The sequence below is a fragment of the Streptomyces purpurascens genome (genome assembly GCF_045040895.1).
In the GTDB taxonomy this organism is placed as follows: Bacteria; Actinomycetota; Actinomycetes; order Streptomycetales; family Streptomycetaceae; genus Streptomyces; species Streptomyces purpurascens.
Genome location: NZ_CP108341.1, coordinates 6,996,808 through 7,458,180 on the forward strand (window position 1 = coordinate 6,996,808; position 461,373 = coordinate 7,458,180).

At 71.6% G+C, this 461,373-nt stretch carries 388 protein-coding genes and 4 pseudogenes (2 of these 392 cut by a window edge); 196 read left to right on the plus strand and 196 right to left on the minus strand.

The window, feature by feature from the left end; genetic code table 11:
* Both OHU35_RS31960 and OHU35_RS31965 read left to right on the plus strand, forming a co-directional pair.
* Nucleotides 1-383, plus strand: the 3' end of a protein-coding gene (locus OHU35_RS31960) for a phosphatase PAP2 family protein (RefSeq protein WP_359888797.1). Its footprint begins 973 nt before the window's first position; 383 of the gene's 1,356 nt are visible here — the last part of the coding sequence; the start codon falls outside the window, past its left edge; the stop codon is at nt 381-383.
* 99 nt (nt 384-482) lie between these two features.
* Nucleotides 483-1,286, plus strand: coding sequence for an alpha/beta fold hydrolase (locus tag OHU35_RS31965; RefSeq protein WP_189721750.1), 804 nt, complete (start codon nt 483-485; stop codon nt 1,284-1,286).
* A 31-nt stretch (nt 1,287-1,317) separates the two neighbouring features.
* On the opposite strand, the gene OHU35_RS31970 is transcribed toward OHU35_RS31965, so the two are convergent.
* The 3 genes from OHU35_RS31970 to OHU35_RS31980 are packed head-to-tail and all read right to left on the minus strand — an operon-like array spanning nt 1,318 to nt 3,244.
* Nucleotides 1,318-1,929: an RraA family protein gene (locus OHU35_RS31970; RefSeq protein WP_405507726.1), complete on the minus strand. Its 612-nt coding sequence runs from the start codon at nt 1,927-1,929 to the stop codon at nt 1,318-1,320.
* Nucleotides 1,926-2,582, minus strand: coding sequence for an RraA family protein (locus OHU35_RS31975; protein ID WP_405507728.1), 657 nt, complete (start codon nt 2,580-2,582; stop codon nt 1,926-1,928). The genes OHU35_RS31970 and OHU35_RS31975 overlap by 4 nt, the downstream gene beginning before the upstream one ends.
* A complete protein-coding gene (locus OHU35_RS31980; protein ID WP_405507730.1) occupies nt 2,579-3,244 on the minus strand; it encodes an RraA family protein in 666 nt (221 codons plus the stop codon). Before OHU35_RS31980 ends, OHU35_RS31975 begins: the two co-directional genes overlap by 4 nt.
* 90 nt (nt 3,245-3,334) lie before the next feature.
* On the opposite strand from OHU35_RS31980, the gene OHU35_RS31985 reads away from it, so the two are divergent.
* Nucleotides 3,335-4,324: a LysR family transcriptional regulator gene (locus OHU35_RS31985; protein WP_189721746.1), complete on the plus strand. Its 990-nt coding sequence runs from the start codon at nt 3,335-3,337 to the stop codon at nt 4,322-4,324.
* On the opposite strand, the gene OHU35_RS31990 is transcribed toward OHU35_RS31985, so the two are convergent.
* Entirely contained in the window at nt 4,214-5,725 is a 1,512-nt protein-coding gene (locus OHU35_RS31990) for a hypothetical protein (RefSeq protein WP_405507732.1), read from the minus strand. The genes OHU35_RS31985 and OHU35_RS31990 overlap by 111 nt on opposite strands.
* A gap of 249 nt (nt 5,726-5,974) precedes the next feature.
* Here OHU35_RS31990 and OHU35_RS31995 point away from each other — a divergent pair, with 249 nt between their 5' ends.
* Entirely contained in the window at nt 5,975-7,036 is a 1,062-nt protein-coding gene (locus OHU35_RS31995) for an N-acetylmuramoyl-L-alanine amidase (protein WP_189721744.1), read from the plus strand.
* Between the two features lie 12 nt (nt 7,037-7,048).
* Here the strand turns inward: OHU35_RS31995 and OHU35_RS32000 are convergent, their stop codons facing one another.
* Complete coding sequence (locus tag OHU35_RS32000; RefSeq protein WP_405507734.1) at nt 7,049-8,539, minus strand: alpha/beta hydrolase; 1,491 nt, start codon at nt 8,537-8,539, stop codon at nt 7,049-7,051.
* Between the two features lie 147 nt (nt 8,540-8,686).
* On the opposite strand from OHU35_RS32000, the gene OHU35_RS32005 reads away from it, so the two are divergent.
* The 12 genes and pseudogenes from OHU35_RS32005 to OHU35_RS32060 all read left to right on the plus strand — a co-directional run.
* Nucleotides 8,687-9,943, plus strand: a complete 1,257-nt coding sequence (locus OHU35_RS32005) for an ATP-grasp domain-containing protein (RefSeq protein ID WP_405507736.1) — start codon at nt 8,687-8,689, stop codon at nt 9,941-9,943.
* Nucleotides 9,940-10,779, plus strand: a complete 840-nt coding sequence (locus tag OHU35_RS32010) for a Rossmann-like domain-containing protein (RefSeq protein WP_189721741.1) — start codon at nt 9,940-9,942, stop codon at nt 10,777-10,779. Before OHU35_RS32005 ends, OHU35_RS32010 begins: the two co-directional genes overlap by 4 nt.
* Nucleotides 10,776-11,864 (plus strand): PLP-dependent cysteine synthase family protein, encoded by a 1,089-nt coding sequence (locus OHU35_RS32015; RefSeq protein ID WP_189721740.1) that lies wholly within the window; start codon nt 10,776-10,778, stop codon nt 11,862-11,864. Before OHU35_RS32010 ends, OHU35_RS32015 begins: the two co-directional genes overlap by 4 nt.
* A complete protein-coding gene (locus OHU35_RS32020; protein WP_405507738.1) occupies nt 11,861-12,913 on the plus strand; it encodes a dipeptide epimerase in 1,053 nt (350 codons plus the stop codon). The genes OHU35_RS32015 and OHU35_RS32020 overlap by 4 nt, the downstream gene beginning before the upstream one ends.
* Nucleotides 12,897-14,120 (plus strand): MFS transporter, encoded by a 1,224-nt coding sequence (locus OHU35_RS32025; RefSeq protein WP_189721738.1) that lies wholly within the window; start codon nt 12,897-12,899, stop codon nt 14,118-14,120. The genes OHU35_RS32020 and OHU35_RS32025 overlap by 17 nt, the downstream gene beginning before the upstream one ends.
* The gene (locus tag OHU35_RS32030; protein ID WP_405507740.1) at nt 14,117-14,923 is read left to right on the plus strand and encodes a class I SAM-dependent DNA methyltransferase; all 807 of its coding nucleotides are present in this window, start codon (nt 14,117-14,119) and stop codon (nt 14,921-14,923) included. Before OHU35_RS32025 ends, OHU35_RS32030 begins: the two co-directional genes overlap by 4 nt.
* Before the next feature lie 24 nt (nt 14,924-14,947).
* Complete coding sequence (locus OHU35_RS32035; protein WP_405507742.1) at nt 14,948-16,522, plus strand: ABC transporter substrate-binding protein; 1,575 nt, start codon at nt 14,948-14,950, stop codon at nt 16,520-16,522.
* A gap of 56 nt (nt 16,523-16,578) precedes the next feature.
* Nucleotides 16,579-17,556: an ABC transporter permease gene (locus tag OHU35_RS32040; protein WP_189721931.1), complete on the plus strand. Its 978-nt coding sequence runs from the start codon at nt 16,579-16,581 to the stop codon at nt 17,554-17,556.
* Between the two features lie 14 nt (nt 17,557-17,570).
* Complete coding sequence (locus tag OHU35_RS32045; RefSeq protein ID WP_189721930.1) at nt 17,571-18,347, plus strand: ABC transporter permease subunit; 777 nt, start codon at nt 17,571-17,573, stop codon at nt 18,345-18,347.
* Nucleotides 18,344-19,996 (plus strand): ABC transporter ATP-binding protein, encoded by a 1,653-nt coding sequence (locus OHU35_RS32050; RefSeq protein WP_405507744.1) that lies wholly within the window; start codon nt 18,344-18,346, stop codon nt 19,994-19,996. The genes OHU35_RS32045 and OHU35_RS32050 overlap by 4 nt, the downstream gene beginning before the upstream one ends.
* A gap of 141 nt (nt 19,997-20,137) precedes the next feature.
* On the plus strand, nt 20,138-21,229 hold the full coding sequence (locus OHU35_RS32055; RefSeq protein WP_405507745.1) for an acyltransferase family protein: 1,092 nt from the start codon (nt 20,138-20,140) through the stop codon (nt 21,227-21,229).
* Nucleotides 21,230-21,419: 190 nt separating this feature from the next.
* Nucleotides 21,420-21,509, plus strand: a pseudogene (locus OHU35_RS32060) (DNA-binding protein); the annotation flags it as partial.
* On the opposite strand, the gene OHU35_RS32065 reads toward OHU35_RS32060, so the two are convergent.
* The 5 genes from OHU35_RS32065 to OHU35_RS32085 all read right to left on the minus strand — a co-directional run bounded on the left by OHU35_RS32065 (nt 21,478) and on the right by OHU35_RS32085 (nt 25,466).
* Complete coding sequence (locus tag OHU35_RS32065) at nt 21,478-21,645, minus strand: hypothetical protein (protein ID WP_189721941.1); 168 nt, start codon at nt 21,643-21,645, stop codon at nt 21,478-21,480. The pseudogene OHU35_RS32060 and the gene OHU35_RS32065 sit on opposite strands and share 32 nt — an antisense overlap.
* Nucleotides 21,646-21,837: 192 nt before the next feature.
* The gene (locus OHU35_RS32070) at nt 21,838-22,071 is read right to left on the minus strand and encodes a hypothetical protein (RefSeq protein ID WP_359888758.1); all 234 of its coding nucleotides are present in this window, start codon (nt 22,069-22,071) and stop codon (nt 21,838-21,840) included.
* A gap of 400 nt (nt 22,072-22,471) precedes the next feature.
* Nucleotides 22,472-23,494: a hemolysin family protein gene (locus tag OHU35_RS32075; protein WP_189721732.1), complete on the minus strand. Its 1,023-nt coding sequence runs from the start codon at nt 23,492-23,494 to the stop codon at nt 22,472-22,474.
* On the minus strand, nt 23,491-24,825 hold the full coding sequence (locus OHU35_RS32080) for a hemolysin family protein (protein WP_189721731.1): 1,335 nt from the start codon (nt 24,823-24,825) through the stop codon (nt 23,491-23,493). The genes OHU35_RS32075 and OHU35_RS32080 overlap by 4 nt, the downstream gene beginning before the upstream one ends.
* Nucleotides 24,826-24,962: 137 nt before the next feature.
* Complete coding sequence (locus tag OHU35_RS32085) at nt 24,963-25,466, minus strand: MarR family winged helix-turn-helix transcriptional regulator (protein ID WP_405507747.1); 504 nt, start codon at nt 25,464-25,466, stop codon at nt 24,963-24,965.
* 119 nt (nt 25,467-25,585) lie between these two features.
* On the opposite strand from OHU35_RS32085, the gene OHU35_RS32090 reads away from it, so the two are divergent.
* Nucleotides 25,586-26,101: a YceI family protein gene (locus OHU35_RS32090; RefSeq protein ID WP_189721729.1), complete on the plus strand. Its 516-nt coding sequence runs from the start codon at nt 25,586-25,588 to the stop codon at nt 26,099-26,101.
* Between the two features lie 6 nt (nt 26,102-26,107).
* Here OHU35_RS32090 and OHU35_RS32095 read toward each other — a convergent pair whose 3' ends face one another.
* On the minus strand, nt 26,108-27,838 hold the full coding sequence (locus OHU35_RS32095; protein WP_405507750.1) for a hypothetical protein: 1,731 nt from the start codon (nt 27,836-27,838) through the stop codon (nt 26,108-26,110).
* Between the two features lie 148 nt (nt 27,839-27,986).
* Nucleotides 27,987-32,039, minus strand: a complete 4,053-nt coding sequence (locus tag OHU35_RS32100; protein WP_405507752.1) for a molybdopterin-dependent oxidoreductase — start codon at nt 32,037-32,039, stop codon at nt 27,987-27,989.
* A gap of 194 nt (nt 32,040-32,233) precedes the next feature.
* Here OHU35_RS32100 and OHU35_RS32105 point away from each other — a divergent pair, with 194 nt between their 5' ends.
* The 4 genes from OHU35_RS32105 to OHU35_RS32120 all read left to right on the plus strand — a co-directional run bounded on the left by OHU35_RS32105 (nt 32,234) and on the right by OHU35_RS32120 (nt 34,849).
* Nucleotides 32,234-32,629: a cell division protein SepF gene (locus OHU35_RS32105; protein ID WP_031134653.1), complete on the plus strand. Its 396-nt coding sequence runs from the start codon at nt 32,234-32,236 to the stop codon at nt 32,627-32,629.
* 72 nt (nt 32,630-32,701) lie between these two features.
* The gene (locus OHU35_RS32110) at nt 32,702-33,889 is read left to right on the plus strand and encodes an ATP-binding protein (RefSeq protein WP_359888741.1); all 1,188 of its coding nucleotides are present in this window, start codon (nt 32,702-32,704) and stop codon (nt 33,887-33,889) included.
* Nucleotides 33,882-34,211 (plus strand): nucleotide pyrophosphohydrolase, encoded by a 330-nt coding sequence (locus tag OHU35_RS32115; protein WP_405507753.1) that lies wholly within the window; start codon nt 33,882-33,884, stop codon nt 34,209-34,211. Before OHU35_RS32110 ends, OHU35_RS32115 begins: the two co-directional genes overlap by 8 nt.
* A gap of 173 nt (nt 34,212-34,384) precedes the next feature.
* Nucleotides 34,385-34,849, plus strand: a complete 465-nt coding sequence (locus OHU35_RS32120; RefSeq protein WP_189721725.1) for a DUF6099 family protein — start codon at nt 34,385-34,387, stop codon at nt 34,847-34,849.
* Nucleotides 34,850-35,196: 347 nt separating this feature from the next.
* Here the strand turns inward: OHU35_RS32120 and OHU35_RS32125 are convergent, their stop codons facing one another.
* The gene (locus tag OHU35_RS32125; RefSeq protein WP_189721724.1) at nt 35,197-35,370 is read right to left on the minus strand and encodes a hypothetical protein; all 174 of its coding nucleotides are present in this window, start codon (nt 35,368-35,370) and stop codon (nt 35,197-35,199) included.
* A gap of 239 nt (nt 35,371-35,609) precedes the next feature.
* Here OHU35_RS32125 and OHU35_RS32130 point away from each other — a divergent pair, with 239 nt between their 5' ends.
* Nucleotides 35,610-36,533, plus strand: a complete 924-nt coding sequence (locus tag OHU35_RS32130) for an LLM class F420-dependent oxidoreductase (protein ID WP_405507754.1) — start codon at nt 35,610-35,612, stop codon at nt 36,531-36,533.
* 87 nt (nt 36,534-36,620) lie between these two features.
* On the opposite strand, the gene OHU35_RS32135 is transcribed toward OHU35_RS32130, so the two are convergent.
* Nucleotides 36,621-37,412 (minus strand): SAM-dependent methyltransferase, encoded by a 792-nt coding sequence (locus tag OHU35_RS32135; RefSeq protein ID WP_405507755.1) that lies wholly within the window; start codon nt 37,410-37,412, stop codon nt 36,621-36,623.
* A 127-nt stretch (nt 37,413-37,539) separates the two neighbouring features.
* Here OHU35_RS32135 and OHU35_RS32140 point away from each other — a divergent pair, with 127 nt between their 5' ends.
* From OHU35_RS32140 to fxsT, 5 genes are all read left to right on the plus strand, one after another.
* Nucleotides 37,540-39,003, plus strand: a complete 1,464-nt coding sequence (locus tag OHU35_RS32140) for a 3' terminal RNA ribose 2'-O-methyltransferase Hen1 (protein ID WP_359888736.1) — start codon at nt 37,540-37,542, stop codon at nt 39,001-39,003.
* Nucleotides 39,000-41,540: a polynucleotide kinase-phosphatase gene (locus tag OHU35_RS32145; RefSeq protein ID WP_405507756.1), complete on the plus strand. Its 2,541-nt coding sequence runs from the start codon at nt 39,000-39,002 to the stop codon at nt 41,538-41,540. Before OHU35_RS32140 ends, OHU35_RS32145 begins: the two co-directional genes overlap by 4 nt.
* A 178-nt stretch (nt 41,541-41,718) precedes the next feature.
* A complete protein-coding gene (locus tag OHU35_RS32150) occupies nt 41,719-43,269 on the plus strand; it encodes an effector-associated domain 2-containing protein (RefSeq protein ID WP_405507757.1) in 1,551 nt (516 codons plus the stop codon).
* Entirely contained in the window at nt 43,266-44,357 is a 1,092-nt protein-coding gene (locus OHU35_RS32155) for an AAA family ATPase (RefSeq protein ID WP_359888730.1), read from the plus strand. The genes OHU35_RS32150 and OHU35_RS32155 overlap by 4 nt, the downstream gene beginning before the upstream one ends.
* Before the next feature lies 1 nt (nt 44,358).
* Nucleotides 44,359-48,933, plus strand: coding sequence for an FxSxx-COOH system tetratricopeptide repeat protein (gene fxsT / locus OHU35_RS32160; RefSeq protein ID WP_405507759.1), 4,575 nt, complete (start codon nt 44,359-44,361; stop codon nt 48,931-48,933).
* Nucleotides 48,934-48,979: 46 nt separating this feature from the next.
* On the opposite strand, the gene OHU35_RS32165 is transcribed toward fxsT, so the two are convergent.
* Nucleotides 48,980-50,344, minus strand: a complete 1,365-nt coding sequence (locus OHU35_RS32165) for a cation:proton antiporter (RefSeq protein ID WP_229872774.1) — start codon at nt 50,342-50,344, stop codon at nt 48,980-48,982.
* Nucleotides 50,345-50,529: 185 nt separating this feature from the next.
* Here OHU35_RS32165 and OHU35_RS32170 point away from each other — a divergent pair, with 185 nt between their 5' ends.
* The 6 genes from OHU35_RS32170 (at nt 50,530) to argF (ending at nt 57,321) form a co-directional block, all read left to right on the plus strand.
* Nucleotides 50,530-51,663 (plus strand): hypothetical protein, encoded by a 1,134-nt coding sequence (locus OHU35_RS32170; protein WP_405507760.1) that lies wholly within the window; start codon nt 50,530-50,532, stop codon nt 51,661-51,663.
* On the plus strand, nt 51,660-52,766 hold the full coding sequence (locus OHU35_RS32175) for an effector-associated domain 2-containing protein (RefSeq protein WP_359888720.1): 1,107 nt from the start codon (nt 51,660-51,662) through the stop codon (nt 52,764-52,766). The genes OHU35_RS32170 and OHU35_RS32175 overlap by 4 nt, the downstream gene beginning before the upstream one ends.
* Nucleotides 52,767-52,872: 106 nt before the next feature.
* A complete protein-coding gene (locus tag OHU35_RS32180) occupies nt 52,873-53,100 on the plus strand; it encodes a hypothetical protein (RefSeq protein ID WP_189721715.1) in 228 nt (75 codons plus the stop codon).
* Between the two features lie 83 nt (nt 53,101-53,183).
* Nucleotides 53,184-54,896, plus strand: a complete 1,713-nt coding sequence (locus tag OHU35_RS32185) for an HEXXH motif domain-containing protein (RefSeq protein WP_359888717.1) — start codon at nt 53,184-53,186, stop codon at nt 54,894-54,896.
* Nucleotides 54,897-54,989: 93 nt separating this feature from the next.
* Nucleotides 54,990-56,213, plus strand: coding sequence for an arginine deiminase (locus OHU35_RS32190; RefSeq protein WP_189721713.1), 1,224 nt, complete (start codon nt 54,990-54,992; stop codon nt 56,211-56,213).
* Between the two features lie 100 nt (nt 56,214-56,313).
* Entirely contained in the window at nt 56,314-57,321 is a 1,008-nt protein-coding gene (argF, locus tag OHU35_RS32195; RefSeq protein WP_189721712.1) for an ornithine carbamoyltransferase, read from the plus strand.
* A 7-nt stretch (nt 57,322-57,328) separates the two neighbouring features.
* Here the strand turns inward: argF and OHU35_RS32200 are convergent, their stop codons facing one another.
* Nucleotides 57,329-57,796 (minus strand): ATP-binding protein, encoded by a 468-nt coding sequence (locus OHU35_RS32200; RefSeq protein ID WP_189721711.1) that lies wholly within the window; start codon nt 57,794-57,796, stop codon nt 57,329-57,331.
* A 310-nt stretch (nt 57,797-58,106) separates the two neighbouring features.
* On the opposite strand from OHU35_RS32200, the gene OHU35_RS32205 reads away from it, so the two are divergent.
* Nucleotides 58,107-58,934 carry an enoyl-CoA hydratase family protein gene (locus tag OHU35_RS32205; RefSeq protein WP_189721710.1) on the plus strand — a complete coding sequence of 276 codons (828 nt, stop codon included), beginning with the start codon at nt 58,107-58,109 and terminating at the stop codon, nt 58,932-58,934.
* A complete protein-coding gene (locus tag OHU35_RS32210) occupies nt 58,919-61,270 on the plus strand; it encodes a bifunctional salicylyl-CoA 5-hydroxylase/oxidoreductase (RefSeq protein ID WP_405507764.1) in 2,352 nt (783 codons plus the stop codon). Before OHU35_RS32205 ends, OHU35_RS32210 begins: the two co-directional genes overlap by 16 nt.
* 22 nt (nt 61,271-61,292) lie before the next feature.
* Here the strand turns inward: OHU35_RS32210 and OHU35_RS32215 are convergent, their stop codons facing one another.
* From OHU35_RS32215 to OHU35_RS32225, 3 genes are all read right to left on the minus strand, one after another.
* Entirely contained in the window at nt 61,293-61,862 is a 570-nt protein-coding gene (locus OHU35_RS32215; protein ID WP_189721708.1) for a cysteine hydrolase family protein, read from the minus strand.
* An 86-nt stretch (nt 61,863-61,948) separates the two neighbouring features.
* A complete protein-coding gene (locus tag OHU35_RS32220; RefSeq protein ID WP_189721707.1) occupies nt 61,949-62,761 on the minus strand; it encodes a PaaX family transcriptional regulator C-terminal domain-containing protein in 813 nt (270 codons plus the stop codon).
* 15 nt (nt 62,762-62,776) lie between these two features.
* A complete protein-coding gene (locus OHU35_RS32225) occupies nt 62,777-64,399 on the minus strand; it encodes an AMP-binding protein (RefSeq protein WP_405507766.1) in 1,623 nt (540 codons plus the stop codon).
* Between the two features lie 127 nt (nt 64,400-64,526).
* On the opposite strand from OHU35_RS32225, the gene OHU35_RS32230 reads away from it, so the two are divergent.
* On the plus strand, nt 64,527-65,666 hold the full coding sequence (locus OHU35_RS32230) for an acyl-CoA dehydrogenase family protein (protein WP_405507768.1): 1,140 nt from the start codon (nt 64,527-64,529) through the stop codon (nt 65,664-65,666).
* Nucleotides 65,663-66,061 (plus strand): RidA family protein, encoded by a 399-nt coding sequence (locus OHU35_RS32235; RefSeq protein WP_189721704.1) that lies wholly within the window; start codon nt 65,663-65,665, stop codon nt 66,059-66,061. The genes OHU35_RS32230 and OHU35_RS32235 overlap by 4 nt, the downstream gene beginning before the upstream one ends.
* A 16-nt stretch (nt 66,062-66,077) precedes the next feature.
* Here the strand turns inward: OHU35_RS32235 and OHU35_RS32240 are convergent, their stop codons facing one another.
* On the minus strand, nt 66,078-66,272 hold the full coding sequence (locus tag OHU35_RS32240; protein ID WP_189721703.1) for a DUF5999 family protein: 195 nt from the start codon (nt 66,270-66,272) through the stop codon (nt 66,078-66,080).
* A gap of 243 nt (nt 66,273-66,515) precedes the next feature.
* Between OHU35_RS32240 and OHU35_RS32245 the strand changes: the two genes are divergently transcribed.
* The 6 genes from OHU35_RS32245 to OHU35_RS32270 all read left to right on the plus strand — a co-directional run bounded on the left by OHU35_RS32245 (nt 66,516) and on the right by OHU35_RS32270 (nt 72,206).
* Nucleotides 66,516-66,956 carry a DUF6299 family protein gene (locus OHU35_RS32245; protein ID WP_189721702.1) on the plus strand — a complete coding sequence of 147 codons (441 nt, stop codon included), beginning with the start codon at nt 66,516-66,518 and terminating at the stop codon, nt 66,954-66,956.
* Between the two features lie 117 nt (nt 66,957-67,073).
* Complete coding sequence (locus OHU35_RS32250; RefSeq protein WP_405507771.1) at nt 67,074-68,660, plus strand: ABC transporter substrate-binding protein; 1,587 nt, start codon at nt 67,074-67,076, stop codon at nt 68,658-68,660.
* A gap of 20 nt (nt 68,661-68,680) precedes the next feature.
* Entirely contained in the window at nt 68,681-69,649 is a 969-nt protein-coding gene (locus OHU35_RS32255) for an ABC transporter permease (protein ID WP_405507773.1), read from the plus strand.
* Nucleotides 69,639-70,538: an ABC transporter permease gene (locus tag OHU35_RS32260; RefSeq protein WP_405507775.1), complete on the plus strand. Its 900-nt coding sequence runs from the start codon at nt 69,639-69,641 to the stop codon at nt 70,536-70,538. The genes OHU35_RS32255 and OHU35_RS32260 overlap by 11 nt, the downstream gene beginning before the upstream one ends.
* A 95-nt stretch (nt 70,539-70,633) precedes the next feature.
* Nucleotides 70,634-71,560, plus strand: coding sequence for an ABC transporter ATP-binding protein (locus OHU35_RS32265; protein WP_405509372.1), 927 nt, complete (start codon nt 70,634-70,636; stop codon nt 71,558-71,560).
* Nucleotides 71,553-72,206 (plus strand): ATP-binding cassette domain-containing protein, encoded by a 654-nt coding sequence (locus tag OHU35_RS32270; protein WP_359888698.1) that lies wholly within the window; start codon nt 71,553-71,555, stop codon nt 72,204-72,206. Before OHU35_RS32265 ends, OHU35_RS32270 begins: the two co-directional genes overlap by 8 nt.
* A 29-nt stretch (nt 72,207-72,235) precedes the next feature.
* Here the strand turns inward: OHU35_RS32270 and OHU35_RS32275 are convergent, their stop codons facing one another.
* From OHU35_RS32275 to OHU35_RS32300, 6 genes are all read right to left on the minus strand, one after another.
* Nucleotides 72,236-72,535, minus strand: a complete 300-nt coding sequence (locus tag OHU35_RS32275; RefSeq protein WP_189721697.1) for a hypothetical protein — start codon at nt 72,533-72,535, stop codon at nt 72,236-72,238.
* Between the two features lie 152 nt (nt 72,536-72,687).
* Nucleotides 72,688-73,452 carry a class I SAM-dependent methyltransferase gene (locus OHU35_RS32280; protein WP_359888694.1) on the minus strand — a complete coding sequence of 255 codons (765 nt, stop codon included), beginning with the start codon at nt 73,450-73,452 and terminating at the stop codon, nt 72,688-72,690.
* A 90-nt stretch (nt 73,453-73,542) separates the two neighbouring features.
* Nucleotides 73,543-74,739 carry an aminotransferase class V-fold PLP-dependent enzyme gene (locus OHU35_RS32285; RefSeq protein WP_189721695.1) on the minus strand — a complete coding sequence of 399 codons (1,197 nt, stop codon included), beginning with the start codon at nt 74,737-74,739 and terminating at the stop codon, nt 73,543-73,545.
* A gap of 5 nt (nt 74,740-74,744) precedes the next feature.
* Nucleotides 74,745-76,064: a pyridoxal-phosphate dependent enzyme gene (locus tag OHU35_RS32290; protein WP_359888690.1), complete on the minus strand. Its 1,320-nt coding sequence runs from the start codon at nt 76,062-76,064 to the stop codon at nt 74,745-74,747.
* The gene (locus OHU35_RS32295) at nt 76,061-77,527 is read right to left on the minus strand and encodes an alanine racemase (protein WP_405507778.1); all 1,467 of its coding nucleotides are present in this window, start codon (nt 77,525-77,527) and stop codon (nt 76,061-76,063) included. Before OHU35_RS32295 ends, OHU35_RS32290 begins: the two co-directional genes overlap by 4 nt.
* 157 nt (nt 77,528-77,684) lie before the next feature.
* Nucleotides 77,685-79,181 (minus strand): serine/threonine-protein kinase, encoded by a 1,497-nt coding sequence (locus OHU35_RS32300; protein ID WP_405507780.1) that lies wholly within the window; start codon nt 79,179-79,181, stop codon nt 77,685-77,687.
* 224 nt (nt 79,182-79,405) lie between these two features.
* Here OHU35_RS32300 and OHU35_RS32305 point away from each other — a divergent pair, with 224 nt between their 5' ends.
* From OHU35_RS32305 to OHU35_RS32330, 6 genes are all read left to right on the plus strand, one after another.
* Complete coding sequence (locus tag OHU35_RS32305) at nt 79,406-80,038, plus strand: hypothetical protein (RefSeq protein ID WP_405507782.1); 633 nt, start codon at nt 79,406-79,408, stop codon at nt 80,036-80,038.
* Nucleotides 80,039-80,361: 323 nt separating this feature from the next.
* The gene (locus OHU35_RS32310) at nt 80,362-80,775 is read left to right on the plus strand and encodes an NUDIX hydrolase (RefSeq protein ID WP_359888680.1); all 414 of its coding nucleotides are present in this window, start codon (nt 80,362-80,364) and stop codon (nt 80,773-80,775) included.
* Between the two features lie 39 nt (nt 80,776-80,814).
* Nucleotides 80,815-81,783, plus strand: a complete 969-nt coding sequence (locus tag OHU35_RS32315; RefSeq protein ID WP_405507784.1) for a radical SAM protein — start codon at nt 80,815-80,817, stop codon at nt 81,781-81,783.
* A 6-nt stretch (nt 81,784-81,789) separates the two neighbouring features.
* On the plus strand, nt 81,790-82,956 hold the full coding sequence (locus OHU35_RS32320; protein WP_189721688.1) for a hypothetical protein: 1,167 nt from the start codon (nt 81,790-81,792) through the stop codon (nt 82,954-82,956).
* A gap of 29 nt (nt 82,957-82,985) precedes the next feature.
* Nucleotides 82,986-84,149 (plus strand): hypothetical protein, encoded by a 1,164-nt coding sequence (locus OHU35_RS32325; protein WP_405507786.1) that lies wholly within the window; start codon nt 82,986-82,988, stop codon nt 84,147-84,149.
* The gene (locus OHU35_RS32330) at nt 84,140-87,253 is read left to right on the plus strand and encodes an SUMF1/EgtB/PvdO family nonheme iron enzyme (protein ID WP_405507788.1); all 3,114 of its coding nucleotides are present in this window, start codon (nt 84,140-84,142) and stop codon (nt 87,251-87,253) included. Before OHU35_RS32325 ends, OHU35_RS32330 begins: the two co-directional genes overlap by 10 nt.
* 31 nt (nt 87,254-87,284) lie before the next feature.
* Here the strand turns inward: OHU35_RS32330 and OHU35_RS32335 are convergent, their stop codons facing one another.
* Nucleotides 87,285-88,814: a UDP-N-acetylglucosamine 1-carboxyvinyltransferase gene (locus OHU35_RS32335; protein WP_189721685.1), complete on the minus strand. Its 1,530-nt coding sequence runs from the start codon at nt 88,812-88,814 to the stop codon at nt 87,285-87,287.
* A gap of 84 nt (nt 88,815-88,898) precedes the next feature.
* Nucleotides 88,899-89,099 carry a DUF4236 domain-containing protein gene (locus OHU35_RS32340; protein WP_033308449.1) on the minus strand — a complete coding sequence of 67 codons (201 nt, stop codon included), beginning with the start codon at nt 89,097-89,099 and terminating at the stop codon, nt 88,899-88,901.
* Between the two features lie 276 nt (nt 89,100-89,375).
* On the opposite strand from OHU35_RS32340, the gene acnA (OHU35_RS32345) reads away from it, so the two are divergent.
* Together acnA (OHU35_RS32345) and OHU35_RS32350 are read left to right on the plus strand one after the other, a co-directional pair.
* Entirely contained in the window at nt 89,376-92,090 is a 2,715-nt protein-coding gene (acnA, locus tag OHU35_RS32345) for an aconitate hydratase AcnA (RefSeq protein ID WP_308400937.1), read from the plus strand.
* A 144-nt stretch (nt 92,091-92,234) separates the two neighbouring features.
* Nucleotides 92,235-93,731, plus strand: a complete 1,497-nt coding sequence (locus OHU35_RS32350; protein ID WP_405507790.1) for a sensor histidine kinase — start codon at nt 92,235-92,237, stop codon at nt 93,729-93,731.
* 8 nt (nt 93,732-93,739) lie between these two features.
* Here the strand turns inward: OHU35_RS32350 and OHU35_RS32355 are convergent, their stop codons facing one another.
* The 5 genes and pseudogenes from OHU35_RS32355 to OHU35_RS32375 form a co-directional block, all read right to left on the minus strand.
* Complete coding sequence (locus OHU35_RS32355) at nt 93,740-95,092, minus strand: ABC transporter substrate-binding protein (protein WP_189721682.1); 1,353 nt, start codon at nt 95,090-95,092, stop codon at nt 93,740-93,742.
* Nucleotides 95,093-95,153: 61 nt separating this feature from the next.
* Nucleotides 95,154-96,446 (minus strand): ABC transporter permease subunit, encoded by a 1,293-nt coding sequence (locus OHU35_RS32360; protein ID WP_189721681.1) that lies wholly within the window; start codon nt 96,444-96,446, stop codon nt 95,154-95,156.
* Nucleotides 96,437-97,216, minus strand: coding sequence for an ATP-binding cassette domain-containing protein (locus tag OHU35_RS32365; RefSeq protein ID WP_189721680.1), 780 nt, complete (start codon nt 97,214-97,216; stop codon nt 96,437-96,439). The genes OHU35_RS32360 and OHU35_RS32365 overlap by 10 nt, the downstream gene beginning before the upstream one ends.
* Nucleotides 97,217-97,231: 15 nt before the next feature.
* On the minus strand, nt 97,232-98,314 hold the full coding sequence (locus OHU35_RS32370; protein ID WP_372498753.1) for a sugar ABC transporter substrate-binding protein: 1,083 nt from the start codon (nt 98,312-98,314) through the stop codon (nt 97,232-97,234).
* A gap of 542 nt (nt 98,315-98,856) precedes the next feature.
* Nucleotides 98,857-101,574 (minus strand): annotated as a pseudogene (locus tag OHU35_RS32375) (SpoIIE family protein phosphatase); the annotation flags it as partial.
* A 237-nt stretch (nt 101,575-101,811) separates the two neighbouring features.
* On the opposite strand from OHU35_RS32375, the gene OHU35_RS32380 reads away from it, so the two are divergent.
* Nucleotides 101,812-102,732: an aminoglycoside phosphotransferase family protein gene (locus OHU35_RS32380; protein ID WP_405507793.1), complete on the plus strand. Its 921-nt coding sequence runs from the start codon at nt 101,812-101,814 to the stop codon at nt 102,730-102,732.
* Nucleotides 102,733-102,811: 79 nt separating this feature from the next.
* Here OHU35_RS32380 and OHU35_RS32385 read toward each other — a convergent pair whose 3' ends face one another.
* The 3 genes from OHU35_RS32385 to OHU35_RS32395 all read right to left on the minus strand — a co-directional run bounded on the left by OHU35_RS32385 (nt 102,812) and on the right by OHU35_RS32395 (nt 105,864).
* A complete protein-coding gene (locus tag OHU35_RS32385) occupies nt 102,812-103,903 on the minus strand; it encodes a lytic polysaccharide monooxygenase (RefSeq protein WP_372498752.1) in 1,092 nt (363 codons plus the stop codon).
* Between the two features lie 180 nt (nt 103,904-104,083).
* Nucleotides 104,084-104,983 carry a LysR family transcriptional regulator gene (locus tag OHU35_RS32390; RefSeq protein WP_405507795.1) on the minus strand — a complete coding sequence of 300 codons (900 nt, stop codon included), beginning with the start codon at nt 104,981-104,983 and terminating at the stop codon, nt 104,084-104,086.
* A 197-nt stretch (nt 104,984-105,180) separates the two neighbouring features.
* Nucleotides 105,181-105,864, minus strand: coding sequence for a TetR/AcrR family transcriptional regulator (locus OHU35_RS32395; protein ID WP_405507797.1), 684 nt, complete (start codon nt 105,862-105,864; stop codon nt 105,181-105,183).
* A gap of 116 nt (nt 105,865-105,980) precedes the next feature.
* On the opposite strand from OHU35_RS32395, the gene OHU35_RS32400 reads away from it, so the two are divergent.
* Nucleotides 105,981-106,991, plus strand: a complete 1,011-nt coding sequence (locus tag OHU35_RS32400; protein WP_405509374.1) for a hypothetical protein — start codon at nt 105,981-105,983, stop codon at nt 106,989-106,991.
* On the opposite strand, the gene OHU35_RS32405 is transcribed toward OHU35_RS32400, so the two are convergent.
* The 3 genes from OHU35_RS32405 to OHU35_RS32415 all read right to left on the minus strand — a co-directional run bounded on the left by OHU35_RS32405 (nt 106,894) and on the right by OHU35_RS32415 (nt 108,294).
* Nucleotides 106,894-107,301, minus strand: a complete 408-nt coding sequence (locus tag OHU35_RS32405; RefSeq protein ID WP_405507799.1) for a transposase — start codon at nt 107,299-107,301, stop codon at nt 106,894-106,896. The two genes, OHU35_RS32400 and OHU35_RS32405, sit on opposite strands and share 98 nt — an antisense overlap.
* Nucleotides 107,302-107,371: 70 nt before the next feature.
* On the minus strand, nt 107,372-107,527 hold the full coding sequence (locus OHU35_RS32410) for a hypothetical protein (RefSeq protein WP_405507801.1): 156 nt from the start codon (nt 107,525-107,527) through the stop codon (nt 107,372-107,374).
* A 326-nt stretch (nt 107,528-107,853) separates the two neighbouring features.
* Entirely contained in the window at nt 107,854-108,294 is a 441-nt protein-coding gene (locus OHU35_RS32415; protein WP_189721674.1) for a nuclear transport factor 2 family protein, read from the minus strand.
* Nucleotides 108,295-108,329: 35 nt separating this feature from the next.
* On the opposite strand from OHU35_RS32415, the gene OHU35_RS32420 reads away from it, so the two are divergent.
* Nucleotides 108,330-109,124, plus strand: a complete 795-nt coding sequence (locus tag OHU35_RS32420) for a helix-turn-helix domain-containing protein (RefSeq protein ID WP_405509376.1) — start codon at nt 108,330-108,332, stop codon at nt 109,122-109,124.
* Here the strand turns inward: OHU35_RS32420 and OHU35_RS32425 are convergent.
* Complete coding sequence (locus tag OHU35_RS32425; protein WP_405509442.1) at nt 109,076-109,561, minus strand: hypothetical protein; 486 nt, start codon at nt 109,559-109,561, stop codon at nt 109,076-109,078. The two genes, OHU35_RS32420 and OHU35_RS32425, sit on opposite strands and share 49 nt — an antisense overlap.
* Between OHU35_RS32425 and OHU35_RS32430 the strand changes: the two are divergent.
* Together OHU35_RS32430 and OHU35_RS32435 are read left to right on the plus strand one after the other, a co-directional pair.
* A pseudogene (locus tag OHU35_RS32430) lies at nt 109,553-109,808 on the plus strand (ISKra4 family transposase); the annotation flags it as partial. The gene OHU35_RS32425 and the pseudogene OHU35_RS32430 sit on opposite strands and share 9 nt — an antisense overlap.
* A gap of 100 nt (nt 109,809-109,908) precedes the next feature.
* Entirely contained in the window at nt 109,909-110,226 is a 318-nt protein-coding gene (locus OHU35_RS32435; protein ID WP_405509443.1) for a hypothetical protein, read from the plus strand.
* Between the two features lie 279 nt (nt 110,227-110,505).
* Here OHU35_RS32435 and OHU35_RS32440 read toward each other — a convergent pair whose 3' ends face one another.
* A complete protein-coding gene (locus OHU35_RS32440; protein ID WP_405507803.1) occupies nt 110,506-111,501 on the minus strand; it encodes an acetylxylan esterase in 996 nt (331 codons plus the stop codon).
* Between the two features lie 231 nt (nt 111,502-111,732).
* Here OHU35_RS32440 and OHU35_RS32445 point away from each other — a divergent pair, with 231 nt between their 5' ends.
* From OHU35_RS32445 to OHU35_RS32470, 6 genes are read left to right on the plus strand one after another with little or no spacing between them, the layout of a single operon-like run.
* Nucleotides 111,733-112,725 (plus strand): sugar ABC transporter permease, encoded by a 993-nt coding sequence (locus OHU35_RS32445; protein WP_189721671.1) that lies wholly within the window; start codon nt 111,733-111,735, stop codon nt 112,723-112,725.
* The gene (locus OHU35_RS32450) at nt 112,719-113,591 is read left to right on the plus strand and encodes a carbohydrate ABC transporter permease (protein ID WP_189721670.1); all 873 of its coding nucleotides are present in this window, start codon (nt 112,719-112,721) and stop codon (nt 113,589-113,591) included. The genes OHU35_RS32445 and OHU35_RS32450 overlap by 7 nt, the downstream gene beginning before the upstream one ends.
* 40 nt (nt 113,592-113,631) lie before the next feature.
* Entirely contained in the window at nt 113,632-115,287 is a 1,656-nt protein-coding gene (locus tag OHU35_RS32455) for an extracellular solute-binding protein (protein ID WP_189721669.1), read from the plus strand.
* Nucleotides 115,284-116,795, plus strand: coding sequence for a GH39 family glycosyl hydrolase (locus OHU35_RS32460; RefSeq protein WP_189721668.1), 1,512 nt, complete (start codon nt 115,284-115,286; stop codon nt 116,793-116,795). The genes OHU35_RS32455 and OHU35_RS32460 overlap by 4 nt, the downstream gene beginning before the upstream one ends.
* A complete protein-coding gene (locus tag OHU35_RS32465) occupies nt 116,792-117,475 on the plus strand; it encodes a hypothetical protein (protein ID WP_405507806.1) in 684 nt (227 codons plus the stop codon). Before OHU35_RS32460 ends, OHU35_RS32465 begins: the two co-directional genes overlap by 4 nt.
* Nucleotides 117,472-119,478 carry a beta-galactosidase gene (locus tag OHU35_RS32470; protein WP_405507808.1) on the plus strand — a complete coding sequence of 669 codons (2,007 nt, stop codon included), beginning with the start codon at nt 117,472-117,474 and terminating at the stop codon, nt 119,476-119,478. The genes OHU35_RS32465 and OHU35_RS32470 overlap by 4 nt, the downstream gene beginning before the upstream one ends.
* Here the strand turns inward: OHU35_RS32470 and OHU35_RS32475 are convergent.
* Together OHU35_RS32475 and OHU35_RS32480 are read right to left on the minus strand one after the other, a co-directional pair.
* Nucleotides 119,472-121,457, minus strand: coding sequence for an alpha-glucuronidase (locus tag OHU35_RS32475; RefSeq protein WP_405507809.1), 1,986 nt, complete (start codon nt 121,455-121,457; stop codon nt 119,472-119,474). The genes OHU35_RS32470 and OHU35_RS32475 overlap by 7 nt on opposite strands.
* Nucleotides 121,458-121,477: 20 nt before the next feature.
* Nucleotides 121,478-125,281: a GH92 family glycosyl hydrolase gene (locus OHU35_RS32480; protein ID WP_405507811.1), complete on the minus strand. Its 3,804-nt coding sequence runs from the start codon at nt 125,279-125,281 to the stop codon at nt 121,478-121,480.
* Between the two features lie 368 nt (nt 125,282-125,649).
* Here OHU35_RS32480 and ngcE point away from each other — a divergent pair, with 368 nt between their 5' ends.
* From ngcE to OHU35_RS32525, 9 genes are all read left to right on the plus strand, one after another.
* A complete protein-coding gene (gene ngcE / locus OHU35_RS32485; protein WP_189721663.1) occupies nt 125,650-127,104 on the plus strand; it encodes an N-acetylglucosamine/diacetylchitobiose ABC transporter substrate-binding protein in 1,455 nt (484 codons plus the stop codon).
* A 41-nt stretch (nt 127,105-127,145) separates the two neighbouring features.
* Entirely contained in the window at nt 127,146-128,072 is a 927-nt protein-coding gene (locus OHU35_RS32490; protein WP_189721662.1) for a carbohydrate ABC transporter permease, read from the plus strand.
* Nucleotides 128,072-128,995 (plus strand): carbohydrate ABC transporter permease, encoded by a 924-nt coding sequence (locus OHU35_RS32495; RefSeq protein ID WP_189721661.1) that lies wholly within the window; start codon nt 128,072-128,074, stop codon nt 128,993-128,995. Before OHU35_RS32490 ends, OHU35_RS32495 begins: the two co-directional genes overlap by 1 nt.
* A gap of 183 nt (nt 128,996-129,178) precedes the next feature.
* A complete protein-coding gene (locus OHU35_RS32500; protein ID WP_359889089.1) occupies nt 129,179-130,390 on the plus strand; it encodes an ROK family transcriptional regulator in 1,212 nt (403 codons plus the stop codon).
* A gap of 133 nt (nt 130,391-130,523) precedes the next feature.
* Nucleotides 130,524-131,624: a sugar ABC transporter substrate-binding protein gene (locus OHU35_RS32505; protein WP_359889086.1), complete on the plus strand. Its 1,101-nt coding sequence runs from the start codon at nt 130,524-130,526 to the stop codon at nt 131,622-131,624.
* Between the two features lie 117 nt (nt 131,625-131,741).
* Entirely contained in the window at nt 131,742-132,533 is a 792-nt protein-coding gene (locus OHU35_RS32510) for an ATP-binding cassette domain-containing protein (RefSeq protein ID WP_189721660.1), read from the plus strand.
* Entirely contained in the window at nt 132,530-133,831 is a 1,302-nt protein-coding gene (locus tag OHU35_RS32515) for a sugar ABC transporter permease (protein WP_189721659.1), read from the plus strand. The genes OHU35_RS32510 and OHU35_RS32515 overlap by 4 nt, the downstream gene beginning before the upstream one ends.
* A gap of 188 nt (nt 133,832-134,019) precedes the next feature.
* Entirely contained in the window at nt 134,020-135,942 is a 1,923-nt protein-coding gene (dxs, locus tag OHU35_RS32520) for a 1-deoxy-D-xylulose-5-phosphate synthase (protein WP_189721658.1), read from the plus strand.
* Nucleotides 135,943-136,087: 145 nt separating this feature from the next.
* Nucleotides 136,088-137,587: an amino acid permease gene (locus tag OHU35_RS32525; protein ID WP_405507815.1), complete on the plus strand. Its 1,500-nt coding sequence runs from the start codon at nt 136,088-136,090 to the stop codon at nt 137,585-137,587.
* Between the two features lie 164 nt (nt 137,588-137,751).
* On the opposite strand, the gene OHU35_RS32530 is transcribed toward OHU35_RS32525, so the two are convergent.
* Nucleotides 137,752-138,123, minus strand: coding sequence for an NTP pyrophosphohydrolase (locus OHU35_RS32530; protein ID WP_189721656.1), 372 nt, complete (start codon nt 138,121-138,123; stop codon nt 137,752-137,754).
* An 82-nt stretch (nt 138,124-138,205) separates the two neighbouring features.
* On the opposite strand from OHU35_RS32530, the gene OHU35_RS32535 reads away from it, so the two are divergent.
* The 3 genes from OHU35_RS32535 (at nt 138,206) to OHU35_RS32545 (ending at nt 142,485) form a co-directional block, all read left to right on the plus strand.
* Nucleotides 138,206-139,222 (plus strand): hypothetical protein, encoded by a 1,017-nt coding sequence (locus OHU35_RS32535; protein WP_359888630.1) that lies wholly within the window; start codon nt 138,206-138,208, stop codon nt 139,220-139,222.
* A gap of 219 nt (nt 139,223-139,441) precedes the next feature.
* Nucleotides 139,442-140,713, plus strand: coding sequence for a nucleotide sugar dehydrogenase (locus tag OHU35_RS32540; RefSeq protein WP_405507817.1), 1,272 nt, complete (start codon nt 139,442-139,444; stop codon nt 140,711-140,713).
* The gene (locus OHU35_RS32545; protein ID WP_189721653.1) at nt 140,710-142,485 is read left to right on the plus strand and encodes a glycosyltransferase; all 1,776 of its coding nucleotides are present in this window, start codon (nt 140,710-140,712) and stop codon (nt 142,483-142,485) included. The genes OHU35_RS32540 and OHU35_RS32545 overlap by 4 nt, the downstream gene beginning before the upstream one ends.
* 63 nt (nt 142,486-142,548) lie before the next feature.
* On the opposite strand, the gene OHU35_RS32550 is transcribed toward OHU35_RS32545, so the two are convergent.
* From OHU35_RS32550 to OHU35_RS32575, 6 genes are all read right to left on the minus strand, one after another.
* Complete coding sequence (locus tag OHU35_RS32550; RefSeq protein ID WP_233878555.1) at nt 142,549-143,973, minus strand: polysaccharide deacetylase family protein; 1,425 nt, start codon at nt 143,971-143,973, stop codon at nt 142,549-142,551.
* A gap of 59 nt (nt 143,974-144,032) precedes the next feature.
* Nucleotides 144,033-145,484, minus strand: a complete 1,452-nt coding sequence (locus OHU35_RS32555) for a cellulose binding domain-containing protein (RefSeq protein WP_405507819.1) — start codon at nt 145,482-145,484, stop codon at nt 144,033-144,035.
* A 162-nt stretch (nt 145,485-145,646) separates the two neighbouring features.
* Nucleotides 145,647-147,776, minus strand: a complete 2,130-nt coding sequence (locus tag OHU35_RS32560; protein ID WP_405507821.1) for a 3-hydroxyacyl-CoA dehydrogenase NAD-binding domain-containing protein — start codon at nt 147,774-147,776, stop codon at nt 145,647-145,649.
* On the minus strand, nt 147,773-148,990 hold the full coding sequence (locus OHU35_RS32565) for a thiolase family protein (protein WP_405507822.1): 1,218 nt from the start codon (nt 148,988-148,990) through the stop codon (nt 147,773-147,775). Before OHU35_RS32565 ends, OHU35_RS32560 begins: the two co-directional genes overlap by 4 nt.
* Before the next feature lie 211 nt (nt 148,991-149,201).
* Nucleotides 149,202-150,230, minus strand: a complete 1,029-nt coding sequence (locus tag OHU35_RS32570) for a LacI family DNA-binding transcriptional regulator (protein WP_405507824.1) — start codon at nt 150,228-150,230, stop codon at nt 149,202-149,204.
* On the minus strand, nt 150,227-152,617 hold the full coding sequence (locus OHU35_RS32575; protein ID WP_405507826.1) for a glycoside hydrolase family 2 protein: 2,391 nt from the start codon (nt 152,615-152,617) through the stop codon (nt 150,227-150,229). The genes OHU35_RS32570 and OHU35_RS32575 overlap by 4 nt, the downstream gene beginning before the upstream one ends.
* A gap of 164 nt (nt 152,618-152,781) precedes the next feature.
* Here OHU35_RS32575 and OHU35_RS32580 point away from each other — a divergent pair, with 164 nt between their 5' ends.
* Genes OHU35_RS32580 through OHU35_RS32590 form a run of 3 tightly spaced genes read left to right on the plus strand, consistent with a single transcriptional unit; the run spans nt 152,782 to nt 155,800 of the window.
* Nucleotides 152,782-154,095 (plus strand): ABC transporter substrate-binding protein, encoded by a 1,314-nt coding sequence (locus OHU35_RS32580; protein ID WP_189721647.1) that lies wholly within the window; start codon nt 152,782-152,784, stop codon nt 154,093-154,095.
* Nucleotides 154,095-154,973, plus strand: coding sequence for a carbohydrate ABC transporter permease (locus OHU35_RS32585; protein ID WP_405507829.1), 879 nt, complete (start codon nt 154,095-154,097; stop codon nt 154,971-154,973). The genes OHU35_RS32580 and OHU35_RS32585 overlap by 1 nt, the downstream gene beginning before the upstream one ends.
* Entirely contained in the window at nt 154,970-155,800 is an 831-nt protein-coding gene (locus OHU35_RS32590; protein WP_189721645.1) for a carbohydrate ABC transporter permease, read from the plus strand. Before OHU35_RS32585 ends, OHU35_RS32590 begins: the two co-directional genes overlap by 4 nt.
* A gap of 85 nt (nt 155,801-155,885) precedes the next feature.
* Here OHU35_RS32590 and OHU35_RS32595 read toward each other — a convergent pair whose 3' ends face one another.
* The 3 genes from OHU35_RS32595 to OHU35_RS32605 form a co-directional block, all read right to left on the minus strand.
* Nucleotides 155,886-157,175 (minus strand): ribonuclease D, encoded by a 1,290-nt coding sequence (locus OHU35_RS32595; RefSeq protein ID WP_405507831.1) that lies wholly within the window; start codon nt 157,173-157,175, stop codon nt 155,886-155,888.
* A gap of 186 nt (nt 157,176-157,361) precedes the next feature.
* Nucleotides 157,362-158,024, minus strand: a complete 663-nt coding sequence (locus OHU35_RS32600) for a response regulator transcription factor (protein ID WP_184589340.1) — start codon at nt 158,022-158,024, stop codon at nt 157,362-157,364.
* A 322-nt stretch (nt 158,025-158,346) separates the two neighbouring features.
* Nucleotides 158,347-159,021, minus strand: a complete 675-nt coding sequence (locus tag OHU35_RS32605; protein WP_189721643.1) for a DUF3000 domain-containing protein — start codon at nt 159,019-159,021, stop codon at nt 158,347-158,349.
* A 102-nt stretch (nt 159,022-159,123) separates the two neighbouring features.
* Between OHU35_RS32605 and hemE the strand changes: the two genes are divergently transcribed.
* A complete protein-coding gene (hemE, locus tag OHU35_RS32610) occupies nt 159,124-160,191 on the plus strand; it encodes a uroporphyrinogen decarboxylase (protein ID WP_405507834.1) in 1,068 nt (355 codons plus the stop codon).
* Nucleotides 160,192-160,201: 10 nt separating this feature from the next.
* Here hemE and OHU35_RS32615 read toward each other — a convergent pair whose 3' ends face one another.
* The 4 genes from OHU35_RS32615 to OHU35_RS32630 are packed head-to-tail and all read right to left on the minus strand — an operon-like array spanning nt 160,202 to nt 164,853.
* A complete protein-coding gene (locus OHU35_RS32615) occupies nt 160,202-161,422 on the minus strand; it encodes an MFS transporter (protein ID WP_405507835.1) in 1,221 nt (406 codons plus the stop codon).
* 49 nt (nt 161,423-161,471) lie between these two features.
* Entirely contained in the window at nt 161,472-162,545 is a 1,074-nt protein-coding gene (locus OHU35_RS32620; protein ID WP_189721641.1) for a Gfo/Idh/MocA family protein, read from the minus strand.
* Between the two features lie 59 nt (nt 162,546-162,604).
* Nucleotides 162,605-163,489: an HAD-IIB family hydrolase gene (locus OHU35_RS32625; protein WP_405507837.1), complete on the minus strand. Its 885-nt coding sequence runs from the start codon at nt 163,487-163,489 to the stop codon at nt 162,605-162,607.
* Nucleotides 163,486-164,853: a DegT/DnrJ/EryC1/StrS family aminotransferase gene (locus tag OHU35_RS32630; RefSeq protein ID WP_405507839.1), complete on the minus strand. Its 1,368-nt coding sequence runs from the start codon at nt 164,851-164,853 to the stop codon at nt 163,486-163,488. The genes OHU35_RS32625 and OHU35_RS32630 overlap by 4 nt, the downstream gene beginning before the upstream one ends.
* A gap of 257 nt (nt 164,854-165,110) precedes the next feature.
* Here OHU35_RS32630 and OHU35_RS32635 point away from each other — a divergent pair, with 257 nt between their 5' ends.
* Together OHU35_RS32635 and OHU35_RS32640 are read left to right on the plus strand one after the other, a co-directional pair.
* A complete protein-coding gene (locus OHU35_RS32635) occupies nt 165,111-165,905 on the plus strand; it encodes a helix-turn-helix domain-containing protein (RefSeq protein ID WP_405507841.1) in 795 nt (264 codons plus the stop codon).
* Nucleotides 165,906-165,999: 94 nt separating this feature from the next.
* Nucleotides 166,000-166,332 carry a hypothetical protein gene (locus tag OHU35_RS32640; protein WP_189721638.1) on the plus strand — a complete coding sequence of 111 codons (333 nt, stop codon included), beginning with the start codon at nt 166,000-166,002 and terminating at the stop codon, nt 166,330-166,332.
* A gap of 87 nt (nt 166,333-166,419) precedes the next feature.
* Here the strand turns inward: OHU35_RS32640 and OHU35_RS32645 are convergent, their stop codons facing one another.
* Together OHU35_RS32645 and OHU35_RS32650 are read right to left on the minus strand one after the other, a co-directional pair.
* Nucleotides 166,420-167,817 (minus strand): FAD-dependent oxidoreductase, encoded by a 1,398-nt coding sequence (locus OHU35_RS32645; RefSeq protein ID WP_405507843.1) that lies wholly within the window; start codon nt 167,815-167,817, stop codon nt 166,420-166,422.
* Between the two features lie 27 nt (nt 167,818-167,844).
* Nucleotides 167,845-168,837, minus strand: coding sequence for a DUF4349 domain-containing protein (locus tag OHU35_RS32650; protein WP_189721636.1), 993 nt, complete (start codon nt 168,835-168,837; stop codon nt 167,845-167,847).
* 159 nt (nt 168,838-168,996) lie between these two features.
* Here OHU35_RS32650 and hemG point away from each other — a divergent pair, with 159 nt between their 5' ends.
* Together hemG and hemQ are read left to right on the plus strand one after the other, a co-directional pair.
* Nucleotides 168,997-170,460 carry a protoporphyrinogen oxidase gene (gene hemG, locus OHU35_RS32655; RefSeq protein ID WP_405507846.1) on the plus strand — a complete coding sequence of 488 codons (1,464 nt, stop codon included), beginning with the start codon at nt 168,997-168,999 and terminating at the stop codon, nt 170,458-170,460.
* Nucleotides 170,461-170,464: 4 nt separating this feature from the next.
* Nucleotides 170,465-171,196: a hydrogen peroxide-dependent heme synthase gene (gene hemQ / locus OHU35_RS32660; protein ID WP_189721634.1), complete on the plus strand. Its 732-nt coding sequence runs from the start codon at nt 170,465-170,467 to the stop codon at nt 171,194-171,196.
* On the opposite strand, the gene OHU35_RS32665 is transcribed toward hemQ, so the two are convergent.
* The 3 genes from OHU35_RS32665 to OHU35_RS32675 all read right to left on the minus strand — a co-directional run bounded on the left by OHU35_RS32665 (nt 171,197) and on the right by OHU35_RS32675 (nt 174,501).
* Complete coding sequence (locus OHU35_RS32665; protein ID WP_405507847.1) at nt 171,197-172,807, minus strand: alpha/beta hydrolase; 1,611 nt, start codon at nt 172,805-172,807, stop codon at nt 171,197-171,199. It lies immediately after the preceding gene.
* A 114-nt stretch (nt 172,808-172,921) separates the two neighbouring features.
* Entirely contained in the window at nt 172,922-173,692 is a 771-nt protein-coding gene (locus OHU35_RS32670; RefSeq protein WP_189721632.1) for a TIGR04222 domain-containing membrane protein, read from the minus strand.
* 86 nt (nt 173,693-173,778) lie between these two features.
* A complete protein-coding gene (locus tag OHU35_RS32675) occupies nt 173,779-174,501 on the minus strand; it encodes a DUF4142 domain-containing protein (RefSeq protein WP_405507849.1) in 723 nt (240 codons plus the stop codon).
* Nucleotides 174,502-174,885: 384 nt separating this feature from the next.
* On the opposite strand from OHU35_RS32675, the gene OHU35_RS32680 reads away from it, so the two are divergent.
* The 3 genes from OHU35_RS32680 (at nt 174,886) to OHU35_RS32690 (ending at nt 179,487) form a co-directional block, all read left to right on the plus strand.
* Entirely contained in the window at nt 174,886-176,352 is a 1,467-nt protein-coding gene (locus OHU35_RS32680) for an aldehyde dehydrogenase family protein (protein WP_405507851.1), read from the plus strand.
* A gap of 97 nt (nt 176,353-176,449) precedes the next feature.
* The gene (locus OHU35_RS32685; RefSeq protein WP_359888588.1) at nt 176,450-178,021 is read left to right on the plus strand and encodes a GMC oxidoreductase; all 1,572 of its coding nucleotides are present in this window, start codon (nt 176,450-176,452) and stop codon (nt 178,019-178,021) included.
* The gene (locus OHU35_RS32690; protein ID WP_359888586.1) at nt 178,018-179,487 is read left to right on the plus strand and encodes an amino acid permease; all 1,470 of its coding nucleotides are present in this window, start codon (nt 178,018-178,020) and stop codon (nt 179,485-179,487) included. The genes OHU35_RS32685 and OHU35_RS32690 overlap by 4 nt, the downstream gene beginning before the upstream one ends.
* Before the next feature lie 27 nt (nt 179,488-179,514).
* Here OHU35_RS32690 and OHU35_RS32695 read toward each other — a convergent pair whose 3' ends face one another.
* Nucleotides 179,515-181,056 carry a DUF692 domain-containing protein gene (locus OHU35_RS32695; protein ID WP_405507853.1) on the minus strand — a complete coding sequence of 514 codons (1,542 nt, stop codon included), beginning with the start codon at nt 181,054-181,056 and terminating at the stop codon, nt 179,515-179,517.
* Nucleotides 181,057-181,218: 162 nt separating this feature from the next.
* On the opposite strand from OHU35_RS32695, the gene OHU35_RS32700 reads away from it, so the two are divergent.
* Nucleotides 181,219-181,794 (plus strand): potassium channel family protein, encoded by a 576-nt coding sequence (locus OHU35_RS32700; RefSeq protein WP_189721626.1) that lies wholly within the window; start codon nt 181,219-181,221, stop codon nt 181,792-181,794.
* 13 nt (nt 181,795-181,807) lie between these two features.
* On the opposite strand, the gene OHU35_RS32705 is transcribed toward OHU35_RS32700, so the two are convergent.
* Together OHU35_RS32705 and OHU35_RS32710 are read right to left on the minus strand one after the other, a co-directional pair.
* Nucleotides 181,808-182,260: a hypothetical protein gene (locus OHU35_RS32705; RefSeq protein ID WP_189721625.1), complete on the minus strand. Its 453-nt coding sequence runs from the start codon at nt 182,258-182,260 to the stop codon at nt 181,808-181,810.
* Between the two features lie 134 nt (nt 182,261-182,394).
* Nucleotides 182,395-183,135 carry a peptidyl-tRNA hydrolase gene (locus OHU35_RS32710; protein WP_189721624.1) on the minus strand — a complete coding sequence of 247 codons (741 nt, stop codon included), beginning with the start codon at nt 183,133-183,135 and terminating at the stop codon, nt 182,395-182,397.
* A gap of 43 nt (nt 183,136-183,178) precedes the next feature.
* On the opposite strand from OHU35_RS32710, the gene OHU35_RS32715 reads away from it, so the two are divergent.
* Both OHU35_RS32715 and OHU35_RS32720 read left to right on the plus strand, forming a co-directional pair.
* Nucleotides 183,179-184,045 carry an ABC transporter ATP-binding protein gene (locus OHU35_RS32715; protein WP_189721623.1) on the plus strand — a complete coding sequence of 289 codons (867 nt, stop codon included), beginning with the start codon at nt 183,179-183,181 and terminating at the stop codon, nt 184,043-184,045.
* A complete protein-coding gene (locus OHU35_RS32720) occupies nt 184,042-184,713 on the plus strand; it encodes an ABC transporter (RefSeq protein ID WP_189721622.1) in 672 nt (223 codons plus the stop codon). Before OHU35_RS32715 ends, OHU35_RS32720 begins: the two co-directional genes overlap by 4 nt.
* Here the strand turns inward: OHU35_RS32720 and OHU35_RS32725 are convergent.
* The 3 genes from OHU35_RS32725 to OHU35_RS32735 form a co-directional block, all read right to left on the minus strand.
* A complete protein-coding gene (locus tag OHU35_RS32725) occupies nt 184,705-184,884 on the minus strand; it encodes a hypothetical protein (RefSeq protein ID WP_189721621.1) in 180 nt (59 codons plus the stop codon). The genes OHU35_RS32720 and OHU35_RS32725 overlap by 9 nt on opposite strands.
* Before the next feature lie 18 nt (nt 184,885-184,902).
* Nucleotides 184,903-185,736 carry a polysaccharide deacetylase family protein gene (locus OHU35_RS32730; RefSeq protein WP_405507855.1) on the minus strand — a complete coding sequence of 278 codons (834 nt, stop codon included), beginning with the start codon at nt 185,734-185,736 and terminating at the stop codon, nt 184,903-184,905.
* A gap of 62 nt (nt 185,737-185,798) precedes the next feature.
* Nucleotides 185,799-187,316, minus strand: coding sequence for an FAD-dependent oxidoreductase (locus tag OHU35_RS32735; protein ID WP_359888574.1), 1,518 nt, complete (start codon nt 187,314-187,316; stop codon nt 185,799-185,801).
* Between the two features lie 86 nt (nt 187,317-187,402).
* Here OHU35_RS32735 and OHU35_RS32740 point away from each other — a divergent pair, with 86 nt between their 5' ends.
* Entirely contained in the window at nt 187,403-187,786 is a 384-nt protein-coding gene (locus OHU35_RS32740) for a helix-turn-helix transcriptional regulator (protein WP_189721618.1), read from the plus strand.
* Nucleotides 187,783-188,268: an SRPBCC domain-containing protein gene (locus OHU35_RS32745; protein WP_189721617.1), complete on the plus strand. Its 486-nt coding sequence runs from the start codon at nt 187,783-187,785 to the stop codon at nt 188,266-188,268. The genes OHU35_RS32740 and OHU35_RS32745 overlap by 4 nt, the downstream gene beginning before the upstream one ends.
* A gap of 9 nt (nt 188,269-188,277) precedes the next feature.
* Here OHU35_RS32745 and OHU35_RS32750 read toward each other — a convergent pair whose 3' ends face one another.
* From OHU35_RS32750 to zapE, 7 genes are all read right to left on the minus strand, one after another.
* Entirely contained in the window at nt 188,278-189,165 is an 888-nt protein-coding gene (locus tag OHU35_RS32750; protein ID WP_359888571.1) for a PPK2 family polyphosphate kinase, read from the minus strand.
* A 92-nt stretch (nt 189,166-189,257) separates the two neighbouring features.
* Nucleotides 189,258-190,640, minus strand: coding sequence for a PhoX family protein (locus OHU35_RS32755; RefSeq protein WP_405507857.1), 1,383 nt, complete (start codon nt 190,638-190,640; stop codon nt 189,258-189,260).
* A gap of 90 nt (nt 190,641-190,730) precedes the next feature.
* Nucleotides 190,731-191,669 carry a slipin family protein gene (locus OHU35_RS32760; protein ID WP_405507859.1) on the minus strand — a complete coding sequence of 313 codons (939 nt, stop codon included), beginning with the start codon at nt 191,667-191,669 and terminating at the stop codon, nt 190,731-190,733.
* A gap of 194 nt (nt 191,670-191,863) precedes the next feature.
* Nucleotides 191,864-193,363 carry a SulP family inorganic anion transporter gene (locus OHU35_RS32765; protein WP_189721613.1) on the minus strand — a complete coding sequence of 500 codons (1,500 nt, stop codon included), beginning with the start codon at nt 193,361-193,363 and terminating at the stop codon, nt 191,864-191,866.
* Between the two features lie 8 nt (nt 193,364-193,371).
* The gene (locus tag OHU35_RS32770; protein ID WP_359888561.1) at nt 193,372-193,953 is read right to left on the minus strand and encodes a carbonic anhydrase; all 582 of its coding nucleotides are present in this window, start codon (nt 193,951-193,953) and stop codon (nt 193,372-193,374) included.
* Between the two features lie 82 nt (nt 193,954-194,035).
* Entirely contained in the window at nt 194,036-194,464 is a 429-nt protein-coding gene (locus OHU35_RS32775) for a hypothetical protein (protein WP_359888558.1), read from the minus strand.
* Between the two features lie 199 nt (nt 194,465-194,663).
* Entirely contained in the window at nt 194,664-195,764 is a 1,101-nt protein-coding gene (zapE, locus tag OHU35_RS32780; protein ID WP_189721610.1) for a cell division protein ZapE, read from the minus strand.
* A gap of 37 nt (nt 195,765-195,801) precedes the next feature.
* On the opposite strand from zapE, the gene OHU35_RS32785 reads away from it, so the two are divergent.
* From OHU35_RS32785 to msrB, 4 genes are all read left to right on the plus strand, one after another.
* Nucleotides 195,802-196,608 carry a pyrimidine reductase family protein gene (locus OHU35_RS32785; RefSeq protein ID WP_189721609.1) on the plus strand — a complete coding sequence of 269 codons (807 nt, stop codon included), beginning with the start codon at nt 195,802-195,804 and terminating at the stop codon, nt 196,606-196,608.
* A gap of 184 nt (nt 196,609-196,792) precedes the next feature.
* Nucleotides 196,793-197,266 (plus strand): indole-3-glycerol phosphate synthase, encoded by a 474-nt coding sequence (locus OHU35_RS32790; protein ID WP_189721608.1) that lies wholly within the window; start codon nt 196,793-196,795, stop codon nt 197,264-197,266.
* 75 nt (nt 197,267-197,341) lie between these two features.
* Complete coding sequence (gene murC, locus OHU35_RS32795) at nt 197,342-198,733, plus strand: UDP-N-acetylmuramate--L-alanine ligase (RefSeq protein ID WP_189721607.1); 1,392 nt, start codon at nt 197,342-197,344, stop codon at nt 198,731-198,733.
* 14 nt (nt 198,734-198,747) lie between these two features.
* A complete protein-coding gene (gene msrB, locus OHU35_RS32800; protein ID WP_189721606.1) occupies nt 198,748-199,155 on the plus strand; it encodes a peptide-methionine (R)-S-oxide reductase MsrB in 408 nt (135 codons plus the stop codon).
* Between the two features lie 8 nt (nt 199,156-199,163).
* Here msrB and OHU35_RS32805 read toward each other — a convergent pair whose 3' ends face one another.
* On the minus strand, nt 199,164-202,025 hold the full coding sequence (locus OHU35_RS32805; RefSeq protein ID WP_405507863.1) for an ABC transporter substrate-binding protein: 2,862 nt from the start codon (nt 202,023-202,025) through the stop codon (nt 199,164-199,166).
* Nucleotides 202,026-202,252: 227 nt separating this feature from the next.
* On the opposite strand from OHU35_RS32805, the gene OHU35_RS32810 reads away from it, so the two are divergent.
* On the plus strand, nt 202,253-203,737 hold the full coding sequence (locus tag OHU35_RS32810) for a glycoside hydrolase family 3 N-terminal domain-containing protein (RefSeq protein WP_405507864.1): 1,485 nt from the start codon (nt 202,253-202,255) through the stop codon (nt 203,735-203,737).
* Nucleotides 203,738-203,741: 4 nt separating this feature from the next.
* Here the strand turns inward: OHU35_RS32810 and OHU35_RS32815 are convergent, their stop codons facing one another.
* Nucleotides 203,742-205,010 (minus strand): glycosyl hydrolase, encoded by a 1,269-nt coding sequence (locus OHU35_RS32815; protein WP_359888547.1) that lies wholly within the window; start codon nt 205,008-205,010, stop codon nt 203,742-203,744.
* Between the two features lie 18 nt (nt 205,011-205,028).
* Between OHU35_RS32815 and OHU35_RS32820 the strand changes: the two genes are divergently transcribed.
* Together OHU35_RS32820 and OHU35_RS32825 are read left to right on the plus strand one after the other, a co-directional pair.
* Nucleotides 205,029-206,258 carry an N-acetylglucosamine kinase gene (locus OHU35_RS32820; RefSeq protein WP_189721602.1) on the plus strand — a complete coding sequence of 410 codons (1,230 nt, stop codon included), beginning with the start codon at nt 205,029-205,031 and terminating at the stop codon, nt 206,256-206,258.
* Nucleotides 206,255-208,555 carry a glycoside hydrolase family 3 N-terminal domain-containing protein gene (locus OHU35_RS32825; protein ID WP_405507867.1) on the plus strand — a complete coding sequence of 767 codons (2,301 nt, stop codon included), beginning with the start codon at nt 206,255-206,257 and terminating at the stop codon, nt 208,553-208,555. The genes OHU35_RS32820 and OHU35_RS32825 overlap by 4 nt, the downstream gene beginning before the upstream one ends.
* Here the strand turns inward: OHU35_RS32825 and OHU35_RS32830 are convergent.
* The 6 genes from OHU35_RS32830 to OHU35_RS32855 form a co-directional block, all read right to left on the minus strand.
* Nucleotides 208,519-209,397, minus strand: coding sequence for a carbohydrate ABC transporter permease (locus OHU35_RS32830; RefSeq protein WP_189721600.1), 879 nt, complete (start codon nt 209,395-209,397; stop codon nt 208,519-208,521). The two genes, OHU35_RS32825 and OHU35_RS32830, sit on opposite strands and share 37 nt — an antisense overlap.
* A complete protein-coding gene (locus tag OHU35_RS32835; protein WP_189721599.1) occupies nt 209,394-210,434 on the minus strand; it encodes an ABC transporter permease subunit in 1,041 nt (346 codons plus the stop codon). The genes OHU35_RS32830 and OHU35_RS32835 overlap by 4 nt, the downstream gene beginning before the upstream one ends.
* Before the next feature lie 2 nt (nt 210,435-210,436).
* On the minus strand, nt 210,437-211,810 hold the full coding sequence (locus tag OHU35_RS32840) for an extracellular solute-binding protein (RefSeq protein ID WP_189721598.1): 1,374 nt from the start codon (nt 211,808-211,810) through the stop codon (nt 210,437-210,439).
* A gap of 128 nt (nt 211,811-211,938) precedes the next feature.
* A complete protein-coding gene (locus OHU35_RS32845) occupies nt 211,939-212,586 on the minus strand; it encodes a peptidyl-prolyl cis-trans isomerase (protein WP_405507869.1) in 648 nt (215 codons plus the stop codon).
* The gene (locus OHU35_RS32850) at nt 212,583-216,791 is read right to left on the minus strand and encodes an NEW3 domain-containing protein (RefSeq protein WP_405507871.1); all 4,209 of its coding nucleotides are present in this window, start codon (nt 216,789-216,791) and stop codon (nt 212,583-212,585) included. Before OHU35_RS32850 ends, OHU35_RS32845 begins: the two co-directional genes overlap by 4 nt.
* Nucleotides 216,792-216,900: 109 nt before the next feature.
* Complete coding sequence (locus OHU35_RS32855) at nt 216,901-217,785, minus strand: MurR/RpiR family transcriptional regulator (protein ID WP_189721595.1); 885 nt, start codon at nt 217,783-217,785, stop codon at nt 216,901-216,903.
* A gap of 153 nt (nt 217,786-217,938) precedes the next feature.
* On the opposite strand from OHU35_RS32855, the gene OHU35_RS32860 reads away from it, so the two are divergent.
* A complete protein-coding gene (locus OHU35_RS32860; protein WP_405507873.1) occupies nt 217,939-218,703 on the plus strand; it encodes a sugar isomerase domain-containing protein in 765 nt (254 codons plus the stop codon).
* A gap of 55 nt (nt 218,704-218,758) precedes the next feature.
* On the opposite strand, the gene OHU35_RS32865 is transcribed toward OHU35_RS32860, so the two are convergent.
* Nucleotides 218,759-221,851 (minus strand): beta-N-acetylglucosaminidase domain-containing protein, encoded by a 3,093-nt coding sequence (locus tag OHU35_RS32865; protein WP_405507875.1) that lies wholly within the window; start codon nt 221,849-221,851, stop codon nt 218,759-218,761.
* 263 nt (nt 221,852-222,114) lie between these two features.
* Here OHU35_RS32865 and OHU35_RS32870 point away from each other — a divergent pair, with 263 nt between their 5' ends.
* From OHU35_RS32870 to OHU35_RS32895, 6 genes are all read left to right on the plus strand, one after another.
* Nucleotides 222,115-223,173: a LacI family DNA-binding transcriptional regulator gene (locus OHU35_RS32870; protein WP_359888524.1), complete on the plus strand. Its 1,059-nt coding sequence runs from the start codon at nt 222,115-222,117 to the stop codon at nt 223,171-223,173.
* Nucleotides 223,174-223,196: 23 nt separating this feature from the next.
* Nucleotides 223,197-224,546: an ABC transporter substrate-binding protein gene (locus OHU35_RS32875; RefSeq protein ID WP_405507877.1), complete on the plus strand. Its 1,350-nt coding sequence runs from the start codon at nt 223,197-223,199 to the stop codon at nt 224,544-224,546.
* 12 nt (nt 224,547-224,558) lie between these two features.
* On the plus strand, nt 224,559-225,500 hold the full coding sequence (locus OHU35_RS32880) for a carbohydrate ABC transporter permease (RefSeq protein ID WP_405507878.1): 942 nt from the start codon (nt 224,559-224,561) through the stop codon (nt 225,498-225,500).
* On the plus strand, nt 225,497-226,315 hold the full coding sequence (locus OHU35_RS32885; protein ID WP_189721591.1) for a carbohydrate ABC transporter permease: 819 nt from the start codon (nt 225,497-225,499) through the stop codon (nt 226,313-226,315). The genes OHU35_RS32880 and OHU35_RS32885 overlap by 4 nt, the downstream gene beginning before the upstream one ends.
* 29 nt (nt 226,316-226,344) lie before the next feature.
* Entirely contained in the window at nt 226,345-228,405 is a 2,061-nt protein-coding gene (locus OHU35_RS32890) for a beta-galactosidase (protein WP_405507881.1), read from the plus strand.
* Nucleotides 228,406-228,531: 126 nt separating this feature from the next.
* Nucleotides 228,532-229,470 carry a Dyp-type peroxidase gene (locus tag OHU35_RS32895; protein WP_189721589.1) on the plus strand — a complete coding sequence of 313 codons (939 nt, stop codon included), beginning with the start codon at nt 228,532-228,534 and terminating at the stop codon, nt 229,468-229,470.
* 22 nt (nt 229,471-229,492) lie between these two features.
* On the opposite strand, the gene OHU35_RS32900 is transcribed toward OHU35_RS32895, so the two are convergent.
* The 4 genes from OHU35_RS32900 to OHU35_RS32915 are packed head-to-tail and all read right to left on the minus strand — an operon-like array spanning nt 229,493 to nt 232,592.
* Nucleotides 229,493-230,035, minus strand: a complete 543-nt coding sequence (locus OHU35_RS32900; protein ID WP_359888510.1) for an MOSC domain-containing protein — start codon at nt 230,033-230,035, stop codon at nt 229,493-229,495.
* A 41-nt stretch (nt 230,036-230,076) separates the two neighbouring features.
* Nucleotides 230,077-230,820, minus strand: coding sequence for an FAD:protein FMN transferase (locus tag OHU35_RS32905; RefSeq protein WP_359888509.1), 744 nt, complete (start codon nt 230,818-230,820; stop codon nt 230,077-230,079).
* A 4-nt stretch (nt 230,821-230,824) separates the two neighbouring features.
* Nucleotides 230,825-231,238, minus strand: a complete 414-nt coding sequence (locus tag OHU35_RS32910; protein ID WP_405507884.1) for an FMN-binding protein — start codon at nt 231,236-231,238, stop codon at nt 230,825-230,827.
* A 13-nt stretch (nt 231,239-231,251) separates the two neighbouring features.
* Complete coding sequence (locus OHU35_RS32915; protein WP_405507886.1) at nt 231,252-232,592, minus strand: ferric reductase-like transmembrane domain-containing protein; 1,341 nt, start codon at nt 232,590-232,592, stop codon at nt 231,252-231,254.
* 152 nt (nt 232,593-232,744) lie between these two features.
* Here OHU35_RS32915 and OHU35_RS32920 point away from each other — a divergent pair, with 152 nt between their 5' ends.
* From OHU35_RS32920 to OHU35_RS32945, 6 genes are all read left to right on the plus strand, one after another.
* Complete coding sequence (locus OHU35_RS32920) at nt 232,745-233,443, plus strand: response regulator transcription factor (RefSeq protein ID WP_189721584.1); 699 nt, start codon at nt 232,745-232,747, stop codon at nt 233,441-233,443.
* Nucleotides 233,440-234,927 (plus strand): HAMP domain-containing sensor histidine kinase, encoded by a 1,488-nt coding sequence (locus tag OHU35_RS32925; RefSeq protein ID WP_359888506.1) that lies wholly within the window; start codon nt 233,440-233,442, stop codon nt 234,925-234,927. Before OHU35_RS32920 ends, OHU35_RS32925 begins: the two co-directional genes overlap by 4 nt.
* 66 nt (nt 234,928-234,993) lie before the next feature.
* Nucleotides 234,994-236,115 (plus strand): ABC transporter ATP-binding protein, encoded by a 1,122-nt coding sequence (locus tag OHU35_RS32930; RefSeq protein ID WP_189721582.1) that lies wholly within the window; start codon nt 234,994-234,996, stop codon nt 236,113-236,115.
* The gene (locus tag OHU35_RS32935) at nt 236,112-236,810 is read left to right on the plus strand and encodes an ABC transporter permease (RefSeq protein WP_189721581.1); all 699 of its coding nucleotides are present in this window, start codon (nt 236,112-236,114) and stop codon (nt 236,808-236,810) included. The genes OHU35_RS32930 and OHU35_RS32935 overlap by 4 nt, the downstream gene beginning before the upstream one ends.
* Nucleotides 236,807-237,472: an ABC transporter permease gene (locus OHU35_RS32940; RefSeq protein WP_189721580.1), complete on the plus strand. Its 666-nt coding sequence runs from the start codon at nt 236,807-236,809 to the stop codon at nt 237,470-237,472. Before OHU35_RS32935 ends, OHU35_RS32940 begins: the two co-directional genes overlap by 4 nt.
* A gap of 63 nt (nt 237,473-237,535) precedes the next feature.
* The gene (locus tag OHU35_RS32945) at nt 237,536-238,492 is read left to right on the plus strand and encodes an ABC transporter substrate-binding protein (protein WP_189721915.1); all 957 of its coding nucleotides are present in this window, start codon (nt 237,536-237,538) and stop codon (nt 238,490-238,492) included.
* A gap of 73 nt (nt 238,493-238,565) precedes the next feature.
* Here the strand turns inward: OHU35_RS32945 and OHU35_RS32950 are convergent, their stop codons facing one another.
* The 5 genes from OHU35_RS32950 to OHU35_RS32970 are packed head-to-tail and all read right to left on the minus strand — an operon-like array spanning nt 238,566 to nt 244,898.
* Nucleotides 238,566-239,666, minus strand: coding sequence for an ROK family protein (locus OHU35_RS32950; protein WP_405507890.1), 1,101 nt, complete (start codon nt 239,664-239,666; stop codon nt 238,566-238,568).
* Complete coding sequence (locus tag OHU35_RS32955; RefSeq protein ID WP_405507892.1) at nt 239,663-241,312, minus strand: dipeptide ABC transporter ATP-binding protein; 1,650 nt, start codon at nt 241,310-241,312, stop codon at nt 239,663-239,665. Before OHU35_RS32955 ends, OHU35_RS32950 begins: the two co-directional genes overlap by 4 nt.
* Nucleotides 241,309-242,157, minus strand: a complete 849-nt coding sequence (locus tag OHU35_RS32960) for an ABC transporter permease (protein ID WP_229872789.1) — start codon at nt 242,155-242,157, stop codon at nt 241,309-241,311. Before OHU35_RS32960 ends, OHU35_RS32955 begins: the two co-directional genes overlap by 4 nt.
* A 32-nt stretch (nt 242,158-242,189) precedes the next feature.
* Entirely contained in the window at nt 242,190-243,149 is a 960-nt protein-coding gene (locus OHU35_RS32965; RefSeq protein WP_405507894.1) for an ABC transporter permease, read from the minus strand.
* 3 nt (nt 243,150-243,152) lie between these two features.
* The gene (locus OHU35_RS32970) at nt 243,153-244,898 is read right to left on the minus strand and encodes a peptide ABC transporter substrate-binding protein (RefSeq protein ID WP_189721576.1); all 1,746 of its coding nucleotides are present in this window, start codon (nt 244,896-244,898) and stop codon (nt 243,153-243,155) included.
* A 182-nt stretch (nt 244,899-245,080) separates the two neighbouring features.
* Between OHU35_RS32970 and OHU35_RS32975 the strand changes: the two genes are divergently transcribed.
* Both OHU35_RS32975 and OHU35_RS32980 read left to right on the plus strand, forming a co-directional pair.
* Entirely contained in the window at nt 245,081-246,247 is a 1,167-nt protein-coding gene (locus tag OHU35_RS32975) for an ROK family transcriptional regulator (RefSeq protein WP_189721575.1), read from the plus strand.
* 39 nt (nt 246,248-246,286) lie between these two features.
* Entirely contained in the window at nt 246,287-247,780 is a 1,494-nt protein-coding gene (locus OHU35_RS32980; protein WP_405507896.1) for a M81 family metallopeptidase, read from the plus strand.
* Nucleotides 247,781-247,790: 10 nt separating this feature from the next.
* On the opposite strand, the gene OHU35_RS32985 is transcribed toward OHU35_RS32980, so the two are convergent.
* The 6 genes from OHU35_RS32985 to OHU35_RS33010 all read right to left on the minus strand — a co-directional run bounded on the left by OHU35_RS32985 (nt 247,791) and on the right by OHU35_RS33010 (nt 253,928).
* Nucleotides 247,791-248,375, minus strand: a complete 585-nt coding sequence (locus tag OHU35_RS32985; RefSeq protein WP_189721573.1) for an ATP/GTP-binding protein — start codon at nt 248,373-248,375, stop codon at nt 247,791-247,793.
* Nucleotides 248,362-248,721: a DUF742 domain-containing protein gene (locus tag OHU35_RS32990; RefSeq protein WP_189721572.1), complete on the minus strand. Its 360-nt coding sequence runs from the start codon at nt 248,719-248,721 to the stop codon at nt 248,362-248,364. Before OHU35_RS32990 ends, OHU35_RS32985 begins: the two co-directional genes overlap by 14 nt.
* A gap of 1 nt (nt 248,722) precedes the next feature.
* Nucleotides 248,723-249,154, minus strand: a complete 432-nt coding sequence (locus OHU35_RS32995; protein WP_020271575.1) for a roadblock/LC7 domain-containing protein — start codon at nt 249,152-249,154, stop codon at nt 248,723-248,725.
* 14 nt (nt 249,155-249,168) lie between these two features.
* Complete coding sequence (locus tag OHU35_RS33000; protein ID WP_405507899.1) at nt 249,169-251,703, minus strand: nitrate- and nitrite sensing domain-containing protein; 2,535 nt, start codon at nt 251,701-251,703, stop codon at nt 249,169-249,171.
* A gap of 191 nt (nt 251,704-251,894) precedes the next feature.
* Nucleotides 251,895-252,899 carry a substrate-binding domain-containing protein gene (locus OHU35_RS33005; protein WP_405507901.1) on the minus strand — a complete coding sequence of 335 codons (1,005 nt, stop codon included), beginning with the start codon at nt 252,897-252,899 and terminating at the stop codon, nt 251,895-251,897.
* A 213-nt stretch (nt 252,900-253,112) separates the two neighbouring features.
* Nucleotides 253,113-253,928, minus strand: a complete 816-nt coding sequence (locus tag OHU35_RS33010; RefSeq protein WP_189721569.1) for an SAM-dependent methyltransferase — start codon at nt 253,926-253,928, stop codon at nt 253,113-253,115.
* A gap of 182 nt (nt 253,929-254,110) precedes the next feature.
* Between OHU35_RS33010 and OHU35_RS33015 the strand changes: the two genes are divergently transcribed.
* Nucleotides 254,111-254,458, plus strand: coding sequence for a metalloregulator ArsR/SmtB family transcription factor (locus OHU35_RS33015; RefSeq protein ID WP_189721913.1), 348 nt, complete (start codon nt 254,111-254,113; stop codon nt 254,456-254,458).
* Nucleotides 254,448-256,940, plus strand: a complete 2,493-nt coding sequence (gene mgtA, locus OHU35_RS33020; RefSeq protein WP_405507903.1) for a magnesium-translocating P-type ATPase — start codon at nt 254,448-254,450, stop codon at nt 256,938-256,940. Before OHU35_RS33015 ends, mgtA begins: the two co-directional genes overlap by 11 nt.
* Here mgtA and OHU35_RS33025 read toward each other — a convergent pair.
* A complete protein-coding gene (locus OHU35_RS33025; RefSeq protein ID WP_405507905.1) occupies nt 256,931-258,484 on the minus strand; it encodes an LCP family protein in 1,554 nt (517 codons plus the stop codon). The genes mgtA and OHU35_RS33025 overlap by 10 nt on opposite strands.
* 77 nt (nt 258,485-258,561) lie before the next feature.
* On the opposite strand from OHU35_RS33025, the gene tatA reads away from it, so the two are divergent.
* On the plus strand, nt 258,562-258,822 hold the full coding sequence (gene tatA, locus OHU35_RS33030; protein WP_359888475.1) for a Sec-independent protein translocase subunit TatA: 261 nt from the start codon (nt 258,562-258,564) through the stop codon (nt 258,820-258,822).
* On the opposite strand, the gene OHU35_RS33035 is transcribed toward tatA, so the two are convergent.
* From OHU35_RS33035 to OHU35_RS33045, 3 genes are all read right to left on the minus strand, one after another.
* The gene (locus OHU35_RS33035; protein ID WP_405507907.1) at nt 258,779-260,035 is read right to left on the minus strand and encodes a cytochrome P450; all 1,257 of its coding nucleotides are present in this window, start codon (nt 260,033-260,035) and stop codon (nt 258,779-258,781) included. The genes tatA and OHU35_RS33035 overlap by 44 nt on opposite strands.
* Nucleotides 260,036-260,178: 143 nt before the next feature.
* Complete coding sequence (locus OHU35_RS33040; RefSeq protein WP_405507909.1) at nt 260,179-260,634, minus strand: DUF6114 domain-containing protein; 456 nt, start codon at nt 260,632-260,634, stop codon at nt 260,179-260,181.
* On the minus strand, nt 260,634-261,305 hold the full coding sequence (locus tag OHU35_RS33045; protein ID WP_359888468.1) for a DUF6230 family protein: 672 nt from the start codon (nt 261,303-261,305) through the stop codon (nt 260,634-260,636). Before OHU35_RS33045 ends, OHU35_RS33040 begins: the two co-directional genes overlap by 1 nt.
* 623 nt (nt 261,306-261,928) lie before the next feature.
* Here OHU35_RS33045 and OHU35_RS33050 point away from each other — a divergent pair.
* On the plus strand, nt 261,929-262,570 hold the full coding sequence (locus OHU35_RS33050) for a Tat pathway signal sequence domain protein (RefSeq protein ID WP_189721562.1): 642 nt from the start codon (nt 261,929-261,931) through the stop codon (nt 262,568-262,570).
* A gap of 18 nt (nt 262,571-262,588) precedes the next feature.
* On the opposite strand, the gene OHU35_RS33055 is transcribed toward OHU35_RS33050, so the two are convergent.
* On the minus strand, nt 262,589-263,512 hold the full coding sequence (locus OHU35_RS33055; protein ID WP_405507910.1) for a lytic polysaccharide monooxygenase: 924 nt from the start codon (nt 263,510-263,512) through the stop codon (nt 262,589-262,591).
* 354 nt (nt 263,513-263,866) lie between these two features.
* Here OHU35_RS33055 and OHU35_RS33060 point away from each other — a divergent pair, with 354 nt between their 5' ends.
* The 6 genes from OHU35_RS33060 (at nt 263,867) to OHU35_RS33085 (ending at nt 272,844) form a co-directional block, all read left to right on the plus strand.
* A complete protein-coding gene (locus OHU35_RS33060) occupies nt 263,867-265,666 on the plus strand; it encodes a S8 family serine peptidase (RefSeq protein WP_189721560.1) in 1,800 nt (599 codons plus the stop codon).
* Between the two features lie 257 nt (nt 265,667-265,923).
* Nucleotides 265,924-266,571, plus strand: coding sequence for a ScbR family autoregulator-binding transcription factor (locus tag OHU35_RS33065; RefSeq protein WP_189721559.1), 648 nt, complete (start codon nt 265,924-265,926; stop codon nt 266,569-266,571).
* 44 nt (nt 266,572-266,615) lie between these two features.
* Nucleotides 266,616-267,800, plus strand: coding sequence for a damage-control phosphatase ARMT1 family protein (locus OHU35_RS33070; RefSeq protein ID WP_189721558.1), 1,185 nt, complete (start codon nt 266,616-266,618; stop codon nt 267,798-267,800).
* 105 nt (nt 267,801-267,905) lie between these two features.
* On the plus strand, nt 267,906-270,071 hold the full coding sequence (gene cyc2, locus OHU35_RS33075) for a germacradienol/geosmin synthase Cyc2 (protein ID WP_405507912.1): 2,166 nt from the start codon (nt 267,906-267,908) through the stop codon (nt 270,069-270,071).
* 116 nt (nt 270,072-270,187) lie between these two features.
* A complete protein-coding gene (gene phsA / locus OHU35_RS33080) occupies nt 270,188-272,074 on the plus strand; it encodes an O-aminophenol oxidase PhsA (RefSeq protein WP_229872765.1) in 1,887 nt (628 codons plus the stop codon).
* A 209-nt stretch (nt 272,075-272,283) separates the two neighbouring features.
* Complete coding sequence (locus tag OHU35_RS33085) at nt 272,284-272,844, plus strand: PDZ domain-containing protein (protein WP_189721556.1); 561 nt, start codon at nt 272,284-272,286, stop codon at nt 272,842-272,844.
* On the opposite strand, the gene OHU35_RS33090 is transcribed toward OHU35_RS33085, so the two are convergent.
* Complete coding sequence (locus tag OHU35_RS33090) at nt 272,837-273,592, minus strand: phosphodiesterase (RefSeq protein ID WP_405507914.1); 756 nt, start codon at nt 273,590-273,592, stop codon at nt 272,837-272,839. The two genes, OHU35_RS33085 and OHU35_RS33090, sit on opposite strands and share 8 nt — an antisense overlap.
* Nucleotides 273,593-273,791: 199 nt before the next feature.
* On the opposite strand from OHU35_RS33090, the gene OHU35_RS33095 reads away from it, so the two are divergent.
* Nucleotides 273,792-274,919 (plus strand): aminopeptidase P family protein, encoded by a 1,128-nt coding sequence (locus OHU35_RS33095; RefSeq protein ID WP_405507916.1) that lies wholly within the window; start codon nt 273,792-273,794, stop codon nt 274,917-274,919.
* 46 nt (nt 274,920-274,965) lie between these two features.
* Entirely contained in the window at nt 274,966-275,922 is a 957-nt protein-coding gene (locus OHU35_RS33100; RefSeq protein ID WP_189721911.1) for an aminoglycoside phosphotransferase family protein, read from the plus strand.
* A 21-nt stretch (nt 275,923-275,943) separates the two neighbouring features.
* Here OHU35_RS33100 and treZ read toward each other — a convergent pair whose 3' ends face one another.
* Nucleotides 275,944-277,689, minus strand: a complete 1,746-nt coding sequence (treZ, locus tag OHU35_RS33105; protein ID WP_405507918.1) for a malto-oligosyltrehalose trehalohydrolase — start codon at nt 277,687-277,689, stop codon at nt 275,944-275,946.
* 173 nt (nt 277,690-277,862) lie between these two features.
* Here treZ and OHU35_RS33110 point away from each other — a divergent pair, with 173 nt between their 5' ends.
* Complete coding sequence (locus OHU35_RS33110; protein ID WP_189721552.1) at nt 277,863-278,429, plus strand: DUF1707 and FHA domain-containing protein; 567 nt, start codon at nt 277,863-277,865, stop codon at nt 278,427-278,429.
* 161 nt (nt 278,430-278,590) lie between these two features.
* A complete protein-coding gene (locus OHU35_RS33115) occupies nt 278,591-280,006 on the plus strand; it encodes a M14 family zinc carboxypeptidase (RefSeq protein WP_405507920.1) in 1,416 nt (471 codons plus the stop codon).
* Between the two features lie 13 nt (nt 280,007-280,019).
* Here the strand turns inward: OHU35_RS33115 and OHU35_RS33120 are convergent, their stop codons facing one another.
* Together OHU35_RS33120 and lpdA are read right to left on the minus strand one after the other, a co-directional pair.
* Nucleotides 280,020-281,270, minus strand: coding sequence for a M14 family zinc carboxypeptidase (locus OHU35_RS33120; protein WP_189721550.1), 1,251 nt, complete (start codon nt 281,268-281,270; stop codon nt 280,020-280,022).
* A gap of 174 nt (nt 281,271-281,444) precedes the next feature.
* A complete protein-coding gene (gene lpdA / locus OHU35_RS33125) occupies nt 281,445-282,881 on the minus strand; it encodes a dihydrolipoyl dehydrogenase (protein WP_359888419.1) in 1,437 nt (478 codons plus the stop codon).
* Between the two features lie 83 nt (nt 282,882-282,964).
* Between lpdA and OHU35_RS33130 the strand changes: the two genes are divergently transcribed.
* On the plus strand, nt 282,965-283,915 hold the full coding sequence (locus tag OHU35_RS33130) for a LysR family transcriptional regulator (protein WP_229872764.1): 951 nt from the start codon (nt 282,965-282,967) through the stop codon (nt 283,913-283,915).
* Between the two features lie 170 nt (nt 283,916-284,085).
* Here OHU35_RS33130 and treY read toward each other — a convergent pair whose 3' ends face one another.
* Both treY and glgX read right to left on the minus strand, forming a co-directional pair.
* Nucleotides 284,086-286,455 (minus strand): malto-oligosyltrehalose synthase, encoded by a 2,370-nt coding sequence (gene treY / locus OHU35_RS33135; protein ID WP_359888416.1) that lies wholly within the window; start codon nt 286,453-286,455, stop codon nt 284,086-284,088.
* 136 nt (nt 286,456-286,591) lie between these two features.
* Nucleotides 286,592-288,742, minus strand: a complete 2,151-nt coding sequence (gene glgX, locus OHU35_RS33140; protein WP_189721547.1) for a glycogen debranching protein GlgX — start codon at nt 288,740-288,742, stop codon at nt 286,592-286,594.
* Nucleotides 288,743-288,924: 182 nt separating this feature from the next.
* Between glgX and OHU35_RS33145 the strand changes: the two genes are divergently transcribed.
* The 4 genes from OHU35_RS33145 to OHU35_RS33160 all read left to right on the plus strand — a co-directional run bounded on the left by OHU35_RS33145 (nt 288,925) and on the right by OHU35_RS33160 (nt 293,337).
* Entirely contained in the window at nt 288,925-289,737 is an 813-nt protein-coding gene (locus tag OHU35_RS33145) for a Tat pathway signal sequence domain protein (protein ID WP_189721546.1), read from the plus strand.
* Between the two features lie 46 nt (nt 289,738-289,783).
* On the plus strand, nt 289,784-291,106 hold the full coding sequence (locus OHU35_RS33150; protein ID WP_189721545.1) for a copper amine oxidase: 1,323 nt from the start codon (nt 289,784-289,786) through the stop codon (nt 291,104-291,106).
* 114 nt (nt 291,107-291,220) lie between these two features.
* Nucleotides 291,221-292,462, plus strand: coding sequence for an SAV2148 family HEPN domain-containing protein (locus OHU35_RS33155; protein ID WP_189721544.1), 1,242 nt, complete (start codon nt 291,221-291,223; stop codon nt 292,460-292,462).
* 152 nt (nt 292,463-292,614) lie between these two features.
* Nucleotides 292,615-293,337, plus strand: a complete 723-nt coding sequence (locus OHU35_RS33160; protein WP_405507923.1) for a 3'-5' exonuclease — start codon at nt 292,615-292,617, stop codon at nt 293,335-293,337.
* Between the two features lie 15 nt (nt 293,338-293,352).
* Here OHU35_RS33160 and OHU35_RS33165 read toward each other — a convergent pair whose 3' ends face one another.
* A complete protein-coding gene (locus OHU35_RS33165) occupies nt 293,353-294,216 on the minus strand; it encodes a phosphotransferase enzyme family protein (RefSeq protein ID WP_405507925.1) in 864 nt (287 codons plus the stop codon).
* A 168-nt stretch (nt 294,217-294,384) separates the two neighbouring features.
* Between OHU35_RS33165 and OHU35_RS33170 the strand changes: the two genes are divergently transcribed.
* The 3 genes from OHU35_RS33170 to OHU35_RS33180 are packed head-to-tail and all read left to right on the plus strand — an operon-like array spanning nt 294,385 to nt 297,424.
* Complete coding sequence (locus tag OHU35_RS33170) at nt 294,385-295,320, plus strand: carbohydrate ABC transporter permease (RefSeq protein ID WP_189721541.1); 936 nt, start codon at nt 294,385-294,387, stop codon at nt 295,318-295,320.
* Complete coding sequence (locus OHU35_RS33175; RefSeq protein WP_189721540.1) at nt 295,317-296,150, plus strand: carbohydrate ABC transporter permease; 834 nt, start codon at nt 295,317-295,319, stop codon at nt 296,148-296,150. The genes OHU35_RS33170 and OHU35_RS33175 overlap by 4 nt, the downstream gene beginning before the upstream one ends.
* Entirely contained in the window at nt 296,150-297,424 is a 1,275-nt protein-coding gene (locus tag OHU35_RS33180) for a sugar ABC transporter substrate-binding protein (RefSeq protein WP_359888406.1), read from the plus strand. The genes OHU35_RS33175 and OHU35_RS33180 overlap by 1 nt, the downstream gene beginning before the upstream one ends.
* 23 nt (nt 297,425-297,447) lie before the next feature.
* On the opposite strand, the gene OHU35_RS33185 is transcribed toward OHU35_RS33180, so the two are convergent.
* Nucleotides 297,448-298,344 carry a DUF3152 domain-containing protein gene (locus OHU35_RS33185; protein ID WP_405507928.1) on the minus strand — a complete coding sequence of 299 codons (897 nt, stop codon included), beginning with the start codon at nt 298,342-298,344 and terminating at the stop codon, nt 297,448-297,450.
* Between the two features lie 139 nt (nt 298,345-298,483).
* Between OHU35_RS33185 and OHU35_RS33190 the strand changes: the two genes are divergently transcribed.
* From OHU35_RS33190 to mgt, 4 genes are all read left to right on the plus strand, one after another.
* Nucleotides 298,484-299,179, plus strand: a complete 696-nt coding sequence (locus OHU35_RS33190; protein WP_405507929.1) for a response regulator transcription factor — start codon at nt 298,484-298,486, stop codon at nt 299,177-299,179.
* Between the two features lie 80 nt (nt 299,180-299,259).
* A complete protein-coding gene (locus OHU35_RS33195) occupies nt 299,260-300,684 on the plus strand; it encodes an ATP-binding protein (RefSeq protein WP_308400941.1) in 1,425 nt (474 codons plus the stop codon).
* Entirely contained in the window at nt 300,681-301,271 is a 591-nt protein-coding gene (locus tag OHU35_RS33200) for a hypothetical protein (RefSeq protein WP_405507931.1), read from the plus strand. Before OHU35_RS33195 ends, OHU35_RS33200 begins: the two co-directional genes overlap by 4 nt.
* A 58-nt stretch (nt 301,272-301,329) precedes the next feature.
* Nucleotides 301,330-302,529, plus strand: coding sequence for a macrolide-inactivating glycosyltransferase (gene mgt, locus OHU35_RS33205; RefSeq protein WP_405507932.1), 1,200 nt, complete (start codon nt 301,330-301,332; stop codon nt 302,527-302,529).
* Between the two features lie 27 nt (nt 302,530-302,556).
* On the opposite strand, the gene OHU35_RS33210 is transcribed toward mgt, so the two are convergent.
* Nucleotides 302,557-303,507 carry a zinc metalloprotease gene (locus OHU35_RS33210; protein ID WP_405507934.1) on the minus strand — a complete coding sequence of 317 codons (951 nt, stop codon included), beginning with the start codon at nt 303,505-303,507 and terminating at the stop codon, nt 302,557-302,559.
* A gap of 234 nt (nt 303,508-303,741) precedes the next feature.
* Between OHU35_RS33210 and OHU35_RS33215 the strand changes: the two genes are divergently transcribed.
* Nucleotides 303,742-304,062 (plus strand): hypothetical protein, encoded by a 321-nt coding sequence (locus OHU35_RS33215; protein ID WP_359888391.1) that lies wholly within the window; start codon nt 303,742-303,744, stop codon nt 304,060-304,062.
* A 54-nt stretch (nt 304,063-304,116) separates the two neighbouring features.
* Here the strand turns inward: OHU35_RS33215 and OHU35_RS33220 are convergent, their stop codons facing one another.
* A complete protein-coding gene (locus OHU35_RS33220) occupies nt 304,117-306,369 on the minus strand; it encodes an MMPL family transporter (RefSeq protein ID WP_405507936.1) in 2,253 nt (750 codons plus the stop codon).
* Nucleotides 306,370-306,685: 316 nt separating this feature from the next.
* Between OHU35_RS33220 and OHU35_RS33225 the strand changes: the two genes are divergently transcribed.
* On the plus strand, nt 306,686-307,234 hold the full coding sequence (locus tag OHU35_RS33225; protein WP_405507938.1) for a DUF1697 domain-containing protein: 549 nt from the start codon (nt 306,686-306,688) through the stop codon (nt 307,232-307,234).
* A complete protein-coding gene (locus OHU35_RS33230; RefSeq protein WP_189721530.1) occupies nt 307,227-307,601 on the plus strand; it encodes a DUF4440 domain-containing protein in 375 nt (124 codons plus the stop codon). The genes OHU35_RS33225 and OHU35_RS33230 overlap by 8 nt, the downstream gene beginning before the upstream one ends.
* On the opposite strand, the gene OHU35_RS33235 is transcribed toward OHU35_RS33230, so the two are convergent.
* Nucleotides 307,582-308,436: a transglutaminase-like domain-containing protein gene (locus OHU35_RS33235; RefSeq protein ID WP_405507941.1), complete on the minus strand. Its 855-nt coding sequence runs from the start codon at nt 308,434-308,436 to the stop codon at nt 307,582-307,584. The genes OHU35_RS33230 and OHU35_RS33235 overlap by 20 nt on opposite strands.
* 99 nt (nt 308,437-308,535) lie before the next feature.
* On the opposite strand from OHU35_RS33235, the gene OHU35_RS33240 reads away from it, so the two are divergent.
* The 8 genes from OHU35_RS33240 to OHU35_RS33275 all read left to right on the plus strand — a co-directional run bounded on the left by OHU35_RS33240 (nt 308,536) and on the right by OHU35_RS33275 (nt 311,979).
* Nucleotides 308,536-308,832, plus strand: a complete 297-nt coding sequence (locus OHU35_RS33240) for a gas vesicle protein (protein WP_189721528.1) — start codon at nt 308,536-308,538, stop codon at nt 308,830-308,832.
* A 135-nt stretch (nt 308,833-308,967) separates the two neighbouring features.
* Complete coding sequence (gene gvpJ / locus OHU35_RS33245) at nt 308,968-309,351, plus strand: gas vesicle protein GvpJ (protein WP_221298611.1); 384 nt, start codon at nt 308,968-308,970, stop codon at nt 309,349-309,351.
* Complete coding sequence (locus OHU35_RS33250) at nt 309,348-310,067, plus strand: GvpL/GvpF family gas vesicle protein (RefSeq protein ID WP_405507943.1); 720 nt, start codon at nt 309,348-309,350, stop codon at nt 310,065-310,067. Before gvpJ ends, OHU35_RS33250 begins: the two co-directional genes overlap by 4 nt.
* A gap of 11 nt (nt 310,068-310,078) precedes the next feature.
* Nucleotides 310,079-310,330, plus strand: a complete 252-nt coding sequence (locus OHU35_RS33255; protein WP_189721526.1) for a gas vesicle protein GvpG — start codon at nt 310,079-310,081, stop codon at nt 310,328-310,330.
* Entirely contained in the window at nt 310,327-310,689 is a 363-nt protein-coding gene (locus tag OHU35_RS33260) for a gas vesicle protein (protein WP_189721525.1), read from the plus strand. Before OHU35_RS33255 ends, OHU35_RS33260 begins: the two co-directional genes overlap by 4 nt.
* Nucleotides 310,686-311,507, plus strand: coding sequence for a GvpL/GvpF family gas vesicle protein (locus OHU35_RS33265; RefSeq protein ID WP_405507945.1), 822 nt, complete (start codon nt 310,686-310,688; stop codon nt 311,505-311,507). Before OHU35_RS33260 ends, OHU35_RS33265 begins: the two co-directional genes overlap by 4 nt.
* Entirely contained in the window at nt 311,504-311,719 is a 216-nt protein-coding gene (locus OHU35_RS33270) for a gas vesicle protein (RefSeq protein WP_184589124.1), read from the plus strand. Before OHU35_RS33265 ends, OHU35_RS33270 begins: the two co-directional genes overlap by 4 nt.
* Complete coding sequence (locus tag OHU35_RS33275; RefSeq protein WP_189721523.1) at nt 311,695-311,979, plus strand: gas vesicle protein K; 285 nt, start codon at nt 311,695-311,697, stop codon at nt 311,977-311,979. The genes OHU35_RS33270 and OHU35_RS33275 overlap by 25 nt, the downstream gene beginning before the upstream one ends.
* Before the next feature lie 13 nt (nt 311,980-311,992).
* Here OHU35_RS33275 and OHU35_RS33280 read toward each other — a convergent pair whose 3' ends face one another.
* The 15 genes from OHU35_RS33280 to OHU35_RS33350 all read right to left on the minus strand — a co-directional run bounded on the left by OHU35_RS33280 (nt 311,993) and on the right by OHU35_RS33350 (nt 326,868).
* Nucleotides 311,993-312,745: a sirohydrochlorin chelatase gene (locus OHU35_RS33280; RefSeq protein ID WP_405507948.1), complete on the minus strand. Its 753-nt coding sequence runs from the start codon at nt 312,743-312,745 to the stop codon at nt 311,993-311,995.
* Between the two features lie 6 nt (nt 312,746-312,751).
* Nucleotides 312,752-313,648 (minus strand): ABC transporter permease, encoded by an 897-nt coding sequence (locus OHU35_RS33285; protein WP_189721521.1) that lies wholly within the window; start codon nt 313,646-313,648, stop codon nt 312,752-312,754.
* Entirely contained in the window at nt 313,635-314,423 is a 789-nt protein-coding gene (locus OHU35_RS33290; RefSeq protein ID WP_189721520.1) for an ABC transporter ATP-binding protein, read from the minus strand. The genes OHU35_RS33285 and OHU35_RS33290 overlap by 14 nt, the downstream gene beginning before the upstream one ends.
* Nucleotides 314,424-314,458: 35 nt before the next feature.
* Complete coding sequence (locus OHU35_RS33295; RefSeq protein ID WP_405507951.1) at nt 314,459-315,562, minus strand: ABC transporter substrate-binding protein; 1,104 nt, start codon at nt 315,560-315,562, stop codon at nt 314,459-314,461.
* A 222-nt stretch (nt 315,563-315,784) separates the two neighbouring features.
* Nucleotides 315,785-317,119 carry a sulfate adenylyltransferase subunit 1 gene (locus tag OHU35_RS33300; protein WP_189721518.1) on the minus strand — a complete coding sequence of 445 codons (1,335 nt, stop codon included), beginning with the start codon at nt 317,117-317,119 and terminating at the stop codon, nt 315,785-315,787.
* A gap of 2 nt (nt 317,120-317,121) precedes the next feature.
* On the minus strand, nt 317,122-318,057 hold the full coding sequence (cysD, locus tag OHU35_RS33305) for a sulfate adenylyltransferase subunit CysD (RefSeq protein WP_189721517.1): 936 nt from the start codon (nt 318,055-318,057) through the stop codon (nt 317,122-317,124).
* Nucleotides 318,054-318,590, minus strand: a complete 537-nt coding sequence (gene cysC, locus OHU35_RS33310; RefSeq protein WP_189721908.1) for an adenylyl-sulfate kinase — start codon at nt 318,588-318,590, stop codon at nt 318,054-318,056. Before cysC ends, cysD begins: the two co-directional genes overlap by 4 nt.
* 23 nt (nt 318,591-318,613) lie before the next feature.
* Nucleotides 318,614-319,324 (minus strand): phosphoadenylyl-sulfate reductase, encoded by a 711-nt coding sequence (locus OHU35_RS33315; protein WP_189721516.1) that lies wholly within the window; start codon nt 319,322-319,324, stop codon nt 318,614-318,616.
* Entirely contained in the window at nt 319,321-319,500 is a 180-nt protein-coding gene (locus tag OHU35_RS33320; protein ID WP_189721515.1) for a hypothetical protein, read from the minus strand. Before OHU35_RS33320 ends, OHU35_RS33315 begins: the two co-directional genes overlap by 4 nt.
* Nucleotides 319,497-321,194, minus strand: a complete 1,698-nt coding sequence (locus tag OHU35_RS33325) for a nitrite/sulfite reductase (RefSeq protein ID WP_359888368.1) — start codon at nt 321,192-321,194, stop codon at nt 319,497-319,499. Before OHU35_RS33325 ends, OHU35_RS33320 begins: the two co-directional genes overlap by 4 nt.
* A gap of 140 nt (nt 321,195-321,334) precedes the next feature.
* A complete protein-coding gene (locus OHU35_RS33330) occupies nt 321,335-321,418 on the minus strand; it encodes a putative leader peptide (RefSeq protein ID WP_310591794.1) in 84 nt (27 codons plus the stop codon).
* Between the two features lie 126 nt (nt 321,419-321,544).
* Nucleotides 321,545-322,117 (minus strand): GNAT family N-acetyltransferase, encoded by a 573-nt coding sequence (locus OHU35_RS33335; RefSeq protein ID WP_359888365.1) that lies wholly within the window; start codon nt 322,115-322,117, stop codon nt 321,545-321,547.
* Between the two features lie 81 nt (nt 322,118-322,198).
* A complete protein-coding gene (locus OHU35_RS33340) occupies nt 322,199-323,509 on the minus strand; it encodes a hypothetical protein (protein WP_405507954.1) in 1,311 nt (436 codons plus the stop codon).
* 175 nt (nt 323,510-323,684) lie between these two features.
* Nucleotides 323,685-324,962: a GAF domain-containing protein gene (locus OHU35_RS33345; protein ID WP_359888360.1), complete on the minus strand. Its 1,278-nt coding sequence runs from the start codon at nt 324,960-324,962 to the stop codon at nt 323,685-323,687.
* A 271-nt stretch (nt 324,963-325,233) separates the two neighbouring features.
* Nucleotides 325,234-326,868 (minus strand): acyl-CoA dehydrogenase family protein, encoded by a 1,635-nt coding sequence (locus OHU35_RS33350; RefSeq protein WP_189721509.1) that lies wholly within the window; start codon nt 326,866-326,868, stop codon nt 325,234-325,236.
* A 52-nt stretch (nt 326,869-326,920) separates the two neighbouring features.
* On the opposite strand from OHU35_RS33350, the gene OHU35_RS33355 reads away from it, so the two are divergent.
* Nucleotides 326,921-328,102 (plus strand): YihY/virulence factor BrkB family protein, encoded by a 1,182-nt coding sequence (locus OHU35_RS33355; protein ID WP_189721508.1) that lies wholly within the window; start codon nt 326,921-326,923, stop codon nt 328,100-328,102.
* Nucleotides 328,103-328,135: 33 nt separating this feature from the next.
* Here OHU35_RS33355 and OHU35_RS33360 read toward each other — a convergent pair whose 3' ends face one another.
* Nucleotides 328,136-328,981: an NmrA family transcriptional regulator gene (locus tag OHU35_RS33360; protein WP_405507956.1), complete on the minus strand. Its 846-nt coding sequence runs from the start codon at nt 328,979-328,981 to the stop codon at nt 328,136-328,138.
* A gap of 81 nt (nt 328,982-329,062) precedes the next feature.
* On the opposite strand from OHU35_RS33360, the pseudogene OHU35_RS33365 reads away from it, so the two are divergent.
* Together OHU35_RS33365 and OHU35_RS33370 are read left to right on the plus strand one after the other, a co-directional pair.
* Nucleotides 329,063-329,999, plus strand: a pseudogene (locus tag OHU35_RS33365) (AraC family transcriptional regulator).
* A 29-nt stretch (nt 330,000-330,028) separates the two neighbouring features.
* Nucleotides 330,029-330,712, plus strand: coding sequence for a helix-turn-helix domain-containing protein (locus tag OHU35_RS33370; protein WP_359888353.1), 684 nt, complete (start codon nt 330,029-330,031; stop codon nt 330,710-330,712).
* Here the strand turns inward: OHU35_RS33370 and OHU35_RS33375 are convergent.
* Nucleotides 330,698-331,096, minus strand: a complete 399-nt coding sequence (locus OHU35_RS33375) for a VOC family protein (protein ID WP_189721504.1) — start codon at nt 331,094-331,096, stop codon at nt 330,698-330,700. The two genes, OHU35_RS33370 and OHU35_RS33375, sit on opposite strands and share 15 nt — an antisense overlap.
* 121 nt (nt 331,097-331,217) lie before the next feature.
* Here OHU35_RS33375 and OHU35_RS33380 point away from each other — a divergent pair, with 121 nt between their 5' ends.
* Nucleotides 331,218-331,625: an SRPBCC family protein gene (locus OHU35_RS33380; RefSeq protein ID WP_405507959.1), complete on the plus strand. Its 408-nt coding sequence runs from the start codon at nt 331,218-331,220 to the stop codon at nt 331,623-331,625.
* Here the strand turns inward: OHU35_RS33380 and OHU35_RS33385 are convergent.
* On the minus strand, nt 331,622-332,653 hold the full coding sequence (locus OHU35_RS33385) for a DUF5954 family protein (RefSeq protein WP_405507960.1): 1,032 nt from the start codon (nt 332,651-332,653) through the stop codon (nt 331,622-331,624). The genes OHU35_RS33380 and OHU35_RS33385 overlap by 4 nt on opposite strands.
* Before the next feature lie 304 nt (nt 332,654-332,957).
* Here OHU35_RS33385 and OHU35_RS33390 point away from each other — a divergent pair, with 304 nt between their 5' ends.
* Nucleotides 332,958-333,494, plus strand: coding sequence for a peptidoglycan-binding protein (locus tag OHU35_RS33390; protein WP_189721501.1), 537 nt, complete (start codon nt 332,958-332,960; stop codon nt 333,492-333,494).
* 28 nt (nt 333,495-333,522) lie between these two features.
* On the opposite strand, the gene OHU35_RS33395 is transcribed toward OHU35_RS33390, so the two are convergent.
* Together OHU35_RS33395 and OHU35_RS33400 are read right to left on the minus strand one after the other, a co-directional pair.
* Nucleotides 333,523-333,945: a helix-turn-helix transcriptional regulator gene (locus tag OHU35_RS33395; protein ID WP_189721500.1), complete on the minus strand. Its 423-nt coding sequence runs from the start codon at nt 333,943-333,945 to the stop codon at nt 333,523-333,525.
* Nucleotides 333,946-334,203: 258 nt separating this feature from the next.
* On the minus strand, nt 334,204-335,247 hold the full coding sequence (locus OHU35_RS33400; RefSeq protein ID WP_405507962.1) for a LacI family DNA-binding transcriptional regulator: 1,044 nt from the start codon (nt 335,245-335,247) through the stop codon (nt 334,204-334,206).
* A gap of 305 nt (nt 335,248-335,552) precedes the next feature.
* On the opposite strand from OHU35_RS33400, the gene OHU35_RS33405 reads away from it, so the two are divergent.
* Nucleotides 335,553-335,840: an alpha/beta hydrolase gene (locus OHU35_RS33405; protein ID WP_405507964.1), complete on the plus strand. Its 288-nt coding sequence runs from the start codon at nt 335,553-335,555 to the stop codon at nt 335,838-335,840.
* Between the two features lie 13 nt (nt 335,841-335,853).
* Nucleotides 335,854-336,507, plus strand: a complete 654-nt coding sequence (locus tag OHU35_RS33410) for a hypothetical protein (protein ID WP_189721498.1) — start codon at nt 335,854-335,856, stop codon at nt 336,505-336,507.
* Nucleotides 336,508-336,520: 13 nt separating this feature from the next.
* Here OHU35_RS33410 and OHU35_RS33415 read toward each other — a convergent pair whose 3' ends face one another.
* The 7 genes from OHU35_RS33415 to OHU35_RS33445 form a co-directional block, all read right to left on the minus strand.
* On the minus strand, nt 336,521-337,945 hold the full coding sequence (locus OHU35_RS33415; protein ID WP_405507965.1) for a Gfo/Idh/MocA family protein: 1,425 nt from the start codon (nt 337,943-337,945) through the stop codon (nt 336,521-336,523).
* A gap of 171 nt (nt 337,946-338,116) precedes the next feature.
* A complete protein-coding gene (locus tag OHU35_RS33420; protein WP_405507967.1) occupies nt 338,117-339,706 on the minus strand; it encodes a glycoside hydrolase family 43 protein in 1,590 nt (529 codons plus the stop codon).
* A gap of 91 nt (nt 339,707-339,797) precedes the next feature.
* On the minus strand, nt 339,798-340,715 hold the full coding sequence (locus tag OHU35_RS33425) for a carbohydrate ABC transporter permease (protein WP_189721495.1): 918 nt from the start codon (nt 340,713-340,715) through the stop codon (nt 339,798-339,800).
* The gene (locus OHU35_RS33430; protein WP_189721494.1) at nt 340,715-341,599 is read right to left on the minus strand and encodes a carbohydrate ABC transporter permease; all 885 of its coding nucleotides are present in this window, start codon (nt 341,597-341,599) and stop codon (nt 340,715-340,717) included. The genes OHU35_RS33425 and OHU35_RS33430 overlap by 1 nt, the downstream gene beginning before the upstream one ends.
* 8 nt (nt 341,600-341,607) lie before the next feature.
* Complete coding sequence (locus OHU35_RS33435) at nt 341,608-342,945, minus strand: ABC transporter substrate-binding protein (protein WP_405507969.1); 1,338 nt, start codon at nt 342,943-342,945, stop codon at nt 341,608-341,610.
* Between the two features lie 381 nt (nt 342,946-343,326).
* Nucleotides 343,327-344,415 carry a LacI family DNA-binding transcriptional regulator gene (locus OHU35_RS33440; RefSeq protein WP_359888332.1) on the minus strand — a complete coding sequence of 363 codons (1,089 nt, stop codon included), beginning with the start codon at nt 344,413-344,415 and terminating at the stop codon, nt 343,327-343,329.
* 265 nt (nt 344,416-344,680) lie between these two features.
* Nucleotides 344,681-345,694: a hydroxyacid dehydrogenase gene (locus tag OHU35_RS33445; RefSeq protein ID WP_405507971.1), complete on the minus strand. Its 1,014-nt coding sequence runs from the start codon at nt 345,692-345,694 to the stop codon at nt 344,681-344,683.
* A gap of 608 nt (nt 345,695-346,302) precedes the next feature.
* Between OHU35_RS33445 and OHU35_RS33450 the strand changes: the two genes are divergently transcribed.
* From OHU35_RS33450 to OHU35_RS33480, 7 genes are all read left to right on the plus strand, one after another.
* The gene (locus OHU35_RS33450) at nt 346,303-347,652 is read left to right on the plus strand and encodes an extracellular solute-binding protein (protein WP_405507973.1); all 1,350 of its coding nucleotides are present in this window, start codon (nt 346,303-346,305) and stop codon (nt 347,650-347,652) included.
* Entirely contained in the window at nt 347,649-348,644 is a 996-nt protein-coding gene (locus tag OHU35_RS33455; protein WP_189721489.1) for a carbohydrate ABC transporter permease, read from the plus strand. The genes OHU35_RS33450 and OHU35_RS33455 overlap by 4 nt, the downstream gene beginning before the upstream one ends.
* Nucleotides 348,641-349,504 carry a carbohydrate ABC transporter permease gene (locus tag OHU35_RS33460; RefSeq protein WP_189721488.1) on the plus strand — a complete coding sequence of 288 codons (864 nt, stop codon included), beginning with the start codon at nt 348,641-348,643 and terminating at the stop codon, nt 349,502-349,504. The genes OHU35_RS33455 and OHU35_RS33460 overlap by 4 nt, the downstream gene beginning before the upstream one ends.
* A gap of 41 nt (nt 349,505-349,545) precedes the next feature.
* On the plus strand, nt 349,546-351,066 hold the full coding sequence (locus OHU35_RS33465; RefSeq protein WP_405507975.1) for a glycosyl hydrolase family 28 protein: 1,521 nt from the start codon (nt 349,546-349,548) through the stop codon (nt 351,064-351,066).
* Entirely contained in the window at nt 351,063-354,404 is a 3,342-nt protein-coding gene (locus OHU35_RS33470; protein ID WP_405507977.1) for an alginate lyase family protein, read from the plus strand. Before OHU35_RS33465 ends, OHU35_RS33470 begins: the two co-directional genes overlap by 4 nt.
* 24 nt (nt 354,405-354,428) lie before the next feature.
* Nucleotides 354,429-355,682 (plus strand): alginate lyase family protein, encoded by a 1,254-nt coding sequence (locus OHU35_RS33475; protein WP_189721485.1) that lies wholly within the window; start codon nt 354,429-354,431, stop codon nt 355,680-355,682.
* Nucleotides 355,683-355,774: 92 nt separating this feature from the next.
* Nucleotides 355,775-357,379 (plus strand): carboxylesterase/lipase family protein, encoded by a 1,605-nt coding sequence (locus OHU35_RS33480; protein WP_189721484.1) that lies wholly within the window; start codon nt 355,775-355,777, stop codon nt 357,377-357,379.
* On the opposite strand, the gene OHU35_RS33485 is transcribed toward OHU35_RS33480, so the two are convergent.
* On the minus strand, nt 357,261-357,539 hold the full coding sequence (locus tag OHU35_RS33485; protein WP_405507979.1) for a hypothetical protein: 279 nt from the start codon (nt 357,537-357,539) through the stop codon (nt 357,261-357,263). The genes OHU35_RS33480 and OHU35_RS33485 overlap by 119 nt on opposite strands.
* On the opposite strand from OHU35_RS33485, the gene OHU35_RS33490 reads away from it, so the two are divergent.
* On the plus strand, nt 357,484-358,482 hold the full coding sequence (locus tag OHU35_RS33490) for a ScbA/BarX family gamma-butyrolactone biosynthesis protein (RefSeq protein WP_229872786.1): 999 nt from the start codon (nt 357,484-357,486) through the stop codon (nt 358,480-358,482). The genes OHU35_RS33485 and OHU35_RS33490 overlap by 56 nt on opposite strands.
* Nucleotides 358,483-358,556: 74 nt before the next feature.
* On the opposite strand, the gene OHU35_RS33495 is transcribed toward OHU35_RS33490, so the two are convergent.
* The 4 genes from OHU35_RS33495 to OHU35_RS33510 form a co-directional block, all read right to left on the minus strand.
* Nucleotides 358,557-360,023, minus strand: coding sequence for an MFS transporter (locus OHU35_RS33495; protein ID WP_229872763.1), 1,467 nt, complete (start codon nt 360,021-360,023; stop codon nt 358,557-358,559).
* Between the two features lie 132 nt (nt 360,024-360,155).
* The gene (locus tag OHU35_RS33500; protein WP_405507981.1) at nt 360,156-360,851 is read right to left on the minus strand and encodes an HAD family hydrolase; all 696 of its coding nucleotides are present in this window, start codon (nt 360,849-360,851) and stop codon (nt 360,156-360,158) included.
* A 131-nt stretch (nt 360,852-360,982) separates the two neighbouring features.
* Nucleotides 360,983-361,681, minus strand: coding sequence for an HAD family phosphatase (locus OHU35_RS33505; protein ID WP_359888305.1), 699 nt, complete (start codon nt 361,679-361,681; stop codon nt 360,983-360,985).
* Between the two features lie 55 nt (nt 361,682-361,736).
* Complete coding sequence (locus tag OHU35_RS33510; RefSeq protein ID WP_405507982.1) at nt 361,737-362,729, minus strand: aldo/keto reductase; 993 nt, start codon at nt 362,727-362,729, stop codon at nt 361,737-361,739.
* A gap of 357 nt (nt 362,730-363,086) precedes the next feature.
* Between OHU35_RS33510 and OHU35_RS33515 the strand changes: the two genes are divergently transcribed.
* The 4 genes from OHU35_RS33515 to OHU35_RS33530 all read left to right on the plus strand — a co-directional run bounded on the left by OHU35_RS33515 (nt 363,087) and on the right by OHU35_RS33530 (nt 366,457).
* Entirely contained in the window at nt 363,087-364,097 is a 1,011-nt protein-coding gene (locus OHU35_RS33515; RefSeq protein WP_189721480.1) for a beta-ketoacyl-ACP synthase III, read from the plus strand.
* A gap of 55 nt (nt 364,098-364,152) precedes the next feature.
* Nucleotides 364,153-364,392, plus strand: a complete 240-nt coding sequence (locus tag OHU35_RS33520) for an acyl carrier protein (protein ID WP_020272690.1) — start codon at nt 364,153-364,155, stop codon at nt 364,390-364,392.
* A complete protein-coding gene (locus tag OHU35_RS33525) occupies nt 364,392-365,624 on the plus strand; it encodes a beta-ketoacyl-[acyl-carrier-protein] synthase family protein (protein ID WP_405507984.1) in 1,233 nt (410 codons plus the stop codon). Before OHU35_RS33520 ends, OHU35_RS33525 begins: the two co-directional genes overlap by 1 nt.
* A gap of 92 nt (nt 365,625-365,716) precedes the next feature.
* Nucleotides 365,717-366,457 (plus strand): thioesterase II family protein, encoded by a 741-nt coding sequence (locus OHU35_RS33530; RefSeq protein WP_229872762.1) that lies wholly within the window; start codon nt 365,717-365,719, stop codon nt 366,455-366,457.
* A gap of 24 nt (nt 366,458-366,481) precedes the next feature.
* On the opposite strand, the gene OHU35_RS33535 is transcribed toward OHU35_RS33530, so the two are convergent.
* On the minus strand, nt 366,482-367,300 hold the full coding sequence (locus tag OHU35_RS33535; protein ID WP_189721478.1) for an AfsR/SARP family transcriptional regulator: 819 nt from the start codon (nt 367,298-367,300) through the stop codon (nt 366,482-366,484).
* 257 nt (nt 367,301-367,557) lie between these two features.
* Between OHU35_RS33535 and OHU35_RS33540 the strand changes: the two genes are divergently transcribed.
* Together OHU35_RS33540 and OHU35_RS33545 are read left to right on the plus strand one after the other, a co-directional pair.
* On the plus strand, nt 367,558-371,406 hold the full coding sequence (locus OHU35_RS33540) for a type I polyketide synthase (protein ID WP_405507985.1): 3,849 nt from the start codon (nt 367,558-367,560) through the stop codon (nt 371,404-371,406).
* A gap of 100 nt (nt 371,407-371,506) precedes the next feature.
* A complete protein-coding gene (locus OHU35_RS33545) occupies nt 371,507-372,160 on the plus strand; it encodes a TetR/AcrR family transcriptional regulator (RefSeq protein WP_359888295.1) in 654 nt (217 codons plus the stop codon).
* A gap of 23 nt (nt 372,161-372,183) precedes the next feature.
* Here the strand turns inward: OHU35_RS33545 and OHU35_RS33550 are convergent, their stop codons facing one another.
* Entirely contained in the window at nt 372,184-373,242 is a 1,059-nt protein-coding gene (locus tag OHU35_RS33550; RefSeq protein WP_359888292.1) for a LacI family DNA-binding transcriptional regulator, read from the minus strand.
* 173 nt (nt 373,243-373,415) lie between these two features.
* A complete protein-coding gene (gene mmuM / locus OHU35_RS33555) occupies nt 373,416-374,327 on the minus strand; it encodes a homocysteine S-methyltransferase (protein ID WP_189721474.1) in 912 nt (303 codons plus the stop codon).
* 128 nt (nt 374,328-374,455) lie between these two features.
* On the opposite strand from mmuM, the gene OHU35_RS33560 reads away from it, so the two are divergent.
* Genes OHU35_RS33560 through OHU35_RS33570 form a run of 3 tightly spaced genes read left to right on the plus strand, consistent with a single transcriptional unit; the run spans nt 374,456 to nt 377,814 of the window.
* The gene (locus tag OHU35_RS33560; protein WP_189721473.1) at nt 374,456-375,838 is read left to right on the plus strand and encodes an amino acid permease; all 1,383 of its coding nucleotides are present in this window, start codon (nt 374,456-374,458) and stop codon (nt 375,836-375,838) included.
* A 9-nt stretch (nt 375,839-375,847) separates the two neighbouring features.
* Nucleotides 375,848-376,963 (plus strand): aminoglycoside phosphotransferase, encoded by a 1,116-nt coding sequence (locus OHU35_RS33565; RefSeq protein WP_189721472.1) that lies wholly within the window; start codon nt 375,848-375,850, stop codon nt 376,961-376,963.
* A 23-nt stretch (nt 376,964-376,986) separates the two neighbouring features.
* Entirely contained in the window at nt 376,987-377,814 is an 828-nt protein-coding gene (locus tag OHU35_RS33570) for an MOSC domain-containing protein (RefSeq protein WP_189721471.1), read from the plus strand.
* Between the two features lie 3 nt (nt 377,815-377,817).
* Here the strand turns inward: OHU35_RS33570 and OHU35_RS33575 are convergent, their stop codons facing one another.
* Nucleotides 377,818-379,923 carry an autotransporter gene (locus OHU35_RS33575; RefSeq protein ID WP_189721470.1) on the minus strand — a complete coding sequence of 702 codons (2,106 nt, stop codon included), beginning with the start codon at nt 379,921-379,923 and terminating at the stop codon, nt 377,818-377,820.
* A 174-nt stretch (nt 379,924-380,097) separates the two neighbouring features.
* Between OHU35_RS33575 and OHU35_RS33580 the strand changes: the two genes are divergently transcribed.
* Nucleotides 380,098-381,195, plus strand: a complete 1,098-nt coding sequence (locus tag OHU35_RS33580) for a family 43 glycosylhydrolase (protein ID WP_189721469.1) — start codon at nt 380,098-380,100, stop codon at nt 381,193-381,195.
* A gap of 1 nt (nt 381,196) precedes the next feature.
* On the plus strand, nt 381,197-382,606 hold the full coding sequence (locus OHU35_RS33585; RefSeq protein ID WP_359888280.1) for a family 43 glycosylhydrolase: 1,410 nt from the start codon (nt 381,197-381,199) through the stop codon (nt 382,604-382,606).
* A 9-nt stretch (nt 382,607-382,615) separates the two neighbouring features.
* On the opposite strand, the gene OHU35_RS33590 is transcribed toward OHU35_RS33585, so the two are convergent.
* Nucleotides 382,616-384,280: a rhamnogalacturonan lyase B N-terminal domain-containing protein gene (locus OHU35_RS33590; RefSeq protein ID WP_405507988.1), complete on the minus strand. Its 1,665-nt coding sequence runs from the start codon at nt 384,278-384,280 to the stop codon at nt 382,616-382,618.
* Between the two features lie 189 nt (nt 384,281-384,469).
* Here OHU35_RS33590 and OHU35_RS33595 point away from each other — a divergent pair, with 189 nt between their 5' ends.
* The 6 genes from OHU35_RS33595 (at nt 384,470) to OHU35_RS33620 (ending at nt 391,961) form a co-directional block, all read left to right on the plus strand.
* Complete coding sequence (locus tag OHU35_RS33595) at nt 384,470-385,513, plus strand: rhamnogalacturonan acetylesterase (protein ID WP_405507990.1); 1,044 nt, start codon at nt 384,470-384,472, stop codon at nt 385,511-385,513.
* A 100-nt stretch (nt 385,514-385,613) separates the two neighbouring features.
* Nucleotides 385,614-387,317, plus strand: coding sequence for a DUF2264 domain-containing protein (locus OHU35_RS33600; protein WP_405507992.1), 1,704 nt, complete (start codon nt 385,614-385,616; stop codon nt 387,315-387,317).
* Between the two features lie 101 nt (nt 387,318-387,418).
* Nucleotides 387,419-388,174: an isocitrate lyase/phosphoenolpyruvate mutase family protein gene (locus tag OHU35_RS33605; protein WP_359888273.1), complete on the plus strand. Its 756-nt coding sequence runs from the start codon at nt 387,419-387,421 to the stop codon at nt 388,172-388,174.
* Nucleotides 388,175-388,537: 363 nt separating this feature from the next.
* Nucleotides 388,538-389,467 (plus strand): hypothetical protein, encoded by a 930-nt coding sequence (locus OHU35_RS33610; protein ID WP_189721463.1) that lies wholly within the window; start codon nt 388,538-388,540, stop codon nt 389,465-389,467.
* A 39-nt stretch (nt 389,468-389,506) separates the two neighbouring features.
* Nucleotides 389,507-389,830 carry a hypothetical protein gene (locus OHU35_RS33615; protein WP_189721462.1) on the plus strand — a complete coding sequence of 108 codons (324 nt, stop codon included), beginning with the start codon at nt 389,507-389,509 and terminating at the stop codon, nt 389,828-389,830.
* A 43-nt stretch (nt 389,831-389,873) separates the two neighbouring features.
* The gene (locus OHU35_RS33620) at nt 389,874-391,961 is read left to right on the plus strand and encodes a hypothetical protein (protein WP_405507994.1); all 2,088 of its coding nucleotides are present in this window, start codon (nt 389,874-389,876) and stop codon (nt 391,959-391,961) included.
* Between the two features lie 43 nt (nt 391,962-392,004).
* Here the strand turns inward: OHU35_RS33620 and OHU35_RS33625 are convergent, their stop codons facing one another.
* Both OHU35_RS33625 and OHU35_RS33630 read right to left on the minus strand, forming a co-directional pair.
* The gene (locus tag OHU35_RS33625; protein WP_359888267.1) at nt 392,005-392,313 is read right to left on the minus strand and encodes a protealysin inhibitor emfourin; all 309 of its coding nucleotides are present in this window, start codon (nt 392,311-392,313) and stop codon (nt 392,005-392,007) included.
* A 74-nt stretch (nt 392,314-392,387) separates the two neighbouring features.
* Complete coding sequence (locus tag OHU35_RS33630) at nt 392,388-393,530, minus strand: M4 family metallopeptidase (protein WP_189721459.1); 1,143 nt, start codon at nt 393,528-393,530, stop codon at nt 392,388-392,390.
* A 683-nt stretch (nt 393,531-394,213) separates the two neighbouring features.
* Between OHU35_RS33630 and OHU35_RS33635 the strand changes: the two genes are divergently transcribed.
* Entirely contained in the window at nt 394,214-394,999 is a 786-nt protein-coding gene (locus tag OHU35_RS33635) for a hypothetical protein (protein ID WP_405507997.1), read from the plus strand.
* A 57-nt stretch (nt 395,000-395,056) separates the two neighbouring features.
* On the plus strand, nt 395,057-395,815 hold the full coding sequence (locus tag OHU35_RS33640) for a hypothetical protein (RefSeq protein ID WP_405507999.1): 759 nt from the start codon (nt 395,057-395,059) through the stop codon (nt 395,813-395,815).
* A 62-nt stretch (nt 395,816-395,877) separates the two neighbouring features.
* Here the strand turns inward: OHU35_RS33640 and OHU35_RS33645 are convergent, their stop codons facing one another.
* From OHU35_RS33645 to OHU35_RS33780, 28 genes are all read right to left on the minus strand, one after another.
* Nucleotides 395,878-396,867: a phosphotransferase enzyme family protein gene (locus OHU35_RS33645; RefSeq protein WP_405508000.1), complete on the minus strand. Its 990-nt coding sequence runs from the start codon at nt 396,865-396,867 to the stop codon at nt 395,878-395,880.
* Nucleotides 396,860-397,450: a TetR/AcrR family transcriptional regulator gene (locus tag OHU35_RS33650; RefSeq protein WP_189721456.1), complete on the minus strand. Its 591-nt coding sequence runs from the start codon at nt 397,448-397,450 to the stop codon at nt 396,860-396,862. Before OHU35_RS33650 ends, OHU35_RS33645 begins: the two co-directional genes overlap by 8 nt.
* 262 nt (nt 397,451-397,712) lie before the next feature.
* Nucleotides 397,713-398,969 (minus strand): ATP-grasp domain-containing protein, encoded by a 1,257-nt coding sequence (locus OHU35_RS33655; RefSeq protein WP_359888261.1) that lies wholly within the window; start codon nt 398,967-398,969, stop codon nt 397,713-397,715.
* An 88-nt stretch (nt 398,970-399,057) separates the two neighbouring features.
* Complete coding sequence (locus OHU35_RS33660) at nt 399,058-400,290, minus strand: acetyl-CoA carboxylase biotin carboxylase subunit family protein (protein ID WP_405508002.1); 1,233 nt, start codon at nt 400,288-400,290, stop codon at nt 399,058-399,060.
* Nucleotides 400,291-400,293: 3 nt separating this feature from the next.
* A complete protein-coding gene (locus tag OHU35_RS33665) occupies nt 400,294-400,806 on the minus strand; it encodes a flavin reductase family protein (protein WP_189721453.1) in 513 nt (170 codons plus the stop codon).
* Entirely contained in the window at nt 400,803-402,158 is a 1,356-nt protein-coding gene (locus OHU35_RS33670) for an LLM class flavin-dependent oxidoreductase (RefSeq protein ID WP_229872760.1), read from the minus strand. The genes OHU35_RS33665 and OHU35_RS33670 overlap by 4 nt, the downstream gene beginning before the upstream one ends.
* A gap of 101 nt (nt 402,159-402,259) precedes the next feature.
* Nucleotides 402,260-403,219, minus strand: a complete 960-nt coding sequence (locus OHU35_RS33675) for a D-2-hydroxyacid dehydrogenase family protein (protein WP_405508005.1) — start codon at nt 403,217-403,219, stop codon at nt 402,260-402,262.
* A 2-nt stretch (nt 403,220-403,221) separates the two neighbouring features.
* The gene (locus OHU35_RS33680; protein ID WP_405508007.1) at nt 403,222-404,229 is read right to left on the minus strand and encodes a mandelate racemase/muconate lactonizing enzyme family protein; all 1,008 of its coding nucleotides are present in this window, start codon (nt 404,227-404,229) and stop codon (nt 403,222-403,224) included.
* Nucleotides 404,226-405,605, minus strand: coding sequence for a DUF6025 family protein (locus OHU35_RS33685; protein ID WP_405508009.1), 1,380 nt, complete (start codon nt 405,603-405,605; stop codon nt 404,226-404,228). Before OHU35_RS33685 ends, OHU35_RS33680 begins: the two co-directional genes overlap by 4 nt.
* Complete coding sequence (gene acnA, locus OHU35_RS33690; protein ID WP_189721448.1) at nt 405,602-408,142, minus strand: aconitate hydratase AcnA; 2,541 nt, start codon at nt 408,140-408,142, stop codon at nt 405,602-405,604. The genes OHU35_RS33685 and acnA (OHU35_RS33690) overlap by 4 nt, the downstream gene beginning before the upstream one ends.
* Nucleotides 408,139-409,548: a citrate/2-methylcitrate synthase gene (locus tag OHU35_RS33695; protein WP_359888244.1), complete on the minus strand. Its 1,410-nt coding sequence runs from the start codon at nt 409,546-409,548 to the stop codon at nt 408,139-408,141. The genes acnA (OHU35_RS33690) and OHU35_RS33695 overlap by 4 nt, the downstream gene beginning before the upstream one ends.
* A 39-nt stretch (nt 409,549-409,587) precedes the next feature.
* Complete coding sequence (locus OHU35_RS33700; protein WP_189721446.1) at nt 409,588-411,150, minus strand: amino acid adenylation domain-containing protein; 1,563 nt, start codon at nt 411,148-411,150, stop codon at nt 409,588-409,590.
* A gap of 249 nt (nt 411,151-411,399) precedes the next feature.
* Complete coding sequence (locus tag OHU35_RS33705) at nt 411,400-412,014, minus strand: RraA family protein (protein WP_189721445.1); 615 nt, start codon at nt 412,012-412,014, stop codon at nt 411,400-411,402.
* Nucleotides 412,015-412,059: 45 nt separating this feature from the next.
* Entirely contained in the window at nt 412,060-414,705 is a 2,646-nt protein-coding gene (locus tag OHU35_RS33710) for a YCF48-related protein (protein ID WP_405508011.1), read from the minus strand.
* Nucleotides 414,706-414,769: 64 nt separating this feature from the next.
* Nucleotides 414,770-415,996 (minus strand): MFS transporter, encoded by a 1,227-nt coding sequence (locus tag OHU35_RS33715; protein WP_189721444.1) that lies wholly within the window; start codon nt 415,994-415,996, stop codon nt 414,770-414,772.
* Between the two features lie 42 nt (nt 415,997-416,038).
* Nucleotides 416,039-417,004: a hypothetical protein gene (locus tag OHU35_RS33720; RefSeq protein ID WP_189721443.1), complete on the minus strand. Its 966-nt coding sequence runs from the start codon at nt 417,002-417,004 to the stop codon at nt 416,039-416,041.
* On the minus strand, nt 417,004-417,681 hold the full coding sequence (locus OHU35_RS33725; RefSeq protein ID WP_189721442.1) for a response regulator: 678 nt from the start codon (nt 417,679-417,681) through the stop codon (nt 417,004-417,006). The genes OHU35_RS33720 and OHU35_RS33725 overlap by 1 nt, the downstream gene beginning before the upstream one ends.
* Nucleotides 417,682-417,701: 20 nt before the next feature.
* Entirely contained in the window at nt 417,702-418,376 is a 675-nt protein-coding gene (locus OHU35_RS33730; protein WP_405508014.1) for a sensor histidine kinase, read from the minus strand.
* 262 nt (nt 418,377-418,638) lie between these two features.
* Nucleotides 418,639-419,196, minus strand: coding sequence for a pyridoxamine 5'-phosphate oxidase family protein (locus OHU35_RS33735; protein WP_189721440.1), 558 nt, complete (start codon nt 419,194-419,196; stop codon nt 418,639-418,641).
* A gap of 5 nt (nt 419,197-419,201) precedes the next feature.
* Nucleotides 419,202-420,494, minus strand: a complete 1,293-nt coding sequence (locus OHU35_RS33740) for an ATP-grasp domain-containing protein (RefSeq protein WP_405508016.1) — start codon at nt 420,492-420,494, stop codon at nt 419,202-419,204.
* Nucleotides 420,491-421,363, minus strand: a complete 873-nt coding sequence (locus OHU35_RS33745) for an NAD(P)-dependent oxidoreductase (RefSeq protein ID WP_405508018.1) — start codon at nt 421,361-421,363, stop codon at nt 420,491-420,493. The genes OHU35_RS33740 and OHU35_RS33745 overlap by 4 nt, the downstream gene beginning before the upstream one ends.
* A 48-nt stretch (nt 421,364-421,411) precedes the next feature.
* Nucleotides 421,412-422,149, minus strand: coding sequence for a TSUP family transporter (locus OHU35_RS33750; RefSeq protein ID WP_184588971.1), 738 nt, complete (start codon nt 422,147-422,149; stop codon nt 421,412-421,414).
* Nucleotides 422,142-423,371 (minus strand): MFS transporter, encoded by a 1,230-nt coding sequence (locus OHU35_RS33755; protein ID WP_189721437.1) that lies wholly within the window; start codon nt 423,369-423,371, stop codon nt 422,142-422,144. Before OHU35_RS33755 ends, OHU35_RS33750 begins: the two co-directional genes overlap by 8 nt.
* 1 nt (nt 423,372) lies before the next feature.
* Nucleotides 423,373-424,341: a diiron oxygenase gene (locus OHU35_RS33760; protein WP_229872757.1), complete on the minus strand. Its 969-nt coding sequence runs from the start codon at nt 424,339-424,341 to the stop codon at nt 423,373-423,375.
* Nucleotides 424,338-425,663, minus strand: coding sequence for a diaminobutyrate--2-oxoglutarate transaminase (ectB, locus tag OHU35_RS33765; RefSeq protein ID WP_189721436.1), 1,326 nt, complete (start codon nt 425,661-425,663; stop codon nt 424,338-424,340). Before ectB ends, OHU35_RS33760 begins: the two co-directional genes overlap by 4 nt.
* A complete protein-coding gene (locus tag OHU35_RS33770; protein ID WP_189721435.1) occupies nt 425,660-426,634 on the minus strand; it encodes a 3-methyl-2-oxobutanoate hydroxymethyltransferase in 975 nt (324 codons plus the stop codon). The genes ectB and OHU35_RS33770 overlap by 4 nt, the downstream gene beginning before the upstream one ends.
* A complete protein-coding gene (locus tag OHU35_RS33775; protein ID WP_189721434.1) occupies nt 426,624-427,793 on the minus strand; it encodes a pyridoxal phosphate-dependent aminotransferase in 1,170 nt (389 codons plus the stop codon). The genes OHU35_RS33770 and OHU35_RS33775 overlap by 11 nt, the downstream gene beginning before the upstream one ends.
* A gap of 9 nt (nt 427,794-427,802) precedes the next feature.
* The gene (locus OHU35_RS33780) at nt 427,803-429,182 is read right to left on the minus strand and encodes an LLM class flavin-dependent oxidoreductase (protein WP_189721433.1); all 1,380 of its coding nucleotides are present in this window, start codon (nt 429,180-429,182) and stop codon (nt 427,803-427,805) included.
* 358 nt (nt 429,183-429,540) lie between these two features.
* Here OHU35_RS33780 and OHU35_RS33785 point away from each other — a divergent pair, with 358 nt between their 5' ends.
* Both OHU35_RS33785 and OHU35_RS33790 read left to right on the plus strand, forming a co-directional pair.
* Nucleotides 429,541-430,755 carry an acetyl-CoA carboxylase biotin carboxylase subunit family protein gene (locus OHU35_RS33785; RefSeq protein ID WP_405508022.1) on the plus strand — a complete coding sequence of 405 codons (1,215 nt, stop codon included), beginning with the start codon at nt 429,541-429,543 and terminating at the stop codon, nt 430,753-430,755.
* 88 nt (nt 430,756-430,843) lie between these two features.
* Nucleotides 430,844-431,848: a ketopantoate reductase family protein gene (locus tag OHU35_RS33790; RefSeq protein ID WP_405508023.1), complete on the plus strand. Its 1,005-nt coding sequence runs from the start codon at nt 430,844-430,846 to the stop codon at nt 431,846-431,848.
* Nucleotides 431,849-431,948: 100 nt separating this feature from the next.
* Here the strand turns inward: OHU35_RS33790 and OHU35_RS33795 are convergent, their stop codons facing one another.
* Both OHU35_RS33795 and OHU35_RS33800 read right to left on the minus strand, forming a co-directional pair.
* Nucleotides 431,949-433,268, minus strand: a complete 1,320-nt coding sequence (locus OHU35_RS33795) for a jacalin-like lectin (RefSeq protein ID WP_405508024.1) — start codon at nt 433,266-433,268, stop codon at nt 431,949-431,951.
* Between the two features lie 117 nt (nt 433,269-433,385).
* A complete protein-coding gene (locus OHU35_RS33800; RefSeq protein ID WP_359888210.1) occupies nt 433,386-434,153 on the minus strand; it encodes a hypothetical protein in 768 nt (255 codons plus the stop codon).
* Between the two features lie 275 nt (nt 434,154-434,428).
* On the opposite strand from OHU35_RS33800, the gene OHU35_RS33805 reads away from it, so the two are divergent.
* Complete coding sequence (locus tag OHU35_RS33805; RefSeq protein WP_405508027.1) at nt 434,429-435,724, plus strand: MFS transporter; 1,296 nt, start codon at nt 434,429-434,431, stop codon at nt 435,722-435,724.
* Here OHU35_RS33805 and OHU35_RS33810 read toward each other — a convergent pair.
* The 9 genes from OHU35_RS33810 to OHU35_RS33850 form a co-directional block, all read right to left on the minus strand.
* Nucleotides 435,714-436,520 (minus strand): ABC transporter permease, encoded by an 807-nt coding sequence (locus OHU35_RS33810; protein ID WP_405508028.1) that lies wholly within the window; start codon nt 436,518-436,520, stop codon nt 435,714-435,716. The genes OHU35_RS33805 and OHU35_RS33810 overlap by 11 nt on opposite strands.
* 1 nt (nt 436,521) lies before the next feature.
* On the minus strand, nt 436,522-437,325 hold the full coding sequence (locus tag OHU35_RS33815; RefSeq protein WP_189721426.1) for an ABC-2 family transporter protein: 804 nt from the start codon (nt 437,323-437,325) through the stop codon (nt 436,522-436,524).
* Nucleotide 437,326: 1 nt separating this feature from the next.
* The gene (locus OHU35_RS33820) at nt 437,327-438,322 is read right to left on the minus strand and encodes an ATP-binding cassette domain-containing protein (protein WP_189721902.1); all 996 of its coding nucleotides are present in this window, start codon (nt 438,320-438,322) and stop codon (nt 437,327-437,329) included.
* Between the two features lie 158 nt (nt 438,323-438,480).
* The gene (locus OHU35_RS33825) at nt 438,481-441,348 is read right to left on the minus strand and encodes a glycoside hydrolase family 2 TIM barrel-domain containing protein (RefSeq protein ID WP_405508030.1); all 2,868 of its coding nucleotides are present in this window, start codon (nt 441,346-441,348) and stop codon (nt 438,481-438,483) included.
* A gap of 12 nt (nt 441,349-441,360) precedes the next feature.
* Nucleotides 441,361-442,248: a carbohydrate ABC transporter permease gene (locus tag OHU35_RS33830; protein ID WP_359888195.1), complete on the minus strand. Its 888-nt coding sequence runs from the start codon at nt 442,246-442,248 to the stop codon at nt 441,361-441,363.
* The gene (locus OHU35_RS33835; RefSeq protein ID WP_189721423.1) at nt 442,245-443,210 is read right to left on the minus strand and encodes a carbohydrate ABC transporter permease; all 966 of its coding nucleotides are present in this window, start codon (nt 443,208-443,210) and stop codon (nt 442,245-442,247) included. Before OHU35_RS33835 ends, OHU35_RS33830 begins: the two co-directional genes overlap by 4 nt.
* 21 nt (nt 443,211-443,231) lie before the next feature.
* Complete coding sequence (locus OHU35_RS33840) at nt 443,232-444,497, minus strand: ABC transporter substrate-binding protein (RefSeq protein WP_189721422.1); 1,266 nt, start codon at nt 444,495-444,497, stop codon at nt 443,232-443,234.
* A gap of 221 nt (nt 444,498-444,718) precedes the next feature.
* The gene (locus OHU35_RS33845) at nt 444,719-445,969 is read right to left on the minus strand and encodes an ROK family transcriptional regulator (RefSeq protein WP_359888190.1); all 1,251 of its coding nucleotides are present in this window, start codon (nt 445,967-445,969) and stop codon (nt 444,719-444,721) included.
* A 208-nt stretch (nt 445,970-446,177) separates the two neighbouring features.
* Nucleotides 446,178-446,867: an ANTAR domain-containing protein gene (locus OHU35_RS33850; protein WP_229872756.1), complete on the minus strand. Its 690-nt coding sequence runs from the start codon at nt 446,865-446,867 to the stop codon at nt 446,178-446,180.
* A gap of 190 nt (nt 446,868-447,057) precedes the next feature.
* Between OHU35_RS33850 and OHU35_RS33855 the strand changes: the two genes are divergently transcribed.
* A complete protein-coding gene (locus OHU35_RS33855; protein ID WP_189721419.1) occupies nt 447,058-447,402 on the plus strand; it encodes a MarR family transcriptional regulator in 345 nt (114 codons plus the stop codon).
* A gap of 33 nt (nt 447,403-447,435) precedes the next feature.
* Here OHU35_RS33855 and OHU35_RS33860 read toward each other — a convergent pair whose 3' ends face one another.
* On the minus strand, nt 447,436-448,692 hold the full coding sequence (locus OHU35_RS33860) for a D-arabinono-1,4-lactone oxidase (RefSeq protein WP_359888183.1): 1,257 nt from the start codon (nt 448,690-448,692) through the stop codon (nt 447,436-447,438).
* Between the two features lie 172 nt (nt 448,693-448,864).
* Between OHU35_RS33860 and OHU35_RS33865 the strand changes: the two genes are divergently transcribed.
* Nucleotides 448,865-449,872 carry a hydroxyacid dehydrogenase gene (locus OHU35_RS33865; protein WP_405508032.1) on the plus strand — a complete coding sequence of 336 codons (1,008 nt, stop codon included), beginning with the start codon at nt 448,865-448,867 and terminating at the stop codon, nt 449,870-449,872.
* A gap of 752 nt (nt 449,873-450,624) precedes the next feature.
* On the opposite strand, the gene OHU35_RS33870 is transcribed toward OHU35_RS33865, so the two are convergent.
* Nucleotides 450,625-450,768, minus strand: coding sequence for a hypothetical protein (locus tag OHU35_RS33870; RefSeq protein WP_405508034.1), 144 nt, complete (start codon nt 450,766-450,768; stop codon nt 450,625-450,627).
* A 47-nt stretch (nt 450,769-450,815) separates the two neighbouring features.
* On the opposite strand from OHU35_RS33870, the gene OHU35_RS33875 reads away from it, so the two are divergent.
* The 6 genes from OHU35_RS33875 (at nt 450,816) to OHU35_RS33900 (ending at nt 457,710) form a co-directional block, all read left to right on the plus strand.
* On the plus strand, nt 450,816-452,141 hold the full coding sequence (locus OHU35_RS33875) for a radical SAM protein (RefSeq protein ID WP_189721416.1): 1,326 nt from the start codon (nt 450,816-450,818) through the stop codon (nt 452,139-452,141).
* Between the two features lie 232 nt (nt 452,142-452,373).
* Entirely contained in the window at nt 452,374-453,876 is a 1,503-nt protein-coding gene (locus OHU35_RS33880) for a cellulose-binding domain-containing protein (RefSeq protein ID WP_189721415.1), read from the plus strand.
* Between the two features lie 204 nt (nt 453,877-454,080).
* Nucleotides 454,081-455,187, plus strand: a complete 1,107-nt coding sequence (gene rsgA, locus OHU35_RS33885; RefSeq protein ID WP_405508037.1) for a ribosome small subunit-dependent GTPase A — start codon at nt 454,081-454,083, stop codon at nt 455,185-455,187.
* A 77-nt stretch (nt 455,188-455,264) separates the two neighbouring features.
* Nucleotides 455,265-455,702 carry a hypothetical protein gene (locus tag OHU35_RS33890; RefSeq protein WP_359888176.1) on the plus strand — a complete coding sequence of 146 codons (438 nt, stop codon included), beginning with the start codon at nt 455,265-455,267 and terminating at the stop codon, nt 455,700-455,702.
* A 107-nt stretch (nt 455,703-455,809) separates the two neighbouring features.
* On the plus strand, nt 455,810-457,225 hold the full coding sequence (locus OHU35_RS33895) for a DNA-3-methyladenine glycosylase 2 family protein (protein ID WP_405508038.1): 1,416 nt from the start codon (nt 455,810-455,812) through the stop codon (nt 457,223-457,225).
* Nucleotides 457,225-457,710: a methylated-DNA--[protein]-cysteine S-methyltransferase gene (locus OHU35_RS33900; RefSeq protein ID WP_189721411.1), complete on the plus strand. Its 486-nt coding sequence runs from the start codon at nt 457,225-457,227 to the stop codon at nt 457,708-457,710. Before OHU35_RS33895 ends, OHU35_RS33900 begins: the two co-directional genes overlap by 1 nt.
* Before the next feature lie 29 nt (nt 457,711-457,739).
* Here the strand turns inward: OHU35_RS33900 and OHU35_RS33905 are convergent, their stop codons facing one another.
* Nucleotides 457,740-458,222 carry a DUF456 domain-containing protein gene (locus OHU35_RS33905; protein ID WP_189721410.1) on the minus strand — a complete coding sequence of 161 codons (483 nt, stop codon included), beginning with the start codon at nt 458,220-458,222 and terminating at the stop codon, nt 457,740-457,742.
* Nucleotides 458,223-458,432: 210 nt separating this feature from the next.
* On the opposite strand from OHU35_RS33905, the gene OHU35_RS33910 reads away from it, so the two are divergent.
* Nucleotides 458,433-460,025, plus strand: coding sequence for a protein phosphatase 2C domain-containing protein (locus OHU35_RS33910; RefSeq protein WP_267943164.1), 1,593 nt, complete (start codon nt 458,433-458,435; stop codon nt 460,023-460,025).
* Nucleotides 460,026-460,092: 67 nt separating this feature from the next.
* Nucleotides 460,093-461,373: the 5' portion of a pyruvate dehydrogenase gene (locus OHU35_RS33915; RefSeq protein ID WP_405508039.1), read on the plus strand. 462 nt of this gene lie beyond the right edge of the window; 1,281 of the gene's 1,743 nt are visible here — the first part of the coding sequence; it begins with the start codon at nt 460,093-460,095; its stop codon lies beyond the right edge, outside the window.

Genomic DNA, 461,373 nt, shown 5'->3' on the forward strand with positions numbered 1-461,373 from the left:
GCCCGCGGGTGCTGCGCTACGGCGGCACGTTCTGGCTGGTCGCCACCCTCACCGCGACGCTGGGCTTCGGCTACCACTACGGCGTGGACCTCGTCGCCGGCGTGGTGTTCACGCTCACCATCGAGGCGGCTCTGCGCGCGCAGGCACGCGGCTGGGACCGGTCGGGAATCCAGCTGGTCGCCTACGGCACGACGGTGTTCGGCGCGCTCCTGGTGTCCTATCGCTATCTGCCGGTGGAGATGGCCGCGCATCCGCGGATATTCGGACCGCTTCTCCTGCTGGCGATGGCCTCGGTGATCTACGGCTACATGCGGACCACCAGGGTGTGGGAGCCGAAGACGGCCCCGTCGCCCCAGCCGGAGCCGCAACCCGAAATGGTCTGAGCGCGGCCGCGAGGGCCCGCCGGTCAAGAGGCCGTCCATATCGCTGGGAGTCGAAGTCAGACTTTGAGTCTATCGACGGCGTCTGGTGGACTCGACGGCATGGCAGTGCTGAACGAACGCCTCGACCTGCGGGTGGACGGCGTGGATCTGAGTGTCGCCGCCGTCCGCCGCGCCGGGGACGGCGATCCCGTCGTCTTCCTGCACGGCTTCGGCTCCTCCAAGGAGGACTACGCCGACCTCGACGTCCACCCCGCTTTCGCCGGACGTCCCTTCCTCGCCTACGACGCGCCGGGCTGCGGAGAGAGCGGGTGCGCGGATCTGTCGCGGATCTCGATCCCGTTCCTCGTGCGGACCGCCCAGGCGGTGCTGGCACAGCAGGGGATCGGACGGTTCCACCTGGTCGGGCACTCCATGGGCGGCCTGACCGCCCTGCTGCTCGCCCACCAGGAGCCCGGCCGGGTCATCGGCTTCGTCGACATCGAGGGCAACGTGGCCCCCGAGGACTGCTTCCTGAGCCGCCAGATCATCACGCACCCCTCGGACGACCCGGAGAGCTTCCTCGCCGACTTCACCGAACGAGTGCGCAGCTCAACGGAGTTCGGCGCCGCCCTGTACGCGGCGAGCGTGCGCCACAAGGTCCGGCCCGGCGCGGTCCGCGGCATCTTCGAGTCGATGGTCGACCTGTCCGACCACGGCGACCTGATGACCACGTTCCTCGCACTGCCCTTCCCCCGCATGTTCCTGTACGGCGAGCAGAACTCCTCCCTGTCGTACCTGAAGGAACTCGCCGCACACGGTGTCGAGCTGGCCGAGATCCCCTACAGCGGCCACTGGCCGATGTATTCCAACCCCGTCGAGATGTGGGAACGGATCGCACGCTTCCAGGCCCGCGCCCTCCGGTGACGAACAGAGCCGGGCCCGGATCGCCGTCGTGTCAGGCGCCGGGCCCGGTGGGCAGGCCGTAGTACTCCAGGGTCGTCGTGCCCGTGCGGATCGCTTCGAGCGCCCGCTGCTCGGCCAGCACGCGGGCATCGGCCCGGTCGAGCGTCCCCGGCACGGCCTCGGCCGGTACGACCACCACGCCGTCCGCGTCGCCGACGACGAGGTCGCCGGGCCGCACGACGACGTCCCCCACGCGGACGGGGACGTCGAACCGGCCGGGGTGGTCCTTGCCCGTGCCGACGACGGTGATGTGCCGGGCGAAGACCGGGAAGTCCAGCTCCGCCTGTTCGGCCGTGTCCCGTACCCCGCCCTCGACGACCAGGCCGCGGATGCCGCGCTGCTGGGCTGCGACCGCGAGGATCTCGCCCCAGTGGCCGTGCCGGGCGCCCTGGAGGTCGGCCACGAGGACGCTGCCCGGCGGGGCCTCGGCCACCGCCCGGTGCAGGGCGAGATTGTCGCCGCCCACGCCCTGCACGGTGAACGCCGGGCCGGCCACCCTGGCTCCCGGCCAGGCGGCGCGCAGGGCGGGATCGCAGGCACGGGCGGCCTCGGCGGACGCCTCGTAGAGGGTGGCGGTGCCGTGACCGCGTGCCGCGTCCGTCATGACCGGCTCCTCGTCTGGAGCGAGTGGTAGCCGAACCGCTCGCGGGCCTCACGCAGGGTGCTGCCCCGGCGCGCGGCGTCGACGATCCCGGCCTCGACCTGCTCGATGCGCTCGGCGATCTCGGCGACGCGCCCGGCCTCGGCGGCCGGTACGACGACCACGCCGTCGGCGTCGGCGCACACCAGCGCACCGGGGCGGACCTCGACGCCGCTCACGGTCACCGGCTCGCCGACCGACACCAGGCGCACCCGGTCCTTGCCGGTGCGCATGAACCGGCCCCGGCTGAAGAGCGGGTAGCCCTGCGCCAGGGACGCCGACACGTCCCGGCACACCCCGTCGATCACCGTGCCGGCGATGCCCCGGTGGGCGGCGAGCCCGGTCATGATGCCGCCCCACACGGTGACGTCGGTACGGCCGTCGTTGCCGATGACGACGACCGACCCGGGCGGGACGTCGTCGAGGAAGTCGCCGACCGTGCCGGCGCCGGACTCGTCGACCGGGGCGTAGCGGACGGTGAAGGCCGGGCCGGCCGCCCGGAAGCCGTCGGAGAGAGGGGACAGGCCGTGCAGGGCGCCCTCGACGCCGATCCCGTCGAGGGCGTCGGAGAGCGCGGCGGTGGGCAGTGCGCGCAGCCGCGCGAGAAGGCCGCTCATCGCGTCGCCTCCGTTCCGGCCAGCCGGGCATCGCGCATCGCGTCCGGCAGCGGGACACCGGCCCGTACCTCGGCCTCGATGGCCGCCTCGCGCTCCGCGAGCCGTTCGGCCGCCTCCAGTACCTCGGCGGCGCGCTCGCGCGGGACGACCACGACGCCGCCCTCGTCCGCCAGCACCACGTCACCGGGGCCGACGGTCACCCCGCCCAGCGAGACCGGCTCGCCCGAGGACCTCTGCCGCAGCCGGCCGCGCGCGGTCACCGGCACCCGGGCGCGCGCGAACACCGGGAAACCCAGCTCACGCGCCTGCTCCACATCCCGGCACGCACCGTCCGTGACCACACCGCGGACGCCGCGCACCGAGGCGCCGACGCTGACGATGCCGCCCCACGAGGACACGTCCGTACGGCCGCCGTTCGCGACCACGAGGAGGTCCTCGGGACCGGCCTCGGCGATCGCGTCCGTGAGGATGTGGGAGCCGCCGTGCTCGCCGGTCAGGGGTTCGAGTGCGATGGTCCGCGCGAATCCGGTCACCTTGGGCGTGCCCCACATCGGGCGCAGACCGCCCTGGCCGGGAGGGAGCCCGCGGGCGTCGAGGGCATCGGACACGGTGGCGCTGTCCAGCGCCGCGAACCGGGCCAACAGGGAATGTCCAGCAGTCATGCCCCCCAGTCAAACAACGGGTCTCCATATACTGAAGGTCTGATTTCCTCTGTCGTCGATATGCGGAGCGACTCGAATGCGGAGCGACACATGATCGAGGTCCGCCAGGCCCGCTACTTCCTCGCCGTCGCCGAGACGCTCCACTTCGGCCGCGCGGCCGAGCAGCTGCGGATGTCCCAGCCGCCTCTCAGCCAGGCCATCCTCCAGCTCGAACGGCAGCTGGGCGTGCGGCTGTTCGACCGCGGCGAACGCAGGGTACGGCTGACCGAGACCGGCCGCGCGTTCGCCGAGGAGTGCCGCAGACTGGTCGCCGCCGCCCGGCACGCCCACGAGGTGGCGACCCAGGCCGAGGCCGGTCTGGTGGGCACGCTGCGGATCGGCGTGGTGACCTCGGCGCTGAGCGAGCCGCTGCTCGGCACCCTGTCGGCCTTCCGGGACGCCCGGCCCCGCGTCGACCTGCACCTCACGGAGGTCGACACGGGGGAGGGGCAGGAGGCCGTCGCCCGGCACGAGATCGACCTCGCGGTCATCCGGCCGAGCGCACCGGTGCGCGGCCTGCGCGTACGGCCCTGGCGGCACGACCAGTTCGTGATCGCGCTGCCGGAGGGGCATCCGCTGACCGGGGACACCACGGACCCGGTCGACCTCTCCGGCTTCGCGGACGAGCCCTGGGTGTGGCTGCGCCGCGAGGCGTCCCCCGACTACCACGACCAGCTCATGGCGACCTGCCGCAGGGCCGGCTTCACCCCCGAGGCACGGCACGTCGCCAACTCCATCCTGACCCAGCTGGCGATGGTGGCCTGCGGCCTAGGCGTCACCCTCGTCCCGAACGTGGCGGTCCGCTCGATCCAGGGCCCGATCGCCTACCGTCCCCTCAGCGACACCGCCGACATCGTCGAACTCTCCCTGGTCTCACGGGACGGCGGGCACGAGCCGCTGGTGGAGGAGTTCCTGCGCCACGCCGCCGGCTCACGTGCCGCCCAGGTCGGCGGCGAGTTCGTCCCGCCAGTGGAGGGAGACCCGCCGCTGGAGGACCGCCTCCGCGGCGACGGGCAACGGGAGCCGGAGGAAGGCCCGTAGCGCGTCGGCCGCGTCGCCGCGCGCGACCCATGCGGTGAGGTCCTCCTCGGACACGGGTCCGCTGTCGCCGCCGGACAGCATCGTCCTGGTCGCGTGGACCTCCGCGACCAGGGTCCGCATCCGCACGGCCAGGGGATCGTCCTGGTCGCAGTCGACCGGCAGGCCGTGCCGGATCCGGTCGAGGGCCTCGGTCACCTCCGGGTGGGTGTCGAGGCGCGTCTCGGCCGCCAGTCGGGCCAGCTGGGCCGCGACGGCGGTGCGCAGTCGTCGCGGCGGGGTGCGCTCCACCAGCCCGGCCAGGTCGAAGTCCCGTACCCGCGCCTCGGGTTCACGCTCCCGCAGGTCGTCCAGGAGGGGCAGCACAAGAGCGCTGGTCAGCTCCGTCGGCCCCTCCTCGTCCGGGTCGTGGACGATCCCGAACTCCTCTTCCAGGACGGCCAGGAAGCCGGTGTAGGCGGCGGTGGATCCGGGCCAGAGGTCCACACCGAGGCGCCGCGCCCACGGTCCGCCGGCGTGGTTGCCCTCCCGTGGTGACATGACGCGCCGGGTGTCCTCCTCCGGGCACGGCACGCCGTCCTCCGCGAAGGTGAGAGCGACCTCGGGGCCCTGCCTGGTCAGGACCACCACCCGCGTGCCGGCGGACAGGACGCGCAGCACCTCCGGCCGGGCGAACTGCGCCACGCCGCCCTCGATCGTGGCGTACGCCCATCCGCCGACAGCACCCGCGCGGACCAGGGGCCGGTGCGCGGCCCACGCCGACTCCACCGCCCGCTGGGCCTGCCGGCGGTCGCGCGGCCGGACGGTGGCGGGGATCGCGCCGAGCCGGCGCAGCATCTCGCCCGGCGTCAGACCCGCCGCGAACGCCACGTCCGGCTGGTCCGGGAGCGGTTCGGGACGCGGGCGGCCGGTGCGGACGAAGAAGAGTCTCCGCGTGCTTCCCTCGGCGATGCCCTGCGCGGGTGCCGGCACGGCGCTTTCGGTGTCGTTCGGGAAGACCGGGCGCTGAGGAAACGGTGGGTCCGACTCCGGCTCGGCGAGCGCGGTGGCGTGGCTGAGTGGGGAGACCGGGTCGGCGGGCACGGTTCTTTGCTCCTCCCACAGCAGCTTTCCGTCCACGGCGAGGGGGACCCGCCCGAGAAACGGGAGAGCCTGCTCCAGAGCGTCCGCGAAGTCCGCCAAGACATGACGCAGCGAGGGCCATTGCGCGTAGGAGAGCAAGTCTTCGTCGAAAAGCAGTGAAGCCACCAGGTCGGGATGGAACGCCACCCCGAGCGTCCGCTCGGCCGCCTCGACGCCGGCCCGTGATGCCGGTGGGCGCAGGGTCGCGTGGGTGGCGGGAGCGTGCCGGGTCAGCCAGGCGTCGATGCGGGCCCAGGACTCCTCGACGGCGGGGATGCTCATGGCAGCGGACCCTACGCCGGGCCACTGACAGCGGCCGTGCCCTGACTGCTGCGGCAGGGTCGTAATCCCGCCGAATTTGTGTGCGGGGGCACGGCGAGGTGAGCGAGGAGGCAAGCGGCGGAACAATGGTGAGTGAGGGCCTGGCGAGTTTCCAGGGCAGTTTCGGGCGAAGCGTTCCGCAGGCACGCTCCGCCGCCGGGCCCGCAGTCTTCGGACCGGCGCGAGCGCGTCGAAACGGAGGACCGACGCATGGCCACACCACTCACCGCCGCCCGGCTCGTCGCCGCGTTGAAGGCCGAGGGCTGCGCCGTCCACGAGGTCGGCGGCTGGCGCACCAACAACCGTAATCACAAGGGTCCCTGGGGCCCCGTACACGGCGTGATGATCCACCACACCGTCACGGGGCCGGACACGGACGTCGTCGAGTTGATCTACCACGGCCACAGCGCCCTGCCCGGTCCGCTGGCCACCGGGTGCATCACCAAGGACGGTGTCGTCCACCTGACCGGCAACGGCCGGGCCAACCACGCCGGCGGCGGTGACGGTGACGTCCTGAACGCCGTCATAGGCGAGTCGTACGGCACGTACCCGCCGGCAACGCACGAGCACGACGGCTCGGCCGGCGCGGTCGACGGCAACGCCCGGTTCTACGGCTGGGAGTGCGAGAACAAGGGCGACGGCCAGGACCCGTGGCCGCGCGAGCAGTACCTCGCCATGGTCAAGGCCACCGCCGCGGTCTGCCGCGCGCACGGCTGGGGCCACAAGAGCGCGATCGGCCACCTGGAATGGAGCGACTGGAAGGTCGACCCGCGCGGATTCGACATGGCCGATTTCCGCCGTGATGTCGCCGACGCCCTGGCCCTGCCGGCGGGCCGGTGGGAAGGAGAGGACCCCATGCCCCAGTACGTCAACTTAGGTGTCGCCGGGGAGTACGAGCTCGCGCCCGGCGCCTGGGACTCGGTCGAGTTCACCACGGAGTGGACCGACGAGACCGGCCACCACGCCACCGGCGGCAGCGTGTTCGCCCGTGGCCCGGCCCGGTTCAGCGGGACGGTCAGCCTCCAGATCGACGGTCTGCCGGCGGGTGCGGTCGTGCAGGCGCGCATGTCGGAGTACGAGGGCGACGAGCACCGCGCGGACCACCCGATCCACGAGATCACCGGGACCGGGGGCGGTTCCTTCGTGGTCCTGCCCCTGACGAAGCGGCTCGCCTCGGGGCGCAGTATGCGGGTGCGGCTGCTGAGCCAGGCCGCGGTGCCCGTCACCGTCGCGAACGCGGTGCTGACCGTGCTGGTGTGGCAGGAGGCCTGAGGCCGGCGCTCTCTACCGAACCGCCGGCAGGCCCGGACCCGTGCAGCGCACGTCCGCCGACGGCACCGTTCCGCGCACCAGATACGCCGCGACGGTGTCGTCCACGCACGCGTTGCCGCGGCTCGCGAACACGCCGTGGGAGTAGTCGTTGTCGAGGGTGACCAGGCGTGCACCGGGCAGCAGGCGCCGTAGACCGCGGGCCCCCTCGACGGGTGTGACGGGGTCGTGCGCGGAGGCGACGAGAAGCACCGGCGGCGCGTCCGGACTGCCGAGCGGGGTGCGGTGGCCGGGCCGGTGGTGCCAGTAGGCGCAGGTGCTCGCCTCCATGCCCGTCAAAACCGGCTGCGGGTCGAGACGGCGGGTGCGGCGGATGTCCGTGACGATGTCGCGGGGGGCGGGGCCCGGCCCGTCGGCGCACTTGACGACCCGGTTGGCCGCCTCGTAATTGCGGGAGTCCGGGCCGTCGAAGGCGGTGGCCGGGCGCAGCCCGCCCGGGGCGCCGTCGGCCAGGTAGCCGCGCAGCCCGTCGGCGAGGCCCTCCCAGCGTTCGGTGCGGCCCAGCGCGCGGTACACCGCGCGGTCGAACTCCGCCGGACCGAAGCCCGCCACCGGCCGCGCGGCGAGTCTCCGGCGCACCCGCAGATACGCCTCCCGCACCGCGCCCGGTGTCCCGCCCAGGCCGAAACGCTCTCCATGGGCCGCCGTCCAGGCGAAGAAGGTCCCGCGCTGACGCAGCAGCGCCCGGCTCTGGATCACATCGAAGTCGTACCAGTCCCACGGCCCGACCACGCTGTCCAGCACCATCCGGCCGACGCGGTGCGGGAAGCGGGCGGTGTAGGCGGCGCCGAGCCAACTGCCGTAGGAGACGCCGAGGAAGCTCGTCCGCGGTTCGCCGAGGGCTCCGCGTATCGCGTCCATGTCGTACGCGGTCTGCTCGGTGGACAGATGGGGCAGCAGGCGGCCCGCGTGCGTCGCGCAGTCGTCGGCCAGGGCGCGCAGGGACGCCAGGTACGCCCGCTCCGCCGGGGCCCCGGCCGGCACCGGGTCGCCGCCCGGGCTGTCGAAGAGGCCGCCCATCGGGCCGCAGGAGACCGGGGTGCTCTGTCCCACGCCGCGCGGGTCGAAGCCGACCACGTCGTACGCACGCCGCACGCTCTCGGGGAGTTTGGCCCGCTTCGTGACCGCGTAGGGGAGCCCGGAGCCGCCCGGGCCGCCCGGGTTGACCAGCAGGATGCCGCGCCGTTCGGCGGGGGTTCCCGAGGCGCGGACCCGTGAGACCGCCACCTCGATGCGCGGCCCTCGGGGGCGGTGCCGGTCCAGCGGCACGCTGAGTCGCCCGCACTCGACGCGCTCCGGCGCGGCCGGCCGGGGGACGGAGTCGGGGCAGTCGGTGAAGCGGAGCGGGGAGCGCGGCTCGGCCGCCCGGACGGGGGCGGCGGGGAGCAGGGCGGTGGCGGCCGCGAGGGCGCACAGCAGTGCGGTGCGGCGTGCGGGACGGGTCAAGGGGTCTCCAGAAGATCTTCGCCCAATCAGATGACAATGAAAATGATTATCGATAACGTCTCTGGCGGGCAACCCCCGGCACCCTCCCCCCGGAGGGCTCGCCGGGCTGCCCGCACGCCTCTGACTCACTGCAAGAAAGGGGGAGTTGTGGCTCATCTGTTGGTGGTCGAGAGCTGGGTCGGGTCCATGAGCCGACTGCTGCCGCGGGCGATCCGGGAGAACGGGCACGCGTTCACGTTCCTCACCCGTGACCTGCACCACTACCTGCGCTCGGCCCCGGAGGGAACCGCCCATCCGCTGCTCGGCGCCCGCAACGTCATCACCGCCGACACCAACGACGTCGAGGCGCTGCTGCCCGAGGTCGAGCGGCTGCACGGGGTGCTCGGCTTCGACGGGGTCGTCACGTCCTGCGACTACTACCTGCCGGCCGTGGCGCGGATCGCGGAGCGTCTCGGTCTGCCCGGCCCCGGGCCCGAGGCGGTCCGCGACGCCTGCCGCAAGGACACCACGCGCCGCGTCCTCGGCGACGCGGGAGTGCCGGGCCCGCGCTTCGCCGTCCGGGAGGAGTGGGCCGACATCGCGCGGGCCGCGCGGGACATCGGCTACCCGCTGGTCGTCAAGCCCGTCGACCTGTGCGCGGGCATGTACGTGCGCCGCGTGGACGACGAGGCCCAACTCGCCGCCGCCTGCCGGGCCCTGGCCGACTTCCCGGTCAACGCGCGCGGACAGCGGCGGACGCCCGTGGTGCTGCTCGAAGAGCTGCTGGACGGTCCCGAGGTGAGCGTCGAGACGGTGTCGTACGCGGGCGCGGTCCATGTGGTGGGCGTGACCGACAAGAGCGTGGGCGGAGCGCCCGCCTTCGTCGAGACCGGGCACATGTTCCCGGCCGCACTGTCCCTCGCCGACGCCGAGGCCGCCGAACGGACCGCGCTGGCCGCCCTCAAGGCCCTCGGCCTGACCGACGGGGTCGTGGCGCACACGGAGATCAAACTGACCTCCGCCGGGCCGCGCGTGGTCGAGGTCAACCCCCGGCCCGCCGGGAACCGCATCACCGAGCTCGTACGGCACGTCACCGGGATCGATCTCGCCGCCGCCTTCGTGGACGTCGCCCTGGGCCGCGCACCCGACCTGCGGCACACGGACACCGGGCTGCGCAGCGCGGCCGTCGGCTTCCTGGTGCCGGGCTCCTCGGGCACCCTCGAAGCGCTGGACGGCGTGAGCGTGTGCGACCTGCCCGGTGTGCTGGAGGTGCGACTCGCCGAACCCGGCAAGGCGGTGCAGGCGGCGGGCAGCAACAACGACTACCTGGGGCACGTCATGGCCGGCGACGCCGACGGACACGGCGCCCGCGCACGCGTCGAGAGCGTGCTGGACGGGCTGCGGGCGGGACTGGTGATCCGATGACCGCGCTCACCGGCATCCGCACCTCGTACGACGGCCTCGAGGACCTGGTGCGCGCCGGGGCCCTCGGGCCCGACCCGGGCACGCTGCGCGTCGCCGTCGCCTTCACCACCCGGCAGGCCGTCCGGCACGACGGACGGGGCACGGGCTACCGCAACGAGGTCCTCAGCCTCCGTCTCGCCGAGGCCGTCGGCAGTTGCGCGGTCGAGCCCGGGGCGCTGCCCGACAGCGCGGTCGAGGAGTGTGTGGGCGCGGACGTGGCCCGGCTGCTGGAGCATCCCTTGCTGCCGGTGCGGGTGGCGGCCCTCGACGCCTATCTGATGCACGTCCTGCCGCACACCCAGGCGAACGGGGCCCGCCCCGTCCCGCTGCCCGCCGGTTCGTCGCTGGAGAAGTCCCGGGCCCGGGCCCAGGCGGTCGTCGGCCTGCTCGACCTCCCGCCCGGTGCCACCGTGCTCGTGGTGGGAGTGGTCAACTCCCTTCTGGAGGCGCTGCGTTCACGTGGCCTGCGGTACATCCCGTGTGACCTCAAGGGCGGCGCGACCGAGTGGGACGAGCCGGTGGTCGCCGACGCGCTCGCCGCGGCCGGCCGGTGTGACGCGCTGCTCGTCTCCGGCATGACCCTGGGCAACGGCACCTTCGAACCGCTGCGGCGGCACGCGCTGGCGCACGGCAAGCAGCTGGTGATGTTCGCCCAGACCGGGAGCGCCGTGCTGCCGCGCTTCCTCGGGCAGGGCGTGAGCGCGGTGTGCGCGGAGCCGTACCCGTTCTTCTGGCTCGACGGCGGCCCCGGTGTCCTGCACCGCTACGACGGCTCCTGTCCGGGGGGCGGGCGATGACCGCGACCGCGCTTCGCCCGGCCGCGCGACGGGAACTGCTCTCCCTGGTCGGCCGTACCCCACTGGCCCGCATCGCCGCCGACCTGCCCGGCCCGCACCCCGGCTTCTGGGCCAAGCTCGAAGGGCTCGCCGCCGGCGGGATGAAGGCACGGGCCGCCGTGTCCATGCTGCTGGGCGCCCGTGAGCGCGGCGAACTGCTGCCCGGCGCCCCGGTGGTGGAGTCCACCTCAGGCACCCTCGGCATCGGACTCGCCTTCGCCGGACAGGCCCTCGGCCATCCCGTCGTGCTGGTCGGCGACCGGGAACTGGAGCCGTCCATGCGCCAGTTGCTGCGCTCCCACGGGGTACGGCTGGAGATCGCCGACCGTCCGGCGGAGCGGGGCGGCTGGCAGGCCGCACGCCTGGCCCGGCTGCGGGACCTGCTGGCCGAACTGCCCGGCGCCTACTGGCCCGACCAGTACAACAACCCCGACAACACCGCCGGTTACGCCTCCCTGGCGGCCGAACTCGCCGTCGAGCTCGACCATCTGGACATCCTGGTGTGCAGCGTCGGCACCGGCGGCCACAGCGCCGGCATCATCGGCCCGCTGCGCCGCCACTGGCCCGCCCTGCGGCTCATCGGCGTCGACGCCACCGGCTCCACCATCTTCGGCCAGCCCGCCCGGCCCCGGCTGATGCGCGGCCTGGGCAGCAGCATCCACCCGCGCAACGTCGCCTACGACGCCTTCGACGAGGTCCACTGGGTCGGCCCCGCCGAGGCCGTCGACAGCTGCCGCCGACTGGCGCGGGGCGCCTTCGTCAGCGGCGGCTGGTCCACCGGCGCCGCGGCCCGGGTCGCCGCCTGGGCCGCCCGCGTCCATCCCGGGGCGGTCGTCGCCACCGTCTTCCCCGACGGCCCGCACCGCTACCTCGGCACGGTCTACGACGACGACTTCACCGCCGCCCACGGCCTCGACCCGGCCGCCGCGGCCACCCGGCCCGTCGAGATACCGCACCCCTGTGCGGCGGAGGCCGCCGGCTGGGTCCGCTGCACCCGCGTCAGCGACCCGCTCGCCGCCCCCGCCCTGGAGAAAGAGAGCCCGTGAAGTCCAGCCTGCGCACCGTACGCCTCGAACTCGCCGAGCCGCTGCGCATCTCCCGTTCCACCATGACCGCGCGTGACGCCGTATGGCTCACCGTCGAACACGACGGACTGCGCGGCCACGGCGAGGCCGTCACCAGCGTCTACTACGGGCTCGGCACCGAGACGCTCGTAGGCCTCCTCACCGCCGTGGACCTGAGCCGTTTCGCCGGTCCGGAGAGCGCCCTGGAGGCCCTGCGGGCGGGGGAGCTGACCGCGAGTGACGTGCCGCCCGCGGTCACCGCCGCCGTCGAGTCGGCGCTGCTCGACCTGGCCGGCAAGCGCGCGGGCGTCCCCGTGCACCGCCTCCTCGGGACCACCGCCCCGCCCGTTGCCGCGACCGCCCGCACCATCGGCATCACGGCCCTGGCCCGTGCGGCGTCCGAGGCCCGTCGCCTCGCCGCCAGCGGCTTCGAGGTCATCAAGGTCAAGGCGGGTGCCCCCGACCCCGAGGACGACATCGAGCGGGTGCGTGTCATCCGCGACGCCGCTCCCCGGGCCCGGCTGCTCCTCGACCCCAACGGCGCCTGGTCCGTGGCGCGGGCGGACGCCCTGCTGCCGCGCTTCGCCGACCTCGGCGTGGCAGCCGTCGAGCAGCCCGTCCCGCCCGGCGACCCGGACGCCCTGGGCGCCCTCGCGGAACGCGCACCGCTGCCCGTCATCGCCGACGAGGACGCCGTGACCCTGGAGGACGTCCGCCGCCTCGCCGGTCGCGTCCAGGGCGTCAACGTCAAGCTCGCCAAGTGCGGCGGCGTACACGCGGCCCTGCGCATCGCCGAGCTGATCGAGGACAGCGGCACCGGCCTGATGCTCGGCTGTCTGACCGCCAGCACTCTCGGACTCGCCCCCGCCGTCCACCTGGCCGACCGGGCCCGCTGGGCCGACCTCGACGGGCATCTGCTGCTCGCCCACGACTCGTGGACCGGGATCGGCGGCGCCGACGGCGTCGTCCGCACCAGCGGCCTCGCCGGCCTGGGCGTCGAGGAGGTGGCGGTCCGTGCGGACGTGGCATGAGATGCGGCGCTTCCCGCTCGCCGTGCGGCTCCTGCTGGTCAACCAGCTCGGCGTCAACACCGGCTTCTACCTGCTCATCCCCTACCTCGCCACCCACCTCACCGAGAATCTGGGCCTGTCGGCGGCGGTCGTCGGCATCGTCCTCGGGGTCCGCAACCTCAGCCAGCAGGGCCTGTTCATCATCGGCGGCTCCGCCTCCGACCGGCTCGGCGCACGCGGCGTCATCATCGCGGGCTGTGCCCTGCGCACCCTCGGATTCGCGCTGTTCGCGCTCGGCGACGGGCTGACGGTGCTGCTCGCGGCGTCCGTGCTGAGCGGGCTCGCGGGGGCGCTGTTCAACCCGGCCGTCCGGGCGTATCTCGCGCAGGAGGCCGGGGAGGGCAAGGCGGAGGCGTTCGCGCTGTTCAACGTGTTCGCCACGACCGGCGCGCTCATCGGCCCGCTGCTGGGCAGCGCCCTGCTGCTCGTCGACTTCCGCACGTCCGCGCTCACCGCCGCCGGGATCTTCGCCGTCCTCACCGTGGCGCAGGCCCTCGTCCTGCCCGCGCGGAAGGTCGAGCCGAGCGGAGGCGGCGTCCTCGGGGACTGGCGCGAGGTGCTCGGCAACCGGGCCTTCGTGGCCTTCGCGCTCGCCATGGTCGGCATGTTCACCCTGGAGAACCAGCTCTATCTGCTGCTGCCCGACGGGGCCAGGAAGGCGACCGGCTGGGACGGAGCGGCGGGCATCGTCTTCCTCGTCGGCACGGTCGCCAACCTGGCGCTCCAGCTGCGGATCACCAAGCGTCTCAAGTCCCAGGGGAACAGGGCGCGTTGGATAGCCGTCGGGCTCGCGGTGATGGGGCTCGCCTTCCTGCCGCCGGCCCTCACGGCAGGTGCCGTGCCCGTCCTGGCGGGCGCGCTGCTGCTGTACCTCGGCATCATGATCGCGCAGCCGTTCGTGATGGAGCTGATCCCGCGCTTCGGCCGGCCCGAGCTGACCGGCACGTACTTCGGGATCTTCTACGTCGTCTCGGGCGTCGCCGCGGCCCTCGGCAACACGGCCGTCGGCTGGGCCATGGACACGGGCGAGAGCGGCGGGCATTCCTGGCTGCCCTGGGTCTGCTGTGCCCTGTTCGGGCTGGCCTCGGCGGGCGCGGTGGCGTGGCTGTACCGCCGCGGGGCGCTGCCGGAGCCCGCGGACCCGGTGCGCGAGCGGAGCACCGTATGAGCGACTTCCGCGGCGGCGTGCCCGCCAACCTCCTCACCGACCACCCCGAGCTGTACGAGGCCCGCTTCCCCGACCCCGAACGGCTGGCCGCCCGGTGGACGGAGGACTGCCTGCGCCGCCACGGGGCCGGGCCGCGCGTCCTGGACCTGGGCTGCGGCACCGGCCGCGACGCCGCCGCCCTGCACCGGTCCGGCCGGGCCGTGACCGGCGCCGACCTCTCCGAGGCGATGCTCGCCCACGCCCGCGACCGCCATCCCGGCCCCGCGTACGTCCGGGCCGACCTGCACGGCTTCGACCTGGGCCACGACGCCTTCGACGCGGTCGTCTGCCTGGACAGCTCCCTGCTGTACTGCCATACCAACGACCAGCTCGACGGCTTCCTCGCCTCCTGTCGCCACGCCCTCGCACCGGGCGGGCTGCTGGTCGCCGAGATGCGCAACGGCGCGTACTTCCTGGGCCGCACCGACCTGCTCGACCGGCCGGCCGTCGACGAGTTCGCCTGGCAGGGCACGGCCTACCGGTCGAACACCACGTTGACCGTCGATCGCACCGCCCAACTGCTCCGCCGTACCCGCGTCTGGACCACGGACGACGGCTCCCCGCCCACCGAACAGCACTCCGCCTGGCGACTGCTGTTCCCGCAGGAGCTGCGGCGCTTCCTCGCCGCGCACGACTTCGAGGTGCTCGAACTGCACGACGGCCCCGGCCCGCGCACCGAACCCCCTTGGCGGCAGGGCGAGTTGCCCGGCAACACCACCGACGGGGACCGGCTGCACGTCGTCGCGCGCCTCCACACCCCCTGACCCGAAGGACACGAAGGACCAGCCATGCATGACGAACGCTTTCCCGGCCTGCGCCGACGCGGCTTCCTCGCCGCCACCACCGGTGCCGCCGCCCTCGCCCTCGCCGGCTGCGGAGGCGGCACGGACGACAAGACGGACAGCGGCAGCGGCGGCACGCCGAAGCGCGGCGGACGGCTGCGTGCCGCCTTCGCCGGCGGCGGCGCGAGCGAGACCCTCGACCCGCACCTGGCCGGCCTGTTCGCCGACGTCGCCCGCGCCAAGGCCCTCTACGACAAGCTCGCCGACTACGACGCCGATCTCTCCGCCAGTCCCCGCCTCGCCGCCGCGTGGCAGTCGAACAAGACCCTCGACCGCTGGCAGGTCACCCTGCGCGAGGCCGCCTTCCACGACGGCAGGCCGGTCACCGCCGAGGACGTCCTCTACAGCTACCGCCGGATCGCCGACCCCAAGCAGGCGTTCCGCGCGAAGGCGTCCCTGGAACCCATCGACCTCGACGCCAGCCGCGCCACCGGCGAGCGGACCGTCGAGTTCGTCCTCAAGCGCCCCACGGCCGAATTCCCCAACGTCCTGGCCGCGTTCGGCGCCTACATCGTTCCCGAGAACGCCACCGGCACCGACTTCGCCCGGCGGCCGATCGGCTCCGGCCCCTTCCGCTTCGTCTCCTTCGCGCCCGGCCGCTCCGCCGTCTTCCGCCGCCACGAGGACTACTGGGACGGCGCCCCGCATCTCGACGAGCTCGAATTCGTGGTCGCCAACGAGGAGTCCGCGCGCGTCAACGCCCTCCTCGCGGGCCAGGTCGAGTACGCCCACGAACTCGACCCCACCACCGCCCGCGCCCACGAGGGCCGGGGACAGATCGAGATCGTCCGGCTGCGCAACAGCGCCATGCAGGCGTTCTGCATGAAGACCGACCGGCCGCCCTTCGACGACCGGCGGGTGCGCGAGGCGTTCTTCCTCATCGCCGACCGGAAGGAACTCGTCGACGGTGCCCTGTCCGGCGCGGGCGAGGCCGGAAACGACCTGTTCGGCAAGGGCTACGAGTACTACGCCGACGGTCTGCCCCAGCGTGAGCAGGACCTCGACCGCGCCCGCGCCCTGCTGAAGCGGGCCGGCGCCGAGAAGCTGAAGGTCACCCTGGACACCTCGGCCGTCGCCGCCGGTTTCACCGAGGCGGCCGGCATCTTCCGCGACCAGGCCGCCAAGGCGGGCGTCACGATCGACGTGCGGATGGGCAGCAAGGACTCCTACTGGAGCGACATCCTCGACAGCGGCACCCTGTGCTGCTACCGCTCCGGCGCCATGCCCATCGAGGCCCACATCTCCCAGCGGCTGCTCACCGACTCCACGACCAACGCCACCCGGTGGCGGCACAAGGACTTCGACGCCCTCTACCAGCAGGCGCAGTCCACCCGCGACAAGACCGAGCGGGCCGCCGTCTACGAGCGGATGCAGCGCCGCCTGTACGCCGAGGGCGGCTTCCTCGTCTGGGGCTTCGCCGACTGGATCCTCGGAACGGCCCGTAAAGTCAGGGGAGTCGAGACCAAGGCCCCGGCCAACACCCTGGACTGGGCCCGCTTCGACAAGGTGTGGCTGGCATGAGCGCCCCGAAGGGGCGCGGGGAACTGCGCGAACAGCCACGACGGCGCCGCGGATACATGACGGCCCATCGCGGCACGGCGCTCGGCGATCTCGGCCCCTTCACAGCCCGGCGCCTCATGCTCGGCCTGGTCCAAACCGTGGCCGTCGTCCTGCTGGTCTTCGCCCTCACCGAGGCCCTGCCCGGCGACGCCGCCGTGGCCCTCGCGGGCGACCAGCCCGACCCCGCCCGCATCGCGGCGATCCGCGAGGCCATGGACCTCGACCGGCCCGCCCACGAACGGCTGCTGAGCTGGGCCGCAGGCCTGCTGCACGGCGACTTCGGCACCTCCCTGACCTCCGGCCGCCCGGTCGCCCACTACATCGCCGACGGCTTCGGCCCGAGCCTGCTGCTGGCCGCGCTCACCGTCGCCCTGCTCGTCCCGCTCGGCTTCGGTCTCGGCGTACTCGCCGCGCACCACGAGGGGCGGCTGATCGACCGGCTGGTCAGCTCGGTGACACTCGCCGTGTACGCCGTGCCCGAATTCGCCCTCGGGGTGCTGCTGGTGACGGTCGTCGCGCTGAAGCTGGCCTGGCTGCCGCCGACGGCGGTGGGCTACGGCACGGACCTGCTCGGCCACCCGGCCGTGCTCGTCCTGCCGGTGCTGGTCCTGCTGTCCCGCCCGGTCTGCTCCCTGTCCCGCCTGGTCCGGGCCGGCATGGTCGACGCCCTCGCCTCGCCCTACGCCGCCCACGCCCGCCGCTACGGCGTCCCCGGCGCCCGTGTCCGCTACGCCCACGCCCTGCCCAACGCCCTCGCCCCGGCCGCCCAGCAACTCGCCCGCACGGTCGACTGGCTGCTGTGCGGGGTCATCGTCGTGGAGGCGCTCTTCGTGATCCCCGGCCTGGGAACCGTTCTCCTCAACGCGGTCGCCGAGCGGGACGTGCCGGTGGTGCAGGGGCTGGCGGTGGTGTTCGGCGTGCTGACCGTCGTACTGAACCTGGGCGCGGACGTGGTGGCGTACCGGCTGACGCCGCGGGCGGGGGTGGCGGCGTGAGAGCCCCGCGCCGCATGCTGCTCGGCCTCGCCGTCGTCGCGGTCCCCCTGCTTCTCGCCCTCCTGGGGCCACTGTTCGCCGGCGACCCCGGCCCCCGCGCCGTCTCCTTCACCCTCGGCGGCGGCCACTGGCTCGGCACCGACTTCGTCGGCCGGGACGTCTGGCAGCAGGTGCTGCAGGGCGGCCGTACGGTCGTGCTGACCGCGCTCGCCGCGACGGCCCTCGCCTACCTCGTCGCCCTGCCGGTCGGACTCGCCGCCGCGGTCTCCCACGCACGGTGGCTTGAGGAGCTGCTGATGCGGCCGTTGGACGTGCTGCTCGCCGTACCGTCGCTGCTGCTGATCCTGCTCGTGGCGTCCGTGTTCTCGCCGGGCGCGGCCGGCCTCGCGCTGCTCGTCGCGCTGGTGAACGTGCCCGACGCCGCCCGGATCGTACGGGCCGCGGCGGCCGAGGCGGCGGCCCGGCCCGCCGTGGAGGCGCTGCGCGTGCAGGGCGAGTCGTGGTGGCGCGTCGCCGTCGGCTACGTCGGCCGCTCCGCCCTGCGCACCCTGGCCGCCGACGCCGGTGTCCGGCTGACCGGCGTGCTGTATCTGGTGTCGACGGCCGCGTTCCTCGGTGTGGGCGTCGCCCCGGACGCCGCCGACTGGGCGGTCATGGTGGACCGCAACCGCACGGGCCTGTTCATCCAGCCCTGGGCCGTGGTCGTGCCCGCCCTGCTGATCGTCGCCCTGACGACGGGCACGAACCTGCTCTTCGACGCCGCACTGGACAAGAAAGGGCGACGCCCGTGAGCCATGAGACCGACCTGGTCGCCGAGATCCGTGACCTGCGCGTCGAGATCGCCGGCCGGGCCATCGTCGACGGGGTGGACCTGCGCGTGCTCCCCGGCCGGGTGACCGCCCTGGTCGGTGCCTCCGGGAGCGGCAAGACCACCACCGGCCTCGCGCTGCTGGGGGAGTATCCGGCCGGAGCCCGGGTCACCGGGGAGGTGCTTCGGCCCGGGGACGGCCCGGTCGGGTACGTGCCCCAGCATCCCGCCGCCGTCCTCAACCCGGCCCGCCGCGTCAGCGCCCTGCTCGACGACATCGCCCGCGCCCAGGTACGCCACCTGCCCCGCGCGCAGCGCCGCACGGCGCTTCGGGAACGGGTGCTCGAAGCCCTGGCAGCGGCCCAACTCCCCGACGCTGAGGCCCTGTTGCGTCGCTACCCTCACCAGCTCTCCGGCGGCCAGCAGCAACGCGTCGCCCTCGCCCAGGCCCTCCTCCTCGGCGCCCGCGTCATCGTCGCCGACGAACCCACCACCGGCCAGGACGTGCTCACCAAGAGCGGCGTCGTCGACCAGCTGGCGGCGGTCGCGGCCCGCGGCATCGCGGTCGTCCTGCTCAGCCACGACCTGGACGTGGTCCGCGCCCTCGCCGACGAGGTCCTCGTCCTGCGCGCGGGCCGCGTCGTGGAGTCGGGCCCCACCCCACGCCTGTGGCACGCACCCCGCCACGAATGGACCCGCCGCCTGCTCACCGAACACGGCACAGCTCTCGCCGGCGAGAGCGGCACGGACATGGCGCAGGACGACGTCAGCCCCGCCCCCGCCCGGCCGGTACCCGACCGCCCTGCCCGTGCCCAGGCCGCCGAGGACACCCCCGACCTGATCCGTCCCCCCGTCCTGCGCGTAAGCCACCTCATCGCCCGGCACCACGGCGGCGCCCGCCGCCGCACCACTACCGTCCTGCGCGCCCCGCACCTCGACCTGCACGCCGGTGAATGCCTCGCCGTCGTCGGCCGCTCGGGCAGCGGCAAGACCACCCTCGCCCGCTGCCTGGCCGGACTCCACCGGGACCACGACGGCGAGATCCTGCTCGACGGGACCGCGCTGCCGCGCAGCCTGCGGCAGCGCAGCCGTGCCCAACTGGCGGCCGTGCAGTACGTCTTCCAGGACGCCCGGGCCGCCTTCGACGAGCACCGGCCCGTCCTCGTCCAGGTAGCCCGCACCGCCGTCCGGTTGCGCGGCACCGACGAGAAGACGGCCACGGACGAGGCCCTGACCACGCTCGCGAGCCTCGGGCTCCCGGACGGCCTCGTCCGCCGCCGCCCCGGTGAGCTCTCCGGCGGTGAACTCCAGCGCGCCGCCCTCGCCCGCGCCCTCCTCGCCCGCCCCCGGGTCCTGGTCTGCGACGAGATCACCTCCGGCCTCGACACCGTCACGCGCCGCGGCATCCTCGACCTGCTCACCGCACTGGTCCGCGACCGTGACGACCTCGCCCTCGTGCTCATCACCCACGACCTGGACACGGCGGCGCTCGCCCACCGCATCGCCGTGCTGGACGCGGGCGAACTCGTCGAACAGGGCCCGGCCCGAAGGGTCCTGACCGAGCCGCGCCATCCCTTCACCGCCGCCCTCGCGGAGACGATCGCCCGTCTCGATACGTATACCCGGGCATGAACCGAAGCGAGTTACACCCGTTACGAGTTGAACGAGGGCACGGCCCTGTGATTAAGGTGCGGGCGATGTTCTGCGCAGACACCACACCCTTACTCCACGCAAGACGAGGCACTGCCGCTTCGAGTCGCTGGGGGAGGGCCCGTGAGTGACACGGTGGCAACGGCCCGCCCGGCGGCCGAAGGGGCCCGGGCTACCCGGACGAAAGAGCAGGACACGCCGGCCCGACCGGTCCGGCAGCGGGACGCGTTCTTCGACAACGCCAAGTACCTGGCGATCGTGCTGGTGGCCGTGGGGCACGCCTGGGAGCCGTTGCGGCCGGGCAGCAGGGCCGTCACCGCGCTCTACATGCTCGTCTACGCCTTCCACATGCCGGCGTTCATCATCATCTCCGGCTACTTCTCGCGCACCTTCGACGGGAGCCCGGGGAAGCTGAAGCGCCTGGTCACCGGCGTCGTCGTCCCGTACGTCGTGTTCGAGACGGCGTACACCCTGTTCACCCGCTGGACCAGCCAGGACCCGGACCGGCCGATCAGCCTGCTGGACCCGCTGTACCTCACCTGGTTCCTCGCGGCGCTGTTCGTCTGGCGGCTGACGACGCCGCTCTGGCGTCATGTGCGGTGGCCGCTGCCGCTGGCCTTCGTCATCGCGATGCTGGCGACGCTCTCGCCGTCCATCGGCAACGACCTCGACCTGCAACGCACCCTGCAGTTCCTGCCGTATTTCGTCTTCGGGCTGCTGCTGAGGCCGGAGCACTTCCGGCTGGTGCGCCGGCGCAAGGTGCGCATCCTCGCCGTGCCGGTCGCCGTCTGCGCCCTCGCCGTGGCGTACTGGGCGGTTCCGCGGATGAACTACGCCTGGTTCTTCCACGCCGACAGCGCCCGGGCCCTGGCCGCGCCGTTCTGGTACGGGCCCCTGATGACCCTGGCCGCCTTCGGCTGCTCGGTCGTCCTGGTCGCCTGTTTCCTCGCCTGGGTGCCGGGGCGCCGGATGTGGTTCACCGCACTGGGCGCGGGCACGCTGTGCGGGTATCTGCTGCACGGCTTCGTCGCGCAGGCCGCCAAGTACTGGGGCTGGTACGAACCGGCCTGGGTCCAGGGGCCCGTCGGCGCGCTCACGGCCACCCTGGTGGCCGCCGCGGTCATGACAGCGCTGTGCACGCCGTCCGTACGGCGTCTGTTCCGCTGCGTGACGGAACCGGGGATGGAGGGGGCCTTCCGCCGAGCGGCGGGGTGAGCGTCGAGCCCGCACGCTTGAGAGACAGCACACTTCTCCGCGAGGGAGCACGGGCATGGCGAAGCGCCGCGGTGAGGGCGGGAAGCCGAAGAAAGGCGCCGTCCGCGCTTAAAAGGAAGAAGTGAGCCGGCGCGGACGGCGAGGAGCGCCGGGCAGCAGCAGGGCGGGGCGAGTCCACCGGGCACGCCTCCGGCACCTGGCTCGGCGGCCCTCCGGCGACGTGGAGGACTGCCGGTGGCGCCCCTCACTCATGAACTGGGGCCACGGCCCGCCGGCGTGAGACCGTTCAGCGCCTCCGTCATCTGGTGCTGCGTCTCTTCGGCCACCACGCGGGCCTCCTCGACGACGTCACCGCGTTCGCGGATGAGGCTCTCGTAGATCGGAAGTTCTTCGGTCCGGATCGAGTCGGGTTTCACAGGGTTGGTCCTATCGCTTTACAGCCGGGTCTGAGGGGCCCGTGTAAGTCTGCGTCATGACCCTCTGCGGTGTTACCCACCCCCGTCATGCTCATATTCCCGTCACGTGCTTCGCGAATTCCCCAACATTGTGACCATGGACAGCGCGAAGGGCCCCGGGAGTCGCGCCCGGGGCCCTTCGCGGGGGGTTCGTCAGAGCGAGGTCGTGTGAACGCCCGCGTTGGCGCCCGCCGCGCCCGCCGCGCCCTCCGTCGACAGCGCCGCCTGCAGGTTCCCGCAGACCTCGGCGGTCAGCGGCCCGACCAGGCCGGCGGAGAGGCCGCCCGCGAGGCCCGCGGAGGCAGCGCCGCCCGCGTTGCCGCCGGAGACCTGCTCCAGGTCCGCGTCGGAGAGCTCGGCGATGTCGACCCGGGGGGTGAGGTTCATGGGGGTGTTTCCCTTCGCGTGAATGTGCGCAATGGCGGAGCGGCGCGGGTGATCGCGGGATTCCGGGGACCGGGATCCCGCATCCGCGGTGCCGCCGTGCGCAGGATCAAAACATTCCGCTGAGCGGAGGGCCAGCCGCATGCCGTCGCCGCACCCGGCATTTCGGTGACCACCTTCACCGCCATGACCACGGGGTCGCTGAATTGCGCACACTTCTTCACGCATCCTGTCGCCCGTCGGCACGCAGGTGTATTGCGCCCCGAATTCCGAAGCGGGCACTTCGGCGTCAATTTCCCATGCCGCAAGACGGACTTGGCGCCGGGTGCACCGCCCTGCGGCGTCCTGGCGGGCGGTGTGCAGATGTGCTGGATGTTCGGTCCCGCCCCGTCAGGTCGCCCCGTCAGGACGCCGCGGCCGGCTGCATCAGACGGGCCAGCAGGTCGTCCAGGGTGACCAGGCCGGTGAGCCCGGCGGCGGGGTCGCGGACCACGGCCAGGGACGACCGGCGGCGGCGCAGTACCTCGATCGCGTCCGCGACCGTGGTCGCCTCCGTCAGCTCGGGCACCGGCCGGGCCAGTTCGCGCGCGGTCGTGGCACGCCCCCGGGCCCGGGCGACCAGCGCGTCACGGGCGTGGACCGAGCCGAGGACGACGCCGTTCTCCCGGACGAGCAGCCGGGTGCGGTCGTGCTCGGCGGCGAAACGCAACAGCGCGTCGACGTCCGCGCCGCCCTCGACCCAGGTGATCTCCGCGGCCGGGATCCGCAGCGCCGCGACCGGTGTCTCCGGTTCGGTCAGCGAGCGGGTCAGCAGCTCCGAGTCGGTCGCGCTGATCAGGCCCAGCCGCTCGGACTCCTCCACCAGATGCGTCAGCTGCTCCCGGTCGTGCACCGAGGCCAGCTCGTCACGCGGGGCCACCCGGCACAGCCGTACCAGCGCGTTGCTCACCGCGTTGAGCAGCCGGATCAGCGGGCGCACGGCCCGCACCACGGCCCGGAAGGGCGGGGAGAGCAGCATCGCCGAACGCTCGGGGTGGGCGATCGCCCACGACTTGGGCGCCATCTCGCCGACCACCATGTGCAGGAACACCACCACGACCATCGCCACGGCGAAGGCCACGCCGTAGCTCACGGCACTGGGCAGGCCCAGCTTGTGCAGCAGCGGGTCGAGTTCGTGTGAGATCGCCGGCTTGGACACCGAGCCCAGGCCCAGCGTGCACACGGTGATGCCCAGCTGGGCGCCGGCCAGCATCAGCGACAGCTCGCGAATACCGGCCAGTGCCGCCCCGGCGCCGCGCCGCCCCTCGGCCGCCGCCTTCTCCATGCGGTGCCGTTTGGCGGCGACCAGCGCGAACTCGGCCGCCACGAAGAAACCGCTGCCGATCAGCAGCAGCACGGTCACGAAGACCGCCATGGGGAAACTCACGCCATCTCCTCGGCTTCCACGAGCGGACTGATCCGCACTCGGTCGGCCACGTGCCGGTCGAGCGTGCGGACGTCGATCACGACGCGGCCGCCCTCGGGCAGCTCGACCGTGACGTGGTCGCCGACCGTCGGGAAGCGGCCGAGCCGGTCCACGACCAGGCCGGCCACGGTGTCGTAGTCGTCGTCCTCCGGCAGCCGGACACCGGTGGCCTCGGCCACCTCGTCCAGCCGGCGCCCGGCGTCCACCAGCCAGCCGTCGCCGTCCGCGACGGCGAGCACGGTGACGGTGTCCGACTCGTCCGCGATGTCACCGACCAGTTCCTCGGCGATGTCCTCGTAGGTGACGATGCCCGCCACGCCGCCGTGCTCGTCGAGGACGACCGCGAACTCGTCGTCCTGCTCCCGCATCCGCGTCACCGCGTCCGGCAGCGCGAGCGTGTCCGGCAGCAGCAGGGGCCGCCGGGCCACCTCACCGGCGGTCGCGCCGGCGATGCGGGCGGCGGGCAGCGCCATCAGCTCGCGCACGCCCAGCACACCAGCGATGTCGTCCGGGTGGTCGCCGAGGACGGGGTAGTTGGAGTGGCCGTGCTCGGCGATCAGATCGATCGCCTCCTCGGCACCGGCGTCCTTGCGGACGAAGACGGCGTCGGCGCGCGGCACCATCACCTCGTCGAGGGAGCGCTCGGAGAACTCCAGCGCGTGGTCCAGCAGCGCGGCGGTGTCCTTCGGCAGCGCGCCCCGCTCGTGGGACTCGCCGATCAGATGGCCCAGCTCCTCCAGCGTGGCGCCGTGGTGCAGTTCCTCGACCGGCTCGATACCGGCCTTGCGCAGCAGCTTGTTCGCCGCGTTGTCGAAGATGCGCACGACCGGGCCGACGACCTTCAGATACGCCAGCGTGGACGGGGCCAGCGCCTTCGCCAGCCGCTCGGGAACCGCGATCGCGAGGTTCTTCGGGGCCAGCTCGCCCAGCACCATCTGCACGACCGTGGCCAGCACGAAGGCGAGGACGACGGCGATACCGCTCACGGCCGCGTCGGGCAGGCCGAGCCCGGACAGGGCGGGCCTCAGCAGCGCGGACACCGACGGCTCGGCGATGAAGCCGACGACCAGGCCGGTGACGGTGATGCCGAGCTGCGCGCCCGACAGCATGAACGACAGCCGCTCCAGTACCTTCAGGGCCCGGGCGGCCTTGCGGTCCCCGGCCTCGGCCGCACGCGCGAGGGCGAGCCGGTCGGCGGAGACGTAGGCGAACTCCTGAGCCACGAAGTAGCCGGTGCCGGCGGTCAGCACGAACACCGCGAGCAGACCCAGCAGGGCCTCGGGGGCGCTCATCGCAGCAGGTCCGTCGATCTGGCGGACAAGAAGTCGCTCCTCAGGTGGGGTGTGTACTCGGGTCAACGATCCTTCTCGCACCCGTGTTCCCGAATTCTACGACGCTGTAGAGAACAGCGCCCCGCTCCGGGTGCCCCTCACTCCGGGCGGGACTCCTCGGCGAGGTCCGGCACCAGCCCGCACAGCGCCGCGCGCTGGTCCGGGCCCATGAAACGGGCGAGCGACCGTGTGACCGTCTCGGCGAGCGGGCCGGAGGTCTCGGTCAGGAGGCCCCGGGCCTTGTCCGTGAGGGCGACCTCGATGCCGCGTTTGTCCCCGCACACCGACCTGCGGGTGACGAGGCCGGCGTGCTGGAGGCAGGCGATCTGGTAGGTGAGGCGGGTCTTGGGGCGGCCCAGGAGTTCCGCGACGCGCGTCATGCGCAGGCCGCCCTCGGGCTGCTCGGCGAGCAGGCACAGGATCAGGAACTCGTCGTGCGAGATGTCCAGCTTCTCCTTCACGGCGGCCCGCAGCCGCTGCTCCACCGCTCCCGTGGCGGCGAGCAGCAGCATCCAGGCGCGCAGCTCGGCGGGCAGTAGTCCGTTGCCCTCGGCGGACGGACATCCGGGCAGGTCGGCGGGGTTCTCCTCGGGGTCGGCCATGTCGCCCAGTCTACGTGTCGTCCAAATTTGGAGCAGGGGGTTGTTCAATTTTGGACGAGCCGCTAGCGTGCACTCATTGCAGTCATCCAAATTTGGACGAAACGAGTGGGAGAACGATCATGACCGTCGCCGTGGAAACCGGACTGTGGCAGCTCGACGCGACCGCCTCGACCGTCGGCATCCGGCACAAGACCATGTGGGGCCTGGTCACCGTGAAGGGCGGCTTCGGCGCGCTGAACGGCACGGGCGAGGTCCGGCCCGACGGGTCCGCCGTCGGCACCCTGACCTTCGACGTCGCCTCCCTCGACACCGGGAACGCCAAGCGCGACACCCATCTGAGGTCCGCCGACTTCTTCGACGCCGACCACCACCCCGAGATCACCTTCGCGGCCCGCAGCGCCGAGCTCCGCGACGGCGACCAGGTGCACGTCGTCGGCCAGCTGACCGTGCGCGGCATCAGCAGGCCGCTGTCCCTCACCGCCCGCCTGACGGACGGGGACGCCACCGGGCTCACCCTGGACACCGAGTTCAGCGTGGACCGGGACCAGTTCGGCCTGGGCTGGAACCAGCTGGGCATGATCCGCGGCCGGACCACGGTCACCGCCGCCCTCCGGTTCGTCCGCACCACGGGCTGACCGCACTCAGTCCGTCCCTCCGAGCGACTGCCCCACATCCGCGCTCGACAGCGTCTGCGGCGACGCCGTGAACGCGCGCAGGCGGACACGGACACCCGGCCGGGGCAGGGGGAACCGGCCTGCGGGCGGGCGGAGTTCGTACCGGGCGGTGCCGTGCGCGGCCAGCGTGCGCGGGCCCCGGACGACCCGCCAGTACGGGTCCATGCCCTGGCCCGTGGTCAGGGTGAAGTGCGGGGTGAGCGCCCTACCGTCCGTGTTGCTGACCTGGAGGGCGATGCGGGAGACGGTCGCCGCGGTGGGGTGACGGACCGCCGTGACCCGCATGCGCAGAGGCGGTGTGCCCGTCGCCGCCACGGTTGCGCTGCCCAGCGCCGGCGTCAGCAGCAGCGCCGTAGCGACGATCCGGGCCGGACCGCGCCACGGGCCCGACAGCAGACGCGGACGAGGCCCCCACGCCCCGGCGAACGCCGACGCGGGAGCGGTCACCGCCGCCGCCAGCCACAGCGGCGTCATCATCAGGTAGTAGCCGTCCTGGGAGCGGGTCGCCAGATAGAAGGCGCACCAGGGCAGGACGGTCGCGGCCGGGCCCAGTCGCCGCACGAACAGCACGAACAGCGCGAGCAGACCGGCGAACAGCAGCAGACTCGCGTGGGAGTACCCGTCGAGCCGGTCGCTGCCGTTCGTCAGATACAGCGAGATGTCCACCAGGCCCTGGCCATGGACCACCGCACCCTGTGTCAGGGGCAGGGCGATCCCCGTCAGCCAGGCGCCCGGCTCGCTGACGGCGAAGTAGGTGTTGATCAGCAGCCACACCGTCGCCGCGGCACCGGCGAACCGCAGCACCACCAGCGCCGCCGTCCGTCCGCCCAGGTCGCCGCGCCGCACGGCGTGGATCCCGGCCAGCAGGAACGGCACCAGGAACCAGGGGAGTTGCTGCGCCGCGCACGCCGCCCCCAGGCACGCGGCCCGCGCCAGACCCGCCCCGCCGAGCCGCCCGCCCTCACCCGTCCGCGGCCAGCGCACCACCACCGGCACCAGCAGGGCCAGGGCCACGATCGCCGGGTAGCCGAGCCGGCCGTACGACGGCAGCATCCCGAAGCCCAGACACACCATGGTCGCCGCCGACCGCCACGGCGCCGGCAGCAGCCGCCACAGCACGACCGTGCCGACGATCAGCGCGCCCGTGCTCAACGCCGTCGCCGGAGCACCGCCATGGCCCAGCCACAGCAGCGGCACGGTCAGCAGCGGGGCCAGCGGCGGATAGCCGTAGGTGAAGTCGTAGCCGCCGGTCACCGTCGGGGTGAGGGCCACGCCGTGGCCGAAGAGCCAGGGCCACGGCTGCCCGTACACCGCGTGTCCCGCGGCCAGTTCCCGCGCCGCCTGGGTGGTGAGCAACGCCTCGTCGGAGCCGCCGTGCAGCATGATCCACGCGCACAGGGTGAGCGTCACGCCCGTCACCAGCACGCACAGGTCCACCCGTGCCAGCGACCTGGCCCGGCGGACGACCAGGGTCAGCACCCCGCACACCAGCACCGAGGCGTAGCACCCCGAGATCACCGCGGCCACGGCCGGCCGGTGACCGGCCGCCGACGTCCACACCGCACGCGTACCGATCAGCAGACTGATGTCGGCGAGCAGGGTCAGGACGCGGTGCCACGGGGCCGGGGGCGGCGGCACGGCCACCGCCGACTGCGTCCGCGGGCCGGGCACCACCAGCGTGGTTTCTGCCGAGTACACGGCGCAGGACGCTAATCGCCGCTGGTGAGCGGGGACCGGGTGGAGGTGAAGAGTCCGGTGTGAGGCGGGTAAAGGCCCGTGGGGCGGTACCCGTCGGCCCGTGGGTCAGGACCCGTCCGCCCGTGGTCAGGACCCGTGGGCCCCTGGGTCAGTACACGTCCCGCACATACCGCTTGTCCGCCGCGAGTTGCTTCACGTACGCGGCGGCCTCCGCCTCGCTCAGCCCGCCGTGCGTCACCGCGATGTCCCTGAGCGCCCGGTCCACGTCCTTGGCCATGCGCGAGGCGTCGCCGCAGACGTAGAAGCGGGCCCCCTCGCACAGCCAGTGCCACAGCTCGGGCCCGTGTTCGCGCATCCGGTCCTGCACGTACACCTTGTTGCGCTGGTCACGGGAGAAGGCGGTGTCCAGGCGCGTGAGGGTGCCCTCGTCGAGCAGTGAGGTCAGCTCGTCCTCGTAGTAGAAGTCCGTCGCCCGGTGCTGCTCGCCGAAGAACAGCCAGTTGGGAGCCCGGTGGCCGAGCGCCCGCCGCTCCTGGAGGAAACCGACGAACGGCGCGACTCCGGTGCCCGGGCCGACCATGACCATCGGCGTCGTGGCGTCGCCCGGGGGCCGGAAGTGCGGGGAACGCTGCACGAACACGGGTACCTCCGTGTCCGCCTCGGCATCCGCGAGGAACGGCGAACAGACCCCGCCGCGCGCCCGGCCGCGCAGGTTCTCGTACCGCACCACGGACACCGTCAGCGACACCTGCCGTGCGTCGACCAGCGGGCTGGACGATATGGAGTACAGCCGAGGCTGAAGCCCCCGCAGCACCCCGGCCCACTCCTCGGCACTCGCCCGCACCGCGTACTCGGCGATCACGTCCACGGCCTGTCGGCCCCAGCTCCACTGCGCCAGCCCGTCCTTGTTGTCGGGCCGCAGCAGCCTGCGCAACTCGTGCTTGTCCCGGGCGCGTTCGGCGACGAAGCGCAGCAGGTCGGGCGTGATCCTCGTGATGTCGAAGTGCCGGTGCAGGGCCTCGGCGAACGGCACCTCGCCAACGCCCTTGACCTGCACGGCTGTTGTCCCGTCCAGGCCGGTCACCGCCAGCCACTCGTCCACGAGGGCGGGCGCGTTGACCGGCCGCACACCGAGCGCGTCCCCGGCCTCGTACGCCAGGTCCGTCCCGCTCGTGTCGAAGGTGAACCGGCGGACCTCCTTGCCCGCGCCGGGCCGGCTGAGCAACTGGTTGCCGACGAGCCGGGCGGCGGTGGCGGCGGGCTTGGACTTGGCCCTCGGCTGCTCAGCCGGGGCCGCGGCCGGGGCCGTGCTCGTGCCGCCCAGCGCCGAGAGCACCTGGTCGAGCCACTCCCCGGCGGAGGGCTCGTAGTCCGGCTCGCAGTCCGTACGCGGGGCCAGCCGCACCCCGCCCAGCTCGTCGAGCCGCGCGTCCAGCCGCCGCCCGTGCCCGCAGAAGTCGTCGTACGAGGAGTCCCCGAAGGCGAGCACGGCGTACCGCACCCCGTCCAGGCGCGGGGCCCCGGCGTCGGCGAGCGTGTCCCAGAGGCCGCTGCCGTTGTCGGGCGCGTCGCCGTCCCCGAAGGTGCTGGTGATGAAGAGCAGATCGGCCGTGCGGGCGAGCGCCCCGACATCGGCCTCGTCCATGCCGACGAGGCGCGCGCGATGCCCGGTCGCGGTCAGCCGCTCGGCGGTGGCGGAGGCGAACTCCTCGGCGTTCCCGGTCTGCGAGGCCCACAGCACGACGATCTCGCGGCCGGCGGGTTCCTGCGGCGCGGCGGTCGCGGTACCGGAGGTCCGGGAGTACATGCCGGCGAGGACCCCGTTGACCCACACGGCGTGCTCGGGAGAGAAGGGCGCGTCGGGCGGCAGCACCGGGACACCGCCGAGGGTGCCCGAGCCGAGCCCGGCGAGGAACCCGGTGAGGTACCGGCGTTCCTGGGCGGAGAGGACCGGCGGAGGGGAGGGCTCCAGGCCGAAGGGATCGGCGGCGCCCGGGGTCACCTCCGTCGGTACGAGCGCCTCGGCGGGCGGTGCCGGTGCCGGTGCGGCCACCTTCGCGAGCGAAACCGCGCACACCTTGAACTCCGGCTGGAACGACAGCGGATCCACCGCGTCGCTCGTCACCGCGTTGATGCTCAGATACTCGCCGAACAGGTCGTTCCAGTGGAACGGCGCGAAGCAGCACCCCGGCCGCACCCGGTCCGTCACCACCGCGGGCAGCACGGCCCGCCCGCGCCGCGAGGCGACCTCGACCAGATCGCCCTCCGCGACGCCCAGCGCGCCCGCGTCCTCGGGATGGAGCTCCACGAAGGGCCCGGAGTTCAGCTTGTTGAGCTTCGCGACCTTCCCGGTCTTGGTGAGCGTGTGCCACTGATGCTGCACTCGCCCGGTGTTGAGCACGAACGGATAGTCGTCGTCCGGCATCTCGGCGGCGGGCAGATGCGGGCGCGCGAAGAAGACGCCCCGACCGGAGGCCGTCGGAAAACGGAGCCCGTCGTCACCGACGTACCGGATGGGATTGCGCTCCGGCCCGTCCTCCCGCGCGGCCGGCCACTGCACGGGCGTCTCGCGCAGCCGCTCGTAGGACACCCCGCGCAGGTCCCACCCGGTCTTCGGGTTCCGGAACCGCCGGATCTCCTCGAAGACCTGCTCGGCGCTGTCGTACGAGAACCCCTTCTCGTACCCCATCGCGCACGCCACTTCCGCGATGATCCGCCAGTCGGCCATCGCCTCCCCGGGCGGGTCCGCGGCCGGCTGTGTCAGCGTGAGGTTGCGCTCGCTGTTGACGAAGACGCCCTCCGCCTCGGTCCACATCGCGCCCGGCAGGACGACGTCGGCGTACGCGTTCGTCTCGGTGTCGGTGAACACGTCCTGCGTGACGACGAACTCGGCTGCCTCGAGCCCCTCGATGACCGTACGGCGGTTGGCGACAGAGGCGACCGGGTTGGTGCAGATGATCCAGCAGGCTTTGATCTCCCCGTCGGCCATCTTCTGGAACATCTCGACGGTGCCCTTGCCGACGCCGTCCTTCCGCAGTGTCCCCGGCGGCAGCTCCCACACGTCCTCGGCGAACGCCCGCTCCTCGTCCACGAGCACCGACCGCTGCCCCGGCAGCCCCGGGCCCATGTACCCCATCTCGCGGCCGCCCATGGCGTTGGGCTGACCGGTGAGGGAGAACGGCCCGGCGCCGGGACGGCAGATCGCCCCCGTCGCCAGATGCAGATTGACCAGGGCGTTGGTGTTCCAGGTGCCGTGCGTGGACTGGTTGAGCCCCATGGTCCAGCAGCTCATCCACCGCCGGCCCGCCTCGCCGATCAGCCGGGCGGCCGTCCGCAGATCGTCCTCCGCGATCCCGGTGATCTCCGCGACCGCGGCCGGGGCGTAGTCGGCGAGAAACCCGGGCAGGGCCTCCCAGCCCTCGGTGTGCGCGGCCATGAACTCCGCGTCGGTGTGCCCGCCCTCGTGCAGCAGCTGCAGCAGACCGTTCAGCAACGCCAGGTCGGTTCCCGGCCTGACCTGCAGAAACAGATCGGCCTTCGCCGCGGTCGCGGTCCGCCGCGGATCGACGACGATCAGCTTGGCGCCCGCCTTGACCCGCTCCATCATCCGCAGGAAGAGGATCGGATGGCAGTCGGCCATGTTCGACCCGATGACGAGAAAGGCATCCGCCTGATCGAAGTCCTCGTACGACCCGGGCGGCCCGTCCGCACCCAGCGACAGCTTGTAGCCGGTGCCCGCGCTCGCCATGCACAGCCGCGAGTTCGACTCGATCAGGTTCGTCCGCACGAACCCCTTGGCCAGCTTGTTCGCCAGATACTGCGCCTCGAGGCTCATCTGCCCGGAGACATAGAGGGCGACCGCGTCCGGCCCGTGCTCGTCGACGATCGCCCGCAGCCGCGCCGCGGTCTCGGCGATCGCGTCGCCCACAGGGGCCGGGACCGCCTCCTCGCCCCGGTCGTCCCGCACCAGCGCGCTGGTCAGCCGCCCGGGCGCGGCGAGCATGTCGGCCGTCGTCGCGCCCTTGGTGCAGAGCCGCCCCGCGTTCGCCGGATGCGCCTTGTCACCGGACGCCTTCAAGATCGTGCGCCGGCCGTCCGGTCCCGCCCCGACATCGAGTACGAGGCCGCAGCCCACACCGCAGTACGAGCAGACGGTGCGCACCTGCCGCGTCTTCTGCCGGGTCCCGGGGGTCGTGGTCATGCCCTTGAGGGTACGAATCGCCCGTTACGCCGCTGTCACACCGCTTGATCATCAGGGGTTACGCCCGTCACACAGCCGCCTTCCGGCCGTTGTGAGGTGCATTGAGGTCGCGGAGCGTGTCGCTGTTGGGCCGAACGGGTGACTCTGCGCAAGAATTGCCCGATGCAGACAGTCAGCGCGAGCCAGGACGGAGCATGCCGGTGAACAGCCACGATGTCACCGACGAACAGTGGGAGGGGCTCGCCCAGGTCGTGCCGCTGCGGGGCCGGGACGCCTGGCCGTCCTCCGTCGGCCACCGTTCCATACCCGAGGCCGAGACGGAGACGCGCCGCCGCTTCGTCGTCCTGCGGGTGAACGTCTTCGCCGACGCCCGCGACGTCGCCGAGAGGCTGATGGCGGGGGTGCCCGTGCTGCTCGACCTGACCGGCGCGGAGACGGAGGTCGCCAAGCGCGTCCTCGACTTCAGCACGGGCGTCGTCTTCGGCCTGGCGAGCGGGATGCACCGCGTGGACCGCAACGTGTTCCTGCTGACGCCGGCCGGCACCGAGGTGACGGGGCTGATGGAGGGGGCCGGGCTTCCCGGGGTGTGACGGTAGCTCGATCGTAGGAACGCCCCGGAGACGGAACGGTTCGTCCTGTCGCCGGAGCCCTACGGTCCGGATATGAGCCAGCCCCCCGCACCCACATCCCTCGCACTCCCCACCTCCACGCCCTCCGCACCCCTCACGCAGCCCGACCGTCCCCGCCTCACCGAACTGCGCCTGGCAGCGTTCACCACCCACCGCCGCGCCGCGTTCCCGCTCGGGCCGCTCACCCTCCTCGCCGGCCCCAGCGGCTGCGGCAAGACCAGCGCTCTACGGGCGTACGAGGCCCTGGCCCGGCTCGGCGGCGGCGCCGGGCTCGGCGAGGCGTTCCCGGACCCCGTCGCCTGTGTGCCGGAGCGGGCCCGGCCCGACGCGCAGCGCCGCCGGGGCTTCCGCATCGGCTGCACGGCCGACGGCCCCGCGGGCCCGGTCCGGCTCGACGTGGCCGTGCAGGCCGAGCCCGAACTGCGCGTCGTGGGCGAGCGGTTGACGGCCGACGGCCTGATCCTCCTGGAGACCGCCCTGCGCGACCCCGGGAAACGCGCCGTGCAGGCCGCCTGGCACACGGCCGGGCCCACGCCGGTGACCCGCGGCCCGCTGCCGGACGACCGGCTCGGCACGGCCCTGCTGCCGCTGCGCGTGGCCGGCAAGACGCCCGGCCAGCGCAGGGTGCTGGCCGCGGCCGAGCAGATGGTGGTCGCCCTGCGCTCCGTCTTCGCGTGCGACCCCCAGCCCGCCCGGATGCGGGGCCCCGTATCGTCCGGCTCCGGCCGGCTGCTCGGGGGCTGTGGCAATCTGGCCGACGTGCTGGAGCGCACCCGCACCGAGTGCGGACGGCGGCACGCGCTGTTCGTGGCGGCGGTACGCGCCGGCTGCGCCGGGCCGGTCGCGGACGTCCTCGCCCGGGCGGAGGAGGGAACGGGGACGGTCCGTGCGACGCTCGACCGGGGCGACGGCGTCCGTACGGACCTGCGACGGCTCGGCGACGGCGAACTGCGCTACGTAGCCCTCGCGTTGGTCCTGCTCACCGGACCGGGCGTGCTGGAGGTCGACCCGGCCGGCGAGGTGCCCGCCGCACTCCAGACGCTCACCGTCCTCGCCGACGGCTTCGACCGGGGCCTGGACGGACGGCAGCGGCTGGAACTGCTGCGACTGGCGGCCCGGATGTGCGAGCGGGGGCACATCCGGCTCGTCGGCGCAGTCAGCGACGCCTCGTGGGCCGCCGGGACGGAGGGTGTCACGGTGGTACACCTGAACCGTGACTGATCACCTGGACGTGGCCGAACTGCAACGCCGCCTGGCCGATTTCGCGGCCGCGCGGAACTGGCAGCAGTACCACACCCCCAAGAACCTGGTCGCCGCGCTCAGCGTGGAGGCCTCCGAACTGGTCGAGATCTTCCAGTGGTTGACCCCCGAGGAGTCGGCCCGCGTCATGGCCGACCCCGAGGCAGCGCCGCGCGTCACCGACGAGGTCGCCGACGTGCTCGCGTATCTGCTCCAGTTGTGCGAGGTACTCGGCATCGATCCGCTGGCGGCGCTGGACGCGAAGATCGACCGGAACGAGCGGAGGTTCCCGGTCCAGGAATAGCGAAGTCCGTTTGTACACTGCGTAACCAAAATGCAGCTCGAATCCGAATTGTTGTCCGCAATTTTCCGTCTTCCTCTGGCTTTTGGTCTCACGCCCCTTCACTCTGGGTAGTGAACTAGGGAGTTCGGGCAGGCGTACGCGCGGGAGCGCGTCGGGACAGACGGGGGCAGCGCATGGACGCGGTGCGGCTCATCGTGACGAGCAGGCGGTCCCTGGCCGCGGGTGGCAACGTGCGGGAGATCCTGGCCGAGGTGTGGCAGGCGCAGGCCCTCGCACAGGCGATAGGCAGCCGCCTCGCGGTCGCCGGACCGCCCGAACTACGCGGCGAGGCACTGGGATTGACGGAGCTGGCGGGCCGAGGCTGCGGTGTCCTCGACCCGCCCGAACTGGCCCCGGGTGAGCTGCGGGCGGGCCAGCTCACCGAGTTGGGCGACGCCCGCCACACCCTGATGTTCCTCGGCGGCCTCCTCGGCGAGGTCGGCATAGCCTTGGTCGGCCTCGCCTGCGCCGCGGACGACGAGGGCACGTACTGGCAGTGCATGGAGGCCATCGACGCGGCGGACGAGTCCCGCGACCGCGTCCTCGAAATGCTCCGCAGACTCGCGGACCGCGAACAGGTGGTACCGGAGGCGGGGTAGGGCAGCGGCAGCTCCTGGCGTGCCGCCCGGCGGGGAGTGCCCGGTGAGGGTCCGCTGGGACGGCGGTGACGCCCGGCTGGAATGCCGACTTTCGGTCCTCTGCGGGCCGGTGGGGGTTGTTCGCGCGGTTCCCCGCGCCCCTGGGGCAACGCCCGCAAGGGGCGCGGGGCTGTGTCTGTATGCGGCTCCGCCGCGGGGCGCGCCCGGCCACAACGGCGCCGCGGCAAAGGCAGGGGCCCGGCAACGACCCGGCGTCGATCCCGGACGACACCGCCCTCAGCCCGAACGCCCCGGCAGAAACCCCGCCGACGAACGCCGCCCCCAGCCCGAACACCCCCGCCCGGCCCTCAGCCGACCGGGCCCTCCTCGACCACCCCTCGGCCGGTATCCCCCGCTGCCTGAAGATCCGCGTCCAACGCCGACAGGTCCGCGTTCAACGCCGCCATCAGCTCCTCCATCTGCTGCAACAGCCCTTTCGGCTGCCCGGTCCCGCCCTGCTGCGGCACGGTCTCTTCGGACATGACGGCCTCCTCGGCCCATGGCCCCCGGGGAGGCCGACGCGGGTGACGCCCCGGCGGTCGCCGGCCGGTGCGGAAGCCGGGGGCTCCGGCTCCGCCCGAGCCAACGATCATCACCGGGGCCGGTCACTGGCCGGGGCAGGCGGCACCCGCGGTATGCACGTAATTTCACCCGACCGGGGACCGCGCGGGACGGGGGACCGACCGCGTCGCACCGCACCCCCGGCGTGCAGGATGGAAGCATGGATCTCCGCATCTTCACCGAGCCCCAGCAGGGGGCCACCTATGACACGTTGCTCGCCGTCGCCAAGGCCACCGAGGACCTCGGTTTCGACGCCTTCTTCCGCTCCGACCACTACCTCCGCATGGGCTCCGGGGACGGTCTGCCCGGCCCCACCGACGCCTGGCTGACCCTGGCCGGACTCGCCCGCGAGACCAAGCGCATCCGGCTCGGCACCCTGATGACCGCCGGCACCTTCCGGCTGCCCGGCGTGCTCGCCATCCAGGTCGCGCAGGTCGACCAGATGTCCGGCGGCCGCGTCGAGCTCGGCCTCGGCACCGGCTGGTTCGAGGAGGAGCACAAGGCCTACGGCATCCCGTTCCCCAAGGAGAAGTTCTCCCGCCTCGAGGAGCAGCTGGAGATCGTCACCGGCCTCTGGGCGACGGAACCCGGAAAGACCTTCGACTTCCACGGCACCCACTACGACCTCACGGACTCTCCCGCGCTGCCCAAGCCCGTACAGAAGAAGATCCCCGTGCTCGTCGGCGGCCACGGCGCCACCCGCACGCCGCGGCTGGCCGCGCGGTACGCCGACGAGTTCAACATCCCCTTCGCCTCCGTCGAGGACAGCGAGCGCCAGTTCGGCCGGGTGCGCGCCGCCGCCGAGGAGGCCGGACGCGACGGCGACGATCTGGCCTACTCCAACGCCCTCGTCGTCTGCGTCGGCCGGGACGAGGCGGAGGTCGCCCGCCGGGCCGCCGCGATCGGCCGCGAGGCCGACGAGCTGAAGCTCAACGGCCTGGCCGGCTCCCCGTCCGAGGTCGTCGACAAGATCGGCCGCTACGCCGAGATCGGCGCCCAGCGGATCTACCTCCAGATCCTCGACCTGGACGACCTCGACCACCTGGAGCTGATCTCCTCGCAGGTGCAGTCGCAGCTGTCGTAAGGCAGGAGTCGCAGCTGTCGTGGGTCCGGCACGGCACGTAGGCCGTCCGGCGGATCGGGCCGTGGGGCGCGATCCGCCGGGCCTCCGTCAGGGCTTGCGGGCGACCGCCACGTAGAGGGGGATCTCCTCGCCCCCGCCGTCACCTCCGCGCGGTGCGCCGGCTTCGGGATGCCACCGCGCGGCCAGGACCACACCGGGGTCCACCAGCTCGAGGCCCGTGAAGAACTCCGAGAACTCTCCGAGGCTGCGCACCTGTGCCGCCGTGCCGCCCTTGCGGTACACCTCGACGACCCGCTCCCAGGTCTCCGGGTCGAAGTCGCCGGTCGCGTGGGACAGCGTCAAGTGGCTTCCGGGTGCCAGCGGTTCGAGGAGTTCTCGTACGAGCCGGAGGGGCTCGTCCTCGTCTCCCACCAGGTGCAGGAGTGCCACCAGGGAGAGGGCGATCGGCCGGCTGAAGTCGAGGGTCTCCCGGGCCGCTGCGATGATCTTTCCGGGATCCCGCACATCGGCCTGGACATAGGCGGTCCTCCCCTCCGGCGCGCTGTGCAGCAGGGCCTCGGCATGCCGGAGAACGATCGGATCGTTGTCCGCGTACACCACCCGGGCCTGCGGGGCGATCCCCTGGACGATCTGGTGGAGGTTCGGCTCGGTCGGGATGCCGGTCCCGATGTCGAGGAACTGGCGCATGCCCCGCTCGGCCAGCAACCGGGAGGCGCGGTGCATGAAGGCGCGATTGGTCCGCGCCATCGCGCTCACGGCGGGGAAGTGCGAGGTCACCTGCTCGGCCGCCGCCACGTCGACCGGATAGTTGTCCTTCCCGCCGAGGAAGTAGTCGTACATCCGCGCCGCATGGGGCTTGCTGGTGTCGATGGTGCTCACAGTCGCACATCCTCCCTCGAACGCCCGGTCGACCGGAGGCTAGCGAAAATTCCGGGGTCCCGTCGGCGCCCTCTCTGTACGGTGGCCGTATCCGCAGTTCAGACCACTGATCAAAGGTCGACCTACCGTGTTTCTGACCATCACCACGACCGGCACCCCGGAGCGCCCCGCCACCGATCTCGGCTACCTGCTGCACAAGCACCCCGAGAAGGCCCAGGCGTTCTCCACCTCCTACGGCACGGCTCACGTCCTCTACCCCGAGGCGGACGCCGGGCGCTGCACGGCGGCGCTGTTGCTGGAGGTGGACGCGGTGGCACTGGTCAGGCGGGGCAAGGGCAAGGGCCGGGGCGGCGCCCCGGACGCGGCACTCGCGCAGTACGTCAACGACCGCCCCTACGCGGCCTCCTCCCTGCTCGCCGTGGCACTGAGCAACGTCTTCTCCAGCGCGATGAAGGGCGTCTGCAACGCCCGGCCCGAACTGCCTGCCGTACCCCGGCCGTTGCGTATCGAGGTGCCGGCTCTGCCCGCCCGCGGCGGCCCCGGGCTCGTACGGCGGCTCTTCGAGCCGCTGGGCTGGACGGTCACCGCCGAGCCCGTGCCGCTGGACACCGAGTTCCCGCAGTGGGGGGACTCCCGCTACGTCCGGCTCGAACTGGAGTCCGTGGACCGCACCCTCGCCGAGGCCCTGCGCCACCTCTACGTCCTGCTCCCGGTCCTGGACGACGCCAAGCACTACTGGGTCGCTCCCGACGAGGTCGACAAGCTGCTGCGCGCCGGTGAGGGCTGGCTGCCCGGCCACCCGGAGCAGAAGCTGATCACCAGCCGCTACCTCGCGCGCCGCTGGTCGCTGACCCGTGCCGCGACGGAGCGGCTGGAGCTGGTGCGGCTGGCCGAGACGGACGACAGCGAGGTCGAGGAGATCGACAACGCGGTCGAGGCGGAGACCGAGACGGAGGAGCGGCCGACCCCGCTGGCCGTGCAGCGCCGGGAAGCCGTCACCGCCGCGCTCAAGGCGTCAGGGGCGGCCCGTGTCCTGGATCTCGGCTGCGGGCAGGGCCAGTTGGTGCAGACCCTGCTCAAGGACCCGGCGTTCACCGAGATCGTGGGCGTGGACGTGTCGATGCGGGCGCTCACCATCGCCTCCCGGCGGCTCAAGCTGGACCGCATGGGGGAGCGGCAGGCCGCGCGCGTCAAGCTCTTCCAGGGCTCGCTCGCCTACACCGACCAGCGGATCAAGGGTTACGACGCCGCCGTGCTCAGCGAGGTGATCGAGCACCTCGACCTGCCCCGGCTGCCGGCCCTGGAGTACGCCGTGTTCGGCTCGGCCCGCCCGCGCACGGTCCTCGTGACGACCCCGAACGTCGAGTACAACGTGCGCTGGGAGAGCCTCCCGGCCGGCCACGTCCGGCACGGCGACCACCGCTTCGAATGGACCCGTGCCGAGTTCCGGGCGTGGGCGGAGGCGGTGTCCGAACGGCACGGGTACGGCGTGGAGTTCGTCCCCGTCGGCCCCGACGACCCGGAGGTGGGGCCGCCCACCCAGATGGCCGTGTTCACCCTGACCACCCCGAAGGAGGCGAAGGCGGCATGACCGACGTACGCGAGGGGCGCGTCCTGCCCGTCACCGACCTCTCCCTGGTGGTGCTCGTCGGCGCCTCCGGCTCCGGCAAGTCCACGTTCGCCCGCAGGCACTTCAAGCCCACGGAGATCATCTCGTCCGACTTCTGCCGCGGCCTCGTCTCGGACGACGAGAACGACCAGGGCGCCACCAAGGACGCCTTCGACGTCCTGCACTACATCGCGGGCAAGCGCCTCGCCGCCGGCCGCCGCACGGTCGTGGACGCGACCAGCGTGCAGCCCGACGCCCGGCGTCAGCTGATCGACCTGGCCAGGCAGTACGACGTCCTGCCGATAGCCATCGTGCTCGACGTGCCCGAGGAGGTGTGCGCCGAGCGCAACGTGGGCCGCACCGACCGCGCGGACATGCCGCGCCGGGTCATCCAGCGCCACACCCGGGAACTGCGCCGCTCCCTCAGGCACCTGGAGCGTGAGGGCTTCCGCAAGGTGCACGTCCTGCGGGGCGTCGACGAGGTCGAGCACGCCACGATCGTCACCGAGAAGCGCTTCAACGACCTGACCCACCTCACCGGCCCCTTCGACATCGTCGGCGACATCCACGGCTGCGCCGCCGAACTGGAGTCGCTGCTCGGCAAGCTGGGCTACACCGACGGAGTCCACCCCGAGGGCCGGACCGCCGTCTTCGTCGGCGACCTGGTCGACCGCGGCCCCGACAGCCCGGGCGTGCTGCGCCGCGTCATGGCGATGGTGAAGTCCGGCAACGCCCTGTGCGTGCCCGGCAACCACGAGAACAAGTACGGCCGTTACCTGCGCGGCCGCAAGGTCCAGCAGACCCACGGCCTCGCCGAGACCATCGAGCAGATGGCGGGCGAGAGCGAGGAGTTCGTCGCCGAGGTGCGGGAGTTCCTCGACGGCCTCGTCAGCCACTACGTCCTCGACGGCGGCCGGCTGGTCGTCTGCCACGCCGGGCTGCCCGAGAAGTACCACGGCCGCACCTCCGGCCGGGTCCGCAGCCACGCCCTGTACGGCGACACGACCGGCGAGACCGACGAGTTCGGGCTGCCGGTGCGCTACCCGTGGGCGGAGGACTACCGAGGCCGGGCGGCGGTCGTCTACGGCCACACGCCCGTCCCGGAGGCCACCTGGCTCAACAACACCATCTGCCTGGACACCGGCGCCGTCTTCGGCGGCAAGCTCACCGCGCTGCGCTGGCCGGAGCGCGAACTGATCGACGTAGCGGCGGAGCGCGTCTGGTACGAGCCGGCGAAGCCGCTGCGCACCGAGGCCCCCGGCGGGCACGACGGCCGCCCGCTGGACCTGGCGGACGTGCACGGCCGCCGGGTCGTGGAGACCCGTCACCAGGGCCGGATCTCGATCCGTGAGGAGAACGCGGCCGCGGCCCTCGAGGTCATGAGCCGCTTCGCGGTGGACCCGCGGCTGCTGCCGTACCTCCCGCCGACGATGGCACCGACGGCGACCAGCAAGGTCGACGGCTACCTCGAGCACCCGGTGGAGGCCTTCGCGCAGTACGCGGCGGACGGTGTCGAGCGGGTCGTGTGCGAGGAGAAGCACATGGGTTCGCGGGCGGTGGCCCTGGTGTGCCGGGACGCGGAGACGGCCCGCAAGCGCTTCGGGGTGGACGGCTCCACCGGGTCCCTCTACACCCGCACCGGCCGCCCGTTCCTCGACGACGACTCCCTCACCGCGGAGATCCTCGACCGGGTGCGCACGGCGATCGGCGAGGCCGGTCTCTGGGACGAACTGGCGACCGACTGGCTGCTGCTGGACGCCGAGCTGATGCCCTGGTCGCTGAAGGCGTCCGGGCTGCTGCGGTCGCAGTACGCCGCCGTGGGTGCCGCGTCCGGCGCGGTGCTCCCGGGAGCACGGGCCGCGCTGGAGGGCGCGGCCGCGCGGGGCGTGGACGTGACCGGCCTGCTGGCCCGCACCCGTGAACGGTCCGCCGACGCCGCCGCGTTCACCGAGGCGTACCGGCGCTACTGCTGGACCACGGACGGCCTGGACGGTGTCCGCCTGGCACCGTTCCAGATCCTCGCCGTCCAGGGCCGCAGCCTTGCCGCCCTGCCGCACGACGAGCAGCTCGCCCTGCTCGACCGGCTCGTCGAGCACGACGGCAGCGGCCTGCTCCGGACGACCCGGCGGCTCTACGTCGACACCGCCGACCCGGAGTCCGTCCAGGCCGGTGTCGACTGGTGGCTGGAGATGACCGGCCGCGGCGGCGAGGGCATGGTCGTCAAGCCGGCCGGCGCACTCGTCCGCGACCCCCAGGGCCGCCTCGTCCAGCCCGGCATCAAGTGCCGCGGCCGCGAGTACCTGCGGATCATCTACGGCCCCGAGTACACCCGCCCGGAGAACCTGGCCCGTCTGCGCTCGCGGTTCCTCAACCACAAGCGGTCCCTGGCGATCCGCGAGTACGCCCTGGGTCTTGAGGCCCTGGACCGGCTGGCCGACGGCGAACCGCTGTGGCGGGTGCACGAGGCGGTCTTCGGCGTGCTGGCCCTGGAATCGGAGCCGGTGGACCCGAGGCTGTGAGCCGGAAGGACGGCCTCCGTAAGGTCGGGTCCGATCGATTCCGGCCAGGCTTGTCCCGCCTGGGGCGATCCTGGCCGGACGTCGTCCTTCCGGTCCCATTCGTCCCTGGTTAACCGCTGGTTGCCGTGCTAACTTCGCTGGTTGATCAGGCAGGTATACCGGCTCAGGGGGAAAGTCGGTGGAGACACACGCGGGGTTCGGCGAACCCGAGGGCGGGTCCGGGCGTGCGGACGGCTTACGGCTGCTGCTGGGGCTGACCAACGCCCTGTGCGGCCTGGGCTGTATGGAGGACGCGCAGGGGCGACTGCACTTCGGTGTCGTCCTGGGAGACCTGCTGGGGCGTCGGATCGACCTGCGTGGCGTCAAGTTGCGCGAGGACGTGGTGCTGCTGACGCGCGCCGCGCTGAACATGCCGGGCGGCGAACGCGTACTGGTCGAGGTGGTGCGGATCCTCGAAGGAGACCTGGCGGGCGACGAACTCGACCAGCTGCTCGACCAGTGGCTCGCGCCCGCCCCGCCCCCCGCCCTCCAGGGGCCCCTCTCCCGCGACGACGAGACCAGCGCCCGCGCCGTCCTCGCCAAGGGCGAACTCCCCGCCGCCCGGCTGCGCGACGCCCTGGTCGAGGAACTAAACGGCCTCGACCTGCCCACCGGACTCGCCCCGGAACAACTCCTCGCACACGTCCTGGACTGGAACGTGCAGCCGGACGGACTGCCCCCCGCCGTCCTGCTGATCGACCACGCCGCCCGGCTCGCCGCCACCCCCGGGCACCGCACCGCCCTGTCCGGCTGGGCCGACGACTGGGCCCGGCGCGTCGGCCTGACCGGACCGGTGGAGGAACGCCGGAAGGCCCGCGGCACGACGGAGAGCGATCCGGACATCCCGCGCTGCCTCGTCGTCGCCGTCGAACCGGCACGGGACGGCTCCGGCGAGGTCGTCGTCCGCCCCTGGCTCAACACCGTCCCCGGCCGCTGGGACCCGCAGCCCGGCGAACCCGCCACGACCACCCTCGACGAGCTCGGCACGGCCGTCCAGTGCGCGTTACGGCAGGGCGCCCGCCTCTGGTCGGCGCCCCACGAACCCGACCCGGGCGGACGCCGGCAGCCACCGCCGTACATCGAGTTCGTCCTTCCGTACGACCTCCTCAACCACGATGTGGCCGGTCTGACCTTCCGGATCGGCGACGGGCAGCCGCTGCCGCTCAGCCTGAAGTACGGGGTGCACCTGCGCAGCCTGGAGCGGATGCGCACGGACGACGCCCTGGTCCGGGACCAGTGGCGGGAGCGTTGGCGAACCCTGCGCGAACACGGCGTCCAGGTGCACGGCTGGCGCGAACCGGACGGCGGCCGGCTCGGCGCGTGGCAGGCCGGGCTCGCCGGGGAACCAAGACATACGGCGGTGGTGCTCGACGCCCCGGCCGACGTCCTGGCACTGGAGGCCCTCAAGGCCGCCATAGCGGAAGGGGTGGGGCTCGCGATCTGGGACCGCAGAGGCGTCTTCCGCGAGGAGCGCCGGGAAGTGGTGACCGCCCTGTTCGCCGCGGCGCCCACGCCGGCGAGGATCCCGGTGGCCGTACACCTCCTGCGCAGGAACGCCGAGAGCGAGGGCCGGGGCCCCGGCGAGCTGCTCGGCCGGCACATCGGCTTTTTCTGGGACGATCCGACACGTCCCGTTGACTTCCAGCCCACCGACCCAGGCGATCTCGCCAGCGAGGAGGCATCCGCATGAGCGCGCAGGAGCAGACGGTCCCGAACGGCTGGCGGATCTTCCACGGCACGGGCAGTGCCCCCGCCGTCCCGCCCGACTTGCCCGCGCCGCCGCCCTGGCGCCGCTTCCGTGGCGATCCGCCCCGGCCCGTGCCGGCGGCCGACCCCCAGGCCGCACTGCGCCGACTGGGCCCCGGCGACGTCACCCCGCAGCTGGGCGAGGAAGAGATCGATGTCGTCAACGCCGCGCTGCTGCTGCGCCGGCCCCTGCTGATCACCGGCCCGCCCGGGGTCGGCAAGTCCACCCTCGCCTACCTCATCTCCCGCGAGCTCGGCCTCGGCCGGGTCCTGGAGTGGAACATCGTCAGCCGCACCACCCTGCGCGAGGGCCTCTACGCCCACGACGCCATGGGCCGCGCCCAGGCCATCGCCGCCTGGCGGGCCGGCCTGCGGCATGCCGTGTCCCTGGAACCGGACGATGCCGACCCGGCCGCGGACGTCAACACCGCGCTTCCTCAAAAACCTCGTCAACTTCCCCCGGTTCTGGGCGACTTCATCACTCTCGGCGCCCTGGGGACCGCGCTGCTGCCCTACGATCGTCCCCGTGTGCTTCTCGTCGACGAGCTCGACAAGAGCGACATCGACCTGCCGAACGACCTGTTGCACGTCCTGGAGAACGGAAGCTATGACGTCCCCGAGCTGGTACGCGACGCCGCGGACAGCGCGCTCGTCCACACCAGCGACCCCGGGGGCCGCGCCGAGGTGCGCGACGGACGGGTCGAGTGCCGGGAGTTCCCGGTCGTGGTGATCACCAGCAACGGAGAACGCGAGTTCCCCGCGGCCTTCCGCCGGCGCTGTCTGCCGCTGGAGATGCGCACGCCCACCCGGGAGCAACTCCTGGCCATGGTCGAAGGGCACCTCGGAACCCGCCCGCAGGGCACGGAAGACCTCGTCGACCTGTTCGTTCAGCGGGTCCAGGCCGGCGGTACCCACTCCCTGGACCAGTTGCTCAACGCTGTCCAGATGACGACCGCGGGTGGTTTCCAGGCGGATGGTGACGGGCGTAAGCTCGTGGAAATGCTCCTGCGCGACCTCGCGAAGGGCCGCTGAATTGAAGGGCTATCCCAGGGAGCACGCATCCGGGCTCGGCGACGGATTCCCCGTTTCGGGGTCGTCGCCTCCTTCGGCGTTGCCCGAGTCCGCCGACCAGGCGGCAGAGCACGGAGCGCCGGTCCCGGGCGCCCTGGAACAGCCCGTCCCGCGCTGGCAGGACGTCGCCGACGCGGTCTGGCTCGCCGCGCACTGGAACCGCCACGGCGGCCCGGCCTCATCCCTCCCGGAGCCGGCGCAGGGCCGGACGGCCGCACCCCCGGCCCCGCCTCCCGCACGGCCGCGGGAAACGGCGGACGCCGACCAGCCGGACACCCCACCGGCCGGCCAGTCCCACTCCTCCGGCGCCACCCCTGACACCGCCCCCGACGCCGTACCCGCCCCGCACCCGCCCGCCACCGCCGACGTGCCGGCCACCCCCGAGGGCCTCGGCGACCGGCCGCGGCCGGGGACTCACGCCGCCCTGCCCGGAGAACCGGGCGTCGCGGCCCGTCTGTTACCCGACGCGGAGGGCCGTTTCACCCTGCGCCTCGGGCAGCCGCTGCTGCCCGCCGACGACCGCCCGCAGCAGGCCCCGGGCCGCACCACCGCCCGCTTCGCCCGCGCCCTGCACCAACTGGCCCGCCGTGTGCCGTCGCGCGACACCCTCGAGCTCGACGAGGAGACCACGGCCGAGCAGGGGATCATCGACGGCATGTGGATGCCGTTCCTGCGTCCCTCCCGTACGGCCGCCTTCGACCTGGTCCTGCTGGTCGACGACGCGCCCACCCTGCGGATCTGGGAGGAGTCCACCGCACGCCTCGCCGAGGCCGCCGAGCACAGCGGCGCCTTCCGGGCCGTGCGAACGGTCCGGGTGAACGTGCCGCGCACCGGGACCGCCACCCTGCGCTGGAGCGCCGGCCGGGCCGCCGCCGACCCCGCCGAACTCCTCGACGGACGCGGCGACCGCGTCTTCCTCGTGGTCACCGACGGGCTCGCCCACGGCTGGGCCGCGCCCGCCGCCGACGACCTGCTCGCCCGGCTCGCCCACGCGGGCCCCACCGCCCTGGTGCACCTGCTTCCGCCGCATCTGCGCCACCGCGCCTCGCTCTACCCGTATCCGGCCGTTCTGGAGGCCGGCGGATTCGGCGCAGCCAACGACGGACTCGAACACTGGGCGCCGCCGGGCGGTCCCGACCCCCTGCGGCCGCTTCCCGACGCGGGCGACGGCTCCGTGCCCGTCCCCGTGCTCTCCCTCAAGCCCGGCTCCCTCGCCGCCTGGGCCGACCTCGTCACCGGGGAACGCGGAGTGCGCCGCACCCTGCCCGTCGTCCTGGCCGGCACCCTCACCAAGGGCTCGCCCGCGCCCGGCCTGCGCGCCCCCCGTTTCCCGCGCGCCGCCAAAGCCGCCGTCCGCCGCTTCTTCACGCTCGCCACCCCCGCCGCGCGCCGGCTCGCCACCCAACTCGCCGCCGTCCCCTTCGAGTTCGACCTCGTGGAACAGCTGCGGCGGCGCACCATGCCGGAGACCGGCCCGGACCACCTCGCCGAGATTCTGATGGGCGGGCTGATCGACTGGGACAGCGGCGGCGAGGGGCGCCCCGAGTTCGCCGACGGAGTCCGCGAGGAACTGCTCGCCACCACCACCCGCAGCCAACTCGCCCACACCGTCAGCGTGGTGGGCGAGCTGCCCGCCGCGGGCGCCCGGGGTGTCGCGCTGCGCGCCGCCCTGCGCGACCCGATGGGCACCACGCTGCCCGACCCGTCCGAGCGGGGCTGGGCGCGCAGCGAGCTGGCCGTGATGCGCGCGCTCTCGGGGCCGTACTCCGAGCGGGCCCGCCGTATCGAGCCCGGTCTGTCCAGGGCCCGAGGGCCCGGTGACGCCGAACGAGTGAGTCCGGGAATGTCCGGAGCTGCAACTTCTGAGGTGAACCGCGCGGCTCCTGGGGGATCGTCCGACGGAACGGGAAGTCTGCCACCGTCGAACGCCCCCCAAGAAGCTGGAGAACCACCCGTGCCACCCCTGGTATCCGACGCCATCCCACAAGAACCCTCGGAGGCTGAGCCCCCCATGCCGAGCACCACGACCGGAACGCCCGCCGCCCTCCTGGTGAACGTGCCTCTGCGTAACACGTCGTTCGTCGGCCGGCAGGCGCTGCTGAGTGCCGTGGAGGAGCAGCTGGCGGCTCAGGACACGGCGGCGGTGCTGCCCAACGCCCTGCATGGCCTCGGTGGCGTCGGCAAGTCCCAGCTGGCACTCGAGTACGTCTACACCCACCAGCACGACTATCGGGTGATCTGCTGGATCCCCGCCGAGCGAGAGAGCCTCATTCTCGCCGCGCTGGCCCAGTTGGCGGCACAGCTGGGCGTCGCCCCCACCGGCCAGGACAGCCTCGGCGCCCCCGCCGCCAACACGGCCGTGCCGGCCGTACTGGAGGCGCTGAGCACCGGAACGCCGTACGACAGCTGGCTGCTCGTCTTCGACAACGCCGAGGACGTCGACACGGTGCGCCAGTACTTCCCGGCCAACGGACCGGGCAAGGTCATCGTCACCTCCCGGAACCGGGCCTGGGAAAGGGTGGCCACGTCGCTGCCGGTCAACGTGTTCGAGCGCGAGGAGTCGGTCGAGCTGCTCCAGCGGCGCTCGCCCGACCTGTCCGTCGCGGACGCCGGCCGGCTCGCCGAGGCCCTGGGCGACCTGCCGCTCGCGGTGGAGCAGGCGGGAGCCTGGCGCGCGGTGACCGGCATGCAGGTCGACGAGTATCTCGATCTGCTCGCGCAGCGCAGTCCCGAGATCCTCGAACTCGACCCGGCTCCCGACTATCCGGTCTCCGTCGCCGCCGCATGGGACATCTCGCTGGAGCGGATCAAGGAGAACAACCCCGGCGCCCGGCAGCTGCTCGACATCTGCGCCAGCATGGCTCCCGAGCCCATCCCGAGGGCGATGCTGCGCGGCAGCCGCGGCGTCAACGTCACGCCCGAGGTCGATCCCCTGTTGCGGGAGTCGATCAAACTCAACCGAGCCGTCCGCGACCTGAGCCAGTTCTCCCTGGTCCGGGTGGACCCGCGTTCCGACACCCTCCAGATGCACCGCCTGCTGCAGACGGTGCTCCTGGCCAAGCTGAGCGTCGAAGAGCGGGAGCGGATGCGCGACGCCGCCCATCAGCTGCTGTCGGCCGCCAAGCCCGGCCCCTCCGGCTCGTCACTGGAATGGCGTGCGTATCAGGCGCTGCTGCCCCACGTGCTCACTTCCCAGGCCGTGACGAGCACCGACACCTATGTGCGGGAGCTGGTCTTCGACACGGTGTGGTTCCTCTACTACTGGGGAGACCACGTGGGCGCCGCCGACTTCGCCCGCCAGGCCTGGAGCGCCTGGCTCGGCTCCTCGGGCGAGGAGGACCTGCACGTCCTCCGGATGACGAAGAGCCTCGGATTCCTGCTGCGGCAGAACGGCCAGGTCCCCGAGTCCATCCCGCTCACCGAGAAGGCCCTGGAGATCTCGCGCCGTACCGACATCGACTCGGAGAACCTGATCGACTCGCTGTGCGAGATGGCGGACGCCCGCGGCTATCAGGGTGGGTTCGAGGAAGCCCGGGCGCTGACGCAGGAGGCCACCGAGCTGGCCCGGTCCCTGTTCGGTCCGGACGATCCGATGACGCTGCGTGCCACCCACGCCTGGGGAGTCGCTCTGCGGTTGTGCGGCCGGTTCAGGGACGCCCTGCCGCTGGACCAGGAGAACGCCCAGCAGCGTGAACTGCTGTTCGGCCCTGCCAGCTTCTTCACCCTCAACACCCTCAACGCGCTCTCCATCGACATGCGCGAGAGCGGGGACTATCCCGGCGCCCGCGACTTCCAGGAGGACGCGTATCGCCGAGCGCGCAGTGAACTCGGTGAGGAACATCCGCTCACCCTGCGCATCGCCCGCAACCTCGCGGTCTGCCGACGCCGGGACGGGGCGCACGAAGAGGCGGCCAAGCTCTCGGACGAGACGTTGCGGCGCTTCGTCTCCCGCTATGGGCGGGATCACTTCGACGCCATGTCGTCAGCGACCAACGTCTCTGTCGACCGGCGCCTGAACGGTGACCTCGACGGCTCCCGGGAGCTGGCGGAGGAGACCCTGCGGCGATTCGAGCTGCGCCTCGGTGAGAGCCACGCGTACACCCTCCTGACCAAGGCGAACCTGGCCGCCACCCTGCGCGCCCTCGGCGCACTGGACCAGGCTCAGGAGCTGGAGGACGACGCGGCGGACCGGCTGGCCGCCGCCGTGGGGCCCCGGCACGTCACCACGCTGACCGTCGCCATCGGCCAGGCCAACACGGCCTACGCACGCGTCGACTTCGAGCGGGCGCACGAGATCGACCAGGCCAATCTGCCGCTGCTCGCCGAGATCGCCGGCGAGGAGCACCCGCTGACGCTGGCCTGCATGGCCAACCTCGGCCTCGACCTGCGAGGCCTGGGGCGCAAGGAGGAGGCCGACGAGCTGAAGCTCAAGGCGATGGACGGCTTCGCTCGCGTGGTCCGTGCCGACCACCCGTGGCAGAAGGCCGCACACCAGGGCCGCCGTATCGAGTGCGACATGGCGCCGATGCCGCTGTAGACGACAGTCTCGGCCGGGGTGGCACCCGTGTGCCACCCCGGACCGGTCAGCCCGCGTCCGTCACCGCAGTGGGGGGCGCGCCGTCCGAGGGGTGACGAGGCGCCGGGGCGTCGCCCGCGTGGTCCGGGAGAGCCAGACGCACCGGCACGACCTCGGCAGGGCCCGGGGCGCGGGTCGGCTCGTGGTCCGACAGGCGGCGCACCAGGATCAGCAGGGGCTGGGTGAGCAGCGTCGTGGCCAGGGCCATGAAGACCAGCACCGTGTAGAGGGGCTTGCTCACCAGACCCGCCTGGAAACCGGCGTTGAGGGCGATCAGCTCCGTGAGGCCGCGGGCGCTCAGCAGCACACCGACGGTCCGGGCGTCGTCACGGTCCAGTCCGCCCATCCGGGCCGCCACCACGCCGCTGCCGACCTTCGTGGTGACCGCCAGCACCGTCACCACCAGCAGCGTGATCCACCCGGTGGCATTCATGCTGTTGAGGGTGACGGACTGCCCGGAGAAGACGAAGAAGTAGGGCACCAGCAGCGAGCTGACGACATGCAGCGGCCGCAGCAGGTCGGGATCGAGGGTGCCGCCCTGCTCACGCGGGCAGACGATCCCCGCGAGCAGCGCACCGCAGATGGCGTGCAGCCCGAGGAACTGCGTCACGGACGCCGACGCGCAGGCGAAGCCGATGAGCACCGCCAGCCGCAGGGACGGCTCCATCCGGGTCCGCCACAGCAGCCTGCGCAGCACGGGCCGGGCCGCCAGCAGCATCAGCACGGCGAAACCGGCCGCGATGAGGGCCCGCCACTGCCAGCCCAGCGCGTGTTCACCGCTGTCGCTGTCCAGCATCGTCCCGGCCAGCACCGTCCACCCGATCACATCGAGCAGCCCGGCCGCGGACACCGCGAGGACGCCCGGCACCGTGTCGGCCAGGTTGTTCTCCCGCACGATGGCCGTCAGCACCGGTACGGCCGTTATCGACAGGGCGACCCCGGCGAACAGCACCATGCCGGTGGTGAGCGGGGGCATGTCCAGGGCCCGCAACTGCTCCCGGAACAGCAGCGCGCAGCCGCTGCCCACGACCATCGGGACCACGAACGCCGCCAGCGCCACCGTCACGACCGTGCGCGCCCGGTCGCCCAGGATCTTCAGATCCAGCTCGTACCCCACCGCGAACAGGAAGACCACCAGGGCGAACTGCGCGAGCCCGGTCAGCGCGGTGCCGATCTCCTGGGGGAACAGCATCCGGTAGGCATCCGGCGCCGTACTGCCGAGCAAGGAAGGACCCAGGGCGATGCCCGCTGTCAGCTGCCCCACGATGTACGGCTGCTTCAGCCGCTGGGCCACCCAGCCGGCGCCATGGCCGACCGCGAGGATCAGGGCCGAGGCGAACAGGAAATGCGTGACCACCGCGTCAGCGTTCACTGCGTCCCCCTGTGTCCGGTTGTCATGGCCGGTGGTTCGGCCGCGGGCGGGTCCTCGCACATGTGCTCGACCCCCAACCTCCTTATGATACTGGTAAGTTGACGGCGTAACGGCAGTCGTACACAACTCTGTACCGGTGTCACGGGGGGCACATGGGGACGGTCGTCTTCATCCATGGAACAGGGGTGCGCGAACCAGGCTTCTCGAAGCTTGCGGGGCGCGTGGCGGCCGGACTGACCGCCCTGCGCGAGGGACTACGCATCGTGCCGTACTACTGGGGCGGCACGCACGGCGCCACGCTCGCGGCGGGCGGCGTCAGCCTTCCCGCCGAGCCGGGCGGCACGGTCCGGGGCCTGGCCGAGGGTGACTCCGACGACGCGTCGCCCGACGCCTGGGCCGCCCTCTACACCGACCCGTACGCGGAACTCGTGCTCGCCGCGGCCGGTGCGCCGCGGGTCGTCGAGCGTCCGCCCGGCTCCCTGCCCCCTGACCAGGCGATACGGGCGGGTCTCAGCACCCTCGCGGCCCGGGGCGACGCTCCCGCCGCCGAGCTGGGTCCGGGGCTGGCCCGCGCCGCCGCCGACCTGGCCGCCCATCCGCTGCTCGCTCCCGCTGCCGTCGCCCTCGCCCCCGACGACCTCGCCGTACTCGCCGCCCGCAGTCTCACGGCGCGGGTCATCGCCGACGCCCTGGACTCCGACGCCCCGTTGGTGCCGGTCGGCGACAGCCGTGACGCCGTCGCCGACCGGCTCGGCGTGGCACTCGGTGCACAGCCCCGGGGCACGGAACGCGGGGTGCGCTCCCTGGTGCTGCGCGTCGCGGGTTCGGCGGCATCCCGTGCCGTCGTGCGCCGCCGCCGCGCCCTCACCGAGGCCGCCCACCCCGCCGCCGGTGACATCCTGCGCTACCTCAGCCGCGGCGAGGCTGTCCGCGCCGAGCTGCGTGACCTGGTCACGGGCCTCGAACCGCCCGTCACCCTCGTCGGCCACAGCCTGGGCGGCATCATCGCCCTGGACACCCTCATCTCCGCCCCGCTGCCGCAGGTCCGGCTCCTGGTGACGGCGGGATCCCAGGGGCCGTTCCTCTACGAGTCCGGATCCCTGCCCTCCCTCGAACACCCCGCGTGCCTGCCGTCGCACGTACCGGACTGGTTGAACCTGTACGACCCCCGCGACCTGCTCTCCTATCTCGGCGGCGGCCTGTTCCCCGGACGTGTCACGGACGTGGCGGTCGACAGCCGTCAGCCCTTCCCGGCCTCGCACAGCGCCTATTGGACGAACCCCGAGGTCTACCGGCACATCGTGGACCGGCTGCCGTGAACCCCGCCCGGGTGCACGCGCTGATCGTCGGTGTCGAGCGGTACGACGCCGGGTCCGGCTGGGACCTGCCCGGCCCGGCGCGGGACGCCGTCGCCTTTCACCGGCTGTTGCGGGAAGCCGGGGTGCCGGACGACCAGCTCCGGCTGCACCTCGCCCCGTTGCCGCCGTACACGCCCGGCGTTTCGTATCAGCCCGCCGACCACGCCACCTTGCGTCGCGTCCTCGTGCGCGAACTGCCCCTGGCCCAGGGCGATGTCCTCTGGGTGTGGTGGGGCGGGCACGGAGTCCTCGACCGGGCCGGGCACCTGCGGTTGTTCTGCTCGGACGCCAGTACCGCGGACAAGCTGGGAATCGACCTGGACTCCGCCCTCGAGCGGTACGCCGGAGACGCCGTACCGGCCTTCGGCGATCAGCTGTGGATCGTGGACGCCTGCGAGACCTTCGAGGAGGACCTGGCCTTCCGGGAGCAACTGCCGCCGGACGCCCTGCCGGTGGGGCGGCGCAACCTCGCCCATCGGCAGACGCTGCTGCGGGCGGCAGGGCGCGGGCGGGCCGCCGCCAACGACCCGGAGCGCGGTACCGGGCTCTTTTCCGAGATCCTGCTCGGGCTGTTGGCCGACCGAGCCGCCGTTCTGCCCGCGTTGCCCGATCCGGAGGGACTGTTTCCGGCCGTACGGGCACGTATCGCGGCCCTCAGGGAAGCGGGACGTACTCTGCAGTATCCGGAGATTCGGCTGCAGAGCCCCGAGCGCACCGAGATTGTGACGCCGACGCGGGTCGGCTCCGAAGCGCGTCCGGCCTCACCGCTCCAGCGGGCAGTGGACGCCGTCCTCGCCTATCCGATGATGGGGGATCCCACCGAACGGCAGACGGTCGTCGCCTCGTTGGACCCGCGTGTCACTGCCACGCTGCCCCGTCACAGCAAGGCCCGCACCGATGTCGTCGGTATCCTCAACCGGCTGGCCCGCGGGCGGTCCAAGGCCCTGTGGGAGCTGTTCGACGCCATGGTCGCCCTCGATGACGATCCGGACCTCAGGGGCGAACTGGACGCTGCGTTAAGGGAGTTCGAGGCCTCGATGACGCGTCCGCGTGATCGGAAATGATCGAGTGGCGTGATCGTACGGTTTTCGACCCGGGTTGGAATGGCCATGATGGAAAGGGACACAGGCACCGGGCATCGCGTGCCATCGTGCGAGAAGGGGGAGCACCTTGGACCAGCCGCCCGCTCTGTGCCACGCCGGAGCCGCCGTCCGTGAGCATGCCACCGCTGCGGGTACCGACGTCTGGGAGTCGGATCTTGCCGACCTGACGGGGCTGCCCCTGACCGCCCTGGACGGTGTCGCGCCGCTGGGACCCTCCGCCCGGCTGCTCGGGGAGGTACTGCGCGCACGCGGCAGCATCAGAGGGGGGAACGAGGGGACCGCCCGGGCCGAATAGCCCTCCAGTCCCCGACGGCAGGCGGCCAGGGAGCCTCGCAGACCGCCGGGGCCCTACTTCCTGACCCCGACCGGAGGTCCCGCATGCCCAGCGAGCCGCGCCACGCCCCGTTCCGCATGCCCGAACGGCTCTTCGCGGAACTGGCCGCGGGAGGGGGCTCCGCCGAGGCCGTCGCCTTCCTCGAACGGGCGGAGCGGGCGCGCAGGCTGCTGCTTCTGCGGACTCTGCTGGAGGGACTCGGCACGCTGCGGACGCCGCTGAGCCCGGCCGCCGAGGCCTGGGACGTCCTCAAGGAGGCCGCCGCCGCGGCACCCGGGCCGGTCGACCGGCTGCTGCTCGCCCCGGCGACCGGCGGGTGGCTCGCCCATGTGCTGCGCCGGCTGCACGGCACCGCGTCGGGCCCGCCGCTGTGGGCGGAGGCCGGGCACCTGTGCGCCCTGGCCGTCGCGGCGGCGCTGCGTGCCGGTACGCGGTCGGACCTCAGGGTGCCCCTCACCGACGGCGGACTGTCGCTGCCGGGGCTGGGACTGGCCCGACTCACCGGAGCGGAAGGCGGATTGACGGTCGCCCGCGCCCGGACGAGCGGGGGCGAGTTGACGCTGTCAGGCCCGGGCCGCGACGGCGGCAGCGTCGCCGTGACGCTCAGCCCGGCGACGCAACCCCTGCCGAGACCGACGGCGAAGGTCCTCGCCACGGACACCACCCCCGCCTGGTCACCCCTGCGTACCCTCACCCACGCCACTCCCGCCGGAACCGTCGCCATCCCCCTCGAAGACCTCGACCCCTACCGCGACCTGGACGACCCCTTGCCGCCCGCACGGCTCGACGCCGACGAAGCCGAGGCCTGGCAGCGGCTGTTCGAGGAGGCCGTCGCGCTGCTCGCCGCACCGGGCGGCGAAGGGCCGGGCCGGTTCGACCCCGGCGCGATACGGGCCGTGGTGCCCTGGGGGCGTACCGGCACACTGCCGCCCGCGCCGCCCACCGTCCTGGTGTCCGCCTCCAGCGGTGACTCGTTCGGGGCCATGGTGATCGCCCGGCCGTCGTCCACCGTGGCGCTCGCCGAGACCCTGGTCCACGAGTTCCAGCACAGCAAACTGGCCGCCCTGCTGCACCTGTTCCCGCTGCTCGACGACGACCGGGAGGAGCGCTACTACGCCCCCTGGCGGCCCGACCCGCGCCATCTCACCGGTCTGCTGCACGGGGCGTACGCCTTCACCGGTGTCGCGGGCTTCTGGCGGGACCGCATGGCGGTGGCGCGGGACGACGGGGCGGCCGACATCGCCGGGTACCACTTCGCGCTGCGCCGCCTGCAGAGCCGGCTCGTCGTACGCACCCTGCTGGTGGAGGGGCGTCTCACCCCGCAGGGCCGGGCCCTCGTGTCGGGGCTCGCCCGTACGCTCGACGGCTGGCTGCGCGAGCCGGTCCCGTACGCGGCGCTCACCCGGGCCCGGACGGCCGCGGCGCTGCACCGCACCGAGTGGCGCCTGCGCAATGTCGCCCCGCCCTCCTCCGGCTCCGGAGGCCCCCGCTTCCGCCCCGACCGCACCTCCTGGCCGGACGTCCGCACCCACGCCTTCGCCGCCCGCCCCGTCGCCCCGCACACCGCCGACGAGCAGCTCGCCGCCGGGGACGCCGCCGCCGCGCTCGCCCGGTACGCCGACCGACTGGCCACCGATCCCGCCGAACCGCACGCCCTGGCCGGCTGGATCGTCGCGCGCGCCGTGCTCGAACCGGGGCGGACGACCCGGCGGATGCTGGCCCGGCCGGAACTGCTCCAGCCGCTGCCCAGCGGATGACCGGGCTGGTTGTCGTCACGGAGACGCAAACAAGAGTTCGTGGAAACGCGCGAGCAGCGCGTCAACGGGCGCCGCGATGGTCAGGATGGAGGCATGGCATACCACGTCCACTCCGAGGCCGGGCGGCTGCGCCGCGTCATCCTGCACCGGCCCGATCTCGAGCTCAAAAGGCTCACCCCCAGCAACAAGACCTCGCTGCTCTTCGACGACGTGCTGTGGGTGCGCAGGGCCCGCGCCGAGCACGACGGATTCGCCGACGTGCTGCGCGACCGGGGCGTCGCCGTCCACCTCTTCGGTGACCTCCTGGCCGAGACACTCCAGGTCCCGGCGGCCAGAACCCTCGTCCTGGACCGGGTCTTCGAGGAGAAGGAGTACGGCCCTCTGGCCACCGACCACCTCAGAGCCGCCTTCGAGAACCTGCCCGCGCGGGAACTGGCCGAGCTCCTGGTCGGCGGCATGACGAAACGCGAGTTCCTGGACGGGCACCCGGAGCCGACCTCGGTGCGCTTCCACGTCATGGACCTGGACGACTTCCTGCTGGACCCCCTGCCCAACCACCTCTTCACCCGCGACACCTCCGCCTGGATCTATGACGGCGTCTCCATCAACGCCATGCGCTGGCCCGCCCGGCAGCGCGAGACCGTGCACTTCGAGGCGATCTACCGGCACCACCCGCTGTTCCGGGACGAGACCTTCCACGTGTGGTCCGAGGGACAGGCCGACTACCCGTCGACCATCGAGGGCGGGGACGTACTGGTCATCGGCAACGGGGCCGTCCTCATCGGTATGAGCGAGCGCACCACACCGCAGGCCGTCGAGATGCTGGCGCACAAGCTGTTCGCCGCCGGTTCCGCCGAGACGATCGTGGCCCTCGACATGCCCAAGCGGCGTGCCTTCATGCACCTCGACACCGTGATGACGATGGTCGACGGCGACACCTTCACCCAGTACGCGGGCCTCGGCATGCTCCGCTCGTACACCATCGAGCCGGGCGTCGGCGAGAAGGAGCTCAAGGTCACCGATCATCCGGCGGAGCACATGCACCGCGCGATCGCCGCCGCGCTCGGCCTGAACGAGATCCGGGTGCTGACCGCCACCCAGGACGTGCACGCCGCCGAGCGCGAGCAGTGGGACGACGGCTGCAACGTCCTGGCCGTCGAACCGGGCGTCGTGGTCGCCTACGAACGGAACGCCACGACCAACACCCACCTGCGCAAACAGGGCATCGAGGTGATAGAGATCCCGGGCAGCGAGCTGGGGCGGGGCAGGGGCGGGCCGCGCTGCATGAGCTGCCCCGTGGAACGGGAGCCCGTGTAGACGGCGCCGGCAGAGGCCACCCGGACCGGCCCCGTATAGACATGCTGAGCTTCGTATAGTATTCCAGGAGTCTGTGTCCCCGTATCCCTGGAGCGCCCCCATGGCGACAGCCCCGAGCGCCCTCGCCGGCCGCCACTTCCTCAAGGAGCTGGACTTCACCGCGGAGGAGTTCCGCGGTCTCGTCGAGCTGGCCGCCGAGCTGAAGGCCGCCAAGAAGGCCGGGACCGAGACCCAGTACCTGCGGGGCCGGAACATCGCGCTGATCTTCGAGAAGACCTCCACCCGCACCCGCTGCGCGTTCGAGGTCGCGGCCGCCGACCAGGGCGCCTCGACCACGTACCTCGATCCGTCCGGCTCGCAGATCGGTCACAAGGAGTCGGTCCGGGACACCGCGCGGGTGCTGGGCCGGATGTACGACGGGATCGAGTACCGGGGCGACAGCCAGCAGAAGGTCGAGGAGTTGGCGGCGCACGCCGGGGTGCCCGTCTTCAACGGGCTCACCGACGACTGGCACCCCACCCAGATGCTGGCCGACGTGCTGACCATGACCGAGCACTGCGCCAAGCCGCTGACCGAGATCGCCTTCGCCTACCTGGGCGACGCCCGCTTCAACATGGGCAACTCCTACCTGGTCACCGGCGCTCTGCTCGGCATGGACGTGCGTCTGGTCGCGCCGAAGGCCTACTGGCCGACCGAGGAGGTCGTCGACCGGGCCCGCGCGCTCGCCGAGAACAGCGGCGCCCGCATCACGCTCACCGAGACCCTGGACGACGGCGTCCGTGGCGCCGACTTCGTCGCCACGGACGTCTGGGTCTCCATGGGCGAGCCGAAGGAGGTCTGGGACGAGCGCATCACGGCCCTCGGCCCGTACGCCGTGACCATGGACGTCCTGCGCGCCACCGGCAACCCGGACGTGAAGTTCCTGCACTGCCTGCCGGCCTTCCACGACCTGGGCACCAAGGTCGGCCGCGAGATCCACACCTCGCACGGCCTGGCGTACCTCGAGGTCTCCGACGAGGTCTTCGAGTCGGCCCACTCGGTGGTCTTCGACGAGGCGGAGAACCGGATGCACACCATCAAGGCGGTCATGGTGGCGACCCTGGCCTGAACAGGCCTTACGCCGACCGGCGCCGCTGAGCCGGTACCGCGGACAGCCTGAACCACACCGCCTTGCCGGACTCGGTCGGCCGGTGCCCGCACGACGAGCTCAGGGCGCGGATCAGCAGCAGCCCGCGCCCGTGCTCCTGCCAGGGGTCGGGCGGCCCGCCTGCCGGGCGGGTGAGGTCGCCGGGCGGGGCCGGGTCGGTGTCGTGCACCTCGACCTGACATCCCGACGGCATCAGCTCCACCACCAGCTCTATCGGTGCCTCGCCGGGGGTGTGCTCCACCGCGTTGGCCACCAGCTCCGCCGTGAGCAGCTCCGCCGTGTCGCAGTCGGCCCCGTGCTCCAGCTCGGCCAGCGCCGTACGGACCAGGGCACGGGCCACGGGCACGGCCGCGACGGTGTGCGGCAGCGCGATGCGCCAGGAGGCGGGGGCTGAGGGGAGTTCGTACAAGGCGGGTCCGTTCATGGAGCAGGACATCCTGCTTTCAACCTGATGAATGGTACGGCGCCGCTCTTCAGGGGCGTCCGAGGGGCCATCGTCGGGGGGCGCCTTCGCCCCCTTGCCGGTCGGCTTACCCAGGTGAACGCGGTGCCGCGCGCGACTGCTCCCGCCGTTACGCCGGTGTGGATGATCTGTGACGGATGTGACCGGCCCGGGTCACCCCGGATCCACACAGAAGTCCTACCCGAACGGTCTATCGCGCACTCATGACGACAGTCACGGATGAGTGATAGCTTCGTGGGGTAGAGCTCAGTGAGACAGTGCCCGCCCGAGGAGGCCGCACGTCATGAGTCCCTTCACCGGCTCCGCCGCCCGCACCCCCCGCTGGGAGCACCTGCGCGTCGATCTCACCGACGGCGTCGCCACCGTCACCCTGGCCCGCCCCGAGAAGCTGAACGCGCTCACCTTCGGTGCCTACGCCGACCTGCGCGACCTGCTCGCGGAGCTGTCCCGGGAGCGGTCCGTACGGGCCCTGGTGCTGGCCGGCGAGGGACGCGGCTTCTGCTCCGGCGGCGACGTCGACGAGATCATCGGCGCCACCCTCGGTATGGACACCGCCCGGCTCCTGGACTTCAACCGCATGACCGGCCAGGTGGTGCGCGCCATCCGGGAGTGCCCCTTCCCGGTGATCGCGGCGGTGCACGGCGTGGCGGCGGGCGCCGGAGCGGTGCTCGCCCTGGCGGCGGACTTCCGCGTCGCCGACCCCTCGGCCCGCTTCGCCTTCCTCTTCACCCGGGTCGGCCTCTCCGGCGGCGACATGGGCGCGGCCTACCTCCTGCCCAGGGTCGTGGGCCTGGGCCACGCGACCCGCCTCCTGATGCTGGGCGACCCGGTCCGGGCCGCCGAGGCCGAGCGCATCGGCCTGATCAGCGAACTGACGGAGGAGGGCGCCGCCGACGAGACCGCCCGACAACTGGCCCACCGCCTGGCAGACGGCCCGGCCCTGGCCTTCGCCCAGACGAAGGCCCTCCTCACGGCCGAGCTGGACATGCCCTTGGCGGCATCAGTGGAACTGGACGCCTCCACTCAGGCCCTCCTGATGACCGGAGAGGACTACGCGGAATTCCACGCGGCATTCACGGAAAAACGCCCCCCGAAATGGAGCGGACGGTGACCGCGGCACCCTCAGGGGCGCGGGGAACCGCGCGACAAGCCACAACCGGCCCGCACCCGCCCAACGACACAAGCCACCCCCTACGCGTGGCGGTCATCGGCGGAGGCCCGGGAGGCCTCTACGCCGCCGCCCTCCTCAAACGCCTCGACCCCACCCGAGAGATCACCGTCTGGGAACGCAACGCCCCGGATGACACCTTCGGCTTCGGAGTGGTCCTCTCCGACGAAACCCTCGGCGGCATAGAACACGCCGACCCCCGGGTCTACGAGGCCCTCCAGAGAGACTTCGTCCGCTGGGACGACATCGACATCACCCACCGCAACACCCGCCAGACCTCCGGAGGCCACGGTTTCGCCGCCCTGGGCCGCAAACGGCTCCTCGAAATCCTCCACACCCGCTGCCGCGAACTCGGCGTAACCCTCCGCTTCCACACCGACGCCCCGAAAGACCTCCCGCAGACCCACGACCTGGTCATCGCCGCGGACGGCATCCACAGCACCACCCGCGAGACCTACGCGGACGTCTTCCATCCTCAGGTCACCACACACCACTGCCGCTACATCTGGCTCGCCACCGACTTCCCCTTCGACTCCTTCCGCTTCGACATCGCCGAGACCGAGCACGGCGTGATGCAACTGCACGGCTACCCCTATGCCCCCGACGCCTCCACCGTGATCATCGAGATGCGCGAGGGGGTCTGGCAGCGGGCCGGTTTCGACGAACTCGACGAGACCGAGTCGATCGAACGCTGCGGCAAGATCTTCGCGGAAGCACTCCGCGGCCACCCCCTGCGGTCCAACAACTCGGCGTGGACGACCTTCCGCACGGTCGTCAACGACCGCTGGTCGCACGGCAACGTCGTCCTGCTCGGCGACGCCGCCCACACCGCCCACTTCTCCATCGGCTCCGGCACCAAGCTCGCCGTCGAGGACGCCCTGGCCCTGGCCGCCTGCCTGGAGGAGCGGGACGCGCTGGAGGAGGCCCTCGCCGCGTACGAGGCGGAGCGGCGGCCCGTCGTCGCCTCCACACAGCGCGCGGCCCGCGCCAGTCTGGAGTGGTTCGAGAACATCGGCCTGTACCTGGACCAGCCGCCCCGTCAGTTCGCCTTCAACCTGCTCACCCGCAGCCGCCGCGTCACCCACGACAACCTGCGGCTGCGCGACGCGCACTTCACGGAGGCGGTGGAGCGCGAGTTCGGCTGTCCGTCCGGCACGCCCCCGATGTTCACCCCGTTCCGGCTGCGCGGTCTGACCCTGCGCAACCGGGTCGTCGTCTCGCCCATGGACATGTACTCGGCGGACGACGGCGTCCCCGGCGACTTCCACCTCGTCCATCTGGGCGCGCGGGCGCTGGGCGGGGCCGGGCTGGTGATGACCGAGATGGTGTGCGTCAGCGAGGAGGGCAGGATCACGCCCGGCTGCGCCGGCCTCTACACCGGCCGGCAGGCTGAGGCGTGGCGGCGTGTCACCGACTTCGTACATGCCCAGGCTCCCGGCACCGCGATCGGCGTGCAGCTCGGCCACAGCGGCCGCAAGGGCTCCACGAAGCTGATGTGGGAGGGCATGGACGAGCCCCTCCAGGAAGGCAACTGGCCGCTCATGGCCGCTTCGGCCATCCCGTACAAGCCGTACAGCCAGACCCCGCGCGCGCTGTCCCGGGCCCAGCTCACCGACATCCGTGAGCAGTTCACCGCAGCCGCCTGCCGTGCCGCCCGGGCCGGCTTCGATCTGCTCGAACTGCACTGCGCCCACGGCTACCTGCTCTCCGGATTCCTCTCCCCGCTGACCAACCGGCGTACCGACGCCTACGGCGGCTCGCCGGAGAAGCGGCTCCGGTTCCCGCTGGAGGTGTTCGACGCCGTGCGGAACGTGTGGCCGGGGGAGCGGCCCCTGACCGTCCGCATCTCCGCCACCGACTGGGCCGAGGGCGGGACCACGGCCGAGGACGCCGTCGAGATCGCCCGGGCCTTCGCCGCCCACGGCGCCGACGCGATCGACGTGTCGACGGGGCAGGTCGTGGCGGACGAGCGGCCGGAGTACGGGCGGTCGTACCAGACGCCGTTCGCGGACCGTATCCGCCGCGCCACCGGTGTCCCGGTGATCGCGGTCGGCGCGATCTCCTCCTGGGACGACGTCAACTCCCTGATCCTGGCGGGCCGCACGGACCTGTGCGCCCTGGCCCGCCCGCATCTCTACGACCCGCACTGGACCCTGCACGCGGCGGCCGAACAGGGCTACACGGGCCCGGGTGTCGTCTGGCCGGCCCCGTACCGCGCGGGCAGCCGCCGCCCCCAGACGGGCCGCACCGACGCCCCGAAGCCGCGGCTGAGCCTGTGAACGACCTCGTGGGCCGATACGCCTAGTGCCCGGTGGGCGTGAAGTCCGTTTCCTTCGCCGCGGTGATCCGGGCGCCCATGTTGCGCTCCATCATCTCCAGGGCGGCGGACGCCAGATGAGGGTGGATGGAGGCGACGGCGTCCCTGGGCACCGTGACCTCCAGATGGCGGATGTGCGCGTCGAGGGCCGAGTAGAGGACGCACTGCTCGGTGACCTGGCCGGTCAGCACGACGTGTCCGACGCCCAGGCTCCACAGGAGGTAGGACAGGGGCGTCTCGTAGAAGACCGAATGGCGGGCCTTCACCACGAAGAGCGACTCGTCGTCCGGTCGTATCGGCTCGATCAGGTCCGCGTGCGGCCGGGCCAGCGCGGTGTCCACGAGCTCTCCGTGGTGCGAGCGCCACCGTCCGAAGTTGTCGTTCGCGTAGACCACCGGCACGTCCGCCTCGCGGGCCCGGCCGATCAGCTCGGCGATGACGGGCACGACCCGTTCGGCGGACGGCACGAGCAGCTCGGAGTCCTCGTGGTCGTACGTGTTGATCATGTCGACCACGATCAGAGCCGGCCGCGTCGGGCCCGCCCGCCGTTCCATCGCTTCCGCCGTCCGTCCGGTGCTGTCGTCGCGCTGCCGAGTACCCGGTGGCCCGGTGGGCCCAAACGAACGGACGCGGACGCGATCTACAGCCCCACGAATTCCGCCCCCGCGTCCCGCAGCCGCTCGTGCAGCCCCCGGAACACCGCCGACGAGCGCTCCCCGGGCCAGTCCCGGGGGAGCAGCGCGGACGGCAGGCCGGGGTCGGTGTAGGGGAGGTGGCGCCAGGAGTCCAGGGCGAGCAGGTAGTCGCGGTAGGCCTCCTCGGGCGGGGTGTCCTCGCGCTTCTCCCAGCCGTTCAGCACGGGCGCGTGGCGGTCGAGGAACGCCTCGTGCTCCTTGGCGATGGCGGCCAGGTCCCACCAGCGGGTGACGGCCTCGGCGGTCGGCGCGAAGCCGAGGTGGCCGCCGCGGAAGAAGTCGACGTACGCGTCGAGCCGCAGCCGCTGGAGGGTGTGCCGGGACTCCTCGTAGAGCCGCGCGGGCGCGATCCACACGCCCGGAGCGGCCGTGCCGAAACCGAGGCCGGCCAGCCGGGAGCGCAGCACGTGCCGCTTCTGCCGCTCCGACTCCGGCACGGAGAACACGGCGAGCACCCAGCCCTCGTCCTCGGGCGGAGCCGTGGCGTAGACGCGCCGGTCGCCGTCGTCGAGCAACTGCCGGGCGTCCGGTGACAGTTCGTACCCGGCCGCACCGCTCTGGGTGCGGGCGGGCACGAGCAGTCCGCGTCTCTTGAGCCGCGACACCGAGGAGCGTACGGACGGGGCGTCCACACCGACCGCGGCCAGTAGCCGGATCAGTTCGGCTACCGGCACGGGGCCCGGTACGAAGCGGCCGTACGCGCCGTAGAGCGTGACGATGAGAGACCGTGGTGCATGCTGGTCGGACACGTTGATCATCTTAGGTCGTACGGATCAATCCTGGTCGCCTGCGGTGCCGCCGTCCGGGACTCCCGCGCCGCGCAGCCGGAATCGCTGGAGCTTGCCGGTGGCGGTGCGCGGCAGCGCGTCCAGGAAGACGATCTCGCGCGGGCACTTGTACGGTGCCAGCTCGCTCTTCACGAAGTCGCGCAGCGCCCCGGCGTCCCGTTCCGCGCCCTCCTTGAGGACGGCGTAGGCCACCACGACCTGCCCGCGCGCCTCGTCGGGCCGTCCCACGACCGCCGCCTCCAGCACGTCCGGGTGCCGCAGCAGCGCGTCCTCGACCTCGGGTCCGGCGATGTTGTACCCGGCCGAGATGATCATGTCGTCGGCGCGTGCGACGTACCGGAAGTAGCCGTCGGGTTCGCGGACGTAGGTGTCGCCCGTGATGTTCCAGCCGCCGCGCACGTACTCGCGCTGCCGCGGGTCGGCGAGATACCGGCAGCCGACCGGTCCGCGCACGGCGAGCAGCCCCGGCTGCCCGTCGGGCACCGGCCGGCCGTCCGCGTCCTGCACGCGCGCGTGCCAGCCCGGTACGGGAACGCCCGTCGCCCCGGGCCGGATCCGTTCGTCGGCCGCGGAGATGAAGATGTGCAGCAGCTCGGTGGCGCCGATGCCGTTGATGACGCGCACGCCTGTGCGTTCGTGCCAGGCCCGCCAGGTGGCCGCGGGCAGGTTCTCGCCGGCCGAGACGCAGCGGCGCAGGGACGAGACGTCGTGGCCGTCGAGCTCGTCGAGCATCGCGCGATACGCCGTCGGCGCGGTGAACAGGACGGAGACCCGGTGCCGGGCGATGGCGGGCAGCAGCTGCCTGGGGCCGGCCTGCTCCAGCAGCAGGGCGCTCGCCCCGGCCCGCAGCGGGAAGACCACCAGCCCGCCCAGCCCGAAGGTGAAGCCCAGGGGCGGACTGCCGGTGAAGACGTCGTCGGCGCGGGGCCTGAGCACATGCCGGGAGAAGGTGTCGGCGATCGCCAGCACGTCCCGGTGGAAGTGCATACAGCCCTTGGGACGGCCGGTGGTGCCGGAGGTGAAGGCGATCAGCGCCACGTCGTCGGCCGCCGTCCCGACGGCCTCGTACGGGGTGCCGGGCGCCGGGCGGTTGAGCAGGTCGTCCGGGGCGTCACCGCCGTAGGCTGTGATCCGCAGGCCGGGGATCTCGGCCTTGGCGAGGTCGTCGACGGCCCGGATGTCGCACAGCGCGTGCCGGACCCGGGCGATCTCGCACATCGTGCCCAGCTCGTGCGGGCGCTGCTGGGCGAGCACCGTGACCGCCACGGCCCCCGCCTTGAGCACGGCCAGCCAGCAGGCGGCGAGCCACGGCGTGGTGGGGCCGCGCAGCAGCACCCGGTTGCCGGGGACGACGCCGAGGTCACCGGTGAGCAGGTGCGCGATGCGGTCGACCCGGGCACGCAGCTCGCCGTACGTCCAGGACTCCCCGGCCCCGGTGAGGAAGGCCGGCCGGTCGTCGGGAGGGCCGTGGAGCAGTTCGGCGGCGCAGTTGAGCCGTTCGGGGTAGCGCAGCTCCGGCAGGTCGAAACGGAGCTCGGGCCAGTGGTCCCGGGGTGGCAGATGGTCGCGGGCGAAGGTGTCGACGTGCGCCGTGTCCCGTGGATTCATACGGTTCGCCCCCTTGGCGTGGTGGGCTCGCCCCTGGAGCGTATCGTGTTGGTGACGACAGTCAACGGTCCGCGATAGCCTCGGAGTGGCCCAGCCGGGAAGCAGGGTGGCGGAGAAGGGACCGGCAATGACCGCATTCTCGCTCGAACCGGCACAACTCGCCTGGTGCGCCGAGCTGCGCACCCTGGCCGCCGAGCGGCTCAGCCCGCTGGCCGAGAAGGGGGAACCGGGTCATGTGAACCGCGCGCTGGTCGCCGAACTGGGCCGACTGGGCCTGCTCGAACGGCTCTTCACGTCCGGCGCGCTCGATCTGTGCCTGATGCGCGAGTCCCTGGCTTACAGCTGCACGGAGGCGGAGACGGCCCTGGCCCTCCAGGGCCTCGGCGCCCACCCGGTCCACGCCCACGGCACCGGGCCCCAGCGCGCCCGCTGGCTCCCCCGGGTGGCCGACGGCACGGCGGTCGCCGCGTTCGCGCTGAGCGAGCCGGGTGCGGGATCGGACGCGGCGGCGCTGGCCCTGCGAGCGGAGCGGGACGGCCCGGCCCGCTGGCGCCTGACCGGCGAGAAGTGCTGGATCTCCAACGCCCCCGAGGCCGACTTCTACACCGTCTTCGCCCGGACGGCCCCCGATGCCGGGGCCCGGGGCGTCACGGCCTTCCTGGTGCCCGCCGACCGCCCGGGGCTGACCGGCACCGGCCTCGACATGCTCTCCCCGCACCCCATCGGCGCGCTCCACTTCGACGCCGTGCCGGTGACGGCCGAGGACGTGCTCGGCGAGGTGGACCGGGGGTTCCGGGTCGCGATGGGCACACTCAACCTGTTCCGTCCCAGCGTCGGCGCCTTCGCCGTCGGCATGGCCCGGGCCGCCCTCGACGCGACCCTCGCCCACACCGCCGGGCGGGACGCCTTCGGCGGCAAGCTGAAGGACCTCCAGGCCGTCTCCCACCAGGTCGCCGAGATGGCCCTGCGCACGGAGGCGGCCCGCCTGATGGTCTACGCGGCGGCGACGGCCTACGACGAGGACGCCCCGGACGTGCCCCAGCGCGCCGCCATGGCGAAACTGCTCGCCACCGAGACCGCGCAGTACGTCGTCGACACGGCCGTCCAGTTGCACGGAGCCCGGGCGCTGCAACGCGGGCACCTGCTCGAACACCTCTACCGCGAGGTGCGCGCACCGCGCGTGTACGAGGGAGCCAGCGAGGTGCAACGCGGCATCATCGCCAAGGAGTTGTACGCCACGTTGTACGCCCACCAGGAGGCCCGGTGACCACCGAGCGCGTCAACCCGCCCGACCTGTCCCCGCCCACCGGCTTCTCCCACGCCGTCGTGGCCTCCGGGTCGAGGGTGGTGTTCCTGGCCGGCCAGACCGCCCTCGACACCGACGGCAAGGTGGTGGGTCGGACCCTGCCGGAACAGTTCGCGAAGGCGCTGGCGAACCTGCTGGCCGCTCTCACCGCGGCCGGCGGCACGCCGTCCGACCTCGCCCGCGTCACCGTCTACGCCACGGACGTCGCCGCGTACCGCGTCCACGCCCCCGAACTGGGCCGGCTGTGGCGCGAGGCGGCCGGGCGCGACTACCCCGCCATGGCGGTCGTCGAGGTCGTCCGGCTGTGGGACGAAGAGGCGATGGTCGAGCTCGACGGCTTCGCGGTGCTGCCCTAGCGCCGCTCGGGACCGGTCAGGCCGCGACGGCCAGCCGCTGCGCCGTCCCGCGGTGCGGCTCCACCACGCGTCCGTCCGGCAGCAGCTCACCGGTGTCGTCGAAGACGATCGCCCCGTCGCACAGCAGGCTCCAGCCCTGCTCGGGGTGGGCGGCGACGACATGGGCCGCGGCGGAGTCGGTCGCGGGGCACTGGGTCTGGTGGGCACACATGGCGCACCTCCACGTCGGTAGGGCCATCCGGAGGATTCGTATGACTCTTACGTACAGACCATGCTCCCGACTCGAACACATCGGAACGGCCCGCCGGGAAGCGTGACACGCCCCGGACATTCCCAGGACGGTTCCACGACGGTCGGTGCGGACTCACCACCGAAGGAGTGAGGGGCGCGGGCGTGGGCCCGGGCGCCGGGTACGAGTGGAACATAAAACCACTCCTTTCGGGAGGTTCCCCCCATGCGTGTACGTCCCCTGCTCGGCACGACGGCCGGTGCCGCGCTGCTCCTGCTCACCGGTGCCACCGCGGCACCCGCCACCGCGTCCGCCGCGGCCCCGTACGAAACCGTGACGGTCGACGCGGTGGGCCGGATCACCGCCGACGGCACCGTCACCCTCTCCGGCACCTACAGCTGCCGGAGCGCCATCGGCCCGGTCTTCGTCAGCTCCTCCGTGAGCCAGGGCGTCTCCACCACCCGCTACGGCATCGGCGGCACCCGGGCCGTGTGCGACGGCGTGAAGCACCGCTGGGTGAACACGGGGCGGCCCACGCCGGGCGTGCTCGCGCCCGGAGCGGCCCACGTCGAGGCCACCCTGATGGAACTGCGCACCTTCAGCGGCCTGCCGCTGCCCAGCTTCCACGCGGTCCACGGACGGGACATCAGCCTGACCCTGCGCTGAGCGCGAGCCGGTGACCTGGGCCTCCCGCACCGCGGTGGTGCGCGGAGGCCCTCCTTGACTGTTTAATTGCGAGGCCTGTGCAAGAACATGACTACAGCAACAACGGGGTGAGGTCATATGTCGACCCGTCGGATACGAGGAGCCGCCGTCACGGCGGCACTGGCGACGGCGGTCACCGCCTGCTCGGCCCCCGGCAGCGGCGGCCAGGGCGACGCCAAGTCCGGGTCCCTCGTCATCGGGGTGGCTTCCGAGCCGGACACCCTCAGCCCGCTGCTCGGCTACGGCAAGGACGGCAACTCCAAGATCTTCGACGGGCTGCTCGCCCGCGACGCCGGCCTGAAGCTGAAGCCCGCGCTGGCGGCAGCGCTCCCCGAGGTCGCCGACGGCGGCCGCACGTACACCTACACGCTGCGCGACGGGGTGGAGTTCAGCGACGGCGAGCCGCTGACGGCCGACGACGTCGTCTACACGTACCGGACCGTCCTCGACGCCAAGACCAACAACACCTTCAAGAGCGAGCTGGACGCCGTCAAGGAGGTCCGGGCGAGCGGCGACGACAAGGTCGTCTTCACACTGAAGTACCCCTACGCCGCCTTCGCCGCCCGCACCGTGCTGCCCATCGTCCCCGAGCACCTCGCCGGCGAGCAGGACCCGAACACCGGCTCCTTCAACACCGAGCCGGTCGGCACCGGCCCGTACGTCCTCTCGAAGTGGAGCAAGGGCGAGAAGCTCACCTTCAAGGCCAACCCCCGCTACTGGGGCGGCAAACCGAAGGTGCGGACCTTCACCATGGCGGTCATCGCCGACGACGACGTACGCGCCACCCGGCTGCGCTCCGGCGACCTCGACGGCGCGGTCCTCCCGCCCAACCTCGCCGCCACGTTCAAGAACGACGACGGCAGGCGCACCTACGACGCCCGGTCCTACGACTTCCGGGCCGTCACCCTCCCCACCCCGAACAAGGTCACCGGCGACCGCGCCGTCCGGCAGGCCCTCGACGCCGCCGTGGACCGCGAGGCCATGGTCGGCAAGATCCTCGACGGGGCCGGCCGCCCGGCGTACGGGCCGCTGCCCGTCGACGACCCCGCCTTCACCAAGGCCGTCGAGCGCGCCCAGGACCTCGGCAAGGCCAGGAGGATCCTGGACGAGGCCGGCTGGAAGCCCGCCGAGGACGGCATCCGCGCCAAGGACGGACAGCGGGCCTCCTTCACCCTCCTCTACCCCTCCGGCGACAAGGTCCGCCAGGACCACGCCCTCGCCTACGCCTCCGACGCCAAGAAGGCCGGCATCGAGGTGAAGGCGGAGAGCGCCACCTGGGAGGTCATCGAGCCGCGCATGAAGGACACCGCCGTCCTCGCGGGCTTCGGCAGCACCGGCGACCCCGACTTCGGCCTGTACACCCTGCTGCACTCCTCGCTCGCCGGCGACGGCTTCAACAACATGGCCCGCTACGACAACCCGGCCGTGGACCGTGCCCTCGACAACGGCCGCCGCAGCCAGGACCCGGCGGAGCGCGAGGCCGCCTACGACAAGCTCCAGCGCGCCCTGGTGCAGGATCCCGGCTACACCTTCCTCACCCACATCGACCACCTCTACGTCCTGGCCGACCGCTGGGACGGCCTGAGCACCCAGCTCGAACCGCACGAGCACGGCTTCGCCAGCGGCCCCTGGTGGAACATCGAGGACTGGCAGCCGAAGCGGTGAACCGACTCCCCTGGGGAGCGATGGCACGACTGGCGGGACGCCGGGCGCTGTTCGCCGTCCCCGTCCTGCTCGTCGTCACCTTCGGCGTGTTCGCCATCGCCGCCGCCTCCCCGTTCGACCCCGTCAAGGCGTACGCCGGCACCGCCGCTCTCGGCGCCGACCAGCAGACCCTGGACCGGCTGCGCGAGAACCTCGGCGCGGACCAGCCCTTCGCCGCCCGCTGGTGGCAGTGGCTGACCTCCGCGCTCACCGGCGACCTCGGCCACTCCAGCGTGCTGCGGCAGCCGGTCGCCCAGGTGATCGGCGAACGGCTCGTGTGGTCCTCGCTGCTGTGCGCGGTCGCCTTCGCCGCCGCCGTGCTGATGGGCACGCTCCTCGGCGTGCTCGCCGCCCGCCGGCCCGGATCGCTCCTCGACCGGACCGTCACCTCCCTCGCCTACACCCTGGAGGCGGCCCCGGTCTTCTGGATCGCCCTGCTCGCCGTCTGGCTGTTCGCCCTCCAGTGGGACGTCCTCCCGGCGGGCGGCCTCACGGACACCGCCAGCGAACAGGTCACGGCGGGACAGGTCGCGAGCCGCCTCGTCCTGCCGGCCGGGGTCCTCGCGGTCTCCCAGCTGCCCTGGTTCACGCTCTACGTCCGCCAGGGCGTCGGCGACGCCCTGGCGGAGGACCCCGTACGCGGCGCCCGCGCACGCGGCCTGAGCGAACGCACCGTCCTGCTCGGCCACGCCCTGCGCTCCGGAGTGCTGCCGGTGCTCACCCTGATCGGCTCCCGCGTGCCCGAACTCATCACCGGGGCCCTGCTGGTGGAGAGCGTCTTCAGCTGGCCGGGCATCGCCTCCGCCACCGTCGAGGCGGCCACCGCCGTGGACTTCCCGCTGCTCGCCGCCCTGACGACCCTGGCCACCGCCGCCGTCCTCGCCGGGAACCTGCTCGCCGACCTGCTCTACGGACTGTTCGACCCGAGGGTGAAGCTCAGTGACATGTGACGCACCGGCGCCCGCCGGCGCCCCCGCCGAGACCGAGTGGCGCTCGCACGGCCCGAAACGCCGCTCCACCCGCACGCTGCGCGTGCGCACCTCCGCCCTGCTGGTGGGCGCGACCGTCCTCGCCGTGCTGCTCGTACCGCCGCTGGTCCAGCTCGACCAGCAGGCCGTCGACCTGGCCGCCAAGCTCCGACCGCCGTCCTGGGCCCACCCCTTCGGCACCGACGACGTCGGCCGCGACCTGCTGCTGCGCTGCGTCTACGGCCTGCGCGTCTCGCTGCTCGTCGGAGTGGCGGCGGCGCTGACGGCGACGGTGGTCGGCACGGCTGTCGGTGCGACCGCCGGGGCGCTCGGCGGCTGGGCCGATCGCGCCCTGATGCGGGTGGTCGACGCGTTCTCGTCGGTGCCGCATCTGCTGCTCGGCATCTTCATCGTCGCGATGTTCCGCCCGGGTGTCTGGCCGGTGGTCGTCTCCGTCGCGCTCACCCACTGGCTGTCCACCGCGCGGATCGTCCGCGCCGAGGTGCTGTCCCTGCGGTCCAGGCCGTACGTCGACGCCGCCGTCTCCGGCGGGGCGTCCCGGTGGCGGGTGACGGTACGGCATCTGCTGCCCGCCGTCCTTCCCCAAGCCGTCCTCGCCGCCGTGCTGATGGTGCCGCACGCCATGTGGCACGAGTCGGCGCTGTCCTTCCTCGGACTCGGGCTGCCCACGCACACGGCGAGCCTCGGCACCCTGATCCAGACGGCCCGCGGTTCCCTGCTCGCCGGACAGTGGTGGCCGACCCTGTTCCCGGGCCTGTTCCTCATCATCCCCACCCTCGCGATCGCCGGACTCGCCGGAGCCTGGCGGGAGCGGATCCATCCCCGCCGTCGATCGGAGCTGATGCTGTGAGCACCGGAGTCGAAACCGGGCCGGGCGACGTCGCCGCGGTGGCCTCCGGAGACCGGCCCGTGCTGTCCGTGCGCGGTCTCTCCGTGCGGTTCCTCATGCCCGGCGGGCGTCGTGTCGCCGCTGTCACCGATGCCCGGTTCGACGTGGCGGCCGGTGAGTGTCTGGCCCTGATCGGGGAGAGCGGCTGCGGCAAGTCCGTGCTGGCCTCCGCCCTGCTCGGCCTGCTCCCCGGCAACGCGCAGACCGCCGGAGCAGCTCACCTCGGCGACCTGGACCTGCTCGGGGCCGACGAGCGGACCCTCGCCCGTACCGTGCGCGGCCGGCTCGTCGGCCTCGTACCGCAGAGCCCGGCCGCCCACCTCACCCCTGTGCGCACCGTCCGCTCCCAACTGGAGGAGACGGTCGCCGCGTTGACCGCGACCCGGGGACGCGCCGCCCTGCGCGCCGCCGCCGAGGCCGCCGCCGAACGGGCCGCGTTCCCCGCGGACCATCTCGACCGCCACCCCCACCAGCTCTCCGGAGGCCTGGCCCAGCGCGCCGCCACCGCCCTCGCCCTCGTCGGCGACGCGCCCCTGCTGCTTGCCGACGAACCGACCACCGGGCTCGACCGCGACCTGGTGGACCGTACGGTCGACGAACTGCGGCGGCACGTCGACGAGGCGGGGGAGGCCGGCGGCAGCGGACGGGGCCTGCTGATGATCACCCATGACCTGGCCGCCGCCGAGCGCATAGCCGACCGGGTCGCCGTGATGTACGCGGGCCGGATCGTCGAACTGGCCGCCGCCGAGGACTTCTTCGGCTCACCCGGGCCCCGACACCCCTACAGCCGCGGCCTGCTCCAGGCTCTCCCCGGCCGCGCCTTCACGCCCATCCCCGGCATGCCGCCCGAACTCGGCGACCTCCCCGACGGCTGCGCCTTCGCCGCCCGCTGCGACCGGGCCACCGGCACCTGTGCCGCCGCGCCGCCCCCGGGCACGGTCGCCTGCCACCACCCGCATCTGCCGGAGGACGTCCGTGCTTGAACTGCGCTCCATCACCGCCGGATACACCCGGAACGCGCCGGTGGTCCGGGACGTCTCCCTGACCGTGGCACCGGGCGAGTCCGTCGGCCTGCTCGGCCCGAGCGGCTGCGGCAAGTCCACCCTGGCGCGGGTCGCGGCCCTGCTGCACCGGCCCGACTCCGGAACCCTCGTCCTCGACGGCGACCCCGTACGGCACTGGCGCCACCGCGCCCCGCGCGCCCTGCGCACCGTCTTCGGGGTCGTCTTCCAGCAGGCCCGACTCTCCGCCGACCCGCGGCTGCCGCTCACCGATTTGATCGCCGAACCCCTCCGCGCCACCGGCCGGAGCAAGGAAATCCCCGGCCGCGTGGCCGAGTTGGCCCCCGTCGTCGGCCTCACCCCGGACCTGCTGACCCGACGGCCGCACGAGGTCAGCGACGGCCAGCTGCAACGCGCCTGCCTCGCCCGCGCTCTCGTACTGCGCCCGCGCCTGCTGGTGTGCGACGAGATGACCGCCATGCTCGATGCCTCCACCGCCGCCGCCCTGGTCGCGGCCGTCGAGGACTACCGGGCCGCGACCGGCGCCGCCCTGCTGGCCGTCGGCCACGACCGCACGCTGCTCGCGCGCTGGTGCGACCGCACGGTCGACTGGGACGGCCTGTCCTGAGAAGCGCTACCGCGGCGTTCGGTCACGGTTCAGTGATCGTCCCAGTGACCCTCGTGGCCGGCGTGACGGTGACCGTCGTGCACGTAGTCGGTGTGGTCGCCGTGCCGCACGGCCAGATGGCCGCAGTCGTCGCCGTGCTGGTGGTCGTGGTTCTGGTGCACCGTGTGGCCGCCGTTCGCGCACTCGTCGATGTGACCCTCGTGCATCCGGTGGATGTGGCCGTCATGGGCGTAGTCCGTGTGGTCCCCGTGGGCGAAGGCGACGTGCCCGCAGTCGTCGCCGTGGGCGTGCGGGTGGTCCTCGTGCGTGATGTGCTCGGCGGTGGTCATGGGGGTGGCTCCTCAGGTGTGGGCGCTACGGCCCCTGGCCCTTCGGCGGGGCTGCGGTTCGGCGGCAGGACTATATGGCGATTTCTGCGTACATTGTCCGAGCACTCGCCGCCGTCCGCCATCTGACGGAGCGCGAAGGGGCCATGCGGGCCCTAGCGCACCGCGACGACCACGCAACTGTCGCCGTACTGCCAGACCGGCCCCGCTGTGCCGAACCCCGCCTGCCGCAACAGCTCCAGATGGGCCGAGAGGGGTAGCTCCGCGGGGCGGCCGGTGTCGAGAGGCTCCTCCCGGCGGCGGCGCTCCGCGAGGAGGTCGGCCAGCTCGGGGTCATCGGCGAGGGCGGCCCACCAGGAGCCCCAGTCCTCGTGGGTGAAGGCCCGCTGCCGGTCGGCTCGGCATCGCCCGACATGGGCGACGACCCCGGCCGGGCCGGTGGCGTCCTGGGGGAGATGGTCGCCGTTGACGAGGACGCCCCCGGGTCGCAGCAGCGAGGCGAGCTGCCGGTAGGTGCGCAGCAGGGTGTCGCGGTCGAGGTAGTGCAGGGCCGTCGTGGAGACGGCCGCATCCAGGGGCCGGTCCAGGCCCAGCGTTCCGGTCCAGCCGGGCCCGCCGATCTCGGCGTCGACGTAGCGGGCCGCGTCCGGGTGGTGGGTCCGGCCCAGTTCCAGCAGGACGGGGTCCCGGTCCACGGCCACGATCTCCGCGTCCGGCAGCCGCCGGACCAGCCGGGCCGCCAGGGAGCCGGGCCCGCAGCCCAGGTCGACGACGAGCGGTCGGCCCGCGCGCCCCGCCGTGACGTGCTCGACGACATCGGCGATCACCGTGAACCGCTCCTCGCGGTCGACGGCGTACCGCTGCTGCTGGAGCTCCCAGCGCTCCACCCATTGCTCCGCCGTCGCCAGACTCAGCCCCATCCGGACGCGCCACCTTGCCGTCTCGCACCTGACTCCTGCCGGCCCGAGCCTACAGGTGGAAACGGTTCCCATTACGCATAGTTGGCGGGGTCACTGGAGTGACGCAAGGACGGACAGCAGCCGGTCGATCTCCTCAACGGTGTTGTACACATGCAGACTCACCCGCACCGAACCGGTCTTCTCGCCCCCGTCGCCCTGGCAGTGGTGGTCGGAGCGGACCATGAATCCGTGGCTGAAGAGGATGAAGCCCAGGTCGCCCGAGTCGATGGCGCGGTGCCGCAGGGTCACGATGCTCTGACGCCGCTGCACGGGCGAGTCGGCCGCCAGGCTGAGCGGGCAGCCGAGGATCTCGTAGGCGTCCAGACGGCGCAGCCCGTCGGTGAGCCGGGCCGCCAGGGCGACGGTCCACCGCTCGATGCGTTCCACTCCGGCGGCGTCCAGCCAGTCCAGGGCCGCTTCGAGCGAGGCGATGCCCACGGTGTTCGGTGTGCCGCTCCACCCGCCGGGCGTGAACTCCGGGCCGCGCGCCTGCCGGGCCCACACCGCGCCCGACCCCGGCAGGGCCAGCGCCTTGTGCCCGGAGAAGACCACGAAGTCGACATCCGACTCGGCCACGGACACCGGCAGATGCCCGACGCTCTGGGCCGCGTCCAGACAGATGACCGCGTCCGGGCCGACCGCCTCGCGGACGCGGTGCACATTCATGTCGCCGCCGTACACGTGGTGCACATGGGTCGTGGCGACGAACCGGGTGCGCGGCCCGGCCCGTTCGGCCAGCGCGGTGTGGTCGTAGTCCCCGGAACCGCTCTGGTACGGCATCGGCAGCACCCGGACGCGCACGCCCTCCCGGGCGAGCAGCCGCTGCGCCTCCAGCCAGGGCGTGATGTTGGCCTGGTGGTCGGCGTCGGGTACGACGATCTCGTCGCCGTCGCGCAGGAACCCCGGCAGCCAGTCGCGGGCGATCGTCCGCAGCCCCTCGGTCGTGCCGCTCGTGAAGTGGACGGCCGACCGCTCCGGCCGGCCGTCCCCGAGGAACCGGGCGACGCGCTCGCGGGTCCGCTCGACCAGCTCCGTGGTCCGGTTGGCCCAGGTGTAGGTGCCGCGCGCGGAGTTGGCGTTGCTGGTGGTGAGGTACGTCTGCACGGCGTCCAGGACGGCCTGCGGCTTCTGAGCCGTGGCCGCGCTGTCCAGGTACGCCAGCTCCGGATGTCCGGTGACGATGGGGAACTGGGCGCGCAGCGCCCGCTGCCACGCGTGCGGATCCTCGCGGGGGATCGGTGCGGTCATGGCCGTCAGTCCCGCACCAGGGGCGCGCCCGCGTCCCGCCAGGCGATGATGCCGCCGGTCAGGCTGCGCACGTCGGCATGCCCCATCCGGGTCAGCAGCGCCGCGTACCGCGCGGACTGCTCGCCCACCGGACACGCCAGCAGCACCGGACGGTTCCGGCTGAACGGCAGGCCGCCCCGCAGGAGCTCGGCGAACAGCTCGTCGACGATGTTGACGGACCCGTCGATGTGCAGCGCCGCGTACGCGAACGGACTGCGCAGGTCGACCACGAGCGGCCGGTCGGTGTCGATCCACCGCCGGGCGTCGGCCACGCTGACCGACGGCGCCCCGCGCACCTCGGCCTCGGTCAGGTCGGCCGGGGAGTTCTTCCGGGCGGGACGGCCCAGCAGGTCGGGCCGCCGCTGACGGACGTAGCTCAGATAGCTCTCGACCCGGTCGCAGACGATGAACACGGCCGTCCGGCGCTCGCTCGACTCCTCGTCGAGGGCGCGCAGATGGCGGACCGCGCCGAAGTAGGCCGCCCCTCCGGTGGGGCCGCCCAGGATGCCGCAGCGGCGGTTCAGGGTCAGCATCCCCTCGATGGCCTCGTCGGCGCTCACCGACTCCATCGTGTCGTAGGTCTCCGGGTCGAACAGGCCGACCTCCTGCACCTCGTCGATCGTGCGGATGCCGGGGATGAAGTCGGACTTGGCCGCGACCAGCCCGACCACCCGCACCGAGGGATCCTCCTCCCGCAGCGCGCGGGCCACGCCCGTGGAGGAACCGGCCGTGCCCACACAGGCGACGAACCAGTCCGGCACCCGGCCGTCCAGGTCCTTGACGATCTCCGGGCCGGTCCCGGTCAGATGAGCCTCGGTATTGCGCGGGTTGAAGTACTGGTCGGTGTGCAGATAGGCGCTGCCGGAGGCGGACAGCGTCCGGTGGAAGAGGGTCAGCGGATCGTCCGTCGCGGTCGGGTCGAGACACTCGCTCTGCCCCGGCAGCTCCTCGATCTCCGCGCCGAGCAGCAGCAGGAGGTCCTTGATCTCCGGTACGCGCATCCGGTTGGTGACGCTCTTGAAGCCCAGTCCGTGCATGCCCGCGACGACCGCCAGCGCCTTCGCCGTGTTGCCGCTGGACAACTCCACGACCTGGCTGCCGTGTTCGACGGCCTCGGAGAGCAGCGGGCGGGCCATGCTCCAGGCCGCCCGGTCCTTGACCGAGCCCCAGGGGTTGAGCATCTCCAGCTTGGCGAACAGGTCGATGTTCCGCAGTCCGTGCACGGCCGGGTCCAGCCGCACCAGCGGGGTGTTGCCTATCGCCTCCGTGATGCTGTCGTACCTCACTGGGCTCCCCCCGAGGGCGTGATCGGCCAGAACTGGTCGTCGAGGCACCAGCGCCACATGTCGCCGTCCTGCCAGGCGGCGACCTTGTGGGCGGCGGGCTGGTGCTGGGCGCGGGTGGCGTGGAAGTCCATGGCGTACCCGGCGGTGTTGGCGAACGCCAGCAGGTCGCCGGGGACCGGACGGCGGGGCAGGAACACCGTGCGCCTGGTGATCAGGTCGGTCTCCAGGCAGAGGCTGCCGAAGAGGTGGACGGCGACGGGCCCCTCGCCCGGCCCCGCCCCGCTTCCGGGGATGACGACCGGGTCCATCAGCACTCCGTGGTCCTCCAGGGCGATGTCGTCCGCCTTCGCGGCCAGCCGTACGAGCAGTTCCCCGCCGGCGCCCTGGTCACGGACCTCCAGCACCTTCGCCAGCGTCAGCCCGCACTGGTCCAGCAGGGCCCGGCCGGGCTCGGTGTGCAGGTCGTACAGGTGCTCCAGCAGCAGTCCGGCCAGCGGACGGCCGCCCAGGGAGGCGGCGGGCTGGGCCAGCAGTTCGTCCAGGTAGGCCGGGCCCGCGACGGAACGGTGGGCCGGGTAGAGGCCGAGCGTGCCGCGCAGGGTGCCGGACTCGTTCCGCAGCCCGTAGCCGTGCCCGCCCCAGGTCAGGGGCGGGCGGCGGCCCAGGACGGCGGATGTGAGCGCCGTCGTGTACGCCTCCCACTGCTCCCGCTCGGCGAGGTAGCTGACCCCGAACCCGCCGCCGACGTCCACGGCCCGGGGCCTGAGCCCACGGCCCCGGCACGTCTCCAGGGCCGCCAGACACCCTTCGAGCGCGGTCGCCTTCTCCGCGACGCTGGTCGTGTCCAGATGGAAGGCCGCCCCGGTGAGGTCGACCGCGTCGCCGTGCCGCTCGACCGCCTCCAGCAGCACCTCCAACTCCCGTACGGGCGTGCCGAACCGGCTGCGTCGGCTGAGTACTCTCACCCCCGACGTCTCGAACCCCGACAGCCGCAGCAGCACCGGCACCGGGGCCGGCGAGTGCTTGCGCACCAGCGTGGCGAGCTGGTCAAGCTCGGCCACGCCGTCGACGCTGACCGTGACCCCCGCACGGGCCGCCAGCCACAGGAACTCGGGGTTCTTCGGCCCGGTGGCGGTGATCCGGCCGGCGGAGAAACCGGCACCGAGCGCGTGCTGTAACTCGCCCAGCGACGCGACGTCCACGCCCGCGTCCGTGGCGGCGAGGCGGCGCAGCAGCGCGCTGGACCGGTTGGCCTTGTGGGCGTAGAACACCTGGCCCGACAGATGACGCGCGCGGTACACGGACCGGAAGCGCTCCAGATTCTCGGCGATCTGGTCCGGCACCACCACGTGCAGCGGTGAACCGAGCGCGTCGGTGAGCGAGTGCAACGTCCCGGTCGCCGCCACGAGCGACCTCAGCCGTGGTTCCAGCCGCGGTTCGAGAAACAAGGGCCGGCCGTCCATGCGCGCTCCCTCCCCTGAAGCCGCTGCGCCCGGCATCCGGGCACGTCGGACACTCCCCGCGTTTCGCCGTATAGCCCATATCCATTCTTCGGTCGCTTTACGCCCTGAAAGGCCCGGTCCTGTCCGGTCGCCGGTGTGAAGCGGATCACGGACTGCTTCAGTCTGTCCTGAAGCCGTCCCTGACATGGTCGAAGACGGGGCGGTGGGTGTCCCACTCCGCCTCGGGCGCCGAGAGGTAGATGTCGTACTCGCGTCCGCCCTCACGGCCGTAGCCGAGGTCGATGGCGCGGAACGGGCGGGCGCGGCCCTGGAAGGTGAACTCCCATATCGCGGCGGGCTGCTCGCGGAAGGTCGTTCGCTGCATGCGCAGTCGGCGGTACGTGGCGTAGTTGAGCTTCGTGTTCGCCTCGATGTCGGCGAAGTGGTCGGCCGGGTTCGGTCCTGCCGGAGTGACGGTGCCGATGGTGATGCCGGCGAGGCCGGTGGGGTCGGCGTAGGTGACCTGTTCCGCGGTGCGGGTGCGGGCCTTCCAGTCGTTCGGGATGGGGAAGGCGATGCCGAGCTTCTTCTCCTGGACCAGGTGGTAGCCCTTGGGGACGGGGCTGGGTGTGGCGGTAGGTCGGCTTGCGGTTGTGCGTGGTTTATCCGACTGGGGTGGGATTGTGGCGTAAAGGGTGGCGCCCACGGCGAGGGTGGCGGACAGGGCCGCGGCGGTGGTGGTGATGCGACGGCGGGTGCGGGTTGAGTGGGGCTGGTCGCGCAGTTCCCCGCGCCCCTGAAGGGTGTCCAGTGCTGCCCGTAGGGAGTGTTCGGCCTCCTCCGCGGATGGGCGTTCCTCCGGGTCCCTGGCCAGGAGGGACTCGATGAGGGGGCCCAAGGGGCCGGCCTGGGTCGGTGGGGTCGCGGGGTCTGTGGCGATCGCGTACGCCGTCTCCATGGCCGTCGCGCGGCGGAACGGGGGGCGTCCCTCCACCGCCTGGTACAGCGTCGCGCCCAGGGCCCACAGGTCCGAGGCCGGGCCGGGGGTGAGGCCCCTGACCCGTTCCGGAGCCATGTAGCCGATCGATCCGACCATCTCGCCGGTCCTGGTCAGGGTGGACGAACCGGCCGTGGTCGCGATGCCGAAGTCGGTGAGCACGACCCGGTCGCCGGCACCCAGCAGCACGTTCCCGGGCTTGACGTCACGGTGCAGGACCCCGGCCTCGTGCGCGGCGCGCAGGGCGGACACCATGGCCAGGCCGATCCGGGCCGCCTCGTGGGGCGGGATCGTGCGGCCTTCCCGGAGGAGGTCGGCGAGCGTGTGGCCGGGGACGTACTCCATGACGACGCAGGGCCGGCCCTCGTCCTCCACGACATCGTGGACGACGATCACGTTGGGGTGGACGATCCGCGCGGCGCTGCGCGCCTCACGGCGCATGCGCTCATCGCGCGTGCCGAGCTCGTAGGCCGACAGGTGCGGCTGCTCGTGCAGTCGCTTCAGGGCGACCCGCCGCCCCAGCACCTCGTCGTCGGCACGCCACACCGTGCCCATGCCGCCCCGGCCGACCCGCTCGGCGAGCCGATAGCGCCCGGCGACGAGTCGCCCCTGCTCCGGCACCGTGTGCCCTCCGCCACATTGTCCGTGTTGGGCACCTTGATGCGCCCTGGGCACCATAACTGCCGACCCTGGGTCTACCTGGGCGGGAAGTGAGGGGGATCACGCCCCCCCCGGTGATCGGCAACGCCCCCCGCACCTGGCATCGATTCCCTGTAGCGCGCCGGTGACATTCGGGACGGACCCGTAGCAGGCGGACAGGGCAACGTATGCGGGGGGTGGCGGGTCGTAGGGGGTGCAAGGGCTGAGGCCCGCGCATTCGACAGGCAGACCATGGGGGAAACATGGGGGAGACCATGCAGATTCGCGCCCGAGGCATCCGTACCACCGTGGCCGCGCTGGCGGCCGTGGCCGGTGTCGCCGCAGTCGCCGTACCGGCCGCTGCCGCCACCGCACCGGCCTCGGACACACCCCGGTTCCTGGAGCCGGCCGAACTGCCGCCGCACCCGACCTCGCCCTGGTACGCCGGTCCCGTCACGGCCGGTCAGCCGGACCCGCTGCCGGTGTGCGTCGGCGAGGCCCTGCCGTCCATCGCCACCCACCGCTCGTACGGGACCGAGTTCGACACCAACGCCCAGCAGATCACGGTCGTGGAGCGCACGGAACAGCGAGCGAAGGACTTCGCGGCGCTCCTGCGCAAGGACATCGCCGGGTGCGCGGAGAAGCTGATGGAGCAGGATCCCGACCTGACGGCGACGCAGAAGTCCTACGGCCGCCTGAACGTCGAGGAGGGCGCCCACGTCTACGGCCTCCACACCGCCTCGGCGTGGGGTTCCTCCGACATCGGCCTGTTCTCGGTCGGCCGCGACGGCCGGACCGTGACGGTCGTCCTGTGGGGCCAGATGGGCAACTTCCAGCACGCCCAGGTGGCCGACTTCAAGAAGACCACCGTCACGGCGGTCAACAAGCTGTACTGACCGTTCCGGGGCGGACCCGGAGTGAGCACGCGAACAGACAGGGCGGGCCGGTCACCGGCTCGCCCTTGTCGCGTCTGATAACCCATCGAAAACCGATGCCATTCGGGCAGTCGTTGTTATGGCTAGATCATGAAATGGATGATCCTAAAACGGCCTCGGTCAAGTGGCTTCGCGCCAGGTCGAGTTGACGCTACTCTTGCCGGGCTGAGCGACGGTGTCCACTGCGGTGCCATAACCGTCGCCAGTTTTGTTTCTCCGGCCCCTTCCGCCTCAACGCGGACAGCAGGTGCCGGAGTCGACCGCGCACGGAAGGTGAATTCGAGTTGACCTTGTTCTATGGAGCAGCGCATGCCCTCATCGAGCGTGACGGGCGCTTTCTGGTGACCCGCAGGTCCGCCGTCGACGACTACATGCCACTGAAGTGGGATCTACCCGGAGGAACGGTCGACCCCGGAGAAACCCTGGAGGACGCGCTCGTCCGCGAGGTGTTCGAGGAAACAAAGATCAAGGTCGATATCGAGCGTCTGCTGTACGCCTACACAAATCTGGCCACTCTGCCGGAGCGGCAGACATTCCAGACGGTGTTCCTCTGCCGCTACGTGGGCGGCGACGTCCAACTTGATCCCGATGATCACGACCAGTTCGTCTGGGCGACCAAGGACGATATCGATGGCCTGGATGCCATGGGCTTCCTGGCGGGCTTCCGTGGGACACCGATGTACCGCACAGTGAAATAGCGAATCGGGGGGTGGGGGGCTTCCGTGCGAGTGCGATCTGTGGATGTCTACGTAACCTATCGGTGCAATCTGCGGTGCACGCACTGCTTTGTGGGTGAAAACCTGTCGACCGCGCAGAGTTTCTCCTACGAGTCGCTGACGCGGCTGATCGCGGAAGCCCGGCGGTGCTGGCAGACGGAGGAGATCACGTTTCTCGGCGGAGAACCGACCCTCTACCCCCGGATCGCCGACGCGGTCCACCTGGTCCAGCGGCAAGGACTCCGCGCCCGGCTCGTCACCAACGGCCTGCACGGCTTTCGGGCCTTCGTCGACCGGTTCGACGGTGCGAACCCGCCCGTTGTCGGCGTGAGCATCGACGGGTCGGGCCCCGAGACCCACGACGCGGTCCGCGGCAAGAGGGCCTTCGAGCGCCTCGTCGCCAATGTCGCCCACGCGCGGGAACGCGGCTATCAGTTGTTCGGCATCACGTCGGTGAGCAGGACCAACGCGCACGACGCCGTCGACACCCTCAGGCTCTGCGAGCGCCTGGGGCTGACCTGGGTCAACGTCCACTACGTCTCCAACCGCGGATTCGCCACGCCCGAGATGGTTATGTCCATACCCGAGTGGCAGGCGTTGACCAAGGAGATCGAAGAACTGTCGGCCGATCTCGCGATCGACATCCGCCTGGAGCGCACCTTCGTACCGGCGCGGGGTCACCGAAGGTCCTGTGCGGTGCGCAGCCACGACAACCTGCTCTTCCTGCCCGATGGACGGGTGTTCCAGTGCCCCATGTTCATCGATGTTCCGGACGCGCACTCCTACACCTGGTCGGGAAGCCGACTCGTAGGCCGGCCGGGCAGTGGGACCGAGGGGACGCTCTGCTCGGCGCGGAGTTCCGTCCACTGCCCCGCGCTCCGGCACGTGAACCCGCAGCTGCACACCGCCGTGGCCGCTGCAGGGCTGGAGATGTCGTGTGTGCTGGAGAAGACCCGTCTGAGCCGGGGGCTGGTCGTCGATGACGAGTGAACGCCGATGAGTGTCTGGACCGACGCCGACCTGGCCTTCGTGCGGGACCGCGCGCGACACTGGGATCTTCACTACTCGGAGCACTTCTGGGGTGGCCCGCTCTACGACTTGGTCGAGCCGCTTCTGGGCTCGTTCAACACCGACTTCGGCGTTCCCAAGCAGATCGGTACCCCGTCGGAGTCCCTCCCGGAGACCACTGCCACGGTTCTTCTGGCCCTGCACCGCATGGGTCTTCTCAGCGCCTCCATGCGGCAGCGCGTACAGACGTACCTGTGGTCCACCCACTACGCGCTCGCCGTCGGCATCGGTGACGACGCCAAGTACCCGGAAGCCGAGTGCTGGAGCTCGGTCTCACGCAATGTCTGGGCGACGGCCGCATCGCTCTGGGCACTCATCGCGACCGGCTACCGGGGCGGACATGAGGCACGGTACGCCTCCGCGGTGAGGTGGCTGGTCGACGCGCAGGACGAGAACGGTGCCTGGGGATTCAGCCGGGACGCCCGGAACCCTCCCTCCGTCTTCCTCACCGCGGTGTGCGCCTACACGCTGCGCATGACCGCGGCACTGCTCGACGAGGCCACGCACGGAATCGACAAGGCCGCCGTCCAGTCCGCCGTCGACACCGCGGTCGGATACCTGAAGCGAACCAGACGAAGGCGGAGCGGCCTGTGGCACACGGAAGCCGGGGAGCCGGAGCCGACCAGCAGCGCGATGGCCCTGTGGGCCGTGCGTCGATGCGGCAGCACGGACGACGGCGAGCTGGTGCGGACGGGTGTCCGATCGCTGTCGAAGGCCGTCGGCAACGGACGCTGCGCCGCGAGCCTGGAGATCGCGGCCGGAACACTTCCGGACTCGCGCGAGGCGATCGCGTTGCAGGGCTATACGCCGGCCATACCTCTGGCTCTGCTGCAGATCGATGTGGACCCGTTCCACAGGCTGGTTCTCGGACCGCTCCAGTATCTGCGCACGAGCCGCCAACCCGACGGCTGGGAATTCCCGGTCGTGGGAAACGCCCGGCAGGGCCGCTACGTCAAGGCCGTTCCGTACGTGGGCACCGGTGAAGCCCTGACCTTCACGACGGCGCTGGCCCTGCAGACCGCGCACGCATGGCACCGGCGGGTCATCCGCTGGACCATCGAACAGCGACTGACGAGGACGGGGGGACCACAATGACCGCTGTCCTGTTCGTGCACGGCACAGGCGTGCGAAAGACATCCTTCGACACCACGCTCGACGCCATTTCCCGGTCGTTGCGTGCTCGGCGCCCGGACCTCACGGTGCACGGTTGCTTCTGGGGTGGCCGGCACGGCAGCTCCCTGTACGCCAAGGGCGCGTCGATACCCGTGGCCGACGGCGCACGGAGCGCGGGTTCCCCCGAGGCTCCGGACGACCTGGACGTCATGGTGTGGGATCGGCTGCAGGACGACGCTCTCTTCGAACTCCGGTTGCTGGCGCCGACGGACGCGTCGGCTTCCCGAGGGGGAGGCTTTCATCCGGGCCGGGAGCCGGCGGGCGGGGCGCTGCGGAGCAGATACCTGCGGTTCGCCGCTTCCGACGCGGTCGAGGAACTGTTCAGCGGGGTCGGACTCGCGGGACAGTTCGCCGACGCCTGTCGCACGCTGGCCGTGTCGGAGGCGTTCGGAGAACTGGAGGTCAGTGGCGTCGCGGCCGCGGACGTGTGGCCGGCAGTGGTCCGGGCGACGGTCGCGGAGGCGATGCGACGAGCGGAGCAAGAAGACGCACCGGCCCTGCGGGTCGTCCACGACCGGGAGTTCAGGGACGCCTTCGTCAAAACGCTGTCACAGGCCACGGAGGACGAGTACCGCAGCGTGATCGGCGGTTGGGCGAAGCAACGGATCAGCACCTTCTTCGCGAACAGAACCACCTCCTACGTCTCACGACGCCGAGGAGCGTTCACGGACTCCGCGTCCCTCGTCGCAGGCGACATCCTGCTCTACCAACGGGACGGCAAGGCGATTCGGAGCTTCGTCGCCGAATGCGTCAACGCACTGGAGCCACCGGTGACCGTGATCGCTCACAGTCTCGGCGGCATCATCTGTCTCGACCTCTTCGCCACGGCCGGCCGGTCCGACGTCCGCCTCGTCACCGTGGGCACCGCCGCACCGCTGTTCTGGGAGCTCGACGCGCTGTGGGGCCTGCGCGCGGGTGCTCCGCTGCCTTCCGGCTTCCCGGAGTGGATCAACATCTACGACCAGCGGGACTTCCTCGCCTACGTCGCGGCGCCGGTCTTCGGCGACCGGGTGCGCGACGTCCGCGTCGACACCGGCATGCCGTTCCCACGCTGCCACAGGGCCTACTGGTTCAACACCCGATGCCGCGAGACCGTGCTCGGCGCATGCCCGTGAACGAGTTCCTGCATGCCCGCGCGCTGGTGGTGGGAATCGAGACCTACGCCGCGGGACAGGACTGGGAGCTGGTGGGCCCCGCGGCCGACGCGCTCCGGTTCACGGACTGGCTGCTGGACATGGGAATGCCCGCCGCCCACATCAGTCTCTTCGCCAACAGCGCGGCCCCGTCCGCCCTCGACGACTGGCGACAGCGGACGGGCCTGAGCGTCTCGGAGCCCGCGTGTGACGCCATCCACGCCGCGCTGCTCGATGTGGTCCGAGAGCACCCCTGCGACGTCCTCTTCTTCTTCTGGGGCGGTCACGGCATCACCGACCCCGAGGGCCGGCTGCGCCTGTTCACCAGCGACGCCCACGAAGAAGTGCTGCGCAATGTCGACCTGGACGACCTCATGACGGCGTTCCGCTCCTCGACGTTCGCCGAGGTCCGGCGTCAGATCCTGATCGTCGACGCGTGCCGGCGTTTCGTCCCCTACCGCGAGCTGCGCCGGGGACTGCCGACGGTGTCCCTGCCACGAGGCGAGCTGGGCAGGACGGACCAGTTCACTCTGTGCGCCACCCGGGAGGGCGACCTGGCGGCGAACCGCGCCGGGACAGGACGCCTGTCCTCGGTGCTGCTCGCGGAGTTGCCGGCCACACCGGGGAGACTGCCCGACATGGAGGCCGTCGCCCAGCAGGTCCGGATCGAGTTCGAACGTCTGCGAACGGCCGGCGAGACCACTCAGGTACCGGTGTTCTACTCGTCACGCGGCTATGACGGCAGCGTCCGTTCGGACCAGTTGGTCCCGTGGACGACGCCCGTCGCGGCCGGCCCGGTGGCCGACGCGCGGCAGTATGTGCAGCGGCTGGTGCGCAGGCTGGAGAGCAGGCTCGTGGGCGAGGTCCGGCTCAGCGGCATGGGGCCGTCCTTCGACTCGTTGGAGCGCTCGTCCGTGGTGACCAGGGCGCAGGTCCGGTCCACGTCCATCAGCGCCGAGCACACCCTGGTCCCGGACGTCGTCGCCTACGTGCGGCGCACGGCCGTGCGCCGGATGATCGTCAGCGGAGCCCCCGGCATGGGCAAGAGCGTGCTGCTGGACCTCCTGGCCCTGGCGCAGTGCCGGGCGTACCAGGTCGACGGGTCGGCGATACCGGTGCAGGTGACCGGCCACGGGGACGTGGCGCGTGAGTTCGTCCAGGTCGAGGACATGCTGCGGCATGCGGTGCCGTTCCTCAGCGGCGCGGCGCAGGACGAACTTCTCCACCAATGCGTCTTCTACTGCGACGCGTTCGACGAGATGACGCCCCCGCAGCAGTCCGCCGTCCTGGACTTCATGCGGGGCCATCCGAACGCGTCGGTCATCTTGTCGACCCGTACCACGCGCGGGCTCGACTGGTCGGTGCCGAACTGTGTGGAGGTCGAGTTGCTCCCCCTTGACCCGCCCGAGGTCCTGCGTCATCTGGAATGCGAACTCGGCACGAACGTCGCCGAGGAGGTCTTCCGCCAACTCGCCGGCCAGGACTACGAGAGGGTCCAGGACGAGTGGCGAGCCGCCGGGGGCTCCCGAGAGCAACTGTGGTCCCTTTCCGCCACCGTGCCCCGGAAGCTTCCCGGCGAAGTGGCAGCACTTCGCCTCCGGCTGCTGCGTGACCCGCCCGCCGCTCTGCAACTGGCCCGAACCCCCTTCCTCCTGCGCGCCATGGTGACCATTCGGCGGGAAGGCGAGTACCTCGACCTCTCGAAGCCCGACATTCTCCATAGCCTGGTGACAGCCCTGTGGAGCAGGCTGCACACGGAAGTGGGCTACCGCGACATCGCGCTCGACCAGCTCTTCTCCGGCCTCGCCCCCTTCGCGGTCGAGCTCATCCGTGAGCGCCAGGAGTGCTACGACCTGGCCTCCGTGACCGCCTGGCCGGTCGAGACGGGGGAGGCCTCCGCCCTTCGTCTCTTCGAGGCGGCGGTGCTGGCCGGAATCGTCGATCAGGACGACTCGCGTGTCGCGTTCCGGCACCGCGTGATCCGTGACTACTTCGCGGCCTCGTCGCTGTCCGCCGGCATCCCGGACGGGCTGCCCGTCGAGAGGTACGTCGACCCGACGGCATGGTGGGTGGAGACGCCCTGGCGGGCCGCGCTGGGGTTCGTGCCCCGGTTCCACGACAGTTTGGAGCCCTTGGTCGCCTGGCTAGGACGGGCGCAGCCGGAGGCGGCCGCGCAGTGCATCAGGGAGAACGGCAATCTGCCCGGTGAGTCCGTGCGGCAGGTCATCCGCGGTGTGGTCAGAGAGCGACTCGCCGAGAGCACGGTGCGACCACCGGCGGAACTCGCGGCACTGGGCCGCGCACTCGGCATGGTCGGCGACGACCGCCCGGGCGTCGGTGTCGGCCATCTGATGACGAGCAGCGCGCCCGCCATCGAGTGGGCGTTCATACCGGAACAACGAGTTCCGTTGTCGGAGTCCCTTTCTGTCACCGTCCCGGCCTTTCACATCGGCAGGTATCCGGTCACCAACGCGCAGTACGAGGTGTTCCTGCGTGACGGCGGCTATGGGAAGGACCGTCACTGGACGAGGCGTGGGGTCGGCTTGCGTGACCGGCTCGGGTGGTGTGCGCCCGAGTCGTACGGACCACCGTTCGACCTTCCCAACCACCCCATCGTCGGCGTCAGTTACCACGAGGCGCTGGCGTTCTGCCGCTGGCTGGGCGCACTCAGGGGAGATCAGGTGGCCCTGCCCACCGTCGCGCAGTGGATGGCGGCCGCCAGATCGGGCGACGGCGTCGAGGGCTATCCCTGGGGCAGCGACTTCTCACCCGGCCGCAGCAACAGCAGGCAAGCCGGTATCAGAACCACGACCGCGGTGGGTGTCTTCACCTCCGGGGTGAGCCACTTCGGCCTCTTCGACTGCGGGGGAAACGTCTGGGAACTCTGCGCTCCCGAACGCGACACCCCGCGCACGCCGTGGCTTCGTGGGCTGCGCGGACGGCCGGCCCCGGAGGACTACCTCCCGATCAAGGGCGGATCGTTCGCCCACTACTGGTGTTCCGTCAAGACCCGGACAGACGTGACCATTCGTGAGGTCGACCGGGAGTGGGACGTCGGCTTCCGGGTGGTCAGGCGACTGCCCTGACGGCGACCGGATGGCGCGACGCCCCCGCCCCTCAGATGTCCCGGAACGTCTCGATCTGCGCCCCGATCGAGTTCAGCCGCTCCGCCAGGTCCTCGTAACCGCGGTTGATGACGTACACGTTGCGCAGTACCGACGTGCCCTCGGCCGCCATCATCGCCAGGAGGACGACCACGGCGGGGCGCAGGGCGGGTGGGCACATCATCTCGGCGGCGCGCCAGCGGGTCGGGCCCTCGACCAGGACGCGGTGGGGGTCGAGGAGCTGGAGCCGGCCGCCGAGGCGGTTCAGGTCGGTCAGGTAGATCGCGCGGTTGTCGTAGACCCAGTCGTGGATGAGGGTCTGGCCCTGGGCGACCGCCGCGATGGCCGCGAAGAACGGGACGTTGTCGATGTTCAGGCCGGGGAACGGCATGGGGTGGATCTTGTCGATCGGCGCCTCCAGCTTGGAGGGCCGGACGGTGAGGTCCACCAGCCGGGTGCGGCCGTTGTCGGCGAAGTACTCGGGCGTGCGGTCGTGGTCGAGGCCCATCTCCTCGAGCACGGCCAGCTCGATCTCCAGGAACTCGATCGGCACCCGGCGCACCGTCAGGTGCGACTCGGTGACGACGGCCGCGGCGACCAGGCTCATCGCCTCGACCGGGTCCTCGGAGGGGGAGTAGTCCACGTCGACGTCGATGGTGGGCACGCCGTGCACGGTGAGCGTGGTGGTGCCGATGCCGTCGACCTTGACGCCGAGGGCCTCCAGGAAGAAGCACAGGTCCTGGACCATGTAGTTGGAGGAGGCGTTGCGGATGACGGTGATGCCGTCGTGCCGGGCGGCGGCGAGCAGCGCGTTCTCGGTGACGGTGTCGCCGCGCTCGGTCAGCACGATCGGGCGGTCGGGGCGGACCGAGCGGTCCACCATGGCGTGGTACTGGCCCTCGGTCGCGGCGATGTCGAGTCCGAACCGGCGCAGCGCGATCATGTGCGGCTCGACCGTGCGCGTGCCGAGGTCGCAGCCGCCGGCGTACGGCAGCTTGAAGTGGTCCATGCGGTGCAGCAGCGGGCCGAGGAACATGATGATCGAGCGGGTGCGGCGGGCCGCGTCCGCGTCGATCGCCGCCAGGTCCAGCTCGGCCGACGGCACGATCTCCAGGTCGACACCGTCGTTGATCCACCGGGTGCGGACGCCGATGGAGCCCAGCACCTCGAGGAGGCGGTAGACCTCCTCGATGCGGGCGACGCGGCGCAGCACGGTGCGCCCCCGGTTGAGCAGTGAGGCGCACAGCAGCGCCACGCACGCGTTCTTGCTCGTCTTCACGTCGATGGCGCCGGACAGCCGACGCCCGCCGACCACCCGCAGATGCATCGGGCCGGCGTAGCCGAGCGACACGATCTCGCTGTCGAGGGCCTCCCCGATGCGCGCGATCATCTCAAGGCTGATGTTCTGGTTGCCGCGCTCGATCCGGTTGACGGCGCTCTGGCTGGTACCGAGCGCCTCGGCCAGCTGCGACTGCGTCCAGCCCCGGTGCTGCCGGGCGTCACGGATGAGCTTGCCGATGCGTACGAGGTAGTCGTCTGCCATGTGGTTGAGGTTATCTCAGATATGAGATGGCGCCCGACAGGTGGGTCCATTCGGGTGACGGGACGTCAATCCCGCCCGGCGGGCTCAGTGTCGCCGCGCCTTCGTGGTGCGCCGCCATCCGAAAGGTCCGGGCAAATCCATCGATGTCGTACGACGTCCCGTACTGCTGCGGGTGTACCGCGGGCCGTTCTTCCCGCCGCCGGTGGTGATGGACCAGGAGCGCTTGTTGATGTTCAGTCGCACCCCCGGGAGGATCCGGAAACTCTTGCGGAACGTGAGCGGCATGCCTGTCTCCTTCCGTTCGTGGCGTGGATACCTGGTTCGGATACCCCGGGAAGGGAGGTGCATGACCGCATGACGGGTGCCGGGGCATGACCATCCGGCCCTCGTGTATTAGAGTTATCTCGACATCGAGATATCTGCCGAGGTGACACCGCAGCCGCGCGGCACCACCGGTCCGGAGGTAAGGGCTACCTAACTTAGCCTTACCTTAGCGGATCGGCCAAGTAGTCGTGGCGGCAGGATCGTGGTGGTACGCGCACATCAATGAAGGAGACTGTCGTGTCGGCGAACAGCTTCGACGCCCGCAGCACGCTGCAGGTGGGCGACGAGTCGTACGAGATCTTCCGGCTGGACAAGGTCGAGGGCGCCGCGCGCCTCCCTTACAGCCTGAAGGTGCTGCTGGAGAACCTCCTCCGCACCGAGGACGGCGCGAACATCACCGCCGACCACATCCGCGCCCTTGGCGGCTGGGACTCGCAGGCCCAGCCGGCCCAGGAGATCCAGTTCACGCCGGCCCGCGTGATCATGCAGGACTTCACCGGCGTGCCCTGTGTCGTGGACCTCGCGACCATGCGTGAGGCCGTCAAGGAGCTGGGCGGCGACCCGGCGAAGATCAACCCTCTGGCCCCGGCCGAGCTGGTCATCGACCACTCCGTCATCGCCGACAAGTTCGGCACCAACGACGCCTTCAAGCAGAACGTCGAGCTGGAGTACGGCCGCAACAAGGAGCGCTACCAGTTCCTGCGCTGGGGCCAGACCGCGTTCGACGAGTTCAAGGTCGTCCCGCCCGGCACCGGCATCGTCCACCAGGTGAACATCGAGCACCTGGCCCGCACGGTCATGGTCCGCAACGGCCAGGCGTACCCCGACACCCTGGTCGGCACCGACTCGCACACCACCATGGTCAACGGCCTGGGCGTCCTCGGCTGGGGCGTCGGCGGCATCGAGGCCGAGGCCGCCATGCTCGGCCAGCCGGTCTCCATGCTCATCCCGCGCGTCGTCGGCTTCAAGCTGACCGGCGAGCTGAAGCCGGGCACCACCGCCACCGACCTGGTCCTCACGATCACCGAGATGCTGCGCAAGCACGGCGTCGTCGGCAAGTTCGTCGAGTTCTACGGCGAGGGCGTGGCCGCCACGTCGCTCGCCAACCGCGCCACCATCGGCAACATGTCGCCGGAGTTCGGCTCCACCGCCGCGATCTTCCCGATCGACGGCGAGACCCTGAACTACCTGCGCCTGACCGGCCGCTCCGAGCAGCAGGTCGCGCTCGTCGAGGCGTACGCCAAGGAGCAGGGCCTCTGGCTCGACCCGGCCGCCGAGCCCGACTTCTCCGAGAAGCTCGAGCTCGACCTGTCGACGGTCGTCCCGTCCATCGCCGGTCCGAAGCGCCCGCAGGACCGCATCGTCCTGGCCAACGCCGCGCAGCAGTTCGCGCTCGACGTACGCAACTACGTCGAGGACGACGACGAGGCGGGCAAGGAGTCCTTCCCGGCCTCCGACGCCCCGGCCACCACCAACGGCGTACCGACCCGCCCGACCACGGTCACCGCCCCCGACGGTTCCACGTACGAGATCGACCACGGTGCGGTGACGGTCGCGGCCATCACCTCCTGCACCAACACCTCGAACCCGTACGTGATGGTCGCCGCCGCGCTCGTCGCGAAGAAGGCCGTGGAGAAGGGCCTGACCCGCAAGCCGTGGGTCAAGACCACCCTCGCCCCGGGCTCCAAGGTCGTCACCGACTACTTCGACAAGGCGGGGCTCACCCCCTACCTCGACAAGGTCGGCTTCAACCTCGTCGGCTACGGCTGCACCACCTGCATCGGCAACTCCGGCCCGCTGCCGGAGGAGGTCTCCAAGGCCGTCAACGAGCACGACCTCGCGGTCACCTCGGTCCTCTCCGGCAACCGGAACTTCGAGGGCCGTATCAACCCCGACGTCAAGATGAACTACCTGGCCTCCCCGCCGCTGGTCGTCGCGTACGCCATCGCGGGCTCCATGAAGGTGAACATCACCAAGGACGCGCTGGGCACCGACCAGGACGGCAAGCCGGTCTACCTCGAGGACATCTGGCCGACCGAGGCCGAGGTCAACGACGTCGTGGCGAACGCCATCGGCGAGGACATGTTCAACAAGTCCTACCAGGACGTCTTCGCGGGCGACGCCCAGTGGCAGGCGCTGCCGATCCCGACCGGCAACACCTTCGAGTGGGACGCCGAGTCGACCTACGTCCGCAAGCCCCCGTACTTCGAGGGCATGACGATGGAGACCACCCCGGTCTCCGACATCACCGGCGCCCGCGTGCTCGCCAAGCTGGGCGACTCGGTGACGACGGACCACATCTCGCCCGCCGGTGCCATCAAGGCCGACACCCCGGCCGGCAAGTACCTCACCGAGCACGGCATCGAGCGGCGTGACTTCAACTCCTACGGCTCGCGCCGAGGCAACCACGAGGTCATGATCCGCGGCACCTTCGCCAACATCCGCCTGCGCAACCAGATCGCGCCGGGCACGGAGGGCGGCTACACCCGGGACTTCACGCAGGACGGCGGCCCTGTCGCCTTCATCTACGACGCCTCGCGCAACTACATCGAGCAGGGCACCCCGCTGGTCATCCTGGCCGGCAAGGAGTACGGCTCCGGTTCGTCCCGTGACTGGGCCGCCAAGGGCACCGCGCTCCTCGGCGTCAAGGCCGTCGTCGCCGAGTCCTACGAGCGCATCCACCGCTCCAACCTCATCGGCATGGGAGTCATCCCGCTGCAGTACCCGGAGGGCCAGTCCGCCGAGACCCTCGGCCTGACCGGCGAGGAGTCCTTCTCCATCGCCGGCATCACCGAGCTGAACGACGGCACCACCCCCCGTACGGTCAAGGTCACCACCGACACCGGTGTGGAGTTCGACGCGGTCGTCCGCATCGACACCCCCGGTGAGGCGGACTACTACCGCAACGGCGGCATCCTGCAGTACGTGCTGCGCAGCCTGATCCGCAAGTAAGCGGACCGGTAGGGCAGTTCGGGGCAGTTCGAGGGCCGCGTTCCCGGGTGACCGGGGGCGCGGCCTTCGCCGTTCGTACGGGGACATCGCCGGTGCTCAGCCTGAACACAGGGTTCCCTCAGCGGACCGGGACAGGATCGGTACATGTCTGGCACCCCCGGGTCCCTGCGCACCCGGCTCCTCCTCCGCATCGGCGCCGCCCTCGCCGCCGTCTGCGCCGCGATGGCGCTCGCCGCCGTCCTCGCCCAGCGGGCCCTGCTGCTGGACCATCTCGACGGCCGGGTCATGGACGCCGCCGAACACGGCCTGGCCGTGGCCTCGCTCCGGCCCGGCGACGACCGGGACCTGACGTTCCCCGCCGGGAACGGCCACCCCGACGGGCTGCTCGCGGCGCGGCTCGACGCGCGCGGCGCGGTCACCGCCGCTGCGGTCACCCGCCCGGACCGCGAGCCGCTGACCCTCACCGCCGGTCAGCGCGCCGCCCTGCGCGGCCTCGCCCCCGACGGCACACCCCACACCCGGACCGTTCCCGGCCTCGGCACCTACCGGGTCACGGGGCTGGACGCGAGCGGGGTCCAAATCCTCGCCGGGCTGCCCATGGACGACGTGCGGGACGTGCTGAACCGCCTGGTCGTGGTCGAGGCGGTCGTCGGGGCCGCCGGGCTCGCCGTGGCGGGCTGCGTCTGCGCCGTGGTCGTACGGCGTCAGCTGCGCCCCCTCGGCCGGGTCGCCGCCACCGCCGCCGATCTCGCCCGGGCGCCGCTCGGCCACGACCGGCTCACCGGCCTGCCCCGGGTGGCCGAGGCGGACACCGACCCCGGCAGCGAGGCCGGGCGGGTCGGCGCCGCGCTCAACCGCATGATCGACCAGGTCGAGACCGACCGTGCCGCCCGCCGCCTCAGCGAGGAACGGATGCGCCGCTTCCTCGCCGACGCCGGCCATGAACTCCGTACTCCGCTCGCGTCGATCGTCGGATACGCCGAGCTCATGAACCGTGGCACCGGCCCGGTCGAGCCGATGCTGGCCTGGCGCCGGGTCTCCGCCGAGTCGGCGCGCATGACGGGCCTGGTCGAGGACCTCCTGCTGCTGGCCCGGCTGGACGAGGGCCGCCCCCCGCGGTCCGCCGAGGTGGACCTGGTGGCCCTGGTCGCCGAGGCCGTCCGGGAGGCACGGGCAGCGGACCCGGAGCGCACCTGGCGGCTGGCGCTGCACCTCGACGCGCCGGCGCTGGTCATCGGCGACGAGACGGGGCTGGGCAAGGCCGTGGCGAACCTGCTCGCCAACGCCCGCGCGCACACGCCGCCCGGCACCACGGTCGTGGCCGCGGTGGAGGCCACCGCCGAGCGCCGCGTCATCCGCGTCAGGGACGACGGCCCCGGCATCCCGACGCACCTCCTCGCCTCGGTCTTCGACCGCTTCACCCGCGCCGACGCCTCCCGCTCGCGCCGCGGCCCGGGCGACGCCGGGTCCGGCCTCGGTCTGGCCGTCGTCGAGGCGATCGCGTCGGCCCACGGCGGGCGCACCGCCGTGCGCAGCGCGCCGGGGCACACCGAGTTCACCGTCGAGCTGCCTCCCGCCACGGCGACGGAGGGTGAACCGCCCTTGCCCGCCGAGGTGCCGGGGCTCTCCGAGCAGCGCTGACCGACGGCTCACTCGCCCCGGTACTTCGCCGCCGCGGCCTGGGCGAGGTCCTGCGCCTTCTCCAGAGCCGTGTCCACCGACTGCTGGCCGGCGATGGCCGAGGCGATCTGCTGGGAGACCGCCGTACCGAGCACGGCGAACTCGGGGATGCCCAGGAAGCCGATGCCGGTGTAGGGGCGGGGGCCGACGCCGGGGCTCTTCGGGTCGGCGGAGTCCGTCGCCGCGGAGTACTCCTGCCGGTACCAGGCGCCGGCCGCCTGCTGGTACTCGGGATTGGAGTAGAGCGACTTGCGGTTCCCGGCGGGCGCCGAGGTCCAGCCCATCTCCTGGCCGACCTGGTCCTGGTACTCCTTGGAGGAGGCCCAGGAGATGAACTCCCAGGCGGCGTCCTTGTCGTCGGAGGCCTTCTGGACGCCCCACGCCCAGGTCCACAGCCAGCCGGCCTTGTCGGTCCGGTCGTGCGGGGCCGGGACATAGCCCACCTTGCCCTTGACCGAGGATCCGTCGGCCTCGATCGACGAGGCCAGCGACGTGGCGTCGTACATCATGGCGCACTTGCCCTCGACGAAGCGGTCCAGGATCTCCATCACACCCATCCGGTCGGCGCCGGGCTGGCCGTGGGAGCGGACCAGGTCGACGTAGAAGCCGACGGCCTTCTTGAACTCGGGTGACGTCAGGCGCGCGTTCCAGTCCATGTCGTACCAGGCGCCGCCGAAGGTGTTGACGACCGTGTTGATCGGGGCGAGGTTCTGGCCCCAGCCGGGCAGGCCGCGCAGACAGATGCCGCTGGTGCCGTCGGTGCCGTCGATCCGGGCGGCGAGGTCGGCGACCTGCTTCCAGGTCGGGTTCGGCGGCATGACCAGCCCGTCCTTGCGGAAGAGGTCCTTGCGGTACATCAGGAAGGATCCCTCGCCGTAGAAGGGCTCGGCGTAGACCTTGCCGTCCTGCCCGGTCAGCGACGCCACCAGGTTGGGGAAGACGTCCGCCTGGTCGAAGTCCTCGTCCGCCTTCACATAGGAGTCCAGCGGGGCGAGCCAGCCGTTGTCCGCGTAGATCGGCACCTCGTAGGCGCTGAGGCTCGCCACGTCGTAGTTGCCGGCCTGGGTCGCGAACTCGCGGTTCATCCGCTCCCGCGCCTCGTTCTCCGGCAGCAGGGTGTAGTCGACCGTGATGCCGGTCTCCGCGGTGAAGTGCTCCTTGGTGAGCTTCTTGAGGGTCTGCACCTGGGGCGCGTCCATCGCGAGCACCGTGAGGTCGGCCTGCTCGCCGCGGGGCGGGTCGGTGTCACCGCACCCCGCGAGAACCAGGCCTAGGACGGCCGTGGCTGCCATGGCCGTCTGGGCGAGGCGGCTGCGCTTCATGACAACCCCGCCCCTACCCACCTTTGCCATTTATTAGGCATATGGAGACAAAAGGGATGGTTTACGGGCGGTCCCGACGGGCCTCTCCACGTCTGGACAGCGCGTCGGCCGCCACGGCGGCCAGCAGCACCCCACCGGTGATCATGAACTGCACGGCGTCCTCGACCCCCAGCAGCCCCATGCCCGAGGCGATCGACTGGATGACCAGCACCCCGAGCAGCACCGACCAGGGCGAGCCGCGCCCGCCGAACAGACTCGTACCGCCGATGACGGCCGCCGCGATCGCGTTGATCAGCAGCATCCCGGAACCGGCGGCACGGGCCGTCGTGGGGCTCGCCGAGGTCAGCTCCGAGGCCACGAACAGCCCGCCGAACGCGGCCAGCGTCCCCGACACCATGAACATCGCGACCCGCACCCGCGCCACCGCGATGCCCGCCCGCCGCGACGCCTCGACCCCGCCGCCGAGCGCGTACACCCGCCGCCCGTAGCGGGTGCGGCGCAGCACGTAGTCCGAGACGACCAGGACCACCAGGAAGATCAGCAGCGCGAGCGGCAGCCCCTGGAACCGGTTGAGGGTGTAGGCCGCGGCGAAGGTGATCCCCGCCAGAAGACCGGTGCGCAGCCAGATGTCACCCATCGGCCGGTACGGCATCCCGGCGGCCTGGTGGCGGGCGCGCTTGCGCCGGGCGGCCAGGAAGTACCCGGCCGTGCCGAGCGCAGCCACCGTGTAGGCCGCCGCGGGGTCCTCGAAATGCCGGCTGGTCAGGGAGGCGACCAGACCCTCCTCGTCGATGTTGATCGTGCCGCTCGCGCCCAGCAGGTAGAGCGTCAGGCCGTTCCAGATCAGCAGGCCCGCCAGCGTCACGACGAACGCGGGCACGCCGAGCGAGGCGAAGAAGAACCCGTGGAAGGCGCCCACGGCCATGCCCACCGCCACGGCCACGACCACCGCGAGCCACTCCGGCATCCCGTGGTTCACGTTCAGCACGGCGAACGAGGCCCCCGCCAGGCCGCTGACGGAGCCGACCGACAGATCGATCTCCCGGATCAGCAGCACGAACACGATGCCGACGGCGACCAGACCGGTCCCGACGATGCCCACGCCGAGGTTGGACAGATTGCGCGGCGAGAGGAACTTGTCGTCCAGCCCCTGGAAGACGCACCAGATCACGATCAGCCCGGCGATGACCAGCAGCGGCCCGCGCTCACCGTCCCGCACACTGCCGCGTACCTCCAGGGCGTAGTCGCGCAGGTTGCCGGACCAGCCCCGGGTGCGCGGCCCACGGTCGGGCGCGACCGGACCGGCGCTGCCCGGCCCGCCGTCCCGGTGCGTCCCGCCCCCGCTCACGGCCATGCCTCCTCGTCGCCCTTCGAACGATGCGCCACGGCGTTGTCCGCCGCTCCGGTGACGGAGGAGATGATCTGCTCCTGCGTCACGGTGCTCACGTCGAACAGACCGTTGTTGCGCCCGAGCCGCAGCACGGCGACCCGGTCCGCGACGGCCTTGATGTCGCCCATGTTGTGACTGATCAGGATGATCGCCATACCGCGGTCGCGCACCTCCTCGATGAGGTCGAGCAGATGGCTGGTCTGCTCCACGCCCAAGGCGGCGGTGGGCTCGTCGAGCAGCAGGACCTTGGGCGCCCCCATGAGCGAGCGGGAGATCGCGACGGCCTGCCGCTGACCGGCGGACAGCGCCGCGACCGGCACCCGCACGTCGGGGATCCGGATCGAGAGGGCGCGCATCAGGTCACGGGAGCGGCGCTCCATCTCCACCTCGTCGAGGACACCGACCCGGTCGATCTCACGGCCGAGGAAGAGATTGCCTACGACGTCCAGGTTGTCGCACATGGCGAGGTCCTGGTAGACGGTCGCGATGCCCAGAGCGTGGGCGTCGTGCGGGCGCTTGATCTGTACGAGCCGCCCCTCCCACTCGATGACGCCCCGGTCGGCGGGGCTGACCCCGGAGATCACCTTGATCAGCGTGGACTTGCCGGCGCCGTTGTCGCCCGCCAGGGCCACGACCTCACCGGCCCGTACCTGAAGGTCGACGTCCACGAGCGCCTGCACGCCTCCGAACCGTTTGGTTATGCCGCGCAACGCCAGAACAGGGGGATGGGCCACGGGGAATCACGTCCCTCACCGGGTGAGCCCGATCCGGTCGCAGGCCGGCCGGAGCTTCGGGGTGCAGATCTGGTCGATCGTGTAGACGCCGTCCCGGATGAGCGTCCGCCCGATCGTTTCGGCCGTCACGGCGATCGGGGTGAGCAGCACCGCCGGGATGTTCTGCGTGGTCGGGCTGTCCACGGTCCGCGTGACGAGGGCGTCGAGGTCGTTGTCGCGCGCCAGGGCCACGGCCATCGCGGCGGCCGCCTCGGTCTCCTGCCGGAAGGGCTTGTAGACGGTCATGTACTGCTCGCCCTCGACGATGCGCCGCACGGCGTCGAGGTCGGCGTCCTGGCCGGTGACCGGGGGCAGCGGCGAGATACGGGCGCTCTTGAGCGCCGCGATGACACCGGCGGCGATCGAGTCGTTGGCCGCCAGCACCCCGTCGATCTGGTTCGGGCCGAGGTCGCTGATCGCGGCGGCCATGTGATCGTGCGCGTTCTCCGTGCGCCACCCCAGGGTGCTGTACGACTTGAGGATCCGCACCTTGTCCTGGAGGACGGACCGGGACCCGCCCTCGTACCAGGCGGCGTTGGGGCTGGAGGGATCGCCGTTCATCATGACGACGCCGCCGCCGTCGGCCCTGGCTCCCATGCCCTTCAGGAGCGCCTCGCCCTGGAGCCGGCCGACCTGGCCGCCGTTGAAACTGACGAAACCCGAGATCGGGCCCTCGGCGAGCCGGTCGTAGGCGATCACGGGGATGCCCTCGCGGTCCGCCGCCCGGACCGAGGAGCGCAGGGCCTTGGGATCCACGACGTCCAGGATCAGGGCCGAGACACCCCTGGTGATCATGGAGTTCATCTGCTGCCGCTGGCTCGCCGCGTCGTTCTCGGCGTTGGCGTACATCACCGTGCACTCGGGGCACAGCTCCTTCACGCGCTTCTCGATCAGGGGCTTGTCGGACTGCTCCCAGCGGGGGACCGCGCGGCTCGGCAGCAGCAGGCCGAGGGTCAGGCTGTCGCCGCCCTCACCGCCGTTCTCGGTGCAGCCGGCCAGGGACGCGGCCAGGACACCGGCCATCAGGGCGACGAACACACGCCATCTGCGCCCTCTCACGGCGGACCTCCTTCATCGGGCCGTGTTCGGCCCTGGCGGGGGCGTCGGCCGGGGTTCCGGCTCGGGGTCGGCTCCGGGGTCTGGCTTGGGGCCCGGCCGGGTGTCGGCTCCGGGGTCTGGTCGCTGTGCCCGTTCGGGCCAGGCCGGTGGTCGTGGTCGCGGGGTCGGCTCGGGGCCGGGTCCGGGGCCTGGCCCTGGTCCTGGTTCCGGCCCTGCTCTCGGCGGCTCGAGGTCGGGTCCGGGGTCCGGTCCCGGTCCTTGCTCCGGCCATCGTCTCGGCCGCCCGGATTCGAGTCCTGGGTCTGATCCTGGTTCCGGCTTCGGCCATGGTCTCGGCGGCCCGGGTTCGGGTCCGGGGCTTGGTCCCGGTCTCTGTTCCGGCCACGGATTCGGCGGCCCGGGTTCGGGTCCGGAGTGCGATCCCGGCCCTTGTTCCGGTCGCGGTTTCGGCCCATGCCCCAGCTCCGGTCGCGGACCAGGTCCCAGCCGCGCTCCCAGGTCCGGCCCGGCTCCGGCACACGCTCCGGCTCGACCCGCGGCGGTTCCGCTCCCTGTTCGGGTTCCGGTTCCTGCTCCGGATCCGGCCGGGACACGACGATCTCGCTCCACACCTGCTTGCCGCCGCCGACCGGCACCGAACCCCAGGCCGTCGACATCGCCTCGACCAGGAAGAGCCCACGGCCACCCGTCGCCTCCCAGTCCACCACCACCGGCTTGGCGGGCGCGCGCGGCGAGGAGTCGTTCACGGTCACCCGCAGCCGGTCCGCGGCCAGGGTCAGGTCCACACGGACCGCGCCCTGTGTGTGCACCAGCGCGTTGGTGACCAGTTCCGACACCACCAGCAGGACGGTGTCGGCCTCGGCCACGACGTCCCACGAGCGCAGCGTGCGCGCGCTGAACCGGCGGGCGTGCATGACCGCGTCCGGCAGCCGCCACACCACCCAGCCCGCCCGCACCGGCCGGATCCGCATCCCGTCGTAGCGCAGCAGCAGCAACGCCACGTCGTCCTCACGGCGGCCGGCGTCGCCCAGCAGTTCGTCGGCCATCCGCCCCGGGTCGGAGGGGTCGGCCGCGGCGAGTGCCTCGCGCACGAGCCGCATGCCCTCGTCCACCTGCAGATCGGCCGACTCGACCAGACCGTCCGTCACCAGCGCGAGCACCGAGCCCGGGGCCAGGGCGAGTGCCGTCAGCGGGAACTCCGCGTCCGCGAGCACGCCCAGCGGGAGCCCGCCCTCCACCGCGATCTCCTCGGTGCCGCCGTCCGGAAGACGCACCAGCGGGGACAGATGCCCCGCCCGCACGAACAGCGCGTTGCCCTCCTCCATGTCCAGTTCGACATAGCAGCAGGTGGCGAACAGATCGGTCTCCATGCCGACGAGCAGCCGGTTGGCGTGTCCGACGACCACGTCCGGAGGATGGCCCTCAACGGCGTAGGCCCGGACCGCCGTACGCATCTGGCCCATGATCGTCGCGGCCCCGGCGCTGTGCCCCTGCACATCACCGATGACCAGGGCCACCTTGCTCTCCGACAGCGCGATCACGTCGTACCAGTCGCCGCCCACCTGGAGCCCGCGCCGGGCGGGCAGATAGCGGGCCACGGCGGTGCCGCCCGGCAGCCGGGGGAGCCGGCGCGGCAGCAGACTGCGCTGCAGCATCGTCGCGAGCTCCTGCTCGGCGTCGTAGGCGTGCGCGCGCTTCAGGGCCTGCCCCACCAGCCCCGCCGTCGCCGTCAGCAGGGCCCGCTCCTCGGGGGCGAACTCGTGCGGTGCGTCCCAGCCGACCAGGCACACCCCGGTCACCCTGCTCTTGGCCGGCAGCGGCAGGACCGCGAGCCCGCCGGGGCCGATCCCCTGGAGCCCGGGCTCCAGTACGGCACCCGCCGGCCACAGGCTCATCCGCCCGTCCCGCAGCGCCGCCTGGAGCGTGGGCAGGGCGGCGACCGGCGCGTCGGGCCACTCCGAGCGCCACTCGGCCCGCCACAGGTCCGGCCAGGCGCCGGAACTCGGCGGATCGAGCACGGTGACCGCCAGCCGGTCCTCCAGCAGCTCGGCGAGCGCCACCCGGTCGGCGTCCAGCGGCTCGCGCAGCGCGGCCACCACCACGCGGCTGACGTCCCGGACCGTCACAGCGTCGTCGAGCGCGGCCGTCAGCCACTGGATCCGGGCGACGTCGCTGGCGCTCCGGCGCAGCACGGGGGCGGCGGTCACCACGCCGAGCACCCGCTCCGGAGCGCCGTCGGGCCCCTTCCGCACGCGGCAGTTCAGGCGCAGCCAGCACAGTTCGCCGGTGGGCCGGCGGATCCGGAACTCCAGTTCCCGGCGCCCAGGGGTCTGCGCGGACGGTTCGATCACCGACATCAGGGCGGGGACGTCCTCCGGAACGCTGCACGAGAGCAGGGTGTCGGTCTTGCCGTCGAAGCCGTTGTCGGGGATGCCGACGAGTTCGAGCAGGGCCTGGTCCGTCTCGACCAGGCCGGTGCCAGGCGCCAAGGCGAAGGAACCGACACCCATGGCGCGCAGCGCCGAATCCAGCAGGGGCGAGGGAGCACACCGGTCGGCCTCGCCCCGGAGCCGCCCGGCGACCGCCTCGGCATACCGCTCCAGAAACTCCCGCTGCTCGGCCCCGAAGCCCTCCCCGGCCTCTCCCACCACGACAAGACACCCCAGCCACCCACCCGCGGCCCCCAGCGGCAACGCCCCGAGCGGCGCGGCGGAGGCTCCGCCTTCCTCCAGGCCGGCGAACACCACATCCCCGAGCCACAACGCCCGCCCACTCCGAAAGGCCTTGGCGATGGCCACCCCTCCGCGATCCGCCCCTGGGGGGTCACCAGGGGAGGGCAGGGGCGCGGTGCTGCCTCCCTCCGGCCCGGATGGGGCGCTGCCTCCCTCCGGCCCGGAGGCGTCGTCACCGCCCGGCTCGGCGGGGCCGCTTGGTCCCGGCTCGGCCGGGTCAGGTCCCGGACCCGCACCCCCGGCCCCGGTCACCCCACCCCCCGCCACCGGCGAACGTCCACCCTCCTCCGAAACCGGCACCCGACCCGGCAACCCGTAGCGCTCCGGCCCGGCGCCGGCCGATTCCACCGAGCGGAGTTCCGTACCGTCCTCGCTCCGTACGTACACGGCCGCCAGTGCCACCCCGGCGAATGCCAGGATCCGCTCCCGCGCGGCGAGCTCCGGCTCGGGGCGGGGCGGACCGGTGCCCCCGTTCCCCGGCGCCCGAAGACCGGGGACCGCGGCCCGGGCATCGCCGTAATGGGGCATGTCCGCATCCACCTCCCGTCCGTGCCGCGGCCACCGGCAGGTGGGAGTCCCCGGAACTCAGGCGACGACGACACGGCGGATCCACGCCGCACATGAGCGGCAGGGCACCCACACAACAGAATCGCACACCTGGATAACAGCGACATATGGGACAGGCGGCCCGGCATGGTCGGCGCACCCCGCGATTTCCGGCCACTCGTGCCCCTCCGTGCCGCCGCCCGGCTACCGTTGCGCCGCATGACCCACACCGAGATCGAGATCACGCCGGAACTGATTCGGGAGCTGCTGCGCGACCAGCACCCCGACCTGGCCGATCGCCCCCTGCGGCTCGGCGCGCGCGGCTGGGACAACCAGCTCTGGCGCCTCGGTGACGACCTGGCCGTGCGGCTGCCCTGGGCGACGGGTTCCGTGGACGTGCTGCTGCGCAAGGAGCACACCTGGCTCCCCGTACTCGCCCCGACGCTGCCCCTGGAGGTGCCGGTCCCGCAGCGCCTCGGTGAGCCCTCCGACCGCTTTCCGCACGCCTGGATCGTCACCACCTGGGTGCAGGGCGCCCCCGCCGACCGCGCCCCCGCCACCCGTGCGGCGGAATCGGCCGAGGCCCTGGCCGCCTTCCTGACGGCTCTGCACCGCCCCGCCCCCGAGGACGCACCCGTGGGCCGGAGCCGCGGCGGGCCGTTGTCCGAGCACGCCGAGGGGTTCGCCCACCAACTCGCCACGGCCACGGAGCTGGGCCTGGTCGAGGACCCGGAGGCGATCCGCGCGATCCTGGACGACGCCCTCGCCGCGCCCGACTGGACGGGCCCCGCGGTCTGGCTCCACGCCGACCTGCACGCGGCCAACGTCCTCACCGCCGACGGCACCTTCTGCGGTGTGATCGACTTCGGCGACCTCTGCGCAGGCGACCCCGCCTGCGATCTCGCCGCCGCCTGGAACCTGTTGCCGGACGGCGCCGCCGACCGCTTCTTCGACCTCTACCGCCCGGCCGTGGACCCCGCGACCCGGCGCCGCGCCCGAGGCTGGGCCGTCGCGCGCGCCCTCGCCTGCATGATCATCGGAGACGCCGGAGATCACGGCCGCCCCGGCGGCAAGCCCACGTGGGGCCCACCGGCCAAGGCCGCCCTGCACCGCGTCCTGGCCACGGCCGACCACGCGTGACCCGGGGCGGGTGCCGTCACCCGGCAGCGGGCCCGGCGACCGGGGCTCACCGGTCACCGGGCCCGCCCGAAGTGGCGGTTCAGCCCACCCGGCAGGGCAGGCTCGTCGTACTGTCGCCGCCCGGAGCGGTGGCGGTGTAGCCGAAGGTCGTGCTCCTGCCCGGAGCCAGGGAGCCGTTCCAGCCGGCGTTGTGGACCATCACCGACTGGCCGTTGTAGGTCGCGTTGCCGCTCCACAAGCTCTCGATCTTGTGGCCGGCGGGGAGGTTCCAGTCGACCATCCAGCCGAGCATCGGGACGGTGCCGGTGTTGGTGACGGTCACCTCGGACTGGTAGCCGCCGTTCCAGCTGCCGGTCGTCTTGCGGGTGGCCGTGCACGTGCCGGGCACCGGCTCGGACGGGTTGCCCGGCTCCTTGATGCCGGTCACCTCGCCGTTGCCGCCGTCGAAGACGATGTCGGAGCAGGAGTAGAAGGTCTCCTGGCTGTCGGAGCGCTGCCAGACCATGTAGATGATGTGCCGGCCGTCCTTGTTGGCGGGGAGCTTGCCGGTCCAGGAGTAGTTGGCCTCGACCGTGCCCGGGGACCCGTTCAGCGGCGGGTGGTCGACGCTCAGGAACGGCCGTTCCTCCATGTCGTTCCAGGTGAGCGTCTTGGCCGGGTCGAAGCCGTCCTTGGTGATGTAGACGTAGAACCAACCCGGGTGCGCCGCCCAGGCGTTGTACGAGAAGTCGACCGTCGCGCCCGAGGTGAGGTGCGTGAGCGGCCAGTCCTTGCTGGGCGCGTTGAACCCGGTGAAGTTGGTGTTGCCGCCGCTGCACAGCTCGCCGTCCGGCACGAAGCCCCGGGTGCGGCCGGCGCCGTCCGAGCGGAGCACCGAGAACCAGTTGTAGAACGGCGTGGTGCCGCTGACCTGCTGGGCGTTCCGGCAGGCCGGGTTGACCGGCTTGATCTCACCGGTGTCGGTCAGACCGTCCTGCCAGCACAGGAAGGTGCGGCTGCCGGGCTTCATGGGAGTGCCGTGGGCCTCCGCCTCACCGCCGGCCGTCATGACCAGACCGAGGGCCGGGACCGTGACGAGCAGGGAGAGCAGGACGAGGAAGAGGGCCCTGGCCCGGGTGGGGAGCGTTAATCGGGACATCGTGAGCCTTCCCGGCTCTTTTGTCAGGATCATGACAGCATCATCCGTTCCTTGGGATACGGGCCTGCGGATGCGTGTGTGGGGATGCGCGGAGTGGGAGCGACTCAAGGGCGGGTTCCGGTCCACCGTGATGGGAGCGCTCCCACCCCGCCTGTTGCGGAAGTTAGCGCCGAGGGGCGCGGTTGTAAACGGTTGTCACACCGGGACTGCCGGTCAGGCCCGGCGCAGGACGCGCTGGGCCGCCTGCCGCAGGGCCGCGACGAGCGGCTCGTCCCGGCGCCTCGGGAGCCAGCCGAGCGCGGCCGTCCAGGGTTCGAGGCCGGTGACGTCGACGTACGACACGCCGTGGCGCGGATAGAGCCGGCGGGTCGTGTCCGGCGGCAGCTGGATCCCCTGCCCCATGGCGATCAGCGGCAGGGCGCTCTCGTAGTCGACGATGGCGTGCGGGCTGAACCGCACCGGGGTGCCGTCCGGTCGTGGGTCGGCGGACCAGAAGTCCCGGAACACCTTCGGGACCTGCTCCGACCAGCCGATGTGGGGCTGGTCGGCCAGGTCCGCGAGGGTCAGCGCGTCCCGGCCGGCGAGAGGGTGACCACCCGCCATCGCCGCACAGCGCGCCCCGCTTGCCAGTGCCAGGGTCTGGACGCCGTCGGGCACGGGCAGAAACAGGAACGCCGCGTCGACCTCGCCCCGCAGGATCGCCGGGCCCGCGTCGAAGCCCATGCGCACGACGTCGACCTCCACCTGCGGGACGTTGTCCCGCAGTTCCTCCAGGACGGCCGGGATCGGGTCCATCGAGGTGATCGCCTCCAGGGAACCGATCACGATCCGGCCCGCGGCCGCGTTGGCCTGGGTCTCCGCCTCGCGGCGCAGCTCCTCGGCGGCTTCCACCACGGTCCGGGCCCGCCCCACGAGCGCCTCGCCCGCCGCGCTCAACGCGACCCTGCGTGTCGTCCGGTCCACCACGGCGACACCCAACCGCTCCTCCAGGGCGGTGATGTGCCGCGAGAACGTCGGCTGCGCCATGAAGGCCCGCCGCGCCGCCCGCCCGAAGTGCAACTCCTCGGAGAGAAGCAGGAACAGCTGCAACTGCTGGATGCTCGGATACCTCACGTCGCTCCCGGTGCAGCCATGTCTCCGAGGCTACCGCCGCAGTGGCCCGAAATGGGTTCGATCCGGTTGGCCCAGGAGGCGTGGGTCGGGGCGCCGTCCGGTCACCCCGTCGGGCGGCGCATCCCGGCAACGGCCATCTCAGTTACGGGACAGCCCTGAGTGCGTCAGTCGCGATACGCGACCTGACGCAGCGTCACCTACGGTGAATCGGCTGACGAGGATGATGGCGGCCGGGCACGTCGTTCTGCGGCGTCGAACGCGGGCGCGAGCGGGGCCAGCGCCGCGCGGAGCTGATCGGGCAGTGAGCCGGAGGGCACGACCAGACTTCCGGCGCCGAAACTCCCGGTGGTCCCTGCGTTCCCGGCCGGCCGGAGCCAGGTTTCCAGTGCGATGCGAACCGCCGCGGCCACGCTCGCCGCGAGAACGCGGGCGGTGTGCGCTTCGGCGTCACCCAGGCGTTCGGCGATCACCGCCGTGAGAGGGGGCTCGATGTCGGCGGTGGTGTCGAGGTACGCGTCGCGCAGCGCGGTCCGGGTGGTGATCAGCAGTAGCGCCTCGTGCTCGCGCTCACCGGCGTTCGTGTACTGCTCGACCACCGCTTCGGCGACGGCGTCAGCCAGGTGCACTTCTGCGGGCCGGGCCGCGACCGCCGCCGCGATCCGCGCCTCCCGGTCCGCGGTGACGGCGGAGACGATCGCCTGCTCGCGGCTGGCGAAGTAGTTGTTGTAGGTGCGCGGCGAGACCCCGGCCGCCTCGGCGATGTCCTCGACCCGCACCTGGTCCGGTCCGTGCTCCACGGCCAGACGCAGGGCCGCCTCGCGTAGCGCCTCGCGGGTGGCCTGCTTCTTCCGCTCCCGCAGCCCTGATGGTGGTGTCGTCACGGTGTCAGCGTTCCATAGAAGGCTGCGTGCGCGCAAACTTGCGTGCACGCACTTTTCCTGTCAGCCTCGAGCCGGCCGAGACCGACAGGGAGGACGTCACCATGCGGGCAAGAGGAATGACCTACGACACCGGGTTCGTCGTGCACGGCCAGATATCCCGCGAGCACTTCGATCCCGCGGTGGTCCGGCGCGAGCTCGCCATCATCCGTGACGACCTGCACTGCAACGCGATCCAGATCATCGGCGGCGACCCGGACCGACTGGAGCTGGCCGCCGGTGCCGCCGCCGAGCTCGGCCTGGAGGTCTGGTTCTCGCCCTATCCGCTGGAGCTGGATCCGGAGCAGATCCTCACGCTCTTCCGCGACTGCGCCGAGCGAGCGGAACGGCTCCGCCGGCAGGGGGCCGCAGTCGTGTTCGTCGCAGGGGTCGAGCTGAGCGTGATGAACCGCGGGTTGCTGCCCGGAGCGAGCCCCGAGGAGCGGGTCGAGCACCTGATGAGCCACCCCGAGCGGCGGGCCGAAGCGATGCGCGAGCTCGGCGTGCGCATGAACGCATTCCTCCGCGATGCCGCCGCCACGGTCCGCGAGCGCTTCCAGGGCAAGCTCACCTACGCGTCCATCCAGTTCGAGCAGGTCGACTGGACTCCCTTCGACATCGTGACGTTCGAGCTGATCCGCTCCGCCGAGGTCGCCGACCGGTTCGGGGACGCGGTGCGCACCCTGGCCCAAGGGCCGAAACCGCTCGCCATCACCGGGTTCGGCACCGCGGCCTATCGCGGCGCGGGAGACCGCGGTGGGCGGGTGCTGGAAGTGGTCGAGTACGACCCGGAGACCAAGGCCCCGGTACGACTGAACGGCGTGTACGAGCGTGACGAGGCCGGCCAGGCCGCATATCTGGGCGAGCTGCTGGACATCTTCGAGACCGAGGGCGTGGACAGCGCGTTCGTGTTCCTGTTCGCCTTGCCCGGCTACCCGCACCGCCCCGACGGCGACCCCAGGGACGACTTGGACCGGGCCGGCCTGGGCATCGTCAAACTCCTCGAAGGGCGCCGGGGGCAGACCTACCCCGACATGGAATGGGAACCCAAGGCCGCCTTCGCGGCAGTGGCACAGCGGTATCGGAGGTGACAGGCCCCGCGCACGGTGACCACGTCTCGGGAGCGCGCGAGTTCTTGGAAGGCGCCGGCATCGGCTGTGGGTTCGCGGTGCCCGTCGACCACCACCTCACCACCTCCGGCGGCGGGCGCATGCGCGCGGACCGGGCACTGCACCTGGTCGAGCCGGACGGGTGGAACCGCCACTGCCCGCCGGTCCGGAACCGCCAGATCACGCCCTCGAACTGCTGCCGCAGGGCCTTGGGGTACGGGCCGTACTCGCCGATCGGCAGGCGCGGCTCGATGAACTCCCACTCTTCGTCCGTCAGTTGCGCGCGCGTCACGCACGACGGACTACCGGGCCAGGGCCTGGAAGGGGGCGAAACCCACGGATCGATCACGGCCCGATCCGCGCTAGGCGGGCTGCGGAGCGGGCGTTTCCGGAGCGGCCGCGACGTTGCGGGTCTCGCGCATGATCAGCAGGCCGTTGACCACCATCAGTGTCGCGGTCAGGAAGTGGACGCCGAGCGCGGTGGCCACAGAGCCGTGGTGGGCCAGGACGTTGGTCATGTCGCCGTACGCGGCGAGTGCTTCCCTACGGGCGGCCGAGACAGACGCTCTGCCGGCAGACCATGACCGTGCCCACCGCGCTGACCCCCGCTGGACACGGACCGGCTCGACACGGGGCCGTGGCGGCGCGCCCGCGGACTCGCAGACGCCGCACCTCATCCGGGGTGAGCGGATTGGGTCGCGCCCGCAGCAGCTCCCGTGACTGAAGATCGAAGAAGGGTGCGGCTCTTCTTGAGGGACCCGGTGAGCTGGGCGGATACCTGTCCTCCTTGAGAAGGAGTTGCACCCACCCGCTTGTCGTTCGACGGCGGAAGCGATAGCGGCGGTCAGCGCTCAGCAGGCTCCCACCACACCAGATTGGCGGCTGCCTGGGCCACTGGCTCGATGATCTCCCATCCTTCGGCGATCAGCCCATCGTCGATCCGCCAGATATCGACGACCGTGATCTCCGGCCCGGCATCGGGGAGCCGTCGCCGCGAGTGCATTACGACGTGATCACCGTCGGCCAGAAGGTGGTGGACGTCGACCCGCATATCGGCGAGCGGGATGAGCGCGGCCTGTACGGCAGCGAGCCACTCCGCCTTGGTCGAGGAGGTCGAGTCCGGCCTGTGATGGACGAAGCCATCGCTCAGCAACGGTTCGAGTGCGTCGACGCTGCCCGTCTGGATCAGTTCCGCCAGTGCCCGTTGAACGATGCTCTTGTTGTCTGTGGTCATGGACGCAGTGTTTCCGCGGTCGCGACGGTTGTCGATGAAGTCGGATTTCATGGCGCACGGCTCCACGATGAGTACTCTCGATGACCATGCATACGGTCGGGGAGCTATTGCGGCAGTGGCGGCATCGCCGACGACTCAGCCAACTCGATCTTGCGATCGCGGCCGACGTCTCGGCTCGTCACGTCAGCCTGGTCGAGACGGGCAAGTCCAACCCGAGCGCCGACATGGTCCAGCGGCTTGCGGACCAGCTCGATGTGCCGTTGCGCGAGCGCAACCAGCTGCTGCTCGCGGCCGGCTTCGCACCCCGGTACACCGAGCGGCCACTCGATGATGACGCGCTGTCGGCGGCCCGGGACGCGGTCGAGAGGGTGCTGCGCGCGCATGAGCCGTACCCGGCGGTGGCCTTCGATCGTCGGTGGAACATTGTGATGACCAACCGCGCGGTCGAGCCGTTCTTCGCGCAGGTCGATCCCGACCTGCTACGGCCGCCGATCAACCTCGTGCGGCTGGGACTGGACCCGCGCGGGTTCGCTCCTCTGGTCGTCAACCTGGCCGATGTGCGTGTGGTGTTCCGCTCCCGCATCAGGCGTCAGCTCGCCGTTGCTCCCGACGCTGAGCTCACCGCGCTATATGAGGAACTGCTGGAGCCCAATTCCGAGGACGTGTCGAGCCTATCGGTCGAATCCGATGTCGTGATCCCGATGATCGTTCGCTTCGACGGACGAGAGCTGCGGCTGTTCTCGACCATCACCACATTCGGTACCCCGATGGACATCACGCTGGACGAGGTCGCGATCGAGTCCTACTACCCGGCGGACGCGGAGAGCGCCGCCTACTTCGAGGAGTCCAACGGTGATGTTCGAGCAGTCGCCTGTCCCTGATCTCCTGCCGTGACGGTGGAGGAGGCGGTGTCGATGGTGTCGTTGATCGAGGAGCTGGATGCGCTGCCGGATGTGTACCGGGACATCGTGGAGGTGGTGGCGGACGCGTCGACTCCGATGCAGGCAGAGCAGATCGTGCCGAGGATCGGGCTGCCGGCGGTGACGGCGAAGATCGAGGGGACTCGGTGGAAAGCGGCGAAGGGGCAGAACGATAAAGGCTCTTCTTTCCACCTTTGTAGGTGCCAACCAAAACGAAGCGCAGAAAGAAGAGCGCGATGGAACCCTACGACGCCTTCGATGCCATCGATGAGTTCGCTGCCGCAGTCAGCGCCTTCGGCTGCCTGTAAGGCGACTTGGCCGACCCCGCGACCGCACGGCTGGCGCATCACGAGGTGGAGGAACTGATCGAGGAGCGGGGCCGTGAGCTCGCCGGCCACCTGATCACGATCCCGCACGGCCAGGCTGCCCGCGCCGCGCAAGAGATCACCGCGCAGGCCCGCCCGGGCCCGCCTGCGCGGAGCGAAACGCGAGGCCGTCGACGCCTGCGCCGGCTACCTCACCGGCCACCTCGACCAGCTCGGCTACGACACCGCCCTGGCGGCGGGCTGGCCGATGGCCACCGGCGCGATCGAGGGCGCCTGCCGCCACCTGATCGGCGACCGCCTCGACATCATCAACTCACGGTCTGATCCACGGACTTCCCAGAGCCGGAGCTACACCCATCGAAGAACGACAAAGCGGCCTGGTCACAGCGCCAAGAAGATCAGCCGGTACGCTCCCGGTCATGACGGCATCTCCGACGGGCTCCGAGGCAGTCCGCCCGACCGCGTTGTGGGGCGTCTCCTTGGCCTCGCTGGGTGTCTTCCTCGTTAGCTGGGCGCTTTGCTGGGTGAACGCGTACGTCGTGAATGACGAACTGCCGAACAACTGTGGCGACTTGCGTCGGCAGAGCTTTCCGCCGGAGGTGGCATGCGCGTCCGCGGACGGCACGCTGACCGGTGCGAACGCTGGCTGGATCGAGGCCCTGTTCTTCGCCTCACTCGTGGTGTTCGTACTGATCGCGAGCATGGTGCTGGCGCTCGGGTCCGTCCGCAGGAAGTGACGCGTACGGCCTAGATCCCGTGCCCCAGCCGTTCCCCAGGTCAACGCGGCAACGACATCTGCAGCGCCTGCGCGCCAAGGCCTCCTGACGTAGCGCGTCCAGCGCTTGGGGCCGTACGACATGCCAGACGTCAACGGCTGCCCGGAGAAGCCCGCGGGTCTTGACGGGCGCACGCGTCTTGGTCTTTGGCTCCGTCCGTCGACGGGTGGCAGGAAGACTCCGTGAGGGCAGCCGCACCCGTACCCGGCCCCGGGCCCTGCTCGGATGGAACCGGCACCCCTACGCCACACCCCCGACCACCCCCGCCACCCACCCCAGTTGACGCCGCACATGCACCGCATCCCCACCCTCATGCCCATTGAACGGATACGCGTGGATCTCCTTGCGTGCCTCCGTCCCCGCCAACTCCCCATACAGATTGAACGCCCCGTACACCCCACTCGGCGGACACACCGTGTCCCGCAGCCCCACGCCGAAGTGGGCGGCAGCCGAGGCCCGCCGGGCGAAGGAGATGCCCTCCACGTAGGACAGCGTGCGATAGGCCTCGTGCTCGGCGCCCCGATGGACGGACAGATACGCGGCGATCTCCCCGTACGGCCCCGCGTCCGTGAGGTCCAGCGCCCGCCGGATCCCGCACAGCAGGGGAGCCGTGACCAGCACCGCCGCCAGGTCGGGAACGAGCCCCGCGACGGCCAACGCCACCCCGCCTCCCTGGCTGTTGCCGGCCGCGACGATCCGCCCGGCGTCCACGCCGGGCAACACCCGCACCGCCGAGACCGCCCGCACCGCGTCGGTGATCAGGCGCCGGTAGTGATAGTCCTCGGGCGCGAGCAGCCCGCGCACGGCCGGCCCGGGCCCGCCCGGCGCCCCGGCGTGCGGATCCGGGGTCTCCCCGCCGCACCCGTACTGGTCGCCCTGGCCGCGGTTGTCCATGAGCAGATGCGCGTACCCGGCGTTCACCCACGTCAGACGCTCATGCGGAAGCCCGCGCCCGCGCCCGTACCCGGCGAACTCGACCACGGCGGGCAGGGGTTCGTCGACCCCGGCGGGACGGCTGAACCACGCCCGCACCGGATCGCCCGCGAAACCCCGGAACGTCACGTCCCAGGTCCGGGTCAGCCGAAGCCCCGTCTCCACCGGCCGCACCGACACCAGCGGATCCGCCTGCCCGGCCTCCTTCAACGTGCTCAGCCAGAACGCGTCGAAGTCGGCGGGCTCCGCCAAGTCCGGGCGATGGCGCTCCAGTTCCGTCAGCGGCAGGTCGAACGCGGGCACGGCGGCACCTCGCAGGAGTCGGTGGGCATCCAGAAACTTGCGACGGACAACGGGCGGTAGTCCCTGGGGTCTACCCAGGTTCGACAGCGTTCCAACGCGGCACAGACGCCCCACCTGACTGCCGCAGCACCCATTGACAGCGCTTTCTGGTGCCCTTAAGTTGCCGCGAAGTTACCGGTAAGAGCTCGAAAGTTTCGGTTCCGCGTCCCTTGCCCACGGGAGGCCCGAGCAATGAGCACGTCCACCACGTCGGCCCCGCCGGGCACCCAGGACCCACCTCCGGCACGGGCCGCACCCCGACGCGGCACACGGGTCTCCGCCCGGACCGGCTGGCGGCGGGCGCTGCGCCGCGACTGGCAGTTGTACTCGCTGGCGATCCTGCCGCTGCTGTTCTTCCTGGTCTTCCGCTATCTGCCGATGATCGGCAACGTGATCGCCTTCCGCCGCTTCGAGCCCGGTGGGTCGATCTTCGGCGAGGAGTGGGTGGGGCTGCGCTATGTGGAGATGTTCCTCAGCGACCCCACCTTCTGGCAGGTGTTCCGGAACACGCTGTGGATGGGCGGGCTCACGCTGCTGTTCTGCTTCCCGGTCCCGATCGTGCTGGCGCTGCTGCTCAACGAGGTGCGCCGGCGCTCCCTGAAGCGGTTCGTGCAGTCGGTGTCGTACCTTCCGCACTTCCTGTCGATCGTGATCGTCGCGGGCATCACGATGCAGATGCTGGCCAGCGACGGCCCCGTCAACCACGTCCTCGGCTGGCTGGGCCACGAACCGATCCGCTTCATCCAGGAACCCGAGTGGTTCCGCACCATCTACGTCGGCTCGGAGATCTGGCAGACCGCCGGCTGGGGCACGATCCTCTACCTCGCCGCACTCACCACGATCGACGAGGACCTGTACGAGGCGGCGCGCATCGACGGTGCCAACCGCTGGCAGCAGATCTGGCACGTCACCCTGCCCGGCATCCGGCCCACCATGGTCACGCTGCTGATCCTCAACATCGGCACGTTCATGGCGGTCGGCTTCGAGAAGGTGCTGCTGCTGTACAACCCGCTGACGTATCCGACCGCCGACGTGATCTCGACGTATGTCTACCGGGCCGGTGTGGAGTCCAACAGCTTCAGTTACGCCGCCGCCATCGGACTGTTCGAGGCGATCATCGGCCTGGTCCTCATCACGTCCGCCAACCAGATCTCGCGTCGCACAGTGGGGACGAGCCTGTGGTGAAGCCGAGTCGTTCCTACCGGGTCTTCCAGGGCGTCAACGGAGTGGTCCTCACCCTGGTCGTGCTGGTGACGCTGTATCCCTTCACCAACATCCTGGCGCGGTCCTTCAGCGGGGAGCGGCAGATCCGGGCCGGCGAGGTGACCCTGCTGCCCAAGGGGTTCAACCTCACCACGTACAAGATCGTGTTCCAGGACGAGATGTTCTGGCGGAACTACGGCAACACCGTGCTGTACACGGTCGTCGCGACGGCCGTGGCCATGGTGCTGACGACCTGTTACGCCTATGTGCTGTCGAAGAAGAACCTCAAGGGACGCGGCGTGCTCGTCGGTGTCGCCGTGTTCACCATGTTCTTCACCGGCGGCCTGATCCCGAACTACATCCTGGTCACCAGCCTCGGCCTGAAGAACAGCGTCTGGGCGATCGCCCTGCCGAACGCGATCAGCGTCTTCAACCTGCTGGTGATGAAGGCCTTCTTCGAGAACCTGCCGACCGACCTGGAGGAGGCCGCGCAGATCGACGGCCTGAGCACGTACGGCATTCTGCTCAGGATCGTCCTGCCGCTGTCCAAGGCGGTCGTGGCGACGATGGTGCTCTTCTACTCGGTGTCCTTCTGGAACTCCTGGTTCAGCGCCTTCCTCTATATGGACCAGACCGATCTGATGCCGGTCACCGTCTACCTCCGCAACCTCATCCAGGGCGCCACGGGCGGCGGCAACGCCGGCGCCGGCACGGAGCAGCTCAGCCAGGTCGGCGCGAACATCCAGTCCGTCACGATCGTCCTCACCGCCCTGCCGATCCTCTGCGTGTACCCGTTCGTCCAGCGCTACTTCGTCTCGGGCGTGATGCTCGGCGCGGTCAAGGGCTGACGCCGCCTCCTCAACTCGCTTACGGAACAAAGGAGTCTCCGTGCAGAACGCAGGACAGCTCTCGCGGCGCCAGATCCTAGCCGCCGCCGGCTTCATAGGGCTCGCCACGGTCACCGGCTGCGGCAGTGGCGAGGACGGAGGCGACTCCAAGGACCTGTCCAAGAAGCAGAACGGCGCGATGAAGAACTACCGGGCCGGGCAGCAGTTCAAGGCGGCCAAGCCGCTGTCCTTCTCGGTGCTGCACAACAACAACCCGGTCTACCCCATGAAGGGCGGCTGGCTGTTCTGGAAGGAGCTCACCAAGCGCACCGGGGTGACCCTCAAACCGGTCGACGTCCCGCTGGCCGACTACGAGAAGAAGCGCAGTGTGCTCATCGGGGCGGGGGACGCCCCGTTCCTGATCCCGAAGACGTACCACCCCTCCGAGGTCGCCTTCGTCTCCTCGGGCGCGGTCCTCGCGGTCAGCGACTACGTGAAGCTGATGCCCAACTTCCGCGACAAGGTGCGCAAGTGGAAGCTGGAGCCCGAGCTCGACTCGATCCGCCAGTCCGACGGCAAGTACTACCTGCTGCCCGGCCTGCACGAGAAGGTCAAGTCCGGCTACTCGCTGTCCTTGCGCACCGACATCCTCGAGAAGCACGGTCTGAGCCTGCCGACCACCTGGGACGAGGTGTACGACGTCCTCAAGGCGCTCAAGGAGGAGTACCCCGGCACGTACCCCTTCTCCGACCGCTGGAGCACCAACACCCCGTTCCCCTGCGGCGCCCTGTTCAGCTACCTCGGCCAGGCGTTCGGCGTCAGAGCCGGCTGGTCGTACGACAACATCAGCTTCGACCACAAGGCGCAGAAGTACGTCTTCACCGGCGCCCAGGACGCCTACCGCCAGATGGTCGAGTACCTGCGCAGGCTCGTCGCCGAGAAGCTCATGGACCCCGAGAGCTTCAGCCAGACCGACGACCAGGCGCTGCAGAAGCTGCTCGCCGAGAAGTCCTACGCGATGAGCGCCAACCCTCAGGTGCTGGTGCAGGACTACCGGTACAACCTGGAGAAGCAGGTCAAGGGCGCGAAGATCGAGATGGTCCCGGTGCCGCTCGGGCCCGCCGGTCCCGTGGTGCTGGGCGGCAGCCGGCTGGAGAACGGGGTGATGATCTCCAGCAAGGCGCTGAAGAGCGACAGCTTCGTCGCCATGATGCAGTTCGTGGACTGGCTCTGGTACTCGGACGAGGGCCAGCGGCTGGCCCGCTGGGGTGTCGAGGGCGTCACGTACACCCGCTCGGGCAGCCAGTACAAGCTGAAGCCCGGCATCAGTCTCATGGGGTCCGACCCGGACGCCCCGAAGGACATGCAGAAGGACTACGGCTTCTACAACGGCGTCTTCGCCTACGGCGGCAGCTGGGAGCTCGTCTCCTCCATGTTCAGCCCGGACGAGAAGAAGTTCCAGGACGCCATGGCCCAGCGCGAGCAACTGCCCATCGACCCGGCCCACCCGCTGCAGTCCTTCGAGCAGGAACAGGCGACCCTCTGGGACACCCCGCTCAAGGACACCGTCATCCAGAACACCCTGAAGTTCGTCCTCGGCAAGCGCCCGCTGTCCCAGTGGGACGCCTACCTCTCCGAGCTGAAGTCGAAGAACATGCAGCAGCTCGTCGACCTGCACAACAAGGCGTACGAGCGGTTCAAGAAGGAGAACGGGTGATCCGCGTCCCCGACTCGCCGGGCGGCCGGCTGACCGACGCCTGGCGGCAGTGCGTCGGCACCGGCCGTCTCGACCTCGCCCTGCGCAGCGACTACCAGGAGTCGCTGAGGGTCCTGCAGCGCGACATCGGCTTCCGGTACATCCGGGGCCATGGGCTGCTCAGCGACGGCATGGCAGTGCACCGGCCCTACGAGTGGCAGGGCCGCCGGCACGTCCGGCACTCCTTCACCCACGTCGACCAGGTCCTCGACGCCTACCTCGCCCTGGGCATCCGTCCCTTCCTCGAACTCGGCTTCATGCCGGGCGAGCTGGCCTCGGGCGAGCAGACCGTGTTCTGGTGGCGCGGCAACGTCACGCCGCCCCGCTCCCACCAGGAGTGGGCCGACCTGGTCCGCGCCCTCCTCACCCACCTCGTCGACCGCTACGGCCTCGACGAGGTCCGCACCTGGCCCGTCGAGGTGTGGAACGAGCCCAACCTGCCCGACTTCTGGCAGGACGCCGACGAGAAGGCCTACCACCGGCTGTACGAAGTGACCGCGCACGCCGTGAAGGAGGTGGACGCCGGGATCCAGGTCGGCGGGCCGGCGATCTCGCCCGGCGCCGACGAGTGGCTGGAGCGGTTCGCCGAGTTCACCGACCGCCACGACGTGCCGCTGGACTTCGTCTCCCGGCACGCCTACAGCTCCGGCCCCGCCCAGCACGTGCCGTTCGGCGTCCACCAGACCCTGGCACCGGCGTCCGGGCTGCTCGACCAGTTCGCCACGCCGAGGCGGCAGCTGGCGGGGACCCGGTACGCCGGACTTCCGGTGCACATCACCGAGTTCAACTCGTCCTACCGGCCCGACAACCCGGTGCACGACACCGCCTTCCACGCCGCCTACCTCGCCCCGGTCGTGGCGAACGGCGGCGAGCACGCCGACTCCTTCTCGTACTGGACGTTCAGCGACGTCTTCGAGGAGGCCGGGGTGCCGACCGCCCTGTTCCACGGCGGGTTCGGGCTGCTCACCCACCGGCAGGTGCGCAAGCCGACGTACCACCTCTACGCGTTCATGGCCCGGATGGGACCCGACGTGCTCGCGCGCGGCGACGACCACCTGGTCACCCGGCACGCCGACGGCCGGGTCACCGTGCTGGCCTGGGCGCCCGTCGACCCGACCGGCGAGACACCCGGCCCCGACCGGCACACCCTGCGCCTGTCCCTGCCCGTGCCCTCCGGCGAGGTGTTCGTCCGCCGCTCCTCCGTGGACGAGGAGCGGGGCAACGCCTACACCGCCTGGCGGCACCTGGGCAGCCCGCGCTCACCGAAACCCGGACAGCTCGACGTCCTGCACGAGGCCGCCGAACCCGCGCGCACCCATCAGCGGCTGACCAGCGAGGACGGCCGCGTCGACCTGCCGCTCACCCTGAGCCGCCACGAGGTCACCCTCGTCGAGCTCACGCCCGTCGACGACGAGACCCCGCCCTGGTGGGACGAGCGGCGCCTGCTTGGCCGGGAGGCGACGGCATGAGCACCGTACGCACCTCCGACTTCGGCACGGGCGCCCTCTCCCGTGCCTCCGCCCTGATCCACACCGTCCTGACCGTCGAGGCGCTGCTGCTCGTCACCGCCTCCCCGGGCCTGGCAGGCCTGCTCCTGCTCGGCCCCGACCCCGCCAACCTCCCGCTCGCGGCCCTGTGCCTGCTGCCCCTCGGCCCGTCCCTGTCCGCCGCGCTCTACGCCCTCCACCACCGCAGCCGCGACCTCACCGAACTGCACCCGGCCCGTGCCTTCCTGCGCGGCTGGCGGCTCAACGCCGTACCGGCCCTGAAGCTGTGGACGCCCCTGCTGGCCTGGCTGACGGTCATCGCCTTCACCCTCACCCACTTCTCCGCCACCGGCCTGCCCGGCTGGTGGGCGCTGCTGCTCGCGGCGATCGGAGCGGGCGCCCTCCTCTGGGGCGCGCACGCCCTCGTCCTCACCTCACTCTTCGCCTTCCGCGCCCGGGACACCGCCCGCCTCGCCGGGTACTTCCTGTTCCGGCACGGCCGCGCCACCCTCGCCGCGGCCTCGCTGCTGATCCTGACGGCCGCGCTGACCGCCCTGCTGACCGAGGCCCTGCCCGCCCTGCTGGCCGCCCCGCTGCTGCTGTCCCTGCTGCACGGCAGCCGCACGGTGATCACCGAGACCCAGGAGGAGTTCACGGCATGACCGCGCCCCGCACCCCGAAGATCCCCTACGGCGGTGACTACAACCCCGAGCAGTGGCCCGAGGCCGTCCGGGACGACGACCACCGCCTGTTCACCCGGGCCGGCATCGACACGCTCACCGTCGGCGTCTTCACCTGGTCCCTCACCCAACCGGCCCCGGACACCTACGACTTCACGGTCCTGGACCGCGTCCTGGACCGGGCCGCCGCCGAGGGACGCCAGGTCTGCCTGGCCACCGGCACCGCCGCCCTCCCGCCCTGGCTCGCCAAACGGCACCCCGATGTCAACCGCACCGACTTCGAGGGCCGCCGGCACCGCTACGGCCAGCGCCACAACTTCTGCCCCAGCTCACCGGCGTACCGCGAGCACGCCACCGCGATGGCCTCCCGCCTCGCCGAACGGTACGCGCACCACCCGGCCCTGCTCGCCTGGCACATCAACAACGAGTACGGCGGCGCCTGTTACTGCGAGCGGTGCGCCGAGGCGTTCCGGGAGTGGCTGCGCGAACGGCACGGCACCCTCGACGCCCTCAACGACGCCTGGTGGACCACCTTCTGGTCGCACCGCTACACCGACTGGGACCAGATCGAGCCGCCCAACGCCCTCACCGAGCACTGGCGCGGCCCCGACCACACCGCCTTCCAGGGCATCACCCTCGACTACTTCCGCTTCACCACCGACGCCCTCCTCGGCTGCTTCCTGGCCGAGAAGGAGGTGATCCGCGCCCATGACCCCGACACGCCCGTCACCACCAACTTCATGGGCACCTTTCGCCCCCTCGACTACCACCGCTGGGCGCCCCACCTCGACTTCGCCTCCTGGGACAGCTACCCGCCCCTCGACGCCCCGCCGACCCGGCCCGCCCTCGCCCACGACCTGATGCGCGGCCTGAAGGACGGCGCCCCCTTCTGGCTGATGGAGCAGACGCCGTCGACCACCGCCTGCCGTGACGTCAACCCGCTCCGGCGGCCCGGCGAACTCCGCCTCGCCACCCTCCAGGCCGTCGCCCACGGCGCGGACGCCGCCCTCTACTTTCAGATGCGCGCCTCGCGGGGAGCCTGCGAGAAGTACCACGGGGCGGTCATCGGCCACGCGGGCCGCGACGACACCCGCGTCTTCCGCGAAGTCGCCGAACTGGGGCGGGAGCTGGAGATCCTGGGCGACCGGACCCTCGGCGCCCGCACCCCGGCCCGCACCGCCCTCCTCTTCGACTGGGACAGCTGGTGGGCCCTGGAGATCTCCGACGGACCGTCCCGGCTGGTCAAGTACCCGGACGTGGTCCACGCCTACTACCGGGCCGCCCGCGAGGCCGGCGCCGACCTGGACGTCATCCCGCAGACCGCCGACCTCACGCCCTACGACGTCGTGCTCGCGCCCGCTCTGCACATGGTCAAGGGCGATCTCGCCATCCGCCTCGAAGCCGTGGCCGCACGCGGCGGCACGGTCCTGACCACCTTCCTCTCCGGCCGCGTCGACGAACACGACCGCGCCTTCCTCACCGACGTCCCCGGCCCGCTCGCCCCCCTCATGGGCGTCCGCGTCGACGAATGGGACGCCCGGCCGCCGGAGTTCACCCAGACCATCCCGGAGCTGGGAACAGAGGCACGACTCGTCTTCGAGATCGTGCAGCCGCGCGGCGCCGCACCGGTCGCCACCTACGGCACCGACTTCTACGCGGGCACCCCCGCGGTCACCCGCAACCCCTACGGCGACGGCGAGGGCTGGTACGTCGCCACCGCCCTCGACCAGCCGGGCGTCGACGAGGTCGTCCGCCGGATCCTGACCCGTCACGACCTGCTCGGCCCCTACGCCGATCACCCGGCGGTCGAGACGGCCACCCGTGTCGCCCCCGACGGCACCCGCCTGCTCTTCCTCCTCAACCACGCCCCCGAACCGGCGCACCTCACCGCCCACGCCACCGCCACCGACCTGCTCACCGGCAAGCGGGTGGACCAGGGCGAACCCCTGGTCCTCGACCCCCTGGGCGTGGCGATCCTTCAGTAGATCCGCCGCCCCAGCTCGTCCGGGACCCCGGACTTGCGCAGGAAGTAGCTGTTGATCTGGTCGCGCCACTCGCGGGCGCCGCGGAGCTGCTCCTCGTACCGCTCCGCCACCCGTGCGTGGCGCTCAGGATCCACCAGCCCGGCCAGCGAGGCCCACACCTCCCGGGCCTCCTCGACCTCCGCCACGCCCTCGAAGTGCGTGTCGTAGATGTGCTGGATCACCGTCTTGCCGCTGTGCAGGGTGTGCCCGTACGACACGTGGTGGAAGAACAGCAGCAGCTCGTCGGGGCAGGTGTCCGGCGACTCGTACAGCTCGGCCCATGGCTTGGCGTACTGCCCGGCGTAGCCCGTGCCGGTCGCCACGCTGCGGTCGACGCCGATGCCGTCCCGGTCGGCGAAGTGGTAGGTCCCCCAAGGGCTGTACTCGTATCCGTCCACGCTCGGCCCGTAGTGGTGCCCCGGCTGCACCATGAAGCCCACGCCGAGGGGAGCGGTGTACTTCTCGTACGTCCGCCACGAGCCGTCGAGCACGGCGTGCAGTCCCGCCTCCGGCCCCGGTCCGAAGGTGAGCCGGATCCACTCGTCGAGCACCTCGCCCGGCTCGGCATCGGGCCGCCAGGCCAGCCGCCCGAAGGTGTAGAGGTTCGCCTGGGCGAGGGGATGCCCGGTCCAGAACGGGTCGTCGCCGGCGTTGGACACTGCGATCAGCCCGCCCCGCGCCAGTTCCCCCACGGACGACTCCGGCTGGTGCCGGAACCGCAGCACCTCGCTCCACATCGGCCCCAGCCAGCAGACGTGCCGCTGCTGCCCGGTGTACTCCTGGGTGGCCTGCAGTTCCACCGCCAGCGGGGTGCCCGGCATCGCCCCGATCAGCGGCGAGACCGGCTCGCGCACCTGGAAGTCGATCGGCCCGTGCTTCACCTGGAGCACGGCGTTGGCCGCGAACGCCCCGTCCAGCGGCACGAAGTGGTCGTACGCGGCCCGGGCCCGGTCCGTCCTCCGGTCCCGCCAGTCCTGGCAGTGGTCGTAGACGAACGCCCTCCAGTGCACGGTGCCGCCGTACGGTTCCAGCGCGTCGGCCAGCAGGTTCGCCCCGTCGGCGTGGCTCCGGCCGTAGGCGAACGGCCCCGGCTGGCCCTCCGAGTCGGCCTTCACCACGTACCCGCCGAAGTCGGGTATCGCCGCGTACACCGCTCGCGTGGCCTCGGCCCACCAGCCGCGCACGGCCTCGTCCAGCGGATCGGCCGTGGGCAGCCCGCCGAGCACCACCGGCGCGGCGAAGGACACCGACAGGTGGGTGCGGACCCCGTAGGGCCGCAGCACATCGGCGATCGCGGCGACCTCGCCGATCCGGTCGGTCAGCAGACGCGCCTCGGTCTCGTGCACGTTGACGTTGTTGACGGCGACCGCGTTGATCCCGCAGGCCGCGAGCAGCCTGGCGTACGCCCGCACCCGCTCCAGGTCCCCGCGCGCCCGCCCGTCCTCCCAGAACAGCGAGCCGCCCGCGTACCCGCGTTCGACCTGGCCCATGACCGGGTGCACGGCGACGTTGTCCCAGTGGTCGAGCATGCGCAGGGCGAGAGCGGGGTGATGTCTCTCCCGCGCCCACTCGCCGGTGAACGCCGCCTCCCCGAGCCGTACGACATGGAACAGCCCGTACAGCAGCCCGCGTCCGCCGGAGGCGGTGACGGTCGTCGTGCCGCCCTCACGCGCGGAGGTGAATCCCTCCTCGCCGAGAAGCTCCGGGGCGTCGGCACCGAGGTCGAGGACCAGGTCGTGCGCGCCGCCCTCCGCCTCGGCGTCGCGCACGACCCGGCCCCCGAACCGCCGGCAGGCCTCCGCCACCTCCCCGTGCACCGTCTCCACCAGCGGGCCCGATCCACGGATCAGCGTCCGCCGGCCGCCGACCGCCCGGAAGGCGGCGGGCGGCAGCCAGGCCGGGTCGACACCCTCGGGCAGGACGGGCACGGGAAGCGGCATGAGACCCCCAACTCGATTGCTCAGGAGAGCAGTTCGACCTCCGCCAGCGTGCCCTCGTCGTCGAGGACCAGGCGGTATTTCTCGTACGTACCCGGTGACCTCACCGTGAACGCGCGGGTCTGCCTGTCCCAGGCGAAGGACTCGTCGGAGCGCCGGTCCAGCGTCCGCCAGGTCGTGCCGTCGGAGGAGCCCTGGAGCGTCCAGCCGGTCGGCGCCTTCGCCCGGTCCGACGACGACGTCAGCGTGTACTGGACCGCCTCGGCACGCTCGGGGACCGGCAGATCCACCGACGTCGCCGCCGCGTCCGTCGCCGACGTGTCGTCGAACAGGGCACCCTCGCCCTTCAGCACGTCCGCGCGGGGCGTCGGCACCTCGTCGCCCCGGGTGATCGACACGGGTGCGGCGTGCTTCCCCGTGCCCCAGGACGACGGCCGCGGGCCCATGTCGAACTCCAGGACACCGCCCTTGGCGACCACCGAGTGCGGCAGGGAGGTCTTGGACCAGGCCCGGCCGTTGACCTTCAGCCCCTGCACGTACACGTTCTCAGCGCTGTTCCGCGGCGCCTTCACCACCAGCTCGCGCCCGTTCTCCAGGTGCACGGTCGCCTTCGTGAACAGCGGTGAGCCGATCGCGTACTCGCCGCTGCCCATCACCAGCGGATAGAAGCCGAGCGCGGAGAACAGGTACCAGGCCGACTGCTCGCCGTTGTCCTCGTCGCCGTGGTAGCCCTGGCCGATCTCACTGCCCGTGTACAGGCGCGACAGCACCTCGCGGACGTTCTTCTGCGCCTTCCAGGGCTGCCCGGCCGCGTCGTACATGTAGATCGCGTGGTGCGCGACCTGGTTGGAGTGCCCGTACATGCCCATCCGTACGTCCCGCGCCTCCGTCATCTCGTGGATGACACCGCCGTAGGAGCCGACGAACTCGGGGGAGGCCGTCTCGGGCGTGGAGAAGTAGGCGTCGAGCTTGTCGGCGAGACCCTTCCGGCCGCCGTACAGGTTCGCCAGACCCCGGCTGTCCTGTGGGGCGGTAAACGCGTATCCGTACCCATTCGTCTCGGTGTAGTCGTGGCCCCAGACTCGCGGGTCGTACGTCGAGGACTCGACCCGCCAGTCGCCCTTGGCGTCCCGGCCCTGGAAGAAGCCGGCCTTCGTGTCGAAGAGGTTCACATAGTCCTGGGCGCGGTTCCGGAAGTACTCCGACTCCTCCTTGTAGCGCCGCTCGCCGGTCTCCTCGTAGAGCTTCCGGCCCATGCGGGAGATGCCGTAGTCGTTGAGGTAGCCCTCCAGTGCCCAGGACAGGCCCTCGTGCGTCTCGGTGCTGGTGTAGCCGAGGAAGGGGGAGGTGGTCATGCCCTTGCGGCCGACGCCCGGGTTCGGGGGCACGACCGTCGCGTTCTTCACGGCCGCGTCGTACGCCGCCTTCGCGTCGAAGTCCACGCCCTTGACGTACGCGTCCGCGAACGCCACGTCCGAGGACGTGCCCGTCATGAGGTCCGCGTAGCCGGGGGAGGACCAGCGCGAGGTCCAGCCGCCGTCCTTGTACTGCTGCACGAACCCGTCGACCAGCTCGCCTGCCCTGCTCGGCGTGAGGAAGGAGTAGGCCGGCCAGGTCGTCCGGTAGGTGTCCCAGAAGCCGTTGTTGACGTACACCTCGCCGTCGACGATCTTCGCGCCGGTGTGTGTCGGGGTGTCCGGGTTCGGCATGGGGGAGAACGGCGAGGCGTACTGGTGTTTCCCGCCGACCTTCTCGAAACCGGAGTTCGGGTACAGGTACAGCCGGTACAGGCTGGAGTACAGCGTCGTCAGCTGGTCCGGTGTCGCGCCCTCGACCTCGACCTTGCCGAGCAGCCGGTCCCACTGCCGCTGGGCGCTCTTCCTCACGGCCTCGAAGGACCTGCCTTCGGGGATCTCCTGGCGGAGGTTGTCCTTCGCCTGGTCGACGCTGATCAGCGAGGTCGCCAGGCGCAGGGTGACGGTCCGGTCGTCGGCCTTGAAGCGCAGATGGCCCTTCACACCGGACGACGAGCCCTCGGTCACCGGCTTGTCGAACGCGCCGTAGACGAACAGCCGGGTCGCTCCCGTCGACAGCCCGGACTTCACGTCCGAGTAGCCGGTCACGATCCCGTTCTCCTTGTCGAGGGTCAGGCCCGCCTGGTCGGTGACGTTGTCGAAGAGGACGCTCGCGTCGTCGCCGGGGTAGGTGAAGCGCAGGGCCGCAGCGTGGTCGGTCGGCGCCATCTCGGCCTTCAGCCCGTTCTCGAACCGCACCCCGTAGTAGTAGGGCCGCGCGGTCTCGTTCTCGTGCCGGAAGGCCAGCTCCCGGGCCTCCCGGCCGAGGTCAGGGGTGCCGGTGGCGACGGACGGCATCAGCTGGAAGGTCTGCCGGTCGCCCATCCAGGGGCTCGGCTCGTGGCTAGCGCTGAACGCCTGGATCGTCGGCAGGTTGTCCGCGTTGTTGGCGCGCGCGTAGTCGTACAGCCAGCTCAGCGAGCCCGCGTTGGTCACCGGCGTCCAGAAGTTGAAGCCGTGCGGCACCGCCGTCGCCGGGAAGTTGTTGCCCCGCGAGAAGCCGCCGCTGGAGTTGGTGCCCCGGGTCGTCACCGCGTAGTCGGACAGATGCGCCTTCGGCCGCTCGGGAGCGGCGGACTCGAGGGTCACGTCGTCCAGCCAGCCCCGGAACTTCGCCGGACCCTTGGGGGAGTCGTACGCCACCAGGATCCGGTCCACGGTCTTTCCGGCCGCCACCGACCCGATCCGCGAGGCCACGTTGTTCCACTGGTTGACGTAGAGGATCTTCGCCGCGCCCTGCCCCCGTGGTGTCAGTGGGAAGCCGTGCTGGTCGGTGGCGCGGAGCTCGCTCAGATGGGTGCCGTCGGTGAAGGCGAGGTCGACGGCCACGTTCGTCGCGTCGTAGTCGAGGTCGCCGTCCGCCATCGACGGGAAGATCCGGTAGGCCAGCTCCGTGTTCCGGCCGACGGCCACGTTCACGTCGAAGACCTTGTTGAACGAGTAGGCCCGCCCGTCGGCGGTGTGCCGGCCGGCGTAGCGCAGGGCCCGCTTTCCGGTGAACCCGGCGCCCGCCTTGGCGGTGGGGGAGCCGCTCGGGCCGCGGTCGACGAGGGAGAGCATGTCCTGCGGGACGGGCCCGTCGCCGCCGCCCGTGGACAGCTGGACGTCGGCGAGCTGGAGGATGTCGCCGCCGTTGTTCCCGGTGATGTCGAGCCGGAAGTGCCGGTACTCGGCCGAGGCGGATTCCGCCAGGTCGTACGTCTTCGTCTGGAACCGCTCGGAGAAGGACTCGCCGGAGCGGGTGTCGAGGGTCTTCCAGTCCTTGCCGTCGGCGGAGCCCTTCAGGGTCCAGTCCTTGGGGTCGCGCTCGTCGTGGTCGTTGGCCGACGTCAGTGCGTAACGCACCAGTTTGACTGGTTTGTCCAGATCGAACTCGGCCCAGCCGGTGGGCTCGAAGGTGAGCCACTTGGTGCTCGGCTCGCCGTCGACGAGGTTCTCCTTCACCTCACCCCCGCCCGTGTTCTCGTCGCCGGCCCGGACGTCGGTGACATGGTCGGTCACATTGCCCGGTATGCCGCTGCTGTAGCCGCCGTCGACACCCGAGGCCCGCTTGCCGCCGTCGGGTGCGGTGTCGACGGTGTTCAACCAGTCCGGAACCGGGTCGTCCGACTCGAAGGAGGAAGCGAACCTCCGGTCGGGGGTCTCGGGGGCTTGGGGCAGTGCGACCGCAACGCCCTGTGAGCTCAGGGCCAAAGTGAAGGCGGTCGCCGACACGACCGCCGAACCCCATCTGTGCCGAGCTTTCCGCTGCATCAACGGGTACCCTCCCTGCGCAGTGGACAACGTTGTCAGCTTCGATGCGCAAGGACCAGTAGTTGCCCAAGTGGTGCAGAGTGTCAAGGGTGTTGGTTGTGGCATTCGGGCGCGACGACCGGGATATTTCCGTCGGGGACCGCACGGACCGCTCGACTTTCCGCGAGGTCTCAACTCGGATAAGACCCACGGCCAACCCTGTGTTCGATCTTGATCCGCTGACGGGAAGTGGACTATACCTGTCGGACGATTCACACCATCCGCACATCACCACCCGCACTTTCCTGCACGACCCAGCGTGACCCGATCGCGGTGCCGGGGAGGATCCGGTTCACCGCCTGAGTCCTGGAGAAGGCGAGGACTTGAGCATGGGATCCACTTCCGCCGAGAACCACGGCACCGAGGGTGTCGGCCGCCGTGATCTGATCAAGAGGTCCGCCGCGCTCGGGCTGATCTCCGTACCGACGATGAGCTTCCTGTCCGCCTGCGCCAGCGGCGGCGGCGACGACAGCGGCGACAAGGCCAAGGCCGGCAAGAAGACCGCGAAGAATCCGCTCGGTGTCAACGACACCGCGGGCATGGAATTCGTCCTGTTCGACGGCGGCTTCGGCAAGGAGTACGCCGAGGACGCGGTGAAGGTCTACGAGAAGAACTTCCCCAAGGTGAAGGTGAAGTTCTCCGCCACCCAGAAGATCCAGTCCACGCTCCAGCCCCGCTTCAACCAGGGCACCCCGCCGGACCTCATCGACAACTCCGGCGCCGAGCAGATGGACATGGGCGTCCTGGTCGGCAAGGACCAGCTCACCGACCTCACCCCGCTGCTGGACGCGCCCTCCTACGACGATCCGGCCAAGAAGGTCCGCGACACACTGCGCCCCGGCATCGTCGAGATGGGCCAGTTCGACGGCGAGAAGGTCTGGATCTTCTACTACGCCTACACGGTGTACGGCGTCTGGTACTCGCAGAAGGCCCTGGACTCGCTCGACGAGCAGTACCCCGAGACCTGGGACCAGATGCTCGCGGTCTGCGCGAAGGCCAAGAAGAAGGGCATGGCGGGCTGGACGTACGCGGGCAAGTACCCGTACTACCTGCCGTTCTCGCTCTACCCGATGATCGGCAAGGTCGGCGGCGCCGAGGTCCTCGACGCCATCGACAACCTGGAGCCGAACGCCTGGAAGCACCCGGCCGTCAAGGCCTGCTTCGAGGCCTACTACGAGCTCTTCAAGAAGGGCTACGTCCTCAAGGGCACCCCCGGTCTGGACCACATCCAGTCGCAGACGGCCTGGGCCCAGGGCAAGGCGCTGTTCATCCCGAACGGCTCCTGGGTGGAGAACGAGTCGGCCAACGTCATCCCGAAGGACTTCGGCCTGTCCGTCTCCGCGCCCACCGGAATCGACTCCTCCGACAAGCTGCCCTTCGGCACCATCTGGGCCTCCGGCGGCGAGCCCTTCATCGTCCCGTCCAAGGCGAAGAACGCCGAGGGCGGCATGGAGCAGCTGCGCATCATGCTCAGCGAGGCGTCCTCGAAGAACTTCACGAGCAAGGTGAAGTCGCTGACCGCGTACAACGGCGGCACCGACGGCATCGCCCTCACCCCGGGTCTGAAGTCGGGTGTCGCGGCCCTGGAGAAGGCCGGAGACAACGTGGTGAACCCCCGTCTCCAGGACTGGTACGTGCAGTTGCAGAAGGAGAAGATCGGCGTGTCCGGCCTGGGCGAGATGATGGCCGGCCGCCTCACCCCGGCCGAGGCCATCAAGAAGATCCAGGGCTTCGCCGACGAGGCCGCCAAGGACGACTCGATCAAGCACTACAAGCACCAGTAACGGCACCGGAAACTCATTTCCGCAACGGCACCGGAGTGGCGATGCAGCACGGCAAGTACCGGTTCATCGTGGGCTTCCTCGCGTTGCCCCTCGGCCTGTACGCGCTCTTCGTGGTCTGGCCGTTCATCCAGTCCATCTATTACTCGTTCACGGACTGGACCGGCCTGAGCCCCGAATTCAAGATGGTCGGCTTCGACAACTACAGCCGGCTGCTCGACGACGAGATCTTCTGGAAATCGTTGCAGCACAGTCTGCTCTTCGCGCTTCTGCTGCCGGTCGTGACGATCAGCCTGGCGCTGTTCTTCGCCTTCATGATCAATGTCGGCGGGCGGAAGAGGAAGAACGGACCGGTGGTCACCGGCGTCCGGGGCTCCTCGTTCTACAAGATCGTCTATTTCTTTCCGCAGGTGCTGTCCATCGCCATCGTCGCGCTGCTGTTCGCGTTCGCGTACAACCCGGACAGCGGCGCGATCAACTCGATCCTGCGCGGGATCGGCCTCGACGACGTCCAGCCGCTGTGGCTCGGCGACCCCGACCTCGCGCTGTGGGCCGTGATGGCGGTGCTCGTCTGGTCCACGGTCGGCTTCTTCGTGGTGCTCTTCTCCGCCGGCATGGCCTCCATCCCGGCGGAGATGTACGAGGCGGCCCTGCTGGACGGGGCGGGCCGCGCCACGACCTTCTTCCGCGTCACCCTGCCGCTGCTGTGGGACACCGTGCAGTCCGGCTGGGTCTACATGGGCATCCTCGCCCTGGGCGCCGAGTCGTTCGCGGTCGTGCAGATCATGACGACCGGGCCGGGCGGCCCCGACTACTCGACCACCGTCATGGTCCTGTACGTGTACCAGAAGGCGTTCCGTGACGGGCAGGCCGCCTACGCCACCACCATCGGTGTCGCCCTGCTCGTCGTCACGCTGGCCTTCGCCGCCGTGGTGATGCGGCTGGGCCGTCGCGAGCGGCTGGAGTACTGATGAAGACGACGCAGACCCCCGCGCCCGTGCCGGCCGAGTCCGGCGCGCCCGTCACCAAGGAGGACCTCCCGCCGGGCCCGCCGCCGAAGGCGAAGAAGGAGGGCACGGTCCTCAACGTCTTCTCCCACGGCGTCCTCGTCATCTGGGCGTTCATGGTGGTGATGCCGCTGCTCTGGGCGGTGATGACGTCCTTCAAGGACGACCGGTCCATCTTCTCCTCGCCCTGGTCGCTGCCGGACACGCTGCACTTCGACAACTGGTCGCGGGCGTGGACCGAGGCCAATATGAGCGACTACTTCCTCAACACCGTCCTGGTGGTGGGTGGTTCGCTCACCGGAACCCTGGTGCTCGGCTCGATGGCGGCCTACGTCCTGGCCCGCTTCGACTTCCCGGGCAACCGCTTCATCTACTTCCTGTTCATCGGCGGCATGAGCTTCCCGATCATGCTCGCGCTGGTCCCGCTCTTCTACGTCGTGAACAACATGGGCCTGCTGAACACCATCCACGGGCTGATCCTGGTCTACATCGCCTACTCGCTGCCGTTCACGGTGTTCTTCCTGACGGCGTTCTTCCGGACCCTGCCGACGTCCATCGCGGAGGCGGCCTTCGTCGACGGCGCCTCCCACAGCCGTACGTTCTTCCAGATCATGCTGCCCATGGCCAAGCCGGGCCTGGTCAGCGTGGGCATCTTCAACTTCCTGGGCCAGTGGAACCAGTACATGCTTCCCACGGTCCTCAACACGGACCCGGACAAGCGCGTCCTCACCCAGGGCCTCGTGCAGCTCGCGGTCAGCCAGGGCTACAAGGGCGACTGGTCGGGTCTCTTCGCGGGCCTGGTGATGGCGATGCTGCCGGTGCTCGCCGCGTACATCGTCTTCCAGCGGCAGGTGGTGCAGGGGCTGACGGCCGGCGCGCTCAAATAACCCTGCGCGTTCGCTCGCGTACACGCCGCTCCCGGTCCCGGGGGCGGCGTGCGGGCGTGTGTCCATGGACCTGGAAACGGCTCAACCTCTTGACGGGAGGCGACCCGAACAGCTCAGCTTAGAGTTCACTAGTTGGACATGGACGGGGTCTCATCGAAGCGGCCCCGCGCGCAGGAGGTCGTCGTGGAGACTCCGGGGTCGCAGTCGTCGCTGCACCGAGCCAACCTGGAGCGGGTCGTACGTGCCGTGCGTCTGGCGGGCTCCCTCACCCAGGCCGAGATCGCGCGGACGACGGGCCTGTCCGCGGCGACGGTCTCCAACATCGTCCGGGAGTTGAAGGACGGCGGCACCGTCGAGGTCACGCCGACATCGGCAGGGGGGCGCCGGGCCCGCAGCGTGTCGCTCAGCGGGGACGCCGGGATCGTCATAGGAGTCGACTTCGGGCACACCCACCTGCGCGTCGCGGTCGGGAACCTCGCCCACCAGGTGCTCGCCGAGGAGTCCGAGCCGCTGGACGTGGACGCCTCCTCGACGCAGGGCTTCGACCGGGCGGAACAACTGGTCAGCCGGCTGATCGAGGCCACCGGGGTCGACCGGTCCAAGATCGCCGGGGTCGGTCTGGGCGTGCCCGGACCCATCGACGTCGAGTCGGGGACCCTCGGCTCGACCGCCATCCTGCCCGGCTGGACCGGCACCAAGCCCGCCGAGGAGCTGCGGGGGCGGCTCGGCGTGCCGGTGCACGTGGACAACGACGCCAACCTCGGCGCCCTCGGCGAGATGGTCTGGGGCAGCGGTCGCGGGGTGCGCGACCTGGCGTACATCAAGGTCGCCAGCGGTGTCGGCGCCGGTCTGGTGATCAACGGGAAGATCTACCGGGGGCCCGGCGGTACAGCCGGGGAAATCGGACATATCACTCTCGATGAGTCCGGCCCCGTCTGCCGCTGCGGAAACCGCGGCTGCCTGGAGACCTTCGCGGCCGCGCGCTATGTGCTCCCGCTCCTGCAGTCCAGCCACGGCACCGACCTGACGATGGAAGGCGTCGTGCGCCTCGCACGGGACGGCGACCCGGGCTGCCGTCGCGTGGTCGCCGATGTCGGCCGCCACATCGGCAGCGGAGTGGCCAATCTCTGCAATCTGCTGAACCCCAGCCGCGTGGTCCTCGGCGGTGATCTCGCCGAGGCCGGTGAGCTGGTGCTCGGACCGATCCGGGAGTCCGTCGGGCGCTACGCGATCCCCAGTGCGGCACGCCAGTTGTCCGTTCTCCCGGGTGCCCTCGGCGGCCGTGCAGAGGTCCTCGGAGCGCTCGCTCTCGCCCTCAGCGAGATGGGCGATTCAACGCTTTTGGACGGAACTGCCCCTGGGATGCTGCAGACAGCGGCCCCCGCCTTCACTTAGAGAACGGATGGCACCGTTGCCATCTCGTTAAGGATTTACTTCTTGACGTCGCACGTGTGGCCGAGTTGACTTCCAGCCACCTCGGCCGCAATGTCGCGGCCTCGTCAGGGAGGTTTCTGAAGTGAACACGCGTATGCGTCGCGCCGCTGTTGCGATTGCCGCCGGTGCGATGGCCGTTTCGCTTGCTGCCTGTGGCAGCGCCAAGGAGTCCGGCGACAACGCCGATTCCAGCGGGTCCGCCAAGAAGGGCGACGACATCAAGGTCGCCCTGCTCCTTCCGGAGAACGCGACCGCCCGCTACGAGAAGTTCGACCGGGTGCTCATCGAGAAGAAGGTCAAGGAACTCACGAGCGGCAAGGGCGAGGTCGTCTACGCCAACGCCAATCAGGACGCGGCCAAGCAGAACCAGCAGGTCGACACGATGATCTCCAACAAGGTCGACGTGCTGATCGTGGACGCGGTGGACTCCAAGGCCATCGCAGGCTCGGTGAAGAAGGCCAAGGACGCCGGCATCCCCGTCGTCGCCTACGACCGCCTGGCCGAGGGCCCGATCGACGCCTACACCTCGTTCGACAACGTCACCGTCGGCAAGACCCAGGGCGAGGCCCTGCTGAAGGCGCTGGGCGACAAGGCCAAGGACGGCCAGATCGTCATGATGAACGGGTCGTCCACCGACCCCAACGCCGCCCTGTTCAAGAAGGGTGCCCACTCCGTCCTCGACGGCAAGGTGAAGGTCGGCCGCGAGTACGACACCAAGGAGTGGAAGCCGGAGAACGCCAACGCCAACATGGAGGGCGCCATCTCCGCCCTCGGCAAGGACAAGATCGTCGGCGTCTACTCCGCCAACGACGGCATGGCGGGCGGCATCATCACGGCCCTGAAGGCCGCCGGCATCGCCGACGTCCCGGTCACCGGCCAGGACGCCGAACTCGCGGGTGTGCAGCGCATCGTGACCGGTGAGCAGTACATGAGCGTCTACAAGCCCTACCCGCAGGAGGCCGACGTCGCCGCGGAGATGGCCGTCGCGCTCGCCCAGGGCAAGTCGCTCGACTCCATCGCCAAGGACAAGGTCGACAGCCCGACCACCAAGGCCGTCCCCTCCGTCCTCGTCCCGGTCGTCTCGCTGACGAAGGACAACATCAAGGACACCGTCATCAAGGACGGCATCTACACCGTGAGCGAGATCTGCACCGGCAAGTACAAGGCCGCGTGCGACAAGATCGGCCTCAAGTAGTCACCCCGAGTTCCTCCGGCGCCCCGCACACCAGCCCCGCAAGCTACGCGGGGCGCCGGAGTGATCACTCCTCCCACACTTTCTGCACAACCTCCCGCTGGTCAGGCGGCGAAGGAGATGGTTCACGTGTCCGCTACGCCCGTGCTGGCGTTGCGCGGGGTCTCCAAGCGGTTCGGTGCCGTACAGGCGCTCACCGACGTAGAGCTTGAGGTCCATGCCGGTGAAGTGGTCGCCCTGGTCGGCGACAACGGCGCCGGAAAATCCACGCTGGTCAAGACGATCGCCGGCGTGCACCCCATCGATGAGGGCGTCATCGAATGGGACGGCAGGTCCGTCCAGATCGACAAGCCGCACGACGCCCAGAACCTGGGCATCGCGACCGTCTACCAGGACCTCGCGCTGTGCGACAACATCGACGTCGTCGGCAACCTCTACCTGGGCCGGGAGATCCGCAAGCGCGGCGTCCTGGACGAGGTGGAGATGGAGCGCCGCTCCCGCGAGCTGCTCGACACGCTGTCGATCCGCATCCCCAGCGTCCGCATCCCGATCGCCTCGCTCTCCGGCGGCCAGCGCCAGACGGTGGCCATCGCGCGGTCCATGCTCGGCGAGCCGAAGCTGGTCATCCTCGACGAGCCCACCGCCGCCCTCGGCGTCGAGCAGACCGCCCAGGTCCTCGACCTCGTCGAGCGGCTGCGCGAGCGCGGCCACGCCGTCATCCTCATCAGCCACAACATGGCCGACGTCAAGGCCGTCGCGGACAAGGTCGCCGTGCTGCGCCTCGGGCGCAACAACGGCATCTTCGAGGTCAAGTCGACCTCGCAGGAAGAGATCATCTCCGCCATCACCGGCGCCACCGACAACGCCGTGACCCGCCGTGCGGCGCGCACGAACGGGGAGGCTTCCAAGTGAGCATCGACAAGACCTCCGCGGCTCCGGGAACTCCCGAGGACCACGTCGTGGCGAACCCCGAGGCGGCCAAGGCCGCCGTCACGGTCGTCGACCCCCGGCTCCTGGTGCGCGAGCAGGGCTTCGCGGGCTACGTCACCGAGTTCAAGCGGAAGATGAAGTCCGGTGACCTGGGTTCCATCCCGGTGGTCGTCGGCCTGGCCATCATCTGGATCATCTTCCAGAGCCTGAACTCCAACTTCCTCACCGCGGGCAACCTGTCCGACATGTCCGTCGCCATGGTCGGCACCGGCATGATCGCCGTCGGCATCGTGTTCGTGCTGCTGCTCGGTGAGATCGATCTGTCGGTCGGCTCGGTCAGCGGTGTGGCGGGCGCGAGCTTCGCCGTGCTCAATGTCACCAACGGCATGAACGAGTGGCTCGCCTTCGTGCTGGCCATCGTCACCGGCACCGTCGCCGGCGCGCTGCACGGCTTCTTCTTCGCGAAGATCGGCGTCCCCGCCTTCGCCGTCACGCTGGCCGGCCTGCTGTTCTGGAACGGCTTCATGCTCCAGATCCTGGGCGACAACGGCACGATCAACCTCGACCCGGACGGGGTCGTGGCCCAGCTGACCAGCTACTACTTCTCCGACGTGGCCGCCGCCTACGGTCTGGCCGCGGTGGTGACCGTCGGGTACTTCCTCAGCTCCTTCCTCGGCAACCGGCGGCGCGAGGCCGCGGGCGTGCCGTCGCGGCCGCTGAGCGAGACGGTGGTGCGGACGGTGCTCCTCGCGGTCCTGACCTTCGCCGTCGCGATCGTCTTCAACCAGTACAAGGGCCTGCCGCTGGCCGTGGTGATCTTCATCGTGGTGCTCCTGGTCACGGACTTCGTGCTGCGGCGTACGGCGTACGGGCGGAAGGTGTTCGCGCTCGGCGGCAGCGTCGAGGCGTCGCGCCGGGCCGGTATCAACGTGGAGCTGGTCCGGATCTCGGTGTTCGCCATCTCCGGGACGTTCGCCGCGGTGGGCGGTCTGTTCATCGCGTCGAAGATCGCCGCGGCGAACCAGGGCGCGGGCGGCGGTGACCTGCTGATGAACGCGATCGCCGCCGCGGTGATCGGCGGTACGTCGCTGTTCGGCGGTCGCGGGCGGACGTGGAACGCGCTGCTCGGCGTGCTGGTGATCGTGTCGATCCAGTACGGGCTCGCCCTGGAGGGCATCGCCTCTCCGGTGCAGTACATGATCACTGGTGGTGTGCTGTTGGCCACGGTCGTGATCGACGCGGTGACGCGCAAGACGCAGAAGACCGCGGGCCGCGCGTAACGCCGACCGACCCCCTGTGCCCGGCATCGAGAGGTGCCGGGCACAGTTGTGTCGTAGGTGTGGCACAACTTGGGTACAGCCGAAAGCGTGATGTATGCCCCAAGGCCTCGGCGCAGCCCTCAGGAGCGGAACATTAGACTCGACACGCCCGGCAACAGCTCGATCAGCTCTACTGCAAGGAGGCACGGGTGCCGCTGCTGACCCGTATCAGGGGACCGCGCGATCTGGACCGGCTCAGCCTGGAGGAGCTGAACCAGCTGGCGGAGGAGATCCGGAGCTTCCTCGTCGAAGCGGTCTCCAAGACCGGCGGTCACCTCGGCCCCAATCTCGGCGTGGTGGAGCTCACCATCGCCCTGCACCGGGTCTTCGACTCGCCCAGGGACAAGGTGCTCTGGGACACCGGCCACCAGTCCTACGTCCACAAGCTGCTCACCGGCCGTCAGGACTTCTCCAAGCTCAAGATGAAGGGCGGCCTGTCCGGCTACCCCTCGCAGGCCGAGTCCGAGCACGACGTCATCGAGAACTCGCACGCCTCGACCGTCCTCGGCTGGGCCGACGGCATCGCCAAGGCCAACCAGATCATGGACCGCGACGACCACGTGGTCGCCGTGATCGGTGACGGGGCCCTGACCGGCGGCATGGCCTGGGAGGCGCTGAACAACATCGCCGACGCCAAGGACCGGCCCCTCGTCATCGTCGTCAACGACAACGAGCGGTCCTACGCGCCGACCATCGGCGGTCTCGCCAACCACCTCGCGACGCTGCGGACGACGGACGGCTACGAGCGGTTCCTCGCCCGCACCAAGGAGGTGCTGGAGCGCACCCCCGTCGTCGGCCAGGCGCTCTACGACACCCTGCACGGCGCCAAGAAGGGCCTGAAGGACTTCATCGCCCCGCAGGGCATGTTCGAGGACCTCGGCCTGAAATACGTCGGCCCGATCGACGGGCACGACCTCGAGGCCCTGGAGTCCGCGCTCGCCAAGGCCAAGCGGTTCGGCGGCCCGGTCATCGTGCACTGCCTCACCGAGAAGGGCCGCGGCTACCAGCCCGCCCTCCAGGACGAGGCCGACCGCTTCCACGCCGTCGGCAAGATCCACCCCGACACGGGCCTGCCGATCAAGAGCTCCGGCGCCGACTGGACCTCCGTCTTCGGTGACGAGATGGTCGAACTCGGCAAGGAGCGCGAGGACATCGTCGCCATCACGGCCGCGATGCTCCAGCCGGTGGGCCTGGAGAAGTTCGCCAAGCGCTTCCCCGACCGGGTCTACGACGTCGGCATCGCCGAGCAGCACGGCGCCGTGTCGGCGGCCGGCCTGGCGACGGGCGGAGTGCACCCGGTGTTCGCCGTGTACGCCACCTTCCTCAACCGCGCCTTCGACCAGGTGCTGATGGACGTGGCCCTGCACAAGTGCGGTGTCACCTTCGTGCTGGACCGGGCCGGTGTCACCGGCACCGACGGGGCCTCCCACAACGGCATGTGGGACATGTCGATCCTGCAGGTCGTGCCGGGGCTGCGGCTGGCCGCGCCGCGTGACGCCGACCAGGTCCGCGCGCAGCTGCGCGAGGCCGTCGCGGTCGACGACGCGCCGACCGTGGTCCGCTTCTCCAAGGGTGCCGTCGGTCCCGCCGTACCCGCCGTCGGCCGCGTCGGCGGCATGGACGTGCTGCGTGAGCCCGGCACCGACCGGCCGGACGTGCTGCTGGTCTCCGTCGGAGCCCTCGCCCCGATGTGCCTGGAGATCGCCGGGCTGCTCGACAAGCAGGGCATCTCCACCACCGTCGTCGACCCGCGCTGGGTCAAGCCCGTCGACGAGGCCATGGCCCCGCTCGCCGAGCGGCACCGCGTGGTCGTCACCGTCGAGGACAACAGCCGGGTCGGGGGCGTGGGATCGGCGATCGCGCAGGCACTGCGGGACGCGGGTGTGGATGTGCCGCTGCGTGACTTCGGCATCCCGCCGCGCTTCCTCGACCACGCCACGCGTGCCGAGATCCTCGCCGAGATCGGCCTCACCGCGCCGGACATCGCCCGGCAGGTGACCGGGCTGGTCGCCAAGCTGGACGGACGGTACGAGGGCGGTGCCGTGGAGTCCGTGGAATCCGTGCGCGACTGACACGGCCGAACGGGTTCGGATGGGCCGGTTTCCCCACCATGAGGGTGGTGTAACCGGCCCATTGGCGTGAATGCGTCCGTGCCGGGGCATACGGATGGTGCCACCTCTCGATCATGTCGAGGACGACAAGCGTGGGAGGTATCCCGTGACCAGCACCCTCTTCCGGACGAAGAAGGTCGAGCAGTCCATCCTCGACACCGAGGAGCCAGAGCACGCGCTCAAGAAGTCCTTGTCCGCGCTGGATCTGACCGTCTTCGGCGTCGGCGTGATCATCGGCACCGGCATCTTCGTACTCACCGGCACTGTCGCCAAGGACAACGCGGGGCCCGCGACGGCCCTGGCGTTCGTCGCGGCCGGCGTCGCCTGCGCCCTGGCCGCACTCTGTTACGCCGAGTTCGCGTCCACGGTCCCGGTCGCCGGGTCCGCCTACACGTTCTCGTACGCCTCCCTCGGTGAACTGCCCGCCTGGATCATCGGCTGGGACCTCGTTCTGGAGTTCGCGCTCGGTACGGCGGTGGTGGCCGTCGGCTGGTCGGGCTACATCCAGTCGCTGCTGGAGAACGCCGGCTGGACGATGCCCGTGGCCCTGGGCAGCCGAGAGGGCGCCGACGCCTTCGGCTTCGACATCCTCGCCGCCGCGCTCGTCCTCGTCCTCACCGGCATCCTCGTCGTCGGCATGAAGCTGTCCGCGCGGATCACGTCGGTCGTCGTCGCCATCAAGGTGACGGTCGTCCTCGTCGTGATCATCGCGGGTGCGTTCCTCATCAACGGCGACAACTACGACCCGTTCATCCCGGAGGAGAAGCCGGTACCGGCCGGCTCCAGTCTCGATTCCCCACTGATCCAGCTCATGTTCGGCTGGGCGCCCTCCAACTTCGGCGTGATGGGCATCTTCACCGCCGCCTCGGTCGTGTTCTTCGCCTTCATCGGCTTCGACGTCGTGGCCACGGCCGCGGAGGAGACCAAGAACCCGCAGCGCGACATGCCGCGCGGCATCCTCGGCTCCCTCGTGATCTGCACGACGCTGTACGTCCTCGTGTCGATCGTCGTCACCGGTATGCAGCACTACAGCGAGCTGTCGGTCGACGCGCCGCTCGCCGACGCCTTCAAGGCGACCGGGCATCCGTGGTTCGCGGGCTTCATCAGCTTCGGGGCCGCGGTCGGCCTGACGACGGTGTGCATGATCCTGCTCCTCGGCCAGACCCGGGTGTTCTTCGCGATGAGCCGCGACGGGCTGCTGCCGCGGTTCTTCTCGCACGTCCACCCGCGGTTCAAGACCCCGCACAGGCCGACGATCCTGCTCGGCGTGATCATCGCGGTGCTGGCGGGCTTCACGCCGCTGACCGAACTCGCCGCGCTGGTGAACATCGGCACGCTGTTCGCCTTCGTGGTCGTGGCCGTCGGCGTGATCATCCTCCGCAAGCAGCGCCCGGACCTGCCGCGGTCCTTCCGGACCCCGTGGGTGCCGGTCATCCCGATCCTGTCGGTGTGCGCCTCGTTGTGGCTGATGATCAACCTGCCCGCCGAGACGTGGGTGCGGTTCGGGATCTGGATGGCCGCCGGGTTCCTCGTGTACTTCCTCTACGGCCGCACGCACAGCCGCCTCGCGACGGGAGAGGAAGCCAAGGCGGAGAACACGCCGTAGTCGCCACCCGGGGTGCGGGTCTGCTGAGCCGCGGGCATATGTGCCTCCCTCAGTGCCTTACGGGCCTGGGAGGTGCCCCCAGGGCGGCACGGGTGGGCGGTGGGGGAGGCACCCCGCTCCGCCGGGCTGCGGCCCCACCCGGCACCGGCACCGACGCCGGGCGCCTACGGCCGCACCGTACGCGGCCCCGCCACCTCCGCCCCCAGCTCGCCGACCCGCCGCCGCAGCTCCCGGTCCGCCGTGACGACCAGTACGGACCGCTCAGCAGCCCCCGCGACCACCTCGACGATGTGGTCGTCACCGCTGCCCGACGCCGACTCCACCCGCACCCCCGGCACCGACTCCACCCCCCGAGCCGCCCCCTCCACCACGAGCAGGACCTCCACCGGCCCGGAAACCCCCGGCACCCCGTCCGACGCCAACCGGTCGCGCAGCCGCTCCGCGGCACCCCGTCGGTCCCGCCACCAGCCGTCCGGTACCGATCCGACGACGTTCGCGGCGTCGACGACGACGAGGAGGGGCGCGTTGTCGTTCATGCGGCCAGGGTCGCACGGCGGTTGTCGGCCAGGCAGGGGGCGGGCCGCGCACGGAGCCGCCCCGCCCGCATAAAGTGAACTGGTGAACGGCGACTGGCTCCTCCGCGGCCGCGACGGCCGCCTCACCGTCTATCTCCCCTCCGGCGACGCCGTCCTGTGCCGTGCGGAACGCGGCCCCGCCGGCTCCTGGGACGATCCCCGCACCGTCGGCGGCGGCCAGAAGCTGCACCCGGGCCCGGCGATCGGCCAGGGCGCCGACGGCTACACCCATCTGGCCGCTTGGCGGCCGACCGTGCCCGGCGAGTCGGGGCTCGTGCATTCGACGCACTTCCGTCCCCGGCTCGCGCCCCTGGACTGGGTCTCGATCGGGCACCCGGACAAGAAGGGCGACCGGACGGGCCCGCCGGCCGTCGCCGTCGACTCGGCGGGGCGTGGCTATGTCTTCGTCCGCAACCAGAGCGGTGGGGTGAGCCTGCGCAACCAGAAGGAGAAGGGCGGCTGGGGGCCCTGGCAGGACCTCGGAGGGCACGACGTGGAGGGCGAGCCGGCCGCCGTGACGGGGGAGTCGGGGCTCGTGGAGGTGTATGCCTCCGTGCCAGGCGGGGTGCTGCACTGGCGGCAGGAGGAGCCCGGCAGGACGCCGGTGCGGACGGAGGGCGTCGAAGTGCCCGTCCGGCCGGGGACGCTCCGGGCGCTCGCCACGTCCGCCGCGCACACCACCCTCTTCTTCACGGACACCTCGGGCGACGTGTGCGCCTGGCGGCCGGGCGAGAAGCCGGTGACGCTCATCGCCTCCGCCGGACCCGGGCCGGTGTCCGCCGTGCGCTGTGACATCGGGGGGCACGACTGCACCGTCCTCGCCCAGCGGTCGGCGAGCGGCCGGGTCGCCTTCGCCGCCTATCCGACCGAACAGGAGTCGGCCGGTGCCTGGTGGACCGAGTCCGGCCCCCAGCTGCCCTCCGACGCCGTGGTGTCGGTGGCGCTCGACGAGCAGGACGAGGTCGTCGCCGCGTCGCTCTCGCCGTCGGCCGGGACACTGCTTCTCACCCGCCGCAAGGACGAACCCGGGCTCGCGCTGGAGGCCTGGCGGGAGGTCTGACACCCCGGCAGGACCGTTCCCTTTGTGGCTCCCGTCGCTCCAGACACACCAGGTGTGTCAAGGGTTGTACGGATGTGTGCGTGACAAGGCGCACCTCGGGTGAACGTGGTCAAAAAGTGAAGGTCTTGTTAACCTCTTCGCACTTGTTCGATTTTGCTCGGGGGGCCGGTTGCTGTGCGCCTGGCCGGGGCCGTGGCAACGGGGTTGGGGAATGATGTCGTGAGCAGATCCTCCACGGTGGATCTTGTCGTTGTCGGACTCGGTTACGTGGGGCTGCCGTTGGCCAGGTCCGCGGCCGCCGCGGGACTGAAGGTGGTCGGCCTCGACCGCAGCCGCAGGGTGGTCGACGGGCTGAACGCCGGCTGTTCGCATGTGGACGACATCACCGGCTCCGATGTGCGCACCATGCTGGAACGGGGCTTCGAGGCCACCGACGGGGCCGAGGTCATCGCGGACGCCTCCGCCGTCGTGGTGTGTGTGCCGACGCCGCTCACCGACCACGGTGCTCCCGACCTCGGCGCGGTGCACGCCGCCGTGGACGACATCGCCGCCCATCTGCGGGCCGGCACGCTCGTCGTGCTGGAGTCGACGACGTACCCGGGGACCACCGACGAGGTCGTCAGGCCGCGGCTGGAGGCCGGGGGACTGCGGGTCGGGGCCGACTTCCATCTCGCCTTCTCCCCGGAGCGCATCGACCCGGGGAATCCTTCCTTCGGGCTGGAGAACACGCCCAAGGTCGTCGGCGGCATCACGGCCGACTGCACCAAGGCGGCCCGCGCCCTCTACGAGCGCTTCGTGAACCGGGTCGTCGAGGCCAAGGGCACCCGCGAGGCCGAGATGGCCAAGCTGCTGGAGAACACCTACCGGCACGTCAACATCGCGCTCGTCAACGAGATGTCGATGTTCTGCCGGGAGATCGGCGTCGATCTGTGGGACGCGATCCGGTGCGCGTCCACGAAGCCGTTCGGGTTCGCGCCCTTCTACCCCGGCCCGGGCGTCGGCGGGCACTGCATTCCGATCGACCCCAACTACCTTTCGTACAAGGTGCGTTCGCTGGGCATCCCGTTCCGGTTCGTGGAGCTGGCGCAGGAGATCAACCAGCGGATGCCCGTGCATGTCGTCAACCGGGCGGCCGATCTGCTCAACGACCAGGGCAAGGCCGTGCGCGGCTCCCGGGTGCTGCTGCTCGGCGTGACCTACAAGCCGGACATCTCCGACCAGCGGGAGAGCCCTGCGCTGGCCGTCGCGGAGAACCTCCTCGCGCGGGGTGCCGAGCTCGTCTACTTCGACCCCCGGGTCGAGGACTGGCGGGTCGGCGGGGTGCCGGTCGAGCGGGCCGGTGACTATCTCGCCGCCGCCGAGACCGCCGACCTGACCGTCCTGCTCCAGCCGCACCGCGAGATCGACCTCGACGAACTCGCCGACCACGCCCGGGCGTTGTTCGACACCCGGGGCAAATCCGCCGACCACCCGCGGGTGGTCAAGCTGTGACTTCCGAAGATACGTACATACCCGGGGCCGTCGACTCCGGTGGGCGTCGAGCGCACCGGAAGCGGCGGCACCTGAAGGTCTCGTACTTCGTCTTCCTGGGCCTGGCCGCGCTGATCGCCACCCGTCTCGACGCCGGTTCCCTGCACCTGTACTCCATGGGTGCCATGGGCCTGCTGACGCTGAAGATGTTCGGCGCGCTCTTCTACCGTCCGGCCAAGGCCGGGCGGGAGGAGCTGGAGTACCTGGAGGACGCCTGGGTCACCGCGGTCATCCCGATCTACAACGAGGACCCGGTGATGTTCGAGCAGGGCATGCGCAGCCTCCTCGCGCAGAGCCGCCTGCCGAACGAGATCCACATCATCGACGACGCCAGCGCCACCGACTCCGGTATCAGGGCCGCGAAGAAGATGCGCCGCGAGTTCGAGGCCAGGGGCGTCAAGTACACCGTCAGCGTGCAGCCCGAGAACAAGGGCAAGCGTGAGGCGCTGGCGCTGGGCTTCGAGGCCGCCCCGTACTCCGACATCTTCCTCTGCGTCGACTCGGACACCGTGCTGTCCCGGGACACCGTGCGCGAGCTGCTGCTGCCGCTGGCCGACGAGAAGATCATGGCCTCCACCGGCATGGTGCTGGCGCTCAACCACGACAGCAACATCTTCACCCGCCTCCAGGACCTGCGCTACGGCAACTCGTTCCTCTTCGAGCGGGCCGCCTACTCGCGGCTGAAGTCGGTGCTGTGCTGCTGCGGCGCCCTGTCGGCGTACCGCGGCACGCTGGTGCGCAAGTACCTGCCGGACTTCCTCAACCAGCAGTTCCTGGGCAAGCCGGCCGTCTTCGGCGACGACCGACGGATGACCAACTACTGCCTGATGGAGGGCCAGGTCGTCTTCCAGGAGACGGCCGTCGGCTACACCGCCGTCCCCGAGAAGCTGCCGCACTTCCTGCGCCAGCAGGTCCGCTGGAACAAGTCCTTCTTCCGCGAGTCGCTGTGGGCCTTCCGGCACCAGAAGAAGTACCGGCCGGCCTTCTGGCTGACCTGCATGGAACTCGCGCTGTGGCTGGTCTTCGGCTCGGCGATGTTCTACTCGATGGTCATCCTGCCCATCATCAAGCCCCAGCAGTTCGTCCACCACATCGGCGACTACCTCGTCTTCATGGTGCTGATGGGCTACTTGCGCAATGTGCGGTACCTCGACTTCCCGCGGCGCGGGATGGGCTTCATCAAGCGGTTCGGCATGTTCCTGCTCGCGCCGCTCTACGGCGTGATCCAGCTGACCCTGCTGACGCCGCTGCGCTTCTACGCCCTGTTCACCCTGCACAAGGGGAGCTGGGGCACGCGCCAGGGCGGTGTCGAGGTGTCCGTGGCCGGCGACCACGAGGCCGATGTGACGGAGATCTTCGAGGAAGAGGACCCGTACTCCGACAAGAAGGTCACCGAGACGCTCCAGCTGATGCGGCTGGAGGGCGTGGCGCTGCGCACCCAACCCCGTCCCACCGGCGGGATCCCCGCCCAGCCGCAGCCGATCCCCGGCTACCACGAGGAGCAGCACGCGGCCGTCCCGCAGCAGCGCGTGAGCTGGGGAACGCCGGAACCGGCCGGGCAGCAGCAGTGGCAGGGCGAATACGAAGGGCAGCACGGGTACCCCGACCCGTACCAGCAGCAGTATCAAGGGCACGGCCACCCTCCGCAGCAGGGCGAGTACCCGTACCAGGATCCCTCCTGGCAGCAGCACGGCCGGCAAGGGCAGCAGGGGAACGGTCAGGGCGGCTGGTAGGCCGCAGGAGACAACAGGAAGAGGGGCGGCCGAACGGCCGCCCCTCTCTCGTGTGCCCGGGCCTCAGGTGTACGAGGCCATCGCCTCCTCGACCGTCAGCACCGGGATGTCCCGGTCGTCGATCGCCTTCATCAGGGTCTCCAGACCGGCCTTGCCGATCTCGGTGCTCGTCGCCGGGGGGCCCTCGGTGACCTTGTGCAGACAGAGGATCAGCCAGTCACCGCTGTTCACACACCGGTCGAGCCGGCCGCCCGCCGCGGTCAGCTTCGACAGCGCCGTACCGCCGATGCCGTCGCCGTCGTTGATGCCGGTCAGCGCCTTGAGGCGGTACGGCATGGCGGGGGCGAACGACTCGATCGTCTCGGAGATGATCGACCGGGCCGTGGTGAAGTGCCGGCTGGCGATCTGGTCGACGGGGACACCGTCGGACGTCTTCTGGAACGCGCCGTGCGGATAGGCGAAGTGCTCGCTGGTGAAGCCGTTCGACACCAGCCACTCGCGCAGCTTGCGGAAGTCGTCGTCGGCCTGCTCGGCGGTGAGCTTGGGATAGCTGGCCGTGTGGACGGCGTTCGCGTACGAGTGGCCCGCCATCTCCCAGCCGGAGAAGTCCTGCATCGACCGCATCTGGTTCAGCGTCAGGAAGCTGCCCGTACCGATGGCGTCGGCGATGTTGTAGACCGTGCCGGGGAAGCCGTAGCCGTCCATGACCGGCCGGGCCAGGTCGTGGATCGACTTGTGGGAGTCGTCGAAGGTGATGGAGACGACGCCCTTGGGGAAGACCGACACCGTGTCCGGTATCAGCTCGACGGCCTGGAGCCGGTAGGTGACCGGGCCGCCCGCGTTGTCGTACACCGCGAACGACATGTCGGTGAAGCCGGTCTTCGTGGACGGCTTGCCGTCGGCGCCGATGGAGTACGTGCCGGCCGCCGCGTTGACGTCCGCCCACTGGAGGTGGACCGTCACCCACTCGCCGGACTGGACGTAGTTGGCCGCCGTCTTGGAGTGGGCGTGGAACGTCCAGGCGAAGTGGTTCGCGAGGGAGCCGCTGCCCAGGTAGAAGACCATCTTGGCCAGGTTCGTCACGTCGTCGACGCGGAAGACGAGCCGGATCATCTTGCCGGTCAGGCTCATCGCGGGCAGACCGGTCCTGCGGACGTACGACTGCTTGCCGGTGCCGTTGGTGGTCGCCCGGACCGACTGGGTGCCCCGCACGAACTGGGACTTGTCGTTCGCCTCGGCCGACGTGGTGCCCGCGCCGCCGGGGGTCCAGCCGTGGCCGGACTGGAACTGCTGGGACCAGCTCGCCCGGCGGTACTTGGGGCGGCGGCCGGAGGGGGCGTAGAGGGGAGGCGTGGTGAGGCCTCCGATGGCGCCCTCGGCGGCCGGCGCGGCGACGGGCTGTGCCACCACCTTCCCCAGCCACGCGCCGCCGCCGGCCATGGCGACGCCTCCTGTACCGCCCATCAGCAGCGCGGAACGCCGGCTCACCACCGGCTTCTTCTCCGCCTCCGCCGCAGCGTGCCTGTGGGCGTTGGACCGCCTTTTCCTCACCGGGACTCCCGAACCGTGTCGAAGTAGTTCATTCCCTTGTCGGTGAAGCCCTCGACCGCGGACCGGACTTCGTTCACCGACAGGGTGTCGTTCGCGTTGTAGTAGAGCCAGTCGACCTTCATGTCCCACGCACGGTCGCCCTTGAACGGCAGATCGATGAACCAGTGGTTGAAGTTCACGGACATGTCGGCGCGCGGGGCGTACTTCCCGTTGCTGAGGAAGAGCTTCTCGCCGTCCATCCAGTACGCGACCACGCCGTCCTTCACCCTGATCAGCACGGTGTGCCAGGCGTCGAGGCTCTTCCTCGTGGTCTCGTAGACACGGTCGTTCGTCTTGTGGTCGTACCAGGTCACGGTGTCGAGCTTGGGGCCGGGCCGGCCCCAGCCGCCGTTGGGCATGTACTCGTTGTCCAGCTCGCTGTACTTCGAGCCCTTGCCGCCGATGGTGTAGAAGGTCTGGTTGACGTGATCACCGGAGTCTCCGGAGGCCGGCTCGTCGCTGAAGTGGATCCGGGCCGCGTAGGTGCCGTCGCGGAACTTGCTCGCGGCCGTGCCGAGGCTCGCCTGCTTCGTCCCGGCCTTGGTGCCGTCCGTGCTGGCGCGCAGGTTGAGTACCTGACCGTCGGCCAGGGAGCCCTTGGCGGTGGGGAAGGTGACGCCGTCGGCCGACCAGGTGTTCTCGACACCGGGGCCGCCCTTGCTGGTGCGGACCAGCCAGCCGTGCTTGAACAGGGCCGGGTCCTTGGCGCCCTGGTAGGAGAAGTCGTCGAACAGCACGCCGGCCGGGGGAGCGGGCACCGGGTCGGGCGCGGCGGCCTTCGCCGAGGCCTTCTTCTCGTCGCTCGCCTTGGTGCCGTCTGGCTCCTCGCCCCAGGCGAGGACGCCCCGCTTGTACGCGGTGACGTTCTCCGCCTCCTTGTAGCTCGTCATCTCGGCGTCGAAGGAGCGGTCGTCGGACTGCTTCAGCTTCTTGTGGTCGGTGCGGAAGAGCTGGAGGTCGATGCCCTTGCTGTTGGCGCCGGGCTTCAGGCTGCCCGCGCTGTCCGCGAACCTGATCTCCAGGTAGTGGTCGGCGGTGTCGGTGGCCTTGTCCATCGCGACGACCCGTCCGGCGACGTTCGAGCAGCCGAAGACGGCGTTGACGCAGTTGAAGGCGTACGGCGCGGCGCCCGGGGCGTCGTCGGCGGTGAACCAGTACCGGAGCGTCACATCGCTCAACGGCAGTGGCTTATCCGTGTCGTTGAAGACCTCCAGCGACGGCTTGGCGGCCGTCGCGGTCGCCGGAGTGTCGGTCCGGTAGCGGACCTTCAGCTCGGGCGGATCCGGGTTCGCCGCCTTCCAGACGGGATAGAGCGCCGTGCCGCCGGCGGCGACGACCGCCACGAGGAGCAGGAGCCTGATCTTGGGCCAAACCCGGCGTCGGGGTGTTCGGCGACGAGGGGACGCCACGCAGGACTCCTTCGAGGACACCCGGCGGTCTGGGGTGGAGACCGTCAGAGTCAGGTAAACAATGGTCGGATTGTGTGAGGATCCTATCTATGGGCGCATACAAAAAGGGGGGCGGGTGCACGGATTGTTACCGTACGCCCCACCCCCCTCAGGGGTTACGCGTTACGCGGGGATGCTCGCCACGCCCTGCGCGAGGAACCGCTTGCCGTTGACCCGCTCGGAGACACCCTCGCGGTCCAGATACGGCGTGATGCCGCCCAGGTGGAACGGCCAGCCGGCGCCCGTGATGAGGCACAGGTCGATGTCCTGAGCCTCGGCGACGACGCCCTCGTCGAGCATGATCCCGATCTCCTGCGCCACCGCGTCCAGCACGCGCGTGCGGACCTGCTCCTCCGTCAGGACGCTGTCGCCCTGCTTGAGGAGCGCGGCGACCTCGGGGTCCAGCTCCGGCTTGCCGGAGTCATAGACATAGAAGCCGCGCTTGCCCGCCTTGACGACGGCCGCGAGGTTCGGGGAGACCGTGAAGCGGTCCGGGAACGCCCTGTTGAGCGTCTCCGAGACGTGCAGACCGATCGCCGGGCCGACCAGCTCCAGCAGGACCAGCGGCGACATCGGCAGACCGAGCGGCTCGACGGCCTTCTCGGCGACCTTGACCGGGGTGCCCTCGTCGATGACGTTCTGGATCTCGCCCATGAAGCGCGTCAGGATGCGGTTCACGACGAACGCCGGGGCGTCCTTGGTGAGGACCGCGGTCTTCTTCAGCTTCTTGGCGACGGCGAACGCCGTGGCGAGGGAGGCGTCGTCGGTCTTCTCGCCGCGCACGATCTCCAGGAGCGGGAGGACCGCGACCGGGTTGAAGAAGTGGAAGCCCACGACCCGCTCGGGGTTCTTGAGCTTCGACGCCATCTCGGAGACCGACAGCGAGGAGGTGTTGGTGGCGAAGATCGCGTGCGCCGGGGCGACCGCCTCGACCTCGGCGAACACCTGCTGCTTGACGCCGATCTCCTCGAACACGGCTTCGATGATGAAGTCCGCGTCCGCGAAGCCCTCGGCCTTGTCCAGCACTCCGGACACCAGCGCCTTGAGGCGGTTGGCCTTGTCCTGGTTGATACGGCCCTTGCCGAGCAGCTTGTCGATCTCGGCGTGGACGTAGCCCACACCCTTGTCGACGCGCTCCTGGTCGATGTCGGTCAGGACGACCGGCACCTCGAGGCGGCGCAGGAACAGCAGCGCGAGCTGGCTGGCCATCAGACCGGCGCCGACGACACCGACCTTGGTGACCGGGCGGGCCAGGTTCTTGTCCGGGGCGCCGGCCGGGCGCTTGCCGCGCTTCTGCACCAGGTTGAAGGCGTAGATGCCGGAGCGCAGTTCACCGCCCATGATCAGGTCGGCGAGCGCCTTGTCCTCGGCGTCGTAGCCCTGCTGGAGGTCGCCGTTCTTGGCGGCGGCGATGATGTCCAGGGCGCGGTAGGCGGCCGGGGCCGCGCCGTGCACCTTGGAGTCCGCGATGAAACGGCCCTTGGCGACGGCCTGGTCCCAGGCCTCGCCGCGGTCGATCGCCGGGCGCTCGATCTGGATCTCGCCCTTGAGGACCGTCGCGGTCCAGATCAGCGACTGCTCCAGGAAGTCCGCGCCCTCGAAGATGGCGTCGGCGATCCCGAGCTCGTAGACCTGCTTGCCCTTGAGCTGCTTGTTCTGGTTGAGGCTGTTCTCGATGATCACCGAGACGGCCTTCTCCGGGCCGATCAGGTTCGGCAGCAGGGCGCAGCCGCCCCAGCCGGGGACCAGACCGAGGAAGACCTCGGGGAGCGAGAACGCCGGGAGGGCCGCGGAGACGGTGCGGTAGGTGCAGTGCAGACCGACCTCGACACCGCCGCCCATCGCGGCGCCGTTGTAGTACGCGAAGGTCGGGACCGCCAGCTTGGACAGCCGCTTGAAGACCTCGTGGCCGCCCTTGCCGATGGCGAGCGCGTGCTCGTACTCCTTGAGGATCTCCACGCCCTTGAGGTCGGCGCCGACCGCGAAGATGAACGGCTTGCCGGTGAGGCCGGCGCCGACGATCTCGCCGTCCGCGGCCTCCTTCTCCACCTGGTCGATCGCGGCGTCGAGGTTCGCCAGCGAGGCCGGGCCGAAGGTGGTCGGCTTGGTGTGGTCCAGGCCGTTGTCCAGGGTGATCAGGGCGAAGCGCCCGGCACCCAGGGGGAGGTCGAAGTGGCGGACGTGCGCCTGCGTGACGACCTCGTCCGGGAACAGCTCGGAAGCCTGCTTGAGAAGCTCGGCGGTGGTGCTCACTTGTCCCCCTCGAAGTGCGGGTTCTCCCAGATGACCGTCGCGCCCATGCCGAAGCCGACGCACATGGTGGTCAGGCCGTAGCGGACGTGCGGCTGCTCCTCGAACTGGCGGGCCAGCTGCGTCATCAGACGGACGCCGGAGGAGGCCAGCGGGTGGCCGAAGGCGATGGCGCCGCCGTACTGGTTGACGCGCGCGTCGTCGTCGGCGATGCCGTAGTGGTCGAGGAAGGCCAGGACCTGGACGGCGAAGGCCTCGTTGACCTCGAACAGGCCGATGTCGGAGATCGACAGGCCCGCCTGGGCCAGCGCCTTCTCCGTGGCCGGGATCGGGCCGTAGCCCATGACCTCCGGCTCGACACCCACGAAGGAGTAGGACACCAGGCGCATCTTGACGGGGAGGTCGTTCTCCCGCGCGAAGTCCTCGGAGGCGATGAGCGAGGCGGTGGCGCCGTCGTTCAGACCGGCCGCGTTACCGGCGGTGACCCGGCCGTGCACCCGGAACGGGGTCTTCAGGCCGGAGAGGTTCTCCAGGGTCGTGCCCGGGCGCATCGGCTCGTCGGCGGTGACCAGGCCCCAGCCCGTCTCGCCGGCCTCGGGGGAGGTGCGGCGTACGGAGATCGGCACCAGGTCGGCCTGGATCTTGCCGTTGGCGTACGCCTTGGCGGCCTTCTCCTGGGAGCGCACGGCGTACTCGTCGGCGCGCTGCTTGGTGATCTGCGGGTAACGGTCGTGCAGGTTCTCCGCGGTCATGCCCATGAACAGGGCCGACTCGTCGACCAGCTTCTCGCTCACGAACCGCGGGTTCGGGTCGACGCCCTCACCCATGGGGTGGCGGCCCATGTGCTCGACACCGCCGGCGATGGCGACGTCGTACGCGCCGAAGGCGACGGAACCGGCGACCGCGGTCACGGCCGTCAGGGCGCCGGCGCACATGCGGTCGATCGAGTAGCCCGGGACGGACTGCGGGAGACCGGCGAGGATCCCGGCCGTACGGCCGATGGTCAGGCCCTGGTCGCCGATCTGCGTGGTCGCGGCGATGGCGACCTCGTCGATCTTCTTCGGGTCGAGACCGGGGTTGCGGCGCAGCAGCTCCCGGATCGCCTTCACGACGAGGTCGTCGGCACGGGTCTCGTGGTAGATGCCCTTCGGTCCCGCCTTGCCGAACGGGGTGCGGACGCCGTCGACGAAGACGACGTCCCTGACGGTACGAGGCACGATGGCTCTCCTCCAGGGTCCGGAACTGCATTGCTGCTGCGAGATGCGCTGAGCGCGCGCTCAGGCCCATGCTACTTATGGGTAACGTAGCTGCACAGTCCTGACAGGCGGAGCGGTGAAGGTCACATCTCATCTCCGGGTGGTGCGGTGCCCTTGGGGGCGCGGGGAACTGCGCGACCAGCCACAATGCACCCGCAGCCCCGTACGGCGCTCACCGAGGCGGCGCGGTGGACCCCCGAGGCGTCAGCACGGGAGTCGGCACAGGGTGCGACCCACCCTCACCCCCGGTGATCACCGAGAACAAGGTCCGGGCCACCTCCGCCCCGAACCCGTGCACGTCGTGACTCATCGCGGACAGCGTCGGATGCGTCAGCCGGCACAGCTGCGAGTCGTCCCACGCCAGCAGCGACACGTCGTCCGGCACCCGCAGCCCCATCTCCGCCGCCACCGACAGCCCCGCCACCGCCATGATGTCGTTGTCGTACACGATCGCGGTCGGCCGGTCCGGCGCCGAGGCGGTCAACAGCGACCGCGTCGCCCGCGCCCCCGCGTCGCCGGAGAAGTCCGTCGCGACCTGCCACGCCCCGGCCAGCGCCCCCGCCGCCTCGTCGAACGCCGCCGTCCGGATGGCCGTATGCCCGAGGGCCGCCGCCCCGCCGACCCGGGCGATCCGCCGGTGCCCGAGCGCGGCCAGATACCGCACCGCCTCCGTCACGGCCGTGGCGTCGTCCGTCCACACCGAGGTGAGCCCCCCGGTCAGCGAGGGATGCCCGACCGCGACCACCGGCAGCCCGAGCCGCTCCACCAGGCCCACCCGGGGATCGTCGGCGCGGAAGTCGACGAGGATCGACCCGCCGATCTGCCGCCCCCGCCACCACGACTCCTGGACGCCCACCTCCTCGTCCATGTTCCGTACGAGCCTCAGCAGCAGGGAACTGGAATGCTCGGCCAGCACGCTCTCCACGCCGGAGACGAAGTCCATGTACCAGGGCTCGAGGCCGAGCACCCGCGCCGGCCGGCACACGGCGAGACCGACCACGTCCACCCGTGATCCGGCCAGCGTCCGCGCCGTGAGGCTCGGCGACCAGCCCAGCTCGCGCGCCGCGAGGAAGATCCGGTCCCGGGTGGCCTCCGACAGCCCGGGCTTGTGGTTGAAGGCGAGCGACACGGCACTCTTGGACACACCGGCGCGCGCGGCGACGTCCTTGATGGTGACGCGAGGGGTCGGCGTTGCCGTCATCGGGTGGGCTCCACGCAGTACAGGGCCGAACGAGCAGTCTCCGCGTCCGGAGTCTTCCAGCCGCGCACCCCGATGGTCACCTCTTCGCCCGGCAGCAGCGTGACCAGCCCCCGGTCGGCCCGGGCCTCCGGATCCAGCCGGTCGGCCTGGAGCAGCAGGTCCCGGACCAGGGTGCGGGCGGTCACGGTGATGCCGCCCGGGGTGAGCGCGACCTCGAACCGCGGCGTGGGGTAGAGGACTTCGCGGTCCGGTACCGGGAAGTACAGCGCGCGCAGCCCGTCCGCGTCGGGATTCGCGTCCGCGACCAGGTACTCCTTGGGCCCGGCGGGCGTCAGCTCGTGCGGGACGCCGACCCGGGCCACGGCCCGCCTCCCGGCCGCCAGTTCCACGGCCGCCTGCCCCAGCACCTCGCCCTCGACGGACATCCGGCGCAGGGTCATGGTCCCGGTCCAGTCCTCCGCGCCCTGGTTCACGGCGGCCAGCACCAGCCCGCCGTCCTCCTCCTGGAGTGTCAGCAACCGGTCCGCGTACAGCCGCTTCAGCTCGTGGTACAGCGGCTTCTCCCGGCCGTCCCCGTCGACCGCCGCCCACGACGTCACCGGCCAGCAGTCGTTGAGCTGCCAGACGACCGTGCCCGCGCACACCGGCCAGTGCGAGCGCCAGTGCTCGATCCCGGCGGCGACCGCACGCGCCTGGTTGACCTGCGTCAGGTAGTGCCAGCGGTCGAAGTCCCCGTCCGGCACGGCGAAATGCCGGGCCAGCCCCCGTTCCAGCTTGCCGTTGCCGTCGTCGGCCTTCTGGTGCTGCAGCATGCCGGGGGAGTCCGGGGCGAGCGTCTCCCCGGGCAGTGCCCGGCGCAGGGTGGCGTACGCGGGGGGTGCCTGCCAGCCGAACTCGGCGACGAACCGCGGCACGCTCAGCCGGTAGTCGGCGTAGTCCTCCCTGTTCCACACCTCCCACGAGTGGTGCGTGCCGTGCGCCGGGTCGTTCGGGTGGTGCCGCCAGGACCCGGACCAGGGACTGCCCGCCGTGTACGGCCGAGTCGGGTCCAACTCGGCCACCACACGCGGCAGCACGCCCAGGTAGTAGCCCTCGCCCCAGGAGTCCCCGGCCAGCCTCGGCTCCCACTCCCAGTCCCGGAAGCCCCACAGGTTCTCGTTGTTGCCGTTCCACAGCACCAGCGACGGATGCGGCATCAGCCGTACGACGTTCTCCCGCGCCTCGGCCTCCACCTCGCCGCGCAGCGGCTGCTCCTCCGGGTAGGCCGCGCACGCGAACGGGAAGTCCTGCCAGACCAGCAGCCCGAGTTCGTCGCAGGCGTCGTAGAAGTCCTCGCTCTCGTAGAGCCCGCCGCCCCAGATCCGTACGAGGTCCACGCCCGCCCCGGCGGCCTGCTCCAGCCGTTCCCGGTAGCGCTCGCGGGTGATGCGGGAGGGGAAGACGTCATCGGGGATCCAGTTGACGCCCCGTGCGAAGAGCCGCTCGCCGTTGACGACGAGCGTGAACCCGGTGCCGTGCGCGTCGGACCGCCGGTCGAGCTCCACGCTCCGGAAGCCGATCCGCCGCCGCCACACGTCCAAGGTTGCGCCCTTGCTCAGCAGTCGCAACTCGACGTCGTACAGCGGCTGTTCGCCATACCCGCGCGGCCACCACAGCTCCGCGTCGGGCACCCGCAGCCGCACCACCCCGTGGGCCCCGTCCACCTCCGCGCGGGCTCGCACCCCGCCCACCGTCGCCTCCACGGCGAGCGGCACCTCCACCCGGGTCCGCTCGACGTCGACGGCCAGCTCGACGACCCCCACGCCCTCCTCGACGGTGACCAGCGGACGCACCCGGGCGATCCGGGCCGTCGACCAGTGCTCCAGGCGCACCGGCCGCCAGATCCCGGCCGTCACCAGGGTCGGCCCCCAGTCCCAGCCGAAGGAGCAGGCCATCTTGCGGACGTACTGGTACGGCTCGGCGTAGGCGGCGGGCCGCTCGCCCAGCCGTCCCCGCACGGCCTCGGCCTCGGCGTAGGCGGAGACGAACCGCACGGACAGCAGCCCGGACAGCCCCGTCACATCGAACCGGTACGAGCGGTGCATGTTGCGCACCGTGCCCAGCGGACGCCCGTCCAGGGAGATCTCGGCGACGGTGTCGAGCCCGTCGAAGACCAGGTCCGTCTGCTCCTGCGCGGACGACGCGGACGAGCCCGTGAGCTCCCGCTCGTACGTCCAGTCCCGGCGCCCCACCCACGCCACCTCGGACTCGCCCTGGCCCAGGAACGGATCCGGGATCACCCCGGCCGCCAGCAGGTCGGTGTGCACGCAGCCCGGCACCGAGGCCGGCAGTGTGTCCGACTCGTGCCGCAGGATCCATCCGTCGCCGAGCGCTGTGGCCTCCAGCATGCGCACTCCCTTAACCGGTTCAGTGAAGAGTCGTGTCCAGATTTCGCATCGTTGGCGGGAATGGGACTTTACCGGTTGAGGAAAGCGCTGTCAGAGTGCCGAACCAGCCATACCGCACGTGCTCTTCCGTCCCGAGTTCCTCTCCGCGAACGGAGCTGATGCACATGAACCGCCGTACCGTCCTCGCCCTCGCCGTGGGCGCGGCCATGCTCGCCTCGGGCTGCACCGGTACCGGAGGCACCTCCAAGGGCGCGGATGCCGAAGCGCCCGACGATCCCGGCAAGGTGACCGGGACCATCACCGTCCTCACCCACCGGACCGACCTCGTGCAGGACGGGACGATGAAGAAGTACGCCGCCGAGTTCAACAAGACCTATCCCAAGGTGAAGGTCGAGTTCGAGGGCCTCACCGACTACGAGGGGGAGGTCAAGATCCGGATGAACACGGAGAACTACGGCGACGTCCTCATGATCCCGGCCGTGATCGAGAAGAAGGACTACCCGAAGTTCTTCGCCTCGCTGGGCACCCGGGCCGAGCGGAGCAAGAAGTACCGCTTCACCGACTACTCCACCGTGCGGGGCAAGGTCTACGGGCAGAGCCCGATCGGCGTGGTCCCCGGCTTCGTCTACAACAAGAAGGTCTGGAACGCGGCCGGCATCACCGACTGGCCCACGACCCCGGCCGAGTTCCTCGACGACCTCAAGGCGATCAAGGCCAAGTCCGAGGCGGTCCCGTACTACACCAACTTCAAGGACATGTGGCCGCTGACCCAGTGGACGAACGTCAACGGCTCCGTCGGCTGCGACACCGGGGCCACCACACGTCTCGCCGAGGGCGACCCGTGGGCCGACGGCGCCGATCTGCGGGTCGGTGACACGCTGCTCCACGACATCGTGAAGTCGGACCTCGTCGAGAAGGACCCGACGACCACCAACTGGGAGGCGTCCAAGCCCAAGCTGGCCAAGGGCGAGATCGCCACGATGTGGCTCGGCTCCTGGGCGGTCGTGCAGATGCGGGACGCGGCGAAGCAGGCCGGCACCGACCCGGCCGACATCGGCTTCATGCCCTTCCCCGCCCAGAAGGACGGCACGTTCTGCGCGGTGACGTCCCCCGACTACCAGCAGGCCGTCAACGTCAACTCCGGGCACAAGACCGCAGCCCGCGCCTGGATCGACTGGTTCACCGACAAGTCCGGCTACGCGGACGCCAACCTCGCCCTCTCGCCGCTCAAGGACGCCCCGCTGCCCGACGTCCTGAAGCCGTACGAGGAGGCGGGCGTCAAGCTCCTCGACATCGACGACACCAAGGGCGCCGAGGTCAAGTCCCTCGACAACCAGTCCGAGGTCGGCATCTACAAGCCCGACTACCGCCAGGACCTCGTCGATCTCGCCCGCGGTGCGCGCAAGGGCGGCCTGGACGACTTCCTCGCCGGACTCGGCGACAAGTGGACCGAGGCACAGCGGAACCTGGGGTCCTGATGGCCCACCCCACCCGGCGGTGGCGGGGCGTGACGCCCTGGCTGTTCCTCCTCGCCCCGCTCGTCCTGCTGATCACGTTCACCTACGCGCCGATCGTCAACATGGTCGCGTACAGCTTCACCGACTGGGACGGTGTCAGCCCCGAACTGCACTACACGGGCGCCGAGAACTACGCCGAACTGTTCACCCGCTCCGAGCTGTTCGAGGTGTTCTTCGTCAGCGGGTACTACCTCGCCGCGTCCGTGGTGCAGATCGCCGCCGCGCTCTACTTCGCCACCGTCCTGAGCTTCAACGTCCGCTTCCGCAACTTCTTCAAGGGCGTGCTCTTCTTCCCGTACCTGATCAACGGCGTCGCGATCGGTTTCGTCTTCCTGTACTTCTTCCAGGACGGCGGCACCCTGGACGCGATCCTGGGCCTCGTCGGCTACGACGGCGACCGCGCCTGGCTCGGCACGCCCACCTCGGCCAACGTCTCCCTCGCCGGCGTCTCCGTCTGGCGGTACATGGGCCTGAACTTCGTCCTCTTCCTCGGGGCGATCCAGTCCATCCCGGGGGAGCTGTACGAGGCCGCCGAGATCGACGGGGCGAACCGCTGGCAGCAGTTCCGCCACGTCATCGCCCCCGGTATCCGGCCGGTGCTGAGCCTCTCGGTGATCCTGTCCGTCTCCGGGTCGCTGTCGGTCTTCGAGATCCCGTACATCATGACCGGCGGCGCGACCGGCACCGAGACCTTCGTGATCCAGACCGTGAAGCTGGCCTTCCAGTTCAACAAGACGGGCCTCGCCTCGGCGGCGGCCGTCGTACTGCTGCTGATCATCCTGGCGGTGACCTGGGTGCAGCGGCGCCTCGTCCCGGACGACAAGGTGGACCTCGTATGACGCGCCGTACGGTGGCCCGGGCCCTCGTGTACCTGTCCCTGGTCCTCGCGACCCTGGTCGTGTTCCTGCCGCTGGCCGTGGTCTTCCTGACCTCGCTGAAGACCTCCGGGGAGATGGCGGACGACAGCGGCGCCCTCACGCTGCCCGACGACCCGCTCAACTTCTCCAACTACGTGACGGCGTTCCAGGACGGCCGGATGCTCTCGGCGTTCGCCAACACGGCGATCATCCTGGTCGTCGCCATCGGGGGCACGATCCTGATCGGCTCGATGACGGCGTACGCCATCGACCGCTTCCGGTTCCGCTTCCGGAAGCTGGTCCTGGCCCTGTTCCTGGTCGCCGCGCTGGTCCCCGGGGTGACCACCCAGGTGGCCACCTTCCAGATCGTCAACAGCGTCGGCATGTTCGACAGCCTCTGGGCGCCGATCGCGCTCTACATGGGCACGGACATCGTCTCGATCTACATCTTCCTGCAGTTCGTACGATCGATCCCGGTCTCACTCGACGAGTCGGCACGGCTGGACGGCGCCAACGCCTTCACGGTCTACCGGAAGATCATCTTCCCGCTCCTGAAACCGGCGATCGCGACGGTCGTGATCGTGAAGGGGATCAACGTCTACAACGACTTCTACATCCCCTTCCTCTACATGCCCTCCGAAGATCTTGGCGTGATCTCGACGTCCCTGTTCCGCTTCAAGGGCCCGTTCGGCGCCCACTGGGAGACCATCTCGGCAGGCGCGATCCTGGTCATCGCCCCGACGCTGATCGTCTTCCTGCTCCTGCAGAGGTTCATCTACAACGGCTTCACCCGAGGTGCCACGAAGTAGACGCCCTTCTTTCAGGGGCGCGGGGAACCGCGCGAACAACCACAACAGGCCTGCGGCCGCCGTACGACGAGAAGCCCTACGGCGGCTAGGCCTCCTTGACGGACAGCGCCTCCACCAGCACGGGCGTCACCAACTCCACCTGCCAAGCCCGAGCACCGTGCCCCTCAAGGGCGGCGCTCACGGACTCCGCATCCACCACACCCGGCGGCTCCCAGCAGACCCGCCGCACCGTGTCCGGCGTGATCAGATTCTCCTGCGGCATGTTGATCTGCTCGGCCAGCGCCGAAACCCCTGCCCGGGCGGCGGACAACCGCGCCGCGGCGGCAGGATCCTTGTCGGCCCAGGCCCGCGGCGGCGGCGGCCCCGTGACCGGCTGCCCCGGCTGCGGCAACTGCGCCTCGGTCAGCGCCTTCGCCCGGTCCACGGCCGCCTGCCACTGCTCCAGCTGCCGCTTGCCCGTCCGGTGTCCGAAACCGTTCAGCGCGGCGAGCGCGTGCACGTTGGCCGGAAGGGCCAGCGCGGCCTCCACGATGGCCGCGTCCCCGAGCACCTTGCCGGGCGAGACGTCCCGCCGCTGCGCGATCCGGTCCCGGGTCTGCCACAGCTCCCGTACGACGGCCAGCTGCCGCCGCCGGCGCACCTTGTGCATGCCGGACGTACGCCGCCAGGGATCCTTGCGGGGCTCGGGCGGCGGGGCCGAGGCGATCGCGTCGAACTCCTGGCGGGCCCACTCCAGCTTGCCCTGCCGGTCCAGCTCCTTCTCCAGCGCGTCGCGCAGGTCGACGAGCAGCTCGACGTCCAGCGCCGCGTACCGCAGCCAGGGCTCGGGCAGCGGCCGGGTGGACCAGTCGACCGCGGAGTGTCCCTTCTCCAGGACGAAGCCGAGCACGCCCTCGACCATCGCGCCGAGGCCGACCCGGGGGAACCCGGCCAGCCGCCCGGCCAGCTCGGTGTCGAACAGCCGCGTCGGCACCATGCCTATCTCGCGCAGGCAGGGCAGGTCCTGGGTGGCGGCGTGCAGCACCCACTCGACGCCGGAGAGGGCGTCGCCCAGGGCGGACAGGTCAGGGCAGGCCACGGGGTCGATCAGAGCCGAGCCGGCGCCCTCGCGGCGCAACTGCACCAGGTAGGCGCGCTGGCCGTAGCGGTAGCCGGACGCCCGCTCGGCGTCGACGGCGACAGGGCCGGTACCCGCCTCGAAGGCGGCGATCACCCGGGCCAGGGCGGTCTCGTCCGCGATCACGGGCGGAATGCCCTCGCGCGGCTCCAGCAAGGGGGTCGGCGCCTCCGTAGCAGAAGATCCGCCGTCGTCCGGAGGGGCGCCTCCGGTGGTTCGCAGTGAGCTGTCTGCTGCGGTGTCGTGGGCGTCGGTCACATGTCAAGGGTATCCATGTATGGACAGCGCCCGCCGACGGAACGTTCCGTCGACGGGCGCCCGAGGGTCGCAAACCAGTCACGTCGGGGAAGTACGGGGTTCGCGAGCCGCGCGTGGGATGAAGGGGACCGGCGGCCGATCCCGTTCACGTGAGTGAATGATCACAAAGGGTCATGGCGGAGCGGATCAGTGGATGATCCCGGTCCGCAGGGCCACCGCCACCATGCCGGCGCGGTCGCCCGTGCCGAGCTTGCGGGCGATGCGGGCGAGGTGGCTCTTGACGGTCAGTGCGGACAGGCCCATCGAGACGCCGATCGCCTTGTTCGACTGGCCCTCCGCGACCAGTCGCAGCACCTCGACCTCGCGGCCGGACAGTTCGCGGTAGCCGCCCGGGTGACTCGGGGCACCCGGGGGGCGGCGGTGCAGACGCGCGGCGGCGGCGCCGATGGGGGCGGCGCCCGGCCGGGTGGGGAGCCCGACGTTGGTACGGGTGCCGGTGACGACGTAACCCTTCACCCCGCCGGCGAGCGCGTTGCGCACGGCGGCGATGTCGTCGGCGGCGGAGAGGGCGAGGCCGTTGGGCCAGCCCGCGGCGCGGGTCTCCGACAGCAGGGTGAGGCCGGAGCCGTCCGGCAGATGGACGTCGGCGACGCAGATGTCGCGGGGGTTGCCGATGCGGGGACGAGCCTCCGCGATGGACGAGGCCTCGATGACGTCGCGCACACCGAGCGCCCACAGGTGGCGGGTGACGGTGGAGCGGACGCGCGGGTCGGCCACGACCACCATGGCGGTCGGCTTGTTCGGGCGGTAGGCGACCAGGCTTGCGGGCTGCTCGAGGAGAACGGACACCAGGCCTCCTGGGGTGCGGGACGGGGCCGGCTCGCGGGGATGAAGCCGGGACGAACCGTGCTTTCAAGGTCACAGTCGTCTTCGGCACCGAACCCGTCCGCCTTTAGAGAATGATCACGATTCGGTGATAACAATCCGTGCAATTCGGACACGCGGTCGATCATTCGAAGGTCGAACGGTTTCGCTCTGCGTCGGTACGCGGTCGAAAGTGGCCGTATCGACAAAGTGATTCGGCCAAGAGGGGGACGCGGGTGTGATCGTCGGCCGGACATGACTGACCGCCCCGCACAAGGTCGATCAGTGCGGGGCGGTCAAGGTTGGGTCAGCGGGACTGGGGTCCCCGTCGCTGCGGCAGGGTCACCACCGACGCGTCGCCCGGCCCGGCCGGCGGCAGTCCCGCGACCTGGGCGAGCAGATCGCACCAGGCCGCCAGGTGCGCGGCCGTGTCCGGAACTCCGCCCAGGCCCTCACGCGGCGTCCACGACGCACGGATCTCGATCTGCGAGGCGGCCGGGCGCGTGGACAGACCGCCGAAGTAGTGCGAACTCGCGCGCGTGACGGTGCCGCTCGGCTCCCCGCACGTCAGCCCGCGCGCCTGGAGCGCGCCGGTCAGCCAGGACCAGCACACCTCCGGCAGCAGCGGGTCCGCCGCCATCTCCGGCTCCAGCTCCGCGCGCACCAGCGTCACCAGCCGGAACGTGCCCCGCCAGGCCTCGTGCCCCGCCGGGTCGTGCAGCAGCACCAGCCGGCCGTCGGCCAGGTCCTGGTCGCCGTCGACGACCGCCGCCTCCAGCGCGTAGGTATAGGGGGCGAGCCGCTGCGGCGGGCGCGTCGGCTCGATCTCGATCTGGGGCCGCAGCCGCGCCGTCCTGAGCGCGTCGACGGCGGACCGGAAGGGCAGCGGGGCGGTGTCCGCCTCCCTCCGGTCGTTCTCGGTGTCCTTCGCTTCGTCCATTCCGCCAGCGCCGTCCGACAGTCGTCCCTGAGCCGCAGCCATGCGGGAAGATTACGGGGACCGGGCCCCGCGTGCCGGGCTAGACACCCCGCGCCTCTCCAGGGGCTGAATCGTGCTCCTTGACGGCGTGCGAAACTTGGCCCCGTGAGTGCCAACGACGCCCCCCGGGCCAAGCAGCCGTCCGTCACGTACGACTCAGCCTTCCTCAAGGCCTGCCGGCGCGAGCCCGTGCCGCACACTCCGGTGTGGTTCATGCGGCAGGCCGGGCGCTCACTGCCGGAGTACCGCAAGGTGCGCGAGGGCATTCCGATGCTCGAGTCCTGCATGCGGCCCGAGCTGGTCACCGAGATCACGCTCCAGCCGGTGCGCCGGCACGACGTGGACGCGGCGATCTACTTCAGTGACATCGTGGTGCCGCTCAAGGCCATCGGCGTCGACCTCGACATCAAGCCCGGCGTCGGCCCGGTCGTCGAGCGCCCGATCCGCACCCGCGCGGACCTCGCGCAGCTGCGCGACCTGACCCCCGAGGACGTCTCCTACGTCACCGAGGCCATCGGCCTGCTGACGCGCGAGCTCGGCGCCACGCCCCTCATCGGCTTCGCCGGCGCCCCGTTCACCCTCGCCAGCTACCTCGTCGAGGGCGGCCCGTCCCGCACGTACGAGAACGCCAAGGCGATGATGTACGGCGACCCCGAGCTGTGGGCCGACCTGCTCGACCGCCTCGCGGACATCACGACCGCCTTCCTGAAGGTGCAGATCGAGGCGGGCGCCTCCGCGGTCCAGCTGTTCGACTCCTGGGCCGGCGCCCTGGCCCCCGTCGACTACCGGCGTTCGGTGCTGCCCGCCTCGGCGAAGGTCTTCGAGGCCGTGGCCGGCTACGGCGTCCCGCGCATCCACTTCGGCGTCGGCACCGGCGAACTGCTGAGCCTCATGGGCGAGGCCGGCGCGGACGTCGTCGGCGTCGACTGGCGCGTCCCGATGGACGAGGCCGTCCGCCGCGTCGGCCCCGGCAAGGCGCTCCAGGGCAACCTCGACCCGACCGTGCTGTTCGCCCCGACGGAGGCCGTCGAGGCGAAGACCCGGGAGGTCCTGGACAGCGCGGCGGACCTGGAGGGCCACATCTTCAACCTGGGCCACGGCGTCATGCCGTCCACCGACCCGGACGCGCTGACGCGGCTCGTGGAGTACGTCCACACGCACACGGCACGCTGACGGGACTCCGTCAGGACGACGGGCCCTCCCGCGTCGCCCGGATCAGCCACCAGGTGGCCGCCAGGCACCCGGCCGCGGGCAGGGCCAGCAGCACCGGTACGGCGTCGACACCGGCCAGTTCGATGCCCTTGCCCAGCACCGGCCCGGCCGCGACCCCGCCGATCATCGAGGCGGCGATCACATACGCCCCCGCCCGCCGCGCCCGCGGCACCGCCCGGGACAGCCACGGCAGCCCCGTCGGGAAGATCGGCGCGTGGAAGAGGCCGACACCGGCGTACGCGTACGGGGCCGCCGCCGGGACGAGGGCCAGCAGGAGGCAGACCACCATGCCGACGGAGCTGACCACCATGATCGTCTGAACCGACCAGCGCAGCGTCAGCGGTGCGACCAGCAGCCGTCCCACGGTCACCATCAGCCAGAAGGCCGAGGTCGCCGTGGCCGCGGTCGCCGCGTCGTGCCCGACGGACTCCAGGTGCGTCGGCTCCCAGCCGCCGACCCCGGTCTCCACCGCCACCATCAGGACGTACAGCGCGATGAAGACCGTGACGACCAGGGCCGCCGAGGCCCGCAGCCCGGGTGTCCCCTTCTCGTCCTCCTCGCCCTCTTCTGCGGGCGTCGGGGGAGCGGGTGCCTCCCCGCCCTCGCGGACGCCGCGCTGCGCCAGGACCAGTACGGCGGACAGCGCGGCGAACCCGGCGAAGACGGCCGGGTACTCGCCCGGGCCCAGCAGTCCCAGGAGCGCGGGACCGCCCACGGCACCGAGGCCGTAGGCCGCGCCGATGATGTTGAGCATCGCCGGGCTGCGGCGGCCGAACCCCACCGAGAACAGCTGGTTGAGTCCGTAGTCGATGCCGCCGAAGCCCACCCCGGTCAGCAGCGCGCAGGCCAGCGCCCACGGCCAGGCGGAGGCCAGCGCGAAGCCGGTCCCGCCGAGTGCCATCAGCGCGTACGAGGCGGACAGCAGGGTTCTGTTGCCCAGCCGCCCGTGCACCCGGTTGAGCAGCAGCACACCGGCCACACCGCCGACGAAGTGAGCGCTCAGGCTCAGCCCGGCGGCGGCCGGCGACAGGCCGAACTCCGTGCGGAACGCGGGGATCGCCGGACCGTACAGCGCCTGCAGGGCCCCGATCAGGGCGAAACCCACGCACGACGCGACGACGGCGAACGGACTGAACAGGGGCCGCGCCACAGTGGTCTCGTGTGGCGCGGCCCGCGCCGAGGTCCCGGTCAAGAGACGTTCCTCTTCCCCGCGGTGCCCCTGCCCGGTGCGTCGCGCGGTGTCACGAGGGCACCGCGCCGGCGAGCGCGTCCTGCTCGTCGCCCGCCAGCAGGCGCTCCAGCACCCGCTGGCTGCGCAGCCCGTCGCCGAAGCACGCCAGTGCGCTGTCGGCGCTCCGCGCGGTGGCGGTGTCCTGCGCGGAGACCGCGTCGCGCCACTCCCGCAGCTGGTGCCGGAAGGTGTCACTCCACCCGGGCACCTCACCGGGCGGCGAGGCGAGTGTCTCCTCGCGGGCGAACGTGCCCTGTTCCCAGGTGACACGTGACTTCAGGAAGTACGTCGTGTCGTCCTTGGAGTGGTAGTACAGCTCCTTGCGGTCGCCGATGATCTTCAGTGAGAAGCCGAGCTCCTCCGGCAGCGAGGACTTGGAGGTGACCAGGTTGAAGAAGGTGCCGTTCTCCAGACGGCCGCTGACGAAGGCGTAGTCGTCGACCTGGACGTCCTGGCCCTCCTTCTGCGGCACGTTGACCTGGAGCTTGGTGCGGCAGCTCGTGCTGTCGACCGGGCTGTCGAAGAGCCGGTCGAGCATGTCCACCAGATGCACGCCCAGGTCGCCGAGGGAGCCGCTGGTGGAGCGGCCCAGGGCGCTGTCCCGCCAGGTGAAGCGGGAACGGGTCAGGGCGCTGCCGCGCCGGAAGCCGGCCTCCGCGAAGAGGATGGAGCCCAGCTCGCCGCTCCGCACCAGGTTCCTGATCTCGCCGATGGCCTCCAGATAGCGGTAGTTGAAGCCCATGGCGCACACCAGGCCGCTCTCCTCGGCCAGCGCGGTGACGCGCTCGGCCTCCGCGACCGTCGTCGTCATCGGCTTCTCGCACAGCACGTGCCGGCCGTGCCGGACGGCCTCCTCGGCGTAGTCGGCGTGCGTGTGGTTGGGCGAGGCGATGACGACCGCGTCGACATGCCGGTACAGCTCGGTCGTGGAGGAGAAGACGGGGCAGCCGAAGCGCTCGGCCAGCTCCGCCGCCTTCTCGGGCAGCACGTCGTACACGCCGGCCGCTACGACGCCGGGGACGGTCTCGGCGGCGCGCAGGTGGGCGAGGGCGATGCCGCCGGCGCCGATGATTCCTATCTGCATGGTCTGCCTCTTTCAGGGACGTCCCTCCGGCCCGGACGCACCGGACCGGTGGGAGCGGTTCAGTGGCCGAGGTGGTGACGGAAGGCGGCGAGGAGGGCCTGGGCGTGCGGGTGCGGCGACACCCGCGCGAAGCGGCTCCTGGCCTCGGGCGTGCAGTTGGCGACGAGGTAGCCGTGGCGCACGGCGCCCAGCATCTCCAGGTCGTTGCCGCTGTCGCCGAACGCGAGGGTCCGCTCAGGTGCGACGCCGAAGCGGGCACACAGATGCCGGACGACGTTGCGCTTGCCGCACACCGGCGGGAGGAAGTCGACGTCGTAGCAGTCGGCGGGGTCCCCGGTGGCGGGGTTGCAGCGGCTGATGTTGAGCCCGAGGCCGTGCTCGTGGGCGAGGTCGCGCACGAGGCCGAGGCTCCGCTCGTCGCGCCGCGGGTCGCCGAGGGAGCGGAAGTAGTAGTTGACCAGGAACTCGGTGGAGTTCCCGGTGTGCGGGTCGTGCTGCGGGAACAGCTCGACCCCGTGCCCGGCGAGACGCTCCACGGCCGTCTCCACCCGGCCCCGGTCGAACCCGCTGTCCCGCAGCAGCTGCCGCCACTCGGGGTCGGGACGGGCGACGCCGTCGGGGAAGAACGTCAGCTCGGTGCCGAGCGCGCCGGCCACGAAGTGCGGCAGGACGCGGGCGCCGCAGCGCGCCATCTTCTCCCGTACGGAGACCAGCGAGCTGCCGGTCACCCAGCCGAACAGCAGGCCGTGCTCCACGGCCTCGGTCAGCAGGAACTCCTCCAACGCGGTGAGGTGGGCGCGTTGTCCGGAGGTCGCGGCATGGGCCAGGTAGGTCTCGTCGAAGTCGGAGAACGCGGCCCAGCCCACCGGGTCCGGCAGGCGCAGATGGGGCTGCGGACCGAGGTCCGGGCCGCCGCCGGCCTCGAACGGCAGGGTGTCGGTCATGCCGCCGCCCGGCGCGTCGCCGCGTACAGGGCCTCGACCACGCGGTCCTGCTCTCCGAGGGACAGACCCGCGTGCAACGGCAGATGCAGCACCCGGTCGTGCAGCCACTCGGTCCGCGGCAGATGCGCCTGCCCGAAGAACCGCTCGCGCACCGGAGTCTCCTGCCGGTGCGTCAGGACGGGGTAGTAGACGTCCGTTTCCACCTGGCTCGTCCGCGCCAGGCGCTCCAGCAGCGTGTCACGGGCCTCCGCACCGCCGGCCGTGAGGACGGGGAACAGGTGCCAGGAGTGGTCGGGAGCGAAGGAGGGCGTCTCGATCACGCCCTCCTCGGCCAGCGGCCGCAGCGCCTCGACGTAGCGCCGGGCGAGATACGTACGCCGCAGCCCGCGCAGACTCGTCCAGGGCAGCAGCGCCAGGCCGATCGCGGCCATGGTGTTGTCGATGCGCGCGTTGAGCCCGAACGCCTCGCACTTGACGTTCTTCCGGCCCGGCGCGAAGCCGTGGTAGCCGAGCACCCGGCAGCGCTCGGCGATCTCGGCCGAGTCGGTGACCACGGCACCGGCCTTCCCGCACAGCCCGACGTTCTTGTACGGGTTGAAGCTGAGGGCCGCCGCGTCGGAGTACCGCCCGACACCGGTCACCCCGATCGCCTGGCAGGCGTCCTCGACGATCCGCAGCCTGTGCCGGTCGGCGACGGCCCGCAGTCCGGCCATGTCGGCGAGCTTGCCGTACAGATGGACGGGGAGCAGCGCCACGGTGCGCGGGGTGATCCGCTCCGCCACCGAATCCGGGTCCAGATTGCCGTCCGGCGTGGTCACATCGGCGAGGACGGGTACGGCACCGCAGGCGAACACCGCGTTCTCGGTGGCGGCGAAGCTGTTGGCCGGCAGGATCACCTCGTCGCCCGGCTCGACGCCCACGGCGCGCAGGGCGATGGCGAGCGCGTCCGTCCCGCTGCCGGTCGCGACGGCGCAGGACAGCCCGGCGTAGTCGGCGACGGCGTCCTCGAAGGCCGTGACGGCGGGACCGCTCGTGAACTCGCAGCTCTCCAGCACCCGTGTGAAGGCGTCGGCAGCGGCGCTCTTCTCCCGCGGTGACAGGAGCCGTTCCTTCGGCAGGAAGGGGACGTTCGAGGCCGGCGACGGCTCGGGGAAGAGCGAGGCGACGAACGCGTCGGGATGCCCTGGAGCGGAGTTCCACGACGAGAGGGTCCGCGCCAGCTCCCGGTTGGCGAGGGTGTCCCGTAAGGACTGGGCCACCCTCATGCCCCGGGCGAGGTCCTCGGCCACCCGGTGCAGGCCGCGGCTGTCGCCGAGGAGGAGGGAGCCGGTGAGCGTGCCGGGCTCGGCGGTGGAGACGGTCATGCGTACTCCTTGCGTTCGAATAGCGGGGAAAATCCTGCGCGAACGCGCGCATGGGTATGGAATGCGAATTGATTGATGGGCCGAATAGCACTCGGATGCATTCCGTGGGGAATGCGTGAGTGGCTTACGTCGGCGATGCTGTCAGCGGTCGACAAGACGCGTCAACCGGCAGCTTTTTGCCGCAAGCCTCGTATGCCACTCCCGCTCTTGTTACGGTGGGTTTCCCAGGCGATACGCAGAGGGAGTGTTTCCGAGCGGTGTCACGTCATGTCCAGTCTGTTTCCTCGCTGCCCGATCTGCTGCGCGCCTGGCGCGTCGACGCGGGAAACAAAATGAACAGAGGAAGACCGTTACCTCAAAAAGAGGTTGCGGACCGGATGAGCGTCAGCGAGCGCTGGTATCGGAATCTCGAAACCGGGCTGCACGCCCCGCTTTCCGGCGAAATACTCGAGCGCCTTTCCCGGGCCCTGCTGCTCGGCCCCGACGAACGCATGGCTCTGTACGGGCACGCCCTCGGTGGTGCCGGCGGGCAGCCGGCCGGGAACGCCGGGACCGCCGGGAACGACGCCCCGGACGACGCCACCGACGCCCTCGCCGAACTCGCCTCGGCGCAGAGCGACTTCCCCACCTACCTCACCGACCAGGCGTGGAACCTCCTCGACCACAACGCGGCCATGGCCCGCTGGTTCCCCTGGGTCCTGGAGCCCGGTGCCAACCTGATGCGCTGGGCGCTGACCACGACCGCGGCCCGCGAGCAGATCGTGGACTGGCCCCGGCACGCCGCGCAGTACCTCGCGCTGCTGCGTTTCGCGCTGGTGACGCGCCCCGACGACGCCGGCCTCGGCGCGCTGCGCGACGCCGTCCTCGACGATCGTGTGTGCCGCGACCTCTGGGACCGGAGCCCCAAGGTCCTCGCCTACCGGCACGGCCACCGCTACGAACTGCGCCTGCCCCACGTCTGTCCGGAGACCTTCACCGTCACCTCGCAGGTGCTGCTTCCCGCGTACCGGCAGGAGCTTCGCTATGTCCTGCTGCTGCCCGTGGATCGGTGACGCGGTGAACGCTGCCGTCGGGGCGTGCGTATGTGTCGGCAACCGCCCGCGGCGCGGGGAAGGCGGGTCGCGGGGCCGACGTGAGGAACAGGCGATGAACGACCGAGTTACTCCCGCGATGCACGCCCTGCCCGACGGCGAGGCGGAGCTCACGCTGGTGGTGCGGCTGCCCTGGGAGGACGTGGCCCGCCTCGGCCAGGAGGCCGGGCGGCTGGCCTCCCAGATGCGGCGGCCCGTGACGCTGGAGGAGGCGGTGAGTCATCGGCTGCGGTCGACCCGTGTGGCCTCGCACGCCAAGCCGGCGGGGGAGCAGCCGCCGGCGGTGACGGCTGCTTCGGCGTCGGTGTCCTCATTGCCGTCGCGGCCGCCGGCGGAGCAGGCGCGGCAGGCCATTGACCGGATCAACGGGACTGCTGGGACTGCGTAGGGGATTCGCCGTGGGGGTGCGGGTGCGCGGCCGGGTGCGGGCCCGTTGTGGCTGTTCGCGCAGTTCCCCGCGCCCCTGAAAGGCCCCTTAGAAGGAACCGCGTGTCTTCGCCGCCGCCTTGCGGGCCGCCACCAGGATCGGGTCCCAGACGGGGGAGAAGGGTGGGGCGTAGCCGAGGTCAAGGGTCGTCATCTGTTCCGCCGTCATGCCCGCCGTGAGGGCGACCGCCGCGGTGTCGACGCGTTTGCCCGCGCCCTCCCTGCCCACGATCTGGACGCCGAGGAGGCGGCCCGTGCGGTGTTCGGCGAGCATCTTGACCGTCATGGGGGAGGAGTTCGGGTAGTAGCCGGCGCGGCTGGTCGACTCGATGGTGACCGTCTCGAAGCGCAGGCCCACGCGGTGGGCGTCCTTCTCGCGCAGTCCCGTGCGCGCGATCTCCAGGTCGCAGACCTTGCTGACGGCCGTGCCGACCACGCCGGGGAAGGTGGCGTAGCCGCCGCCGGCGTTGGTGCCGATGACCTGGCCGTGCTTGTTGGCGTGGGTGCCGAGCGGGATGTGCCGTTGCTGGCCGGAGACCAGGTCGAGGACCTCGACGCAGTCGCCGCCGGCCCAGATGTTCTCGTACCCGCGCACCCGCATCGAACGGTCCGTGAGAAGACCCCGGTGCGTGCCGAGCGGGAGACCGGCCGCCCGCGCGAGCGTCGTCTCGGGGCGTACGCCGATGCCGAGCACGACGACGTCCGCCGGGAAGTCGCGGTCCTTCGTGGCCACCGCGCGTGCCCGGCCGTCGTCACCCGTGAGGATGCCGGTGACCTCGGCGTCGTTCACCATCGTGATGCCCAGGCCCTCCATGGCCTCGTGCACCAGGCGGCCCATGTCGGGGTCGAGGGTCGACATGGGCTCGCTGCCGCGGTTGACGACCGTCACCTCGTAGCCGCGGTTGATGAGCGCCTCGGCCATCTCCACGCCGATGTAGCCGGCCCCCACGACCACCGCGCGACGGCCACGCGTGCGTGCCAGCGTGTCGAGCAGCGCCTGGCCGTCGTCCAGCGTCTGCACCCCGTGCACCCCGGGCGCGTCCACCCCGGGCAGGTCGGGCCGGATAGGCCGGGCGCCGGTCGCGATCACGAGCTTGTCGTACGACGTCCAGGACTCGGCGCCGGAGTCGACGTCACGCGCGCGTACCCGCTGCCCTTCGGGGTCGAGTTCCATGACCTCGGTGCGCAGCCGCAGATCGATGTCCCGCGCGCGGTGCTCCTCGGGGGTGCGGGCGATGAGCCGGTCCCGGTCCGGGACGTCGCCGCCCACCCAGTAGGGGATGCCGCACGCCGAGTACGACGTGAAGGTGCCGCGCTCGAACGCCACGATCTCCAGCTCGTCGGGCTTGTTCAGACGGCGTGCCTGCGACGCCGCGGACATCCCCGCGGCGTCGCCGCCGATCACGACCAGTCGCTCCCGTGTACCCCGCGTACGGCTCATGCTCATGCGAACACGCTACGGGAGCAGGGCATTTCAGTCCTGCTCGCCGGGCGTGCGCGGGTGCGCGGACTCCGGGGCCGGCCGGGCCGTCGGCAGCGGGCCCAGCGCGCTCGTGGCGGGCGCGGGCCGCGGGCGGCGCGGAAGGCGGGGGCGGACGACACGCAGCCACAGCAGCGTGATCAGGGCCGCCACCGCGGCGAACGGCAGGACCGCGCCGAGGGCCACCGCGAGCCAGCGCAGCATCGTCACGAACGCGTTCCAGCCGCCCGCGAGCGCGTCCACGAAGCCCGGGTCGTCGTCCTTGGCCTCCTTCTTCTTCACCGGGGTCTCCGACAGCGAGAGGGTGATGGTGGCCAGGCTCGTGCGGTCCTTCAGGGACGTCTGCCGGGCGAGCAGCGCCTCCAGGTCGGCCTGGCGGGTGCTCAGCTCGCCCTCCAGGGTCACCACGTCGCTGAGCTTGGTGGCCTGGTCCATCAGCTCGCGGATCCGGGCCACGCTGGCGCGCTGCGACTTGATCCGGCTCTCCACGTCCACGACCTGATCGGTGACGTCCTCCGCCTTGGCGCTGCGGTCGAGGAGTTTCCCGGCGCCCTCCAGCTCGGCGAGGACCTCGTCGTACTTCTCGACGGGCACGCGCAGCACGACCCGGGTCCGCTCGTGGCCCTGCTCGTCCCGGGTGGTGGTCTCGTTGCCGACGTAGCCGCCCGCGTTCTCGGTGCCGGTGCGGGCCGCCTCCAGGGCCTTCGGCACGTCCTTGACCTGAACGGTCAGCGAGGCCGTGCGGATGATGTGGGCCGCGGTGAGCTTCGGCGGGGCGGTCGCCCGGGCTCCGCTTCCGGCGCCGCCGGGGGCGGCCTCCTGCGCGCCGGCCTTGCCGTCCGCCCGGGAGGCGGCGCCGTTGTCGGCGGCCGTGCTCCCGCCGGAGTCGTCGCCCGCGCCGCTGCATCCGGTGAGGGCGAGTGCCGCGGCCAGCAGGACGGCGGCCAGAGTCGGGGCGGGGTGGCGTGCGGGTCGTCGTGTGCGCATGTGGGCTTCCCCCGGGGGTTCGATTCCGCTGACGCTACTTCGACGCCCGGAGGGCGCCGGACGTTTGGCCCGGGACGGTTCCGATGCGGTCACGGTCGGGACTCGTGCGGGACACCGGGGCACGGCGGCACTGTCAGTGGGGTCTGAGAGGCTGGAGGCATGCGCGAAGTTCAAGCCCGTGCGGGCACGGGGCAGGTCATCGTCATCGGGGCCGGCATCGCGGGCCTGGCCGCGGCGCACCGCCTGCTGGAGCGCGGGGCGCGGGTGACCGTGCTGGAGGCCTCCGACCGGGTCGGCGGCAAGCTGCTGCCCGGCGAGATCGCGGGCGCGCGCGTGGACCTCGGCGCCGAGTCGATGCTGGCCCGCCGCCCCGAGGCGGTGGCGCTCGCCCGCGAGGTGGGCCTCACCGACCGGCTCCAGCCCCCGGCCACCGCCACGGCCTCGATCTGGACCCGGGGCGCACTGCGCCCGATGCCCAAGGGGCATGTGATGGGCGTCCCCGGCACCGCCGCCGCCCTGTCCGGACTGCTGTCCGACGAGGGCCTCGCCCGCATCGAGCGCGACGCCGAGCTGCCCCGCACCGAGGTCGGGGACGACGTGGCCGTCGGGGAGTACGTGGCGGAGCGACTGGGCCGCGAGGTCGTCGACCGCTTGGTGGAGCCCCTGCTGGGCGGCGTGTACGCGGGCGACGCGTACCGCATCTCGATGCGCTCGGCCGTCCCCCAGCTCTTCCAGGCCGCCCGCGGCCACACCTCCCTGACCGAGGGGGTCCGCGAGATCCAGGCGAAGGCGGCCGCCGCCCAGCAGACCGGCCCGGTGTTCATGGGCCTTCAGGGCGGTGTGGGCGCCCTGCCCCTCGCGGTGGCCGACTCGGTCCGGGCCCGCGGCGGCGAGATCCTGACCCGGACGCCGGTGACGGAGCTGCGCCGCACCCCGGCGGACGGCGGATGGCGGGTCGTCTCCGGCGTGCACGTCTGGCACGCGGACGCGGTGGTCGTCGCCGTCCCCGCCCCGGCAGCCGCCGGCCTCCTGCGCACCGAGAGCCCCGGGGCCGCCGCCGAGCTCGGCGCCGTCGAGTACGCCTCCATGGCCCTGGTCACCCTCGCCTACCGCCGCGCCGAGGCGGCCCTGCCCGACGGCAGCGGATTCCTGGTGCCGCCGGTCGACGGACGCACCATCAAGGCCTCGACCTTCGCCTCGCGCAAATGGGGCTGGATCGCCGAGGAGAACCCCGGCCTGCTCGTCCTGCGCACCTCCGTCGGGCGGTACGGCGAGACGGAGATCCTCCAGCGCGACGACACCGAGCTCGTGGACGTCTCCCGGCACGACCTGAAGGCGGCGACCGGCCTGGACGCCACACCCGTCGCCACCCGCGTCACCCGCTGGGACGACGGCCTGCCCCAATACCCGGTCGGCCACCACGCGCGCGTGGCCCGCGTCCGCGAGCAGATCGCCGGACTGCCCGGGCTCGCCGTGTGCGGCGCCCCGTACGACGGCGTCGGCATCCCGGCGTGCATCGCGAGCGCGTACGCCGCCGTCGACCGGATCCAGGGTGACCTGCGGGGTGTGCAGGAGCTCACCGCCCACCCGGTGCAGAGCCTGCACGGCGGAGCAGGAGAATGAGGACATGAGCAACGACGCCTCCACCCCCGAGACCGGCAGGACCCCGAACAAGGGCAAGCTGGCCAAGGACCTCAACGAGGTCATCCGCTACACGCTCTGGTCCGTCTTCAAGCTGAAGGACGTCCTCCCCGAGGACCGCGCCGGGTACGCCGACGAGGTCCAGGAGCTGTTCGACCAGCTCGCCGCGAAGGACGTGACGATCCGCGGCACGTACGACGTCTCGGGCCTGCGCGCCGACGCCGACCTCATGATCTGGTGGCACGCGGAGACCAGCGACGCGCTGCAGGAGGCGTACAACCTCTTCCGCCGTACGAGGCTGGGCCGGGCGCTCACGCCGGTGTGGTCGAACATGGCGCTGCACCGCCCCGCCGAGTTCAACCGCTCGCACATCCCGGCGTTCCTCGCCGACGAGACGCCCCGCGACTACGTGAGCGTCTACCCCTTCGTGCGCTCCTACGACTGGTACCTGCTGCCCGACGAGGACCGCCGCCGCATGCTCGCCGACCACGGCAAGATGGCCCGTGGCTACCCGGACGTGCGCGCCAACACCGTCGCCTCGTTCTCCCTCGGCGACTACGAGTGGCTCCTCGCCTTCGAGGCCGACGAGCTGTACCGCATCGTCGACCTCATGCGTCACCTGCGCGCCTCCGAGGCCCGCATGCACGTCCGCGAGGAGGTCCCGTTCTTCACGGGCCGCCGCAGGGACGTCGCCGAACTGGTCGCCGGTCTGGCCTGATCAGCGCAGCCCTCGCTCGGCCCCGGGCTTCTCCGGGGCCGCCGACTGCGGCTCGGGCTCGGCGTGCGGTGCGCACTGCGTGCGCCGCCCCGGCAGCCGGCCCTCCAGCAGATACGCCTCCAGGTGGCCGTTGACGCAGGCGTTCGGGCCGCCGGCCAGGCCGTGCGCGCCCGCGTTCCGCTCCGTCACCAGGACCGAGCCCGCGAGGCGGCGGCGGAGTTCCAGGGCGCCGTCGTACGGCGTGGCGGCGTCCCGCTCGGCGGCCAGGATCAGCGTCGGCGGGAGCTCGCCCGGCGCGGTTCCGACGTCGAGCGGCCGCTGCCGTGGCCCCCGCCAGTAGGCGCACGGCAGGTTCGTCCACACGTTGTCCCAGGTCTCGAACGGCGCCGTCCGCGCGAGCCGGGTGTTGTCCCGGTCCCACACCCTCCAGTCCGTCGGCCAGGGGGCGTCGTTGCACTCGACGGCCAGGTACACCGCGCGGGTGTTCTCCGCCTCGGCGGCCGCTTCCGGATACCGGCTCGCCTGCTCGACCAGCGGCTTGGGATCGCCCTTGAGATACGCCGAGAGCGCGTGCGCGAGGAGCGGCCACTGGTCGTCGTAGTACCCGGCCTGCAGGAATGCCTCCTGCAACTGCCCCGGCCCGACCTTCCCGCCGGCGGGCTCGGCGGCCAGCCGCGCGCTCGCCCGCTCGTAGCCGCGCCGCACCTCCCGCGCGGTCCGGCCCAGCCCGTACACGCCGTCGTGCCGGGCGATCCACCTCCGGAAGTCCCGCCAGCGGCCCTCGAACGCCGCCGACTGGGCGAGGTTGTTGCGGTACCAGATCTCCGCCGGGTCGGGATCGACCACCGAGTCGAACACCATCCGCCGTACGTGCGCGGGGAACAGCATCGCGTACAGGGCCCCGAGGTAGGTGCCGTACGACGAGCCCAGGAACGTCAGCCGCGTCTCGCCGAGCGCGGCGCGCAGTACGTCCAGGTCGCGGGCGTTGTTCAGCGAGTGGTAGTGCCGCAGTGTGCCGCCGGCCCGCTCGGCGCAGCCGTGCGCGTACGCCTTCGCCTGCGCGATGCGTTCCTTCTTGAACGCCGCCGAGGGGTGTGTCTGCGCCTGTGTGGGCGCCTTGAAGAACCGCTCGGGGTCCTGGCAGGACAGGGGCGCGGAACGGCCGACGCCGCGCGGGGCGTAGCCGATGAGGTCGTAGGCGGCCGCGATCCTCTTCCACTCGGGGAGCAGCCCGACGATCGGGAAGTACAGGCCGGTGGCTCCGGGCCCGCCGGGGTTGTAGACCAGGGCGCCCTGCCGGCGGACCTTGTGCTTGCTGTTGTGCGGGTCCTTTTGCGTGGCCCGGGTCCGGCTGACGGCGAGTCGGATCTGCCGGCCGTTCGGTTGGGCGTAGTCCAGCGGGACGGTCACCGTGCCGCACCGCATGCTGCCCGGCAGGTCCTGCGCGTCGTCGCACGGGCCGAACCGGACACCGGCCGCCTTCGCGCGCGCGGCGGCCACCGCGGTGCCGTGCGCCTCGGGCGCCGCGGACCGGCCCTCGGTGGCCGGGGCCGCGGTCAGGGCGCTCAACAGCAAGGACCCTGCGGCCGAGTAGAGGAGGGCGGCTCTCATCGCGTATCCCTTCGATGCACGGTGGCGACAAAAGGGATGTTTGGTGCGGTGATTGAGGAAGGCAAGCACCGTACGCCGGTGTCGGCGTCAATGCTCCCGTGCGCCCCCGGCCCGTCAGTCGTGTGCCTCGCGGTGTGCGAAGGCGGCGCGCAGCTCCGGTTCGCCGATCGCGCGGACCCCGCGTACGGCCACGGAGGTGAGGTACGTACGGTCGTCGGCGGCGCCGTCCGCGTTCCGGGCCAGTGCGCCGAGCAGCCGCTGCCCCGCCGGGGAGGCCCAGTGCGAGTACGGGTGGATCTCGACCCGCGCGACGGCCAGGCAGCTCAGGGTCAGGGCGAGCGGCAGCGCGAACCACAGGGCGGCCAGGTGACGCGGCATGTCCGGCGGGGCGGGCGTCAGTAGCGCGGCGACGCCGAGGCCGAGCACGGCGACCGCCGCCGCGCGCACCTGCCGGACCCCCGCCGCGACCGTCGTACGGGCGCTGTCGGGCACCGCGAGGCCCGCGCGCACCAGCCCGTCGGCGATCCCGCGCACCGCGTCCGCGGTGGCGGCTGTGGCCCGCACCGGCGCGATCCGGGACTGGCCCTCGGGGCCGATGGCCCCTATCACCGACCGCTCCATCGCGTCCCGTCCGCGCGGATCGACGACCGTCGCCCAGCCCGTGTGGGCCAGCAGCAGGCGCCGCTGACGCGCCATGGCGACGAGGGTCACGTCGGCGACCCGCCGGGGTCCGCCGGAGAGGAACGCGGCCTCGTACAGGGTGAGTTCATGGACCCGGCCGGTGTCCGTGTCGCCGGCCGCGGCACGCACAGCGGCCAGGCACAGCCGCGTGCACGCCGTGCCCGCCACGGCCCAGGCCGCCAGCAGGAAAAAAGCCCAGAGCATATGTTGTTTGTATGTGACACGGTCCCGAAAGCACCATGCCTCGTTCACCATCCGGACAGAGTGTTGTCGGTATGTGACGTTCCGTTTCACTGCCCCGGCGGTGGACGGAAGGCGGGCGGCGGGAGCGTCTCGGACGGGGCCGCGGTCGGTGCGGGGGCCGGGGGAGTGCCGCCGGTGGCCATGTCGCGGGCCACGGTGTCGTAGTCGACGTCGCCCGTCGCCTCCAGGGCCTTGATGTGGTCGAGGACCGTCGTGGTGGCGTCATCGGCGAGGGCCCGCACCAGGGAGTTGCGGGTGCTCGCGCGGACCTGGGCGACGACCGGGAACACCTGGCCCTGGGACAGCCGCAGGACGGTGGCGAACTGCCGGTCGTACTCCGCGCCCCGCGCCTCGTCCAGGGTGGCCAGCCACTGCTTCTGCTGGTCGCCGGGCGTGTCCGGCAGGGTGAGGTTCAGCTGGGCCGCGGCACCGCGGACCCGCTCGTCGAGGAACCGGTGCCCCTCGACGAGATGCCGGCCGGCCGCCCGCACGGCCGGGGTGGTCCCCTTCGTCCGCGCCTGCCGCCCGGCGGCCGGCTCCCACAGCGCGGCCAGCCGGGCCTTGACGAGGAAGTCCCGGTCGAGGGCGGACAGCGGGCCGTAGCTCGTCCGCAGCGTCTGCGCGCTCGGCACGTCCGGCGCCGTCCCCGGCCGGCCGGTGTACGGCCAGAGCGAGAAGACCAGCGCGGCGAGCGTCGCCGCGAGGCACGTGACGATGAGCCCCGTGCCGCTGACGATGCCTCGGCCCTTGACGGGGGGTCGGGGTCGCATGGTGGTGCCTCCTGGTACGGCACCGCACGCTAGTGCGCTTCGGGTGCGGAATCGCCATGGTACGGCGGGGTCTACGTCAACTGCCGTACACGGGCGAATGGTTGCAACCGGGACAGGGTGGGGCGATCGGGGGAGGTGCGTCGAGGGGCCTATCTGTGCAAACAGGCGCATACCGACTCGTGGGTCCTGGCGGCCACGACCCGGGTGTTAGTCCCGGCACACTCGGGCGCGCACGCCCGGACCCGGGCTACTAGCCCACCCGGGTCCTCTGGGCCGCCCGGACGCCGTCGCGGCGGTGTGCCCCGTGGCCGCCGACCTCCCGATGGGCCATGTTGCTGACCGTCGAGCCGATCGGCACCGGCCGGATGCGAAGGAGGCCCCGCGGTGGGTGAGCTGTACATCGACGGCGAGTGGACACAGGCCACGGCCGGTGGACGGCGGGAGGTGGTCAACCCCTACGACGCCTCGGTCGTCACCACCGTCGACGAGGCCGACGCCGGTGACGTGGACCGCGCCGTACGCGCCGCCCGGCGCGCCTTCGCCGAGGAGGACTGGGCGAACGCCCCCTCCCGCCGCCGCGCCGACCTGCTGATGCGCGTGCACGACCTGCTGCTGCGCGACCGGGAGGACATCGCCCGCACCGAGACGCTCGACACCGGGAAGACGCTGACCGAGGCCCGTATCGACGTGGAGGACGTGGCCAACGCCTTCCGCTACTTCGCCGAACTCGCGGGCAAGGACGGCGGCCGGGTCGTGGACGTCGGCCCGAACGTCCTCAGCCGCGTCGTCTACCAGCCGATCGGCGTGTGCGCGCTCATCGCCCCCTGGAACTACCCGCTGCTCCAGGCCTCCTGGAAGGTGGCCCCGGCGCTGGCCGCGGGCAACACCTTCGTCCTCAAGCCCAGCGAGATCACACCGCTCACCACGATCGCCATGATCCGGCTCATCGAGGAGGCCGGCGCCCCGCCCGGCGTCGCCAACCTGGTGCTGGGCTCCGGGGCGACCGTAGGCGCGGCCCTGACCAGCCACCCCGACGTGGACCTGGTGTCCTTCACCGGCGGCCTCAACACCGGACGGTCCATCATGGCCAGCGCCGCCGAGGGGCCGAGGAACATCGCGCTGGAACTGGGCGGCAAGAACCCCAACATCGTCTTCGCGGACGCCGACTTCGACGCCGCCGTGGACTACGCGCTGGACGCCGCCTTCCTGCACTCGGGGCAGGTCTGCTCGGCCGGTTCGCGCCTGCTGGTCGAGGACTCGCTGCACGACCGGTTCGTCGAGGCCTACGCCGACCGCGCGCGGGCGATCCGGCTCGGCAGCGGCCTGGAGGAGGGCACCGAGAGCGGCCCGCTCAGCTCCGCCGAGCACCGCGAGAAGGTCGAGGGCTACATCGCCATCGGCCGGGAGGAGGGCGCCCGGCTCGTCACCGGCGGCACCCGCCCCGACGACCCCGCCCTGAGCCGCGGCTTCTTCCTGCTGCCGACGATCTTCGCCGACTGCGACCGGTCCATGCGCATCGTCCAGGAGGAGATCTTCGGCCCGGTGGTCACCGTCGAGCGCTTCCGCACCGAAGACGAGGCGGTGGCACTGGGCAACGACACCCGCTACGGCCTGGCCGGCGGCGTGTGGACCTCCGACGCGAGCCGCGCCCAGCGCGTCGCGCAGCGGCTGCGGCACGGCACCGTGTGGATCAACGACTTCCACCCCTATGTGCCGCAGGCCGAGTGGGGCGGCTTCGGCCGCTCCGGCGTCGGGCGGGAACTCGGCCCCACCGGGCTGCGCGAGTACCAGGAGGCCAAGCACATCTACCAGAACCTCGCCCCCGCTCCCTCCGGCTGGTTCAAGGGCTGACCTTCCGGCAGCACAGCGCCCGCCCGTGGCGCGACGACCACCGAAGACCGGCCGCACGCCCGCCCGTGGCGCGAAGGCCACCGAAGAAAGGCACCGCATGGCCCCCACCACCGCGCACGGCGCCGAGTCCGCCTACGACTACGTCATCGTCGGCGGCGGCACCGCCGGCTGCGTGCTCGCCGCCCGTCTGAGCGAGGACCCCGACTGCCGCGTCTGCGTCATCGAGGGCGGCCCCAGCGATGTCGGCGACGAGCGCATCCTGCGCCTGCGCAACTGGATCAACCTGCTCGACTCGGAGTACGACTACGGCTACACCACGGTCGAACAGCCGCGTGGCAACTCCCACATCCTGCACTCACGGGCCCGCGTGCTCGGCGGCTGCTCCTCCCACAACACGCTGATCAGCTTCCTGCCGCTGCCGCAGGACCTCGACGACTGGGTGGCCCGGGGCTGCCCCGGCTGGGACCCGGCCACGATCCTCCCCTACCGGGACCGGCTGCGCACACACATCGTCCCGGTGGCCGAGGCCGACCGCAATCCCATCGCCAAGGACTTCGTCACCGCGGCCACCCGCGCCCTCGGCGTCCCCGTCGTCGACGACTTCAACGCCGAACCCTTCGCGGACGGCGCCGGCTTCTTCTCGCTGGCCTACGAGCCGGAGGGCAATCTGCGCTCCTCCGCGTCCGTCGCCTACCTCCACCCGATCATGGACCGGCCCAACCTCACGCTCCTCCTGGAGACCTGGGCGCACCGGCTGCTCACCGACGACGCGGGGCGGCTGACCCGGGTCGCCGTCCGTGGCGCCGACGGGCAACCCGCCACCGTGCGCGCCGAACGTGAACTCCTGCTGTGCGCCGGAGCCATCGACACCCCGCGTCTGCTGATGCTCTCCGGCATCGGCCCGGCCGACGACCTGCGCAAGCTGGGCATCGACGTACGGGCCGACCTGCCCGGCGTCGGCGAGAACCTGCTGGACCACCCCGAGTCCGTGATCGTCTGGGAGACCGACGGCCCGCTGCCGCCCAACTCCGCGATGGACTCCGACGCCGGACTGTTCCTGCGCCGCGACAAGAGCGGGCCGCGCCCCGACCTGATGTTCCACTTCTACCAGGTGCCGTTCACCGTCAACACCGAACGACTGGGCTACCCCGTGCCGCAGCACGGGGTGTGCATGACGCCGAACGTGCCGCGGGCCCGGTCCACCGGCCGCATGTGGCTGCGCAGCGCCGACCCCGCCGAGCACCCCGCCCTGGACTTCCGGTACTTCACCGACCCGGAGGGGCACGACGAGCGCACCATCGTGGACGGTCTGAGGATCGCCCGCGAGGTCGCCGCCACCGCCCCGCTGCGCGACTGGCTCGTCCGCGAGGTCGCGCCCGGCCCGGACGTCGTCTCCGACGCCGACCTGTCGGAGTACGGCCGCCGCGTGGCACACACCGTCTACCACCCCGCGGGCACCTGCCGTATGGGCGCCCCGGACGATCCGCTGGCCGTCTGCGACCCCGAGTTGAGACTGCGCGGCTTCGAGGGCGTGCGGATCGTCGACGCGTCGGTGTTCCCGACCATGCCCACGATCAACCCCATGGTGACCGTCCTGCTCACCGCAGAACGCGCCGCCGACCTGATCAGCGGCCGCACGTCGGCCGCGGAACAGAGGGCCGGACAGTGACCGCCGCACAGCCTCCCGCACCGGCCGCCGGCACCCCGGGAGGGGAGCCCGGCTCGGAGTTCCGCAAGGACATGAGCCCCTGGGCCAACTTCGCCCTCGGCTTCACCTACCTCTCCCCGGTGGTAGGCACCTACACCCTCTTCGGCATCGCGATCGCCGACGGCGGACCGCCGATGATCTGGGCGTTCCTGGTCGCCGGCTGCGGCCAGTTCCTCGTCGCGCTGATCTTCGGCGAGATCGTCGCCCAGTACCCGATCGCGGGCGGCGTCTACCCCTGGGCCCGGCGGCTGTGGGGCACACGCTGGGCGTGGATGACCGGCTGGGTGTACATGTGGGCGCTGCTGGTGACCATCACCTCCGTCGCCTACGGCGCCGGCCCCTACATCGCCATCCTCTTCGGCTTCAGAGCCACCGTGCACACCACCGTGCTGTGCACCGCCGTGCTCATCGTCGTCGCCATCCTCATCAACTACATGGGCACCAAGGCACTGTCGACGGCGGCGCTCATCGGTTTCGCCGGCGAGCTCATCGGCGCCCTCGTCGTCGGCGTCTACCTGCTGTCCACCCACCGTCACCACGGCCTCGGCGTCATCTTCGACACCTACGGCGTCGAGGGAGACGGCTCCTACCTGCCGGCGTTCCTGGCAGCCGGCATCATCGGCCTCTACCAGTACTACGGCTTCGAGGCGTGCGGCGACACCGCCGAGGAGGTCGCCCACCCGGGCCGGGTCATCCCCCGCGCGATGCGCCGCACCATCTACATCGGCGGCTCGGCGGCCACGTTCACCTGCATGTCGCTGCTGCTGTCGGTCACGGACTTCAACGCGATCATCTCGGGCGAGCAGACCGACCCGGTGGTGGACGTGCTGTTCGACGCGATGGGCGAGACCGGGGCGCGGATGGTGATGGCCGTGGTGCTGATCTCCTTCCTGTCCTGCACGATCAGCCTCCAGGCCGCGGCCGGGCGGCTCATCTACTCCTACGCCCGTGACGAGATGATCGTCGGACACCGGCTGCTGCGGCGGTTCGTCCACGCCCGTGCGGTGCCGAGCTGGGCGCTGTTCGTGTCCGCGGCGGTGCCGCTGATCATCGCCTTCGCCTCACTGCTCTCCGAGGACGCCCTCACCAACATCGTCTCGTTCGCGATCCTCGGCATCTACGGCTCGTTCCAGATGGTGGTCCTGGCCGCGCTGCGCGCCCGGCTCAAGGGCTGGAAACCGGCGGGGGAGTTCACCCTGGGCGGCTGGGGCCTCACGGTGAACATCGCCGCGCTGGTCTACGGCATCCTCGCCATCATCAACATCTGCTGGGCCCGCTCCCCGGAGAAGTCCTGGTGGGAGAACTGGATCGTCCTGCTGTGCGGCGGCGTGGTGCTGGGGACGGGCCTGATCTACATGTTCACGACGCACCACTACGGCCGGGGCGAGGCTCCGGCGGGCGACGCGGTACCGCAGAAGCAGCTCTAGAGGTTCCTTTTCGGAGTGGGGCTCCCCTCAACGCCGCAGCAGGACCCTGCGCGTGGCGCGAGCGAGCCGGTGGGCCGGGCGCCGGGAGCGCGGCGCCGGGCCCGACCGCTCCAGCCACCACTCCCGTAGTTCCCGCCGCGCCTGCGCGTCCCCGGGCCGCCCGGCGGACAGCAGGTGCTCGGCGAAGGTGAGGGCGTCGCGTCGGTAGCCGTCGGTCATCGGGTGGGTCTGGGCGTAGCCGAGGAAGGTGGTGCGGTAGTCCTCTCCGAGGATCACCGGCAGCTCGGGCGCGACCTTCGCCACGACGTCCGCCCGCTTCGCGGCGAGCGCCCGGGCCTGTACGCCGACCCGTACCCGGTCGAACCCCTCGGGCACGGGCGTCCCGGCGACCAGCGCGGACAGCAACGCGGCCTGCGCGAGCCCGAGCCGCTCACGAGCGGCACGGCCTTCACTGGGGTGGGGCAGGTCGAAGGCGCCCCGTGTCGCCCCGACCGCCCCGGTCTCTTCGCCCCGCTGCCCGGCACCGTCACCGGCGAACAGCCGGCCTCCGGCAGCCCGGGTCTCTTCGCGGGGTCGCTCGGCGCTGCCCGCCGCGAGCAGCTCGCTCTCCGCACCCCGGGCCTCCCGGGTCCGCCCGGGCGCGTTCCCTTCCCCGAGCGCGTCGCCGTGCTCGGGTCCGGTCGCCCCCGCCCGTCGCGTGGCCGCGCTGCCCGCCTCCAGGAGCTGTGTCTTCACACGCTCGACGGCTCCCGTCTCCAGTGCCCGTCGGATCGCGCCCAGCTCCCGCTCCAGCTCCGCCGGTTCCGGGAAGTTCTCGTCGCGTTCCAGGAGGACGCCCGGTGGGGAGACGCGGGAGGCGAGGTCGGTCAGGATGTCGAGGACCGGCCGGGGCACGGGGTGGGCGTGGCTGTCGTGCCAGACGCCGTCGCGTTCGAAGCCGCCCGCGACATGGACGTAGGCGATGGCCTCGAGGGGCAGCTCGGCGAGGGCCTTGGCCGGGTCCTCGCCGCGGTTGACGTGGTTGGTGTGCAGGTTGGCCACGTCGATGAGGAGCCGTACCCCCGTACGGTCGGCCAGTTCGTACAGGAACTGGCCCTCCGTCATCTCCTCGCCCGGCCAGGAGATCAGCGCGGCGATGTTCTCGACGGCCAGTGGCACCGGCAGTGAATCCTGCGCGACGCGGACGTTCTCGCAGAGGACGTCGAGGGCGTCCCGGGTCCGGGGAACGGGCAGCAGATGGCCCGCCTCCAGGTGCGGGGACGCCGTCAGCGCACCGCCCGCCCGGACGAACGCGATGTGCTCGGTGACCAGCGGCGAGCCGAGCGCCTCCACCCGCTCGGCCAGCGCGGCCAGCCGGTCTTCGGCGGGCCGGTCCGCGCCCCCGAGGCCCAGCGAGACGCCGTGCGGCACCACGGTGACGCCGCGCTCGCGCAGCCGCTCCAGCGACTCGGGCAGGTGCCCGGGGCAGACGTTCTCGGCCACGGCCTCGACCCAGTCGATCCCCGGCATGCGCTCCACGGCGTCCGCGATCTCCGGTCGCCACCCGATGCCCGTCCCCAGTCGCTCCATTCGTCCCCCTCCTCCGCACGGCCCGATCCTCGAACGTGAGGGGGGTATGGCCCAGCCGCCCGGCCCCGAACCCTGCCACCGACGCCTTCAGAGGAATATTTGAGGTTCACCGACGGAGGCACCGGGCTCGCGCCACCCCCTGATGCGTCGTAGACCGGACGTATGCGCGACGGCAGCGAACAGGCGCACCACCCCGCGCGGAAGCGGAGACGGGACCCGGGGCATCCGGCCGTGGTCCGGTGGCTGTGGGCCGGTGCCGGGGCCCTGGTCCTGGCCGTGGGCACGGCCTACTTCCTGCTCCCGCTGGAGGGCCTCGCCGCCGACCGCCCCTGGCTGGGCTGGCCGCTGTTCGTCCTGTGCCTGGGGCTGGTGGCCGCGCTGCTGCTGCGTCAGGTGCGCGACATCGTGCTGGAGAAGCCGCACACCCGGTCGGGACTCGTGATCTCGCTGCTGATGTGCCTGGCCGTGCTGGTCTTCTCGTCCGGCTACTACGCGCTCGCCCAGCAGCCGGGCCAGTTCACCGGCCTGCGCACCCGGGTCGACGCGCTGTACTTCACCGTCGTCACGCTCGCGACCGTCGGCTACGGCGACATCACCCCGAGCGGGCAGGAGGCCCGCATGGTGGCGGTCGTCCAGATCGTGTACACGTTCGTCTTCCTCACGGCGGCGGCCACCGCGCTGACGCGCCATCTGCACACCGTGGTCGCCGCACGCGACCGGCGTCCGCCGCTGTCCTGACCCGGGGCGGCGGCTACGCCGGGCGGGAGGAGCGGTAGTTGAACACCGACCACAGGACGAACAGACCGGTCACGATCATGATGATCGACCAGAACGGCTGGTACGGCAGCCAGATGAAGTTCGCGATCAGCGCCAGCCCGACCACGCACGCGCCGGCGACCCGCGCCCACAGGGCGCCGGTGAACAGACCGAACCCGGCCAGCACCACGAGCACCCCGACGACCAGGTGGATCCAGCCCCACGCGGTCAGGTCGAACGCGAAGACGTACTCGCCGAAACTGGTGTACACCTCGTCGTTCGCGATCGCGGCGATGCCCTGGAGCACCGCGAAGAGGCCGTAGACGACCATCAGGGTGCCGCCGAGAGTGAGGCCACCGGCCGCCAACGGGTCGCCGGCACCGCCCCGGTCGCCGGGCGCGCTGCCGGGGGCGGGCGGAGCGGGGGGAGGGGGCGCGGCACTGGTCATGGCTGCCTCCTGGGTCGGATGTCTGGTAACCCCACTGGAGCACCCGCCCAGGACCGGCGCGCCCGCGGCTGCGCCGAACGGGTGGACGCGAAGTCGCGGCTCCGTCGGAGAAGGAGCCTCCGTGAGGCGCCTTCCTACGGCTGTTCCTCGCGCGCGAGGGCACGGATACGGCCGACGCCCTCCACCGCGAAGGTCTCGCCGGGGGCGATCTCCGTGAACCCCGCGTCCCGGACCACCGGCAGCCCGCTGTGCGTCAGTTCCGGCCAGCGGGCCGGGGCGGCCGTCCGGACGGCGAGCGGGAGGCCCGCGTCGCGCCAGGCGGCCCGCTCCTCGTCGGTCAGCTCCCACCAGGCCAGTTGGGCGGCGTGGCCCGCCTGGGCCATCGCCTTGCCGGCCGTCATGCCGAGGTGCGGGTTCACCCACAGCACGGGAGCGGCCGGGTCCGCGTCCACCGGCGGTTCCGGGTCGTCCAGGTCGGTTCCGGAGACCTGGAGCCGGGCCAGGTCCTTGGGCCAGCCGTCCAGCGGGACCGGCGGGAAGACCCGCACCTCGGCGGACTTGCCGGTGACCGTGATGCCGGGCAGTGCCTCGGCCCGCCGCCACTCGGCGCCGCGTGCCCGCCGCACCACCTTGCGGATCCGGGCGTCCTGCCAGTCCCGCATGGCCTGCGCCCACTCGCCGTCGCCGGCCGACCGCTCGTCGCCCAGGATCGTCAGCACCGCCCGCGCGGCCGTCTCCAGCGCGTCCGTACGCGCCGGCGGGTCCGCCCGCTCGATCCGCACGACCAGCGGCAGCACGAACTGCGGTGCCGTGTCGCGCACCGAGGGCTCGGATCGGAAGGGGCTGTCGCTCACGGGCGTCGGGTCTTCGCTCACGAAGCCCAGTGTGCCAGCCGCAAGATCGTGCAGGATGGGCCCCATGCGACCCGACCTGTGCCTGGAGAACGCGGGCCGCCGCTACGGCCTGCGCGGCCCCTGGGTGTTGCGTGGTGTCGACCTGACGGTGGCCCCGGGCCGGCTCGTCCGCGTCGAGGGCGCCAACGGCACCGGCAAGTCCACCCTCCTACGGCTGCTCGCCGGCATCGACGCCCCCAGCGAAGGCCGGATCACCGGCCGGCCGCGCACCGCCTACGTCCCCGAACGGTTCCCGCCGGCCCTGCCCTTCACGGCCGTCGGCTACCTCACCCACCTCGGCACCGTGCACGGCCTGTCCCGCACGGCGGCCGCCCGAGCCGCCGGCGAGTGGCTGGAGCGCCTGGGGGCCGCCGCGTACGCCGATACGCCGATGGCCCGGCTGTCCAAGGGCAGCAGTCAGAAGGTCGCGGTCGCGCAGGCCCTGCTGGCGGAGCCGGAGCTGCTGGTGCTGGACGAGGCGTGGACCGGCCTGGACACCGACGCCCGCGCCGAGCTGGAGCGGGCGGTCGCCGAGCGCACGGCGGCCGGTGGGTCCGTGGTGTTCGTCGACCACGACCCACGCCGCCTCGCGGGCCTGCCGGACACGACGTACGCCGTGCGCGACGGGAGCCTCGTCCCGTGTGACGTGGCGGGACCGCTTCCGTCCGGACCGCACGTCACGGTCGAGGCACAGGGCCCGCCGGACGGGCGGCTTCCCGACGACGTGCGGCGGACCGCCGCCTCCGCCGAGGAGACAGGACCGGGCCGCTACCGCCTGACCGTCCCCGCCCCGCACTCCGACCTCCTGCTCCGCGCCCTGCTCACATCTCGCCCGCCCTGGCACGTGGTGCGCGTGGCACCCCGTCCGGACGCCCCCGGGAGCAGCCGATGACCGCCCTCCTGCGCTACCACGCCGCCCTGCTGCTGCGCTCGCAGCGCTGGCTGCCGCCGTTCCTGCTGTACGCCGCCTTCCTCGCCATCAGCGTCCGGGCCGGCCAGCCGGTGCTCGACTCGCTGGGCTACTCCGCCGCCGCGCTGCTGCCCGTGGCCGCCTGGCTGGCGCGGATCTGCGTCACGGGCGAGCCGGAGGCCGCGCGCGGCTGTGTGGCGGCGGCCGTCGGGCCCGCCCGGGCCCATGTGGCCTGCCTGCTGGTGGCGCTGGCCGGGGCGGCGGCGCTCGGCTCGGTCACGACCCTTCTCGTGACGCTGCTCAGCGACCCGGTCGCCTCGGACCACCGCACCCGGGTGCCGCTCGCCCCCGCCTGCGGTGCCGGGCTGCTCGCCGCCCTGGCCTGCGCCCTGCTCGGCACGGCCGTCGGCGCGCTCACGAGCCGGCCGCTGCTGCGCTCGCGTGGCCGTGCCGTCCTGGCCCTGCTGCTCGCGGCACTGCTGTCCCTGGTGGCCACCGGCTCCCCGGCCCAGGCGGCGGTGCAGGGTCTGGTGACCGGCTCCCGGTCGGGTACCGTCCCGCTCCCGCTGCTGCCCCTGGCCGCGGCAGCCCTGGTCACGGCCGCCGCGCTGGCCCTGGCCGGTGCGCTCGCCTCCCGCAGATCACCCTGAGCAGCTGGTGCGCTGCGCCTCCTGCCACTCGCAGACCGGGCAGAGCGTGATGCCCTTGTACGACTCCGGGTACTCCGTGGGCTTCCGGCACAGCACGCACTCGGCGTACGGCGGCCCCTCCGCCCGTGGCGGCCTGGCCGAGTCGATCAGGCAGTAGTCGTCCTCGCTCATACGTCCAGCGTAGGCCGGTCAGGGACGGCTGCCCACGGCCCCGATCAGCTCGGACACCTTGACGAACCGGAAGCCCCTGCGGCGCAGCTCGGGCACGATCGTCCGCACGGCCCGTTCGGTCGCCGGGGCGGCGCTGCGGGTGCAGTGCAGGACGACCACCGACCCGGGCCGCACCTCGTCCAGCACCTGCCGGACGACCACGTCCGGGTCCGTCTCGAACGCGTCGCCGCCGACCACGTCCCACTGCACGGCGGTCACCCCGGCCGGGGCCAGGGCCTTCAGGGCCCGGCGGTCGTAACAGCCGCCGGGGAAGCGGAAGTACGGCATCGGATCCCGTACGCCGGCCCTCCGGAACGCGGCGTACGCGCGCTCCACGTCCGGCCGTTTCCGCTCCTCGGGCACGGTCGGCAGGCCGTAGCAGTCCCGCGTGTACGCGTAGTGGCTGTAGGAGTGGTTGGCGACCTCGAAGAGCGGGTCCCGGCCGATGGAGCGGGCCTGGTCCGGGTACTCCTCGGCCCACCGGCCGGTCATGAACACGGTGGCCCGCACCTTCAGCGCGCGCAGCGTCGAGATCAGCCGCGGATGGTCGAACCGCTCGCCGGCCGCCGCCCGCGCCCCCTGCCCGGCGGCCATGTCGGCGTCGAAGGTGAGCGCGACGGTCCGGCCGGGGGCGCGGGGACCGTGCTCGAAGACGGGGGTGAGGCCGGCCGGACCGGGGGCGAGGGTCGGGGGCCTCGGCGGTGGTGTGGGAACCGGTGGGATGGCCGCCTGCCGGGGTGGGGTGGTACCGCAGGCGGCGAGGGCCGTGCTCAGGGCGCACACGGCGGTGACACGGCGGAGAAGGGTGATCACTATATGAAGATATGAGCGGGATCGTTCGCTTATGCGTCGCGGCCGTCGACGTCACCCGGCCGTCAGATGTCCCGCTGCTCCAGCGGCTTGGTCGCCGGGCCCTGGATCACCTTGCCGTCCGTGTCGAAGCGGGAGCCGTGGCAGGGGCACTCCCAGGCGCGCTCCGCGCCGTTGAACGCGACCAGGCAGCCCAGGTGGGTGCAGCGGGCCGAGAATGCGTGCAGGGAGCCGTCGTCGTCCCGGTAGACGGCGAGACGGTGGCCGTCGACGCGGACCACGGCACCCTCGCCGGGCGGCAGGGACTCCACCGGGGGCACGGGCCGCAGCCGGTCCCCCACGAAGTGCCCGGCGACCTTGGCCTGCGTCTTGAGGAACGACGGCGCCTCACGCACGGCCGGACGCAGCCGGCGCGGGTCGTACAGCCCGCTCCAGGCGCACTCCTCGCCCGTGATCTGCGCGGTGAGCAGGCGGCCCGCCATCATGCCGCCGCTCATGCCCCAGCCGCCGAAGCCGGTGGCCACGTACGCGTGCCGCGCGCCCGGGTGCAGCGGGCCGACCATCGGCACGGTGTCGGTGGGGTCGATGTCCTGCGTGGCCCAGCGGTGGGTGACCTCCAGGTCCGGGAAGTGGCCGGTGGCCCAGGCGGTGAGGTGTTCGAAGCGGGCCCGCGGGTCGCCCGTGCCGGGTGTGAAGTGCTCGCCGGTGACCACGAGCAGCCGCCGGTCCCCGTCGTACGGGGCGGTGCGCACCGAGCGGATGCCCTCGTCGGGCGTGATGAACATGCCGTCCGGGTCCTGGCCGGCCGGGATGGTCCCGGCGACGACCAGCTCGCGGCGCGGCGACAGCCGGGCGAACAGCAGGGCCCGGTCGAAGATCGGGTAGTGCGTCGCGACGACGACGTCCCGGGCCCTGACCGGCGCCCCGGTCGTGGTCGACAGCCGGCACGGCTCGCCCTCGTCCAGGCCCAGGACGGCGGTGTCCTCGTAGATGTGCCCGCCGCGTTCGACCAGGTCGGCGGCGAGGGCCAGCAGGTACTTGCGCGGATGGAACTGGGCCTGCCCGGTGACCCGGACCGCGCCCGCCACCGGGAAGGGCAGCCCGGTCTCCGTCACGAACGAGGCGGGCAGCCCGGCCTCGGCGGCCGCCCGTGCCTCGGCGCGCAGTTCGTCCACCCGGGCCGCGTCGCGCGCGTATGTGTAGGCGCTCCGGGTCTCCCACTCGCAGTCGATGCCCAGTTCACCGACGATCCCGGCCGCGCGCTCGATCGCCTCGGTCTGGGAGCGGGCGTACAGCCGCGCGCCCTCGGGGCCGCGGGTGCGCCGCAGCTTGTCGTAGACGAGCGTGTGCAGGGCGGTGACCTTGGCGGTGGTGTGCCCGGTGACCCCGGCCGCGACCCGCCCGGCCTCCAGCACCGCCACACTCCGCCCGGCCCGGGTCAGCTCCCACGCCGTGCACAGTCCGGCGATCCCGGCGCCGATCACCGCCACGTCGACGTCCAGGTCCTCCGTCAGGGCCGGGTGGCGGCCGTCCGGTGCGGTATCGAGCCAGTACGAGCTGCCGACCTGCTGCTTCTCGCTCATGTGCCACCGAGTACCCCCGACGGTCGGCTTCAGTGGGCGGGCGTGTCGCTTTACAGAAGGGGCCGGCGGAGCTAACGTACAACCAAATGGTTGTAGATGAGGTGAGCGACGAGACGGTGGACCGGCTGTTCCACGCCCTGGCCGACACCACGCGCCGGGACATACTGCGCCGCTGCGTGCGCGGGGAGCTGTCGGTGTCGCGGCTGGCCGAGGCCTATCCGATGAGCTTCGCGGCGGTGCAGAAACACGTCGCCGTGCTGGAGCGGGCGGGTCTCGTCACCAAGCAGCGCAGCGGACGGGAGCAGCTCGTGTGCACGGACCCCGAAGCGGTGGGCCGCGCACGCCAGGCCCTCGACGAGCTCGAGTCGGCATGGCGCGGGCGCGTGGACCGGATGGCCCGACTGCTCGCCGAGGACCCCGGAACCGAAGAGACCGAAGAGAACGACGCCACGGAAGGACCCGAGAGATGAGTGTCACCAGTGTCGACAAGGACCTCGACCTCCTCACCCTCACCCTGATCGCCGACTTCGCCGCCCCCGTCGAGCGGGTGTGGCGGCTGTGGGCCGACCCCCGGCAGCTGGAGCGCTGGTGGGGACCGCCGACCTACCCGGCGACGGTGGAGCGGCACGACCTGACCCCCGGCGGAGAGGTCACGTACTTCATGACCGGACCGGAGGGCGACCGGCACCGCGGCTGGTGGCGGATCTCCTCGGTCACCCCGCCGACGGCCCTGGAGTTCACCGACGGCTTCGCGGACGACGACGGCAAGCCCAAGGACGACATGCCGACCACGTCCGTGCGGGTGCGGCTCACCGAGCACGACGGCGGCACCCGGATGGAGATGCGCTCCCTCTTCGACTCGCGTGAGCAGATGGAGCAGATGGTCGCCATGGGCATGGAGGAGGGCCTGAAGGAGGCCGTCGGCCAGATCGACGCCCTGCTGGCCGCCTGACCGGCCGGGTCAGGACTGCCGCAGCAGCCGCTTCCGGTACTCCGCCACATCGAAGTCCGCCTCGGGATACCGCGGATCCAGCTCCTTCAGATGCTCCAGGAGCAGGGTGCTGACCGCCCAGTTGCGGTACCACTTGCGGTCGGCGGGGACCAGGTACCAGGGCGCGTACGAGGTGCCGCAGCGCTCCATGGCGATCTCGTACGCCTCCTGGTACGCCGGCCACAGGGCCCGGTCGTCGATGTCGGAGGCGGCGAACTTCCAGTGCTTCTCCGGCTCGTCGAGGCGTTTGAGCAGCCGGCGGCGCTGCTCCTCGTAGGAGAGGTGCAGGAAGCACTTGATCAGGGTCGTGCCGGTGTCGGCGAGGGACTTCTCGAAGCGGTTGATCTGCTCGTAGCGCCGGTTGATCTCGGTGGACGGTGCGAGGCCCCGGACGCGGGCGATGAGGACGTCCTCGTAGTGGGAGCGGTCGAAGATGCCCAGTTCGCCCGGGACGGGAAGCGCCTTCTCCACGCGCCACAGGAAGGGGTGCGCACGCTCCTCGGCCGTGGGTGCCTTGAACGCGGTGATCCGGCAGCCGGACGGGTTGAGCAGGCCGATCACATGCTTGACCGTGCCGCCCTTGCCGCTGGTGTCCATGCCCTGGAGGACCAGTAGGACGCGGCGCCGGTCGCCCGCGGTGCTCGCCGCCCAGAGCCGCTCCTGGAGGGTAGCGAGGCGCTCGCCGATCCGGGCCGTGGCGGCCCGGCCCGCCGTCTTGCCGTCCGGTCCGCCGGGGGTGGCGGCGGCGTCGTGACGGGACAGGTCGAGCGGCTCTCCGTCGGGGAGGCGCAGCCGCTCCCGCAGCGAGGCGCCGCCCGACTTCTTGCTCTGCTCCTTCTCCCTGTCCTTCTTCGTCACCGGGCCCCCTTCGTCTCTCGGTCCTGTCTCCCGATCGTCCGCCGGGGCGCCGGGTTCCGCACCCGGCGCCCCGGTCGGGAGCGCGGCCGGGGCTACCGGCGCCAGGGGCCCGTCACCGCGAACGTGGTGCCGGGGGTGTAGCAGTTGACGTACATCGTGTCGCCGTCGGGGGAGAAGGTCACGCCGGCGAACTCGCCCCACTCGGGTTCCTCGGGGGTGCCGATGTTCTGCCGGCCGCGGGCCATCGCGTACACCTCGCCGCGCCTGGTCACGCCGTAGACGTGCTGGGCGCCGTTGCCGTCCTCGCAGACCATCAGGCCGCCGCTGGGCGCCAGGCAGATGTTGTCCGGCGACTCTCCCGGCAGCTGGATGTCGGTGTCCGGGCCGAAGACGATCACCAGGGTCAGCCGGCGGCGCTCGGGGTCGTAGCGCCAGATCTGCCCGTAGTGGTCGGCCGTCGAACCGTCCGAGCGGCGGGCGAAGGACGACACGAAGTACACCGACCGGCCGCCCCAGTAGCAGCCCTCCAGCTTCTGCGCGTGCGTGATGCCCCCGCGGCCGAAGTCCTGGAACCGGATCGGCGTCTGCGCGGCCTGCGGGTCCGGTACGTCCACCCACTCGATGTCGTCGAACTCGGCACCGATGTCCTGGATCGTGGACAGGTCGGGTACGCCGGGCACCCGCATGGCCTGGAGCCGGCCGCCCGCGCGCAGCGAACCCCGGCCGCCCAGCGGCTTCTTCGGCAGGAAGCGGTAGAAGAGGCCGAAGGGCTTCTCGAAGGCGTCCTCCGTCTCGTACACCACACCCCGCCGGGGGTCGACGGCGATCGCCTCGTGCTGGAAGCGGCCCATCGCGGTCAGCGGTACGGCTCCGGTGCGGCGCGGGTCGACCGGGTCGACCTCGAAGATGAAGCCGTGGTCCTTGGTGTAGCCGTTGGTGCCGGCCTTGTCCTCGGTCTCCTCGCAGGTCAGCCAGGTGCCCCACGGGGTGGGGCCGCCCGCGCAGTTCACGGCGGTGCCGGCGATCGCGACGCGTTCCGACAGGACGTGGTTGCGGGAGTCCAGCGTCAGGGCCGTACACCCGCCCTTGCCGGCCGGGTCGTACGTGAGGCCCTCGATCGTGGGGACCGGGACCCTGCCGTCGGCGCGGTTCTCGTGATTGCGGACCAGGTGGACCCGGTCGCCCTTGCCCGCGAAGGCCGACATGCCGTCGTGGTTGGAGGGGACCTTGCCCTCACCCGAGCGGAGCCGGTCTCCCTCGCGGGAGAGGACCCGGTAGCGGAAGCCTTCCGGGAGGTCGAGCAGGCCCTTCGGGTCGGGGACGAGCGGGCCGTAGCCGGTGTGGCCGAGGCCCTCTGCGGCGGCGGTACCGGCGAAGAGTTCGGACAGGGCGCCGGAGAAGGCGATCCCGACGCCCAGGGCACCTGTCCCGGCGAGCAGCTGACGTCGAGTGGCGGAACGACCGGTTGTGGTCATGGCGGAACCTTCCTGCTGGCGGACAGGAACTGTGATCCCGCTGTGTCTATCACCTGGTGCGGGCAACGTGAACCACGCGCGTAGCGCGGGTCACTGCTCCACCGCCCGTCGCAGCTCCTCGATGGCCTGTTCCGTCGTGTCGAGGGGGTGCTCCGCGGGCTCCTGTGTCTGTGCTGGTGTCTGTGCCTGAATCTGAGCCTGTGCTGGTTCCTGCGGCTGTTCCTGCGGCTGTTCCCGCGGCTGTTCCTGCGTCTCTGTCTGATGGCCCTCTTCGCGGCCTCGTTCCAGGAACCGCAGCAGCTCCACCGGGATGGGCAGCACCAGCGTGGAGTTCTTCTCCGCCGCCACGGCCATCACGGTCTGGAGCAGCCGGAGCTGGAGCGCGGACGGCGTGTCGGCCATCTGGCGCGCGGCCTGGGCCAGCTTCTTCGAGGCCTGGTACTCGGCGTCCGCGTTGATCAGCCGGGCCCGCCGTTCGCGATCGGCCTCGGCCTGGCGGGCCATGGAGCGCTTCATCGTGTCCGGCAGGGACACGTCCTTGATCTCCACCCGGTCGATGGTCACGCCCCACTCCACGGCCGGGCTGTCGATCATCAGCTCCAGGCCCTGGTTGAGCTTCTCCCGGTTGGACAGCAGATCGTCCAGCTCGCTCTTGCCGATGATCGAGCGCAGGGAGGTCTGTGCCATCTGGGAGACGGCGAAGCGGTAGTCCTCGACGTTGACGATCGCGGCCGCCGGGTCCACGACCTTGAAGTACACCACCGCGTCGACCCGCACGGTCACGTTGTCCCGGCTGATGCCCTCCTGGGCGGGGATGGGCATGGTCACGATCTGCAGATTGACCTTGCGCATCCGGTCCACCACGGGAACGATCATGTTGAATCCGGGCCGCCGCACGTCCCCGCGCACGCGCCCGAGCCGGAAGACGAGCCCGCGCTCGTACTGCTTGACGACCCGCGCCGCCGCGGCCAGATACACCAGGCCACCGGCGCCGACCGCCGCCACCACCCCGATCAGCTCTTGGACCATCCCGACCTCCTCGTCCAGAGGTCCGATTTCGTCTACTTCTGCAACGATATGCCGGGACTGGGGTTCGAGGCCATGCCCCAGGGATGCGGGGAACCGCGCGACAGACCCCACCGCTCCGCGGCGGACATGCGAAAGGCCCGGGGCGCGCTTGTGGGCGCGTCCCGGGCCGGGGGAGTCGGTGCTGCGGCGGGCCGCTAGGCCACCGTCACCTTCTCGCCCTCTTTCGACTGCTCGGACTCCAGCTCGGGCTCCGTGACCTTCACCGGCTCCGTGCCCGAGGCGCTGTGGCGCTCGGCCCAGTTCTCCAGGGCCGTGCGGCAGGCGTGGTCGAGGTGGTGCAGGCCCGAGAGGTCCAGCTCGACCGGGCGGTCCTGCGGCAGGCTCTCCAGGTTGTCCAGGATCTTCGGCAGCCGCAGGAACGTCGCGTTGCCCGACAGGTACGCCTGGATGGGGCCGGCGCCCTTGTCGATGACCTCGAGCTTGATGTGCGAGGCCTCCCAGGCGGTCTTGACGACCGAGAGGGCCAGACCGATCAGGACACCCTCGAACATGTTCACCGCGACGATCGACACGGCGGTGACGACCAGGATGACCGCCTCGCCCCGGTGCTCGCGCCACAGCGGCACGATCTTGCGGAACGGGATGAGCTTGAAGCCCGCGTGGACCAGGATGCCGCCGAGGGCGGGCAGCGGGATCAGGGCCAGCGTGGCCGGCAGGAGCGCCGCGAAGAGGAGCAGCCACACGCCGTGCATCACCCGGGACGCCTTGGTCTTGGCGCCCGCGCTGACGTTGGCCGAGCTGCGGACGATGACCGCGGTCATCGGCAGCGCGCCGAGCACGCCGCAGAGCGTGTTGCCCGCGCCCTGCGCCATGAGCTCCTTGTCGTACTGGGTGCGCGGTCCGTCGTGCAGCCGGTCCACCGCGGCGGCACTGAAGAGGCTCTCGGCGGAGGCGATCAGGGTGAAGGCGATGATCGTGCCGATGATGCCGACACCCACGCTGCCGAAGGCGTCGAGGCCGGGCGGCTGGATGGAGTCCAGCAGACCCTGCACCTTGACGGTGTCGACCGGCAGGTTGAACGCGGCGGTGGCCGCGATCGCCAGGATCACCGCGGCGAGCGCGCCCGGAACGGCCTGCGCCTGCTTCGGCAGCTTCTTCCACAGCACCATCACCGCGATGGTGGCCGCGCCGAGTGCGAGGGAGGTGAGCGCCTTGGTGCTGCCGAGCGCGTCGGCGGCGGCGCCGGGAAGGCCCAGGATCTTGTCGATGCCGGAGGCGGGGGCCTTCAGTCCGGCCGTCGCGTACAGCTGGCCGGCGATGAGCACCAGACCGATTCCGGCCAGCATGCCCTCGACGACCGAGACGGATATCGCGCGGAACCAGCGGCCGAGCTTCAGCGCGCCCATGATGAGCTGCAGCAGACCGGCGGCCAGCACGATCACACCGAGCGCGGGCAGCCCGTAGGTGTCGACCGCCTCGAAGACCAGCACGGTCAGACCGGCGGCCGGCCCGGACACCTGCAGGCTGCTGCCCGGCAGGAATCCGGTGACGAGACCGCCCACGATGCCGGTGATCAGGCCGAGTTCGGCCGGGACACCGGAGGCGACGGCCACGCCCACGCACAGCGGGAGCGCGACCAGGAACACGACGAGGGAGGCGGTGAAGTCCTGCCTCAGGTAAGGGAACTTGGTCATGGTGTCCCTCACAGCTTCTCGAAGGAGTCGGTGCCCGCGCGGTGTTCCCGCACGGTTCCGGTGTGGACTTCGTAGAACCAGGCGTGCAGCCGGAGCCGGCCGTCCGTCAGACGGCTCTCCACGCTCGGGTACGAGCGCAGCCGCTCCACCTGGGTCAGGACGTGGTTCTGCACGGCTTCGGTGACCGTCTTGTCGGTCGGGTCCGCGCACTTGGGCTCGTCGCAGGCGTGCGCGAGCCAGTCCCGCACGGCGGGTACGCCGGTGAGGTCGTCGCCCCGCACCACCGCGCCGACGGCGCCGCAGTGCGAGTGGCCGCAGACCACGATCTCCTTTACGCCCAGTACTTCCACGGCGTACTCGATCGTGGCCGCCTCCGAGGTGGGGTGCTCGAAGGTGTAGGGGGGAACTACGTTGCCCGCGGTGCGCAGCTCGAAGAGCTCGCCGGGCCGGGCGCCCGTGATCAGGGCCGGTACGACCCTGGAGTCGGAGCAGGTGATGAACAGGACGTCGGGGGACTGGCCCTCGGCGAGGCGGGCGAACTCCTCAGGGCGCTGTCCGTGCGTGCGGGCGTTGTCGATGAGGGGTTGCATGTGTGTGGTGACTCCTCCTGGCGCGCAGTGGGGGCGCGTCGGACGGGCATGACAGAGGTGGGGGACGGAACGACTCTGTTCCTCAGCAGCGGAAGACCTGAAGCGCTGCAGGTGTGTGCGACGTCGAGGATCTCGACGTGCGATGGTGCGCGGCGCCGGCTCTGACCTGGTCCGGTGCTGCCGGCGGGATGTGCCGCAGCAGGGGCCGCTCCGGCGCGCTGGGCGCGGAGTCGGCGTGGTGGAACCGGTCGCGGGTCCGCAGGGGACCGGTCGGGTCCCCATGGTGTCCGGCGCGGCAGGTGGCGATCTCGTCGCGCAGGGCCTTCCCGGAGAACTTGATTCCGGGCCGCGAGGACAGGCCGGAGGGTTCAGTTCCGGGCTGAGCCTTGGCCTCGGCTTTACGGGGCGTGTGCGCGGATGCGAAGGACGCCGTCGGTGCGAAGAACTGGAGGGCGAGCAGGACGGCGGCGAGGATCGAAACCACGGTCCGTGCCGTCGTACCTCGGTACATGCGCCCCCCTTCAGGTGATTCACACGTCTAGCGCTGACCAACACTTGGTCAATGGCTGGTCAAGAAACACGTTAACCCTGCAAAGTCATTTGCAGGGTTAACTTAACGTTTCAAGCTGAAGAGAGCCTGAAAACCGTGGGTGGGTTGGCTTGAACCATCCCTTGGCCTCACGGCAGTTGGTGCGGTATTGGGGTTGTGGTTACCGGGAGTTCGCCAGCTTGCCCGCGTCGCGGGCCAGAGCGGTGAGCCGGGAGATGGCCCGGAAGTACTTCTTGCGGTAGCCGCCGTTCAGCATCTCCTCGCTGAAGAGCTGGTCGAAGGGCAGGCCCGAGGCCATCACGGGCACCTCGCGGTCGTAGAGCCGGTCCGCGAGGACGACGAGCCTGAGGGCCGTCGACTGGTCGGGAACCGGCCGCACGCCGGTGAGGCACACTGCCCTGATTCCGTCGGTCAGCGCGCCGTACCGGCTGGGGTGGACCCGGGCGAGGTGCTCCAGGAGGGGCGAGAACGCGTCGAGGGAGGCGCCCTCGGTGGCGTGCGCCGTCTTGGTCACCTCTTCGTCGGAGTGCGGCGGCGGCGCCTCGGGCAGACCGCGGTGGCGGTAGTCCTCGCCGTCGATGCGCAGGGCGCGGAAGTGGGCCGACAGGCCCTGGATCTCCCGCAGGAAGTCGGCCGAGGCGAACCGGCCCTCACCGAGCTTGCCGGGCAGCGTGTTGGAGGTGGCGGCGAGCGCCACGCCCGCGTCGACGAGCTTGCCGAGGAGGGTGGAGACCAGGACGGTGTCGCCCGGGTCGTCGAGCTCGAACTCGTCGATGCACAGCAGGCGGTGGCCGGACAGGGTCTGGACGGTCTTCTGGAACCCGAGGGCGCCGACCAGGTTGGTCAGCTCCACGAAGGTGCCGAACGCCTTGAGCTCGGGCTCGGCCGGGGTGGCGTGCCACAGCGAGGCCAGCAGGTGGGTCTTGCCGACGCCGTAGCCACCGTCGAGGTAGACGCCGCGCGGGCCGGCCGGGGCCTTCTTCGGCGCCTTGCCGAAACCGAACAGCCGCCGCTTGCCGGAACCGCCCGCTCCCTGGCCGAGGCCTGCCGCGAAGCTCTCCAGGACCTGGACGGCCTCGGTCTGGCTGGGCTGGTTCGGGTCCGGGATGTACGTGCTGAAGCGCACCGAGTCGAACCGCGGCGGCGGCACCATCTCGGCGACCAGCCGATCCGCGGGGACGTGCGGCTCACGGGCACACAGGGACAGCGGGGCCGCGTCGGCTATCGGGCCGGTACCGGAGGGGGCGGGAGAGGAGGACACGGTTCACCATGCTACGGCGCGTGGAACACTGCACGGCATGCGACGTCTGTTCCCTGTGACCGATGAAACAGCAGCTCCGGCCCCGGGTGGCGGGTCCGGTGAGGAGGGTGTCGGGCGGGAGTGGGGGCTGGCCGAGCTGGCGGCCGCGTACGCCTATCCCGAGCCGGGGGCCGGTGGGCCGCTGCCGTGGCTGCGCGCCAACATGGTGTCCACGCTGGACGGGGCAGCCCAGCACGACGGCCGTTCGCAGCCCATCTCCAGCGCGACCGACATGCGGATCTTCGGCACGCTGCGGGCGCTGGCGGACGTCGTGGTCGTCGGCGCGGAAACGGTGCGCCAGGAGGGGTACCGTCCGGCACGCGCGCGTGCCGAGTTCGCGGCGATGCGGGAGGCGGCCGGGCAGGCCCCCGCCCCCGCGATCGCGGTGGTCACCGCCAGCCTCGACCTGGACTTCTCGCTCCCGCTGTTCACCTCGCCCCTGGTGCCCACCCTGGTCCTCACGGGAGCCGCGGCCGCCGCGGACCGCGTCGCCACCGCCGAGAAGGCGGGCGCGCGTGTGGTGACCGCCGGGGACGGCATCGGCGTGGACCCGGCCCGTGCCGTCCAGGCGCTCGCCGGTCTCGGCCACACCCGGCTGCTGACCGAGGGCGGCCCGCGGCTGCTCGGGCAGATGGTGGCCGCCGGCGTGCTCGACGAGCTCTGTCTGACCGTCTCCCCGATGCTCACCGCGGGCGCCGCCCAGCGCATCGCCGGGGGTCCCGCCGTCACGGTCCCGCGGCGCTTCTCGCTGGTGTCGATGCTAGAGGAGGACGGGTTCCTGTTCACGAGGTACGGACGGTCCTGACGTACTGAACCGCGCGGCACGGGGTAGCGGCACGGGGTACAGGTGTCGGCGCTCAGGAAGCCGGACCGGTCGGTACGTTCGGAATATGCCGTTCTGTTTGGATTTTGGAGGGCACACTGGATCCGGCAGTTCCCGTGCGAACACGGGGCAGGATGGTTTCCGCGAGGATCAGAAGGGGCGCCTGGTGTTCACAAGCGTATTGATGATCGAGAAGGCCCTGACGTCCGCCGACGTGGAGTTCGTCACCACCTTGCACGGCGAGGAGCGGGTCTCCTTCGAGGTGCTGCTCCAGCCGCGCGGCGAGCAGGCGGACCGTCTGCTGCGGGCCATCGACGACGTGGCGCTCGGCGAACTCGACGATGCCGTCCGCGAGGGGGAGACCCCGGAGGGCGAGGAGGCGCTGAGCGTCGGGCAGCGGGCGCTGGAGGTGTCCCTCGCGGCACTGCGGACGTCCGGGAGCGAGGCGCGGGGACGGTTGATCGAGGACCATCCCCTGGACGCGCTGAAGTCCTTGGTGGAGGAGGTCGGCGCGGACGAGGTCATCGTGCTGACCGACCCCCACTACGTGGAGGAGTTCTTCCACCGGGACTGGGCGTCGCGGGCCCGGCACAAGGTGGGGGTGCCGGTGCTGAAGCTGTTCTCGCACAGCAAGGCGTAGTGCCGGTCTGATGCGGTGGCGCTTCTGAAATAGGCTGTGGGCGCTCACCGTCCCAGAACGCTCTTGGAGATACGCATGGCACCCGGCCTTCCCACCGCCATGGACCGACCGCACTTCATCGGTATCGGTGGGGCCGGGATGTCGGGTATCGCGAAGATCCTCGCCCAGCGCGGGGCCGTCGTGGCGGGCAGTGACGCGAAGGAGTCGGCGACGGCCGAGGCCCTGCGGGCCCTGGGTGTGACGGTGCACATCGGGCACGCCACGGAGCACCTGGCCGACGACGCGAGCTGTGTGGTCGTGTCGTCGGCGATCCGGCAGGACAACCCCGAGCTGGCCCGCGCGGCCGCACTCGGCATCCCCGTCGTGCACCGCTCCGACGCGCTCGCCGCCCTGATGGAGGGCCTGCGGCCGATCGCGGTCGCCGGAACGCACGGCAAGACGACCACGACCTCGATGCTGGCGGTGTCGCTCAGCGAGCTTGGCCTGACGCCGTCGTACGCGATCGGCGGGGACCTGGACGCGCCCGGCTCCAACGCGCTGCACGGCGACGGCGAGATCTTCGTCGCCGAGGCGGACGAGTCGGACCGCAGCTTCCACAAGTACGCGCCCGAGGTCGCGATCGTCCTCAACGTCGAGCTCGACCACCACGCCAACTACGCCTCGATGGACGAGATCTACGAGTCGTTCGAGACGTTCGTGGACCGGATCACCGAGGGCGGCACGCTGGTGATCGCGGCCGACCACGAGGGCGCCCGGGAGCTGACCCGCCGGGTCGCGGAGCGCGGCGTGCGGGTGGTGACGTACGGCGAGTCGCAGGACGCCGGAGTGCGCGTCCTGTCGGTCGTGCCGCAGGGCCTGAAGAGCGAGGTCACCGTGGTGCTGGAGGGACAGGAGCTGACCTTCACGGTCTCCGTCCCCGGCCGGCACTACGCGCACAACGCGGTGGCCGCGCTGGCGGCGGGCGTGGCGCTCGGCGTCCCCGCCGAGGAGCTGGCCCGGGCGCTGGGGGCGTACACGGGCGTGAAGCGGCGGCTCCAGCTGAAGGGCGAGGCCGCGGGCGTACAGGTCATCGACTCCTACGCGCACCACCCCACCGAGATGACCGCCGACCTGGAAGCCATGCGTGCGGCGGCGGGCGACTCCCGGATCCTGGTCGTCTTCCAGCCGCACCTCTTCTCGCGGACGCAGGAGCTGGGCAAGGAGATGGGCCAGTCCCTGGCCCTCGCGGACGCCTCGGTCGTGCTGGACATCTACCCGGCCCGCGAGGACCCGATCCCCGGCGTGACCAGCGAGCTGATCATCGAGGCGGCCCGGGCGGCGGGCGCGGACGTGACGCCGGTGCACGACAAGGCGGACGTCCCCTCGGTGGTCGCGGGAATGGCGAAGCCCGGGGATCTCGTTCTCACCATGGGAGCGGGCGACGTCACCGACCTCGGCCCGCGCATCCTGGACCGTCTGTCGAACTGAGGGGCTGGAGGCTCATGCCGTACGACGTCGAGAAGCCGGACGAGCAGTGGCGCGCGGAGCTGAGCCCTGGCGAGTACGCGGTGCTGCGCCAGGCGGCCACGGAGCCCGCCTTCACCGGTGAGTACACCGACACCAAGACCCAGGGGGTCTACTCCTGCCGCGCCTGTGGTGCGGACCTGTTCACCTCGGACACGAAGTTCGAGTCCCACTGCGGCTGGCCGTCCTTCTTCGATCCGAGGGACACCGACGCGGTGGAACTGATCGAGGACCGGACCCACGGCATGGTGCGTACCGAGGTGCGCTGTGCGCGCTGCGGCTCGCACCTCGGGCACGTGTTCGAGGGTGAGGGGTATCCGACGCCCACGGACCAGCGGTACTGCATCAACAGCATCGCGTTGCGCCTGACCGCCGCCGAGGGCTGAGACAGTCCTCAGCGTCGGATCCGGCATTCCTTCTGTGTGAGCCGCTTCGTGTTCCCCGCGGTGCGGCTGCACACCACATGGGTCTTCGAGGTGCCGTCGCCGGCGCGGCGGACCTCCTTGAGGACGATGCTGTGGCCGGTGCGGTCGCCGTACAGCGGGGCGCGGGTGAAGTCGATGGTGCCGGTGGCCATGCCCTCGATCGTGACGTTGCGCAGGTTCACCCAGGTCGAGGCGCGGCTCTGGGGCCGGTCGTCCCGGGTGGCCGCCCAGTACAGGGCGCGGGTCGCGTCGTGTGCCAGGGCGGTCTGGCCGCTGGCCAGGGCGGGGCTGTCGTAGCGCAGGTTCCCGCCCCGTAGGCCCGGCAGGTGCGTGGCCGCGTCCAGGTAGAAGGTCGTCCGGGTGGCGGCCGTCCGCAGCTCGGCCAGGGCCGCGTGGTACAGCGTGACCTTCGGCGCGACGGACTGTCCGCCGATGGTGAAGTCGGCCTTGGACAGGTCGTCGCCGGTGAGGATGGCCAGGGGCGTTCCGGCACAGCCCGGCTCGGTGCCCAGCTGGGTCATCAGGGGATCGATGTCCTCCACCCGCCCGGCGAAGTAGATCACCGACGGGACCTGGCCGCCCCGGCAGATCTCCTGGGCGTGCGAGCGGAGTTCCGGCTTGCCGCCGCTGAGGGTGTAGCGGCGCTGATCGAGCGGGGTGAAGCCCTGCCGGCGCAGCATGTCCTGGCCGTAGCGTGCCTGTTCGTCGGTGTAGAGGTCGTCGGTCTTCGCCGTGTCGCGGGCGAGGACGAGGGCATACTGCCGACGGTCCGGTGTGCGCAACTGGGCGGCTATCAGGCCGAGTTGTTCTATCTGCCACTGGTCCGTGGCGGCCAGGCTGAACCAGTTGGCGAACTCGCGCGGCAGATAGGTGGCGGAGTTCGTGCCGGAGACGATCGGTAGCCCGGCCTCCATCAGCGTGCGGGTCGTCGCCCTGCTCGACTTCAGGTCGCGGCCGGTGCCCACGACCCCCACCACGGTCGGGTCCTGGGCGGCGTACGCGGCGATCTCCTCGGCCATCTCCTCCTGGTGGCCCAGGTCCACACCGCCGTTGGCGAGCAGGACCCGCAGTTTCACGCTGGAGTTCTTGTTGATGACGGCCTGTGCCAGGTACACGCCCGCCAGTTCCTCGGCGCCCTTCACGAGTGACGAGCCGTCCGAGGAGTCGGCGCTCAGCGGTCCGGCATAGACGACGGTGACGTACTTGCCGGAGTGGTGGGCGAGGACGTCCGCGTTTTTCTCGGCGATGCGGTCCTCCAGTTCGTCCACCGTCCAGGGTGTCGCGTCCCCGGCCGTCAGGGCCTTGGGCTCGTTGCCGGGGTCGGGCGTGGGCAGCCAGTCGGCGAAGCGGACGCCGTCCGTCGCTATGCCGATGCATTCCGTGCCGCCGCCGGGGGCCCGCTCGCGCCGGGTGTCCCGGTTGGCGGTCAGCACGGACGCCGAGCAGTACCGGTCGTGCAGGGCCTCGGCCCGCATGACGGTCCCGGCCGTCAGCAGGGCGATCACCAGGACCAGGGTGTGCAGGGCCCACACCAGCCGGGCGGGCGTGGGCCGGGTGGAGGCCCGCAGATGGCGGGTGCGTTCCTCCACGGGACCGAGCTGGTCGTGCGGCAGCGGGACCTTCATCACCCAGGGCAGGACGGACCGCTCCCGGCTGGGTGACTGTTCGGCGCGCAGGTTGTGCGCCCACACCCGGTGCCAGGTGCGCAGCCGCTCGCCGAACCTGGGCGGTACGGCGGCCGGGTCGGGTGTCGTCGGAACCACGCCGCGCTCCAGGCGTGCCACGTCGTGCGTGTGCACCGCGGCGACCACCACCAGGGGGTCGAGCTCGCTGCGGCGGCTGCGGACGTCGCTGATGGCCCGGATCAGTTCGATGCCGCCGTTGCGGGCGTCCGTGTAGGGCAGGAACAGCATCGGCGGGCGCGGCCGTTTGAAGCCGCGCAGGTCCCAGCTCCAGCGGCGGTGGTTGTCCCGCAGGTCCTCCCGCAGCGCGAGCACGCACAGCTGGAGGTGGAAGTCGCCGCCCGCCGTGAGCGCCTCGGCCACGTCGTAGGCCCGGGCCGCGATCGCCTTCCAGGACCGCACCGGCCGCAGCAGCGAGACCTCGGTGGGATCCTCGTGGTCCGCCGCCCTGAGGAAGGTCGTCGTCATGAACCAGCGGCTCTCCCGGCGCAGCCACAGGAAGATCGGCGCCCGCCCGGGCAGGACGTAGTTGAGGACGGTCAGCAGCAGCAGGAAGACGAGACCGGCGCCCACCGCCACGTACCACTCGCTGCGGGCCATGAGCGCGGCGAGCACGGTCACGAGGCTCGCCGGGAGGATGTGCGCCATGTCGAACAGCGGCAGACCGGAGCGCCAGCGTGCGGTGTTCCTCGGCCGCCAGCGCTGCTGGGCCAGCTGGTTCAGCAGCCGTTGCCGCTGGTCCTGACCGGCTTCGGGGCTGCCCGGCTCGGGCGTCGGCCAGGTGTCGCCGAGGGCCGCGACCGCGTCGTCGATGGCATGCACCAGCCGCAGCCGCGGGAACGCGTAGCGCCGGTAGACCGCCTTCGGGCCGCCCCACTTCTTCGGATCGCTCAGTGCCCGCACCATGGCCGCGGCCCGGCGCACCTCCGTGGCGCCCTCGTAGGCGTCCTGCGCCACGGCACAGCGCGTGCCGTGCGCCTCCTGGCCCGCGTGCAGCTGCCGGACCAGTCCGGTCACCGCGTCGTCGTCCGCGCCTTCCTGCGCGTGCACGACGAACACCGGCATCGGCGGCTCGGCGCTCGTGCGGAAGTCCTGGATGAGGATTTCGAGCTGATCCTGGAGGTGGAGCCCGGCGCCACGCTCCGGCATGCCGTCATGCCCCCCAGGGCAGTCCGGCGGCGTGCGATCAGCGTTCACCATGGGCAATCCCCCGTTCGCCTTCGGTGACCTACGAGGCTAGCGGCTGTGGGTGGGGTGGGAGTGGGTGACGGAAGAACTTCAGGATCGTTTCTGCCTGGTCGGTGGTGCACCTGGCGCTGAATGAACGATCCATCGCCCTGTTGACTAATGGATGATCGAGCCAGAAAATGTGCGGAGTGACCTTCTCCGCGCATCCGCCCGCACGCCCCGCAGGACTCCCCGTCGATCTCGACGAGGCCGCTCACCACTGTCTCGTCGCGGGGTTCGACGGGACGGCAGGTGTGCCGGACGACCTGAAGCGGCTCGTCGACCGAGGGCTCGGCGGAGTCATCCTCTTCACCCGCAACGTGCGGGACGCGGAGCAGGTGCGGCGGCTCACCGCGGAGCTGCGGGCTCTGCGGCCGGATCTGCTCGTGGGGATCGACAACGAGGGCGGCGGGATCGGGCACCTGGTCGGCGCGGACGCCCCCGAGGTGCCCGGATCGTTCGCACTCGGAGTGGCCGACGATCCCGGGCTGACCGGCCGCTGCGCCGACGCCCTGGCCGGGCATCTGGCCTCGCTCGGCATCACGGTCTCCTACGCCCCGGTCGCCGACCTCCAGCACCATCCGCGCAACCCGATCGTGCGCACCCGGTCCTTCGGCGCCGAACCGGCACGGGCCGCCCGCCATCTGCGGGCCTGGATCACCGCCACCGAGCGGCGGGGTGTCGCCTCCTGCGCCAAGCACTTCCCCGGGCACGGCGGCACCGAGACCGACAGCCACCACGGCATCGCCGTCGACCCGCGGTCGTACGACGAACTGCGGGCCGACTTCGAGCCGTTCCGCGCGGCCGTCGACGCGGGCGTGCCGATGATCATGAGCGCTCATGTCGTCTACCCGGCGCTGGACCCCGAGCGGCCCGCCACCCTGAGCCGCCGCATCCTGGGCGATCTGCTCCGTCACGAGTTGGACTTCGACGGAGTCCTGGTCAGCGACGCCCTGGAGATGAAGGCCATCGCCGACCGCTACGGCGAGGCCGCCGGGGCGCGGATCGCCCTCGCGGCGGGCGCCGACCAGGTCATCGTGGCCGTGCCGGACCTGGAGGTCACCCTGGCCTGCCGGGACACGGTGCTCGGCGCGCTGCGCACCGGTGTGCTGCCCGAGGAGCGGGTGCGGGAGGCCGCCGGGCGGGTGCGGCGCCTCGCCGTGCGGTACGCCGTTCCGGCCGGGGCGGTCGACGGCTGGGACGCGGGGGCCGGTCTCGAGGCCGCCCGACGGGCGGTCCGCGGCCGGCCGCTGCCGCCGGGCGTGCGGGGGGCCCACGTCGCCGACCTGTTCCCGCCGCCGCATCCCGCGCTCAACTGGGGCGGCGAGGACCTGCTGACGGCGGTGCGCGCCGTCGACCCCAGTGCCACGGGCACCGCGGTCACCGGAGACCCGGCGGATCCGGACGCCGTCGTGGAGGAGATCCTGCGCGCCTCCGGTGACGCGCCGCTGGCCGTCGCCACCTGCGATGCCGGGCTCCACCCCTGGCAGGAACGGCTGCGCGCCGCCCTGCTGTCCCGGCGGCCCGATGCCGTACGGATCGACACCGGGCTGCCGGAGGGCGGCGCGCTCTGCTCCTACGGGCGGGGACGGGTGAACCTGCGGGCCGTCGCCGAAGCACTGGCGGGCACCTGAGAATTCAGGGCACCCGTACGAGTTCCTTGATGCCGCGCGCCGCGAGGTACGCGGCGTCGTCCGCCCGTCCCGCCAGGACCACCGCCGGGTGGACGTCCTGCGTGCGCAGGGCCATCCAGGCGTCGAAGTACGCGCCTCCCGGGCCGGAGACGGAGCGGGAGGACGGGGTGCAGTCCAGGATCAGGGCCGTGTCGCGGGGCCGGGCGGGGTGGTGCCCCGCGCGTACCTCGGCGACGGTCTCGGCCAGGGCCGTCGCGATCGGCTTGGCGCCGCCCCGCGCGTCGAACAGGCCCAGGGTGTACTCCAGTTCCGGGTAGTCGGCCAGGGAGCGGTCCACGTCGTGGGAGCACCACCAGGTCACGCCCCACAGTCCCTCGCACCCGGCCGCGTTCCGCACGGTCGCCCGCGCGAAGTCCGGGGCGTCGGCCGCCGGGATGTGGGGTTCCGGGGCGCCCGTCTCCTGGACCCAGACCGGGCGGGCCGGGTCCTCGGCGTAGGCCTTGGCGAGTTCCGTGCCGTACTCGGCGAGGTGCAGCACCTGGGGGGAGCGGGGGCCGTAGCGGCGGGCGCAGTCGCCGGAGAACACCCAGGGGTGGACGGTGGTGACATCGCCCTTGCGGGCCGAGGCCTGAGGGGTGAAGGGGTGGTCGTCGCCGTACCAGGCCGCGTCGTAGGCGGAGTGGGTCGCGAGCCGGCCCGGGGGCAGGTGCTCGCGGGTGGCCGCCAGCAGGGTGTCGAGGTAGTGGTCCACCTCGTCGGCGGTCACGGGGTTGTGCTCGACCAGGTTGTTGAGCTCGTTGCCCAGCTGGAGGCCGATGAGGTTGGGGCGGCCGGCGAGGGCGCGGCCGAGGGTCCGCATCAGCTCGGCCTGGGCGGCGACGGCCTCCGGGTCGGTGAAGACATTGCGGTGGTGCCAGCTGCGCGTCCACTCCGGGTAGAAGTCGAAGCTGGACAGATGGCCCTGCACGCCGTCCACGAGGACGTCGAGACCGGCCTCGGCGGCCAGGTCGACCAGGTGCGCCAGCTGGTCCACGGCCGCGGGGCGGATGAGCGTGCGGTTGGGCTGGAGGAGCGGCCACAGATGGAAGACCCGGACGTGGTCGAGGCCGAGCGCGGCGATCTGGTCCAGGTCCTCGCGGGCGTGCGCCGGGTCGAAGTCGTGCCAGGCGTGGAACCAGCCGCGGCGGGGCGTGTAGTTGACGCCGAAGCGGAGCGTGGGGATGGGATCCTCCTCGGGTCGAGCACCCAGATCCCTTGCTCTGGGTGAATGCATCAATCACCATAGTCGGCGATGGGTAATGAATTGAACCAGGAGCGTCAAGGCGGTTCGTCCTTGGTGGTCGGCCTCGACGCGGGCGGCACGCGGACCCGGGCGGTCCTGGCGACCGCCGCCGACGGACGTCCGCTGGGCGAGGGCGCCGCCGGGCCAGGCAACGCCCTGACCGTCCCGGTGCCGCAGCTCACCGAGCATCTCGCCGAGGCCGTCGGACAGGCCGTGCCCGAGTCCGTCCGGGACCGGGTCGTGGCCGTGGCCGGCGGTTTCGCGGGCGCGACGGACGCCGCCGCCGACGAACCGGGGCGGCGCAACGCCCTGGCCGCCCTCACCGCCGCCCTGCGCCGGCTGGGCATCGACGCCGGCCCGCCCCTCATCGGCAGCGACATCGAGGCGGCCTTCGCCTCCGCCCCGGGCGCCCCGGCCGACGGCCTCGCCCTGGTGGCCGGCACGGGCGCGGTCGCCATGCGCATCACCGACCGCCGCGGCACCGCCACCGTGGACGGCGACGGCTGGCTCCTCGGCGACGACGGCAGCGGCTTCTGGATCGGCCGCGCGGCGGTCCGGGCCGCACTGCGGATGGCCGACGGGAGGGGCGCGCCGACCGTGTTGGCGGAGCTGGTGGGGCGAGAACTCGGGGTGCCGGGCGACGCGCTGCCCGGCGGAGCGTCCGGCGGTGCGGTGCGCAGGCTGTCCCCCGACGTGGTCCAGGGCGTCGCGGAGGGCGCCTCGCGTGAGGCGCGGCACGAGGCGGTGCCGCCCGCGAGCGGGGCCGCCGCCGTGGGCGGACAGCCGGCCGGCCCGGCACGGACCGGAGCGGCCGGGGCCGCGACCGACGGCGTGACCGGTTCCCCGGTCGACCGGCGCCCCCTCCCGCCCCACGACGACACGCCCTGGTCCCGCGTCCACCGCGAGGCCTACCGCAGGCACCTGCTCCCCGCCGTCATGGCCGAGCCGCCCATCCGTCTGGCGCGGCTCGCGCCGCTGGTCGTCGAGGCGGCCCGGGACACCGTCGCCCTGGCCATCCTGGACGAGGCCGCCGACCAGCTCACCGAAGCCATAAGGGCGTTGGACCCCCGCCCAGGAGAACGGGTCGTGGCCACCGGAGGTCTGCTCGGGCCCGAAGGGCCGCTCACCTCACGCCTGGAAGCCCGCCTCCGGACCCTCGGCCTCACCCTCGACTGGGTCCCCGACGGCCGCCGGGGCGCCGTGGCCCTGGCCCGGCTCGCTCACCAGGGCCGGACATGACCGCCACCCGGCAGGGCACCCCCCTGTACCGCGACCCCGCCGCCCCGGTCGACGACCGCGTCCGCGACCTGCTCGCGCGCATGACCCCGCGCGAGAAGGCCGGCCAGCTCAACCAGCGGATGTACGGGTGGGACGCCTACCGCCGCACCCCCGACGGCGGCTTCGAGCTCACCGACGCCCTGTACGCCGAGACCGAGCGCTTCGCCGGACTCGGGGCCCTGTACGGGCTGTTGCGCGCCGACGCCTGGTCGGGTGTCGGCCACACCACCGGGTCCGGCGCCGAGGCCGGTGCCGAACTGGCCCACCTCGTCCAGCGGCACGTCGTCGAGCACAGCCGGCTCGGCATCCCGGCCCTGTTCGTCGAGGAGGTGCCGCACGGGCACATGGCACTCGACGGCACGGTCCTGCCCGTCAATCTGGCCGTCGGCGCCGGCTGGGACCCCGGGCTGTACGAGCGGGCCGCCGCCCACGCCGCCGCCGAACTGCGCGCCCGCGGCGGCCATGTCGCCCTGGTCTCGGCCCTGGACATCGCCCGGGATCCGCGCTGGGGCCGGACCGAGGAGTGCTTCGGCGAGGACCCGTACCTGGCCGCCCGGCTCACCGAGGCGCTCGTACGCGGCATGCAGGGCGAACGGGAACCCGACGGACCCTTCGCCCCGGACAAGGCCCCCGTCGTCCTCAAGCACTTCGCCGGGCAGGGCGCCACCGTCGGCGGCCGCAACTCCGCCGAGTCCGAACTCGGTCTCCGGGAGCTGCACGAGATCCACCTCCCCGCCGCCCACGCCGGTGTCCGGGCCGGAGCCGCCGCCGTCATGGCCGCGTACAACGAGGTCGACGGGATGCCCTGCTGCGGCAACCGCGCCCTGCTCACCGGACTGCTGCGCCACCGCTGGGGCTTCGACGGACTCGTCATGGCGGACGGACTGGCCGTCGACCGGCTGGCCCGCGTCACCGGCGACAAGATCTCCGCCGGTGCCCTCGCACTCGACGCCGGGGTCGACCTCGGCCTGTGGGACGAGGGCTTCACCCATCTGGAAGAGGCGGTCGAGCGGGGACTGGTGAGCGAGGAGGCCTTGGACCAGGCTGTCGCCCGGGTGCTGCGGCTCAAGTTCCGCCTGGGGCTGTTCGAACAGCCCTACAGCGCGGGCCCGTTCCCGGACCCCGCCGCCGGGCGCGACCTGAGCACCGCGCTCGCCCGGGCCGCCGTCACCCTGCTCCACAACGACCACGGCGTGCTGCCCGTATCGACCGGCTCCTGTATCGCCCTCCTGGGGCCGCACGCCGACACCGTCGCCCACCAGCTGGGCGACTACACCGCCCCACAACGCCCCGGCATCGGCACCAGCGTCCTCGACGCACTCCGGCGCACCGGCGTCGACGTACGCCATGCCAAGGGCTGCGCCCTCACCGGCGACGACCTCTCCGGCATCCCCGAGGCGATCGCCGCGGCCGCCGCGTCCGATCTGGCCGTGCTCGTGCTGGGCGGCAGCAGCGCCCGTACGCCCGGCACGGAGTTCGACGCCAACGGCGCCGCGCGCACCGTCGTGTCCGAGATGACCTGCGGAGAAGGCGTCGACCTGGCCGGGCTCCGGCTCGGCGCGGCCCAGCACGCCCTGCTCGACGCCGTCACGGCGACCGGCACGCCCACCGTCGTCGTCCTCGTCCAGGGCCGCCCGCACGCCGTCCCCGAGGCCGCCGAGCGGGCCGCCGCGCTGCTCACCGTCTGGTACCCGGGCCCTTGGGGCGGCGAGGCGATCGCGGACGTACTGCTCGGACGGGCAGGGCCCGTGGGCAGGCTGCCCGTCTCCGTGCCGCGCTCGGCAGGCCACCTTCCCGTCTACTACAACCACAAGGACACCGAGTACGGCGGCTACGTCGACGACGGCGCCGGACCGCTCCACTCCTTCGGGCACGGGCTGGCGTACACGAGCTTCGCCTACGGGCCGCCACGGCTGTCGGGGCGGACCGTCGAGGTCGACGTCACCAACACCGGGGAACGGCACGGGCGTACTGTCGCGCAGTTGTATCTGCGCCGCCTCGTCACGCTGGTCTGGCCGCGCGCACTGGAACTCCGCGGTTTCCAGGCCGTCGACCTGGAGCCAGGGGAGTGCCGTACGGTCGCGTTCGGTCTCGGCCCCGACCAACTCGCCCAGGTGGGCGCCGACCTGGAGACGGCGGTCCTGCCCGGCACGGTCGAGATCCGCGTCGCGGAGTCGGCGCGCCGGGCCCTGACCGCCGTACCGGTCGAGCTCCGGGTCGATCAGAGCTTCACGGCACCGGACGAGACGCCCTTGTAGAACCACCGCTGGGTGATGACGAACAGCACCAGCACCGGGACCACGGAGATCACCGAGCCGGCCATCACCATCCGCTGGTCGTAGCCGAACGACGAGCTCTGCAGCCGGGCGAGACCGAGCGTCAGCGTGAACTGCTCCTCCGAGCGCAGCACGATCAGCGGCCACAGGAAGTCGTCCCAGGCGCTGATGAAGGTGTTGATGGTGACGACGAGGATCGCGCCGTAGGCGGAGGGCAGATACAGATGCCGGAAGCGTTTCCACTCGCCCGCCCCGTCCAGCATCGCCGCGTCCTCGATCTCGCGCGGCACGGCGAGGAACGCGGCCCGCATGATGAGGACGTTGATCGCGGCGACGAAGCCGGGCAGCCACACACCGGCCAGATGGTCGACCAGGCCCATGTCCCGGATGCTGAGGAACAGCGACACCATGATCGACTCGAACGGGAACATCATGGACGCCATCAGCACCACCCAGACCAGCTTGCGGCCCTTCCAGCCCGGCTTGGAGAGCATGTAGCCCGCCAGGGTGGAGAAGACGAGCTGGCTCGTGACGGACAGCGCGACGATCACCATGCTGTTCCCGATGTACGTCCACACCGGGACCTGGTCGAAGATCTCGCGGTAGGCCCGCAGGGTCGGCTGGTGGGGGATCAGCGAGGCACCGGCGCCGAAGACGTCCTCGCCCGCGCCCTTGAGGGACGACAGCAGCTGCCACAGCAGCGGGCCGACGGTGATGAAGAGGACGAACACCAGCAGCAGATAGCGGACGACCAGTTCGCGCGGCCGGCCGTAGTCCCGCCAGCGGGGCAGCAGGCGGCGGCGCTTGTCGACGGCGGTCGTCATGCCTCGTCCTCCTTCGTCAGGCGCTGGGCGAGCAGCGTGAGGCCCAGGGTGAGGGCGAACAGGGCGACGCTGACGGCGGCGCCGTAGCCGGCGTTGCCGGTGAGCGGGTCGAGACCGACGTCGCGGATGTAGAAGGGCAGCGTGCGGTCGGCGCCGCCGGGGCCGCCGGTGGAACCGCCCAGCATGTAGATCTCGGTGAAGACCCGCAGGGAGCCGATGCCGGTCAGGGTGCCGACCAGCATCATCGACTGGCGTACGCCGGGCACGGTGACGTGCCAGAAGCGGCGCACGGCGCCCGCGCCGTCCACGGCCGCCGCCTCGTGCAGTTCCTTGGGGACGTTCCCGAGGGCGGCCAGGTAGAAGATCATGTACCAGCCGAGGCCCTTCCACAGCGTCAGGCCCATCGCCGACAGCAGGATCAGCCACGAGTCCGAAAGGAACGGGATGGCCTCCCGGATGAGGTGCGCCTTCTGCAGCCAGGTGTTGACCAGCCCCTGGTCGCTCAGCAGCCACTGCCAGCTCAGGCCCACGACCACGCTGGAGGCCAGCACCGGCGTGTAGAAGGCGGAGCGGAAGAAGCCGATGCCCGGCAGGTTCTTCTCCACGAGGATCGCGAGCAGCAGCGGCAGCAGCACCATCAGCGGGACGACGAACAGCGCGTACAGCAGGCTGTTGCGGGTGGCCAGCCAGAAGTCCGGATCGCCCAGCATCCGGCGGTAGTTGTCCAGGCCGACGAGGTTGTACGCCCCGCCGAGCGGCTTGGCGTCGGTGAAGGAGACGACGACCGTGTTGAGGAACGGGAACACCCCGAACACGGTCGCGCCGATGATCGCCGGGGTCATCCACAGCCAGGGCAGCCACCAGCGGCGGTGGAGCGCCGCGCCCCCCGCGTCGGCGCTCGGGCCGGGCGTCACGAAGCGGAGGGCGCGGCGCAGGGGCCCCGGCGGCCGGGACGAGGGGGAAGCGCCGCCGGGGCGTCGGGCGCCCGCACCCGGGGGAGCGGGGACGGGCGCCTGGTGGACGGTCGGTTGCGTCATCCTCAGCTGCCCTGCTCGATCAGCTGGTTCGCCTTGGACTGCGCCTCCTTCAGAGCGTCCTCGGCGCTCTTCTTGCCCTGCATGGCCAGCTGGATCTGGGCCGAGATGGCGTTCAGCTCACCGGGCGTCAGGGCGATCTCGTCGGCCGTGGCGGTCTTGCGGTCACTCGCGACGATCTTGCGGGCCTCGGCGAAGGGGTCGTCGCCCTTGACCGACTGGAAGAACGGGTCGTTCAGGGAGGCCGTGGTGGAGGGGAAGATGACGACGTTCGGGTCCTTGGCCCAGGCGAGCTGGTTCTCGGCGTTCGTCAGGAACTGTGCGAAGGCCAGCGCGGTGGAGGCGTTCTTGCTCGTGGACGCGACGCCGACGTACTGCGGGGCGCCGACGGTGTGGCCGAGGGCGTCGAGCATGAAGGGGGCGACACCCGTCTTCTTGTAGACGCTCGGATTGTTCTGCTGGATGAACCGCAGGAAGTTGGGGTTGGTGGGGCCGTAGACGAGCTTGCCCTGGCCGTAGACGTTCGCCGGGTCCTGCGTGGAGGACAGGGAGTCCCTGGGCATGCCTCCGGCCTTGTAGAGCTTGGCCATGGCCTCGACCCACTGGGCGGTCTTCGGGTCGTCGGCGAAGGTGAACTTCTTGCCGTCGGCCGAGAGGACCTCGATGCCCATCTGCTGCCAGTCGGCCGGGATGCGCAGCTGCGGGTTGGCGAGGAACGCGTAGTACTTGCCGCCGGAGGCCTTGGCCACCTTCTCGGCGTCGTCGAACAGGCCGAGCACGGTCGTCGGAGGTTTGGCCGGGTCCAGGCCCGCCTTCTTCATCAGGTCGGTGTTGAAGGTCTGCACGATGCCGCCGGAGTACCAGGGCAGCACGCTGTGCACCTTCTTGCCGTCCGCGTCGGCGTACATGCTGGACTTCCACAGCGCGGGGGCGAACGGCTTGCCCGCGTCCGGCGCCTTGTTGTCCAGGTTCAGCAGATAGCCGTTCTTCGTCAGCGCCACCGCCGTGTTGACGTTGATGTTCACCACGTCCGGGAGCGTGCAGCCCTGTGCGTCGGCGACCAGGCGCTGGGTGAAGGTGGCGTCGCCCGGGTCGTCGATCCAGTTGACCTTGGTGCCGGGGTGCGCCTGCTCGAAGGCGTCGATGACGCCGTTGAAGTACTTCCCGAAGTCCTTCTTCAGGTTGGTGGTCTGGAAAGTGACCTTTCCCTTGACCTCGCCGGAGAGCTTGCCGGAACCGACGTTGCCCTGGTCGACCTTGCAGCCGCCGGCCGTGGCGTCACCGCCGTCGGAGCCGCCGCCGGACAGGCCGCAGCCGGCGGCCGTCAGGGTCAGGACGACCAGACAGGTCAGGGAACCGGTGAGTCTTCTTGCGTGCATTGCTGCCCTCCTGGGACCAGTCGTCGCTGGATCAAATCACCAAGTTGGACTTCGATTGATGAAAATGTGGACCAGAATTCATCGGAGGTCAATGGTTTGCCGTGTTGCTGTTCGGTTGCGTACGGCGATCAGTGGCGGTGTTCGTGGTCCGGGTGCGAGGGGTCGCCGGGGTGCTCGTGGCCTTCGGCGTACTCGATGTCGGCCCGGGCCCTGTCGAGCCAGTTGAAGAAGGCGCGTCGGGCGGCGGCTCGGCGTAGGTCGCGTTCGATGCCGTGGCGTACGTGCCCGTACGGCTGGATGTCCGAGGTCGCTGGTTCGCCGTAGGGGTCGACGCCGCGGCGTAGGGCGTCGGGGGTGAGGAAGCGGTCCTGGTTGCGGTCGTAGTAGTCCCGTACGGCCGCCTCGGGGATGTCCTGCTCGTGTTCCAGGTCGGCCAGGAGGGCTCGGGCGGCGGGGGAGTGGGACAGGGCTGCGGCGATGATGCTGCCGAGGTCGGCGATGTCGGTTTCGGGGACGGTGAGCAGCTGCATCGGCAGGACGTCGTCCGGTGGGGCGAGGCTTCGTCGCGCGCAGGCCCGGCGGGCGAGTTCGTCTGTGATGACCACCTGGGTTGCCCAGCGTCGTCGTTGGCGGTCCGCACGTGCGGCGCCGTGGTGGCTGGTCGCGCGGTTCCCCGCGCCCCTGGAGGGCGGTGTCGAGCCGGCGTTCAAGAAAGCTGCCACGCTTTCCCTCGGGATCGGGGTGCCGTCGACGGTTGCTGCGTAGTCCTCCCTCATGGCGTCACCACCAGCTCCACGGCCTTCGTGTACGCCACGCAGCCGTGCCAGGCGGCCTTGGCCATCAGCCAGTACGAACCCGGCGGTATCGCGGTGCCGTCCACCTCGATCACGGACTCGGCCTGCGCCCCGCCGGGGACGGTGAAGCCCTGGCACCCCGGGGTGACGCCGGGCCAGGTGCCCCAGGAGGACACGGCCCAGATCGTGCCGTTGACAGGGCCGCGTGTGGGGTTCCGCAGGGTCACGGGGACCCGGGCCCGTTCTCCCCGGCGGACGGTCACCCGCTCGACTCCCGGATCCGCCACCAGAGTCGGGCCGGTGTGCCCGTCCGGCACGTCCAGGGCCACCACGTCCTCGTACGTCTGGCCGCCGTACGACAGCCGCGCGGCGAGCCAGTGCCGGCCGGGGGCGGCGTCCGGGGGCGGTGTCACCGTGATGTCCGTGAGGGTGAAGCCACCGGGGCCGAGGGCGTAGGGGAGTTCGGCGGGGTCGGTGGTCCAGCCGGGCGGGACCTCGAAGGTCACCGTGCCCGACACCGGGGCGTCGGTGAGTTCCGAGGAGACCCGGACCGTCGCGGTGACCGGGCCGTCGGCGGTGAGGGTGGTGGGGGAGAGGTAGACCGCGACGGGCATGTTGCCGCGTGGGGCGGGGCCGGAGTTGTGGAGCCAGTAGCGGGTGGCGATCGGCTGGGCGGGCTCGTGGGCGTCGGTGCCCGGCCCGGGCGCGAGGTCCGGCGCGTGGGCCGGCGTGGCCAGGAGCGTGGCGACCTCGAAGCCGGTCAGATCGATGTCCAGACAGCCGTTCCCGTCCGGGGCGAGTGGCTCCCCGGGGGTCTCCAGAACGTCGGCGCGGGTGCCCGCCGACCAGGCCGCCGGGCCGGTCACCCGTGCCCGCACCGGGCGTCCGTCGGCCTCGTGCACGCGGACGACGACGCCCTTCCCCGGATCCACGGGCGCCGCGCTGCCCCGGGCCAGCGGGGAGCCGGCCGGCTTCAACGCGTCGAGCAGCACCTCGCCGTCGGATTCCAGGCGCAGCAGGGCGACCTCCCTGGGGAGGGCGCCCGAGGACCGCCGCAGCCGTGCCGTCAGCGGGCGGTTGTACGCGTGCCCGGCCCGGGGCAGCCGCAGCTCACGCCAGTCGCCCGGGCCCGCGACGACCGCGTACTCGAAGGTGTGCGACCAGCGCTGGAGCTGGAACCCCGAGCCGTCGGGGGCGGTCCGGCGCGGCGGGTCCACCCAGATGCCGGACGGCCAGCCGGTGCAGGAGCGCATCAGGGACATGTAGAGGTCGCCGGAGGAGGTGACCACGCAGCCGGGCGTGCCACGGTTGAGGACGGCGAAGCCGCGCCCGTCCCATGCGTCACCGGGTGGGAGTGCCTCGCCGCCACCGGCGGCCGTGGCCGTCACCGTGAAGTCGTCCAGGTCGGCGACGATCGCGTCGACCGCCTTGGCGTCGTCCTCGGGGCGGGCGCCCGCCACCACGAGCAGCGGCAGGCGTTCCAGGTCGCGCAGGTCGGCCCCGGGGATCCACTCCTCGCGCAGACCGGCACGCGGCGCGACCCAGACGGCGGCCACGCCCCGCTCGGCGAGCTGCCGCCCGAGTTCCCGTCCGGCCGCCGGGTCCCAGCCGAGCGCCTCGGCGACCACGGTGTTGCGGTCCGGGCCGCCGACGGCGATCCGGATGTCGGGGAGGTTGGAGTCGACCTCCAGGTCGCCGTAGCGAGGCCCGCCCGCGATGGTCGAGGTCGCCGTGACGCCGGCCCGGACCAGGGCCGCCGCGAGCGGGGCCCCGAGGTCTCCCGCCGTGTCCCAGTCGGCGTAGACGAGTTCGGCGACGCCGATCGAGCGGTGCCCGAGGAGCGTGCCGGAGTCGTCGTGCACCGCGACCCGCGCGGTGGAGCCGAGTCCGAACCAGGTGTTCGCCGGGTTGTCCAGCGTCCACGGGAACCGCTCGCTGTCCACCTCCACGAACCCGAACCCGCGCCCGATCACCGCGTCGGCCACCTCGTGCACCGGCAGTCCGCCCCGCACGTCCGACGGCCAGCGCACCCGGATCAGCCGGTCGGCGCCGTCGTACCCGTCGACGGTCGTGGTGACGTCGAGCCGGTCGATCCCCTGCCACAGCGTCAGGCGCTGGGTGCAGCGGAAGAGGCCGAGGTCGGCGGTGACGGTGATCCGGGAACCGGCGGCGGAGCGCTCGGCGCGGACCTCGGCGGTCACGTCCCGGCTGCGGGCGGCGGTCGTGCCGGTCGGGGTGAGGTGCCAGGGGCCCTCGCCGAAGCGCGGATGCCTCGGGTACTCCTCCTGGACGACGATCTCGTTCCCGATGTCCCCGGGACGCAGCAGCTCCCGGCCGCCCTCGGTCAGGGCGCGCAGACTGCTGACGCCACCGCCACGTGCCGGGTCGACCGTCACCTCGTAGAACTCGTTGCGGATGGTGAGGCCTTCGGCGGCCTCCCATCCCGGGACGGACCCCTCGGTGAGCGGGAGGGCCTTGAGGCCCATGCCGGGTACTTCCGGGACGACGACATGCAGGCGGCCGTCCTCGCGGACCGCGGGGAGTCCCCGGGGGACGAGCCCCGGGTCGTCGACCGTCAGCACGTCCTGCCGCGCCCAGGTCGCGGAGTTGAACACGACCAGGTCGGGGCCGTCGCCGGGGGCGATCTGGTCGGCCAGGGCCTGGGTCGCGTCGGCGTGCACGCTTGCGGCCAGGTCGTGCAACTCCCGCCAGCCGGTCATCAGGTCGATGTACACCTGGTCCGACTCCGAGCCGGTGATGGCGTCGTGGTGGGCGCCGTAGACGAGCTGCCGCCAGGCCTTGTCCAGGGCCGCGTCCGGATAGGGGCGGCCGGTGACGAGCGAGGCGAGCGTCGCCCAGGCCTCGGCGTCGGCGAGGAGGGACTCGCCGTGGCGCTGGGCCTGCTTGGTGTCGATGTAGGAGACGTCCTTGCCGGTGTAGATCGGGTTCATGTCACGCGTCTGCGGGGAGGCCTTGCGGCCCTCCGCCTCCAGTTCCGCGCGGACGGCGGCGAAGAAGTCCCGGGGGATCGCGCTGATGAACCGCGGCCACACGTACCGGGCGTTCCAGTCGCGGTGGATGTCCATGACCCAGCGGCACGGCGGCGCGTAGTCCCCGCCCACCGGCAGCAGCACGTTGCGGGTGAGCGCGACCTGCTTGAGCCGCCGGAACAGCTTGTACGCGGCGGCGTTCGCCTCCGGCAGGGTGGGCGCGTTGTCGATCGCCCAGCCGGCGCCGTAGTGGTTGACCATGTACGCGGTGAGCAGGCCGCGCCCCGACGGGGCGATCCAGTCGAACTCGGCCGGGAACTGCATCCGGCCCGGGTCCCTCGGCTCCTCGCCGAACACCGACAGCGTCGGCCCCCACTGGTGGAACGGCCCGCGCGCCCACGAACTTGAGGTGACCCCCGCGTCCGCCATCAGCCCCGGGAACTGCGGGTCGTGCCCGAAGGCGTCCAGCTGCCAGGCGGTCTCGGGCGAGGCCCCGATGATCCCGCGCTGGAAGCCGTCGCCGTACAGGGCGTTGCGCACGGTCGCCTCGGCGCCGGTGAGGTTGGTGTTGGGCTCGTTGTAGGTGCCGCCCATGATCTCCACGCGGCCGGTGCGGATCAGCTGCCGCAGGAAGGCGCGCTCCTCCGGGAAGGAGTCCCAGTAGGGCTTGAGGTAGTCGACCTCGGCGAGCACGAAGGTGTACGCCGGGTCGCGGCGGGCCAGGTCGCAGTGGGCCCGGACCAGACTCATCCCGGACTGGCCGCGCGAGTCGAAGGTACGGGCGGGCAGTCCGCTCGTCGCCGGGTCGTCGGCGACGTCCCAGGTCTCGGTGTAGGCGCCCTGGGTGTTCCACCAGACGGGGTCGTAGTGGAAGTGGCTGACCATGAACATGGTCCAGCCGGGTTCGGCCGCCGTGAACTCGCCGGTGCGGGTGGTGACTTCGTCCCCGTCCGTGGCGGTGACGGTGATCTCGCGGCGGTCGCCGGGGACCAGATCCTCGCCGGTCACGGGTATCTCGGCCCGTACGGTGCCGTCCTCGCCGACGGTGGTCTCCGTGGTGCCGGTGAGGCCCGGGCCCCCGACGGTGAGCCGGACGGTCCGGCCCGGGGCGTGGCTCAGCTCGACGGCCACCACTTGGCGCGGCTGCTCGGTGGTCCCGGTGAAGAGCTCGGTCGACTCGACAGAGGTGACACGCATGGGGCTCCTACGAGTGCTCTGGGGGGAGCCCCATCCTGCACGGCAGGAATGATTCAAACAACCATCTTCGCGTCAACTTGGTGGTTCATCCATGCACCCTCGGCCATGCTCACTTGGTCCGGCGGGACTTCACCGCGTGCTGCGGGGTGATGTGGTCGGTCAGTGCCAGTGAGGCGCTCGCCCGCTGGTAGGTGAGCTGGGCGACCCGGACGTAGAGGCAGTCCACGAGCATCAGCACGGAGTGCCGGCTGCTGATGCTCTCGGCCCGGAAGCTGGTCTCCGAGGAGGACGGGATGAGCCGGATGTCGGCGGACCTGGACAGCGGCGAGCGCGGGTCGGTGGTCAGGGCGATGGTGGTGGCGCCGCGCTCCTTGGCCATCTCGAACGGCTCGAGGGTCTCGCGGGTCGTACCGGAGTGGGAGATGCCGATGGCCACGTCCGCCGGGGTGAGCAGGGCCGCCGAGGTGGCGGCCGCGTGCACTTCGGTCCAGGCGCGGACCGAGCAGCCGATGCGGAACAGTCGGGTCTCCGTCTCCTGGGTCACCGCGCCGCTGCCGCCGACACCGTAGACATCGATGCGCCGCGCACGGGCCAGGGCCTGGGCCGCGCGTTCGAGCGCGTCGAGGTCGATCCGGTCGATGGTCTGCTGGATGGCTCGCAGGTCCGCCGTGCCGACGACCTGCACGACCCGCTCCAGGCTGTCGTCCGGCGAGATGTCCGGGCCGATCTCGGCGGTCCCCCAGTCGGAGACCTCGCCCCGGCCGCGCTCCTGGGCCAGTTCGATCAGCAGGTGCTGGTAGGAGTCCAGCCCGATGGCCCGGCAGAAACGGGTCACGGTCGCCTGGGAGGTGCCGGTGCGGCGGCCCAGTTCGGCGGCCGAGCAGTGGGTGACGGCGGCCGGATCCTCCAGGATCAGCTCGCCGACCTTCCGCAGGGAGCCCGCCAGCCGGGGCAGCTCGGTCCGGATCAGTGTGGTGACGTCCGTGGGAGGCATGGGGAGAAGGTACCAGCCACCCTTCGAGGCATGACTTGAATACCAGGACCCGATTGAACGCCGAGGAGTCGTGTGATTTATTGAAGGACGATTTATTGATTCATCGATGGAGAAGTATAGGGTGGTTCAATCCATCAGTGGGGAGTGTGTCGCGTGTCCGTCGAGTCTGTGAGCGCCCAGGGGTTCGCGCGGGAGAGCCTCGCCGTTCTCCAGCAGGTCATCGAATCCGCCCGCGACGAGGTGGCGGCCGCCGCCGGCCTGGTCGCCGAGTGCGTCCGCTCGGACGGTGTCGTCCACGCCTTCGGCACGGGCCACTCGCAGGCCCTCGTCCTCGAACTCGCAGGCCGCGCCGGCGGACTGGTCCCCACCAACCGGCTGAGCATCGCCGACCTCGTCCTCTACGGCGGCGAGGACCCGGCCGTCCTCGACGACCCGCTCCTCGAACGGCAGGCCGGAGTGGCGCAGCGGATCTACGACCTCGCCGCCCCGAACCCCCAGGACCTGTTCGTCGTCATCTCCAACTCCGGCGTCAACAACGTCATCGTGGAGATGGCCCTGCACGCCAAGGAACACGGCCACCGCGTCCTGGCCCTCACCTCCCTGACCCACACCCGGGCCGTCCCCGCCGCCCATCCCAGCGGCCGGAAGCTGGCCGACATCGCCGACGTGGTCCTCGACAACGCGGCCCCGCGCGGCGACTCCCTGCTCGAACTCCCCGGCGGCGGCTCGGTCTGCGCCCTGTCCACGCTCACCGGCGTGATGCTGGTCCAGATGACCGTCGCGGAGGCCGCCGGACGCCTCCTCGCCGCCGGCGAACGCCCCCCGGTCTACGTCTCGGCCAACGTCCCCGGCGGTTTCGAGGGCAACCTGGAGCTGGAGAAGAAGTACGCGGGCCGCATCCGCCGCACCGCGAGCTGAACCGGACCGCACGAAACGGCCGGAGTCCCTCACCGGGACCCCGGCCGTTCCCGTCTCACTTCACCGGCACCGGCGTCAGCGCGACGGCCAGCGGATACGCGCCGGTCGTCAGCGGCGCCCCGACGGCACCCGACTCCGTGTCGACGGGGACCAGGGCGCCCGCGTCGGCGGTGGTGACGTACGCCGTGCCGCCGTTCCAGTCCAGGGCGACGTCGAAGGCGGACCTGCCGACCGTCACCGCCTTGCCCGGGGCGCCGGTGACCGTGTCGACGGGCGTGACGGTGTCGCCGGTGCTGGGGCTGACCCACAGGGTCCGGCCGTCCGGGGACAGGGCGAGACCGTAGGCCTGGCCGGAGACCAGGAGGGTCGGCTCGGTGTCGTTGGTGGCCGTGTCGATCGGAGTGACCGTCGAGCCACCGGAGTTGGACACGTACACCGTCTTCCCGTCCGGCGCGGCCACGATGTTGAACGGGCTCGGACCGACGGGGACGGCGGCAGCGGCCTTCCGGGTGGTCAGGTCGACCGGGGTGACCGTGTTGTCCTTGATGTTGGGCACGTAGAGCGTCCGGCCGTCGGGCGTGATCGCCAGGTTCTCCGGCCCGTTGCCGACCCGGACGGGCGGGCCCGCGGTGAGGGAGGCCGTGTCGACGGGCTGGACCGTGCCGTCCGTGTAGTTGGCGACCCAGAGGGTGCGGCCGTCCGGGGTGAGCGCGAGTCCGGCGGGGACCTTGCCGACGGGGACCGTCGCGGTGACCTCGTCCTGCGCCACGTCGATCACACTGACCGTGTTCGAGCCCTGGTTGGCCGCGTAGGCGGTACGCCCGTCCGCGCTCGTCACCACCTCGCCTGGGTTGGCGCCCACGGCGATGTTCGTGGTCTTCCTCGAGGACAGGTCGACGGAACTGACCGAGGCTCCGCTGAAGTCGGCCGTCAGGGCCCGCGACGAGCCCGTGCCGTCGGTGACCTGGACCGGGAGCGCACGGTCGAGGACGCCGTCGCCCGAGACGCCGACGGACCGCACTCCGGCACTCGCGTCCTCCCCGGCCGTGACGGTGACCGTCGCGGACGCGCTGCCCCCGGCCGGGACGGTCGCGGTGCCCTCGGCGGGCGAGACGGTGACGCCGTCGGGGACGGTCAGCTTCCATGCCACCGTACGGGCGGCGGTGTCGGAGAAGGAGAGCGTGATCTTCGCGGACCCGCCCGGCTTCAGGCTGACGGAACCGGGCGCGAAGGCCGCGTCCACACCCGGGTCGGGCGCGTTCTCGATCATCGCCGTGTAGAGGAACCGGTCCATCACGCCCGGTGACACCTGCTGGGGGATCGCGTCGAGCTCCTTGCGCTGGGACCTGAGCCGGTTCCAGTACGCGTTGACCGCGTCGGAGTCACCGCGCTTGCCGGCCAGCAGCAGATCCACGGCCGTTTGCCCCGCGGTGCCGTAGCGGCCGAGCTTGTCCAGCCAGGCCGAGGTCTCCTGGAGGAACCCGGGGTTGTCGAGCCGGGACCGGAGTTCACGGGGTGTGGCGGCCATGTCGCCGAAGTACGACCGGAGCGCGGCGGCGGCACGGTCGAGGCCCGAGTCCTCGTCGTACGCCTTCCGGAACGCGGCGATGAGGGCGCTCAGCGTCGGGGACTCGGTCGGGTCCAGCTGGGACGAGTAGTTGTTCTCGGCGAAGATCCGCAGCCACTTGGCGGCATCAGGCCCGGCCAGGTCGCGGACGGAGGCGAGGAACGCGGCCCGCGGGTCGTAGGCGTCGGGGTTCCACAGATAGGCCGCGGAGGTGAACAGGGCGAGCCGGCTCGCCTCGCCCTGGACCATCGGGTTGGCGGTCACCCCGGTCGCCGCCTTCGCCACGCCGGGCGCGCGGCCGGTGTAGGGGCCGAGCAGGAGACGGCTGGTGACGTAGTCGTTCACCGGGTAGTTGTCCCAGACCAGGATCGGATGGCCGTAGACCTCACGGGCCTTCGCGACCTGGTCGGCCGTGATGGTGGGGGCGATCACGCCGACGCCGGTCCACTCCACGACCACCGACGGGTCCAGCTTCTCCCGCAGCGCCTTCTTGTAGGGGGAGTCGGCGAGGTCGGAGTACTCGGTGGGGACCATCTCCAGGGGGTGCAGGCCGGAGTGGCCGGCCGAGAAGTCCTTCCAGACCTCGTTGAGCAGACGCGCCTGCGCCGCCCCCGCCGCACCGCCGCCCGTGCCGAACTCCTTCTCGTCGGCGGCGCAGTTCCACTTCGTGTAGCTGATGTCGTCCAGCGGGATGGCGAAGGAGCGCACGCCGATGGCGTACAGCGAGTCGAACTTGCGGGTGAGCGCCGCGATGTCGGCGGCCGAGGAGTAGCAGACGGACAGCCCCGGGGAGAGGGCGTAGGTGAAACGGACGTGGTTGGCGTCGGCCCGGTCGACCAGCTCACGGAGCTGCGCCAGCTCGGCGGGCGGGTACTCGTCACGCCACTGGGCGCGCAGGTAGGGGTCGTCCTTGGGGGAGTAGACGTAGACGTTCTGCTTGGTGCGGCCGTAGAAGTCGAGCTGGTCCAGCCGCTCGGCGTGCGACCAGGGGGTGCCGTAGAAGCCCTCGATCACCCCGCGCAGCGAAGCCGTGGGCCAGTCCCGGACGGTCACCACGGGCACGGTCCTCGTGACCAGTTGGCGCAGGGTCTGGGCGGCGTAGAAGGTGCCGGTGCGGTCGGTGCCGGACAGGGCGAGGAGGGTGCGGCCGTCCTCGCGGCCGGAGGCGAGGACGTAGCCGCCGGAGGGCAGTCCGGCGGGGGAGGGGGCCTTGAGGCGCTTCAGGGCCGGGGCCGTCGCGGTGTTCTCCTTCGGGCCGCCGAGGAAGACGGTGAACCCGGCCTTCGCGGGCGGCTTGTCCACCGTCACGATCCGCTTGGCTCCGGCGTCGCGCAGGACGGTCTCGACGATCCTGCGGGCCGACGGGTCGGTCCCGCGCCCGACGACCGCCACGACCCGCTCGGGAACCGTGAGCCGGCCCGGCCCCGCGTGCATGCTCTTCGGCCGCGGCCACACCTGGGGCAGGGCGCTCTTCGGGGGCTCGTCCGGTGCGGCGGCCGAAGGCGGCACCTGCGCGAGCGTGAGGCCCAGTGCCAGCAGCAGCGCGGCGGCGGGCAGTCTGAGACGAGTGGCTGGGAACACGGATTCTCCTTCCGGGTGCCGCGGGCGCGAGGCCCGTGACCCCGTGGCCAGAGAGGGAGGGGTGAATGGAGCCACCGAGTGATGCTAGAGATGCTGAATAGATCAATCAATGGGGCGTCGTGGATCGGTTCCGTCCGGGTCATTGACGCCGTCCGCCGGGACTCCCACACTGGCGTGACTACGTAGTCATGCGAGCCCTTACCGGCAGCGGGATATGGCTGACTACGTAGTCCACGCCGGTGCCACCACCCCTGGGAGCCCTCATGACGACGACCGGAGCCGAAGGCGGCCGTCGCCGTCGTGGTCCCGGCATGACCGAGGTCGCGCGGGCCGCCGGGGTGTCGCAGAAGACCGTCTCGCGGGTCGTCAACGGCGAGCCGCATGTCAGCCCGGAGGTACGCGACCGCGTCCTGAGGGTCATCCGCGAACTGGACTACCGTCCCAACACCGCGGCCCGCGCCCTGCTCCTCGGCCGCTACCGCCGGATCGGCGTGGTCTCGCTGGGCAGCTCGCTCTACGGCCCGTCGACCCTGCTCATCGCCCTGGAACGCGCGATGCAGCGCGCCGGGTACTCCGTCGCCCTGGCCAGCACCCTGGAAGGGCAGAAGGTCTCGGTCGCCGTGGACGCGCTGTTGGAGCAGGGCGTGGACGGGATCGTGCTGTCCGAGCCCATCGACGACGGCACGCCGCTCAGGCTCAGCTCCGATGTGCCGGTGGTCAGCGTCGGCGAGGGCGTGGAACTCGCCCAGGGCACCTGTGCCGTGGTCGGCGGCGACGGCATCGCGGCCGCCCGGATCGCCACCGAGCACCTGCTGTCCCTGGGGCACCGCACCGTCTGGCACCTGCCCGGCCCGCAGGACTGGTGGGCCGCCCGTGACCGTCTGCGCGGCTGGCGCGAGGCCCTCGCCGCCGCCGGCGCACCCGAACCGCCCCTGCCGTCACCCGGCGATTGGAGCCCGGCCTCCGGGTACGCCGCCGGACGGCAGCTCGCCGGACTCTCCGATGTCACGGCCGTCTTCGCCGCCAACGACGACATGGCCATCGGCGCCCTGCGCGCGTTCGCCGACGCGGGCCGCGCCGTCCCCGGTGACGTGAGTGTCGTCGGCTACGACGACATCCCCGCCGCCGCCTATCTCTCCCCGCCGCTGACCACCGTCCGGCAGAACTTCGCCGCCGTCGCCGACCGCGCCGTCGACGTACTGATCGCCCTCATCGAGGGCCGAGCCGCACCGGCCGAACCCGCCGACCAGGCGGTCGAGCTGACCGTACGGGCCTCCACCGGCCCGGTACGCGATCCGGGCCCCCCGCATCCCCGCCCGTAGCCGCACCACGTGAGGAGTCACGTGTGTACACCCCACCGTCCCCTGCCCCTCCGACCCGCCGCGCCCTGCTGCGCGGAGCCCTCGGCCTCGGTACGGCCGCCGCACTCTCCGCCTGCGGAGCGGGCGACACGACGCCCCGCACCTCCGGCGACGTCACCCTCTCCCTGTGGACCCATGACCCGGGCTACGAGGCGTTCTTCGTGAAGGGCGTCCCGGAGGCCGACCGCGCCACCGACTTCCGCTACCACCTGAAGGTCACCCGCTCCGGGCCCTCGGACATCGTCACCAAGCTCCTCGCCCAGGCCGTCGCGGGACGCGGCACACCCGACCTGGTGGGCTTCGAGATCGGCAGCTTCCCGCGCATGCTGCGCGGCGACATCGCCGAGCGGCTGCTGCACGACTTCACGCCCGACATCGAGGCCGTGCCCGGCCTGAAGGACGACCTGCTGCCCGCCCGTACCGCCCCCTTCAGCAGGGACGGCCAGGTCTACGCCTTCGACTCGGACACCCCGATGGTCGTGTACTTCTACCGCGAGGACCTCTTCGACGAGTACGGGCTCCTTCAAGGCGACCAGACCTGGGAGGAGTTCGCCGAGGCCGGTGCCCGGGTGCACCGGGACCACAACGCGTCGATGTGCGTCGTCTCCACGGTGGGCAGCGACCCGGGACAGGTCGTGCAGTCCTTCCAGATGCTGCTCTACCAGCGCGGTGGCGCCTTCTTCGACGCCGACGGGAAGCTGCGGCTGGACTCGCCGGAGGCCGAGGAGGTGCTGCGGTTCCTCTGCGAGGGGCTGCGCAGCGGGTTCGTCATCGACGTGGCCGACTACTACGGGGCCGCCATGCAGACCGCGCTGAAGAGCGGCCGGGTCATCGGTCTGCCCATGGCCATCTGGTACAAGAACTACGGCCTGTTGCCCAACGTGCCCGAGCAGAAGGGCAAGTGGCGCGTGCGTGCCCTGCCCCGGTTCGCCGGGGGTGGCGGCGTGACCGCCGCGCTCGGCGGGACGGGCTTCGGTGTCATCAAGGACAAGGCCAACACCCGGGCGGCCACGGAGTTCCTCTTCAGGACGTGGCTCACTCACGAGGGTCAGGTGCGGCGGTTCACCGAGACCGGCTATCTGCCCACGCGGCGGTCCGTGTACGAGGATCCGCGTCTGGGTGCGTACACAGACGAATTCTGCGGCGGCCAGCGGCTGTTCGGCCTCTACCGTTCGCTGCTCCCGGACGTGCCCCCGTTCCACCAGAGCCCGGACCAGTCGATCCTCTACGACGTCCTCGCGGGCAACCTCTTGCGCGCCTACCGCGGCAGCCTGACCCCACGGCAGGCCCTGAAGCAGACCGCGGCGGATTTTCGTGACCAGGCCGGACGTTAGGAGGACGACGACATGACCACCACCGTCACCGGACCGTCCGGCATCACGCACCAGCACAGCGGCCCGGACCGCGCGGCGCACCGCCCTCGCAGAACCTGGGCGCCCTACCTCTTCATCTCCCCCTTCTATCTCCTCTACGTCCTGTTCATGCTGGTCCCGGTCGGGGTCTCGCTGTGGCTGAGTCTCACCGAGTGGGTGGGGCTAGGCACCCCGCACTGGGTGGGGCTGCGCAACTACCGGCTGCTCGCCACCGACATCAGCTTCCACCGGGCCCTCGGCAACACCGCGGTCTTCGTGCTGGTCTCGGTCTGTGTCATCGTCCCGCTCGCGCTGCTGATCGCCCAGGCGCTCAACACCCGGGGGCTGCGGGCGCGTGACCTGTGGCGGACCGCCTACTTCGTGCCGATCGTCGTCTCCCCGATCCTCGTCGCTCTGGTCTTCGGCCTGATCTTCGACCGGCAGTTCGGGCTCGCCAACGCGGTGCTGCGGGCCCTGTTCGGCACCGGCGGCGTCGACTGGCTCGGCGATCCGACCGTGGCCAAGGTGAGCATCGCCCTGGTCATGCTGTGGCGCTGGACCGGCTACCTCACCGTCTTCTTCCTCGCCGGGCTCCAGAACGTGCCCCGGGAGCTGTACGAGGCCGCCGCGATCGACGGAGCAGGCCGGCTGCGTACGTTCACCACCGTCACCCTGCCGGCCCTGAAGCCGGTGACGGCGTTCGTCGTCGTCACGTCCTTCATCTGCGCGGCCCAGATCTTCGAGGAGCCGTATCTGCTGACCGGCGGCGGACCGGCCGAGTCCACGCTCTCGGTGACCATGTTCATCTACCGGGCCGCCTTCCAGCGCCAGCAGTTCGGCTACGCGGCGGCCGCAGCCGTCGTCCTCTTCGTCCTCGTCTTCGGCCTCAGCCAACTCATCAACCGTCTCCTCGGCATCGGGAGGGCCACCTCATGACACGCGCCCGCCTGCCCCTCTACGGCGTACTGGTCCTGCTGTTCCTGGGCTTCCTCGCCCCGCTGCTGTGGGCGCTGAGCGGCTCGTTCAAGCCGCGCGGCGAGATCTTCGGCTATCCGCCGAAGCTCGTCCCCGACCCGTTCACCCTGGACAACTACCGCACCCTGCTCACCGAGCAGCCCTTCGGCCGCTGGTTCCTGATGAGCACGGTGGTCGCCGTCGTCGCCACCACGGTGTCCGTCTTCGTCTGCGCGCTCGCCGGCTACGGCTTCGCCAAGTTCCGCTTCGCCGGGAAGCGGCTGCTGTTCAACGTCATGTTCAGCTCGCTGTCGATCCCGTTCGCGGTGATCCTCGTGCCGCTGTTCGTGATCCTCGTGAAGACCGGGCTCGGCAGCCCGTGGTTCGCGCTGATCGTGCCGTGGGTGGCGCCCGCGTTCGGGATCTTCATGATGCAGCAGTACATCGTGCAGTCCGTCCCGGACTCGGTGCTGGAGGCCGCCCGGATCGACGGGGCGAGCGAGTTCGGCATCTTCCGCACCATCGTGCTGCCGCTGCTGCGGCCCTCGCTGGGCGCCCTGGCCGTCTGGCAGTTCCTGCAGAGCTACAACAGCTTCCTGTGGCCGCTGGTGCTGGTCTCCGACAGCTCCCAGTACACGCTGCCGCTGGGCCTGCAGACCCTGTTCGTGTCGGAGCAGCGGCAGTACGACCTCGTGCTCGCGGGAGCCGTCCTCGCCGTCCTGCCCGCCGTCGCCCTCTTCGTGCTGCTGCGCAAACAGCTCCTCGAAGGCCTGTCCACGGGCGCGGTCAAAGGATGACCTCCCGCCAACCCACCTGAAGGAGAGCCATGTTCGAGCTGCCCCGACGCGTCCTGTTCGGTGCCGCCTACTACCACGAGTACCAGCCGTACGAGCGCCTCAAGGACGACCTCGACCTGATGGCCGAGGCCCGGTTCACGGTGATCCGCGTCGGCGAGTCGGTGTGGTCCACCTGGGAGCCCGAGAACGGCCGCTTCGACCTCGACTGGCTCCAGCCGGTCCTGGACGGCGCGCACGAGCGGGGCATCTCGGTGATCCTCGGGACACCGACGTACGCGGTGCCGCCGTGGCTGGCCCGGCAGTACCCGGAGATCGCGGGCGAGTCCCGCACGGGCGAGCGCCTCGGCTGGGGCGCCCGCCAGGAGGTCGACTTCACCCACCCCGCGTTCCGCTTCCACGCCGAGCGGATCATCCGCAAGGTCGTCGGCCGGTACGCCGACCACCCGGCGGTCATCGGCTTCCAGGTCGACAACGAACCGGGCCTGCACCTCTTCCACAACCACGGCGTCTTCCAGCGCTTCACCGACGAACTGCGTGAGCGGTACGGCGACGTGGAGACCCTCAACCGCGAATGGGGCCTGGTCTACTGGTCCCACCGGCTGTCCACCTGGGCCGACCTGTGGACCCCGGACGGCAACGCCCAGCCGCAGTACGACCTGGCCTGGCGGCGCTTCCAGGCCCGGCTCACCACCGAGTTCATCGCCTGGCAGGCCGAGATCGTGCGTGAGTACGCCCGCCCCGGCCAGTTCGTCACGACGTGCATCTCCTACGACCGCCAGGGCGTCGAGGACGACCGCCTCACCGAGCGTCTCGACGTCACCGCGGGGAACCCGTACTACACGATGCAGGATGCCCTCGCCCTGCCCGACGTGAACGGCGACGGGCAGCACTGGACGACCAACGGCACCTGGGCGCTGTACCGCAGCGCCGACCGCATGTACTCCTCCCGCCAGGAGCCCTACCTGGTCACCGAGACCAACGCGCAGGCCATCAGCGGGCCGTGGGACAACCGCCCCGCCTACGACGGCCAGTGGCGCCAGGCCGCCTGGGCGCTGATCTCCCGGGGCGCCTCGATGATCGAGTACTGGCACTGGCACACCCTGCACTTCGGCACCGAGACCTACTGGGGCGGCATCCTCCCGCACAACGGGCGCCCCGGCCGCGTCTATCGCGAACTGGCGGCACTGGGCGCGGAGTTGGAGAGGGCCGGTGACCTCGTGTCGGCCCTCACCCCGGACGCCGACGTGGCCTTCCTGTACGACGGGCCCAGCAAGTGGGCGCTCAAGGGCCAGCCGCCGCTCGCCGACGCCGACGGAAACCCGGACGGGAGGTCGTACGAGACGCTCTTCGACGCCTTCTACCGCGGCGCCTTCGACGCGGGACTCCAGGCACGCGTCCTGCATCCCGGGCAGCTCGCGGACGCCGACCTGCCGCCCGTCCTGGTCGTCCCCGGCTACTACGCCGCCGACGACTCCGTCCTGGACCGGCTTCGCGCCTACGCCGAGGCCGGTGGCCATCTCGTCCTCGGCCCCCGCACCGGCTACGGCGACACCGAGGCCAGGGCCCGCACCGACCTCCAGCCGGGCCGCCTGGCCGAGGCCGCCGGGGTGACGTACGACGAGTTCAGCAACCTGCGCGACCCGCTGCCCGTCACCGGCACCGACGCCCTCCCCCTCCCGGCCGACGCGCACGCCCTGCACTGGGCGGACGGACTGCGGCCGCAGGGCGCCGAGACGCTGGCGGCGTACACGCACCCGCACTTCGGCCGCTGGCCCGCGGTCACCAGCCACCGCCATGGCGCCGGCCGCATCACCTACGTCGGCACCGTGCCCGACCCCGTCTTCGCCCGGGCCCTGTTCGACCGGTACGCCCCGGACAGCGCCTGGCGCCCCGCCCACCCGAGCGTCACGGCCACCTCGGCGACCGCCCGGGACGGCCGCCGCGTGCGCTTCCTGCACAACTGGTCGTGGGACGAGGTGTCCGTGCCGGTGCCCGCGGCCGTGCGGGACGTGCTGTCGGAGACCGTCTACGGCGACACGGTGCCGCTCGGCCCCTGGGATGTGAAGGTGCTTCAGGACGACGCGCTGTAGCAACCATCCTTCCCGGCCGGGGAGTTCCGGCCGCCTGTTCGCTGGGCATCGTGTCAGGGGCGTGGGCCGCGCCGCCCCGGAGGGGGAGCGGGCGGGCCGTGTCGGCCGGCGAAGGGATGGGAAGCCATGACGTCACCGCTGCCCCCGGGAGAGACGCTGCCACAGCCGCTGCTGAGCCCGCCGGCATCGATCGCGGTGTTCCTGGTCGCCACGATCGAACCCGGCGGGGAGGCCGCCGTAAGGGAGGCGCTGGGCTCCCTCGCGGGCCTGGTGCGGTCCGTGGGCTTCCCCAGTCCCGACGGCGGTCTCGGCTGTGTCGCCGGGGTCGGATCCCGGGCCTGGGGACGGCTGTTCGGCGGCCCCAGGCCCGCCGAACTGCACCCGTTCCGTGAGCTGGCCGGGCCCCGGCACCATGCCCCGGCCACGCCGGGCGACCTGTTCTTCCACCTCAAGGCCGCCCGCACCGACCTGTGCTTCGCCCTCGCCGCCGAGCTCGTACGGCGGCTGCGCGGCGCGGTCACCGTGCGGGACGAGACACAGGCCTTCGCCTACTTCGACTCGCGCAACCTCCTCGGCTTCGTCGACGGCACCGAGAACCCCGTCGGCCCGCCCGCGGCCGACGCGGCACTGGTCGGCGAGGAGGATCCCGGCTTCCGCGGCGGCAGTTACGCGATGGTGCAGAAGTACCTGCACGACGTGGACGCGTGGGAGGCCCTCGCCGTGGAGGCGCAGGAGAAGGTGATAGGCCGCACCAAGCTCACCAACCTCGAACTGGACGCGCCCGGCTCCCACAAGGACGTCAACACCGTCCTCGGCCCGGACGGCTCGGAGCAGAAGATCCTGCGCTCGGCGATGCCGTTCGGCAGGCCGGGGCACGGGGAGTTCGGCACGTACTTCGTGGCCTACGCGCGCACGCCCCGGATACCCGAGACGATGCTGCGCAAGATGTACCTCGGCGGGCCGGGCGCGGGGCCCGACCCGCTGCTGGACTACTCACGGGCCGTCACCGGCAGCCTGTTCTTCGTGCCGCCGGCGGACTTCCTGGAGGCCTTGCCCGAGGGCTGACAGGCCCGTCACCAGGGCTCGTTCAGACGCGGTCCAGCGGCCGGTGCGGTTCGGCGGGGAGCCGCACCTCGATGGTGTCGCCGGGGCGTACGACGCCGCCTTCCCGTACGACGCTCATGATCCCGGCCTTGCGCACGATCCGGCCTGCCTCGTCGCGGCCGACGACCTGCTTCAGCAGCCCGTCCTGGAAGGCGTCGATCTGGAGGCAGGGGTTGCGCAGGCCCGTCACCTCCACCACCGCGGCCTCACCGATGTGCAGCAGGGTGCCGGCCGGCAGGCCGAGCAGGTCGATGCCGCGTGTGGTGATGTTCTCCCCGAGTGCGCCGGGTGCCACCTCGAAGCCCGCGTCGCCGACCTCGGCGAAGAGCTCCTCGTGGATGAGGTGCACCTGGCGCAGATTCGGCTGGGTGGGGTCCTGGGCGACCCGCGAACGGTGCTTGACCGTCACTCCCGCGTGGATGTCGCCCTCCACCCCCAGCCCCGCGAGCAGGGTGATGCTGTCCCGGTTCGGCTTGGTGAACGAGTACTCGCCGTTGCTGCTGACCGCCGTCACCGTCGCGCTCATGCCTTCGGCCCCCTTCCGTTCGGCAGTGATCTCTCAGGAGCCTAACCCGCCGACGCGGCGGCTGTCCGTTCGCTCGCGACGGGAAACCCCGCCGACCGCAGGACCCGGCTTCCGGTGTCCACCGCGAACACCTCGCAGTTCTCCCGGGCCGCCGCCCACTCGACGCCCTCGGCGCCCAGCGCGAAGGCCGCCGTCGCGACGGTGTCGGCCTCGGTGAGGGTGGGGGCGACGACCGTGAGGCTGAGCAGTCCGGTCGCCGGGCGCCCGGTACGTCCGTCGATGATGTGGTCGCCGCGCTCGTAGCGGGCGGACGTCGCGACGGCCCGGTCCGTGAGGTCCAGGACCGTGCAGAGTTGGTCGGCGTGCTCGGGATGCCGTACGCCCACGCGCCAGGGGCCGCCGGCGGCGACCACGTCCCCGCCGGCGTTGAGGCAGAAGCGACGTGCCCCGGCCGCCGCCAGCAGCTCCGCCCCCTTCTGCACCGACCAGCCCTTCACCACGGCGCAGGGGTCGAGGCCGCGCCCCGGCAGGCGTACGTCGAACGCGCCCCCGGTCGCGACCCGGTACTCCTCGCACAGGTCCAGGACCTCCCGAAGCGCCGGGCTGGGCTCGGAGACCTCGCCGCGGTCCAGCCGCGACACCTCGCTGTCCGGCCGGAACGGGCTGAACCGCGCGTCGACCTCGTGCAGCCAGGCGAAGAGGCCGTCCAGCGCCGCCTCGGGGAAGCCCTTGTCGTCGATGCGGACCGACACCGGGAACCCCATCACGTGCTCGACGCGCCGCATTCCGTCAGCCCTTCGCGTCGATGGCGGCCTGGAGCGACTCCTTGTAGCCGTCGCTGGTGACCGTGGCGCCGGACACCGTGTCGATGTCGGCGCTCTGCGCCTGGAGCGTCTCCTCGATCAGCTGGGGCACGGCGGCCGTGGTCTGCGGGTGGTTCGGCTGCTGCAGCATCCGCACCGAGGCGATCTTGTCGCCGTCGAAGGTGACCTCGACCTGCACCGGTCCCTTCTCGGTGTCGATCGTGGACCCCGAGACGACCGTGGAGGTGGTTCCGCCCGACGACGAGGCCGAGGGCGTGGACGCCGGCGCCGCGGCCTCCGTGACGGTCGACGACGACCCGGTGTCGTGCGAGGGCGCGTAGCGCCAGACCGGGATCAGGCCCGCGACGCTCAGGACGAGGACGGGTATGGCTCGCTTCACGAATATCTCCTCGTCATCCGGCCAGGCTGAAGCGTTCGAAGTGGATCTGCGCCTTGGGCACGTCGAGTTCACGCAGGCTGCCGAGCACCGCGTTCATCATCGGCGGCGGCCCGCACAGATAGACGTCCCGGCCGGCGATGTCCGGTACCAGACGGGCGAGCTCCCCCGGCGCCAGCCGGTCCGGCACGGGCGGGCCGGTGACCAGGTGCAGTTCGGCGCCCTTGGCGAGCGCGAGGTCGCGCAGTTCGTCGTAGAGGACGGCGTCCTGGTCCGTGGCCACCCGGTAGATCACGACCGCGTGGCCGTGCAGCTCCTCCAGCAGGGCCCGGATCGGCGTGACACCGACGCCGCCCGCGATGAGCACGGCGTCCGGTCGGGTGCGGTGCAGGGTGGTGAAGGCGCCGTAGGGGCCCTCGGCGAACACGCGCGTGCCCACCTTCAGGTGCCGCAGGGCCGCACTGCCGTCGCCCGCGCGCTTGGCGGTCAGCCGGAGCGTACGGCCGTCGGGGGCGGCGGACAGCGAGAACGGGTTGGCCTGCCACCAGCGGTCCTTGGTCAGGAACCGCCACAGGAAGAACTGTCCGGCCCGGGCGGGCAGCCGGTCCAGGTCGCGGCCCGCGATGTAGATCGAGACGACGTGGTCGTTCTCGGGGACGACGGCCGTCACGCGCAGCTGGTGGCGGAGGTTGCGCCACAGCGGCAGCACCAGACGGCCCACGAAGACCGAGGCGAGGGCCCCGCCCCACACGGCGTACCAGTACGTCTTCGCCGCGGACGACGAGGTGAACGTCGTGCCCGCCGCGACCTGGTGCGTGAACGCCAGCACCACCGCGACGTAGGTGTACAGGTGGATGAAGTGCCAGGTCTCGTAGGCCAGCCGGCGCCGGGCGGAGCGGGCCGAGACCACGCCGACCACGATGATGATCGCCAGGGCGGTGATCGCGCGCAGCACGCCCTCGACGGTCTCGGCGAGGTCCACCAGCTGGTTCACCGGGTCCAGGGACGAGGACTGCGCGTAGCCGAAGACGATGAACACCGCGTGCGCGAGCAGCAGCCACAGCACCGAGAAGCCCGTCCAGCGGTGCCAGGACGTCAGCCGGTCCATTCCGATCCGCCGGTCGAACCACGGCAGCCGCGCCACCAGCAGCAGCTGGAACGCCATGAGCAGCGAACCGTACAGCCCGGTCAGCCGGCCCAGCACGATGAGCGTGTTCGAGGCGAAGCCGGCCTGGACGAAGAACACGGCCACCATGACCGCGTTGGCGAGCAGCAGCGCGTACAGGCCGGTGCGCCCCACCACTCTGGGGCGCACGCCCGCGCGGGTCGCCGCGGGAGGTTCTTGGAGGGTCGTCACGGTCGGCAGCTCCTTGATCGGATCCTGGGACACCGAGCTTGTCGCGGAGGAGCTGTCGAAATACTGTCGCTCAACTTTCAAGTGTTTATCGATCGTGCCGCGAAGGGGCGGACGGCTATGGAGGCGAGGGACAGGTGAAGCACTATGAGCGGGTGGAAAAAGTACGCCTCCTCGTCGTCGACGACGACCCGCCCATCGCCGATCTCGTCGCGACCGTCGCCCGCTACGAGGGCTGGGACGCGGTCACGGCGTACACCGGCGAGGACGCGCTGAAGCGGGCCGCCGAGTTCCACCCGGACATCGTGGTGCTCGACCTGATGCTGCCCGGCGTGGACGGCTTCGGCGTCCTGGACCGGCTGCGCGCCTCCGGGACGATGGTGCCGGTGGTGTTCCTCACCGCGCGCGACGGCGTCGCCGACCGGGTCGCGGGCCTGACGCGGGGCGGCGACGACTACCTGGTCAAGCCGTTCGCCGTGGAGGAGCTGATGGCCCGGCTGCGGACCGTGCTGCGGCGCAGCGCCGGCCCCGCCTTCCAGCGGTCCGTGCTCCAGGTCGGCGACCTGACGATGGACGAGGACACCCGTGAGGTGCGGCGCGGCGAGCGACTGCTGTCGCTGACCCCGACCGAGTACGAGGTGCTGCGCTACCTCATGCGCAAGTCGCCCACCGTGCTCACCAAGGCGCAGATCCTCGACCACGTCTGGGAGTACGGCTTCGGCGGCCGCTCCAACGTCGTCGAGCTGGTCGTCAGCCGGCTGCGCCGCAAGCTCGACGAGACGGACGACGGCAGCGCGCCCCTGATCCACACCGTGCGGGGATTCGGGTACGTCCTGCGGCAGGCCTCCGAGTGATCGCCAGACTGCGGCGCACCTACCGCAGGATGCGCCTGGGCACCCGGCTGGCGCTGGGCCTCGGCGCCCTGGCACTGGTCGTGTTCGCCGTCGTCGGCACGGCCCTGACCACGTACATGCGGGACTACCTGTCGGCCCAGCTCGACACCCAGCTGGCACAGGCCCAGATCGCCCAGTCCAAGAGCATCGCGGACTACGGCACGCTCTCGGGCAAGAAGTACTACAGCTGGTTCTACGCCGTGTACGACGTGTCGGACGGCACGCCCGAGCTCCGCAGGCCCGAGGACCCCGCCGACCTGCCGCAGGACGTCGACGACTTCACCTCCCTGGCCCGGGCGCAGACCGCCGCGCACACCGAACTCCTGCGCACCGAGCACCTCAAGGGCGCGGGCTCCTACCGGCTGCGCGCCTGCCAGGTCGAGCCCGGGGTCGTCCTGGTCAGCGCCGCGCCCATGGAGGACATCGAGGACACCGTCGGGCAGCTGATCACCATCCAGGTCGTCACCTTCGGGGCCGCGCTGCTCGCGCTGGTCGTCTTCGGCCGCAGGACGCTGCGCCGCGGACTGAAACCGCTCAGCGACATGGCGTCCACCGCGCACGGCATCGCCTCGCACGACCTGACCGAGTCGGCCGCCCGGCTGCCGCTGCGCGCCGACGGCCGGGACGGCGGGCCCGAGGTGGACGAGCTGCGGACCGCCTTCAACACGATGCTGGAGCACATTGACGACTCCCTCGCCGTGCGCGCGGAGGCCGAGCAGCGGCTGCGCCGGTTCGTCGCGGACGCCTCGCACGAGCTGCGCACCCCGCTGATGTCGGTACGCGGCTACGCCGACCTCTTCCAGTACGCCGCCGCCAACGCCCCCGAGGAACGCGACCGGCACCTGGCCCGGCTGCGCGCCGAGGCCGCCCGGATGGGCGTCCTCCTGGACGACCTGCTGCTGCTCGCCCGGCTGGACGCGGCGGAGGTGGAGGCGCCGCTGCGACTGGAGGACACCGACCTGGTCGAGTTGGTGCGCCAGGCCGCGGACGCCTTCCGCGCGGGCCGCCCCGACCATCCGTTGACCGTGCTCGCGGGGCCGCGGCCGGTGCGGCTGCGGATGGACCCGCTGCGCATCCGGCAGGTCGTCGACAACCTCCTCACCAACGCCGCCGTGCACACCCCCGCAGGGACGAAGGTGTCGGTGGAGGTGTGCCTCGTGCCCGGCTCGGCCGAGGTGCGGGTCGCCGACACCGGTCCGGGCATCCCGCCCGACGACCGGGCCCGGGTCTTCGACCGCTTCTACCGCGTCGACAAGGCCCGCAGCCGCGACCGCGGCGGCAGCGGTCTCGGCCTCGCGGTCGCCCAGTCCCTGGTCCGGGTCCACGGCGGCCGCATCGAGCTGGACAGCGAGCCGGGGGCGACGGCCTTCACCGTCCGCCTGCCGCTCGACGGGAACGGGAATGAGCCACCGGCCGCCCAGAGTCCGGAAAACACCGCGGTCTAGACTCGTCCGGCACAGCCCGTACGACCATGGCCAACAGTCTCCGCCAACCCGAAGGGCCCCGGCGCCTTGATACGGATCGAATCAGTCACCAAGCGGTACCCGGACGGCACGGTGGCGGTCGACCGGCTCTCCATGGAGATACCCGACCGCTCGATCACCGTCCTCGTCGGACCGTCGGGCTGCGGCAAGACGACCACCCTGCGGATGATCAACAGGATGGTCGAACCGAGCGAGGGAACGATCCTCCTCGACGGCGAGGACATCCAGCGGCAGCCCGTTACGACTCTGCGCCGGTCCATGGGATACGTCATCCAGAACGCCGGCCTCTTCCAGCACCGCACGATCGTCGACAACATCGCGACCGTGCCGCGCATGCTCGGCTGGGGCAAGCAGAAGGCCCGGGACCGTGCGGCCGAACTGATGGAGCGCGTGGGCCTCGACGCCGCGCTCGCCAAGCGGTACCCGTACCAGCTCTCCGGCGGTCAGCAGCAGCGCGTCGGCGTGGCCCGGGCGCTCGCCGCCGACCCGCCGGTGCTGCTCATGGACGAGCCGTTCTCGGCGGTCGACCCCGTGGTGCGCAAGGTCCTCCAGGACGAACTGCTGCGCATCCAGGACGAGCTGGGCAAGACCATCGTCTTCGTCACCCACGACATCGACGAGGCGATCAAACTCGGCACGATGGTCGCCGTGCTGCGTGAAGGCGGCCACCTCGCCCAGTACGCGCCCCCCGCCGAGCTGCTGTCCGACCCCGCCGACGCCTTCGTCGAGGACTTCCTCGGCGCCGACCGCGGCATCCGGGGCCTGTCGTTCTTCCCGTCCGCCGGGCTCACGCTGACGACCGACCCGGTGATCCGGGCCGACGCCACCGCCGAGCAGATCGCGGCCCCCGACGCCCCCTGGCTCCTGGTGACCGACACGGACGGCAGGCCGCTCGGCTGGAGCGCGCCGCAGGATCTGGCGGCCGGGGACATCAGGCCGGACCAACTCCTGTCCTACGGACGGCCGTTCGTGCCCGGCACCGACTCGCTGCGGGCCGCCCTCGACTGCGCCGTGCTCTCCCCGACCGGCTGGGCCGTCGCCGTGGACGCCGGCGGACGGGTGACCGGAGTGGTCGCCCAGCAGACCATCGGCGAGGCGATCCGCAGCGCCCACGAGGCCCGCCGCGACGACGAGAAGGTCGCCGGATGAGCGACTTCCTCCACGACTTCTTCGACATCCCGAGCGACCTCCAGCACAGCTGGTTCGGGCTGATCGGGCTGCACCTGAGGGAGGCCCTGCTGCCGGTCGCCGCCGGACTGCTCCTGGCGCTGCCGATCGCCCAGCTCTGCGTGCGCTTCCGCTGGCTCTACCCGCCCGTCCTCGGCCTGACGACCGTCCTGTACGCCATCCCGTCCCTGGCGTTCTTCGTCGTGCTCATCGACTACACGGGGCAGACCGAACTCACCGTGATGATCCCGCTGGCCGTGTACAGCCTGGTGGTGCTCGTCCCGGCGATCGTCGACGGGGTGCGCTCGGTGCCCCCGGAGACCCTGGCCGCCGCCACCGCCATGGGCTTCGGGCCGGTACGGCGGTACTTCCAGGTGCAGTTGCCGATCGCCGTACCGGCGATCATCGCGGGCCTGCGGGTGGCGACCGTGTCGAGCATCTCCCTCGTCAGCGTCGGCATGCTGATCGGCAACCAGGGCGCGCTCGGCAACCTGCTCCACGACGCCCAGATCTACAACCGGCCCGAGCTCACCTGGAACTCCGTGATCACCACGGCGCTCCTGGCCATCCTCGTCGACGCACTGCTGGTCCTCGTCCGCGTGCTGCTGACGCCGTGGATGCCGAGCGGGACGGTCCGCCGCAAGCCGGCGCCCGCCCTTAAGGACGCTGCCCGGTGAACGTACTCAACTTCGTCAACTCGTTCTTCAGCGACAGCGCCCACTGGCAGGGCTACGACGGCATCCCGGCCCGGCTCGGGGAGCATGTCCAGTACACCCTGGAGGCGCTGCTCCTCGCCGCCGCGATCGGACTGCCGATCGGCCTGGTCACCGGTCACTACGGGCGCGGCGGGAACGCCCTGTCCCTGGTCGCCACCGCCGGGCGGGCCCTGCCCAGCTTCGGTCTGCTGGTGCTGATGACCACCCTGCTGGGGTTCGGGATGCTGCCCGTGATGATCCCGCTGGTCATCCTCGCCGTCCCGCCGATCCTGGTCACCACCTACGAGGCGATGCGTTCCGTCGACCCCTCGCCGGTGGACGCCGCCCGCGGCATGGGCATGCACGAGTCCCGGATCCTCTTCCAGGTGGAACTGCCGGTCGCGCTGCCGCTGATCCTGAGCGGCCTGCGCTCGGCGGCCATCCAGATCGTGTCGACGGCCACCATCGCCGCGTACGTCAGCCTGGGCGGCCTCGGCCGGTACATCGTCGACGGCCTTTACCAGCGCGACTACGAGAAGGTGGTGGGCGGCGCGACGCTGGTGGCCGTCCTCGCGCTGGTCACGCTCGCGCTGTTCTGGGCGGCGGCCCGGGTCGCGGTGTCGCCGGGTGTGCGCAGGAGATGACGCCAATTGGTAACCAAGCTGCTCTTGACTGACCGAATATCCGCTGGCTTGGATCAGTGGGTGATTACTACACGGAAGAGCAGCACCCGGTCCATCACGAGGCACCCCGGCGCGGCAGCGGTCGCGCTGGCCGCGGCGGCAGCTCTTCTCGGGGGCTGTTCCTCCGGCGGCACCTCCGACGACCCGCTCAAGGGCGGCGGGGCGGAGGGCGGCGCCGTCGTCGTCGGCTCCAACAACTTCGCCGAGTCCATCCTGCTCGCCGACATCTACGGCGAGGCCCTCAAGGCCAAGGGCATCAAGGTCACCTACAAGCCCAACATCGGCAGCCGGGAGACCACGTACGGTCTGATGAAGAACGGCAGCGTCACCGTGCTGCCGGAGTACAACGGCTCCCTGCTGGCCTACCTCGACGCCAAGGCCAAGCCGAAGACGGTCGAGGAGACCACGACCGCCATCGACGGCAAGCTCGACTCCAAGCTGGAGCTGCTGAAGCCGTCGGCCGCCCAGAACAAGGACTCCGTGACGGTCAACGCGGAGACCGCGAAGAAGTACAAGCTGACCTCGGACTCGTCCATAGCGGACCTCAAGGACGTCGCGGGGGACCTGGACTTCGGCGGCTCGCCGGAGTTCCAGACCCGGCACCAGGGTCTGGTGGGCCTGAAGTCGGTGTACGGGCTGGAGTTCAAGTCCTTCAAGTCGCTCGACGCGGGTGGTCCGCTGACCCAGACGGCGCTGAAGAAGAACACCGTGCAGGCCGCGGACCTCTTCACCACCGACCCGACCATCGCCCGGGACAAGTTCGTCGTCCTGAAGGACCCGGAGAACCTCTTCGGCTTCCAGAACGTGCAGCCGCTGGTCCGCAAGGGCGAGCTGTCCAAGGAGGGCGCCGCGGCACTCGACGCGGTCTCGGCCGAGCTCGACACGGCCGCGCTGCTCGAACTGGACGCGAAGGTCCAGCTCGAGAAGCAGGACCCGCTGGACGTGGCCAAGGAGTGGCTGAAGTCGGCGGGCCTGACCTGACCCGCCCGGCCGACGGTCAGGCGTGACCGGCACTCCGATCACGCCTGACCCGGTTCACCCCTGCCTTCGACGGTCACACCCGGCTGCCCACGCCGAGTTCGGCCCGCGCCCGGGCCGCCGCGCCGATCGCCACGGCGTCGTCGCCCAGCAGCGCGGGCCGCACACGCACCGGGTGGCCGCTGACCGGCGGTTCGGCGGCGAGGGCGGCGAGCAGGGGCGGCTCCAGCAGCGACCAGGCCCGGCTGACACCCCCGCCGACGACGCACGAGGTCACATCCAGCAGCCCGGCCGTGACCAGAACGGCCCGGGCGACGGCCACCCCGGCGGCCTCGAACACGGCCAGGGCGTCCTGGTCACCCCGAGCCGCCAGCTCGGCGACAGCCCGGGCGGAGAGAGCCGGCCGGACTTCCCCGGCCCGCCCGCCTGCTTCGGCCTCGCGGAGGCCCACGGCCCGGTCGGCTCCCCGCCCCTGGCCGGACTCCCGGACCCGGCCGGGAAGCTGCCCCCGGCCGGCTTCCTCGGCCCGTTCGGGTGGCCCGGCCCGATCGACGCCCTCGACCTCTGATCCCGCCACCCGTTCGGCATACCTGGCCGCGATCGCACGCCCCGACGCCAAGGTCTCCAGGTGGCCACGGCCCCCGCACGTGCAGGGCAGGTCGCCGAAGCCGGGGACGTGGCCGATCTCGCCCGCCGCTCCGTGCGGGCCGTCGTACAGCCGGCCGTCCAGCCACAGCGCGCCGCCGACCCCGGTGCCGAGCGTCATGCCGAGCACGTGCGGCTCACCCGCGGCGGCGCCCCCGACGGCCTCGCCGCGCAGGAACGCGTTGACGTCGTTGTCCAGGTACGCGGGGACGCCCAGCCCCTCCTGGACCGCCGCCGTCACCGGGAAACCGGCCCAGTCGCGGAAGGAGTCGCTGGCCACGAGGATCCGGCCGGCCCGGGCGTCCACCACGCCCGCCGCACCGACCCCGACGCCGAGCAACCGCGCCGCCGTGCGGCCGAGGAGCAGCCGTACGGCGTCCAGCGCCGCGTCCGTCATCGCCCCGCCGCCCTCGGCCGCCGGGGTGGGCACGGCCACGCGGTCCACGACCCGGAGATCCGCCGCGCACAGCACCACCTGGGTGGTGGTGCCGCCGATGTCGACACCGGCGACGACCTCGACAGCGCCGGTCACGCCGTGGCCCCCGTCCCGAGGGCCGCCGCCCGGCGCCGCCGTTGCAGCACCGGATCCGGCACCGGCACGGCGGCGATGAGCCGCCGGGTGTACTCCGTCTCCGGCTGCGACAGGGTGGACCTGGTCGGTCCCTGTTCCACCACCTGCCCGGCCCGCATCACCACCACGCGCCGGGCGAACTCCTGCACCACGGCCAGATCGTGCGACACGAACAGGCAGGCGAACCCGAGCTCGCGCTGCGACTCGGCGATCACCTCGAGCACCGTCCGCTGCACGCTCACGTCGAGCGCGCTGGTCGGCTCGTCCGCGACCAGCAGCCGTGGCTGCAGCACCAGCGCCCGCGCCAGACTCACCCGCTGCCGCTGACCACCGGACAGCTCACGCGGTCCCCGGCCCGCCACCTCCTTCGGCAACCGCACCAGTTCGAGCACCTCGGCGACCCGCGCCCGCCGCTCGGCCGCCGGCATCCCCCGCCGGTGCACCCGCAGCGGCTCGGCCACGCACTCCGCGACACTCATCCGCGCGTCCAGCGAGGCCACGGGGTCCTGGAGCACCACACCGACCCCGGACAGCCGCGCACGGCGGCGCCGCCCCCGCACCCGGCGCAGATCGCCGCCGAACAGCGACACCGTGCCGGAGGACGGCCGGACCAGCCCCAGCGCGACCCGCGCCGCCGTCGACTTGCCGGACCCCGACTCGCCGACCAGGCCGACCGTCTCACCGGGACGGACGGTGAGGGACACGTCCTCAAGGGCCTGTACGGCACGGGGTCCCCGCCCGAACCGCACGGAGACGTCCCGGAGTTCGACCACCGCGTCCTGTGGGGGACGCTCCGGAGGCGGCGGCCCTGCCTCCGGCTCGCCGACCGCCAGGCGCGGCACCGCCGCCAGCAGCCCCCGCGTGTACTCGTGCCGCGGCCGCAGCAGTACCTCCTCCACCGTCCCGGTCTCCACGATCTCGCCCCGCAGCATCACGGCCACCCGGTCGGCGAAGTCCGCGACCACACCCATGTTGTGCGTCACGAGCAGCACCCCCGTGCCCGAGTCGGCCGCGAGACCCCGCAGCAGGTCCAGGATCCCGGCCTGCACGGTGACATCGAGGGCCGTGGTCGGCTCGTCCGCGACCAGCAGCCCCGGCGAGTTGGCGATCGCCATGGCGATCACGACCCGCTGCCGCTGCCCGCCCGACAACTGGAACGGGAACGCCGAGGCCCGCCGCTCCGGCTCCGGAACGCCCACCCGGCGCAGCAGCTCCACAGCTTCCCGGGCGGCCTCGGCGCGCGACATCGTCCGGTGGTTCCGCACGACCTCGGCGATCTGCGCGCCGACCCGGGTCAGCGGGTCCAGTGCCGTCGCGGGTTCCTGGAACACCATCGAGGCCGTACGGCCGCGCATCCGGGCCAGTTCGGCCTCGGGCGTGCCGACGACCTCGGCACCGTCGACCGTGACGCTCCCGGAGACCCGGGCGCTGCCCGGCAGCAGTCCCAGCGCGGCCAGCGCCACCGTCGACTTCCCCGACCCCGACTCGCCGACCAGCGCCAGCGTCTCCCCGGACCGGACCCGCAGCGACACGTCCCGCACGGCGGGCACGTCACCGGTGTCGGTCGTGAAGGTCACGCCCAGCTTCTCGATCTCCAGGATGCTCACGCACGCCCCTTCACGTCGAAGGCGTCGCGCAGCCCGTCGCCGATCGCGTTGAACGCGCACACGACGAGAATGATCGCGAGGCCCGGCGGAACGATCAGCCACCAGCGTCCGGAGTACGCCGCCGTCAGACCGGCCGACAGCATGCCGCCCCAGTCCGTCGCCGGCGGCTGGACACCCAGGCCGAGATACGACACATACGCCACGAGCAGGATCGCGTCGGCGATCTGGAACGTCGCCGCGACCACGATCGTGGACACCGAGTTGGGCAGGATGTGCCGGCCGATCGCCCGCCCGTGCGTCCCGCCGATGGCGCGCAGGGTCAGCACATAGTCCCGGCTCTTCAGCGTGAGCGTCTCCGCCCGCACCAGCCGCGAGGGCACCAGCCACGACACGACCCCGAGGATCCCGACCAGCCCGAGCGGCCCCGGATCGGTGATGGCGGACACCACGAGCAGGATGAACAGCGCGGGAATCGCGATCCCCGCGTCCACGACCCGCATCATGACGGCGTCCACCCAGCCGCCCGCGTATCCGGCGATCGCCCCCCACAGCGTGCCGATGACGGTAGCGAGCAACCCGGCGGCAAGCCCCACGAGCAACGAGATCTTCCCGCCGTACATGAGCCGCCCGAGCTGATCGTGCCCGACGGCGTCCGTACCGAGCCAATGGGCCCCACCGGGCGCGAGATTGACCTGGGAGAGATCCGTATGGGTCTGGTCGGTGGAATACACCAACGGCCCGACGAAACAGAAGAGCAGGAACAGAAAGAGGACCACGAGCCCAGCCACAGCCAGCCGATTGCGCGCGAAGCGCGCATTCAGGGGCGCGGGGAACTGCGCGAACAACCCCCACCGGCCCGCGGCAAAAACACGACCACTCACACCCGCCCCTCCTTGACCCGAGGATCCACAACCCGCTGCACCACATCCGCCAGCAAGGTCCCCACCACCGTCGCCACGGAAATGACCAGCACACACCCGAGCAACACCGGGTAATCAGAGGCCTGCGCCGCACTCCAGAACAGCAGCCCCATTCCCGGGTAGTTGAAGAGCTGCTCCACCACCAGCGCACCCCCGAACAACACCGGCACGTAGTACCCGAGCATCGCGATCACCGGCGTCAGCGAATTCCGGAACACATGCCGGAAGAGAATCGCGTACGGCCCGGATCCACCCGCCCGGGCCGTGCGGACGTAGTCCTCGGAGAGGTTCTCCAGCGTCGAAGCCCGCATGTACCGGCTGAACACCGCCACCATCGACGCCGCCCCCGTCGCCACCGGCAGCACCAGCCCCACCGGATCCGCGAACACCTGCCCCAGCGTGTCCCCCTGCGGCGCCTGGGAGGGGAACCAGTTCAGCACCTGCGTGAACAGCAGGATCAGCAGCAGCCCCAGGAAGTACACCGGCGTGGAGTACGCGACGAAGCTCAGCGTGGTGACGACGTAGTCCACCGGCCTGTTGCGCCGCACCGCCTGCCACATGCCCAGCGGCACCGCCAGCAGCAGACCCACGAGGGCGGACAGGACCGTCAGGACCAGCGTCTTCGGAAGGCGCTGTGTGATGAGCCGGGAGACGGCCTCGTTGAGCGTGTACGAGGTCCCGAGGTCGCCGTGCAGCAGGGTGCCGAGATAGTGGACGTACTGCACGGGCAGGGGCCGGTCCAGCCCCTGTTCGTGATTGAACGCGGCGATCTGCTGGGCGGTCGCCTGCGGGCCGAGGATCCCGCGGGCGGGACCCCCGGGCAGCGCGTGCAGAAGGCAGAACACCACGACCGTGACGAGGAGGATGACGACGAGGGCCTGAAGGACCCGCCGGGTCAGGTACCAGACGGTGTCCATGGCTCAGTCGGTCCACTTCCACTGGGCGGGGTGGAAGTCGGCGAGCGAGTCCTGGGAGAAGCCGCCGAGGCCCTTCCTGACGACCGAGATCTGGTAGACGGGCTCCGGCAGCCAGACCACCGGGAGGTCCTTGGCGAGGGCCTCGCTGTACTTCTGGATCGCCTCGTTCGAACTCGACGTCGTGGACGCGGAGATGAGCTTGTCCACCTCCGGGTTGGAGTAGCTGCCGAAGTTCGAGCCGCCGCCGGTCTGGAACAGCGAGTCGCCGGTCGGGAACGCCGGGAAGTACCAGCTGCCCGCCGTACCGAAGAAGGACAGCTGCCACGAGCAGACGGGCTGGTTCGCCTTGCACTGCGGGGTCTGCGACAGCACCGAGTTGACCGGGGCCGTCTTGATGGAGAACTTGATGCCGGTCTTCGCGAGGGAGGACTGGATCGCGCTCATCATGTTGTCCGTCACCGTCGAGCCGGACTGCGACAGCACCCGCATCTCGAACTTCGTCCCCTTGGCGACCCCCGCACCGCACTTCGCGGGTTCGGCGCACGTCATCACGCCGCCCCGCTCGCTCCAGCCGTGCTCGGTGAGCAGGGTGCGCGCGGCGCCCGTCGAGTACGGGTACGGGTTGCTCTTCTGCGCGGGCGAGACGAAGTCGGAGGCCTGTCCCTGCGGGACGGGTCCGTAGCCGGGCACCGCGGTGCCGTTGAAGATGACCTTCGCCAGGCCCGCCTGGTCGATGGAGCGCTGGACGGCCTGCCGGGCGTACGGCTGCTTGAACACCGCGCCCATCCGGGGGTTGTTGAAGTTGTACGGCATGTACGTGATCGCCCAGCCCGACCACGGCTTCACCTCGTAACCCCGCGCGGTGAAGCTCTCCTTCTGGTCGAGGTCGCCCGCCTCGATGTAGCCGTAGTCGACGGTGCCTGAGCGCAGCGCGTTCTTCTCGGCGTCCGCGGTGGTGAACGGCAGCAGGTTCACGGTCGGGATGTTCGCCTTCTCCCCGCCGTCGTACTTCTTGCTGGCGGTGAGGACGACCTTGCCGGCCGTCGAGAAGGACTTCACCGCGTAGGGGCCGCTGATGGTCTTCCACAGCGGGTTCGTGGCGTAGTCGCCGATGTTCTTCGCGGCGTTGTTGAGGGCGGTCCACACCTGCTTCGGGTCGCCGCCCTTGTCCCAGACGTGCTGGGGGAGCGGCGTGATGGAGCTCAGCTCGTTGGCGAGCATCCACTGCGGGTTGTAGGCCTTGTCGAAGGTGATCGTGAAGTGGCGGTCGTCGACCGGCTTGAAGGACGTCCAGTTGTCGGGTGCCTGGCCCGGGTTGTAGCCCGCCCACTCGCTCTTGTTGGCCTTGATGAGATCGAACCAGAACTTCACGTCGCGGGAGGTGATGGGCTTGCCGTCGCTCCAGTGCCGGTCGCCCAGCGTGATCCGCACGCTCCTGTTGTCGGCGGCGAAGTCGGCGGCGGTGGCGACCGACCCCTTCTTGTTCCAAGCGATCTTGCCGGTCGAGCCGTCGTAGGCGATCAGCGGCTCCCACAGGGTGTTCGCGATGGAGATGTTGTTGGTGTTCAGATGGGCCGCCGTACCGATCGGCAGGATCCAGTTCGGCGTGAAGTTCGCGGGCAGCGCGTAGGCGATCGAATCGCGGGACGACGCGGACGACGTGCCGCTCGTCCCGGAGCAGCCCGCGAGCAGCAGCGTGCCCGCGCCGAGGGCGGCACCGGTGAGCAGTCTCGTGCGAGCAGGGGACATGGCTCTCCTCGGAGACAGAAGCCGGGGTCGGGGGGTGGAGCCAGTGAACGCCCGCTGTGTTCGAAGAAACAGACGTGCATGGGTAAAAAGTCTGTTTCTGCTGTTCTGGAAAAAGCCGCGAGAGGGTCTTTCTGGCCTACGCTCACTGCCCCGGCCGGCCGCTGACGGAAGTAACCGCATCCATGCCTGAAAAAAGTGCTCCGTTGAGCGGACGCGTCCTCGAACTCCTCGCCTCCGGGCAGGCGTCGACCCGCACCGAGCTGGCACAACTGCTCGGCGCAGCACCCTCGACCGTGTCGTTCACGGTGAGCCAGCTGATGTCCCACGGACTGGTCGCCGAGGAGGGCACCGTGTCCTCCACCGGCGGGCGTCCGCGCAAGGTGCTGCGGCTCGGCGGCAGCGACGGGTTCGCGGTCGCGGCCGAACTCGGCGGCCGGCACGCCCATGTGGGCGTCGTCCTGCCCGGCGGCGGACTCACCGACGTCTCCACCGTGCCGTTCCCGACGGACCACGGCCCCGAGGCCGCCCTGCCCGGACTGGCCGAGACCCTCCTCGCGCTCGCCGAGCAGCACGGCCGGCACCTGCTCCGGGGCGTCGGCCTGTCGCTGCCCGGTCCGGTCGACGTCGCCACCGGCGTCGTCACGCTCCCGTCCCGGATGCCCGGCTGGAACCGCTTCCCGGTCCGCGCCTGGCTGGAGGACCACTTCGGCGTCCCGGCGGCCATCGAGAACGACGCCAACTGCATGGCCGTCGGCGAACACACCGTGCAGCCTCCCGAGCGCCGCCAGTCGATCATGGTGAAGACCGGTACGGCCATCGGCGCGGGCGTCATCGCCGACGGGCGGCTCTACCGGGGCGGTTCGGGCGCCGCCGGCGAGATCACCCACGTCCGCGTCGAGGCCGGCCACGACATCCCCTGCTCCTGCGGCAACACCGGCTGCCTGGAGACCGTCGCCTCCGGCGCGGCCCTGGTGCGCATCCTGCGCGGCCGCGGCCTCGACGTGTCCTCCACCGAGGACGTCGTACGCCTTGCCTCCGACGCCGACCCCGAGGCGACCCGGGCGGTCCGGCAGGCCGGGCGCTACCTCGGCATGGTGCTGGCCGCCAACGTCAACTTCTTCAACCCCGACGCCGTGTACCTCGGCGGCATCCTCTCCACCCTGGAGCCCTTCGTGGCCGCCGTGCGCAGCCAGCTCTACGAGGGCTGCCACCCGCTGGTGACCGAGCACCTGGTGATCGAACGGGCCAGCCTCGGCGCCGACGCCGGACTCGTCGGCGCCGGCCAGTTCGCCCTCCAGCGGGCCCTGGCCCACGCCCTGCACACGGCCACCGGCACCCCGCACCCCTGAGCCACCGGCACCCGTCACCCCTGACATCCCGGAGGAGCCATGTCCGTACCGTCCCGCCCCGTGATCGCGATCGCCGGACTCGGTATCGAGTCGTCGACCTTCTCCCCGGCCCGCACCGAGGCCCCCGCCTTCCACCCGCTGCGCGGCGCCGACGTCCTGACCCGCTATCCGTTCCTCGCCCCGGGCCAGCCGCTCCGGGACGCCGCCGACTGGCGCGGTGCCCTCGTCGGCAAGGCCCTGCCCGGCGGCACCGTGACGGCGGCTGCCTTCGCCGAGCTGTCCGGGGAACTCCTCGACCGGCTACGGGCGTCGGGACCGCTCGACGGACTCTGGTTCGACATCCACGGCGCCATGACGGTCGAGGGACTGGACGACGCCGAGGCGGTGCTCCTGGCCCGGATCCGCGAGGTGACAGGACCGGACGTCATCGTGTCCACCTCCATGGACCTGCACGGCAACGTCTCCCGCGACCTCGTCCACCGCACCGACCTGATCACCTGCTACCGCATGGCCCCGCACGAGGACGCCATGGAGACCAAGGAGCGTGCCGCCCGCAACCTCGTAGAGCACCTCGTGAGCGGTGCGCCCCGCCCGGTCAAGGCGTGGGTCCCGGTGCCCGTCCTGCTGGCCGGGGAGCAGACCTCGACCCGGATCGAACCGGCCAGGAGCCTGTACGCGGCCGTGGCCGAGGTCGCGGCGGCCGACGGGGTGACGGACGCCGCGGTCTGGGTCGGCTACGCGTGGGCGGACGAGCCGCGCAACCGGGCCGCGGTCGTGGTCACCGGTCCTGAGCCGGACGCCGTCCGCGCGGGCGCCGAGCGCCTGGCCCACGGCTTCTGGGCGGCCCGGCACGACTTCGCCTTCGTCGCCCCCACCGGCACCCTCGACGCGTGCCTCGACGCGGCCCTGGCCTCCGCGTCCCGCCCGTACTTCGTCAGCGACACCGGCGACAACCCCACGGCGGGCGGCGCCGGCGATGTCACCTGGGGCCTCGAACAGGTGCTGGCCCGCCCCGAGTTCAAGGATCCGGCCGGTCCGTCCGTCCTCTACGCGTCCCTGCCGGGCCCGGACGCGGTGGACACGGCCGTGCGGGCGGGCGTCGGCGCGACGGTCACCGTCACCGCCGGTGCCGATGTCGACGACCGGCACGCCGGGCCGCTCACCCTGACCGGCGTGGTGCACGCCGTCCGGCACGGCGACCGGGACGCCGAGACGGAGGTCGTGCTGCGGGTCGGGAGCGTGCACGTGATCCTCACTCGGCTGCGCAAGCCTTACCACCACGAACACGACTTCACGAACCTGGACCTGGACCCGCGCGGCGCCGACGTCGTCATCGTCAAGATCGGCTACCTGGAGCCCGAGCTCTTCGCCATGGCGGCCGACTGGAAGATGGCCCTCACACCGGGCGGCGTCGACCAGGAGCTCACGCGTCTCGGCCACCACCGCATCCACCGGCCGATGTTCCCCTTCGACCCGGAGATGGCGGACCCGGAACTCAGGGCCCGGATCGTCCCGCCCTCGAACCAGCCCTGAAGACCGGCCCCTAAGCCTGGACGGCCGACGCGATCAACTGGTCGATCAGGGCGATCAGCACGTCCCGGCACGACTCCCGGTCCCGCGCGTCGCACAGCAGCACCCGCACGTGCTCCGGCACCGCGAGCGCGTCCCGGATGTCCTCGGGCGGATACGGGTGCTTGCCGTGGAAGCCGTTGACCCCGACGACGAACGGGATCTCCCGGCGTTCGAAGAAGTCGATCGCGGCGAAGCTGGACTCGGGTCTGCGGACGTCGACCAGGACCACGGCGCCGAGCGCGCCGAGCGCCAGGTCGTTCCACATGAACCAGAACCGCTGCTGCCCCGGCGTACCGAACAGGTACAGCACCAGTTCCCGGCTGATGGTGATTCTGCCGAAGTCCAGGGCCACGGTGGTGGCCCGCTTCTCCTCGATGCCGTCGAGGTCGTCGATGCCCAGACCGGCCATGGTCAGGGGTTCCTCGGTGCGCAGCGGGGCGATCTCGCTGACCGACCCGACCATGGTGGTCTTGCCCACGCCGAAGCCCCCGGCGATGAGGATCTTGACCGTGTCGGGTGCCGAGGACGCGTCTGTGACGGGGTCAGAGCCGGCCAAGGCCGTCCCTCACTTTCTGCAGCAGGTCCAGGTCCGGAGTGGTACGGGAAACGAGGCGCGGCGGGCGGACGGTGATCCGGCCCGCCTCCAGCAGGTCGCAGAGCAGGATGACGACCACGCTCACCGGCAGGTCGAGCCGGGCGGCCAGCTCCGCCACGGCGACCGGCTCGGCACAGAGCCGGAGGATCCGGGTGTGCTCGGGCTGGCACCGGGCCGCGGTGGCCGGCGGCGGATCGACCGCGGTCACCGTCGCGATGAGCGTGAAGTCGGCACGGCTGGGCCGCGTCCGGCCACCGGTCAGGGCGAACGGTCGTACGAGCCGGCCCGCCGAATCGCCTTCGCCCACCTCACACGCCTGGGTCGACGACGGGTCCGGCCATGCCCCGCGGTGCCGCGCTGAGGTGCTCGCCGATCTTCTTCACCAGCATGTTCATCTGGTACGCCACCACACCGACGTCCGCGCCCGGGCCGGTCAGCACGACCAGATGGGCGCCGGGGCCGGCGGAGGTCAGGATCAGATAGCTGTTGGCCATCTCGATGAGCGCCTGGCGCACCGGACCGCCCCGGAAGTCCATGCTGACGCCCTTGCTCAGGCTCATCAGACCGGACGCGGTCGCCGCGAGCCGCTCGGCGTCGTCGCGCAGGAACCCGGTGGACTTGCTGACCACCAGGCCGTCCTCGGAGAGCACCACGGCCTGGTTCACGTCGGCGACCCGCTCCACGAGTCCGGTCAGCAGCTGGTCGAGCTGGGTGTGCGTGGCGGGGATGGGGCGTGTCATTGCGGAGTCCTTCGTCAGCGGTCGGCGGGCGGAGTCGAGGGGACGGCGTCGGCGGCGGCCTGCCGGGGTGGTGCGGCCGGGTCCTCGTCACGGGCCCGGAGCGTGCCGCGCTGGAAGCCGGCCAGGGAGGAGGCGGCGGCTTCCGCGGTGAAGTCGTCGAGGGAGCCGTCGTCGCCGTCGGGCGCGGACTCTTCGCGCAGTTCCTCGACCAGGCTGGTCTGCGGCACGCGACGGGGGAGCGGTGCGAGACCGTCCCCACGGGGGGTGGCGGGAGCGGCGGATGCCGTCCGGGTCGCGGCGAGGGTCCGCGACTCGCGATCGGAACCGGCGTCGCCGGCGCTGCCGCCGGTACCGGTGGTGCTCTCGGCCCCCTCGGCACCTACCGCGCTCCGGCCCTCGCCCGAGCGTTGCCCGTCTCCCGAGTTCTGCCCGTCGCCCGAGCCGCGTTCGCCGCCCGAGCCGCGTTCGTCCGCCGGGTCCCGCCCATCCTCCGGGCCTCCGCCGTCCTTCGGCCTGCTCGCTACCGGGACGCCCGCGCCCCTGGGGCCGCCGAGGGCCGCGAGGCTGTGCGTGCCGTTCAGGGCCTTCGCGTTCCGGGCGTCGGGTGTGCCGGCGGCCGGGACCTCCCGCACCACGATGTCGTGCGGAATCAGCACGATCGCCGTGGTCCCGCCGTACGGCGACGAGCGCAGGGTGACGGCGATGCCGTGCCGGTGGGCCAGCTGAGCTATCACGAACATGCCGAGACGCAGGTCGTCGGCGAGCGCGACCACGTCGAACTGCGGGGGCACCGCGAGCTGTTCGTTGAAGGACGCGTAGTCCTCCTCCGACATACCGAGGCCGCGGTCCTCGACCTCGACGACCAGGCCCTTGGCGACCATCCCGGCCCGCACCGTGACGGGGCTCGGCGCGGGGGAGTACGCGGTCGCGTTGTCGATGAGCTCGGCCAGCAGATGGATGACGTCGGCGACCGCGGGCGGGGCGACGTACACCTCCTCCTCGGTGTGCACCTCCACCCGCTGGTACTCGGCGACCTCACCGACCGCGCTGCGCAGGATGTCCATCAGCGCGACCGGCTCGGTCCAGCTGCGGCCCGGCCGTTCGCCGCTGACGATGACGAGGTTCTCCTCGTAGCGGCGCAGCTGGCTGGCCGTGGAGTCCAGTTCGTACAGGCCCTTGAGGATGTCGGGGTCGCTGTGCTCGCGCTCCAGCGCGTCCAGCTTGCTCAGCTGGAGGTTGACGAGGTTCTGGCTCTGCCGGGCGATGCCAAGGATGACCTTCTGGAAGCCGCGCCGGGTGTCGGCGAGTTCGACCGCGGTGTGCACGGCCGTGCGCTGGGCGGTGTTGAACGCCTGGGCCACCTGGCCGAGTTCGTCGTGCCCGTAGTCCAGCGGGGTCGTCGCCGACTCCGGGTCGACCGTCTCGCCCCGCTCCAGCCGGGCCACCACGTCCGGCAGCCGCTCCTTCGCGAGGCTGAGCGTGGCCAGGCGCAGACCGCGCAGCCGCCGGGACAGCGAGCGGGTGATCCGCCAGGACATGCCGACGCACAGCAGCAGCGCGAGCAACCCGCCGGCGCTCAGGGACGCCGCCTTGATCAGCGTCCCGTCCGCCTTGTCGGCGCTGCGCTCCAGCAGCCCCGTCGTCTGCTGCTCGATGAGACTCGCGTAGTGCGCGGACAGCTTGTCCATCGCGGCGTTCCACCGCTTCTGCGCGTCCGGCAGGGCGATCCGGTCCGCTTCGGTGCCGGAGTTCCGGGCCGCCAGCACCTGGTCCTCGATCGACTCCAGCGTCCGCCACTCCGGGCTCGCCAGGATCCGCTCGGTCTGTGCCTTGGCCTGGCCGGTCAACTGGGGCACGACCTGGTCCTGGACCAGCCAGCGCCGGGTGTTCACGAGTTCCGCGTACTGCACCCACGCCTTGTCGTCCAGATGCCCCGACGGCCAGGCCAGGGTCAGCTGCGCGTCCTCCCGGGAGACCAGCTCCGCCGCGTGCTCCAGCGCGACCAGCGGGCCGGCCTGCGAGGTGAGGTCGCCGTCGTCGACCTGGGAGAGCTCCTGGAAGGCGTGGATCTGGTCGTCGATGATCGAGGAGTACTGGTCCAGCGCCTGCTGGGGGGTGATGTCGGTGGGGTCGTCCACCTGGTCCCGGTAGTACTCGAGGCTCCCGACCGAACCCAGCACCGAGTACAGCCGGTCGGAGATGCGGGAGGGCGCCTTCTCGATCGCGTCCGCCTGCCCGACCAGCTTCGCGACCGCCTTGTCGGTCTCCTCGCGCTGCGCGTCGAGGGCGGTCCGGGAGCCGTGCGGCGAGGCCAGCCAGGCGGCCGACAGGCTGCGCTCCCGCTGCAACGCGAGCGTGGCGTCGGTACCCATGGCGCCGGTCGACCGGCTCAGCTCCGTCTGGTCACGCAGCCGCAGGCCCTCCGAGAACATCTGGATCGTCGTCACGCCCCACATGGCGGCGAGGGTGACGCTGGGCACCAGGGCCAGCAGCCACAGGGAGAGGCGTATGGAACCGAGACGGCGCCGGGCACCTGTCCGTCGAGACATCGTCGTCCTAGGGGCGATCAGCGGGGAGCGAGGAACGGGAGGCGGAACGGTCGGGGAGGGCGGGGGACGGTCGCGGGGGTGAGGGCGTGCCGGGCGCGGCACATGGGATGCGCAGGATGTTATCCGTACAAGTGGGCGTGCGAACCGGGCCTGACCGAATCTTTGGCGACACCGTCACAGGAAGTGTCCGGTCACCGGGTCCCGGCGGCGGCGAACCGTGCCACAGCGGACACGTTCGACCTGGTCACGAACGCCGGACCGGTGAGCACCGGAGCCGTCCCGCCGCCGCTGATGTTGCCGTTGGTGCGGTACAGCCACAGGGCGTCCACCGCGAGGTAGCCCTGCAGATACGGCTGCTGGTCCACGGCGAACTGCACATCGCCGCCCTGGACCGCCTTGACCAGGTCTTTGTTGAGGTCGAAAGTGGCGACCTCGGCTCTGCTGCCGGACTGCTCGACGGCCTTGACCGCGCTGAGCCCGTACTGGGCGCCCAGGGTGACGACCTCGTCGATGCTCGAGTCCTGTCGCAGCCGGGACGCGATCGTGGCGGTCACCGCGTTCATGTCGGCGCCGTCCACGTACAGGTTGTCGGTGTCGCCGCGGAACGTCTTCTTCACGCCGGCACAGCGGGCCTCCAGCGCGACGTTGCCCCGCTCGTGCACCACGCACAGGGCGTGCTTGGCCTTGACCTCGTCCAGCTTGTCGCCGACGGCCTGGCCCGCGACGGACTCGTTCTGGCCGAAGTACTCCAGGAGTCCCGTCGGCCGCCAGGCGTCGATGCCGGAGTTGAGCCCGACGACGGGGATGCCGGCAGCCTTGGCCTGGGCGACCGGGCCGCGCATCGCCGCCGGCTTGGCCAGCGTCACGGCGATGCCGTCGACCTTGTCGCGGACCGCGTCCCGCACCAGCGCGGCCTGCGCGGCCGGGTCGGAGTCGCCGGCGTACGTCAGGTCGATGCCGTCCTTGGCGGCCGCCGTCTCCGCGCCTTTGCGCACCAGGTCCCAGAAGGCGTCGCCCTTGCCGCCGTGCGTGACGAGGGCGACCTTCATCCCGCCGCCGGACCGGTCTGCCGTATCCGCCCCGTCGTCGGCCGCGCCGAGGACGGAGCAGCCGGACACCAGCAGACACGCGGCGGAGGCCAGGGCCACGGTTCGGGTGAGTCTCAGGGTGGTGGGCTGCGGGGGAGGAGTGTTCATGGGGGGTGGACCTCGCTGTGCGGCCGAGCAAGAGCAGGGTGAGAGCACAGCGGGGCCGTGAACGTGCACGACCCGATGACTCTCTCTGGCTCGGAGCCAACCGTGTGTGGCCACTGGTCGTCAAGTGAGCGGCCACAAGCCGTGAGTTCATGCTGCCGCATCGTGATGATCCGTCCGACGGGCCGAACGGCGAGGTCAGGGCCTCTTCCCCCGCTACGGCTTGCGCGCCACCGCCCCGTACATCGCGATGTCCTCGTCCCGGATGCCGACACCGTCTTTTTCCGTACCGTCCGTGCGGTTCGGACGCCACTTGTGGACCTGCGCGATGCCGGGCTCCACCAGGTCGAGACCCTCGAAGAACTCCGCCGCCTCGGGGAGGGTGCGCAGCCGCATCGGCATGCCGCGCGCGGCGTACTCCCGGGCCACCCGGCCGACCTCGTCGGGGGCGAAGTCGGCGGTGCCGACGGACATCGCGAGGCAGCTGCCGGGCGGCAGCGGGTCGAGGAGCCGGCGGACGATGCCGACGGCGTCGTGCTCGTCCAGCATGAAGTGCACGATCGCGATGACGGTCAGCGCGACCGGCTCCGACAGGTCGAGGGTCTCCCGGAAGCCGGGGGCGCCGAGGATGGCCGCCGGGTCGCGCATGTCCGCCTCGACGTACGCCGTCCTGCCCTCGGGCGTGCCGGACAGCAGGCCCCGGGAGAGGGAGAGGACGAGCGGGTCGTTGTCGACGTAGACGACCCGCGCGCCCGGGGCCGCCGCCTGGGCGATCTCGTGCAGGTTGGGCGGGGTCGGGATGCCGGTGCCGATGTCGAGGAACTGGCGTATCCCCGCCTCGGCGGCGAGATACCGCACGGCTCGGTGCATGAAGTCGCGGTTGGCCCGCATGTGGACCGGCAGGGCGGGCCACTCGCGGCACATGGCGTCGCCCGCCTCCCGGTCCGCGGGGTAGTTGTCGTCGCCGCCGAGGATGTAGTCGTAGATCCGCGCGGAGTGCGCGCTCTCGGTGTCGATACGGTGCTCCGGCATCCGGGCCTCCCAGTAGGCAACTCGCCTGTAACCGGCCACAGTTGGGCCGGTGGCGCGATTCCATCACTCCTGGCCCCGCGAGGGAAGAAACGGCTTTCCGGGGCGGGTGCCGCGGGCCGCCTAAACTGGTGCGGCTCGCGCGACGACGGGCGCGACGGGCACGACGGAAAGGGGCGGTGACGGTGGCGGCAGCCGGCAGTGGCTTCGAGGACCCGTCCGCCGACGTGCTCGCCCAGGCGGCCGCGGCCTTCGGGCTGCTGGCCTCGCCCGCCCGGCTGCACATCGTCTGGGCGCTGGCCCAGGGCGAGAGCGACGTCACCGGGCTCGCGGAGCGGGTCGGCGGCGCGCTGCCCGCGGTCAGCCAGCACCTCACCAAGCTGAAGCTGGCCGGCCTCGTCCGCTCCCGCCGCGAGGGCCGCCGGCAGGTCTACTACGTCGACGACCCCGACATCGTCGACGTCGTACGGCTCCTGGTGGGCCGGCTCACCGACCGCGCCGCACCGGCGCGGCGCCGGCTCCATGGTCTCTGAGACCGCCGGGGGCACCACCCTGGAGGTGCTGCGGCGGCTGGAATCGGGGCCCCGAGGGCTGACCGAGGCCGAGGCCGCGGCGAGGCTGCTCACCTCCGGCGAGAACACGCTGCCGGAGGCGCGCACACCGTCCTGGCCGCTCCGTTGCGGGCGCGCCCTGCGCGACCCCTTCACCGCCGTGCTGCTCTGTCTCGGCCTGGTGTCCGTCGCCATAGCGTCCTGGGGCACCGGGGTGGTCATCCTCGCCCTGGTCGTCGTGAGCTGCGTGCTGCGGGCGACGGGGGAACACCGGGCCGACCGGTCCATGTCCGCCCTGCGCGACCTGGTCGCCGGCACGGCTGCGGTGCTCCGCCGCACCGACGGCCGGGAGCCGCCGGAGTCCCGGGAGGTCCCGGTCGCCGAACTGGTCCCCGGCGACGTGATCCGCCTCGGCCCGGGAGACCTGATCCCGGCGGACGTGCGGCTGCTGCGGGCGCGGGGGCTCACGGTGCACGAGGCGGCCCTCACCGGGGAATCGGCGCCGGTGGACAAGAGCACCGCGGACGGGTCGGGCGAGTCCCTCCTGTGTTTCCAGGGCAGCACCGTCGCCTCGGGCACCGCCACGGCCGTCGTGGTCGCCACCGGCACCGGTACACGGTTCGCCGCCGCGCACCGGCAGCCCGCCGCGCGCCGGGAGGGCGGGGCCTTCGACCGGTCCGTGCACGGGATCTCCTGGGTGCTGATCCGGTTCATGCTGCTGACCCCGCCCCTGGTGCTGATGGCCAACGCGGCGCTGCGGGGACGCGGTCTGGAGACCCTGCCCTTCGCCGTCGCGGTCGCCGTAGGTCTGACGCCCGAGATGCTGCCGGTGATCGTCACCACCTGCCTGGCCCGGGGCGCCGCCCTCCTGGCCCGCACGCACGGCGTCATCGTCAAACGGCTGCCCGCGCTGCACGACCTGGGCGCCGTCGACGTGCTGTGCGTCGACAAGACCGGCACGCTCACCCAGGACCGGCCGGTCGTCGAACGCTCCCTCGACCCGGCCGGCCGGGACGATCCGGAGGTGCTGCACTGGGCCGCCGTCGGCGCCTGGTGGACCCTCCAGCTCGCCGAACTGCCCGCCCCGGACGCCCTCGACGAGGCCCTGCTGGAGGCGGCCGGGCCGGTGGGCGAGGAGTACGACGGGGTGGACGCCGTGCCGTTCGACCCGGCACGGCGGATCTCTACGGCGGTGGTACGCGGCTCCCTCGGGCGGCACACCGTCGTCGTCACCGGTGCCGTCGAGGCCGTGCTGGAGCGCTGCGCGACGGAACCCGGCGAGCGCGACCGGCTGCTGGCACTCGCCGCCCGGGAGGCGGACACCGGGCTGCGAGTGCTGGCCCTCGCCACCGCCGACCGGCCCGCCGGAGCCCGCGCCCCGACCGACCCCCGGGCTCTGGCCTTCCGGGGCCTGGTGACCTTCCGGGACGCCCTCGCCCCGACCGCCGCGGAGGCACTGCGCGGCCTGGCCGACCGCGGCGTCACCGTCAAGGTCCTCACCGGCGACCACCCGGCCACGGCGGCCCGGGCCTGCCGGGAACTGGGCCTGGATCCGGGGCGGGTACGGACCGCCGCGCACCTGGCGGACGCCGAGGCCGACGGGGCGACCGTGGTCGCCCGCTGCACCCCTCAGGACAAGGCCCGCCTCGTCGCCGCCCTGCGCGCCGCCGGGCACACCGTCGGGTTCCTCGGCGACGGCGTGAACGACGTGGCCGCGCTGCGTGCCGCCGACGTCTCTCTCGCGCCCCGCTCCGCCGTCGGCGTGGCCCGGGAGAGCGCCGACGTCGTCCTCGCCGAGAAGGACCTCACGGCGATCGGCCACGCGATCACGGCCGGCCGGCACGCGAGCGGCAACATCGCCTCGTACCTGCGCGTCACGCTCTCCTCCAACCTGGGCAACGTCGTCGCCATGCTCGCAGCGGGCCTGCTCCTGCCCTTCCTGCCGATGCTCCCGGCCCAGGTGCTCGCGCAGAACCTGTGCTTCGACGCGGCCCAGCTCGCCTTCGCCCACGACCGCCCCGGCGCGGCGGCGCTGCGCGGCCCGGCCGTGCTGCGGCCGCGCTCCTTCCTCCGGTTCGTCACCGGCTTCGGCCTGCTCAACGCGCTCGCCGACCTCGCCACCTTCGCCGTCCTCGCCCTCGCGCTCAACGGCCCCGACGCCGTGGACGACGAGGCCGTGTTCCACTCCGCCTGGTTCACCGAGAACCTGCTCACGCAGGCGCTGGTGATGCTGCTCCTGCGCAGCGGCCGGCGCGTCGAGGGGAGCAGGGTGCGGGGCCCGGTCGGCCTGGCGGCGGCCGGCCTCGCCGCCGTCGGCCTGCTGCTGCCGCCGAGTCCCCTCGGCGGCGCCCTCGGCATGACGGCCCTGCCCGCCGCGTACTACCTGCTGCCCGCCGTGGTGCTCGGTCTGTACGCCCTGGCCCTGACGGCGGCCAGGGCCAGGCACCGGCCGCGTCAGCCGTAGGTGAGGTCCGAACAGGGATTGTCGTCCGCCGAACGGGCCCCGTCGGCGACCTCGGACGGTACGGCCGTCGGAGCCGGGGACGCGGACGCGGTCGCCGCCGGGCTGCCGGCGTACGACTGGCCCAGCACGACCTTGATCCCGCTGCCGGTCACCGACCGGAGCCCGGCGCCGGGGAAGGCCGCCGCGACGGTCCGGGCCCGGTCCTCGAGGCCCGGGCCGTACTCGACCAGGGTGGTCGTGTGGTCCTGGTCGGACGCCGTCGCCGTACCCGTGACGGTGAAGCCGTCCGCGGTGAGGGCCTCGGCGGCGCGGGCGGCCAGACCGGGCACGGCGGTGCCGTTGTAGACGGCGACGTCGATGCCGTCACCGGAGACCGGCGCGGGGGACGAGGAGGCGGAGGGAGACGCGGCCGGGGCGGAGGAACCCGACGCTCCGGTCTGCTTTCCGCCGGCGTCCTTGCCGTCGATCGTGCGGTCGGCCTTGAGCGCGGCCCACAGGGCGTCGGCGTCCGGCTGCACGATCGCCACCCGGGAACCCTCGTAGCGCCAGGGCAGGGTGAGGAACTTCGTGTTGTGCAGGTCGATGTCCTTCAGGGACATCGCGAAGGAGATCAGCTTGCCGGCGGAGCCGAGGCCGGGGTCGACGGTCAGCGACTCGGTGGCGGCGTCGGCCAGCGGCAACAGCCGCGCCGGGGTGAGGCCCTTGCTCTTCACCTCCTTCAGCAGACTGGCCACGAACGCCTGCTGCCGCTTGATCCGGCCGATGTCGCTGCCGTCGCCGATACCGTGCCGGATCCGGACGTAGTCCAGCGCCCGCTGTCCCGACACGCTCTGCTCGCCCTTGTGGAACAGCAGCTTGCCGGGGGAGGTGAGATGTGGGTCGAGGTCGTTCTCGTACACGTCCTGCGGCAGGCATACCCGCACCCCGCCCACCACCTCCGTCAGCCGTGCGAAGCCCTTGAAGTCGACGACGACGGTGTGGTCGACGCGCAGCCCGGTGAGCTGTTCGACCGTGTTCTGCGTGCAGGCGGGGTTGCCCTCGGCGGTCTGGCCGACCGAGTACGCGGCGTTGAACATCGTGTCCGGCCGGGCCTTCGTCCAGCTGCCGTCGGGCAGTTTGCAGGACGGGACGGTGACCAGGGTGTCACGCGGGATGGAGACGGCGAGGGCGTGCCGGTGGTCGGCGTAGACGTGCAGCAGGAACGCGGTGTCGGAGCGGCCCACGTCGTCCTTGTCGCCGCCGCCCAGCGCGCTGTTGCCGCCGGTGCGGGTGTCGGAGCCGATGACCAGGATGTTCTCGCCCTTCGACGAGCCGGCCCCGGGGCGGTTGTCGGAGAGGCCGCCGGAGTCGAAGGTGCTGATGTCGCCGTCCAGCTTCAGATACAGCCAGCCGGCACCGCCCGCGGCGAGCACGACCAGGGCCAGGCAGACCAGGAGGGCGACGCGTGGGCCACGGCCGCGGCGGCGACCGCGCCGCCGCCTCTGGTCCCGGGGCGCGGCCCGGTGTCGCGGTGGCTCTGTCCTCCGAATACTGCTGACCGTCATCGGCGTCCGCTTGCCTCTCGCCCGGGGGTTGTACAGTTGCGCAATGTAGCAACTGTTGAAGAGAGGGAGGGCATGACGTGCTGCGCAACGGACTGGAGCCCTGGCATCTGCTGATCGTGGCGATCGTCGTGATCGTCCTGTTCGGCTCGAAGAAACTGCCGGACACGGCGCGTTCACTCGGCCGCTCGATGCGGATCCTCAAGAGCGAGGCGAAGGCACTGAAGGAGGAGGGCGCCGGGGAACCGGCCTCGGGAGAGCCGGACCTCCGGGATCCGGCGCCCTCCGCGGCGCCCGTCAGCCCGTCAGGACCGGCAGCGTCCGATGGCCGTGCGAGATGAAGGAGTCCACCGGCCGCAACTCCTCGGCCGGTACGGCGAGGGTGAGGCCGGGGAACCGTTCGAACAGGGCCGGCAGGGCCACGCGCGCCTCCAGCCGGCCGAGCGGGGCGCCCAGGCAGTGGTGGACGCCGTACCCGAAGGCCAGATGGTCCTTCGCCGCGCGGGTGACGTCGAAGACGGCGGCGTCCGGGCCGTGATGCTCCGGGTCGCGTCCGGCGGCGGCGTACGCGGCGAGGATCGCCTCGCCCTTGCGGATCACCGCGCCGTCCGGGCCGCCCAGTTCACCGAGGGGCAGATCCTCGACGGCGTACCGCAGCGGCAGGCTGGCCACCGGTGCCTCGGCCCGCAGGGTCTCCTCGATCACGTCGTCCCAGGAGGCGCGTCCGCCGCGGACGTGCGCGAGCTGGCCGGGGTGGGTGAGCAGCGCGTGGACGGCGTTGTCGAGCAGGTTGACCGTCGTCTCGTGGCCGGCGCTGATCATCAGCATCAGCGTGTCGAGCAGTTCCTGCTCACTGAGCCGCGTGCCGCTCTCCTCCTCGTGGGCGGCGATCAGCGCGGAGGTGAGGTCGTCCCCGGGCGCCGCCCGCTTCGCGGCGACGAGTTCACCGAGGACGGCGTAGAACCGGGCGTAGATGTCGGCGACCTCGGCCGCGTCGGCCGAGGTGTGGAAGACACCGTCCACCACGACCCGCAGCTCGTCCCCCAACTCCTCGGGCAGCCCGAGCAGTTCGCCGATGACCTGGATGGGCAGCGGGTAGCAGAACTCCTCCCGCAGATCGACCGCCTGGGCGTCCGCGCCGCCGCCGGCCCCGGCCTTGGCGACCCGGTCGAGCAGCGTCGCGGTGATCTCCTCGATCCGTGGCCGCAGCGCGTTGGTGCGGCGGGCGGTGAACGCCTTGGAGACGAGGGTGCGCAGCCGTTTGTGGTCGGTGCCGTAGGCCGTGAACATGTTCTGCACCGCGACCCAGGTGAACAGCGGCCAGTCCGGCGAGACCTCGCCGTCGATCCAGCGCTGCCAGTGCCGGCGCGGGTCCTTCGACACCCGTGGGTCGGTGAGCAGCCGTTTCAGAAGCGGGGTGCTGCTGACCGCCCAGGCCGGGACACCGTGGGGGAGTTCGACGGGGGTGACGGGTCCGCGCGCGCGGACCCGGGTCGCCTCGCCGTGGATGTCGCGGCCGGTCGGGTCGATCACAATCGGGTGGGTCTGATCCATCGGACTCTCCCTGGGCTGACGGCTGTTCGTGCGGCGCGCGCACGCCTCGTGGGCGAGAGCGCGACACGTCCAGCCAAGTCGCCGCGGCCGGGCGACGCCAGGGGGTCGGGGATCACTGACCGGAAGGGCATCACTGGCCTGAATCAGACAGCCTGGCCGGCCTCCCGCTCCAGGGGCCCCGCCACGGCCGCGGCCTTGGCCGCCTTTCTGCGCTGCCGCCGGCTGACGCGCGGCTCCTGGTCCGGGAGCCAGCCGAAGGTGAGACAGCTGCCGACGACGCCCAGGAGCATGCCCACGAAGAAGCCGCCCAGGTTCGAGGTCAGCCAGGTCCCCAGGGAGACCAGCACCCCGATGACCGAGTAGAACAGGCGCTGGGAGGGGCTGAAGAGGATCAGTACGCCGCACAGCAGCATCACGGTCGGAAGCAGATAGCCGGCCAGACCCTGCATGCCGACGTGCAGGATGACGTCCAGTGACGCCTTCAGGGTGAGCAGGACCTCCGCCCCGCCCAGGGCGAGCAGCAGCCCGCCCCAGAAGGGACGGCCCGCCTGCCACCGACGGAAGGCGGACCGGGACTTCCCGTGTGGGCCGCCGGGCATCAGCAGCCCGATTCGCTGAAGCCCAGCTTCAGCCCCGGCAGCTTGAACACACCGGCCGTCGTGGCGTAGTTGGTCTGCCGCAGGTTGGCGATGCGCACGGTGTCGGACTGCTGGCTGAAGACGCCAATCGGCCCGCGGCCCAGGTCTCCGGCCTTGTTGAGCTTGCTGGCGTCGTTGCCGATCTCGATGTTGGTGAAGGCCGCGTCACCCGAGAGCTGGGTGGAGTCGGTGGTCAGGTCGGTGGCCCGGACCTTCTTCGCACCTTCACCCGCCCTGATGATCAGGTTCGTGCCGCCCAGGTCCACGCTCTGGCACAGCTTGGTGAGCGTCGCGTCCTTGATCACGGACGTGACGACCAGCACCTGACCGCCCGTCTCACCCGCGTTGGGGCTGCCCTCGGCCATCTCGTCCAGACCGCCGAACTGGGCGAAGCCGTTGCCCTTCAGCTCGGTGGCGGTGACCGTGAAGGGCATGCCGGAGATGGCGAACTGCACGCCCAGCGCCCCCTCGGCGGTGAGGACCGCGAGGCCCGCGGCGACCAGGGTGGCCGGCACCGCCATCACCGCGGCCCGGCGTGCCCGGACCCGTCCGCGGCGCGCGGGAACGTCAGCGACGTCCGGGGCGACGGGGCTGTCCGGTCTTTCGGGGGTGTGCTCGGCGGAGGAGGTCATGTCTGCTCCAGGTGCGTGTCGGTGCGGATCGGACTTCGGTGGCACGTTGCCCTGGCGCGGACACCGACCGCGTACGTACGTCTCCCCGCAACTCCCGGCGGTTGCAAGGGCTTTCTCGTTACGCCGCAGTAGCCGACTCGGAAGTTACCGGGGGTTACATGAAGGGTCAAGGGAAGTGTGAACAAAGAGTGTTGAATGTGCGCCGCATGTGAGTCAACGGCGTTCGGAAACTCTCAGCGCACGCACAACTCCCTTGTGAAGCCTTGACGTTGACTGACCGGTAGGTCTACAACTCTCCTCGTCTCACCGGATCCGTGGCGCCGGATCCGCCGCGCGGCACCCTCCGCGCGCCCCGGACCGCCCGTCCCGGACGGGCATCTCACCGCCCGGTGCGTCCGCACGGGCTTTCCCTCGCCCGAGTCCGACCCTTCACGGCACGGCCGCTTCCCCTGGAGCCGCGCCACCAGCCACCCCCCGCCCGGCCCGGCCGGAGCCGCGTCCCCGTGCGTGCCTCCGGCCGGTGACCGGACTGCCGTTGCCGGTCCGTCACGTACGGAGAAGGCGTGACGGGCCGGCAACGGCGGACGCACCCCTCACCCCGCTTCCGAAAGAGGTACACCCGCATGCGTACACGCACCCTGCTCGCCCTCACCGCCGCCGTCGCCGCCCTGGGCCTCGCCGCCCCCGCCTCGGCGGCCGACACCCCGGTCCTGACCACGACCGACGGCGCGGCCGTCGCGGTCGGCGACGTCCTCGACGCGTCCCTGGCGAGCGGCACCGCCGCCACCTTCTACTCCAGCGCCACCGGCACCAGCGGCATCTCCTGCACCTCGTCGGCGTTCTCCGCCAAGGTCACCGCCAACCCGGCCGCTCCGGGCACCGCCACCGAGTCCCTCGCCTCGCACACCTTCGACACCAGCGGCTGTACCGCCAACGTCGTGGGGGTGCTCGGCGTCAGCGGCGTCACCGTCGACAACCTGCCCTACACCACCAGCGTGTCCTCCGACGGCGCCGTCTCCGTGACCCCGGGCGCGAGCACCGCCATCCAGTCCACGGTCAAGCTGCGCACCCTGCTCGGCACCATCACCTGCGTCTACCAGGCCCCCAGCCTGACCGGCACCGCGAGCAACGCCGACCACAGCATCTCCTTCACCAACCAGCAGTTCACGAAGACGTCCGGTTCGTCGCTGTGCTTCAGTAACGCCTTCTTCACCGCCAAGTACGCCCCGGTGACCAAGGGCGGTGTCGCGGTCAACGTCAACTGACCGACCGGCAGAGGTAGTTCAGCGTCGCCGTAGTCGTACGGCCAGGGCGGCGCCGCCGGTGAGCAACAGCACCGCCGCGGCGCCGCCCGCCAGCATGGGCGTGGACGGGCCCGAGCCGGGGCCGGAGGTGGCGGCCACCGGGGTGTGGTCGCCCTGCGGCTGCGGGGAGGCGGTGTTCTCGCCCCGCGTCTCCTCCTTCTCCTGAGAAGCCGTGTCCTTCTCGGGAGACGCCGTGTCCTCGTCCGGAGTCGGCGAGTCCTTCTCCGGGGTCGGCGTGTCCTTCTCTGGGGTCGGCGAGTCCTTCTCCGGGAACACCACGTCCGAGCACGAGTAATAGGTGTCCGGCGTGCTGCTGTTCTGCCACACCGTGTACAGCACGTGCCGCCCGGTCCGGTCGGACGGCAGGGTCGCCTCGAGACGGTAGGCGCCGTCCGTCAGGGCCGGGTCCGTCACCTCCGCGAACGGCTTCCCGGGCAGGTCGGACCAGGACAGCGGCCCGGCCGGGTCGTAGCCGGGCTTCGTCAGGTACATCCGGAACGTGCCGGTGTGCGGGATCGTCGAGACGTACCGCATGGTCAGCGTCGCGCCGGGCGTCACCCGGGTCGAGGGCCAGTCGGCGCGGGCGAGGTCGAGGCCCCGGTAGGCGGGCAGGCCCCCGCTGCACAGCTTCCCGTCGGGGACGACCTGCCGGTCCCGGCCGTTCACGTTCGCCAGCCGCAGGTTGTCCCAGGCCGTGAAGGGCGCCCCGTTCGCGGCGACGGCCGCGCGGCACGCCGCCGAGCCGGCGCGATCGCCGCCCTCGGGGGAGCAGGCCACCACCCGGCTCACCGGATCCGTCGGCGCGCCGTGCGCCCCCGCCGGTCCGGCGGCCCACAGCGGCAACAGCAGCGGGGTCACGAGGGCGCCCGCGAGTGCGGTGCGGTGTGCGGTCGTACGAGGCATCCCTCTGCGTCTCCTCGGCCGGGGCGGCTGCGTCGGTAGTGCAGTACGGGAAACCGCCCCGGCGCGTTCACCGCGCACGGCGCGTTCGAAAAGGGGCCATTGGCTCCCAACTGCCCGCCATAGAGGGTGGGTTTCCGGCCGGATCGAGGGTTTCCCCCGTATCCCGATGACCTTCCCTTTGCCTATCGTTCGACCACAGCCGACCCACAGGTAACCCCGAACGGGTCCGCTGGCCTTCTCTGCGCCTGGCCGGCCATCGCGTCGCTTTTCGAACCACCCCCCTCCGCTTCGACGACGAAGCGACTCCACCGCCGCTCCGCCCAGCCCGGAGTCAGGCCACGAAAGGCAACGACCGTGCGTACCTCCCCAGAGCTCAGACGGAAGCTGATATCCGTCGCCGTCGTCTCCGCCGCGCTGCTGACCGCCGCCCCCGCCTCGGTCGCCGTCGCCCAGGAGTCCGCACCCCGCGCCGCCGCCGTCCCGGCCGCCCTCACCGAGGCCGCCCCCGGCGCCCCGGCCGAGCGGCTCATCGTCGGCTACAAGTCCGGCGCCGCCGAGGCCAAGTCCAACAAGGCCGCCGCCGCCGACGCCGAGACCAAGGCCGAGAAGACGGGCGAGGACGTCGACTTCCAGCGCCGCCTCGGCACCGGCGCGGCCCTCGTCGAGCTGGGCACCAACCCCACCCGGACGTCCGTCGCCGACGTCGTCGCCCAGTACGAGGCCGACCCGCAGGTCGCCTACGTCGTTCCGGACCGCCTGAACAAGCCGACGGCCGTCACCCCGAACGACACCGACTACAGCAAGCAGTGGGACCTGTTCGAGTCCACCGCGGGCATGAACGTCCCGGCCGCCTGGGACACCACCACCGGCAGCGGCGTCACCGTCGCCGTCATCGACACCGGCTACGTCACCCACTCCGACCTGGCCGCGAACATCGTCGGCGGCTACGACTTCATCTCCGACACCGCCGTCTCCGTCGACGGCAACGGCCGTGACAGCAACCCGGCCGACCCGGGCGACTGGTACAACGCCGACGAGTGCGGCCAGGGCATCCCGGCCTCCACTTCCTCCTGGCACGGCACCCACGTGGCCGGCACCATCGCCGCCGCCACCCACAACGGCAAGGGCGTCGCCGGCATCGCCTACGGCGCGAAGATCTCCCCGGTCCGCGTCCTCGGCAAGTGCGGCGGCTACGACTCGGACATCATCGACGCGATCACCTGGGCCTCCGGCGGCACGGTCTCCGGCGTTCCCGCCAACACCAACGTCGCCAAGGTCATCAACATGAGCCTCGGCGGGGGCGGCGCCTGCTCCACCGCCACCCAGAGCGCCATCACCGGCGCCGTGAACCGCGGCACCTCGGTCGTCGTCGCGGCCGGCAACGAGAACCAGAACGTCTCCAACTCCTCCCCGGCGAACTGCAACAACGTCATCTCGGTCGCCGCGACCAACCGCGCGGGCAGCCGTGCCTCGTACTCCAACTACGGCTCGCTCGTCGACATCTCCGCCCCCGGCGGCGAGACCCGTACCTCCTCCGCCAACGGCATCCTGTCCACGCTGAACTCCGGCACGAAGACGCCGTCGAGCGAGAACTACGCCTACTACCAGGGCACCAGCATGGCCACCCCGCACGTCGCGGGCCTCGCCGCGCTGCTGAAGTCGGCGAACTCCGCCCTCACCCCGGCGCAGATCGAGTCGGCCATCAAGGCCAACGCCCGCGCCCTGCCCGGCACCTGCTCCGGCGGCTGCGGCGCCGGTCTCGCGGACGCCGCCAAGACGGTCCAGGCCGTCAAGGGCGGTACGTCCACCGGCACGACCTTCTCCAGCACCACCGCGGTCGCCGTCCCGGACAACGGCGCGGCGATCGAGTCGCCGATCAGCGTCACCGGCCGCAGCGGCAACGCTCCCTCGGCCCTCCAGGTCGGCGTCGACATCACCCACACCTACCGCGGCGACCTCGTCATCGACCTCGTCGCGCCGGACGGTTCGACGTACCGCCTGAAGTCCGCCGCGTCGGACTCCGCCGACAACGTGAACACCACCTACACGGTGAACGCGTCGAGCGAGACCGCCAACGGCACCTGGAAGCTGCGCGTCCAGGACACCTCGGCGCAGGACACGGGCACGCTCAACAACTGGAAGCTGACCTTCTGATTCGCGATCACCAGCGGGCGGGTCGACCGGTGCGGATGGGGCACCGGCCGGCCCGCCTTTACGTCTGCGCGCACAACCCCCACAGTTAGATACCGAACGCGCTGTTTTCTTTCACCAGTTGCGATTGTTTTGCCGGATGTGCACCCGCACTCCGGCACACTGGTGTGATGAACGCCGTCTGAGGGTGAGTTATCGTGTACGGCGGGTAAAAACAAACGGCATGACCCGTTCATTTCTGTCCCGGGAGAGTTCAGCCGATGGCGAGGCAGTTGCGAGCCGAGCAGACCCGCTCGACGATCATCACGGCCGCCGCTGACCTGTTCGACCGTCGCGGCTACGAATCGACCAGTCTCAGCGACATCGTGGAGCACGCTCAGGTCACCAAGGGTGCCCTGTACTTCCACTTCGCGGCGAAGGAGGATCTCGCCCACGCGATCCTCGAACTCCAGTCGCACACCGCCCGCCGGCTGGCGACGGAGACCGACAGCCGCGGCCACACCTCGCTGGAGGCGCTGATGCGCCTCACGTTCGGCATCACCCGCATGTCCGTCGAGGACCCGGTCCTGCGGGCCGGCCTGCGGCTCGCCACCGGTGGGATCCAGCCGCGGCCGCCGCTGAGCCACCCCTTCACGGAGTGGCTGGACATCGTCGCGAACCGGCTCGTCGGCGCGGTCAAGGAATCCGATGTCCACCCGGACATCGATATCGATGTCGTGGCCCACTCCCTGGTCTGTTTCTTCGTGGGCACCCGGGTCGTGGGCCGCTCCCGGGAGCCCGTCGCGCGACAGCCCCGCAGGACGGCCGAGATGTGGAACATACTGATCCGCAGCCTGGTCCCGGTGACCCGCCGCGCCCGCTATCTGAGCCTGGCGGCCCGCCTGGAGCGGGAGATCGCGCCGGTCTGACCGGCCGGACCCGGGCATGAGGGCCGCGCGCTACGGTGAGGCGCATGCCCGACACCCCCACCCCACCCGTGCTCCTCGGCAACCAGCCGGGCTCGTTCCCCCACAGTGTGCTGGCCGAGCGGCACCCCGCGATCATCCGGCAGGTCCGCGAGGCCTTCCCCTACGAACCCGGGCAGCACCGCGCGCTCGACGACCTGCTGGCGAACTGCACCAAGGGCGAGATCGAACCGCTCCCCGCCGACGCGCACGACCGGGACCTCTGGGAGACCTGGGGGCTCGGCGAGTACACCGGCCGCTCCTGGTTCGACGTGCCGTGGCTGTGGTCCGAGAGCTGGTTCTACCGGCGACTGCTCCAGGCCGTCGGCTACTTCGGCCCGGGCCCCTGGCAGGGCATCGACCCCTTCCGCCCCTTCAAACTGGCCGAACTCGACTCCGCCGAGACCGACGAGGAGCTGGCCGCACTCGACGACCTCGCGAACCGGCCCGCCGGCGAACAGGCACAGGCCCTGCTGCACGGCTCCCTCTGGGGCAACCGGGCCGACCTCGGCTTCCGCCTCTCCGCCGAGGGCGCACGGGACGCGGACGCCGCCCCCGGCCTGGTGGCCGACGACAGCGACCGGCTCTGGTCCCTGCTCGGCGGCACCGGCACCGGCACCCTGTGCCTGGTCGCCGACAACGCGGGCCGCGAACTGGTGCCCGACCTGCTGCTCATCGCCCACCTCCTGGCCCACGGCCGTATCGGACGGGCGGTCCTGCACGTCAAGCCGTACCCCTACTACGTCTCCGACGCCACCACCGCCGACGTCGTCGACGCACTGCGCCGGCTGACCGGTGCCGGGGGAGCGGCCGCCGACCACGGACGGCACCTGTGGTCGGCCCTGGCCGACGGCCGCCTCATCCTGCGCGCCCACCCCTTCTCCAGCGCCCCGCTGCCGTACGAGGAGATGCCCGGCGACCTGCGCGCCGAGTTCGCCTCGGCCACGCTCACCCTCGTCAAGGGCGACCTCAACTACCGCCGCCTGGTGGGCGACCGGCTCTGGGCCCCGACGACACCCTTCACGGACGTCACCGCGTACTTCCCCGGCCCGGTCGCCGCCCTGCGCACCCTGAAGTCCGATGTGATCACCGGCCTCGACCGCCGTACGGAAGCCGAACTGGTCGCGGCGGAGGACCAGCGCTGGCGCACCAGCGGCACACACGCGCTGATCCAGGTGAGGGTTTCCGGCTAGGTCACGCCACCTCCAAAGCGCCTGCTTTCACGTTCGATTCACGCGATGGTGTGATCATGTCCCGCCCCGCGGATGCCGCCGCGGGGTGCCGGGTAGGGCCCGGCCATGACGCAGCCGTTCGAACTCCCGCACTTCTACATGCCGCACCCCGCGCGGCTGAACCCCCATCTCGACGAGGCCCGCGCCCACTCGAGCGAGTGGGCGCGCGAGATGGGCATGCTGGAGGGATCCGGCGTCTGGGAGCAGGCCGACCTCGACGCGCACGACTACGGCCTGCTCTGCGCCTACACCCACCCCGACTGCGACGGCCCGGCCCTCTCCCTCATCACCGACTGGTACGTGTGGGTCTTCTTCTTCGACGACCACTTCCTCGAGATGTACAAGCGCAGCCAGGACCGCCTCGCCGGCAAGGCCCATCTGGACCGGCTGCCGCTGTTCATGCCGCTGGACCTCTCGACTCCCGTACCCGAACCGGAGAACCCCGTCGAGGCGGGCCTCGCCGATCTGTGGGCGCGCACGGTGCCGAAGATGTCGGAGGACTGGCGCCGCCGTTTCGCCGTGGCCACCGAGCACCTTCTGAACGAGTCCATGTGGGAGCTGTCCAACATCAACGAGGGGCGGATCTCCAACCCCGTCGAGTACATCGAGATGCGCCGCAAGGTGGGCGGCGCCCCCTGGTCGGCGGGGCTCGTGGAGTACGCGACCGCCGAAGTGCCCGCCCTCGTCGCCGGGTCGAGGCCGCTGCGGGTGCTGATGGAGACCTTCTCCGACGCCGTGCATCTGCGCAACGACCTGTTCTCCTACCAGCGGGAGGTCGAGGACGAGGGCGAGCTCAGCAACGGCGTGCTCGTCCTGGAGACCTTCTTCGGCTGCACCACCCAGGAGGCCGCCGACACCGTCAACGACGTCCTCACCTCCCGCCTCCACCAGTTCGAGCACACGGCGTTCACCGAAGTGCCCGCGGTGGCCCTGGACAAGGGCCTCACCCCGGACGAGGTCGCGGCCGTCGCGGCGTACACCAAGGGGCTGCAGGACTGGCAGTCCGGCGGCCACGAGTGGCACATGCGCTCCAGCCGCTACATGAACGAGAACGCGCGCGGCGGCAACCCCTGGCCGGGCTGCAGCGGCATGGGCACCTCCGCCGCCGACGTCCGCTCCCTGCTCGCCTCCGCCGGCGCGGAGCGGCGCCTGCGCTCCTACACGCATGTGCCGTACCAGAAGGTCGGGCCGTCCCGGATCCCCGACATCCGCATGCCGTTCCCGCTGGGACTCAGCCCGCACCTCGACAACGCCCGCCAAAATCTGGGCCACTGGACGGACCGCATGGGCATCCTCGCCGAGGGCGTCTGGGACGAGGACAAACTCAGGGCCTACGATCTCGCGCTCTGCTCGGCGGGCATCGACCCCGACGCCACACCGGAGGCCCTCGACCTCAGCGCGCAGTGGCTCGCCTGGGGCACCTACGGCGACGACTACTACCCGCTGGTCTACGGCCACCGCCGCGACCTGGCCGCCGCCCGGCTGACCACGGCCCGCCTGTCCGACTGCATGCCGGTCGCCGGCGAGACGCCGCCGGTCCCGGTCAACGCCATGGAGCGGGGCCTGGTCGACCTGTGGCTGCGCACCACCGCGGACATGACGCCCGAGGCGCGGCGCACCCTGAAGGACGCGGTGAACGTCATGACCGAGAGCTGGGTCTGGGAGCTGTCCAACCAGATGCAGAACCGCGTCCCCGACCCGGTCGACTACCTGGAGATGCGCCGCGCGACCTTCGGCTCCGACCTCACCCTCAGCCTGTGCCGGATGGGGCACGGCCCGGCCGTCCCGCCCGAGGTCTACCGCAGCGGCCCGGTCCGCTCCCTGGAGAACGCCGCGATCGACTTCGCGTGCCTGATCAACGACGTCTTCTCGTACCAGAAGGAGATCGAGTACGAGGGCGAGATCCACAACGCGATCCTCGTCGTGCAGTCCTTCTTCGGCTGCGACTACCCGGCCGCGCTCGGCATCGTGCACGACCTGATGAGCCAGCGCATGCGGCAGTTCGAGCACGTGGTCGAGCATGAACTGCCGGTCCTCTACGAGGACGTCCAGCTCTCGGAGGAGGCGCGCGCCATCATGGGGGAGTACGTGACGGACCTGCGGAACTGGCTGGCCGGAATCCTGAACTGGCACCGTGAGGTGGACCGCTACAAGGCCCCCTGGCTGGCCCGGCGCGCCCACGGCTTCCTCCCGGACCGGGCCCCCGCCGTGCCCGTACCCGCACTCGGCTGAGACGGCGTTTTCCGGCCGGATCGACTCGGAACGGGACATCATGGAACCCCCGGTGGTGCGCCGGGGGTCTTCCTGTGTGAGGGGAACAGACAACGCACCACACGGGGGTTTCCACCTTGACCGACATCATCGAAAGGCCCGCCGGCATCACCGAGGAGGCGGGGCATCAGGCGCAGGCACCCGCACCGGCCGAACTGACGCCGTACGTCGCGCCGCTGCCCGTCCCGCCCGTCCTGCGTCCCGCCTCCGGCGACGTCCTGCGCGAGACCGAGATCGCCCTGCGCCCGGCCTGGGTGCGCCTGCACCCGCAGCTCCCGCCGACCCTGATGTGGGGCTACGACGGCCAGGTGCCGGGCCCGACCATCGAGGTCCGGCGCGGGCAGCGCGTGCGCATCGCCTGGACCAACCGCATTCCCCGGGACAGCGAGTACCCGGTGACCTCCGTCGAGGTGAAACTGCGCCGGGACGGCCGCCCGCAGTCCAGCACCGAACCCGGACGCGACGGAGCCGAGCCGAACAAGGACGTCGCGGCCCTGCCCGCCTGGTCCGTGACCCATCTGCACGGCGCCCAGACGGGCGGCGGCAACGACGGCTGGGCCGACAACGCGGTCGCCTACGGCGACGCCCAGCTCTCCGAGTACCCGAACGACCACCAGGCGGTGCAGTGGTGGTACCACGACCACGCCATGAACATCACCCGGTGGAACGTGATGGCGGGCCTGTACGGCACCTACCTCGTGCGGGACGACGAGGAGGACGCCCTTCATCTCCCGTCCGGGGAGCGGGAGATCCCGCTGCTCCTCGCCGACCGCAACCTCGACACGGACGAGGACGGCCGCCTCAACGGCCGGCTGCTGCACAAGACGGTCGTCGTCCAGGACAAGAACCCGGAGACGGGCAAGCCGGTGTCCATCCCGTTCACCGGCCCGTACACCACGGTCAACGGCCGGATCTGGCCGTACGCCGAAGCCGACGCGGGCTGGTACCGGTTCCGGCTGGTCAACGCCTCCAACGCGCGCATCTACGACCTCGTCCTCGTCGACGAGGAGAACAACCCGGTCCCGGGTGTGCTCCACCAGATCGGCAGCGACGGCGGGCTGCTGCCGCGCCCCGTTCCGGTCGACTTCGACGAGACCCTGCCGACGCTGACGGCGGCCCCGGCCGAGCGCTTCGACCTGCTGGCCGACTTCCGGGGGCTCGAGGGCCGGACGCTGCGGCTCGTCAACAAGGGCCGCAATCAGCCGCTCGGAGTGCCGGACCCGGCGGGCGACGTGCCGTATCCGGCCGTCATGGAGTTCCGGGTCGGGGAGACCTGCGAGCCGGACACCTTCGAACTGCCCACGGTGCTCTCCGGCTCCTTCCGCCGTCTCACCCACGATGTCGGGCACGGCCACCGCCTGGTCGTCCTCACCCCGCCCGCCACGAAGGGTGCGGGCGGCCACCCCGAGATGTGGGAGATGGCCGAGGTCGAGCACCCGGGCGACATCCAGGTCCCCACGGACGGCGTCATCCAGATCACCGGCCCGGACGACAGGACCAGGACCTACCGGCGCACGGCACGGACGTTCAACGACGCCCTCGGCTACACCATCGCCGAGGGCAGCCACGAGCAGTGGAGCTTCCTCAACCTCGCGCCCATCGTCCACCCCATGCACATCCACCTGGCCGACTTCCAGCTCCTCGGCCGCGACGCGTACGACGTGTCGGGCTTCGACCCGGAGGTGGGCGGCACGCGGACGCCCATCCGGTACGACGCGGGCACACGGATCCCGCTCGCGCCCAACGAGGGCGGCTGGAAGGACGTCTTCCGGGTGCCCGGCAACCAGCTGCTGCGCGTCATGGGGAAGTTCGACGGCGCGCACGGCCGGTTCATGTACCACTGCCATCTGCTGGAGCACGAGGACATGGGCATGATGCGGCCCTTCGTCGTGATGCCCGCGCAGGTGCTGAGGTTCGACCACGGCGGGGCCCACGGCGGCCACGGGGAGGGTCACACGGGCTGACGGATCCCCGGCTCGCACCGCGCCCGGCACGCCGGGTGCGGTGCGAGCCGTGCCCTGGTTCCGGCCTCCCCGGCGGGGCGCATGGCCCCCACCGGCGCCGGTCAGTCTCACTCGTTCGTGGCTCGTCGCGTGCCGAGGTGCCGGGTAGAGCACCAGCCGTGATCGTTCCGCATCCGACGGAGGCGATCGGCACCATCCGGAGGCGAGCCATGGAACAGACCGCGCTGCGACCCAAGCCGATGCCCGGTCAGGAACCCGGCGCGGCGGTGCCGGCCACCGAGGCCGGTCCGGCCCGGCCGCGCCCGCGCGCCGCCCGGCGGCGCGGTCGACGCCTCGTCAAAGTGCTGTTCGCCGCTTTCCTGGGCGCGGTCCTCGTCCTCTCCGGTATCGGCCTCGGGACGGTGGGCGCCACGGTGACCGGCACGGGCGGAGTCCTCGACCCGCGAGGGTGGCACAAGCCGTCGCCCCCCGGCCCCTCGCCGGCCGCCGCCGCGTCCGTGCCCCCGGCCGTGACCCTCGGTGTGCAGGTCATGGACGCCGGGAAGCCGGGAGCCGTGGTCGTCGGGATCCATGTCCCGGGCCCGGGACACGCGGCGGGCCTGGAGCGCGGCGACCTGCTCCTCGTCTTCGGGACGACCCGCATCGACACGGCCGCCGACCTGGCCCGAGCCGTCGCCCGTGCCCGGCCCGGCTCCGAGGTCCGGCTGACGGTGCGGCACCGCGGCGGCGGCTACCAGCAGCTGACGGTCGTACCGGCCGTCGTCACGTGACCACCCGGAAGTGGCTCGTGAGCCGCCCCGTGTCGTCCAGGACATGGAAGGCGAGTCCGGGCGGCGCCTCCCGGTCCGCGACCTGATCGCCCTCCCAGGGCAGCCGCAGCGTCCACGTCACACCGGGGCCGACGATCAGCGGCCGCCCGGCGAACGAGGTGGCCGCAGGGGTGTGGGCGTGGCCGGTGATCAGGCCGGCGATCTCGGGCCTGCGGGCCAGCAGGCCGGCCAGCCGGTCGGGGTGACGCAGCCGGCAGGAGTCGGGCAGCCGGTGGTGCAGCGCCACCGGCGGGTGGTGGAAGGCGAGCAGGGCCGGAAGGCCGCCGTCGAGTTCGTCCAGGGTCGCCTCGATCCAGTCGTACGTCTCCTCGTCCAGCTCCCCGTCGTCGCTCCCCGGGACGCTGGAGTCGCACATCAGCACGGCGCCGTCGTCGAAGACCTGCACGCTGTTGACCGGCCCCTCGGCCCCGGGCAGGCCCAGCAGCGCCTTGCGATAGGGCGCGCGGCTGTCGTGGTTGCCCGGGCAGGTCAGCACGGGGAACGGGGCGTCGCCGTCGCGCAGCCCCAGCAGGCGGGCCGCCTCCTCGTACTCGGGCTCCGTGCCGTGGTCCGCGATGTCGCCGGTCACCAGCAGCGCGTCGACATGACCCGGCAGTTCCCGCAGCCGGTCGCGGACGCGCTCGGCGCGCTCCGTCGCCCGCGCGCTCCCGTCCAGGTGCAGATCGCTGATGTGTGCCAGTACGAGCACGGCCGCACGCCCCCTCGTTCGAACGACTGATGGATGCCCCTTAATGGGTGCAGCGAATCTAAGCATTAGATCTAACGGTGGGGAAATCCCCTGCCGTTAGCGGTGATGCTCAGATGAAGTCCGCAGACGGCTCGCGCCGCCCCCTCCGGCCGGGCAGGATGTCTGCCCGTAGCCCCTTCGCCCGTCCTGGGAGGCCCGGATGACCGGAAGCACGGCCGCGTCCTTCACCGCCGACGACTACAGGGCCCGCATGGAGCGCGCCGCGCGGACGGCCGCCGAGGCCGGTCTCGCGGGCCTGCTGGTGGCCCCGGGACCGGACCTGGTGTGGCTGACCGGGTACACGCCCCCGGCGGTGACCGAACGGCTCACCCTGCTGGTCCTCGCCGCCGGGCAGGACCCCGTCCTCGTCGTCCCCGCGCTGGAGGCCCCGGACGCGCACAAGGCGGCCGGCGCGTCCGCCCTGGCCCTGCGCGACTGGACCGACGGCAAGGATCCCTACGCCGCCACCGCCGCCCTGCTCGACGCCTCGGGCCGGTTCGGCATCAGCGACAACGCCTGGGCGCTGCACCTGCTGGCGTTGCGGCAGGCCATGCCCGGCAGCTCCTACACCTCGCTCACCGAGGCCCTGCCCATGCTGCGCGCCGTCAAGGACGCGGCCGAACTGGAGCTCATGGCGGCCGCGGGAGCCGCCGCCGACGCGACGTTCGAGGAGATCCGGAACGTCCCGTTCGCCGGCCGGCGGGAATCCGAGGTGGCCGCGGACCTCGACCGGCACCTGCGCCGGCACGGACACGAGCAGGTCGACTTCACCATCGTCGCCTCCGGCCCGAACGGCGCCAACCCGCACCACGAGGCGGGCGACCGCGTCATCGAACGCGGCGACATGGTCGTCCTCGACTTCGGCGGCCTGCGGAACGGCTACGGCTCCGACACCTCCCGCACGGTCCATGTCGGCGAACCCACCGACGAGGAACGCCGCGTGCACGACCTCGTGCGCACGGCCCAGGAGGCCGGCTTCCGCGCCGTGCGGCCGGGGGCCGGCTGCCAGGACGTCGACCGGGCCGCCCGCGCGGTCATCGCCGACGCCGGCTACGGCGAGTACTTCATCCACCGCACCGGACACGGCATCGGCGTCACCACCCACGAGCCGCCGTACATGATCGAGGGCGAGCTGCAGCCCCTCGTGCCCGGCATGTGCTTCTCCGTGGAACCCGGCGTCTACCTGCCGGGCCGGTTCGGCGTGCGCATCGAGGACATCGTGACCGTCACCGAGGACGGCGGGCGGCGCCTGAACACCACCTCCCGCGAGCTGGTCATAGTGGAGTGACGCCACCATGACCCCACCACGCCTCCCGAACGGCAACGGCGCGACCATGACCCAGGCACCGACACCCACCGCGGACACCGTCCGCCGGCTGGTCCTGTCCCTCCTCAAGGACGGAAAGGAGACCGGACAGGGCAGGGAAGGCACCGGCCCCGACGTCCGGCCCGCCACCCGGGGCGCCGAACCCGCCACCTGGTGGGTCGGCACCCGCCATGTGCTGCGTCTCGCCCCCGACCGTGAGGCCACCGTGCGCCAGCGCCGCGAACTGCGCCTGCGCGACCTCGTCCGCCCGCACATCCCGGTGGCGGTGCCGGCCAGCGTGGCGCACGGCGAGTGGGCGGCCGGGCTGACCTACACGCTGGACACCAAGGTGCCGGGCGGCTCGGGGCAGGAGCACGACGTGTCCGCCGTCGGCGAGGCCGACCTCGCGGCACTGCTCACGGGGCTGCGTGAGGTGCCGGTCCGGCAGGCCGAGACCCTCGGTGTGCCGCGCGCCGCGCCGCGCTCCCTGGAGGCGCTGCGCCGGGCCGCCGTACGCGCCGCCGAACACTGCGCCGACGCCGACGAGTTCGACGCCGCCCGTCTGCACCAGCTCACGCAGGCCGCCGCGGCCCAGCTCGCCGCCCAGTCCGGCTCGGCCGTCCTCACCCACCACGCCCTCACCGGCGGCCACCTCGTGGTCAGCGCCGACGGCCGGGTGCGCGGCGTCCTCGGCTGGGCCGGCGCGGTCGTCGGCGACCCGGCCGAGGACATCGCGGGCCTCGCGCTCGCCGTCGGCTCACCCGCCGCCGTACGCGCCGCCACCCTCGCCGGCTACGGCGCCCGGCCCTGTCTGCGCGGCCTGTGGCTCGCCCGCTGCGACACCGTCGTCCACCTCGCCGAGGCCCTCACGAGCGGGGACGGGGGCCGGCTCGCCGTGTCGCGGACGCGGCTGCGCCACGCCTGGGAGCCGATCCTGCTGGAACGCGTGACGGACCTGCGCGAGACGGACGACGACGCCCTGTAGCCGAGCGCCGTCGCGGGTGCGTCACTCCTGCAACAGCACCACACCCGACTCCCCGGGCAGCCGCACCACCCCGTCGGCCCCGGGCGTCTCGACCGGCTCCCACGCGGCCAGCACGCGCGCGTGCGGCACACCGAGCGACAGCTCCGCCGGTTCCGGCGCCAGGTTCACCGCCACGAGGACGTCCCCGCGCCGGAAGGCGATCCAGCGGCGCCGCTCGTCGCAGGCCACCTTGGTGTCGGCGAGGTCGGGGTCGGTCAGGTCGGGCTGCTCGTGGCGCAGGGCGAGGAGCCGCCGGTACCAGGCCAGCACGCGCGCGTGGGGCTCGCGTTCCGGTTCGGACCAGTCGAGGCAGGAGCGGTCCCGGGTCGCCGGATCCTGCGGGTCGGGCACGTCCTCCTCCTTCCAGCCGTGCGCCGCGAACTCCCGCCGCCTGCCCCGCCGTACGGCGTCCGCGAGCTCCGGGTCGGTGTGGTCGGTGAAGAACTGCCAGGGCGTGCCGGCCGCCCACTCCTCGCCCATGAAGAGCATCGGCGTGAACGGTGCCGTCAGCGTCAGCGTCGCCGCACAGGCCAGCAGCCCGGGGGAGAGCAGGGCCGAAAGCCGGTCCCCCTGGGCGCGGTTGCCGATCTGGTCGTGGGTCTGGCTGTAGCCGAGGAGCCGGTGCCCGGCCACGCGGTTGCGGTCCAGGGGGCGTCCGTGGTGCCGCTCGCGGAAGCTCGAGTACGTCCCGTCGTGGAACCAGCCGCCGCTGAGGGTCTTGGCGAGCCCGCCGAGGGGAGCGCGCGCGAAGTCGGCGTAGTAGCCCTGTGACTCGCCGGTCAGCGTGGTGTGCAGGGCGTGGTGGAAGTCGTCGTTCCACTGCGCGTGCAGCCCGAGGCCGCCCCCGGCGCGGGAGGTGATGAGCCGCGGGTCGTTCAGATCCGACTCGGCGACCAGGAACAGCGGCCGGCCCACCTCGGCGGCCAAAGCGTCCACCGCCGACGACAGTTCCTCCAGGAAGTGGCACGCGCGCGTGTCCACCAGCGCGTGCACCGCGTCCAGACGCAGCCCGTCGATCCGGTAGTCGCGCAGCCACGCCAGCGCGCTGCCGACGAGGAACGCGCGCACCTCGTCCGACCCGGGCGCGTCCAGGTTGACCGCGGCGCCCCAGGGCGTGTGGTGCGTGTCCGTGAGGTACGGCCCGAAGACGGGCAGGTAGTTCCCGGACGGACCGAAGTGGTTGTGCACCACGTCGAGGACCACGCCCAAGCCGAGTTCGTGGGCCCGGTCGACGAAGCGTTTCAGCGCCTCGGGCCCTCCGTACGGCTCGTGCACCGCCCACAGCGACACGCCCTCGTACCCCCAGCCGTGTGTGCCCGGGAAGGGGCACAGCGGCATCAGCTGCACATGCGTGACGCCCAGTTCGGCGAGATGACCGAGCCGCTCGGCGGCCGCGTCCAGGGTGCCCTCGCGGGTGTACGTCCCCACATGCAGCTCGTACAGCACCGCGCCGGGCAGCGGCCGCCCCGGCCACTTCGCGCGCCATGTGTACCGCTCGTGGTCGACGACCGCGCTCAGTCCGTCCGGGCCGTCCGGCTGCCGCCGCGAGCGCGGATCGGGCAGCACGGGCCCCTCGTCCAGCGCGAAGCCGTACCGGGAGCCGTCGCGCGCCTCGGCCTCGCCCCGCCACCACCCCGGCCGTTCCGGATCGCTCTCCAACGCGTGCGTGACGTCGTCGCACCGGAGCGTCACACGGCCGGCCTGTGGTGCCCACACCTCGAACTGCACGGACGGTTCCCCTTCGTCTGCTCACCGTGATGTAGCCCGTCCATGGTGCGTCAAACGAGATCAATCCGCTGGCGCATCCTCCCTTTTGCGGCAGGTGTCGCCGGGTACGCGCGCGTGGCGGCCGTTTTCCCGTTTTCTGGACAGCCCGGCCGCGCTGCCCGACAATCACCAGCGTGACGTCGTCCTTCGAGTTCAACACGTACCCCGCGCGGCTCTCCGACGTGGAGCGCGACAGGGCGCTGAAGGTGCTCCGTGACGGCGTCGCCATGGGCCGCCTGTCCCACGACACGTTCGTCCGGCGCATGGAGCTGGCGCTGGCCGCCCGCCGCCCGGACGAGCTCGCCGTGCTCACCGCCGACCTGCCCACGGAGAGCCGGCTCTCCCGGATGGTGTTCGGCACCGTCGAGGCGGTCTCCGGATTCTCCGTGCGGCTGCGCCGGGCCTGGCAGGCCGAGCGGCTGCCCAAGCTGCTGCTGCCCCACCCGGCGCAGGGCCATCCGCTGCGCATAGGCCGCGACCCCGCCAGCGGGCTGCGCCTGAACCACGAGACCGTCTCCCGCGTGCACGCCGAACTGCGCCACCAGGGCGGCATGTGGGTGCTGCGCGACCTCGGCTCCACCAACGGCACGACCGTGAACGGCCGGCGGGTCGTCGGCGCGGCCCTCGTCCGCGAGGGCGACCAGGTCGGCTTCGGGCAGATGACGTTCCGGCTGACCGGAGTCCGGCCGGCGTCCGGCTGACCTGAAACCGAGGCACGCCTCGGCGCCGGCCTGGGAGTTGTCGGTTGCCGGGCCGTCAGGGGTGGCTCAAATCCCGTTGCCGTCCGTGGTGTTGACGTACCCCTGAAGTCGTGACTCACTGTGCGTACGCCATCTACACCTGGTGAACCGACGGCACCGCCTTGGGGAGGTGTGCCCTGCCGCCCCTCCCGCGCTACCCGACCGTCGACGAACTGGGCGCACGGGCCGCCGCCCTCGTCGCCCGCCACCCCCGTGACGCCCGGCTGCGCCGGGTCGGCACGTCCCGCGCGGGCACCCCCATGCTGCTGCTCTCCGTCGGCCACGGCAGCCGCCAGGCCCTCGTCGTCGCCGGCCCGCACGCCAACGAACCCGTGGGCGGCGCCACCGTGCTGCGCCTGGCCGAGCGTGCCCTGGCCGACGCACGGCTCACCGAGGGCGCCGACGCCACCTGGAACCTGCTGCTGTGCCTGGACCCGGACGGGCTGCGCCGCAACGAGGGCTGGCTCACCGGCCCGTACACCCTCGGCCAGTACTTCCGGAACTTCTTCCGGCCCGGCTTCCTGGAACAGCCCGAATGGCTGCCCGACGGCGCGGCCGGCGCCGCCCTGCCCGAGACCCGTGCGCTGCTCGACGTCCAGGACGAGCTGCGCCCGTTCCTCCAGTGCTCCCTGCACGGCGTGGACATCGGCGGCGGCTTCGTCGAGCTCACCCGCGACCTGCCCGGTCTCGCCCCGCGCCTCGCCCACATCGCCGCGCGGCTCGGCGTCCCCCGCGAACTCGGCGCGTACGACGCCCTGTACTGGCCGGGCCTCGGACCCGCCGTCTACCGGATCCCGCCGCCTCGCCGGGCCGGCCTGGCCGCGGCCATCACGGAGGCGGCCGTCGAGTCGACGTGGTTCCACCCGCACCGGCACGGCACCGTCACCGCGGTCGTCGAGGCGCCCATGTGGGGCGTGGCGGCCGTGTCGGACGGCTCCCCGCCCGCCGACCGGGACACGGCGCTACGGGCCGTCAGCCGCGCCCTGCGCCACGACACGGGGCTCCTGCGGCACCTGCTGGCCCGGATCCGCCCGCACCTCGCCGTCGTGCCCGACGCGGCGCGCCTGCTCGCCCCGGTCGACGACTACCTACTGGTCTGCCCCGGCCTCGCCGACGCCTGGGACCCCGAGACCGGCGACGGCGCGGCCCACCCCCTCCCGCCCCTGACCACCGCCCACCTGGCCGCCCTGCGCATCTCCGGGCGGCGGCTGGTGCTGCGCACCGCGGGGCTGCTGCACCAGCTCGTGCGGGCGGCGGGCCGCGACCCGGCCGGGGCCCTGCCGGAGCTGGACCGGCTGATCGACGAGTGGTGCGCCGACTACCGCGACGGCTGCGGGGCGCGCTGGATACCGGTGGCACGCCAGGCGGAGTACCAGACACGCGTGGTGCTCTCCGCCTTCGAACTGGCCGCACGGCACACGCGCCCGTGCTCAAGTTCGGGCTCGGGCTCGGGCTCGAATTCTGGTTCGGGCTCAGGTTCGGCTGCGGCTGAGCCGGGGTGGGCGGCCGGGGCGGCGGTACCCATGCGGCGGGACTGAACGCCGCAGGGGCCTACGACGCTCCCTCGCGCGCGTGCAGCGCCGCCGCGACCACCGTGCGGGACTGGTGCTCGACCTGGTTCTCCAAAGGCACCCAGCGGGCGCGGAAACGTTCCGCGAAAGCGTCGCTCCAGGTCGCGACGAGCTCCTCGAGTTGCTTCGCCGCGCCGTCGTCGGTCCCGCGCAGCACCCGCAGCAGCATGGCCGCCGCCCGCAGCGGCACCCGCCGCACGAACGCGTCCACGCTGCCGACGTACGCCATGGTGCGGTCGGCGGGCGGGGTGTGGACCAGGTCGGAGGCCAGCCCCGGCACCAGCTCCAGACCCCACCTGGCGGCCCGCAGCAACGGCCCGTCCAGGTCCGCCAGCCGGGGCAGCGCGCCGTCGAGCACGCGCGTCACCTCCAGCGCGTCGCGCTGCAGCCGACCCGCGAGCCGGCCGATCGCAGCCGCCGGAGCCGGATGCGGAGCCGGGTCGTCCACCAGGTCGCTCGCCCACATAGGCACCTCGACCACCGCGGTCAGTCCGCCGTACCGATGGGCGTGGAACCAGGTGCTGTGCCGCGCGTCGTCCGGCAGGCTCGGGTACGCCGGACCGATCCCCGGCGCGGGCATCACATGCACCCCCGGCCCGGAGGCCGGCCAGCCCGCGGCGTCCGAGGCACCGGTCTCCACCGGGATGTGCAGCTCCGCCGCGGACTTGGCGAACGGCTCGGCCAGCCCGGGCACGTCCTTCGTCAGCTGCACCCAGCTGCCGCCCAGATCCGTGCCGTGCAGGGTCACCTGGAGGTAGGGCCGCAGCTCGTCGATGACGCCGGTCAGGGCCAGGGTCTCGGGCGGCAGCCGGTCGGGCGGCAGCACGGACGGGGCCCACTCCGGCTGCTCCGGGCCCGCGGGACGGAAGAAGCCGAGGTGGTAGTCGAACAGGCTGCGCGGCGCCGGCGTCACATGCAGGCTCGCCCCGTCGGGATCCGCGCACAGCAGGAAGTGCCAGGACATGCCGTCCCGTAACTCCCGCTCGGCCAGCACCCGCCGGGCGAGCGCGAGCAGGGTGCAGGAGCCGGTCGGCTCGTTGGCGTGGGCGCCGGCGACCACCAGTACGGCTCGGCGGGCGCGGCCCACGGACAGCAGGTGCAGAGGTCTGCCGGCTCGTGAGGCACCCACCTGCCTCAGGGTGCACACTCCGGGGCGGTGAGCAGTCAAGGCCCGGGCAGCAGAGACCAGTTCGGTCACCGTCGGGTAGCGCAGCTCCGGCAGGACACTCACCCCCGTCACATCCGCCCGAGTTCGCAGTCGCAGTACCCCACGGCCATGGTGCGGTGTCAAGAGCACGGCCGGGGAGCCTCCAGGGGGCGCCCGGAAGCACTGACGGCGGGTGTGCGGCAGGCGCCATGAACTGTGTGTGGTCCCTGCGGGTGGCGTGACGTCAGCGGCGCGGTGTCACTGCTGGTGGAGCCCGCGTCCGGCCAGGGTCAGGAACACCTCGCCGACCGCCTCCGACAGGGTCGGGTGCGGGTGGATGTGCCGGGCCACGTCGGACGGCTCGGCGTCCCAGCCGACGATCAGCTGGCTCTCGGCGATCATCTCCGACACGTGCGGACCCACCAGGTGCACGCCCAGCACGCGCCCGCCGCCGGCCTCGGTGACGACCTTCACGATGCCGCCCCGCCCGTGCACCATGCCCTTCGCGACGGCGGTCAGCGGCATGCTGCCGGCCACCACGTCGTGTCCACGCGCGCGTGCCTCGGCCTCGCTCAGCCCCACGGCCGCGGTCTGCGGCGACGAGTACGTGACGCGGGGCACGGCCGCGTAGTCCACGGGCGGGGACGGCACACCGGCCAGCGTCTCGGCCACCAGCAGCCCTTCCGCGAAGGACGCGTGGGCCAGTCCGAGCGACGGCGGCGGCAGCAGGTCGCCCACGACGTGGACGCCGGGCACGGCCGTCTCCAACCGGTCCCAGTCGGCCGGCACGACGAAACCCCGCCCGTCCGTGGTGAGGCCCGCGGCGGCCACGTCCAGGCCGTCGGTGACCGGGGCCCGCCCGACCGCCACCAGCAGCCGCTCGGCCCCGACCGTGACGGTCTCGCCCCGGGCGGTGCGCACGCGTGCGCGTACGCCGTCGTCGAGGACCTCGGCGTCCAGGAGCCGGGCGCCGGCCCGGACGTCGATGCCGCGCTTCTTCAGACCGCGGGTCAGATGACGGCTCACGTCGGCGTCCTCCAGCGGCACGATCCGGTCGGCGGCCTCGACCAGGGTGACCTCCGCGCCCAGGGAACGGTGGAACGAGGCGTACTCCACGCCGATCGCGCCGCCCCCGAGCACCAGCACGGACGCCGGGAGCCCGGGCGCGAAGAGGGCGTCGTCGCTTGTCACCACGCGCCGGCCGTCCGGCTCGAGCCCCGGGAGTGCGCGCGGGCGTGAGCCGGTCGCGAGCACAAGGCCGCGGCGGGCGGTGAAGACCTGCGCGCCCCGGTCCGCAGCATCATCCTCCACCCGCACCGAACGCGGCCCCGTCAGCCGGGCGCTGCCCCGCACCACCCGCACCCCCGCGTGCGCGAGATGGGCCTCCACCCCCCGGTGGTTGCGGGCCACGATGTCGTCCCGCGTGGCCACCAGCGCCGGCCAGTCGACGGCGTCCAGGGTCGCCTTCACACCCCAGCGCTCGCGTGCCTCGGCGATGCCGTCGACGAGTTCGGCCGCGTGCAGCATCGCCTTGCTCGGGACGCAGCCGCGGTGCAGACACGTCCCGCCGACCTTGTCCCGCTCGACGAGCACGACGTCGAGACCGAGGGCGGCGGCACGCAGGGCGGCGCTGTAACCGCCGGTGCCGCCGCCGATGACTATGACGTCCGATGAGTTGACGTCCGTTGAGTTCATGCCCTCAGCCTCGGCCCGTCCCTTGCCATGTGTCCAAGGCAATGTTCTTGTGGAATCGATGCAGGGCGTTTATGGGAGGGGTCTTGAGCCTGCGGCAGATGGAGTACTTCGTGACGGTCGTCGAGGAGGCGTCCTTCACCCGCGCGGCGGAGGTTCTGCATGTCTCTCAGCCCGCGCTCTCCCATCAGGTCAAGGCCCTGGAACGCTCGGTCGGCGGTGCGCTCCTGGAGCGCCTGCCGCGCGGGGTGCGCCTGACGCCGATGGGGCGGGCCTTCCTGCCGCACGCCGAGCTCGCCGTGCGCAGCGCCGCCCAGGCCCGCCGCGCGGCCCGCGCCGCCGCCGGTGCCGAGGGCGGAGAACTGCACATCGCCGCCGTGCACTCCGTCGCGGTCGGCGTCCTCCCGGGCGTCTTCGCCCGCTGGCGCGCCGCCCACCCGCGCGTCCTGCTGCACCTGCACGAGTACGCCTCCTCCGAGGCTTTGGAGGAACAGGTCGAGCGCGGCACGGCCGACCTCGCCGTCGGCCCGGCACCCGCCGGCTGGCCCGGCACCGTCGTGCCGGTCGGCGAGGAGGACATCGTCCTGGTCGTGCCCTTCGACGACCGCTTCGCCGGCCGGACGGCGGTGACGCTGCCCGAACTCGCCGACCGCCCCTGGGTGCGCTGCGCCATGGAACCCGTCGTCCAGGGCGAACGCTTCCTCGACTGGGCCTGCGGCCGGGCCGGATTCACCCCGCGCACCGCCGTGTTCACCGAGCACAGCTCCACAGCGGTACGGATGGCCGCCGCTGGGGTCGGCGTCTGCGCCGTGCCCTCCCACCTCGTGCGCGACGCGGTCGGTGAGGACTGTGCCGTCCTGGCCCACGACCCGCCCTGGAAGCGCACACTGACGGTCTTCTCCCGCGTACCACCGACCGGCGCGGCCGAGGCCTTCATCGACCTGCTGCGCTCGGCATGGCCCTACCCACGCGTGGCTCCCGCCGCCCCGCTGCGCGCGTACGAGGACTGCCCCGAGGGCGGCCCCGCGGTCGCCTGAGCGAGGCGCTGGGGGCAGGCGCGGGCACGCGCGCGTGCCCGCGCCTCAGCGCGCCTCCGGAATCGCCCCGGTACCCCGCCACGCGTCTGTGCCGCGCCGCCGTGCCCGGCGCGCCCGCTTGCCGTGTCCGGCGCGTTCGCTCGCCGTGCCCCGACGCGATCCGCCCGGCCTCACCCGCCCACCCGCTCCAGCAGAGCCACCGGCAGCCCCGCGAAGAGCTCCTCCACGCGTGCGTGCCCCGTGAACTCGCGCCCCGGCTCCAGCACATCCGCCCAGCGCCCGGGCGGCAGTGGCAGCCGTGTGTCCCGCCAGCCGCCCGCCTCCGCCAGCCGCAGGGACAGCCGTGTCACGGCCGTGAGCACCTCGCCGGAGCGCACGAACGCCGCACAGTACGCCGCAGCGGGGCCCTCGGCGGTCAGCGGCGTGTACGTCGCCGTGTCGCCGAAGGCGTCGGGCCGCCGCCCCCGCAGCCCCAGGGCCGCCCGTGTCACCGCGGCCTTCCGCCCGGAGGTGCCGCCGGACTCCTCGGGCGGGAAGCCCACCGCCCGCCGGTTGTCGGGGTCGACCAGCGCCCGGTACTCGGCCTCCGTGCCCTGGTAGACGTCCGGGACACCCGGCATCGTCAGCTGGACCAGGGCCGTGCCCAGCACGTTCGCCCGGATGTGCGGCTCCAGTGCGTCCCGGAAGGCCGCCACCCGCTCGGCCGGCGCCCCGCACGGCCCGGCCGCCACGAACCGCGCCACCGCCTCCTCGTACGGCGGCTCCTGCTCGGTCCAGCTCGTGTACATGCCCGCCTCGCGCACATGCTTCAGCAACGCCCCCTGCACCCGCTCCGGCGACCCCGGCTCCGGACCCAGCCCGAACACCGTCTGCCAGGCCGCCCACGCCAGTTGCGCGTCCGGCACGCCCTCGCCGGTGCGCGTCACCTCGGCGAGGACGTCCGCCCAGCGGTCCGGGCACTCGGTGAGCACGTTCAGCGCCGCCCGGACATCGCCACTGCGCTTGGTGTCGTGCGTCGAGGCCACCGTGCCGCTCACCGGCCAGTCGCGCTGCACGCGCGCGCAGTACGCGTGGAACTCCTCCGGCGACAGCGCGGGAGAGCCCGGATTCCCGCCCACCTCCGTCGCCGACAGCAGCGGCACATAGCGGTAGAACGCCGTGTCCTCCACCGACTTCGCCCGCAGGGCCGACGCGGTCTGCGCGAACCGGGTCCGGAACTCCACCTGAGCGGGCCCGTCGCCGTACCGCCCCAGCACCAGGTCCCGTACGACGTCCACCGCACCCGCCTCCTCGGGCACGGCGAAGGCCTGCCGGGCCTCGGCCGCGGCCTCCTCGGTGACGACGGACGCGGCGTCGGCCGACTCGTAGGGCCGGTAGACGTCCATGCGCACCAGGAGCTCCTGGAGCGCCGTGCGCAGCGCCCAGGGCGCGCGGTCGCGCAGGGCGGGCTCGGGCGCGGTCGCGCACAGCCGGCCCGCCACCCGGGTCAGCCGGTCCATCTCCGTGGCCAGCTCGTGCGTGAGGACCTTGTACGCCGCCCGCCGCACGGTCGCCTCCCACTGCCCGCCCCGGTCCGTCTGCGGGGCCGCGAACCGCCGGTACTGCCCCAGGAGGTCCCCGAACCCGGCCGGGTCGGTGAAGAGCCCGTCCACGTGCCGCAGGGCGTCGTAGCCGGTGGTCCCCGCGACGGGCCAGGACGCCGGCAGCTGCTCACCGTCGGCCAGGATCTTCTCCACGACCGTCCAGCGGCCGCCCGTCGCCTCGTGCAGCCGCCTGAGGTAGCCGTCGGGGTCGGCGAGCCCGTCGGGATGGTCGACGCGCAGCCCGTCGATCACGCCCTCGTGCAGCAGCTCGAGGATCTTGCCGTGGGTGGCCTCGAACACCTCGGGGTCCTCCACCCGCACCCCGATCAGCTCCGAGATGCTGAAGAACCGCCGGTAGTTGAGCTCGGTCCGGGCCAGCCGCCACCACGCCGGGCGGTACCACTGCGCGTCGAGCAGATGCGGCAGCGGCAGATCCTCGGTGCCCTCGCGCAGCGGGAACACATGGTCGTAGTAGCGCAGGACGTCACCGTCGACGCGCAGCTCCCCGAGCACCTCGCCCAGCGGCCCGCCGAGCACCGGGAGCAGCACCTGGCCGTCCTGCGCCTCCCAGTCGATGTCGAACCAGCGCGCGTACGGCGACTTGGGGCCCTCGCGCAGCACCTCCCACAGGGCGTGGTTGTGGCGCGGGGCCATGGCCATGTGGTTCGGGACGATGTCCGCCACCAGGCCGAGCCCGTGCTCACGCGCCGTGCGGGCCAGCGCCCGCAGCCCCTCCTCGCCGCCCAGCTCCTCCCGCACGCGCGCGTGGTCGACGACGTCGTAGCCGTGCGTCGAACCCGGCACGGCCTCCAGGACGGGGGACAGGTGCAGATGCGAGACGCCGAGCGAGGCCAGGTACGGCACCACGGCCGCCGCGGCCCCGAAGGGGAACTCGGGCTGCAGCTGCAGCCGGTACGTGGCCGTGGGCACCACCGGGTCAGGTCGCTCAGGTGTCATGAACCGTACGTACCCGCCCGGCCGCCGTTCGTGTCATCGCCCGCGCCAGGTGCGCCGCGCGTCGCCCGGACGAGTGGCTCTTTCCGGACGACGCGGCGGCGTTCCCAGGCGTTCCGAGGCGCCTGGGCACGTGCGGCTACACGGGCCGCTGGAGCACCGTGAGGCTCCGGTCCGTCAAGGTCAGCCGGTCCCCGGCCTGCACCTTCTCTCCGGTGTCCGGCGGCACACCGTCGGCGCGGGCCGTGTCGACCACGACCTGCCACTGCCGCCCGTGGTCGACCGGCACCACGAACTCCAGCGTCTTCGGCGAGGCGTTGAACATCAGCAGGAAGGAGTCGTCGGAGATGCGCTCCCCGCGCGCGCCCGGCTCCGAGATCGCGTTGCCGTTGAGGAACACCGTCAGCGCCGACGCCCGCGCCGAGTCCCAGTCCCGCTGGGTCATCTCCCGGCCCTCCGGAGTGAACCAGGCGATGTCGGACAGGTCGTCGTGCGTGCCCTCCACGGGCCGGCCGTGGAAGAAGCGCCGCCTGCGGAAGACCGGGTGGTCCCGGCGCAGCCACACCATCGCGCGCGTGAAGGCCAGCAGCTGCCGGCTCAGGCTCCCCTCGGACTCCTCACCGTCCCCGCCCTCCTCGGCTTCCTCCGGCCACTCGACCCAGGCCAGTTCGTTGTCCTGGCAGTACGCGTTGTTGTTGCCGCGCTGGGTGCGGGCGAACTCGTCGCCATGGCTGATCATGGGCACGCCCTGGGACAGCATCAGCGTCGCGATGAAGTTCCGCATCTGCCGGGCCCGCAGCCGCCGCACGTCCGGCTCGTCGGTCTCGCCCTCGGCCCCGCAGTTCCAGGACCGGTTGTGGCTCTCGCCGTCCCGGTTGTCCTCGCCGTTGGCCTCGTTGTGCTTGTCGTTGTACGCCACCAGGTCGTGCAGGGTGAAGCCGTCGTGGCAGGTCACGAAGTTGATGGAGGCCAGCGGGCGGCGGCCGTCGTCCTGGTACAGGTCGGACGAGCCGGTCAGCCGTGAGGCGAACTCCGCGAGCGTGCGCTGCTCGCCCCGCCACAGGTCGCGCACGGTGTCCCGGTACTTGCCGTTCCACTCGGTCCACAGTGGCGGGAAGTTGCCCACCTGGTAGCCGCCCTCGCCCACGTCCCACGGCTCCGCGATCAGCTTCACCTGCGAGACCACCGGGTCCTGCTGCACCAGGTCGAAGAACGACGACAGCCGGTCCACCTCGTGGAACTGCCGGGCCAGCGTCGCGGCGAGGTCGAAGCGGAACCCGTCGACGTGCATCTCCGTGACCCAGTACCGCAGCGAGTCCATGATCAGCTGGAGCACGTGCGGGGACCGCATGAGCAGGGAGTTCCCTGTCCCTGTCGTGTCCATGTAGTAGCGGGGGTCGTCGGTGAGCCGGTAGTAGCGCGCGTTGTCCAGGCCCTTGAAGGACAGCGTCGGGCCCATGTGGTTGCCCTCGGCGGTGTGGTTGTAGACCACGTCGAGGATCACCTCGATCCCGGCCTCGTGCAGCGCCTTCACCGCCGACTTGAACTCCAGCACCTGCTGGCCCCGGTCGCCCCAGGACGCGTAGGCGTTGTGCGGGGCGAAGAAGCCGATCGTGTTGTAGCCCCAGTAGTTGTTCAGGCCCATGTCGACCAGGCGGTGATCGTTCACGAACTGGTGTACGGGCATCAGCTCCAGGGCCGTGACCCCGAGCTCGGTGAGGTGCTCGATGACCGCCGGGTGGGCGAGGGCCGCGTAGGTGCCGCGCAGCTCCTCCGGCAGCCCCGGGTGCCGCATGGTGAGGCCCTTGACATGGGCCTCGTAGATCACCGTGTGGTGGTACTCGGTGCGCGGGAGCCGGTCGTCGCCCCAGTCGAAGTACGGGTTGACCACGACCGACGTCATCGTGTGCGGCGCCGAGTCCAGGTCGTTGCGCCGGTCGGGCTCGTCGAAGTGGTAGCCGTACACCTCCTCGCCCCAGCCGATCGAACCGCTGATCGCACGCGCGTACGGGTCGAGCAGCAGCTTCGCGGAGTTGCAGCGCAGCCCGCGCTCCGGGGCGTACGGGCCGTGCACCCGGAACCCGTACCGCTGCCCCGGCATGATCCCCGGCACGTACGCGTGGCGCACGAACGCGTCGCTCTCCCGGAGCTCGATCGCCGTCTCCGAGCCGTCGTCGTGCAGCAGACACAGCTCTACTCGGTCCGCGGCCTCCGAGAAGACCGCGAAGTTGGTACCGGCGCCGTCGTACGTGGCACCGAGTGGATACGCCTCTCCAGGCCAGACCTGCATGGATACGACTCTTTCAGGTGTGCGGCGCCGGTGGGGACGCCTTGGCCCCCGAGTCTCCCCGAAAGTGAGGGAACCTCCTATGACTTATGTCCCTCTTACCGCGTGACCAGTGCATACACGGTATGCCGAACCAATGGGGCAAGAACGTACTCCCGGGGCTGATGGGGGAGTAGGGGGAAGATGTGCGCAACATAGTGCACCGCCACTTGGGCAAGATGGTGGCCGGTACGGCCATCGCCGTGGCCGGGACCGCCGTGATGGTGGGGATCACCCTGCCGGGCACGGCGGGGGCGGACGACACGGGAACCAGGTCGGGGCAGGCGGGGCAGTCCGTCCGGCAGGAGTCCGGCGCGGACCGGGCCGTGGCGCCGGGGGTGGTGGAGGAGGCGCCCGCCGAAGGGGAGAAGGGCAGGGGCCGTGATCCGCTGACCGACGACGAGACGGAGCGGGTCGCGAAGATCGCCCTGAACCGGCAGCTGCTCCAGGGCAGTGAGGGCGTCGACGGGGAGCGCGGCCCGCAGCGTCTCGGCGTCGACCTCGCCGAACCGGAGGCCGACGAGGTCGGCGACCCGGACGCGCCGCGGCGCGCCGACGTGACGTTCTACGACTACCGGGACGACACCCTCGTCACCAGGACCGTCGACCTGGGCACCGGCAAGGTGGTGCGGACCGGCACCCAGCGCGGCGTCCAGCCGCCCCTGAGCGGCGACGAGAAGGCCGAGGCCGCCAGGCTGCTGATCGCCGACCCGCTGGGCGCGGGCCTCAAGGCCGACTACCGGGACGCCACCGGCAAGGAGCTCACCTCCCCGGACCAGCTGCAGCTCAGCGGCGCCGTCTACCGGGCCGCGCCGGGCGCCCAGCCCGCCGTGCTCGACCGCTGCGGCGAGCACCGCTGCGTCCGGCTGTTCCCGAAGATCAAGAACGGGCCGTGGGTCGACGCGAGGTCGATCGTGATCGACCTGAGCGCCCGAAAGGCCGCCCGGCTCGACCGCTGACCCGCTCTCCTCGCTCCTACTCTCACCGTCAGGGAGTCACCTCGTCATGCGCGTGAACAGATACAGCAAGGTCCGCACCCGGGCGGCCGTGGGCCTGACCGTGGCCGCGCTCGCCGCCGGTGTCACCGCCGGCGCGGGACCTGCCGCCGCCCGGCCGAAGGCGGCCCCCGCGGCGCCGGCCGCCGAGTGCAGTGCCGACTACCGCGTCGAGCAGAAGCTTTCCACCGGCACGACCTGGCGGATGTGCTGGCGCTACGACGGCAAGGCCGGCCTCGTCCTGGAGAACATCTCGTACCAGCCCAAGGGCGAATCCGCGCCGATCAAGGTCCTCAACAGCGCCAGGCTCGGCCAGATCCACGTCCCGTACGACGACGGGAACGTCGAGTACGACGACCTGACCGGGTTCGACTTCGCCCAGGGCCTGATGAACCTGGCGCCCGGCGAGTGCCCCGGCGGCACCATCAAGACGGTCAAGGTCCCGGACTCCTGGAACGAGGACCCGAACGTCAAGGGCCTGTGCACCACCACCCGCTCCCGCGGCCACGCCTACCGCATGCAGGGCGACACCGCGAACAAGGTCTACCAGGCCCAGGGCAAGGACCTGCTCGTCTACACCGTGAACCAGGTCGGCTGGTACGAGTACATGACCGAGTGGCGCTTCCAGGACGACGGCACGATCACCATGAACGTCGGCGCCACCGGCAGCCTGTCGTGGGACGACTACGACGCCGGGGACGGCCGCGGCTGGCCGATCGGCAAGGGCGCGAGCGCCGCCAAGGCCACCAGCCACAGCCACAACGCCTTCTGGCGGCTCGACTTCGCCCTCGACGGCTCCACCGCCAACAAGATCGAGCAGTACGACTCGACCGTCACCGCCCCGGCCACCGGCCAGCGCGCCCCGAGCACCAAGACGACCCGCACCAAGGTCACCAAGGAACTCGCCGGGGACAGCAAGAACTACCGCTGGTGGCGTGTGGTCAGCGCGACCGGCAAGAACAAGGACGGGCACCCGCGCTCCTACGAGATCGTCCCCGGCCCGACGACCAAGTACCCGGGCCGCAGTTACACCAAGCACGACGTGTACTTCACCGAGTACAACAAGTGCGAGCTGTTCGCCAGCCACAACCCCGGCGACTGCGGTGCCGGAGCGGGCGCCTCCGTCGACAAGTGGGTGAACGGCCAGGCCCTCAAGCACCCGGTGGTCTGGACGAACATCGGCTTCCACCACATAGCCCGGGACGAGGACCAGCAGCCCATGCCCGTCCACTGGCAGGGATTCTCCATCGCCCCGCGCGACGTCACGGCCATGAATCCGCTCACTCCGGCCGAGCTCGGCTGGCAGAACGGGCACTGGCAGCCGCGGGGTTGAGAACGACCCTGTCCATCCGGCTGCACCGCCGACCGCTCCCGGAGTACCCTTCCTTGATCGTTGGGTGGGGCCAGGCCCCTCGGGAGGCTCGGGGGAGCGGAAGGCGGTGCGCGGGTGGGCTCGGGAGGGCTGGAGCTGCCCCCTGGTGACGAGGGTCACGAGGGGAACTCCACAGACGTCCCGACCGGTGCCGTGTCCCTGGCGCGGCCGATGGACGCGACGGGCTCGATCGGCCCGGAACTGGACTGGGACGCCGACGCCTGGCGCGAGGTGCGCACCCGCGCCCAGCGGGCCGGCCGCGCCTACATCTGGCTGAACCTCGTAGAACAGCGGCTGCGCTCCGTCGTCGCCGCCGTGCTGCGGCCCATCTACGAACCCGTCCACGGCGACGACTGGGTGGTGGCCGCCGCCGGACCCGCCGGTCAGGAGTGGGTGCAGCGCGCCGTCGCCGTACGCGAGGTCAGCCGCCGCAAGGGCTATCTGCTCGACCCGGCCGACGACAACGTCCTGTCCTTCCTCACCCTGCCGCAGCTGCGCGAGCTGATGGTGCAGCACTGGCCCTGCTTCGAGCCCTACTTCGACGACCGCCGGGACGTCGAGCTCGCCCTGGACGAGCTGGAGGTCACCCGGAACGTCGTCTCCCGCAACCGCGCCCTGTCCGAGGCCGTCCTGAACCAGGCCGAGCGCGCCTCGGCCCGGCTGCTCGAGATGCTCGGCGCCGACGGTGACGTGCCGTCGGCACGCAGGCTGCCCGTCGACGCAGTCGAGGACCTGGTCGGCGACCGGTACGCGGACGTGGTCGCCGTCCACCCGGACCGGGTGCGGCTGATGCGCCAGTTCCCGGCCGAGGACATCTTCGGCGGCGCCCGCCGCCTCGACGCCATCGGCATAGGCCTCAACCTGCTCGTGCAGAACTTCTCCGGCCGCCGACTGGTACGGCTGGCCGAGTCGGGGTGCCGGGTGCGGCTGCTGTTCCTCAACCCGGCCTCCAGCGCGGTCAAGCGGCGCGAGCGCGAACTGGGCATCAAGCGCGGCGAGCTCAGCCGGGCCGTCGAGATGAACATCCTGCACATGCGCCGGGTGCGCGCCCGGCTGCGCGACCCGGGTGCCTTCGAGATCCAGGTCTTCGACGAGACGCCCCGCTTCACGGCGTATCTGGTCGACGGCGACGGGGCGGACGGCATCGCGGTCGTGCAGAACTATCTGCGCCGGACGCGCGGCATGGAAGCACCGGTCTTCGTACTGCGCAACGGCAGCAAGGTGGTCAAGTCGGGCGAGATCGACGAAAGCGGCCTCTTTCCCACGTACCGCGAGGAGTTCGAGGTGATGTGGGCGGATTCGCGGCCGGTGTCGTGAACGGTGCCCCGCTGTGGGGCGGTTGTGGTGGTTCACCCGGCCGCCGCCGGGGGTAAGCGGAACGCGCTCCTCGGATTGTCAGTGGTGCATGCGAAGGTGGAGACCACTGGGGGACACCACCGGGGGACGCACCACAAGAAGGGGGACCGCCCATGGGCTGGCACCGGGAGCTGCTGGTCGGCTTCGACCTGGAGACGACGGGCACCGATCCGCGCGAGGCGCGCATCGTCACGGGGGCCGTGATCGAGGTCAGGGGCGGGGAGCCGATGGGGCGCCGTGAGTGGCTGGCCGACCCGGGGGTGCCGATCCCCGAGGACGCGGTGGCGGTGCACGGCATCAGCAATGAACGCGCGGCGGCCGAGGGCAGACCGGCCGACCAGGTGGCGGAAGCCCTCGCCGGCGTCCTCACCTCCTACTGGAAGTCGGGCGTGCCGGTCGTCGCCTACAACGCGGCCTTCGACCTGACCCTGCTCTCCGCCGAGTTGCGGCGGTACGGACTGCCGTCCCTGCGGGACCGCCTGGGCGGCGTGGACCCCGCCCCGGTCATCGACCCGTACACCATCGACCGCTGGGCCGACCGCTACCGCCGCGGCAAACGCAACCTCCAAGCGGTCTGCTCGGAGTACGGCGTGAACCTCGACTCCGCCCACGACGCCACGGCCGACGCCCTGGCGGCGGCCCGGCTGGCCTGCGCGATAGCCGACCGCCACCCCAAGATCGCGAGCCTGGGCCCGGCGGACCTGCACCACCGCCAGATCGAGTGGTACGCGGAGTGGGCGGCGGACTTCCAGGGGTTCCTGCGCCGCAAGGGCGACGCCACCGCTGTGGTGGACGGGGCGTGGCCTCTGCGGGAGTTGGCGGACGAGCCGGTCTGAGCGGGCCTGAGCCCCTCAGAACGGATGCCACCGCACCGTCTCGTCGCCCTCCCGCAGCGACGCCACCCGCCGCTCGAACTCGGCCAGTGCCTTCGGGTTGCTCGGCGCGTGCTGAGCCACCCACGCACAGCTGGCCGTCTCCCGGGCGCCGCGCAGCACCGAGCACCCGTCCCACTCCCGGACATCCCACCCGTACGTCCCGGTGAAGGACTCGTACGCCTCGTCCGCGAGCCCGTACCGGTCATGGGACAGCGCCATCACCACCAGATCGTGCTCGCGCAGGTCGGCGGAGACCGTCTCCAGGTCGACCAGAACCGGTCCGTCCGGGCCGACGTGCACATTGCGGGGCAGCGCGTCGCCGTGGATCGGCCCGGGCGGCAGCCGCGGCGTCAGCGCGGCGGCCTCCGCGGCGAAGCCGTCCCGCCGCGCCCGCAGGTACGCCGCGTCCGCGGGGTCGACCGCGTCGCCCGCGAGCCGCAGCCACCGTTCCACACCGCCCAGCAGATCACGGGCCGGCAGTTCGAAAGGAGGAAGAGGCGTGGCGTGCACGACCCGTAGCAGTTCGGCCAGATCCCGCGGCTCGGCGGGCCGTACGGCATCGGGCAGCCGGTGCCACACCGTCACCGGGTGCCCCTCGACCAGCAGCGCCTTCGGCTCGGCCGCCCGCACCGCGGGCACGCCCGCCTCGGCGAGCCATACCGCGATGTCCAGTTCATGGCGCGCCCGGTCGAGGAGTTCGGCGTCGCGGCCGACCTTGACGACCAGGTCACCGGCGGCGAACACCGCGTTCTCGCCCAGCGCCAGCAGCCGCGCCTCGCGGGCCGCGCCGCCCGGCACGTCCGCCGCGGCCAGTACGTCCCGCGCCCGTGCCTCGTCCATCGTCCGCCTCCGTGGTCCCGGTTCTTGTGCGTCACCGTCGGGTTCTGGCCATCCGTCCGTCAGTGTCGCATTCGCACAGGTGGGACCGTGTGCGCGGTGCCTTGACGAGGCAGGCCGCCTTCACGACCATGACGTGGCCCGTCCGAGCTGTGCAAAGGGGCTGATGCCGTGACGTCGGTGACCGAGGTGAGGAGACCGGCCGATCCGGCGCCGGGCCGGGCTCGGCCCCGCCGGGCCGTGGACCACGGCGCCTGGTTCCTGGTGCTGCCCGCCCTGATCCCCATCCTCGTCCTCAGCGTCGGCCCGCTGCTGTACGGGATCCTGCTGGCCTTCACCGACGCCCAGTCGGGCCGCACCGAGCCCACGCAGTGGATCGGCGGCCTCAACTTCCGGGACCTGCTGCACGACACGCTGTTCTGGGAGTCGTTCCGGATCGGGCTGGTGTGGGCGGTCGGGGTGACCGTGCCGCAGTTCCTGCTCGCGCTGGGCCTCGCCCTGCTGCTCAACCAGGAGCTGCGGCTGCGCTGGCTGGCCCGTGCCCTGGCGATCATCCCGTGGGCCATGCCCGAGGTCGTCGTCGGCATCATGTGGCGGCTCGTCTACAACCCGGACGCGGGCATCCTCAACGAGACCCTGCGCGATATCGGCCTGGGCGGCGGCCGCGACTGGCTCAGCGGGCTGGCCACCGCGCTGCCCGCCGTGATCCTCGTCGGCGTCTGGGCGGGCATGCCCCAGACGACGGTGGCGCTGCTCGCCGGGCTCCAGAACACCCCGCGCGAACTGCACGAGGCGGCGGCGGTCGACGGGGCAGGCGCCTGGCGCCGCTTCCGCACGGTCACCTGGCCCGCCCTCAGGCCCATCGCCCTCGCCATCACCGCGCTCAACCTGATCTGGAACTTCAACTCCTTCGCCCTGGTCTACGTGCTCACCAACGGCGGCCCCGGCGGCCGGACCCGACTGCCCATGCTCTTCGCCTACGAAGAGGCCTTCCGCTACGGGCAGTTCGGCTACGCGGCGGCCATGGGCTGCGTGATGGTGGCCGTGATCTCGATCGCCCTGGCCGTGTTCCTCGCCGGCCGCCTCAGGGGAGGTGACGACGCGTGAGGACCTCCGCACCGGCCCGCGTCGGCCAGTACACCGCGCTGTTCGCCTACCTCGTCTTCCTCGCCTTCCCGTTCCTCTGGCTGGTCTCCACGGCGTTCAAGCCGCCGCGCGAGCTGGGCAGTCTGCATCCGACGTGGATCCCGAAGGACCCCACCCTCGCCAACTTCCGGCAGGCCTTCGACGAACAGCCGCTGCTGCACGCCGCCCTCAACTCCCTCGTCGCCGCGCTCACGGCGGCGGTCATCGCCGTGCTGATCGCGACGCCGATGGCCTACGTCGTCGCCCGGCGGCGCACCCGGCTGGCGAAGGCGGTGACGGGCTGGGTGGTGGTCAGCCAGGCGTTCCCGTTCGTGCTGGTGATCATCCCGCTGTTCCTGGTGCTGAAGAACCTCCGAATGATCAACTCCGTGCCGGGTCTTGTGCTGGTGTACGTGGTGTGGGCGCTGCCCTTCGCGCTGTGGATGCTCGCCGGGTATGTGCGGGCCGTGCCGCCCGAGCTGGAGGAGGCCGCCGCGATCGACGGGGCCGGCCGGGTGCGGACGCTGGTGTCGGTGACGGCGCCGCTGCTCGCGCCGGGCATCGTGGCGACGGGCCTGTTCGCGTTCATCACCGCGTGGAACGAGTTCTTCTTCGCGCTGGTGCTGCTCAAGACACCGGAGAAGCAGACCCTGCCGGTGGTGCTCACCCACTTCATCGGGGCCGAGGGCGTCGCCGACCTCGGCCCGCTCGCGGCGGCCGCGTTCCTCGCGACGCTGCCCTCGCTGGTCGTCTTCGCGATCATCCAGCGGCGGATCACGGGCGGCATGCTCACCGGGGCGGTGAAGAGCTGATGCGCGCCCGTCTGCTGGCCGTGGTTCTCCTGCTGCTCCTCGCCGGCTGCTCCTCCGGCGGCACCCGCGACGACGGCCGGATCACTCTGCGCTTCCAGTCCCTGGCCTGGCAGGAGGAGTCCGTCGAGGCCAGCAAGGCGCTGGTGAAGGAGTGGAACGCCACCCACCCGGACGTCCGGGTCGAGTACGTCCAGGGCTCCTGGGACAGCGTCCACGACCAGCTCCTCACCGCCTTCGAGGGCGGCGAGGCTCCCGACATCATCCACGACGCCTCCGACGACCTGGCGGACTTCGCCTACGGCGGCTACCTGGCCGATCTCACCGACCTGCTGCCCGCGCGACTGAAGTCGGACATCCCGCGGCGCAGTTGGGAGACGACGACCTTCGGGGACGGTGTCTACGGCGTGCCGTTCCTCCAGGAACCGCGCGTGCTGATCGCCAACGCGAAGTGGCTCCGGCGGTCCGGGGTGCGGATCCCGACCCCGGAGAAGCCGTGGAGCTGGGCCGAGTTCCGCCGGATCACCGAACGCCTCAGCGGCCAGGGGAAGTACGGCATCGCCTGGCCCCTGAAGGAGCCCGTCTCCGCCACGCTCAACCTCTCCCTGTCGGCGGGCGGACAACTCTTCCACCGCGGGGCGGACGGCAAGGTGACGGTCCGGTTCGGGACGGCCGACCAGGTGGTGCCGCGCACCGTCCACGAACAGGTCGGCACCGACCGCAGCGCCTCGCCCACCACCCTGGGCAGCGGGGGCTCCGACACCCTGCCCGGCTTCTTCGGCGGCAGATACGCGATGGTCCCGCTCGGCTTCTCCTACCGTCAGCAGATCGTGCAGCAGGCGCCGAAGGGCTTCGACTGGCAGGTGCTGCCCGCCCCCGCCGGCGCCGGAGGGCTCACCCAGGGCGTCAGCCCGCAGACCCTTTCCGTCGCCGAGGACTGCCCGCACAAGAAGGAGGCCGCCGCCTTCATCGACTTCCTCCTCAGACCGCCGAACATGGTCCGCCTCGCGCTCGGCGACTGGATGCTGCCCACCGGCACCCAGGCGCTGGCCGACCCGGCCCTGCGCACGGCCGAACACGGCTGGGCCACCGGCACCGCCCTCGCCGGGCATCTTCGCCCGGCACCCGCGCAGACGGTGCGGGGCTACCCCGAGTGGAAGGACAAGGTGGCGACCCCGGCCCTGCAGGAGTACTACAGCGGAGCCATCGGACTCGGAGCGCTGCGCGAACGGCTGGAGGAGGACGGCAACCTGGTGCTGGCGCGCTATCAGCGCTGACGGCGTCGCCGGTCCGGCTCCGTTCAAGGCACGGCGGGTCCCGTGAGGTACCGGCCCTCCTCGCTGTACGGCCAGACATTGGGCGCGCAGCCGCGCATGCCCTTGATCTGCTGCATCATCGCGGGGGCCGGCTTGCCGGGGCCGGGGCAGCCGACGTGGCCGTGGCCGAGGAAGTGGCCGACCTCGTGGTTGATGATGAGGGCCCGGTAGGCCTTGACGTCCTTGGCGTAGACGGGAGTTGCCAGGAGCCAGCGTTTGAGGTTGACCATCACGTTCTTGGCGACGTTGCAGTTGACCTCGCCGCCGGTGTCCAGGCCGTACTGGCCGCAGATCTTGTCCACGGTCCCGGCGGTGGCGACCTTCACGACGAAGTCGGTGGGCCCGCTCGACACCCGCCGGAACGCCGAACGGCCGTCCGCCGTCCAGCCGCGCCGGTCGGCCAGGACGTTTTCCACCTGCTCGGCGACGTCCGGGGCGGACAGGTCGATGCCGTCCTCGACATCGACCCGGTAGCGCAGGGTCGTGCCCCGCCCCACCTTGGGGCCCGAGCCGGGGGCGACGGTGAAGGTGCCGGGGCCGGTGGCCGGGATCTCCGGCCGTGCGGAGGGCGAGGGGGAGAGGGAGGGCGAGGGGGAGACGGAGGGGGAGGACGGGTCCGACGGGGTGAGGGGCCTGGCCGGGGCGGTGGTGGCGGGGGAGTCCGGCGCGGGCTCGGTCCCCGGGCCGGAGCCGGGCTCGGCCGCCGTTCCTCCGGGCTTCGCCGACGTCCATTCCACCGCCGCCAGGCCGGCGGCCCCGAGCAGCACCAGCGCGGACAGGCCCGCTAACAGCGGGCCTTTCCGGCCGCGCCGCCCGGCGGAGTGCGCAGGGCGGCCGTTCCTGCGGCGGCTGCGGGAGGGAGGTACGGAGTGCGCGGTCATGGTTGTTCAGATTGCGAGGGTCATGTGATCGAACCTGGCGCGAATGATAACGGAAAGATAACGAAGAACTGCCGGAGAGCCTGTGTGATCATCCGGTAACAGGAGCCCGTCGGTGTGCGGGCCTGCGGATACTGAGCCCATGCCACGAGTTCTGCTGATCGAAGACGACCGCGCCGTCCGTGAAGGAGTCGCCCTCGCCCTGCGCCGCCAGGGGCACGACGTCGCCGCCGCCGAGACCGGGGAGGAGGGGCTGGAGCGGCTGCGGTCCTTCCGGCCGGACGTCGTGGTGCTCGACCTGATGCTGCCCGGCATGCCGGGCCTGGATGTGTGCCGCGCCATGCGTGCCCTGGACCAGACGCTGCCGATCCTCATGGCGACCGCGCGCGGCGACGACGTGGACATCGTCGTAGGACTGGAGGCCGGAGCCGACGACTACGTCGTCAAGCCCGTGCAGGCCCGGGTCCTCGAGGCGCGCATCCGGGCCGTCCTGCGCCGGGCGACGGCCGTGGCGGCGGCCGACGGAGGCATACCGAAGATCGACACATACGGTGAGCTGGCCGTCGACCGCGCCGGGCACTCGGTCACCTGGCAGGGCACCCCGGTCCCGCTCGCCCCGTCCGAACTGCGGCTGCTGCTGACGCTGTCCGCCGCACCCGGCCAGGTGTTCAGCCGGCAGCAACTCCTCGAAGCGGTCTGGGAACACAGCTACCACGGCGACGCGCGCCTGGTGGACGCCTGCGTCCGACGGCTGCGGGCCAAGATGGGCGAGCCCTCGCGCGAGCCGCGCTACATCCAGACCGTGCGCGGCTTCGGCTACCGGTTCGTGTCCCCGTGAGGAACCTCGCCGCGAGGAACGCCCTGCTCCCCCGCCTGCGTGGCCTGTTCCCCCGCCCGCGCGGGCTGCGCACGCGCCTGGTGGTGGCGTTCGCGCTCGTCGCCGCGCTCACCGCGGCGACCACCGGCGCCCTGAGTTTCCGGGAGGCGCGCACGGGTGTGCTCCAGCAGAGCCAGGACACCGTGATCAAGCTGCTGCGCACCCAGGTCGACCGGCTCGCCCCGCAGCTCTCCTTCCCCCCGGGCGAGGCCGAACTGCGGCGCTTCGCCGCTGATGTGGCCCGCGCCGAGCCGTCCGGGAACTGGCGGGTGCTGGTCGCCTACGAGGGGCTGAGCGCCACCTCCCTCCCCGACGACTCGTTCGACGAGCTGACGCCCGGTCTGCGCGAGGCCGTGGACACCAGTCCGGCCACCGTCTTCCAGCGGGTGAACACCGGTGACCACACCTCACTCGTCGTCGGCATGTCGGTCACCTTCGCCGGTGAGGAGAACCGCGGGATCGCCTCGGGGGTCCAGGTCTTCCTCACGGTGCCGCAGGCCACCGAACAGCGGTACGTGGACGCCCTGGTCACCGCCGTGGAGCGGGCCACCGTGCCCGCGCTGGGTGTCGCCGTGCTGCTCGCGCTGCTCGCCGCGCGCGGGGTGCTGCGGCCGGTGCGCGCACTGCGGCACGCCACCCGCAGCATCGCCGAAGGGCGGCTGGACACCCGGCTCGCGGTCAACGGCTCCGACGAACTCGCCGATCTGTCCCACACGTTCAACGAGACGGCCGCGGCCCTGGAGGAGTCGGTGGCCGAACTGCGCGGCATGGAGGCCCGGGCCCGCCGGTTCGCCGCGGACGTCTCGCACGAACTGCGCACCCCGTTGGCCGCCATGGCGGCGGTCACCGACGTCCTCGACGAGGACGCCGCCCGTCTCGATCCGGACACCGCCACCGCGGTCCGGCTGATCAGCGAGGAGACCGTGAAGCTGGCCCGTCTCGTGGACGACCTGATGGAGATCTCCCGCTTCGACGCGGGCGCCGCGGTGCTGCACCTGGACGAGATCGACCTCGCCGAGTCGCTGCGCCGCACCCTCGCCGACCGGGCCTGGGCCGGCCTGGTGGACGCCGACCTGCCGCCGCCGGACGCCGTACGCGGCCGCGTCGACCCGCGCCGGCTCGACGTCGTGGTGGCGAACCTGGTCGGCAACGCGCTCCGGCACGGAGCCCGGCCGGTCCGTCTGCGCCTGCGCGCGGGCGGCGAGCGGTCGGCGGTCATCGAGGTGCTGGACAGCGGTCCCGGCATCCCCGAGGACGTCCTGCCGCACGTCTTCGAGCGCTTCTACAAGTCGGATACCGCCCGCACCCGGACCGAGGGCAGTGGTCTGGGTCTCGCCATCACCGCGGAGAACGTCCGGGTGCACGGCGGCAGCGTCCGGGCGGCCAACCGTCCGGAGGGCGGCGCGGTCTTCACCGTCGAACTCCCGCTGCGGCGGGACGAGCCGGCCCGCGGGGAGCACCTGTGACGGCCCGGCGCCGAGCCGCGCTGCTGGCCGTGCCGGCGCTGTGCGGGCTCGCCTCCTGCGGCATCCCGGCCACCGGCGTGGTGGAGGCGGGCGGTCCCGCCGGCGGGGTCGTGCCGACGGTACGGGTCTACTTCGTGGCGGACGGCAAGCCCGCGCCGGTCCCGCGCAGGGCCGTCACCCCGATCGGCGCGGCGTCGGCCGTGGAGGTGCTGCTGCAAGGGCCCACGGCGGAGGAACAGGCCGCCGGGCTGAAGTCGTTGCTGCCGCTGACGGGGGCGGACCTGCCGACGGCCGTCCCGGCCGATCCGCCGGCCACGGAGACTCCGCGGACGCCGGCCACGGAGGCCCCGCGGGCGGCCGGAGCCGCGGACTTCGCGAAGGTCACCACACGGGGCGATCGCGTGTCCATCGCACTGTCCCTGCCCTCCGCCGGTGCACTGCCCGATCTCGCGGTGACCCAGCTGATCTGCACCGCCGCCGAGGCCGCAGAGGCCGCAAACTCCGGGGACGACCCGGTGACGGTCATGGTCGCGGGCCGGGACGGTCGCCGTCTCGAGGGCACGGCGGCGCGCTGCCCCGCCACGTGATCGACAACGGCGACATAAGAGGTTGCACGAGACGTATCGTCTCGCTTAAGGTCGGCGCATGACCAGTCGCGCGCACATCGCCATGTTCTCCATCGCCGCCCACGGCCATGTGAACCCGAGCCTCGAGGTGATCCGCGAGCTCGTGGCGCGCGGCCACCGGGTGACCTACGCGATCCCGCCGGTCTTCGCGGAGAAGGTCGCGGACACCGGTGCCGAGGTGAAGCCCTGGAACTCCACGCTGCCCTCGCCCGACGACGACCCCGAGGCGTGGGGGAGCACACTGCTGGACAACGTGGAGCCGTTCCTCGACGACGCGATCCAGGCCCTCCCGCAGCTGATCGAGGCCTACGAGGGCGACGAGCCGGACCTCGTCCTGCACGACATCGCCTCCTACCCGGCCCGCGTCCTCGCCCACCGCTGGGGCGTGCCCGCGATCTCCCTGTCACCGGCCATGGTCGCCTGGGAGGGGTACGAGCAGGAGGTCGCCGAGCCGATGTGGGCGGAGCCGAAGAAGACCGAGCGCGGGCGCGCCTACTACGCCCGGTTCCAGGCCTGGCTGGAGGAGAACGGCATCACCCGGCACCCCGACCCGTTCGCGGGCCGTCCCGACCGCTCGATCGTCCTGATCCCCAAGGCGCTCCAGCCGAACGCGGACCGCGTCGACGAGACCGTGTACTCCTTCGTGGGAGCCTGCCAGGGCGAGCGCCCCGCCGAGGGCGGCTGGCAGCGGCCGGCCGACGCCGAGAAGGTCGCGCTCGTCTCCCTGGGGTCCGCCTTCACCAAGCGGCCCGGCTTCTACCGGGAGTGCGTCAAGGCGTTCGGCGACCTGCCCGGCTGGCACCTGGTGCTGTCGATCGGCAAGCACGTCGACCCGGCCGACCTCGGGGACGTCCCCGCGAACGTCGAGGTGCGCTCCTGGGTGCCGCAGCTGGCGATCCTGAAGCAGGCCGACCTGTTCGTGACGCACGCCGGCGCGGGCGGCAGTCAGGAGGGCCTGGCCACCGCCACGCCGATGATCGCCGTACCGCAGGCCGTGGACCAGTTCGGCAACGCGGAGATGCTCCGGAACCTCGGCGTCGCCCGGTACCTCGCCACGGAGGAGGCGACCGGCGAGGCCCTGCGTGAAGCGGCCCTCGCCCTCGTCGACGACCCCGAGGTCGCCCACCGCCTGAAGATCCAGGCGGAGCTGCTCCGGGAGGGCGGCACACACCGCGCGGCCGACCTCATCGAGGCCGAACTGCCCGCGTCTCGGGGCTAGTCGGGGCGTTCCTCCCGCGCCGGGCCGTCACACCGCGACGGCCTGGCGGGTGAGGGTCTGGCGGGCCTGGTCGAGCGTGGCGTCCATGCGTGCCGCCTGCCCCTTGGTGAACATGAACATCGCGGCGTCGTCGGTGTAGTCCATGTAGTTCATGAACATGTCGCCGTTCGGCCCGTTGCCGCACGTCACACGGGGGAAGTCGGGTGAACCCAGGTTCGGCCCGGCCTGGTTGGGGGTGTCCGACACGAAGTCGCTGCCGCTGCACCCCTCGTCGTCGTCGCCCCAGATGTGCCGCAGGTTCAGCCAGTGCCCGATCTCGTGCACGGCCGTGCGGCCGCCGTCGAACGGAGCCTTGGCGGTGCCCGTGGTCCCGACCGCGGTGTACGTGAGGACCACCCCGTCCGTGGAGGCGGCACCGCCTGGGAACTGGGCGTAGCCCAGCAGCCCGCGGCGCAGCCGGCAGACCCAGACGTTCAGATAGATGTCCGCGGGCCAGGCGTCCCGGCCCCCGCTCAGGCTGAACTTGACCAGGTCGTCCGTGCCCCAGTCCGGGGTCGAGGACTCGGTGCGTGTGATGCCGCTGGTGGGGCGGCCCAGCGGGTCGGTCCGGGCGAGGTGGAACTGCAGGCGCACATCGGCCACGAGGTCCTGCCAGGCCGCCGGAACCTTGTTGACGTCCGGGTTGCCGGCCCGGAAGTCCTGGTTGAGCACCTCGATCTGACTCTGGATCTGGGCGTCGCTCACGTTCTGCTCGGGGGTGCTGTGCACGACGTGCACGACGACGGGGATGTCGACGAGGCTCTGCCGGCCGGTGACCTGCTCCAGCTGCTCGTAGGTGAACGCGGTGTTCTCGATCAGGGCCCGGTTCTCGGCGTACTCCGGGTTCAGGTCGAGGAGTCTGCGGTCTACCTCCATGGCGCCGCACCAGCGGCTGTAGTCGCCGGAGGTGACGCGGAGGTAGGACTGGGCGTCGGACATGACTGCCCCTCGGGTAGCTGAGGGTGTGCCGCGCACGCGGCTGCCGAAGTGCGTGGGCTGCGAGTGCGCGGGCTGCGGTAGTGCGCGTCTGACACGCGCTGCGAGGGCCGAGCGGCGACGCCGGGCGGAGCGGTCGGTTGCCCGTTCCCTCCGAACCCATACACTGATAATCCTAGTCACTTAGGTGTAAAACCGGCAATATGAACGGCTTTGGGCGAGTGAGGTGGCCGGGTCATGAGAGAGCCCTCGTCGGACCTGTTCCGTTCCTGGATCCATTCCTACGAGGAGGACCACGAGGACGTGCGGGTGTACCGGCCCGACGACTACCCCTTCCCGCCTGCGCGCGGGCGCCGCGGCATGGAGTTCGCGCCCGACGGCACCTTCGTCGACCACCCGCTGGGACGCGGTGACGCTCCCGCCGCCGTGCCCGGTCGCTGGCGGCTCGTGGCGGACCGTCATATCGCGCTCACCTTCGACGGTGCCCGCCCGGACCGGGAGCTGGAGATCGTGCGCTGCGATGCGAGCGTGCTGCACGTGCGCCGACTCACGAACTGAGAGGGCCTGTTGGTTGCCCCGGCAACCAACAGGCCCTTCGAGCGGCGGCGGGGATCAGACCTTGAGGGGCTCGCCCTCGTCGTCCCGCGCCGCCGGTCCGGCGACGACCGCCCGCGGCGCCTCGTCGTGCGTGAGGTCCGGCAGCCGGTGCAGCCACTTCGGCAGATACCAGTTGCGCTCTCCGAGCAGCGCCATGACCGCCGGCAGCAGCACACCCCGGATGATCGTCGCGTCGATGAGCACCGCGGCCGCGAGCCCCACGCCCATCTGCTTCATGGACTGCATGGACAGCGTCCCGAAGATCGCGAACACGGCGACCATGATGACCGCGGCACTGGTGACGACCCCGGCCGTGGTGACCACGCCGTGCCGGATCGCGTCCTTCGTCGCCAGACCCCGCAGCCGCGCCTCCCGTATCCGGGAGACCACGAACACGTGGTAGTCCATCGACAGGCCGAACAGGATCACGAAGAGGAACAGCGGCAGCCAGGTGATGATCGCGCCGACGCCCTCCGCGCCCACCAGGGACGCGCCCCAGCCGTGCTGGAAGACCGCGACGAGGATGCCGTACGCCGCACCCACCGACAGCAGGTTCAGCACGATCGACGTGAGCGCGATCGTCAGCGAGCGGAACGACAGCAGCATCAGCAGGAAGGCGAAGACCACGACGAACGCGAAGACCGGGATGACGGCTCCGGCCAGCTGGTCGTTGAAGTCCTTCGACCCCGCGATCTGTCCGGTGATCGGCGCCTCGACCCCGTCGACCTTGCCGAGCGTGGCCGGGCGCACCTCGTCACGCAGCTTGTCCAGGCTCTCGCCCGCCCTGTCCTGGTCGGAGCCGCCGACCAGCGGGACGTAGACGAAGGCGACGTTCTGTGAGTCGTGCAGCTTGATCTCCACCGGGCCGCGCGAGGCGCCCGAACTGATCGCCCGGTCACGGAAGTCGGCGAGTGCGGACTTCACCTCCGGCGCGTTGATGTCGTCGGCCCTGACGACCACCTCGGCCGGCTCCGAGCCGCCCGGGAACGCGTCGTTGAGCCGGTTGTACGTCTGCACGATCGGCAGCGAGTCGCCGAACTCCTGGTCCAGCGTGAACTGCTGCGTCTTCATGCCGAGCGCGGGAGCCGTGATGGCCAGCAGCGCTCCGGCCGCCACCGCCACGGAGATCACGGGCCGGGCGAGCACGCGCCGCAGTACGGCCGTCCAGAACCGGCTGTCCTGGCTGCCGCCCGCCTTGCGCCGGCGCAGGAAGGGAATGCGGCCCTTCTCCACGCGCCCGCCCAGCAGCGACAGCAGCGCGGGCAGCACCGTCACGGACCCCACCATGGCCACGGCCACCACCATCAGCGAGGCCAGGCCCATCGCCTCGAACTCGGCGAGCCCGGTGAACAGCATGCCAGCCATGGCCACGCAGACCGTGACACCGGAGACGACGATCGCGCGGCCACTGGTCGCGGCGGCGATCCTGAGGGCCGTTTGCGCGTCATGGCCGGCCTCACGCTCCTCGCGCTCCCGGCGCAGATAGAACAGGCAGTAGTCGACGCCGACCGCCATGCCGACCAGCAGCATCACGGAGTTGGCGGTGTCGCTCATCGGCTGGAGGTGGCTGACGATGCCCATCAGGCCCATCGTCGCCATGATCGCGGTGACCGCCAGCGCCACCGGCAGCAGGGCCGCCACCAGCGCCCCGAAGGCGATGAGCAGAATGCCGAGGGCCACCGGCACCGCGGAGTACTCGGCCTTCTTGAAGTCGTCCCCGAACGCGTCGTCGAACGTCTTCATCATGCTGGCGCCGCCGATCTCCTCGATCCGCAGCGACGCGTGGTCCTTCTGGACGCCCTCGACGGCCTTCAGCACCGGCTCGACCCGCTCGCCCGCCGTGTCCGACTCGCCGCGCATGTCGAACTGCACGAGCGCGCTGCGCCCGTCCTTCGAGATCGTCTTCGTGTCGTACGGCGAGGTCACGTCGGTTACCTTGCCGGTCCCCTCGACGGCCTCGACCACGGCGGTCACGGCGCTCCTGAACTCGGCGTCCGTGGCCTTGAGACCACCACCCCTGGTCTGGATCAGGACGCTCTCACCTGCCGGCTCGTCGATCCCGGCGTCCTCGATGATCCGCGCGGCGGTGTGCGTCTCCCCCTTCAGCTGGTCGCTGTCCTTGACGTCGACCCGGCCCGCCGCCGAACCGAGCCCCATCGCCAGGACGACGAACAGCACCCAGATGCCGACGGCGGCCCATCGGTGCCGGGCGCTCCAGCCGCCGGCCCGGGCCGCCAGGCCCCGCACCCGCGCTTCTCCGTTCCCCATGACGGGCTCGCCCCCTCGTGCAGCGGTGGCGGCCCCCTGCCGCCCCCTTTCGTTTCGAAGGTATGGGCCGGATAAAACCATCTCGTCGTGCTGCCCGGTGAGGTGGCGGGGCCGGAACTCATCCCCATGGACCTCGACGTCTCCGCACTGGGGAGGACCGCGAGGGACCGTGGCCCCTTACACATACTGTGTGGATCCTGAGCAGATGGTTGTGCCCCGCGGTGACCGATGAGTAATTTACGGGGCCGGGCAGCCGCCCGGCGGCGGCCCTCGTGCCCACCCCCACGGGGCACGACGGCCGCCCTAAGGTGTGCGGATGACGACGACGTATGCGGCACTCTTGCGCGGAATCAACGTGGGCGGCAGCCGAAAGGTCCCGATGGCGGACCTGCGCACGCTCCTGGAAGGCCTCGGCTACGAGGGCGTACGCACGTATCTGCAGAGCGGCCAGGCGGTGTTCACATCCGGCCACGGTGACGCCGAGTCGTCGGCGGCCGAGATCACGCACGCCATCGAGAAGCACTTCGGCTTCGGCGTCGACGTGATCGTGCGCGACCACGCCTATCTGAAGGCGATCGCCGACGCCTGCCCCTTCCCGGCCGCCGAGCTGGAGGCCAAGCAACTCCACGTCACCTACTTCTCCGCGCCCGTGGCCCCCGACCGCTTCGCTGAGATCGACCAGGCCGCCTACCTCCCCGAGGAATTCCGCCTCGGCGACCGCGCCCTGTACCTGTACGCCCCGAACGGCCTCGGCCGCTCCAAGCTGGCCGAACACCTGTCCAAGCCGCGGATCAACAAGGGCGTGATCGCCACGACCCGCAACTGGAACACCGTGGTCAAGCTGGTGGAGATGACCAGTGCCTGAGCACGACCCCGCCGTCGAGTCCGCCATCGATCGCGAACTGGCCCTGCTCACCCCGGAGGTCCGCCGCTCGCCCGAGCGGGTCGGGGCGCTGCTCCACCCCGACTTCCATGAGTTCGGCGCCTCCGGACGGCACTGGGACCGGGCCGCCATCATCGCCTCCCTGGCCGAGACCACCGACTCGGACTCCCGGCCCGTCGCCGCTTCCGGGATGCGGGGCGTGCAGCTGGCCCCCGACCTGGTCCACCTCGTCTACGACACGGAGTACGACGGCAGCTCCGCGCACCGCAGCTCGCTGTGGCGCCGGACGGACAACGGGTGGCTGCTCTACTTCCACCAGGCGACACCGTTCAGCGAGCGGGCAACGTGACCTGGCGGTCGCCGAGGTACGGCGCGTGCGACGTGATCTCGGCCGGCACGGTCATCCGCGGGTCCGCGTAGAGCCGGCGCCAGTCGTCCTCGGAGCGGGCCGCGGCGACCGCGTCGGTTGCGGCGAGGTCGTCCTCGGTGAGGGGTTCCCGGATGGCGAGCTGGGGGTCCCAGCCGTCCCAGGGGAGCAGCTCGACGCCGTTCAGCGCGGCCAGGTCGCGCAGCACGTTGCCGCGTACGAACCACAGGCCCCGGAGCCCCTCGACGGGGCTGAACCCGCAGGTCTGCGGGTCCACCCGCCCTTCACGGCAGGCCCGCCATACGTCCCCGGCCACGAGGAAGCGGTCCCGCGGCACGTCCATCGGATCGAACGGCACGTCGTACTCGTGGTGAACCTGCGCGTCGGCCAGCCGCCACCGGCCGTCCGGCGCGCGGTACTCGGTGACCCAGTGGTCCTCGTACCAGTCGTCGACGAAATACGTGGCGAACCCGCAGCGCAGCCGCGCGGGCGTCCCCGTCGCGCGCAGCAGGGAGCACAGCAGGAGCGAGAAGTCCCGGCACGTGCCCACGAACCGTCCGTCGGGCGAGCGCCGTTCGGTGAGCGGGGTGTCCCCGCGTTCCGCCAGGATCTGCAGGATCTTGGTGACGTAGCGGGACTCGGCGTCGTGGTGCAGCCGCTTCTCGGGGACCTCGTATCCGAAGAGCCGGCCCTCGCCACGATGGATGAGCAGGTCCCGCACCGATGCGGCGAGCCGGCGCGGATCGCGGGGCAGTCCGCCGGCGTCCAGGTCGCCGGGGTCGCTGTACGGCGTCTGCCTCAAGTGGTGATCGTCCATGCCGGGACCCTCGGCCCTGCCCCAGGGGCAAGGTCAACGGCCTCGGAACGTTTGGCCGAATCGCCCCCACGCGCCGCGTGGCCTTGGCACCGTAGGGCCATGACGAGCACCGATGATCAGACGACTCCCTCCGGTCGTACGACGGCCGTCCAGGCCATGCGCGGCGCGGCGGCCCAGCTCGCCGAGCTGCTCGGTACGACGCCCGACTCCGTCACCGCGGTCCGCCCGACCCCGGACGGCTGGAGCGCGGACGTGGAGGTCGTGGAGCTGGAGCGGGTTCCCGACACCATGACCATCATGGCGACCTACCGGGTCACCCTCGACCCGCAGGGCCTGCTGCTCGGCTACGAGCGGGTGCGCCGTTACGCCCGCGGCCAGCTCGACCGGCAGCGCTAGGACCGGCCCGTCTCCTCTCAACTCCCTCTCGCGGCAAGTCTTTTGGTGTTCACGTGAACACGCCCGCCACCACCCCCGTACCTACGGGCGGCACGAGAACGGACTCTCGCGAGAGGAATCGCCCACGTGACCGTCATGACGCAGTCCGGCGGGATGCAACCCGCCGCCACCTCCAGCGGTTCGGGTTCGGCCGGACTCTTCGACATCCTCGAACTGATCCTGGACCGCGGACTCGTCATCGACGTGTTCGTCCGGGTCTCCCTGGTCGGCATCGAGATCCTGAAGATCGACATACGGATCGTCATCGCCAGCGTCGACACCTACCTGCGGTTCGCCGAGGCCTGCAACCGCCTCGACCTGGAGGCCGGCCGCAAGGCGCCGGACAAACTCACCGACATCGTCGGCAACCTCGTCGAGAGCGGCGCCCGGGGCAAGACCAGCGGCGCGATCGGCGGGGCCATCGACGCGATCGGGGACATCTTCGACCGCGACGACAAGGACCGCGAGGAGGAGCGGTGAGCGGCGTCTACGTCTACGCCGTCACCCGCTCCGACCACCCCCTGCGGCTCGACGGCCTGCGTACCGTCGGCGGGACCGAGGAGCCCCCGCGGGTGCTCGTCCACGGGCCGCTCGCCGCCGTGGTCAGCGCCGCTCCCCCCGGCCTGCGGCCCAAACGCCGTGACCTCGCCGCCCACCAGGAACTGCAAGAACGCCTGATGGCCGACGGATCGGTTCTCCCCATGCGGTTCGGCCTGCTCGCCCCCGACGACACCGCCGTCAAAACCGCCCTGGAGCACAAGGGCGAGGAGTACGCCCGAAGGCTCGGCGAACTGCACGGCACCGCCGAGTTCAACCTCAAGGCCGCCCGCGACCAGGACGACCTGCTGCGCGAGGTGCTCGACGAGTCCGAGGAGGCCCGCCGGCTCAACCAGCACACCCGCGAGGGCAGCGGCGCCTACGAGGACCGCCTCGCCCTCGGCGAACTCGTGGCCCGGCAGGTCGAGGCACGGCAGCGGCGGCAGGCCGACGAGATCGTCGGGCGGCTGTCCGGGCTGGCCCGGGCCAGCGTCGTGGCCGACCCGTCCAAGGACGACTTCCTCAACGTCTCCTTCCTCGTCGAACGCGCCCGCGCCGACGAGTTCACCGCGGCCGGCCGGGACCTGGCCCACGACTACGGCGACGCCTACGACTTCCGGCTGCGCGGCCCGCTGCCCCCCTACAGCTTCGCCGCCTGACGGGAGCACCCATGGGCCTGCTCACCGGCATCCTCACCCTCCCGCTCGCGCCCCTGCGCACCACCCTCTGGGCCGCCGAGCAGCTGCAGGCCGCCGCCGAGGCGCAGTACTACGACCCCGCCCCCGTCCGGCAGGCCCTCGTCGACCTGGAACGCGCCCTGCTGGAGGGACGGATCGACGAGACCGAGTACGACCGCCGCGAGGACGAACTGCTGGACCGGCTCGACGAGATCAACGCCCGGAGACGAGGCCCCCGACCATGACCCACCCGGCAGCAGGCGGACTCGCCGGACCGTCCCGCTTTCCCTCCCCCTACGACCAGGGGCCCGGCGCCCAGACCGCCAACCTCGCCGACATCCTCGAACGGGTCCTCGACAAGGGCGTGGTCATCGCCGGTGACATCCGGATCAACCTGCTCGACATCGAACTGCTCACCATCAAGCTGCGCCTGCTCGTCGCCTCCGTCGACAAGGCGAAGGAGATGGGCATCGACTGGTGGGAACACGACCCCTCCCTCTCCTCCCGGGCCGCCCGCCCCGAGCGGTCCCTGGCCGACGAGAACGAACGACTGCGTGCCGAGATCGCCGCACTCAAGGCGGCCGAGAGGAGCCCGGAGCCATGACCGACCCGAACCTCGTGTACACCTACGCCGTCCTGCGCCGCACCCCCGAGGCCACCGCGGCGGTGACGCACCTGCGCGGAGTCGCCGGAGAACCGATCCACCTGATCGACCCGGAGGCCGGCACGCACCCCCTCGCCTTCGCCGTCGGGCACGTCCCGGCCGCCGACTACGACGAGACGCCCCTCAAGGCCCACCTCGACGACCTGGACTGGCTGGAGTCCACGGTCCGTTCCCACCACGCCGTGGTGGCCGCACTCGTCGGCTGCGGCGCCGCCGTACTGCCCCTGCGCCTGGCCACCGTCTACCACGACGAGGACAGCGCCCGGCAGGCCCTCGACATCAGACGCGACTACTTCCTGTCCCTGCTGCACCGCCTCACGGGCCATCTGGAACTCGGCGTCAAGATCTACGCCACGCCCGACATCACCCCGCCCGAAGCCGACACCGGCGCCGGACAGGAACAGCCCACCGGCCTCGGTGCCGGCCGCGCCTACCTGTCGATCCGCCGCCGCAGACAACGCAGGAACGAGGAGGCCTGGCGGACGGTCGCCCAGGCCGCCGCACACCTCACCGAGACGGCCGCCGCCCTCGCCGTCGACCGCGTGGCACACAGCCCGCAACGCGGCAGCCTCGCGGGCCCCGGCCCCGGCACCAACGTGGGCAACGACGCCTACCTCGTCCCCGCCGACCGCGTCGACGCCTTCCGCGCCGGCGTGCTCGCGGCCGCCGAGGGCGTCCCCGGCCTCCGCGTGGAGGTCACCGGCCCCTGGGCCCCCTACTCCTTCGCCCTCCAGCCGGAGCCGGAGCCCGCCGCGTGACCGTCGCCCCCTACGCCGACCGCCCGGTCGCCCTCATCGACCTCCTCGACCGGCTCCTCCAGGGCGGCGTCGTCCTCACCGGCGACCTCGTCCTGTCCATCGCGGACGTCGACCTGGTCCGCATCGACCTGCGTGCGGTCATCGCCCCCGTGGCCGCGTCGGCACTCTCCCAGATCAGTGAGGCTCCATGTCCCCGGCCACCCGCCGTCTGACCGCCGACCCGGACACGGTCGAGCGCGACCTGGTCAAACTCGTCCTGACGGTCGTCGAGCTCCTCCGCCAGCTCATGGAACGCCAGGCCCTCCACCGCGTCGACGTGGGCGACCTCACGGAGGAACAGGAGGAACGCGTCGGCCTGACCCTGATGCTCCTCGACGACCGCATGCGGGAACTCTGCGCGCGCTACGACCTGCGCGTGGAGGACCTCAACCTGGACCTGGGCCCGCTGGGCACCCTGCTGCCACCCCGGTGACGGCTTCGTGCTGTCAGGCGCTCACGGCCGCCGGCATCGGAGCCCGCGCCGCCTCGTACCGCTCCAGCACCACCCGCGCCACCTCCGGCGCCGGTCCCAGTACGTCGGCCAGGACGTCCGCCTCCGCCGCGCCCCGGGCGATGCGGTCCGGGAGGCGGCCGGGGGCGAGGACGTAGGGGGCGACGGCCACCCGGGAGCAGCCGAGGGCGCGGAGTTCGCGGACGGCGTCCTCGGTGCGGGGGAACCCCGCGGGAGAGCCGGCGGAGGCGAACGCAGGCCGCACGGCGCACCAGCCGGTGTGCCGCCACTCCCGCGCGATTTCTGCGATCACTGCGATCGCCTCCGGGTCGGTGGACCCCGCCGAGGCCAGGACGACCCCGGTCGAGGGCTTGTCGGCGGGCGACAGGCCCGCCTCGTACAGGCGCCGTTCCAGGGCCGCCAGCAGCAGCGGGGACGGGCCCAGGACCTCCGCCTGGTGGATGCGGAGCTGCGGGGGAGCGTCCGCGAGAACCGCCGGGATATCCGCTTTCGCGTGGAACGCCCGGGTCAACAGGAGGGGGAGGGCCACGACGTCACGGACGCCCTGGACCGCCAGGGACTCCAGTACCCCCTGCACCGAGGGGACGTTGAAGTCCAGGAAGCCTGTCTCCACGCGTACGTCGGGACGCTGGGCGCGTACCCGGCGTACCAGGGCGTGCACGGTCGCGGCGTGCCGCGGGTCGCGGCTGCCGTGGGCGATGACGAGGAGAACAGGCTTGTTGTTCATGGGACTTCAGTTCTTCACCAGCAGGCCGCGGTTGCGCAGCACCCACCGCTCCAGCGGGCTGAAGATGAGCAGGTCGATGGCGATACCGACGATCAGGATGAGCAGGATGGCCTCGAACACCATGGCCATGTCGCTGGCGTTGCGGCCGTTCTCCAGCAACTGGCCGAGGCCCACGCCCAGGTCGGGGAAGGAGGCGATGATCTCCGCGGCCATCAGGGAGCGCCAGGAGAACGCCCAGCCCTGCTTCAGACCGGCCACATAGCCGGGCAGCGCGGCCGGCAGGACGATGTGCCAGGTGCCCTTCAGGCCCGTGGCGCCGAGCGTGCGGCCCGCGCGCAGGAACAGCGGGGGCACCTGGTCGACGCCCGAGACGAGGCCGTTGGCGATCGAGGGGACCGCGCCGAGCAGGATCACCGCGTACATCATCGAGTTGTTCAGGCCCAGCCAGATCACCGCCGGCGGAACCCAGGCGACCGACGGCAGGGACTGCAGGCCCGACAGGATCGGGCCGAGGGCCGCGCGGACGAACTTCACCCGGGCCACCAGCAGACCCAGCGGCGTGCCGATCACCAGGGCGAAGCAGAAGCCCAGCAGACCGCGCGAGACGCTGGTCCAGATGTAGCCGAGCAACTCGCCCTCGAGCCACGCCGTGTGGACGACGTCCCACACGGCGGACGGCGCGGGCAGCTTGGTCGGGTCGTCGACGACCTTGAACGAGACGAGGGCCTGCCAGACCGCCAGCACCAGCGCGACGGCGAGGACGGGCGGCAGGATCTTCTGGACGAAGGTCTGCCGGAACGGAGTGCGGTGCGTCTGCCTCGACTCCAGCGCGTCGAGGCCCGCCTCCAGACCGGCGAGATCGCTGCCGTCCTTGGCGACGGTCGTCGAATCAGTGCTGGCCATGACGGCGGATCTCCCCACGCAGTTCTTCGGTGATCTCGACGGACAGCTCCGCCACCTGGGTGTCCTCGATGCGGCGCGGGTGCGGGATGTCCACCGTCCACTCACGGGCGATCCTGCCCGGACGGGAGGACAGCAGCACCACGCGCTGCGCGAGCCGGACCGCCTCGCGCACGTTGTGCGTGACGAACAGGACGGACAGCTGGGTCTCGCGCCAGATGCGGGTCAGCTCGTCGTGCAGCACGTCCCGTGTGATCGCGTCCAGTGCCGCGAACGGCTCGTCCATCAGCAGCAGCTTGCTCTCCTGGGCGAGCGCGCGCGCCAGCGCGACCCGCTGGCGCATACCGCCCGACAGCTCGTGCACCCGCTTGCCGTACGCGCCCTTCAGCCGGACCAGTTCGAGCAGTTCCTCGGCCCGCTCGCGGCGCTCGGCCTTCGCGATGCCCCGCAGCTTCAGGGCGAGTTCGATGTTCTTGCCCGCGGTCAGCCACGGGAACAGCGCGTGCTCCTGGAACATCAGCGCCGGGCGGCCGTCCGTGGTGATCTCGCCGGCGCTGGGCCGGTCCAGGCCCGCCACCAGGTTGAGCAGGGTGGACTTGCCGCAGCCCGAGGCCCCCAGGAGGGTGACGAACTCGCCGGGCGCGACATCGAGGGTGATGTCGTCCAGGACGAGCTGCTGCCCGGCGGGGCCCGCGAACGACTTCGAAACGTGTTCGATCCGGGCGGCGTGCGTGGCCGACTCAGTGCCGTCGGCGGCCTTGGCGAGGGTGGTGGCCATGGTCGTCACCTCCTGGGAACTCTTCGGGATGCGGGCTACTTGGCGCCGAGACCGGCGTCGTCGACCGTGGGCGCGCCCTCGGCCTTGAGGACCTTGTTCAGCGGCGCGAGGTCGTAGATGCCGTTCAGGTTCGGCTTCTGCAGCAGCCCCGCCTTCACGGCGTGCTCGGCCTCGGTGTTGAGGGTGGAGGCCAGCGGGTCGTCGGTGAACTGGATGGACTTCCACGCCGGGTCCAGCACATCGGCCGGCAGCGCCTTGCCGGAGTCGGCCTCCAGCTGCTTGTTCGCCGCCGCCTTCGCCGCGTCCGGGTTGGCGTTGATCCACTTGTTGGTGTCGACCGAGCCCTTCAGGACCGCCTCGACGACCTTCGGGTGCTCCTTGAGGAAGTCCTGCCGCACGATGATGTTCGTGATCACGAACTTCTTGTCGGGCCACAGCGACGCCTCGTCGAGCAGCACCTTGCCGCCCTCGGCGACCAGCTTCGACGCGGTCGGCTCCGGCACCCAGGCACCGTCGACGGACCCGGACTTGTAGGCGTCCGGGGTGACCTTGTTGTCGCTGCGGACGACGGTGACGTCACCCTTGCCGCTCTGCGGGTCGACCTTCCAGCCCTGCTCGGCGGCCCAGTTGAGGAACGCCACGTCCTGCGTGTTGCCGAGCTGCGGGGTGGCGATCCGCTTGCCCTTGACGTCCTTCAGGGACTTGATCTTGTCCGGGTTGACCACGAGCTTCACGCCGCCGGACGCCGAACCGCCGATGATGCGCAGGTTCTTGCCGGCGGACTTGGTGTAGCCGTTGATCGCCGGGGAGGGGCCGATCCAGCCGATGTCGATGGACTTGGAGTTCAGCGCCTCGATCTCGGACGGACCGGCGTTGAAGATCGCGGGCTCTACCTTGGTGGCGCCGAGGGCCTTCTGGAAGATGCCCTTCTGCACGCCCACCAGCGCGGTTCCGTGGGTGAGGTTGCCGAAGTAGCCGATCTTGACCCTGTCGAGACCGTCGATCTTCTTCGCTCCGGCGGCGACCTTGGCGCCCCCGTCGTCCTCGGCCTTGGAGCCGTAGCCGCAGGCGGCCAGAGTGAGCAGGGGAAGCGCGGCTATGACCGCGAGGGATCGGCGCAGAGCGGATGATGCAGGCACGGGAGGTGTTCCTCTCGGAGGCCCGGCGGTCACGGTCTCTCAGGTCGTGGCCGGGAGGTCGGCAGGTTTTCGTCTACGGCGGTGGGGGGTGAGGGCGCGCAGGCAGTGCGCGTACGTCAGCGCACACATCGCGCCACTCCGCCCTGCCCGCTGCCGAGAGCGCCGCTGCCGACGCGGCCGCCCTCCTTCGCGAACGTGGAGTAGAAGTCGGGGGAGTTCATGTCAGAAGTCCCACCCGTCGTCGTCGGTCTCGTCCTTCACCGGCTCGGGGGCGGCGAAGGACTCGCCGACCATGCCCGCGGTGAGGGTCTGGCCGTCGTTCGGGTCGATCAGGATGAAGGAGCCGGTGCGCCGCGAGTCGGAGTAGGAGTCGACCGGCAGCGGTTCGGCGGTGCGGATCTTCACCCGGCCGATGTCGTTCGCGACGAGCTGTCCCGGGTGCGGGTGCAGGGACAGGTCGTCGAGCGTGAGACGGGACGGAATGTCCTTGACGATCGCCTTGACCGTGCGGGTGCCGTGCTTGAGCAGCACCCGGTGGCCGACGGTCAGCGCGGCGTCCGCGACATGGCAGACGGTCGCCTCGATGTCCTGCGTGGTCGCGGGCGCGTCCTTGGTGGGCACGATCAGGTCGCCGCGGGAGATGTCGATGTCGTCCTCCAGCAGGAGGGTCACCGACTGCGTGGTCCACGCGACGTCGACCGGCTCGCCCAGCAGGTCGATGCCGGCGACCTTCGAGGTGCGGCCCGAGGGCAGCACGGTGACCTGCTCGCCGACGTGGAAGGAACCGGCCGCGATCTGACCGGCGTACCCCCGGTAGTCCGGGTGGTCGGAGTTCTGCGGCCGGATCACGTACTGCACGGGCAGCCGGGCGTGGCAGTGGCTCAGGTCGTGGCTGACCGGCACCGTCTCCAGGTGCTCCAGCACCGTCGGGCCGCCGTACCAGTCCATGTTCGCGGAAGGCTCCACCACGTTGTCGCCGACGAGCGCCGAGATCGGGATCGCGGTGACCTCGGGGACGCCCAGCTCGGTCGCGTACGCCGTGAACTCCTCGGCGATGGCGGCGAACACCTTCTCCTCGTACGCGACGAGGTCCATCTTGTTGACCGCGAGGACCACGTGCGGGACGCGCAGCAGGGCGGCGAGGGCGGCGTGCCGGCGGGTCTGCTCGACGACGCCGTTGCGCGCGTCGACCAGGATCACCGTCAGCTCGGCGGTGGAGGCACCGGTGACCATGTTCCGCGTGTACTGCACATGGCCGGGGGTGTCGGCGAGGATGAACCGCCGCAGGGGCGTGGCGAAGTAGCGGTACGCCACGTCGATGGTGATGCCCTGCTCCCGCTCGGCCCGCAGACCGTCCGTCAGCAGCGCGAGGTCCGGCGCCTCCTGGCCCCGGCTCGCCGAAGCGCGCTCCACGGCCTCCAGCTGGTCGGTGAGGACCGACTTGGAGTCGTGCAGCAGCCGGCCCACCAGGGTGGACTTGCCGTCGTCGACGGAGCCGGCGGTGGCGAACCGCAGCAGGGTGGTCTCCGAGAGTTCCTCGGTCGTGATGGTGCTCATCTCTAGAAGTACCCCTCGCGCTTGCGGTCTTCCATCGCGGCTTCGGACATCTTGTCGTCGGCGCGGGTGGCGCCGCGCTCGGTGAGCCGGGAGGCGGCGATCTCGACGATCACCTTCTCGATGGTGTCGGCCTCGGAGTCGACGGCTCCGGTGCAGGACATGTCACCGACCGTGCGGTAGCGCACCAGGCGCTTCTCCACGGACTCGTCGTCCTTGGGCCCGCCCCACTCGCCGGCGGTCAGCCACATGCCGCTGCGCTTGAACACCTCACGCTCGTGGGCGTAGTAGATCTGCGGCAGCTCGATGCCCTCGCGGGCGATGTACTGCCACACGTCCAGCTCGGTCCAGTTGGACAGCGGGAACACGCGCACGTGCTCGCCGGGGGCGTGCCGGCCGTTGTACAGGTTCCACAGCTCCGGGCGCTGCCGGCGCGGGTCCCACTGGGAGAACTCGTCCCGCAGGGAGAACACCCGCTCCTTGGCCCGGGCCTTCTCCTCGTCGCGGCGTCCGCCGCCGAAGACGGCGTCGAACTTCTCCGCCTGGATCTTCTCGGTCAGCGGCAGCGTCTGCAGCGGGTTGCGGGTGCCGTCCGGGCGCTCCTTGAGCACCCCCCGGTCGATGTAGTCCTGCACGGAGGCGACGTGCAGCCGCAGCCCGTGCTGCTCGACCGTACGGTCCCGGTAGTCGAGGACCTCGGGGAAGTTGTGCCCGGTGTCCACGTGCAGCAGGGAGAACGGCACCGCCGCCGGCCGGAAGGCCTTCAGTGCCAGGTGCAGCATGACGATGGAGTCCTTGCCGCCGGAGAAGAGGATCACCGGCCGCTCGAACTCGCCCGCCACCTCGCGGAAGATGTGCACCGCCTCGGACTCGAGAGCGTCGAGGTGGGACAGCGCGTAGGGGCTGTCGGTCTCCTCGGAAACGGTGGCGGCGGTCGTCATGCCAGTCCCCTTTCGCTGAGCAGGGCGTACACGGACACCGCGGACTCCTGCACGGTCTGGTTCTGCGACTCGATGCGCAGATCGGGCGACTCGGGCGCCTCGTACGGGTCGTCGACCCCGGTGAGTCCCGTGAGCTCGCCCGCCGCCTGCTTGGCGTACAGGCCCTTCACATCGCGCTCGCTGCAGACCTCGACCGGTGTCGCCACGTGGATCTCCACGTACGCCGTCCCGTTCGCCTGGTGCCGCTTGCGCACCGCCTCGCGGCTGTCCTGGTAGGGCGCGATGACCGGGACGAGGGCGAGCACGCCGTTGCGGGCGAGCAGTTCGGCGACGAAGCCGATCCGCTGCACATTGGTGTGCCGGTCCTCGCGGCTGAAGCCGAGGCCCGCCGAGAGGAACTCGCGGATCTCGTCGCCGTCGAGCACCTCGACGCGGTGGCCCTCGGCGCGCAGCCGGCCGGCCAGCTCGTGGGCGATGGTGGTCTTGCCGGCACTCGGCAGACCCGTGAGCCAGACGGTGGCTCCGGTCGTCACGTCGGTCTCCTGAATCGTCGTCGTCATCCGTGCAGCCCGCACTCGGTCTTGCTGCGGCCCGCCCAGCGGCCGGCACGTGCGTCCTCGCCCTCCAGCACCCGGCGGGTGCAGGGGGCGCAGCCGACGGAGGGGTAGCCGTCCATCAGCAGCGGGTTCGTCAGGACGCCGTGTTCGGTGACGTAGGCGTCCACGTCGTCCTGGGTCCAGCGGGCGATCGGGGAGATCTTCACCTTCTGCCGCTTCTCGTCCCAGCCGACCACCGGGGTGTTCGCCCGGGTCGGGGACTCGTCGCGGCGCAGACCGGTCGCCCAGGCCCGGTAGTCCTTCAGGCCCTCCTCCAGCGGCTGCACCTTGCGCATCGCGCAGCACAGGTCGGGGTTGCGGTCGTGCAGCTTCGGGCCGTACTCGGCGTCCTGCTCGGCGACCGTCAGGCGCGGCGTGAGCGTGATGACGTTGACGTCCATCACGGCGTCGACCGCGTCGCGGGTGCCGATGGTCTCCTCGAAGTGGTAGCCGGTGTCGAGGAAGACGACGTCTACGCCGGGCATCGCCCGGGAGGCCAGGTGGGCCACCACCGCGTCCTCCATCGAGGAGGTCACGCAGAAGCGCTTGCCGAACGTCTCGGCCGCCCACTGGAGGATCTCCAGCGCGGAGGCGTCCTCCAGGTCGCGGCCCGCCTGCTCGGCGAGCGCCTTCAGCTCGTCGGTGCTGCGCTCTTCCTGAGCGGTCGTCATATCTCTGCCCCTCCGGAGTCGGATCGCTTCAGTCCCTGGGACAGCAGCCCGAGGAACTTCAGCTGAAAGGCTCGGCTGCACGCCGCGCATTCCCACGCACCGTGGGCCTCGGCGCTCGGACGCAGGTCCTCGTCACCGCAGTACGGGCAGTAGAAGGGGGCGGCGCGCTCGCTCACGACAGGGCCTCCTCGCTGGCCCGGGCCGCCCAGGCGGCGAACCGCTCGCCGTCCTCGCGCTCCGCCTCGAACCGCTTCAGGACGCGCTCGATGTAGTCGGGCAGCTCCTCGGAGGTGACCTTCAGACCGCGCACCTTGCGGCCGAAGCCCGCCTCCAGCCCCAGCGCGCCGCCGAGGTGCACCTGGTAGCCCTCGACCTGCTCGCCCTGGCTGTTGACGACCAGCTGGCCCTTGAGACCGATGTCCGCCACCTGGATACGGGCGCAGGCGTTCGGGCAGCCGTTGAGGTTGATGGTGAGCGGCTCGTCGAAGTCCGGCAGACGGCGCTCCAGTTCGTCGATCAGCTGCGAGCCGCGCTGCTTGGTCTCGACGATGGCGAGCTTGCAGAACTCGATGCCGGTGCAGGCCATGGTGCCGCGCCGGAACGAGGACGGCCGGGCGGTCAGGTCGAGCGCCTCCAGGCCCTCGACCAGCGACTCGACCTGGTCCTCCGCGACGTCGAGGACGATCATCTTCTGCTCGACGGTGGTGCGCACCCGGCCCGAGCCGTGGGCCTCGGCGAGGTCGGCGATCTTCGTGATGGTCGCGCCGTCGACGCGTCCCACGCGCGGGGCGAAGCCGACGTAGAAGCGGCCGTCCTGCTGCCGGTGCACGCCGATGTGGTCGCGCCAGCGCTCCACGGGCTCGGCGGGCGCCGGCCCGTCGACGAGCTCGCGCTTGAGGTACTCGTCCTGCAGCACCTGGCGGAACTTCTCCGCGCCCCAGTCGGCGACCAGGAACTTCAGCCGGGCACGCGTGCGCAGCCGCCGGTAGCCGTAGTCGCGGAAGATGCCGATGACGCCCGCCCACACGTCCGGGACCTCGTCCAGCGGCACCCAGGCGCCGAGCCGGACACCGATCTTCGGGTTGGTGGACAGGCCGCCGCCGACCCACAGGTCGAAGCCGGGGCCGTGCTCGGGGTGGTCGACGCCGACGAACGCCACGTCGTTGATCTCGTGGGCCACGTCGAGCAGCGGCGAGCCGGAGATCGCCGTCTTGAACTTGCGGGGCAGGTTGGAGAATTCCTTGCTGCCGATGAACCGGCGGTGGATCTCGTCGATGGCGGAACTGCCGTCGATGATCTCGTCCTGCGCGATACCGGCGACCGGCGAGCCGATGACCACACGCGGCGTGTCACCGCAGGCCTCGGTCGTGGACAGGCCGACCGCCTCCAGCCGGTCCCAGATCTCGGGCACGTCCTCGATCCGGATCCAGTGGTACTGCACGTTCTGCCGGTCCGTGATGTCGGCGGTCCCGCGCGCGAACTCCTGCGAGATCTCGCCGATCACCCGCAGCTGACGGGTGGTGAGCCGGCCGCCGTCGATGCGGACGCGCAGCATGAAGTACTCGTCGTCCAGCTCCTCCGGCTCCAGGATCGCGGTCTTGCCGCCGTCGATCCCGGGGCGGCGCTGGGTGTACAGACCCCACCAGCGCATCCGGCCGCGCAGATCGTTCGGGTCGATCGAGTCGAAGCCCCGCTTGGAGTAGATCGTCTCAATGCGTGTCCGCACATTGAGACCGTCGTCGTCCTTCTTGAACTGCTCGTTGCCGTTGAGCGGGGTGAAGTGCCCCGCGGCCCACTGACCCTCACCGCGGTGACGGCTCACCTTGCGGCGGGGAGTCGCGGCGGCAGGCTTCTGCGGGGTGGCGGCCATGGTTGATACGTCCTTCGGGACAGGCGGGAAAGCGGCTCTGACCTGCGCGCGCGGGCGCATGGGCATACGTGCGCGTCATTGCGCGGGGAAAGGAGTCGAGAAGGGGATGTCGGGCGCTGCGTGAGTGCTCTCAGATGCTCTCAGCGCGCCGGACAGATGGCGCTGGACATGCGGCCGAGGTCGACGTGCCGCCGACTCACCAAGGCAATTCCAGTTCCAGACATGACGGAAGCGTGTCACGGCGATCTGGACACAGTCCAGCTTCGTCCAAGATGCGGACACTCGTGTCTCGGAATCCAAGACGTGCGTGTCCTTGGTCACATTGGGTCGCCCCGGGGTGTCCGACCAGGTCAGATGGGGAACGCCCCAGGCCACGGTCCCGGAGCGGCGACGTCCGCCTCCTCCTCGACCTTGGTGTCGAACAGCTGGAACCCACGGCGCTGGTAGTTGTCCATCGCGTGCTCGCCGTCCTTGCTGCATGTGTGCAGCCAGACTCGCTTCGTCGGCGTCAGTCCCGCCCAGCGGTCGGCGAGGTCCCAGGCCCGGGCCGTGCCGTACGACAGCAGGTGCCCGCCGATGCGCCGGCCCCGGAAGCCGGGCAGCAGTCCGAAGTAGACGATCTCCACGACCGCGTCGTCCTGCGCCTCCAGCTCCACGTACCCGGCGGGCGTGCCCCGGTCGTAGGCCACCCACGTCTCCACGCCGGGCCGCTCCAGGTGCTCCTGCCAGCGGGCGTACGACCAGCTCAGCCGGTCGGTCCAGCGGATGTCGCCGCCCACCGACGCGTACAGGAACCGGCTGAACTCGGGCGAGGGCACCTCGGAGCGGACGACCCGGACGTCCCCCTCCGGCGCGACGGCCGGCAGCAGGTCGGTCGGGGCGGTCTGCTCCAGGGACCAGGTGGTCACGGCGATGGTCGGCATGAGGGTCAGGAAATCATCAGGTGTCACGACCTGTCGAACGCCCGGCGTCGGGGCCATGGCCGGCACCCCGCCGGACGCGCCCTAGTCGAGGGCCCGGTCGACCGAGGCCAGGGGCAGTGCGAACAGCATGCGGCCGGACTGGGACCAGACCTCGCCGGTCTCCTCCCAGTAGGACAGGGAACCCGACCGGCCGCTCCAGCAGTGGCGGGTCTCGTCCGTCCCGCACTCCGTCGCCCGGGCGCTGTCCGTGTCCTGGCGCCACAGCGTCCCGTGCCCGCCCGGTGAGCCCGCCGCCCGGTCGAGGTACCAGCCCGAGCGGTACGCCAGCACGCCCCGCACGTCGGTCGTCTTCGTCTCGTACGCCTCGACCGGGTCCGCGTGCCCGGAGGAGTCGGTGGTGAGCAGCCCGGGCCGCGCGGGGTCCCGGCTCAGCGGGTAGCGCCACAGCCGGGTGTGCCGGTCGCCGTCCGCGGGCACCCACTCGCTCGCGACCAGACTGTCGGGGGAGGTGCTGCGGTCCAGGGAGACGGTGGCCGGGCGCGGCACATCGTCACCGCCGGGCAGGGTGTACGAGCCGACGGCGGGCAGCACGTACCGGTTGCCGTGCGCCGCCCAGCCGCCGCGCACCCGGCCGACCGCGTCGGACTCGACGGTGGCGCGCTGGATGCGGTCCATGTCGTACACGTACAGCGCGTCCCGGTCGCCCTCGCGGGTCGTCACCAGCAGCTTGTCCTGGTACCAGACCATGCCGGACAGCGGCGAGACCAGCCCCCGGTAATCGTGCCCGCCGTCCACCGGGACGGCCAGCAGGGCCCAGGTGTAGCGGAGCCGGTCCGGGTCGTTCGCGTCGACGAAGGCGACCTTGGCCAGGCCCTGCCCGGGCGCCGGGCCGTCCATGGAGCCGCCCTCGGCGCCGTTGGTCCAGCCGGAGAGGATCACGCGGTTCCCGCCCCAGCGGCCGTCGTCGTCCGCGTCCCCCGAGGTGGTGACCGCGCCCGGCCGCCAGCCCCGGGTGTCGGCGCCGCCGAAGCAGTACGCGCGCGTGGCCGTGGGTTCGACCGGCAGGGCGTGCTTCTCGGCGGTCGAGCAGTCGGCCGCGTCCCGCAGCGGACGGTCGGCGCTCTCCAGTACCGTGCCGACGCCGACGGGCCGGCCCATCGCGGAGGAGAGCCGGTCGAGCCACCGCCCGGGCACCCGGTGCTCGGTCAGCGGCAGCCGCCCGGCCTCGGCCGACGCGCTGAGCGGCTTCAGCGTCCCCGGAGCGTCGGTGGACGTGGCCTGCGAAGCGCTGATCAGGGTGGCGGCGGCGGTGAGCGCGAGGGCCGTCCCGGCCAGCGTCGCCCGTACCGCCCTGCCCCGCCTGCGTCGCCGGTGTCTGCCGCGATGCTTCATAACGTCCTCCCGAGGCGGGCCAACTGCGCCTGATGATCCGCACGTTGACGGAGGAGCAGGTGGGGTGACCCGTAGAGGGATGCTACGGCAGGTGAGCGGGGTGGCGGACGAAGACCCCGCAAATATGCGAAAGATGTACCCCTGGGGGCCAGTCGGACGACACGTCCGGTGAACCTCAGGGGGCCGGTGCGGAGGTGCGGAGCCCGCGCACCGCCGGTGCCGTCGAGTACGGCAGCAGATCACGCGGGTCGTCCGGGAGCAGCATCTCGACCTCGGCGTCCTCGGCGAACCGGTACGGCCGGTGTTCCAGTAACGCCCCCAGATACCGCCGTACCCGCGACATCTCGGCGCGCACCGTCACCGTGCGGGCCGGGTCGCCGAACACGTCCCCGGCCAGGCCCGAGGCGCTGCGCCCGGTGCGGTGGACGGCGAGGAGGTACAGCAACTCGGCATGCCGGGGACTCAGTTCGCGGGCCCAGGACCCGGCACCCCCGGAGACCTCCAGGGACCAGCTGCGCGCCTGTCTGAGGTCCAGCACGATCCTGGTCGCCCCGCGCGGCACCGGCTCGTCGGCGGCGGCCCGCACCAGCCAGCCGCCGGCCAGCGGCTCCACCGAGCACCGCCCGAGCGCCGGCAGCCACCGCAGGCCCGCCGACAGCGACTTCGGCAGGGCGACCCGCCGCGTGTACGGCATCCCGCTCACCGCGGCGGTCCAGCCGTCCGGGTCGACCACCAGGGCACGCCCGCCGAGCCGGGCCAGCACCGGCGCCGCCACCGCGCGCAGCCGCTCCAGCGACTCCACGTGCATCTCCCGCAGCCGTGCCTCGGCGAGCTTGGCCACCGAGTCGACCCAGGCGAGCGTGGCCGGGTGCATCGTCTCCAGCGGCCCGCTCACGTCCACCACGCCCAGCAGCCGGCCGTCCCGCGGATCCGTCAGGGGAGCGCCGGCACAGGTCCAGCCGGCCTGGGAGCGCACGAAGTGCTCGGAGGCGAATACCTGCACGGGCCGGCGCACCACCGCCGGGGTGCCCAGACCGTTCGTGCCGACGACGTCCTCGCGCCAGTCCGCGCCGAGTTCGAACCCGAGCCCGTCGGCCTTGCGCAGCACCGGCGCGCTGCCCTCGCGCCACAGCACCCGGCCCTCCTCGTCGGCGACCACCATGATGTGGTGCGCGATGTCCGCGACCGCCAGCAGCCCCTCCCGCAGCACCGGCAGCACATGGCGCAGCGCCGATGTCTCGCGCCGCCGCCGCACCTCCTCGAGGGGCAGCAGCCCCGCCCGGAAGTCGTGGTCGGGGTCGACGCCGCCGCGCAGCATCCGCTCCCAGGACTGCTCGATCACCGGCCGCGGCGCCACGGGAGCCGGCTGCCCGGCGAGCCGGGCGGAACGGACCTCGTCGAGGACCCGGGCCGCCCGCGTGGCGTTCACGGCGGCGAGCTGCGTGACGTCCATCGGCGTGTCCCCCCGGAGCCGTTTCTGACTGTCCGTCTCATAGTGCCGTCTGCCCCTGACGGACGCGCGCAGTCCGCACTCAGTCGGCATCAAGTTGCAACCCCACGCAACCCTGGTGGACGGGCCGGACGTGGCTGAAAATTGAGCAGCGCCGTCCCGAGCGGCGTTCGATGGCTCGAACGGGCCAGTGCGGCGGGGGTGGTGCCGTGTCGGCGCAGCACCACCCCCGCTTTCGCGCAAGCGGGTCACCACACCAGGTCAGAACGCCAGGTCAGGACACCGGACGGGCCCGCTCCACCACCGCCGCCAGGTCCAGCGTGTGCGGCAGTGTCCCGAAGGCCGCGCCCCCGTCGCCGCCCAGCCGGGCGGCGCAAAACGCGTCGGCCACCTGCGGCGGCGCGAACCGGACCAGCAGCGACCCCTGGAGCACCAGCGCGAGCCGCTCCGCCAGCCGTCGCGCCCGCCCCTCCACGCCCTCCAGATCGGCCAGTTCGGTCAGCAGGTTCTTGATGGCGCCGTCGAGGCGGTGATCGGCGCCGCGCGCCTGCCCGACCTCCCGCAGATACGCGTCCAGCGCGCCCGGCTCCCGTTGCAACGCCCGCAGCACGTCGAGGGCCTGGACATTGCCCGCGCCCTCCCAGACCGAGTTGAGCGGCGACTCCCGCACCAGCCGGGGCATTCCGGACTCCTCGACGTACCCGTTGCCGCCCAGGCACTCCGCCGCCTCCACCGTCACCGGCGGGCACCGCTTGGTCACCCAGTACTTGGCGGCCGGCACCGCGATCCGCAGCAGCGCCCGCTCCTGCTCGCCGCCGTCGTCGTAGGCGGCCGCGAGCCGCAGCGCCAGGGTCGTCGCCGCCTCCGACTCGAGGGCGAGGTCGGCGAGGACGTTGCGCATCAGCGGCTTGTCGACGAGCTTCCCGCCGAACGCCTCGCGATGGGTGCAGTGGTGCACCGCCTGCGCCACGGCCTGCCGCATCAGCCCCGCCGAGCCCAGCACACAGTCGAGCCGGGTCGCCGCGACCATCTCGATGATGGTGCGCACCCCGCGCCCCTCCTCGCCGACCCGGCGGGCCCAGGTCCCGTCGAACTCGACCTCCGCCGAGGCGTTCGACCGGTTGCCGAGCTTGTCCTTGAGCCGCTGGACCAGGAACACGTTGCGCGTCCCGTCCCGCAGCACCCGCGGCACCAGGAAGCAGGTCAGCCCGCCCGGAGCCTGCGCCAGCACCAGGAAACCGTCCGACATCGGCGCCGAGCAGAACCACTTGTGCCCGGTCAGTTCGTACGTGCCGTCCTCGGAGAGCGGCCGCGCGGACGTCGTGTTCGCCCGGACGTCGCTGCCGCCCTGCTTCTCCGTCATGCCCATCCCGAACAGCGCGCCGGCCTTCAGGTGCGCGGGCCGCAGCTCACGGTCGTAGACCATGGACGTCAGCCGCGGCTCCCACTCGGCGGCCAGCTCCGGGTCCGTGCGCAGGGCGGGCACCGCCGCGTGCGTCATCGACAGGGGGCAGCCGTTGCCGGCCTCGACCTGCGTCCACACGAGGAAGGCGGCCGCCCGCCGGAGGTGCCCGCCCGGCCGCACCCAAGCCGCCGTCAGACCGGCCGAGACGCCCTTGCCGAGCAGCCGGTGCCAGGACGGATGGAACTCGACCTCGTCGATCCGCTCGCCGTACCGGTCGTGCGTGCGCAGCCGCGGCGGATTCTCGTTGGCCTGCGCTCCCCACTCCTGCACCTGGGCCGAGCCGGAGGCCCGCCCGAGCGCCGACAGCTCGCCGAGCACCTCGTCGAGCAGATCCGGATCCAGGTGCCGTTCGACCCCGGCCGTGAGGGCCCGGTCGGCCGTGAAGACGTCGTACCCGACCAGCGGCGGGACCTGGTTGCTCACGGAGTGGGTGCTGCCAGCCATGTTGCGAACCTACCGGGTGAGTGCGGTCGGGCGCGACGGATACCGTTAGGGGGTGCAGCCAGCGAGTGAAACCCCCGACACACCCTCCGGGCGCCTCCACCGGGCGCGTGCCCTCTACCGGAACGTCTCCAAGCGCAGGACCGCCTGGCTGCTGGTCAAGGACACCGTCAACTCCTGCGTCGAGTACCGCATCCTGGGCCTGGCCGCCGAGGCCGCGTTCTTCACGCTGCTGTCGGTGCCGCCGCTGCTGCTCAGCATGATCGGACTGCTCGGCTACGTCGACGCCTGGACCGGCGCCGACACCATCGAGAGCCTCGAGACCAACATCCTCGAGGCCGCCCGCACGGTGCTGTCCGACCGGGGCGTGCGGCAGATCGCCGAGCCGATCCTGCACGACGTGATGAAGGGCGGCCGGCCCGACATCATCTCCATCGGCTTCCTGTTCGCCCTGTGGTCCGGCTCCCGTGCCGTGAACGTCTTCATAGACACCATCACCGTCATGTACGGCCTCGACGGCGTCCGGGGCATCGTCAAGACCCGCCTGATGGCCTTCGCGCTGTTCATCGTGGCCCTGCTGATCGGCTCCGTCGCGCTGCCGCTGATGGTGGCCGGGCCGGACGCGGTGGTGCGGATCGTGCCGTGGTCGACGACGGTCGTGCAGGTCCTGTACTGGCCCGTGGTGATCCTGCTGTCGATCGCCTTCCTCACGACCCTGTACCACGTGTCCGTCCCCGTCCGCTCCCCGTGGATCGAGGACGTGCCCGGCGCGCTCGTCGCCCTCGGCATGTGGGTGCTCGGCAGCTTCCTGCTGCGGATCTACCTGACCAGCACGGTCGAGGGCCCCACGATCTACGGCTCCCTGGCCGCGCCCGTCGCCGTGCTGCTGTGGATCGGTGTGTCCGCGTTCGCGGTGCTGGTGGGGGCCGCGGTCAACGCCGCCATCGACCGGGTCTGGCCGGCCGCCGCCACGGCCGCGGCCCGCGAGGCCAACGAGCGGCTGCGGCAGGCGCAGGTCGCCGAGTACGTGGCCCGCGCCGCCGCCGCGGGGGAGGCCGACCCCGACATGCCCTCCGAGTTCCCGGAACGCTGGTCCCGCTTCCTTCCCCCGGAGGACGTCACGTCCCGCCTGCGCACGCATGTGAAGAGCACGCATGTGAAGAGCACCCACGTGAAGAGCACCCACACGAAGAACAGCGAGGCCAACGGGGAGGCGCCGCCACCCCCCGAGCAGTGAGGGACCGGTCCTCGTCCCGCCTTCCGGTCCTCGTCACGGCTTCCAGGTTCCGGCCGCCGCCTCCTCCCGGACGAAGTCAGCGAAGGCACGCGGTGCCCGGCCCAGGACCTCCCGTACGCCGTCCTCGAGGTGCGCGTTGCGGCCGTCGAGGAGGGTGTCGAAGATGGCGGTCATGGCCGTGACCTCCTCCGGTGGCAGACCGAAGCCGACCATCGCCTCGCCGTAGTCCCGGGTCGGGACGGCCCGGTACGTCAGCGGCCGCCCCGTCGCCTCGGCGATCTCCGCGACCGCCTCCCCGAAGGTCAGCAGCCGCGCCCCGGACAGGGTGAGCGTCCGGCCCACGTACCGGTCGCCGGCCGTCAGCGCGGTCACCACCACGTCCGCGATGTCCCGCACGTCGAGGAACGGCTCCCGCACCTCGTCGGCCGGGAACACCAGCTCACCGCGCTCCCGCAGCTCCGCCACCAGCGGGCCCTCGCTGAAGTTCTGCGCGAACCACGCGGCCCGTACGACCGTCCAGTCCGCCCCCGAGGCGTGCAGCGCCTCCTCGGTCGGCAGGGCCTGGTCCTCGCCTCGCGCGGACAGCAGCACCAGCCGCCGCACCCCGAGCCCCACCGCCTCGCGCGCCAGCGCCCCGACCGCTTCGGCGGCGCCCGGTGCGCCCACGTCCGAGGGGTGGGCGAGGTAGGCCGCGTCGGCGCCGCGCAGGGTCGCCGCCCAGGTCGAGCGGTCCCACCAGTCGAAGCCGCTCGCCCGGGACGCGGCCCGTACCGTGAGCCCCGCGGCCTCCGCGGCCCGCGCCACCCGGCTCCCCGTACGGCCCGAGGCGCCCGTCACCACAACCGTCATGCTCCGCGTGTTCCGTGTCGTGTTGGTCATGTCGTCGAGTCAACTGCCGTACGCGGCACCGAACCATCGCTGAACGGCTCATTCCCATACGCCCGCGTCTACGCTGACCCCATGGACGCACTCGCAGGGTTGCTGGACGGCCCCCGCGCGCGGGGCGCGTTCATGATCAGGGCGTGTTTCGACCCGCCGTGGGCGGTCCGGGTGGAGGACCGGGCCCCGCTCACCGTGATGCTCGCCGTGCGCGGCGAGGCCTGGGTCCTGCCCGACCGGGGCGAGCGGGCCCTGCTGCGGGCCGGGGACCTCGCCATCGCGCGCGGCCCGGACCCGTACACCTGCGCCGACGACCCCGGTACGGCCCCGCAGGCGCTGATCCTGCCCGACCAGGAGTGCCGCTACCCCGACGGACGGCCCCTCAACGGCTCCATGGACCTGGGCGTCCGCACCTGGGGCGACCGGCTCGACGGGGAAACGGTGCTGCTGATCGGCACGTACCCGATGCGGGGCGAGATCAGCGGACGGCTGCTGGACGCGCTGCCGCCGCTGCTCACCCTCCCGGCCGACGTGTGGGCCTGCCCGCTCACGCCGTACGTCGCCGAGGAGATCGTCCGGGACGAGCCGGGCCAGGAGGTCGTCCTGGACCGGCTGCTCGACCTGCTGGTCATCGCCGCGCTGCGGGCCTGGTTCGCCCGCCCGGAGGCGGAGGCCCCCGCCTGGTACCGGGCCCTCGCCGACCCCGTCGTCGGAGGCGTGCTGCGCCTGCTCCAGGACGACCCCGCCCACCCGTGGACCGTCTCCTCCCTCGCCGCCAAGGCGGGGGTGTCCCGCGCCGCGCTCGCCCGGCGCTTCACCGGCCTGGTGGGCGAGCCCCCGATGACGTACCTCACCGGCTGGCGCCTCGCCCTCGCCGCCGACCGTCTGCGCGACTCCGACGACACGCTCGACGCGGTGGGCCCGCCGTGTCGGCTACGGCAGCGCGTTCGCCCTGTCGACCGCGTTCAAGCGGGTGTACGGGGTGAGCCCGGTGGAGTACCGGGCACGGGCGGCGTGACCGGGCACCGGCGGCGTAGCCTGGCACACGTGTACGTGGAGTGGGCGTCGCGGCTGGCGGGAGCGGTCGTGTGGACCAACACCCCGGACCGGGACGGGGTGGGGCGGGTGCTGCCCGACGGGTGCATGGACCTGCTGTGGCACGAAGGGCGGCTGCTGGTCGCCGGGCCCGACACCCACGCGTACCTCACCGGCGGCGAGGCCGGTGCGTGGGCCGGGGTCCGCTTCTACCCGGGGACGGCGCCCGCGCTCCTGGGCGTACCGGCGCACGAGCTGCGGGACCGCCGCGTCGAGCTGGCGGATCTGTGGCCGGCCTCGGAGGTACGCCGCCTGGCCGACCGCGTGAACGCGGCCCCCGACCCGGCGAGCGGCCTGGAGGAGGTGGCGCTGCGGCAGGCGGCCGGTACCGAACCCCCCGACCCCGTGCTGCGGCAGGTCGTCACGGCCCTCGACGCGGGCCGCCCGGTCGCCGCCACCGCCGACGAACTCGGCCTGGGCGCACGCCAGTTGCACCGCCGGTCCCTGGCCGCTTTCGGCTACGGCCCCAAGACCCTGGCCCGCATCCTGCGGCTGCGCCGCGCCCTCGCACTGGCCCGGCACGGTGTGCCCTTCGCGGACACGGCCGCCCGGGCCGGATACGCCGACCAGGCCCATCTCGCCCGCGACGTCAGGGAGTTGGCGGGGCTTCCGCTGGGGGAGCTACTCAGCTCCTAGGGCCGCGAACAGGTCCACCCCGTTGCCGTCCGGGTCGTGCACGACGGCGTACCGCTGCCCCCAGAAGGCGTCCCAGGGCTTGAGCTCGCCGTGGTACCCGGAGCCCACCAGTTCCTCGTACAACGCGTCCACTTCCGCCGGCCCGTCGCACCGCAGGGCCAGCGAGGCCCGGCCCCCGCCGGCGGGCGGTTCCCACTCGGGGAGGAAGGAGCGGACCGTCTCCTCGGTGTCGAAGAGCAGCCGGAGCCCGCCGGGCAGTTCCGCCTCGGCGTGCGGCAGGCTCTCGGCGCCCTCGGGGAAGGCGAACCCGAGCCGGCGGTAGAAGGCGACGGAGGCGGCCATGTCGGAGACGACCAGGCCGATGGCATCGAATCGTGCGCTCATGGGGCCACCGTAGGCAGGCCCGGGGCGGCCGGTCTTGAAGGAAACGGACACCGGGCCCGCACCCCCATCCGTGTCCGATCCGTTCAAGACCATCCCCGGCCGGCCCCGTAACGTCGCCGCCATGACGACCACGACACAGCCATCCCGGCACCTCGGCATCCCGATCGACCGCTCCGCCCAGGAGGTCTACGACTACGTCTCCGACCCCGTCAACGTCCCCGGCTGGGCTCCCGGGCTGGCCCGCTCCATCGAGCGGGTGGACGGCCAGTGGGTGGGGGAGTCGCCCATGGGGCGGATCGTGGTCGTGTTCACGCCCAGGAACGAGTTCGGCGTGCTCGACCACGACGTCACCCTGCCCTCGGGCCGGACCGTGCACAATCCGATGCGGGTGATCGCCGACGGCCCCGGCTGCGAGGTGGTGTTCACGCTGCGCCGGCGGCCCGGGATGAGCGACGAGGAGTTCCGCCGCGACGCCGAGGCGGTGTCCGCCGACCTCACCGCCCTCAAGCGGCTGATGGAACGCTCCTAGCCCGTCCCCTCCGGCTCGTAGTGGATGGTGCCGTCCTCGTCCATCGCCGGGTGCATCCTCATGGGGCCGTACTCGTCGATGTCCGACGGCCGCGGGCCTTCCGGTCCGTCGGGCCCCATGCGCAGAAAGCGTTCGACGCGGCAGATCCGGAAGAGGCGGTCGTCGAAGAGGAACTCGTCGGCGCGGTCGAGTGCCTTGTACTCCTCGGCGGCGCGCGCGTACCTCGCCTTCTTGGTCTCGTCGTACCGGTAGAGCATGGCCCAGATCTCGGACATGCCGTTGTAGAGCAGACGCCGGGCGTCGTGGGGCGTGGCCATGAGTGTGCCGCAGGGCTGCCAGCCGTGGCGGCCGCGCTCGACCACGCCGAATCCGGTGGGCAGCAGCACGGGGTCCGGGTGCGTGGCCACCGCACGCTCGGAGTCCTCGCGGACGTAGGAGGGGAAGCGGGCGCCCGTGTACGCGAAGTCGCTCAGGCCCAGCCGCAGGGCGCCCGCCGCCAGGCCGTCCGGGCGGGCCGGGTCGAGGACGAAGCCGATGTCCGGGGACGCGGTGTCCTTCGCCCGCATGTCCCACGACCGCCGCACCGGTTCCAGATCGGTGGGGCGCGGCGGCTCAAGACCGTCGTCGTCGCAGCGCGCGAACTCGTCGCCGCGCACGACCCGGTAGCGCACGCCGCACGCCGCCACCTCGTTCACCGGCTCGCGCTCCATCACCGCCACGGCCGCCAGCAGTTCACGCCGGACGGCCGGGTCGTCGGTGCCGTCCTTGGCCGTGAACCACAGGTGTGAGTGCAGCCCGTCCCGGGCCATCTGCGGCATGCCGTCCGTCACCGGCTTCAGCAGCCGCCATTCCGGCCCCACCGCGGGATCCTGCGCTGCGACCCCGAAGACCGGCCCGCGCAGCGACAGAGCGGGATAGCGCCGCGAGGCGTCCATCGCGTCGGCCTCCCGCACCCAGGCGGCGGGGTCGTCGCGGCGGACCAACTCCTCCTGGAGAGCGTCGATCTGTTGCTGCCAGTCATCATCCATGCACGCATTGTCCCGGCCGCGAGGAGGGCGCACGAGGCCGGGCGACGCAACAAAGGCTGTTGTTGGGAACCGGGCGCGAATGCCGGGCACCGCCTTCCGGCCCAGCCCGGCCCATGGAGACCCGGCGCGTCCCACGCTCCGCCGGGACACCGCCGCCCGGCGCGTGAGCCGTCCCTGGGCGGTCCGTGAACGCCGGGAAGGCTCGCCGTGTCCGGGGGCCGGACGCGACGCTGTGCCCTGCCAAACGAGACGAGCCGCCCCAGGGGTGACCCGCGGGGGACGGCGGTTCGGAAAGGAACACCGCATGAGCATGCGCATTCGGGCCATGGCGATGGTGACGGCCGTGTTGCTGGGGGGCGGGGCCACCGGGATCGCCCTGGCACCGGCCGCGAACGCCGCGCCCTACTTCGGCATCGACGGCGGCGGTGCCGTCACCAACGACTGGGAGGACGAGGAGAACCTCGGCGTCGAGGCCTACGCCAGGGGCAACGCCATCGCCCTGTGGGAGACCGTCCTGTGGGCGGACGGCGCCCTGTGGGAGGACGACGAGGGCGAGTGGCGGCCCTTCAAGAAGAGCCAGATCGACGGCTCGTTCGGGCCGGAGACCGAGTCGGCCACGCAGTGGTGGCAGAGCCGGCACAACCTCCCCGAGACCGACGGCATCGTCGTCAGCGAGAGCTGGGACTTCGCCCAGACCCGGCTGCAGAGCCTCCCGGGCAACATCGTCCAGTACAAGGGTGACGCACGGAACGTCAACTTCAAGCGCGTGGGCGGCAAGTACCAGGTGAAGCTCAAGAACGTCGGGTCCTGGAAGAACGCGCACTACCGCACGGTCGGCTGAGTGCCCCGACGGGCGGGTGACTCCGAGGTCACCCGCTCCACGTCGGCAGGGCCCACAGCAGCCCCGCCAGCAGCACGACGATGACCGCGAAGGAGACCAGCGCCGCCGCCCGCCACCGCCGGTACTCGGCGCCGGGCGGCGGTGCCGCGAGGTCCACCGCCTGCCCGGCCGGCCCCGTCGCACCGCGCGGCCACGTCGGGTCGGCCAGCTCCCACACCGCCAGCAGCCGGGCCTGATCCGTCCCGGCCACCCGGCACAGCGCCTGCACCGCGCCCCTCGGCGGCTGCTTGGCCCCGCTGAGATACCGCTGCCACGACGACTTGCTGTACGCCGTCCGCCGCGCCAGCTCGGCCAGGCTCAGACCCGTGCGGTCCTTCAGGGTCCGCAGTTGCTCGACCAGATGCCGTGCCTCCCTCGGCAGTGCGTCCGGAAGCGGCTGCCAGCGTGTCATGGTCGTCCCCCAACTGCCCGCCGCCACCCCACCCCCGGGCAACGGCCCCTCCCCACCGCATCGTTCGACGCCGGCCCGTCCGGACCAGTTCCCCGCGGCGACGGGCGCGCGGCGCGCGTAGGGGGTGTGAGACGCCGGGCCGAGCGACCGTCCGTCGGCGACGGTGCGCCGGGGTACGGCGACCGCGGGGACCGTCTCCCGATGCCCCCGCCACCAGGGTGTATCGCCACCCGGACGCTCGCCCGCGCCGGACAGGCCCTACGCCCGCGGCACCGCCGTACTCGCCCGTTCCACCAGCCGTGTCGACAACTCCGTCCGCGTGCTCTCCGGGTGGTGCCCGTCCATCATGCGCAGCAGCGAGCGCAGGGCCGTCGCGGCCATCTCCGAGAGCGGCTGGCGGACCGTGGTCAGGGCGGGGGAGGCCCAGCGGGCCTCGGGCAGGTCGTCGAAGCCCACCACACTGACGTCGTGCGGAACCTTCAACCCCCGCTCGGCCAGGGCCTGGTACACCCCCAGCGCCATCCGGTCCGAGCAGACGAAGACGGCCGTCGGCGGCTCGGGCAGATCGAGCAGTTCCAGCGTGCGGCGGCGGGCCACGCTCTCGTCGAAACCGGCGTGCCGGACGTACTCGGCGCGGTGCCGGACCCCGGCCGACGCGAGCGCCGAGCGGTAACCGGCGACCCGGGCACTGCTGCACAGCGTGCGCCGGTCGCCGGCGATGACGGCGACGCGCTCATGCCCCAGGGACAGCAGATGCTCGGTGGCCGTCAGACCGCCCTGCCAGTTCGCCGCCCCCACCGAGACCACGCCCTCCGGCGGCTCCTGGACCGGGTCGATCATCACGAACGGGATGCGGTGCTGCTCCAGCCAGGCGTACTGCGAGGCGCTCAGCTCGGCCAGGTTGAACAGCACCCCGGAGGAGCCGCGGGCGACCAGCTTGTCCAGCCAGCCGCGTTCCGGGCGGCCGACCCGGGAGCGGGTCAGGGCGGCCGACACCACGACCTCCAGGCCCGCGTCGTGCGCCGCCTCCTCCACCCCGTGCAGCACCGCGCCCGACCAGGAGCTCTCCAGCGAGTGCACGACCAGGTCGACCAGCCGGGGCGCCTTCGCCGCGTCGAACCGGGGTCTGCGCACATAGCCGAGCCGGTCGAGCGCCTCGGTGACCCGGCGGCGGGTCTCGGGCGCCACGTCCTCCCGGCCGTTGACCACCTTGGACGCGGTCGGCACCGACACCCCCGCCTCACGGGCCACGACCGCCAGCGTCGGACCTGCCGCCACGCTCGCACTCGCCGTACGGACCATCGGGAACCCACCTCTCGACCGGGCAGAAAGCGCTTCCTACTCTAGGTCTGCGGCAGGACGGCGGGTAGACACGTGACCGAAAGCCGGTCGATGACGCCTCGGGCGCGCGGTGTCGCCGGCAGGCCGTCGCCGACGAGAAGAGCGGGCCGCGGTGATGACGTCTGTCACGTTCAGTGATGACAAGTCTCACTGCCGACGCGGCGGCGCCGGCAGAACACTGGACTTCGCATGAACGGCGGGCGGCGAGGGGCCGTCCCGTACCCACCCGTTCCGACGCCCCCGTGCGCCCCCCAGGAGGACATCAGATGCACCGAGCCTTATCCCTCGCCCTCGCCGCCACCGCCGTGGCGGCGACCGTCTCTCCGGGAGTGTCGGTGGCGGCGACGCCGGACACCGTGCGGTGGGGCCCGTGCCCGGAGGACGTCGCCGCACCCCGTCTCGAGTGCTCGACGATGGTGACGGCCGACCAGGGCGGGCACGGTGTCCATCCGTTCGGCCGCAATACCTGCGCGAACGACGCGGTGACGGCGTTCCTGACCACCGGGCAGCGCCCGTCACGGGACCTCGCCTGCGCGGCGGAGCCGAGCAGGTAACGGGAGCGGAGCCATGTTCGAGGAGTGGCGGCATCGCCGGGCTGTGCAGCGGGTCAAGCCCGGGGACGGACGACCGTTGAAGCGTTTCCGCTGGTGGCAGATGCTTACCCGCGCACTGTTCCATCTTCGGCTGATGAACGACGACGGCCGGCGGACGGACTACGCCGTCGACGTCAGGCATCAGAATCAGTCGGACGGCTACGTCAAGGCTCACCTCTACCTCGACGGCAGGCATCACGCCGAGTCCAGAGTCCCCGCCGTCTTCCCCGTCCCGGGCGGCACCGTCGAAGTGAGGGCGAGCAACTTCGGGCTCAAGCGCTGCCACTACGTCACCGTCGAGGGGGCCGAGTTCCCGCTGGTCCCGGACCCCGCCTCCGCCGAGGGGCGCCGCGCGCGCCTCGACCGATCGCACCCCGCGCTGAGCCGCTGGATCGGGTTCCTCTCGGTGACCGTGCTCGTCATCGGCCTGGCTCTCCTGATCCTTCAGCTCGCCGAACAGATCACCCGGGATCCGGAGGGCCTCGCCCAGTACGTCGGGACCTTCGTCTCGCCCATCGATCTGTCGGCAGGGGGCAACGCCGTGGTCGGGCTCGTCACTGTGGCGGCCAGCACCGAGCGGGCGCTGCGGCTGCGCTACAACTGGCTGCTCGACGGCGGGGCGGGCTGAGCGGCCGCTCGCGTCAGCGGGCGGGCGGCATGTCCGTGGGACTGGAGTCGAGTCCGGGCCTCTTGCCGGCCCAGGAGCCGCGCGTGAAGTCCGGGATCTCGACCGGGCGGCCGTTCCTCGCCAGGGACGCGGCGCTCAGCGGGACCGCCGCGCACCAGGCGGCCGAGTCGTACACGTCGATGTCGGGCACCAGTCCGGCGCGCATCAGCTGGACGGTGCGCCACTGCAGGACGTAGTCCATGCCGCCGTGACCGCCGTTGTTCGCGGCGTCGTCGCCGACCTTGCGCCACAGCCAGTGGTCGTACTCCTTGCGGTAGTCGGCGAAGTCGCGCCAGGTGTGGCCGCCGTGGTCCGGTTCGAGATAGACACGCGCGCCGGTCGGGGCGGGCCCGGAGTAGTCCTCGACGATCCCGCGGCTGCCGGCGAGGGTGTTGATCCTGCTGTACGGCCGGGGTGAACTCACGTCGTGCTCGGCCCGGACGATCCTGCCCTTCTCGGTCTCGATGAGGCAGGTGGCCAGGTCGCCGTTGATGTACGTCTCCTTCCAGGACGGGTGGTCCCGGGGGACGAAGCGCTCGCGGTAGTCGGCCAGTCCCTTCGGGGCGGTCGCGGTGGCGGACAGGGTGGCCATCCGGTCGCCGCGGTTGATGTCCATGGCCGCCGCGATCGGGGCCAGCCCGTGCATGGGGTAGAGGGACGCGGTGCTGCGGGTGTGCCACAGCCGCCGCCAGGAGTCGGTGTAGTACGTGTCGGAGAAGAGGAGTTCCCGCAGGTCGTGGAGGTAGCCGCCGTGGCCGTTGGTGATGTCACCGAACACGCCGGCGTGCGCCATCCTCAGCATGGCCAGTTCGTTGCGGCCGTAGCTGCAGTTCTCGGCGAGGAGCAGGTGCCTGCGGGTGCGCTCGGAGGTGTCGACCAGGTCCCACAGCTGGCGGAGTTCCGTCGCGACGGGGAGTTCCACCACGGCGTGCCTGCCGCTCAGCAGCGCGGCTCTGCCGTGTTCGTAGTGGAACTCCCAGGGCGTTGCGACATACACGAGGTCGATGTCGTCGCGCCGGAGCATCTTGGCGTAGGAGTCGGCTGATCCGCCGTACTCGGCGGGGCGGGGCTCGCCCTTGCTCACCAGCCGGTCGGCGGCGCGTCGCGCGCGGTCGGCGCGGATGTCGCAGACGGCGGTCACGGTGCAGCCGGGCACGGCCGCCCAGCCCTCGACCATGCCTGAGCCACGGTTGCCCAGGCCGATGACACCGACGCGGACGGTTCTGTGGGCCTCGAACGGCACGCCGATCATCGACTTCTGCCCGGGACGGCGGCGCGGCGCCTGCCCGGTCGCGGCGGCCGCGGCCGGGGCCGCCGCGGTCATCCCGGCCGCGAGCGCGCCGGTGGCCACGGCTCCGCCCAGGAGCAGTCGGCGTGAGACAGCGGGTGTTTCGGACATGACGGCAACACTCCTCGATGAGGTGGCTTGCATCACTGCCGGTGCACTGTCGGGACTTTCGGGGCATGACTCTGCGGGCTTCGACGGTTACATGTCAATACATGCTCGATAGGAAGCAGTTCCGAGCAGGATCGAGCATCGGCTTTCGAAACCCCGAACGCGCCGACGCCCTCAGCCGGATACGCAGGTCAGCCGGAACCCCGTGAAGTCCGCCGTGAACGCCGCGTCGACGAGGTCCCGGGCGTGGATGCCCGCCATCGCACCCGTGAAGCGCAGCCGAGGGCCGTGGTCGTCGGACAGCCGGCTGAAGTCCAGGGCCGGTCCGATCGCCGTGCGCACTCCGTCCCGTACGAACCAGAAACGGGCGTCGGCACCCTCGATCGTCACCCCCAGCGTCACCGGCCCGACGACCGGCACGTCCACGACGGCGACCTGCCGCACGCCGTCCTCGTCGCGCTCCACGAGGCTCAGCACCGTACGACCGCCCGCGCTCCACTGCTGCCCGCGCTGCGGCTCGCCCGCCGGCTCCGCCCAGGTCAGGTCCAGGCTGAGATACGCCTCGGCGTTGTACCAGAGGACCAGCCCCGCGGCCTGGGTGAAGGTCACCGGCCGCGCCTCGACGGTGACTTCGGCCTCCGCCTGGTGTTCGGTGACGCGCTGGGCGAGCAAGCTGGTCGCCCAGCGTGACTCCGGGCCGTGCCGGCCGCGCAGCCGGATCCAGCCCTGGCGTGCCCTCGTGTCGGCCCAGGACGGGTCCGGCGCCTCGCGCAGCGTGCTCCACGGCCAGGACAAGTCCTCGGGCGGGGCGGCGGGCGGCAGCGGATGCGGCCGGGTCGGCACGTCGACGTCCACCGCCGGGTGCCAACCGCCCTGCCGCAGCCGGGGCCAGCCCTCCGCGTCCCAGACCACCGCCTGGATCGCGGTCTCCCGTCCGAGCGTGCAGCGGCGGCCGTGCGGCGTGCGCAGCGGACGGGCCGTCAGATGACTGAGCAGCCACTGCCCGTCCGGCGTCTCGACCAGCTCGCCGTGCCCGGCCTTCTGCAACGGCACGCTCTCGTCGTCCCGCGTCGTCAGCAGCGGCCGGTCGTCGAGTGCGTACGGCCCGGTCAGCTCCCGGCTGCGGGCCACCCGCACCCCGTGTTCCCAGCCCGTGCCCCCCTCGGCGAGCACCAGGTAGTACCAGCCCTCGCGCCGCAGCAGCTTCGGCCCCTCGATCAACCGGTCGTGCTGGAGCAGCAGACGCGTCTCCCCGACGGGTGTCAGCGTGTCCCGGTCCAGCTCCGTGGCGACGATCCCCGCGAATCTCCGGCCCCCCGGCCGGTGGTCGTTCTGCAGGTTCAGCAGCCACAGCCGGCCGTCCTCGTGGAACAGGGCAGGATCGAAGCCGTGGCTCGCGACCCGGCGCGGGGCGCTCCACTCGCCGCCCGCCTCGGTGGCCGTCGAGACGTACGTGTCGAGATCGAAGTACGGCGTGCCGACCGAGCGCACGACGGTGTACGTCACCCAGAACCGCTCCCCGTCCCAGCTCAGCGACGGCGCCCAGATGCCGCCCGAGTCGGGCACCCCGGCCAGCGAGCCCCCGGGGGCCGCTCCCTCGACGTGCCCCGCGTACTCCCAGTGGGCCAGGTCCCGGGAGCGGTGGACCGGGATCGTCGGGAACCACTCGAAGGAACTCGTCGCCACGTAGTACCAGTCGCCGACCCGGACCAGCGAGGGGTCGGGGGCGAAGCCGCGGAGGACGGGGTTGTGCAGGACGGTCACGTGGAGACTCCGGGGGAGTGGGGCACCCGGGGGCCGCGGGGAGTCAGGTCACCCGCGACCCCTGGGAGTCAGGGAAGAAGGACGGCCGGGATCACTTGAGGGCGCCGAGCGTCACGCCCGACCGCCAGTAGCGGCGCATCGCGACCATCATGATCGCCATCGGCACGATGGACAGCAGCGCACCGGTCAGCACCAGACCGGTCAGGTCGATGCCGGACTCCAGCCGGGTGCCGGTCCAGTTGTAGAGGCCGAGGTTGAGCGTCCAGTTCTCCTTGCCGCGCAGCACGGTCAGCGGGAGGAAGAAGGCGTTCCAGGTGTTCACGAAGGCCAGCAGGAACACCGTCGCGCCGCCCGTCGTCATCATCCGCAGCACGATGCTGAAGAAGATCCGCAACTCGCCGGCGCCGTCGATCCGGGCCGCCTCCAGCAACTCGTAGGGGATCGTGGCCTCGGTGTACACCTTGGCCAGATACACGCTGAACGGGTTGATCAGGCAGGGGATCAGCATCGCCCACGGGGTGTCCACCATGCCGATCGCCGAGAACAGCAGATACAGCGGGAGCGTGAGCAGCGCGATCGGGATCAGGAACGAGCCCACGACACACGCGAAGATCGCGTTACGGCCCGGGAAGTCGAAGCGGGCCAGTCCGTAACCGGTTGCGAGGGCGATCAGCGTGCCGCCGAGCGAGCCGACACCGGCGTACAGGAACGAGTTGGCCGTCCACCGCAGGAAGATGCCGTCCTGGTAGGTGAACACCTGCTGCAGGTTGTCCCACAGGTGCCAGCCCGAGAACCACAGGCCGTTGCTCTGGTACAGCGCCGTGCGGTCCTTGGTCGCGGCGACGATCAGCCACCACACCGGGAACAGGCTGTACGCGCTCGCCAGGGCCAGCCCGACGAGGAGGAAGCGCTGGCCGCCCCGCCCGCGCGAGGCCGGATCCGGACGGGACAGGCGCCGCACGCCGCGGACTTCGGGCCGCTCGGTGGCGGTCCGCTCGGTCAGCACCATCAGTCGGCCTCCTTCGAGGTGAGCCGGTAGAAGAGGAAGGAGGCGACACCCAGGATCAGGGCGAGGAGCACGGACAGGGCGGCCGCGTAGTTGTAATTGCCCGCGTTGAACGCCTGGTTGTAGATGATCATGATCGGGGTGAAGCTGTCGCTGACCGTCTGCGGAGTGATGTTCCGGAACAGCGCCGGCTCGTTGAAGATCTGCAGCATCTGGATGATCGACAGCAGCCCCGTCAGGACCAGCGCCCCGCGCACGAACGGGATCTTGATGCTGCGCGCGATCCGCAGCTCGGAGGCCCCGTCCAGCCGGGCCGCCTCGAACAGCTCGCGCGGCACACCCTGCAGCGCCGAGTAGATGATCACCATGTTGTAGCCGATGCCGTGCCAGGTCAGCAGGTTGCCGATGGACGGCCACACCATCGACGGCGCGAAGAAGTTCCAGTCGAAGCCGAGGGCCTTGCCGATCGGGGTGAGCGGACCGACGTCCGGGCTGTAGAGATTGACCCAGACGATCGCCGCGACCACGCCGGGGATCATGTACGGCACCAGCAGCAGGATCCGGAACCGGCTGGCCACCCTGGAGGTGAGCGCGTCCAGGAACAGCGCCAGCAGCAGGCTGATCAGCAGCATGAACGGGATCTGGACACAGGCGAAGAGCACCACCCGCAGGATGGAGTTCATGAACGCCGAGTCGGTCAGGCCCTGCGAGTAGTTGTCGAGCCCGACGAACTCCGTCGTCGCGCCGCCGAGACCGAGCCCGGACTGCTTCTCCGTGAACAGCGACTCGTAGACGGCGTAGCCGATCGGGAGCAGATACAGGAAGACGAAGCCGAGCTGGAAGGGCACCGTGAACGCGGCACCCTTCCAGCGCAGGGAGCGAATCATCGAATGCCTCAGCCCTTGACGCTGATACCGCGGGACTTCAGGTCCTTGACCGTCCACTCCTGCATGTGCGCGAGCAGGTCGGTGACCTTCTCCTGCTTGTTGACCACCTTGGCCCAGCCGGCCTGCAACTCCGTGAACATCGCGGTCCAGTTGGGCCCGTAGGTCCAGTCGGTGGTGACCGTGCCCAGGCTGTCCGTCACGACCTTCTGCGCCGGCTCGTAGTTCTTGCCGAGCAGCTTCTGCGAGATCGACTCACCGACGTAGGAGCCGCTGTCCTTCAGTGCCGGCATCACGCCGTTGCCGGTCTCCGGGCTCGCCATCGTCTTGACCGCGTCCTGGTTCGTCGACATCCACAGCGCCGCCTTCGCCGCCTGCTCCTGGTTCTCGCACTGCTTGGTCACCAGGGTCACGCTGCCGGTGAGGTTCGTACCGGCCGGCGTCTTGGCCGCCTCGCCCCGGTACGTCGGCCAGGGGGCCAGGGCCCAGTCACCGAAGGACTTGGTGAAGTTCTGCACCATGCCGGCCATCTGCCAGGTGGAGATCTGCCGGGTCGCGGTGGCGCCGGTGTCGTAGCTGCGCTGCACGGCCGCGTAGTCGGCGAAGGACAGCTTGGCGTTCAGGTCGTTGTCGATGATCTCCTGGATCACCTTCGCGGCCTTGAGGGTGCCCTCGTCCTGGAAGTCCACCTTCCAGGCGTTGCCGTCGATCGCGTACCAGTGCGCCCCGGCCTGCATCGCGAGCACCTCCAGGGTGCTGGGGTCCTCACCGGCGTAGTTGGTGATCTTGATGCCGTGCTTCTTCAGCACCTTGCCGGCGGCGATGAACTCGTCCCAGGTGGCCGGGGGCTTCAGGCCGTACTTCTCGAAGATGTCGGTGCGGTAGATCGTGAACTGGGGCGCCGAGCTGGTGGGAACGCCGTAGAGCTTGCCCTGCACCTGCGCGCTCGCCCAGGCGCCGGTGTTGAACTCGTCCTTCTCACCCTTGACGTACCGCGTGATGTCGGCGAGCGCGTCCTGCGACACCCAGCTGGTCACGTACTCGGCGGTGTTCTGCACCAGGCAGGGGGCGTTGCCGGCCTTCACCGCGTTGGTCAGCTGCTTCTGCATGGTCAGCTGGTCGGTGACCTTCGTGTACTTCAGCCGGATGTCCTTGTGCGACGCGTTGAACGCCTTGACGACCGCCTCCTGGCCGTTGGCCCAGCCCCAGAAGGGGAGGGTGACCGGACCGGACTTCGACGCGGCGTCGTCGCCCGAGCCGGATCCGCCGCAGGCGGAGAGCAGACCTGTCAGCGCGATGCCCGCGACAGCGGCGGAGGCGAACCTTCTCCGGGGGCTGGTGAAGTTCATCTGACCGTGATCCTTCGGAATAGGACGTTCTCAGAACGAGAGGACGGCGGCGGCTCGGTGTGCCGGCCGGGAACGGCGGCCGGAAAACCGTCGGCTCGCGGTTGCGGGGGGTCGGCCAAGCAGAAGCTGTAGTAAGCGGTTGCTGGGACGGTAGGCGGACGGATCCGCTCAGAGCAAGAGGTGCGCGTCAATTTGTTACGGCGGATTGTCCGGCGGGTTATCGCCGGGAGTGCGGTGAGACCTCGCGTCCGCCCCGTTATACGCACAGGTCAAAGCGCTGTCGGAGCCGCCGGTCCGCAGCGCGGCGGGTGCGCCGACGGAATCCGCAAAGGGCCGTAAAGTCTCGGGAAAACGGTTACGTAACGACTCCGCGCGGCAGCGTCAGACGCGCGTAGCCGGCGGCCGCACCGAATTGCGGACCACGACATGCGTGCCCAGCACCAGATGGTCGCCGTCGGCGCTCTTGCGGCGGCCCGCGCCGCCCTCCCGCCGGTCGGCGACCGCGCGCAGCGCGACCCGGCCCATCTCCTCGTACGGCACGTGCACGGTGGTCAGTTGGGGCGTGAGCTGGGAGGCGAGCGGGATGTCGTCGTAACCGACGATCGAGACGTCCTCGGGTACCCGCAGGCCCGCCGCGCGCAGGGCCTGCGCGGCGCCAGCGGCGACCACGTCCGTGCCGGCGAGCACCGCGGTGAAGTCCGGCGTGTCGTGCAGGGCCGCCTCGACCGCCTCGTAGCCGTGCTCGTAGTCGTACGGGCCGTGCCGGACCATGCCCGGGTCGAAGGGCACGCCGTACGCCTCGAAGGCCCGCTGGGCTCCCTTCAGCCTGCCCTGGGCAGTGGTCAGTTCGGCATGTCCGGGCAGGACGAGGACGCGACGGTGACCGGCCGACAGCAGGTGGCTGGCCATCGCGTAGGCGCCGCCCTCGTTGTCGTAGTCGACCGTCGTCGCCGGGACGTCGCCCTCCAGCGGGGGCCTGCCCACCAGGACCAGGTGCGAGCCGGCCGCGTCCAGGGAACGGGCGAAGCGGGCCATGCGCAGCTGGTACTCGTCGTAGTCGTAGGCGCCGCCGAGCAGGATCACCGCGGCCACGCCCTGCTGCCGCATGAGGTTCACCAGGGCCAGCTCACGCTCCGGGTCGTCGCCGGTCGTGCCGACCAGGGAGAGCCAGCCGCGCAGTGTGGCGGCGCCCTCGACGCCCTTCGCCACGTGCGCGAACGCGGCGCCGGTGATGTTGTTGATGAGGATCGCCACGGTCGGTGTGCCGCCGCCGGCGAGGGAGCGGGCGTGGGCGTTGGTGACGTAGTCCAGGTCCCGGACCACCTTCATCACCCGGCGGCGCAGCTCCTCCGACACCGGGTAGTTGCCGGACAGCACCCGCGAGACGCTGGCCACGGAGACGCCCGCGCGCTCCGCGACGTCGCGGATGGTCGCCCGGCCGGCGTCACTCGTCGCCTTGCGCTGACTCACCCTTGCGGCTCCTTCACGTTGTGGCCCGATGCATGGCCCGATGTGTGGCCCGTCGCCGTGCGCTCCGGTCGGGCGCGCCCCGGTCCGCAGCGGCCCTGACGCACCTGAGGCCGGGCACCCGCCCCGCACCGGTGCGGAAACCGTATCCCATCGTTACTCCAGGCTGGAGGGCCTGTGGACAGCGGGCCGAAAGGGCCTGCCGGGTGTGGTGCGGGACGCATGCGCACACCGTGCCGTCGGGCCGGACCGCCTGCCCGCCGGGGGGTCACGCCACCCGCGCCAGATCCGCGTGCCGTACCTCGTGAACCGGCGGCACGCCCGCCACCAGGCGCTCCAGTTCCTCCACCACGATGCGGCCGAGCCGCTCCAGTTCGTTGCCCAGCGAGCCGGCGATGTGCGGGGTGAGGAACACGTTGGGCAGGTGGTACAGCGGCGAGCCGGCGGGCAGTGGCTCCGGGTCGGTGACGTCGAGGACCGCGCTGAGCCGGCCCGAGACCAGCTCGCCGGTGAGCGCCTCGTGGTCGACCAGCGCACCCCGGGCGGTGTTGATGAGCACGCCCCCGTCCCGCACCAGGGCGAGCCGGTCGCGGTCGAGCATGTGGTGGGTCTCGGGGATGTCGGGGGCGTGCAGGCTCACGATGTCGCTGCGTCCGAGCAGCTCCTCCAGCGACAGCGACTCGGCACCGAGCGCGGCGGCCTCGGCCGGGCTCACATACGGGTCGTGCAGCAGGACGGTGAGGTCGAACGGCCGCAGCAGCTCCAGCAGCCGGCGGCCCACACGGGACGCGCCGATGACCCCGACGCGGCGGCCGAGGTTGCCGGTCGCGGCGGTCTCGGCGGGGCCCGGATGGGCATGGGTGCGGCGGAAGTGCTCGCGGTGGTCGAAGGCGTCCTTGCCCACCAGCAGGATCATCGCGAGCGTGTACTCCGCGACGGGCAGGGCGTTGCCCGTCACCGCGCTGGAGACGGTGACCCCGCGTTCCCACAGGGCCTCGCCGACCAGGGAGCGGACGGAGCCGGCCGCGTGCAGCACGGCGTCGAGCCTCGGGACCGCCGCGAGGACACCGGCGTCCAGGTGCGGGCAGCCCCAGCCGGTGATCAGTACTTCGGCACGGGCCAGGGCCCCGGCCGCGGCCGGATCGGCGAAGTCCCGCACCACCAACCCGGGGTCGATGTCGGCCGTGCGCCTCAGTCGCTCCATCAGCGGCGGAGGGAAGAGCAGCGGGAGGTGCACCGGGTCCATCGCGAACACGGTCCGCGGCAGCTGAGGGCTGGGCATGACTCTCCTGGGAGCAGAGGGAGGAGGAGCGGAAACAGTTTCAGAAAGCGTCTTCTACCGTAGATCCGCCGGGAAGCGGCGGTCAATCGGCAGGGCGGGGAGGGCGGCGGGAGGTGCCGGTTCGGCGCAACGCCCGTGATGAGCCCAGGTCGTGGCGCGACGGGAGGGGGTGAGGCCGGTGAGGTGGGGGAGTGGGGCGGGTGCGGTCGGGTGGATCGGGCCGGAGTGGCGATCCCTCGTGGAGCTCGGTACGAGGCCGGACCGTGGAAATCGATTACTGCGGTTTCGGTGAGGGAGGGCGGGGCCTGTGTGCACCGCCGTCGACGTCTCGACGCCCAGACGGTCCGTTCAGCAACCGGTTCCCGATCTGTTGCCGACTCGACCTCGCGAACATCCCCTGGTCATGACGGTCGAGGCGCTCTTCGATGGCTTGATCACGCCGACCGAAAACAGGTCTGACCCGCCCTCAAGCTGATGACGCCGAGGTTACACAGTCTTTTCGAAAGTTCGTCAAGGCCCTTGACGCGCCATGCCGACCGGAAGAAGCTCTGCCCCACGCACAACAACCGGTTGCTAAGCACGCCGGAAACGCAAGGAGGTGTGCGTTCATGCACCCACGTGCTGGTGCTTCCCTGAGCCGCCGCCGATTCCTCGCCCTCTCGGCAGCGGGCGCCGCGACCGGCGCGGCGACGCTGAGCGGCTGCGCGATGCAGGTCTCCAGCGGCGTCAGCGGCGGCGGCGAGACCGTCACGGTGATGGCCAAGCCCGACGACTTCTCCCCGGAGCTGGTCAGACAGGCCCAGAAGGACATCGGCGTCAAGATCGTCACGGTGCGGTACGACATCACCAAGCTCATCGGGATGATGACCAACGGTGCCCCGCCCGACCTGGTGCGCGGTGTCGGCGCCACGGACGCGCCCTACTTCGCGGCGCGGGACGTCATGGAGGACCTGGACCTCTACTTCGCCGGGAGCGGCGTCCTCGAGGTCGACGACCTGGACCCCGTCAACGACCTGTGGCGCTTCGACGGACGCACCCAGGGCAAGGGCCCCCGCTACGGCATGGCGAAGGACTTCTCCCAGGACTCCATGTTCTGGTACAACACCGCGCTCTTCGACCAGGCGGGCGTCGGCCACCCGCCGGAGACCGAGCCGGTCACCTTCGAGGAGTGGCTGGAGAACGCCAAGCGGCTCACGCGCCGCAGGAACGGCCAGACGACCGTCTTCGGCGGCAGCTACAACGGCGTGCTCACGCCCAACATGCTGGCGAGCCTCACAGCGGCGGCCGGAGGCAGTCTCTTCACCGACGACTTCTCCCGCGTCGACTTCACCACCCCCGAGGCCCGCAAGGCGCTGAACTGGTACATCGAGTACGGCAGGGCCCGGGTCGGCCCCAGCATCGTCCAGCCCGACCCCAACACCTGGGACGGGCCCACCTTCCAGGCGAACCGCATGGCCATGTCGAACTCCGGCTACTGGCTCGGCGGCCTGATCAATTCCGACAAGAAGCTGGCGCCGCGTGCCCGCCTCGCACCGGCCCCGGTGTTCGAGGGCGGCCGGCGGGTCAGTCCCTGCCAGGCGGGCACCGGCCTGTGGATGCCGAAGAAGGCGAAGAACAAGGACGCCGCCTGGCGGGTCTTCGAGTGGTTCTTCGGCGAGGGACCGGCCAAGGCCCGCGCCGCCGGCGGCTGGGGCATCCCCACCCTGAAGTCCCTGCGCCCGCTGATGCCGGCCCAGGAGGACTACCAGAAGCGCGTGCTCAAGGTGCAGCAAGCCGAGCTGAAGCACTTCTCGGTGATCGCCTACACCCCCTACGCCTCGGCGGACTCCCTCTACGCCCTGTTCAACCAGGAGGCCCCGGCCGCGATGAACGGCCGCATGTCCGTCGACGCCCTGGCGGGCCGCCTGAACGCGGTCATGAACGAGCAGCTGAAGCGCGGTAAGGAGCAGGTGGGATGACGGTCGACCAGATACCCGTCACGGGGCGGACCGGCCCGGCCGCGCGCGCCGACCGCACGACACCGGCCCAGCGGCCCCGGATCTCCATGACGGCGCGCAGGCATCGCGCTTTCTACCTGTTCACCGCGCCCTGGATCATCGGTTTCCTGCTGCTGACGATCGTGCCGATGGCGTACGCGCTGTGGCTGAGCTTCACCACCTACGACGGCATCTCGCCGCACTGGAGCTATGTCGGCCTCGGCAACTACACCGAGCTGTTCTCCGACCCCCAGACCTGGCACTCCCTCGGCCGGACCGGCCTGTTCGCCCTCACCTCGGTGCCGCTGTCGATCATCGCCGGGCTCGGGCTCGCGGTCCTGGTCAACCGGCCGGTCAAGGCACGCGGACTGTTCCGCACCCTGCTCTATCTGCCGGCCGTGGTGCCCCCGGTCGGCGTGGGCCTCACCTTCAAGGCGCTCTTCGACCAGAACTCCGGTGCCGCCAACGGCGTCATCACCCTCTTCGGCTTCGACGCGCTCGGCTGGCTCGCCGACCCCTACGCCCGCTACGTGCTGCTGATGAGCGTGCTGTGGGCCGCCGGAAACGTCATGATCATCTCGCTGGCCGGGCTCCAGGACGTGCCCCGCGAACTGCACGAGGCCGCCCGCATCGACGGGGCGGGCGCCTGGCGGACCTTCCGCAGCATCACCGTGCCCCTGCTGTCACCGGTCCTGCTCTTCCAGACGGTCACCGGTGTCATCGCCTCGGTGCAGACCATCATGCCGCTGCTGCTGTCCCCGGACGGCACCACGGCCGGCGTCACCGCGCTTCCGCAGTCCAACTACCTCTACATGATGCATGTGTTCTCGCAGTACTTCGCGCTCGGCCGCTACGGCTACGCCTCCGCACTGCTGTGGGTGCTCTTCGTCCTGATCCTCATCGTGACCGGACTCATCTTCAGGTTCACGTCCGGCGTGGTGTTCTACAACGTCGACCCGGAGGCGAAGAAGTGACCGCCACCAGCCTGCCCCCGACCTCCGCGCCCCGGGTGCGGGTGCGCGTCAACCGCCTCGTCCTCTACACGGTCCTCGTCGCCCTCACCGGGCTGTTCATCGGCCCCTTCGGCTGGCTGATCCTGTCCGGCCTGAAGACCCCGGCGGAACTGGCCGCCTCCCCCGTGCACTGGCTGCCCACCCACGTCCAGTGGCACAACTTCGCCGACGCCTTCAACCTGATCGACTTCCTCGGCTACGCCCGCAACTCCCTGATCATCGCCCTGATCTACGCCACGCTCGTCACGCTCAGCTCGGCCTGGGTCGGCTTCGGGTTCGCCCGCCTGGACGCCCCCGGCAGGAAGACGCTGTTCGGCATCCTCATCGGCTCGATGATGCTGCCCCAGATGATCACCCTGCTGCCGACCTATCTGATCTTCGCGAAGCTCGGCATGGTCGACACGTACTGGCCGTGGGTGTTCTGGGGACTGGCCGCCGCCCCCTATCTGGTCTTCCTCTTCCGGCAGTTCTTCGCCGGGCTGCCCCGCGAGCTGGAGGAGGCCGCGATCGTCGACGGCTGCGGCTACGGCACCATCTTCTGGCGGATCTTCCTGCCGCAGTCCTGGCCGGTGCTGTCCGCGAGCTTCGTGATCGCCTTCACCTGGTCCTGGGGCGACTACATCGCCCCGCAGCTGCTGCTGTCCGCCGACAGGTCGACGCTGGCCGTCGCCGTCATGACCACCTACGTCACCTCGGCCGGAACGCCCGTCGCCAACCTCCAGGCCGCGGCCTCCGTGATGTACGTCGTGCCGATCCTGCTGATCTTCCTGATCGCCCAGCGCGGCTTCGTCGCCGGCATGTCCACCACCGGCCTGAAGTGACCTCGGCCGTCTCCCGTCTTCGTATCCGCAAGGAGCTCACCATGACCCCGTCCCTGTCCCGCCGAGGCGCCCTCCAGGCGGCCGGCGCCACCGTGCTGGCCGCCGGACTGACCAACCTGACGGCCACGGCCGCCCGGGCCGACGAGGCCGCCGTCGCGCCGAAGCTGGTGACCTACCCCCGCCCGGCCGCCATGCCGACCAACACCAGTTTCAAGGTGCGGGTCCGTACGGCCCCCGAAGGCGAGTGGCAGACGCTGGACATCTGGCGCCCGCAGCTGTCGGAGATCAACGCGACCACCGGATCCAGCAAGGTCTACAACTCGTCGCTGGCGTACTTCGACTTCCAGGGCTCCGTCGAGGTCGAGGTCACCTACCTCAAGGGCGGCACCGGCAAGGTCCGGGTGAGACCGGACTCCTACGGCATCAAGCCCGAAGTGGGTGGTGACACCCTTCACTTCACGCTCGACCAGCCGCGCAAGGTCGTCGTCCAGATCAACGACGACATCTTCGACTGCCTCCACCTGTTCGCCCGCGCGATCGACAGGAAGATCCCCGAGCAGGACGATCCCGACGTCCTCTACTACGGGCCCGGTGTCCACACCACCCCCGACGGCTACCTGACCGTCCCCTCCGGCAAGACGGTGTACCTCGACGGCGGCGCCGTCCTCAAGGCGACCGTCCTCTTCCGCGACGTCGAGCACGCCGGGATCACCGGCCGTGGTGTGCTGGCCGGGACGGTGGACGGCGGTGTCCTGATCGAGAACTCGAGGAACATCTCCGTCGGGGCCGTCACGGTGCTCAACCCGAACGGCTACGCCGTCAAGATGGGCGAGGCCACCGGCGTCACCATCAAGGGCCTCGGCTCCTTCAGCTCCAAGGGCTGGGGCGACGGCATCGACGTCTTCTGCAGCAGCAACGTCGTCGTCGACGGCGTCTTCATGCGCAACTCCGACGACTGCATCGCCCTCTACACCCACCGCTGGGAGTACTACGGCGACACGAGCGACATCACCGTCCGCAACTCCACCCTCTGGGCGGACGTCGCCCACCCCATCAACGTCGGTACGCACGGCAACTCCGACAACCCCGAGGTGCTGAAGAACCTCACCTTCAAGAACCTCGACATCTGCGACCACCGCGAGCCCCAGATGGGCTACCAGGGCTGCATCGCCCTCAACCCCGGCGACAGCAACCTCATCAAGAACGTCAAGGTCGACAACGTACGCGTCGAGGACTTCCGCTGGGGCCAGCTCATCCACATGCGGGTCATGTACAACACGAAGTACAACACCTCGGTCGGCCGCGGCATCCAGAACGTCTACGTCAAGGACCTCTCTTACACGGGCAAGCCGCTCGCGACCTGCCTGCTGCTCGGCTACGACGCCAAGCACGCCATCAAGGACGTCACGTTCGAGAACCTCGTCGTCAACGGCACCGTGATCGCCGACTCGATGAAGAAGCCGGGCTGGTACCTCACCACCGACACCATTCCGATGCACGCCAACGAGCATGTGCTGAACCTGAAGTTCCTCACCACCGCCGAGGCGGCCGCCGCGTCATGAGCACCAGCCCCCTGAGACCGACAGCACCGAGCCGCCGGGGCTTCCTCGGCGGTGCGGCCGCCCTGCTGCTGTCCGGCGCGAGCGGCCTGCTCGCCCCCGGCACCGCCCGGGCCGCCACGGCAGACCCCCGGGCGTTCACGCACCCCGGACTGCTGCACAGCGCAGACGACCTGGCCCGGATGAAGGCCGCGGTCGCCGCCAAGGAAACGCCGGTCTACGACGGTTACCTCGCCTTTTCCGCCCACGCGCGCTCCAAGTCGACGTACACCGTCCAGAACACCGGCCAGATCACCTCCTGGGGCCGGGGCCCCACCAACTTCCAGAACCAGGCCGTGGCCGACTCGGCCGCCGCCTACCAGACCGCGCTGATGTGGTGCCTCACGGGCGAGCGCGCCTACGCCGACAAGGCCCGGGACATCCTCAACGCCTGGTCGGCGTCCCTCACCGCGATCACCGGCGCCGACGGTCCCCTCGGCGCGGGCCTCCAGGTCTTCAAGTTCGTCAACGCGGCCGAACTGCTGCGGCACAGCGGCTACGACGGCTGGGCGAAGGAGGACATCGCCCGCTGCGAGCAGTCCTTCCTGCGCGTCTGGTATCCGGCGATCTCCGGCTACATGCTCTACGCCAACGGCAACTGGGACCTCACCTCCGTCCAGTCGATCCTGGCCATCGGCGTGTTCTGCGAGGAGCCGGCCCTCTTCGAGGACGCCCTGCGCTTCGCCGCGGCCGGCGCGGGCAACGGCAGCGTCCCGCACCGCATCGTCACCGACGCGGGACAGGGCCAGGAGTCAGGCCGCGACCAGGGCCACGAGCAACTCGCCGTCGGCCTGCTCGCCGACGCCGCGCAGGTCGCCTGGAACCAGGGCGTCGACCTGTACGCCTTCGACGACAACCGGCTGCTGAAGAACGTCGAGTACGCCGCCCGCTACAACCTCGGCGGCGACGTCCCGTTCGTCCCCGACCTGGACCGCACCGGCAAGTACGTCAAGACGTCGGTCTCGGCCGTCGGCCGCGGCACCCTGCCGCCCATTTATGAGATGGCGTACGCGCACTACGCCGGTGTCCGCGGCCTCGACACCCCGTACACCAAGGCGGCCGTCTTCCGCGGTACCGACGGCGCCCGCGTCGTAGAGGGCAGCAACGACGACCTGCCCAGCTGGGGCACCCTCACCTTCGCCGGTACGAAGGCCCCGGCCCCGTCCGCGCCCACCGCCCCGGCCGGTGTCACCGCGATCGGCGCCGACAGGTCCGTCACCGTGGCCTGGCTGCCCTCGGCCTGGGCCGAGTCGTACACCGTCCTGCGGGCGAGCAGCGCCGACGGGCCGTACGAGAAGATCGCCACCGGTGTCGACCAGCCGGCGTACACCGACCGCCGTGCCCGCCCGGGGCGCACCTCGTACTACACGGTGGTCGCCGTCAACTCCCTTGGGCGGAGCGGTAGTTCCGCCTGGGCCTCCGCGGCGCCCGGTCTGCCCGCCCCCTGGTCCACCCGGGACATCGGCGCTGTCGGGATCCCCGGCTCGGCGGTCTTCGACGGCGAGCGGTTCGTGCTGGAGGCCTCCGGCACCGCCGACACCCACCGTCTGGCCCATCTGCCGCTGCGCGGCGACGGCACGATCACCGCGCGGATCGTGTGGCCGCTCAGCTCCCAGTACTCCAAGATCGGCGTCACCGTACGGGCCGGCCTGGACGCGGACGCGGCCCACGCCGCCATGCTGATCCAGGGCCTCCCGCTGCACACCTGGAGCGGAGTGTGGAGCGTACGGCCGAAGGCGGGAGCCGGGGTCAAGGGCACCGGCAGTACGCCCGTGCCGCCGTCCCAGCAACAGACGATCACGACCGGCGCCGCCTTCCCGATCTCCTCCCTCGGCGAGCTGCCCGAGTCGGCGACCCCGCTTCAGGCCCCGTACGTCGAGGGCGCGGGCGACGGCTACCGGCTGCGCATGCCGTACTGGGTCCGTGTGACCCGCCGGGGCGACCGCTGCACCGGCGCCATCTCCCCGGACGGCGTCCACTGGACCGAAGTCGGCACCGGCGAGGTCCAGTTGGGCAGGACGGTCCATGTCGGTCTGACCCTCACCTCCTGCCTCGGCGTCGACGCCGACTACGCCGGCACCGGCACCGGAGCCTCCGACAACGTCAGCGTCACCTCCCGCACGGGCGGTGACGTCTGGTCCGTGCCGCGCCCCGCCCGGGCCGCCGGTGACCTCCTCGCCGTCGCGGGCGCCGACGCGGTCGAGCTGGCCTGGACCGACCCGGACCTCTCGGCCCGCTACAAGGTGCTGCGCTCCACCTCCGCCAAGGGCCCGTTCGAGACGATCGCGACCGGCATCGGCCCCGTCGGCTTCGGCACCCGCGTCCGGTACGCCGACGCCACCGGCAAGCCCGGCACGACCTACCACTACGCCGTCGCGAAGACGAACCGCGCTGGACGCGGCCCTCTGTCGGAGCCGGCGAAGGCGACGATGCCGACGCCGTCGACACCTCAACTCGTCTCAGCGGCAGTGGCGTTCGCGAACAAGGGCGTCCCCTTCCGGCACCTCCTGCGCGCCTCGCACGAGCCGATCCGGTTCGCCGCGAAGGGACTCCCCGACGGCCTGCGCGTCGACCAGCGCACCGGCCTGATCTCCGGAACCCCCACCCGGACCGGCGCGTTCACGGTCACCACCACCGCGGGCAACGCCGCCGGAGACACCACCGGCACCCTCACCCTCACGGTCGGCACCCCGCCGCCCGAGCCCTGGAGCTACGGCGACCTGGGCGATGTCATCCTCGACGACCGCGCCTACGGCACCCTCGGCGTGGTCGCCGTCCAGACCCCCGGCTCCACCGCCCACGAGGACGGGACCTTCGTGGTGCGGGGCGCCGGGACCGACCTCACGGTCAACAACCAGGGCATGACGGGCCAGTTCGTACGACGGCCCGTCAACGGTGACTGCGAGGTCACCGTCCGGCTGGTCTCCCGTTCCGGAGCCGGCGGCGACCGGGTCGGCCTGCTCATGGCCAAGTCCCTGTCGCCGTTCGACCAGGCGGCCGGGGCGATCGTCACCGGCGGCACCAGCGCCCAGCTGATGCTGCGCCCGACCGTCGCCGGAAAGTCCACCTTCACGGGCAACGGCGCGGTCACCGCTCCCTGCCTGCTGCGGCTGAAGCGCACCGGGACGCACTTCACCGCATCCGCCTCGACCGACGGCGGCGCCACCTTCACCCCCCTCGCCGAGGGAGACCTCCCCGGCTTCGGTGACGCCCCCTACTACGTGGGCCTCGTGGTCTGCTCCCGCGACCCCCTGGCCCGCAGCACCACCGAGTTCGACGAGGTGAGCATCACCCCCCTGTAGCACCCACCGATGGGAGAACCCCACATGAGCCGCACTTCCCCCCACAGGCACCACGAGGGCGGCCAGGTGAGCCGTCGCGGTCTGCTCAAGACCGCCGGCGGCCTCACCGCGGCCCTCGCCCTCGGTGCCGGCGCCACCGCCACCGCCACCAGGGCGGACGCCGCCCCCGGCACCTTCACCCACCCCGGCATGCTCCACAACGCCGGCGACATCAACCGCGCCAAGGTCAGGGTCGCCGCGGGCACCGACCCCTGGCTGTCCGGCTGGAACAAGCTCGTCGCCAACTCCCACTCCCAGTCCACCTGGAGCCCCCGGGCCACCGCGACGATCATCCGCGGCGGCACCGGACAGAACTACGGACTCCTCTACAACGACATCGCGGCCGCCTACCAGAACGCGCTGCGCTGGAAGGTCGGCGGCACCGAGGCCAACGCCCAGTGCGCCGCCCGGATCCTCAACGCCTGGGCGACGACCCTGACCACGGTCACCGGAAACGCCGACCGGTTCCTCGCCGCCGGTCTCTACGGCTGGCAGTTCGCCAACGCGGCCGAACTCATGCGGGACTACAGCGCGTTCGACCTCGGCGCCTTCCAGGAGATGATGGTCAGGGTCTTCTACCCGCTCAACAACCAGTTCCTGACCGGCCACAACGACGCCTGCATCACCAACTACTGGGCCAACTGGGACCTGTGCAACATGGCCTCCGTGCTGGCCATCGGCATCCTCAACAACGACGGCGCCAAGTACGACCAGGCCGTCACCTACTTCAAGAACGGCGCCGGAAACGGTTCCATCAAGAACGCCGTTCCGTTCCTGTACAGCAATGTCGAGGGCTACGACCTCGGACAGTGGCAGGAGTCCGGCCGCGACCAGGGCCACACCGTCATGGGCATGGGCCAGATGGGCGCGATCTGCGAGATGGCCTGGAACCAGGGCGAGGACCTCTACTCGTACGACGGCCGCCGCTTCATGAAGGCCGCCCAGTACGTCGCCAAGTACAACCTGAACATGGACGTGCCCTTCACCACCTACAACTGGGGCAGCGGCCAGAACTGCTCCCCGCAGTCGCAGACCGTGCCCGGCGCCGGGTCGCGCGGCCAGGTCCGCCCCGTGTGGGCGATGCTCCACTACCACTACGGCAGGCGCCTGCTCCTCGACGACAAGTACATCTCCCAGATGTGCTTCTCCGTCGCCCCCGAAGGCGGAGGGGGTGACTACGGCAGCGACAGCGGCGGCTACGACCAGCTCGGGTTCGGCACCCTGATGTACGCCAAATAGCCGTCAAGCCGGCTCGTGCACCGGAATACCGGTGAGCGATGTGGTGCTCTGGTGATACCGGTGCACGAGCGCGGCGAAGGGCTGGTGGGCGCATGACGGCAGGCCAGACGGATCCCGTGGTCAGGAGCCCGTACGGGGCCGTACGCGGCAGGTACGAGCGGGGAGTCGCGGTGTTCCGCGGCATCCCGTACGCGGCGCCCCCCTTCGGCCCCCGCCGCTTCCGCCCGCCCGTCCCCCTCCCGCCCTGGGACGGCGTCCGGGACGCCGGCGCCTTCGGCCCCACCCCGCCGAAGCCCCCGTACTCCGGCGCCTTCGCCCACTTCCTGTCCGACCCGGTCGTGCCCGGCGACGACTGCCTCAACCTCAACGTCTGGACCCCCGAGCCGACCCCCGGAGCCCGCCTCCCGGTCCTCGTCTGGCTGCACGGCGGCGCCCTGACCAGGGGTTCCTCCGCCGTACCCGTCTACGACGGCCATGCCTTCGCCCGTGACGGCGTGGTCTGTGTCTCGGTCAACTACCGGCTGGGCGTCGAGGGCTACGGACTGTTCCCCGACACGCCCCCGAACCCCGGCCTACGCGACCAGATAGCCGCCCTGACCTGGGTGTACGAGGTCATCGAGGCCTTCGGCGGCGACCCCGGCCGCATCACCCTCGCCGGCCAGTCCGCCGGGGCGATCAGCATCGGAGCCCTCGTCGCCGCCCCGCAGACACAGGGTCTGGTCCGGCGGGCGGTCCTGCAGAGCGGGCCGCCCGAGGCGTCCGAGCGGGCCAAGGTGCGGCGGATGGTGCGCCGTATGGCCACCCGGCTGAAGATCCCCGCCACCGCCGAGGCCTTCGCCGCCGTCGACCGCGATCTGCTGCTGAGCACCCAGGCCGAGGTGGGCAAGCTGAGCAGCCCGGTCGTCGGCGGCCCCGCCTTCGGCATCGTCATCGACGGCGACACCGTCCCGCGCGACCCCCTGGAGGCCCTCACCGAGGGCGGCGCGGCCCCCGGGGCCGAGCTGCTGATGGGCTGGACCCGGGACGAGTACCGGCTGTGGCTGGTCCCGGGCGGCCTTCTGGAGCGGGTCGACCGCCTCGGAGCGGTCGCCCTGGCCGGTGCCATGGCCCGCTGCCACTGCGGCAGCGAGGTCCCGCGCGGCTACCGGGCCCTGCACCCCGAGGCGAGCACGGCGGACCTCGTCGGCCAGCTCGTCACCGACCACCTCCTGCGCATCCCCCTGCACCACCTGGCCGACGCCCGGACGGAACCCTCGTACGTCTACGAGTTCGCCTGGCCCTCGAACCTCCCCGACCTCGGCGCCTGCCACGCGCTGGAGCTCGGTTTCGTCTTCGACACCGGGGAGGTCCCCGAGTCCCGCAAACTGGCCGGTGAGGGCGGACCGCAGGACCTGGCCGACGCGATGCACGCCGCGTGGGTGCGCTTCGCCACGGACGGCGACCCGGGCTGGGAGCGCTGGGACGCGACCCATCCCGTGCGCGTCTTCGGAGACCGCGCACCGGATGCCGAGGACGGTGTGGCCTATACGGCGTACGGGCCCCGGGACCATGAGCTCGCCCTCTGGGCGACCGACGCCGTCACGCCCGAGGAATCCACACTCGCATCGCTCCCTGCCGACGGTTCGCCCACACGCAGTACGGAACTGCGGTCGGCCGTGCGGCGGCTCCGTCGCTCCGGCGCGCTCCGCCGGCACTGAGGACCCGCGTGGCGTGACGAGTGCGTGAGGTGGGCGTGAGCCGTCGCTGGGAGCGTGGGCCGTCGTCAAGGACAGTCTGGGAAAAGGGGATTCGCGTGACCGTGATGGCCGAGACGGACAGCGTCGGGGCTGCGCTGCGTGCGCTCACGTTCGAGCACACCGTGGCGAAGGGACTCGTCCACCGCCGGGCGCTGTCGGAGGTGTTCCTGACCGACAGTACGGCGGTCGACGACAGCCACTTCGTGGCCGGGGCGCAACTGCCGCCGTCCCACGCCTACTACACCGACCACACGACCGGGTCAGCGGTCGATCCGCTGTTCCTGCTGGAGTGCTGCCGCCAGGCCGAGACGCACGCGGTGCACGCGCACTTCGGGGCGCCGTTCGGCACCAAGTTCGTTCTCCAGCAGTGGTCGATGGACCTGCCGGGCCTGGCCGCGCTCGAACCGGCCCACGGGCCGGCCGAGGTGACGATCGCGGTCACGACGCACGACGCGCAGTGGGTCGGGGGCTCGCTGCGCGGTCTGCGCTACCGCATGGCGATCACCGTGTCCGGGCGGCCGGTGGGCGAGGTGACCATGCGGGTGAAGTACGTCGCCGACAGCGTGTACGGGATGCTCCGCGGCCGCCGGGACGGCGGCGGCACCCCGACGTCCGAGTCCTACCGGCGGCCGGCCACGGAGGGCCTCGTGCGGCCCGGGCGGGTGGGCCGGGAGCGCCCGGAGAACGTGGTGCTGCTCGACCCGGTGACCGAAGGCCGGCAGGTGCGGGCACGGCTGCTGGTGGCCGGCGGGCACCCCAGCCTGTTCGACCACGCCCAGGACCATGTGCCGGGCATGGTGCTGATGGAGGCGGGACGGCAGACGGCCCTGCTGGCCGCCGAGGAGCTCTACGGGGCCCCGGCGGCGGCGTGGTCGGTCACCGGCCTCGAGGCCTCGTTCGACGCCTACGCGGAACTCGACGAGCCCCTGACGGTGGTCGCCGACGGCCACGGGCCGGGGGACGCCGCCGCCGGGGCCGTGTCGATCCCCGTGACGTTCGAGCAGGGCGGGCGCACTGTCGCCCGGGCGGCCCTCACGCTGGAGCGCGGCGGCGCGGGACGGTAACCGCGAGAAAGGGCTGTCCGGACCCCATGCGTCGGGGTCCGGACAGCCCTTTTGACCAGGAAGCGCGGAGGGGCTCACGCGTCCTGAGCGCTGGAGGACTGGTCCAGGTCACGGTCGCGGACCATGGTGAAGATGGCGACCGCACCGGCGAGGGCCACACAGGCCAGCACCACGTAGACGACGTTCCACCCGTGCTGGAGCCCCTGTACCGCCCGGTCCACCAGGTCCTCTCCGCCGCTCTCGCGCACGGAACCCAGCCGGCCCTGGACCACGTCGTCGGCCATCGCACCACTGGCGCCGCCTCCGCTGCCCGCCAACTGCTGGCGGGTCGAGGTGAGCAGCAGCCCGCCCACACACGCGACGCCGATCGTCTCGCCGGCGACCCGGAGGGTGTTGAACATGCCCGACGCCATACCGCTGCGCTCGGCCGGCACCACGCTGACCGCCGCGTTGTCCATGACGCCGAAGGCGAGACCGATGCCGATCCCCGCCAGCAGCAGCGCCGCGTACAGCCCGGTGCGGGACGACAGCGGGTCGGTGAACGTCATCAGCAGCAGCGCGACGGCCAGCACCGCCGGTCCGACGGCGAGCAGCAGCCGCACCGACAGCAGCCGCACCAGCGTGCCGGTGAACAGCGGCAGGATGAAGACCGGCAGCGTCAGCGGCAGCAGCATCGCACCGGACATCGTCGACCCCGCGCCGCCCGCGCCCTGGAAGTAGGGCGGCAGGTAGACCAGCAGGGCCGCGAACGCGAAGACGATGCTGACCGGCTGCCAGATGATGGCGACGAAGGTTGGGCGCCGCAGCAGGCTCAGGTCGAACATCGGCTCGGCGACCCGCAGTTCGACCACGACGAACAGCGCGAGGAACAGCGCCGCACCCGCGAAGGAACCGAGCGTAACGACGCCGCCCCACCCCTGCGAGGGCCCCTCGACGAAGCCGAGGGCGAGCAGCATGAGGGCCACGGTGAAGGTCAGCACACCGGGCAGGTCGATGCGCCGCGCACCCGGGTTCTTCGACTCGGGCAGCGGCCGGGCCAGGACGAGCACGATCGCACCGAGCAGCACGTTGACCAGGAACACGGCGTGCCAGGACGCCACGCCCACCAGCAGGCCGGACACGAACGGCCCCATCGCCAGGCCGAAGCCGATCGAGGCGCCGAAGATGCCGAAGGCCCTGGCCCGGGCCGCCCCGCTGAACGTGTGGGCGAGCAGCGCGGAACCGCTGGTCAGCACCGCTGCCGCGCCCATGCCCTGGACGAAGCGCGCCAGGTCCACGAGCAGGATGGTGGGGGCGGTGCCCGCGACGAGCGAGGCCAGCGCGAAGACGGTCGTGCCGCTCAGGAACAGGCGGCGGCGCCCGAAGAGGTCGGCCGCGGAACCGGCCGCGAGCATGAAGGCGGTGAACGCCACGTTGTAGGCGTTCAGCACCCATTGGGTGGAGGCGGCCGAGGCGTGCAGCGCGCCGGACATGTCGGCGAGCGCGACGCCCGGCCCCGTGACGGAGATGGGCAGCATCACGGCGGCCAGAGCGATGGCCACCAGCACCCGTGTGGGCCCGACGGCCCTGTCCGCCCCGGGGGCGGTCTCCGCGGGGACGGTCCTGGGTGGTGACAGCTCGGAATCAACAGGTGACTGGGACATCGGAACCTATCGGGGGAGGGGGAGTTTTTTTCAGAGCCGGGAGGCCGGCGAGGCATCCTGGGCGGCGAGAAGAGCGCCGAGTTCCGCGAACGTGCTCACCCGCGCGTCGATGAAGGACCCGAACGCCGACACGTCGTCGTCCGAGAAGACCGCGCCGCGCATCAGCACCGTGCGCAGCCCCGCGATCTTGGCCGCGCGCAGGGCGAGCGGGGAGTCGTCCACCAGCAGCCACTGCCCCGGATCCACCTCGCCCTCGGCCGCGAGCAGCGCCGCGTAGGTGTCCGGATCGGCCTTGGAGGCGTGGTCGAGCGCCACATAGTCCTCGGGCCCGAACAGGCCGTCGAGCAGCGAGCGACGCGCGGTGGTGCGGTCCATCGTGGAGAACACCCGCAACCGCACGCCCAGAGCCCGCTGCTGCGCGCAGAACACCTCCACGCCCTCGCCGAGGGCCAGCGGCGTGTCCCGGACGGAGGTCAGCGACCGGAGCGCGTCGATCTCGGCGTTCAGGTGCTGCTCGATACCGAGGCCCGCGAACAGCACGCGCAGGCTCTCCCGTTGGGGAAAGGTGCTGATGGCCTTGAACTGCGTGACCGTCGCCTCGATCGGCAACTCGGTGTGGCGGTTGATGCCCTCGTGCAGGGCGAGCAGCAGCAGGCTCGACGCGTTCAGGCTCAGCACTCCGTCGAAGTCCAGCAGCACGGTCTGCGGGGAAGCGGCGCGGTCCAAGGCGTAACTCCTGGGTGGGTGAAGGGAGGCGCGGCCGGAAGGGCCGAGACCGCGCGGGGCGAGGGAGGGGCACCGGCGGTGCCGGACGGGCCGGGTGGCGGCCGGTCCGGCACACGGGACGGCGCGTCGGCTCAGTCGCGCCAGACGGAGTGCTCGGCGGCCTCGGCGTCGAGGGTGCGCAGCAGCTCCTCGTCGATGGAGTGCAGCGAGTCGACGATGTGCCGGGCACCGGACTCGCGCATCAGCTGCGGCTGGAAGCTGTGCTCGAAGGAGCTGGGGTGGCCGATGAAGGGGATGTCGAGGGCCTTGGCGACCTCCGCCACCCGGGCCACGTCGTCGATGAACAGCACCTCGTCGTACTTCAGGCCGAACACCTCGGTGGTGATCTCGCGCAGGCCGGGGCGGAAGTCGTTGGTGCAGACGTAGCCGGGCTCGTCGAAGAGGTCGGCGTGCTCGCCCAGGAAGTGGTCGAAGTGCGACTTGGCGAGGCCGCCGTAGCTGACCGTCTTCAGCCCCAGCCCGCGCAGCCGGCGCAGCAGGTCGATCGCACCGTCGAGCAGCTCGACCGGGTGCTCGCGGGTGTACTCCTCCCGCTCCTTGAAGTAGACGTCGATCGCCTCCTGCGCGGTCCACGGGACGCGGGCGGCGTTCGCCATGCCCTGGCCGCCCACCAGCTGCGGCTGGGAGAAGATGCTGCGCTCGACGTCGGCGGTGTACTCGCCGCCACGGCTGACGATGAAGTTGTGGATGACGGGGCTGAACGTGTCGTTCAGCAGGACGCCGTCGATGTTGACGGCGGCCAGCTTGAGCTGCTTGAGCTTGTCTGCCATGGAATTCCTCGTTAGATCGGGGGTTGGCGGTGAAGGGAGATGAGGGGCGGGCCGGTCAGTGGCCGACGGTCGCCATGCCCGCGGGGTCGTAGCGCTCGCCGGAGACGACGTCGTGGGGCACCGCGGCCGACACGGCGGCCAGTTGCTCGTCGGTGAGCCGCAGTTCGGCGGCGGCGACGTTCTCGCGCAGGTAGCCGATCCGGCGCGTGCCCGGAATGGGGACGATGTCGTCGCCCTGAGCCAGCAGCCAGGCCAGCGCCAGCTGTACGGGGCTGCAGCCGTAGAGTTCCGCGAGCTCGCGGAGCCGCTCGACCATGCGGATGTTGCGCGCCAGGTGCTCCTGCTGGAAGCGGGGGTGCGAGTGCCGGAAGTCGGTGGGGTCCAGGTCCTCGGGCCGGCTGATCGCACCGGTCAGGAAGCCCCGTCCGATCGGCGAGTACGCCACGAGCGAGGTGCCCAGCTCCCGGGCCACCGGCAGGACCTCGGCCTCCACCTCGCGGGTCCACAGCGAGTACTCGGTCTGCAGAGCCGCGATGGGGTGGACGGCGTGCGCCCTGCGCAGGGTCTCCGCGGTCACCTCGGACAGCCCCAGGTGCCGGACCTTGCCGGCCCGCACCAGCTCCGCCATGGCTCCGACGGTCTCCTCGACGGGGATGTCGGGGCTCTTGCGGTGAAGGTAGTAGAGGTCGATGTGGTCGACGCCCAGGCGCTGCAGCGAGGCGTCGACAGCCTGCCGGCAGTGCTCCGGACTGGAGTCGATGTTGCGGCCCTGCCTCGGGTCGCTGTCGTCGCGCCGGATGCCGAACTTGGTCGCGAGGACCACCTGGTCGCGACGGCCCGCGATGGCCCGGCCCACCAGGCGCTCGTTGTGGCCCTTGCCGTACATGTCGGCGGTGTCGAGCAGCGTGACCCCGCCGTCCAGGGCCGCCTGAAGGGTCGCCAGGGACTCGGCCTCGTCGGTCGGACCGTAGAACTCCGACATCCCCATGCAGCCGAGACCGATCGCGGAGACCACCGGACCGTCGGTTCCTATCCTGCGTTGCTGCACTCAGTTCTCCTCGTGCGCGGTCGTGAGCCGGGTCGTGTGAAGCGGTGTCCGGAGCACGTTCCGCCTGCACCGCGCGGCAGGGCCGCCACCGGACGTCTTCCATGCTGGCAACGCGTACTTACGCACCACTCATGTGCCGCTCACGGCCGACGTGAGCGGCACATGTGCCCTGCGTGGGCCGGTGGTGAGGGAAAGCGGAGCACGCGTTGCCACAGTGAGACCTCCGGGAGGCGCCGGAGCGCATCGGTGCACCACGACACCAGCCAGGAGGAACAACGCAGTGACGGCTACGACAGCGACAACGGCTGTGGCTGACAGCAGCACCTCGAAGACGTCCCGCGGTGCCGGAGACGCCGGATGACCGGCTCGGACCGCGCGGCGGTCGTCGCCGGCCTGGGAAGCTGGGTACCGCCCACCGTGGTCACCAACGACGACCTCGCCCGGCAACTGGACACCTCGGACGAGTGGATCAGCAGCCGGACCGGGATCCGCCGCCGCCACGTCATCGACCCGGGCGGATCGACCGGGGACCTCGCCGTCGAGGCCGGCCGCAGGGCCCTGAAGTCCGCGGGCGAGGAGCGGGCCGACATCGTCGTGGTCGCCACCAGCACTCCGGACCGCCCCTGCCCGGCCACCGCGCCCGAAGTCGCCGACCGGCTGGGGCTCGGCGGTGTCGGCGCGTTCGACATCGCCGCCGTGTGCACGGGCTTCGTCTACGCCCTGGGGACGGCGGCCGGTTTCCTCCAGGCGGGCTTCGCGCGCTCCGTCCTGGTCATCGGGGCGGACACCTTCTCCACCATCCTCAACCCGGCCGACCGTACGACCCGGGCCATCTTCGGGGACGGCGCCGGAGCGGTGTACCTGCGCGCCGGCGAGGCGACGGAGCCGGGCGCGCTGAAGGGGCTCCACCTCGGCAGCGACGGCAGCCAGAGCGACCTCATCCAGGTGGCGGCCGGCGGCTCACGGCAGCGGTCCACCGGCCTGCCGACCCCGACGGAGGCCTCCTACTTCACCATGGAGGGCCGCCCGGTCTTCGGGGAGGCCGTGCGCCACATGGCGGCCTCCGTGACCACGACGGCCGAGGCCGCCGGCTGGGCCGTCGAGGACATCGACCACGTCGTCCTCCACCAGGCCAACGCGCGCATCCTGGCGGCGGTCGCCGAACGCCTCGACCTGCCGCTCGAACGGTTCCCCGCCAACATCGAGCGGGTCGGCAACACCGTCGCGGCCTCGATCCCGCTCGTCCTGGCCGACGCGTCGGCCGACGGCGAACTGCTCCCCGGCCGGCGCGTCGTGCTCGGCGGATTCGGCGGCGGGCTCACCTGGGGGTCCGTGGCGCTCGAATGGCCGGACATCACGGCGGTCTGACACCGCCTCACCCTCAACCTCCCTCACCACCCATCGCATCCCAAGGAGAAACACCATGCAGGCAATCGCGGAGCGGGTCTCGGTCCTTCTCTCCGACCAGTTCAAGGTCAAGCCCGAGATCATCGCGTCCGAGGTGACCCTCGGCAAGCTGTCCTTCGACTCCCTGGTCCTGATCGAGCTCGGCCTCGTCCTGGACAAGGAGTTCGGCGTGGAGATAGCGGACGGTGAACTCACCGAGGAGCACACCCTGGACGACCTGGTCCAGCTCCTGTCGGCCAAGGGAGCGGCGGTCTGATGGCGGACGGTCGTACGAACGGCACAGCCGTCACCGGTCTGGGCCTGGTGACCCCGGCCGGACTCGGTGTAGAGGAGAACTGGGAGCGGGTGCTGTCAGGACGCTCCTGCGCCACGCGCGACCCCGCGCTCGGCGAGCTGTCGGTGGACTTCTCCTGCCGGGTACCGGGTTTCGACGCCGGTGAACTGCTGGGCGGCTTCGCCGGCTGGCAGCTGGAGCGCTTCGTCCAACTCGCCATCGTGGCCTCCCGGATGGCCGTCGCCGACGCCGGATGGGACTCCACGACCTGGGACGGCACCCGGGTCGGGGTGGTGCTCGGCAACTCGCTCGGCGGCGCCGCCACCTTCGCGGAGCAGCACGACACGCTGCGCGAGCGCGGTCCCGAGAAGGTCTCGCCCCTCCTGGTGACGAAGTACATGCCGAACATGGTCGCCGGCTATGTGGCGATCGACTGCGGTGCCCGGGGGCCGAGTCTGGTCACCGCCACCGCGTGCGCGTCCGGCGCGACCGCCATCGGCACCGCCCGGGACCTGCTGCGCTCCGGCGTCTGCGACATCGTGCTCGCGGGCGCCAGCGAGTCCGCGCTGACTCCCACGGTGATGGCCGGGCTGTGCAAGATGGGTGCCCTGTCCAAGTCGGGGGACGCGCCCGAGCACGCGGGCAAACCGTTCGACGCGGAACGGGACGGCTTCGTGGCCGCCGAGGCGGCCGGCGTGCTCGTCCTGGAACGCGAGGAGGACGCCCGCGCCCGGGGCGCGACGATCCGCGCCCTCGTCAGCGGTTACGGATCCTCCTCCGACGCCCACCACGCCACCGCCCCGCACCCCGACGGGGAGGGCATCGAGCGAGCACTGCGCGCCGCCCTGGCGGACGCGGGTGTCGCCCCCTCGGACGTCCGCCACGTCAACGCGCACGGCACCGCCACCGCGATGAACGACCTCGTCGAGGGCAGGATGCTGCGCCGTGTCCTGGGCGACGCGCCCCTGGTCACGTCGACCAAGGGGGTCACCGGCCATGCGCTGGCGGCCGCGGGTGCCATCGAGGCGGCGTACACGGTGCTGGCCGTGCAGCACGGGACGGTGCCGCCGACGGCGAACCTGAAGAACCCGGACCCCGCCATCGAGCTGGATCTGGTCAGCGGCGAATCCCGCACCACCCTGGTGGACGTCGCCGTCAGCACCTCGCTGGGATTCGGCGGCCACAACGCCGCGCTCGTCATCACAGCGGCCTGAGTCCCACGGCAGGCCGCGCTCTCCGGGCCGGGAGCACGCTCCCGGCCCGGAGAGCGCGCGTCGTGCGGACCGCCGCGCCGACCCTCCAAGGAATGAGCATGCTTCCCCACTCCGACTACTGGACGCACGTGCTGCGCCCCTCGGCACAGCGCGGCAGCCGCATCGTCGTCTTCCCGCACGCCGGCGCGGGCGCGCAGCGCTACTCGAGCGTCCTGGCCGGTCTGCCGGACACGGTGGAGGTGGTGGGCGTCACGCTGCCCGGGCGGGAGCGGCGCGCGGGCCTCGCACCACGGACGACACTGACCGCCGCCGTGACGGGCATCCGCCGCGGACTGCGCGATCTCGCCCCCGCCCCGACCGTCTTCTACGGGCACAGCCTGGGAGGGCTGCTGGCGCTCGCCGTCGCCCACGCGGGCGGCGGACGCTGCGACGGTCTGGTCGTGAGCTGTTCCCAACCGGGCGCCCGAAGCCGGCAGCGCCCGGAACACCCGGGCTCCGCCGCCGAGTTGGCCGAGATCCTCGCGACCCACCGCCTGCCCGCCGACGCCCTGCGCGACGCGTCGCTCAGCCCCGCACGGCAGGTCCTGGCCCATGACCTCTCGCTCGCGCGGGACGCGCTGCGCGCCGTGGAGCCTCTCCGGCTCACGGTGCCGGTGACCGCGCTGGCCGGTACGGACGACCCGCTCGTCCCGCCGGGCGTGCTGCCGCTGTGGGGCCGCTTCACATCGGGCCCGTTCCGTGCCCGGCTCGCCGAGGGCGGGCACTTCTTCCCCTTCACCCCGTACGGTCAGGGCGTCCTGCTCGAAGAGCTCGTCGCGTCCCTGACCCGCTGACGGCCGCTCACCCGCGCGGGGCCGCTACGCCCCGACGAGGTGGGGGGAGCGGTCGTCGAGGAACGTGTGCTCCAGCGCGTCGTCACAGTTCAGGATCTGCTGCTGGAGGCGGCGCACACGGTGCGAGGGCTCCAGGCCGATCCCGTCGGTCAGCGCGGCACGCAGGCCCTGATAGGCCGCCAGCGCGTCGTTGCGGCGCCCTGAGAGGTACAGCGCCAGCATCAGGTACTCGTGCAGCACCTCGTCATAGGGATTGAGTGCCACGAGGGCGTGCAGTTCGCCGATGACCTCGGCGTAGCGGCGCAACCGCAGGTCCAGGCCGACGCGCTGGCTCAGCACCGCCTTGCGGTCCTCCTCCAGCCGCAGCACGTGCGGGTGCAGCACGGGCCCGGCCGGCACATCGGCCAGAGGCGCGTCCCGCCACAGCTTCAGCGCGTTGTTCAACTGCGCCGACGCCTGCGACAGATCCCCCCTGGCCTCCGCCTCTCCCGCCGCCGACACGAGCCGGTGGTAGCCGACGATGTCGAACTGTTCGCCGGGGACTTCGAGCCGGTAACCGGTGGCCTCGGTGATCAGCGTCTCCTTGGGAAGACGGTCCGAGGGGCCGCCGTCGACGGCGCGGCCGATGCTCTTGCGGATCTGCATGACGCAGTTCTGGATGCCCGTCGAGGCGCTCATGGGCACGTCGAGGCCCCACAGTTCGCGCTCGATGGCGGCCCGCTGCACCACGCGGCCCCGGTTCAGGATGAGCACGGCGAGGAGCTTCCTGGCCTTCAGCGCCGTGGGGACCACCGACACACCGTTCATGGTCACGCGCAGGGGACCCAGCACTCTGGCGATCATCCGTCCTCCTCCTGAGCTTCTGTGTAGCGGTTTATCAATGGACTGTAGCCCATGTTTCGACCCGTGTCGTTCGCGGATCCGGCGCCTTACGGGAGGTAACGGCAGGTCACCAACCTTACTAAGCGGGCAAAAAGTCGCCTGTAGCGCGATCGTCTTCTGCTGTTCACGGAGTCGACTGGAAGTCAAATTTGGTCTCTGGTGTACTTTTGGATCCTGACACCACATCACTTAGGGGGGACCTGGTGCAGCAAGGCGGCATGCCTGACATCGCGATCATCGGGATGGGATGCAGATTTCCCGGAGCGCGTGGGGTGCGTGAGTTCCGGCGACTGCTCGAAGCCAACACCGACGCCGTCACACCCGTGCCGGAGGACCGGTTCGACGTACGGCGGTACCACTCCGCACAGCCGGGTGAACCGGGCACGACCGTCTCGCGGCACGGTGGGTTCATCGACGACCTGTACGGCTTCGATGCCGCCTTCTTCGGCATCGCCCCGCGCGAGGCGCTCGCCATGGACCCCCAGCAGCGGGTCCTCCTCCAGGTCGTCTGGGAGGCGCTGGAGGACGCGCACATCCTCCCGTCCTCGCTGGCGGGCAGCCGCACCGGTGTGTTCGTGGGACAGGCGACCGCCGAGTACGGGGACCTGGCGGAGTCCGAGGGGTTTCAGGACGTGCACGGGCTGGCGGGCAGCCGGCTGCGGACGATGACCGCGGGGCGCGTCTCCTTCGCCCTCGATGTGCGAGGGCCCAGCCTGGTGGTCGACACCGCGTGCTCCTCGTCCCTGGTGGCCGTGCACCTCGCCCGGCAGAGCCTGCTGACCGGAGAGAGCGACATGGCCGTCGCCGCGGGAGTCAACGCCGTGCTCTCACCGTCCGACGCCATCACCTACTCCCAGGGCGGCATGCTCGCGCCCGACGGACGCTGCAAGTTCGCCGACGCCTCCGGTGACGGCTTCGTGCGCAGCGAAGGAGTGGGGGCGGTCCTGCTCAAGCGCCTGCCCGACGCGCTGCGCGACGGTGACCAGGTCCTCGCCGTACTGCGGGGAAGCGCCGTCACCAACGACGGCCAGGGCAGCGGAATGCTGCTCCAGCCCGCCGTGTCCGGACAGACCGAGATGATCCGCTCCGCCTGCCGCAGCGCCGGCATCACCCCGGACCAGCTCGACTACGTGGAAGCGCACGGCACCGGCACCCCGGTCGGAGACGACGTCGAACTGCGCGCCCTGGCCAAGGTATTGGGGGAGGAAGCCGAGGAGGCGCGGTCCCGTCCGTTGCTCATCGGTTCCGTCAAGACCAACATCGGGCACGCCGAAGCCGCCGCCGGGATCGCGGGCCTGATCAAGACCGTGCTCATCGCACGCCACCGCACCATCCCCGCGTCACTGCACCTGCGGACACCGCACCCCGTCCTGGCCGGGGCCGGCGCCCCCCTCGAATGCGTCGCGCGCAACACCCCGCTCGTGCCCGGCGGCCGGGCCGCGGTCATGGGCGTCAGTTCCTTCGGCCTCTCCGGCACCAACGCTCATGTGATCGTCGGCGAGTACGTGCCCGAGCCGGCGCCCGAACCGATACCGGAACCGGCCGCCCCGGCAGGCGAGGAGCCGCGGTTGCTGCTGCTCAGTGCCCGCACTCCGGAGGCCCTCGGCCAACTCGCCGCGCGCTACGCCGCCTTCCTGGAGGGCGCCGAGGGACGTGCCTTCGCGCTGCGGGACATCTGCCACGCCGCCGCGACGCGCCGTGACACCCACCCCCACCGCCTCTGGGCCGTCGGCCGCACCCATGACGAACTCGCCGCCGCTCTGCGCGACCTTGCCGCGGGCGAGGAGACCCCGGACGGAGGGACGGCGGACGCCGGCTTCGCGGGCGACCGCCGCATCGCCTTCGTCTTTCCCGGTCAGGGCTCGCAATGGCTCGGGATGGGACGCCACCTGCTGGCCTCCGAAGCGGTGTTCCGGCACACCCTGACCGCATGCGACGCCGCCGTCCGGGAGGAGCTGGGCTGGTCGGTCATCGGCCTGCTGACCGGCGACGGCGAGGAATCGCCGCCGCGGGAACTCCCCGACGACGTCGCGGTGGTGCAACCCCTGCTGTGGGCCATGCAGGTGTCGCTGGCCGCGCTCCTGCGCGCCAAGGGGGTCGACCCCGACCTCGGTATCGGACACAGCATGGGCGAGGTGGCCACCGCCCAGGTCTGCGGGGCGCTGTCGATCGAGGACGCCGCCTCGGTCATCTGCCGGCGCAGCTCCCTGATGCAGAGGATGGCCGGGCGCGGCGCGATGCTCGCCGTCGAACTCGACGCGCTGACCGCGGCGGACGCCGTGGCGCCCTACGGCGACGCGGTGTGCGTCGCGGCGGAGAACGCCCCCAGGAGCACGGTCCTCGCCGGGGACGCACACGCTCTGCGGCGCATCGCCGAACGCCTGGAGGCCGAAGGGGTACAGAGCCGGCACGTCAAGGTCAACGTGGCGTCCCACTCCCCGTACATGGCGGACCTGCGGGACGACCTGGCCGACGCCCTCGCCCACCTGACCCCCCTGCCCGCCCGGACGGCGATGTTCTCCACCACCCGCTGCGAGCCGGTCGACGGACCCGAGCTGGACGCCGCCTACTGGGTGGACAACCTTCGCGAGCGGGTGCGCTTCGTCGAGGCCGTGCGGGCCGCCGCCAAGGAGGAGACGGTGTTCCTGGAGGTCGGCCCGCACCCGCTGCTCGTCCAGTCCGTCGCGGCGGTCCTCGAGGAGCAGGGCGCCGCACCGGCCGCCGTGGCCACCCTCAAGCGTCATCAGGACGACGGCGAGAACATCACCCGGGCGCTCGGACAGCTCTTCTCCCACGGCGGACGCGTCGACTTCAGCCGCTTCTTCCAGGGGAGCGCGCCCCGCGTGCCGCTGCCGACGTACGCCTGGGACCAGGAGCAGTTCAGGAAGGATCCGGCCCCCGCGCCGGCGCCCGCAGACCCGGCCGAGCACGTACGGGAGATCGAGCTGCGCGAGCTGGGCCTGGACGACCTCGGGGAGAGCGTCCGCACGCGGGGCGGCGCGGCCGTCGTGCCGCCGGTGCTCTACTTCAAGGCCGTCCTGCGGGCGGCGGGCGCCGTCGCCTCAGGCGGTGAAGGCGTGCTGGAGGACGTCGAGTTCGGGAGCCGGCCCTGGGAGCTGGAGCGGGCGCGTGACGCCGCGGTACGCGTGTGCCTGGCGCCCGCCGCGCAGGAGGGGGCGTTCGTGTTCACCGTCACCGCGGTGCGTACCCCGGGCGGTACTCGGGACGGCGAGCTGTGCGTGACGGGCAGGTTCCGCGCGGCCGGCGGAAGCGCGGCGGCCGCGCCGCAGGGCGGGGAACTGCTGGACTCCAGCCTGACGCGGTGCACCTCGTACGTGCCGGCGGGGGAGTTCTACCGCCGCGCCCAGGGCCGCGGCTACACCCTCGACGCCTCGCTGTGCACCGTGGCCCAACTGTGGTGCTCCGAAGGCGAATCGGTGGCTCGCATGCGCCCCGCCGGGGCGGGGGCGACCGGACTCGAGGCCGGGCTTCTGACGATGCTCGCCGCGTGGCCGCACTCCACGGGCACAGGGGGGAGACCGGACGGCTACGTGCCGGTGTCCTTCGGCCGCGTCCTGGTCCGGGACGAGGCGGCCGTCGGCCGGGACCACTGGTGCGTGGCCCGCTTCACGCCCTCCGACGGTACGGACGACGCCCGCTGTGATGTGTGGCTGACGGCCGAGGACGGGCACCTGATCGCGGAGTTCCGTGACATCCGGCTGCGCGCGCGAGCGGTCGGTTCCGTCCATGAGGCGCTCGACGCGGAGGGCCCGGTGCCGCCTCCCGTGACCACGACCGCCCCTCCCTCACCACCCCCCGCGGTCGCCGGCCCCGGGCCCGCCCTCGCGGCCGACGACGTTCTGAAGCAGGCCGCCACCGTGCTCGGCCTCTCGGCGAGCCGGCTCGATCCCCGCAGGCCGCTGCGGACCCTGGGGCTGGACTCGCTGCTGGCGACCGAGCTCAGGGTGCGACTGCACCGCACGGCGGGTGTCGACATACCCGCCACCCGGCTGCTGGGCCGCGAACCCATAGGCGTGATCGCCGCTTCCGTGGCCTCAGGGACCTGACGTCATGGGTAAACGAAGACCATGACTCATAGATGTACCGTGGTATAATTTTTTGGGGCCGGGGGAGCCCGCACAACGACGTGAGAAGGCGAGGAAGCACATGGCCTCTGAACCTGCCCGCCCCCTCGGGCGCAGAGAGCGCAGCAAACAGCGGGTGCGGGACCGCATCTACACATCCGCCCTGACCCTCTTCGCGGAGCAGGGCTACGACGGCACGACGATCGACCAGATCGCCGAGCACGCCGACGTGGCCCGGGGTACCTTCTTCAACTACTTCCAGCGCAAGGAAGACCTGGTCACCGCCTGGGCCGAGGCCCGGAAGCGGCGCCTGGAGCTGGCCATGGAAGAGTCGATGAAGTCCCGGAACGACGATGTGACGGTGCATCTGGAGCGGTGCATGGCGGCACTGGCGGAGTTCAACGAGTCCGAGCGCGAGATCACCGCCGCCATGCTCCAGGCCTGGGTGAAGGCCGGGCAGCCCCTCCTCGAGGAGCCCTACGCGGGCCAGGTCTTCGCCAACATCATCGAAGCCGGCCGCCAGCGCGGGGAGGTCAGCTTCGACATCGATCCGATGAGGGTCGGCAACATCCTCCGCGATTCCTACCTGGGACTGCTCTACCGCTGGTCACAGGACCCGGGCGGGCGCGTACCGCTCCACATCGAACTGCGCGAGGTCCTCAGGATCGTCCTCACGGGCGTCCTGTCGTACTCCCAGCACGGGCGCGGCGTCCCGGCGTCGCCGACTCCCGCGTAGCGTCCCCGGCGGGGGCGGGGGAGTCACCGGGCCGGGGGCGGGCCCACCGAGTCCCGCACCACCACGTGCGTGCCCAGCAACAGGTGCTCGTCCGCGGCGCCCGGGGTGTGTTCGAGGGCCGTGCGGACGGCGAGACGGCCCAGTTCCTCGTAGGGGACGTGGACCGTCGTCAGGGCGGGGTGGAGGTCGCGGGCGAAGGGGATGTCGTCGTAGCCGGCGAGGGAGACGTCGCCCGGGACGGACAGGCCCGCCTCGTGCAGGGCGGTGAGGGCGCCCGCCGCGACCATGTCGGTGGCGGCCACGACGGCCGTGAAGCCGAGGTCGTCCTCGAGCGCCTGCCGCATGAGGCGGTGGCCCGCGTCACGCGTGAAGTCGCCGTGCAGCACGAGGGACTCGTCGGGGGCGAGGCCGCGGGCCCGGTGGGCGGCGAGGTAGCCGCGCTCGCGGCCCAGGGCCGTGGTGTGGTCCGCCCGGCCGCCGAGGAACAGCACCCGGCGGTGCCCCTGGGCGAGCACATGGGCGACCAGGGTGTAGGCGCCGCCCTCGTTGTCGTACTCGATGACCGTCACCGGGGCGCCGGGGTCCAGCGGCGGCCGGCCGCACAGGACCAGGCGGGAGCCGGCCGAGGCGAGGGAGTCCGCCATGCGATGGGTGCGTTCGCGGTACTCGGGGGTGTCGGCGCTGCCGCCCACCAGGATCACCGCGGCGGCCCGCTGGGCGCGCATCATCTCGACGAACTCCAGCTCGTGCCGGACATCGCCCTCCGTACTGCACACCAGGCAGAGATGGCCGAGCCGGGTCGCCTCGCGTTCCACGCCGTGGGCCATGTGCGCGAACGACGGGCCGGTGATGTCCTCCAGCACGAAGGCGAGGGTGGGCGTGCCGGCACCCGCGATCGCCTTCGCCCTCGCGTCGGCCACATAGTCCAGGTCACGGACCGCCCGCATCACACTCCCGCGCGTCGCCGCGCTCACCGGGTACACGCCGCCCAGCACCCGGGACACCGTCGACGCCGAGACGCCCGCGCGCAGCGCCACGTCCCGGATGGTGCTGCGGTTCGCGTCCCCGCTCTTCCTCGTCATGCCTGCCTCGTCTCTCCCGGGCACCGGCCCGCACCCGCCCCCTCGGGAGCTGCGGCAACACCATGGCAACCGGTTCCCATGAACGGAGGCTAGCAGTGGCCGAGGGAGGGGAGGAGGGGCGTGCACGGACCGGCGGCGGCAGGTGTTCGCCCCAAGTCCGGTGCCGTCGTGCGCTATGCCGCCCCGAGCGTCCCCGCGATCCCCGAGATCGCCTCCGGGCCCACCCGGCAGCAACCGCCGATCAGCCGGGCCCCTGCCTGCCGCCAGCCCGTCACCTGGTCGGTGGTGAACCTCGAGTCGCCGGTCCAGGCGCGGGCCTCGGCGTCCCACGTCTCACCGCTGTTGGGGTAGACGACGACCGGCTTGCCGGTGACCCGCGCCGCGGTCGAGGCGGCGGCGTCCACGTCCTCGGGCGCACAGCAGTTCACGCCGACCGCGATGACCTCGTCCACGTCGGCGGCCAGGGCGAAGGCCTCCTCCAGCGGCTGCCCGGCACGCGTGCGGCCGCCGGCGACGGAGTACGTCAGCCAGGCCGGCACCCCGAGCCCGCGCACCGCCCGCAGCAGCGCCGTGGCCTCGTCGGCGTCGGGGACCGTCTCCAGGGCGAGGACGTCCGGGCGGGCCGCCGCCAGCACCTCCAGACGCGGGCGGTGGAAACGCTCCAGTTCGTCGACCGTGAGGCCGTAGCGGCCCCGGTACTCCGAGCCGTCCGCGAGCATCGCACCGTAGGGGCCCGCCGAGGCCGCCACCCACAAGGGCCGGGGGACGCGTGCGCGGCGAGCCGCCTCCCGCGCCAGCTCCACGCTGAGCGTCATGAGTTCGGCCGCCCGGTCGTGGCCGATCCCGCGCTTCTCGAAGCCCTCGAACGTGGCCTGGTAGCTGGAGGTGATCGCCACGTCCGCGCCCGCGCGGAAGTAGGCCAGGTGCGCCTCGGTGACCGCCTCCGGCTGTTCGGCGAGCAACCGCGCCGACCACAGCTCGTCGCTCAGGTCGTGCCCGGCCGACTCGAGCTGGTTGGACATGCCGCCGTCGAGGACGGCCGTTCCGGCGGCGAGGGCTTCGGCGAGGGTGATGGTGCTCGTCATAGGCACGACGGTAGTCGAGATCCGGCGGCGGACCCCAGCCGATTGTGTCCAGTACATGAACAGATCGACCACCATGTGGGATGGCGGTTACGATCAGGACCCTCCCCCTCCGCTTGTCAGGATCGCTCATGACCGTCCCCAGCCCCACCGAGGCCGCCGAACCCGCCGAGCCGGCCACCGCGGCGGCCCCCGCTCCCCGCCGCACCTTCGGCCTCGCCGCCGCCACGGCCCTCGTCATGGGCAACATCATCGGCGGCGGCATCTTCGCGCTGCCGGCCACCGTCGCCCCCTACGGCACGATCAGCCTGCTCGCCTTCCTCGTGCTCTCGGTCGGGGCCGTGCTGCTCGCGCTGCTCTTCGGCAAGCTGGCCCGGCGCAGCCCGGTCACCGGCGGTCTGTACGTCTACCCGCGCGACGCGTTCGGCGAGTTCGCCGGGTTCCTGTCGGCCTGGTCGTACTGGACGATGTGCTGGGTCAGCATCGCCGCCCTGGCCGTCGCGGTCGTCGGCTACGTCGACGTCCTCATACCCCTGCACGGCAACCACGCCCTGCAGGCCGCCGTCGCCATGGCCGCCCTGTGGCTGCCCGCCGCCGCGAACTTCGCGGGCACGCGGTGGGTCGGCACGGTGCAGGTCGTCTCGACGATCCTGAAGTTCGTACCGCTGCTCCTGCTCGCCACGATCGGCCTGTTCTTCGTCGACGCGGACAACTTCGGCCCGTTCAACGCCTCCGGCCAGAGCGTCTCGGGGGCGCTGGCCGCCTCCGCCGCGCTGCTGCTGTACAGCTTCCTCGGGGTCGAGTCGGCCGCCGTCAGCGCGGGCGAGGTCCGCGACCCGGAGCGCACGGTCGGCCGGGCGAGCGTCCTCGGCACGCTGGCCTCGGCCCTGGTCTACATCCTCGGCACGGTCGCCGTCTTCGGACTGGTCCCGCACGACCGGCTCGTCGACTCCGGCGCCCCGTTCGCCGACGCCGTCAACGCCGTCACCGGCAGCTCGTGGGGCGGCACCGCCATCGCCCTGGTCGCCGTCGCCTCGATCACCGGCTGCCTCAACGGCTGGATCCTCATGGCCGCGCAGATGCCGTACGCCGCCGCCCGCGACGGTCTCTTCCCCGCGCCGTTCGCGCGGCTGGGCAAGGGCGGCGTCCCCGGCTTCGGCGTGTGGGCCTGCGCGGTCCTCGGCTCGCTCCTCATCGCCCTCAACTACACGGCCGGCCCGGACACCACCTTCCGCGTCCTCGTCCTGATCACCACGTTCACCGGCTGCGTGCCGTATCTGCTGTCGGCGGCGGCCCAGCTGTACTGGCTGGCCCGCGGCTCCCGCGAGCGCGTCCGCCCCGCGGGCCTCACCCGCGACCTGATCGTCGCGGCCCTCTCCTTCGGCTTCTCCTTCTGGCTGATCGCGGGGGCCGGCTACGCGGCCGTCTACCAGGGCGTGCTGTTCCTGTTCGCCGGGATTCCGGTCTACGTGTGGCTGCGGGGACGCAAGGACACGGCGGAGACGTCGGCATAGCATCGAGGGATGCCCGAGGTCGCTGCCGCTGATGCCGAAGTACGTGAGGTCCTGGGAGTCCCGGGGGAGAGGGCGGTGTTCGAGCCGCTCGCGCACAACCCGCACAACGGCGTCACGGCCGGAGTGTGGCGGGCCACCGGCGGCGACCGCTCGGCCGTTCTGAAGGTGCTGACGCGCACGAAGGAGACCAGCGTCACCTGGGCGGCGTCGAACGATCCGCGCCACTGGAACTTCTGGCGCCGCGAGGCCTACGTCTACCGGTCCGGGCTCGCCCAGGCCTGGCAGCGGCACGGCATCCGCGCGCCCCGACTGCTGGCCTGCGTCGAACGCCCCGACGGCGAGGTGGCGCTGTGGCTGGAGGACGTACCCGGCGCATCCGCGACGGCCTGGCCGCTCGCCCGGCACGTCGAACACGCCCACCGGCTCGGTGCCGCGCAGGGGGCCGTCGCCGCGGGGGAGGACCACCCGTGGCTGTCCCAGCACTTCCTGCGCGACTACACGGCCGACCGGACGACGGGCCAGGACCTGCTCGACGACGACGAGGCCTGGCGACACCCCCTGGTCCGGGAGCACTTCCCGGCGGGCCTGCGCGCGGACATGGTCCGCCTCCACCACGACCGCGAGTGGTTCCTCACGGTCATGGAGTCCCTGCCCCGTACCTTCTCCCACCTCGACCAGTGGCCGGCCAACGTGCGCTCCGACGGCCGCGACAGCGTCCTGTTCGACTGGGCGTTCGCCGGCGACGGCGCGCTCGGCGAGGACCTCGGCAACTACCTCCCCGACTGCGTCTTCGACCTGTTCGTCCCCGCCGCCGACCTCCCCGGCCTGGCCAAGGCGGCCTACGACGCCTATGTGCACGGCCTGCGCGGGAGCGGCTGGCACGGCGACGAACGCCTCGTACGGCTCGGCGTGTGCGCCTCCGCGGTGAAGTACGACTGGCTCACCGCGCTCATGCTGGCCCGGGCCGGCGACGCGCAGACGGACTACGGCGGTGCGGGCACCGTCCCCGCCGCACTCCGCTACCGCGAACGCGGCCTGACCCTCGCCTTCCTCGCCGACCGGGCGGCCGAGGCGCGGCTGCTCGCTCCCCTGCTCGGCTTTCCCGAAGCGCCCAGCGGCCGCTGAACCGCGGAACGGAGACGGAAGCCATGGCCCGAGTCGTCGAGTTGTCGTACTACCCCGTCAAGGGATGCGCCGGGACATCGGCACGCGAGGCGCTGCTGACCCCCGCGGGACTGGCGCACGACCGCAGCTTCATGGTCGTCAGCGAGGAGGGCGTGTACCGGACCCAGCGCCGGGACCCCCGCCTCGCCCTCATCCGGCCCGCCATCACCGCCGACGGCGGGCGACTCACGCTCCGGGCACCAGGACGGGAGGCCCTGGACCTGAGCGTGGACACCTCCGGCACCCGGCAGAAGGTCGACCTGTTCGGGGACGCCTTCCAGGGCATCGACCAGGGCGACGCGGCAGCCGCCTGGCTCTCGGACGTGCTCGGCGCCCCGAGCCGGCTCGTGCGCGTACCGCCGGAACACGACCGGGTGACCGACGGCATGACACCAGGCACCTCCGGCTATGCCGACAGCTGCGCCCTGCACGTCATCTCCCGCTCCACCCTCGACCTGCTCAACCGGAGACTGACCGAGCGCGGCACCGGCCCGCTGCCCATGGACCGCTTCCGCCCCAACCTCGTGCTCGACGGCTGGGACGACCCCCACACCGAGGACCGCGCCCACCACATCCGCGTCGGCGACACCGAACTGGGCTACGCGAAGCTCGCCATCCGCTGCGCGGTCACCCTGGTCGACCAGCACTCCGGAACCAGGGCGGGCCCGGAACCCCTGCGCACCCTCGCCACCTACCGACGCGCCTCCCAGGGCGGCATCGCCTTCGGCACGAAGTACGCGGTACTCCGTCCCGGCAAGGTGTCGGTCGGCGACGAAGCGGCCGTCATGTCGTGGGGCGAGTCCGAGGTGTGAGCCTCACCGCCGCGCGCGGCCCGCGTGACGCCCTCCGCCCCGCCTGCCCCGGCCGCGTCGCGTCGCCATCGGTACGGCGAGGCTGACGACGAGGGCCAGGCCGAGTGCGTAGGGCCACCAGCCGAAGCCGATGTCCTCCGACGCGCCGGCGCTGCGGGGTGTCACCGCGTCGGATGCGGGCGAGCCGGTCGCGGTGGGGGACGGGCTCGGAGCGGTGACCGCTGTCAGGGCGACGTCGTTGCCGTCGCCGGCGCGGTAGCTGATGCGGTATGTGGTGTCGGCCGACTTCAGGCGGGCGCCCTCCTTCAGGCCGGTGAAGGTCCCCGAGGGCTTGGAGCGGCCCCTGTTGTCGAGCACGGGGATCACTCGAGCGGCCCGGCTCCCGGTGGCCGACACGTCGAGATCTCCGGACAGCCGTACCGCGCCCGTCACCTTCAGCGGCTCGTCCCGCAGGAGCAGGGAGCCTTTCGCGCCTTGTGTGAAGGGGCCGTTGACGGTGAGGCCGCTCGTGACGGTGCCTTCGTTGGTGACCGCGCCTTTGACCGTGCCCTTGCCGGTGAGGGTGGTCGCCAGGTGCAGGCCCGCCCGGCCCGTGTCCAGGCGGGCTCCGGCCGAGGTGAGCCGGATCGCCTTGCTGTGCGTGAGGGTGGCGCCCCGGCGCAGGGCCAGCGTGCCCCTGGAGACCGTGGTCGTCCCGGTGTACGTCACCGCGCCGCCCGTCAGCGTCGTCGTGGCCGCGCCCGACTGTGTGAGCGAGCCGCTGCCGCCGATGCGGGACAGGGTGAGGGGCCTGTTCGTGTTGCGCAGGACGAGCGAGCCGTTGTTGACGACCTCGGAGAGGGCGCCCTGCGTGTACAGGCCGCCGTCGCCGCCCCGTTTGCCGCTGCCCAGGCGCAGGACCGCGCCCTTCTCGACCGTCGTGGAGCCGTCGTAGTACTGGACGGCCGCGAAGGTCACGTCGTTGCCGGGGGTTCCGGCGATGACGATGTCGCCGGCGCCCGGGGCGGAGAGCGTGTCGTGGAACCGGCCGCCGCCGATGGGGGCACCCAGCGTCACCGGGCCGTTGTAGTCGAAGGTGAGCCTCGAACGCTCCCGGGCCGCGAGGAGGTTGATGTACACGGTTTCCGCGGTACCCGGCATGAAGATCTTGTGCGTGGTGCCGTCGCCCCACTGGACGTTCGCGCCCTTGATGTTGGTGCCGCGCTTGTTGACGTTCTTGCGGGCGGGCGTCCAGTTCAGGGCGGGGTCGCTGAGCGAGGGGTCGGTGTCGCCACCCTGGTCCGACCAGCTGTACTGCCCCGCCAGGACGACCTTGCCGCCCGGCCGCGACTGGACGTTGATGTCACTGCCGTACTCGCGCTGGTAGAAGTCCATGCCCATGGTGACGGTCCTGCCCAGCGGGGTGTCGACCGTCCAGGTGCCCTGGTTGAGGATCTTGCGCACGCGCGGCAGCGAGGTCGCGTACTCCGGTCGGCCGGCGTTCGCCTGTGTGCCGTTGTCGATCACCCCGGAGAAGGAGTGGGTCCCCGACAGGTCCCAGGTGCCCCAGAGGAAGCGCGGCTGGGTGATCAGCCCGGAGCCGCTGAGCGTACCGAGGTTGTACGCGCTCTTCAGGGCGAGCCGCAGGGTGCCGTCGACCCGGATGTTGTCCTGGTTGAGGCGGAACGCCGGGGTGTTGTACGGGAAGTGGCCGATCAGCCCGGTCGTGCCGCCGTCGCCGTACTGCAGGGTCGCCCCCCGCTCGACGGTGATCGCCGGCGGGTCCGGGCGGGCCACGGTCACGTACGGATGGTTGCCGCCGAGCGTCCGCACCGTCTGCCGCTGCCGGGAGCGGGGCAGCGTGAAGTCGCTGTCCCCGGTGAGGATCAGCGTCCCGCCGCCGCGCACCGTGAGCGTGCCCTCACCCCGGAACACGCCGTCGTACGTCGTCGTCCCGGGCGGCACGGTGACGGCCGTGTCGCCGGTGAGCGTCACGTCCCGGCCGGCCAGCACGGCGGCCGTGACGTCCCGGGGACCGGCGGCCGCCGCCGGGGGAGCGATGAGGAGGGACGCGACCGCTGCGAGGACGCCGACGGCCGCTGCTGTGGTGTGGGTGGTGAGGCTGCGCACATGATCGGAGACGTGGGGGAGAGCGGCCGATAACAGAAAACCGGCGGCTGCCGCCCGGTCTTCGTCCCGTCAGACCCGTTGACCTCCTCGTGGCACACCCTTACCTTTTCGGCGTTCGTAATGACAGATGGTGTTCGAAATATCAGGCAAAGCCAGTGAGAGGCAGCCCCCCGCATGAGCCGCGACCGCGACCACGCTCTGCCCGAACCCCCCAGCCGCAGACTGCTGCTGAAGGGTGCCGCAGCCGCCGGCGCCCTGGCCGTCGTTCCCGCCGTGCCCGGTGTGGCCCAGGCGGCCGCCCCGGCCAGGCACCCCAAGCCGGCCCCCTTCGTGAACCCGCTCGTCCGCAACCGGGCCGACCCGCACATCCACCGGCACAAGGACGGCTTCTACTACTTCACCGCCACCGCCCCCGAGTACGACCGCATCATCCTGCGCCGCTCCCGCACCCTGAACGGCCTGGGAACGGCCGCCGAGTCCGTCATCTGGCGCGCCCACCCCACCGGGAACATGGGAGCGCACATCTGGGCGCCCGAACTGCACCGCATCGGCGGCAAGTGGTACATCTACTTCGCCTCCGCGCCCGCCGAGGACGTCTGGGCGATCCGCATCTGGGTGCTGGAGAACGCCCACCCCAACCCCTTCAAGGGCACCTGGGTGGAGAAGGGCCAGGTCAAGACGGCCTGGGAGACCTTCTCCCTGGACGCCACCACCTTCACCCACCGGGGCTCCCGCTACCTCGCCTGGGCGCAGCACGAGCCCGGCATGGACAACAACACCGGCATCTTCCTGTCCGAGATGGCGAACCCCTGGACCCTGAAGGGCCCGCAGGTGCGGCTCTCCACCCCGGAGTACGACTGGGAGCGCATCGGCTACAAGGTCAACGAGGGCCCGTACGTCCTCAAGCGCAACGGCCGCCTCTTCATGACGTACTCGGCCAGCGCCACCGACTTCAACTACTGCATGGGCCTGCTGACCGCCGACGCCGACAGTCACCTCCTGGACCCCATCAGCTGGTCCAAGTCGCCGACCCCGATCTTCACCAGCAACGACACCACCAAGCAGTACGGCCCCGGCCACAACTGCTTCACGGTCGCCGAGGACGGCCGCACCGACGTCCTCGTCTACCACGCCCGCCAGTACAAGGAGATCAACGGCGACCCGCTGAACGACCCCAACCGCCACACCCGTATCCAGAAGCTCGGCTGGAAGCCGGACGGCACCCCGGACTTCGGTATCCCGGTCGCCGACGCCGTGCAGGCGGGTGACTGAGATGAGACGTGCCTACGCCACTCTGCTCGCCCTGTGCCTGGCCCTGGCGGGCGCCCTCGCCACCGCCGGCCCCGCCCAGGCCGCGCCCCAGACGATCACCAACGGCACCCAGTTCAAGGACGTCTCCGGCAACCCCGTCCACGCGCACGGCGGCGGAGTCCTCAAGGTCGGCTCGTACTACTACTGGTTCGGCGAGCACCGCAACGCCGACAACACCTTCCGGTACGTCGACGCCTACCGCTCGACCGACCTGAAGAACTGGGAGTTCCGCAACCACGTCCTGACCGAGGCCAGTGACCCGGAGCTCGCGACCGCCAACATCGAGCGGCCCAAGGTCATGTACAACGCGTCCACCGGCAAGTTCGTGATGTGGATGCACAAGGAGAACGGCACCGACTACAGCGAGGCCCGCGCCGCCGTCGCCGTCTCCGACACCGTCGACGGGAACTACACCTGGAAGGGCAGCTTCCGGCCGCTCGGCCAGCACATGTCCCGTGACATCACGGTCTTCGTCGACACCGACGGCGCCGGGTACATGGTCTCCGCCGCCCGGGAGAACTACGACCTCCAGATCTACCGCCTCACCGCCGACTACACCGGCATCGCGAGCCTGGTCGCCAACCCCTGGCCCGGCGGCCACCGCGAGGCTCCGGCCCTGTTCAAGCGGAACGGCGTGTACTTCATGCTGACCTCGGGCGCCACGGGCTGGAACCCCAACCAGCAGCAGTACGCCACGGCCACGAGCATCGCCGGACCCTGGTCGGCCATGAGGAACATCGGCGACTCGACGACCTACGGCTCGCAGACGGCGTTCGTCGTGCCCGTGCAGGGCGGTTCGGGGACCTCGTACCTCTATCTGGGCGACCGCTGGGGCAATTCCTTCGGCGGGACCGTCAACGACTCGCGGTACGTGTGGCTGCCCCTGACCTTCTCCAACTCGACCACGATGTCCATGTCCTGGTCGCCGGAGGTCACCATCGACACGGCCGCCGGGACCGTCACCGGCACCGGCGCCACCTACAACACCCTCATCGCCCGCCACTCCTCCAAGTGCGCCGACGTGACCAGCCAGTCGCTCTGGGCCGGTGCCCAGCTCAAGCAGTACGACTGCAACGGCGGCACCAACCAGAAGTACTGGTTCAAGTCCGTCGGCGGCGGCTCCTACCAGCTGATGGTTCGCAACAGCTCGCTGTGCGTCCAGGAGAACGCGAGCACGGTCACACAGGAGAACTGCTCCTCCGCGACGAGCCAGCAGTGGTCGCTGACCACCACCGGCTCGTACGTGAACGTCAAGTCGCGTGCCACCGGCGAGTGCCTGGACGTGAACGGCGCGTCCACCGCCAACTCCGCCGCCGTCATCACGTACACGTGCAACGGAGCGACCAACCAGCAGTGGACGCACGGGACATGACAGCCACCCTCACATCAGCAGGTCGAGCGCGTCGATCGCCGTCCCCGCGCTGAGGAAGCCCGTCGCCCCCGACCCGCTCACCACGTCGATCCTGAGCACGTTGTACTGACTCGTGTCCGTCTTCCAGGCGGACGCCGGGACGCTGTACGTGAACGTGTGGTTGTTGCCGCGGTACGAACCGTTGGTCAGCGACCGGGTGTTCGGCTGGGTGGGCGGCGAGGGGACCGCCGAGGTCCAGCTGTCGTTGACGGTGACCTGGGGCCGGCCGTTCGCGTACGCCGTCGTCACCCCGATGCGCAGGGTGTGCGCGGCGGCGGCCTGCGCGGCGGTCAGCTTGAAGTACACGAGCAGCCCGCTGTTGACGTCCTTCCAGAGGTAGCAGGGGAAGGCCGCCGTCTCACCGCCGCCGCCGATCACCACGTTCCCGGTCCAGGACGCGGCCCGTGCGTCCGACGGATGCGCGTACGTCATCAGGTCCGCGTTCTTGAACCCGCCCGGCGTGCCGTTCCAGTCCCCGATCCGCCAGATCGCGTTCGCGTTGGCCGGGTCGTTGGAGGACGGCAGGGCGATCGTGTTCAGGGTGGTCGTCCCGCCCGCCGACACGCTCACCGACGTGGTGTACACCGCCAGCTCGCCCTTGAAGACGGTCAGCGTGTACGTCCCGGGCAGCACGCCCGGGACGGAGAAGTAACCGTCCGAGGAGCGCGCCGAACCCCAGTACTGGGCAGCCGAGTTGGCCAGCCCGACGGTGTACGGGTGGGCCGTGTTCCGGCCGGAGATCCCGACGCCCGCCACCTTGCCCCGGCCGCTCGCGGGCACGTACCCGGGGATGCCGAGCGAGTCGGCCCACGGCGTGGTCAGCGTGCCCGGGAACAGCGCCGAGGAGGGAGCCCCGCCGTCCGTGAAGGCGATGACGTACGGGCCCTGGAGACCGAAGCGCTGGGCCTCGGTCTGGTTCTGGCCGTAGTAGAGGATCTCGTACAGACCGCCGCCGTCCGCGCTCTGGTGGCGCAACAGGGAGCGGTAGAAGGGGCCGCCGGAGGCCTTCTCGTGGTTGCTGCGCACGATCCACAGGCCGACCCCGCCGGCGGACCAGCCGACGTAGTCGTAGTCCATGACGCGCCGCTTGGAGTAGTGCTTCGAGCGGGTCTGCCCGTCGGACTTCCTGAACACGTCCGAGGCCTCGATGGTGGTCGGCGCGTAGGTGTACGAGTCGGGCTCGTCGTTGAGGAACGCGCCCTTCTTCACGCGCACGATGTACCGGGTCGCGGAGACGGACGTGTCGGCCTTGTCGGTCCACAGGTAGACGTTGTTCTCGCCGCTGCGGGCCGCGTAGTAGTGCTTCAGCGTGCCGTGCGTGACGGAGACGAGGATCGTCGAGCCGGACTGCTTGATGCCGACGGTGGAGGCGCCGAGGCCGGACTCGATGTGCGAGTTCATGCCGCCGTAGCCCTGGTACTCCGTGCCCCGGTAGACCAGCGAGGTCAGGTCGCCGGTGGACTTGCTGACCTTGAAGACCAGCTGGGCGCCGGTGTCGACGACGTAGTTCGAGCCGTCGTCGCTGTAGCCGAAAGCGGCGGCGTGCGCCGTGCCGACGGTGAGGGCCGTCCCGGCTGCGGTGGCGGCGAGGACGAAGGCGCGGCGGCCGACCGGTCTGTTCGCGGAACCGGACATGGGGGGCCTCCTCGGGAGGTGGGGGGAGTTCGGGTGGGAGTGAGGGTGACAGTTGAATCGATTTCGCGAAAGGGCTTTCGGTCATGTGAAGTTGTCCATCTCGTGAATGCTGCTCGGGGTCTAGAAAGCGCTTGTCCGGGGCGGTACGGTCCCACTCCAGGTCTTGTCGTCCGCTGGGAGGAGCACCGGGTGAGACGTTTCAGCATCGCCGTCGTAGCGGCGGTGACCCTGGGTACCGCGTTCTCGTCCGTACCGGCCCAGGCCCACCCGGGCCGGCCGTCGCCGGGCCTCGCGCACTGCGCCGCCGACGTCTGCCACTTCGACGTCCCGCCGGGCACGTACGACGTGCGGGTCGTGGTGGGCGGCGCATCCGCGTCCGCCACGAGCATCAGCGGCGAGACCCGCCGTGCCCTACTCCCCGAGACGGCCGCCCCGGCGGGCAAGCACGTCACCCGCGGCTTCACCGTGAACGTCCGCACACCCGAGGGCGAGCCCACCGGACCCGAGGGAACCCCCGGCCTCGACCTGCGGATCGGCGGTTCCGCACCCGCCCTCGCCGACATCAGGGTCACCCCCGCCCGGCACACCCGCCAGATCTTCCTCGTCGGCGACTCCACCGTCTGCGACCAGTCCGGCGACCCGTACTCCGGCTGGGGCCAGCAGCTGCCCCAGTACCTCCGCGAGGGCGTGTCCGTCGCCAACTACGCCGATTCCGGCGAGAGTACGGTCTCGTATCTGGGGAACCCGCGACTGTGGGCCACCGTACGGCCCCTGATCCGCCCCGGCGATCTGGTCCTGGTCCAGCTCGCCCACAACGACAAGACCACGGACGAGGCCACCTACCGGGCCAACCTGGAGACCCTGGTGGCGGGCGTCCGGGCGCGGGGCGGACAGCCGGTCCTTGTCACTCCCATCGTGCGACGCTGGTTCAACCCGGACGGCACGCTGAACAACGGAACCGCGCTCCTGGTCAACGGCCTCGGTGTCGACCACCCGGCGGTCACCCGCTCCGTCGCCGCCGCGCGGGACGTCCCGCTGATCGACCTCACCGCGAAGACGAAGGCGCTCGTGGAGTCCCTGGGCGTGGAGGGCTCGAAGGCGCTGTACCTCTACAACGAGGCGCGGGACAACACGCACACCTCCGTGCGCGGTGCCACGGCCTACGCGGGCCTGGTCCGCGACGAACTCGTCACCCGGCATCTGGTGCCGAAGGGCAGAGTGCGGGTGGGATAGAGCCCCTGGGGCGCCCCGACCGGAACCGGGGCGCTCCAGGTCCGACCCGTTCCGGCCGATCCCAGCGTCTGAGCACGAACCCGCGCACGAAAGAGAACCGATGCACCTGCCTCCGGCCGACGGCACGACGTCCGCGTTCACCGGCTACACCCGCGCCCACTGGGAGGCGGCGGCCGACGCCCTGCTCACCGCCGTCGAGCCGTACGCGACCGGGGACCGTGCGCTGTACCACCTGCCCGGCGAGCGGACCAGCTGGTCGGGCCACCTCTCCGACGGCCTGGAGGGCTACGCCCGCACGCTGCTGCTGGCCGCCTTCCGCCGCGACGAGAAGGCCCTGGAGCGCTACGCCACCGGCCTCGCCGCCGGTGTCTCGGGCGTCTGGCCCCGCATCGAGGACCGCAGCCAGCCCCTGGTGGAGGCGGCGTCGATCGCGCTCGCCCTGCGCCTGACACGGGACCTGCTGTGGGACCGGCTGGACGACGGAGTACGGCAGCGGACGGCCGCCTGGCTCGGCGACGCGCTCACCGCCGAGGCGTGGCCCTGCAACTGGGAGCTCTTCCCGGTCACGGTGGGCGGCTTCCTGGCCGAGATCGGCCACGAGCCGGACGCGTCCCGCGCGGCGATCGACCGCGGCCTGGAACGCATCGAGCAGTGGTACCTGGGCGATGGCTGGTACACCGACGGCGACGGCCGCAAGTTCGACTACTACAACGGCTGGGCGATGCACCTCTACCCGGTGCTGCACGCCTGGCTGGAGGGCGACGAGCGACTGCTCGACCTGTACGGCGGCCGGCTGTCGCGCCACCTGACCGACTACGCCCGGCTGTTCGGCGGCGACGGCGCCCCGATGCACCAGGGGCGTTCCCTGACGTACCGCTTCGCGACGACGGCCCCCCTGTGGCTGGGCGCGCTGACCGGCCGTACGCCCCTGCGGCCGGGGGAGACCCGGCGCCTGGCCTCGGGAGCGCTGCGGTACTTCCTCGACCGGGGCGCGGTGGACGACAAGGGCCTGCTGTCCCTGGGCTGGCACGGCCCCGACGCGTCCGTCCTCCAGGGCTACTCGGGCCCGGCCTCCCCGTACTGGGCGAGCAAGGGCTTCCTCGGCCTGCTGCTCCCGGCGGACCACGAGGTGTGGACGGCGGCGGAGGAACCCGGCCCGGCCGAGCGCGCGGACGCGGTCACCCCGGTCGGCCCTCCCAACTGGCTGCTCCAGTCGACCAGTTCCGACGGCGTGGTGCGCCTCCACAACCACGGCAGCGAGGACGTCCGCTACGACCCGTACTACACGCGCCTGGCGTACTCGACGGTGACGGCCCCGGCCGCGTCGCCCTCGTCGTCCGCCCCGTGCGACAACAGCGTGATCGTCGGCGACGACCCGAGCCGCACCGGCATCGAACCGCTGGGCGTCGGCGAGGGCTGGGTGGCCTCGCGGCACACGGCGGGCGGGGGAGCGCGGGTGACGAGTGCCGTGCTGGCGCGCGGGGCCGCGGAGGTGCGGGCACATCTGGTGACGGGCGCGGAGCCCGGCACGCCGGTCCGGGTGACCGGCTGGCCGGCCGGCGAGGGCCTCCGGGCCGAACTCGTACCGGCGATCGGACTCACGGACTCCCTGACGGGCGTCGTGGGCGGGACCGCCACCCTGTTCGTCGCCCTGGCCCGGCTGACGGCCGAGCCGGACCCGGTCCCGCTGGAGGAGTTGGTCTCCGTCCGCGCGGACGACGCCGGAGGGCTGGAGGTCCGCTGGAGCGACGGCGGCGTGACACGGGTCCGGCTGACGGAGCCGGGCGTGGACGTCACGGCTTGAGACGGGCGACCCTCAGGGGCGTGGCGGCGGGGAAGGCTGCCACGGCACGCGGAGGCCATGTTTCGGTCCGCGCCGAAGCGATCCGCGCCTAGCGTGGCGCCATGTCTGCCTTCGCCGACCTCCACCACGAGGACGAGCCCCTCCTGCTGCCCAACGCCTGGGACCACGCCTCGGCAAGGGCCCTCGCCGGGCAGGGCTTCCGGGCGATCGCGACGACGAGCCTGGGCGTCGCCGCGGTCGCCGGACTGCCCGACGGTGTGGCGGCGACCCGTGAGGAGACGCTCCGGCTGGCCTTCGCCCTGGGATCCGAACCGTTCCAGCTGTCGGTCGACGCGGAGGGCGGCTTCAGCGACGACCCCGACGAGGTGGCGGAGTTCGCGCGCGAGCTGGACGCCGTGGGAGCGGTCGGCATCAACCTGGAGGACGGCCTCGGGCCCGTCGCCCGGCACGCGGCGAAGATCGCCGCGGTCAAGAAGGCGGCACCCGCCCTCTTCGTCAACGCCCGCACGGACACCCACTGGCTCGGTGACGGCGACACCACGGACACCCTCACCCGCCTCGACGCCTACCGACAGGCGGGCGCGGACGGCGTGTTCGTCCCCGGCCTCACCGACCTGCACCGGATCGCCGCCCTGGTGCACCACGTGGACGTCCCCCTCAACGTCCTCTACTCGCCCGGCGGCCCGACCGTCGCCCACCTCGCCGACGTCGGCGTCCGCCGGATCAGCCTCGGCTCGCTGCTGTACCGGAGGGCGCTGGGCGCGGCGCTGGAGGCGGCGGCGGACATCCGGGCGGGCCGGCCACCGAAGGGCATGACGCCGTCGTACGACGAGGTGGCCCTGCCCCCGACCCGCTAGGCCGTGCCTCTTTGATGGGGCAGTCTGAACAGCCCCTGCGGCAACGGCTGTTCACGCATGGGGGCGTCCTCGCGCTCTTACGTCTCGGGAGCTATGCGAATTTCCGTTCAACGTAGGACTGTTGAAGCAGATACGGAGACTGGCGGTGGACGTGCCGCAGAGCCGACGTCACGTTCGGTGACGTCGGCCATGGCTTTGGGCCGCGGTGCTCTCTCCGTCCCCCTCGTCGACACCCGAACGGACCTCTGACGGTCCTCCCCGCGCGTCAGCCGGACCACCCGGCATGACACTCGGACCAAGGGGCCTGAGGCGGTTTGTGCCGATACAGGCCCGGCATCGCCACCCGCATCGGAGGTAAGCGTCATGCTTCGCGTCACCGTCCAGATCTTCTCCGGCCGACCCAACCCCACCTGGGTCGTCACCGATGAGGACGCTGCTGGAACCCTGCTGGAAACCGTCGCCCGAGCGGCGGGCGACACGATCGGACTGCCCGGTGCCGGGTACGACGGTCTCGGCTACCGGGAGGTGGTGGTCTCCTCGGCGTCCGACGACATGGCTGCCTGGCCCGAGCGGCTGCCGCAGACCTTCGCGCTCGGCACCATCGCGGCGGCCGACCCCTCGAGTTCCGCGGAGCTGGCCCGCCGGCTCATCGCCGACATGCCCCAGTACGGCGATGTCACGCTGGTCGAGCACGCTCAGACCCCGGTCGACACGCAGACCCGGGACTTCGTCCTGGAGCAGCTCGACACCTTCTTCGAGAACCCGCCCGCCTGGAACCGCGTCATGCAGGCTCCTCCGCAGCCCCCGGAGAGGTCCAGCACCCAGGAGCGGGACGCCGCGGAGACCTGCTGGTACGAGGTGAGCCAGTTCAACCCGGACTTCTGGAACCGACCGGAGGTGCAGCCCCGCAACAACTGCTACAACTACGCCCGCAACCACCGCACCGACACCTTCGCCCAGCCCGGCCGGGCACACGGCGCCCAGACCAGCAACATGGCCTGCGCCAGCGTCACCAAGGCCGCCCTCGCCGACGGGCTGGTGCACCGGTACCACTGCCTGCCGGACTCGGAGAAACCGCGCCGGCTGATGGCCCTGGCCGTCTGGCCCGGCTGGGACTACCACTGGTACCGGGAGCAGAAGGGTGACTTCTGGGGGCACAAGCCCGGAGGCACCGCGGCCCGCAACTACGACAACCGCGGCGCGCTCATCACCAACCCCGAGACCTGCGACCGCGGTGGTTACACCGACTTCTGCGGCTACTTCTACGCGGGCAGGTCCGTGGTCATCAACTGAGGTGCCCGCGTACAGGATCTCGGAGCCACGGAGACCGATGTGATCGTCGAGCTGGACGTGTTCAGCGGCCGCCCCAACCCGCGCTGGCGGCTGGACGACGAGGCGAGGACGACCTTCCACCGGCTGATGGCCGGTCTCGGACCGGCGGCGGCCCCCGCGGCCACGCCGCCCGGCCTGGGCTACCGAGGCTTCGTGGTCGAAGACGGCGACCAGACCTACCGGATCTTCGGTGGTCTGGTCGCCACCGGTGACAGCGTCCTCGCCGACTCCGCGAGGACGCTGGAACGCTGGCTGCTGGCCGGACTCCCAGAACGGTACGAGGCGCTGCGGCCAACGGTTGTCCGGACGATGGCGGACGGCTGACCGACAGAGATGCGTGATCGAAGACGTAGTCGAGGGAGCAAGCATGTACGACAGGATCGCCTCGGACCACCCGCGTCCGTCCGGCATGGAGTTCGCGCCGCCGCCCCTCGCCGCCGGTACGGGCGCGCTGCCCTTGGCGGAGCCCGTCGAGACGGGCGAGAACCTGGGCTCAGGAGAAGGGACGCCGGTACGGGAACGGCCCACCGCCGAGATCCACGGCCATGACAACCATCCCGAGGCGACTCCCTTCCCTCCGTTCGCGGCCCCCGGTGTCGGCCTGAAGCAGGGCTGCTACCAGCTGACCATCCGCCCCACGCCCGCGCTGGTGTCGTATTCGGGAACTCTGCGGGTGGAGCGGAGAGGCAGCAGCACCACTGCGAGCGGGGACCTCTACCGCTTTCTCAACCTCCCGCTTGCGCTGCAGGCCAACGGGCACGCGGGAGCGGCCGAGGCGGGCCACTCACCGGCGGTCCTCGCCAGCCTCGACCCCACGGCACTGGGGCGCCCCGAGATACCCATCCACCCGAGGAACAAGTACTACTCCTATCTGAAGGTGACCGGGATCCGGCAGAGTCCGCCGCTCCCGCCCGGACCTCACCTGGTGACGCTCACCGTCGAGGAGTACTGCTACACCCAGCCCTCGCCGGGCTCGTTCAACGGCACGTTCCCGGCCGGCCCCAGCCGTACGTTCACGATGGTGCTGCACCCCGTGCCCACCCTTCCGATCCTCGGCGGGCCCACGTTCGAGGGGAGCCTGATGGAGGCGGGGACGCCCCGGGCGACCGTCACCCTGCGGTGGATCTCTCCCCACTACCGGCGTGCCACGGTGGAGGTGGACACCCTGACCGGTGCGGTCGGGCCCCAGCCGACGCCCGACGCGTCCGGCACCGGAACGGAGGGCATCCGCACCGTGTTCGCCTCCGCCAACTGGGACGTGACGGTCGAGTACGACCAGATCGAAATTCCCGTGCCCGACGGCGTCACCAGTACGACCTGCTGGAGCCATGCCGACCTGCACCAGCTCATGCGGGCGGTGCGCAAACCGACGACCGACCTCGACAAGGAATGGCGGTTGCACCTCGTCGTCGTACCCGCGCGAATCGGCTGCGGCCGTGGCGTCATGTACGACACGGTCGATGTGCCGAGAGAGGGCGTGGCCAGCTTCTGCGACGACGGCTACCCCTCGACCGAGTCCCCCTTCTTCGGTTCCGCGGCGGACCAGCGGCAGCGTGACGTGTCGCGGGCGTTCCTGCGGAGCGCCTGCCATGAACTGGGGCATGGCTTCAACCAGGTCCACCAGGAGCAGGAGGGCGGTGCCGACAACTCCATCATGACGACGACGCCCAGCGTCGCGAACGTGCTGGGCGGCCCTCCCGGAGTCTTCCCCACGGACATCGTCCTGGCGTTCAACGAACACGTCCGGCACCACCTGATCCACTGGCCGGACGTGGCCGTACGCCCCGGTGGGCTGACCTTCGGCTCAGGGCACAGCACGAGCGTCCCTTCCGCGGACCGACTCCTCTTCAGCCCCGACGAACTCCACCTGAAGCTGGAGGTGGACCACGACAAGATCGACCTGGGCGAACCGCTGCGCCTCTCGTGGAGGCTGTCCAACCGGACGCGCCTGCCCATCCCCGTGCCCTCCGACCTCGGTATCGAGGCACAGCACGCGTTCATCAGGATCACCGGCCCCCAAGGCCGGCAGAAGACACTGCGCTCGATGGTGATCCGCACGGACCACGTGGCGCTGAAGCCCCTGGAGGCGAACAGCGCCCGGGGAGCCGAGGCCAGGGTGTACTGGGACTCGGACGGATTCGCCTTCTCCGCACCGGGCCGACACCTCGTCGAGGTCGAACTCCTGTGGGTCCAGGGCACGGTTCCTGTCGGGGCGAGAGCGACCGCTGACATATGGGTGAACTACCCCCAGTCCCGCACGGACAACGACGTCGCCGCCATCCTTCTCCACCCCGAGGTCGGAATGTACGTGGCCCTGGGCGGGGCCGCGCACCTGCGGGAGGCCGTCAACCGCCTCGACTCGGTCGCGCGCATGGCCGGGTTCGAGAACCAGCCGGAACCGGGCGCGCTGCGGGGCTACGAGGGCATCACGCCCGACGCCCTGGTGCACCGCTGACGACCAACGCGAGGCTGCCCGGCGGCGTGCCTCGACTCCGCTCTCACTCCCGCGCGGCATGCTCCTTGAGCCACCGCAGCAACGCCGCGAACTCCGGGGACATGTCCGTGTCCGACTGGACGAGAACGGACGAGTGGCCGCCCTCCTCGACCGTGATCGAGTAGCTCATGGCATCCGGTGCGCGCCTGCGGGGCTCCGGGTCTCCCCCAGCCGCCGGAACGGCCGCGGCCACCAGCCGGGACAACTCGGCCGCAGCACTCTCGGGCAGGGCGTGGGTGTCCACCACGTCCGGCGGGAGGCCGGCGAGTACCGGCGCCGCCAGCCCGCCGTGCGTCGCCAATGTGACCCTCATGGCACCTCTCAGCCATCCGCCGCCTGCGCTGTTCACGCAGAGGAACCCGGCGTCGGCCGTCAGACACCTAGACGTCAACCGCCGGCCGTCACACGTCCCTTGAGCGCGGCCACCTCCCGGCTCAGCTCCTGTACCTGGGCCGTCAGCGCCCTGACTGCCGTGGTCGCTTCCCCGTTCTGGCCGGCCGTGCGACTGCGCGCCCTTGCGAGCCCGGCCGAGACCCCGGTGATCGAGATGCCGACCTCCTGCCACGCCCCCAGCACGGCCATCTGTTCGGCGCTGCCGGCCTCGTACAGCTCCTCGGCCTTCCGGTACGTGGTGTCCGCGAACTCCTGGAACCGTGTCTCGCTGTTGGACGCCTTGAGAGCCTCGTACCAGATGAGTCCGGGTGCCTCCCACGAGTATCCGCCGATGGTCGCCGACGCCAAGTAGAACGCCTTGTTCGGAATGCCGGAGTTGTAGTGCACCCCACCCCAGTCTCCCTCGTAGGTGTCCGGCATGTTGACGTACTTGGACATGTGGTCAGGCTGGGGGTCCTTGCCGAACTTTTCGACGTTCCACGCATGCCCGGGAGCCTTCATCGATCGCAGCGCGTCGGCCTCGATCTGTGGCGTGAAGACCTCACGGCCGATCAGCCAGTCCGCCTGCTCGGCCGTCTGACTCAGCGTCCACTGCTCGACCATCGCCCCGAACACGTCCGACATGGACTCGTTCAGGGCTCCGGACTGGTTGTGATACTCGAGCCCAGCGGTGTGCTCGCTCACCCCATGCCCCAGTTCATGGGCGATCACGGAGATGGAGCCCGTGAGGTCGGAGAAGACGCGGCCGTCCCCGTCACCGAACACCATCTGGCGCCCGTCCCAGAACGCGTTGGCGAACTCGTAGCCGTAGTGGACGTATCCGTCCAGACGCATCCCGTGACCGTCGATCGAGTTCCGCGCGAACACCCGCTGGAAGAAATCCCGCGTCTTGCCGAGCATGCCGAATGCCCGGTTGACGGAGACGTCGATCGACTCCGGCCCGTCCTCGGACCGCGCCAGAACCGCGAAGGGCAGAGACGTGGTGTTCCGGCAGTCGTAGATCGTCCTACGAGCGTTGCCGGGAGTGGCGACACCGGGGAAGGCTGCTCGGACCGCTCGCTCGCCCCGCAGGTGGGCCGTGGTGAGCATCGTGTTCAGTGCGGCCTGGCGGACCTCGCCGTCATCACTTTTGAGCAATCTTTCGAGCAGATACGGAGGGGTTATGCAATGAGGGGTTATGCAATGATGTCGAAATTCGCTGGTCATCGCGATACTCCTTGAATCAGGGGGAGTCTGTTCCTCGCTGCGGACCGACGGGACCGTAACCATTTCACCCATCGTGGGCTCATGGTGTGAGCTGCCTCACATGCCCATCATTGCACGTTCCGGGGTCGACGCCACATCGCGTTTCGCTGGAACGGAGCGGCCTCAAAATTGCACCTTCACACAAACTCGTGCAACGGCCAATTCGCGCCCACCGCTCGTTTCCAGACCGACCGTCAGGTCCGTACCTGGCCGGCGGAATGCTCACACGACGTTCCAGTCGTGGCCCTACGGCCACGATGAAGGAATTAGGGCTCTCGCGTCCTTGAAAGGTCCACTCGGTGATCCACAAGTAGGTTCGCTCTTCGGTGTGGTCCTTGACGATCACATGGCGATCGTCATGCAACCCCGCCCTGCGGTCCGTGAACGTTCGCGCAGCAGGAAGAAGTTCTTCGGCGGCGAATCGAGCGAACGCGTTCTCGTCCGCCTCAGGGCGCAGCGTGATGTGATGAATGCAGATGGCTCTGCCGGCGGTGCGATTCCGCCCCGATGGGCTACACGGAGCTGCTCCCGCTCCCCGTGGTGCCGCGTGCGGCCTCTCGCACGGTGTGAAAAAATTGAAGGTAGTTCCTGAGAAGCCCAGTTGCCTTGACCGAAGGCGGGGGCTTCGAACGGAGGTGAGAAACATGGCGGCCACTGATCCAAAAGCCACCCACGGAATGCTGGTGGTCGGGGAGGAGACGGCGTACCTCTCTCACCTGCCCATGTTCATGCGACCTCACGACTTCCAGGTCCTGCTCGAGGCCACCTTCACCAACGATGCGGGCGACGCGCAGCAGGTGTACGTCGACGACCGGCGGACGACCGGGACAGCTGTATACACACTGAGACCCGAACGCTTCGTCCTGACCGAGCTCGTCGGCGAAGACGGGCAACCCGCACGCACGTCGTTCACCGGCACCCTGTTCCGCGGCCACTTCGAACGCGGCGGAACGGAAATCCTGGACCCGGTGACGGTCGACGTACGGCACGTCGTTCACTTCCGGCGGTTCGACCGCCACGCCGTCCGCCCAACGGACCTGACCTACCTGGCCTTCGGCAAGGCTGACGAGCGATTCCTCGCGCACCTCGTCACCATGCCCCCGGACTTCGACCACGTCGTTGCGATGCGGCAGGCCCCCGGTACCTCGCGTGCCGAACTCACCGACGAAGTGCTGCGGAAAGGGCCGGCTCTCACGATCGCCGCGAGGCCCGACGGCCCGGACGGCAGACTGCGAGAGGGTGACCAGGTCACGGCGGGCTTCGTCGGCGAGGGGCCGGCCGGAAGCGACCTGCGGCTCGTCACGGGGCGGGAGTTCTACCTCGAGGAAGGGGAGCTGGCAGCAGGGGGGCACTCACACTGAAACCCGGCGTCACAACATGAGGATTGCACCCCCCGAAACATGTGCAGGAGCGATGTCATGCGCTTGCTTCCGGCCGAGATCAAGGTCAATGTCGAGGGCGATGTGCCCGGTGCGCTGTCGGCTCTCGGGAGTTCGCGGGGTGCGCTGACATCGCGCCGGATCTGGTTCGCCGAAGACCGGCAAGGGGCCGCCGAGGGGCGGGTCCTGTTGTTGGACAACGGCGTGATCGTGCGCTTCAGACTGGGCGGCGCATCGGAGGATCTGACGGTCAAGCTGCGTCCGTGCGAGCAAGAGCAGCTGGTCGGCCGGTTCTCCGACGCCTTCGAAGCGGGACCCTTCACCTACCGGATCGAGGAGGACTGGTCGAAGAACGGCCGCGTGCGGGCGGCCTCTCTGGTACGCGACTGTCCTCCTGGGACGCTTGGCGACGCGGTGGAGCGGGGAGCCGATGCCGGCGCGGCGACGGACGCGGTGCAGGAGCAGTTCCTGGATGCCTGTGCGCCCTCCGTCCCGCTCGACGGGTTGGTCGCGCTGGGGCCGGTCCTGTCGACGAAGATCGAGGACGTCCCGCTCGACGACCTGAAGGCCGATCTGGAGGTGTGGTCGGTGACCGGCCTGGAGTTCCTGGAGGTCTCGATCCGGGTGAAACCCAAGGACGAGGACGACCGGGAGACGTTCACGGCACGGGCCGAGCGCAAGCAGCGGAGACTCCAGGAGGCGGTACGGGAACGCGGGGTGCCCCTCTCCGAGCACCCCGAGAACAAGACCCGCCGTGTACTCACCGCCTTGGTGTCGGCCGCAGGCCGGCTCGCCTGACCGGTCCCCTCAGCGTCGTCGGCTGCTGCCGAACTGGCACATCCGATGAACTGACCAACCGGTCAAAGAGACACCCTCCAGCCGTCGAGCGCGGCGACCAGCAGGGCGACGGCCGCCAGATCCGGCACACTCCGAAGGAAGGCGACGGCCTGCCCACCCGCGAACTCGCGTTGCGCCTCGGTCACAGCGGGATCGACGGCCGTCTCGGCCTGCACATGGACGTAGTTGAGGGCCGTGGCGAAGAGCATCGAGAACGACTCCGGGCCGGCGATGACGGCCGGGCCCCCGGCACCGCGGTAGGCCCGGGCCAGCCGCCGCGCGGATTCGATGTCCACCTCGTTGCCGCCCGACCAGACGTGGACGGCACGCGCGAACTCCCGTTCCGCCGAGACCGGCCCCGCGTTGTCCCAGTCGAGGAGGACCGGCCCGTCCGGGCCGACCAGGACGTTCTGGGGCTGGAGGTCGAGGTGCGAGGTGACGAGGCCGCGCGATTCCGACGGGGTGACCCAGTGGGCCAGCGAGGGCGCGGACGTGGCGATGAAGCCGCTGAGCTCGTCCGACCAGGGCAGGCCGGCGTCCCGCACCTTCTTGAGCACGTCCTCCCACTCGGCGTCGTCAGGACACCGCTCGTACCAGTCGTCCGGGGTGTCGACTGCGCCCTCCCCGGCCTGGTGCAGCAGCGCCATGGTCCGGCCGAACCAGTCCAGGACGTCCGGGTCGGAGGCGTCCGCCGGGTTGCCGTCGACCCAGTCGTACAGCTTCACCCAGGAGCTGCCGCTCGGGGAGTCGAGGCGGGAGACGTGCGCGCCGTGCCGGCCGGCGTGGAGCCGGGGCGAGGCGATGCCGAGGCGTTCCGCGGAGTCCCGTAAGGCGGCCTCGCGTCGGACTTGGGCCTCGTCACAGCCGAAGAGAAGCTCCTTCACGGCCCACGAGGAGCCGTTCCCGGAGAGCTTCCAGATCTGGCCCAGGGCACCCCGGGTGACGGGCGTCATCGTCCAGGGGCCCGTGCCGAGCGAGTAGATCTCGGCTATGGAGCCGGCTGTGTCACGCATCGGGGATCCTCTCCTCGCGGGGCCAGTTCAGCAGCAGTGCGTGCAGGGCGTCGATCGCCCGGTCCCAGGACGCCTGGACGTCACGGGGTGCGCCGAAGGCGCCGTTGGACTCCAGGGCGCAGTAACCGTGGAAGGTGCTGCGCAGCAGGCGCACCGCGTCGGTGAGGTCGGGTTCCTCCAGGCCGTAGGCGCGGAGCATGCCGTAGGTGACGTCGGCCGTGCGGCGCATCGCGGGGGAGTCGGCGAGGAGGTCCTGGTCGACGGGGATCTGCGTCGCCGCGTACCGGCCGGGGTGCTCGAGGGCGTAGGCCCGGTAGGCACCGGCGAAGGCGGCGAGCGTGTCCCGGCCGGCTTCCCGCCCTTCGACCGCCGCCGCGATCCGGTCGATCATCTCGCCGCCCGCGAGGAGGGCCAGGCGGGTGCGGAGGTCCTTGAGGTTCCGGACGTGGGTGTACAGGCTGGCGTCCTTCACACCGAAGCGCCGTGCCAGCGCGGACAGGGTGACACGCTCGAAGCCGGCCTCGTCGGCGAGGTCGGCTGCGGCCGCGACGAGGCGGTCGGGGGTGAGGCCGGCTCTGGGCATGGGGGCTTTGGGGGTCACCTCTCCAAGAGGGCCGCGACGGTGATGCCGCGTCGGTGTGAAGGTCCCACAGGCGCACGGTGATCGTAGCCTGAGGGCCAGCGGTTGCAGTGCCCATGACCAGGGCGGAAGTGAGAACAGCCGGACGTCGACCTGCCCTGGCACACCGTCTGAGCCGAGCCGCACTTCATCCCGGACCTCCGGCCGTGGCGGCGATGACCACGTGCACCCACCGCCAACGCCGCCACGGCACCGAAGGACACCGTCACACCGTCACACCACGCCGGCCGGGAACCCGCAGCCGGAACTCGAGGCATTCCACAGCCGCCCGTGCGGCGGCCACCGCCTCGTCGGCGCTCTCTCCCAGCGCACGGGCAAGCGCCACTCGGGACTCCGATGTCTCGAGCCTGCCGACCTCCGCACCCGGGCGCGCCAGAACAGCGACCTCGGTCACGCCGGGGAGCGCACGGGCCTCGTCGAGGCCGGACACGTCGTCGAGCACCCCGGCCGCGTCGAGCGAGGCGAACCAGATGGCCGAGCCGCTGCCCGGACGGTCCTCGGCGAGAGTGGCCCGGATGCCGGGCAGCACCTTCTCCCCCAGTGTCTGGCGGGCCGTGCAGTCGTCCACATCGACTCCGGTCACGTCGAGGGCCAGTGCCGGGATCTGGTCCCCGCCCATGCGGATGTGGGTCTCGATCAGACGTGGGCCCTTGTCGCCGAGTACGACCTCCGTGTGGGTGGGGCCGAACTCCACCCCCAGCGCGTCGAGTACGCCGCCCACATACGCGTGGATCTCCTCGCGCAGGCCGGCGGAGAGATCCGCGGGAGACACATGGCCGAGTTCGACGAAGGTCTCCGGATCCGAGAACTTGCGGGTGATGGTCACGACTTGGTGCTCGCCCAGCTCGGAGAAGGCCTCGACGCTGAACTGCGGGCCGTCGAGGAACTCCTCGGCCAGGACACCGGTGTTCGGCAGTCCGAGATAGCTGCCGCCGGCCTTCGCGAAGGCGTCGGCCAGCTCGCTCTCGTCCACCACCTTGGTGACGCCTGCGCTGCCCGAGCTGGAGATCGGCTTCACCACACAGGGCAGGCCGTTCTCCCGTACGAAGGCGCGCAGCTCGTCGAGGTCGGCGGCCCGGGCGCTGACGGTGGCGTCGACCCCTGCCTCGCGCAGACGGACCCGCATGGCCTCCTTGTCGTGGACCAGGGACACCGTGGCCGGACTGTGGGCGGACAGGCCCAGGGCCTCGGCTATGACCGCGTAGTGGTCCTGGTCCCGCTCGCCGAAGGTACCGATCCGGGTGAAGGGGTGCAGCGCGTGCACCGCCGCCGCCAGGTCGATCCACTCCTGCTCGGGCGCATCGCCGCGCACGCCGATGACCCGGGCGTTCTCGCCGGGGACACGAACCTTGCCGATGTAGTCCAGTTGACAGATCACCGTCGTACGGGTGCCTGGCTGAAGAGCGCGGATACGGGCGGGGAAGTCGCGGCCTGGGCCGACGATCAGGACGTGTTCGGACATGGTTGCTCTTCCTGTCTGTTCGCGAGGAGAGGGGAGGGGAGGAGGCGGGCCGCCGGCGGCCGGCGGGATACGCGGTGCCGGTCCGGCACTACTGCCAGGCGGTGTTCTCGTGCCACCACGCCATGGCTTCGGCGAGGAGCTTGCGGACCGACTCGGCGGTCTCGGCCTGGACGAAGAAGCTTGCCGCCCCGTCCCCGACGTGCTCCACGCCCTCGCACTGCGCCCCGGGTTCCCGCATGAGCGTCATCTCGGTACCGGGAACCGGGCACGGCCGGGCCGGTGGGACGAAGGCGCCGTGCCCGGGAGGCACGATGACCCAGCCGACGGCGGCCGAGGGGGCCGCAGGCTGAGCCGTCCGGGCGAGAGCCGAACCGCACTGCGCCCGAAGCCCTTCTCGCGCCAGCTGGACGCCGAAGACGCGCTCGTACTGCTCGCCGATCAGCGATCCGCCCGCGCGGCTGGCGATCTCGCACAGGACCGGCACGCCGTCCGGGCCGATCCACGCCTCCAGGTGGAACGCGAGCGCATGCGGAGCGGCGGGAAGGGCGGCGACCACGTCCTCCGCCATGCGCCGCATCACCGCCGTGCGGGGGTCCTCGGGCGCCAGCAGCACACTGCCGATGTGCAGTTCGTCGTGGATGCGCTCCGCGAGGCCACCGGTGTACTGACCGGGCCAGGCGTGCACGATCCGGCCGTCCCGCATGATGCCGTCGACATGGAAGAACTCTCCCGAGACGAAGCCCTCGACCATCCACTGGGCAGGCAGGTACGGCACGTCCGAGGTGCCCTCGCGGTCCAGGAACGCCGTGACGTCCGCCGGGCCGCGCAGGATCGCCACGCCCTCCGCGCCCGCGCCGAGGCGCGGCTTCACCACGACCGGGAAGCCCTCGGCCTCGATGAAGTCCAGCAGGTCCGCGGGGCTGTCGACCGGGGCGAACGCGGGCACGCCGATGCCGGCCGCCCGGGCCAGCCGCTTCATGACGACCTTGTCCCGGTACGCGGTCGCCGACGCCACGTCCTGGCCCGGCAGACCCAGGCGGGCCCGCAGCCGGGCCGCCCGGAGCACATCGCTCTCGCTGGTGCTGGCGACGAGTTCGGCCCCGTACGCGCGAGCGGTCTCCTCGGCCGCCTGCTCGGCGGACCAGCTGTGGTAGGAGTCCACCAGGCGGTGCATCGGGAAGTGCTCGGCCAGGACGTCCTCGGCGTCCGCCACCGCCTTGGGTGTCGTCAGCAGGATGACGTCGTCCGCCGTGCGGTCCAGCCACTGGTGCAGCGGGCGGGTGGCGAGGGGCTGGCGGGAGAGCAGCAGAATCCTGGGCATGGTTCACGTCCTCGCTGGGATGGGGGTGGTGACGGGACGCAGGTCTCCGTGCAGATGCACCAGGCTGTCGCCCGGCGCTCCGTGCCGTACCTGCTCGACGGCGCCCACCAGCAGATGGTGGTCACCCAGCCGGAGCTGCCGGTACCGGGAGCAGATCAGCCAGCTCAGACAGCCGTCGAGCAGCGGCACCCCGAACGGGCCCGGCCGCCAGGCGGTGGGAGGCGCGAACCTGTCACCGGACTTGGCGAAACGCAGGGCCAGATCCGCCTGGTGCGCTCCGAGCAGCTGGATGCCGAACCGGTCGCAGTCCTTGACCCGGCCCCAGGTGGCCGAGGTGTCGGCGAGCGTGACGGAGACCAGGGCCGGAGCGACGCTGACCGAGGTGAAGGAGGTCACGGTCACGCCCATGGGCCCGTCGTCGTCGGCGGCGGTCAGCACGGCGACACCGGCGGCGTGCGCCCGCAGCACGGACCGCAGCTCCGGCCCTTCGACGGTGACCGGGCGGTCGACGCTCACCGCGTGGCCCCGGACACCGCCCGGAACCCCGGCCGCGGCAGGCCCAGGTTCTCGCGAAGCGTCGTGCCCTCGTACTCGGTGCGGACGAGCCCGCGGCGCTGCAACTCGGGCACGAGCAGGTCGACGATCGCGTCGAGACCGCCGGGATGGTAGTCCGGCATGATGTTGAAGCCGTCGGCGGCCTCGTTCACGAACCACTCCTCCAGCTGGTCCGCGATGGTCTCGGGGGTGCCCAGCAGGAACCGGTGGCCGCGGCCGGCGGCGACGGACAGATACAGCTCGCGGATGGTGAGGCCCTGCCGTCTGGCCTGTTCGTAGATCATCTGCTGCTTGCTGGTGCTGCCCTCCGTGGCGGGCAGCTCCGGCAACGGGCCGTCCAGCGGGTACCCGGAGATGTCGACCATGCCGAGCTGGTACGACAGCATGCCGAGGCCGACGACCGGGTCGACCAGCGACTGGAGGGTCTCGTACCTGTCCTCGGCCTCGCTCTGGGTGCGGCCCACGACGATGAACGCACCGGGCAGGATCTTGACGTCGTCAGGGTGGCGGCCGTGGTCGGCGATCTGTTTCTTCAGACCGCGGTAGTAGACCTGCGCCTGGTCCAGGGTCTGCTGCACGGTGAAGACGACCTCGGCCCAGCGGGCGGCGAAGTCCTGGCCGTCCGGGGACGAGCCGGCCTGCACGATGACGGGATGACCCTGCGGCGGGCGGGCCACGTTGAGCGGGCCCCGCACCGAGAAGTGCTCGCCCCGGTGGCCGAGGACGTGCAGTTTCTCCGGGTCGAAGTAGCGCCCGGAGTCCTTGTCGTACAGGAAGGCGTCGTCCTCCCAGCTGTCCCAGAGACCGGTGACGACCTCCATGAACTCGCGGGCCCGGTGATAGCGGGCGGCGTGCTCGGGCTGCTTGTCCAGGTTGTAGTTGCGCGCCTCGGCATCGGTCGCCGAGGTGACGACGTTCCAGCCGGAGCGGCCCGCGCTGAGGTGGTCGAGCGAGGCGAACTGCCGGGCCACGGTGAAGGGTTCGTTGTACGTCGTCGACGAGGTCGCCGTCAGGCCGATGTGGGTGGTGTGGACGGCGAGCGCGGACAGCAGGGTGAGCGGCTCGAAGTGGACCATGCGGCCCTGCCGGCTGAGTTCGTCGGCGTCCTTGTACTTGGTGCGCACGCCGGCGCCGTCGGACAGGAAGACCATGTCGAACCTGCCGCGCTCCGCGGTCTGCACCAGCGAGCGGTAGTAGTCGAAGTCGAGGCCGCCGTCCGGCCGGGCCTCGGGATGGCGCCAGGCGGCTATGTGGTGGCCGGGCGCGGGCAGGAAGGCGCCGAGTTTCATCATGCGGCGCTGCGGGTCGGTCACCGGTGTTTCTCCAAAGGCTGTGGGACGGGAAGTGTTCGGGCGCGCGGGACCGTGCGGCATCGGGCCGGCGCGAGGCAGGGGGGCCGCCGTGCGGCAGGGTGTCAGCCGAGGCGGCGCACCGGGTTGCCGGCCAGGTAGGCCTCGATGTCCTCGACGGCCTGGCCGTAGTACGTGCGGTAGTTGCTGTGGGAGACGTAGCCGAGGTGCGGGGTCGCCAGCAGCCGGGGCGCGGTGCGCATCGGGTGGTCCCCGGGCAGGGGCTCGATGTCGAAGACGTCGACGCCGGCCCCGGCGATCCGCCCCTCGTGCAGCGCGGCGAGCAGGGCGTCCTGGTCGACGATGGCCGAGCGGGACGTGTTGATCACGTACGCCGTCGGTTTGAGCAGGGCCAGCTCGGGGGCGCCGAGCAGGCCGCGGGTGCGTTCGCCGAGCACGAGGTGGACCGAGACGAAGTCGCTGCCGCGCAGCAACTCCTCCTTGGAGGGGGCCAGGTGAACGCCGGCTTCGTCGGCGCGCTCCTTGGTGAGGTGCTCGCTCCAGGCCGTCACCTCCATGCCGAAGGCGAGACCCACCTGGGCCACCCTGCTGCCGATCTTGCCCAGGCCGAGCAGGCCGAGACGCCGGCCGTGGAGGTCGGCGCCGACGGTGGACTGCCAGGGGCCGCCCGTGCGCAGGGCGTTGTTCTCGGTGACGATGCCGCGGGCGAGACCGAGCAGCAGCGCCCAGGCCAGCTCGACCGGTGGGGTGGAGGAGCTCGTGGTGCCACAGACCGTGACGCCGTTGCGCTCGGCGGCGGTGTAGTCGATGACCGAGTTGCGCATGCCGGAAGCGACGAGCAGCTTCAGCCGGGGAAGGCGGTCGAGGAGACCGGCACGGAAGGGGATGCGCTCCCGCACGGTCACCGCGATGTCGAAGTCCGAGAGAGCGACGGCCAGTTCGTCCTCGGTGGCGAAGTGCTCGGTGAAGGAGACCACCTCCACCCGGTCCTGGACGGCGCTCCAGTCGGCCACGGTGGTGGCGATGTTCTGGAAGTCGTCGAGCACGGCGCAGCGCAGCCGCATGTTCAGTCCTCTCCGTGGATGTCGTGGGTCCGGTGGGCGGGGGTGGCGCCGATGCCGGGCGTGGTGGGCAGGGTGAGGGCGCCGCGGTCGATGCGCACGCCGGTGAACGGGTCGTCGAGCAGGCCGACGGGCCCGTCCAGGTCGAGGTGGTCGGCGAGCGGGGCGAGCTGCGCCATGGCGGTGGTGCCCAGGGCGCTCTCCACCTTGCAGCCGAGCATGGTCGTCAGACCGCAGGCACGGGCGAGGGTGAGCATCTCGTGCGCGGCGGCCAGGCCTCCGCTCTTGGCCAGCTTGATGTTGATGCCGCTGACGCGGTCGCGCAGCCGCAGCACGTCCTCGGGCCCGCCGCAGTCCTCGTCGGCGAAGACGGGGACCGGGGAGCGTTCGTGGACGTAGCGGAGGTCGTCGAGCGCACCGGGGGCGACAGGCTGCTCCAGCAGTTCGACGCCGTGCCGGTGCAGCTCTTCGGCGACGCGAAGGGCCTGGTCGGGGGACCAGGAGCCGTTGCCGTCGACACGGATGCGTCCGTCGTAGACCGAGCGGAGCACTCCGGCGCGGCTGCCGTCGTCCCCGGGGGTGAGCTTGAGCTTGAGGATCGGCCAGTCGGCCAGCTTCCTTGCCTGCCGGACGAGTTCGTCGTCGGGACAGGCGCCGATGGAGAGCGCCGTGGGTTCGAGGGGCAGACCGTCGAGCCCGAGGAGTCGGTGCAGGGGCTGCCCGCTCGCCTTGCCGAGCAGGTCGTGCAGCGCCATGTCGACGGCGGACCGGGTCGCGGGGCTCACCCGCGCGAGCAGGTCCAGCGTCCGGCGCACCGCGAAGGGCCAGGCACCGGCCAAGAGAGGTGCGCAGGCTGCGAGTTCGGCCGGGTCGGCACCGCGCGCGGTCCCGTGCCCGCGCAGCCCTTGCCAGGTCAGTTCGACGATGCTCTGGCGCACCTCGGTGGTGACGCCGGTGTTGCTGACGAACGGCTCCCGGAGAGCGATGACGACCTCGCGCTGAGCGAGTCTCATCCCAGCACCTCCTCGAACGCGGCGACCGCACCACAGGCCTGACGAAACGTCAGCTCGCGGAACCCCTCGGGCTCCACCGGCACCGCGACCTCGCGCGGGGTGTCGTCGGCCGGTACTCCGCTGCCGCTCCTGAAACGGCCGCGCAGGTACTCCGAGAGCCGGTCGCGGTGGGAGTCCAGCCAGGTCAGCGTGGTGTCGTAGGCGGCCTCGGGGCCCGCTGCCCGCACTCCGCGGAACAGCTCCGCCAGCGCCTCGGCGTCGTCCGGCGCCGTGCTCGGCGGACAGAGCATGAAGGCCTGGGCGGGCAGCAGCACGAAGGCCACCGGACCCGCCTCGCCGAAGTGCCGGACCAGCGGGTCGGTGATGGCCCGCAGGGAGCGCACCGTGGAGCGCCGGGACAGATAGCCGCCGCGCCGGGGCGGGCAGCCGGCCATGGCCCTGGCACCCCAGTGGAGATGGGTGATGAACGGGCTCTCGGGCGGACCGGCCGGAGCGTCCGGGTGGTGCACGTCGAGCAGGGCGAACAGCACGTTGGTGAGCTGGAGCGACATCACCGGCAGGACCGGCGGCAGATCACGCATCCGGGCGAAGAAGTCGGCCGGTTCCACCAGCGCCCGCACCGTGAGCATGACCGCTTCGGCGAGGGCGCGGGCCGACGGGTAGCGGTGGCCGTCGAGTACATAGCCGGTGCCGTCCGGCCGCAGATCGCAGCGGCTCACCTCGCCGTCCAGGCGTACGGCCTGGCTGATCAGCTCGGCGAACGCCTGGTTGCGGCCCTGCGCGGCCGCCTGCTCCAGGAGCAGGGTGAGCATGTCGGTGACGAGCGGGGCGCGGTCGGTGAGGGCGGCGGCCCACTGCCGGAAGCGGTAGCCGGGCAGGGCCAGCATCCGCTGCCAGTGCAGCTCGACCAGCGGGACCAACTGCCCGTCCACCTCTGCCTGCACCAGGGGGCAGAACAGGGGCTTGCTCCGGTCGCGGCGGACGAAGCCGGTGCCGTCCCAGGTGTGCAGGGGCAGGGTGTGCCGCTTGCCCTTCTCGATGAGCGAACCGGGCTGGTACGCCTCGTCGCCGCCCTCGGTGCCGGCCTCGGTGCGGGTGAAGCCGTAGATCAGCGGATAGCCGTGACCGCCGCCGCAGATCGCGGTGTTGAAGTCCATCGGACCCGAGCGCCCGGCCGCGATGTCCTCCCAGTTGCCGAGGTGCCCGGTGCGCGGCGGCAGCAGGGCCGGGTCGGAGTCCAGGGCGTCGAGGAGGGCGCCGATGGTCACGTCGTGCGTGCCGACGTGCACCGGGACGAAGGTCTTCGTCCCGGCGGTGAGGGCGTCGGCGTCGGCGGCCCGGCGCAGGCCGAGCCGGTCGAGGATGTGTGCGCTCATCCGGACGCGGCCTCCTGTTCGCGCAGTTGCCGCAGCAGGTACGGCAGCGTGCCGCCGGCCAGCAGGACGTCCCACTCGCCCTCCGACTGCACATCGGCGCGTGCCGTGAACACCTGCTCGCCGGCGGTGACCTGTACCTCCCGGGTCTCCCGGGCCCGGTCCACGTCCAGTGCGAACTCCTCGTGGCCGGTGAGGCCGAGGCCGGCCCAGCCGTGCCCGGCGGGCAGCAGCAGCGGCAGGATGCCCATGGCGCACAGGTTGGCGCGGTGGATGCGCTCGAAGCTCTCCGCGAGGACCGCCCGGACACCCAGCAGCCAGGGCCCCTTGGCGGCCCAGTCGCGGGACGAGCCCATGCCGTAGCTGCGGCCGGCCAGCACGATCAGCGGGGTGCCGGACTCGGCGTAGCGCCGGGCGGCGTCGAAGACGGGCAGCCGCTCGCCGCTCGGCAGGTGCAGCGTGGAACCGCCGCTGTCGCCGTCGCCGACCAGGAGGTTGCGCAGCCGGGGGTTGCTGAAGGTACCCCGGGCCATCACCTCGTGGTTGCCGCGGCGTGAACCGTAGGAGTTGAAGTCGCGGACCCCGCGTTCGAGGAGGTGACGCCCCGCCGGGGAGTCCGCGGGGATGGCGCCGACCGGCGAGATGTGGTCGGTGCTGATGTCGTCACCGAGCGCGAGCAGGGCTCGGGCACCGGACAGCGAGCCCGGAGCGGGGGCCGGGTCGGCGTAGGCGGGGGGCCGGATGTACGCGGACGCCGGGTCCCAGGCGAAGACCTCGCCGTCCGGGGCGCTGATCGCCTCCCATGCCGGGTCGGGTGCCTGGTCGTGCGCGAACATCCCGGGCGTGATGAACCGGTCCTCCAGTTCCCGCAGTTCGCCGTTGTGCGGCCACAGGTCCCGCAGATGTACGGGGCGGCCCTCGGTGTCCGTGCCGAGCGGCTCGTTCTCCAGGTCGGCACGGACGGTGCCGACCAGGGCCAGCGCGACCACGAGGGCCGGGGAGGCCAGATAGCCCGCGCGGACCTGGGAGTGGATGCGGGACTCGAAATTGCGGTTGCCGCTGAGCACGGCGGCCACCGTCAGACCATGGCGGTCGACGGCCTCACCGACCCCCGGGTTGAGCGGGCCGCTGCCGCCGTTGCACGTCATGCAGCCGTATCCGACGACGTGGAACCCCAGCTTCTCCAGATCGCCGAGCAGCCCCGACTCCGCCAGGTAGCGGGTGACCGCGCGGGAGCCGGGCGAGAGGCTGGTCTTGACGTGCGCGGGCACGGTCAGACCGCGCTCCACGGCCCGGCGGGCGAACAGTCCGGCGGCCAGCATCGCCTTCGGATTGGAGGTGCTGGTGCAGGACGTGATGGCCGCGATGACCAGGTCGCCGTCGGACACCGGGTCCTCGGTGCGGACCTCGCCCTGGTGCAGCGCCGCGAAGGAGGCGGGCAGTTCGCCGAGGGAGATCCGCTGGTCGGGGCGGCTCGGTCCGGCGAGCCCCGGGCCGACCTCGCCCAGGTCGAAGTCGATGGTCCGCCCGAAGACGGGTTCGTCGCCGCCGCGCAAGAGCCGCTGCCGCAGGCAGTAGTCCCGCACCCGGTCCACGTCGGAATCCGTGCGGCCGGTGCGCCGCAGATAGCTCAGGGTCTCCTCGTCGACGGGGAAGAACGCGGTCATGGCGCCGTACTCGGGAGCCATGTTGGCGATCGTGCAGCGGTCGGGCGCGGTGAGCTCGGCGACCCCGGGGCCGGTGAACTCCAGCATCATGGCGCGCACGTTCCGCTCGCGCAGCCGGCGGGTCAGGGCGAGCACCACGTCGATGGGCGAGGTGCCGGGGCTGACCGCGCCGGTGAGGCGGACGCCGACGATCCGGGGAATGCCGATCGGCTGGGCGAGGCCCAGCATCTGCGCCTCCGCCTCCAGACCGCCGACGCCCCAGCCCAGCACTCCGAGGCCGCCCACCATGGTGGTGTGGCTGTCGGTACCGAGCACGGTGTCGGGATACAGGCTGCCGTCCCGGCCCTCGGCGACGACCGTGGCGAGCCGCTCCAGATTGACCTGGTGGACGATGCCGTGGCCGGGCGGGATGACACGCAGCCCGTCGAAGGCGCCCTCGGCCCACTTGAGGAACGAGTAGCGCTCCTGGTTGCGGGACATCTCCAGCGCCTCGTTGAGTGTGAGCGCGTCCGGACGCCCCGCCCAGTCGGCCTGCACGGAGTGGTCCACCACCACGTCGATGGGCAGCGCGGGATTGACCCGGCCCGGCTCGGCGACGCGGTCGCGCAGCACGGCGAGGTCGACGAGCAGCGGGATGCCGGTGTAGTCCTGCACGAGGATGCGGGCGGGCCGGAACGGCATCTCCAGGCCGGGGTCCTCGCCGAGCGCGAGGCGCTTGCCGAGAACCTCGGCCTGCGCCGGGTCCCCGCCACGCAGCAGGGATTCGATCAGGACACGGCCCGTGTACGGGACGGCGCCGAGGTCGAAACCGCGCTCCGCGGCGAAGCCGGGCAGCGAGGGCGCGGCGGGTGCGGCAGATGTCGTACGGCTCATCGGCCGTCCGCCTTCCGGTAGGTCCGCCCGTGCGGCCCGTCATAGGTGAGGAGCGGCCGGATCAGCACGTTGTTGGACTGCTGCTCGAGCGCCTGGGCGACCCAGCCGGGCGTGCGGCCGACGACGAAGAGCGGCACGGCCAGGTCGTCCGGCAGGCCGAGCAGCCGGTAGGCGAGCCCCGCGTACAGGTCCACGTTGGGGGCGACGCCGTGCCGGCTGTACGGGCGCATCGCGGTGGCCACGGCGTCGAGGATGTCCAGGCCGGTGGTGTCGCCGCGCTCCTCGCTCAACTCGACGACGGTGGAGCGCAGATGACGTACGCGAGGGTCCTCGGTCCGGTAGACGCGGTGGCCGAAGCCCATCACGGGCTCGCCCCGGCTCTGGAGCGCCTCGACGTGCGCCCGCGCGTTCCCGGGCGAACCGACCTGGTCGATGAGGCCGACGACGCGCTCGGCGGCACCGCCGTGCACCGAGCCCGCGAAGGCGGCGACGGCGGCGGTGATCGCGGCCGTCATGCCGGCCCGGCAGCCGATGGCGACGCGGGCGGTGAACGCGGAGGCGTTGGAGCTGTGGTCGGCATGGACGATGAAGCCCTTGTCGATGAACCGCACCGCGGCCGGCGAGGGCCGCTCGCCGAGCAGCACGGTGAGGAACGCCTCGGCGTGGGTGGCGTCCTCCGGCGGCTGCAGTGGCTCGCGGCCGGTGCGGAAGGCGTGGTGCGCGGCGACGATCATCGGTATCCGGGCGATCAGCGAGACACCGGTCTCCAGGGCCTCGGCGTAGCTCTCGTCGGTGCCGGGCACCCGCTGCGGGCCGAAGGCGCCGAGCGCGGAGACACAGGTGCGCAGTGCCTCCATGGGGTGCGCGTGCGCGAGGGAGCGGACCAGACCGAGGACGGGGGCGGGCAGCGTGCGCAAGGCGCGCAGCTGCTTCGCGAAGCTCTCCAGGCCTGCGGCGTCCGGGAGTTCACCGTGGACCAGCAGGTGAGCGACCTCCTCGAAGGAGGACCGCTCGGCCAGGTCGTGGATGCTGTAGCCGCGGTACTCGAGGACCCCTTCGGCGCCGTCGATGTGGGTGATGGCGGTCCGGTCGAAGACGACGCCCTCCAGACCGCGATGTACGGTACGGCGCTCTTCCTGCCCGGCAGCACCCGCGGGGACCCCCGCGTCCCCGCGGGTCCCGCCGAGGGCCCGGGCCGCGGCGAACTCGCGGACGGCCGCCACCGATCGGAGCCCCAGCGTGAGGTCGTCGTCGATCTCGACGCCGTACTCCTGCTCGATGGCGACCAGCAGTGAGACGTGGCCGAGCGAGTCCCACTCCCTGATCGACTGGTATTCGAGCCCGTCCGTGACACGGTCCTCGGCTATGCCGAGGGCGCGGGCTATGAGCTGGTCGACGTTGCTCACAATTCCCTTTCTTGGCGGTCAGAGACCTTGTGTTGGAGGTCAGAGACCTTCGTCGAGTCGTCTGAGCAGCGCGCCGCGGTCGGTCTTGCCGTTGCCGTTGACCGGCATCCGATCGACGACGTGGACCGAGCGCGGCACCATGTAGGCGGGCAGCGCGTCGGCGCAGGCCTCGGTCAGGGCTGCCGGATCGGTGGCGCCCGAGACGACGGCGCTGATGGTGTCCGCGTCGGGCCACAGCAGGGCGACCGCCTCGACGGCGCCCGCGCGGCGCAGCACGGCCTCGATCTCGCCCAGTTCGACGCGGTGGCCGCCGACCTTGACCTGCTGGTCGTTGCGGCCGAGGCAGACGTATTCGCCGTCCCGCAGCCGGACCAGGTCTCCGGTGCGGTAGTACGTACGGCCGCGGTGCGAGAAGTAGCGCTCCGCGGTGATCTCGGGGGCCTGCCAGTAGCCGGGGGTGGTCTGCGGCCCCGTCATGCAGAGCTCGCCGGTCTCCCCGTCCGGCACGGGATTCAGCTCCTCGTCCACCACCAGGGAGTGGAGGCCGGGGTAGGGGCGGCCGATCGGCACGTTGTCGTGCACGCAGGCCGCGGGGCTGGTGGCCGGGTCCCAGCGGTGCACCGTGCAGGCGATGGTGAGCTCGGTCGGCCCGTACAGGTTCTCGACCACCGAGCCCGGCGCGGCGGCCTGCCAGGCCTCGGCGGTGGCGCGGGGCAGTGCCTCGCCGCAGAACAGGCTCCAGCGCAGCGTGGGCATGGTGGCGGGCCGCAGCACTCCGCGCCTGCGCAGCATGGCGGCGACGGAGGGCACGGAGAACCACACCGTGATCCCGTTCCGCTCCAGATACCGGAAGGGAGCCAGGACCTCGATGGACTCCATGGAGCAGACCCGCGCGCCGTTCTCCCAGGCCATGAAGAGGTCGAAGACCGACAGGTCGAAGGTCTGGTCGAAGGTCTGCGTGAGCCGGTCGTCCGGCGTGATCCGGTACCGCTCCTGGTTGGCGTCGAGGAACGCCCGCACGTTGCCGTGGGTCACCGGGACGCCCTTCGGAACGCCGGTGCTGCCCGAGGTGAACAGCAGATACGCGATGTCGTCGGGCGACACCTCCGGCAGCTGCTCCAGCGGCGCGGCCACGGCCAGGTCCATGGCGTCCAGCACCCGTACGTCCCCGAGGTCGCCGGCCTGGCTGCGTACGGCATCGGGCAGCAGCACGACCGGGTTGCGCGGCAGGTCCCGGAGCAGCCCGGCGAGACCGGGCAGCGAGGCGGAGTCGACGATCACCGCGTCGACGTCGGCCCGTTCGAGCATGGACCGGGTGCGCTCGGCCGGGAACTTCCGGTTCAGCGGCACGAATGCGGCGCCGGCGCACAGCGCGGCGGCGACGCCCAGGTACGAGGCCTCGCTGCGGTGGGCGAACACACCGACGCGGCGGGGGCGGCCGCCGGCCGCCTCGACCAGCAGGGTGGCCCACCGTCGCGCGGTGGCCGCGGCCTCTTCGTAGGTGTAGCCGCGGCTGCCGATGGTCAGAGCGATGCTGCCGGGCAGGACGCGCGCGTGGTGGAGGAGGCCGGCTCCCAGGCGCACATTCAGTGCTGTGGTCATGTCGATCCGAACTCATCGATGACTGGACCCGACTGAACCTAGTGACGCTGCTTCCCGGCGGCTCGTTTGTGCGCGCTGAATCCCTAAACACCGCTATCCCGAGAAAAACGCGTTCTGCTCATTTGCCGAACGGCTAATTGCCGACGGGCCCGAGAACGAAAACAGCGGTGCACCCCGGATCGTGCTCCGGAGCGCACCGCTGCAAACGGGTTCGGCTGCAGGGCGCCTGTGTACGGGAAGTCGGTTTGGTCAGCCGGTGAAGCCCTGGTCGCTCAGCGCCTTGTCGATGCGGGCCCGGTGGTTCGCCTCCCAGGCGTCGAGGGACTCCTCGGCCTCCTTGGCCAGCTTCGTCCGAGCCGCCGCGAGGATCTCCTCCCGGCGGGCGGCGGGAGTGACGACGACGCCTTCCTCGTCGGCGACCACGATGTCGCCGGGGTGCACGAGCACGCCGCCGACACGGGCCGGCTCACCGAGCGCGCCGATCTTCTTCTTGGTTCCGGGGATCGGGATGACACCGCGCGAGAAGACGGGGAAACCCGCCTCGCGCACCTCGCCGAGATCTCGGATGACACCGTCGACCACGAAGGCCGCGACCCCCCGGCGCTGGGCGACGGCGCACACGTTGCCGCCGGCCAGCGCGTAGTCCACGTCACCCGACTCCACGACGATGACCGAGCCGGGCTCGGCGCGGTAGATCGCGGCGTGCAGCATCAGGTTGTCGCCGGGCTCGCACCGCACGGTGTACGCGGGGCCGGCGACGCGGGGCGAGTTCCACAGCGGACGGATGCCGGTGTCCATGACCTGTGCGCGGCCCAGCAGGTCGGCGAGGGTGGTGGGAGGAACGTCCTTGAATGCGTTGTCCATTGCTTCCTCTGTATCGGTGGGGTGGTGCCACGGCCTGTGGATCGGTCAGCGAACGGGGATCGCGTCCTTCTCCGGACTGTAGAAGTGCTGGTCCCAGGTGGCACCGCCGTCGGAGGTCGACAGCACGGTGCCTTCGTCACCGACGATCCATGATTCGAGCTCGGAGAAAGTCCGCACGTTCCACAGCGACATCCCGGTGCCCGTGGTGCCGACCTGCCAGGACGTGCCCCCGTCGAGCGAGGTCATGACGGTGTCGCTACGGCCGACCACGCGGCCGGTCCGGCCGTCGGGCGTGAAGTGCACGGCGGTGAAGTTCTGCCGGGTGGGGCTCTCCCGGCGCTCCCAGGTGCGGCCCGCGTCCCGGGTGTGCACGACGGTGCCCCGGTGGCCGACGGCCCAGGCCGTGGCGGGGCCCACGGCGTGGATGTCGATCAGGTCGTCCGTGCCGCCGCTGTCCTGCGTCTCCCAGGTGACCCCGCCGTCCCGGGTGGCGAAGACGGTGCCGCCGGTGCCCACGGCCCAGCCGGTGCGGTCGTCGGCGAAGTCCACCGCCCACAGGGCACAGCCGGTGTACGGGCTCGGCTGGTGCAGCCACGTGGTGCCGCCGTCCCGAGTGCCGAGGATGGTGCCACGGTCGCCGACGGCCCAGCCGGTGAGGGCGTCGGGGCGCATGTGCACCTCGAGGAGGTCCTTGCCGCTGCCGCTGGGCTGACGCTGCCAGGACAGGCCGGCGTCGCGCGTGACCAGAATGGTTCCGGCCCGGCCGACGGCCCAGGCGGTGGTGTGGTCGGCCGGCGAGACGGAGTACAGGTTCGCGGCCGTGCCGCTGGGCTGCTGGGCCCAGCGGCGTCCGGCCCGGGTGGCCAGCACGGTGCCGCCGTCGCCGACCACCCAGCCGTCCCGGCCGGTGGGGAAGATGTGCACGCCGTACAGGTTGCGGCCGGTGCTGGCCACGTGGGAGGACCAGGTCGCGCCGCGGTTCCCGGTGGCGATGACGGAGCTGCCGTCGCCGACGGCGTACACCTGTGCGCCGTCGGGCTGTGCCCACACGCCCTTCAGGTTGTCGGCGATGCCGCTGTCCTGTGGCTCCCAGGTGACGCCGCCGTCCTTCGTCGCCAGTACGGTGCCGCCGTCGCCGACCGCCCAGCCGTGCTCGCCCGACGCGGTGAACGCGACGCCCCACAGGCTCACGTCGGTGCCGCTGTCCCGCGTCTCCCAGGTGACGCCGCCGTCCTTCGTCGTCAGTACGGTGCCGGCGCGGCCGACGGCGCGTGCCGCGCCGCCGGTGCCGGCATGGACGCAGGTGAGCGTGGTCCGAGTCGCGGCGGTCTGGCCCTGCCAGGTGGCTCCGGCGTCGGTGGTGGCGAGGATCGTGCCCTCGGCGCCGGCCGCCCAGCCGCGGTCGCCCTCGAAGTGGACGCTCAGCAGGGGCACTTCGGTGGGAGTGTCCTGGCGGTGCCAGGTGGTACCGGCGTCGGTGGTGGCGAGGATCGTGCCCTCGGCGCCGGCCGCCCAGCCGCGGTCGCCCTCGAAGTGGACGCTCAGCAGGGGCACTTCGGTGGGAGCGTCCTGGCGGTGCCAGGTCGAGCCGCCGTCCTCCGTGGCCAGGACGAGGCCGGCGTCGCCGACGGCCCAGCCGCGCCGCGCGTCGGAGAGGAAGGTGACGTCCCACAGCTGTGCGCCGCTGCCGGTGTCGCCCACCTGCCAGGTGGCACCGCCGTCCGTGGTGACCGCGAGCAGGCCGTCCCGGCCGACGGCCCAGCGGGCGTCGCCCGAGCCGTGTACACCGGCCAGGTCCTTGTGGATGCCGCTGAGCTGCGGGGTCCAGGTCTCACCGCCGTCCGGGGTGGCGAGGATGAGGCCGGAGTCGCCGACCATCCAGCCGTGCCGGGTGTCGGCCATGAACGCGAGGGACACCACGTCCTTGGCCGTGCCGCTGGACTGCGGGGACCAGGTGCGGCCGCCGTCGTGGGACGCGAGGATGACGCCGTCGTCGCCGGAGGTCCTGACCTCACGGCCGTCGGGCGCCGCCCACAGCCCGTACAGATCGAGGCCGGTGCCGCTGTCCGCCCGGACCCAGGTGCCGCCACCGTCCTCCGAGCGCAGCACGGTGCCCATGCGGCCGACGGCCCAGCACAGATCGGGCGACACCGCGTAGATCCCCCGCAGGTCGATCTCGGCGTTGCTCTGCTGAACGGTCCAGGTCGCTCCCGCGTCGGTGGTGGCGTGGATGCCGCCCCGCTTGCCGATGATCCAGGCGGTCTTCTCGTCGAGCGTGAAGCAGCGGGTGAAATGCGTGTCGTCGGAGTGCTGCCGCTGCCAGGTCAGTCCGCCGTCGGACGAGACGAGGATGGTGCCGCTGTCTCCGACAGCCCAGCCGGTGCGGCCGGCGGGGTCGAAGGAGATGCCGTACAGGTTCCGGTCCGTGCCCGTGCTGCGCTGCTCCCAGTGCCGGCCGCCGTCCGTGGTGTGCAGGATGACGCCGTCCCGGCCCGCTATCCAGCCGCGCTCGGTGTCGGCGAAGCAGACCGCGCGCAGGTCCTTGTCGGTGCTGCCCTGCGAGTGCCAGCGCAGGCCGCCGTCCGTGGTGGCCAGGATCATGCCGCCGTCGCCGACGGCCCAGCCGTGGGCCTCGTCCACCAGGCAGACGCCTTGGAGGTTGACGCTCCGGGGGGCAATGGTGCAGGTCATGGGTGACACCTCGCTGGGTGAGGGGCTTGTGGAAGGCCTGCCGAGGCGCACGGCGGGCCGGGGCTCAGGCTGCGGCGGCGGCCTTTTCGGCGGTGGCGGCCCGGCTGCGCACACCGCGGGCCACGACGGCCGGCATGGCGGCGCCCAGCAGGGCGTACGCCACGGCCAGGACGATCCAGCCGGTCGCACCGTGGCCGATGACCAACCAGGTGAAGACGGCAGGGGCGAACATCTTGCCGACGTCGCCGCCCATCTTGTACGTGCCCTGGTACTGGCCCTGGGCGTGGTCGGGCGCGAGGTCGTACGCGATCGTCCAGCTGCCCGCCGCGTGCCGGATCTCACCGAGCGCGTGCACGAGAGCGCCCAGGATCAGCAGGACGCAGGCCGTCAGCGTCCCGCTCCCGCCGGTCGTCGCGAACACGAGGCAGGCGGCCGCCACACAGCCCGCTCCCTGGAGGCTCGCCCAGGACGCGGACCTGGGGTCGTCGGTGCCGCGGGCCGCCCTGGTCTGGAAGGCCACCACGAAGGCGGTGTTGACGAGCAGGATGGCCGCGCTCATCCAGCGCGGGGCGTCCGTGTGGCTGATGACCCACAGCGGCAGCACGATGTCGAGCAGCAGCGCATGCGTGATGAGCAGTCCGTCCAGGGCTGTGAATGCCAGGAACGGCATGTCACGCAGCACCGCGAAGGCCGCGCCCGCCGAGGCCGGCACCGGAGGCACCGGTGCCTCCTTGAGGGTGAGCAGGCCGGTGACGAGGAAGCAGAGCGCGGTGAAGAGGACGGCGCCCTGGTAGCCGACGCGTTCGCCCCAGGCCAGGACGAGGCCGGAGATGCAGGCGCCGATCGACATGGTCACGTTGAGCGCGGCCCGGATGTACGCCATGACCCGGGCCCGCTCGCCCTTCGGGACGTTGGCCGCGATCATCGCCTTCCGGGCGTTGTTGCCGGCCCGGTAGGCGAGACCCTGGACGGAGGTGACGATCAGATACGACCAGAACCCCTCGACGAACACCAGGGCGGCGGTCAGCGGCGCCAGCGCCAGGAACGACCACATCTGAACCGTGCGCGGCCCGGCCCGGTCGGCGAGATGGCCGAGCGGGATGCTGGACACCAGGACGAGGGCGGCCGCGATGCCCACGCTGACGCCGAGCTGACTCGGCGTGAGCCGGACCATGGTCACCGCGTAGATCGCGTTGATGGCCATCCACAATCCCTGCCCCAGACTCATCACCATGGTGATGAACGTGAGCATCCGGGCGGGGCCGGGCGGGGGGAGAACACGGGTCAGCACGGATCGGCTTCCTGTCGCATCGCTGAGGATTCGTTGGGGAGGCTAGGTCATGGGAGGGGGCGCGCCACCGTTGTGGGCGCAAACCGATTTCACGGCGGAAAGCCTGTTCTTCTCGTAAATCCAACGGCCGTTCGGCAGCCGGGTCGTGTGGCCGCCCGGCGGCCGCGAGCCGGCGTGCCCGGCCCGGTCCAGGCAGCGCGGGGCGCGACCGCGGTGCGTCGGCGCGGGGCGGGGATCCGGCAGGTCGTGCCGCCCGGCGAGCAGCTCCTGGACGCGCACCTTGGCGGCCATCAGGGGCACCCGTAACCGGCGCTCACGTGCTTCGGCGCGCCGTTGCCTGTCCGGGCGCCGGATGCCGTACCACCAGCGTGCCCACAGCGCCCGGGGCCGGCTGAGCCGCAGCGTGCCGACGACGAGCAGCGGCGGCCAGAAGATCCCCACGAGCCCGGTCCACGTCTTGCCCTTGAGCAGCGTGACCACGGCGAGCAGGAGGGAACCGGCCACCTCGGCGGCGAACCCCCCGGTGTCCCCCTCGCGGCTGAAAACGCCCCAGCGGTAGAGGCCGAGCGGGCGCAGTCCCATCAGCATCATGCCGCTCAGGGCGACGGCGGCGAAGACGGCGTCCACCGAGGTGCGGCCGCGCTCGGTCCAGTAGACGTCCTCCAGGTGCAGGATCAGCGCGAACTCGTCCAGGACGAGCCCGGTTCCGATCCCGAACACCACCGCGAGAACCGCGCGCCAGAGGGGCAACCCGTCCGGCACGGCGAGCCCGGCGATGCCCGCCCCCGCCATGAGGACCACGCCGAAGACCACGTGGTGGACGTGGAGCCCGCCGAGCCGGATGTTCCCCGGCCACCAGCGGACCCCGGCCCGGATCAGCCGGACGCTGAACCGGATCCCCACGAAGGCGGCGAGCAGCCCGACGAGGAAGGAGAAGAGCGGCAGCCGCCCCGTGGCCACGATGCACTGCTGGAACCAGGGCTCCAGACCGCTGTCGCACCCCGTCATCAGAGACCGGAGTAGAGGTGCTGAGGCCGCCCGCTGTCGCCGTACCGCAGGGTGAGCCGCAACTTGCCGTTTCCGGCCAGGTACTTGAGGTACCGCTGGGCGGTCGACCGGCTGATCCGCGCCAGGTCGGACACATCCTGGGCGGACACCTGCCGGTCGGCCCCGTACTTCGCGACGATGCGCAGGATCAGCTCGGCGGTGCGTTCCGAGTACCCCTTGGGTATGGCGTGCTCGGCGTCGGGGGTGCGCAGGGCGCCGAACGTCCGGTCGATGCGGGCCTGGTCCATCTCCGTACCCTCGTCGATGTTGCCGCGCAGCTGGGCGTACGCCTCCAGCTTGCTGCGCAGGCCGTCGCTGGTGAACGGCTTGGCGAGGTAGTACAGGGCCCCGGCGCGCAGGGCTTCGTGGACCGAAGCGGGCCGGCGGTCGGCCGTGACCATGATGACGTCGACGTCATGGCACATCTGCCGGAGACGACGCGTGAGAGACAGTCCGCTCTCGTTCGGCAGGAACTGGTCGAGAAGGATCAGGTCGATACCGCCGCTCTCCACGGCTGCGAGAGCCGGAGCGGCGCTGTGTACGATGCCGGCCACCCGGAAGCCGGGCACCTTTGCCACATAATGGGCGTTGATCTTCGCCACATAGAAATCGTCGTCAACGACGAGCACGTTGAACATGGTTCCCCCGGTCCCATTTGTCAGCCCGACTCTTGCCTGTCGACCGACATCCATAAGTGCGTGCGGACGGCTGCCATCCGAACGGTGAACACGGCGCCGCCGCCTTCCCGGTCGCCAACGGTGATGGTTCCGCCCCGCTCCTCGGTGATGGCCCGCACCAGCGGAAGCCCGAGCCCCCGCGGCCACGCGGGCGAGGAGGACGGCTTGGTGGACGCGCCCCGCTCGAAGATCCACTGTCGTAGACCCGGGTCGACGCCCGTCCCGTTGTCGCTCACGCTCAGTTCGACGACGCCCTGGTCGTGGTGGAGAGCGACCTCCACCGTGGGCGTGCACCGGGACGTGTCCGCGACGGCGTCGAGGGCGTTGTCGACGAGGTTGCCGACGACGGTGACGACATCACCGGCTCCGTCGATGTCGCAGGGCAGAAACGATGCGGAGCTGAGCCGCAGCCGCACTCCACGCTCCGATGCGGCGAGCAGCTTCCCGACCAGCTGGGCGCGGATCAGGGAGTTGCCGACCCGCTTCACGATCTCGCCGACCTCGGCGAGCGGAAGGCCCGTCGGCAAGGTGCCCGGCGCCGCCGGCCGTTCCCCGGCGTGCCGGGCGAGTTCCATCAGCCCCTGCAGCGTGTGGAGTGCGTTGCGCCGCTCGTGCCGCCGGACGTGTGCGTCGGCGAAGTACGGAACGTCGGGCACGTCCGGAGGCATGCCCTCAACGGGCATCGACGGACGCAGCAGTGACGTTTCATCTTCAACGTCCGGCGGCCTCCCGATCTGGTGTCTCACAGGCGGGCACTTCGCTCGGTGAAGGCGTGCGGCAATGCCCGCTCGGGGTGGTTGGCAAAATAGGCAGAAGTCACGCCGGGAATCCAAGCAACAAGGCACCTGCCCACGCCACTTAGTTTGAGCCACTGCCCGAAAATACCCGGCCGAAAATCGCTCCCGAGGCGGTCGGCCCCTACAATTCCCGGTGCGGGCGGGCCGGCAGGCCGTCGATGCTGGTGGAGTTCTTCTGCCGCATGTAGTCCTCCAGTTCCTGGTCCGACTTGCGCATGCCCCACTGGTCCTGGAGGTCGCGCTCGCGGACCAGGTCCATCTCCGGCACCGTGAATCCGCAGGAGTCGGTGATGCGGGTGAGCGAGACGACCATGATGGACCGCGGAATCGGATGCTTGCCGAAGTGACCGATCAGGGCGTCCCACTCGGGGGCGTCGGGGAAGACGCAGCGGGCGGTGCCGTACAGCCGGAGGATCTTGGGGCGGCGGGTGAACGAGCAGAACATCAAGGTGATCCGGCCGCTCTCCCGCGCATGCGCGATGGTCTCGGCTCCGGAACCGATGAGGTCCAGGTAGGCCACCGTCGTGTCGTCGAGGACGGCGAAGGTGTCCATGCCGCCCTTGGGGGAGACGTTGACGTGCCCGTCCGCGGACAGAGGTGCGGTGGCCGCGAAGTACATGGGTGCCTGGGCGATGAAGTCACGCAGCGCGGGGGTCAGTCCCTCGTAGAGCTTGCCCATGGGGGTTACCTCTCTGACTTCTCGGGACTCGAGGTCCTGGTGCCGAGCAGCCGTTCGGGCCGGGGGGCCACGGCCGCGATGGAGCGGGGAGCGCCCGGCTCCGTGTCGGGCCGGGTCTTGATGGTGATCCGGGCGGCCAGTGCATGGGCCCGGGCGCGCGCGTCCTCGGCCGACTCGCCGCGCACGATGAGCAGCCCGGACCTGTCGTACGACCAGGCGATGGGGGCCACCGTGGCACCGGGCTCGACGGAGAGCTGCAGGGCCACCACGCGCGGATCGGCGCGCACCTCGTCGGCTCCGGTGACGGACTCGACGACGCCCGGCTCGGCGGTCAGGAAGCGGATGGCGCCGCCGCCCCTGGCCGGGCCCGGCGTGATGGGCGCGGTGCGGCCCGCGTACCAGAGGAAGGCCAGCGCGTCGATGTCGGTCCCGTACACCTCGTCGACCAGATCGGCGATCCGGTCGCCACCGCGCCGGTTGTGGGACTCCACCAGGCGGGGGCCGTCGGGGGTGAGGATCACCTCGGTGTGCGAGGGGCCGTCCTCGATGCCCACGGCATCCAGCATCCTGGTGACCAGCGACTCGATCCGGGCCGTGGCGTCCGCGTCGATGCCCGCTGGCTGCACGTGCCCGACCTCGACGAACGAGTCCAGCTTCTCCTTGGCCGTGTACGCGACGACCACGTGCTCGCCCGCGAAGCTGAACGCCTCCACGCTGAACTCGGGGCCCCGCAGATACTCCTCCATCACGAACGTGTGCAGCCCGAACTCCGCTGCCCAGGCCGCCACTTCCGAGACCGCGTCAGGGCCGTGCACCAGCCGAACGCCGAGGCTGCCGGATCCGTACCGGGGCTTGATCACCGTGGGTCCGAACTCGGCGACGAAGGCGCGGATGTCGGCCTCGTCGTGCCCCAGCCGGGCGGCGACCCCTTCGATGCCGCGGTCGGCGAGCAGTTCCCGGAAGGCCAGCTTGTCCTGCAGCACGCGGACGGTGCCGAGGCCGGTGCCGGGCAGGCCGAGCGCCGTTGTCGCGGCCGCCGCCGACTCCAGGCCGTCCTCGATCATCGAGACGACCCGGGCCAGCGGCCGGTGCCGGTGTACGGCGGCGAGGAGGTCGGCGACGGCCCGCGGGTCGCGGTAGTCCGTGAGGTGGGCCTCGGCCACCAGCTCCAGGCCCGACCGGTCGAGTTCGTGCGGCCCGTGCACCCAGACGATGTCGAAGCCGGCCTGCCGTGCCTTCTCGAGGGCGGCGACCTGGCCGCCGATGACCGCGATCCGCGGTGCGTTCTCCTGCGTCATGCGCGCAACTCCCGTCCCGATACGTTCTCCAGCCAGCGCACGACCTCGACGTTGTCGGCGCCTGCCGGCAGCTCTTCGTGCGCCTTCTCCCACAGCTCCTGGCAGGCGTGGCCGAAGGCGGCGGGGCCGCCCGCGGAGTCGAGCAACGACGTGCCGATGCGGATGTCCTTGAGCATCAGGCGCAGCGCGAAGCCCGAGTCGAAGGTACCGGACAGCACATGGTCGGGGATCTTGGTCTGCGAGGCGTGGTTGCGGCCGGTGGAGGCGTTGATCACCTCCAGCATCGCCGCGGGCTCGAGGCCGAACGCCCGCCCGGCGAGCATGACTTCGGCTACCGCGGCGAGATTGACCGCGGAGAGCAGGTTGTTGAGCGCCTTCAGCGCGTGTCCCGCGCCCGCCGGACCCACCCGGTACACCTTGCCGAGCGCGCCGAGCACCCGCTCCGCCCGCTCCACGTCCCCGGGGGCACCCGCGGCCATCAGCGTCAGCTCACCCGCCCGCGCGGCGGCCGGGGAGCCGGAGACCGGCGCGTCCACCACGGACACCCCGTACGCGGCGGCCGCGGTGCCGAGGGCCAGGGTGTCGCCGGGTGCCGAGGAACCCGTGTCGACGATCAGGGAGCCGGCGGCGAGGTGTGGCAGCAGCTCATCGGCCACCTGCCGCACGGCCGCGCCGTCGGGGAGCATGGTGACCACCACCGGCGCGGCCAGGTCCGCGACGCCCGCCGCCGTCCGCACGCCCGGGTGCGCTCCGGCCGCCGCCGCGGCACTCGTGTCGACGTCGTACGCGACCACGTCGAACCCGCGCTCCGCGAGCCGGCGGCACATCCCGCCGCCCATGGACCCCAGTCCCGCAAATCCCACCCGCATGATCCGTTCCTTTCTCGGTACGTGTGCTCGCGCGTCCGGCGGACGCGCTCATGGCGTGCCGGTGGCGACCAGCCCCCGGACGATCAGGACGAGCGCGGCGACCACCGCGAGGGCGAGCACTGCGCCGCGCATCCGGCCGCCGTCCACATGCCGCCGGACCGGCCCCGACAGCGCGAATCCGGCCACCACCGCGGGCAACAGCAGCGCCCCGAAGACCAGTTGCTCGCGGGGCAGGCGGCCGACGGCGGTGAGGGAGCCGAGCGAGAGCAGCGCCCCGGCCGTGAAGAAGACCCCGAGGGTGCCGCGGACCGTGGGCCCGGGCTCCCGGTGGTAGACGAGCGCGATGAACGGCCCGCCGATGGACGACGTCGTCCCGGTGAGGCCCGCCACGGCGCCGGAGGCGAGCAGCGTGCCCCGGTTCCGGGGCAGTCGGGCCGGGTCGGCGGCGAGAAGCGAGACGACGCCCAGCGTGATGCCCGCCGAGAGCAGGTCGAGCGTCGGCCCCGAGACCACGAGGATCACGTACGAAGCCGCCGCCGTGCCCGCGATCCGGCCGGCCAGCGCCCAGGAGACGCCGTGCCAGTCGGTGTGGGAGATCTCCCGGGCCGCTCCGAGCACGGCCAGGACGGCGGCGACCAGGAGCAGCGACCCCGGCATGAGACGCGGCGCGGCGATCTGCACCACCGGCGCCGACACCAGGGCGAGGCCCACACCCACGCTGCCCTGGACCAGCGCGCCGAGGAACACCGCGACGGACGCGCAGACCAGGACGGGCAGTTCAGGCATCGACGGGCACCTTGGCGCGCATCCGCTCCCCGGCCGCGCGGGCGACCCGCTCGGCCGCGCCGCCCGCCACCACGAGCACCCCCGCGGCCACCACCCAGCCGAGCGGACCGGCACTGAGCAGCAGTGAGGTGACCATCACGGGGCCGAGGACCCGCTGTCCGGCCACACTCAGGTTGAAGACGGACAGATAGCGTCCGCGCTGCTCCTCCGGGGCCAGGGCGATGGACAGGTCCCACACCGCGGAGTTGGCGATCACCTCGGCCAGGGACAGCAGCACCACGGCGGTGACCAGCCACGCCACCGCGAGGACGCCCGCGACGGAGCCGGACGCGGCGAAGCACAGGCTGCTCACCGCGAGCACGGCACCCGTCCACGTCAGCATCCGGGTGGTGCGCCGCTGGCCGGTCGCCAGTTTGCTGACCGGGATCTGCAGCACCACGACGAGCAGGGTGTTCAGCGTGAACAGCACGGACACGGTGACCCGCGGGGCGTCCGTGTGCTCCAGGACCCACACGGGCATCGCGACGAGCAGCATCGTGTCGAAGAAGAACAGCAGGAAGTTGAGCCCGGTCAGCGCCAGATAGCGCCCGTCGGGCAGCACCCGGCCCTTGACCGGCCGTTCCCCGGACTCGGCCGGGGCGGCCTCGGCTGTCGGCGCGGCCGGCCCGGGCACCCGCAGCACCAGCACCGCACCGCCCAGGAAGGCGAGCCCGATGGTGACCAGCGTGATCCGGTAGGCGGCCTGGGTGTCGCTGACGAGCGCGACACCGGCCGCCATCGCGCCGACCCCGAGCCCGCAGTTGCGGACCACATTGACCACGGCGAGCAGCCGGGTGCGCTCCTGGCGCTCGGGCACGGCCACGGCGACCAGCGCCTGGAGCACCGGAGGCCCCGCCCGGTCGCACGCCACCGCGCACAGCGTCACCACCATGAACTGCCAGAAGTCCGTGACGAAGACGTACGCCACACAGCACACCCCCCGCCCCAGGTACACGGAGGCGAGCACCCGCCGCGCCCCGTACCGGTCGGCGAGGACTCCGCCGAGCAGCGAGATCCCGAGGGCCACGACACCGGCGAGGGCGAGCCCGGAGGCCACCTGGTTCGCCGAGAGGTCCACCTGCCGGGTGAAGTACGCCATGGAGCTCGCCATGAACAGGCCGATGCCGAGCGACTGGACGAGCGCGGCGACGGCGAGCCGGCGGCCGCCCGCGGTGAGCTTCACGTCACTCGGCCCCGAAGTCGAAGTCGACCTGGTCCTCGAGCTCCATCTCGCGCACGATGCGCCGTACCCCGGAGAAGTCGCGCACCAGCAGGCCGGTGCCGGCCTGGCGGCGGCAGTCCTCGACGATCTCGTCGGCCTGCTCGAAGCCCGCCGCCCGCAGAATGCCGGGCCACACCGCGAAGTCCTGCTCCACGAAGGCGTGCAGCGCCTTGGGCAGCGAGTCGGCGAAGGCACGGCGCTGTTCGGCGTTCATGTGCACGTACAGCGCCTTGGCGACCTCGACCATGACGGAGGAGTGCGCCGACTCGTCGCGGGCGTGCAGCCGGGGCACGAGGGAGTGCAGCGGCTGAACGGTCTTGTCGCGGGAGAGCAGTTCCAGATAGGCGTTGACGCTGATCTCCGAGACGGTCGTCCACACCAGCTTCAGCAGGTCGCGCTCCCAGCGCTCCGGCAGCTTCGCTTCGGCCTCCAGGAGGCGGCGGTAGGTGACCGTGTGCGGATAGGAGGGCTCGTCCGTGACCTGCCGGATCTCGCGGGTGCGCTGCATCGCGATCATGTGCATGTACGTGTGCCAGACCTCGTCCACGTGCGTCTGCTGGACGGCGCGCTTGAGGTGGACGCCGTCGGCACCGGGGAAGGCGCCGTGCATGATCATGGCGAAGGTCGGGTTGGCGACGTACTCCTCGGCCGCGATGACCCGCTCGTTGTAGACCAGCCAGGCCATGGTGAGGACCTTCTGGCGCTGCTCGGGCGTGGCCTCGAGGTACAGCGGGTGCTCGGCGAACGGCAGCAGATGCTCCGGGTAGTCCGGCAGCCGCTCGTCGTACTCCTCCGGCTCCGAGATCCGGTCCAGGTCGGTGCGGATGGTGGCGCGCCGCGGCCAGGAGTCGGCGATCCGGCGCAGCACGCTCTCGTCGATGCCGTGCTCGTGGTCGCCCTCGATGGTCTGCTCGTGCTCGGCGATGCTCACGCAAGGTCCCCTTCGGATACGTCGTCTTGGGCGGCCGAAGCGATGGCGTCGGCCAGGAGGGCGAGGCCGGGCGCCAGCTCCTCGGCTTCCGTCACGATCGGCGGCATGATCTTGAGGACCTGGCCGCGGGCGCCGGACGTCTCCACCAGGAGTCCGCGCGTGAAGGCGGCCCGCGACACCCGGTCCGCGAGCGCCGGGTCGGTGAAGCCGAGCCCGCGGATCAGGCCGCGGCCGAGCACGGTGCAGCCGAGGTGCGCGAACTCGGCCGCCAGTTCGTCGAGCCGGGCCTCCAGCGCGGCGGCGTTGCGCCGCACCCGCGCGGCGAACTCCGGCTCCGCCCAGCGGTCCAGGCAGGCCGTGGCGGTGACGAAGGCGAGGTTGTTGCCGCGGAAGGTGCCGCTGTGCTCGCCGGGGCCCAGCTGGTCGAACTCGGGGCGGACCAGAACGAGGGCCATGGGCAGGCCGAAGCCGCTGATGGACTTGGACAGGCAGATCAGGTCGGGGACGATGCCCGCCTCTTCGAAGCTGAAGAAGGTGCCGGTGCGCCCGCACCCGGCCTGGATGTCGTCGACGATCAGCAGGATGCCCCGCTCGCGCGCCACTTCGGCGAGCCTGCGCAGCCAGGGCGCGCTCGCCGCCGTGAGGCCGCCCTCGCCCTGCACGGTCTCCACCACGAAGGCCGCGGGCAGGTCGATGCCGCTGCCCGGGTCGTCGAGCAGCCGCGTGAGGTAGTCGATGGTGTCGACGTCGTCGCCCGCGTAGCCCTCGTACGGCATCCGCGTGACGTGGCCGAGCGGCACCCCGGCCGCGCCACGCTTGAACGAGGTGGCGGACGCGGCGAGCGCGCCGAGCGACAGGCCGTGGAAGCCGCCGGTGAAGGCGACGATGTCGGTGCGTCCGGTGACCCGGCGGGCCGTCTTGAACGCCGCCTCGACCGCGTTGGTGCCGGTCGGCCCGGTGAACTGCACCCGGTGGTCGAGGCCGCGCGGAGCGAGCACCACCTCGCGGAAGCGGTGCAGGAAGGCGGCCTTGGCGCCGGTGTGCAGATCGAGGCCGTGGACCGGGCCGTCGGCCAGCAGGTAGTCGATCAGGGCGGCGCGCACCTCGGGCGGGTTGTGCCCGTAGTTCAGCGCGCCGGCGCCCGACAGGAAGTCGATGTACTCACGGCCGTCCGCGTCCCACATGCGGTGTCCGGCCGCCCGCGTGAAGACGGCGGGGAAGCGCCGGCAGTAGGTGCGTACAGCCGATTCGAGCTCGTCGAAGACAGCCGTGTCCGCCCCGGGGGCGGCCGGTTCCACGGTGACCGGTTCGGCGGTGGTCATGAGGCACTCCAAGGGTCGATGCCGGTGATCTCGGCCGTCTCACGGGGGGTCATCGCGGTGCGCGGGGAGAGCGGGAACCAGCCGGCGAGGCTGAGCCGCAGCAGCTCGCGCATGCGGTCGGCGATCAGCTCCGGGGTGTAGCGGTCGGGCACCTCGGCCGCGTCGATCACCGGGGTCGGCGGGAAGTACCGGCCGCCGGGCACGGGGCGTACGACGGCGTCCCACAGGTTCAGGCTCTGGCCGCCCCAGCGGGCCCGGCCGCTGAACACCGAGTACAGCGGCAGACCTTCGGGGTGCGGCCGGCTCAGCGTCTGGTTCACGGCCTCGCTGACCATCTCGACGATCAGTCCGCAGCCGCCCGCGTCCCGGGCCCGGCGGGCCTGTGCGAAGAGCGCCAGCGCGCCGTCCAGGGCGTCGCCGTGCCGGGTCAGGCCGCCGCTCTGCGGGGTGTACCCGAGGTGCGCCAGGGTGGGTGTGCCGGTCGCGGCCACCGCCTCGATGCAGTCGAACTCGCCCTCGCCCGCCACCTCGATCTTGACCGCGTCCGCGCCGGCCGCGGCGAACCGGTCGGCGGCGGCCCGGGCCGCGGCGGTGCTCCGGGTCGTCCCGTCCGGCAGGTCGGCCAGCAGGAACGGCCGTCTGTCCGCGGGGAACTCGGTGTCCAGTGCCTTGCGCATCTCGGCCACCAGGCCGGTCAGGGTCGCGAGGCCCCACTCCTGCTCGTCGGCGCCGGACAGCGTGGTGCCGCCGCGGCCCAGGTGCGTCATGAAGTACGAGTCGCCGACCATCACGCATTCGACGGGGGCGCCGTGCAGGTCCGGTGCGCGCAGCGCCTCGGCGAGGCCTTCCACCTCGTAGCCCCGATACGCGTTGATCTTGAGTCCGAGCTGTGCCGGGCTGTCGTACCGGTGCAGATACGGAGCCAGCGCGGAAGCCGCCGCCGGCCTGGCCACGGTGGTGTCAACGGTCAAGGCCGCCCTCCCAGTAGATCTTGTTGATACGGCCGATGGCGTCCGCGACCGCCTCTTCGGGTGCCGCGGTGAAGCAGAGCCGGGCCCAGCCGTCGCAGTGACCGCCGAACACCTGGCCCGGTGCGAGTCCGACCCCCGCCTCGGCGCAGCGGCGCACGAACTCCGCGCCGTCGCCGTACCGGCCCAGGTCGAGGAACGTGTAGAGCCCGCCCGCGACGCGGGTGTGCGGGATCTCCAGTGCGGCGTCGGCGAGTCGCCACGCCCGCTCCGCCGCCGCCCGGCGCCGTGCGAGTTCGTCGGCGGGAGTGGCCAGCGCCCGGAACGCGGTGTACTGCGCGGCCGTGGAGACCGAGTACAGCGTGTGCAGCGACCACTTGGTGAGGATCTCCTCCGCGCCGGGCGGCGAGATCAGATGGCCCACGCGGGCGCCGGGCATCGCGTACGTCTTGCTGCAACTGTGCACCGAGAAGGTGCGCTCGGCCGCGCCGGGGACGGTCGCCGTGTCGAGGAAGCCGCCGTCGCCGAAGTCGTAGTTCTCGTAGGCGTTGTCGGCGATCAGCCACAGATCGTGCCGTGCGGCCAGCTCGGCGAGCGCGCCCAGGGCCCGCTCGTCCAGGCGGAAGCCCGTCGGATTGTTGGGGTTGTTGAAGTAGATCGCCCGGGTGCGCGGCCCCACGGCCCGCTCGATCGCCGCGATGAAGTCGAAGGCGGGGTCCTCGCTCAGCTCCAGGAAGACCGGCACCTCGCGCGGCGTCCCGCCGGCCGCCCACACCAGGCCGGTCGCGAACAGCCACTGCGGGGACAGGATGAGGACCTCGTCGCCCGGGCTCAGGATCGCGTGCAGGGTCACCGCGATGGCGTGGGTGGCGCCGCTCGTGACCAGGACCTGCCCGGGGTCGACAGCGGTGCCCCGGCGTCGGCTCGCCACGTCGGCGAACGCCGAGCGCAGCGCGGGGACTCCGGCGGGCGGCGCGTGCTCGTGGGCCGCGATCCCGAACTCCGCGCGCTCCCAGGTGCCCGGCCGCGCGCACGGCTCGAAGACGGTCTTGCCCTGCTGCAGCGGCACCGGTTCGGCGTGCGCGCCGTCGCGCAGCAGCCGGTCGACGGTCACCAGCGGGGAGGGGGGAATCTCGCTGAGGGTTCTACCGAAGGACGGCATGAGGTGTGCTCACTCCTGGACTCGTGACGGGCCGGTGCTGAGCGGGAGTTCGGCGGCGGCACCCCGGGCGGGCCGGTCGATGCCGAGGTTTCCGCGCAGGGTGGTGCTCTCGTACTCGGTGCGGAACAGGCCCCGGCGCTGCAGTTCGGGCACCACGAGGTCGACGAAGTCGTCCAGGCCCTCGGGAAGCACCGGCGGCATGACGTTGAAGCCGTCGGCGGCCTCCCCGGTGAACCACTCCTCCATCAGGTCGGCGACGTCCTGGGGGGTGCCGATGACGATGCGGTGCCCGCGGCCGCCGGTCAGGGACCGGTACAGCTCCTTGATCGTCAGGCCCTCGCGGCGCGCCTTGTCGTAGACGAGCTGCTGGCGGCTCGTGCTGCCCTCGGTGGTCGGCAGTTCGGGCAGCGGCCCGTCCAGCGGGCTGCCCGAGATGTCGACGTCGCCGAGGAGCTGGGTGAGCAGCCCCAGTCCGACGACCGGGTCGACCAGCTCCTGCAGTACGGCGTACTTGTCCTCGGCCTCCGCGCGGGTGCGGCCGACCACCGGGAAGAGGCCGGGCATCACCTTCATCTGGCCGGGGTCGCGCCCGTAGGCGGCGGCCTGCCGCTTCATGCCGCGGTAGAACGTCCGGGCCTCGTCCAGGGTCTGGGCGGCGGTGAACACCACCTCGGCCCAGCGGGCGGCGAAGTCCTGGCCGTCCGCGGAGGCGCCCGCCTGGATGAGTACGGGGTAACCCTGGGGCGGGCGGGCCACGTTGAGCGGTCCGCGCACCGAGAAGTGCTCGCCCTTGTGGTCCAGGACGTGCATGCCCTCGGGCTCGAAGTAGCGCCCGGACTCCTTGTCGTACCCGAACGCGTCGTCGTCCCAGCTGTCCCACAGGCCGGTGACGACCTCCATGAACTCCCTGGCCCGGTGATAGCGCGACCCGTGGTCGGGCTGGGAGTCGCGGTTGAAGTTCCTCGCCTCGGCGTCCGTCACCGAGGTGACGATGTTCCAGGCGGCCCGGCCGGCGCTGAGGTGGTCGATCGAGGCGAACTTCCGCGCGATGTGGAACGGTTCGTTGTAGGTCGTCGACGCGGTCGCCGCGAGACCGATGTGCGTGGTGTGCACGGCCAGGGCGGACAGCAGCGTCAGCGGGTCGAACTGGAGGAAGCGGCCCCAGCGGCTCAGCTCGTCGGCGTTGCGGTACGGGGTGCGGATGCCCACCCCGTCGGCGACGAAGAACATGTCGAACTTGCCGCGCTCGGCGGTGTGCAGGAGCTCGCGGTAGTGGGCGAAGTCCAGGCCACCGTCCGCGCGGGCCGTGGGGTGCCGCCAGGAGGCCACGTGGTAGCCAGGGGTCAGCAGGAAGGCTCCCAGACGGAGCGTACGGCGTGTTCCGCCCATATAGCAGGTCTCCGGTGTCCTTGCAGGCGAGGTGCTTTGGATCGAGACGGACACTAAAACAGGGGCCCGGGGCGGGACATGGTTCTGCGTGCACTGTGGATTTACCTCGGAAAACTCCTTCTGCTTCTTTTGACCACCGCGTGGTGACGCCCGGTACCAGGGGCCGATCACGTGTGGATCTCGCGGCCAGAATGAGCAGAACAATCTTTCCGAGGTAAAGCGAAGGTATGTGCCAGGACGGGCCTGAGCTGGGCACACACCTCTAGCCTTGAGGCCGCGCGCGGCCGGGTGCGTGCTTTTTGAGGAGCCCTGGGAGGTGCTGATGAAAACCGGAGCAGAACGGAGTGTTCTGGCTTTTGTGGACAGCGACTATGCGGACACTCCGTACGACAAGTGGGCCGGCGATACGGGTGTACGGCCGCATCTTCTGGTCTCCGAGGCCAAATTCCCGCAGTACCGGCATGTTCCGGGTGCCCTTTCCGTCCCCGGCTACCACCGGGGTGGCCACGCGGAGCGGGCGGCCCTCGACCTCGCCGAGCGCATGCCGCCCAGCGTGGTGCTCGCCCGCATGGAGGGCGACCTGCTGCGCGCCGCGCGGCTGCGGGAGCTGCTCGGCGTGCCGGGCCAGGACTTCGCCAGCGCCCTCGCGTTCCGCGACAAGGTCCACATGAAGAACCTGGTGCGCCAAACTGGCCTGGAGATACCGGAGTTCGCCCCGGTGCGCGTCGCCTTCGACCTCTTCGGCTTCGTCCGCGAGCACGGCTACCCCGTGGTGGTGAAACCGGCCTTCGGCTCCGGTTCCACCGCCACCCAGGTGCTGCGCGGCCCCGAGGATCTGACCCGGCTCCTCGCCGCGGGCCTGCCCGAACACGCCCAGGTGGAGCGGTTCGTGGAGGGCCCGATGTACGTGGTGGACGGGCTGGTGGTGGCGGGCGCGCCGGTGGCCACGTTCGTCTCGCGCTACCTCAACGACTGCCTGTCCTTCCGCGACGGCACCTACCTGGGCTCGGCGCAGCTCACCCGCGACGACCCGATGACGGACCGGCTCATCGGCTGTGCGCGCAAGGTCCTCGACGCGCTGCCCACGCCCGAGTGCACCACCTTCCACCTGGAGGTCTTCCACACGCCCGACGACCGCCTCGTGCTGTGCGAGATCGGCAGCCGGACCGGCGGCGCGCTGACCGCCCCCGCCATCCGCGCCGCCACCGGTTTCGACCTCGACGAGCAGTGGTTCAGGGCCCAGGTCGTCCCCCAGGGTCCGATCGATGCCGGGATGCACGGCGTCGCGCCCGGACGGAGCGCGGGCTGGGTCGTCTTCTATCCCGAGCGGGGCACGCTCGCGGCCCTGCCCGCGGATCCCCCGCCTTTCGTGGTGGAGGAACGCCTGCGGGGTACGGTGGGAACGGCGTACCAAGGGGGAGTGAAGTCCGGTGTGTACGTGGCGGGTTACGTCCTGACCGGTGCCGACGATCATGAAATCGAGCGGCGGGCACAGGAACTCGCCCGGTGGTACGCCACGGGGGTGCGGTGGACGGGACACCACGGCGAAGACGACCACGCGGCCCTCGACTGACAGCAGTTCGAACCCGCTTCGAGTCGTATGCCCTGTACGACCGTGTGCCGACCTGTACGGCGCCTGAAGCGGAGAACCAGGGAGCGGAATGCGCTACATCTTCATCGGGTCCGGAGCCATCGGCGGTTCGATCGGGGGGCGGTTGCACGAAAGCGGCCGGTCCGTCGTCCTGGTCGCCCGCGGCGCACACTTCGAGGCGCTGCGCGACAAGGGGCTGCGGCTCAGAGTCCCCACCGGCACGCTCACCCTCGACGTGCCCGTCGTGGCAGGCCCCGAGGACGTCGAACTGCGCGAGGACGACGTGCTCGTCCTCGCCGTCAAGACCCAGGACAGCATGGCCGCCCTGGACGCCTGGGCCGCACGGCCGGTGGCGGGCGGGGGCTCGGCGGGCGAACGCCTGCCGCTGGTGTGCGCCCAGAACGGAGTGGAGAACGAGCGCCTGGCACTGCGCCGCTTCCACGAGGTGTACGGCATGTGCGTCGTCCTGCCCAGCACCTATCTGAACCCCGGTGAGGTCGTCGCGCCCTGCGGCCCGTACACCGGCGCCCTGGTCATCGGCCGGTACGGGACGGGCTCGGACGAGACCGCCCGGCGGATCGCGGACGACCTGGAGAAGGCCCACTTCCTGGCTCCGGTGGTGACGGACGTGATGCGCTGGAAGTACGGCAAACTCCTCGGCAACCTCGCCAACGTGGTCGAGGCCGTGTGCGGCTCGGCCTCGGACGCCGCAGCGAAGGACCTGGTCGCCCGGGCGAAGGCCGAGGGCGCCGCGGTCCTCGACGCCGCGGGCATCGCCTGCGCGAGCGGGGCCGAGATCACCGAGCTGCGCAGCGGGACGGTCGACCCGCAGCCGATCGCCGGCGATCCCACTCGCGGCTCGTCCTGGCAGAGCCTGGCACGGGGCGCGGGATCGATCGAGACGGACTACCTCAACGGCGAGATCGTGCTGCTCGGCCGGGAGCACGGCGTCCCCACCCCGGTGAACGCGGCCCTTCAGCACGCCGCCCGGGAGAGCGTGTCCCAGGGCCGGGAGCCGGGCGGCCTGACGGCCGGGGAACTGAGCAGGCGCATCGCCGAGGGCGTCACCGCCTGAGGACGATGGCCGATCCGCTCAGGGGTGGGCACGATGTCCTCGTCCGAGGACATCGTGCAGCTCACCCACGCATCTGAGAGGGAAGGGCGTGGTACGGGCGTCAGCGGATCGGCGCGTACACGACCCCCAGCTTGTCGACTTCGACTCCCGCGCGGCCGGTGAAGCCCACGATCTGCCAGCCGGACGGGGCCGTGAAGGTCTTCGCGTCGGACGTGGCCGTACCGGTGGACAGGGTGCGGCCCTTGTCGGTCGTGAACGCCGCCGAGAACAGGCGGGTACGGCCGTCCTTCTGGCCCTGCGTCAGCTTCACGGAGGTCAGGTGCTCGCCCGCCGCCAGGGTCAGGGACGTCGCGGTGCCGCCCGTGCCGCCGTGGGTCACGGTCGTACCGCCGTCGTGGGTCAGGGACACCGCGTCCAGGCGGGCGCTGCCGCGCAGGGTCAGCGTGCGGGGAGCCGGGGTCGCCGGCAGGTCGTCCGCGTCGTTGAAGGCCGTGCCGTGCGGGCCGCCGAAGAAGTCGCTCGCGCGCAGGGACGAGTTGAGCGTGTAGGAGAAGTCGACCGTGTGCGGGAAGTGGTCGGAGAGGTTGGCGCCGGCCGAGTCGAGGAAGGACGCCCACTCGTTGCCGTAGCGGGTCGCGTCGAGGCTGAGCAGCTTGCTGCCGCGGTAGAGGACCTTGTCCACGACCTCGCATTCGTCGGTGGGCGCCGTCGTGGGGCAGACCAGCGCGTCACTGCCCTGGGCCGGGGGCGTCCCGCCCTTCACCCGCTGGACCCACGCGTCGGTGAGGCCGTTCTCGCTCAGGAGCGTGCGGATGTTGTCGCCGGAGCGCGTGTACCGCGTGTTCGTGTCGCCCATGACGATCACCGCGTTGCCCGCGGAGTTCGCCTGGATGAAGTCGGAGAGCTGCTCGACGTTGGCCCGGCGGGCGGCGAGCGCGTCGGCGGAGTCGTCCGCGTTCGTGTGCACGTTGTAGAGGTCCACGAAGACGCCCTCGGCGAGCCGTACCCGCGCCAGCGAGAAGCCCTTGGGGGTGAGGCAGTTGGTGCCGGTGCAGTTGTTCCACTTCACCCGCTGGAAGTCCTCGAAGGGCTGGTCCGAGAGGGTGTTGAGGCCGTCGCCGAAGGGGACTCCGCCGCTGGTCGCCGTGCGGTGGGCGTGGTCGTCGCCCGCGTAGAGGGCCGCGTGGTAGTTGAAGTCCTCCTGCACATTGACGATGTCGTACGCCCCGAGGCGAGGGGAGATCAGCGGGGTGTTCTTCTCCGGGTTGCCGGAGCTCAGGCCCTCGGGAAGGCCCGCGACGTTGTAGGTGAGGACGTTGAAGGAGCCGGAGTCCGCGGCGACGGCGGGTGTCGCGGCGGTGGTGGCAAGACCCGTGACGGCCAGGGCGGCGGCCATGAGCGTGCCGATCAGTCTCTTCATGGGGGTGTCTCCGGTCGGGGAGGTGGGGGGGGAGAGAAGGTGAACGGTGCTCAGGTTCGGGGGCAACACCCGTGGTACGCAAGGGAAGTCGGGAAAACAGTGGGAGACGCCCCGGCGTCAGGAGTGACGCAGCAGCTCCAGGTCCGCGCCCCAGGAGTCGAGGACCTCGCCGTGCCCGGCCTTCCGCGCCGCCTCCTCGAGGTCGGTGAAGAGCGCGCGCTGCGTGTCCGGGTCGCCGTCGGCGAGCAGGCGTTCCACGACGGGCAGCAGCCGGTCCGCGCCCCACCGCCGGTCGCCCAGCGGGCTCCGCTCCAGCTCCCACCGCAGGTACTTGTTGTAGGGCCGCACCCGGCGGTGCAGGGCGAAGAGCACTTCCAGGGCGTGCGGGACGGACTCGGCGGCGTCCAGGTGACCCATGGCCGGGTGGCCGTCGCGGTAGCTCTTCAGGGAGCGGTAGGTCTGGTTGACGTAGGCGTCGAGCCATCCGTCGACCGCGGCCCGGGCCTCTTCGGCACCCAGCCTCCGCTTCTCGTCGAGGATCCGGGCGATGGCCCCGTCGAGCCGGTCGAGCAGCACCTCTGCGTGGACGTAGGAGTAGCGCGCGAAGTGGTCGGGGCGGCCGGGCATGCCGCGGGTGCGGAACTCCGCCAGCGGGATGACCACGAGGTCGAGGTGGGCCGAGCGGAACCAGTCCAGCCCGGCGAGTTCCGAGGCCTGCCGGTCCCGGAGGATCACATGCAGGTCGTAGTCGGAGTGGACCGTCGGCATGCCCTCGTGGACCCGGGAGCCGCTGAGGACCAGACCTACGACTCCGGGATCCTCGGCCGCCCGTGCGGCGAAGGCCGCGAGTGTGTCGTCAGGGGTGGTGCCCAGGACGATGTGCATGATGATCTCTCCCTGTGGAACGGGCACGACAAAACGAGTTCGTTGCGCGTCTGCGGTGTCCGCGACACCGCGGGAGAGATCAGCTCACGGGGCGGACGATAGCCCGCCCGCACCGCCCGCCGGTAACGGTTTTCCGCTACGGGCGTGAGCGGACGGAAGGCGCGGCGGCGGTGGCCTCTCGCGGAGTGCGGCACAACTGGGGACGCGGGTGCGACACCCCCCGATCGCCGCGGCCGGCCATAAGGTTGCCGTGCATCGGCGACGGGGGAGGGCGCATGACGTACGAGGCGGCACGGCGCGAGGACGAGCCCGGCAGCGGCACGCCCTCGGACGCGGGCGACGACGGCTTACCCGGCACCCGCCCGCTGTGGCGGCAGCGGGACTTCGGGATCTTCTGGACCGCGCAGACCCTCTCCGTCCTCGGCGACTCCTTCGCCCTGATCGCCCTGCCCCTGCTGGTCCTGGAGGCCACGGGGTCGGTCGCGCGGATGGGGCTGCTGACCGCGGTGGGCGGGGCGGCATCCGTCGTGGCGGCCGTGTTCGCCGGGGCGGTGGTGGACCGGGTGGACCGGCGCCGGCTGCTCATCACCTGCGACCTCGTGCGCATGGGGCTGTACGGGGTGATCCCGCTGGTGTGGCTGTTCGGCCCGCAGATCTGGCTGCTGTACGTGGTGCTGCCGCTGTGCGAGGCCGTCGGCATGCTGTTCGCGGTCGGCTACGTCACCGTCGTCCGCGGCCTGGTCGGCACCGAGCAACTCACCGAGGCCAACGGCCGGTTGAACGCGACGGCCGCCGCCGCGGGTGTCCTCGGGCCGCTGTGCGCGGGGCTGGTGGCCGCCTGGTCCGGGCCGGCCGCGGCCGTGGGCGTGAACGCGGCCAGCTTCGGGGTGTCGGCGACGCTCCTGTTCTTCGTTCGGTTCCGCAGGCGCGCCCCTGACGAACAGCCCGGCAAGCGCACCGGACTGTGGCAGGACCTGCGCACCGGCATCGCCTTCCTCTACGGCCACCCCGTGCTGCGCTCGCTCACCGTCCTGCTGTTCGTCTTCAGCTTCCTCACCCTCGGTATCCACGACCTGGTCATCTACCACCTCAAGCACGACCTCGGCCAGGACGACGGCACGGTCGGAACCGTCATGGCCGCCGGCGCGCTCGGCACCATCACCGGCGCCCTGCTCGTGGCCAGGATCCGCCGCCGCCTCGGCTTCGGGCTGACGTGGACCGGCTCGGTCGCGGGCTGTGGGCTCGCCTTCGCCGGTCTCGGCTGGGCCCGTGACGTGCCCGTGGTCGCGGCCCTGTGCGCCGCCTTCCTGGCCTGCGCCGCCATGGGCGGCACCTGCTCGATGTCGCTCCGCCAGGAGGTGACCCCGGAACACCTGCTGGGCCGGGTCACCTCCGCGTTCTGGACCCTGCACTACGCGGCGGCACCGATCGGTGCCGCCGTGCTGACCTGGGCCGCGGAGGAACAGGGCACGACGCCGGTCGCCCTGGCCGCCGGAGCGACCTGCGTCCTGCTCGCCGTGAGCGCCCTGTTCACCCCGGTCCGCGGGTCGGGCCGGACCGTCAGCCGTTGACCCCGCTGTAGTGCCGCAGACTCCACCGCCACAGCAGCCGCGCCCCCAGATACGCCAGCAGCCCGAGCAGCGGTGAGGCCGCCGCCAGCCAGTACGGCACACCGGTCGTATGCCCGTGGCCGGTCAGTACCGCCGCCGGGAAGAAGGCGACGAACGCGAGCGGGAGGCCATAGGTCAGGAAGCCGCCAACCGCCTTGGGCAGCACGTTCAGCGGGTAGCTGCCGAACGTGCCGAGGAGTTCCTCCAGCCAGCGGCCCCAGTAGTCGGCCGCCGGGAAACGCAGCGCCGCGCTGGCGACGACCGTGAACAGGGCCGCCTCCAGCAGCATGCCGCCCAGCACGGCCGCGATCAGATAGCCGATCCGGCCCGCCGTCCAGTCCAGGTCGCTGCGGGACAGCGCGCCCACCATCAGCCCCGCCGCGACCGTGAGGTCCCCGATGGCGTTGGTGGGGAAGTAGGCCAGCTGGATCTGCCGGTGCACCGGCATGGGGCGCATCAGGTAGATGTCGATGCGGCCCTCCTGGATCTGCCGGCCGGCGAAGTGCACCCGCCCCAGGAACAGCACGAACAGACCGTGCGCCAGCATGCGCGTCGCCGGGATCAGCAGCACGTCCGAGCTGTCCCAGCCGCCCATCCCGGCGAACCGGGTCAACAGCACCGTGGCGAACACGATCACCGACACCTGCCAGATCGCCCCGATCGCGATCATCAGCAGGAACTCGGTGCGGTACTCCATCTGCGCGCGGAAGTTGAGCGCCGTCACGCGCCACACGATCCGCAGAGCCTTCAACGACATCTCAGCCTCCCTGCGAGATCACGCGCCGGGCGGCCCGCCGCCACAGCAGCCGGGTGAACAACGCCAGCGCCACCACCCAGGCCGCCTGTACGGAGAGCTGGAAGGCCGCGTCGGACAAGGGGATCCGGCCCACGTACAGCGACAGCGGCACGCTCAGCGTGGCCTGGAAGGGCAGGAAGGCGCTCATCGTCACGAACCAGTCCGGGAAGAACCACAGCGGCGCGTACACCCCGGACAGCAGGTTCTGCGCGAACAGCAGGATGAGCATCGCCGCGTTGTTGCGGATCGTCCAGAAGCACAACTGGTCGAGCACGAGCATGACGTAGTACAGGACCCACTGGCCCAGCAGCATGCTGAGCACGAACACCCCGGCCACGGCTGCGGAGCCGGGCGGCTCGACGAGCCCGGCGGCCAGACAGACCAGGTACCCGGCCAGCGCCCACGCGAGCCCGTACAACTGCTCGCCGGCGGCCCGCAGGGCGTAGTAGCGCTGCGGCGGCAGCGGGCGCAGATACCAGTAGACGATGGTGCCGAAGTGCATGTGCTGGAGGACCGTGTCCCGGCCCGTGTACTGGTCCAGCTCCCGCAGCCGGGACGCCAGTACGGCCAGCACGGCGTAGGTGACGGCCTGGTCGCGGCTCAGCCCGGCGGTCGTGCCGGAATGCGCGTACAGGCCGCGCCACAGCGACCAGACCAGCACCACCTGCACGGCCAGCCGGAGCGCGACGGCCGTCATCCTGGGCGGTGCGTTCAGCTCGCCCAGCGGGGTGACGCGGGCGGTGCGCCAGGCGTGCAGCACGGCCATGTCAGACCTCCCCGGCGTGCACGTACGCGGCCCGCATCACGTCTTCCAGGTCCGCCTCGTCCAGGGCGATGTCGGTCACCTCGTACCGCTCGATCACCGCCTTGAGCGCCTGGTGGACCGTGGGCGCGTCCGCCCCGTCGGGGCCGAAGACGACCTGGGCGCCGGCGTGCCGCAGCAGGGTGATCCCGGGCGGCGGCAGGACCTCGGCGTGCGGATCGGCGAGAGTGGCCCGCACCTGCCAGGTGGAGCCGAACTTCCGGCGGATCTCGTCGAGGGTGCCGTCCATCATCAGCCGGCCGTGGTTGACCAGCACCACCCGCTCGGCGAGCCGCTCGACCTCCGTCATGTCGTGCGTGGTCAGCAGGACCGTACGGCCGCGCTGCTCCACCTGGTGGCGCAGGAACTCCCGCACCTGCTCCTTGACCACCACGTCCATGCCGATGGTCGGCTCGTCGAGGAAGACCACCGGCGGATCGTGCAGCAGGGCGGCGGCCAGGTCGCTGCGCACCCGCTGGCCGAGGGAGAGGTGGCGGACCCGGGTGTCCCAGAAGGACGACAGGTCCAGGATCTCGTCGAACTCCTTCAGCCGGGCGGCGTGCTCGGCCTTCGGCACCTCGTAGATGTCCCGCAGGATCGCGAACGACTCGCGCACCGGCAGGTCCCACCACAGCTGGGTGCGCTGCCCGAACACCGCGCCGACGTTCCGGGCGTTGCGCTCCCGCTCCTGGTAGGGCACGACGCCCGCGACCCGGGCCTCGCCGGAGGTGGGCGTGAGGATGCCGGTCAGCATCTTGATGGTGGTGGACTTGCCGGCGCCGTTCGGGCCGAGCAGGGCGAGGAGTTCGCCCGGGGCCACGTCGAAGGTGATGTCGGCGACGGCGTGCTTGGCCACCCGCTCGGGATTGACGAGCGAGCGGACGGCGCCCAGGAAACCGGGGCGGCGGACGGTGGTGTGAAAGGTCCGGGACAGTCCGCGGACCTCGATGGAGACACTCAATCGACCCACCCACTTCCTTACGGTGAACACAGGTGCGGCCGGTCGGCTTCGAGGGCCGACCGGCCGCGGATGACGTCCCGACACTGTCGGAATGTCGATCAATTGGTCAATCGATTAAACGATTTCTTACCTGGTGTTCTTCTTGCCCGGCGGTCGAGTCACCCGGTGGTCGAGAACACGAACGAGAACTCCGTCGGCTCCGCCTTCAGGAAGTACCGCGGCAGCGGGCCCGGGCCGCACGACTGCGAGCCGATGCCGTGCTGCCCGTGGTCGAGGTTGACCCACACCGTGTCGCCGGCCGTGAGGTCGGTGCGGTGCCGGGCCGCCTCGAGCTGCTCGGTCGTCCAGCGCCGCGCGGTGAACCAGAACTCCGGGTCGCCCTCGATGCGCAGCCCGCCGAGCTCCACCCAGCGGACATCGGCGCGGGCACCGTTCTCCTGCGGACGGACGTACGGGGTCTGCAGCCCGTCCACCGTCGACTGCCAGCGGCCCACCATCGACGCCGTCCTGGTGTCCGGGTACGCCTCGCCCGGACCGCCGCCGAACCACTCCACCCGGTCGGCCTCCGGCAGTCCGAAGCGGACCCCGAGCCGGGGCAGCGGCACCGTCCAGTCGCCCTGGGGGGTCACGGACACGGTCAGCCGCAGCCGCTCGCCGTCGGACGTCCAGCGGTACACCGTGTCCAGGCCGACCTCGCGGGCCGCGGGCGCCACCCGGGTCCGGACCGTCAGCGCGTCGTCGCCGGCCTCGACCGAGACCAGGCGGTGCCGCATACGGTGCAGGCCGAGCGTGCGCCACAGCATCCCGTAGCGGGTGTCGGTCTGCCATTCCGCGCCGTCGTCGTTGTCGGTCGGCGCCCGCCACACGTCCAGCCGCGGTGCCGCGCCGACCGCCACCCCGCCGATCGAGCGCAGGGCGCCGGTGCGGGGGTCGAACTCGGCCGGGCCGAGGGTGATCCGGTCCGGGCCGGCCACGGGCCGGTCACTCGCGGGGAAGGACGGCAGCGGCCGTGCCCCCGCGGCGAACTGCCCCCAGGCCACGACATGATCCTTGGGAGCCCAGACCGTGTCGTCCGCGAGCAGCGCCCGCACCGTCCACTGGCGTTCGCCGCCCCGACCGTCCACGGGCGGCTCCGGCAGCTTCACCTCGGCGCTCTCGCCCGGCACGAGCACCGGCACCGCCAGCGGGCCCGACTCGACGGTCTCGCCGTCCACCTGGCACGACCACTCGAAGGCCAGCGCGGACAGATCCGCGAAGTCCTGCTTGTTGGTGATCCGCACAATGCCGTTGGCGCCGTCGCCCTCGATGTGGACCGGCTCGATGACCTTCTTGTACTCGATCAGGCCCGGCGACGGCGTCCGGTCCGGGAAGACCAGCCCGTCGCAGACGAAGTTGCCGTCGTGCAGTTCCTCGCCGAAGTCACCGCCGTAGGCGTAGCCCAGCTCGGCGTGCTTGACGCCGTGGTCGATCCACTCCCAGATGAACCCGCCCTGGAGCCGCTCGTGCTTCTCGAACAGCTCCTGGTAGTCGGCGAGCCCGCCCGGGCCGTTGCCCATCGCGTGCCCGTACTCGCACTGGATGAACGGCAGTGCGCGGCGCTTGTGCGTACCACCGTCGAGCCGCTGCCCGATCTTGTCGACCTCGTCGTGGAAGGCGTACATCCGCGAGTAGACGTCCGTGTCGCGGCAGTTCCAGTCGCCCTCGTAGTGCACCAGCCGCTCGGGGTCGCGGTCGTGGATCCACTCGGCCATCGCGGTGAGCCCGCGCCCGGTGCCGGCCTCGTTGCCCAGCGACCAGAACACCACCGACGGATGGTTCTTGTCCCGCTCGACCATCCGCGCCGCACGGTCCAGCAGCGCCGGGGTCCAGCGGTCGTCGTCGACCGGGTTGTCCCGCCAGTCCTGCTCGGTGAAGCCGTGGGTCTCCAGGTCGCACTCGTCGATGACCCACAGGCCGTACTCGTCGCACAGCTCCAGGAAGGCCGGGTGCGGCGGGTAGTGCGAGGTGCGCACGGCGTTGAGGTTGTGCCGCTTCATCAGCAGCACGTCCTCACGCATGGTCTCCAGGTCGAGGGCGCGGCCCTTCTCCGGGTGCCACTCGTGCCGGTTGACGCCCTTGAAGAGGACGGCCTTGCCGTTGACCTTGATCAGGCCGTCCTCCAGGACGACCGTACGGAAGCCGATCCGCAGCGGCACCCGCTCGCCCTCGGTGGCCAGCACACCGTCGTACAGCTTCGGCGTCTCGGCGGTCCACGGCTCGACGGCCACCGTCACCGACTCACCCGTCGCGACATCGATGTCCAGCCCCGGGACGGTCACCCGCCCCTCGACGTCGGAGTCGACCCGCAGGGTGCCCTCGCCGCTGGTGTGGTCGTACGACGCGTGCACGAAGAAGTCGCCCACACTGCCCGCCGGGCGGTGCAGCAGCGTCACGTCACGGAAGATGCCCGGCAGCCACCACTGGTCCTGGTCCTCCAGGTACGAGCCCGCCGACCACTGGTGCACCCGCACCGCCAGGACGTTGCCGCCCGGCTTCAGCAGGTGCCCGACCGCGAACTCGTGCGGCAGCCGGGAGCCCTTGAACTCGCCGAGCTCCGTGCCGTTCAGCCAGAGGCGGGCGCAGGACTCGACGCCGTCGAACCGCAGCACCGCCCCGCCGTCCGACGGCCAGTCCGACGGCAGGTCGAAGACGCGCAGATGGTCACCGGTCGGGTTCTCGGTCGGGACGTGCGGCGGGTCCACCGGGAAGGGGTAGAGGTGGTTGGTGTAGATCGGGGACCCGAACGCCCCGTCGCCCTGGAGGACCCAGTGCCCGGGGACCGTGACCTCGGCCCAGCCCCGGGCGTCGTAGCCCTCCTCGGCGAACGAGTCGTCCTCGGCGTCGACGGTGGCCGACAGCCGGAAGCGCCAGCTGCCGTTCAGCGACAGGGACGCGGCGTCCGAGGCCGCGTACCAGGCACGGGCCGGAAGGGCCCCGCTGCCCGGGGAGACGTCCTCGACGTAGTCGGCGGTGGTGCGGAAAGACATCGGTCTCCTAGCTCAGCCCTTGATGCCGGTCTGGGCGATCCCCTGCACCAGCCAGCGCTGGAGGAAGAGGAAGACGAACACCAGGGGCAGGATGGAAATGGCCGTGGCCATGAAGATCAGGTGATAGTTGACGGTCTGGTTCGTCATGTACGACGACAGCGCCACCTGGACCGTCCAGGCGCTCGGGTCCTGGCCGATGACCAGGGGCCACAGGAAGGCGTTCCAGCCGTTGATGAAGGTGATCGTGGCGATGGCCGCGAAGAAGTTCAGCGAGTTCGGCACGACGACACGCCAGTACGCGCCCCAATAGCCGAGCCCGTCCACCCGCGCCGCCTCCTCCAGCTCCTTGGGGAACCCCAGGAAGTACTGCCGGAACAGGAAGCAGGTGAAACCACTGAAGAGCCCCGGGATGATGAGACCCCGGTAACTGTCCACCCAGCCGAGGGACGAGACCAGGACGAAGCTCGGCACGAAGGTGACCGCCGTGGGAACCATCAGCGTGGCCAGGACGGCGTAGAACACCTTGTTGGCGTGCTTGTACGGGATCCGGGCGAGGCCGTACCCGGCCAGCGAGCAGATCAGCAGGATGCCGGCGGTGTGCAGGACGGCCACGACCACCGAGTTCCACAGGGACTGGGCGAAGTCGACCGTGACATCGTTGAAGGGCTCGGTGATGTTGCCCCACTGGATGGAGGTGGGGAACCACTTCCACTCCTCGCCCGTGATCTCCTGGTCCGTCATCAGCGCGTTGCGGACGATCAGATAGAAGGGGATCAGGAAGAGCAGGGCCGCGATGCCGGTCGCGATGTACAGGCCGGTGTTGCCGAGGACCCCGCCGCCACGCTTGGCCTTGGCGGCCGGCTTCGCGCCCTCGCGGATGTCGGGTGCTGTGGTGGTCACTTGGACTCCTCACCCCTTCCGAAGCCCATGATCTTGCCCTGGAGCAGTGTGACGACGCAGATGAGCAGGGTCAGGACGACCGCGCCCGCGCTGCCCGCGCCGTAGTTCTGGTTGTTGCCGAGGGCCATCTTGTACAACTCGACCAGGGGCGGCTGGCCCCAGGTGGCCTTGGACAACAGGTTGAAGAACTCGTCGAAGGCCTGATAGGCGGCGACGAGCAGCAGCAGGATCACCGCGGTGGACGTGGCCCGCAGCTGGGGCAGCGTGATGTGCCGGAAGGTCTGCCAGCCCGGCTTGGCGCCGTCGATGGAGGCGGCCTCGTACAGCTCCCGCGGGATGTTCTGCAGCGCCGCGAGGAACAGGATCATGTAGAAGCCCGACTGCAGCCAGAGGCGCACGGTCACGATGACCAGCCAGTACCAGGGCGGGTCCGGGTTGGCCAGCCAGGCGACGTTGTCGATGCCGAACCAGCCGATGACGGTGTTGGCGAGGCCGAAGCGGACGCCGTTGAAGATGGACATCTTCCAGATCAGCGCGGCGGCGACATAGCTGACCGCCGTCGGCAGGAAGAACACCGACCGGAAGAAGGCCCGCATGAACCGCAGCCGGTTCACCAGCAGGGCGAGTCCCAGCGACATGGCCCAGGTGGCGGGCACGATGAACGCTGCGAACACCGTGAAGGTGACGAGCGAGTTCCGGAAGTTCGTGTCCGTCAGGATCTGCCTGTAGTTGTCGAAGCCGACGAACTCGCTCGGCGTGACGGTGAAGCGTGCCTCGAAGAAGCTGAGCCAGATGCTCCAGCCGATGGGCACGAAGACGAAGATCACCAGGCCGATCAGGAACGGCCCGGTGAAAAGCCAGAAGTTGAAGGTGCTGCTCGCCCTCAGGCCCCGCCTCGGCCGGGTCTTGGAGACCTTGGCCGGGGCGGGCTGGGCGACCCCGCGTGTGGTGGTGGTCGACATGTCGTGGTCCGTCCGCCGGGCCTAACCGAACAGCTTCTTGAGCTCGGCGTTGACCTTCTTCTCCGCGGCCGCGAGCTGGGCCTTGGGGTCGCCGTTCTTGCGGACGGAGTTCGCCATGACGTCGTTGATCGCGGCGATCATGGCCTGGGTCCAGCCGATGTTGTCGAAGTGGCCGAACTCGTTGAAGAGCTTCACTCCCTCGGCCGGCAGACCGGACTTCAGCTTGCTCGCGGACTGGGCGAGGGAGGAGCGCGGCGGGATGTGGAAGCCGTAGGAGGTGGCGAAGTCCTCCTGGTACTTCTTCTGGTCGATCCACAGCCACTTGACGTATTCCTTGGCCGCCTCGACGTTGTCGCCCTTGGCGTTGACGAACATCGACCAGCCGCCGTTGTAGACCGACTCCTTGCCGGCGGAACCGATCTTCGGGAAGGGGAAGATGCCGATGTCGTCGCCGAGCGCCTGCTGCATGGCGGGCATGGCCCACATGCCGCACCACTGGATCGCGGTCAGGCCCTGGTTGAAGGCCGACGGGTCCCACGAGTCGGCGGGGGCGTCGAGGAGCAGGTTGCCGCTGGTGAACAGACCGCGCAGCTGCTTGAGGCCGTCGGCGACGCCGTCGGTGTTGAAGGCGGGCTTGTTGTCGGCGGTGAGGGTGTCGGCGCCGGCCGACCAGATCACGTTGTGCTGGATCGAGGTCAGGTCGTTGCCGAGGAAGATGCCCTTGACCTTGTTGGTGGTCAGCTTGTCGGCGGCCTCGATCAGCTCTTCCAGCGTGGTCGGAACCTCGATCTTCGCCTTCTCGAACAGCGAGGGCCGGTAGAAGAGGAACTGCGGGTCGTCGATCATCCGGATGCCGTATATCTTGCCGTCGACCGTGTGCGACTTGATGTCGGCCGGGTTGAAGTCGTCCTTGACCGGCTCGATGATGTCCGTCAGGTCGGCCACCTGACCGCTCTTGACGAGCTGGATCTGCGGGTGGAACTCGAAGACGTCCGGCGCGTTCTTGGTGAGCAGCGCGGCGAAGAGCTTCTGCTCGTAGTTGTTGCCGGTGATCCACTGCGTGGTCACGTCGGCGTCCTTGTAGGCCTTCGCGTAGCGCTTGACGGCCTGCTCGACGCCGGCCTCGCCGTACGCGTGGAAGTACTGGGTGAGGCCCTCGCCCGACCCGGACCCACCGCCCCGCCCGGTGTTGCTGCCGCACGCGGCGAGTCCGCCGGCGGCGGCCAGGCCCATCGCGGCCCGCAGTACGGTTCGGCGGTCCCAGTTCATGTTGCTCGATGCCGACATGCTGACGTCCTTGTCTCGAGTGCGGCTGCGGCTCTTCGGCTCACTGCCTGTTGGCTCACGGGCCCGGGGGCTCGCGCCAGATGGCTCAAAGAGAGGTGCGGTGCGGGACGCTAGAGCTTCGGCTAAGGCTTCGGCAAGGGGTTGGACGAAGTCTGTTCGAAGCGTTGTGTCCGGTTCGCGATTTCGAACATGCGGGGGGAGCGGAGGAGTTGCTTCCGCCGCTACGAGGGTGGTGCGGCGGCGGTTCGGCTCCTCACGGTGGCGGTGCGTTTGCCGTTCTTCTGCCCGACGGCCTGAAGCGCGCCCTCCAGCGCGAACGTCGCCGCGCCCAGGCACACCGGGTCGGTGGGGATCGGGGAGAGGACGATCTCGGTGGCGGCCAGCGGCCGCGGCAGCGCGTGCCGGGTCACGGCCTCGCGCACCTCGTGCAGCAGCGGTTCGCCCAGGGTGCGGGCGACCCAGCTGCTCAGCACGACGATCTCGGGGTTGAACAGGTTCACCAGGTCCGCGACGCCGGCGCCCAGATAGCGGGCGGTCTCGTGGACGGCCCGGCGTGCCACCGGGTCGTCCGCCGCGATCCCGCGGGCCAGCGCGTCGATGGTCGCCGTCTGGTCGTCCGCGTGCAGCAGCGCGCTGTCGGGGCCGATCTCCCGCAGGTTCAGCATGATGCCGCGCGCGCCGACGTACGTCTCCACACAGCCGTGGTTGCCGCAGCGGCACAGCCGTCCGTCCAGCACCATCGTGGTGTGGCCCCACTCGCCGGCGCTGTTGCTCACGCCACGGTGCAGCCCGCCGCCCAGGACGAGCCCGGCGCCCACCCCGGTCCCGAGGTTGACCACCACGGCGGTCCCGGCCCCGCGCGCGGCCCCGAACCACAGCTCGGCGACCGCGCTGGCGCGCAGCGGGTTGTCCAGGTACAGCGGGTAGGCGATGTGCTCGGTGAGCAGGTCGAGCAGCGGTACGTCGTGCCAGTCCCAGTTGGGCGCGTACTCCGCGATGCCGGTGGCGCGGTCCACCTGCCCCGGCACGCTCACCCCGACCCCGAGCACCCGGGCGCCCTCGATGCCGGCCTGGGTGACCACCGAGCCGACGGCGGTGGCCACATGGCCGACCACCTGCTCGGGCAGGCTCTCACTCGCGCGGACGTCCTCCTCGGCACGGGCCAGGACGTTCAGCCCCAGGTCGAACAGCTCGACATGGACGTAGGTCTCGGCGATGTCGACGCCGATCAGAGCGCCGCCCGAGGCGTTGACCGCCACCAGGCCCCGGGGGCGGCCGCCGGCCGAGTCCTCGAAGCCGACCTCCGTGATCATGCGGAGGTCGAGCAGCTCGCCCACGAGCGTGGCCACCGTGGCGAGGCTGAGGCCGGTGGCGGCCGCCAGCTCCTGCCGGGAGGTGGGTGACTCCGCGATGATCTGGCGCAGCACCTCGTAGCGGTTCGCGGTGCGGATGTCGCGTGATGTGCGCTTCACCGGAGTGCCCCATTCCTTCCCGGACCGGCCCTGGCCGGGTTCGACGTCGGCACCGGCGCGGCGCAAGGCTATGGGCTGGCGGGACTTTCGACAAGGGGTTTGGAAAGGGGCTTTATAAAGTGCGCTTCCTGGTGGGGCGGGTGGTGCCCGTCCATGGCCCGTTCATGATGCCTCAAGGGGCGGGCGGGGTGCGTCGCGGGAGGGGGTGTCAGTCCCCGTGCTCGACGGTTCCGCTCGCGGGGCACACCGCCGTGGCGCTCCGGGTGCTCGCGACCGCGGCCGCCAGGTGCCGCTGCACGTGCTCCGGCAGTGGGGTGCCGTGGGCGGTGCCCACCAACTCCTCGGCCAGATGGCGCAGCTTGGTGTTGGTGTTCTGGGAGGTCCGGACCAGCACGCTCCAGGCCGCCTCGGGGCTCAGGCCGAAGGAGGCCATCAGGATGCCGCGGGCCAGATCGATGGTCGGCCGGGTCTGCATCGCCCGTCGCAACTGGGCGACTTCGGTCCGCAGGGCCTGGTCGGCGTCGGTCTGAGGGGAGCCGGCGCGGGCGGGCGGGGGGACGGCGTTCGTCAACAGCTCCCGGGTGCCGGTCAGGTCGAGGACCCGCTCGACCGAGCGGCCACTGGAGCGGACGGCGACCGTCTTGTCCAGGTCGAGGGCGCGCATGCGCAGATCCAGCAGCACGTTGAGGCCCGAGCAGTCGCAGAAGCCGACCGCGTCCAGGCGCAGGTCGATGCCGCTGCCCGACAGCGCGAGGATGTCGTACAGGTCCGGCAGGAGCCGTCGGCTTCCCAGGTCCAGTTCCCCCCACAGGGTCACGGTCATCCGGTCGCCGTCCGGTGCGACGTCCATGGTCGCCATGCACGGCGGGATCGCCGCCGGCGCGTTGTCGCCCGCCATGGATGTGGCGCCCTCCGGCGTGTGAGGCCGCGCAGAGTACGCAGGCTCCGGCATGGCCCTCTTCTCCCTTTGTGCGTTCGCCTGCCTCCGTGATTCCAGCGTTGCCTCTCTACCCCACACACGTCAACCGATACATGAAACAAAGTACGTGTTTTTGAGTGCGTGAACCCCTGTTCGCTAGAGTTGGGGCATGGATGGAGTGCCCGAGTCACACACCGGATGGACGTTCATCACCAACCACGCCCGGGTGCTGGCGGCCATCGCCGACAATCACAGCGCCCGTATCCGCGACATCGCCGCCCACTGCCGGCTCACGGAACGCGCTGTGCAGAAGATCATCGCCGACCTGGAGCAGGACGGATATCTCTCCCACACCAAAGAGGGCCGCACCAACACGTACCGGATCGACCCGGGCAAGGTGCTGCGCCACCCCGCCGAGGCCGGTCTGACCGTGGCATCACTGCTCTCCCTGCTCGTCCAGGCCGAGGCCGACCGCGTCACGGCCCCGGGCGGCAGGTCGCACGCCGCGACCTGACCTGCCGGCGGTCCGCCCCGGGGCCCACCGGCCCTACGCCCGCGCCAGCACCTCCCGCACGAAGGCGTTGGCGAACTTCCCCTCCGGGTCCAGCTCCCGCGTCAGCGCGCGGAAGTCGTCCAGCCGCGGATACAGACCGCCCAGGAGGGACGCGGGCACGGTGAACACCTTCCCCCAGTGCGGCCGCGCCCCGAAGGGCTCCAGCGCCTCCTCGACCCGCCGCACCACCGGCAGCACCGCCCGCGTGTCCTCGATCCAGGTGAAATGCGCCGCGACGGTGTCCCGGCCGTGGGACGGGCTCAGCCACTGGTCGTCACCGGCGACCGTGCGCACCTCGCAGGTCTGCAGCACCGGGGCGACCGTCTCCCGGATCGCGTCGAGCGCGTGCAGCATCTCGACGGCGTGCCCGCGCGGCAGCAGGTACTCCGACTGCAACTCCGCCCCGCTGCTCGGGACGAACTCCGCCCGGAAGTGCGGCAGTCGCTCGTGCCAGGGCCCCGGCACACCGAACTGCTCGGTGCAGTTCACCGCGGGCATGCCCGGCACCGGGTGCATCTTCTCGGTGGCGGGAGCCGCCCAGGGGAAGGCCGGCAGGGCCTGGTCGGTGCGCCGCTTCAGCCACACCTGCCGGAAGCCCGGCGCACGCCAGTCTGTGAACAGGCTGACGCTGTACCCCGTCGCCATCACCGTCTCGAACGTCCCCGAGTCCAGTCCCTCCAGGGGCAGTTCGGTGAAGACGTGCTGTTCCACCTCGAAGGCCGGTTCCAGGTCGAGGGTGAGTGCGGTGACGGCACCGAGCGCGCCGAGCGAGGTGACGGCCCCGCCGAACCGCTCCTCGTCCCGTCCTGTCGTCACCGTCGAGCCGTCCGCCGTGACCAGCTCCACCTCGCGCACGACCGTCGAGAGCGGGCCGTTGAGGACGCCCGAACCGTGGGTGCCGGTCGCGACCGACCCGGCCACCGAGATGTGCGGCAGGGACGCCATGTTGTGCAGTGCCAGACCCTGTCCGTGCAGCCGGCGGGCCAGCTCCGCGTAGCGCACGCCGCCGCCGACGCGGACCGTACGGGCCGCGGTGTCGACGTCCACCTCCGGCGGCAGGCCGGCCAGCGACAGCAGGACGCCCTCGGCGCCCGGCTCGGCGATCCCGTTGAACGAGTGTCCGCTGCCCAGCACCCGCACCCGGTCGCTGTCCGCGACCAGCGCGCGCAGTGCGGTGAGCGAGCCCGGCCGGTGCAGCTCCTTGGCCGCGTAGGTGATGTTGCCCGCCCAGTTGGTCACGGTCCCGTTCATCCACGTCGTCCTTCCCCGAGGCTGTGGGGGCTGGCAAGCCCCCCGCCGGAACCTACCCCGGCCCGATGTCCATTGCCGCTGCCGCCCGGCCCGCCTACCGTGGAGAGGTTGTAGAGAGCGGTTTCTATCCCCTCAGCTCTCCCGTGTGCCGCCGAGCCGGAAGGTCACCTCCTTGAGCCAGCGCCCCCAGGCACTGTTCGCCATGGCCGCCGAGAACGTGCCGCAGGTCTTCCCGCCCGAGGTGCTGGCGCGGCTGCGGGAGTCCCTGGACATCGATCCCGCCCTCGTGGCGCAGGACTTCACCGACCCGCGCGTGCGCGAGGCGCTGGGCCGGACCGAGATCCTGGTGACCGGCTGGGGCTGCCCCCGGCTCGACGAGACGGTCCTCGACGCGGCTCCCCGGCTGCGCGCCGTGCTGCACTCGGCCGGCTCGGTGAAGTCCTTCGCCACCCCCGGGATCTGGCGGCGCGGCATCGCCGTCTCCTCGGCCGCCGTCGCCAACGCGCTGCCGGTCGCCGAGTACACCCTCGCCATGATTCTGCTCGCCGGGAAGGACGTCCTCGCCGCGCGCGACCGGATGCGCACGTCCCGCACCTCCTCCGGCTGGGGCATCGTCCCCGGCATCGGCAACTACGGCCGCCGCGTCGGCGTCATCGGCGCCTCCCGCATCGGCCGCCGCGTCCTCGAGCTGCTCCGCCCCTTCGATCTGCGGCCCGCCCTCACCGACCCGTACGTCGACGAGGCGGAGGCCGCCGTGCTGGGCGTCCCCCTGTTGTCGCTGGACGACCTGCTGCGCACCTCCGACATCGTCACCGTCCACGCCCCCGAGACACCCGAGACCCACCATCTGATCGGCCGCCGCGAGTTGGCCCTGATGCCCGACGGGGCGGTGCTCGTCAACACCGCGCGCGGCGCGCTGGTCGACCACGACGCCCTCGTGGCGGAACTGCGCGCCGGGCGCCTGACCGCGATCCTCGACGTCACCGACCCCGAGCCGCTCCCCGCCGACTCGCCCCTCTACGACCTGCCCGGCGCCTTCGTCACCCCACACCTCGCGGGCTCCCAGGGCAACGAGCTGGCCCGCCTCGGCCGAACGGTCGCCGAGGAGGCGGAGCGCCTGCTGGCCGGAGGGAAACCGGCCTACGCGGTCGACCTGGCGGCACTGGAACGCGAGGCCTGAGGACGCGCTGACCGTCAGAGGCATCCATCCGGCCCGGATCGCCTGCCGTCGCCTGCCGGCCGCCGAGGCTGGCCGTCGTGCGCTTGCCCGCTGCGGGCCCCGATGGGCCGGGGGTGCGTGGCCCTTCGGTCCTCGCCGATGTGACCGTCCGGGGGGGGGCAGGCCCGGTGCCCCGTCGCGGCCGCCGTTGGGGCTGGGCGTGGCGCTGCCGCCGGTCCGAGGGGGAGGTCGCGCGCGGGCGGGGCCGGTCCCCGTGCCGGCGGTGCTGTCGCGGCGGTCGGGTGCTCACCGGCAGTTCCCCGCCGGTGGCATCTTGCCGATGGGCTGGGCGGCGGTCTGCAGGCAGTGGCGGGCGGCGTGTGCCCCGTGGGCTGGGCGCTGGCCGTTACTCCGGGTGGGGACCCGGTGTCGCCACCGGGTGGGCAGGCCCGCTGCCCCGTCGCGGCCGCCGTTGGGGCTGGGCGTGGCGCTGCCGCCGGTCCGAGGGGGCCGCGCGGGCGGGGCCGGTCCCCGTGCCGGCGGTGCTGTCGCGGCGGTCGGGTGCTCACCGGCTGCTCCCCGCCGGTGGCATCTTGCCGATGGGCTGGGCGGCGGTCTGCAGGCAGTGGCGGGCGGCGTGTGCCCCGTGGGCTGGGCGCTGCCCGTTTCTCCAGGGGGCCAGGGGGCCCGGAGTCCCCCCACCGGCCCGTCACGGCCGCCGTCGGGTGGGCGTGGCACTGCCGTCGGCCGGTGACGCGTCGGTGGCGTCCTCTTCAGCGGTTGCTGGCCGGCGGGCTGTCGCCGATCGGCCGGGCGGCGGTCCGCAGGCGGCAGTCGGCGGCAGTCGGCGGCGCGTGTCCCGCCGGGTGGGTGCCGCCCCCGCTCCGGGGGACCCGGTACCGCTCACGCACAGCCATGGGCATACCGTGAGGAGTCGTACGTCCGAGTCGGGAGGAGAGACGGGATGAGCAGCGGCAGCCGTACCGCGCTGGTCGAGGATCTGATGGAGCGATTCCCGCACGTCCCGCGGGAGGCCGTCTTCAAGGAGGACCTGCTCCGGGGCGGAGTGGCCTTCGACCCGTCCGCGCTCAGCGACAACGAGGGCGGCGAGGTCAAGCCGAAGTCGTACTTCATCTTCTCCTTCGACCACGGCACCCTGCCCGAGCTGGGCGAGGCCGCGCTGCGCCGCCCACCCGAGGAGATCATCCTCACCGGCGGCCCGTACGACCTGCGACGGACCGTCGTCTCGGTCCGTGTGAACCCCTCCTCGCCCTACCGCGTCGCCGCGAACGAGGACGGCGTGCTCGGCCTCTACCTCGACGGCAAGCGGATCTCCGACGTCGGCGTGCCGCCGATGCCCGAGTACTACCGGCACACCCTCGCCAACGGGAAGTCGGTCATGGAGGTCGCCCCGACCATCCAGTGGGGCTACCTGATCTACCTGACCGCGTTCCGCGTCTGCCAGTACTTCGGCGCCAAGGAGGAGTGCCAGTACTGCGACATCAACCACAACTGGCGCCAGCACAAGGCGGCGGGTCGCCCGTACACGGGCGTGAAGGACGTCGACGAAGTCCTCGAGGCGCTCGAGATCATCGACAGGTACGACACCGCGAAGGTGTCCACCGCGTACACGCTCACCGGTGGCGCGATCACGTCGAAGGTCCAGGGTCTGGACGAGGCGGACTTCTACGGGCGGTACGCCAAGGCCATCGAGGAGCACTTCCCGGGTCGCTGGATCGGCAAGGTCGTCGCACAGGCGCTGCCGAAGGACGACGTCCAGCGCTTCAAGGACTACGGCGTGCAGATCTACCACCCCAACTACGAGGTGTGGGACGAGTACCTGTTCAAGATGTACTGCCCGGGCAAGGAGCGGTACGTCGGCCGCGACGAGTGGCACAAGCGCATCCTCGACTCGGCGGACATCTTCGGTGCACGGAACGTCATCCCCAACTTCGTGGCGGGCGTGGAGATGGCCGAGCCGTTCGGCTTCACCACGGTCGACGAGGCCATCGAATCGACCACCGAGGGCCTGCGCTTCTTCATGTCCCACGGCATCACGCCCCGCTTCACCACCTGGTGCCCGGAGCCGACGACCCCGCTCGGCAAGGCCAACCCGCAGGGCGCGCCCCTGGAGTACCACATCCGCCTGCTCCAGGCGTACCGGCAGACGATGGAGGACTTCGGCCTCTCCTCGCCCCCCGGCTACGGTCCCCCCGGCGCCGGCAACGCGGTCTTCTCGGTCAGCTCCTTCATGGACAGCCTGCCCGCGGACGAGCCGGTCGAGATCTGACGCCGGGCCCGTATCCCGCTGTGCTCGATGGCGATCCGATGTGATTCGGGTCGCCATCGAGACGTTTCGGCGTTCCGTACGTACTTCCTTCCGGAGTCGGTCGCGTCAGGATTTGAATACGCGGCTTGTCAGTTGTGTCGAGAACGTGAAAAACTCGTCCCCTGCCCCGAGGTTCCCCCCAACTCCTTTGCCAACATGGTGAGTTGACCTCGCTTGTGGATGCAGGAGACTCATGCCCGACCTGCCGACCCCTCAGGACGCCTCCGAGGCCGCGCTGTTCTCCGAGTGCTGGGACGCGGTCCTCGCGTACGCCGACCTGTGCACGTCCGGCTCCACGGCCGCCGCACAGCTGGGCCGCGAGGCGTTCGCACACGGCATACGTGAGGCACGCGCCGCCGATGCCGGCCCGGTCCGCGCCTCCGGGCGCCGCCCCGCCCGGCTGCCGCGCATACCCCTGCTGCTGACCGCCGTACGCACCACGGCCGCGGCCTGGGAGGAGGCGGGGGAGGGCCACAAGCTCGACCCCGATCTGCGGCTGTGGCTCAACTCGGACAAGGCCGCCCGCTACACCGGACCGCCTCTGCAGCGCCCGCTCGCGCTGCGCGGACTGCGCGACCTGCAGCAGGCGGACGCGGAACTGCTGTGGCTGGCCGAGGTGGAGGCCCTGCCGCTGTCCCTGGTCGCCCGCCGCCTGGGCCTCGACCCGGCCACCGCAGACGACGAACTCCAGCAGGTGCGCACCCTGTTCCGGGACCGCTGCCACCGCAACCACCTCGACACGCCGATGGACGCCCGGTGCCGCAGCTACGCCCGGCTGCTGGACGCCGTCACCCGTGCCCCCGCTGCCGATGCCCCGGGCGACCTCTCCCGGCACCTCGCCACCTGCGTGCAGTGCGCCGAGGCCGCCGCCTGTCTGCGCCTGCACGGCGGAGGACTGCCCGGGGCGCTGGCCGGCGGGGTGATCGGCTGGGGCGGGCTCGCGTACCTGGAGCGCCGCCGCCGCGCCGCCGAGGTGCGGCTCGGCGCCGGCCGTCCCGGCCGGGCGGAACTGGCGAGCGGAGAACCGGAGGACGGCGCGCAGAAGGCGCGCGTCGCCCGCAACGGCCTCCTCGTCGCCGCCGTCCTGGTCTCCGTCCTGGCGCTCGGCGTCTCGATGATGCCCTTCGGTGGGGGCGACGACGACCTCGGAGCGCGCGGCGACGCCGGCCGTCAGCCGGTGGCCGACCCCGACCTGTCCGTGCCGTCCGTCCCTTCCCTGCCTCCCGCGACCTCGAAGCCGGCCGGCAAGGCCACCGAGCACACCGAGAACAGGGGGAAGTCGCAGAAGCCCGGCAAGCCGGAGAGCGGCGACAGCCGGACCGAACCGCAGGGCACCTCCTCTCCCACGGACCGCCCGGAAGACCGCGAGAGCGAGGACCCCACCTGCCGGGTGGAGTACGACCTGGTCAACCAGTGGCCCGACGGCTTCCAGGCCACCGTCACCGTCACCACCAACGAGCCCCTCGACTCCTGGCGCGTCTCCTGGTCCTTCCGGGACGGCCAGCAGGTCGGCCAGATGTGGGACGCCTCCGTCTCCCAGAACGGCTCCCGCGTCACCGCCACCGCCGCCGACTACAACAAGTCGGTCCAGGCGGGCGACGACCTGGCCTTCGGCTTCCTCGCCTCCTGGCGCGGCAAGAACTCCCCGCCGTACGACTTCGAGCTCAACGGCGAGGGCTGCGCGAAAACCGGTTGACGCGACTCCGCCGTGACGGGATACCGTGACGGCGGTTCTACGAGAAGCCGAAGAGAACCAAGAGTCCAAGGACGAGGAGGTGTTGACCGATGGCTGTCATTGCGATGAGCGCTGCCCGCATCCAGTTCATCAAGTCCACCTCCATGGCCGCCGGCTGATCCGACCGACTGTCGGGCCGGGGGCCGACCTTGGAAAGGGTCACCCTTGACCTCCAGCTCTGCTTCATCCGTTTCCTCCGCGCTCGCTCCCTACGGCTGGGACGAGGCATGGGCGGCCGAGTTCGCCCCCTACGACACCGAAGGACTGCTGCCCGGACGCGTGATCCGGGTCGACCGAGGCCAGTGCGATGTCGTCACCGCCGACGGGATCCTGCGGGCCGACACCGCGTTCGTCACGCCGCACGACCCGATGCGGGTCGTCTGCACCGGCGACTGGGTCGCCGTCGAACCCGGCGGGAACCCGCGCTACGTCCGCGCGTACCTGCCGCGCCGCACCGCGTTCGTCCGCTCCACCTCCTCCAAGCGGTCCGAGGGGCAGATCCTCGCGGCCAACGTCGACCACGCCATCGTCGCCGTGTCCCTCGCGGTCGAGCTCGACCTCGGCCGCATCGAACGGTTCCTCGCGCTCGCCTGGGAATCCGGGGCGCAGCCCGTCGTCGTCCTGTCCAAGGCCGACCTCGTGCCGGACGCCGTCACCCTCTCCCATCTCGTCCAGGACGTGGAGACCAGCGCCCCCGGCGTGCCGGTGGTGCCCGTCAGCTCGCTCGACGGGGACGGGCTCGACGTGCTCGCGGCGATCGTCGGCGGTGGTACGTCCGTGCTGCTCGGGCAGTCCGGCGCGGGCAAGTCGACCCTCGCCAACGCGCTGCTCGGCGAGGACGTCATGACCGTCCAGGCCACCCGGGACGCCGACGGCAAGGGCCGGCACACCACGACCACCCGCAACCTGCTCGCACTGCCCGGCGGCGGTGTCCTGATCGACACCCCCGGACTGCGGGGCGTCGGACTCTGGGACGCCGAGACCGGCGTCGGGCAGGTGTTCTCCGAGATCGAGGAACTGGCCGAGCGATGCCGCTTCCACGACTGCGCCCACGAGGCCGAACCGGGCTGCGCGGTGCTGGCCGCCATCGAGACCGGTGAGCTGGCGGAGCGGCGACTGGACAGCTACCGCAAGCTCCTGCGGGAGAACCAGCGCATCGTCGCCAAGACGGACGCCCGGCTCCGGGCGGAGATCCGGAAGGACTGGAAGCGGAAGGGAGCGATCGGACGGGCCGCGATGGAGGCCAAGCGCGGATCACACTGGCGTTCGTAGGCGCGCCGCCATCGGCCGGATATGATCAACGGCCGCCCGAGGGGCGGTCAGGTGTTCGTATCGAGGGGGATGGCGATATGCGTTTCAGAGCTCTGGGTGTGGCGGCGGCCGTGGCGGGGGCCCTCGCGGTCACCGCCGCGCCGGCCGGCGCCGCGCAGAACTGGCAGGCGGTGAGCACCAACTCCACCTGGCACTGCGGTGGCTACAAGACCCACAAGGTCTCCGACAACGTCAAGTTCAAGGTCTGCGCCGTCATCAACGGCAGCAGGTACGGCCAGGCCGTCCTGGTCGTGCAGAACGCGGCGAGCGTGGCGGTGTCGATCAGTGGTGCGGTGAGCAGCAACTTCGGCAGCAACGTGGACTGCGCCGGCTACACGCTCAACGCCGGCTTCACCCGAGGATGCCTCGCGCCGACCAAATACGTCGGCAACGAGTCGATCTTCGTGGTCGCCGGCCGGCTGCGGCTCAACGGTGTCGACGACTGGTACTACGACACCGAGTTCTACGTCCCCTAGAGACCGTCCGGTCTCTCAGCCGAGGTGGGCCGGGTGGCCGTCGGCACCCGGAGCGCCGTGTCCGATTTCCGCCAGCGGCAGGCCGGCCCACAGCGGAGACTGGACGGGTGAGAGACCAGGTAACGGACGAGGACACCAGGTACGAGGCCGTACGCAGCCGCGACGCCCGTTTCGACGGCGTGTTCTTCTTCGCCGTCGAGACGACCGGCATCTACTGCCGGCCGAGCTGCCCCGCGGTCACCCCGAAGCGGGCCAACGTACGGTTCTTCGCCACGGCCGCCGCCGCGCAGGGCTCGGGCTTCCGGGCCTGCCGGCGGTGCCGGCCGGACGCCGTGCCCGGCTCCGCCGAGTGGAACGTCCGCGCGGACGTCGTGGGCCGGGCCATGCGGCTGATCACCGACGGTGTGGTGGACCGGGAGGGCGTCGCCGGTCTCGCCGCACGCCTCGGCTACAGCGCACGGCAGGTGCAGCGGCAGCTCACCGCCGAGCTAGGGGCCGGGCCGGTCGCGCTCGCCCGGGCCCAGCGCGCCCACACCGCGCGGGTGCTGCTCCAGACCACCGGGCTGCCGGTCACCGAGATCGGATTCGCGTCGGGTTTCGCCAGCATCAGGCAATTCAACGACACGATCCGGGCCGTCTACGCCTCCACCCCGAGCCAGCTGCGCGCCGCCGCCGTTCCGAAGGGCGGCCGGAACCGTCGTACGGCCACCCCGAACGCCGGCATCCCGCTGCGGCTCGCCCACCGCGGCCCCTACCAGGCCGGACCCGTCTTCGACCTGCTGGAACGCGAGGCCGTACCCGGCGTCGAGGACGTGAGCGGCGCGCCCGGAGCGCGCACCTACCGGCGCACGCTCCGGCTCCCGTACGGCACCGGCATCGTCGCCGTCGACGAGCGCCCCGGCACCGCCCGGACCGGGCTCGGCGCCCACCCCGGCGGCTGGCTCGACGCCCGGCTGCACCTCACCGACCCCCGCGACCTGACCACCGCCGTCCAGCGGCTGCGGCGGCTGTTCGACCTCGACGCCGACCCCTACGCCGTCGACGAGCGCCTCGCCGCCGACCCGCGGCTCGCACCCCTGGTCGCCGCCCGGCCCGGGCTGCGCTCGCCGGGGACCGCCGACCCGGAGGAACTCGCGGTGCGCGCGCTGACCGGCCGGACCGAGGCGGAACGGCTCGTACGGCGGTACGGCAAGGCGCTCGACGCCCCCTGCGGCAGCCTCACCCACCTCTTCCCCGAGCCGGCCGTCCTCGCCGGGGCCGAGCCCGGCGGCACCCTCGGCGCGCTCACCGCCGCCCTCGCCGACCACGCCGTACGCCTCGACCCGGGCGCCGACCGGGACGACGCGCAGGACGCCCTGCGCGCCGTGCCCGGCCTGGACGCCCGCACCATCGCCGAGATCCGCACCCGCGCCCTCGGCGACCCGGACGTGGCCCCGCCCGGCCTCGACGTCCCCGACAGCTGGCGCCCCTGGCGCTCGTACGCCTTGAACCACCTGCGTGCAGCAGGGGAGTGGGAGTTGTGATGACCACGACGTACTGGACGACCGCGGAGGGCCCTCTCGGTCCGCTGCTCCTCACCGCCGCACCGACCGGCGAGCTGACCTCGCTGTCCGTGCCCGGGCAGAAGGGCGGACGCGTGGTGCTGGACGACTGGCGGCAGGACCCGGGGCCCTTCCGTGCGGCCGAGGAGCAGCTCGCCGCCTACTTCGCCGGGGAACTGAAGGAGTTCCGGCTGCCGTGGCGCACCGACGGCACGGCCTTCCGGGAGAAGGTCTGGGCCGCGCTCGACGACATCCCCTACGGCTCGACCGTGACCTACGGCGAGATCGCCGCGCGGATCGGAGCGCCCAGGGCGGCCGTACGGGCCGTCGGCGGGGCGATCGGCGCCAATCCGCTGCTGGTGGTCCGGCCGTGCCATCGGGTGATCGGCGCCGACGGCACACTGACCGGCTACGCGGGCGGCCTGGATCGCAAGGTACGGCTGCTCACGCACGAGGGTGTGCTCTAGGCCTTCGACCACAGGGCCCATGGGCGTTCTCAGCCCCAGAAGACCGCGCCGATCCAGGCCGCCGCGATCAGCTGGCAGGTGAACAGTTCGGCCAGGATGCTGGAGCCGCCCGAGCGCATCACCGTGCGCAGGGCGGCGACCGCGTCGCCATGGCGGCCGAGGCGGCGGCGTTCGCAGAGGTAGATACCGGCCAGGAATCCGGGGATGGCACCGAGCACGGGGAGCAGGACGAAGCCGAGAATGGATCCGGCTCCGGCCCAGGCCAGCATGCGGCGGTTGGTGCCGCTCGCCCGGAGCCGCCGGGGCGGCAGGGCCCAGCGCACGCCCTGGGAGACGAACATCAGGACCGTGGCACCCACCAGGGTCCACCACGCGACGGGCTGGGGATCCTTCAGCGCCCACCACATGACCGCGGCCCACACCAGCAACGACCCGGGCACCGCGGGCAGCAGCACTCCGCACAGACCGAGCAGGATGACCAGCCCGACCAGCAGGAGGTCCCACACTCCCATCTGACCAGCCTGCCGGAATCCGTGAGAAGTCGCAGGTCAGAAGCGTTGCCGTGGTCAGGACCCGCAGGTCAGCCGCCCGGGACCCGTCGTCTGCCCATATCGCATGGCCGTTCTAGGGATCACTCGAGCCGCCGTTTCACCGTGCCGTGACGGGCCGGTTTTTCCGGAAGCCCCGTTTTCATCCCGGCCGTGCGGTGGACAATCAGGGGCATGAGTCAGCAGGGGGGAAGGCCCACCGGTCATGACGACGACTGGTGGAGGCACTTGTACGACGACTCCACCGACGACACGGGCCCCACACCCGCCCCGGATTCCCTGGACGACCGCTTCGCCTCGGCGGCGGGGGCGGTAGGGGACCCGGCGGACGAGCGGCCCGCCTCCGAGCCGGTCGTCCCGGCGCCCCGGGCAGGCGCCGCCGAGGTCACGGACACGCCGCGCCGCGCGCCCTGGGAGCCGCCGTCGTCCCGGCTCACGGACCCGGTGACCTTCCCGACCGCCGCGAAGCCGCCGGGGCGGTCCGGGCAGGTACCGGATCGGCCCCCCACGGCCGACGCGACCTCACCGGCCTCGGAGGCCCCGCCGGAGCCCCCCGCGACGACGGGCCCCAGCTCGCGGACCCCCCAGGTCCCACCCCCGGCCCCTCCACCCCTCCCCACCACCCCACCCTCCTGGCCCAGCCCGGAATTCCGCCCCGCCACACCGGACACCCCGCCCCGAGCCGCCGACCCGGCGCTCGCTCCGCCTCGCCCAGCCGATCCACCGCTCCCACCGCCCCCTCCCGCCGACCCCCCGTCCGACCGACCCGCCCCCCGGATCGAGCGGCCCGCGTACTCCCCCCGGCCCCGTGGATACGTGGGGTCCCGGCCGCCCACCTACGACGCCGAGCCCGTCGCGCTTCCGGCGGCCGACCCCGATGATCTCGATGACCTGGTCGCGGACACCGTGCTCGACGGGGCCCGGTACGGGGCCTGCACGTTGCGGGCCGTGTCCCTGCGGGGGGACTCCGCGCGGTATCGAGGGGAGCCGCGCCGCGACTCGTTGCTCACCGCGCGCTTCGGCACGGGCGAGCAGGCGCTGCTGCTGGTGGCGATGGCGACCGGGGCCCGTGCCACGCCGGGGGCGCACCGGGCCGCCGCCGAGGCCTGTCACTGGATCGGGCGGGCCGTCGGGCGCAGTCATGCCCGGCTCGTGGCGGACATAAGGGACGGCCGTCGGGGCGACCTCAAGTCCGGACTGCACCGCCTCACCGACCGCAGTCTCGGCAAGCTCCGCGCCAGCGCCTCCGAACAGGGCGTCGACCCGGAGGAGTACGCCGCCGGCCTGCGCTGCCTTCTGCTGTCGGCCGATCCGGAGTGCCGTACGCGCGTCTTCTTCGGCGTCGGGCCCGGCGGGCTGTTCCGGCTGCGGGACGGTGAATGGCAGGACATCGAACCGCAGGTCGCCGAGATCAAGGGGGAGCCCGTGATGGGCTTCGGGTCGCCGCCCTCCGAGACACCCGAGGGAGATCGGTTCACCATGGACCTGGGGATTCCGACCCCGCCCAGCCCTTACGAACCGGCCCCGGAGCCACCCCGCGAACCCTTCCGCTTCCGTACGTCCATCGCCCGCCCGGGTGACACGCTCCTGCTGTGCAGCGGCGGCCTCGCCGACCCGCTGCGCGGCGAACCCGAACTGGGCGACTACCTCGCCGAGCGGTGGTCCCGCCCCGACCCGCCCGGCCTCGCCGCCTTCCTCGCGGACTCCCAGGTGCGGGTCAAGGGCTACGCGGACGACCGTACGGCCGCCGCCGTTTGGGAGGCGTGAGCGCGCACCCTGTGACTTGATGGAACCCGGAGGGACTCCCAGGAGACCGAAGGGGCAGACGAGAGCCATGGCCAAACAGAACGTCGCGGAACAGTTCGTCGACATCCTGACCCGTGCCGGAGTCAAACGTCTCTACGGGGTCGTCGGCGACAGCCTGAACCCGGTGGTCGACGCCGTCCGCCGCAACTCCGCCATCGACTGGATCCATGTCCGGCACGAGGAGACCGCCGCCTTCGCCGCAGGCGCCGAAGCCCAGATCACGGGCAGGCTCGGCGCCTGTGCCGGCTCCTGCGGGCCCGGCAACCTCCACCTCATCAACGGTCTGTACGACGCCCACCGCTCCATGGCGCCCGTCCTCGCCCTCGCCTCCCACATCCCCTCCAGCGAGATCGGCCTCAACTTCTTCCAGGAGACCCACCCCGACCGGCTGTTCGCCGAGTGCAGCCACTACAGCGAGCTGATCTCCAGCCCGAAGCAGATGCCCCGGCTGCTCCAGACCGCCATCCAGAACGCCGTCGGCCGCAGCGGCGTCAGCGTCGTCTCCCTGCCCGGCGACATCGCCGACGAGCCCGCCCCGGAGAAGGCCGCCGAGACCGCCCTCGTCACCTCCCGGCCGACGGTCCGCCCGGGCGACGAGGAGATCGACCGGCTCGTGAAGATGATCGACGAGGCCGGCAAGGTCACCCTGTTCTGCGGCAGCGGCACCCAGGGCGCGCACGCCGAGGTCATGGAGTTCGCCGGGAAGGTCAAGTCCCCGGTGGGGCACGCGCTGCGCGGCAAGGAATGGATCCAGTACGACAACCCGTACGACGTGGGCATGAGCGGGCTCCTCGGCTACGGCGCCGCCTACGAGGCCACCCACGAGTGCGACCTGCTGATCCTGCTCGGCACCGACTTCCCCTACAACGCCTTCCTCCCCGACGACGTAAAGATCGCCCAGGTCGACGTCCGGCCCGAACACCTCGGCCGTCGCTCGAAGCTGGACCTCGCCGTGTGGGGCGACGTACGGGAGACACTGCGCTGTCTGATCCCGCGGGTGCGGGAGAAGAAGAACCGCCGCTTCCTCGACCGGATGCTGAAGAAGCACGCGGACGCGCTGGAGGGGGTGGTGAAGGCGTACACCCGCAAGGTGGAGAAGCACACGCCGATCCACCCCGAGTACGTCGCGTCCGTACTGGACGAAGTGGCCTCCGACGACGCCGTGTTCACCGTCGACACCGGCATGTGCAACGTCTGGGCCGCCCGCTACATCACGCCCAACGGCCGCCGCCGCGTGATCGGCTCCTTCTCCCACGGCTCGATGGCCAACGCGCTGCCCATGGCGATCGGCGCGCAGTTCACCGACCGC

Excerpts from the sequence above, each read along its gene's own strand:
- OHU35_RS31965 (WP_189721750.1), top strand. The coding sequence starts at position 483 with ATGGCAGTGCTGAACGAACGCCTCGACCTGCGGGTGGACGGCGTGGAT.
- OHU35_RS31970 (WP_405507726.1), bottom strand. The coding sequence starts at position 1,929 with ATGACGGACGCGGCACGCGGTCACGGCACCGCCACCCTCTACGAGGCG.
- OHU35_RS31975 (WP_405507728.1), bottom strand. The coding sequence starts at position 2,582 with ATGAGCGGCCTTCTCGCGCGGCTGCGCGCACTGCCCACCGCCGCGCTC.
- OHU35_RS31980 (WP_405507730.1), bottom strand. The coding sequence starts at position 3,244 with ATGACTGCTGGACATTCCCTGTTGGCCCGGTTCGCGGCGCTGGACAGC.
- OHU35_RS31985 (WP_189721746.1), top strand. The coding sequence starts at position 3,335 with ATGATCGAGGTCCGCCAGGCCCGCTACTTCCTCGCCGTCGCCGAGACG.
- OHU35_RS31990 (WP_405507732.1), bottom strand. The coding sequence starts at position 5,725 with ATGAGCATCCCCGCCGTCGAGGAGTCCTGGGCCCGCATCGACGCCTGG.
- OHU35_RS31995 (WP_189721744.1), top strand. The coding sequence starts at position 5,975 with ATGGCCACACCACTCACCGCCGCCCGGCTCGTCGCCGCGTTGAAGGCC.
- OHU35_RS32010 (WP_189721741.1), top strand. The coding sequence starts at position 9,940 with ATGACCGCGCTCACCGGCATCCGCACCTCGTACGACGGCCTCGAGGAC.
- OHU35_RS32015 (WP_189721740.1), top strand. The coding sequence starts at position 10,776 with ATGACCGCGACCGCGCTTCGCCCGGCCGCGCGACGGGAACTGCTCTCC.
- OHU35_RS32030 (WP_405507740.1), top strand. The coding sequence starts at position 14,117 with ATGAGCGACTTCCGCGGCGGCGTGCCCGCCAACCTCCTCACCGACCAC.
- OHU35_RS32035 (WP_405507742.1), top strand. The coding sequence starts at position 14,948 with ATGCATGACGAACGCTTTCCCGGCCTGCGCCGACGCGGCTTCCTCGCC.
- OHU35_RS32040 (WP_189721931.1), top strand. The coding sequence starts at position 16,579 with ATGACGGCCCATCGCGGCACGGCGCTCGGCGATCTCGGCCCCTTCACA.
- OHU35_RS32045 (WP_189721930.1), top strand. The coding sequence starts at position 17,571 with ATGCTGCTCGGCCTCGCCGTCGTCGCGGTCCCCCTGCTTCTCGCCCTC.
- OHU35_RS32070 (WP_359888758.1), bottom strand. The coding sequence starts at position 22,071 with ATGAACCTCACCCCCCGGGTCGACATCGCCGAGCTCTCCGACGCGGAC.
- OHU35_RS32080 (WP_189721731.1), bottom strand. The coding sequence starts at position 24,825 with ATGAGCGCCCCCGAGGCCCTGCTGGGTCTGCTCGCGGTGTTCGTGCTG.
- OHU35_RS32085 (WP_405507747.1), bottom strand. The coding sequence starts at position 25,466 with ATGGCCGACCCCGAGGAGAACCCCGCCGACCTGCCCGGATGTCCGTCC.
- OHU35_RS32090 (WP_189721729.1), top strand. The coding sequence starts at position 25,586 with ATGACCGTCGCCGTGGAAACCGGACTGTGGCAGCTCGACGCGACCGCC.
- OHU35_RS32100 (WP_405507752.1), bottom strand. The coding sequence starts at position 32,039 with ATGACCACGACCCCCGGGACCCGGCAGAAGACGCGGCAGGTGCGCACC.
- OHU35_RS32105 (WP_031134653.1), top strand. The coding sequence starts at position 32,234 with ATGCCGGTGAACAGCCACGATGTCACCGACGAACAGTGGGAGGGGCTC.
- OHU35_RS32110 (WP_359888741.1), top strand. The coding sequence starts at position 32,702 with ATGAGCCAGCCCCCCGCACCCACATCCCTCGCACTCCCCACCTCCACG.
- OHU35_RS32120 (WP_189721725.1), top strand. The coding sequence starts at position 34,385 with ATGGACGCGGTGCGGCTCATCGTGACGAGCAGGCGGTCCCTGGCCGCG.
- OHU35_RS32125 (WP_189721724.1), bottom strand. The coding sequence starts at position 35,370 with ATGTCCGAAGAGACCGTGCCGCAGCAGGGCGGGACCGGGCAGCCGAAA.
- OHU35_RS32130 (WP_405507754.1), top strand. The coding sequence starts at position 35,610 with ATGGATCTCCGCATCTTCACCGAGCCCCAGCAGGGGGCCACCTATGAC.
- OHU35_RS32145 (WP_405507756.1), top strand. The coding sequence starts at position 39,000 with ATGACCGACGTACGCGAGGGGCGCGTCCTGCCCGTCACCGACCTCTCC.
- OHU35_RS32155 (WP_359888730.1), top strand. The coding sequence starts at position 43,266 with ATGAGCGCGCAGGAGCAGACGGTCCCGAACGGCTGGCGGATCTTCCAC.
- OHU35_RS32185 (WP_359888717.1), top strand. The coding sequence starts at position 53,184 with ATGCCCAGCGAGCCGCGCCACGCCCCGTTCCGCATGCCCGAACGGCTC.
- OHU35_RS32190 (WP_189721713.1), top strand. The coding sequence starts at position 54,990 with ATGGCATACCACGTCCACTCCGAGGCCGGGCGGCTGCGCCGCGTCATC.
- argF (WP_189721712.1), top strand. The coding sequence starts at position 56,314 with ATGGCGACAGCCCCGAGCGCCCTCGCCGGCCGCCACTTCCTCAAGGAG.
- OHU35_RS32200 (WP_189721711.1), bottom strand. The coding sequence starts at position 57,796 with ATGTCCTGCTCCATGAACGGACCCGCCTTGTACGAACTCCCCTCAGCC.
- OHU35_RS32205 (WP_189721710.1), top strand. The coding sequence starts at position 58,107 with ATGAGTCCCTTCACCGGCTCCGCCGCCCGCACCCCCCGCTGGGAGCAC.
- OHU35_RS32210 (WP_405507764.1), top strand. The coding sequence starts at position 58,919 with ATGGAGCGGACGGTGACCGCGGCACCCTCAGGGGCGCGGGGAACCGCG.
- OHU35_RS32215 (WP_189721708.1), bottom strand. The coding sequence starts at position 61,862 with ATGGAACGGCGGGCGGGCCCGACGCGGCCGGCTCTGATCGTGGTCGAC.
- OHU35_RS32220 (WP_189721707.1), bottom strand. The coding sequence starts at position 62,761 with ATGATCAACGTGTCCGACCAGCATGCACCACGGTCTCTCATCGTCACG.
- OHU35_RS32225 (WP_405507766.1), bottom strand. The coding sequence starts at position 64,399 with ATGAATCCACGGGACACGGCGCACGTCGACACCTTCGCCCGCGACCAT.
- OHU35_RS32230 (WP_405507768.1), top strand. The coding sequence starts at position 64,527 with ATGACCGCATTCTCGCTCGAACCGGCACAACTCGCCTGGTGCGCCGAG.
- OHU35_RS32240 (WP_189721703.1), bottom strand. The coding sequence starts at position 66,272 with ATGTGTGCCCACCAGACCCAGTGCCCCGCGACCGACTCCGCCGCGGCC.
- OHU35_RS32245 (WP_189721702.1), top strand. The coding sequence starts at position 66,516 with ATGCGTGTACGTCCCCTGCTCGGCACGACGGCCGGTGCCGCGCTGCTC.
- OHU35_RS32250 (WP_405507771.1), top strand. The coding sequence starts at position 67,074 with ATGTCGACCCGTCGGATACGAGGAGCCGCCGTCACGGCGGCACTGGCG.
- OHU35_RS32255 (WP_405507773.1), top strand. The coding sequence starts at position 68,681 with ATGGCACGACTGGCGGGACGCCGGGCGCTGTTCGCCGTCCCCGTCCTG.
- OHU35_RS32265 (WP_405509372.1), top strand. The coding sequence starts at position 70,634 with ATGCCCGGCGGGCGTCGTGTCGCCGCTGTCACCGATGCCCGGTTCGAC.
- OHU35_RS32275 (WP_189721697.1), bottom strand. The coding sequence starts at position 72,535 with ATGACCACCGCCGAGCACATCACGCACGAGGACCACCCGCACGCCCAC.
- OHU35_RS32280 (WP_359888694.1), bottom strand. The coding sequence starts at position 73,452 with ATGGGGCTGAGTCTGGCGACGGCGGAGCAATGGGTGGAGCGCTGGGAG.
- OHU35_RS32285 (WP_189721695.1), bottom strand. The coding sequence starts at position 74,739 with ATGACCGCACCGATCCCCCGCGAGGATCCGCACGCGTGGCAGCGGGCG.
- OHU35_RS32295 (WP_405507778.1), bottom strand. The coding sequence starts at position 77,527 with ATGGACGGCCGGCCCTTGTTTCTCGAACCGCGGCTGGAACCACGGCTG.
- OHU35_RS32300 (WP_405507780.1), bottom strand. The coding sequence starts at position 79,181 with ATGGTGCCCAGGGCGCATCAAGGTGCCCAACACGGACAATGTGGCGGA.
- OHU35_RS32305 (WP_405507782.1), top strand. The coding sequence starts at position 79,406 with ATGGGGGAGACCATGCAGATTCGCGCCCGAGGCATCCGTACCACCGTG.
- OHU35_RS32320 (WP_189721688.1), top strand. The coding sequence starts at position 81,790 with ATGAGTGTCTGGACCGACGCCGACCTGGCCTTCGTGCGGGACCGCGCG.
- OHU35_RS32330 (WP_405507788.1), top strand. The coding sequence starts at position 84,140 with ATGCCCGTGAACGAGTTCCTGCATGCCCGCGCGCTGGTGGTGGGAATC.
- OHU35_RS32335 (WP_189721685.1), bottom strand. The coding sequence starts at position 88,814 with ATGGCAGACGACTACCTCGTACGCATCGGCAAGCTCATCCGTGACGCC.
- OHU35_RS32340 (WP_033308449.1), bottom strand. The coding sequence starts at position 89,099 with ATGCCGCTCACGTTCCGCAAGAGTTTCCGGATCCTCCCGGGGGTGCGA.
- OHU35_RS32350 (WP_405507790.1), top strand. The coding sequence starts at position 92,235 with ATGTCTGGCACCCCCGGGTCCCTGCGCACCCGGCTCCTCCTCCGCATC.
- OHU35_RS32355 (WP_189721682.1), bottom strand. The coding sequence starts at position 95,092 with ATGAAGCGCAGCCGCCTCGCCCAGACGGCCATGGCAGCCACGGCCGTC.
- OHU35_RS32360 (WP_189721681.1), bottom strand. The coding sequence starts at position 96,446 with ATGGCCGTGAGCGGGGGCGGGACGCACCGGGACGGCGGGCCGGGCAGC.
- OHU35_RS32380 (WP_405507793.1), top strand. The coding sequence starts at position 101,812 with ATGACCCACACCGAGATCGAGATCACGCCGGAACTGATTCGGGAGCTG.
- OHU35_RS32385 (WP_372498752.1), bottom strand. The coding sequence starts at position 103,903 with ATGATCCTGACAAAAGAGCCGGGAAGGCTCACGATGTCCCGATTAACG.
- OHU35_RS32400 (WP_405509374.1), top strand. The coding sequence starts at position 105,981 with ATGACCTACGACACCGGGTTCGTCGTGCACGGCCAGATATCCCGCGAG.
- OHU35_RS32410 (WP_405507801.1), bottom strand. The coding sequence starts at position 107,527 with ATGACCAACGTCCTGGCCCACCACGGCTCTGTGGCCACCGCGCTCGGC.
- OHU35_RS32415 (WP_189721674.1), bottom strand. The coding sequence starts at position 108,294 with ATGAAATCCGACTTCATCGACAACCGTCGCGACCGCGGAAACACTGCG.
- OHU35_RS32420 (WP_405509376.1), top strand. The coding sequence starts at position 108,330 with ATGCATACGGTCGGGGAGCTATTGCGGCAGTGGCGGCATCGCCGACGA.
- OHU35_RS32435 (WP_405509443.1), top strand. The coding sequence starts at position 109,909 with ATGACGGCATCTCCGACGGGCTCCGAGGCAGTCCGCCCGACCGCGTTG.
- OHU35_RS32445 (WP_189721671.1), top strand. The coding sequence starts at position 111,733 with ATGAGCACGTCCACCACGTCGGCCCCGCCGGGCACCCAGGACCCACCT.
- OHU35_RS32465 (WP_405507806.1), top strand. The coding sequence starts at position 116,792 with ATGAGCACCGTACGCACCTCCGACTTCGGCACGGGCGCCCTCTCCCGT.
- OHU35_RS32470 (WP_405507808.1), top strand. The coding sequence starts at position 117,472 with ATGACCGCGCCCCGCACCCCGAAGATCCCCTACGGCGGTGACTACAAC.
- OHU35_RS32475 (WP_405507809.1), bottom strand. The coding sequence starts at position 121,457 with ATGCCGCTTCCCGTGCCCGTCCTGCCCGAGGGTGTCGACCCGGCCTGG.
- OHU35_RS32480 (WP_405507811.1), bottom strand. The coding sequence starts at position 125,281 with ATGCAGCGGAAAGCTCGGCACAGATGGGGTTCGGCGGTCGTGTCGGCG.
- ngcE (WP_189721663.1), top strand. The coding sequence starts at position 125,650 with ATGGGATCCACTTCCGCCGAGAACCACGGCACCGAGGGTGTCGGCCGC.
- OHU35_RS32490 (WP_189721662.1), top strand. The coding sequence starts at position 127,146 with ATGCAGCACGGCAAGTACCGGTTCATCGTGGGCTTCCTCGCGTTGCCC.
- OHU35_RS32495 (WP_189721661.1), top strand. The coding sequence starts at position 128,072 with ATGAAGACGACGCAGACCCCCGCGCCCGTGCCGGCCGAGTCCGGCGCG.
- OHU35_RS32505 (WP_359889086.1), top strand. The coding sequence starts at position 130,524 with ATGCGTCGCGCCGCTGTTGCGATTGCCGCCGGTGCGATGGCCGTTTCG.
- OHU35_RS32510 (WP_189721660.1), top strand. The coding sequence starts at position 131,742 with ATGGTTCACGTGTCCGCTACGCCCGTGCTGGCGTTGCGCGGGGTCTCC.
- OHU35_RS32530 (WP_189721656.1), bottom strand. The coding sequence starts at position 138,123 with ATGAACGACAACGCGCCCCTCCTCGTCGTCGTCGACGCCGCGAACGTC.
- OHU35_RS32570 (WP_405507824.1), bottom strand. The coding sequence starts at position 150,230 with ATGACGGCAACGCCGACCCCTCGCGTCACCATCAAGGACGTCGCCGCG.
- OHU35_RS32575 (WP_405507826.1), bottom strand. The coding sequence starts at position 152,617 with ATGCTGGAGGCCACAGCGCTCGGCGACGGATGGATCCTGCGGCACGAG.
- OHU35_RS32580 (WP_189721647.1), top strand. The coding sequence starts at position 152,782 with ATGAACCGCCGTACCGTCCTCGCCCTCGCCGTGGGCGCGGCCATGCTC.
- OHU35_RS32585 (WP_405507829.1), top strand. The coding sequence starts at position 154,095 with ATGGCCCACCCCACCCGGCGGTGGCGGGGCGTGACGCCCTGGCTGTTC.
- OHU35_RS32590 (WP_189721645.1), top strand. The coding sequence starts at position 154,970 with ATGACGCGCCGTACGGTGGCCCGGGCCCTCGTGTACCTGTCCCTGGTC.
- OHU35_RS32605 (WP_189721643.1), bottom strand. The coding sequence starts at position 159,021 with ATGGCTGCGGCTCAGGGACGACTGTCGGACGGCGCTGGCGGAATGGAC.
- OHU35_RS32620 (WP_189721641.1), bottom strand. The coding sequence starts at position 162,545 with ATGCAGATAGGAATCATCGGCGCCGGCGGCATCGCCCTCGCCCACCTG.
- OHU35_RS32625 (WP_405507837.1), bottom strand. The coding sequence starts at position 163,489 with ATGACCGACACCCTGCCGTTCGAGGCCGGCGGCGGCCCGGACCTCGGT.
- OHU35_RS32630 (WP_405507839.1), bottom strand. The coding sequence starts at position 164,853 with ATGACCGTCTCCACCGCCGAGCCCGGCACGCTCACCGGCTCCCTCCTC.
- OHU35_RS32640 (WP_189721638.1), top strand. The coding sequence starts at position 166,000 with ATGAACGACCGAGTTACTCCCGCGATGCACGCCCTGCCCGACGGCGAG.
- OHU35_RS32645 (WP_405507843.1), bottom strand. The coding sequence starts at position 167,817 with ATGAGCATGAGCCGTACGCGGGGTACACGGGAGCGACTGGTCGTGATC.
- OHU35_RS32650 (WP_189721636.1), bottom strand. The coding sequence starts at position 168,837 with ATGCGCACACGACGACCCGCACGCCACCCCGCCCCGACTCTGGCCGCC.
- hemG (WP_405507846.1), top strand. The coding sequence starts at position 168,997 with ATGCGCGAAGTTCAAGCCCGTGCGGGCACGGGGCAGGTCATCGTCATC.
- hemQ (WP_189721634.1), top strand. The coding sequence starts at position 170,465 with ATGAGCAACGACGCCTCCACCCCCGAGACCGGCAGGACCCCGAACAAG.
- OHU35_RS32665 (WP_405507847.1), bottom strand. The coding sequence starts at position 172,807 with ATGAGAGCCGCCCTCCTCTACTCGGCCGCAGGGTCCTTGCTGTTGAGC.
- OHU35_RS32670 (WP_189721632.1), bottom strand. The coding sequence starts at position 173,692 with ATGCTCTGGGCTTTTTTCCTGCTGGCGGCCTGGGCCGTGGCGGGCACG.
- OHU35_RS32675 (WP_405507849.1), bottom strand. The coding sequence starts at position 174,501 with ATGCGACCCCGACCCCCCGTCAAGGGCCGAGGCATCGTCAGCGGCACG.
- OHU35_RS32685 (WP_359888588.1), top strand. The coding sequence starts at position 176,450 with ATGGCCCCCACCACCGCGCACGGCGCCGAGTCCGCCTACGACTACGTC.
- OHU35_RS32695 (WP_405507853.1), bottom strand. The coding sequence starts at position 181,056 with ATGGAGCGACTGGGGACGGGCATCGGGTGGCGACCGGAGATCGCGGAC.
- OHU35_RS32700 (WP_189721626.1), top strand. The coding sequence starts at position 181,219 with ATGCGCGACGGCAGCGAACAGGCGCACCACCCCGCGCGGAAGCGGAGA.
- OHU35_RS32705 (WP_189721625.1), bottom strand. The coding sequence starts at position 182,260 with ATGACCAGTGCCGCGCCCCCTCCCCCCGCTCCGCCCGCCCCCGGCAGC.
- OHU35_RS32715 (WP_189721623.1), top strand. The coding sequence starts at position 183,179 with ATGCGACCCGACCTGTGCCTGGAGAACGCGGGCCGCCGCTACGGCCTG.
- OHU35_RS32720 (WP_189721622.1), top strand. The coding sequence starts at position 184,042 with ATGACCGCCCTCCTGCGCTACCACGCCGCCCTGCTGCTGCGCTCGCAG.
- OHU35_RS32725 (WP_189721621.1), bottom strand. The coding sequence starts at position 184,884 with ATGAGCGAGGACGACTACTGCCTGATCGACTCGGCCAGGCCGCCACGG.
- OHU35_RS32735 (WP_359888574.1), bottom strand. The coding sequence starts at position 187,316 with ATGAGCGAGAAGCAGCAGGTCGGCAGCTCGTACTGGCTCGATACCGCA.
- OHU35_RS32740 (WP_189721618.1), top strand. The coding sequence starts at position 187,403 with ATGGTTGTAGATGAGGTGAGCGACGAGACGGTGGACCGGCTGTTCCAC.
- OHU35_RS32745 (WP_189721617.1), top strand. The coding sequence starts at position 187,783 with ATGAGTGTCACCAGTGTCGACAAGGACCTCGACCTCCTCACCCTCACC.
- OHU35_RS32755 (WP_405507857.1), bottom strand. The coding sequence starts at position 190,640 with ATGACCACAACCGGTCGTTCCGCCACTCGACGTCAGCTGCTCGCCGGG.
- OHU35_RS32760 (WP_405507859.1), bottom strand. The coding sequence starts at position 191,669 with ATGGTCCAAGAGCTGATCGGGGTGGTGGCGGCGGTCGGCGCCGGTGGC.
- OHU35_RS32765 (WP_189721613.1), bottom strand. The coding sequence starts at position 193,363 with ATGACCAAGTTCCCTTACCTGAGGCAGGACTTCACCGCCTCCCTCGTC.
- OHU35_RS32770 (WP_359888561.1), bottom strand. The coding sequence starts at position 193,953 with ATGCAACCCCTCATCGACAACGCCCGCACGCACGGACAGCGCCCTGAG.
- OHU35_RS32775 (WP_359888558.1), bottom strand. The coding sequence starts at position 194,464 with ATGTACCGAGGTACGACGGCACGGACCGTGGTTTCGATCCTCGCCGCC.
- OHU35_RS32785 (WP_189721609.1), top strand. The coding sequence starts at position 195,802 with ATGCGACGTCTGTTCCCTGTGACCGATGAAACAGCAGCTCCGGCCCCG.
- murC (WP_189721607.1), top strand. The coding sequence starts at position 197,342 with ATGGCACCCGGCCTTCCCACCGCCATGGACCGACCGCACTTCATCGGT.
- msrB (WP_189721606.1), top strand. The coding sequence starts at position 198,748 with ATGCCGTACGACGTCGAGAAGCCGGACGAGCAGTGGCGCGCGGAGCTG.
- OHU35_RS32805 (WP_405507863.1), bottom strand. The coding sequence starts at position 202,025 with ATGCCGGAGCGTGGCGCCGGGCTCCACCTCCAGGATCAGCTCGAAATC.
- OHU35_RS32815 (WP_359888547.1), bottom strand. The coding sequence starts at position 205,010 with ATGCATTCACCCAGAGCAAGGGATCTGGGTGCTCGACCCGAGGAGGAT.
- OHU35_RS32820 (WP_189721602.1), top strand. The coding sequence starts at position 205,029 with ATGGGTAATGAATTGAACCAGGAGCGTCAAGGCGGTTCGTCCTTGGTG.
- OHU35_RS32825 (WP_405507867.1), top strand. The coding sequence starts at position 206,255 with ATGACCGCCACCCGGCAGGGCACCCCCCTGTACCGCGACCCCGCCGCC.
- OHU35_RS32830 (WP_189721600.1), bottom strand. The coding sequence starts at position 209,397 with ATGACGACCGCCGTCGACAAGCGCCGCCGCCTGCTGCCCCGCTGGCGG.
- OHU35_RS32835 (WP_189721599.1), bottom strand. The coding sequence starts at position 210,434 with ATGACGCAACCGACCGTCCACCAGGCGCCCGTCCCCGCTCCCCCGGGT.
- OHU35_RS32840 (WP_189721598.1), bottom strand. The coding sequence starts at position 211,810 with ATGCACGCAAGAAGACTCACCGGTTCCCTGACCTGTCTGGTCGTCCTG.
- OHU35_RS32845 (WP_405507869.1), bottom strand. The coding sequence starts at position 212,586 with ATGAGGGAGGACTACGCAGCAACCGTCGACGGCACCCCGATCCCGAGG.
- OHU35_RS32850 (WP_405507871.1), bottom strand. The coding sequence starts at position 216,791 with ATGCGTGTCACCTCTGTCGAGTCGACCGAGCTCTTCACCGGGACCACC.
- OHU35_RS32855 (WP_189721595.1), bottom strand. The coding sequence starts at position 217,785 with ATGCCTCCCACGGACGTCACCACACTGATCCGGACCGAGCTGCCCCGG.
- OHU35_RS32870 (WP_359888524.1), top strand. The coding sequence starts at position 222,115 with ATGACGACGACCGGAGCCGAAGGCGGCCGTCGCCGTCGTGGTCCCGGC.
- OHU35_RS32880 (WP_405507878.1), top strand. The coding sequence starts at position 224,559 with ATGACCACCACCGTCACCGGACCGTCCGGCATCACGCACCAGCACAGC.
- OHU35_RS32885 (WP_189721591.1), top strand. The coding sequence starts at position 225,497 with ATGACACGCGCCCGCCTGCCCCTCTACGGCGTACTGGTCCTGCTGTTC.
- OHU35_RS32890 (WP_405507881.1), top strand. The coding sequence starts at position 226,345 with ATGTTCGAGCTGCCCCGACGCGTCCTGTTCGGTGCCGCCTACTACCAC.
- OHU35_RS32895 (WP_189721589.1), top strand. The coding sequence starts at position 228,532 with ATGACGTCACCGCTGCCCCCGGGAGAGACGCTGCCACAGCCGCTGCTG.
- OHU35_RS32900 (WP_359888510.1), bottom strand. The coding sequence starts at position 230,035 with ATGAGCGCGACGGTGACGGCGGTCAGCAGCAACGGCGAGTACTCGTTC.
- OHU35_RS32905 (WP_359888509.1), bottom strand. The coding sequence starts at position 230,820 with ATGCGGCGCGTCGAGCACGTGATGGGGTTCCCGGTGTCGGTCCGCATC.
- OHU35_RS32935 (WP_189721581.1), top strand. The coding sequence starts at position 236,112 with ATGAGCGACTTCCTCCACGACTTCTTCGACATCCCGAGCGACCTCCAG.
- OHU35_RS32965 (WP_405507894.1), bottom strand. The coding sequence starts at position 243,149 with ATGGACACCGTCTGGTACCTGACCCGGCGGGTCCTTCAGGCCCTCGTC.
- OHU35_RS32970 (WP_189721576.1), bottom strand. The coding sequence starts at position 244,898 with ATGTCCCCTGCTCGCACGAGACTGCTCACCGGTGCCGCCCTCGGCGCG.
- OHU35_RS32975 (WP_189721575.1), top strand. The coding sequence starts at position 245,081 with ATGCCTGAAAAAAGTGCTCCGTTGAGCGGACGCGTCCTCGAACTCCTC.
- OHU35_RS32980 (WP_405507896.1), top strand. The coding sequence starts at position 246,287 with ATGTCCGTACCGTCCCGCCCCGTGATCGCGATCGCCGGACTCGGTATC.
- OHU35_RS32995 (WP_020271575.1), bottom strand. The coding sequence starts at position 249,154 with ATGACACGCCCCATCCCCGCCACGCACACCCAGCTCGACCAGCTGCTG.
- OHU35_RS33000 (WP_405507899.1), bottom strand. The coding sequence starts at position 251,703 with ATGTCTCGACGGACAGGTGCCCGGCGCCGTCTCGGTTCCATACGCCTC.
- OHU35_RS33005 (WP_405507901.1), bottom strand. The coding sequence starts at position 252,899 with ATGAACACTCCTCCCCCGCAGCCCACCACCCTGAGACTCACCCGAACC.
- OHU35_RS33010 (WP_189721569.1), bottom strand. The coding sequence starts at position 253,928 with ATGCCGGAGCACCGTATCGACACCGAGAGCGCGCACTCCGCGCGGATC.
- mgtA (WP_405507903.1), top strand. The coding sequence starts at position 254,448 with ATGGTCTCTGAGACCGCCGGGGGCACCACCCTGGAGGTGCTGCGGCGG.
- OHU35_RS33025 (WP_405507905.1), bottom strand. The coding sequence starts at position 258,484 with ATGACGGTCAGCAGTATTCGGAGGACAGAGCCACCGCGACACCGGGCC.
- OHU35_RS33035 (WP_405507907.1), bottom strand. The coding sequence starts at position 260,035 with ATGGATCAGACCCACCCGATTGTGATCGACCCGACCGGCCGCGACATC.
- OHU35_RS33040 (WP_405507909.1), bottom strand. The coding sequence starts at position 260,634 with ATGCCCGGCGGCCCACACGGGAAGTCCCGGTCCGCCTTCCGTCGGTGG.
- OHU35_RS33045 (WP_359888468.1), bottom strand. The coding sequence starts at position 261,305 with ATGACCTCCTCCGCCGAGCACACCCCCGAAAGACCGGACAGCCCCGTC.
- OHU35_RS33050 (WP_189721562.1), top strand. The coding sequence starts at position 261,929 with ATGCGTACACGCACCCTGCTCGCCCTCACCGCCGCCGTCGCCGCCCTG.
- OHU35_RS33055 (WP_405507910.1), bottom strand. The coding sequence starts at position 263,512 with ATGCCTCGTACGACCGCACACCGCACCGCACTCGCGGGCGCCCTCGTG.
- OHU35_RS33065 (WP_189721559.1), top strand. The coding sequence starts at position 265,924 with ATGGCGAGGCAGTTGCGAGCCGAGCAGACCCGCTCGACGATCATCACG.
- OHU35_RS33070 (WP_189721558.1), top strand. The coding sequence starts at position 266,616 with ATGCCCGACACCCCCACCCCACCCGTGCTCCTCGGCAACCAGCCGGGC.
- cyc2 (WP_405507912.1), top strand. The coding sequence starts at position 267,906 with ATGACGCAGCCGTTCGAACTCCCGCACTTCTACATGCCGCACCCCGCG.
- OHU35_RS33085 (WP_189721556.1), top strand. The coding sequence starts at position 272,284 with ATGGAACAGACCGCGCTGCGACCCAAGCCGATGCCCGGTCAGGAACCC.
- OHU35_RS33095 (WP_405507916.1), top strand. The coding sequence starts at position 273,792 with ATGACCGGAAGCACGGCCGCGTCCTTCACCGCCGACGACTACAGGGCC.
- OHU35_RS33100 (WP_189721911.1), top strand. The coding sequence starts at position 274,966 with ATGACCCAGGCACCGACACCCACCGCGGACACCGTCCGCCGGCTGGTC.
- lpdA (WP_359888419.1), bottom strand. The coding sequence starts at position 282,881 with ATGAACTCAACGGACGTCAACTCATCGGACGTCATAGTCATCGGCGGC.
- treY (WP_359888416.1), bottom strand. The coding sequence starts at position 286,455 with ATGACACCTGAGCGACCTGACCCGGTGGTGCCCACGGCCACGTACCGG.
- glgX (WP_189721547.1), bottom strand. The coding sequence starts at position 288,742 with ATGCAGGTCTGGCCTGGAGAGGCGTATCCACTCGGTGCCACGTACGAC.
- OHU35_RS33150 (WP_189721545.1), top strand. The coding sequence starts at position 289,784 with ATGCGCGTGAACAGATACAGCAAGGTCCGCACCCGGGCGGCCGTGGGC.
- OHU35_RS33160 (WP_405507923.1), top strand. The coding sequence starts at position 292,615 with ATGGGCTGGCACCGGGAGCTGCTGGTCGGCTTCGACCTGGAGACGACG.
- OHU35_RS33165 (WP_405507925.1), bottom strand. The coding sequence starts at position 294,216 with ATGGACGAGGCACGGGCGCGGGACGTACTGGCCGCGGCGGACGTGCCG.
- OHU35_RS33180 (WP_359888406.1), top strand. The coding sequence starts at position 296,150 with ATGCGCGCCCGTCTGCTGGCCGTGGTTCTCCTGCTGCTCCTCGCCGGC.
- OHU35_RS33185 (WP_405507928.1), bottom strand. The coding sequence starts at position 298,344 with ATGACCGCGCACTCCGTACCTCCCTCCCGCAGCCGCCGCAGGAACGGC.
- OHU35_RS33190 (WP_405507929.1), top strand. The coding sequence starts at position 298,484 with ATGCCACGAGTTCTGCTGATCGAAGACGACCGCGCCGTCCGTGAAGGA.
- mgt (WP_405507932.1), top strand. The coding sequence starts at position 301,330 with ATGACCAGTCGCGCGCACATCGCCATGTTCTCCATCGCCGCCCACGGC.
- OHU35_RS33210 (WP_405507934.1), bottom strand. The coding sequence starts at position 303,507 with ATGTCCGACGCCCAGTCCTACCTCCGCGTCACCTCCGGCGACTACAGC.
- OHU35_RS33215 (WP_359888391.1), top strand. The coding sequence starts at position 303,742 with ATGAGAGAGCCCTCGTCGGACCTGTTCCGTTCCTGGATCCATTCCTAC.
- OHU35_RS33220 (WP_405507936.1), bottom strand. The coding sequence starts at position 306,369 with ATGGGGAACGGAGAAGCGCGGGTGCGGGGCCTGGCGGCCCGGGCCGGC.
- OHU35_RS33225 (WP_405507938.1), top strand. The coding sequence starts at position 306,686 with ATGACGACGACGTATGCGGCACTCTTGCGCGGAATCAACGTGGGCGGC.
- OHU35_RS33235 (WP_405507941.1), bottom strand. The coding sequence starts at position 308,436 with ATGGACGATCACCACTTGAGGCAGACGCCGTACAGCGACCCCGGCGAC.
- OHU35_RS33240 (WP_189721528.1), top strand. The coding sequence starts at position 308,536 with ATGACGAGCACCGATGATCAGACGACTCCCTCCGGTCGTACGACGGCC.
- gvpJ (WP_221298611.1), top strand. The coding sequence starts at position 308,968 with ATGACGCAGTCCGGCGGGATGCAACCCGCCGCCACCTCCAGCGGTTCG.
- OHU35_RS33255 (WP_189721526.1), top strand. The coding sequence starts at position 310,079 with ATGGGCCTGCTCACCGGCATCCTCACCCTCCCGCTCGCGCCCCTGCGC.
- OHU35_RS33260 (WP_189721525.1), top strand. The coding sequence starts at position 310,327 with ATGACCCACCCGGCAGCAGGCGGACTCGCCGGACCGTCCCGCTTTCCC.
- OHU35_RS33265 (WP_405507945.1), top strand. The coding sequence starts at position 310,686 with ATGACCGACCCGAACCTCGTGTACACCTACGCCGTCCTGCGCCGCACC.
- OHU35_RS33275 (WP_189721523.1), top strand. The coding sequence starts at position 311,695 with ATGTCCCCGGCCACCCGCCGTCTGACCGCCGACCCGGACACGGTCGAG.
- OHU35_RS33280 (WP_405507948.1), bottom strand. The coding sequence starts at position 312,745 with ATGAACAACAAGCCTGTTCTCCTCGTCATCGCCCACGGCAGCCGCGAC.
- OHU35_RS33285 (WP_189721521.1), bottom strand. The coding sequence starts at position 313,648 with ATGGCCAGCACTGATTCGACGACCGTCGCCAAGGACGGCAGCGATCTC.
- OHU35_RS33290 (WP_189721520.1), bottom strand. The coding sequence starts at position 314,423 with ATGGCCACCACCCTCGCCAAGGCCGCCGACGGCACTGAGTCGGCCACG.
- OHU35_RS33300 (WP_189721518.1), bottom strand. The coding sequence starts at position 317,119 with ATGAGCACCATCACGACCGAGGAACTCTCGGAGACCACCCTGCTGCGG.
- cysD (WP_189721517.1), bottom strand. The coding sequence starts at position 318,057 with ATGACGACCGCCGCCACCGTTTCCGAGGAGACCGACAGCCCCTACGCG.
- OHU35_RS33315 (WP_189721516.1), bottom strand. The coding sequence starts at position 319,324 with ATGACGACCGCTCAGGAAGAGCGCAGCACCGACGAGCTGAAGGCGCTC.
- OHU35_RS33325 (WP_359888368.1), bottom strand. The coding sequence starts at position 321,194 with ATGGCCGCCACCCCGCAGAAGCCTGCCGCCGCGACTCCCCGCCGCAAG.
- OHU35_RS33330 (WP_310591794.1), bottom strand. The coding sequence starts at position 321,418 with ATGTCTGGAACTGGAATTGCCTTGGTGAGTCGGCGGCACGTCGACCTC.
- OHU35_RS33335 (WP_359888365.1), bottom strand. The coding sequence starts at position 322,117 with ATGCCGACCATCGCCGTGACCACCTGGTCCCTGGAGCAGACCGCCCCG.
- OHU35_RS33340 (WP_405507954.1), bottom strand. The coding sequence starts at position 323,509 with ATGAAGCATCGCGGCAGACACCGGCGACGCAGGCGGGGCAGGGCGGTA.
- OHU35_RS33345 (WP_359888360.1), bottom strand. The coding sequence starts at position 324,962 with ATGGACGTCACGCAGCTCGCCGCCGTGAACGCCACGCGGGCGGCCCGG.
- OHU35_RS33350 (WP_189721509.1), bottom strand. The coding sequence starts at position 326,868 with ATGGCTGGCAGCACCCACTCCGTGAGCAACCAGGTCCCGCCGCTGGTC.
- OHU35_RS33360 (WP_405507956.1), bottom strand. The coding sequence starts at position 328,981 with ATGACCAACACGACACGGAACACGCGGAGCATGACGGTTGTGGTGACG.
- OHU35_RS33375 (WP_189721504.1), bottom strand. The coding sequence starts at position 331,096 with ATGAGCGCACGATTCGATGCCATCGGCCTGGTCGTCTCCGACATGGCC.
- OHU35_RS33380 (WP_405507959.1), top strand. The coding sequence starts at position 331,218 with ATGACGACCACGACACAGCCATCCCGGCACCTCGGCATCCCGATCGAC.
- OHU35_RS33385 (WP_405507960.1), bottom strand. The coding sequence starts at position 332,653 with ATGGATGATGACTGGCAGCAACAGATCGACGCTCTCCAGGAGGAGTTG.
- OHU35_RS33390 (WP_189721501.1), top strand. The coding sequence starts at position 332,958 with ATGAGCATGCGCATTCGGGCCATGGCGATGGTGACGGCCGTGTTGCTG.
- OHU35_RS33395 (WP_189721500.1), bottom strand. The coding sequence starts at position 333,945 with ATGACACGCTGGCAGCCGCTTCCGGACGCACTGCCGAGGGAGGCACGG.
- OHU35_RS33400 (WP_405507962.1), bottom strand. The coding sequence starts at position 335,247 with ATGGTCCGTACGGCGAGTGCGAGCGTGGCGGCAGGTCCGACGCTGGCG.
- OHU35_RS33405 (WP_405507964.1), top strand. The coding sequence starts at position 335,553 with ATGCACCGAGCCTTATCCCTCGCCCTCGCCGCCACCGCCGTGGCGGCG.
- OHU35_RS33410 (WP_189721498.1), top strand. The coding sequence starts at position 335,854 with ATGTTCGAGGAGTGGCGGCATCGCCGGGCTGTGCAGCGGGTCAAGCCC.
- OHU35_RS33415 (WP_405507965.1), bottom strand. The coding sequence starts at position 337,945 with ATGTCCGAAACACCCGCTGTCTCACGCCGACTGCTCCTGGGCGGAGCC.
- OHU35_RS33425 (WP_189721495.1), bottom strand. The coding sequence starts at position 340,715 with ATGGTGCTGACCGAGCGGACCGCCACCGAGCGGCCCGAAGTCCGCGGC.
- OHU35_RS33430 (WP_189721494.1), bottom strand. The coding sequence starts at position 341,599 with ATGATTCGCTCCCTGCGCTGGAAGGGTGCCGCGTTCACGGTGCCCTTC.
- OHU35_RS33435 (WP_405507969.1), bottom strand. The coding sequence starts at position 342,945 with ATGAACTTCACCAGCCCCCGGAGAAGGTTCGCCTCCGCCGCTGTCGCG.
- OHU35_RS33445 (WP_405507971.1), bottom strand. The coding sequence starts at position 345,694 with ATGCCCAGCCCTCAGCTGCCGCGGACCGTGTTCGCGATGGACCCGGTG.
- OHU35_RS33450 (WP_405507973.1), top strand. The coding sequence starts at position 346,303 with ATGCACCCACGTGCTGGTGCTTCCCTGAGCCGCCGCCGATTCCTCGCC.
- OHU35_RS33455 (WP_189721489.1), top strand. The coding sequence starts at position 347,649 with ATGACGGTCGACCAGATACCCGTCACGGGGCGGACCGGCCCGGCCGCG.
- OHU35_RS33465 (WP_405507975.1), top strand. The coding sequence starts at position 349,546 with ATGACCCCGTCCCTGTCCCGCCGAGGCGCCCTCCAGGCGGCCGGCGCC.
- OHU35_RS33470 (WP_405507977.1), top strand. The coding sequence starts at position 351,063 with ATGAGCACCAGCCCCCTGAGACCGACAGCACCGAGCCGCCGGGGCTTC.
- OHU35_RS33475 (WP_189721485.1), top strand. The coding sequence starts at position 354,429 with ATGAGCCGCACTTCCCCCCACAGGCACCACGAGGGCGGCCAGGTGAGC.
- OHU35_RS33480 (WP_189721484.1), top strand. The coding sequence starts at position 355,775 with ATGACGGCAGGCCAGACGGATCCCGTGGTCAGGAGCCCGTACGGGGCC.
- OHU35_RS33490 (WP_229872786.1), top strand. The coding sequence starts at position 357,484 with ATGGCCGAGACGGACAGCGTCGGGGCTGCGCTGCGTGCGCTCACGTTC.
- OHU35_RS33505 (WP_359888305.1), bottom strand. The coding sequence starts at position 361,681 with ATGGCAGACAAGCTCAAGCAGCTCAAGCTGGCCGCCGTCAACATCGAC.
- OHU35_RS33515 (WP_189721480.1), top strand. The coding sequence starts at position 363,087 with ATGACCGGCTCGGACCGCGCGGCGGTCGTCGCCGGCCTGGGAAGCTGG.
- OHU35_RS33520 (WP_020272690.1), top strand. The coding sequence starts at position 364,153 with ATGCAGGCAATCGCGGAGCGGGTCTCGGTCCTTCTCTCCGACCAGTTC.
- OHU35_RS33525 (WP_405507984.1), top strand. The coding sequence starts at position 364,392 with ATGGCGGACGGTCGTACGAACGGCACAGCCGTCACCGGTCTGGGCCTG.
- OHU35_RS33530 (WP_229872762.1), top strand. The coding sequence starts at position 365,717 with ATGAGCATGCTTCCCCACTCCGACTACTGGACGCACGTGCTGCGCCCC.
- OHU35_RS33535 (WP_189721478.1), bottom strand. The coding sequence starts at position 367,300 with ATGATCGCCAGAGTGCTGGGTCCCCTGCGCGTGACCATGAACGGTGTG.
- OHU35_RS33540 (WP_405507985.1), top strand. The coding sequence starts at position 367,558 with ATGCCTGACATCGCGATCATCGGGATGGGATGCAGATTTCCCGGAGCG.
- OHU35_RS33545 (WP_359888295.1), top strand. The coding sequence starts at position 371,507 with ATGGCCTCTGAACCTGCCCGCCCCCTCGGGCGCAGAGAGCGCAGCAAA.
- OHU35_RS33550 (WP_359888292.1), bottom strand. The coding sequence starts at position 373,242 with ATGACGAGGAAGAGCGGGGACGCGAACCGCAGCACCATCCGGGACGTG.
- mmuM (WP_189721474.1), bottom strand. The coding sequence starts at position 374,327 with ATGACGAGCACCATCACCCTCGCCGAAGCCCTCGCCGCCGGAACGGCC.
- OHU35_RS33560 (WP_189721473.1), top strand. The coding sequence starts at position 374,456 with ATGACCGTCCCCAGCCCCACCGAGGCCGCCGAACCCGCCGAGCCGGCC.
- OHU35_RS33565 (WP_189721472.1), top strand. The coding sequence starts at position 375,848 with ATGCCCGAGGTCGCTGCCGCTGATGCCGAAGTACGTGAGGTCCTGGGA.
- OHU35_RS33570 (WP_189721471.1), top strand. The coding sequence starts at position 376,987 with ATGGCCCGAGTCGTCGAGTTGTCGTACTACCCCGTCAAGGGATGCGCC.
- OHU35_RS33580 (WP_189721469.1), top strand. The coding sequence starts at position 380,098 with ATGAGCCGCGACCGCGACCACGCTCTGCCCGAACCCCCCAGCCGCAGA.
- OHU35_RS33585 (WP_359888280.1), top strand. The coding sequence starts at position 381,197 with ATGAGACGTGCCTACGCCACTCTGCTCGCCCTGTGCCTGGCCCTGGCG.
- OHU35_RS33590 (WP_405507988.1), bottom strand. The coding sequence starts at position 384,280 with ATGTCCGGTTCCGCGAACAGACCGGTCGGCCGCCGCGCCTTCGTCCTC.
- OHU35_RS33600 (WP_405507992.1), top strand. The coding sequence starts at position 385,614 with ATGCACCTGCCTCCGGCCGACGGCACGACGTCCGCGTTCACCGGCTAC.
- OHU35_RS33605 (WP_359888273.1), top strand. The coding sequence starts at position 387,419 with ATGTCTGCCTTCGCCGACCTCCACCACGAGGACGAGCCCCTCCTGCTG.
- OHU35_RS33610 (WP_189721463.1), top strand. The coding sequence starts at position 388,538 with ATGCTTCGCGTCACCGTCCAGATCTTCTCCGGCCGACCCAACCCCACC.
- OHU35_RS33620 (WP_405507994.1), top strand. The coding sequence starts at position 389,874 with ATGTACGACAGGATCGCCTCGGACCACCCGCGTCCGTCCGGCATGGAG.
- OHU35_RS33625 (WP_359888267.1), bottom strand. The coding sequence starts at position 392,313 with ATGAGGGTCACATTGGCGACGCACGGCGGGCTGGCGGCGCCGGTACTC.
- OHU35_RS33640 (WP_405507999.1), top strand. The coding sequence starts at position 395,057 with ATGCGCTTGCTTCCGGCCGAGATCAAGGTCAATGTCGAGGGCGATGTG.
- OHU35_RS33645 (WP_405508000.1), bottom strand. The coding sequence starts at position 396,867 with ATGCGTGACACAGCCGGCTCCATAGCCGAGATCTACTCGCTCGGCACG.
- OHU35_RS33650 (WP_189721456.1), bottom strand. The coding sequence starts at position 397,450 with ATGCCCAGAGCCGGCCTCACCCCCGACCGCCTCGTCGCGGCCGCAGCC.
- OHU35_RS33655 (WP_359888261.1), bottom strand. The coding sequence starts at position 398,969 with ATGTCCGAACACGTCCTGATCGTCGGCCCAGGCCGCGACTTCCCCGCC.
- OHU35_RS33660 (WP_405508002.1), bottom strand. The coding sequence starts at position 400,290 with ATGCCCAGGATTCTGCTGCTCTCCCGCCAGCCCCTCGCCACCCGCCCG.
- OHU35_RS33675 (WP_405508005.1), bottom strand. The coding sequence starts at position 403,219 with ATGCGGCTGCGCTGCGCCGTGCTCGACGACTTCCAGAACATCGCCACC.
- OHU35_RS33680 (WP_405508007.1), bottom strand. The coding sequence starts at position 404,229 with ATGAGACTCGCTCAGCGCGAGGTCGTCATCGCTCTCCGGGAGCCGTTC.
- OHU35_RS33685 (WP_405508009.1), bottom strand. The coding sequence starts at position 405,605 with ATGAGCGCACACATCCTCGACCGGCTCGGCCTGCGCCGGGCCGCCGAC.
- acnA (WP_189721448.1), bottom strand. The coding sequence starts at position 408,142 with ATGAGCCGTACGACATCTGCCGCACCCGCCGCGCCCTCGCTGCCCGGC.
- OHU35_RS33700 (WP_189721446.1), bottom strand. The coding sequence starts at position 411,150 with ATGACCACAGCACTGAATGTGCGCCTGGGAGCCGGCCTCCTCCACCAC.
- OHU35_RS33705 (WP_189721445.1), bottom strand. The coding sequence starts at position 412,014 with ATGGACAACGCATTCAAGGACGTTCCTCCCACCACCCTCGCCGACCTG.
- OHU35_RS33710 (WP_405508011.1), bottom strand. The coding sequence starts at position 414,705 with ATGACCTGCACCATTGCCCCCCGGAGCGTCAACCTCCAAGGCGTCTGC.
- OHU35_RS33720 (WP_189721443.1), bottom strand. The coding sequence starts at position 417,004 with ATGACGGGGTGCGACAGCGGTCTGGAGCCCTGGTTCCAGCAGTGCATC.
- OHU35_RS33725 (WP_189721442.1), bottom strand. The coding sequence starts at position 417,681 with ATGTTCAACGTGCTCGTCGTTGACGACGATTTCTATGTGGCGAAGATC.
- OHU35_RS33735 (WP_189721440.1), bottom strand. The coding sequence starts at position 419,196 with ATGGGCAAGCTCTACGAGGGACTGACCCCCGCGCTGCGTGACTTCATC.
- OHU35_RS33740 (WP_405508016.1), bottom strand. The coding sequence starts at position 420,494 with ATGACGCAGGAGAACGCACCGCGGATCGCGGTCATCGGCGGCCAGGTC.
- OHU35_RS33745 (WP_405508018.1), bottom strand. The coding sequence starts at position 421,363 with ATGCGGGTGGGATTTGCGGGACTGGGGTCCATGGGCGGCGGGATGTGC.
- OHU35_RS33750 (WP_184588971.1), bottom strand. The coding sequence starts at position 422,149 with ATGCCTGAACTGCCCGTCCTGGTCTGCGCGTCCGTCGCGGTGTTCCTC.
- ectB (WP_189721436.1), bottom strand. The coding sequence starts at position 425,663 with ATGACCACCGCCGAACCGGTCACCGTGGAACCGGCCGCCCCCGGGGCG.
- OHU35_RS33775 (WP_189721434.1), bottom strand. The coding sequence starts at position 427,793 with ATGCCGTCCTTCGGTAGAACCCTCAGCGAGATTCCCCCCTCCCCGCTG.
- OHU35_RS33780 (WP_189721433.1), bottom strand. The coding sequence starts at position 429,182 with ATGGGCGGAACACGCCGTACGCTCCGTCTGGGAGCCTTCCTGCTGACC.
- OHU35_RS33790 (WP_405508023.1), top strand. The coding sequence starts at position 430,844 with ATGCGCTACATCTTCATCGGGTCCGGAGCCATCGGCGGTTCGATCGGG.
- OHU35_RS33795 (WP_405508024.1), bottom strand. The coding sequence starts at position 433,268 with ATGAAGAGACTGATCGGCACGCTCATGGCCGCCGCCCTGGCCGTCACG.
- OHU35_RS33800 (WP_359888210.1), bottom strand. The coding sequence starts at position 434,153 with ATGCACATCGTCCTGGGCACCACCCCTGACGACACACTCGCGGCCTTC.
- OHU35_RS33805 (WP_405508027.1), top strand. The coding sequence starts at position 434,429 with ATGACGTACGAGGCGGCACGGCGCGAGGACGAGCCCGGCAGCGGCACG.
- OHU35_RS33810 (WP_405508028.1), bottom strand. The coding sequence starts at position 436,520 with ATGTCGTTGAAGGCTCTGCGGATCGTGTGGCGCGTGACGGCGCTCAAC.
- OHU35_RS33815 (WP_189721426.1), bottom strand. The coding sequence starts at position 437,325 with ATGGCCGTGCTGCACGCCTGGCGCACCGCCCGCGTCACCCCGCTGGGC.
- OHU35_RS33825 (WP_405508030.1), bottom strand. The coding sequence starts at position 441,348 with ATGTCTTTCCGCACCACCGCCGACTACGTCGAGGACGTCTCCCCGGGC.
- OHU35_RS33835 (WP_189721423.1), bottom strand. The coding sequence starts at position 443,210 with ATGTCGACCACCACCACACGCGGGGTCGCCCAGCCCGCCCCGGCCAAG.
- OHU35_RS33840 (WP_189721422.1), bottom strand. The coding sequence starts at position 444,497 with ATGTCGGCATCGAGCAACATGAACTGGGACCGCCGAACCGTACTGCGG.
- OHU35_RS33850 (WP_229872756.1), bottom strand. The coding sequence starts at position 446,867 with ATGGCGGGCGACAACGCGCCGGCGGCGATCCCGCCGTGCATGGCGACC.
- OHU35_RS33855 (WP_189721419.1), top strand. The coding sequence starts at position 447,058 with ATGGATGGAGTGCCCGAGTCACACACCGGATGGACGTTCATCACCAAC.
- OHU35_RS33860 (WP_359888183.1), bottom strand. The coding sequence starts at position 448,692 with ATGAACGGGACCGTGACCAACTGGGCGGGCAACATCACCTACGCGGCC.
- OHU35_RS33870 (WP_405508034.1), bottom strand. The coding sequence starts at position 450,768 with ATGGCTGTGCGTGAGCGGTACCGGGTCCCCCGGAGCGGGGGCGGCACC.
- OHU35_RS33875 (WP_189721416.1), top strand. The coding sequence starts at position 450,816 with ATGAGCAGCGGCAGCCGTACCGCGCTGGTCGAGGATCTGATGGAGCGA.
- OHU35_RS33880 (WP_189721415.1), top strand. The coding sequence starts at position 452,374 with ATGCCCGACCTGCCGACCCCTCAGGACGCCTCCGAGGCCGCGCTGTTC.
- OHU35_RS33890 (WP_359888176.1), top strand. The coding sequence starts at position 455,265 with ATGCGTTTCAGAGCTCTGGGTGTGGCGGCGGCCGTGGCGGGGGCCCTC.
- OHU35_RS33900 (WP_189721411.1), top strand. The coding sequence starts at position 457,225 with ATGACCACGACGTACTGGACGACCGCGGAGGGCCCTCTCGGTCCGCTG.
- OHU35_RS33905 (WP_189721410.1), bottom strand. The coding sequence starts at position 458,222 with ATGGGAGTGTGGGACCTCCTGCTGGTCGGGCTGGTCATCCTGCTCGGT.
- OHU35_RS33910 (WP_267943164.1), top strand. The coding sequence starts at position 458,433 with ATGAGTCAGCAGGGGGGAAGGCCCACCGGTCATGACGACGACTGGTGG.